Source organism: Seohaeicola nanhaiensis (assembly GCF_042654245.1).
Classification (GTDB): domain Bacteria; phylum Pseudomonadota; class Alphaproteobacteria; order Rhodobacterales; family Rhodobacteraceae; genus Seohaeicola_A; species Seohaeicola_A nanhaiensis.
Genome location: NZ_JBHSGI010000005.1, coordinates 1 through 439,400, shown reverse-complemented (window position 1 = coordinate 439,400; position 439,400 = coordinate 1). Strand labels below are relative to the sequence as shown.

At 66.4% G+C, this 439,400-nt stretch carries 436 protein-coding genes and 5 tRNA genes (1 of these 441 running past the window's edge); 241 read left to right on the top strand and 200 right to left on the bottom strand.

Translation table 11 applies throughout. The annotated features are described in order from the left end of the window. On the bottom strand, window positions 1-257 hold the 5' portion of the coding sequence (locus tag ACFO5X_RS09470) for a GNAT family N-acetyltransferase (RefSeq protein WP_380717130.1). Its footprint begins 472 nt before the window's first position; only the first 257 of its 729 coding nucleotides appear in the window; the start codon lies at window positions 255-257; its stop codon lies beyond the left edge, outside the window. Further along, window positions 254-976: a competence/damage-inducible protein A gene (locus tag ACFO5X_RS09465; protein WP_380717129.1), complete on the bottom strand. Its 723-nt coding sequence runs from the start codon at window positions 974-976 to the stop codon at window positions 254-256. The genes ACFO5X_RS09470 and ACFO5X_RS09465 overlap by 4 nt, the downstream gene beginning before the upstream one ends. 47 nt (window positions 977-1,023) lie before the next feature. Here ACFO5X_RS09465 and sfsA point away from each other — a divergent pair, with 47 nt between their 5' ends. Together sfsA and map are read left to right on the top strand one after the other, a co-directional pair. Then, window positions 1,024-1,740, top strand: coding sequence for a DNA/RNA nuclease SfsA (sfsA, locus tag ACFO5X_RS09460; protein WP_380717127.1), 717 nt, complete (start codon window positions 1,024-1,026; stop codon window positions 1,738-1,740). A gap of 96 nt (window positions 1,741-1,836) precedes the next feature. Continuing rightward, on the top strand, window positions 1,837-2,673 hold the full coding sequence (gene map, locus ACFO5X_RS09455) for a type I methionyl aminopeptidase (RefSeq protein WP_380717126.1): 837 nt from the start codon (window positions 1,837-1,839) through the stop codon (window positions 2,671-2,673). A gap of 4 nt (window positions 2,674-2,677) precedes the next feature. Here map and ACFO5X_RS09450 read toward each other — a convergent pair whose 3' ends face one another. From ACFO5X_RS09450 to ilvD, 4 genes are all read right to left on the bottom strand, one after another. Then, on the bottom strand, window positions 2,678-3,046 hold the full coding sequence (locus tag ACFO5X_RS09450; protein WP_380717125.1) for a hypothetical protein: 369 nt from the start codon (window positions 3,044-3,046) through the stop codon (window positions 2,678-2,680). An 11-nt stretch (window positions 3,047-3,057) separates the two neighbouring features. After that, entirely contained in the window at window positions 3,058-3,819 is a 762-nt protein-coding gene (locus tag ACFO5X_RS09445) for a DUF6478 family protein (protein ID WP_380717124.1), read from the bottom strand. Between the two features lie 100 nt (window positions 3,820-3,919). Beyond that, window positions 3,920-4,561: a hypothetical protein gene (locus ACFO5X_RS09440; RefSeq protein ID WP_380717123.1), complete on the bottom strand. Its 642-nt coding sequence runs from the start codon at window positions 4,559-4,561 to the stop codon at window positions 3,920-3,922. Beyond that, entirely contained in the window at window positions 4,542-6,305 is a 1,764-nt protein-coding gene (gene ilvD, locus ACFO5X_RS09435) for a dihydroxy-acid dehydratase (protein WP_380717122.1), read from the bottom strand. Before ilvD ends, ACFO5X_RS09440 begins: the two co-directional genes overlap by 20 nt. Window positions 6,306-6,466: 161 nt before the next feature. On the opposite strand from ilvD, the gene ACFO5X_RS09430 reads away from it, so the two are divergent. The 4 genes from ACFO5X_RS09430 to ACFO5X_RS09415 all read left to right on the top strand — a co-directional run bounded on the left by ACFO5X_RS09430 (window position 6,467) and on the right by ACFO5X_RS09415 (window position 12,738). Continuing rightward, entirely contained in the window at window positions 6,467-9,589 is a 3,123-nt protein-coding gene (locus ACFO5X_RS09430; protein WP_380717121.1) for an ABC transporter transmembrane domain-containing protein, read from the top strand. Further along, window positions 9,582-10,472, top strand: a complete 891-nt coding sequence (locus tag ACFO5X_RS09425) for a CPBP family intramembrane glutamic endopeptidase (RefSeq protein WP_380717120.1) — start codon at window positions 9,582-9,584, stop codon at window positions 10,470-10,472. Before ACFO5X_RS09430 ends, ACFO5X_RS09425 begins: the two co-directional genes overlap by 8 nt. A 62-nt stretch (window positions 10,473-10,534) precedes the next feature. Further along, window positions 10,535-11,467 (top strand): acetyl-CoA carboxylase, carboxyltransferase subunit beta, encoded by a 933-nt coding sequence (gene accD / locus ACFO5X_RS09420; RefSeq protein ID WP_380717118.1) that lies wholly within the window; start codon window positions 10,535-10,537, stop codon window positions 11,465-11,467. Further along, entirely contained in the window at window positions 11,464-12,738 is a 1,275-nt protein-coding gene (locus ACFO5X_RS09415; RefSeq protein ID WP_380717117.1) for a bifunctional folylpolyglutamate synthase/dihydrofolate synthase, read from the top strand. Before accD ends, ACFO5X_RS09415 begins: the two co-directional genes overlap by 4 nt. On the opposite strand, the gene zapE is transcribed toward ACFO5X_RS09415, so the two are convergent. Continuing rightward, window positions 12,735-13,799, bottom strand: coding sequence for a cell division protein ZapE (gene zapE / locus ACFO5X_RS09410; RefSeq protein WP_380717116.1), 1,065 nt, complete (start codon window positions 13,797-13,799; stop codon window positions 12,735-12,737). The two genes, ACFO5X_RS09415 and zapE, sit on opposite strands and share 4 nt — an antisense overlap. Before the next feature lie 166 nt (window positions 13,800-13,965). Here zapE and ACFO5X_RS09405 point away from each other — a divergent pair, with 166 nt between their 5' ends. Next, complete coding sequence (locus ACFO5X_RS09405) at window positions 13,966-15,213, top strand: MFS transporter (RefSeq protein ID WP_380717115.1); 1,248 nt, start codon at window positions 13,966-13,968, stop codon at window positions 15,211-15,213. On the opposite strand, the gene ACFO5X_RS09400 is transcribed toward ACFO5X_RS09405, so the two are convergent. Continuing rightward, complete coding sequence (locus ACFO5X_RS09400; protein WP_380717114.1) at window positions 15,210-15,656, bottom strand: winged helix-turn-helix transcriptional regulator; 447 nt, start codon at window positions 15,654-15,656, stop codon at window positions 15,210-15,212. The genes ACFO5X_RS09405 and ACFO5X_RS09400 overlap by 4 nt on opposite strands. Window positions 15,657-15,740: 84 nt before the next feature. Between ACFO5X_RS09400 and ACFO5X_RS09395 the strand changes: the two genes are divergently transcribed. Beyond that, window positions 15,741-17,102, top strand: coding sequence for an MATE family efflux transporter (locus tag ACFO5X_RS09395; RefSeq protein WP_380717112.1), 1,362 nt, complete (start codon window positions 15,741-15,743; stop codon window positions 17,100-17,102). A 168-nt stretch (window positions 17,103-17,270) separates the two neighbouring features. Here ACFO5X_RS09395 and ACFO5X_RS09390 read toward each other — a convergent pair whose 3' ends face one another. Continuing rightward, the gene (locus ACFO5X_RS09390; RefSeq protein ID WP_380717111.1) at window positions 17,271-18,710 is read right to left on the bottom strand and encodes an aldehyde dehydrogenase family protein; all 1,440 of its coding nucleotides are present in this window, start codon (window positions 18,708-18,710) and stop codon (window positions 17,271-17,273) included. A 164-nt stretch (window positions 18,711-18,874) separates the two neighbouring features. On the opposite strand from ACFO5X_RS09390, the gene ACFO5X_RS09385 reads away from it, so the two are divergent. After that, window positions 18,875-19,528, top strand: coding sequence for a peroxiredoxin (locus ACFO5X_RS09385; protein ID WP_380717110.1), 654 nt, complete (start codon window positions 18,875-18,877; stop codon window positions 19,526-19,528). Window positions 19,529-19,546: 18 nt separating this feature from the next. On the opposite strand, the gene ACFO5X_RS09380 is transcribed toward ACFO5X_RS09385, so the two are convergent. The 4 genes from ACFO5X_RS09380 to pnp all read right to left on the bottom strand — a co-directional run bounded on the left by ACFO5X_RS09380 (window position 19,547) and on the right by pnp (window position 24,502). Then, window positions 19,547-20,245 carry a glycosyltransferase family 25 protein gene (locus ACFO5X_RS09380; protein ID WP_380717109.1) on the bottom strand — a complete coding sequence of 233 codons (699 nt, stop codon included), beginning with the start codon at window positions 20,243-20,245 and terminating at the stop codon, window positions 19,547-19,549. 37 nt (window positions 20,246-20,282) lie between these two features. After that, window positions 20,283-20,918, bottom strand: a complete 636-nt coding sequence (locus tag ACFO5X_RS09375; protein ID WP_380717108.1) for a hypothetical protein — start codon at window positions 20,916-20,918, stop codon at window positions 20,283-20,285. A gap of 292 nt (window positions 20,919-21,210) precedes the next feature. Beyond that, window positions 21,211-22,212 carry an SGNH/GDSL hydrolase family protein gene (locus ACFO5X_RS09370; RefSeq protein WP_380717107.1) on the bottom strand — a complete coding sequence of 334 codons (1,002 nt, stop codon included), beginning with the start codon at window positions 22,210-22,212 and terminating at the stop codon, window positions 21,211-21,213. A 145-nt stretch (window positions 22,213-22,357) separates the two neighbouring features. Further along, the gene (gene pnp, locus ACFO5X_RS09365) at window positions 22,358-24,502 is read right to left on the bottom strand and encodes a polyribonucleotide nucleotidyltransferase (protein ID WP_380717106.1); all 2,145 of its coding nucleotides are present in this window, start codon (window positions 24,500-24,502) and stop codon (window positions 22,358-22,360) included. Between the two features lie 358 nt (window positions 24,503-24,860). On the opposite strand from pnp, the gene ACFO5X_RS09360 reads away from it, so the two are divergent. Then, window positions 24,861-25,571, top strand: a complete 711-nt coding sequence (locus ACFO5X_RS09360; RefSeq protein ID WP_380717105.1) for an SGNH/GDSL hydrolase family protein — start codon at window positions 24,861-24,863, stop codon at window positions 25,569-25,571. Between the two features lie 21 nt (window positions 25,572-25,592). Here ACFO5X_RS09360 and ACFO5X_RS09355 read toward each other — a convergent pair whose 3' ends face one another. From ACFO5X_RS09355 to ACFO5X_RS09325, 7 genes are all read right to left on the bottom strand, one after another. Continuing rightward, window positions 25,593-26,384, bottom strand: coding sequence for a phytanoyl-CoA dioxygenase family protein (locus ACFO5X_RS09355; RefSeq protein ID WP_380717104.1), 792 nt, complete (start codon window positions 26,382-26,384; stop codon window positions 25,593-25,595). Between the two features lie 236 nt (window positions 26,385-26,620). Next, complete coding sequence (gene rpsO / locus ACFO5X_RS09350) at window positions 26,621-26,890, bottom strand: 30S ribosomal protein S15 (protein WP_380717103.1); 270 nt, start codon at window positions 26,888-26,890, stop codon at window positions 26,621-26,623. Between the two features lie 147 nt (window positions 26,891-27,037). Beyond that, window positions 27,038-27,322: a hypothetical protein gene (locus tag ACFO5X_RS09345; protein ID WP_380717101.1), complete on the bottom strand. Its 285-nt coding sequence runs from the start codon at window positions 27,320-27,322 to the stop codon at window positions 27,038-27,040. An 89-nt stretch (window positions 27,323-27,411) separates the two neighbouring features. Next, complete coding sequence (locus ACFO5X_RS09340; RefSeq protein WP_380717100.1) at window positions 27,412-27,918, bottom strand: DUF1643 domain-containing protein; 507 nt, start codon at window positions 27,916-27,918, stop codon at window positions 27,412-27,414. After that, the gene (locus tag ACFO5X_RS09335; protein WP_380717099.1) at window positions 27,915-29,471 is read right to left on the bottom strand and encodes a glycoside hydrolase family protein; all 1,557 of its coding nucleotides are present in this window, start codon (window positions 29,469-29,471) and stop codon (window positions 27,915-27,917) included. Before ACFO5X_RS09335 ends, ACFO5X_RS09340 begins: the two co-directional genes overlap by 4 nt. 28 nt (window positions 29,472-29,499) lie before the next feature. Continuing rightward, window positions 29,500-30,399 (bottom strand): tRNA pseudouridine(55) synthase TruB, encoded by a 900-nt coding sequence (truB, locus tag ACFO5X_RS09330; RefSeq protein ID WP_380717097.1) that lies wholly within the window; start codon window positions 30,397-30,399, stop codon window positions 29,500-29,502. A 67-nt stretch (window positions 30,400-30,466) separates the two neighbouring features. After that, window positions 30,467-30,799, bottom strand: coding sequence for a DUF2322 family protein (locus ACFO5X_RS09325; RefSeq protein ID WP_380717096.1), 333 nt, complete (start codon window positions 30,797-30,799; stop codon window positions 30,467-30,469). A gap of 373 nt (window positions 30,800-31,172) precedes the next feature. Between ACFO5X_RS09325 and ACFO5X_RS09320 the strand changes: the two genes are divergently transcribed. Further along, window positions 31,173-31,610, top strand: coding sequence for a hypothetical protein (locus tag ACFO5X_RS09320; protein WP_380717094.1), 438 nt, complete (start codon window positions 31,173-31,175; stop codon window positions 31,608-31,610). 138 nt (window positions 31,611-31,748) lie between these two features. Here the strand turns inward: ACFO5X_RS09320 and ACFO5X_RS09315 are convergent, their stop codons facing one another. The 5 genes from ACFO5X_RS09315 to ACFO5X_RS09295 all read right to left on the bottom strand — a co-directional run bounded on the left by ACFO5X_RS09315 (window position 31,749) and on the right by ACFO5X_RS09295 (window position 36,318). After that, entirely contained in the window at window positions 31,749-32,306 is a 558-nt protein-coding gene (locus ACFO5X_RS09315) for an RNA ligase family protein (protein ID WP_380717093.1), read from the bottom strand. A 131-nt stretch (window positions 32,307-32,437) separates the two neighbouring features. Then, on the bottom strand, window positions 32,438-33,364 hold the full coding sequence (locus ACFO5X_RS09310; protein WP_380717092.1) for a metal ABC transporter permease: 927 nt from the start codon (window positions 33,362-33,364) through the stop codon (window positions 32,438-32,440). Beyond that, window positions 33,361-34,566 (bottom strand): metal ABC transporter permease, encoded by a 1,206-nt coding sequence (locus ACFO5X_RS09305; protein ID WP_380717091.1) that lies wholly within the window; start codon window positions 34,564-34,566, stop codon window positions 33,361-33,363. The genes ACFO5X_RS09310 and ACFO5X_RS09305 overlap by 4 nt, the downstream gene beginning before the upstream one ends. Before the next feature lie 4 nt (window positions 34,567-34,570). Beyond that, complete coding sequence (locus ACFO5X_RS09300) at window positions 34,571-35,365, bottom strand: metal ABC transporter ATP-binding protein (protein ID WP_380717090.1); 795 nt, start codon at window positions 35,363-35,365, stop codon at window positions 34,571-34,573. After that, window positions 35,365-36,318 carry a metal ABC transporter solute-binding protein, Zn/Mn family gene (locus ACFO5X_RS09295; RefSeq protein WP_380717299.1) on the bottom strand — a complete coding sequence of 318 codons (954 nt, stop codon included), beginning with the start codon at window positions 36,316-36,318 and terminating at the stop codon, window positions 35,365-35,367. Before ACFO5X_RS09295 ends, ACFO5X_RS09300 begins: the two co-directional genes overlap by 1 nt. A gap of 182 nt (window positions 36,319-36,500) precedes the next feature. Here ACFO5X_RS09295 and deoC point away from each other — a divergent pair, with 182 nt between their 5' ends. From deoC to ACFO5X_RS09265, 6 genes are all read left to right on the top strand, one after another. Then, the gene (gene deoC / locus ACFO5X_RS09290) at window positions 36,501-37,490 is read left to right on the top strand and encodes a deoxyribose-phosphate aldolase (RefSeq protein ID WP_380717089.1); all 990 of its coding nucleotides are present in this window, start codon (window positions 36,501-36,503) and stop codon (window positions 37,488-37,490) included. Between the two features lie 96 nt (window positions 37,491-37,586). Further along, the gene (locus ACFO5X_RS09285; protein ID WP_380717088.1) at window positions 37,587-39,923 is read left to right on the top strand and encodes an aldehyde dehydrogenase family protein; all 2,337 of its coding nucleotides are present in this window, start codon (window positions 37,587-37,589) and stop codon (window positions 39,921-39,923) included. Window positions 39,924-40,211: 288 nt separating this feature from the next. Then, the gene (gene fdhF, locus ACFO5X_RS09280) at window positions 40,212-42,977 is read left to right on the top strand and encodes a formate dehydrogenase subunit alpha (RefSeq protein WP_380717086.1); all 2,766 of its coding nucleotides are present in this window, start codon (window positions 40,212-40,214) and stop codon (window positions 42,975-42,977) included. A gap of 31 nt (window positions 42,978-43,008) precedes the next feature. Next, complete coding sequence (locus tag ACFO5X_RS09275) at window positions 43,009-44,208, top strand: Zn-dependent hydrolase (protein WP_380717085.1); 1,200 nt, start codon at window positions 43,009-43,011, stop codon at window positions 44,206-44,208. A 69-nt stretch (window positions 44,209-44,277) separates the two neighbouring features. Then, entirely contained in the window at window positions 44,278-44,883 is a 606-nt protein-coding gene (locus ACFO5X_RS09270; RefSeq protein WP_380717084.1) for an ATP-dependent Clp protease proteolytic subunit, read from the top strand. A gap of 2 nt (window positions 44,884-44,885) precedes the next feature. Further along, entirely contained in the window at window positions 44,886-45,635 is a 750-nt protein-coding gene (locus tag ACFO5X_RS09265) for an NYN domain-containing protein (protein WP_380717083.1), read from the top strand. A 106-nt stretch (window positions 45,636-45,741) separates the two neighbouring features. Here the strand turns inward: ACFO5X_RS09265 and ACFO5X_RS09260 are convergent, their stop codons facing one another. Beyond that, a complete protein-coding gene (locus ACFO5X_RS09260) occupies window positions 45,742-46,431 on the bottom strand; it encodes a gamma-glutamylcyclotransferase (protein WP_380717082.1) in 690 nt (229 codons plus the stop codon). 201 nt (window positions 46,432-46,632) lie between these two features. On the opposite strand from ACFO5X_RS09260, the gene ACFO5X_RS09255 reads away from it, so the two are divergent. The 3 genes from ACFO5X_RS09255 (at window position 46,633) to rnk (ending at window position 48,143) form a co-directional block, all read left to right on the top strand. Beyond that, complete coding sequence (locus ACFO5X_RS09255; RefSeq protein ID WP_380717081.1) at window positions 46,633-47,022, top strand: Ig-like domain-containing protein; 390 nt, start codon at window positions 46,633-46,635, stop codon at window positions 47,020-47,022. A 230-nt stretch (window positions 47,023-47,252) separates the two neighbouring features. Continuing rightward, window positions 47,253-47,669, top strand: coding sequence for a hypothetical protein (locus ACFO5X_RS09250; protein ID WP_380717080.1), 417 nt, complete (start codon window positions 47,253-47,255; stop codon window positions 47,667-47,669). 66 nt (window positions 47,670-47,735) lie between these two features. After that, window positions 47,736-48,143: a nucleoside diphosphate kinase regulator gene (rnk, locus tag ACFO5X_RS09245; RefSeq protein WP_380717079.1), complete on the top strand. Its 408-nt coding sequence runs from the start codon at window positions 47,736-47,738 to the stop codon at window positions 48,141-48,143. 4 nt (window positions 48,144-48,147) lie between these two features. Here the strand turns inward: rnk and ACFO5X_RS09240 are convergent, their stop codons facing one another. Next, complete coding sequence (locus ACFO5X_RS09240; protein ID WP_380717078.1) at window positions 48,148-48,765, bottom strand: TetR/AcrR family transcriptional regulator; 618 nt, start codon at window positions 48,763-48,765, stop codon at window positions 48,148-48,150. 123 nt (window positions 48,766-48,888) lie between these two features. Between ACFO5X_RS09240 and mbfA the strand changes: the two genes are divergently transcribed. From mbfA to ACFO5X_RS09210, 6 genes are all read left to right on the top strand, one after another. Then, window positions 48,889-49,863 carry an iron exporter MbfA gene (gene mbfA, locus ACFO5X_RS09235; RefSeq protein WP_380717077.1) on the top strand — a complete coding sequence of 325 codons (975 nt, stop codon included), beginning with the start codon at window positions 48,889-48,891 and terminating at the stop codon, window positions 49,861-49,863. Between the two features lie 110 nt (window positions 49,864-49,973). Then, window positions 49,974-50,903 carry an AEC family transporter gene (locus tag ACFO5X_RS09230; RefSeq protein ID WP_380717076.1) on the top strand — a complete coding sequence of 310 codons (930 nt, stop codon included), beginning with the start codon at window positions 49,974-49,976 and terminating at the stop codon, window positions 50,901-50,903. 17 nt (window positions 50,904-50,920) lie between these two features. Further along, a complete protein-coding gene (fghA, locus tag ACFO5X_RS09225) occupies window positions 50,921-51,751 on the top strand; it encodes an S-formylglutathione hydrolase (protein WP_380717075.1) in 831 nt (276 codons plus the stop codon). Continuing rightward, window positions 51,748-52,194: a YaiI/YqxD family protein gene (locus ACFO5X_RS09220; RefSeq protein WP_380717074.1), complete on the top strand. Its 447-nt coding sequence runs from the start codon at window positions 51,748-51,750 to the stop codon at window positions 52,192-52,194. Before fghA ends, ACFO5X_RS09220 begins: the two co-directional genes overlap by 4 nt. Window positions 52,195-52,269: 75 nt before the next feature. Beyond that, window positions 52,270-52,890: an HAD family hydrolase gene (locus tag ACFO5X_RS09215; protein ID WP_380717073.1), complete on the top strand. Its 621-nt coding sequence runs from the start codon at window positions 52,270-52,272 to the stop codon at window positions 52,888-52,890. Continuing rightward, a complete protein-coding gene (locus tag ACFO5X_RS09210) occupies window positions 52,887-53,795 on the top strand; it encodes an ornithine cyclodeaminase family protein (RefSeq protein WP_380717072.1) in 909 nt (302 codons plus the stop codon). Before ACFO5X_RS09215 ends, ACFO5X_RS09210 begins: the two co-directional genes overlap by 4 nt. Here ACFO5X_RS09210 and ACFO5X_RS09205 read toward each other — a convergent pair. Next, the gene (locus ACFO5X_RS09205) at window positions 53,792-54,634 is read right to left on the bottom strand and encodes an EamA family transporter (protein WP_380717071.1); all 843 of its coding nucleotides are present in this window, start codon (window positions 54,632-54,634) and stop codon (window positions 53,792-53,794) included. The two genes, ACFO5X_RS09210 and ACFO5X_RS09205, sit on opposite strands and share 4 nt — an antisense overlap. 64 nt (window positions 54,635-54,698) lie before the next feature. Continuing rightward, window positions 54,699-55,727 (bottom strand): aldo/keto reductase, encoded by a 1,029-nt coding sequence (locus ACFO5X_RS09200; RefSeq protein WP_380717070.1) that lies wholly within the window; start codon window positions 55,725-55,727, stop codon window positions 54,699-54,701. Window positions 55,728-56,014: 287 nt separating this feature from the next. Here ACFO5X_RS09200 and ACFO5X_RS09195 point away from each other — a divergent pair, with 287 nt between their 5' ends. From ACFO5X_RS09195 to ACFO5X_RS09185, 3 genes are read left to right on the top strand one after another with little or no spacing between them, the layout of a single operon-like run. Next, window positions 56,015-56,821 carry a BtpA/SgcQ family protein gene (locus ACFO5X_RS09195; protein ID WP_380717069.1) on the top strand — a complete coding sequence of 269 codons (807 nt, stop codon included), beginning with the start codon at window positions 56,015-56,017 and terminating at the stop codon, window positions 56,819-56,821. Further along, a complete protein-coding gene (locus tag ACFO5X_RS09190) occupies window positions 56,818-57,891 on the top strand; it encodes a M42 family metallopeptidase (protein ID WP_380717068.1) in 1,074 nt (357 codons plus the stop codon). Before ACFO5X_RS09195 ends, ACFO5X_RS09190 begins: the two co-directional genes overlap by 4 nt. Continuing rightward, window positions 57,892-59,373, top strand: a complete 1,482-nt coding sequence (locus tag ACFO5X_RS09185; RefSeq protein ID WP_380717067.1) for an FGGY-family carbohydrate kinase — start codon at window positions 57,892-57,894, stop codon at window positions 59,371-59,373. It begins immediately after the preceding gene. 120 nt (window positions 59,374-59,493) lie between these two features. Here ACFO5X_RS09185 and ACFO5X_RS09180 read toward each other — a convergent pair whose 3' ends face one another. Next, window positions 59,494-60,411 carry a carbohydrate ABC transporter permease gene (locus ACFO5X_RS09180; protein WP_380717066.1) on the bottom strand — a complete coding sequence of 306 codons (918 nt, stop codon included), beginning with the start codon at window positions 60,409-60,411 and terminating at the stop codon, window positions 59,494-59,496. Further along, window positions 60,411-61,517, bottom strand: coding sequence for a carbohydrate ABC transporter permease (locus tag ACFO5X_RS09175; protein ID WP_380717065.1), 1,107 nt, complete (start codon window positions 61,515-61,517; stop codon window positions 60,411-60,413). Before ACFO5X_RS09175 ends, ACFO5X_RS09180 begins: the two co-directional genes overlap by 1 nt. 94 nt (window positions 61,518-61,611) lie before the next feature. Between ACFO5X_RS09175 and ACFO5X_RS09170 the strand changes: the two genes are divergently transcribed. Both ACFO5X_RS09170 and ACFO5X_RS09165 read left to right on the top strand, forming a co-directional pair. After that, on the top strand, window positions 61,612-61,854 hold the full coding sequence (locus ACFO5X_RS09170) for a type II toxin-antitoxin system ParD family antitoxin (RefSeq protein WP_380717064.1): 243 nt from the start codon (window positions 61,612-61,614) through the stop codon (window positions 61,852-61,854). Continuing rightward, on the top strand, window positions 61,844-62,149 hold the full coding sequence (locus tag ACFO5X_RS09165) for a type II toxin-antitoxin system RelE/ParE family toxin (protein WP_380717063.1): 306 nt from the start codon (window positions 61,844-61,846) through the stop codon (window positions 62,147-62,149). The genes ACFO5X_RS09170 and ACFO5X_RS09165 overlap by 11 nt, the downstream gene beginning before the upstream one ends. A gap of 35 nt (window positions 62,150-62,184) precedes the next feature. Here ACFO5X_RS09165 and ACFO5X_RS09160 read toward each other — a convergent pair whose 3' ends face one another. Continuing rightward, window positions 62,185-63,819: an extracellular solute-binding protein gene (locus ACFO5X_RS09160; protein WP_380717062.1), complete on the bottom strand. Its 1,635-nt coding sequence runs from the start codon at window positions 63,817-63,819 to the stop codon at window positions 62,185-62,187. Window positions 63,820-64,028: 209 nt separating this feature from the next. On the opposite strand from ACFO5X_RS09160, the gene ACFO5X_RS09155 reads away from it, so the two are divergent. From ACFO5X_RS09155 to ACFO5X_RS09135, 5 genes are read left to right on the top strand one after another with little or no spacing between them, the layout of a single operon-like run. Next, entirely contained in the window at window positions 64,029-65,078 is a 1,050-nt protein-coding gene (locus tag ACFO5X_RS09155; RefSeq protein ID WP_380717061.1) for an ABC transporter ATP-binding protein, read from the top strand. After that, window positions 65,075-65,722 carry an SGNH/GDSL hydrolase family protein gene (locus ACFO5X_RS09150; protein WP_380717059.1) on the top strand — a complete coding sequence of 216 codons (648 nt, stop codon included), beginning with the start codon at window positions 65,075-65,077 and terminating at the stop codon, window positions 65,720-65,722. Before ACFO5X_RS09155 ends, ACFO5X_RS09150 begins: the two co-directional genes overlap by 4 nt. Then, window positions 65,722-66,174: an RbsD/FucU family protein gene (locus ACFO5X_RS09145; protein WP_380717058.1), complete on the top strand. Its 453-nt coding sequence runs from the start codon at window positions 65,722-65,724 to the stop codon at window positions 66,172-66,174. Before ACFO5X_RS09150 ends, ACFO5X_RS09145 begins: the two co-directional genes overlap by 1 nt. A 12-nt stretch (window positions 66,175-66,186) precedes the next feature. Further along, entirely contained in the window at window positions 66,187-67,107 is a 921-nt protein-coding gene (locus ACFO5X_RS09140; RefSeq protein WP_380717055.1) for a ribokinase, read from the top strand. Next, the gene (locus ACFO5X_RS09135) at window positions 67,104-67,949 is read left to right on the top strand and encodes a VOC family protein (RefSeq protein ID WP_380717053.1); all 846 of its coding nucleotides are present in this window, start codon (window positions 67,104-67,106) and stop codon (window positions 67,947-67,949) included. Before ACFO5X_RS09140 ends, ACFO5X_RS09135 begins: the two co-directional genes overlap by 4 nt. A gap of 2 nt (window positions 67,950-67,951) precedes the next feature. Here ACFO5X_RS09135 and ACFO5X_RS09130 read toward each other — a convergent pair whose 3' ends face one another. Both ACFO5X_RS09130 and ACFO5X_RS09125 read right to left on the bottom strand, forming a co-directional pair. Beyond that, window positions 67,952-69,175 carry a cytochrome P450 gene (locus tag ACFO5X_RS09130; RefSeq protein WP_380717298.1) on the bottom strand — a complete coding sequence of 408 codons (1,224 nt, stop codon included), beginning with the start codon at window positions 69,173-69,175 and terminating at the stop codon, window positions 67,952-67,954. Window positions 69,176-69,253: 78 nt separating this feature from the next. Next, window positions 69,254-70,717: a M10 family metallopeptidase C-terminal domain-containing protein gene (locus ACFO5X_RS09125; RefSeq protein ID WP_380717051.1), complete on the bottom strand. Its 1,464-nt coding sequence runs from the start codon at window positions 70,715-70,717 to the stop codon at window positions 69,254-69,256. A gap of 179 nt (window positions 70,718-70,896) precedes the next feature. Between ACFO5X_RS09125 and ACFO5X_RS09120 the strand changes: the two genes are divergently transcribed. Beyond that, the gene (locus ACFO5X_RS09120) at window positions 70,897-71,226 is read left to right on the top strand and encodes a TfoX/Sxy family DNA transformation protein (RefSeq protein ID WP_380717049.1); all 330 of its coding nucleotides are present in this window, start codon (window positions 70,897-70,899) and stop codon (window positions 71,224-71,226) included. 19 nt (window positions 71,227-71,245) lie between these two features. Here ACFO5X_RS09120 and ndk read toward each other — a convergent pair whose 3' ends face one another. Then, the gene (ndk, locus tag ACFO5X_RS09115) at window positions 71,246-71,668 is read right to left on the bottom strand and encodes a nucleoside-diphosphate kinase (protein WP_380717047.1); all 423 of its coding nucleotides are present in this window, start codon (window positions 71,666-71,668) and stop codon (window positions 71,246-71,248) included. Between the two features lie 249 nt (window positions 71,669-71,917). On the opposite strand from ndk, the gene ACFO5X_RS09110 reads away from it, so the two are divergent. The 5 genes from ACFO5X_RS09110 to ACFO5X_RS09090 all read left to right on the top strand — a co-directional run bounded on the left by ACFO5X_RS09110 (window position 71,918) and on the right by ACFO5X_RS09090 (window position 77,179). Then, entirely contained in the window at window positions 71,918-73,762 is a 1,845-nt protein-coding gene (locus ACFO5X_RS09110; protein ID WP_380717045.1) for an ABC-F family ATP-binding cassette domain-containing protein, read from the top strand. A 153-nt stretch (window positions 73,763-73,915) separates the two neighbouring features. Further along, window positions 73,916-74,536, top strand: coding sequence for a MarC family protein (locus ACFO5X_RS09105; RefSeq protein ID WP_380717044.1), 621 nt, complete (start codon window positions 73,916-73,918; stop codon window positions 74,534-74,536). 38 nt (window positions 74,537-74,574) lie between these two features. Then, window positions 74,575-75,156: a retropepsin-like aspartic protease family protein gene (locus ACFO5X_RS09100; protein WP_380717043.1), complete on the top strand. Its 582-nt coding sequence runs from the start codon at window positions 74,575-74,577 to the stop codon at window positions 75,154-75,156. A gap of 72 nt (window positions 75,157-75,228) precedes the next feature. Then, complete coding sequence (locus ACFO5X_RS09095) at window positions 75,229-75,903, top strand: dienelactone hydrolase family protein (RefSeq protein WP_380717041.1); 675 nt, start codon at window positions 75,229-75,231, stop codon at window positions 75,901-75,903. Between the two features lie 112 nt (window positions 75,904-76,015). Next, window positions 76,016-77,179: a DSD1 family PLP-dependent enzyme gene (locus ACFO5X_RS09090; protein WP_380717040.1), complete on the top strand. Its 1,164-nt coding sequence runs from the start codon at window positions 76,016-76,018 to the stop codon at window positions 77,177-77,179. Between the two features lie 303 nt (window positions 77,180-77,482). Here the strand turns inward: ACFO5X_RS09090 and ACFO5X_RS09085 are convergent, their stop codons facing one another. The 5 genes from ACFO5X_RS09085 to ACFO5X_RS09065 form a co-directional block, all read right to left on the bottom strand. After that, the gene (locus tag ACFO5X_RS09085) at window positions 77,483-78,817 is read right to left on the bottom strand and encodes a TRAP transporter large permease (RefSeq protein ID WP_380717039.1); all 1,335 of its coding nucleotides are present in this window, start codon (window positions 78,815-78,817) and stop codon (window positions 77,483-77,485) included. Then, a complete protein-coding gene (locus tag ACFO5X_RS09080) occupies window positions 78,814-79,416 on the bottom strand; it encodes a TRAP transporter small permease subunit (RefSeq protein ID WP_380717038.1) in 603 nt (200 codons plus the stop codon). Before ACFO5X_RS09080 ends, ACFO5X_RS09085 begins: the two co-directional genes overlap by 4 nt. An 85-nt stretch (window positions 79,417-79,501) precedes the next feature. Beyond that, window positions 79,502-80,614: a TRAP transporter substrate-binding protein gene (locus tag ACFO5X_RS09075; protein WP_380717036.1), complete on the bottom strand. Its 1,113-nt coding sequence runs from the start codon at window positions 80,612-80,614 to the stop codon at window positions 79,502-79,504. A gap of 97 nt (window positions 80,615-80,711) precedes the next feature. Continuing rightward, window positions 80,712-81,377, bottom strand: coding sequence for a YjbE family putative metal transport protein (locus ACFO5X_RS09070; protein ID WP_380717034.1), 666 nt, complete (start codon window positions 81,375-81,377; stop codon window positions 80,712-80,714). Then, window positions 81,377-83,014, bottom strand: coding sequence for a GMC family oxidoreductase (locus ACFO5X_RS09065; protein ID WP_380717031.1), 1,638 nt, complete (start codon window positions 83,012-83,014; stop codon window positions 81,377-81,379). The genes ACFO5X_RS09070 and ACFO5X_RS09065 overlap by 1 nt, the downstream gene beginning before the upstream one ends. A gap of 117 nt (window positions 83,015-83,131) precedes the next feature. Between ACFO5X_RS09065 and ACFO5X_RS09060 the strand changes: the two genes are divergently transcribed. Beyond that, window positions 83,132-83,890, top strand: a complete 759-nt coding sequence (locus tag ACFO5X_RS09060) for an IclR family transcriptional regulator (RefSeq protein WP_380717029.1) — start codon at window positions 83,132-83,134, stop codon at window positions 83,888-83,890. Here the strand turns inward: ACFO5X_RS09060 and ACFO5X_RS09055 are convergent. Further along, the gene (locus tag ACFO5X_RS09055) at window positions 83,887-84,903 is read right to left on the bottom strand and encodes a LacI family DNA-binding transcriptional regulator (protein WP_380717028.1); all 1,017 of its coding nucleotides are present in this window, start codon (window positions 84,901-84,903) and stop codon (window positions 83,887-83,889) included. The genes ACFO5X_RS09060 and ACFO5X_RS09055 overlap by 4 nt on opposite strands. 109 nt (window positions 84,904-85,012) lie before the next feature. Between ACFO5X_RS09055 and hisD the strand changes: the two genes are divergently transcribed. From hisD to ACFO5X_RS09025, 6 genes are all read left to right on the top strand, one after another. Continuing rightward, entirely contained in the window at window positions 85,013-86,320 is a 1,308-nt protein-coding gene (hisD, locus tag ACFO5X_RS09050; RefSeq protein ID WP_380717026.1) for a histidinol dehydrogenase, read from the top strand. Beyond that, window positions 86,313-87,068 (top strand): SDR family NAD(P)-dependent oxidoreductase, encoded by a 756-nt coding sequence (locus ACFO5X_RS09045; RefSeq protein WP_380717025.1) that lies wholly within the window; start codon window positions 86,313-86,315, stop codon window positions 87,066-87,068. The genes hisD and ACFO5X_RS09045 overlap by 8 nt, the downstream gene beginning before the upstream one ends. Beyond that, on the top strand, window positions 87,065-88,048 hold the full coding sequence (locus tag ACFO5X_RS09040; RefSeq protein ID WP_380717024.1) for a zinc-dependent alcohol dehydrogenase: 984 nt from the start codon (window positions 87,065-87,067) through the stop codon (window positions 88,046-88,048). The genes ACFO5X_RS09045 and ACFO5X_RS09040 overlap by 4 nt, the downstream gene beginning before the upstream one ends. Window positions 88,049-88,181: 133 nt before the next feature. After that, window positions 88,182-88,829, top strand: coding sequence for a hypothetical protein (locus tag ACFO5X_RS09035; RefSeq protein ID WP_380717023.1), 648 nt, complete (start codon window positions 88,182-88,184; stop codon window positions 88,827-88,829). A gap of 175 nt (window positions 88,830-89,004) precedes the next feature. After that, window positions 89,005-90,396: an amidase gene (locus tag ACFO5X_RS09030; protein WP_380717022.1), complete on the top strand. Its 1,392-nt coding sequence runs from the start codon at window positions 89,005-89,007 to the stop codon at window positions 90,394-90,396. A 26-nt stretch (window positions 90,397-90,422) separates the two neighbouring features. Beyond that, window positions 90,423-91,220 carry a DUF2189 domain-containing protein gene (locus tag ACFO5X_RS09025; protein WP_380717019.1) on the top strand — a complete coding sequence of 266 codons (798 nt, stop codon included), beginning with the start codon at window positions 90,423-90,425 and terminating at the stop codon, window positions 91,218-91,220. Window positions 91,221-91,225: 5 nt separating this feature from the next. Here ACFO5X_RS09025 and ACFO5X_RS09020 read toward each other — a convergent pair whose 3' ends face one another. From ACFO5X_RS09020 to ACFO5X_RS09000, 5 genes are all read right to left on the bottom strand, one after another. Then, the gene (locus tag ACFO5X_RS09020) at window positions 91,226-91,435 is read right to left on the bottom strand and encodes a hypothetical protein (RefSeq protein WP_380717018.1); all 210 of its coding nucleotides are present in this window, start codon (window positions 91,433-91,435) and stop codon (window positions 91,226-91,228) included. Next, window positions 91,432-92,589: an aromatic ring-hydroxylating oxygenase subunit alpha gene (locus tag ACFO5X_RS09015; RefSeq protein WP_380717017.1), complete on the bottom strand. Its 1,158-nt coding sequence runs from the start codon at window positions 92,587-92,589 to the stop codon at window positions 91,432-91,434. The genes ACFO5X_RS09020 and ACFO5X_RS09015 overlap by 4 nt, the downstream gene beginning before the upstream one ends. Before the next feature lie 105 nt (window positions 92,590-92,694). Then, the gene (locus ACFO5X_RS09010) at window positions 92,695-93,726 is read right to left on the bottom strand and encodes a hypothetical protein (protein ID WP_380717016.1); all 1,032 of its coding nucleotides are present in this window, start codon (window positions 93,724-93,726) and stop codon (window positions 92,695-92,697) included. A gap of 4 nt (window positions 93,727-93,730) precedes the next feature. Beyond that, complete coding sequence (purL, locus tag ACFO5X_RS09005; RefSeq protein WP_380717015.1) at window positions 93,731-95,890, bottom strand: phosphoribosylformylglycinamidine synthase subunit PurL; 2,160 nt, start codon at window positions 95,888-95,890, stop codon at window positions 93,731-93,733. Window positions 95,891-96,259: 369 nt separating this feature from the next. Then, a complete protein-coding gene (locus ACFO5X_RS09000; RefSeq protein ID WP_380717014.1) occupies window positions 96,260-97,165 on the bottom strand; it encodes a LysR family transcriptional regulator in 906 nt (301 codons plus the stop codon). 190 nt (window positions 97,166-97,355) lie between these two features. Between ACFO5X_RS09000 and ACFO5X_RS08995 the strand changes: the two genes are divergently transcribed. The 10 genes from ACFO5X_RS08995 (at window position 97,356) to ACFO5X_RS08950 (ending at window position 108,802) form a co-directional block, all read left to right on the top strand. After that, window positions 97,356-100,775 (top strand): indolepyruvate ferredoxin oxidoreductase family protein, encoded by a 3,420-nt coding sequence (locus ACFO5X_RS08995; RefSeq protein WP_380717013.1) that lies wholly within the window; start codon window positions 97,356-97,358, stop codon window positions 100,773-100,775. An 82-nt stretch (window positions 100,776-100,857) separates the two neighbouring features. Continuing rightward, window positions 100,858-101,739, top strand: coding sequence for a lysophospholipid acyltransferase family protein (locus ACFO5X_RS08990; protein WP_380717012.1), 882 nt, complete (start codon window positions 100,858-100,860; stop codon window positions 101,737-101,739). Then, window positions 101,740-102,549, top strand: a complete 810-nt coding sequence (locus tag ACFO5X_RS08985; protein ID WP_380717011.1) for a glutamate racemase — start codon at window positions 101,740-101,742, stop codon at window positions 102,547-102,549. It begins immediately after the preceding gene. A gap of 67 nt (window positions 102,550-102,616) precedes the next feature. Next, window positions 102,617-103,645 carry an N-acetyl-gamma-glutamyl-phosphate reductase gene (gene argC / locus ACFO5X_RS08980; RefSeq protein ID WP_380717010.1) on the top strand — a complete coding sequence of 343 codons (1,029 nt, stop codon included), beginning with the start codon at window positions 102,617-102,619 and terminating at the stop codon, window positions 103,643-103,645. Window positions 103,646-103,718: 73 nt separating this feature from the next. Then, a complete protein-coding gene (ccmE, locus tag ACFO5X_RS08975) occupies window positions 103,719-104,168 on the top strand; it encodes a cytochrome c maturation protein CcmE (RefSeq protein WP_380717009.1) in 450 nt (149 codons plus the stop codon). Window positions 104,169-104,299: 131 nt separating this feature from the next. Then, window positions 104,300-104,911 (top strand): holin-associated N-acetylmuramidase, encoded by a 612-nt coding sequence (locus ACFO5X_RS08970; RefSeq protein WP_380717008.1) that lies wholly within the window; start codon window positions 104,300-104,302, stop codon window positions 104,909-104,911. Next, window positions 104,902-105,477 (top strand): holin family protein, encoded by a 576-nt coding sequence (locus tag ACFO5X_RS08965; RefSeq protein ID WP_380717007.1) that lies wholly within the window; start codon window positions 104,902-104,904, stop codon window positions 105,475-105,477. The genes ACFO5X_RS08970 and ACFO5X_RS08965 overlap by 10 nt, the downstream gene beginning before the upstream one ends. A gap of 74 nt (window positions 105,478-105,551) precedes the next feature. Next, window positions 105,552-107,507 (top strand): heme lyase CcmF/NrfE family subunit, encoded by a 1,956-nt coding sequence (locus tag ACFO5X_RS08960; protein WP_380717006.1) that lies wholly within the window; start codon window positions 105,552-105,554, stop codon window positions 107,505-107,507. Next, window positions 107,504-107,953 carry a cytochrome c-type biogenesis protein gene (locus ACFO5X_RS08955; protein WP_380717005.1) on the top strand — a complete coding sequence of 150 codons (450 nt, stop codon included), beginning with the start codon at window positions 107,504-107,506 and terminating at the stop codon, window positions 107,951-107,953. The genes ACFO5X_RS08960 and ACFO5X_RS08955 overlap by 4 nt, the downstream gene beginning before the upstream one ends. A 72-nt stretch (window positions 107,954-108,025) precedes the next feature. After that, on the top strand, window positions 108,026-108,802 hold the full coding sequence (locus ACFO5X_RS08950; protein ID WP_380717004.1) for an enoyl-CoA hydratase-related protein: 777 nt from the start codon (window positions 108,026-108,028) through the stop codon (window positions 108,800-108,802). 72 nt (window positions 108,803-108,874) lie between these two features. Here the strand turns inward: ACFO5X_RS08950 and gltA are convergent, their stop codons facing one another. Both gltA and gltX read right to left on the bottom strand, forming a co-directional pair. Next, window positions 108,875-110,170 carry a citrate synthase gene (gene gltA, locus ACFO5X_RS08945; protein WP_380717003.1) on the bottom strand — a complete coding sequence of 432 codons (1,296 nt, stop codon included), beginning with the start codon at window positions 110,168-110,170 and terminating at the stop codon, window positions 108,875-108,877. A 116-nt stretch (window positions 110,171-110,286) separates the two neighbouring features. Further along, on the bottom strand, window positions 110,287-111,687 hold the full coding sequence (gltX, locus tag ACFO5X_RS08940) for a glutamate--tRNA ligase (RefSeq protein ID WP_380717002.1): 1,401 nt from the start codon (window positions 111,685-111,687) through the stop codon (window positions 110,287-110,289). Between the two features lie 79 nt (window positions 111,688-111,766). Between gltX and ACFO5X_RS08935 the strand changes: the two genes are divergently transcribed. Then, window positions 111,767-113,794, top strand: coding sequence for a ComEC/Rec2 family competence protein (locus ACFO5X_RS08935; RefSeq protein WP_380717001.1), 2,028 nt, complete (start codon window positions 111,767-111,769; stop codon window positions 113,792-113,794). Here the strand turns inward: ACFO5X_RS08935 and lexA are convergent. The 12 genes from lexA to xdhA all read right to left on the bottom strand — a co-directional run bounded on the left by lexA (window position 113,788) and on the right by xdhA (window position 130,555). After that, the gene (lexA, locus tag ACFO5X_RS08930) at window positions 113,788-114,480 is read right to left on the bottom strand and encodes a transcriptional repressor LexA (RefSeq protein ID WP_380717000.1); all 693 of its coding nucleotides are present in this window, start codon (window positions 114,478-114,480) and stop codon (window positions 113,788-113,790) included. The genes ACFO5X_RS08935 and lexA overlap by 7 nt on opposite strands. 111 nt (window positions 114,481-114,591) lie before the next feature. Then, window positions 114,592-114,729, bottom strand: a complete 138-nt coding sequence (locus tag ACFO5X_RS08925) for a hypothetical protein (protein WP_380716999.1) — start codon at window positions 114,727-114,729, stop codon at window positions 114,592-114,594. Between the two features lie 237 nt (window positions 114,730-114,966). Then, window positions 114,967-115,668 (bottom strand): hypothetical protein, encoded by a 702-nt coding sequence (locus tag ACFO5X_RS08920; RefSeq protein WP_380716998.1) that lies wholly within the window; start codon window positions 115,666-115,668, stop codon window positions 114,967-114,969. Window positions 115,669-115,855: 187 nt separating this feature from the next. Further along, the gene (parE, locus tag ACFO5X_RS08915; protein ID WP_380716997.1) at window positions 115,856-117,811 is read right to left on the bottom strand and encodes a DNA topoisomerase IV subunit B; all 1,956 of its coding nucleotides are present in this window, start codon (window positions 117,809-117,811) and stop codon (window positions 115,856-115,858) included. A gap of 156 nt (window positions 117,812-117,967) precedes the next feature. Continuing rightward, the gene (locus tag ACFO5X_RS08910; protein ID WP_380716996.1) at window positions 117,968-119,053 is read right to left on the bottom strand and encodes a BMP family ABC transporter substrate-binding protein; all 1,086 of its coding nucleotides are present in this window, start codon (window positions 119,051-119,053) and stop codon (window positions 117,968-117,970) included. A gap of 130 nt (window positions 119,054-119,183) precedes the next feature. After that, entirely contained in the window at window positions 119,184-122,027 is a 2,844-nt protein-coding gene (locus tag ACFO5X_RS08905; RefSeq protein WP_380716995.1) for a calcium-binding protein, read from the bottom strand. A 118-nt stretch (window positions 122,028-122,145) separates the two neighbouring features. Continuing rightward, window positions 122,146-123,066 (bottom strand): ABC transporter permease, encoded by a 921-nt coding sequence (locus ACFO5X_RS08900; protein WP_380716994.1) that lies wholly within the window; start codon window positions 123,064-123,066, stop codon window positions 122,146-122,148. A gap of 2 nt (window positions 123,067-123,068) precedes the next feature. After that, on the bottom strand, window positions 123,069-124,148 hold the full coding sequence (locus ACFO5X_RS08895) for an ABC transporter permease (RefSeq protein ID WP_380716993.1): 1,080 nt from the start codon (window positions 124,146-124,148) through the stop codon (window positions 123,069-123,071). Between the two features lie 192 nt (window positions 124,149-124,340). Then, entirely contained in the window at window positions 124,341-125,855 is a 1,515-nt protein-coding gene (locus ACFO5X_RS08890; RefSeq protein WP_380716992.1) for an ABC transporter ATP-binding protein, read from the bottom strand. After that, window positions 125,852-126,784 carry a xanthine dehydrogenase accessory protein XdhC gene (gene xdhC, locus ACFO5X_RS08885; protein WP_380716991.1) on the bottom strand — a complete coding sequence of 311 codons (933 nt, stop codon included), beginning with the start codon at window positions 126,782-126,784 and terminating at the stop codon, window positions 125,852-125,854. The genes ACFO5X_RS08890 and xdhC overlap by 4 nt, the downstream gene beginning before the upstream one ends. Then, entirely contained in the window at window positions 126,774-129,194 is a 2,421-nt protein-coding gene (gene xdhB / locus ACFO5X_RS08880) for a xanthine dehydrogenase molybdopterin binding subunit (protein ID WP_380716989.1), read from the bottom strand. The genes xdhC and xdhB overlap by 11 nt, the downstream gene beginning before the upstream one ends. After that, complete coding sequence (gene xdhA / locus ACFO5X_RS08875) at window positions 129,191-130,555, bottom strand: xanthine dehydrogenase small subunit (RefSeq protein ID WP_380716988.1); 1,365 nt, start codon at window positions 130,553-130,555, stop codon at window positions 129,191-129,193. Before xdhA ends, xdhB begins: the two co-directional genes overlap by 4 nt. A gap of 349 nt (window positions 130,556-130,904) precedes the next feature. On the opposite strand from xdhA, the gene dnaE reads away from it, so the two are divergent. Next, the gene (gene dnaE / locus ACFO5X_RS08870; RefSeq protein ID WP_380716986.1) at window positions 130,905-134,420 is read left to right on the top strand and encodes a DNA polymerase III subunit alpha; all 3,516 of its coding nucleotides are present in this window, start codon (window positions 130,905-130,907) and stop codon (window positions 134,418-134,420) included. Window positions 134,421-134,453: 33 nt separating this feature from the next. Here the strand turns inward: dnaE and glmS are convergent, their stop codons facing one another. Together glmS and glmU are read right to left on the bottom strand one after the other, a co-directional pair. Further along, window positions 134,454-136,277 carry a glutamine--fructose-6-phosphate transaminase (isomerizing) gene (gene glmS, locus ACFO5X_RS08865; RefSeq protein WP_380716985.1) on the bottom strand — a complete coding sequence of 608 codons (1,824 nt, stop codon included), beginning with the start codon at window positions 136,275-136,277 and terminating at the stop codon, window positions 134,454-134,456. 5 nt (window positions 136,278-136,282) lie between these two features. Continuing rightward, window positions 136,283-137,632: a bifunctional UDP-N-acetylglucosamine diphosphorylase/glucosamine-1-phosphate N-acetyltransferase GlmU gene (gene glmU / locus ACFO5X_RS08860; protein ID WP_380716984.1), complete on the bottom strand. Its 1,350-nt coding sequence runs from the start codon at window positions 137,630-137,632 to the stop codon at window positions 136,283-136,285. A 130-nt stretch (window positions 137,633-137,762) separates the two neighbouring features. On the opposite strand from glmU, the gene ACFO5X_RS08855 reads away from it, so the two are divergent. Both ACFO5X_RS08855 and ACFO5X_RS08850 read left to right on the top strand, forming a co-directional pair. After that, complete coding sequence (locus ACFO5X_RS08855; protein ID WP_380716983.1) at window positions 137,763-138,425, top strand: HAD-IA family hydrolase; 663 nt, start codon at window positions 137,763-137,765, stop codon at window positions 138,423-138,425. A 39-nt stretch (window positions 138,426-138,464) separates the two neighbouring features. Beyond that, on the top strand, window positions 138,465-139,658 hold the full coding sequence (locus tag ACFO5X_RS08850; protein ID WP_380716982.1) for a DegT/DnrJ/EryC1/StrS family aminotransferase: 1,194 nt from the start codon (window positions 138,465-138,467) through the stop codon (window positions 139,656-139,658). A 36-nt stretch (window positions 139,659-139,694) separates the two neighbouring features. On the opposite strand, the gene ACFO5X_RS08845 is transcribed toward ACFO5X_RS08850, so the two are convergent. Next, window positions 139,695-140,147: a CreA family protein gene (locus tag ACFO5X_RS08845; RefSeq protein WP_380716981.1), complete on the bottom strand. Its 453-nt coding sequence runs from the start codon at window positions 140,145-140,147 to the stop codon at window positions 139,695-139,697. Further along, window positions 140,144-140,614, bottom strand: a complete 471-nt coding sequence (locus tag ACFO5X_RS08840) for a pyridoxamine 5'-phosphate oxidase family protein (RefSeq protein WP_380716980.1) — start codon at window positions 140,612-140,614, stop codon at window positions 140,144-140,146. Before ACFO5X_RS08840 ends, ACFO5X_RS08845 begins: the two co-directional genes overlap by 4 nt. A gap of 175 nt (window positions 140,615-140,789) precedes the next feature. Between ACFO5X_RS08840 and ACFO5X_RS08835 the strand changes: the two genes are divergently transcribed. Together ACFO5X_RS08835 and ACFO5X_RS08830 are read left to right on the top strand one after the other, a co-directional pair. Next, entirely contained in the window at window positions 140,790-141,953 is a 1,164-nt protein-coding gene (locus ACFO5X_RS08835; protein ID WP_380716979.1) for an isovaleryl-CoA dehydrogenase, read from the top strand. Continuing rightward, window positions 141,950-142,453, top strand: coding sequence for a lysozyme inhibitor LprI family protein (locus ACFO5X_RS08830; RefSeq protein ID WP_380716978.1), 504 nt, complete (start codon window positions 141,950-141,952; stop codon window positions 142,451-142,453). Before ACFO5X_RS08835 ends, ACFO5X_RS08830 begins: the two co-directional genes overlap by 4 nt. A gap of 46 nt (window positions 142,454-142,499) precedes the next feature. Here ACFO5X_RS08830 and ACFO5X_RS08825 read toward each other — a convergent pair whose 3' ends face one another. After that, window positions 142,500-143,102, bottom strand: a complete 603-nt coding sequence (locus tag ACFO5X_RS08825; protein WP_380716977.1) for an OmpW/AlkL family protein — start codon at window positions 143,100-143,102, stop codon at window positions 142,500-142,502. Window positions 143,103-143,272: 170 nt separating this feature from the next. Here ACFO5X_RS08825 and ACFO5X_RS08820 point away from each other — a divergent pair, with 170 nt between their 5' ends. The 33 genes from ACFO5X_RS08820 (at window position 143,273) to ACFO5X_RS08660 (ending at window position 172,267) form a co-directional block, all read left to right on the top strand. Beyond that, window positions 143,273-144,877 (top strand): carboxyl transferase domain-containing protein, encoded by a 1,605-nt coding sequence (locus ACFO5X_RS08820; protein WP_380716976.1) that lies wholly within the window; start codon window positions 143,273-143,275, stop codon window positions 144,875-144,877. 90 nt (window positions 144,878-144,967) lie between these two features. Further along, on the top strand, window positions 144,968-146,902 hold the full coding sequence (locus ACFO5X_RS08815; protein WP_380716975.1) for an acetyl/propionyl/methylcrotonyl-CoA carboxylase subunit alpha: 1,935 nt from the start codon (window positions 144,968-144,970) through the stop codon (window positions 146,900-146,902). 21 nt (window positions 146,903-146,923) lie between these two features. Next, window positions 146,924-147,778 (top strand): hydroxymethylglutaryl-CoA lyase, encoded by an 855-nt coding sequence (locus ACFO5X_RS08810; RefSeq protein ID WP_380716974.1) that lies wholly within the window; start codon window positions 146,924-146,926, stop codon window positions 147,776-147,778. A gap of 30 nt (window positions 147,779-147,808) precedes the next feature. Further along, on the top strand, window positions 147,809-148,594 hold the full coding sequence (locus ACFO5X_RS08805; protein WP_380716973.1) for a crotonase/enoyl-CoA hydratase family protein: 786 nt from the start codon (window positions 147,809-147,811) through the stop codon (window positions 148,592-148,594). 229 nt (window positions 148,595-148,823) lie between these two features. After that, on the top strand, window positions 148,824-149,189 hold the full coding sequence (locus tag ACFO5X_RS08800; protein ID WP_380716972.1) for an NADH-quinone oxidoreductase subunit A: 366 nt from the start codon (window positions 148,824-148,826) through the stop codon (window positions 149,187-149,189). Continuing rightward, complete coding sequence (locus ACFO5X_RS08795) at window positions 149,180-149,794, top strand: NuoB/complex I 20 kDa subunit family protein (protein ID WP_380716971.1); 615 nt, start codon at window positions 149,180-149,182, stop codon at window positions 149,792-149,794. The genes ACFO5X_RS08800 and ACFO5X_RS08795 overlap by 10 nt, the downstream gene beginning before the upstream one ends. A gap of 22 nt (window positions 149,795-149,816) precedes the next feature. Next, window positions 149,817-150,425 (top strand): NADH-quinone oxidoreductase subunit C, encoded by a 609-nt coding sequence (locus ACFO5X_RS08790; protein ID WP_380716969.1) that lies wholly within the window; start codon window positions 149,817-149,819, stop codon window positions 150,423-150,425. 223 nt (window positions 150,426-150,648) lie between these two features. Next, complete coding sequence (locus ACFO5X_RS08785) at window positions 150,649-151,866, top strand: NADH-quinone oxidoreductase subunit D (protein ID WP_380716968.1); 1,218 nt, start codon at window positions 150,649-150,651, stop codon at window positions 151,864-151,866. Then, window positions 151,863-152,249, top strand: a complete 387-nt coding sequence (locus ACFO5X_RS08780) for a hypothetical protein (protein WP_380716967.1) — start codon at window positions 151,863-151,865, stop codon at window positions 152,247-152,249. The genes ACFO5X_RS08785 and ACFO5X_RS08780 overlap by 4 nt, the downstream gene beginning before the upstream one ends. A 1-nt stretch (window position 152,250) precedes the next feature. Then, entirely contained in the window at window positions 152,251-153,390 is a 1,140-nt protein-coding gene (locus ACFO5X_RS08775; RefSeq protein ID WP_380716966.1) for an NADH-quinone oxidoreductase subunit E, read from the top strand. Window positions 153,391-153,418: 28 nt separating this feature from the next. Then, window positions 153,419-154,189, top strand: coding sequence for an endonuclease (locus ACFO5X_RS08770; RefSeq protein WP_380716965.1), 771 nt, complete (start codon window positions 153,419-153,421; stop codon window positions 154,187-154,189). A gap of 3 nt (window positions 154,190-154,192) precedes the next feature. Next, window positions 154,193-154,414, top strand: coding sequence for a DUF5337 family protein (locus ACFO5X_RS08765; RefSeq protein ID WP_380716964.1), 222 nt, complete (start codon window positions 154,193-154,195; stop codon window positions 154,412-154,414). A gap of 4 nt (window positions 154,415-154,418) precedes the next feature. Beyond that, window positions 154,419-155,702 carry an NADH-quinone oxidoreductase subunit NuoF gene (nuoF, locus tag ACFO5X_RS08760; protein WP_380716963.1) on the top strand — a complete coding sequence of 428 codons (1,284 nt, stop codon included), beginning with the start codon at window positions 154,419-154,421 and terminating at the stop codon, window positions 155,700-155,702. 4 nt (window positions 155,703-155,706) lie between these two features. Then, complete coding sequence (locus tag ACFO5X_RS08755) at window positions 155,707-156,084, top strand: hypothetical protein (protein ID WP_380716962.1); 378 nt, start codon at window positions 155,707-155,709, stop codon at window positions 156,082-156,084. A gap of 3 nt (window positions 156,085-156,087) precedes the next feature. Beyond that, window positions 156,088-156,450 (top strand): hypothetical protein, encoded by a 363-nt coding sequence (locus ACFO5X_RS08750; protein WP_380716961.1) that lies wholly within the window; start codon window positions 156,088-156,090, stop codon window positions 156,448-156,450. A gap of 95 nt (window positions 156,451-156,545) precedes the next feature. Beyond that, window positions 156,546-156,956, top strand: coding sequence for a DUF5333 domain-containing protein (locus tag ACFO5X_RS08745; protein ID WP_380716960.1), 411 nt, complete (start codon window positions 156,546-156,548; stop codon window positions 156,954-156,956). Between the two features lie 2 nt (window positions 156,957-156,958). Beyond that, entirely contained in the window at window positions 156,959-158,974 is a 2,016-nt protein-coding gene (gene nuoG, locus ACFO5X_RS08740; RefSeq protein WP_380716959.1) for an NADH-quinone oxidoreductase subunit NuoG, read from the top strand. After that, the gene (locus ACFO5X_RS08735) at window positions 158,971-159,357 is read left to right on the top strand and encodes a hypothetical protein (RefSeq protein WP_380716958.1); all 387 of its coding nucleotides are present in this window, start codon (window positions 158,971-158,973) and stop codon (window positions 159,355-159,357) included. Before nuoG ends, ACFO5X_RS08735 begins: the two co-directional genes overlap by 4 nt. Before the next feature lie 6 nt (window positions 159,358-159,363). Next, complete coding sequence (gene nuoH, locus ACFO5X_RS08730; protein WP_380716957.1) at window positions 159,364-160,404, top strand: NADH-quinone oxidoreductase subunit NuoH; 1,041 nt, start codon at window positions 159,364-159,366, stop codon at window positions 160,402-160,404. Between the two features lie 2 nt (window positions 160,405-160,406). Then, window positions 160,407-160,796, top strand: coding sequence for a hypothetical protein (locus ACFO5X_RS08725; RefSeq protein ID WP_380716956.1), 390 nt, complete (start codon window positions 160,407-160,409; stop codon window positions 160,794-160,796). Window positions 160,797-160,824: 28 nt separating this feature from the next. After that, window positions 160,825-161,319, top strand: coding sequence for an NADH-quinone oxidoreductase subunit NuoI (nuoI, locus tag ACFO5X_RS08720; RefSeq protein WP_380716955.1), 495 nt, complete (start codon window positions 160,825-160,827; stop codon window positions 161,317-161,319). A 7-nt stretch (window positions 161,320-161,326) separates the two neighbouring features. Beyond that, on the top strand, window positions 161,327-161,800 hold the full coding sequence (locus ACFO5X_RS08715; RefSeq protein WP_380716954.1) for a hypothetical protein: 474 nt from the start codon (window positions 161,327-161,329) through the stop codon (window positions 161,798-161,800). Continuing rightward, window positions 161,797-162,207: a carboxymuconolactone decarboxylase family protein gene (locus ACFO5X_RS08710; protein ID WP_380716953.1), complete on the top strand. Its 411-nt coding sequence runs from the start codon at window positions 161,797-161,799 to the stop codon at window positions 162,205-162,207. The genes ACFO5X_RS08715 and ACFO5X_RS08710 overlap by 4 nt, the downstream gene beginning before the upstream one ends. Continuing rightward, the gene (locus tag ACFO5X_RS08705) at window positions 162,204-162,806 is read left to right on the top strand and encodes an NADH-quinone oxidoreductase subunit J (RefSeq protein WP_380716952.1); all 603 of its coding nucleotides are present in this window, start codon (window positions 162,204-162,206) and stop codon (window positions 162,804-162,806) included. The genes ACFO5X_RS08710 and ACFO5X_RS08705 overlap by 4 nt, the downstream gene beginning before the upstream one ends. After that, entirely contained in the window at window positions 162,807-162,941 is a 135-nt protein-coding gene (locus tag ACFO5X_RS08700) for a hypothetical protein (RefSeq protein ID WP_380716951.1), read from the top strand. After that, a complete protein-coding gene (locus ACFO5X_RS08695) occupies window positions 162,938-163,498 on the top strand; it encodes a hypothetical protein (protein WP_380716950.1) in 561 nt (186 codons plus the stop codon). The genes ACFO5X_RS08700 and ACFO5X_RS08695 overlap by 4 nt, the downstream gene beginning before the upstream one ends. A gap of 67 nt (window positions 163,499-163,565) precedes the next feature. Next, a complete protein-coding gene (gene nuoK / locus ACFO5X_RS08690; RefSeq protein WP_008553673.1) occupies window positions 163,566-163,871 on the top strand; it encodes an NADH-quinone oxidoreductase subunit NuoK in 306 nt (101 codons plus the stop codon). A 6-nt stretch (window positions 163,872-163,877) separates the two neighbouring features. Further along, a complete protein-coding gene (gene nuoL / locus ACFO5X_RS08685) occupies window positions 163,878-166,019 on the top strand; it encodes an NADH-quinone oxidoreductase subunit L (RefSeq protein ID WP_380716949.1) in 2,142 nt (713 codons plus the stop codon). Continuing rightward, window positions 166,019-167,560 carry an NADH-quinone oxidoreductase subunit M gene (locus ACFO5X_RS08680; RefSeq protein WP_380716947.1) on the top strand — a complete coding sequence of 514 codons (1,542 nt, stop codon included), beginning with the start codon at window positions 166,019-166,021 and terminating at the stop codon, window positions 167,558-167,560. The genes nuoL and ACFO5X_RS08680 overlap by 1 nt, the downstream gene beginning before the upstream one ends. Before the next feature lie 11 nt (window positions 167,561-167,571). Beyond that, window positions 167,572-169,011, top strand: a complete 1,440-nt coding sequence (nuoN, locus tag ACFO5X_RS08675) for an NADH-quinone oxidoreductase subunit NuoN (protein ID WP_380716946.1) — start codon at window positions 167,572-167,574, stop codon at window positions 169,009-169,011. A gap of 48 nt (window positions 169,012-169,059) precedes the next feature. Further along, window positions 169,060-169,809 carry a biotin--[acetyl-CoA-carboxylase] ligase gene (locus ACFO5X_RS08670; protein ID WP_380716945.1) on the top strand — a complete coding sequence of 250 codons (750 nt, stop codon included), beginning with the start codon at window positions 169,060-169,062 and terminating at the stop codon, window positions 169,807-169,809. Window positions 169,810-169,821: 12 nt separating this feature from the next. Then, window positions 169,822-170,595, top strand: coding sequence for a type III pantothenate kinase (locus ACFO5X_RS08665; protein ID WP_380716944.1), 774 nt, complete (start codon window positions 169,822-169,824; stop codon window positions 170,593-170,595). A 4-nt stretch (window positions 170,596-170,599) separates the two neighbouring features. Next, on the top strand, window positions 170,600-172,267 hold the full coding sequence (locus tag ACFO5X_RS08660; RefSeq protein ID WP_380716943.1) for a ribonuclease J: 1,668 nt from the start codon (window positions 170,600-170,602) through the stop codon (window positions 172,265-172,267). 149 nt (window positions 172,268-172,416) lie between these two features. On the opposite strand, the gene ACFO5X_RS08655 is transcribed toward ACFO5X_RS08660, so the two are convergent. From ACFO5X_RS08655 to ACFO5X_RS08640, 4 genes are all read right to left on the bottom strand, one after another. After that, window positions 172,417-173,886, bottom strand: coding sequence for a DEAD/DEAH box helicase (locus ACFO5X_RS08655; protein WP_380716942.1), 1,470 nt, complete (start codon window positions 173,884-173,886; stop codon window positions 172,417-172,419). A 183-nt stretch (window positions 173,887-174,069) separates the two neighbouring features. Further along, complete coding sequence (locus ACFO5X_RS08650; protein WP_380716941.1) at window positions 174,070-175,008, bottom strand: glycosyltransferase family 2 protein; 939 nt, start codon at window positions 175,006-175,008, stop codon at window positions 174,070-174,072. Further along, entirely contained in the window at window positions 175,005-175,808 is an 804-nt protein-coding gene (locus tag ACFO5X_RS08645) for a hypothetical protein (protein ID WP_380716940.1), read from the bottom strand. The genes ACFO5X_RS08650 and ACFO5X_RS08645 overlap by 4 nt, the downstream gene beginning before the upstream one ends. Further along, the gene (locus ACFO5X_RS08640) at window positions 175,805-177,412 is read right to left on the bottom strand and encodes a peptide chain release factor 3 (RefSeq protein WP_380716939.1); all 1,608 of its coding nucleotides are present in this window, start codon (window positions 177,410-177,412) and stop codon (window positions 175,805-175,807) included. Before ACFO5X_RS08640 ends, ACFO5X_RS08645 begins: the two co-directional genes overlap by 4 nt. A gap of 159 nt (window positions 177,413-177,571) precedes the next feature. On the opposite strand from ACFO5X_RS08640, the gene ACFO5X_RS08635 reads away from it, so the two are divergent. Continuing rightward, a complete protein-coding gene (locus ACFO5X_RS08635) occupies window positions 177,572-177,976 on the top strand; it encodes a BrnA antitoxin family protein (RefSeq protein WP_380716938.1) in 405 nt (134 codons plus the stop codon). A 39-nt stretch (window positions 177,977-178,015) separates the two neighbouring features. Then, window positions 178,016-178,378: a SnoaL-like domain-containing protein gene (locus ACFO5X_RS08630; protein WP_380716937.1), complete on the top strand. Its 363-nt coding sequence runs from the start codon at window positions 178,016-178,018 to the stop codon at window positions 178,376-178,378. Here the strand turns inward: ACFO5X_RS08630 and ACFO5X_RS08625 are convergent. After that, the gene (locus ACFO5X_RS08625) at window positions 178,375-179,370 is read right to left on the bottom strand and encodes a Hint domain-containing protein (RefSeq protein WP_380716936.1); all 996 of its coding nucleotides are present in this window, start codon (window positions 179,368-179,370) and stop codon (window positions 178,375-178,377) included. The two genes, ACFO5X_RS08630 and ACFO5X_RS08625, sit on opposite strands and share 4 nt — an antisense overlap. A 132-nt stretch (window positions 179,371-179,502) precedes the next feature. Between ACFO5X_RS08625 and ACFO5X_RS08620 the strand changes: the two genes are divergently transcribed. The 3 genes from ACFO5X_RS08620 to ACFO5X_RS08610 are packed head-to-tail and all read left to right on the top strand — an operon-like array spanning window position 179,503 to window position 182,564. After that, a complete protein-coding gene (locus ACFO5X_RS08620) occupies window positions 179,503-180,282 on the top strand; it encodes an SDR family oxidoreductase (RefSeq protein WP_380716935.1) in 780 nt (259 codons plus the stop codon). 1 nt (window position 180,283) lies between these two features. Continuing rightward, window positions 180,284-181,393, top strand: a complete 1,110-nt coding sequence (locus tag ACFO5X_RS08615) for a hypothetical protein (RefSeq protein ID WP_380716934.1) — start codon at window positions 180,284-180,286, stop codon at window positions 181,391-181,393. 40 nt (window positions 181,394-181,433) lie between these two features. Then, a complete protein-coding gene (locus tag ACFO5X_RS08610; RefSeq protein WP_380716933.1) occupies window positions 181,434-182,564 on the top strand; it encodes an ABC transporter ATP-binding protein in 1,131 nt (376 codons plus the stop codon). Here the strand turns inward: ACFO5X_RS08610 and ACFO5X_RS08605 are convergent. Then, window positions 182,561-183,205 carry a helix-turn-helix transcriptional regulator gene (locus ACFO5X_RS08605; RefSeq protein ID WP_380716932.1) on the bottom strand — a complete coding sequence of 215 codons (645 nt, stop codon included), beginning with the start codon at window positions 183,203-183,205 and terminating at the stop codon, window positions 182,561-182,563. The two genes, ACFO5X_RS08610 and ACFO5X_RS08605, sit on opposite strands and share 4 nt — an antisense overlap. 216 nt (window positions 183,206-183,421) lie before the next feature. Between ACFO5X_RS08605 and ACFO5X_RS08600 the strand changes: the two genes are divergently transcribed. From ACFO5X_RS08600 to ACFO5X_RS08585, 4 genes are read left to right on the top strand one after another with little or no spacing between them, the layout of a single operon-like run. Further along, window positions 183,422-183,634 carry a twin-arginine translocase TatA/TatE family subunit gene (locus ACFO5X_RS08600; RefSeq protein WP_380716931.1) on the top strand — a complete coding sequence of 71 codons (213 nt, stop codon included), beginning with the start codon at window positions 183,422-183,424 and terminating at the stop codon, window positions 183,632-183,634. A 6-nt stretch (window positions 183,635-183,640) separates the two neighbouring features. Beyond that, the gene (tatB, locus tag ACFO5X_RS08595; protein WP_380716929.1) at window positions 183,641-184,120 is read left to right on the top strand and encodes a Sec-independent protein translocase protein TatB; all 480 of its coding nucleotides are present in this window, start codon (window positions 183,641-183,643) and stop codon (window positions 184,118-184,120) included. After that, window positions 184,117-185,073 (top strand): twin-arginine translocase subunit TatC, encoded by a 957-nt coding sequence (gene tatC, locus ACFO5X_RS08590; protein WP_380716927.1) that lies wholly within the window; start codon window positions 184,117-184,119, stop codon window positions 185,071-185,073. Before tatB ends, tatC begins: the two co-directional genes overlap by 4 nt. Beyond that, window positions 185,070-185,918, top strand: coding sequence for an ATP-binding protein (locus tag ACFO5X_RS08585; RefSeq protein ID WP_380716925.1), 849 nt, complete (start codon window positions 185,070-185,072; stop codon window positions 185,916-185,918). The genes tatC and ACFO5X_RS08585 overlap by 4 nt, the downstream gene beginning before the upstream one ends. 127 nt (window positions 185,919-186,045) lie before the next feature. Here the strand turns inward: ACFO5X_RS08585 and ACFO5X_RS08580 are convergent, their stop codons facing one another. The 22 genes from ACFO5X_RS08580 to ACFO5X_RS08475 all read right to left on the bottom strand — a co-directional run bounded on the left by ACFO5X_RS08580 (window position 186,046) and on the right by ACFO5X_RS08475 (window position 208,878). After that, on the bottom strand, window positions 186,046-187,209 hold the full coding sequence (locus tag ACFO5X_RS08580) for a peptidoglycan DD-metalloendopeptidase family protein (RefSeq protein WP_380716923.1): 1,164 nt from the start codon (window positions 187,207-187,209) through the stop codon (window positions 186,046-186,048). A gap of 70 nt (window positions 187,210-187,279) precedes the next feature. Then, on the bottom strand, window positions 187,280-187,927 hold the full coding sequence (locus tag ACFO5X_RS08575) for a protein-L-isoaspartate(D-aspartate) O-methyltransferase (protein WP_380716920.1): 648 nt from the start codon (window positions 187,925-187,927) through the stop codon (window positions 187,280-187,282). Beyond that, window positions 187,924-188,706 carry a 5'/3'-nucleotidase SurE gene (surE, locus tag ACFO5X_RS08570; protein ID WP_380716916.1) on the bottom strand — a complete coding sequence of 261 codons (783 nt, stop codon included), beginning with the start codon at window positions 188,704-188,706 and terminating at the stop codon, window positions 187,924-187,926. Before surE ends, ACFO5X_RS08575 begins: the two co-directional genes overlap by 4 nt. A 64-nt stretch (window positions 188,707-188,770) precedes the next feature. Further along, complete coding sequence (locus ACFO5X_RS08565; RefSeq protein ID WP_380716914.1) at window positions 188,771-189,418, bottom strand: SDR family NAD(P)-dependent oxidoreductase; 648 nt, start codon at window positions 189,416-189,418, stop codon at window positions 188,771-188,773. 138 nt (window positions 189,419-189,556) lie between these two features. Then, window positions 189,557-189,805 carry a pilus assembly protein PilZ gene (locus ACFO5X_RS08560; RefSeq protein WP_380716912.1) on the bottom strand — a complete coding sequence of 83 codons (249 nt, stop codon included), beginning with the start codon at window positions 189,803-189,805 and terminating at the stop codon, window positions 189,557-189,559. Window positions 189,806-190,001: 196 nt separating this feature from the next. Beyond that, window positions 190,002-191,459 (bottom strand): amidophosphoribosyltransferase, encoded by a 1,458-nt coding sequence (gene purF, locus ACFO5X_RS08555; RefSeq protein ID WP_380717297.1) that lies wholly within the window; start codon window positions 191,457-191,459, stop codon window positions 190,002-190,004. A 158-nt stretch (window positions 191,460-191,617) separates the two neighbouring features. Continuing rightward, window positions 191,618-192,172 (bottom strand): CvpA family protein, encoded by a 555-nt coding sequence (locus ACFO5X_RS08550; protein WP_380716911.1) that lies wholly within the window; start codon window positions 192,170-192,172, stop codon window positions 191,618-191,620. A gap of 39 nt (window positions 192,173-192,211) precedes the next feature. Continuing rightward, a complete protein-coding gene (gene radA / locus ACFO5X_RS08545; RefSeq protein ID WP_380716909.1) occupies window positions 192,212-193,576 on the bottom strand; it encodes a DNA repair protein RadA in 1,365 nt (454 codons plus the stop codon). 16 nt (window positions 193,577-193,592) lie between these two features. Further along, on the bottom strand, window positions 193,593-194,021 hold the full coding sequence (locus ACFO5X_RS08540) for a paraquat-inducible protein A (RefSeq protein WP_380716908.1): 429 nt from the start codon (window positions 194,019-194,021) through the stop codon (window positions 193,593-193,595). 163 nt (window positions 194,022-194,184) lie between these two features. Further along, on the bottom strand, window positions 194,185-194,934 hold the full coding sequence (locus ACFO5X_RS08535; protein WP_380716907.1) for an ABC transporter ATP-binding protein: 750 nt from the start codon (window positions 194,932-194,934) through the stop codon (window positions 194,185-194,187). Then, window positions 194,931-195,716 (bottom strand): MlaE family ABC transporter permease, encoded by a 786-nt coding sequence (locus ACFO5X_RS08530; RefSeq protein ID WP_380716906.1) that lies wholly within the window; start codon window positions 195,714-195,716, stop codon window positions 194,931-194,933. The genes ACFO5X_RS08535 and ACFO5X_RS08530 overlap by 4 nt, the downstream gene beginning before the upstream one ends. Then, window positions 195,713-196,747, bottom strand: a complete 1,035-nt coding sequence (gene alr / locus ACFO5X_RS08525; RefSeq protein ID WP_380716905.1) for an alanine racemase — start codon at window positions 196,745-196,747, stop codon at window positions 195,713-195,715. The genes ACFO5X_RS08530 and alr overlap by 4 nt, the downstream gene beginning before the upstream one ends. A 171-nt stretch (window positions 196,748-196,918) precedes the next feature. After that, window positions 196,919-197,707 carry a DUF1194 domain-containing protein gene (locus ACFO5X_RS08520; RefSeq protein ID WP_380716904.1) on the bottom strand — a complete coding sequence of 263 codons (789 nt, stop codon included), beginning with the start codon at window positions 197,705-197,707 and terminating at the stop codon, window positions 196,919-196,921. A 60-nt stretch (window positions 197,708-197,767) separates the two neighbouring features. Further along, window positions 197,768-199,261 carry a replicative DNA helicase gene (locus tag ACFO5X_RS08515; RefSeq protein WP_380716902.1) on the bottom strand — a complete coding sequence of 498 codons (1,494 nt, stop codon included), beginning with the start codon at window positions 199,259-199,261 and terminating at the stop codon, window positions 197,768-197,770. Window positions 199,262-199,467: 206 nt separating this feature from the next. Next, window positions 199,468-200,148 carry an orotate phosphoribosyltransferase gene (locus tag ACFO5X_RS08510; RefSeq protein ID WP_380716901.1) on the bottom strand — a complete coding sequence of 227 codons (681 nt, stop codon included), beginning with the start codon at window positions 200,146-200,148 and terminating at the stop codon, window positions 199,468-199,470. A 105-nt stretch (window positions 200,149-200,253) separates the two neighbouring features. Beyond that, a complete protein-coding gene (locus ACFO5X_RS08505; RefSeq protein ID WP_380716900.1) occupies window positions 200,254-201,597 on the bottom strand; it encodes a calcium-binding protein in 1,344 nt (447 codons plus the stop codon). A gap of 173 nt (window positions 201,598-201,770) precedes the next feature. Continuing rightward, entirely contained in the window at window positions 201,771-202,811 is a 1,041-nt protein-coding gene (pyrC, locus tag ACFO5X_RS08500) for a dihydroorotase (RefSeq protein WP_380716899.1), read from the bottom strand. A gap of 40 nt (window positions 202,812-202,851) precedes the next feature. Further along, window positions 202,852-203,811, bottom strand: coding sequence for a phosphoadenosine phosphosulfate reductase (locus ACFO5X_RS08495; RefSeq protein WP_380716898.1), 960 nt, complete (start codon window positions 203,809-203,811; stop codon window positions 202,852-202,854). 104 nt (window positions 203,812-203,915) lie between these two features. Continuing rightward, window positions 203,916-204,977 carry a glycosyltransferase family 2 protein gene (locus ACFO5X_RS08490; RefSeq protein WP_380716897.1) on the bottom strand — a complete coding sequence of 354 codons (1,062 nt, stop codon included), beginning with the start codon at window positions 204,975-204,977 and terminating at the stop codon, window positions 203,916-203,918. A gap of 27 nt (window positions 204,978-205,004) precedes the next feature. Beyond that, the gene (locus ACFO5X_RS08485) at window positions 205,005-207,212 is read right to left on the bottom strand and encodes a glycosyltransferase family 2 protein (protein ID WP_380716895.1); all 2,208 of its coding nucleotides are present in this window, start codon (window positions 207,210-207,212) and stop codon (window positions 205,005-205,007) included. Then, on the bottom strand, window positions 207,209-207,838 hold the full coding sequence (locus tag ACFO5X_RS08480) for a hypothetical protein (protein WP_380716893.1): 630 nt from the start codon (window positions 207,836-207,838) through the stop codon (window positions 207,209-207,211). The genes ACFO5X_RS08485 and ACFO5X_RS08480 overlap by 4 nt, the downstream gene beginning before the upstream one ends. Then, window positions 207,835-208,878, bottom strand: coding sequence for a glycosyltransferase family 2 protein (locus tag ACFO5X_RS08475; RefSeq protein WP_380716891.1), 1,044 nt, complete (start codon window positions 208,876-208,878; stop codon window positions 207,835-207,837). The genes ACFO5X_RS08480 and ACFO5X_RS08475 overlap by 4 nt, the downstream gene beginning before the upstream one ends. A 179-nt stretch (window positions 208,879-209,057) precedes the next feature. On the opposite strand from ACFO5X_RS08475, the gene ACFO5X_RS08470 reads away from it, so the two are divergent. The 6 genes from ACFO5X_RS08470 (at window position 209,058) to ACFO5X_RS08445 (ending at window position 216,164) form a co-directional block, all read left to right on the top strand. Then, on the top strand, window positions 209,058-209,963 hold the full coding sequence (locus ACFO5X_RS08470; RefSeq protein WP_380716890.1) for an AAA family ATPase: 906 nt from the start codon (window positions 209,058-209,060) through the stop codon (window positions 209,961-209,963). 58 nt (window positions 209,964-210,021) lie between these two features. After that, window positions 210,022-211,278, top strand: a complete 1,257-nt coding sequence (locus ACFO5X_RS08465; RefSeq protein ID WP_380716889.1) for a vWA domain-containing protein — start codon at window positions 210,022-210,024, stop codon at window positions 211,276-211,278. Window positions 211,279-211,378: 100 nt separating this feature from the next. Further along, the gene (locus ACFO5X_RS08460) at window positions 211,379-213,124 is read left to right on the top strand and encodes an OmpA family protein (RefSeq protein ID WP_380716887.1); all 1,746 of its coding nucleotides are present in this window, start codon (window positions 211,379-211,381) and stop codon (window positions 213,122-213,124) included. Between the two features lie 189 nt (window positions 213,125-213,313). Further along, window positions 213,314-214,285 carry an XdhC family protein gene (locus ACFO5X_RS08455; protein WP_380716885.1) on the top strand — a complete coding sequence of 324 codons (972 nt, stop codon included), beginning with the start codon at window positions 213,314-213,316 and terminating at the stop codon, window positions 214,283-214,285. Beyond that, the gene (locus ACFO5X_RS08450) at window positions 214,282-215,292 is read left to right on the top strand and encodes a molybdopterin-binding protein (RefSeq protein ID WP_380716884.1); all 1,011 of its coding nucleotides are present in this window, start codon (window positions 214,282-214,284) and stop codon (window positions 215,290-215,292) included. Before ACFO5X_RS08455 ends, ACFO5X_RS08450 begins: the two co-directional genes overlap by 4 nt. After that, on the top strand, window positions 215,289-216,164 hold the full coding sequence (locus ACFO5X_RS08445) for an MBL fold metallo-hydrolase (protein ID WP_380716882.1): 876 nt from the start codon (window positions 215,289-215,291) through the stop codon (window positions 216,162-216,164). The genes ACFO5X_RS08450 and ACFO5X_RS08445 overlap by 4 nt, the downstream gene beginning before the upstream one ends. Before the next feature lie 256 nt (window positions 216,165-216,420). Here ACFO5X_RS08445 and ACFO5X_RS08440 read toward each other — a convergent pair whose 3' ends face one another. After that, complete coding sequence (locus ACFO5X_RS08440; protein ID WP_380716881.1) at window positions 216,421-216,747, bottom strand: 5-aminolevulinate synthase; 327 nt, start codon at window positions 216,745-216,747, stop codon at window positions 216,421-216,423. Window positions 216,748-216,970: 223 nt separating this feature from the next. Here ACFO5X_RS08440 and ACFO5X_RS08435 point away from each other — a divergent pair, with 223 nt between their 5' ends. From ACFO5X_RS08435 to ACFO5X_RS08425, 3 genes are all read left to right on the top strand, one after another. Next, window positions 216,971-217,453, top strand: a complete 483-nt coding sequence (locus tag ACFO5X_RS08435) for a (2Fe-2S)-binding protein (RefSeq protein ID WP_380716880.1) — start codon at window positions 216,971-216,973, stop codon at window positions 217,451-217,453. An 83-nt stretch (window positions 217,454-217,536) separates the two neighbouring features. After that, the gene (locus ACFO5X_RS08430) at window positions 217,537-219,900 is read left to right on the top strand and encodes a xanthine dehydrogenase family protein molybdopterin-binding subunit (RefSeq protein WP_380716879.1); all 2,364 of its coding nucleotides are present in this window, start codon (window positions 217,537-217,539) and stop codon (window positions 219,898-219,900) included. Between the two features lie 103 nt (window positions 219,901-220,003). After that, window positions 220,004-220,789, top strand: coding sequence for an FAD binding domain-containing protein (locus ACFO5X_RS08425; protein ID WP_380716877.1), 786 nt, complete (start codon window positions 220,004-220,006; stop codon window positions 220,787-220,789). A 173-nt stretch (window positions 220,790-220,962) separates the two neighbouring features. On the opposite strand, the gene infC is transcribed toward ACFO5X_RS08425, so the two are convergent. From infC to cysG, 8 genes are all read right to left on the bottom strand, one after another. Next, window positions 220,963-221,583, bottom strand: coding sequence for a translation initiation factor IF-3 (gene infC / locus ACFO5X_RS08420; RefSeq protein WP_465269464.1), 621 nt, complete (start codon window positions 221,581-221,583; stop codon window positions 220,963-220,965). A gap of 16 nt (window positions 221,584-221,599) precedes the next feature. Next, window positions 221,600-222,766 carry an MFS transporter gene (locus ACFO5X_RS08415; RefSeq protein WP_380716875.1) on the bottom strand — a complete coding sequence of 389 codons (1,167 nt, stop codon included), beginning with the start codon at window positions 222,764-222,766 and terminating at the stop codon, window positions 221,600-221,602. 92 nt (window positions 222,767-222,858) lie between these two features. Then, window positions 222,859-223,680 carry a ferredoxin--NADP reductase gene (locus ACFO5X_RS08410; protein WP_380717295.1) on the bottom strand — a complete coding sequence of 274 codons (822 nt, stop codon included), beginning with the start codon at window positions 223,678-223,680 and terminating at the stop codon, window positions 222,859-222,861. 77 nt (window positions 223,681-223,757) lie between these two features. Then, window positions 223,758-224,126 carry a DUF934 domain-containing protein gene (locus tag ACFO5X_RS08405; RefSeq protein ID WP_380716874.1) on the bottom strand — a complete coding sequence of 123 codons (369 nt, stop codon included), beginning with the start codon at window positions 224,124-224,126 and terminating at the stop codon, window positions 223,758-223,760. After that, the gene (locus ACFO5X_RS08400; RefSeq protein WP_380716873.1) at window positions 224,123-224,887 is read right to left on the bottom strand and encodes a phosphoadenylyl-sulfate reductase; all 765 of its coding nucleotides are present in this window, start codon (window positions 224,885-224,887) and stop codon (window positions 224,123-224,125) included. The genes ACFO5X_RS08405 and ACFO5X_RS08400 overlap by 4 nt, the downstream gene beginning before the upstream one ends. Then, entirely contained in the window at window positions 224,877-226,544 is a 1,668-nt protein-coding gene (locus ACFO5X_RS08395) for a nitrite/sulfite reductase (protein ID WP_380716872.1), read from the bottom strand. The genes ACFO5X_RS08400 and ACFO5X_RS08395 overlap by 11 nt, the downstream gene beginning before the upstream one ends. Before the next feature lie 10 nt (window positions 226,545-226,554). Then, window positions 226,555-226,857 carry a DUF2849 domain-containing protein gene (locus tag ACFO5X_RS08390; protein WP_380716871.1) on the bottom strand — a complete coding sequence of 101 codons (303 nt, stop codon included), beginning with the start codon at window positions 226,855-226,857 and terminating at the stop codon, window positions 226,555-226,557. Then, the gene (cysG, locus tag ACFO5X_RS08385) at window positions 226,857-228,251 is read right to left on the bottom strand and encodes a siroheme synthase CysG (protein ID WP_380716870.1); all 1,395 of its coding nucleotides are present in this window, start codon (window positions 228,249-228,251) and stop codon (window positions 226,857-226,859) included. Before cysG ends, ACFO5X_RS08390 begins: the two co-directional genes overlap by 1 nt. Before the next feature lie 146 nt (window positions 228,252-228,397). On the opposite strand from cysG, the gene ACFO5X_RS08380 reads away from it, so the two are divergent. Next, window positions 228,398-228,865 carry an Lrp/AsnC family transcriptional regulator gene (locus ACFO5X_RS08380; protein ID WP_380716868.1) on the top strand — a complete coding sequence of 156 codons (468 nt, stop codon included), beginning with the start codon at window positions 228,398-228,400 and terminating at the stop codon, window positions 228,863-228,865. 71 nt (window positions 228,866-228,936) lie between these two features. On the opposite strand, the gene ACFO5X_RS08375 is transcribed toward ACFO5X_RS08380, so the two are convergent. Then, window positions 228,937-229,581: a DUF1638 domain-containing protein gene (locus ACFO5X_RS08375; protein WP_380716866.1), complete on the bottom strand. Its 645-nt coding sequence runs from the start codon at window positions 229,579-229,581 to the stop codon at window positions 228,937-228,939. Window positions 229,582-229,679: 98 nt separating this feature from the next. Between ACFO5X_RS08375 and ACFO5X_RS08370 the strand changes: the two genes are divergently transcribed. Further along, entirely contained in the window at window positions 229,680-230,165 is a 486-nt protein-coding gene (locus ACFO5X_RS08370; RefSeq protein ID WP_380716865.1) for a hypothetical protein, read from the top strand. Window positions 230,166-230,197: 32 nt separating this feature from the next. Here the strand turns inward: ACFO5X_RS08370 and ACFO5X_RS08365 are convergent, their stop codons facing one another. Beyond that, window positions 230,198-230,896, bottom strand: coding sequence for a corrinoid protein (locus ACFO5X_RS08365; RefSeq protein ID WP_380716863.1), 699 nt, complete (start codon window positions 230,894-230,896; stop codon window positions 230,198-230,200). Window positions 230,897-231,076: 180 nt separating this feature from the next. Between ACFO5X_RS08365 and ACFO5X_RS08360 the strand changes: the two genes are divergently transcribed. After that, the gene (locus ACFO5X_RS08360) at window positions 231,077-232,156 is read left to right on the top strand and encodes a PA0069 family radical SAM protein (protein WP_380716861.1); all 1,080 of its coding nucleotides are present in this window, start codon (window positions 231,077-231,079) and stop codon (window positions 232,154-232,156) included. A 57-nt stretch (window positions 232,157-232,213) separates the two neighbouring features. Here ACFO5X_RS08360 and bmt read toward each other — a convergent pair whose 3' ends face one another. The 3 genes from bmt to ACFO5X_RS08345 form a co-directional block, all read right to left on the bottom strand. Further along, window positions 232,214-233,230 (bottom strand): betaine--homocysteine S-methyltransferase, encoded by a 1,017-nt coding sequence (gene bmt / locus ACFO5X_RS08355; RefSeq protein ID WP_380717294.1) that lies wholly within the window; start codon window positions 233,228-233,230, stop codon window positions 232,214-232,216. Between the two features lie 59 nt (window positions 233,231-233,289). Next, complete coding sequence (locus ACFO5X_RS08350) at window positions 233,290-235,134, bottom strand: phosphatidylglycerol lysyltransferase domain-containing protein (RefSeq protein WP_380716860.1); 1,845 nt, start codon at window positions 235,132-235,134, stop codon at window positions 233,290-233,292. 80 nt (window positions 235,135-235,214) lie between these two features. Next, window positions 235,215-235,532, bottom strand: a complete 318-nt coding sequence (locus ACFO5X_RS08345; protein WP_380716857.1) for a DUF1476 domain-containing protein — start codon at window positions 235,530-235,532, stop codon at window positions 235,215-235,217. A 161-nt stretch (window positions 235,533-235,693) separates the two neighbouring features. Here ACFO5X_RS08345 and purC point away from each other — a divergent pair, with 161 nt between their 5' ends. From purC to ACFO5X_RS08320, 5 genes are all read left to right on the top strand, one after another. Further along, the gene (gene purC, locus ACFO5X_RS08340) at window positions 235,694-236,455 is read left to right on the top strand and encodes a phosphoribosylaminoimidazolesuccinocarboxamide synthase (RefSeq protein WP_380716855.1); all 762 of its coding nucleotides are present in this window, start codon (window positions 235,694-235,696) and stop codon (window positions 236,453-236,455) included. Between the two features lie 149 nt (window positions 236,456-236,604). Beyond that, complete coding sequence (gene purS, locus ACFO5X_RS08335; RefSeq protein ID WP_380716853.1) at window positions 236,605-236,835, top strand: phosphoribosylformylglycinamidine synthase subunit PurS; 231 nt, start codon at window positions 236,605-236,607, stop codon at window positions 236,833-236,835. A gap of 129 nt (window positions 236,836-236,964) precedes the next feature. Further along, window positions 236,965-237,633, top strand: coding sequence for a phosphoribosylformylglycinamidine synthase subunit PurQ (gene purQ / locus ACFO5X_RS08330; RefSeq protein WP_380716850.1), 669 nt, complete (start codon window positions 236,965-236,967; stop codon window positions 237,631-237,633). A gap of 36 nt (window positions 237,634-237,669) precedes the next feature. Then, window positions 237,670-239,445 (top strand): sensor histidine kinase, encoded by a 1,776-nt coding sequence (locus tag ACFO5X_RS08325; protein ID WP_380716848.1) that lies wholly within the window; start codon window positions 237,670-237,672, stop codon window positions 239,443-239,445. Between the two features lie 19 nt (window positions 239,446-239,464). Then, complete coding sequence (locus ACFO5X_RS08320; protein ID WP_380716847.1) at window positions 239,465-240,799, top strand: sigma-54-dependent transcriptional regulator; 1,335 nt, start codon at window positions 239,465-239,467, stop codon at window positions 240,797-240,799. Between the two features lie 65 nt (window positions 240,800-240,864). Here the strand turns inward: ACFO5X_RS08320 and ACFO5X_RS08315 are convergent, their stop codons facing one another. Next, window positions 240,865-241,623 (bottom strand): helix-turn-helix domain-containing protein, encoded by a 759-nt coding sequence (locus ACFO5X_RS08315; protein WP_380716845.1) that lies wholly within the window; start codon window positions 241,621-241,623, stop codon window positions 240,865-240,867. A 272-nt stretch (window positions 241,624-241,895) separates the two neighbouring features. On the opposite strand from ACFO5X_RS08315, the gene ACFO5X_RS08310 reads away from it, so the two are divergent. Further along, window positions 241,896-242,261: a hypothetical protein gene (locus ACFO5X_RS08310; protein ID WP_380716844.1), complete on the top strand. Its 366-nt coding sequence runs from the start codon at window positions 241,896-241,898 to the stop codon at window positions 242,259-242,261. A gap of 5 nt (window positions 242,262-242,266) precedes the next feature. Here the strand turns inward: ACFO5X_RS08310 and ilvN are convergent, their stop codons facing one another. After that, window positions 242,267-242,827: an acetolactate synthase small subunit gene (gene ilvN / locus ACFO5X_RS08305; RefSeq protein ID WP_380716843.1), complete on the bottom strand. Its 561-nt coding sequence runs from the start codon at window positions 242,825-242,827 to the stop codon at window positions 242,267-242,269. A gap of 79 nt (window positions 242,828-242,906) precedes the next feature. Further along, window positions 242,907-244,661 (bottom strand): acetolactate synthase 3 large subunit, encoded by a 1,755-nt coding sequence (locus ACFO5X_RS08300; protein WP_380716842.1) that lies wholly within the window; start codon window positions 244,659-244,661, stop codon window positions 242,907-242,909. A 616-nt stretch (window positions 244,662-245,277) separates the two neighbouring features. On the opposite strand from ACFO5X_RS08300, the gene ACFO5X_RS08295 reads away from it, so the two are divergent. From ACFO5X_RS08295 to ACFO5X_RS08270, 6 genes are all read left to right on the top strand, one after another. Next, complete coding sequence (locus ACFO5X_RS08295; protein WP_380716841.1) at window positions 245,278-246,360, top strand: TRAP transporter substrate-binding protein; 1,083 nt, start codon at window positions 245,278-245,280, stop codon at window positions 246,358-246,360. A 114-nt stretch (window positions 246,361-246,474) separates the two neighbouring features. Then, on the top strand, window positions 246,475-247,365 hold the full coding sequence (locus ACFO5X_RS08290; RefSeq protein ID WP_380716840.1) for a TRAP transporter small permease subunit: 891 nt from the start codon (window positions 246,475-246,477) through the stop codon (window positions 247,363-247,365). A 16-nt stretch (window positions 247,366-247,381) separates the two neighbouring features. After that, window positions 247,382-249,736, top strand: coding sequence for a TRAP transporter large permease (locus ACFO5X_RS08285; protein WP_380716839.1), 2,355 nt, complete (start codon window positions 247,382-247,384; stop codon window positions 249,734-249,736). Between the two features lie 126 nt (window positions 249,737-249,862). After that, window positions 249,863-250,543 (top strand): hypothetical protein, encoded by a 681-nt coding sequence (locus tag ACFO5X_RS08280; protein WP_380716838.1) that lies wholly within the window; start codon window positions 249,863-249,865, stop codon window positions 250,541-250,543. Window positions 250,544-250,623: 80 nt separating this feature from the next. Further along, entirely contained in the window at window positions 250,624-250,962 is a 339-nt protein-coding gene (locus ACFO5X_RS08275; protein WP_380716837.1) for an ArsR/SmtB family transcription factor, read from the top strand. After that, window positions 250,959-251,426 (top strand): SRPBCC family protein, encoded by a 468-nt coding sequence (locus ACFO5X_RS08270; RefSeq protein WP_380716836.1) that lies wholly within the window; start codon window positions 250,959-250,961, stop codon window positions 251,424-251,426. Before ACFO5X_RS08275 ends, ACFO5X_RS08270 begins: the two co-directional genes overlap by 4 nt. Window positions 251,427-251,505: 79 nt before the next feature. Here the strand turns inward: ACFO5X_RS08270 and ACFO5X_RS08265 are convergent, their stop codons facing one another. The 4 genes from ACFO5X_RS08265 to ACFO5X_RS08250 all read right to left on the bottom strand — a co-directional run bounded on the left by ACFO5X_RS08265 (window position 251,506) and on the right by ACFO5X_RS08250 (window position 253,606). Beyond that, on the bottom strand, window positions 251,506-251,733 hold the full coding sequence (locus tag ACFO5X_RS08265) for a hypothetical protein (RefSeq protein ID WP_380716835.1): 228 nt from the start codon (window positions 251,731-251,733) through the stop codon (window positions 251,506-251,508). Window positions 251,734-251,762: 29 nt separating this feature from the next. Continuing rightward, window positions 251,763-252,584 (bottom strand): arginyltransferase, encoded by an 822-nt coding sequence (locus ACFO5X_RS08260; protein WP_380716834.1) that lies wholly within the window; start codon window positions 252,582-252,584, stop codon window positions 251,763-251,765. 73 nt (window positions 252,585-252,657) lie between these two features. Next, window positions 252,658-253,092: an RDD family protein gene (locus ACFO5X_RS08255; RefSeq protein ID WP_380717293.1), complete on the bottom strand. Its 435-nt coding sequence runs from the start codon at window positions 253,090-253,092 to the stop codon at window positions 252,658-252,660. A gap of 79 nt (window positions 253,093-253,171) precedes the next feature. Continuing rightward, window positions 253,172-253,606: a DUF2852 domain-containing protein gene (locus ACFO5X_RS08250; RefSeq protein ID WP_380716833.1), complete on the bottom strand. Its 435-nt coding sequence runs from the start codon at window positions 253,604-253,606 to the stop codon at window positions 253,172-253,174. Window positions 253,607-253,855: 249 nt separating this feature from the next. Between ACFO5X_RS08250 and ACFO5X_RS08245 the strand changes: the two genes are divergently transcribed. The 9 genes from ACFO5X_RS08245 to ACFO5X_RS08205 all read left to right on the top strand — a co-directional run bounded on the left by ACFO5X_RS08245 (window position 253,856) and on the right by ACFO5X_RS08205 (window position 264,344). Then, a complete protein-coding gene (locus ACFO5X_RS08245; RefSeq protein WP_380716832.1) occupies window positions 253,856-255,178 on the top strand; it encodes an NAD(P)H-dependent oxidoreductase in 1,323 nt (440 codons plus the stop codon). Between the two features lie 10 nt (window positions 255,179-255,188). Beyond that, entirely contained in the window at window positions 255,189-256,193 is a 1,005-nt protein-coding gene (locus ACFO5X_RS08240) for a thiamine pyrophosphate-dependent dehydrogenase E1 component subunit alpha (protein ID WP_380716831.1), read from the top strand. Further along, window positions 256,190-257,203 carry an alpha-ketoacid dehydrogenase subunit beta gene (locus ACFO5X_RS08235; protein WP_380716830.1) on the top strand — a complete coding sequence of 338 codons (1,014 nt, stop codon included), beginning with the start codon at window positions 256,190-256,192 and terminating at the stop codon, window positions 257,201-257,203. The genes ACFO5X_RS08240 and ACFO5X_RS08235 overlap by 4 nt, the downstream gene beginning before the upstream one ends. Before the next feature lie 3 nt (window positions 257,204-257,206). Then, a complete protein-coding gene (locus ACFO5X_RS08230; protein ID WP_380716828.1) occupies window positions 257,207-258,514 on the top strand; it encodes an acetoin dehydrogenase dihydrolipoyllysine-residue acetyltransferase subunit in 1,308 nt (435 codons plus the stop codon). Between the two features lie 6 nt (window positions 258,515-258,520). Beyond that, window positions 258,521-259,501, top strand: a complete 981-nt coding sequence (locus ACFO5X_RS08225; protein ID WP_380716826.1) for a sugar-binding transcriptional regulator — start codon at window positions 258,521-258,523, stop codon at window positions 259,499-259,501. A 106-nt stretch (window positions 259,502-259,607) separates the two neighbouring features. Continuing rightward, window positions 259,608-260,279 carry a hypothetical protein gene (locus ACFO5X_RS08220; RefSeq protein WP_380716824.1) on the top strand — a complete coding sequence of 224 codons (672 nt, stop codon included), beginning with the start codon at window positions 259,608-259,610 and terminating at the stop codon, window positions 260,277-260,279. 11 nt (window positions 260,280-260,290) lie between these two features. Further along, window positions 260,291-261,499 (top strand): HAD family hydrolase, encoded by a 1,209-nt coding sequence (locus ACFO5X_RS08215; RefSeq protein WP_380716822.1) that lies wholly within the window; start codon window positions 260,291-260,293, stop codon window positions 261,497-261,499. A 155-nt stretch (window positions 261,500-261,654) separates the two neighbouring features. After that, entirely contained in the window at window positions 261,655-263,316 is a 1,662-nt protein-coding gene (locus tag ACFO5X_RS08210; protein WP_380716820.1) for a Na/Pi cotransporter family protein, read from the top strand. Between the two features lie 602 nt (window positions 263,317-263,918). After that, window positions 263,919-264,344, top strand: a complete 426-nt coding sequence (locus ACFO5X_RS08205; RefSeq protein ID WP_380716819.1) for a hypothetical protein — start codon at window positions 263,919-263,921, stop codon at window positions 264,342-264,344. A 150-nt stretch (window positions 264,345-264,494) separates the two neighbouring features. Here the strand turns inward: ACFO5X_RS08205 and ACFO5X_RS08200 are convergent, their stop codons facing one another. From ACFO5X_RS08200 to ACFO5X_RS08170, 7 genes are all read right to left on the bottom strand, one after another. Then, complete coding sequence (locus ACFO5X_RS08200) at window positions 264,495-265,241, bottom strand: 5'/3'-nucleotidase SurE (RefSeq protein WP_380716818.1); 747 nt, start codon at window positions 265,239-265,241, stop codon at window positions 264,495-264,497. Further along, complete coding sequence (locus ACFO5X_RS08195; RefSeq protein WP_380716816.1) at window positions 265,238-266,398, bottom strand: MBL fold metallo-hydrolase; 1,161 nt, start codon at window positions 266,396-266,398, stop codon at window positions 265,238-265,240. Before ACFO5X_RS08195 ends, ACFO5X_RS08200 begins: the two co-directional genes overlap by 4 nt. Then, on the bottom strand, window positions 266,398-267,477 hold the full coding sequence (locus ACFO5X_RS08190; RefSeq protein ID WP_380716814.1) for an ABC transporter ATP-binding protein: 1,080 nt from the start codon (window positions 267,475-267,477) through the stop codon (window positions 266,398-266,400). Before ACFO5X_RS08190 ends, ACFO5X_RS08195 begins: the two co-directional genes overlap by 1 nt. Then, on the bottom strand, window positions 267,465-269,168 hold the full coding sequence (locus ACFO5X_RS08185) for an ABC transporter permease (RefSeq protein WP_380716813.1): 1,704 nt from the start codon (window positions 269,166-269,168) through the stop codon (window positions 267,465-267,467). The genes ACFO5X_RS08190 and ACFO5X_RS08185 overlap by 13 nt, the downstream gene beginning before the upstream one ends. Window positions 269,169-269,177: 9 nt before the next feature. Next, window positions 269,178-270,170 (bottom strand): ABC transporter substrate-binding protein, encoded by a 993-nt coding sequence (locus ACFO5X_RS08180; protein ID WP_380716811.1) that lies wholly within the window; start codon window positions 270,168-270,170, stop codon window positions 269,178-269,180. Window positions 270,171-270,560: 390 nt separating this feature from the next. Then, window positions 270,561-271,022 carry a disulfide bond formation protein B gene (locus tag ACFO5X_RS08175; RefSeq protein WP_380716808.1) on the bottom strand — a complete coding sequence of 154 codons (462 nt, stop codon included), beginning with the start codon at window positions 271,020-271,022 and terminating at the stop codon, window positions 270,561-270,563. Further along, window positions 271,019-271,597, bottom strand: coding sequence for a YqaA family protein (locus tag ACFO5X_RS08170; RefSeq protein ID WP_380716806.1), 579 nt, complete (start codon window positions 271,595-271,597; stop codon window positions 271,019-271,021). The genes ACFO5X_RS08175 and ACFO5X_RS08170 overlap by 4 nt, the downstream gene beginning before the upstream one ends. Before the next feature lie 131 nt (window positions 271,598-271,728). Between ACFO5X_RS08170 and ACFO5X_RS08165 the strand changes: the two genes are divergently transcribed. Both ACFO5X_RS08165 and ACFO5X_RS08160 read left to right on the top strand, forming a co-directional pair. Continuing rightward, window positions 271,729-271,812, top strand: a tRNA-Leu gene (locus tag ACFO5X_RS08165). Between the two features lie 189 nt (window positions 271,813-272,001). After that, window positions 272,002-272,078, top strand: a tRNA-Asp gene (locus ACFO5X_RS08160). Between the two features lie 111 nt (window positions 272,079-272,189). On the opposite strand, the gene ACFO5X_RS08155 is transcribed toward ACFO5X_RS08160, so the two are convergent. The 3 genes from ACFO5X_RS08155 to ACFO5X_RS08145 form a co-directional block, all read right to left on the bottom strand. Beyond that, a complete protein-coding gene (locus tag ACFO5X_RS08155) occupies window positions 272,190-272,804 on the bottom strand; it encodes a 2-dehydro-3-deoxy-6-phosphogalactonate aldolase (protein WP_380716805.1) in 615 nt (204 codons plus the stop codon). Beyond that, window positions 272,801-273,697: a 2-dehydro-3-deoxygalactonokinase gene (locus ACFO5X_RS08150; protein WP_380716804.1), complete on the bottom strand. Its 897-nt coding sequence runs from the start codon at window positions 273,695-273,697 to the stop codon at window positions 272,801-272,803. Before ACFO5X_RS08150 ends, ACFO5X_RS08155 begins: the two co-directional genes overlap by 4 nt. A 66-nt stretch (window positions 273,698-273,763) precedes the next feature. Further along, window positions 273,764-274,552 carry a GH25 family lysozyme gene (locus tag ACFO5X_RS08145; protein ID WP_380716803.1) on the bottom strand — a complete coding sequence of 263 codons (789 nt, stop codon included), beginning with the start codon at window positions 274,550-274,552 and terminating at the stop codon, window positions 273,764-273,766. Between the two features lie 137 nt (window positions 274,553-274,689). Here ACFO5X_RS08145 and ACFO5X_RS08140 point away from each other — a divergent pair, with 137 nt between their 5' ends. Then, window positions 274,690-276,309: an acyl-CoA dehydrogenase family protein gene (locus ACFO5X_RS08140; protein ID WP_380716802.1), complete on the top strand. Its 1,620-nt coding sequence runs from the start codon at window positions 274,690-274,692 to the stop codon at window positions 276,307-276,309. A 133-nt stretch (window positions 276,310-276,442) separates the two neighbouring features. On the opposite strand, the gene trpE is transcribed toward ACFO5X_RS08140, so the two are convergent. The 4 genes from trpE to ACFO5X_RS08120 form a co-directional block, all read right to left on the bottom strand. Beyond that, complete coding sequence (trpE, locus tag ACFO5X_RS08135; RefSeq protein ID WP_380716801.1) at window positions 276,443-277,954, bottom strand: anthranilate synthase component I; 1,512 nt, start codon at window positions 277,952-277,954, stop codon at window positions 276,443-276,445. Between the two features lie 9 nt (window positions 277,955-277,963). After that, window positions 277,964-279,808 carry a peptidyl-prolyl cis-trans isomerase gene (locus tag ACFO5X_RS08130; RefSeq protein ID WP_380716800.1) on the bottom strand — a complete coding sequence of 615 codons (1,845 nt, stop codon included), beginning with the start codon at window positions 279,806-279,808 and terminating at the stop codon, window positions 277,964-277,966. A 74-nt stretch (window positions 279,809-279,882) separates the two neighbouring features. Further along, complete coding sequence (locus ACFO5X_RS08125; protein WP_380716799.1) at window positions 279,883-281,058, bottom strand: aminotransferase; 1,176 nt, start codon at window positions 281,056-281,058, stop codon at window positions 279,883-279,885. A 57-nt stretch (window positions 281,059-281,115) separates the two neighbouring features. Further along, complete coding sequence (locus ACFO5X_RS08120; RefSeq protein WP_380716798.1) at window positions 281,116-281,697, bottom strand: TetR/AcrR family transcriptional regulator; 582 nt, start codon at window positions 281,695-281,697, stop codon at window positions 281,116-281,118. 50 nt (window positions 281,698-281,747) lie between these two features. Between ACFO5X_RS08120 and ACFO5X_RS08115 the strand changes: the two genes are divergently transcribed. After that, window positions 281,748-282,191 (top strand): VOC family protein, encoded by a 444-nt coding sequence (locus tag ACFO5X_RS08115; RefSeq protein ID WP_380716797.1) that lies wholly within the window; start codon window positions 281,748-281,750, stop codon window positions 282,189-282,191. 40 nt (window positions 282,192-282,231) lie between these two features. Here the strand turns inward: ACFO5X_RS08115 and gpt are convergent, their stop codons facing one another. From gpt to fabI, 3 genes are all read right to left on the bottom strand, one after another. Next, window positions 282,232-282,735: a xanthine phosphoribosyltransferase gene (gpt, locus tag ACFO5X_RS08110; RefSeq protein ID WP_380716796.1), complete on the bottom strand. Its 504-nt coding sequence runs from the start codon at window positions 282,733-282,735 to the stop codon at window positions 282,232-282,234. 130 nt (window positions 282,736-282,865) lie between these two features. Beyond that, window positions 282,866-283,477: a VPLPA-CTERM sorting domain-containing protein gene (locus tag ACFO5X_RS08105; protein ID WP_380716794.1), complete on the bottom strand. Its 612-nt coding sequence runs from the start codon at window positions 283,475-283,477 to the stop codon at window positions 282,866-282,868. A gap of 225 nt (window positions 283,478-283,702) precedes the next feature. Next, window positions 283,703-284,509, bottom strand: coding sequence for an enoyl-ACP reductase FabI (gene fabI, locus ACFO5X_RS08100; RefSeq protein WP_380716793.1), 807 nt, complete (start codon window positions 284,507-284,509; stop codon window positions 283,703-283,705). Window positions 284,510-284,645: 136 nt separating this feature from the next. Between fabI and pdxH the strand changes: the two genes are divergently transcribed. From pdxH to ACFO5X_RS08065, 7 genes are all read left to right on the top strand, one after another. Continuing rightward, entirely contained in the window at window positions 284,646-285,251 is a 606-nt protein-coding gene (gene pdxH, locus ACFO5X_RS08095; protein WP_380716792.1) for a pyridoxamine 5'-phosphate oxidase, read from the top strand. Between the two features lie 128 nt (window positions 285,252-285,379). Beyond that, window positions 285,380-286,000: a cold-shock protein gene (locus ACFO5X_RS08090; protein ID WP_380716791.1), complete on the top strand. Its 621-nt coding sequence runs from the start codon at window positions 285,380-285,382 to the stop codon at window positions 285,998-286,000. 12 nt (window positions 286,001-286,012) lie between these two features. Beyond that, window positions 286,013-286,468, top strand: coding sequence for a DUF192 domain-containing protein (locus tag ACFO5X_RS08085; RefSeq protein ID WP_380717292.1), 456 nt, complete (start codon window positions 286,013-286,015; stop codon window positions 286,466-286,468). Between the two features lie 43 nt (window positions 286,469-286,511). Then, a tRNA-Pro gene (locus tag ACFO5X_RS08080) sits at window positions 286,512-286,588 on the top strand. A 651-nt stretch (window positions 286,589-287,239) separates the two neighbouring features. Next, window positions 287,240-290,902, top strand: coding sequence for a vitamin B12-dependent ribonucleotide reductase (locus ACFO5X_RS08075; protein ID WP_380716790.1), 3,663 nt, complete (start codon window positions 287,240-287,242; stop codon window positions 290,900-290,902). A gap of 574 nt (window positions 290,903-291,476) precedes the next feature. Continuing rightward, entirely contained in the window at window positions 291,477-292,388 is a 912-nt protein-coding gene (locus ACFO5X_RS08070) for a calcium-binding protein (RefSeq protein WP_380716789.1), read from the top strand. Window positions 292,389-292,476: 88 nt separating this feature from the next. Continuing rightward, on the top strand, window positions 292,477-293,184 hold the full coding sequence (locus tag ACFO5X_RS08065; RefSeq protein WP_380716788.1) for a class I SAM-dependent methyltransferase: 708 nt from the start codon (window positions 292,477-292,479) through the stop codon (window positions 293,182-293,184). Window positions 293,185-293,194: 10 nt separating this feature from the next. Here ACFO5X_RS08065 and ACFO5X_RS08060 read toward each other — a convergent pair whose 3' ends face one another. Both ACFO5X_RS08060 and ACFO5X_RS08055 read right to left on the bottom strand, forming a co-directional pair. After that, on the bottom strand, window positions 293,195-294,742 hold the full coding sequence (locus ACFO5X_RS08060; protein ID WP_380716787.1) for a trimethylamine methyltransferase family protein: 1,548 nt from the start codon (window positions 294,740-294,742) through the stop codon (window positions 293,195-293,197). A 227-nt stretch (window positions 294,743-294,969) separates the two neighbouring features. After that, window positions 294,970-296,145, bottom strand: a complete 1,176-nt coding sequence (locus ACFO5X_RS08055; RefSeq protein ID WP_380716786.1) for a pyridoxal phosphate-dependent aminotransferase — start codon at window positions 296,143-296,145, stop codon at window positions 294,970-294,972. 246 nt (window positions 296,146-296,391) lie between these two features. Here ACFO5X_RS08055 and cysS point away from each other — a divergent pair, with 246 nt between their 5' ends. From cysS to ACFO5X_RS08040, 3 genes are read left to right on the top strand one after another with little or no spacing between them, the layout of a single operon-like run. Beyond that, the gene (cysS, locus tag ACFO5X_RS08050; protein ID WP_380716785.1) at window positions 296,392-297,777 is read left to right on the top strand and encodes a cysteine--tRNA ligase; all 1,386 of its coding nucleotides are present in this window, start codon (window positions 296,392-296,394) and stop codon (window positions 297,775-297,777) included. Continuing rightward, complete coding sequence (cimA, locus tag ACFO5X_RS08045; RefSeq protein ID WP_380716784.1) at window positions 297,774-299,393, top strand: citramalate synthase; 1,620 nt, start codon at window positions 297,774-297,776, stop codon at window positions 299,391-299,393. The genes cysS and cimA overlap by 4 nt, the downstream gene beginning before the upstream one ends. Further along, on the top strand, window positions 299,383-300,159 hold the full coding sequence (locus tag ACFO5X_RS08040; protein ID WP_380716783.1) for a squalene/phytoene synthase family protein: 777 nt from the start codon (window positions 299,383-299,385) through the stop codon (window positions 300,157-300,159). Before cimA ends, ACFO5X_RS08040 begins: the two co-directional genes overlap by 11 nt. Before the next feature lie 2 nt (window positions 300,160-300,161). On the opposite strand, the gene ACFO5X_RS08035 is transcribed toward ACFO5X_RS08040, so the two are convergent. The 4 genes from ACFO5X_RS08035 to ACFO5X_RS08020 all read right to left on the bottom strand — a co-directional run bounded on the left by ACFO5X_RS08035 (window position 300,162) and on the right by ACFO5X_RS08020 (window position 304,892). After that, window positions 300,162-301,022 carry a LysR family transcriptional regulator gene (locus ACFO5X_RS08035; protein ID WP_380716782.1) on the bottom strand — a complete coding sequence of 287 codons (861 nt, stop codon included), beginning with the start codon at window positions 301,020-301,022 and terminating at the stop codon, window positions 300,162-300,164. Between the two features lie 62 nt (window positions 301,023-301,084). Further along, window positions 301,085-302,389 carry an HlyC/CorC family transporter gene (locus tag ACFO5X_RS08030; protein ID WP_380716781.1) on the bottom strand — a complete coding sequence of 435 codons (1,305 nt, stop codon included), beginning with the start codon at window positions 302,387-302,389 and terminating at the stop codon, window positions 301,085-301,087. Window positions 302,390-302,472: 83 nt separating this feature from the next. Further along, a complete protein-coding gene (locus ACFO5X_RS08025) occupies window positions 302,473-303,411 on the bottom strand; it encodes a site-specific tyrosine recombinase XerD (RefSeq protein WP_380716780.1) in 939 nt (312 codons plus the stop codon). Beyond that, entirely contained in the window at window positions 303,411-304,892 is a 1,482-nt protein-coding gene (locus tag ACFO5X_RS08020) for a hypothetical protein (RefSeq protein WP_380716779.1), read from the bottom strand. The genes ACFO5X_RS08025 and ACFO5X_RS08020 overlap by 1 nt, the downstream gene beginning before the upstream one ends. A 256-nt stretch (window positions 304,893-305,148) precedes the next feature. On the opposite strand from ACFO5X_RS08020, the gene ACFO5X_RS08015 reads away from it, so the two are divergent. Together ACFO5X_RS08015 and aroB are read left to right on the top strand one after the other, a co-directional pair. Then, the gene (locus ACFO5X_RS08015; protein WP_380716778.1) at window positions 305,149-305,739 is read left to right on the top strand and encodes a shikimate kinase; all 591 of its coding nucleotides are present in this window, start codon (window positions 305,149-305,151) and stop codon (window positions 305,737-305,739) included. Next, entirely contained in the window at window positions 305,736-306,839 is a 1,104-nt protein-coding gene (gene aroB / locus ACFO5X_RS08010) for a 3-dehydroquinate synthase (RefSeq protein WP_380716777.1), read from the top strand. Before ACFO5X_RS08015 ends, aroB begins: the two co-directional genes overlap by 4 nt. Before the next feature lie 96 nt (window positions 306,840-306,935). On the opposite strand, the gene ssb is transcribed toward aroB, so the two are convergent. After that, entirely contained in the window at window positions 306,936-307,418 is a 483-nt protein-coding gene (gene ssb, locus ACFO5X_RS08005; RefSeq protein WP_380716776.1) for a single-stranded DNA-binding protein, read from the bottom strand. 192 nt (window positions 307,419-307,610) lie between these two features. Here ssb and ACFO5X_RS08000 point away from each other — a divergent pair, with 192 nt between their 5' ends. Together ACFO5X_RS08000 and ACFO5X_RS07995 are read left to right on the top strand one after the other, a co-directional pair. Next, the gene (locus tag ACFO5X_RS08000) at window positions 307,611-308,198 is read left to right on the top strand and encodes a lytic transglycosylase domain-containing protein (protein WP_380717291.1); all 588 of its coding nucleotides are present in this window, start codon (window positions 307,611-307,613) and stop codon (window positions 308,196-308,198) included. A 224-nt stretch (window positions 308,199-308,422) separates the two neighbouring features. Further along, on the top strand, window positions 308,423-308,938 hold the full coding sequence (locus tag ACFO5X_RS07995) for a hypothetical protein (protein ID WP_380716775.1): 516 nt from the start codon (window positions 308,423-308,425) through the stop codon (window positions 308,936-308,938). A 68-nt stretch (window positions 308,939-309,006) separates the two neighbouring features. Here the strand turns inward: ACFO5X_RS07995 and ACFO5X_RS07990 are convergent, their stop codons facing one another. The 5 genes from ACFO5X_RS07990 to miaA all read right to left on the bottom strand — a co-directional run bounded on the left by ACFO5X_RS07990 (window position 309,007) and on the right by miaA (window position 315,540). Continuing rightward, window positions 309,007-311,094 carry a dipeptide ABC transporter ATP-binding protein gene (locus ACFO5X_RS07990; RefSeq protein WP_380716774.1) on the bottom strand — a complete coding sequence of 696 codons (2,088 nt, stop codon included), beginning with the start codon at window positions 311,092-311,094 and terminating at the stop codon, window positions 309,007-309,009. A gap of 97 nt (window positions 311,095-311,191) precedes the next feature. Next, a complete protein-coding gene (locus ACFO5X_RS07985; RefSeq protein ID WP_380716773.1) occupies window positions 311,192-312,412 on the bottom strand; it encodes an ABC transporter permease in 1,221 nt (406 codons plus the stop codon). A gap of 11 nt (window positions 312,413-312,423) precedes the next feature. Beyond that, window positions 312,424-313,476, bottom strand: coding sequence for an ABC transporter permease (locus tag ACFO5X_RS07980; protein ID WP_380716772.1), 1,053 nt, complete (start codon window positions 313,474-313,476; stop codon window positions 312,424-312,426). A gap of 211 nt (window positions 313,477-313,687) precedes the next feature. After that, complete coding sequence (locus ACFO5X_RS07975) at window positions 313,688-314,578, bottom strand: helix-turn-helix transcriptional regulator (RefSeq protein WP_380716771.1); 891 nt, start codon at window positions 314,576-314,578, stop codon at window positions 313,688-313,690. 80 nt (window positions 314,579-314,658) lie between these two features. Beyond that, complete coding sequence (gene miaA / locus ACFO5X_RS07970) at window positions 314,659-315,540, bottom strand: tRNA (adenosine(37)-N6)-dimethylallyltransferase MiaA (protein WP_380716770.1); 882 nt, start codon at window positions 315,538-315,540, stop codon at window positions 314,659-314,661. A gap of 105 nt (window positions 315,541-315,645) precedes the next feature. Between miaA and pyrH the strand changes: the two genes are divergently transcribed. The 13 genes from pyrH to lpxB all read left to right on the top strand — a co-directional run bounded on the left by pyrH (window position 315,646) and on the right by lpxB (window position 327,706). Beyond that, window positions 315,646-316,392: a UMP kinase gene (gene pyrH / locus ACFO5X_RS07965; protein ID WP_380716769.1), complete on the top strand. Its 747-nt coding sequence runs from the start codon at window positions 315,646-315,648 to the stop codon at window positions 316,390-316,392. Between the two features lie 159 nt (window positions 316,393-316,551). Next, window positions 316,552-317,115, top strand: a complete 564-nt coding sequence (frr, locus tag ACFO5X_RS07960) for a ribosome recycling factor (RefSeq protein WP_380716768.1) — start codon at window positions 316,552-316,554, stop codon at window positions 317,113-317,115. A gap of 9 nt (window positions 317,116-317,124) precedes the next feature. Continuing rightward, on the top strand, window positions 317,125-317,856 hold the full coding sequence (locus ACFO5X_RS07955) for an isoprenyl transferase (RefSeq protein ID WP_380716767.1): 732 nt from the start codon (window positions 317,125-317,127) through the stop codon (window positions 317,854-317,856). Then, window positions 317,853-318,644 carry a phosphatidate cytidylyltransferase gene (locus ACFO5X_RS07950; protein ID WP_380716766.1) on the top strand — a complete coding sequence of 264 codons (792 nt, stop codon included), beginning with the start codon at window positions 317,853-317,855 and terminating at the stop codon, window positions 318,642-318,644. Before ACFO5X_RS07955 ends, ACFO5X_RS07950 begins: the two co-directional genes overlap by 4 nt. Then, window positions 318,644-319,816, top strand: a complete 1,173-nt coding sequence (gene dxr / locus ACFO5X_RS07945; protein ID WP_380716764.1) for a 1-deoxy-D-xylulose-5-phosphate reductoisomerase — start codon at window positions 318,644-318,646, stop codon at window positions 319,814-319,816. The genes ACFO5X_RS07950 and dxr overlap by 1 nt, the downstream gene beginning before the upstream one ends. Before the next feature lie 4 nt (window positions 319,817-319,820). Next, window positions 319,821-321,170 carry an RIP metalloprotease RseP gene (gene rseP / locus ACFO5X_RS07940; protein WP_380716762.1) on the top strand — a complete coding sequence of 450 codons (1,350 nt, stop codon included), beginning with the start codon at window positions 319,821-319,823 and terminating at the stop codon, window positions 321,168-321,170. Window positions 321,171-321,272: 102 nt separating this feature from the next. Next, window positions 321,273-321,398, top strand: a complete 126-nt coding sequence (locus tag ACFO5X_RS07935) for a hypothetical protein (RefSeq protein WP_380716761.1) — start codon at window positions 321,273-321,275, stop codon at window positions 321,396-321,398. A 190-nt stretch (window positions 321,399-321,588) separates the two neighbouring features. Next, a complete protein-coding gene (gene bamA, locus ACFO5X_RS07930; protein ID WP_380716760.1) occupies window positions 321,589-323,889 on the top strand; it encodes an outer membrane protein assembly factor BamA in 2,301 nt (766 codons plus the stop codon). Between the two features lie 7 nt (window positions 323,890-323,896). Next, complete coding sequence (locus tag ACFO5X_RS07925; RefSeq protein ID WP_380716759.1) at window positions 323,897-324,448, top strand: OmpH/Skp family outer membrane protein; 552 nt, start codon at window positions 323,897-323,899, stop codon at window positions 324,446-324,448. A 66-nt stretch (window positions 324,449-324,514) separates the two neighbouring features. Continuing rightward, entirely contained in the window at window positions 324,515-324,979 is a 465-nt protein-coding gene (gene fabZ / locus ACFO5X_RS07920; protein ID WP_380716758.1) for a 3-hydroxyacyl-ACP dehydratase FabZ, read from the top strand. Window positions 324,980-324,982: 3 nt separating this feature from the next. Continuing rightward, window positions 324,983-325,768, top strand: a complete 786-nt coding sequence (gene lpxA, locus ACFO5X_RS07915) for an acyl-ACP--UDP-N-acetylglucosamine O-acyltransferase (protein WP_380716757.1) — start codon at window positions 324,983-324,985, stop codon at window positions 325,766-325,768. 4 nt (window positions 325,769-325,772) lie between these two features. Continuing rightward, a complete protein-coding gene (locus ACFO5X_RS07910) occupies window positions 325,773-326,576 on the top strand; it encodes an LpxI family protein (protein ID WP_380716756.1) in 804 nt (267 codons plus the stop codon). Next, window positions 326,573-327,706: a lipid-A-disaccharide synthase gene (gene lpxB / locus ACFO5X_RS07905; protein WP_380716755.1), complete on the top strand. Its 1,134-nt coding sequence runs from the start codon at window positions 326,573-326,575 to the stop codon at window positions 327,704-327,706. The genes ACFO5X_RS07910 and lpxB overlap by 4 nt, the downstream gene beginning before the upstream one ends. Before the next feature lie 7 nt (window positions 327,707-327,713). Here the strand turns inward: lpxB and mnmA are convergent, their stop codons facing one another. Then, window positions 327,714-328,856 carry a tRNA 2-thiouridine(34) synthase MnmA gene (mnmA, locus tag ACFO5X_RS07900; RefSeq protein WP_380716754.1) on the bottom strand — a complete coding sequence of 381 codons (1,143 nt, stop codon included), beginning with the start codon at window positions 328,854-328,856 and terminating at the stop codon, window positions 327,714-327,716. A gap of 128 nt (window positions 328,857-328,984) precedes the next feature. Here mnmA and sciP point away from each other — a divergent pair, with 128 nt between their 5' ends. The 4 genes from sciP to recG all read left to right on the top strand — a co-directional run bounded on the left by sciP (window position 328,985) and on the right by recG (window position 334,392). Further along, window positions 328,985-329,263: a CtrA inhibitor SciP gene (gene sciP / locus ACFO5X_RS07895; protein ID WP_380716753.1), complete on the top strand. Its 279-nt coding sequence runs from the start codon at window positions 328,985-328,987 to the stop codon at window positions 329,261-329,263. A gap of 102 nt (window positions 329,264-329,365) precedes the next feature. After that, entirely contained in the window at window positions 329,366-330,082 is a 717-nt protein-coding gene (gene ctrA / locus ACFO5X_RS07890) for a response regulator transcription factor CtrA (protein ID WP_380716752.1), read from the top strand. 102 nt (window positions 330,083-330,184) lie between these two features. Continuing rightward, window positions 330,185-332,305, top strand: a complete 2,121-nt coding sequence (ligA, locus tag ACFO5X_RS07885; RefSeq protein WP_380716751.1) for an NAD-dependent DNA ligase LigA — start codon at window positions 330,185-330,187, stop codon at window positions 332,303-332,305. Further along, entirely contained in the window at window positions 332,302-334,392 is a 2,091-nt protein-coding gene (gene recG / locus ACFO5X_RS07880; RefSeq protein ID WP_380716750.1) for an ATP-dependent DNA helicase RecG, read from the top strand. Before ligA ends, recG begins: the two co-directional genes overlap by 4 nt. A 428-nt stretch (window positions 334,393-334,820) precedes the next feature. On the opposite strand, the gene ACFO5X_RS07875 is transcribed toward recG, so the two are convergent. Beyond that, window positions 334,821-335,273, bottom strand: coding sequence for an iron-sulfur cluster assembly scaffold protein (locus ACFO5X_RS07875; RefSeq protein ID WP_380717289.1), 453 nt, complete (start codon window positions 335,271-335,273; stop codon window positions 334,821-334,823). Between the two features lie 67 nt (window positions 335,274-335,340). On the opposite strand from ACFO5X_RS07875, the gene hisI reads away from it, so the two are divergent. Beyond that, window positions 335,341-335,706, top strand: a complete 366-nt coding sequence (gene hisI / locus ACFO5X_RS07870) for a phosphoribosyl-AMP cyclohydrolase (RefSeq protein ID WP_380716749.1) — start codon at window positions 335,341-335,343, stop codon at window positions 335,704-335,706. Window positions 335,707-335,764: 58 nt separating this feature from the next. After that, a complete protein-coding gene (locus ACFO5X_RS07865; RefSeq protein WP_380716748.1) occupies window positions 335,765-336,535 on the top strand; it encodes a hypothetical protein in 771 nt (256 codons plus the stop codon). Window position 336,536: 1 nt separating this feature from the next. Here ACFO5X_RS07865 and ACFO5X_RS07860 read toward each other — a convergent pair whose 3' ends face one another. Beyond that, a complete protein-coding gene (locus tag ACFO5X_RS07860) occupies window positions 336,537-337,538 on the bottom strand; it encodes a proline racemase family protein (RefSeq protein WP_380716747.1) in 1,002 nt (333 codons plus the stop codon). 128 nt (window positions 337,539-337,666) lie between these two features. Here ACFO5X_RS07860 and ACFO5X_RS07855 point away from each other — a divergent pair, with 128 nt between their 5' ends. Both ACFO5X_RS07855 and ACFO5X_RS07850 read left to right on the top strand, forming a co-directional pair. Then, window positions 337,667-339,052 carry an aspartate aminotransferase family protein gene (locus ACFO5X_RS07855; protein ID WP_380716746.1) on the top strand — a complete coding sequence of 462 codons (1,386 nt, stop codon included), beginning with the start codon at window positions 337,667-337,669 and terminating at the stop codon, window positions 339,050-339,052. After that, entirely contained in the window at window positions 339,049-340,437 is a 1,389-nt protein-coding gene (locus ACFO5X_RS07850; protein ID WP_380716745.1) for a glutamine synthetase family protein, read from the top strand. The genes ACFO5X_RS07855 and ACFO5X_RS07850 overlap by 4 nt, the downstream gene beginning before the upstream one ends. Before the next feature lie 104 nt (window positions 340,438-340,541). Here the strand turns inward: ACFO5X_RS07850 and ACFO5X_RS07845 are convergent, their stop codons facing one another. The 4 genes from ACFO5X_RS07845 to ACFO5X_RS07830 are packed head-to-tail and all read right to left on the bottom strand — an operon-like array spanning window position 340,542 to window position 344,470. After that, entirely contained in the window at window positions 340,542-341,594 is a 1,053-nt protein-coding gene (locus ACFO5X_RS07845; RefSeq protein ID WP_380716744.1) for an ABC transporter ATP-binding protein, read from the bottom strand. After that, window positions 341,595-342,395, bottom strand: a complete 801-nt coding sequence (locus tag ACFO5X_RS07840; RefSeq protein ID WP_380716742.1) for an ABC transporter permease — start codon at window positions 342,393-342,395, stop codon at window positions 341,595-341,597. After that, window positions 342,392-343,339 (bottom strand): ABC transporter permease, encoded by a 948-nt coding sequence (locus ACFO5X_RS07835; RefSeq protein WP_380716741.1) that lies wholly within the window; start codon window positions 343,337-343,339, stop codon window positions 342,392-342,394. The genes ACFO5X_RS07840 and ACFO5X_RS07835 overlap by 4 nt, the downstream gene beginning before the upstream one ends. A 9-nt stretch (window positions 343,340-343,348) precedes the next feature. Beyond that, on the bottom strand, window positions 343,349-344,470 hold the full coding sequence (locus ACFO5X_RS07830) for an ABC transporter substrate-binding protein (protein ID WP_380716740.1): 1,122 nt from the start codon (window positions 344,468-344,470) through the stop codon (window positions 343,349-343,351). A gap of 154 nt (window positions 344,471-344,624) precedes the next feature. Here ACFO5X_RS07830 and ACFO5X_RS07825 point away from each other — a divergent pair, with 154 nt between their 5' ends. Beyond that, window positions 344,625-346,247: an amidohydrolase gene (locus ACFO5X_RS07825; protein ID WP_380716739.1), complete on the top strand. Its 1,623-nt coding sequence runs from the start codon at window positions 344,625-344,627 to the stop codon at window positions 346,245-346,247. Window positions 346,248-346,286: 39 nt separating this feature from the next. Here the strand turns inward: ACFO5X_RS07825 and ACFO5X_RS07820 are convergent, their stop codons facing one another. The 7 genes from ACFO5X_RS07820 to ACFO5X_RS07790 all read right to left on the bottom strand — a co-directional run bounded on the left by ACFO5X_RS07820 (window position 346,287) and on the right by ACFO5X_RS07790 (window position 352,007). Continuing rightward, window positions 346,287-346,922 (bottom strand): VPLPA-CTERM sorting domain-containing protein, encoded by a 636-nt coding sequence (locus tag ACFO5X_RS07820; RefSeq protein ID WP_380716738.1) that lies wholly within the window; start codon window positions 346,920-346,922, stop codon window positions 346,287-346,289. A 62-nt stretch (window positions 346,923-346,984) separates the two neighbouring features. Then, a complete protein-coding gene (locus ACFO5X_RS07815) occupies window positions 346,985-348,169 on the bottom strand; it encodes a vWA domain-containing protein (RefSeq protein WP_380716737.1) in 1,185 nt (394 codons plus the stop codon). Window positions 348,170-348,172: 3 nt separating this feature from the next. Further along, window positions 348,173-348,340, bottom strand: coding sequence for an apolipoprotein acyltransferase (locus ACFO5X_RS07810; protein ID WP_380716736.1), 168 nt, complete (start codon window positions 348,338-348,340; stop codon window positions 348,173-348,175). A 10-nt stretch (window positions 348,341-348,350) separates the two neighbouring features. Next, the gene (locus tag ACFO5X_RS07805) at window positions 348,351-349,709 is read right to left on the bottom strand and encodes a DUF2927 domain-containing protein (RefSeq protein ID WP_380716735.1); all 1,359 of its coding nucleotides are present in this window, start codon (window positions 349,707-349,709) and stop codon (window positions 348,351-348,353) included. After that, window positions 349,706-350,161 carry a GNAT family N-acetyltransferase gene (locus ACFO5X_RS07800; protein WP_380716734.1) on the bottom strand — a complete coding sequence of 152 codons (456 nt, stop codon included), beginning with the start codon at window positions 350,159-350,161 and terminating at the stop codon, window positions 349,706-349,708. The genes ACFO5X_RS07805 and ACFO5X_RS07800 overlap by 4 nt, the downstream gene beginning before the upstream one ends. Window positions 350,162-350,254: 93 nt before the next feature. Then, window positions 350,255-351,154 carry an AEC family transporter gene (locus ACFO5X_RS07795; protein WP_380716733.1) on the bottom strand — a complete coding sequence of 300 codons (900 nt, stop codon included), beginning with the start codon at window positions 351,152-351,154 and terminating at the stop codon, window positions 350,255-350,257. Window positions 351,155-351,164: 10 nt separating this feature from the next. Continuing rightward, the gene (locus ACFO5X_RS07790) at window positions 351,165-352,007 is read right to left on the bottom strand and encodes an AAA family ATPase (RefSeq protein WP_380716732.1); all 843 of its coding nucleotides are present in this window, start codon (window positions 352,005-352,007) and stop codon (window positions 351,165-351,167) included. Between the two features lie 183 nt (window positions 352,008-352,190). On the opposite strand from ACFO5X_RS07790, the gene dksA reads away from it, so the two are divergent. Together dksA and ACFO5X_RS07780 are read left to right on the top strand one after the other, a co-directional pair. Then, window positions 352,191-352,613: an RNA polymerase-binding protein DksA gene (gene dksA / locus ACFO5X_RS07785; RefSeq protein ID WP_380717286.1), complete on the top strand. Its 423-nt coding sequence runs from the start codon at window positions 352,191-352,193 to the stop codon at window positions 352,611-352,613. 75 nt (window positions 352,614-352,688) lie between these two features. Further along, window positions 352,689-353,816 (top strand): FAD-dependent monooxygenase, encoded by a 1,128-nt coding sequence (locus ACFO5X_RS07780; protein WP_380716731.1) that lies wholly within the window; start codon window positions 352,689-352,691, stop codon window positions 353,814-353,816. On the opposite strand, the gene ACFO5X_RS07775 is transcribed toward ACFO5X_RS07780, so the two are convergent. Beyond that, entirely contained in the window at window positions 353,788-354,246 is a 459-nt protein-coding gene (locus tag ACFO5X_RS07775) for an Lrp/AsnC family transcriptional regulator (protein ID WP_380716730.1), read from the bottom strand. The two genes, ACFO5X_RS07780 and ACFO5X_RS07775, sit on opposite strands and share 29 nt — an antisense overlap. 117 nt (window positions 354,247-354,363) lie before the next feature. Between ACFO5X_RS07775 and ACFO5X_RS07770 the strand changes: the two genes are divergently transcribed. The 3 genes from ACFO5X_RS07770 to ACFO5X_RS07760 all read left to right on the top strand — a co-directional run bounded on the left by ACFO5X_RS07770 (window position 354,364) and on the right by ACFO5X_RS07760 (window position 357,254). Beyond that, entirely contained in the window at window positions 354,364-354,570 is a 207-nt protein-coding gene (locus ACFO5X_RS07770) for a DUF6356 family protein (RefSeq protein ID WP_380716729.1), read from the top strand. Next, a complete protein-coding gene (locus ACFO5X_RS07765) occupies window positions 354,571-355,365 on the top strand; it encodes a class II glutamine amidotransferase (protein ID WP_380716728.1) in 795 nt (264 codons plus the stop codon). It abuts the gene before it with no gap. 131 nt (window positions 355,366-355,496) lie between these two features. Continuing rightward, a complete protein-coding gene (locus ACFO5X_RS07760; RefSeq protein ID WP_380716727.1) occupies window positions 355,497-357,254 on the top strand; it encodes a calcium-binding protein in 1,758 nt (585 codons plus the stop codon). 70 nt (window positions 357,255-357,324) lie between these two features. Here ACFO5X_RS07760 and ACFO5X_RS07755 read toward each other — a convergent pair whose 3' ends face one another. After that, window positions 357,325-358,539 carry an NADP-dependent isocitrate dehydrogenase gene (locus ACFO5X_RS07755; protein WP_380716726.1) on the bottom strand — a complete coding sequence of 405 codons (1,215 nt, stop codon included), beginning with the start codon at window positions 358,537-358,539 and terminating at the stop codon, window positions 357,325-357,327. A gap of 258 nt (window positions 358,540-358,797) precedes the next feature. On the opposite strand from ACFO5X_RS07755, the gene ACFO5X_RS07750 reads away from it, so the two are divergent. Continuing rightward, window positions 358,798-359,706: a collagen-binding domain-containing protein gene (locus ACFO5X_RS07750; protein ID WP_380716725.1), complete on the top strand. Its 909-nt coding sequence runs from the start codon at window positions 358,798-358,800 to the stop codon at window positions 359,704-359,706. A 65-nt stretch (window positions 359,707-359,771) separates the two neighbouring features. Here the strand turns inward: ACFO5X_RS07750 and ACFO5X_RS07745 are convergent, their stop codons facing one another. The 3 genes from ACFO5X_RS07745 to ACFO5X_RS07735 are packed head-to-tail and all read right to left on the bottom strand — an operon-like array spanning window position 359,772 to window position 361,237. After that, a complete protein-coding gene (locus ACFO5X_RS07745) occupies window positions 359,772-360,359 on the bottom strand; it encodes an HD domain-containing protein (protein WP_380716724.1) in 588 nt (195 codons plus the stop codon). After that, entirely contained in the window at window positions 360,356-360,583 is a 228-nt protein-coding gene (locus tag ACFO5X_RS07740; protein WP_380716723.1) for a hypothetical protein, read from the bottom strand. Before ACFO5X_RS07740 ends, ACFO5X_RS07745 begins: the two co-directional genes overlap by 4 nt. Then, window positions 360,584-361,237: an alpha/beta hydrolase gene (locus tag ACFO5X_RS07735; protein ID WP_380716722.1), complete on the bottom strand. Its 654-nt coding sequence runs from the start codon at window positions 361,235-361,237 to the stop codon at window positions 360,584-360,586. A 187-nt stretch (window positions 361,238-361,424) separates the two neighbouring features. On the opposite strand from ACFO5X_RS07735, the gene iscR reads away from it, so the two are divergent. From iscR to ACFO5X_RS07685, 10 genes are all read left to right on the top strand, one after another. Further along, complete coding sequence (iscR, locus tag ACFO5X_RS07730; RefSeq protein WP_380716721.1) at window positions 361,425-361,883, top strand: Fe-S cluster assembly transcriptional regulator IscR; 459 nt, start codon at window positions 361,425-361,427, stop codon at window positions 361,881-361,883. Window positions 361,884-361,954: 71 nt separating this feature from the next. Beyond that, a complete protein-coding gene (locus ACFO5X_RS07725; RefSeq protein WP_380716720.1) occupies window positions 361,955-362,998 on the top strand; it encodes a cysteine desulfurase family protein in 1,044 nt (347 codons plus the stop codon). 15 nt (window positions 362,999-363,013) lie between these two features. Beyond that, window positions 363,014-364,537, top strand: coding sequence for a Fe-S cluster assembly protein SufB (gene sufB / locus ACFO5X_RS07720; protein WP_380716719.1), 1,524 nt, complete (start codon window positions 363,014-363,016; stop codon window positions 364,535-364,537). 23 nt (window positions 364,538-364,560) lie between these two features. Beyond that, the gene (locus ACFO5X_RS07715) at window positions 364,561-364,899 is read left to right on the top strand and encodes a DMT family protein (RefSeq protein WP_380716718.1); all 339 of its coding nucleotides are present in this window, start codon (window positions 364,561-364,563) and stop codon (window positions 364,897-364,899) included. Window positions 364,900-364,903: 4 nt separating this feature from the next. Beyond that, a complete protein-coding gene (locus tag ACFO5X_RS07710) occupies window positions 364,904-365,218 on the top strand; it encodes a heavy metal-binding domain-containing protein (RefSeq protein ID WP_380716717.1) in 315 nt (104 codons plus the stop codon). A gap of 67 nt (window positions 365,219-365,285) precedes the next feature. Beyond that, a complete protein-coding gene (gene sufC, locus ACFO5X_RS07705) occupies window positions 365,286-366,041 on the top strand; it encodes a Fe-S cluster assembly ATPase SufC (protein WP_380716716.1) in 756 nt (251 codons plus the stop codon). Next, window positions 366,041-367,321 carry a SufB/SufD family protein gene (locus ACFO5X_RS07700; RefSeq protein ID WP_380716715.1) on the top strand — a complete coding sequence of 427 codons (1,281 nt, stop codon included), beginning with the start codon at window positions 366,041-366,043 and terminating at the stop codon, window positions 367,319-367,321. The genes sufC and ACFO5X_RS07700 overlap by 1 nt, the downstream gene beginning before the upstream one ends. Then, a complete protein-coding gene (locus ACFO5X_RS07695; RefSeq protein WP_380716714.1) occupies window positions 367,321-367,809 on the top strand; it encodes a YIP1 family protein in 489 nt (162 codons plus the stop codon). Before ACFO5X_RS07700 ends, ACFO5X_RS07695 begins: the two co-directional genes overlap by 1 nt. Beyond that, window positions 367,806-368,396 (top strand): YIP1 family protein, encoded by a 591-nt coding sequence (locus tag ACFO5X_RS07690; RefSeq protein ID WP_380716713.1) that lies wholly within the window; start codon window positions 367,806-367,808, stop codon window positions 368,394-368,396. Before ACFO5X_RS07695 ends, ACFO5X_RS07690 begins: the two co-directional genes overlap by 4 nt. Further along, the gene (locus tag ACFO5X_RS07685) at window positions 368,389-369,609 is read left to right on the top strand and encodes a cysteine desulfurase (RefSeq protein ID WP_380716712.1); all 1,221 of its coding nucleotides are present in this window, start codon (window positions 368,389-368,391) and stop codon (window positions 369,607-369,609) included. Before ACFO5X_RS07690 ends, ACFO5X_RS07685 begins: the two co-directional genes overlap by 8 nt. Here the strand turns inward: ACFO5X_RS07685 and ACFO5X_RS07680 are convergent. Genes ACFO5X_RS07680 through ACFO5X_RS07670 form a run of 3 tightly spaced genes read right to left on the bottom strand, consistent with a single transcriptional unit; the run spans window position 369,606 to window position 373,685 of the window. Further along, window positions 369,606-370,646 (bottom strand): lipocalin-like domain-containing protein, encoded by a 1,041-nt coding sequence (locus tag ACFO5X_RS07680; RefSeq protein WP_380716710.1) that lies wholly within the window; start codon window positions 370,644-370,646, stop codon window positions 369,606-369,608. The two genes, ACFO5X_RS07685 and ACFO5X_RS07680, sit on opposite strands and share 4 nt — an antisense overlap. Next, window positions 370,636-373,038 carry an FtsX-like permease family protein gene (locus ACFO5X_RS07675; RefSeq protein ID WP_380716708.1) on the bottom strand — a complete coding sequence of 801 codons (2,403 nt, stop codon included), beginning with the start codon at window positions 373,036-373,038 and terminating at the stop codon, window positions 370,636-370,638. The genes ACFO5X_RS07680 and ACFO5X_RS07675 overlap by 11 nt, the downstream gene beginning before the upstream one ends. Next, window positions 373,035-373,685 carry an ABC transporter ATP-binding protein gene (locus tag ACFO5X_RS07670; RefSeq protein WP_380716707.1) on the bottom strand — a complete coding sequence of 217 codons (651 nt, stop codon included), beginning with the start codon at window positions 373,683-373,685 and terminating at the stop codon, window positions 373,035-373,037. Before ACFO5X_RS07670 ends, ACFO5X_RS07675 begins: the two co-directional genes overlap by 4 nt. Window positions 373,686-373,843: 158 nt before the next feature. On the opposite strand from ACFO5X_RS07670, the gene ACFO5X_RS07665 reads away from it, so the two are divergent. Then, window positions 373,844-374,167: a hypothetical protein gene (locus tag ACFO5X_RS07665; RefSeq protein WP_380716706.1), complete on the top strand. Its 324-nt coding sequence runs from the start codon at window positions 373,844-373,846 to the stop codon at window positions 374,165-374,167. 3 nt (window positions 374,168-374,170) lie between these two features. Here the strand turns inward: ACFO5X_RS07665 and ACFO5X_RS07660 are convergent, their stop codons facing one another. Next, the gene (locus ACFO5X_RS07660; RefSeq protein WP_380716705.1) at window positions 374,171-375,289 is read right to left on the bottom strand and encodes an acetoin utilization protein AcuC; all 1,119 of its coding nucleotides are present in this window, start codon (window positions 375,287-375,289) and stop codon (window positions 374,171-374,173) included. A gap of 81 nt (window positions 375,290-375,370) precedes the next feature. Between ACFO5X_RS07660 and ACFO5X_RS07655 the strand changes: the two genes are divergently transcribed. After that, on the top strand, window positions 375,371-376,231 hold the full coding sequence (locus ACFO5X_RS07655) for a YihY/virulence factor BrkB family protein (RefSeq protein ID WP_380716704.1): 861 nt from the start codon (window positions 375,371-375,373) through the stop codon (window positions 376,229-376,231). A 108-nt stretch (window positions 376,232-376,339) separates the two neighbouring features. Then, window positions 376,340-376,591, top strand: coding sequence for a hypothetical protein (locus ACFO5X_RS07650; protein ID WP_380716703.1), 252 nt, complete (start codon window positions 376,340-376,342; stop codon window positions 376,589-376,591). Here the strand turns inward: ACFO5X_RS07650 and ACFO5X_RS07645 are convergent. Next, a complete protein-coding gene (locus tag ACFO5X_RS07645) occupies window positions 376,538-377,239 on the bottom strand; it encodes an RlmE family RNA methyltransferase (RefSeq protein WP_380716702.1) in 702 nt (233 codons plus the stop codon). The two genes, ACFO5X_RS07650 and ACFO5X_RS07645, sit on opposite strands and share 54 nt — an antisense overlap. A gap of 75 nt (window positions 377,240-377,314) precedes the next feature. Next, a complete protein-coding gene (locus ACFO5X_RS07640) occupies window positions 377,315-378,430 on the bottom strand; it encodes a Ppx/GppA phosphatase family protein (protein WP_380716701.1) in 1,116 nt (371 codons plus the stop codon). 251 nt (window positions 378,431-378,681) lie between these two features. Here ACFO5X_RS07640 and ACFO5X_RS07635 point away from each other — a divergent pair, with 251 nt between their 5' ends. The 8 genes from ACFO5X_RS07635 (at window position 378,682) to ACFO5X_RS07600 (ending at window position 385,888) form a co-directional block, all read left to right on the top strand. Then, window positions 378,682-378,978 (top strand): virulence factor, encoded by a 297-nt coding sequence (locus ACFO5X_RS07635; RefSeq protein ID WP_380716700.1) that lies wholly within the window; start codon window positions 378,682-378,684, stop codon window positions 378,976-378,978. A 26-nt stretch (window positions 378,979-379,004) separates the two neighbouring features. Then, window positions 379,005-379,934, top strand: a complete 930-nt coding sequence (locus ACFO5X_RS07630) for a methylenetetrahydrofolate reductase (protein ID WP_380716699.1) — start codon at window positions 379,005-379,007, stop codon at window positions 379,932-379,934. Between the two features lie 10 nt (window positions 379,935-379,944). Then, window positions 379,945-381,006, top strand: a complete 1,062-nt coding sequence (locus ACFO5X_RS07625) for a methyltetrahydrofolate cobalamin methyltransferase (RefSeq protein WP_380716697.1) — start codon at window positions 379,945-379,947, stop codon at window positions 381,004-381,006. Window positions 381,007-381,057: 51 nt separating this feature from the next. After that, window positions 381,058-382,107 (top strand): pyridoxal-phosphate dependent enzyme, encoded by a 1,050-nt coding sequence (locus ACFO5X_RS07620; protein ID WP_380717283.1) that lies wholly within the window; start codon window positions 381,058-381,060, stop codon window positions 382,105-382,107. Next, window positions 382,104-383,255: a M24 family metallopeptidase gene (locus tag ACFO5X_RS07615; protein WP_380716695.1), complete on the top strand. Its 1,152-nt coding sequence runs from the start codon at window positions 382,104-382,106 to the stop codon at window positions 383,253-383,255. Before ACFO5X_RS07620 ends, ACFO5X_RS07615 begins: the two co-directional genes overlap by 4 nt. Further along, on the top strand, window positions 383,256-384,002 hold the full coding sequence (locus ACFO5X_RS07610) for a maleate cis-trans isomerase family protein (RefSeq protein WP_380716694.1): 747 nt from the start codon (window positions 383,256-383,258) through the stop codon (window positions 384,000-384,002). A 66-nt stretch (window positions 384,003-384,068) separates the two neighbouring features. After that, window positions 384,069-385,457, top strand: coding sequence for an amidase family protein (locus ACFO5X_RS07605; protein ID WP_380716693.1), 1,389 nt, complete (start codon window positions 384,069-384,071; stop codon window positions 385,455-385,457). A 32-nt stretch (window positions 385,458-385,489) separates the two neighbouring features. Continuing rightward, window positions 385,490-385,888, top strand: coding sequence for a rhodanese-like domain-containing protein (locus ACFO5X_RS07600; protein WP_380716692.1), 399 nt, complete (start codon window positions 385,490-385,492; stop codon window positions 385,886-385,888). Between the two features lie 148 nt (window positions 385,889-386,036). On the opposite strand, the gene gluQRS is transcribed toward ACFO5X_RS07600, so the two are convergent. The 5 genes from gluQRS to ACFO5X_RS07575 all read right to left on the bottom strand — a co-directional run bounded on the left by gluQRS (window position 386,037) and on the right by ACFO5X_RS07575 (window position 390,737). Next, window positions 386,037-386,900 (bottom strand): tRNA glutamyl-Q(34) synthetase GluQRS, encoded by an 864-nt coding sequence (gluQRS, locus tag ACFO5X_RS07595; RefSeq protein ID WP_380716691.1) that lies wholly within the window; start codon window positions 386,898-386,900, stop codon window positions 386,037-386,039. A 37-nt stretch (window positions 386,901-386,937) separates the two neighbouring features. Then, on the bottom strand, window positions 386,938-387,783 hold the full coding sequence (locus ACFO5X_RS07590; protein ID WP_380716690.1) for a shikimate dehydrogenase: 846 nt from the start codon (window positions 387,781-387,783) through the stop codon (window positions 386,938-386,940). A 126-nt stretch (window positions 387,784-387,909) separates the two neighbouring features. Next, window positions 387,910-389,259 (bottom strand): methylenetetrahydrofolate--tRNA-(uracil(54)-C(5))-methyltransferase (FADH(2)-oxidizing) TrmFO, encoded by a 1,350-nt coding sequence (trmFO, locus tag ACFO5X_RS07585; protein WP_380716689.1) that lies wholly within the window; start codon window positions 389,257-389,259, stop codon window positions 387,910-387,912. A 230-nt stretch (window positions 389,260-389,489) separates the two neighbouring features. Beyond that, entirely contained in the window at window positions 389,490-390,275 is a 786-nt protein-coding gene (locus ACFO5X_RS07580) for an enoyl-CoA hydratase (protein WP_380716688.1), read from the bottom strand. Window positions 390,276-390,326: 51 nt separating this feature from the next. Then, window positions 390,327-390,737, bottom strand: a complete 411-nt coding sequence (locus ACFO5X_RS07575) for a VOC family protein (protein ID WP_380716687.1) — start codon at window positions 390,735-390,737, stop codon at window positions 390,327-390,329. Window positions 390,738-390,794: 57 nt separating this feature from the next. Here ACFO5X_RS07575 and ACFO5X_RS07570 point away from each other — a divergent pair, with 57 nt between their 5' ends. Then, on the top strand, window positions 390,795-391,217 hold the full coding sequence (locus ACFO5X_RS07570) for a PaaI family thioesterase (RefSeq protein ID WP_380716685.1): 423 nt from the start codon (window positions 390,795-390,797) through the stop codon (window positions 391,215-391,217). Between the two features lie 29 nt (window positions 391,218-391,246). Here the strand turns inward: ACFO5X_RS07570 and ACFO5X_RS07565 are convergent, their stop codons facing one another. After that, window positions 391,247-393,322 carry a calcium-binding protein gene (locus ACFO5X_RS07565; RefSeq protein ID WP_380716683.1) on the bottom strand — a complete coding sequence of 692 codons (2,076 nt, stop codon included), beginning with the start codon at window positions 393,320-393,322 and terminating at the stop codon, window positions 391,247-391,249. Between the two features lie 196 nt (window positions 393,323-393,518). Next, window positions 393,519-393,746 carry a DUF1127 domain-containing protein gene (locus ACFO5X_RS07560; protein ID WP_380716682.1) on the bottom strand — a complete coding sequence of 76 codons (228 nt, stop codon included), beginning with the start codon at window positions 393,744-393,746 and terminating at the stop codon, window positions 393,519-393,521. A 94-nt stretch (window positions 393,747-393,840) separates the two neighbouring features. On the opposite strand from ACFO5X_RS07560, the gene ACFO5X_RS07555 reads away from it, so the two are divergent. The 3 genes from ACFO5X_RS07555 to rpsI all read left to right on the top strand — a co-directional run bounded on the left by ACFO5X_RS07555 (window position 393,841) and on the right by rpsI (window position 396,357). Then, window positions 393,841-395,241 carry an aminotransferase-like domain-containing protein gene (locus tag ACFO5X_RS07555; RefSeq protein ID WP_380716681.1) on the top strand — a complete coding sequence of 467 codons (1,401 nt, stop codon included), beginning with the start codon at window positions 393,841-393,843 and terminating at the stop codon, window positions 395,239-395,241. 163 nt (window positions 395,242-395,404) lie between these two features. Continuing rightward, on the top strand, window positions 395,405-395,863 hold the full coding sequence (rplM, locus tag ACFO5X_RS07550) for a 50S ribosomal protein L13 (protein WP_380716680.1): 459 nt from the start codon (window positions 395,405-395,407) through the stop codon (window positions 395,861-395,863). Between the two features lie 5 nt (window positions 395,864-395,868). Next, complete coding sequence (gene rpsI, locus ACFO5X_RS07545; protein ID WP_380716679.1) at window positions 395,869-396,357, top strand: 30S ribosomal protein S9; 489 nt, start codon at window positions 395,869-395,871, stop codon at window positions 396,355-396,357. 55 nt (window positions 396,358-396,412) lie between these two features. Here rpsI and ACFO5X_RS07540 read toward each other — a convergent pair whose 3' ends face one another. Beyond that, complete coding sequence (locus ACFO5X_RS07540; RefSeq protein ID WP_380716678.1) at window positions 396,413-397,288, bottom strand: DMT family transporter; 876 nt, start codon at window positions 397,286-397,288, stop codon at window positions 396,413-396,415. Window positions 397,289-397,518: 230 nt separating this feature from the next. Beyond that, window positions 397,519-398,790 (bottom strand): DEAD/DEAH box helicase, encoded by a 1,272-nt coding sequence (locus tag ACFO5X_RS07535; RefSeq protein ID WP_380716677.1) that lies wholly within the window; start codon window positions 398,788-398,790, stop codon window positions 397,519-397,521. 359 nt (window positions 398,791-399,149) lie between these two features. Between ACFO5X_RS07535 and ACFO5X_RS07530 the strand changes: the two genes are divergently transcribed. After that, complete coding sequence (locus ACFO5X_RS07530) at window positions 399,150-399,563, top strand: Fur family transcriptional regulator (protein ID WP_380716676.1); 414 nt, start codon at window positions 399,150-399,152, stop codon at window positions 399,561-399,563. 4 nt (window positions 399,564-399,567) lie between these two features. Here ACFO5X_RS07530 and ACFO5X_RS07525 read toward each other — a convergent pair whose 3' ends face one another. Next, a complete protein-coding gene (locus ACFO5X_RS07525; protein WP_380716675.1) occupies window positions 399,568-400,620 on the bottom strand; it encodes an AbrB family transcriptional regulator in 1,053 nt (350 codons plus the stop codon). A gap of 103 nt (window positions 400,621-400,723) precedes the next feature. On the opposite strand from ACFO5X_RS07525, the gene ACFO5X_RS07520 reads away from it, so the two are divergent. Then, a complete protein-coding gene (locus ACFO5X_RS07520) occupies window positions 400,724-401,593 on the top strand; it encodes a DMT family transporter (RefSeq protein WP_380716674.1) in 870 nt (289 codons plus the stop codon). A gap of 71 nt (window positions 401,594-401,664) precedes the next feature. Continuing rightward, on the top strand, window positions 401,665-402,939 hold the full coding sequence (eno, locus tag ACFO5X_RS07515; protein WP_380716673.1) for a phosphopyruvate hydratase: 1,275 nt from the start codon (window positions 401,665-401,667) through the stop codon (window positions 402,937-402,939). A gap of 79 nt (window positions 402,940-403,018) precedes the next feature. Here the strand turns inward: eno and ACFO5X_RS07510 are convergent, their stop codons facing one another. The 3 genes from ACFO5X_RS07510 to ACFO5X_RS07500 form a co-directional block, all read right to left on the bottom strand. Next, window positions 403,019-403,294: a glycine zipper 2TM domain-containing protein gene (locus ACFO5X_RS07510; protein WP_380716672.1), complete on the bottom strand. Its 276-nt coding sequence runs from the start codon at window positions 403,292-403,294 to the stop codon at window positions 403,019-403,021. A 137-nt stretch (window positions 403,295-403,431) separates the two neighbouring features. Beyond that, the gene (locus ACFO5X_RS07505) at window positions 403,432-403,881 is read right to left on the bottom strand and encodes a GNAT family N-acetyltransferase (RefSeq protein WP_380716671.1); all 450 of its coding nucleotides are present in this window, start codon (window positions 403,879-403,881) and stop codon (window positions 403,432-403,434) included. Next, window positions 403,878-404,813, bottom strand: coding sequence for a nucleoside hydrolase (locus ACFO5X_RS07500; RefSeq protein ID WP_380716670.1), 936 nt, complete (start codon window positions 404,811-404,813; stop codon window positions 403,878-403,880). The genes ACFO5X_RS07505 and ACFO5X_RS07500 overlap by 4 nt, the downstream gene beginning before the upstream one ends. A 51-nt stretch (window positions 404,814-404,864) precedes the next feature. Between ACFO5X_RS07500 and ACFO5X_RS07495 the strand changes: the two genes are divergently transcribed. Together ACFO5X_RS07495 and ACFO5X_RS07490 are read left to right on the top strand one after the other, a co-directional pair. Further along, window positions 404,865-405,767: a hypothetical protein gene (locus ACFO5X_RS07495; RefSeq protein ID WP_380716669.1), complete on the top strand. Its 903-nt coding sequence runs from the start codon at window positions 404,865-404,867 to the stop codon at window positions 405,765-405,767. Window positions 405,768-405,885: 118 nt separating this feature from the next. After that, a complete protein-coding gene (locus tag ACFO5X_RS07490) occupies window positions 405,886-407,367 on the top strand; it encodes a calcium-binding protein (RefSeq protein WP_380716668.1) in 1,482 nt (493 codons plus the stop codon). Window positions 407,368-407,459: 92 nt separating this feature from the next. Here the strand turns inward: ACFO5X_RS07490 and mazG are convergent, their stop codons facing one another. Then, complete coding sequence (mazG, locus tag ACFO5X_RS07485; protein ID WP_380716667.1) at window positions 407,460-408,275, bottom strand: nucleoside triphosphate pyrophosphohydrolase; 816 nt, start codon at window positions 408,273-408,275, stop codon at window positions 407,460-407,462. Window positions 408,276-408,337: 62 nt separating this feature from the next. Between mazG and ACFO5X_RS07480 the strand changes: the two genes are divergently transcribed. From ACFO5X_RS07480 to ACFO5X_RS07465, 4 genes are read left to right on the top strand one after another with little or no spacing between them, the layout of a single operon-like run. Further along, window positions 408,338-409,507 carry a M20 aminoacylase family protein gene (locus tag ACFO5X_RS07480; protein WP_380716666.1) on the top strand — a complete coding sequence of 390 codons (1,170 nt, stop codon included), beginning with the start codon at window positions 408,338-408,340 and terminating at the stop codon, window positions 409,505-409,507. Window positions 409,508-409,510: 3 nt separating this feature from the next. Further along, the gene (speB, locus tag ACFO5X_RS07475; protein ID WP_380716665.1) at window positions 409,511-410,473 is read left to right on the top strand and encodes an agmatinase; all 963 of its coding nucleotides are present in this window, start codon (window positions 409,511-409,513) and stop codon (window positions 410,471-410,473) included. Beyond that, window positions 410,470-411,417 (top strand): agmatinase, encoded by a 948-nt coding sequence (gene speB, locus ACFO5X_RS07470; RefSeq protein ID WP_380716664.1) that lies wholly within the window; start codon window positions 410,470-410,472, stop codon window positions 411,415-411,417. Before speB (ACFO5X_RS07475) ends, speB (ACFO5X_RS07470) begins: the two co-directional genes overlap by 4 nt. 3 nt (window positions 411,418-411,420) lie before the next feature. Next, window positions 411,421-411,813 carry a DUF1499 domain-containing protein gene (locus ACFO5X_RS07465; RefSeq protein ID WP_380716662.1) on the top strand — a complete coding sequence of 131 codons (393 nt, stop codon included), beginning with the start codon at window positions 411,421-411,423 and terminating at the stop codon, window positions 411,811-411,813. On the opposite strand, the gene ACFO5X_RS07460 is transcribed toward ACFO5X_RS07465, so the two are convergent. Continuing rightward, window positions 411,751-412,038 (bottom strand): hypothetical protein, encoded by a 288-nt coding sequence (locus tag ACFO5X_RS07460; RefSeq protein WP_380716661.1) that lies wholly within the window; start codon window positions 412,036-412,038, stop codon window positions 411,751-411,753. The genes ACFO5X_RS07465 and ACFO5X_RS07460 overlap by 63 nt on opposite strands. Window positions 412,039-412,098: 60 nt before the next feature. Between ACFO5X_RS07460 and prfA the strand changes: the two genes are divergently transcribed. The 3 genes from prfA to ACFO5X_RS07445 all read left to right on the top strand — a co-directional run bounded on the left by prfA (window position 412,099) and on the right by ACFO5X_RS07445 (window position 414,871). After that, window positions 412,099-413,148: a peptide chain release factor 1 gene (prfA, locus tag ACFO5X_RS07455; protein ID WP_380716660.1), complete on the top strand. Its 1,050-nt coding sequence runs from the start codon at window positions 412,099-412,101 to the stop codon at window positions 413,146-413,148. Then, on the top strand, window positions 413,145-413,981 hold the full coding sequence (gene prmC / locus ACFO5X_RS07450) for a peptide chain release factor N(5)-glutamine methyltransferase (protein ID WP_380716659.1): 837 nt from the start codon (window positions 413,145-413,147) through the stop codon (window positions 413,979-413,981). The genes prfA and prmC overlap by 4 nt, the downstream gene beginning before the upstream one ends. A 218-nt stretch (window positions 413,982-414,199) precedes the next feature. Then, window positions 414,200-414,871, top strand: a complete 672-nt coding sequence (locus ACFO5X_RS07445; RefSeq protein ID WP_380716658.1) for a DUF4167 domain-containing protein — start codon at window positions 414,200-414,202, stop codon at window positions 414,869-414,871. A 6-nt stretch (window positions 414,872-414,877) separates the two neighbouring features. Here the strand turns inward: ACFO5X_RS07445 and rsmA are convergent, their stop codons facing one another. Together rsmA and ACFO5X_RS07435 are read right to left on the bottom strand one after the other, a co-directional pair. Next, window positions 414,878-415,738 (bottom strand): 16S rRNA (adenine(1518)-N(6)/adenine(1519)-N(6))-dimethyltransferase RsmA, encoded by an 861-nt coding sequence (gene rsmA / locus ACFO5X_RS07440; RefSeq protein ID WP_380716657.1) that lies wholly within the window; start codon window positions 415,736-415,738, stop codon window positions 414,878-414,880. Between the two features lie 15 nt (window positions 415,739-415,753). Next, window positions 415,754-416,515 carry an MBL fold metallo-hydrolase gene (locus tag ACFO5X_RS07435; protein ID WP_380716656.1) on the bottom strand — a complete coding sequence of 254 codons (762 nt, stop codon included), beginning with the start codon at window positions 416,513-416,515 and terminating at the stop codon, window positions 415,754-415,756. A 113-nt stretch (window positions 416,516-416,628) separates the two neighbouring features. On the opposite strand from ACFO5X_RS07435, the gene ACFO5X_RS07430 reads away from it, so the two are divergent. Next, complete coding sequence (locus ACFO5X_RS07430) at window positions 416,629-417,774, top strand: acyl-CoA dehydrogenase family protein (RefSeq protein ID WP_380716655.1); 1,146 nt, start codon at window positions 416,629-416,631, stop codon at window positions 417,772-417,774. Here ACFO5X_RS07430 and ACFO5X_RS07425 read toward each other — a convergent pair. Then, entirely contained in the window at window positions 417,771-419,258 is a 1,488-nt protein-coding gene (locus tag ACFO5X_RS07425) for a fused MFS/spermidine synthase (RefSeq protein WP_380716654.1), read from the bottom strand. The two genes, ACFO5X_RS07430 and ACFO5X_RS07425, sit on opposite strands and share 4 nt — an antisense overlap. A gap of 118 nt (window positions 419,259-419,376) precedes the next feature. Between ACFO5X_RS07425 and ACFO5X_RS07420 the strand changes: the two genes are divergently transcribed. Beyond that, window positions 419,377-419,453: transfer RNA gene (locus ACFO5X_RS07420), tRNA-Arg, on the top strand. An 85-nt stretch (window positions 419,454-419,538) separates the two neighbouring features. Here ACFO5X_RS07420 and ACFO5X_RS07415 read toward each other — a convergent pair. From ACFO5X_RS07415 to ACFO5X_RS07405, 3 genes are all read right to left on the bottom strand, one after another. Further along, window positions 419,539-420,639: a tyrosine-type recombinase/integrase gene (locus ACFO5X_RS07415; protein WP_380716653.1), complete on the bottom strand. Its 1,101-nt coding sequence runs from the start codon at window positions 420,637-420,639 to the stop codon at window positions 419,539-419,541. A gap of 153 nt (window positions 420,640-420,792) precedes the next feature. Next, window positions 420,793-421,065 carry a DUF4031 domain-containing protein gene (locus ACFO5X_RS07410; protein ID WP_380716652.1) on the bottom strand — a complete coding sequence of 91 codons (273 nt, stop codon included), beginning with the start codon at window positions 421,063-421,065 and terminating at the stop codon, window positions 420,793-420,795. 774 nt (window positions 421,066-421,839) lie between these two features. Continuing rightward, window positions 421,840-422,904 carry a DUF5131 family protein gene (locus ACFO5X_RS07405; RefSeq protein WP_380716651.1) on the bottom strand — a complete coding sequence of 355 codons (1,065 nt, stop codon included), beginning with the start codon at window positions 422,902-422,904 and terminating at the stop codon, window positions 421,840-421,842. Window positions 422,905-422,953: 49 nt separating this feature from the next. Here ACFO5X_RS07405 and ACFO5X_RS07400 point away from each other — a divergent pair, with 49 nt between their 5' ends. Next, complete coding sequence (locus ACFO5X_RS07400; RefSeq protein WP_380716650.1) at window positions 422,954-423,187, top strand: hypothetical protein; 234 nt, start codon at window positions 422,954-422,956, stop codon at window positions 423,185-423,187. Between the two features lie 16 nt (window positions 423,188-423,203). Here the strand turns inward: ACFO5X_RS07400 and ACFO5X_RS07395 are convergent, their stop codons facing one another. From ACFO5X_RS07395 to ACFO5X_RS07345, 11 genes are all read right to left on the bottom strand, one after another. Continuing rightward, complete coding sequence (locus tag ACFO5X_RS07395; protein WP_380716649.1) at window positions 423,204-425,150, bottom strand: DNA cytosine methyltransferase; 1,947 nt, start codon at window positions 425,148-425,150, stop codon at window positions 423,204-423,206. Then, window positions 425,147-425,389 (bottom strand): hypothetical protein, encoded by a 243-nt coding sequence (locus tag ACFO5X_RS07390; RefSeq protein WP_380716648.1) that lies wholly within the window; start codon window positions 425,387-425,389, stop codon window positions 425,147-425,149. Before ACFO5X_RS07390 ends, ACFO5X_RS07395 begins: the two co-directional genes overlap by 4 nt. Further along, window positions 425,386-425,646, bottom strand: coding sequence for a hypothetical protein (locus ACFO5X_RS07385; protein WP_380716444.1), 261 nt, complete (start codon window positions 425,644-425,646; stop codon window positions 425,386-425,388). Before ACFO5X_RS07385 ends, ACFO5X_RS07390 begins: the two co-directional genes overlap by 4 nt. Continuing rightward, entirely contained in the window at window positions 425,643-425,963 is a 321-nt protein-coding gene (locus ACFO5X_RS07380; protein ID WP_380716647.1) for a hypothetical protein, read from the bottom strand. The genes ACFO5X_RS07385 and ACFO5X_RS07380 overlap by 4 nt, the downstream gene beginning before the upstream one ends. A gap of 104 nt (window positions 425,964-426,067) precedes the next feature. Next, a complete protein-coding gene (locus ACFO5X_RS07375) occupies window positions 426,068-427,063 on the bottom strand; it encodes a DUF2303 family protein (RefSeq protein ID WP_380716645.1) in 996 nt (331 codons plus the stop codon). Between the two features lie 32 nt (window positions 427,064-427,095). Then, window positions 427,096-427,467: a hypothetical protein gene (locus ACFO5X_RS07370; protein ID WP_380716643.1), complete on the bottom strand. Its 372-nt coding sequence runs from the start codon at window positions 427,465-427,467 to the stop codon at window positions 427,096-427,098. A gap of 129 nt (window positions 427,468-427,596) precedes the next feature. Beyond that, a complete protein-coding gene (locus ACFO5X_RS07365) occupies window positions 427,597-427,809 on the bottom strand; it encodes a hypothetical protein (RefSeq protein WP_380716642.1) in 213 nt (70 codons plus the stop codon). Beyond that, complete coding sequence (locus ACFO5X_RS07360) at window positions 427,806-428,093, bottom strand: hypothetical protein (RefSeq protein ID WP_380716641.1); 288 nt, start codon at window positions 428,091-428,093, stop codon at window positions 427,806-427,808. The genes ACFO5X_RS07365 and ACFO5X_RS07360 overlap by 4 nt, the downstream gene beginning before the upstream one ends. Continuing rightward, window positions 428,090-428,626 (bottom strand): hypothetical protein, encoded by a 537-nt coding sequence (locus ACFO5X_RS07355; protein ID WP_380716640.1) that lies wholly within the window; start codon window positions 428,624-428,626, stop codon window positions 428,090-428,092. Before ACFO5X_RS07355 ends, ACFO5X_RS07360 begins: the two co-directional genes overlap by 4 nt. Continuing rightward, window positions 428,623-428,877: a hypothetical protein gene (locus ACFO5X_RS07350; protein WP_380716639.1), complete on the bottom strand. Its 255-nt coding sequence runs from the start codon at window positions 428,875-428,877 to the stop codon at window positions 428,623-428,625. Before ACFO5X_RS07350 ends, ACFO5X_RS07355 begins: the two co-directional genes overlap by 4 nt. A gap of 523 nt (window positions 428,878-429,400) precedes the next feature. Further along, the gene (locus ACFO5X_RS07345) at window positions 429,401-429,739 is read right to left on the bottom strand and encodes a helix-turn-helix domain-containing protein (protein WP_380716638.1); all 339 of its coding nucleotides are present in this window, start codon (window positions 429,737-429,739) and stop codon (window positions 429,401-429,403) included. A gap of 90 nt (window positions 429,740-429,829) precedes the next feature. On the opposite strand from ACFO5X_RS07345, the gene ACFO5X_RS07340 reads away from it, so the two are divergent. The 15 genes from ACFO5X_RS07340 (at window position 429,830) to ACFO5X_RS07270 (ending at window position 439,241) form a co-directional block, all read left to right on the top strand. Beyond that, window positions 429,830-430,084 carry a hypothetical protein gene (locus ACFO5X_RS07340; protein ID WP_380716637.1) on the top strand — a complete coding sequence of 85 codons (255 nt, stop codon included), beginning with the start codon at window positions 429,830-429,832 and terminating at the stop codon, window positions 430,082-430,084. Window positions 430,085-430,277: 193 nt separating this feature from the next. Continuing rightward, window positions 430,278-430,739, top strand: coding sequence for a hypothetical protein (locus ACFO5X_RS07335; RefSeq protein ID WP_380716636.1), 462 nt, complete (start codon window positions 430,278-430,280; stop codon window positions 430,737-430,739). Between the two features lie 234 nt (window positions 430,740-430,973). Beyond that, window positions 430,974-431,432, top strand: coding sequence for a hypothetical protein (locus tag ACFO5X_RS07330; protein ID WP_380716635.1), 459 nt, complete (start codon window positions 430,974-430,976; stop codon window positions 431,430-431,432). Further along, on the top strand, window positions 431,429-431,734 hold the full coding sequence (locus ACFO5X_RS07325; protein WP_380716634.1) for a hypothetical protein: 306 nt from the start codon (window positions 431,429-431,431) through the stop codon (window positions 431,732-431,734). The genes ACFO5X_RS07330 and ACFO5X_RS07325 overlap by 4 nt, the downstream gene beginning before the upstream one ends. Continuing rightward, entirely contained in the window at window positions 431,734-432,012 is a 279-nt protein-coding gene (locus tag ACFO5X_RS07320) for a hypothetical protein (RefSeq protein ID WP_380716633.1), read from the top strand. The genes ACFO5X_RS07325 and ACFO5X_RS07320 overlap by 1 nt, the downstream gene beginning before the upstream one ends. Beyond that, window positions 432,012-432,290, top strand: a complete 279-nt coding sequence (locus ACFO5X_RS07315; RefSeq protein ID WP_380716632.1) for a hypothetical protein — start codon at window positions 432,012-432,014, stop codon at window positions 432,288-432,290. The genes ACFO5X_RS07320 and ACFO5X_RS07315 overlap by 1 nt, the downstream gene beginning before the upstream one ends. Continuing rightward, window positions 432,290-433,048, top strand: a complete 759-nt coding sequence (locus tag ACFO5X_RS07310; RefSeq protein WP_380716631.1) for a hypothetical protein — start codon at window positions 432,290-432,292, stop codon at window positions 433,046-433,048. The genes ACFO5X_RS07315 and ACFO5X_RS07310 overlap by 1 nt, the downstream gene beginning before the upstream one ends. After that, window positions 433,045-434,127, top strand: a complete 1,083-nt coding sequence (locus ACFO5X_RS07305) for a ParB/RepB/Spo0J family partition protein (protein ID WP_380716630.1) — start codon at window positions 433,045-433,047, stop codon at window positions 434,125-434,127. The genes ACFO5X_RS07310 and ACFO5X_RS07305 overlap by 4 nt, the downstream gene beginning before the upstream one ends. Next, a complete protein-coding gene (locus tag ACFO5X_RS07300) occupies window positions 434,124-434,765 on the top strand; it encodes a hypothetical protein (protein WP_380716629.1) in 642 nt (213 codons plus the stop codon). The genes ACFO5X_RS07305 and ACFO5X_RS07300 overlap by 4 nt, the downstream gene beginning before the upstream one ends. A gap of 196 nt (window positions 434,766-434,961) precedes the next feature. After that, the gene (locus ACFO5X_RS07295; RefSeq protein WP_380716628.1) at window positions 434,962-435,549 is read left to right on the top strand and encodes a hypothetical protein; all 588 of its coding nucleotides are present in this window, start codon (window positions 434,962-434,964) and stop codon (window positions 435,547-435,549) included. Further along, entirely contained in the window at window positions 435,549-436,187 is a 639-nt protein-coding gene (gene nusG / locus ACFO5X_RS07290) for a transcription termination/antitermination protein NusG (RefSeq protein WP_380716627.1), read from the top strand. The genes ACFO5X_RS07295 and nusG overlap by 1 nt, the downstream gene beginning before the upstream one ends. Window positions 436,188-436,385: 198 nt before the next feature. Continuing rightward, window positions 436,386-436,461 (top strand) — tRNA-Met (locus ACFO5X_RS07285). A gap of 352 nt (window positions 436,462-436,813) precedes the next feature. Then, window positions 436,814-438,082 carry a site-specific DNA-methyltransferase gene (locus ACFO5X_RS07280; RefSeq protein ID WP_380716626.1) on the top strand — a complete coding sequence of 423 codons (1,269 nt, stop codon included), beginning with the start codon at window positions 436,814-436,816 and terminating at the stop codon, window positions 438,080-438,082. 21 nt (window positions 438,083-438,103) lie between these two features. Next, entirely contained in the window at window positions 438,104-438,577 is a 474-nt protein-coding gene (locus ACFO5X_RS07275) for a P27 family phage terminase small subunit (RefSeq protein WP_380716625.1), read from the top strand. Between the two features lie 25 nt (window positions 438,578-438,602). Continuing rightward, window positions 438,603-439,241: a hypothetical protein gene (locus tag ACFO5X_RS07270; protein WP_380716624.1), complete on the top strand. Its 639-nt coding sequence runs from the start codon at window positions 438,603-438,605 to the stop codon at window positions 439,239-439,241. The last annotated feature ends 159 nt before the right edge of the window (window positions 439,242-439,400 follow it).

Here is a 439,400-nt window from a genome sequence, read left to right as displayed (position 1 = left end):
CTGTAGCCGCGGTCGGCGAGAGCCGCGTCGAGCGTTTGCTGGCCGGGGCGCAGCTGGAAGATGGGTTTCTGGCCCATGTCGCGCATGGCCGCCTCGGCGGCGTCGAGATCGGCGGGGGTCCAGTCGCCCTCGATGGTTGCGGCCGAGACGCGGCTGCCGCCGCCCTGACCCTCGCGCAGGGTGACGGGGCCGAGCTGGCGGTAGCTGGCGGCGGGCCAGGTGCCGTCGAGGGCGTCGAAGAAGGCGCGCAGGCTCATTTGCCGACCGCCGTCACCAGTTCGGCCATCGCCGCCGAGACCTGCGCCGCCTCGGCGCCGCGGATCACCACATTGGCGCCGGGGCGGCCGTTCTGAAGGAAGGGGTAACAGCCGATCGAGAGGTCGGGGTAGCGCGCGGCGAGATCGCCGAGGGGCGCTGCGATCTCGCCCTCGGGGCGGTCGACGCGGAGGGTTTCCGAGATCAGCGGCGCGCCGCCGGTCAGGGTGGGCAGGACGCTGGCGACCATCGCCTCGAAGACGGCGGGCACCCCGGCCATGACGTGGACGTTGGCGATGGTGAAGCCCGGCGCGGTGGAGACCGGGTTTTCGATCAGCGCTGCGCCGTCGGGGATGCGCGCCATGCGCAGGCGGGCGGCGTTCAACTCGGTTCCGGTGCGGGCGTAATGCGCCTCGAGCAGGGCGCGGGCGTCGGCGCGCACGTCGATATGGGCGCCGAAGGCCTCGGCGATGCAGTCGGCGGTGATGTCGTCATGGGTCGGGCCGATGCCGCCGGAGGTAAAGACGTGGTCGTAGGCGTCCGACAGCGCGCGCACGGCGGCGACGATAGAGGGCGCATGGTCGCTGACGACGCGGGCCTCTTTCAGGTCGATGCCGTGGCGCGTCAGCGCGCCGGCCAGGTAATACATGTTGGAATCGCGCGTGCGGCCCGACAGGATCTCGTCACCGATTACCAGCATGGCGGCGGTTGGGTTCGGCATCTCCGGCTCCCTTGCTTGCCCCTCTGCGACGGTATAGGCGCAGGCCCATGCGGTTTGAAACCCCTCTCGTGCCGGGCCGGCTGATCCGGCGTTACAAACGCTTCCTTGCTGATTGCCGGCTGGAGGACGGGCGGGAGATCACCGCCCATTGTGCCAATCCCGGGTCGATGATGGGGCTGGCGGATCCGGGGATGAAGGTCTGGCTGGAGCCCAATGACGATCCGAAGAAAAAGCTGAAGTTCGGGCTGCGGCTGATCGACCATGAGAACGGGCATTTCACCGGAGTGGATACGTCGGTGCCGAACCGGGCGCTGCGGGCGGCGCTGGCCGAGGGGCGGGTGCCGGGGCTGGAGGGCTATGCGACGCTGCGCGCCGAGGTGCCCTATGGGGCGAACAGCCGGGTCGATTTCCTGCTGGGCGGGCCGGGGCGGGCGGATGCCTATGTCGAGGTGAAGTCGGTGACGCTGAGCCGGCAGGCGGGGCTGGCCGAGTTTCCCGACAGCGTGACGGCGCGCGGGACGAAACATCTGGCCGAGCTGGCCGAGGTGGCGCGCGCCGGGCAGCGGGCGGTGATGCTGTATCTGATCCAGCGGACGGATTGCGACCGGTTCGCGCTGGCGGGCGATATCGACCCGGGCTATGCCCGTGCCTTTGCCGCCGCGCAGGCCGCCGGGGTGGAGGCGATTGCCCTGACCACCGCGATCACGCCCGAGGGGATCGCGCTGGCCGCGCCGGTGCCGGTGCTTGCGGATCGTGCAGCTTAGGGGACGCGGCGCGGCGAATGTCCGCCCCCCTCTGGCCCTTTGCGCCAAAGCGTCCTACATAGGGCACCGTCCCCCGACGACTGACGAGGCAAGGGTTTGAACAACGATTTCCGTGGCCGGCTGACAAAGGACGGCATCCGCATCTACGAGTCCGGCGACTTTGCCGGAATGCATGCCGCCGGCGCTCTGGCGGCGAAAATCCTCGATGATATCGGCGAGCATGTATTTGTCGGGCAGACCACGGGCGAGATCGACCGGCTGATCACCGAGATGGTGGAGGCGTCGGGCGCGACTTCGGCCACCATTGGATACAAGGGGTATCAGCACGGCAGCTGCATCAGCGTGAACCATGTCGTTTGCCACGGCATTCCGGGCAACAAGATCCCGGGGCGTGCCAATGACGTGCTGAAGGACGGCGATATCCTGAACGTCGACGTGACGGTGATCGTCGATGGCTGGTTCGGCGATACCAGCCGGATGTATGTGGCGGGCAAGCTGAAGCCCTTTGCGCAGCGGCTGATCCAGGTGACGCATGACGCGCTGATGCTGGGGATCGAGCAGGTGAAGCCGGGCAATACCTTCGGCGACATCGGCCATGCGATCCAGACCTTCGTGGAATCCCACAAGATGAGCGTGGTGCGCGATTTCTGCGGGCACGGGCTGGGGCGCGTGTTCCATGCGCCGCCGAACGTGCTGCATTACGGGCGTCCCGGCACCGGCGCGGTGCTGGAGGAGGGGATGTTCTTCACCATCGAGCCGATGGTGAACCTGGGGCGGCCCGAGACGAAGACGCTGGACGACGACTGGACCGCGATCACGCGGGACAAGACGCTGTCGTCGCAGTTCGAGCATTCGGTGGGCGTGACCGCGACGGGGGTGGATATCTTCACCCTGTCGCCGGGCGACAGGTTCCTGTCGCTGGGTCTGGAGTGACCCGCTAGAGCGTTTCCACGCAGTGCCGGCGGAAGGCGCGTTTGAGCATGTCGAGCTCGGCGCGCAGCAGTTCGACCTCGCCGCGCAGGTCGTCGGGGTCGGTTTCGCCGGCGATCAGGGTGAAATGGCCGAGCGTGACATCGCTGGCGGCATCGGCGATCAGGAAGGTCTGGATGCCATCCGCGATGGCCTCGGGGGGGACCGGGATGGTCAGTGCCCATGCGCCGGATTCTTCGGTTTCGGTGATGCCGACGCCCTCGACCGGGCGGTCGTGCAGGGTGACCTCGATGTCGGGGCGGGCGGTCGTGCCGGTTATGCGGCCTTCCCAGAGGCCATTCGCCAGCCGGGTCTTGGTGAGGGTGAGCTGGGTCATCGGTTCTTTTCTCAGAGCGCGGCGCGCGGGTGGCGGCAGAAGGTCAGGTCGCGCAGGACGACCTGGTTCATCTCGGGGGCCTCGAAGATCAGGTCGAGCCAGATATGTTCGATCCGCTTCTCGTTCAGTCTGGAATAGGCGAGGTCGAAGTCGACCACCACCTCGCTGGCGTTCAGCGGCAGCTCGCGCACGATCTGTTCGGTGTTGGGGCCGTGGCGGATGTTGAGGCGGGCGAAGATTTCCAGCGGCTTCTCGGTTTCGACGATGCTGCTGACACGCAGCAGGTGGGAGCGGGTCAGCCCCTTGACCGCGTCTTCGGGCAGGTCGATCACCAGCGACAGGAACGAGCCGTCGAACCTAAACACGTCCATGCGCAGGCCGTAGGGTGCGAGATCGGCCTCTCGCTGGTTGCGTAGCTGGCGCAGGGTGAGTTCGGAGACGGTGCAATCGTGGAACAGGGTGACCTTGTCGCCGAGCGCCGAGCGCGTGGGGGCCGAGGAAATGCCGGGCACCGGCAGCGGCCCGCGCCAGGCGTCGGGGCGCCAGGCCCAGTCGGTGCCATGCGGGCGGGGGAAATAGCTGGTGCCGGACTTGGGCAGCGCCAGCCGCCCGTCGGCGACGTGGATCAGATGGTTCAGCTGGCTGCGCAGGGCGCGCGCCTGATTGCGGCGCAGGCGCAGCAGGCCGAGCGGCATGTCGTGCGCCATGGCGGCCGCCTTGCGCCATCGGCGCAGGGTGCGCGCCTGAACCAGCCGCTCGATCAGTTTGACCATTCCGTCCCCGTTGCCGGCGGTGCGCGCCGGTCTTTCGCGCATTTAACGGGATGAGGCCCGGCAAATAAACCGCCAACTGCGGGGGCGGGCGCATTTCGCGCTACTGTTTCACCGCCTGGGTCTTGCCTGCCGCAACCTGGGCGCTGGCGCTCTGGGTGCGGGCGGAGAGGGTGGTGAGAAGGCGCGCGCCGTCGCGGCCGAGCGCGCGGCTGCCTTCCGGCGCATAGAGGCTGACGGCCACGAGATGGCGACCGACCGAGAAGACCCCGCGCCAGTGCCGGGCGCTGACCCCTTCCAGCCGCTGCGCGCCGTCAGAGAGCTGGGCCAGCGACAGGCCCTTGCCGCGTGCGCTGTCGAGCAACCGGGCGCTGCCGGCCGAGCGGGCGACGTCCTCGGGCGTGGGCAGGGGGGTGCCGGCGTCCTGCGGCGAGGTGGTCACGGTGACGATGGCGAGCGGGTGCACGCCGTAGAAGCCACCTACGCCGAGCGTGTCGCAGCGCGCCATGACGGCGAAACCGCCCTTGGGCGTGCGGCGCACCGAACTGCGGTCGAAGCAGAAGCCTTCGGGCGCGGCGAGCACGATCTCGCCGCCGCCAAGTGCCACCTGCGCCATGCGCGGTGCGGATTGCGCGGCTGAGCCGCCCAACTCGCCGGCGAAGGGCAGGCCGGTCGCTTCGTCGCAACCGGCCAGGGTGAGCCCCGCCAGACCGAGGGCCGCGACTCTACAGGTCCATGTAGACATGGGTCTCGGCCTTGGCGCCCGGGTGGGTCACGGCGCCCTTGTTGGTCTTGCCGACGAGCTGGGCGTATTTCCACAGCGCGCCCGAGGCATAGTCGGTCTTGCACGGTCCGGGCCATGCGGCCTTGCGCTCTCCCAGTTCCTCGTCCGTCAGCGCGACCGAGATGGTGCCCTCGATGGCGTTGATGGTGATCACGTCGCCGGTCTTGATCAGCGCGATGGGGCCGCCGTGGGCCGCCTCGGGGCCGACGTGGCCGACGCAGAAGCCGCGGGTCGCGCCCGAGAAGCGGCCGTCGGTGATCAGCGCGACCTTCTTGCCCATGCCCTGACCCGAGAGCGCGGCGGTGGTGGCCAGCATTTCGCGCATGCCGGGGCCGCCTGCGGGGCCCTCGTTGCGGATGACGAGAACCTCGCCTTCCTTGTAGGTGCGCTTCTGCACGGCCTCGAAGGCCTCTTCCTCGCATTCGAAGACGCGGGCGGGGCCGGTGAAGATCTGGTGCTGGAGTTCGATGCCCGCGACCTTCACGATGGCGCCTTCGGGGGCGAGGTTGCCTTTCAGGCCGACGACGCCGCCGGTCTTGGTGATCGGGGTGGCGACCGAGTGGATCACCTTGCCGTCGGCCTCGCGGGTGATCTTGTCGAGCTCCTCGCCGATGGAATTGCCGCTGGCGGTGACGCAATCCTCGTGGATCAGGCCGGCCTTGCGCAGTTCCTTCAGCACGACGGGCACGCCGCCGGCCTCGTAGAGATCCTTGGCGACGAACTGGCCGCCGGGCTTGAGGTCGACGAAATAGGGGGTGTCGCGGAAGATGTCGCAGACGTCCATCAGGTCGAAGTCGATGCCGGCCTCATGGGCGATGGCGGGCAGGTGCAGGCCGCCGTTGGTCGAGCCGCCGGTGCAGGCGACGATGCGGGCCGCGTTCTCGAGGCTCTTGCGGGTGACGATGTCGCGGGCGCGGATGTTCTTCTCGATCAGGTTCATGACGGCCTGACCCGAGGCCTCGCCATACTGGTCGCGCGACTCGTAGGGGGCGGGCATGCCGGAGGAGTTGAACAGCGCGAGGCCGATCGCCTCGGAGACGCAGGCCATGGTGTTGGCGGTGAACTGGCCGCCGCAGGCGCCCGAGGAGGGGCAGGCGACGCGTTCGAGGATGTCGAGGGCGGCGTCGCTCATCGTGCCGTTCTGGTGACGGCCGACCGCTTCGAACATGTCCTGGACGGTGAGGTCGCGGCTTGCGAAATCCTCGGGCACGTCAGCGCCCATCGGGGCGCGGCCCGGCAGGATCGAGCCGCCGTAGATGAAAACGCTGGGCACGTTGAGGCGGACCATGGCCATCATCATGCCGGGCAGCGATTTGTCGCAGCCGGCGAGACCGACCAGCGCGTCGTAGCAGTGGCCGCGCATCGTCAGTTCGACGGTGTCGGCGATGGCCTCGCGCGAGGCGAGAGAGGAGCGCATGCCTTCGTGGCCCATCGCGATGCCGTCGGTGACGGTGATGGTGGTGAATTCGCGCGGGGTGCCATTGGCCGCCTTGACGCCCATCTTGACCGCCTGCGCCTGCCGGTTCAGCGCGATGTTGCAGGGCGCCGCCTCGTTCCAGCAGGTGGCCACGCCGACCAGCGGCTGGTGAATTTCGACGTCGCTGATGCCCATGGCGTAGAGGTAGGACCGGTGCGGCGCCCTTTCGGGGCCTTCGGTCACGTGGCGGCTGGGCAATTTCGACTTGTCGAACTTACGCTTGAGCATGGCTGGCTTCCCTCCAGAAATCTGTCGAGGCTGAATAGACCGCCGCCCCAGCCTTAACAAGGGCGAACGGCCTATGTGAGCTGGTGCACCTTGCATTTGCGCGGGCAATGATTAGGCTTCCTTTCCTGCCAAACGGCACGGCCCCGACAATAGAGACGCTTATGGAACGCACGCTGTTTGGCTTCATCTGGAAGTATTCGGCCAGACAGCAGATTGCGCTTTTCGCGCTGACGCTGCTGACCTTCCCGTTCCTTTACGCCAGTCTGGAATTGCCCAAGCGGATCATCAACGACGCCATCGGCGCGCGGTCCGAGCTGGTGGATGTCTATGGTTATGAGCTGACGCAGGTGCAGTTCCTGCTGGTGCTGTGCCTGGCCTTCCTGGCCACGGTGCTGATCGGCGGGCTGATGAAGATGCGGCTGAACACGATGAAGGGCGTTCTGGCCGAACGGATGCTGCGGCGGCTGCGCTATACGCTGATCTCGCGGTCGATGCGGTTTCCGGTCACCTATTTCCGCACCACCTCGCAGGGCGAGCTGGTGTCGATGATCACCTCGGAGGCCGAGCCGATGGGCGGTCTGATGGGCGACGCGGTGGCGCAGCCGGCGTTCCAGTTCGGCCAGATGATGACCATCCTGTTCTTCCTGTTCATGCAGAGCGTCTGGTTCGGGCTGGCCTCGATCGCGCTGATCCCGCTGCAGGCCTGGCTGATCCCGCGGCTGCAGCGGCAGATCAACCTGCTGAACAAGGACCGGATCAAGGAAATCCGCCATCTTTCGTCGGAGATCGGCGAAAGTGCGGCGGGCATTTCCGATCTGCGCGCCAATGGCGGATGGCGGTATCGGCTGGCGCAGTTCACCGACCGGCTGGGACGGCTGTTCGAAATCCGTTTCCGGATTTATCAGAAAAAGTTCTTCATGAAGTTTCTGAACAATCTGATTACCCAGATGACGCCGTTCCTGTTCTATTCGGTGGGCGGCTATCTGGCGATCCGGGGGCAGATCACGGTGGGGGCGCTGGTGGCGGCGCTGGCGGCCTACAAGGATCTGGCGAGCCCGTGGAAGGAATTGCTGGATTACTACAACGAGGTGCAGGACATGTCGCTGCGCTGGCAGGTGGTGACCGAGCGTTTCGCGCCGCGCGGCATGATCCCGGCCGAGCTGTTCGACAGCGAACCCGAGGAGATTCCCCATTTGAGGGGCACGATCGAGTTCAGGGACGTGACCGTTCTGGACCAGGACGGCAACGTCGTGCTGGAAGACCTGACGATGACCATCCCGCCGGGGTCGCGGGTGGCGATCAAGGCGACCAAGCCGAACGAACGGGCGGCGCTGGGCCAGCTGCTGACGCGCGAGGTTCTGGCGCGGAGCGGTCATGTCATGCTGGGCGGACGGCCGATCGAGAGCCTGCATCAGGCGGTGATCGCGGCGCGGGTCGGCTATGCCCATTCGCGGCCCTATCTGTTCGACGGGACCCTGGGGGACAACCTGCTGATGCCGCTGCGGATCAAGCCGCAGACGGTCAAATGGGATCCGGGCGAGCGCGACAACCGCGCGCGCGAGGCGCGGCGGTCGGGCAATTCGACCGACATGCTGGATGCGAACTGGGTCGATCCGGGGCTGGCCGGGCTGACCGACGGCGAGGACATCCGCGACTGGTGGTTCCAGCTGGTCGAGGCGATGGGGATCGACGAGCAGTATTTCCGCCGGACGCTGCGGTCGCGCTTCGATCCCGAACGTCACCCGGAGCTGGCGCGCCGGATCGTCGAGCTGCGCCCCGAGATCGCGCGGCGGCTCAAGGAGAAGGGTCTGGAGGGGGCGATCCACCGGTTCGATCCGACAACCTTCAACCCGGCGGTGCCGCTGGGGGGCAACCTGCTGTATGCCGCGCCGAGCCGCGAGATTTCGCAGCAGGCGCTGGCCTCGGACAGTGCCTTTCTGAAGATGCTGATCGACACGGGGCTGGCCGACGAGGGGCTGAACATCAGCCAGGGTGTGGTGGATACGCTGCGCCAGACCTTCGGGCGCGACGATACCGACAACCCGCTGTTCCGCAAGCTGGGGATCGAGGAGGAGGTCTATCACCGGCTGAGCGATATCGCGGAGAAGCGCGCGCATGTGGGCGACGCGGGCCTGACGCGCGAGGAGATCGCGCTGTTGCTGACGGTGCCCTTCCTGCTGACGGCGGAACAGATCGGGCCGACCTTCCCGGACCATTTCAAGTCCGAGATCGTCGCGCTGCGCCACAGCAGCGCCGACATGCTGCGCCGTTTCGCCGGGGATATGTTCACGCCACTGTCGCCGGATACTTATGTGCCGCGGCTGACCCTGACCGAGAATGCGATCTACGGGCGCATTTCGGTGATGGCCGGCGCGCGGGCCGAGGCGGTCGAGAAGCTGGTGGGCGAGGTGCTGTCCGAACACGGGCTGCGGCAGGCGGCGGCGGTCACGCTGTATGACCTGCCGGCAGGGCTGGGGGGCAACAACCTGCCTACCATCCTGCAGGAGCGCGCGGCCTTCAGCCGTGCGGCGATCAAGCGGCCCGATATCCTGGTGATCGACCATGCGCTGGCCAGCCACGACAGCCCGAGCCGCACGCGCACCCGCGACCGGCTGCGCGAGCTGCTGCCCCAGACGACGATGATTTTTATGGAAGACCAGTTCGAGCATCCCGAGAATTACGACATGTATATCGAAATCCGCGATGGCCGGGTCGACGGGATCGCGCGCCCCGACGACAAGCTGGACAGCAAGGGGGCGGCGGATTTCCGGCGCAAGCTGCGCATCGTGGCGGGCAATGAGCTGTTCGCGCGGCTGGATCTGCGCAACCAGCGGCTGCTGGCCTTCAGCGCCCAGTGGTATCCGGCGAAGAAGGGCGAGACGATCTTTGCCCATGGCGAGCCGCCGGATGCCGCCTATCTGTGCCTGTCGGGGCTGGCCGAGCTGCGCTGGCCGGGCAGCGAGGCGGGCGACGGGCCGATCACGGTGGTGCGCCCCGGGCGGCTGATTGGCGATCTGATGGTGATTACCGGCCAGCCGCGGCAGGCGGAACTGGTCGCGACCGAGGATTCGACCTTTTTGCGCATCGGCGCCGAAGAGCTGCGCACCGTGATCGAGGGCGATGGCAAGGTCGCCATGCATCTGCTTGAGACAATGGGGGAAAACCTGTCGGGGGCGGTCGGACACATGCTGGCCGCACGGCGTCACAACGACGAGGCGGCGGCGGCGGAAATCATCACCCGTGTGCCGCCACCTGTCGCCCCTGCGGTGTCCAGCGATGCGTGACGCGCCCTATTCCGCGCATGAGCGGCTGGTGGCCCCGGCGCGCCCGACCGCGGGGCTGGGACGGCTGGTGATCGGACTGGCGCTGATCGGAGCGCTGACATTTGCGCTGGGCAGTCTTTATCGCGTGGCACTCGCCGCGCTGTTCCGCCTGGAGCCGGGCCTGCGGGTCGATCTGACGCGCGGCGCTACGCCGGGGTCTCTGCTTCTGCTGCTGTTCGGCTTTGGCGCGATCATCGCCGCCGTTCTTTTGGTGGCGCGCTGGCTGCATGGGCGGGCGCCGTCCAGTCTGACCGGCCCGCCGGGACTGACGCTGCGCCAGTTCGGCCGGGTGCTGGGCTTTCTGATCCTGCTCCACATCGCGCTGGCCCTGCTGCCGCCCTACGGGCCGGGAGAGCCGGTGGTGCCGAACCTCGATCCGGCGCTGTGGTTTGCGCTGCTGCCGCTGTCGCTGGTCGCGATCCTGGTGCAGACCTCGAGCGAGGAGCTGCTGTTCCGCGGCTATCTTCAGCAGGGTCTGGCGGCGCGGTTTTCTGCGCCGCTGGTCTGGATGGGCCTGCCTGCGCTGCTGTTCGGGCTGGGGCATTATCAGGCCGCCGCCGGGGCCACGACCTGGATCGCGATCAGCTGGGCCGTCTGCTTTGGCCTGGCTGCCTCAGACCTCACCGCGCGCGCCGGAACGCTGGGCCCGGCGATCGCGATGCATCTGTTCAACAACGCCGGCGCGATGCTGCTGGTCGCGGTCAAGGGCCCGATGAGCGGGCTGGCCCTGGCCACGCTGCCCTATGCGACGGACGACATCGAACACCTCGGCAGCTGGATGCTGCTGGACTTCGCGATCCTGGCGGTCAGCTGGCTGGTCGCGCGGCTTGCGATCCGCCGCTGATTGCAATTGCCCCCCGTCGGGACTATTTCAAGGCCCGCAAGGGACCGCGAGGAACAGCGCTGATGAACTGGATCACCAATTACGTCCGGCCACGGATCAACTCGATCTTCTCGCGCCGCGAGACGCCCGAGAATCTCTGGCAGAAATGCGACGAATGCGGAACCATGCTGTTCCACCGCGAGCTGGCGGCCAATCTGAATGTCTGCACGAACTGCGGGCACCACATGCCGATCACCCCGCGCGAGCGGTTCAAGGCGCTGTTCGACAGCGGGATTTTCACCGAGGTGAAGGTGCCCGAGCCGCTGGCCGATCCGCTGCAGTTCCGCGACCAGAAGAAATACCCCGAGCGCATGAAGGCGGCGCAGAAGCAGACCGGCGAGAAGGAGGCGATGCTTGTCGCCACCGGCGAGATCGGGCGCACGCCCATCGTGGCCGCGGCGCAGGATTTCTCGTTCATGGGCGGATCGATGGGGATGTATGTCGGCAACGCCATCATCGCCGCCGCGCAGGAGGCGGTGAAGCTGAAGCGCCCGCTGATCCTGTTCAGCGCCGCCGGGGGCGCGCGGATGCAGGAGGGGATCCTGTCGCTGATGCAGATGCCGCGCACCACCGTCGCGGTGCAGATGCTGAAGGAGGCCGGGCTGCCCTATATCGTGGTGCTGACGCATCCGACGACGGGCGGCGTGACGGCGTCCTATGCCATGCTGGGCGACGTGCATATCGCCGAGCCGAACGCGCTGATCTGCTTTGCCGGGCCGCGCGTGATCGAGCAGACCATCCGCGAGAAGCTGCCCGAAGGGTTCCAGCGCGCCGAATACCTGCTGGATCACGGGATGCTGGACCGGGTGACGCCGCGCACCAAGCTGCGCGACGAGCTGATCTCGATCACGCGGCTGCTGCTTGGGCTGACTCCGGCGATCAAGGGCGACCTGCCGTCGCCCGACGTCGTGCCCGGCGCAGAGGCCAAGACCCCCGAGGCCGCGACCCGGACATGAGCGCCGCCAGCTCGGACGCCATCCTGCAACGGATGCTCGCGCTTCACCCGAAGATCATCGACCTGACGCTGGATAGGATGTGGCGTCTGCTGGAGGCGCTGGGCAATCCGCAGGACAGCCTGCCGCCGGTGATCCATATCGCCGGGACCAATGGCAAGGGGTCGACGCAGGCGATGATCCGCGCCGGGCTGGAGGGGGCCGGGAAGGTTGTCCATGCCTATACCTCGCCCCATCTCGCCCGGTTCCACGAGCGGATCCGGGTGGCCGGAGAGCTGATTTCGGAGGAAGCGCTGACGGCGGTGCTGGACGAGTGCTATGCCGCCAACGGGGGGGAGGCGATCACCTATTTCGAGATCACGACCTGCGCGGCCTTCCTGGCGTTTTCGCGCGTCAAGGCCGATTATGTCCTGCTGGAGGTCGGTCTGGGTGGGCGGCTGGATGCGACCAACGTCATCGCCAGGCCCGCGCTGACGGTGATCACGCCGATCTCGATGGATCACGAGGCCTATCTGGGGGACACGCTGGCGAAGATTGCCTTCGAGAAGGCCGGGATCCTCAAGCGGGGCGTGCCCTGCGTGGTGGGGCCGCAGCCGGACGAGGTGATGGAGGTGATCGAAGCCCAGGCCGCGCGGCTTGGGGCGCCGCTGATCGCGCGGGGGCAGCACTGGCATTCGCGCCGTGAGCGGGGGCGGCTGGTCTTCGAGGACGAGACCGGGCTGCTGGATCTGCCGCTGCCGAACCTGCTGGGCGCGCATCAAATCGACAACGCGGGCGCCGCGCTGGCGGTGCTGCGCCATCTGGGGATGGGCGAGGCGGCCTGCGAGGCGGCGGTGACGCGCGCCTATTGGCCGGCGCGGATGCAGCGGTTGGGCCAAGGGCCGCTGGCGGAATCGGCGCCGGGCGTCGAGCTTTGGCTGGACGGCGGGCACAACCCCGGGGCGGGCGAGGCGCTGGCGACGGTGTTGCAGGAGATGCCGGCGCGGCCGACGCATCTGATCTGCGGGATGCTGAACACCAAGGACGTGGGCGGCTATCTGCGCCCGATGGCGCCGCATGTGGCGAGTCTGACGGCGGTGTCGATCCCGGGCGAGGCGAATACGCTGCCGGCAGAGACCACGGCCGAGACGGCGCGGTCTGTCGGGATGCGCGCGACAACCGCGCCGGATGTGGCCAGCGCGCTGGCGGCGATCGTGAAGACCGATCCGGCGGCGCGGGTGCTGATCTGCGGGTCGCTCTATCTTGCCGGGGCGATCCTGCGCGAGAACGGCTAGTCTTCGGTGCCCCAGTCGGCCGCCTGCATCTCCATCAGGCGCGAGGCGGTGCGGGCGAATTCGAAGGTGCCTTCGCCTTCCACATAGAGCATGTCAGGGACGGCGGCGGCGCTGGCGATCAGGCGCACCTTCGCTTCGTACAGCGCATCAACAAGGGTCACGAAACGCTTGGCTTCGTTGAAGTTCGACCGCGAGAGGCGGGGGATGTCGTCAAGCACCAGAACCCGCACCGCCTGGGCGATGGCGAGGTAATCGGCGGGACCGAGCGGCTTGCCGCAGAGTTCGTAGAAGGTGGCCCGCGCGACGCCGTTGCGGAAGGCCGGCAGGACCACCTCGCGCTTGTTCACCACCAGCACCAGCGGTTCGGCCTTGCCGCCGGCCAGATCGCGCCAGACCTTGTCGACCGCCGCGCGGCTGTCGGGGCCGATGGGGGTGAAATAGACCTGCGTGCCCTGCAACCGGCCCTGGCGGTGATCGTTCGGGCTGACCAGTTCGCGCACCTCCATCCGCTCCTTGATGAGCTGGATGAAGGGCAGGAAGAGCTGGCGGTTGAGGCCGTTCTTGTAGAGCTCGTCCGGATGGCGGTTCGACGTGGTGACGACGGTGACGCCGCCGGCAAACAGCGCCTCGAACAGGCGGCCGACCAGCATGGCGTCGGTGATGTCGGTGATCTGCATCTCGTCGAAGGCGAGCAGGCGGACGGTGCGCACCACCTCGGCCGCGACGGGGCCGAGCGCGTCCTCGACCCCGGATTTGCGGGCCTTGTGCAGGCCGGCGTGGATTTCCTGCATGAAGGCGTGGAAATGCACGCGCCGGGCGTGTATGCCGTCGAGGCTTTCGACGAAGAGATCCATCAGCATCGACTTGCCGCGCCCGACGCCGCCCCAGAGATAGAGGCCCTTCGGCGGCTCGGGCGCCTTGCGGAACAGGCCCCGTTTCACCGGCTGCGCGAGGGCGGCGCGGATGCGTTCGAATTCCGGCAGGATCGCCTCCTGCGCGGGGTCGGGATGCAGCGTGCCCGCCGCGATCCGTTCGGAATATAGCCGTTCGATTTCGCTCATGCCCCTGCCCATACCGTGCGGGCGCGGCATTGAAAAGCGGCGCGGGCAGAGGTGCTTGCATCAGTTTTGTTGATAGGTGAGGTAAATTCTCCTGAATTGACGCCGCGCCCGGGTTCCGTAGAGTCGCGCCTAAATCGCCGCCCCGTCGCGGCTTCAAGGATTTCCCATGCCACGCTCTGCCCCCATGTTCACGCCGGTCCTGATTGTCGGCTGCGCGATCATCCTTGTCAGCTTCGCCGTCCGCTCGTCTTTCGGAGTGTTCCAGATTCCGATCAGCGAGGAATTCGGCTGGCTGCGCGCCGATTTCTCGCTGGCCATCGCGATCCAGAACCTGGCCTGGGGAATCGGCCAGCCGGTATTCAGCGCGCTGGCCGAGCGGATCGGCGACCGCCGCGCGATCATTCTGGGGGCGCTGTTCTATGCGGCGGGGCTGGTGCTGTCGTCGATGTCGACCACGCCGATCGAACATCAGCTTTACGCCTGGTTCGTGGGCTTCGGTGTCGCGGGCACCGGGTTCGGCGTCATCCTTGGCGTCGTCGGACGGTCGGCCGCCGAGGAGAACCGCTCGATGTCGCTGGCCATCGTCGCGGCGGCGGGCAGCGGCGGGCAGGTGGTCGGCGCGCCGCTGGCGGAATGGATGCTGAGCTTTTTGAGCTGGCAGAGCACCTTCCTGGTCTTTGCCGTGATGGTGATTGCCATGCTGGCGCTGCTGCCGGCGATGCGGGTGCCGCCCGCGCCGGTCACCGCCGGGCCGCCGCAGTCGATGGGCAGCGCGGTCATGGGGGCCTTCCGCGACCCGTCCTATGCGATGATTTTCCTCGGCTTCTTTTCCTGCGGCTATCAGCTGGCCTTCGTGACTGCCCACTTCCCGGCCATGGTGACCGAGATGTGCAGCCCGGTGCAGGAGGGCAGCGTGCTGGCCTCGCTGGGGATTTCCACCACATCGGCGCTGGGCGCGGTGGCGCTGTCGCTGATCGGGCTGGCGAACATCTGCGGCACGTTGCTGGCGGGGTGGCTTGGGCAGCGCTACACCAAGAAATACCTGCTGGCGGGCATCTACCTTGGCCGTACGGTGATCTGCGCGGTCTTCATTCTGATGCCGATCACGCCGGAGTCGGTCGTCATCTTCTCGCTGCTGATGGGCTCGCTGTGGCTGGCCACGGTGCCGCTGACATCGGGGCTGGTCGCGACGATCTATGGGGTGCGCTACATGGGCACGCTCTACGGGTTCATCTTCCTGAGCCATCAGCTGGGCAGCTTCATGGGGGTCTGGCTGGGCGGGCGGATGTATGACGCCTTTGGCGACTATACCGCCGTCTGGTGGATCGGCGTGGCGGTTGGCGCCTTCAGCGCCATCGTGCACCTGCCGATCCGCGAGACGCCGCGCGCGCTGCCGCTGGCCGCTGCCGCCTAGGGGCGGCGGCGCGTCACGCGCACGCCGGACAGATCGACCGGCGCGCCGTCCTCGACGCGCGCGAAGGTCAGGCGGACCGGCTTGCCGGTGGTCTTCTCGGTGGTCTCTACCCGGGTCAGGCGCGGATCGGGGCGCCATTTCTCACCCCATTGCGCCATCGCCAGAATCACCAGCCGCAGATCGCGGCATTTCTCGGTGGCTTCGTAGGCCATCCGCTTGCTGCCCTCGACCGCGACGCGGGTGAGCAGCCCGGCCTCGCAAAGCTGGATCAGGCGCCGCGTCAGCAGGTTGCGCGAGATGCCGAGGGATTCCTGCAACTCGTTGAAGCGTATCTGTTTCTGGCTGAGCGCGTCGCGCACGATCAGAAGGGTCCACTGATCGCCCAGGTCGACCAGCGCCTGCGCGACGGGGCAGAGGTGTTTCTCGTAATTCGCGGTGCTCATGCGGCGGAGCCTGCCACAAAGAGTTGACTTTTTGAACTGATTTCTGTTTCGGTTCAGTTATTGAACTTTTCCCGGAGGCCAACCGTGCTGCAGCATCCCCTTCTCGTCGCGCCGATCGGGCGGACGATTCTGCGGCTGGCGGCGCCCAATGTGATGGCCATGCTGGCGACGCTGGCCACGTCGATGGCCGAGGTCTGGTATGTCGGCCACATGGGCACCGCCGCGCTGGCCGGGCTGGCGCTGGCCTTTCCGATGTACATGCTGAACCTGATGATCGCGGCCGGGTCGATGGGCGGCGCGGTCAGCGGCGCCATCGCGCAGCGGCTGGGCGCGAACGACAGGGCCGGGGCCGAGGCGCTGGCCTTTCATGCGCTGGTGCTGGCGGCGGTGCTGTCGCTGGTGGCCTCGGCGATCTTCCTGACGCTGGGGCCGCGCATCTATGGCGCGCTGGGCGGGCAGGGCGCGGTGCTGGAGCAGGCGCTGGCCTATTCGGGGGCTCTGTTCGCCGGGTGCATCACGCTGTGGCTGGCCAAAACGCTGGCCGGGATCGTGCGCGCGACCGGGCGGATGGGGGTATCGGCGCGGCTGTTGATGACGGGATCGGCGGTGCAGGTGGTCGTCGCGGGGGCGCTGGTCTTCGGCATCGGTCCGCTGCCGGCGCTTGGGATCGCCGGGGCCGCGGCGGGGGCGGTGGCGGGCTTTGGCGTCTCGACGCTGCTGCTGCTGCACTTCCTGATCCGCCGCTGCCCGGAGCTGACCCTGCGCCTGAGTGGCATCCCGCTGCGCCTGTCGGTCTTCGCCGACCTGCTGCGGGTCGGCGCGCTGGCCTCGATCTCGCCCTTCACCTCGATCGGCACGGTGCTGGCGATCACCGGCCTTGTCGCGCGGCTGGGTCCTGATGCGCTGGCGGGCTATGGCATCGGCGCGCGGCTGGAGTTCCTGATGATCCCGCTGGTCTTCGGCTTCGGCGCGGCCACGATCACCATGGTGGGCGTGCATTTCGGCGCGCGGGCCTATGGGCGCGGGCATCGCATCGCCTGGACCGCGGCGGGGATGAGCGCGCTGATGACGGGGGCCATCGGCGGGCTGATGGCGCTGTTTCCGGGGCTCTGGGCCGATCTGTTCACCGATGTGGAGGCGGTGCGCGAGACCTGCCGGCTGTACCTGCGCATCGCCGGGCCGTTCTATGCGCTGTTCGGGTTCGGCCAGTGCCTCTATTTCGCGAGCCAGGGCGCGCGGCGGATGCTCTGGCCGGTGATCGGGTCGCTGCTTCGCTTCCTGACGGTTGTGGCCGGGGGCGCCGTGCTGGTGGCGCAGGGCGGGCTGGAGGCGGAGGGGATCTTTCACCTGATCGTGCTGTCGCTGGTGGCCTATGCCACCGTCACAGCCGTGGCCATCTGGCGCGGGGCGTGGATGCGCGGCGTGGTGGCGGTGCCGGCGCAGTAGCGGCGTGCCGCCGCGCGCCCGTGCCGGGCGCGAAGCCGCCTGGCGGCGGCTGGCCTCCGGCGGGGATATTTCCGGCAAGAGGAAGCGGCAGATGCGCTTTTCCCTTTGCCGAAAATATCCTGGGGGAGCCACCCGGAGGGTGGCGGGGGCGAAGCCCCCGGACCCTTGTTACTCGGCAGCCCAGCCGCCGACGGCCTTGACTTCGAGGAAGTCCTCGATGCCCCAGACGCCGCCTTCGCGCCCGTTGCCGGACTGCTTCATGCCGCCGAAGGGCGCGCCAGGGCTGCGGGCCTTGCCGTTCATCTCGACCATGCCCGAGCGCAGCTTGCGCGCCATGCGGTTGGCGCGGTCGCCGTCCTGGGTCTGGACGTAGTTGGTCAGGCCGTAGACCGTATCGTTGGCGATCTCGACCGCCTCTTCCTCGGTGTCGAAGGGGATCATCGTCAGGACGGGCCCGAAGATCTCTTCCCGCGCGATGGTCATCTGGTTGTTGACGTCGGCAAAGACCGTCGGGCGCACGAAGAAGCCGCGGTTGAAGCCCTCGGGCCGGCCGGGGCCGCCCGCGACCAGACGCGCGCCTTCCTCGATGCCCTTTTCGATCAGCGCCTGGATCTTCTTGAACTGCACCTCGTTGACCACCGGCCCGATGTGCTTGCCCGAGTCATGCGCGCTGCCGACCGTCACCTTGCCGGCGACCTCGGCGGCGGTCTCGACCGCCTTGTCGTAGATCGGACGCTGGACCAGCATCCGGCTGGGCGCGTTGCAGGACTGGCCCGAGTTGTTCATCATGTGCAGCACGCCGCGCTTGATCGCCGCGTCGTCGGCATCGGCGAAGACCACGTTGGCGCCCTTGCCGCCGAGTTCCAAGTGCACCCTTTTCAGTGTCTCGGCGGCGTTCTTGGAGATTGCCGTGCCGGCGCGGGTGGAGCCGGTGAAGCTGACCATGTCGACGTCGGGATGGCGCGAGAGCTGGGTGCCGACGCCGGGGCCGTCGCCGTTGACCAGGTTGAAGACGCCCGCCGGGAAGCCCGCGGCATCCATCAGCTCGGCGAAGATCATCGCGTTGAGCGGGCTTTGTTCGGAGGGCTTCAATACCATGGTGCAGCCGGCGATGGCCGCCGCGCCGACCTTGAGCGCGATCTGGTTCATCGGCCAGTTCCAGGGCGTGATCAGCGCCGCGACGCCCACCGCTTCCATGATGATGCGGTCGTTCGGGAAGCGTTCGTTCAGCGGTTTCTCGAACTGGAAGTCCTTGGCCGCGCGCAGGAAGTTCTTGAGGTGGAACAGCCCGGCGCCGACCTGCGCGCTGCGGGCCATGTCGATGGGCGCACCCATTTCGGCGCTGATCGCCTGGGCGATCTCTTCGCCGCGGCTCTCGTAAACCTCGACCAGCTTCTCGACCAGGGCGATGCGTTCGGACGCGGGGCGATACATCCAGCCCGGCAGGGCCGCCTTGGCGGCGGCGACGGCGGCGTTGGTGTCGGCCTCGCTGCCCAGCGAAATGACGGCGCAGGGTTCCTCGGTCGAGGGATCGATCACCTGAAAGTCGTTGGCGACGGCGGGTTTGACCCATTTGCCGTTGATGTAGAATTCGCGTTTCTCGATCATCTCAGTTCTCCATTCGGTGTCTTGCGCGCCGCCGCCTGGGCGGATTCGCGTCACTGTGTCACTGCGGTGCGGCAGGGGCAAGTCGGGGGGTGAAAGCGCGCCCGGAAAGGATTAACTAAGGGAGTGGCAAGCCATTCCGCAACCACCTAGAGGGGGAAAACCACATGTGTCTTCGCATCAACGACACGGTTCCGAACTTCACCGCCGAAACCGATCAGGGCACCATCACCTTCCACGACTGGATCGGCGACAGCTGGGCGATCCTGTTCTCGCACCCGAAGGATTTCACCCCGGTCTGCACCACCGAATTCGGCGCCGTGGCCCAGCTGGCCGACGAATGGGCCAAGCGCAACACCAAGGTCATGGGGATCTCGGTCGACGGGGTCGAGGATCACAAGAAGTGGAAGGGCGACATCGAGAAATTCGCCGGGTCGCGCGCGGGGTTCCCGATCATCGCCGATGACAACCTGGCGGTCGCCAAGGCCTTCGACATGCTGCCGGCCGATGCCTATCTGCCCGATGGCCGCACGCCGGCGCATAGCGCGACCGTGCGCTCGGTCTTCATCATCGGGCCGGACAAGCAGCTGAAGCTGTCGATGACCTATCCGATGACGGTGGGGCGCAACTTTGCCGAGGTCCTGCGGGCGCTGGACGGCTTGCAGATGTCGACCGGCAAGGGCGTGGCGACGCCGGCCAACTGGAACGTGGGCGATGACGTGATCATCCCGACCTCGGTCAGCGATGCCGACGCCAAGGCGAAGTTTGGGGAGTTCACGACGCACTTCCCCTATCTGCGCACCACCAAGGCGCCCAAGTAAACCGCGCGCGGCCGTGGCCTAGCGCTGCGGCCGCATCGCCACCCGCGCGCGGTAGAGCGCGCGTTGCACCTCGCGCCGCAGTTTGCCTGTTGTCGTGCCCTGCACGGTCGAGCCGCCCGCCACTGCCTCGCGGTTGCCGTTGGGCAGAAGGCTGTGGATCGGCTGGCCGGTCACCCAGTGCATCTGCAAGAGCGTATCGACCGGGCGGTCGATCCTTTTTGTGACGGTCAGCAGACGCGCGGCCGCGTCGCGCCCCACCACCTGCGCGACGGTCTGCAGGCCGATGACGCGGGGCAGGATCAGCCGCATGTCGCCGTCTTCGGCCAGCACCTTGCCGGGCGTTTCGCGTGCCTTGACCGGCAGGCGGACATACATGGCGGGATCGGCGTGGCTTGCGATCATGTCGAGCGCCCGGTCAAGCCGGGGCGGGTCCACCAGCAGGTCGTCCTCGGCGATCAGCGCGAAGGGCGCGCCGCTTTCCACCAGCCGCGCCCAGCAGCGGCGGTGGCTGGCGAGGCAGCCGATCTCGCCGGGGCGCAGCGCGAAGGGATAGCGGGGGCGGTGCAGCGCCCCGGCCACCTCGATATCGGCGACCTGGGCCGGGTCGCGGCCGTTGACGGCCTCGACCACCTCGGCCTCCGGCAGGACGTCGAGCAACCGCGCGACGTTCTCGGCGCGGGCGGTGCTGGACGCCATGTGGATGATCATCGACCTCATGCGCCCTGCTTAGCCCCGGCGGGCGCGGCGCGCCAGTCTAGAGGCCGAGCATCCGGCTGTGGACGCGGCCCATGGCGGGGGTGTCGGGCCAGGCGCGCGTCTCGCCAAAGCTGCCGAGGGCGCGGGCGCCCAGCCCGACCGCCAGCGCGCCGGCGATGCCGGCCAGGAAGAGCGGCAGGAAGATCGCTTCGAGGCTTGCGAAGTCCAGCGCCTTGAGCTGCCTGAAGACGCCAAGCGCCAGGGCCGAGAGCCAGCAGGAGAGCGACAGCCCGGCGATGACCGAGAGGCGCAGCCGTTCCTGCACCGGGAAGGCGCCGAAGCGCAGACCGCAGAAGGCGGCAAAGCGGGGCAGGGCATAGCGGCCGATGACCAGCGCGTTCAGGGTGAGCAGGGTGACGATGACCAGCTTGGTGATCAGCTTGGGCGAGAAGCGGTCTGGGTCGAAGCCGGTGCGCAGCCAGAGGATACAGAGCCCGCTGATCCAGAGCAGCGCCAGCCCGCCGAGGATGATCCGGTGCAGGCAGCGCAGGGTCCAGACGTCGCGCTGTGTCACCGGGGACAGGATCGAGCGCAGGGCCAGCAAGTCGGCCACCAACGCGAGGCCCAGCCCGCAGGCCAGCCCGGCGATATGCCCGGCGCGGGCGGCGTCCAGCAGGAAGACGGACTCGGTCATGGCGCACTCCGGTGGCAGGGCCGCGCGTCTGGCAGGACGGGGGGCGGCGGGCGAGCAGATCGGAGCGCAGGGTAAGCGCCGCTTTGGGAATCAAGCATGGCCCGCAAGGGGCAAAATCGTGGCAGGTCGGATGAAAGCGGGAGAGGGGCAGGCGGGTCTGGTTGCCGCTTCTGCCTATCCTCGGGGAGTCGCCGTTGTTTGCGCCATTGGTCCGAGTGACAATGGCGACGGGCAGAACCCCAATCTCTCAACGCCGAAGGCCCCGGACGCCCGCCCGGGGCCTTCGCCAGCGTCAGGCGGCGCGGCGGCGGGCGGCCAGTCCGAGACCGGCGATCCCGGCGAGCAGCAGCGGCAGGCTGGCCGGGACCGGCACCGGGGTCACGCTGTCCTCGAGCACGGCCATCACGCGGTCGCCGACAATTTCGTGCACCTTGCCGTTGGGGTGGACGCCGTCCGAGAAGAACAGCAGGTTGGGGTCGATCTGGCCGACGCAGCTTGGCCCCGGCTGCGACAGGCTGGCGGTGCAGGGCGTGGTCGCATCGAGGATGCCGTATTTGATGCCGCCGGCCTTCACGTCGTCCAGGATTTCCTGAAACACCGCGTCGGTGTCGAAGCCGATGATGTTCAGCCCCTCGGCCCGGAGGCCCAGAACGTCGCCGGCGAGCGTCAGGTTGAAGGCCAGTGCGGCCAGCGTCGCATCCGCCGACCCCATGAAGGCGGGCGTCTTGCCGAGGTCGGGCAGGCCGGCCAGCAGGAAGTCGTTGAACACCCCGCCGGTCGCGGTGGCGAGATAGCGGATGTTGTCGGTGACGGCATGGGCGGCGGCCACCGGGCTGAACCCCTGGAAGATGTCGTTCGCGCCGAACATGACCGAGACGAGCGGGTTCGCTCCGGGATTGGGCGGCGTGGCAGCGTATTGCGGCACCGGGGCCAGTTCGGTCGGCAGGCCGAAGCCGTTGGCCATGGAATAGAGGAAGGTGTTGATCTGGCCCTTGAAGGTCGAAAGCGGCGCGAGCGGCTGCAGGTTCACGTCTCCCGCCGTCGCCCCGCCCAATGCCAGATTGCCGGTATCGCGCCCGGCGGCGGCAAAGGCATCGGCGACGTATTCGGTCCAGACCCGGCCGTTCGAGAAGCGGCCGTCGAGGCTGGGCGGATAGAGCGCGCCCAGCTTGCCGTCATCGCTGAGGCTGTCGCCGAAGGCGTAGTAGCTGGTGAAGACATCCGTTACCGGCGAGGCCATCGCCGGACCGGACAGGCCGATCATCAGGCCTGCAATCGCAAACATGTATTTCATCAGGAATCCCCCTCCCTGCTGCGTGACATGCTGCCAGCCTAGCCCGGAACCTTTTGGCGGCGAGAGGGAATTTGCGCTGACCTAGCGGCAAGCAAAAGGCCCCGGCGTTTCCGCCGGGGCCCTGTGTGGTTTTGCCGGAAAGGCGTTATTCGGCTTCGGCCGCTTCCTGCTTTTCCTTGGTCATTTCCTTGCCGGTCTCCTGGTCGACCACCTTCATCGACAGGCGGACCTTGCCGCGTTCGTCGAAGCCCAGCAGCTTGACCCAGACCTCCTGACCTTCCTTCAGCACGTCGGAAGGGTGGTTCAGGCGGCGGTTTTCGATCTGGCTGACGTGCACGAGGCCGTCGCGCTTGCCGAAGAAGTTCACGAAGGCGCCGAAATCGACGATCTTCACGACCTTGCCCTTGTAGACGCCGCCTTCTTCCGGCTCGGCCACGATCGACCAGATCATGTCGTAGGCCTTCTTGATCGCATCGCCATTGGCCGAGGCGATCTTGATGACGCCATCGTCGTTGATGTCGACCTTCGCGCCCGAGACCTCGACGATCTCGCGGATGACCTTGCCGCCCGAGCCGATCACTTCACGGATCTTGTCGGTCGGGATCTGCATCGTCTCGATGCGCGGCGCGTGGACGCTGAACGCATTGGCCGAGGACAGCGCCTTGGACATTTCGCCGAGGATGTGGAGGCGGCCGTCCTTGGCCTGGGCCAGGGCTTTCTCCATGATCTCGGGGGTGATGCCGGCGACCTTGATGTCCATCTGCAGCGAGGTGATGCCCTTCTCGGTGCCCGCGACCTTGAAGTCCATGTCGCCGAGGTGGTCTTCGTCGCCGAGGATGTCCGAGAGCACCGCGTAGGAGCCGTCTTCTTCCAGGATCAGGCCCATCGCGACGCCGGCGACCGGCGCCTTGAGCGGGACGCCTGCGTCCATCATCGAAAGCGAGCCGCCGCAGACGGAAGCCATCGACGAGGAGCCGTTGGATTCGGTGATCTCGCTGACAACCCGGATGGTGTAGGGGAAGTCGGTCGGGGCCGGCAGAACCGCCTGCAGCGCGCGCCAGGCCAGCTTGCCGTGGCCGATCTCACGCCGGCCGGGCGAACCCACGCGGCCAACCTCGCCCACCGAGTAGGGGGGGAAGTTGTAGTGCAGCAGGAAGTTCGATTTGAAGTTGCCGTGCAGCGCGTCGATGAACTGTTCGTCATCGCCGGTGCCGAGCGTGGTCACGACGAGGCCCTGGGTTTCACCGCGGGTGAAGAGGGCCGAGCCGTGGGTGCGCGGCAGCAGGCCGGTTTCGCAGACGATCGGGCGGATGTCGGTGGTCGAGCGTCCGTCGATGCGCTTGCCGGTCTTCACCACGTCGCCACGCAGGATCGAGGCTTCGAGCTTTTTGATCGCCGAACCGAGGTTGATGTCGGCCAGTTGCTCTTCGCTGAGCGAGGCCTTGATCTTGTCGACGGCAGCGGCAACCGCGCTGGTGCGCTCCTGCTTGTCGGCAATCGCGAAGGCGGCGCGCATGTCGGCCTCGCCCGCGCCTTGCACGGCGGCGTAGAGGTCGGAGTAGTCCACCGGCTGGAAGTCGAAGGGCTCTTTGGCGGCGTCTTCGGCCAGGTCGATGATCAGGTCGATCACCGGCTGGATCTGTTCGTGCGCGAAAACGACGGCGCCCAGCATTTCGGCCTCGGTCAGCTCGTAGGCTTCCGATTCCACCATCATCACCGCGTCCTTGGTGCCGGCGACCACGAGGTCGAGGCGCTGGTCGGGGTTCAGGCGCAGGTCCTGCATGTCGTCGACGGTCGGGTTGAGGACGTATTCGCCATCCTCGAAGCCGACGCGGCAGCCGGCGATCGGGCCCATGAAGGGCGCGCCGGAGATGGTGAGCGCGGCCGAGGCAGCGATCATCGCGACGATGTCGGGGTCGTTGACGAGGTCATGGCTCAGCACGGTGCACATCACCAGGACTTCGTTCTTGAAGCCGGGGACGAACAGCGGGCGGATCGGACGGTCGATCAGGCGCGCGGTCAGCGTTTCCTTTTCGGTCGGCCGCGCCTCGCGCTTGAAGAAGCCGCCCGGGATCTTGCCGGCGGCATAGTATTTCTCTTGGTAGTGAACGGTCAGCGGAAAGAAATCCTGACCCGGCTTCGCCGCCTTGGCGAAGGTCACGTTGGCCATGACCGAGGTTTCGCCCAGAGTGGCGATCACGGTGCCGTCGGCCTGACGGGCAACCTTGCCCGTTTCCAGTGTGAGCGTCTCTTCGCCCCACTGCATGGTCTTCTTCGTAATGTTGAACATCAGCGTATCCTGTATGGGAGCGCTCCCGGCCCCTGCCGGGTCTCCCGTTTTGCATGGCGGCCCCATTGCCGCCGCCCCCTATCCTGTTGCACGCGCCCGGGGGCCAAAGGCGTCACGTCTCAGATGCGCGGGCCATACAGGAGAATGGACAAGAAGGAAAGGGACAGCTTGCCGCCCTTCGGCGCGCCCCCGTCACGGCAGCTGACCGTCCCGCCGAGCGGAATTTGCCCCGCTCCCGCCCAAGCGGTGCCGCATTCCCGTGCGAGAGTGTCACCTCAGGGTAGAGTCTCCGGCCACGCTCGGGCGTCGCTGACGCAGGCCGGTGGCGTGACCGTTCCAGAAGGGTAGGGGAACTGACGTGAAGAAGACCATATTCGCGCTGCTGGGCGCCTGTCTCGCGGTGCTTGCGGGCTGCGGTGAACCGACCACGAATGCGGGCAAGTCCGCGCATATCCTGGCCATGGGCGATTCCATGCTGGCTTGGAACCGGGCCGACGACATGGCGATTGCCGATCAGGTCGAGAAGATTCTGGGCCAGCCGGTGATCGACCGGTCGGTTGTCGGGGCGCATGTGATCTATCAGCTGCCGGTCAGCGGGAAGATGGGAATGAAGATCGTCAACCAGTATCGCCCCGGCGACTGGGACTGGGTGATCCTGAATGGCGGCGGCAACGATCTGTGGCTGGGTTGTGGCTGTGCGCGCTGCGAGCATCGCATGGACAAGCTGGTGGCGCGTGACGGGCGGTCGGGCGACATCGTGAACATGGTCTCGATGATCCGCGCCACCGGCGCGCGGGTGGTCTACCTTGGCTATCTGCGCAGCCCCGGCTTCGGCTCGCCGATCGAGCATTGCCACGACGAGGGCGACGAGCTGGACCGCCGGCTGCAGAAGATGGCGGCGGCCGATCCGGGCGTGTTCTTCGTGCCGCTGAGCGATCTGGTGCCGAGCGGGAATAAGAGCTTTCACGATTTCGACCATATCCACCCCTCGGTGAAGGGAAGTACCGCCATCGGTGCGCGGGTGGCGGCGGTGATCGAGGCGGCGGGGCCGGCGCGCGGGGCCAACTGAGCGGCGCGCCGGCCTGACGGTCTAGAGTGGCAGGCCGCAGGCCCTGCGAATGGCGATCTGCACCGGAGAGGGCGGCAGGGCCGGGTCGAAGTCCATCGCGGGCAGCAGCGGGGGCTGCGCCATGAACCGCGGCGCGGTCCCGTGGTGCGGCTGGGCCGCGTGCACTACGAAGGGATGGCAGAGGTAGACGGTGCCCGCCGTGCCGGTGGCGAGGGCGATCTCGCAGTCCGCGGTCGAGGCGTAGCCATCGGCCGACAGCTGCCGCAGCGTGGCGCCCGCCGGGCCATGGGGGAGCAGCTCGCGGGCGATGGCGGCATGCGAGCCCCTGCGGATTCGGGTGGGGGCGTCGTCGGGGCCGGTATCCGAGAACAGGAACAGCATCAGCAGGGCGCGTCCGCGGCTGGTGACATTCGCCCGCCAGTCCATGAAATCGGGGCTGTCGGTGCCAAAGCTCATGTCCACGTGCCAGCCGTCGTCCCCGGCGCTTTGGGTCGAGGGAAAGCGGATGGGGAAGGTGCCGAGCGCCTGCGGGGCGATCCAGCGCCCCTTGCCGGCCAGCGCGTCATAGGCGGCGCGCAGGCGCGGGGTATTGGCGGCGGCGACGAAGGGGGGCGAGGATTTCGGTCCCAGACGGATCACGGGCCGGGTCCAGGTTTCGGGGCGGCTGGAAGAGAGGCCGGTATCAGCCCAGAGCTCGGCGCGGCAGGCCTCGGCCAGGTCGCGGGGGAAGGCGTCTGGGAGCTTGATGAAACCGTCATTGATGAAGTGTTCGACCTGATCCGGTGTCAGGCGCGTGTCTTGGGAAGCAGTCATGTCACATCTCTTAACTCGGCGCCTGCGTGGCAGGGCCGGTGCGATTCAGCAGACGCCGGGGCGCCTGCGACGGAGGTCGCTCAGACTCGCGGAAAGAATGTGGACGTGAACATGATGGTGGGGATCTAGGCCGGCGGTGGCCCCGGATCAAGGCAGGGCGTGCCCCATGCAAAAAGGCTCCCGAAGATGCCTTCGGGAGCCTTCCGTGGGGTCGAGACCCCGGGGTATTCCGACGTTTAGCGGCGCAGGCCCAGACGCTCGATCAGCGAGGCGTAGCGGGCTTCGTCCTTGCCCTTGACGTAGTCCAGCAGCTTGCGGCGCTGGGCAACCATCATGAGCAGGCCGCGGCGGCCGTGGTTGTCTTTCTTGTGGGTCTTGAAGTGTTCGGTCAGCGTCGCGATGCGCGAGGACAGGATGGCAACCTGGACTTCGGGCGAACCGGTGTCGCCTTCCTTGGTTGCGTATTCCTTCATCAGGCGCTGTTTTTCTTCGGCAGTGATCGACATCGGGGTCTCCTTCAGGGTTAGAGGAATGGCGCAGGCCGGGATGTCGTCCAGCACAGGCCCGTGGAGATATGCGGCGGACGCGAATCCGGCGCACCGGCGGCGTATAGGCATGTTTCGCCGAAATGGCAAAGGAAGAATGCGCGCGGGTCAGGCGAGGCCCATGCGGGCGGCGGTGGCCTGATCGATCAGGACGAAATCGGCCTCGGCCAGCGGTCGGTTGCTGCGTATCCGCGCGTGATCGCGTCCGTCCAGGAGAAGGCGGGTTTCGCCTGGCGTGTCGGTGGCGCGCAGGTCCAGCGCCGGGGCCGCATCGAGGGAGGGGCAGACCAGCACCAGCCGTTCGTCCTCGGGGTCGAAGCGCACGGTTGCGCCGGGGGCGATGGCCTGGCCCAGGCGCGGTGCGCGGGGCGGATCGGGCAGGGGGCTGGACATCGGGCGGGCCTTCGAAGGGGCGGTGAGGGTATTTGGCCTGAGCCCGGGCCGCAGGTCAAATCCATTCGGACAGGCTGGCTACTTCCGGGTTAATTCCATGGTTCGGCCGGGCGGGCGGCGGCGATGTAGAGCGGGTGGCGCGGCTCTCCGCCTTTGGTGAGGCCCAGATGCAGCAGCGGGCGGCCGCAGGCGGCGAGCAGCGCGCGCACCTCGGCGCCGCGCCCGCGGTGCGCGCCATGGGCGCCCCAGGCGGCGAGGATGTGGCTGGCCCAGGCGGCACCCTCGAGCAGGGCGGCGTCATTCGCGGGCCCGACCGGCTGGTCCGCCGCGCGCAGGTCGCGGGGATCGGTCGCGCGCCAGGCGAAGATGTTGACTACACGGTAAGCGCCAAAGCCCATCGCCCGGGCGCGCGCCTCGCAGCGCGCGACGGTCGGGTCGTTGCGGCGCTCGTCGGCCTGCGACGGGTTCAGCATCACGAAGAGCAGGCGGCCGGCGTCCGCGTCCCAGCAGCGGGTCAGGCTGTAGCGATAGCGCTGGCAGTCGGAATAGACGACCTCGGAGCGCCGCCCCTCGGCTTCGAGCACACGGCGGATCACAGCAGGAAGTGCCGCGCCGTCAGGTCGCCGTCGAGCGTTGGGCCCCAGGGCGTATCCGCGCCGATATCGGCGATGCGCCAGTCGTCGGAGGCGTTCACCAGCGCGCCGCCGTCAAAGCGCAGCTCGGCACCGGGGGCGAGCAGGAACTGTCCGTCGTGGCCGTCGACCGTCTCAACCCCGCGCACCAGGGCGTCGAGCGCGAAGGGGCGCAGGTCGATCCGGTCGCGCGCGGCGATGCCCTTGAAGACGAAGTTGAAGGGCGTGTCGTTGGCGCTCCACCCGGCCCAGTCCAGGCGGTCCACAATCTTCACCCGGTCGGCGCCCGCGCCAGTGCGGATCACCAGTTGATCCTGGCCCTCGACCAGCCGGTTCACCACCAGACGGACCGCGTCGCGGCCGTGCGAGAGGTTGATGGCGCGGAGTTCGTTGGTGGCTATGGTCAGCTGCGCGCCAAGCGGGTCGGAGACCTGTGCGACTTCGATGTGGCGCGTGCGCAGACCGCCTGTCGATTCGATGCGCACGGTGTCGTGACCGCCGCCGGCAAATTCGACGATCCGGTCGCCGGGGTCATCGAAGACGAAGGTGTCGTGCCCGGCGCCGCCGACCATCACATCCGCACCCGCGCCGCCGTCGAGCAGGTCGCCGCCGCGCCGCCCGACCAGCAGATCGCGGCCGTCGCCCCCTTGCAGCGCATCCGCGCCAAAGCTGCCGATCAGCAGGTCGTTGCCGGCGCCGCCGTCGAGCAGTCGCAGCGCCGGCCCGCCGACAAGCAGATCGTCGGCCGGGCTGTCCAGCAGGTGCGCATAGCGGGCGCTGACCGTCTCGATGGCCGGCCGCAGTTCGTCGGCGATGCCGTGCAGGCCTTCGCCGGCGTAGCTTTCGGGCGCCCATTGCGCCTCGTAGGCCAGGATGTGGTCGCGGTGGGCGGCATAGGTGCGGCCCATCGACAGCGCCTCGGCAAAGCTGACGTCGCCGTCGTGCAGGCCGAAGGTTTCGGCCTCGATATAGCGCCGCTTGGCGATGCCGTTCTGGAACTGGGTCAGCGCGGTCTGCGACTCGTAGCGGATCTGATACCAGGCCTCGGCGCGGTGGCCCGCCTCGACCGCCGCCAGGAAATCGCCCATCTTCGAGGTGACCGCCCCGGCACCGCGGTTGTAGGTGATCGAGACCAGCGCCACCCGTTCTTCCGACAGTGGCATTCCGAGCAGATCTGCCGGCCCCTCGTAGCGGCCCACGGTCTCGCCCAGCAGGGCCTGGGCCTCGGCCAGGGTCAGCACATGAGTGAATTCGTTCAGCGCGATGGCGGTGCGGGTGGCATTGTCGGGCGCGGCGTCGATGCGCGCCAGGACGGTCTGTTCAGAGGCGGTCAGCGCGATGCCCGCCTGCTGCCACAGGGCCAGGTTGTCGCTGCGACTGAAGGTATAGCCATAGCCGATCGAGGCCGCGCCATCGCCGATGTCGCGGGCGCGGGAGAGGAACCCTTCGAGCCGGGCGAGCAGGTCGCCGACGGCGGTCTTGTAGGCGCTGGGCGTCAGAAGCTGATAGTCGAGCATGGTCGTCCTCCGGTGCGGCGCGCCGGGGTCAGGTTACAAAAACCCGGCTCGGGTGCAACTCGCCCGCCTTGTAGACCCCGACCGCCACGGCGCGGCCCTCGTACGAAGCCCAGGCCTCGTCGCCATATTCCACGTCCGAGGCCATCACCATGCCGGGGTTGCCGTTCCGCAGACGCGCCGCGCCCTCGGGGGTGCAGCGCAGTTCGGGCAGGTCGGCCAGACCGACCTCGAGCGGCTGGATATGGGCATCGAGTTCGGGCGTCTTGGCGAGGCGCTCGACCTCGTCGAGGCTGAGCCCGTCGGCGGCGTCGAAGGGCCCGGACCAGATCCGGCGCAGCTGGGTCACGTGGCCGTGACAGCCGAGTGCATGGCCGAGATCGCGCGCGATGGAACGGACATAGCCGCCCTTGCCGCAGGTCAGTTCCAGCGTGACATGGTCGACGTCGGGGCGCCCGGTCATCACCAGTTCCTCGACCCAGAGGGGGCGGGGCGCGATCTCCATCGCCTCGCCGTCGCGGGCGCGCTTGTAGGCGCGTTCGCCGTCAATCTTGACCGCGCTGAACTGCGGCGGCACCTGCATGATGTCGCCGACGAAGGCGTGCAGCGCCTCCTTGATCATTGCGTCGGTGGGGCGCAGGTCGCTGGTGGCGATCACCTCGCCCTCGGCGTCGTCGGTATTGGTGGCGATGCCGAGCCGCACGGTGAAGGCATAGGCCTTGAGCGCGTCGGTGATGTAGGGAACCGTCTTGGTCGCCTCGCCGAGCGCGATGGCGAGCACGCCGGTCGCCTCGGGATCGAGCGTGCCGGCATGGCCCGCCTTCTTGGCGCCCAGCGCCCAGCGCACCTTGTTGACCACCGCCGTCGAGGTTGGCCCCGCCGGCTTGTCGATCACCAGCCACCCCGTTACGTCGCGCCCTTTACGTGCCATGTGCTTGCGTCCCCGTTTGCGAATGGCGGCTTATACGTGAGGCTTCTGCGTGGTCAACCGGGAAGGGTCAGCCTTCCCGGACCAGCTGGATGGTGAGAGGCGCCGCGCCCTCGGCGATGGCGAGCAGGCGGTCGATGTTGGGATGCGCGCCGGGACGCGCTTTCGCATCCGCGGTGTGTTCGGCGAAGACCGCGAGGCCGTGGGCTGCGGCCTTGGCGTCGAGGAGGCCGAAGGTCTGGTGCAGATACTGGTAGACCGCGAGCGAGCCCTGCTTGCCCGGCTGGTTCTCGATCGCGGCCACTGTGGCGCCGGTCGCGTCGATCAGGTCGATGCGAGCGAGGCCGCCGATCGGGGGGATCCGGGTCAGGTTGTTCTTGAAGGCGGGGCCGGGCTGGATCATCGCGCTGTCCTTGGTTTTGGGTGCGCGGCGCGTCTAGCAGGTTCGGGGGGTGGGGGGAATGCGGGGATTGCGGTGTGGGGGCGGCGCGGTCCGACGGTCACAATAGGTTCCGAGTGGTGGGTGGATAGCGTTGGCAATGCGGACGAAGCTGATATTGAGTTCATCTGAGATCGCTCAAGGCTGCAAATACACGCCACGCCCATACCGCAGACGCTAAAGCCACGAAACGCAGCCAAGTGAAAACCGGCTGGCCTCGACGCTTCTGGCGAACACAAATCAGCCAAGCTGTTGCACTACCTATGGTCGGGCTCCAAGCGGGAATTTGACATTTGTATCAGGCTTCCGTGGCGATGACCGACGGTCAGGGCTAACTGTGCGGACGGCGATCTGTGCGGACGAAGCTGCCGGTAGAATTCAGAAGAACGAAACCGCTTCGATTGTTAAGCATAGACCGCCATCGGGCGGATTGATAAGCCTTTTGGCGACCAAGAAGTGTCAGCAGCAAAGTAAGCGGCGGATGGAAAGCACATTAACGGCCACAGGAGGTGGAAAGAGTTGGGAGATAATCCCGAACAATGCGGTGGCCGGTATCGTCCTTGCGGCGTTGTTTATCTACCTGTTCTTTCGTCATTTCCTCTTTGTCCTGATGGTCATGGATATTGTCCTAGGATGGTTGCGCCGGTTCGCTTGGTTCCCGAAAGAGGGCAAACGGCGGAAGACCCTATTTCACTGGATCATCGCGGTCGTGATGTTCATCGGGTTTTTGGCGGTCGCCGGATCAGCCGGTTGGTTACAGTTCGTGCCTCAGTAATCGACGCTGCCAACTTCCAACCAGCACAGTCTCTAAGGGCTCCAAGCGGGCAATTGACAGTGCTATCACGCTTCTATGGCGACGACCGACGGTCAAAGGGAACTGTGCGGAAGGAGAGCTTTTCGGAGGGAACGGATGTTAATCTTTGGCTAATTGATTGGGGATGAGTTCCGCCTTCATCCAGTGGGTTTCTGTTTGAATGTGACCTGCCCTGACATATTTTCCTACATGTCTGGGCATGTCGCTTTCCGGGAAAGAAGCTGCAATCCTTGCCACAAAGCCTTCTTGATTCGTCAGGTCGAGCGCCTGCGCCAGGTCATCGAACAGACCTGCACGGTAAGCCCCTCTATAAAGCGTTGAAACAGGCTGGATGCCCAGTTCCTCAAAGCGGGCCAATGTCAGATCCCACGACTGGATTTCATCTTCGATAATCCAAGCGAAGCCTAAAAAATACGACGGCAGAGCATCATAGGCGACCAAATGGCGGGCATACAGGTTCTCTCCAACAATACGTTCACCCTTTGCCAGAAACGGTGAAATCCCTGCCGCAAATGCCTTGAGCCAGTCTCGTGATGGATGATGACGGCTATCCGGGCTGCGTGCATGACAACCGGCTGCGTGAATTGTAGTATTCTCACCATCCATCTTTTCGGTGACAACGAGGTCATCCACCATCAGGCCTTCGAGCGATGACATAATCTTGTCGTCACTCGTGGCGCCAGATGAAATCGGGAGGTGGAAGGTGCGACCATATTTCTTCTTAGCGATGCAATAGCACGATGGCCGACGGGCAGCTATGGGCTCCAGACCCTCGCGCAATGCAACCCTCACCCCGCCGGGGCGCCCGATCTCTGGCGGCGGGGGGCGAGGCGGGCGGCGAGGGCGAGGATGAGGCCGGCGACGGTGGCGATCATGCCGGCGGCGCTGACGGCGTCCTGGGCGCCGAGCCAGAGCGGGCCGTAGCCGGCGAGCACGTAGCCGATGACGGCGGAGAGGGTCGCGAAGAGGACGCTCCAGCCGATCTGGCGTTCCAGCCGGTCGGTCATCAGCCGGGCGGCGGCGGGGGGGCAGATGAACATGGCGATGACGATGATCGAGCCGACCGCGTCGAAGGCGGCCACCGCGGCCACGGCGGCGACGATCACCAGCGCCAGTCCAAGCGCGCCGGTGCGGATGCCGATGGTGCGGGCGAAGCCTTCGTCGAAGGTGGATATCTTGAGCGCGCGCCAGAACAGGGCGATGAACAGGGCGACCCCGGCGAGCGTTACCGCCATGCGGAAGAGCTCGGGCGGGAGGCCGGCCAGCGCGGCGGGGTCGAGCAAGGAGGCCCAGCCCTCGGCGTCGAGCCAGATCAGGCTTTCGAGGTTGCCGTAAAGCGCGTGTTCGACGTCGAGATGGACGCTGGAGGTGTCGGATTGCTCGAGCAGCAGCACGCCGCCGGCGAACATCGAGGTGAAGACGACGCCCATGGCCGCGCCGGGTTCGATCCGCCCGAGGCGGCGGATGGCCTCGATCAGGGCGACCGCCAGCACCGCCGCGCCGGCCGCGCCCAGCATCATCGGCCAGGTGGCGACCATGCCGGTCAGCAGGAAGGCGACGACGATGCCGGGGAGGACGACGTGACTGATGGCGTCGCCGATCAGCGCCTGACGCCGCAGCACCAGGAAGTTGCCGGGCAGGGCGCAGGCGATGGCCGCGAAGATGCCGATCAGCATTGGTGGCAGCGAGAGGGGGACGAATTCGGCGCCGCTCATGCCGGGACGCTCCTGGGGCCGCCGATCTGGCGGTCGATCTCGGCGATCTGGTCGGCGGTCATCACCGTCTCGATGTCGCGCAGGCCGTCGTAGAGGGCGGCGGCGGCCTCGTGGGCAAGGTCGCGGCGCACGATCTCCCAGCGCTTTTCGTCGCGCAGGGCCTTGGCGGCGCGGGCGCGGCCGGCCTCGGTTGCCACGCCGTCGGCGCGGGCCAGCCCGGCGCGGCGCAGCAGGCGCAGGGTCAGGCGTTCGTAGATCGGCTGGCCCTGGGCGAGCGCCAGCAGGCCCTGGCGCAGGTGCACCTGACGGCGGTACCAGAGGTGGCGCAGCAGGGCGGCGAGCACGCCGCGCGAGGGCGCGAGGAAGAGCGAGAAGGCGAAGAGCGCGAAGGCCACCAGCACGATGATCGGCCCGGTCGGCAGTCTTGGCGCGGTGGCCGAGACGGCGGCCCCGGCATAGCCGGCGAGGCCGCCCATCGCGCCGGCGAGCAGGGCGACCATGCCGGCGCGGTCGGTCCAGAAGCGGGCGGCGACGGGGGGGATGATCAGCAGGGCGACGATCAGGATCAGCCCGACGATCTTCAGCCCGATGACGGTGACGGCCATGACCAGCCCCATCATGGCAAGGTCGACGCGGTGGGTGTCGATGCCGCGCGCGGCGGCGTATTCGGGGTCGAAGGCCACCAGCGTCATCGGCCGGTGCAGGACGAGGACCAGCGCCAGCACCAGCGCGCCGCCGATCAAGATGGCGACGGCGTCGTTCCAGAGCATCCCCGTGGTCGAGCCGAGCAGGAAGGATTCAAGGCCCGCCTGCCGCCCCGAGGTCATGGTCTGGATGACGGTCAGCAGCACGATGCCGAAGCCGAAGAAGACCGAGAGGACCGCGCCGATGGCCGCATCCTCGGCCAGCCGTGTGTTGCGGGTGAGCCAGCCCATGCACAAGAGGCCCGCCCAGGCCGAGAGGGCCGAGCCGGCCATCAGGCCGAAGAGGTTGCGCCCCTCGCCGCCGAGGGCGACCATCAGGATGAAGGCCAGCCCGACGCCGGGCAGGGTGGCGTGCGAGATGGCGTCGCTGACCAGCGCGCGTTTGCGCAGGAAGAGGAAGGTGCCGGTGATGCCCGCAGCGACGCCCAGCAGCGCCGCGCCGATGGTCACGAGCGAGGCGTTGTAGCCGAGTTGCAGCAGCAGCGCGTCGGTGAGCATGGCCCTATCCCAAGGCGCGCGAGAGCTGGTCGACCTGCGCGGTGGCGAGACGGCCGCCGTAAGTCGCTTGCAGGGTGTCGGCGGTGAAGGTCGTCTCGACTGGGCCTTCGGCGACCTTGCGGGTGGCGATCAGGAAGACGTCGTCGAAATAGTCGCGCACGGTGGCGAGGTCGTGGTGCACCACGACGACGGTGCGGCCCTCGGCCTTCAGCGCCTTCAGGACGCCGATGATCGCCTTTTCGGTGGCCGCATCGACTCCGGCGAAGGGTTCGTCGAGCAGGTAGAGGTCCGCGCCTTGCGCCAGCGCGCGGGCGAGGAAGACGCGCTGTTGCTGGCCGCCCGAGAGCTGGCCGATCTGGCGGTCGGCGAAATCGCGCATCCCGACGCGGTCGAGACAGTCGAGCGCGCGCGCCTTGTGGCTGCCCAGCACGCGGCCGAGCAGGCCCAATTCGCGGTAGAGGCCCATGAGGACGACGTCGATCACGCGGGTGGGGAAATCCCAGTCGACGCTGGCGCGCTGCGGCACATAGGCGATCCGGCCGCGCATCGCGTCGAGCGGCTGGCCGAAGGCGCGGACCTGTCCCGAGAGGGGCCGCACGATCCCGAGCGCGGCCTTGAGCAGGGTGGATTTGCCAGCGCCGTTCGGCCCGATGATCGCGGTCATCCGGCCGGGGCGCACGGTCATGTCGACCGAGAAGACGGCGGGTTTCTGGCCATAGGAGACGGTCAGGCCGCGGATGGCCAGCGGGCTGTCCTGGGGGATTGTCTGCTCTTCCGAAGGGCTTGCGAGTTCCAGCATCAGAGGCCCACCGTCAGCTTGCCGTCCATGCCGCGCGCGGGCACATCGGCCCCGAGCGCGCCGGCGATGACGGTCACGTTGTGGTCGATCATGCCGAGATAGGTGCCCTCGTAGCTGCCGTCGGGCCCCATCGCGTCGCTGTAGAGCTCGCCGCCGATGCGCACGGTGTGGCCCTTGGAGGCGGCACCTTCGACAAGGGCGCGGATGTTGCGGTCGGAGACCGAGCTTTCGACGAAGACCGCCGAGATCTGACGGTCGACCAGCACGTCGACCAGTTGGGCGATGCGGTTCAGGCCGGCCTCGCTTTCGGTCGAGATGCCCTGGATGCCGAGCACCTCGATATCGAAGTCCTGACCGAAATAGCCGAAGGCGTCATGGGCGGTGACAAGCACGCGCTTGGCCTCGGGCACCTTTGCCATGGCCTCGGCGGCATAGGCGGCAAGGCGGTCGATGTCGGCCTGATAGGCCACGGCATTGGCGGCGAAGGTTTCGGCGGCGTCGGGGCTGGCGGCGGTCAGCGCGTCGCGGACGGCGGGAATGACGTCCTTCCAGAGGCGCGGCGACATCCAGACGTGGGGGTCGAACTTGTCGGCATATTGCGCATGGGCGCGCAGCCGGTCACGGGGCAGGCTGTCGGCCACGGCCACCACCTGCCGCTTGCGCGCGAGATCCTGGAAGAACTCTTCCATCTGCGCCTCGAGATAGAGACCGTGCCAGAGCACCAGATCCGCGCGGGTAAGGGCGACGATGTCGCTGCGGGTCTGGCGGTAGGAATGGGGATCGACGCCGGGGCCCATCAGCCCCTTGACCGTCACCAGATCGCCGCCGACTTGGCGGGCGGCGTCGGCGATCATGCCGGTCGTCGCAACGATGTTCAGAGGGGCCTGCGCCGAGGCGCGGGTCGCAAGCGGGAGGGCGGCCAAGCCCAGAAGGAAATGTCGTCGCGTTGTCATGGTCAACCGTGATTTCATCGCTTCGGCTTGAATATGCAACTCATTCGCAAGAAGTCAATGAGATTGAGAATTATTCGCATCTAGGATCGGCCAGGTGCCGCGCGGATGGGCAGGGGCTCGCTTGACCGGGGTTGGGGGCGCATGCGAAGTTGCGGGCCGGAAATGGCTGCGGAGGACGCCCGATGACAACTGCCGCCGCGGAACGCACCGCGCAGCTGCCGCAGGTCGCCGAGCCGCGCAATCCGGGGATGGACCTGGACATGGACTGGGTCCGGGGCGTGCAGGCCAATACCTCGGCCATCGAGCGGCGCGCGGCGACATTGCCGGGGCGGCGGTCGGTCAAGAAGGCGCATCAGGCGGCCTGGCTGCTGCGCGCGATCAGCTGCATCGACCTGACGACCCTGTCGGGCGACGATACCGAGGCGCGTGTCCGTCGGCTCTGTGCCAAGGCGCGCCAGCCGGTCGCGCCGGCGCTGCTGGAGGCGCTGGGAATGGAGCGGCTGACGGTGGGGGCGGTCTGCGTCTATCATGACATGGTCGCTGCGGCGGTGGAGGCGCTGGAGGGGTCGGGCATTCCGGTTGCCGCCGTCTCGACCGGATTTCCGGCCGGGCTGTCGCCCTTCCACCTGCGCCTGGCCGAGATCGGCGAGAGCGTGAAGGCGGGGGCGCAGGAGATCGACATCGTGATTTCGCGCCGCCATGTGCTGGGTGGCAACTGGCAGGCGCTCTATGACGAGATGCACGCCTTTCGTGCGGCCTGCGGGGCCGCGCATGTGAAGGCGATCCTGGCGACGGGGGAGTTGGGCACGCTGCGCAACGTTGCCCGCGCCTCGCTGGTCTGCATGATGGCGGGGGCGGATTTCATCAAGACCTCGACGGGCAAGGAGAGCGTGAACGCCACGCTGCCGGTGTCGCTGGTGATGGTCCGCGCGATCCGGGAGTATCACGAGCGGACGGGGATCCGCATCGGCTATAAACCGGCCGGGGGGATTTCCAAGGCGAAGGACGCGCTGGTGTATCTGTCGCTGATGAAGGACGAACTGGGCGACCGCTGGCTGCGGCCCGACCTGTTCCGCTTTGGCGCGTCGTCACTGCTGGGCGATATCGAGCGGCAGCTGGAGCATTACGTGAGCGGCGCCTATTCGGCGGGGTATCGTCATGCGATGGGGTAGGGCGCCGGGCGAGCGCCCGCCGGCGGCTTTGCCGCCTTGTTCCGGGCGGTTGGTTGTCTCGACCGGCGGCGGTACATCGCAAGAAGGACACAGAGCATGACCGTGAGCGAGATTTTCGAGAGCATGGACTATGGCCCCGCCCCCGAAAGCGCCGCCGAGGCGCTGGCCTGGCTGGTCGACATGGGCGACCGCTTTGGTCATTTCATCGACGGGGGCTTTACTGAGCCCGGCGATGGGTTCGATTCGAAGAACCCCGCCACGGGCGAGACGCTGGCGACGCTGACGCAGGCGACGCAGCAGGATGTGGATGCCGCGGTGAAGGCCGCGCGCAGGGCGCAGGGCAAGTGGGAGCGGCTGGGCGGGCCGGGGCGGGCGCGCTATCTCTATGCCATCGCGCGGCTGCTGCAGAAGCATGCGCGGCTGTTCGCCGTGCTGGAAACGCTCGACAACGGCAAGCCGATCCGCGAGAGCCGGGACATCGACGTGCCGCTGGCGCAGCGGCATTTCTATTACCACGCGGGCATGGCGCAGCTGATGGAGGAGGCGCTTCCGGGGCGGGTGGCGCTGGGCGTCTGCGGGCAGATCATCCCCTGGAACTTCCCGCTGCTGATGCTGGCCTGGAAGGTCGCGCCGGCGCTGGCGATGGGCAATACCGTGGTGCTGAAACCGGCGGAATATACCTCTCTGACCGCGCTGCTCTTCGCCGATATCTGCCGGCAGGCGGGGCTGCCGAAGGGTGTGGTCAACATCGTCACCGGCGATGGCGCGGTGGGCGAGATGATCGTCAAGGCGGAGGTGGACAAGATCGCCTTTACCGGCTCGACCTCGGTCGGTCGCCGGATCCGGGAGGCGACGGCCGGGTCGGGCAAATCGCTGACGCTCGAGCTGGGCGGCAAGTCGCCGTATATCGTTTTCGAGGACGCCGACATCGACAGCGCCATCGAGGGGCTGGTGGATGCGATCTGGTTCAACCAGGGGCAGGTCTGCTGCGCCGGCTCGCGGCTGCTGGTGCAGGAGGGCATCGCCGAGCGGTTCCACGAGCGGCTGCGCGCGCGGATGGACAAGCTGCGCATCGGCGATCCGCTGGACAAATGCATCGACGTGGGCGCGCTGGTCGATCCGGTGCAGCTGGCGGCCGTGCGCGAAATGGTCGAGGGCAATGCCGCCGGGCAGATGTATCAGGCGCGGGTGCCGCTGCCGGCACGGGGGTGTTTCTATCCACCGACGCTGATTGCGGGCCTCGCGCCGTCGGATGCGCTGATGCAGGAGGAGATTTTCGGTCCCGTCCTCGTGTCCTGCACCTTCCGCACGCCATCCGAGGCGGTCGAGCTGGCCAACAACACGCGCTATGGGCTGGCGGCGACGGTCTGGACCGAGAACGTGAACCTCGCGCTCGATATCGCGCCGAAGCTGGCGGCGGGGGTGGTCTGGGTGAATGCGACCAACCTGTTCGACGCGGCGGCCGGGTTCGGCGGGGTGCGGGAGAGCGGGTTCGGGCGCGAGGGCGGCTGGGAGGGGCTGGCGGCCTATACCAAACCTGTCGGGACAGCCCGCGTGTTGAAACGGGTGGACGCCTTTGATGGGGCCGGCGGCCCTGCCGATCCGATCGACCGCACCGCCAAGCTCTATGTCGGGGGCAAGCAGGCGCGGCCCGACGGCGGCTATTCCCGCGCGGTCTGGTCTCGTTCGGGCGCCTTGCTGGGGCATGTGGGCCTTGGCAACCGCAAGGATGTGCGCAATGCGGTCGAGGCGGCGCAGGGTGCGGCGGGCTGGGCGAAGACGACCGGGCATCTGCGGGCGCAGATCCTCTATTACATCGCCGAGAACCTGTCGGCGCGCGCGACGGAGTTCGCCCGTCGGCTGGATGCGATGACCGGCACGCGCGGCGGCGCGAAGGAGGTCGAGGCCAGCATCCAGCGGCTGTTCACCTATGCGGCCTGGGCGGACAAATACGACGGCCGGGTGCATGGCGTGCCGATCCGGGGCGTGGCGATTGCGATGAACGAACCGGTGGGGGTGATCGGCGCGCTCTGCGCCGACGAGGCGCCGCTGCTGGGGCTGGTCTCGGTCATGGCGCCGGCGCTGGCGATGGGCAACCGCGTGGTGCTGGTCGCCTCGGAGCCCTATCCGCTGGCGGCGACGGATTTCTACCAGGTGCTCGACACCTCGGACGTGCCGGCGGGCGTGGTCAATATCCTGACCGGAAGCCATGCCGAGCTGGCCGGGCCGCTGGCCGGGCACCTGAACCTCGATGCGATGTGGAGCTTTTCCTCGACGCCGCTGTCGGAGGCGGTCGAGCGGGCCTCGGCCGGCAATCTCAAGCGCACCTGGGTGAACGACGGGCGGGCGCGGGACTGGTTCGCCAATGACAGCGCCGAGTGGCTGGCGCAGGCGAGCGAGGTGAAGAATATCTGGGTGCCCTACGGGGAATAGGGGGCGGCATCCGCCGCCCGCGCCCGTTCCGGCCGCGCAATCGCGCTTTGCGCGATGCCTGCGGCGCAGGTATTTTTCAACCAGAGAAGCATGGGGCGGGCGCTGGCTGTCTCTCTACGTCCCGGAAGCCTCGGGGGGCGGGCGGAGCGCTGTAATCGAGCCGAGCGGAAGAACATAACTTTCCGATCCGCGTCATGGGTGGCGCAAATCCCCTCTGTCCTGTCGGGTTTGGGCGTGGGTTTTTGGGCCCGAACTGCGCTATAAGTCGCGAAATGCTAGGAGGCAGCCATGGCCGAGACCATCCGTTTCACGCTTGACGGGACCGAGATCGACGCGCCGAAGGGCCTGACGATCTGGGAGATCGCCAACGGCCGCGGGCTGGTGATCCCGCATCTCTGCCACAAGCCGGCGCCGGGCTATCGCCCTGACGGCAACTGCCGCGCCTGCATGGTCGAGATCGAGGGCGAGCGCACCCTGGCCGCCTCGTGCATCCGCGAGCCCGCGCAGGGGATGGTGGTCAAGACCGCGTCGGAGCGCGCGGTGAAGGCGCGGGCGATGGTGACCGAGCTGCTGGTGGCGGACCAGCCGAAGCGGGAGGAGGCGCATGACCGCTCGTCGCATCTGTGGGACATGGCCGATCTGAACGGCGTGACCCACAGCCGGTTTCCGGCGATGGAAAAGGATCATATACCGCTGCTGGACGACAGCCATGTCGCCATGCGGGTCAATCTCGATGCCTGCATCCAGTGCAATCTGTGTGTGCGCGCCTGCCGCGAGGTGCAGGTCAACGACGTGATCGGCATGGCGGGGCGGGGGCATTCGGCCTATCCGGTCTTCGACATGGACGACCCGATGGGCGCCTCGACCTGCGTGGCCTGCGGCGAATGCGTGCAGGCCTGCCCCACGGGCGCGCTGATGCCGGCGACGGTGCTGGACGACGCCCAGCAGGGCGACAGCGCGGATTACGACAGTGAGGTCGCCAGCGTCTGCCCCTTCTGCGGCGTGGGCTGCCAGGTGTCGCTGAAGGTCAAGGACGGGCGGGTGAAATATGTCGAGGGGATTGACGGGCCGGCGAACGAGGGGCGGCTGTGCGTCAAGGGGCGCTTCGGGTTCGACTATATCCACCACCCGCACCGCCTGACGGTGCCGCTGATCCGCCGCGAGGATGCGCCGGCCAAGGGGCTGAACGTCGATCCGGGTAACTGGCAGAGCCATTTCCGGGAAGCCAGCTGGGAAGAGGCGATGGACTTTGCCGCCCGTGGCCTGAAGGGGCGGGGGCGCGAGGTAGCGGGCTTTGGCAGCGCCAAATGCACCAACGAGGAAGCCTACCTGTTCCAGAAGTTCATCCGGCAGGGGTTCGGGCACAACAACGTCGATCACTGCACGCGGCTGTGCCATGCGTCGTCGGTCGCGGCGCTGATGGAGAACGTCGGCTCGGCCGCTGTGACCGCGACCTTCAACCAAATCGAGAACGCGGATGTCGCCATCGTCATCGGCGCCAATCCGGTCGAGAACCACCCGGTTGCCGCGACCTATTTCAAGCAGTTCGCCAAGCGCGGCGGCAAGCTGATCGTGATGGATCCGCGCGGTGTCGGCCTGCGCCGCTTTGCCTCGCACATGCTGCAGTTCCGGCCCGGCGCGGATGTGGCGATGCTGAATGCGATCATGCATGTGATCGTGGAGGAGGAGCTGTACGACCGGCAGTATGTCGAGGCCTATACCGAGAACTTCGCCGCCGAGGTCGCGCATCTGAAGGATTTTGCGCCCGAGAAGATGGCCGAGGTCTGCGGCATTCCGGCCGAGGTGCTGCGCGACGTGGCGCGGACCATTGCGCGGGCCGAGGCGGGGATGATCTTCTGGGGCATGGGGGTAAGCCAGCACATCCACGGCACCGACAACTCGCGATGCCTGATCTCGCTGGCGCTCATGTGCGGCCATGTCGGGCGGCCCGGCACCGGGCTGCATCCGCTGCGCGGGCAGAACAACGTGCAGGGGGCGTCGGATGCGGGGCTGATCCCGATGTTCCTGCCGGATTACCAGAGCGTGACGGATGACGGCGTGCGGTCGGCCTTCAGCGAGGTCTGGCAGTCGGGCGACTTCTCGAACCAGAAGGGGCTGACCGTTACCGAGATCATGGATGCGGTCCATGAGGGGCAGATCAAGGCGATGTATATCCTGGGAGAGAACCCGGCGATGTCGGACCCGGATGTGGAACATGCCCGCGACGCGCTGGCGAAGCTCGATCACCTGGTGGTGCAGGACATTTTCCTGACGGAAACGGCGAACTATGCCGACGTGATCCTGCCCGCCTCGGCCTTTGCCGAGAAATCGGGGACCGTGACCAATACAAACCGCCAGGTGCAGATGGGCCGGCCCGCCGTGCCGCCGCCGGGGCAGGCGCGCGAGGACTGGGCGATCACGGTGGATCTGGCGCGGCGCTGCGGGCTGGACTGGCACTATGACAGCCCGGCGGATGTCTTTGCCGAGATGAAGCGGACGATGAAGAGCTTTGACAACATCACCTGGGACCGGCTGGCGTTGGAGAACGCAGTGACATACCCCTCGCTCTCGCCCGAGGATCCGGGGCAGCCGATCGTCTTTGGCAGCGGCTTTCCGCGCGCCGGGGGGCGGGCGAAGTTCACGCCGGCAAGCGTGATCGCCCCCGCCGAGGCGCCGGATGCGGACTATCCGATGATCCTGACGACGGGGCGGCAGCTGGAGCACTGGCACACCGGCTCGATGACGCGCCGGTCCAGGGTGCTGGATGCGGTGGAGCCGGAGGCGAATTGCTCGCTCCATCCCTCGACCCTGCGCCGGCTGGGGGTCGAGCCGGGCGGGATGCTGCGGCTGACCACGCGGCGGGGCAGCATCGAGATCATGGCCCGCGCCGACCGCGCGGTGGCGCCCGACATGGTCTTCCTGCCCTTCGCCTATGTCGAAGCGGCGGCGAACGTGCTGACCAATCCGGCGGTCGATCCCTATGGCAAGATCCCCGAGTTCAAGTTTTCGGCGGTGCGGGTGGAGCCGGCGGGTGTGCCGGCGGCGGCGGAGTGATGCAGAAATCCGGGCGCGGGGTGGCGGCGTCATGGTGAAGCCCGACCGTTTCCTGGCCGATCTCGAAACCCTGCGCGGCTTTGGTGCGGCGGGGGTGGGCAAGGGGGTGATCCGTCCGGCCTTTTCCGAAGCCGATATCGCGGCGCGGAAGTGGCTGGCGGCGCGGATGGAGGAGGCGGGGCTGGTGCCGCATTTCGATCCGGCGGGCAACCTGTTCGGGCTGGCCGAGGGCCGCTCGCTGCTGCTGGGGTCGCATTCCGACAGCCAGCCCGAGGGCGGCTGGCTGGACGGGGCGCTGGGCGTGATCGCGGCGCTGGAGGTGGCGCGGGCCGCGCGCGCGGCGGGCGGGCCGGCGGTTTCGGTCGTCAGCTTCCAGGACGAGGAGAGCCGGTTCGGCGTGACCACCGGCAGCGCGATCTGGTCGGGCACCCTGCCGCTGGACGAGGCGGATCCGCTGACCGATCATTCCGGCGTGCGTTTTGCCGAGGCGCGGGGGCGCATGGCGGCGCTTGCGGGGGACTTCGTCGATCCTGGGCGGTTCACCGGCTATATCGAGCTGCATATCGAACAGGGGCCGGTGCTGGATACCGCGGGCGAGCGGATCGGCGTGGTCAGCGACATTGTCGGCATCCGGGACATGCGTATCACCTTCAGCGGTCAGCAGAACCATGCCGGCACCACGCCGATGCACCTGCGGCGCGACGCCTTCCAGGCGCTGGGCGCCTTCAATGCGGCGATTGCCGAGCGGTTTCGGAATGTGGTCACGCCGGCCTCGGTCTGGACCATCGGGCATGTGACGCTGCATCCCAATGCCTCGTCCATCGTGCCGGGGCGGGCGACCTTCTCGATGCAGTGGCGCGACGGGGACACGGCGCGGCTGGCGCGGATGGAGGAAATCGTGCGCGCCACCGCGCAGGAGATCGCGCAGGAGCGGGGGCTGGGCCTGAGCTTTGGGCCGCTGCTGGGGCTGGAGCCGGTGACGATGGACGCGCGGCTGCGCGCCGCGCTGGAGACCGGGGCCGAGGCTGTCGCGCCGGGCAAGTGGCGCAAGCTGCCGTCGGGGGCGCTGCATGACGCGACCAACGTGGCGCGGCTGATGCCGGTGGCGATGCTGTTCGTGCCCTCGATCGGCGGCATCAGCCACGATTTCGCCGAGGATACCGCGGACGACGACCTGGTGGCGGGGCTGGAGGTGCTGGCGCGGGCCGCGGATATTGTCGGGCGCGGGTGACGCCACCCGTTGAACCTGCCGCGCCGAGCCTCTAGGTTCCACCGGAACGCTCCATGGAGACGAGACGCGATGCAGTATGACCTCAACGACGATGACGAGACCCGCCCCGAAGAGCAGACGGATGCGCCGCCGACCGGCAAGGCGGAACAGCTGTTCTTCAAGTCGCGCAACGTCATCATCACCGGCGCCATCGACGACAAGGTGGCGCGCCGCGCCGTGATGCAGCTGCTGGCGCTGGCAGAGGACAGCGACGAGCCGATCAACGTCTTCATCTCCTCGCCCGGCGGCCACGTCGAATCCGGCGACATGGTGCATGACATCATCAAGTTCATCCGCCCCAAGGTGCGCACCATCGGCTCGGGCTGGGTGGCGAGCGCGGGGGCGCTGATCTTTGTCGGGGCCGAGCGCGAGAACCGCTATTGCCTGCCCAACACGCGGTTCCTGCTGCACCAGCCCTCGGGCGGGATCGGCGGACAGGTCAGCGACCTGATGATCCAGGCCGAGCAGATCCGCATCATGTCGGAGCGCTTCCACAAGCTGTTCGCCGAGGCCACCGGCCAGACGCCCGAGAAGATCGCCGAGGACACCCGGCGAGATTTCTGGCTGACCACCAAGGAGGCGCTGGATTACGGGCTGGTCGGCAAGCTGATCCATTCCGTCGACGAACTGTCCTGAGGATGAGCGATCCGCGCAAGCTGCTGGCCGTTCTGATCGATGCGGACAATATCTCTGCGAAATATGCCGATGCGATGTTCGAGGAGATCGCCTCGCTGGGCGAGGCGAGTATCCGGCGCATCTATGGCGATTTCGCCGGGGGTGGTCCGCAGGGGTGGAGCAAGGACAAGCTGGCGGCGCTGGCCATCGTGCCGCACCAGCAGTTCGCGAATACCACCGGCAAGAACGCCAGCGACATCGCGCTGGTGATCGATGCGATGGACATCCTGCATTCGGGCCGGTTCGACGGGTTCGTGCTGATCTCGTCGGACAGCGATTTCACCCGTCTGGCCAGCCGCATCCGCGAGCAGGGGCTGGATGTCTTCGGCATGGGGATGCGCAAGACGCCCATGGCCTTCGTGAAGGCCTGCAAGCGGTTCATCTATGTCGAGAACCTGGTGCCGGATACCAAGGCCAAGCCACGCCCCGAGCCGGTGAAGCCGGCCGAGACTGTGGCGGCACCGGCGGCGGCCGAGGCGCCGGCAGCGCTGGAGGATCCGAGCAAGCTGGTGATCCGGGCGATGGATGCGATCAACCAGGATGACGAATGGTTCACCCTCGGCCAGATCGGGCAGTATATCAGCGCGGCGAACCCGGACTTCGATACGCGCAGCTATGGGAAGAAGAAGCTCAGCGATCTGATCAAGGAGCTGAAGCTGTTCGAAACCCGGGTGGGCGAAGGCAATCAGCTGATGGTGCGCCGGCTGGATTGACCCATTTTCAGGCGTCCCAGCTGGGACGGGGGGTCAACTATCTGATTTTGCTACAGATTATCGGAGTGACGATTCCGGGGCGCCCGGCGTCCCGGTTTCCGCCACGTCACGGCAGCCGCGCCAGTTCGGCCGCCACCAGTTTCTGCAGGCGCCAGAGCTGGCCGTCGCGGATGCCGTGGGCGCCCAGCGATTTCATCGTTTCGTGCAGGTATTCGACGTTCGAGCCGGCATGGCCGCAGGCGCGCGCGATCAGGCGGGCGGTGGCGTCGATGCCGAGATCGGTGCGGAGTTGCTCGCCTGCCGGGGGCGCGTAGAAGGTGAGGGCGGAGAGGGGGCCCTGCGCCGTCTCGACCGTCAGCCAGGTGCGCGAGCCGAGCAGCTGGTCATACGGCGTTTCGCGCCGCACCAGGGCCGCGACGGATTGGTGGATCTGCGTTTCGGGCACCTGCTGCGCCAGCCCGGTGCAGCGGCCGCCGGGCAGCAGGGCCATCATAAGTCCGGGGGCGTCGGGCGTGCCGCGCCAGGAGGTGAGTTCGATGCAGAAGGCGCGATGCCAGCCGTGGACCACGCCGCGCAGGGTGGCAGCGGGTTCGAACTCGGGTTTCCACAGCAGAGAGCCATAGGCGAAGACATAGAGTGGCCCGGGCGGACGCTCGGCGAGGATCGTGTCGGCCTCGGCGGCGATGGCGGCGTCGTCCAGCCGGGTCCAGCCGTCCAGTTCGGAGTCGTCCGGTTCCGGAACGCATCGGAAGGCGCGGGAGACAAGGTGATCGGTCAGATGCATAGGGCGGGACATGGGGCGATTTCTCTGCGCTGCGGCGGCAGTGTCAAGGGGTGCCGGGAGGAAAGGCCTTGCCCGCGCCCGGACAGGCGGGCCAACCTACAAATCTTTTGCACTGTCGGCGGTTTCGCGTAAAAATTGAAACAGCCAAAACCCTGACAATCCATTGAGTTAGGGTTTCAGCTGTTTACGAGACATTTTATGTGGAGTTTGACCATGAATTCTAGGTTTGGGCTTGCTGTCATCGCGCTGGTCGGGAGCGCGATCTGCGCCTCGGCCGCGCAGGCGGAATGCAAGGGCACCAACGGTCGCGGCTGGGCCAGTGGCAAGGGGCAGGGCGAATTCGAGATGACGACCAAGGACAAGAGCTGCAAGATCAGCTATGTCGGCTTCATCTTCGAAAATCCGAAGAAACGCATTGAGGCGATGGAGGTCGCGCTGACCAAGGCGCCGAGCAACGGGACTGTGTCGATCGTTCCGGGCAAGGGGCTGCTTTACACGCCTGCGGCGGGCTTCAAGGGCAAGGACAGGTTCTGCACCAAGAACACCACCCCCGAAGTCAAAGGCCAGTCGCTGCGCGGCTGCATCACTGTTACGGTGCGCTGAGCGGCGCGTTTTCTGTCGGGCGCCGGTCCCTCTGGCCCGGCGTCTTGACTTCGACCGATGGGTTGCCCATCTTTCAGGCATGATCACGCGGCACGCCTTTTCCCGGTTTCTTCTGCTGACCCGAGCCTTCGCTCGGGCGGTCTGAAGTCCGGCGTTTCCGCGACCTCCCGAGATACTTTTCCCCTGACCTGGAATGACGACGGGCCTTGGCCCGTCTGTGGAGAACGATCATGTCGATTTGCGAGCAGAACCGCCTGCGGGCGGGCCCCGCCCTCACGCCTCCGGCTTTCGATCCGGCGGAGTATGCGCTGACGCCAGAGGTGCGGGAGTGGCTGGGGCCGATGCTGGAGGATGCGGAGCTGCCCGGCGCGGTGGCCGAGATCCTGCGGGCCAAACGAGCGGGCGCGCGGACCGTGGCGCCGGACGAGCCGCGTGCCCTGCCGGGACGGCAGGTGGTCTACATGGCCAGTGGCGGCGGGGCGCAGAGCGCCTGGCTAACCGATGCGCCGGCGGCGCAGGCCGGGCAGGTTTCGGTGGTTTCGCTGCTGGGGGCAACGCTGCTGGGTATGAGGCCGCTGCAACGCGCGCCGCTGCCGCGCGACGGCGGCGTTGCAACGCTGGTGGTGCTGGCCATCGCGGCGGACTGACGGGCCGAGACCTTAACACTGAACACGAAGAGCGCCGCCGATCTGGCGGAAATGAAAGGACATATCATGACCACAAATACTCAGAGACCGCAGCGGCAGCCGAAAATCGTTCTGGCGCGCGAGACGATGGCGCGCATCGAGGCGCTGGCCGAAGGGGCGCTGCAGCGCAATCCCGCCCTGGCCGATCTGTTGCTGGAGGAACTGAACCGCGCCAAGGTGGTCTCGGGCGACCGCTTGCGCGCCGATATCGTTGCGATCGGGCGGCCGGTGACCTATCGCGACGAGACCAGCGGGCAGGAGCATACGGTGACGCTGGTGTTCCCCGAGGAGGCCGATATCTCGCAGGGGAAAGCCTCGCTGATGACACCGGTGGGTGTGGCGCTGATCGGGCTGGCGGTGGGCGCGACCTTCCGCTGGACGGCGGGGGACGGCGAGGCGCGCGCGGTGACGGTGCTGAGCGTGGGCGAGCCCTAGGCGCTCAGACGCCGTAGCGGGCGAGGAAGGTGTCGACGGCATTGCTGACAACGGCGGCGATCTCTTCCGGAGAAAACTTGGTCTGGATGCCGAAAACCGCGCGATTCCAGAGCCTTGCCTTGCAAAGTTCGGCGAATTGTTCGGCCGCCATGTCGAGGTCGTCGATGCGCAATTCGTTGCGCGCGACGGCCTCGGCCATATAGGCGCGGAGCTGGCTTTTGCCGTTCTCGGGGCCGTTGATGTAGAAGGTGCGCGCCAGTTCGGGAAAGCGGTCGCGTTCGGCCAGACAGGTGCGAAAGCATTGCTGGGCGAAGTCCGAGAGCAGGAAGGGCACGATCTGCTGGGCCGCGATGGTCAGCACCTCGCGCGGCGGCGCGGTCGGGTCGACCAGTTCCAGCGTCCGCTCGGCCATGCGGCGGCATTCGGTGGTGGCCACCTCGATGAAGAGCAGCCGCTTGTCGGGGAAATAGCTGTAGAGCGTCGCCTTGGAGACTCCGGCCACGCGGGCGATGTCGTCGACGTTGGCGCCCTCGAACCCGTCGGCCATGAAGACCTCGCGCGCGCCTTCCAGAACCTGGGCGAATTTGCGGCCGGTGCGGACGATGGGGGCGTGGGGGCTCATGGAGACTCCTTCATTCCTGATGTCGAATATAAACCGATTGGTTCAGTTTCAACAACTGAGAGAAGGGTGATTGCCAAACGCCACCGGGTGGGTATGTTAGAATCGTTCTAATAAGAGGCGGTCATGCGCTTTCTCACGCAACGCAAACGATTTTCCGACCTGAGCGAGCAGGAAATCCTGGCCCTGGCGATCTCGTCGGAAGAGGATGACGCAAGGATCTATCGCGGCTATGCTGAACGGCTGCGGGCGGATTTTCCCGCCAGCGCGGGCCTGTTCGACGGCATGGCGGCCGAGGAGGACGAGCATCGCGCCCGGCTGCTGGCGCTGCACGAGGCGCGCTTTGGCGCCGTGGTGCCGCTGATCCGGCGCGAGCATGTGGCGGGGTATTACTATCGCCGCCCCGTCTGGCTGGTCGAGAACCTGGGGCTGGAGCGCATCCGCGAAGAGGCGGAGGGCATGGAGAAGGACGCCGAGCGGTTCTATCTGCAGGCCGCCGCGCGCACCACGGATGCGGCGACGCGCAAGCTGCTGGGCGATCTGGCGGCGGCGGAGGCCGGTCATGAGGCGACGGCGGGCGAGCTGGAGGCGCGGCTGCTGGACGGCGAGACGCGCAGCGACGAGGATGCGACGGCGCATCGCCAGTTCGTGCTGACCTGGGTGCAGCCGGGACTGGCGGGGCTGATGGACGGCTCGGTCTCGACCCTGGCGCCGATCTTTGCCACCGCATTTGCCACGCAGGACACCTGGACGACCTTCCTTGTTGGCGTCGCCGCCTCGGTCGGGGCGGGGATTTCCATGGGCTTCACCGAGGCGGTGTCGGACGACGGGGAACTGTCGGGGCGCGGCTCGCCGCTGAAACGGGGGATCGCCTCGGGCGTGATGACGGCCGTGGGCGGGCTGGGGCACGCGATGCCTTATCTCATCCCGCATTTCTGGACCGCCACGGCGATTGCCTTCTGCATCGTCTTTGTCGAGCTCTGGGCGATTGCCTGGATCCAGAACCGGTATATGGACACGCCGTTCTTCCGCGCGGCCCTGCAGGTGGTCCTGGGTGGCGCGCTGGTGCTGGGGGCGGGGATCCTGATCGGGAGCGGGTGAGCCTTGCAATCCGGCTGCGCCGGAGCCTCCGGCGGGGATATTTCCGGCAAGAGGAAGCCGATACGCGAATGCTTGCGGGGGCGCGGACAAGCGGGTAACCCGGTCCGGACATGATCGACATCTTCCTGCGCACGCTGCCGTTCTTCGCGATCATCGGTCTGGGATACTGGGCCGGCTACACCCGCTTTTTCACGGCGGAGGCGACGGCCTACCTGACGAAGTTCGTGTTCTACTTTGCCCTCTCGGCGATGCTGTTCCGCTTTGCCGCGAACCTCGACATGGCGGCGGTGTTCAACGGGCGGCTGATCGCGGGGTATCTCTGGGGCACCGCCTTTGTTTATGGCATCGCCACGGCGGTGGCCTTTCTGCGCGGGCTGAACGTGCAGGTGGCGGCGATCGAGGCGCAATGCGCGGTGATCGGCAATGTCGGCTTTCTGGGCCTGCCGATGTTCGTGATCCTGTTCGGCGAACAGTCGATCGGTCCGATGATGCTGGTGCTGGCGACCGACCTCATCGTCTTCTCGTCGCTGATCGTGATCCTGATCAACGGCGTGCGCGACGGGCGGATGCGGCCTGCGGTGCTGAAGACGGTGGGGCTGGGGCTGGTCAGGAACCCGATGATCGTTGCGATCTCGGCCGGGATGCTGTGGAGCGCCTTCGCGATCCCGGTGCCGGCGGTGATGAACGATTTCCTGACCGTGCTGGGGGGCGCCGCGACGCCCGGGGCTCTGTTCGCCATCGGTGCCTCGCTGGCCGGGAAATCGGCCGAGCGCATCGAGGTGGCGGGCTGGCTGACCTTCTGCAAGCTGGTGCTGCATCCGCTGTTCGTGGCGGTCAGCGTGCTGGTGATCTTCCCGCTGAAGCCCTATGAGGCGACCATCGTGGTGGCGGCCGCGGCGATGCCGGTGGCGGGGAACGTGTTCATGCTGGCCCAGCACTACGGCGTCGCGGCCAAGCGGGTGTCGGCGGCGATCCTGTTTTCGACGGCGATCAGCATCCTGACCTTCCCGCTGGTGGTCAGCTGGGTGTCGCCGTCCTGAGTTTGAAGGAGAATGAGATGAAGACGGTTTCCGAAAATGCCTGTTTCGGTGGGGTGCAGGGGGTCTATTCCCATGCCTCGACGGCCTGCGCCTGCGACATGACCTTCGGCCTGTTCCTGCCGAAGGAGGCCAAGGCCGGGCCGGTGCCGGTGTTGTGGTATCTCTCGGGACTGACCTGCACCCATGAGAACGCGATGACCAAGGCGGGCGCGCAGGCCTGGGCGGCGCGCGAGGGGATCGCGCTGGTCTTTCCCGACACCTCGCCGCGCGGCGAGGATGTGGCCGATGACGAGGCCTATGACCTGGGCAAGGGCGCGGGGTTCTACGTGAACGCGACCGAGGCGCCCTGGGCGCCGCATTACCGGATGTGGGACTATGTGGCCGAGGAGCTGCCGGCGCTGATCGGGCGCGATTTCGCGGTCGATCTGGAGCGGCAGTCGATCACCGGGCATTCGATGGGCGGGCATGGCGCGCTGACGCTGGCGATGGCGCTGCCGGGGCGGTATCGCTCGGTCTCGGCCTTTGCGCCGATCTGCAATCCCTCGGGCGCGGACTGGGGCCGCAAGCAGCTGACCGCCTATCTGGGCGCGGATGAGGCCGCCTGGGCGCGCCACGATGCGTCGAAGGTGATGCGCGAGACGGGCTTTGACGGGCCGGTGCTGGTGGATGTCGGAACCAAGGACCAGTTCATCGACCTGCTGCGCCCCGAGACGCTGGCGCAGGCGGTGGCCGAGCGGCGCCAGCAGGCCGAGCTGCGGCTGCAGCCGGGCTATGATCACAGCTATTTCTTCGTGTCGTCCTTCATGGAGGATCACGTGAGTTTCCACGCCGAGGCGCTGGAGGCGTGATCTATGTCGATGCAGATGCCTGCCCGGTGAAGGCCGAGGCGGAACGGGTGGCGACGCGCCACGGGCTGAAGATGTTCCTCGTCTCGAACGGCGGGCTGCGGCCGCCGGCCAATCCGCTGGTCGAGACGGTGATCGTGGCGAGCGGCGCGGATGAGGCGGACATGTGGATCGCCGAGCGCTGCGGACCCGGCGACGTGGTGGTGACGGCGGATGTGCCGCTGGCGGCGAAATGCGTGGCGGCGGGGGCGCGGGTGCTGCGGCATACGGGCGAGGCGTTTACCCAGGCGAATATGGGCCAGCAGCTGGCGATGCGCGATCTGATGGCGGATCTGCGGGCGGCCTCGCCGCTGGCGCAGGGCGGCGGCGGCAAGCCCTTTACAAAGGCGGACCGGTCGCGTTTTCTGGATGCCTTGGAACGGGAAGTGCGCGCCGCCAAACGCTAGCGGTGGCGCGATTTTTCAGGGAAAAATCGTCAAAAATCCGTTGCGGATTTTTGGCCCGGGGTGGTGAAGGCAGGCATGAAACCAGAAGCGGTGATTTTCGACATCGGCAATGTGCTGATCGAGTGGCAGCCCGAGCGGTTCTACGACAGTGCGATCGGCGCGGACCGCCGCCGCGCAATGTTCGCCGAGGTCGATCTGCATGGCATGAACGACCGGGTGGATCTGGGCGGGCATTTCACCGAGACGATCTATGGCATGGCCGAGGCAACGCCGGCCTGGCGGGATGAGATCCGGATGTGGCACGATCACTGGATCGAGATGGCGAGCCCGGTCATCGACCGCTCGGTCAGGCTGATGCGGGCGCTGCGGGGCAAGGGCGTGCCGGTCTTCTCGCTGACGAATTTCGGCATCCAGAGCTATGACTACGCGGCGACGCATTATGATTTCCTGCGCGAGTTCGACCGCGATTTCATCTCGGGACACATGGGGGTGATCAAGCCCGACGTGCGCATCTACGAGATGCTGGAGGCGGGCTGCGGCGTGGCGCCAGAGCGGCTGATCTTCACCGACGACCGGCCGGACAATATCGCCATGGCGGCCTCGCGCGGCTGGCGGACGCATCTGTTCGAGGGGCCGGACGGCTGGGCGGCGCGGCTGGTGGCCGAGGGGCTGCTGACCGAGGAGGAAGCAGCATGAACGTTCCGGTGATCGGCTTTGCCGAGGGCGAGGCGGGGCTTGACTGGATCGGGCTGACCGAGGCGCTGGCGGCGGGGCATGCGCTGCCCAAGGCGAAGATCGCGGATACTTTCCTTTACCGTGATCCCGACACGTTGCTGTCGCGGTCGGCCTGGATCGACGGGATGGGGCTGGCGGTCAAGAGCGCGACGGTGTTTCCGGGCAATCCCGCGCAGGGCAAGGCGATGGTGAACGGCGGCGTCACGCTTTATTCCGACACCGACGGGATGCTGGAGGCGATTGTCGATTTCCACCTGGTGACCAAGTGGAAGACGGCCGGGGATTCCCTTCTCGGGGCGCTGCGGCTGGCGCGGGCGGACAGCGCCTCGGTTCTGATCGTGGGCGCGGGGACGGTGGGGCATTCGCTGTGCGAGGCCTTCGGGGCTGGCTTCCCGGAGGCGAAACAGACGGTGTGGAACCGCACGGTGTCGAAGGCGCACGAGCTGGCGGCGCAGGTGCCGGGGCTGCGCGTGGCCGAGGATCTGGAAAGCGCGGTCAGGGCAGCGGATATCATCGTCTGCGCGACCATGGCCTCGGCCCCGGTGATCCGGGGCGAGTGGCTGCGTCCGGGCCAGCATCTGAACCTGATCGGCGCCTATCGCCCCGACATGCGCGAGGCGGATGACGACGCGCTGCGGCGGTCGCGGATTTTCGTCGACAGTTTCGACACCACGCTGGACCATATCGGTGATCTGAAGACGCCGCTGGCGGAAGGGGTGATTGCGCGCGAGGATGTGCTGGCCGACTTCTATGACCTTGAGGCGTTCAAGGCGGCGGCAGAGGACATCACCCTGTTCAAGAATGGCGGCGGCGCGCATCTGGATCTGATGACCGCGCGCTTCGTTCTGGAGCGCTGGCGCGGCTAGAGGCCCAGCGCGGCGACCCCGGCAAAGACCAGCCCGACGCCGCCCCATTGCGGCAGCGAGATCGGCTCGGCCAGGAAGACCCGCGCCAGCACGATGGTGACGACGCCGAAGACCGAGGAGGTGACGGCGGCGAACTCGGGGTTGGGCAGGGCGCCGGCGGCGGTGACCAGCCCGAGGGCGAGCGCGTCGAGCAGGCCCATGCCGGTCAGCGTGGCGCGGTGCGGGCGCAGCTGCGACAGCGGTTGGCGGGTGGCCGCGACCAGAGCGATCATCAGCAGGATGGCGGCGAGCCGGGCCAGCACGATCACCGGCAGCTCGGCGCCAAGACGGGTGGCGGCCTGGGAAAAGGCGAAGGTCACGGCAAAGCCGACCGCGCCCAGCGCGGCCCAGCCGAGGGCGGTGGTGCGGGAGCCTTGGGTCTCGTCCTCGTCCGACAGCAGGGCGACGGCGGCGATGCCGCAGACGATGGCGGCGACGGCGAGCGCGTCGGACAGGCCCAGGGTCGTGCCGGTGGCATAGGCCCAGGCGACCGAGAGCACCGGGAAGGCACCGACCACGGGGGCGACCAGTTTCACGGGACCGATGCGGAAGGCGAGGTAGAGGCCGAAGCAGCCGACGACATAGGCGATGCCCGAGAGCGCGGCGCAGATCACCGCCGGCTGGGTCATGCGGTCCCAGCCGCCGAAGGCAAAGGCGACGGGCAGGGTGAAGAGCGTGCCGACGATCAGCACGGTCAGGATGGCGGGCGCGATGGCCAGCCCCGCGCTGATGCGGCGCACCAGAAGGTCGTGCACGCCCCAGGCGAGCGCCGCCGCGATGCCGAGAATGACGCTGCCCATGCGTTGCCGTCCGCTGATCCGTTCCGCGCCGAGCCTTAGCCGCCCGGGCAGAGGAAGGAAAGGCTCAGGCCGTGGGCGCGTCAGCCCGGAGCAGGCCCTGATCCTTCAGATCGTCCCACAGCGCGGGCGGGATCGCGGCGGCGTGGGCGGCGATGTTGGACTCCATCTCGTCCACGCCCTGGCCGCCGGGGATCACCGAAACAACGGAGGGATGCAGCAGCGGGAAACGGAAGGCGGCGTCGACCATGCGAACGCCGTGGGCGGTGCAGACCGCCTCGATCCGCTCCACGCGGTCGAGGATCGGCTGCGGCGCGGGTTCGTAATTGTAGAAGGCGCCGGGCCGCGCGCCGGTGGCGAGGATGCCCGAGTTGTAGGGGCCGCCGATGATGATCCCGATCCCGCGGGACTGGCAGAGCGGCAGGAAGCTGTCGAGCGCCTCCTGTTCCAGCAGCGTGTAGCGCCCGGCGAGCAGGAAGAGGTCGAAATCGCCCTGTTCCGCCATCTGCTGGCAGACCTGCCATTCGTTCACCCCCGCGCCGAAGGCCTTGATCGCGCCCTCCCGTCGCAGCCGTTCCAGCGCGTGATAGCCGCCGGCCATCAGCTGGGCGAGCTTGGCGTCGACATTCGCCCGGCTGCCCTGGTTCGCCACGTCGAGGTCGTGGACCAGCAGGACGTCGATCCGGTCGACGCCGAGGCGGGCGAAGGAGGCCTCGATCGAGCGCATCACCCCGTCGTAGGAATAATCGTAGACCTCGCGCCGCGCCGGCACGTCGAACCATTTGCCGACGCCGTCGCGCAGCCCGGGCGGGCAGGGTTCGAGCAGGCGGCCCACCTTGGTCGAGAGCACGTAATGGTCGCGGGGCTTGTCGCGCAGGAAGCGGTTGAGCCGCGTCTCGGACAGCCCGAAGCCGTAGAGCGGCGCGGTGTCGAAGTAGCGCAGGCCCGCTGTCCAGGCGCGGTCCATCACCGCATCGGCCTCGGCGTCCGAGATCGCGCGATAGAGGTTGCCGAGCGGCGCGGTGCCAAGCCCGAGTTCGGTGAAGTCGAGCCCGCCGTTGCCCAGCCGGTCCCAGTGCCGTGTCGCCAGTGCCATGTGGATCCTCCCATGGATCTGTTGCGGTGATACAGCGAAAGGGGTGCTCCGGGCAATGCGCGGCTCATGTGGGGGCTTTGCCCCCGCCGCCCTTCGGGCGACTCCCCCAGGATATTTGAGGCAAGAGGAAAAGCGGGACCTGTGCTTCTCTGGTTCCAAAATACCTCCGCCGGAGGCATCGCGCGGCACGCGCGATTTCCGGCGCGCCCGTGGTGCGGGCGCCTGCGATTTCCGCTTTGGGGCGCGGCGGGGAGTGCGTTAGGCTGGCCTTGGAGCAGGGGGGAGCCATGGCGGTATTTGCGGAGGTTTTTGGCACAGCGAAGCCGGTGATCGGCATGGTCCATCTGGGCGCGCTGCCCGGTGCGCCGCTCTTTGATGCCAGCGCCGGGCTGGAGGGGCTGGTGCGCGCGGCGCGGGCCGACCTGCTGGCGCTGCAGGCGGCGGGGTTCGATGCGGTGATGTTCGGCAACGAGAACGACCGGCCGTACGAGTTCGCCGTCGACACCGCCTCGACCGCGACGATGGCCTATGTGATCGGGCGGCTGCGGGGCGAGATCACGGTGCCTTTCGGGGTCAACGTGCTCTGGGATCCCTCCAGCACCGTCGCGCTGGCCGCCGCGACCGGGGCGGCCTTCGTGCGCGAGATTTTCACCGGCACCTATGCCTCGGACATGGGGCCCTGGACGCCGGATGCGGGGGCGGCGATGCGCTATCGCAACCGCCTCGGGCGGTCGGATTGTCTGATGCTGTACAACGTCTCGGCCGAGTTCGCCGACAGTCTGGACCGCCGGCCGCTGCCGGACCGGGCGCGGTCGGCGGTGTTCTCGTCGATCCCCGATGCGGTGCTGGTCTCGGGCCAGATCACCGGCGAGGCAGCGGCGCTGTCGGATCTGGAGGCGGTGAAGCGGGTGCTGCCGAAGACGCCGGTGCTGGCCAATACCGGGGTGAAGCACGAGACCGTGGCCGAGGTGCTGCGCGTCGCGGATGGCTGCGTGGTCGGCTCGGCGCTGAAGGTGGGCGGGGATACGTGGAAGCCGGTCGATCCGGAGCGGGCGGCGGATTTCATGGGCCGCGTTCGGGCGGCAAGGTCATGACGCTGAGGCGGGATCTGCTGGAGCTTATGCAGGTGCCTGGCCTTTCGGGGCACGAGGATCGTATCCGTGCGGCAATCCGGGCGCGGTTGCCCGAGGGGGTGGAGGCGAGGACCGACGTGATGGGCAACCTCAGCGTCGTCTTTCCGGGGGCCGGGCCGCGCGTCATGCTGTTCACCCATATGGACCAGCTGGGGTTCATCGTGCGCAAGGTGGAGGCGGATGGGGCCCTGCGGGTCGAGCGGCTGGGCGGGGTCCCGGAACGCGCCCTGGCGGGGCAGGCCGTTGTGGTCTGCACAGGGGGCGGCGACGTTCCGGGCGTCATCGCCAACAAGAGCCACCACGCCACGACGCCCGAGGAGAAATACACCGTGGTGCGCGCGCCGGATTTGCGCATCGACTGCGGGTTTTCCTCCCGGTCCGAGGCCGAGGCTGCGGGGGTGCGCATCGGGTCTCCGGTGGTCTATCGCCCGAACGCGATGGAGCTGGCCGGCGGGCGCATCTGCGGCACCGCCGTGGACGACAGGGCGGGCTGCGCCGTGCTGCTGGAGGTGATCCGGGCGCTGGGCCGGCGCGAGGGCGGGCCGGAGGTGCATGTCGTCTTTAGCGTGCAGGAGGAATTCAACCTGCGCGGCGCGCAGGTGGCGGCGCAACAGATCCGTCCGCAGGTCGCGATTCAGGTCGATCTGATGAACGCCACCGACACGCCGGATATGGCGGATCGGGGTGAGATGGTGCTGGGGCAGGGGCCTGGGGTCAGCCTCTATTCCTTCCACGGGCGCGGGACATTGAACGGGGTGATCCCGCATCCGGGTCTTGTTGCGGTGATGGAGGCCGCCGCCGCGAACGCGGGGGTGAACCTGCAGCGCAGCGCGCAGGTCGGGGTGCTGACGGATCTGTCCTATGTCCAGCTGGTGGGCGCCGGGGTGGCTGCGGTCGATGTCGGGTTTCCCATGCGCTATTCGCATTCGGCGGTGGAAATGGTGGACCTTTCGGACCTCGACGGGCTGGTGAGGCTGCTGGTAGCCGCGCTTGCGGCGCTGTCGCCGGATTTCCGGCTGGAGCGAGACTGAATGGCGCTGACGCTGGGCATCGACATCGGCACCTATCAGGCCAAGGGCGTGATCGCCGACGAGACGGGCCGGATCGTGGCGCAGGCGAGCCGGGATCACCGGATGCAGGTGCCGCGCCCCGGCTGGGCCGAGCATGATGCGGAAGCCGACTGGTGGGGCGGGTTTGTCGCGCTGTGCCGCGAGATGTTGCGGGACGTGGAGGCGCGCGACATCGCCTGTGTCGCAACCTCGGCCATCGGGCCCTGCATGCTGCCGGTGGATGCGGAGGGACGGGCACTGTGCAACGCGGTGCTTTATGGCGTCGACACCCGCGCGGCGGAGGAGATCGAGGCGCTGACCCGCGAGATCGGCTCTGACAGGCTCCTCGAGACCTGCGGCAATGCGCTGACCTCGCAGTCGGTCGGGCCGAAGATCCTCTGGCTGCAGCGGCAACACCCGGAGATCTATGCGCGGGCGGCGAAGATCGTGACCTCGACCAGCTTTCTGGTGCAGCGGCTGACCGGGGCGTGCGTGATCGACCATTACACCGCCGCCAACTTCTCGCCTTTATATGACGTCAACCGGCTGGATTGGACCGGGGCGCTGGCGGGCTTCCTGCCGTTGGACAAGTTGCCGCGTCTGGCGTGGTCGACCGAGATCGCGGGGCACGTCACGGCAGCGGCGGCGGCCGCGACGGGGCTGATGGAGGGCACGCCCGTCACCGTCGGCACCATCGACGCCGCCGCCGAGGCGGTGTCGGTCGGCACCCGGGCGGCGGGGGACATGATGATGATGTATGGCTCGACCATCTTCATGATCCAGTTGACCGAGCGCCCGGTGCGCGATGGGCGGCTGTGGTATGCGCCCTGGCTGTATCCCGGGCGCCACGCCAGCATGGCGGGGCTGGCGACGTCCGGAACGCTGACCCACTGGTTCCGCGACCAGTTCGCGCGGGAGCTGCCGAAAGAGAGCGCCTTTGCCACGCTGGCGGCGGAAGCGGAAGCGTCGCCGCCCGGTGCCAATGGTCTGATCCTGCTGCCCTATTTCTCGGGTGAGCGGACGCCGATCCATGACCCCCACGCCAAGGGCACGGTGATCGGGCTGAACCTGACCCACAGGCGCGGCGATCTTTACCGCGCGTTGATCGAGGGGATCGCGATGGGCTCGGCGCATGTGATCGAGACCTGCCGCGAGATCGGCGCGGCGCCCGCGCGGCTACTGGCGGTGGGGGGCGGGACGCAGAATGCGCTGTGGGTGCAGGCGACCTCGGACTTTGCCGATCTGCCGCAGATCGTGAGTGCGGTTTCGACCGGGGCGGCCTATGGCAACGCCTTTCTCGCCGCCTGCGCGGTGGGGTTGGCGAAGGAAAAGGACATCGCGGCCTGGAACCCGCCCGCGCGGGAGATCCGGCCGGAGCGGAGCGCGGTGCACGCGGCGCATTATGCGCTGTTTCGCAGGCTCTACGAGCAGACGAAGGAGATCGGGCAGGCATTGGACGGCTAGTATCGACCTTTCAGCGCTGCCCCTTTTCGTCCGGAGCCGAAAGGTTCAAGATGCGCCAGTCCGGGCTTGCTCAGGGCGCGCAGCGCCGGCGGGCGAGCCGGGAGGGATACCAATCAGACCCTATTTCACTGCCCCCGCCGCCATGCCCTTGATAATGTATTTCTCGAGCACGATGCCGATCACGATCAGCGGCAGGATGGCGGCGAAGGAGAGGGCGGCCATCGACCACCAGGAGATGCCCTGGGAGCCGGTCTGGCTGGCGACCATGACCGGGAGGGTCTTGGCGTTGGTCGAGGTCAGCAGGGCGGCGAAGAAGTATTCGTTCCAGGTGAGCACGAGGCTGAGGATGAAGGCCGCCACCATGCCGGGCAGGGCAATCGGCAGGATGATGGTGACGAAGGCGCCCCAGATCGACAGGCCGTCGACCAGCGCGGCCTCTTCCAGTTCGGTCGGGATCGAGCTGAACTGGTCGCGCATGATCCAGATGACGATGGGCAGCACGGTGAGCGTATAGAGCAGGATCAGCCCGATCCGGGTGTCGAGCAGCCCGAGCGCCTTGTAGAGCACGAGGAAGGGCAGGGCGAGCACCACCGGGGGCAGGATCAGCTGGGAGAGGAAGAAGAAGGAGATATCGGCGTTCTTCATGAAGCCGAAGCGGTAGGTGAAGCGCGAAAGGCCATAGGCGGCGGAACTGCCGAGCAGAACCGCCAGTGTCGAGGAGCACACCGCCACGACGGTGGAATTCCAGAACCGTTTGAGGAATTCCTCGCGCACCGTGCTTTCGGCGAAGATCGTTTCGGGTGAGAGGCCGATGGAGCGCAGGCCGAGCATCTTGGGCGCATAATCCCACCAGGGCACCATGTGGCCCTGCATCACGTCGGGCGCGGCCTTGAAGGTGGTGGTGATGGTCCAGTAGATCGGGAAGAGGCAGATCACCGCCCAGAGGATCAGGATGGCATAGATCGCGACGCGGCTCAGCACCTTGGCGGGGCGAAAGGCGCGGTCGGCGGGGTGGTCGTGGAAGATCTGTTCGGCCATCAGTAGCGCGGCCTCATCCAGCGGTCGGCGAGTTTCATCAGGACCGTCATCGCAATGACGATCAGCACCAGGTAGACGATGGCCAGCAGCGTGCCATAGCCGACGTTCGAGCGGTCGCGGTATTCGCGGAAGATGAAGCTGGTGACGCTGTCGGTCGCGCCTCCGGGGCCACCCGAGGTGACGTTGATGATGATATCGGCCAGCTTCAGCTTGAAGATGATCCGGATCAGGATCGCGGTGATCGAGACCGGCAGCATCAGGGGGAAGGTGATTTCCCAGAAGCGGCGCCAGGGCGAGCCGCCGTCGACCTCGGCCGCCTCGTGCAGTTCGCGCGGGATGGCCTGCAGGCCGGCCAAGATCATGATCATCATGAAGGGGATGAAGGTCCAGGCGTCCATGATCATGATCGTCGCCCGTGCGATCTCGGGCGAGCCGAAGAAGGACGGGCTGGACCAGCCGAGTTCGCGGGCGAGGCGGGCGATGGGGCCGAAGCGGATCTCCATCATCGACTTGCCGATCATCCAGCTGACCGCGACCGGCGAGAGCATCAGCGGCATCAGGAAAGCGACGCGGAAGAACTTGCGGGCGCGGATCTGGGCATTGAGCAGCAGGGCGAGGCCGAAGGCGATGGCGTATTCGACGGCGATGGCAAGGGTGTACCAGACCATGTTGCGCAGGGCGTTCCAGTAGAACGGATCGGCCCACATCTGGCGCAGGTTGTCGAGACCATTGAACTGGCGGCCGTCGGGGGAACTCAGGTTCCAGCTGGAGAACGCGATGCCGAGCGCGAAGATCAGCGGGAAGACCACCATCGAGACGACGAAGAGCACGGCGGGCAGCACGAAGAGCACCCGCTTGCCGCGCTCGCCATAGAGCAGCACCTGCGCCCAGCAGAGGCAGGCGGCCCAGAGCAGGTAGGTGTAGAGCGTCGGCCGCCAGGTGCGGAAGCCGAAGTCCGCTGAGCCGGCCTGCTGGAGGACTTGCGCGACGGTCACGCCGGCGAAGATGGCGGCCGATCCCCAGACGATCGCGCGCCCGAACGTCTTGCGCCGGGCCGAGATGTCATCGGCGGTGACGACGTGCAGGAAGTCGGACTCGCTGGTCATGACGTAAGGTTAACCATGGGTTCAGGCATCTGGGAAGCGGGCTTGTTGGATGGCAAGCTTTGCCATAGATTGGTGAGGAACGATGGAGGCTGCCATGGCGACGATGAACGTATCCCTGCCGGACGAGATGAAGGAATGGGTCGAGGCGCAGTCGGCAGAGGGCGATTATGCCAACTCCAGCGACTATGTGCGCGACCTGATCCGGCGGGACCGGGAACGCCGGCAGGCGATAGCAGAACTGCAGGCGGCGGTTGACGAGGGGTTGGCCAGCGGCCCGGGCAAACCCTGGAACCTGGACGAATTCCTGCAAGAGATGCACGCCAAACATGGTGTCTGACAGCGGGTTTCGTATCAGCAATCGCGCGCGGGCCGAAATCCAGGATATCTGGCAATTCACGCGTGAAAGATGGTCTCCCCCTCGGGCCGCTGCCTATGTTACCGAACTGGACAGGGTCTTTGGCCTGCTTGCGGATTTCCCCGAACTGGGTGTTTTGCGCAGCGAGATCCGCCCGCCGGTCCGCGTCCATCGCTTCAAGGCGCATTTGATCGTTTATCGCGATCTCAATCCCGGCATCGAGATCCTGCGGGTGCTGCATTTGCGGCAGGATTGGATGGCGGCCCTGAGTGAATGAAAAGGGCCGCCCCGGGGCGGCCCTGTCCTGCATCGTCACATCCCCAGCGACGCCTTGTAGAGCTTGATCTGACTGTCCCGCCCGATCTGGTCGGTGATCTTCTCCCAGGCCGCGGCGATGGCGTCTGCCGTTTCTTGTGCGGAGGCGTATTGCCCCGCGAAGCCCTTGGCGAGTTCGTCCTCGGCGACCGAGTAGTATTGGAAGATGCCGGGGATGCGCGGCTCGATGGCGGCGTTGGGGTGGTTGTAGCTGTCGAGGTTCGAGCCGAGATAGTCCTCGATATAGGCGCGGTCGTAGCCCGCCGCCTCCCATTCCTCGTAGTTGAAGTGCGAGTTGCGGTAGGGCTGGAAGCCCGAGGGATAGGCCGACATCCAGAGCGAGATGTCCTTGCCGCCCAGATGCGCCGCCGCGCTCCACGCCGCCTTGCGCTTTTTCTCGTCGCCCGAGACGCGGTTGGTGACGTAGACGCCCCAGCCGAGGTAGGCCATGTTGGGGGCGAAGTTCTCTTTCTCCTCCCAGGCGCCGGCCTTGTGGTTGTAGACGCGGGAGGCCCCCGGGTTGATCGAGAAGCCGACCACGTCGCCGACGACCGAGGTATCGGAGGTGCGCGCCGAGGAGCCCACGTCGCCCCACCAGCAGATCATCGAGCCGGTGCCGGCCAGGAACTGCTGGAAGGCGGTGGTGCCGGGGTCGGCGTTGATCTGGTCGGCGGGATAGGCGTTGGCCTTGATCAGGTCCATCACGTCCTGGATCGCCTGCACCCAGCCCGGATTGTTGACGCGGGGCTTCATCGTGTCCGGGTCGAACAGCCAGGCCGGATCGTCTGGGTGCTTGACGTAAGCCGTGGCGCGGTCTTCGAGGAAGTAGAAGCCGAAGCCGCCCCAGCCTTTCAGCGGATCGAGGAAGCCATGCGCCTCGAGTCCGGTGAGCGGGTCGGTCTGGCCGACCAGCGCCTTGGAGACCTCGTTGACCTTTTCCCAGGTGGTCGGCGGTTCGGCCCCGCCGATGCCGCCGTCGCCGAAGTAGTCCTTGCGATAGGCGAAGGTGTGGCAGTCGCCGTCGATGGTGACGCGGTAGGTCTTGCCGTCCCAGGTGCCGACGGGCGGTTGCAGGTAGCCGACAAGGTCGTCGGCCTCGATCTGCTCTTTCACCCAGTCGGGCATCTCGTCCAGCAGACCCTTGCCGGCGGTGTCGCCCTCAAAGGGGGCGCCCATCTCGATGATGTCGAAATCGACGGTGCCGGTGGCGATGGCCTGTTGCAGGCGCGGATTGTAGTCGGCCTGGGCGAGGTCGATCCAGTTGATCTTGGCGCCGGTGTAGGCCTCCCAGGGTTTGAGGAAGCCGCGGAACAGGAAGTTGTGCAGGTTCTGGTTGTTGAGGCCCATGAAGGTCAGCTCGACGCCTTCGAATTCGCCCTTCTGCACCCGCTCCATCGTTGGGCCGAGGCACAGTTCGCCGACCTTCTGCCAGTCGGCATCGGTGGGCGAGCCCATGCCGACGCCGGGGATCTTGAGGATCTGGGCACGCACGTCGCCATGGGCGGCGGCACCGGCCGGACGGGCGCCAAGCGCGCCGACCGCGGCAAGGGCGCCGACGCTGGCCGCGCCCTGCAGCAGTTTGCGCCGGTTCATCTGCTGGCGCACGATATGGTTGTAGAGTTCGACTTTCACGGACCAATCCTCCCAAATTGGTTGCGCGCCGTGTCGCGAGGGCCGCGAGGGCGCCTTCCTGTGCCCCTGTGTCGTCGGGCCGCCCGGTACTTTGCCGTTCGGTCCCGGAGGTGCGGGCACCCGGAAAGCATCCCAACGAACCCTGAACCTGTCAAGAATGTTGCGGCGGGGCTGGCGGATCGGATACTCGTTACAGGGGGAGGCGCGGGATGGCGGAAGTCACGATCAGGGAACTGCGCAAGGCCTATGGGGCGGTCGAGGTTCTGCACGGGCTGGATCTGGATATCGCGGATGGGGAATTCGTCGTGCTGGTCGGTCCGTCGGGCTGTGGCAAGTCCACGCTGCTGCGGATGATCGCGGGGCTGGAGGGGATCAGCTCGGGCAGGGTGGCGATCGGGGGGCGGGTCGTGAACAACCTGCCGCCGGCGCAGCGTGACATCGCGATGGTGTTCCAGAACTACGCGCTGTATCCGCACAAGACGGTTGCCGCGAACATGGCCTTTGCGCTGCGGATGCGCGGCATGGACAAGGCCGAAATCCGCGAGCGGGTGGAGCGCGCGGCCGAGGTTCTGGGGCTGACGCCCTATCTCGACCGGTATCCGCGCGCGCTGTCGGGCGGGCAGCGGCAAAGGGTGGCGATGGGGCGGGCCATCGTGCGCGATCCGCAGGTGTTCCTGTTCGACGAGCCGCTGAGCAACCTCGATGCCAAGCTGCGGGTGCAGATGCGCACCGAGATCCGCGAGCTGCATCAGCGGCTGAAGGCGACGACGATCTATGTGACCCACGACCAGATCGAGGCGATGACCATGGCGGACCGCATCGTCGTCATGCAGGGCGGCAGGATCGAGCAGGTCGGCGCGCCGCTGGAGCTGTATGACCGCCCGGCCAATACCTTCGTGGCAAGCTTCATCGGCTCGCCCGCGATGAACCTCTTCGACGGCGTGGCGCGCGGGGGCGGCGTGGAGATCGGCGGCGTTGCCTTTCCGGTGGCGGCGGATCTGGCCGAGGGACGGCCGGTGGTTTGCGGTGTGCGGCCCGAGCATCTGCGGCTGGCCGACAGCGGCCTTGCGGCGACGGTGGCGGTGGTCGAGCCGACCGGGTCGGAGACCCATGTGGTGGCCCGGCACGGCGCGCGCGAGGTGGTCGCGGTGGTGCGCGAGCGCCCCGACGTGCGGCCGGGGCAGGCGGTGCATCTGATGCCGGAGGCGGGGCAGCTGCATCTGTTCGATGCCGAGAGCCGCAAGAGGATTACGACTTGAAGACTGTCATGTGCTTTGGCGACAGCAATACCCACGGCTCGCCGCCGATGCGGGATTTCGGACCCAATCCGCGCTATGGCCGCGATCAGCGCTGGCCGGGCGTGCTGGCGGGGCTGCTGGGCTATGGCTGGCATGTGGTGGAAGAGGGGCTGGGCGGGCGCACCACGCTGCGCGACGATCCGGTCGAGGGCGCGATGCGCAACGGGCTGCGGGCGCTGCCGGGGCTGCTGCACAGTCACAAACCGCTGGATCTGGTGATTGTCATGCTGGGGACCAACGATGTGAAATGGTCCTTTGGCATGAGCCCTTATGAGATCGGGCGCGGGGCGGACAAGCTGCTGCGGGTGATCGCGGCCAGCGAATGCGGACCCGGATTCGGAGCGCCGCGGATGCTGCTGATCGCGCCGCCGCCGGTCAGCGAGGCGGGGTGCCTTGCCGAGATGTATCGCGGCGGGGCCGAGAAATCGCGGCGGCTGGCGGCGGAGTTCGAGGCCGTCGCCCGCGCGCGGGGGGCGGGTTTTCTCGATGCGGGGGGACATGCGAAGGTGTCGCCCATCGACGGGGTGCATTGGGAGGCGGGCGAACACGCCAGCCTTGCGGCGGCGGTGGCGGGGAAGATCGGCGAGATGTTCGGAGGGGAATGATGCTGAAGGGACTTGATCCGCGGCTGAACGCGGAGGTGCTGTTTGCCCTACGGGCGATGGGCCATGGCGACGCGCTGGTGATCGCGGACACCAATTTTCCCTCCGATCAGGTGGCGCGCGCGACCGTGCTGGGCAAGCTGTTGCGGATGGACAATCTTACCGCCGCCGAGGCGGTGGAGGCGGTGCTGTCGGTGCTGCCGCTCGATACCTTCGTCGAGGATTTCGCCGGGCGGATGGAGATCGTGGGCGAACCCGCGACGGTGCCGCCGGTGCAGGCCGAGGTGCAGGCGGCGATCGACCGGGCCGAGGGCAGGCCGCGCCCGATGGTGGGAATCGAGCGGTTTGCCTTTTACGATCAGGCCCGCGCGGCCTATGCCGTGATCCAGACGGGGGAGCGGCGATTCTACGGCTGTTTCATCCTTCGGAAGGGTGTGATCCCGCCGGACGCCTGAGCAGGAGGTTCCATGTCCAAGATCGTGATCCTTGGCGTCTTTGTCGCCGATACCGCCTATCGCGCCGAGCGCCAGCCGAGGATGGGAGAGACCATTCTGGGCAAGAGCTTTGCCCTAGGGCCCGGTGGCAAGGGGTCGAACCAGGCGGTTGCGGCGGCGATGGCGGGGGGCGAGGTGCATTTCATCTCGCGCCTCGGGCGCGATCCCTTTGCCGACATGGCGCGGGCGACCTGGGAGAAGGCCGGGGTAGTGCCCGAGATCACCGAGGATGCCGAGAGCTATACCGGCGCGGCCTATATCTTCATCGAGGCGGCGACGGGGAACAATGCGATCATCATCTCGCCCGGGGCGGCGGGGCGGATTTCGGTGCAGGACGTGGAGGCGCGGGCGGAGCTGATCGGCGGGGCGTCGGTCTTCATCACCCAGCTGGAACAACCGATGCCGGCGGCGCAGCGGGCTCTGGAGATCGCGCGGGCCGGGGGGGCGCGGACGATCCTGAACCCGGCGCCGGCGGCGGCGATCCCTCCCGAGATGCTGGCATTGTGCGACTATGTCACGCCGAACGAATCCGAGGCCGAGGGGATCACCGGGATCGCGGTGAAATCGGTGCGCGACGCCGAGCGCGCGGCGGGGGCGTTCCTGGACCGGGGCGTGGGCGCGGCGATCATCACGCTGGGCGAACATGGCGCGCTGTATCGCGACGCCGGGCGCTCGGTCCATGTGCCGGCCTTCAACGCGGGGTCGGTGGTCGAGACGACGGGCGCGGGGGATGCCTTCAACGGCGCCTTCGCGGCGGCGCTGGCGCGAGGCGAGGATCCGGTGGCGGCGGTGCGCTTTGGCTGCGCGGCGGCGGGGATTTCGGTGACGCGGCCCGGCACCGCGCCCTCGATGCCGTCGCGGGGCGAAATCGACACGCTGCTGGCGCGGACATGACGGTTCTCGACCATACCGGGCATTTCATTGCCGACGAGCCGGCGGCGCGGCGGGCGCTGGAGGCGCTGGGCTTTGCCGTCACGCCGGTATCGGTGCAATCCGTGCCCGACCCCGAGACCGGCGGGCGCAAGCCGACGGGCACCGGCAATATCTGCGTGATGCTGGAGGAGGGGTATCTGGAGCTGCTGCTGCATACCGCCGATACTGAGCTGGGGCGCGAGTTCCGCGCCACGCTGGCGCGGCGGGCCGGGCTGCATCTGCTGGCCTTCGGCGAGGCGGATGCCGAGGCGCGGCACGCGGCGCTGAGCGCGGCGGGTTTCGCGATGCGTCCGCTGGCGCGGTTTGCGCGGCCGGTGGAGACCGAGACGGGCGAGATCATGGCGCGGTTTACCGTGGCCCGGCTGGAGCGCGACGCCATGCCCGAGGGGCGGGTGCAGTTCGCCACTCATCACACTCCCGAGGCGCTGTGGCAGCCGCGCTGGATGGCGCATCCGAACGGTGCCCGCGCTTTGCGGGCTGCGCTGATCGCGGCGCCCGATCCCGACGCGGCGGCGGCGCGCTATGCGGCGCTGCTGGGCCGGCCGGTGGTCGCGGGGCGGATCGAACTGGAGCGGGGGGCGCTGGAGTTCATGGGCGAGGGTGAGGCCGCCACGCTGGCCGGGGCGCAGGTCGATCCCGGCCGGTCCGCGCTGGCGGGCCTGCGCATCGCCGTGGCGGATCTGGCGGACATGGAGCGCCGGGCCGCGGCCTGTGGCCTGCCGTCGCGGCGCATGGGCGACGCGCTGGCGGTGCCCTTCGATCCGGCGCTGGGCGGCGGGTTCTGGCTGTTCGAGGCGGGCTGAGGTCAGCCCGCGTCGTTCAACCGGGCGGGCAGGCGCGCATAGCCGCGAAAGCGCATCCGGCCGCCGTTCACGCGGCCCTCGGCGATCTCGTAGTCAGGGAAACGCGCCAAGAAGCGCGCGATGGCGATGCGCCCCTCCATCCTCGCCAGCGTCAGGCCGACGCAGACATGCGGCCCGCCGGCGAAGGCGAGGTGTCGGTTGGGGCTGCGGGCGATGTCGAGCCGGGTGGGATCCTCGAAGACGGCCGGATCGCGATTGGCCGCGCCGATGCAGAGGTGCAGGTTGGTGCCGGCGGGGATGCGCAGGCCGTCGATTTCGATATCGGCGGTGGTTTCGCGGTTGCCGAGCTGGTTGGGCGAGCGGAAGCGCAGGAATTCCTCGACCGCCGGGGCGATCCTTTCGGGTTCGTCCCGCAGACGGGCGCGCTGGTCGGGCCAGTCGTTCAGCAGGGCGAGGCCGTTGCCGATCAGGTTGGTCGTCGTCTCATGGCCCGCGTTCAGGATGAAGATGCAGTTCTGGATCAGCTCGATCTCGCTGAGCCTGCCGTCGGCGCCGTCGCCCCGGATCAACCGGGTCAGGACGTCGGTTTCCGGGTCGCCGGGGCGGGCGGTGCGGCGGGCGATCAGGTCCTGGAGGTAGGCCTTGAAGTCGCGCACCGCCGCGTGGCCGCGGTCGAGTTGTTCGGGGGTCAGCGAGGGTTCCAGCGCGCCGAGGATCGACAGCGACCAGTCGCGCAGGGGGCCGCGTTCGTCGACGGGCACGTCGAGCAGGTTGCCGATGATCTGGATCGGGATGGCCGAGGCGAAATCCTCGATCAGGTCGACCTCTGCGCCTTTCCCGGCGAGCTGGTCGAGCAGGTGGTCGACCGTCTCGATCAGCCCCGGCTCCATACGCTGCAGCGCGCGCGGGGTGAGGGCCGAGGTCATGATCCGGCGCACGCGGGTGTGCAGCGGCGGGTCCGAGAAGACGAGCGAGGTGGTGTGATGTTCGAACAGGGGAGAGCCCGCGCCGAACTTGGGGGCGAATGCGGCCTTCTTGTCCGAGGAGTAGAGCGTGGTGTCGCGATAGATGCGATCGAGGTCGGCGTGGCGGGACAGGAAGACCGAGCCGTCGGGCTGTGACAGCACCGGCGCGTGTTTCAGCAGCGCGTCGTAGACCGGGAAAGGGTCATCGACGAACCCGGGCGGCGGCGCCGCCAGATCGAAGTGCAGCGCCGTCTGTCGCATATCGTCAGTCAAACCGTCCTCCCCCGATGGATCGTCACCCTCGCGCTGCGAGGCCGGGCTGTCAATCGCACGGGGCACTCAGAACAGGAAGTCGTGTTCCACAAGGTCGTGGACGCCGACGACTACAAAGGCCAGGTCGGCCTGGCCGTCGCCGTCGAAGTCGACCTGCGCGCGCAAGCCGCTGTCGAAGGTGCGGATCGCGATGGACGGGCCGTCTTCCAGAAGCCTGCCATCGAAGTTCAGCGAGAAAGGCGCTGCCCCGTCGGTCAGAATCTGGATTCGATCCTCGCCACTGGTGAAATCCATGATCCGGTCGACGCCATTGGCTTTCACGCCGTCCGCGACACGCTCGAAGACGAAGGTATCGCGGCCTGCACCGCCAGAGAGTTGATCCCGGCCCGCGCCGCCGATCAGCCTGTCGCTGCCTGCGCCGCCCTTCAACACGTCGTTGCCCCAGCCGCCCAGAAGCCGGTCCTGCATCGCGCCGCCGAGCAGGGCGTCGTTGCCGCTGCCGCCGATCAGCCGGTCGCTGCCCTCGCGCCCGACGAGACGGTTTGCGGCCGCGTTGCCCAGAAGGATGTCGTCGCCGCCGCCGCCGATGGCGTTTTCGATCAGCGCGCGGCGGTCGCTGTCCACCAGCAGCGCATTGGCGACATTGCCGCGTGCCAGATGGTCGGGGGTGGTGCTGAAGCGGTCCAGGTCCGCCAGTTGTGCCGTGGCGAAGGTGGACCATGCCCCAGGGCGCAGATTGACGTGAACGCCGGTGTCGTAGGCGGAGAGGTCGTAGGTGTCGCGCCCGTGGCCGTCCCAGATGGTGCGGAAAATCCGGTTGCCGGCGGGCTGACCGAGGCCGATCCCGTTGACCGACATCTCGCCTGTTTCGGGATCGAAGCCATAGACGGTGCGGCCGCTCCAGATTTCTCCGGTGGTCGCATAATTCGCGCCATACAGGTATTGCAGCGCCGCAATATCGAGCTGCTGATAGCTTTGCGCCCAGTCGACGGGGCCGGATTCATATTCTTCGGTGTTCGTATCGCCGACATAGTCGGTATAGGTCATCAGCGTGAATTCCTGCGAATTCCACGCCGACCGGGCGAAGGACAGCGACTCGTGCCCGTGTTCGAGGCCCAGCGTATGACCGATTTCATGCATGAAATAGAGATTGGCCTCGTTTCCGACCGTGGGGCTGGTCGTCAGCCGGCCGAAAAACGCATCGCCGCCCGAGGCGAATCCTGTGGGCAGATAGGCATAGCCGCCGGTGGCGGACACATCCTTGGCATAGCGCAGCACGCCTTCCTGCTGGCCGTCCTCGGCGATCCGGGTGAAGGTCAGCTGGGTGAAGGAGCTGATCTCGGCCATGGCGTGCTCGACGCAGGCGATCTGGTCGGCCTCGAGGCCTTCCACGGGCGTACGGCCGACATAACCGTAGGCCTCGGGACCGTTCGGGAACGAGTAGGTCAGATTGTCAGCCGTCCAATGGGAACCGGCAAGCCAGGTTCCAAAAATCTCGTTCGTTGATGCCGTGGGCGTTACCGATGCCAAACCACTTCCTCCGACGCTGCCGCAGGGGACCGAAAAAAACCGGTCAATTTTACAGACTGCCTCCGAAATGCCGCAGAGGCGCCGACGTGGCAACAACCTTGTGCCCGTTGAACCGGTTCCGCCTGCAGGCTAGCATGGTGTCGATTGCCCGTTGAGGGCGTTGAAAACGGGCCTTGGCGATGGGCACGCCGGTATCCTCGATCCGCAACCTTGGCCCGTCTTTCGAGGCGGCCTGTGCTCGGGCGGGCATCCGTTCGGCCGAGGAATTGCGCGAACTCGGCGCCGATGCCGCCTATGGGCGGCTGCTGGAGTCGGGCGCGCGGCCGCATTTCATCGGGTATTACGTTCTGGTCATGGGACTGCAGGGGCGGACCTGGAACGACTGCCGGGGCGCGGAAAAGGCGGCGCTGCGCAAGCGGTTCGATGCGATCAAGGCGGCCAAAAGCGACGAGGGCCGCTCCCGGCTGGAAGCGGCCCTCGATGAGATCGGGGTGATCGAGCGGCGCTGAGCGCCGCGCCGGTCAGGCCTTAGCCGACCAGCTCAAGTCCCGAGAAGAAATAGGCAATTTCGACTGCCGCGGTTTCCGGGGCGTCCGAGCCGTGGACCGAATTCTCGCCAACGCTTTCGGCAAATTCGGCGCGGATGGTGCCGGGGGCCGCGTCGGCGGGGTTGGTCGCGCCCATGATCTCGCGGTTCTTCGAGATGGCGTTTTCGCCTTCCAGGACCTGCACCACGACCGGAGCCGAGGACATGAATTCGCAGAGTTCGTCATAGAAGGGGCGCGACTTGTGCACGCCGTAGAAGACGCCGGCCTGTTCCTTGGTCATCTGGATGCGCTTCTGGGCGACGATGCGCAGGCCCGCTTCCTCGAACTTGGCGTTGATGGCGCCGGTCAGGTTGCGGCGGGTTGCGTCGGGCTTGATGATCGAAAAAGTGCGTTCGAGGGCCATTGAGGTTGTCTCCATGTTCGCTGGTCTGGGACAATGCCTGTCCCCCACCGGGTTCGTTTCCGGCGCCCCGTTAACACGGCCCAAGGGGGTTGGAAAGGGCGGCGAGTCGGGGAATCGGTGCCATGGCGGCGGGCGTTGCCGTCAGACCGGCTGAAAATAGCGTCATGGCCCGGACCAGGCCAGCCAGGGCGGCCAGGCCGCCGGGAAAGGCCGCTTTCAAGCCCCCGCGCGCTCTGCTAAAGCGCCGCCATGCTACGGATCAGCGATATCACCTATGCCGTCGATGGCCGCCCGCTTTTCGAAGGGGCCAGCGCGACGATTCCCGAGGGCCACAAGGTGGGCCTGGTCGGCCGCAACGGAACCGGGAAGACCACGCTCTTCCGGCTGATCCGGGGCGAGCTGGTGCTGGAGGGCGGCGAGATCAGCCTGCCGTCGCGCGCGCGCATCGGCGGCGTGGCGCAGGAGGTGCCGTCGTCGGACGTGTCGCTGATCGACACCGTGCTGGCGGCCGACAAGGAGCGCGCGGCGCTGCTGGCTGAGGCGGAGGGTGCCACCGATCCGGCGCGGATCGCCGAGGTGCAGGCGCGGCTGAACGACATCGACGCCTGGTCGGCCGAGGGGCGCGCTGCCTCGATCCTCAAGGGGCTGGGCTTTGACGACGAGGACCAGAAGCGGCCCTGTTCGGATTATTCCGGCGGCTGGCGCATGCGCGTGGCGCTGGCGGGCGTGCTGTTTGCCAAGCCCGACCTGCTGCTGCTGGACGAGCCGACCAACTATCTCGACCTCGAAGGCGCGGTCTGGCTGGAAAGCTATCTGGCGCGCTATCCGCATACGGTCATCATCATCAGCCACGACCGCGGCCTGCTGAACCGGGCGGTGGGCGGGATCCTGCATCTGGAAGACCGCAAGCTGACCTATTATCAGGGCAATTACGACACCTTCGCCGAAACCCGCGCCGCGCGGCTGGCGGTGGCGGAATCCGAGGCGCGCAAGCAGGAGGCGCGGCGCGCCCACCTGCAGAGCTTTGTCGACCGCTTCCGTGCCAAGGCGTCCAAGGCGGTGCAGGCGCAGTCGCGGCTGAAGATGATCGCGCGGCTGAAGCCGATCAACACGCCGCAGGAGGCGGCCCTGCGTGCCTTCTCCTTCCCCGAACCGGAGGAGCTGTCGCCGCCGATCATCCATATCGAGGGCGGCGTGACCGGTTATGGTGACAAGGCGGTGCTGTCGCGGCTGAACTTGCGGATCGATCAGGACGACCGGATCGCGCTGCTTGGCAAGAACGGGCAGGGCAAGTCGACGCTGTCCAAGCTCTTGTCGGACCGGCTGCCGCTGATGGCGGGGCGAATGGTGAAATCGTCCAAGCTGCGCATCGGCTATTTCGCCCAGCATCAGGTGGACGAGCTGCATGTCGACGAGACGCCGCTGGACCACCTGCGGCGGGTGCGCCCGGCGGAGGGGCCGGGCCGGTGGCGCTCGCGCCTCGCGGGCTTTGGCCTGACGGCGGCGCAGGCGGATACGCTGGTCGGGCGGCTGTCGGGCGGGCAGAAGGCGCGGCTGTCGCTGCTGCTGGCCACCATCGACGCGCCACACATGCTGATCCTGGACGAACCGACCAACCACCTCGACATGGAAAGCCGCGAGGCGCTGGTCGACGCGTTGACCGCCTATAGCGGCGCGGTGATCCTGGTCAGCCACGACATGCACCTGCTGGGTCTGGTCGCAGACCGGCTGTGGCTGGTCTCGGAGGGCACGGTGAAGCCCTATGAGGACGATCTCGAAAGCTATCGCGACATGCTGCTCGCGCGCGACAGGCCGGCGGCGAAACCCGCGCCGGTGAAAGAGAAGAAGGTCACGCGGGAGTCGATCCAGACGCTGAGGAACGAGGTGAAGAAGGGCGAGGAACGCATCGAGAAGCTGAACGCGATGCGCGACAAGCTGGCCAAGATCCTGGCCAATCCCGAGCTTTACGAGGATCCGCGGCGGGGCGAGATGGAAGTCTGGCAGCGCAAGTATGCCGAGGTCATGGACGGGCTGGAGCGCGCCGAGGACCTTTGGATGAAGGCGCTGGAAAAGCTGGAAGAGGCGCAGTCCTAGGCAGCGCGGAAAAGCTGCGGCGACACTGGGGTCTGGTCGCGAATACCTGGCGGGAAGCCGCGCGTTTCCGGCAACGGAAAACGGCGCCGGCGGCGGGTGCGCGGCGCGCTGAAACCTGTTAGGCTGACAGTCGACATCCGGGGATCGCCACGCATGGACACCGCTTTTCTCATCACCGGTTTTGTCACCATGTTCGTGGTGATCGACCCGCCCGGCCTCGCGCCGCTGTTTCTGGTGCTGACGCAGGGCATGAGCGCACAGGCCCGCCGGGCCGTCGGCATCCGGGCCTGTCTTGTCGCCATCGGCGTCCTTGCGATGTTCGCCGCCTTCGGCGAGGCCGTGCTGGGCTTTGTCGGCATCTCGATGGCCGCCTTTCGCGTTGCCGGAGGCATCCTGCTGTTCCTGACCGCGCTCGACATGCTGTTCGAGCGGCGAACCAAGCGGCGCGAGGACCAGACCGACGCCCATCCCGACGACCCGTCGGTCTTTCCGCTGGCGGTGCCTCTGATCGCCGGGCCGGGGGCGATTGCCTCGATCATCCTGCTGGCCGGGCAGAAGCCGGGGTGGGAGGGGCTGGCATTGGCGATCCTGGTCATGGTCGCGGTGATGGCGGTGGCGATGGTGTTTCTTGAGCTCTCCGGCCTGATCGGCCGCGGGCTGGGCAAGACCGGCATCAACGTGGTGACGCGACTGCTGGGCATGCTGCTCGCCGCGCTGTCGGTGCAGTTCGTGCTGGACGGGCTGCGCGCCTTCGGCTTTGCGTCGGGGGCCTGAGCGCCTATATCCCTGTCAGACTTGCAAGGGAGCGCACCATGGACAGTTTCGAGACCGGACGCCTGATCTATCTGGCGGTGCTCGGCGGCGCGCTGTTGCTGTGGTTTCTCCTGTATAACCGGTCGTCCCTGAACAAGACCCTGCAGCATATCTCGGTCTGGGTGCTGATCTTTGTCGGTACCATCGCGGCCTATGGGCTGTGGGGAGATATCCGGAGGGATGCCGCGTTTCTCGCCACGGTGGACGATCAGGCGGGAACCGTGTCGGTGCCGCGCGCGCCGGACGGGCATTACTATCTGACGCTGACGGTGAACAACGCGCCGGTGCGTTTCGTGATCGACACCGGGGCGACCGATATCGTGCTGTCGCGCGCGGATGCGCAGGCGGTGGGGATCGATCTGGCGAACACCAGCTTTCACCGCACCGCGCTGACCGCAAACGGCGAGGTGCGGGTGGCGCCGGTGACGCTGGACACGGTTTCGGTCGGGCCGATCAGCGACCGGAACGTGCGCGCCAGCGTGAATGACGGCCGGATGGAGGGCTCGCTGCTGGGGATGTCCTATCTGCAGCGCTTCGAGAAGATCGAGATTGCCGGCGGCAAGCTGGTTCTGACGCGCTGAGCGCGCAAGGGCGTTGAATGCCGGGGCGATCCGGTGTCATCTCCGCCATCGACACCGCAAGGGAGTGACGCGATGGGAGAGCAGATCCGCCTGAAGGCGAGCGATGGGTTCGAGCTGGGGGCCTACCTCGCGCGGCCCGAGGGGCTGGGCAAGGGCGCCATCGTGGTGGTGCAGGAGATTTTCGGGGTCAACGCGCATATCCGCGAGATGTGCGACCGCTTCGCCGCCGCCGGCTATGCCGCCTGCGCCCCGGCGCTGTTCGACCGGGTGGAGCCGGGGTTCGAGAGCGGCTATTCGCCCGAGGATATCGCGCGGGCGCGGCAGGTGATGACCAAGGGCGACATGGCGACCTATATAATCGACGTCGCGGCAGCGCGCGATGCGCTGACCGGGTTCAGCCCGGTGTCGATCACCGGCTTCTGCCTGGGCGGCTCGGTTGCCTTTGGCGCGGCGGCGCGGCTCGATGGGTTCCTGTGTTCAATCCCCTTCTATGGCGGCCGCATCGCGGCGATGAAGGACGAGCGCCCGCGCTGCCCGGTGATGATGTATTTCGGCACCGAGGATCACTCGATCCCCATGTCGGATGTCGAGGTAATCCGCGCGGCCCAGCCCGAGGCGGTGATCCATGTGGTCGAGGCGCAGCACGGGTTCATGTGCGACCATCGCGCGAGCTATTCGCCCGAGGTCGCCGCGCGCGCCTGGGAGGAGACGATTGGATTTCTCGACCGGATGACCGGCAACGCCTGACGGCCCTGTTTGTGGGCAGACGGCTTTCCCGCTTGCCTTTTGTCGCTCGGGTCTCTGGACAGTTCCCCCCGCTTCGCCCCATCTGGGGCCGGTCAGACGAGGGGCGCAGAGCATGAACGACACGGGCGATTTCGAGGGGTTGGAAGTCGGGTTCGATATTCCGGCGCGGCCGGGGATGGCGGCGGCGGATATCCAGACGCCCTGCCTGGTGGTCGATCTGGACGCGCTGGAGCGGAACCTGACGCGGATGCGCGATTTCGTGCAGGCGAGGGGGATGCGGCTGCGTGCCCATGCCAAGATGCACCGGTCGGTGGATGTCGCGCGGTTGCAGCTGGCGATGGGCGGCGCGGTGGGCATCTGCTGCCAGAAGGTGGCCGAGGCCGAGGTCTTTGCCCGCGCGGGGATTGCGGACATTCTGGTGACCAATCAGGTGCGAGACCCGGTCAAGATCGACCGTCTGGCGCGGCTGCCGCGATTTGGTGGCGCCGTGAGTGTCTGCGTCGACGATATCGCCAATGTCGCCGAGCTGGCCGAGGCGGTCGCGCGGAATGGCACCGAATTGGGCGTTCTGGTCGAAATCGACTGCGGCGCGTCGCGCTGCGGCGTTCGCACGCCAGAAGCGGCTGTGGAGATCGCGCGGGCGGTCGCGGCGGCTGAGGGGCTGCGGTTTGAGGGGATTCAGGCCTATCAGGGGGCCATGCAGCATATCGAGGACCACGCCGAACGCGCTGCGGCCTTCGCGGCGGCGCTTGCGGTGGTGCGGCCGGTGGTGGATGCGCTGACGGCTGTGGGGCTGAAACCCCGGCTGGTGACGGGGGCGGGTACGGGGTCGTTCCGGCTGGAGACCGAGTCGGGTGTCTACAACGAGCTTCAATGCGGCTCCTACGCCTTCATGGATGCCGACTATGGCCGGATCCGCACCGCCAACGGGGCGCGGCTGGACGAGGCGGAGTGGGAGAATGCGCTGTTCCTGCTGACGCAGGTGATGAGTCAGCCTGTGCCGGGCCGCGCGGTCTGTGACGCGGGGCTGAAGTCGCAGTCGATGGACAGCGGCCTGCCGCTGGTCTTCGGGCGCACCGATCTGGCCTATGTCCAGTGCTCGGACGAGCACGGGACGATTTCCGACCCCGAGGGCAGCCTGGCGATTGGCGAAAAGCTGCGGCTGGTGCCGGGGCATTGCGACCCGACGGTGAACCTGCACGACTGGCTGGTCGGGGTGCGGGGAAAGGTGGTCGAGTCGCTGTGGCCGGTGTCCGCGCGGGGCAGATCCTATTGAGGGCGCGGCCGGAGCTGTAGACAGAACCGCGATCGCTTCCGTTCAACTTGCGCAAACCGGTGGCCCGACCGGTTCCGGATGCAGAAACCGGATGCGCCGGCGCCGGTATGACGCGGACCATGCGACCATCGGGCCGGACAGGGGGCTTTGCCCCCGTCGCCTGCGGCGACTCCCCCAGGATATTTCCGGCAAAGGGAAGCAGCATCCGCCTTTTCCTCTTGCCAGAAATATCCCCGCCGGAGGCCATCGCGCGGCACGCGCGATTTTGGTCCTGCCGGCGAGGGCGGGCGCGCCCCTCGGGGATCACTGCCCGTAGATGTAGCTGGGCAGCCAGGTGGCCAGCGGCGGGATCAGGAAGACCAGGGCCAGCCCGAGCAGTTGCAGGACCATGAACTGCATCATTCCGATGTAGATGTCCTTCAGGTCCCAGCTGGGCACGACTCCTTTCAGGAAATAGGCCGAGAGCGCCACCGGAGGACTGAGCCAGGCCGTCTGGAGGCAGACCGCGACCAGGATCGCGAACCAGAGCATGTCGACCTCGAGCTTGTGCAGCACGGGCGCCATGATCGGCAGGATGATCAGCACGATGGGCACCCACTCCAGCGGCCAGCCCAGCACGAAGATCAGCGCGAGGATCAGGATCACCACCATATTGGCCGAGAGGTCCAGGCCCAGCAGCAGCTCGGTGATCATCGCCGGGGTGCCGAGGCGCGAGAAGACGGCGCCGAAGAAGTTCGAGGCGGCGACCAGGAAGAGGATCAGCACCGAGATTTCCAGCGTCTTGATCAGCGCGTCATAGGTGCGCCTGACGCTGAACCTGCGATAGAGCATGGTCAGCACCACCGAGCCGAAGGCGCCCATGCCCGCGCCCTCGGTGGGCGTTGCCCAGCCGAAGAGGATCGAGCCGAGGGCGAAGGAGATGAGGATCGAGGGCGGCACCAGGCCCAGGAAGAACTCGCGCAGGACATGGGCGCGGTCGCTGGGGCGCAGCTCTTCCGGCAGGGGCGGGCCGAGGCTGGGGTCGAGCCAGCAGCGGCCGACCGAGTAGATGAGATAGAGCACCGCCATCAGGATGCCGGGGATGATCGCGGCGGCAAAGAGGTCGGTGACCGGGATGTCCAGCACCGGACCCATGACGACCAGCATGATCGAGGGCGGGATCAGGATGCCGAGCGTGCCGCCCGCGGTGATCGTGCCGGCGGCCAGCCGGACGTCATAGCCCGAGCGGTTCATCGTCGAGGCAGCCATGATGCCGAGGATCGTCACCGAGGCGCCGACGATGCCGGTGGCGGCGCCGAAGATGACGCTGACAAACAGCACGGCGACGAAGAGCGAACCCTTCATCCGGGCCAGCATCAGCTGGACGGCGGCGAAGAGGCGCTCCATCAGCCCGGCCTGTTCCATCATGAAGCCCATGAAGACGAAGAGCGGCACCGCGACCAGTGTCTGCTCCATCATCGAGCCGTAGAACTGCAGCGTCATGAGGAAGACGGTCAGCTTGATGCCAAAACCCCAGGCGCCGAAGATGATTCCGAGAAAGATCAGCGTGAAGGAGATCGGGAAGCCCACGAAGATCGCGAAGAGCATCACGCCGATCATGATCAGGCCGATGATTTCGTTGGTGAATTCGAACATCATCGCGGCCATCTCCCGCGGGTGGCCGCGTACCAGGCTTTCAGGATTTCGGCGATGCCCTGCAGCAGCAGGAAACCGACGCCGAGGGCGAGGCAGATCTTGACCGGCCAGACGATGGGCGCCCAGGTGCTGTCGCCGGCGCGTTCGTTCTGGAGGAAGGATTTGAGCGCGAAGTCATAGCCGGCCCAGAGCAGGAAAAACATTCCGGGCAGGAAGAGCAGGATGTAGAGTACCAGGTCGACGCGGCCCTGTGTCCTGACCGAGAAGCCGCGGTAGAGGAAGTCGGCCCGGATGTGCAGCCCGCGCATCAGCGCATAGGCGGCGCCCAGCATGAAGGCGGTGCCGTAGAGCATCCGGCTGACATCGAAGGCCCAGAGGGTCGGGGCGATGAAGAGCTTGCGCGCCACCACCTCGTAGACCATCGCCGCGATGATCGGCACGACGAAGAGCGCGACGATGCGGCCCTGCCATTCGGAAAAGACCTCGATGGCCTGCACGATGGCGCGGGCGGCGGGGTGCATGTCGGGCGGCAGCGGCACCGAGGGCCCGCCATGGGCCTCGGCCAGCAGCTCGTCGCCGGCGAATTCGGTGTTGTCGGTCATGTGACCGCCTCCTGTCCCTGTATCAAGCGCCCGGGCTGGTCCCGGGTCGGTGCCCCGCCCGCCAGGGGCGGACGGGGCAGGGGCGTCATTGCTTTTTCAGCTGATCGGCATAGGCGCGGCCGAGGTTCGCGTTCGAGGTCTGCGAGCCGGCCCAGAAGGGGATCGCCGTCTTGGCAAATTCCTTCTGGCTGTCCCAGACCGTCTTGAAGAAGGCGTTCTCGGCCGCGTTGGTTTCGAGCGCCTTGTTCGCCGCGTTCATGTATTCGGTGAAATAGTCGACCGGCGTGTCATGCAGGATCACGCCGTCCTCGTTCACCAGCTTGTCGAGCGCCAGCCCGTTCTCGCGGATGCGGTAGGCCATCGACTTCATCAGCGAGGCGTTGGCGGCGACCTCGATGGCCTTCTGCTGCAGCGGGGTGAGCGAGTTGAAGACGTCCTTGTTGATGTAGAGGTCGGCGTTCACCACGACCTGGTGCAGGCCCTGCAGGTAATAGTGCTTGAGCACCTTCTGGAAGCCGAAGACCGAGTCGGGCTTGGGGCAGCACCATTCGGCCGCGTCGATGGTGCCCTTTTCCAGCGCCGGAAGGATGTCGCCGCCGCCCATGGCGACCGAGGCGATGCCGATGTCCTTGTAGGTCTGGCCCGGGATGCCCGGAGGTGTCCGGAAGCGGTATTTGCGGAAGTCCTCCATCGACTCGATCGGTTCCTTGAACCAGCCGAGCGCCTCGGGGCCGGCGGGTTGCAGCATGAAGCCCTTCACGTTCACGCCCATCTCGTCCCAGAGCTGGTCGTAGAGCTCTTTCCCGCCGCCGTAGAGGAACCAGGACATGAAGGCGATGTTGTCCATCCCGACGCCGGCGCCCGCGACGGGCGAGCCGAAGAGCATGGCCGCCGGGTGCTTGCCCGACCAGTAGTGCGTCCAGGCAAAGCCGCCCTCGATCAGGCCGGCGTCCACTGCGTCGAGCGTTTCCTGCACGCCCACGACAGAGCCTGCGGCCAGGACTTCGAAGACCACCTCGCCGCCGGTCAGGTCGAAGACATCCTTGGCGAAGTCCTGCAGCATCACGGTTTCATCCGCGGTGATCGGGATCACCGATTGCACGCGGATCTTGGTTTCGGCCCAGGCGGTCTGCGCCGCCAGGGTCAATCCCAGCGCGGTGGCCGCAACGGTTCTGGTCACATAATCGAATTTCAACATGTTCATCCTCCCATGGACAAATGCCTTGCGCTATCCGGTCGTTGCGCCGTGCGGTGAAGGCGGCCCGCGCGGCTGGTTCTTGCCTTTCCGTCCCTCCTCAGTGTCCGTTTCCGAACGTATATCCCTCCATCAGGCCCAGCATCGGCGCGATGCCGTGCTGCGCGTCGAGAATGCCGCGCGCGAGCATTTCGGCGGCGACATAGACCAGAACCGCGAGACCCAGCCACGAGATGACAGGGAAACGGGTCAGGATGTGCATGATCAGCGTGGCGGCGAAGGCCATGAGCAGGATGGCGAGCGCCAGGCCCAGGACCAGCAGCGTTGTGTCGCCGTCGGCGATGGCGGCCACGGCCAGCACGTTGTCGAGCGACATCGACACATCGGCGAGGGTGATGGTCCAGAGCGCCTTGAGCAGCGTGCGGCGCGGCGGGCCGGTATAGCCTGCGCTGGAATCGTCCGCCGTTTCCAACGCCCGTTCGGCCTGTTCGTCCACGCCCGTGCGGATTTCGCCGTAGAGGCGCCAGCAGACCCAGCAGAGCAGCAGCCCGCCCAGGAAGAGGATGCCGGGGATCGCCAGCAGCTTGGTTGCGACCACGGCGAAGATGATACGCAGGACGGCGGCGATGACCATGCCGTAGAGGATTGCCTTTGCCCGCAGCTGCGGTGACAGGCTGGCCGCGGCCATGCCGATGATCAGCGCATTGTCGCCCGACAGGATCAGGTCGGCCATGACGATCGCGCCGGCGTCGAAGAGCATCTGCATCACGAGGCCCTCGCGCGGGTCTGCGTGGCGAGCGGGGTAAGTTCGGCATCGTCCAGGATCAGGTCCGCGGCCTTCTCGCCGATCATGATGGTGGGCGCGTTGGTATTGCCCGAGACGATGGTCGGCATGATCGAGGCGTCGGCGACGCGCAGGCCGCCGATTCCGCGCACCTTCAGCGCCGCGTCGACCACGGCCATCGGATCGCTGCCCATCTTGCAGGTGCCGGTCGGGTGGTAGATCGTCGTCGCGGTCGAGCGCGCCCAGTCGAGCAGACCGTCGAAATCGCCATCCTCGATCCGGGCGCCAGGGGCGTATTCCTCGGTGATGACCTCTGCCAGCGGCGCCGTGCGCGCGATGCGGCGCGCGATGCGGATCCCGGCGACCAGCGTGTCGCGGTCGGTCTTGGTGGCGAGGTAGTTCGGATGGATCGCGGGGGCGTCGCGCATGTCCGCCGATTTCAGCGCGATATGGCCGGTACTTTCGGGGCGCAGTTGCAGGACGGAGGCGGTGAAGGCGTCGAAGGGGTGCGGCTCGGCCATGCCCTTCGCATCGGCGCTGAACGGCTGGATGTGGAACTGGATGTCGGGGGTTTCGAGGTCGGGGCGGGTTTTCAGGAAGGCGGTGCCGAGGCTGGCCGCCATCGTCATCGGACCCTTGCGGGTGGCGGCGTATTGCAGGGCGATCAGAGCCTGCTTGGCCAGGCTGTTGATCTCGGTGTTGATGGTCGAGAGACGCGTCTTGTAGACGGGGCGGGCCTGAAGGTGGTCCTGCAGGTTGCGCCCGACGCCGGGCAGGGCGGCGGCAACGTCGATGCCGTGGCGGGCCAGCGTCTCGGGATCGCCGATGCCCGAGACCATCAGCAGCTGCGGCGAGGCGAGGGCGCCGGCGCAGAGGATGACTTCGCGGTGGGCGGTGATGCGTTCGACGGTGCCCCTGTGCTCCACCTCCAGCCCGACCGCCCGGCGGCCGTCGAAGAGGATGCGCCGCGCTGCGCAATTGGTCAAAACGGTCAGGTTGTGTCGGTGCTTGGCCGGATTGAGGTAGGCCACCGCCGAGGAACAGCGCCGTCCGTTGCGCATGGTCAGCTGGAAATGCCCGACGCCTTCCTGATCGGCGCCGTTGTAATCGGGGTTGCGCCGGTAGCCCGCGTTCACCGCCGCCTCGATCCAGCGGTCGACGACTTCGCGGCGCACGGCGGAGTCGGAGACCGAGAGCGGCCCCTGCCGCCCACGCAGGTCCGGATCGCCGCCGGCATAGCTTTCGGACCGGCGGAACAGCGGCAGCACGTCGTCCCAGCCCCAGCCCGCGTTCCCGAGCTGCCGCCAATGGTCGTAGTCCTGCGGCTGGCCGCGCACGTAGAGCAGGCCGTTGATCGAGGAGGAGCCGCCCAACACCTTGCCGCGCGGCCAGCGCAGGCTGCGTCCGTTCAGGCCGGGATCGGGTTCGGTTTCATAGCGCCAGTCGGTGCGCGGGTTGCCCATCGTGCGGAAGTAACCGACGGGGACGTGGATCCAGGGATAGAGGTCGCGGCCCCCGGCCTCGAGCAGGGCCACGCGATAGCGTCCGTCCGCGCTCAGCCGATTGGCGAGAACGCATCCGGCCGAGCCGGCGCCGACGATGACAAAGTCAAACTCCACCCAATTTTCCCACATTCACCAAAAATATTGATTAATGAGACCTTTTGTCTCATTTTTAAATGGCAGCACGGAATTTCCGTTGTGGCAAGATAATTCTCTGGCTTCAGGACAAGGCGCATGACTGACCGTATTCCGACGAACCTGCGTCTGTTGCTGATGCTGGAAACGCTGGGCGAACAGACCGAGCCGCTGTCGCCCGCCGCGCTGGGCCGTCGTCTGGGGCTGCCCAAGCAGACCGCGCACCGGCTGGTCGCGTCGATGATCGAGGAGGGGTTTCTCAAGCGCGACGAGGGTGGGACGGGCCTGCGCCCGGGCCGGCGGGCGCGGATGATGGCAACGGGGCTGATGCATGCGTCCAGCGTCCATGTCGCCCGGCATCAGGTGCTGCTGCGGCTGGCCGAGCGGGTGGGCGAGACGGTCAACTTCGTGGTGCCCGAGGATCGCGGCATGGCCTATCACGACCGGGTCGAGACGGACTGGCCGTTCCGCATCCAGCTGCCGGTGGGCAGCCACGTGCCGTTCCACTGCACCGCCTCGGGCAAGACCTATCTCGCCTCGCTGCCCAAGGCGCAGCGGCGGCGGCTGGTGCAGGCGATGGCGCTGCCGCAGCTGAGCCACAACACGATCACCGATCCCGACAGGCTGCTGGCCGAATTGCAGCAGATTTCGCGCCAGGGCTATGCGCTGGACAACGAGGAGTTTCACGCGGGAATGGTCGCCACGGCCGTGCCGGTCACCGATCCGGCGGGGCGGTATTTCGCCTCGGTCGCCTTTCATGCGCCGACCCAGCGGGTCAGCATCGAGCGCGCGGTGGAACTGGCCGGCGTGGTGGCGGCGGCGGCGGCCGAGCTGACGACGGTGCTGTTCGCCGACTAGGGCGGGCCGGCCAACGTGCCGCGCAGCACCATCTCGCAGTCCAGCTTCAAACTCTCCACGGGATCGCCCGCCATCATCCGCACCAGCATCCGCGCCGCCTCGCGGCCCATGCGGCGGTGCGGGAGATGCATGGTGGTCAGCGGGGGCCGGGTGATCCGGGCGAGGTCGAGATCGGCGAAACCGGTGATCGAGACCGCGCGCGGAACGTCGACGCCCATCTCGTGCGCCATCGTCAGCGCGCCGGCGGCCAGCACGTCGGTGCCGCAGAGCACGACCGTGGGCCGCTGTGTCTTCTCCCACAGTCGCCGGAAGGCCAGCCCGCCAGCGTCGAGGCTGGCGTCGGTGGGCTCCAGCGCCAAGGTCTCGGGGTCGAGCCCCGCCGCCGTCATCGCCGCGCGCAGGCCCCGGATTCGCGCCGCCGCCCGGTCGTTCACCGCCGGATCGGCCGATATCAGCGCGAGGCGGCGATGGCCCCGCGCGATCACCTCCTGCGCGAGCGCCGCCATCGCGGCCTGATTGTCGAAGCCGACGCAGACCTGCGGCGCGTCTGCCTCGTAGGCCCAGGCGACCAGCGCCGGGACGTTCTGGGCTCTGAGGAAGTCCCGAATCCCGGCGCTGCGCTGGAAGCCGATCAGCAGCAGCCCTTCGGCGCCGCGCCCGACCAGCGCGCGGATCTGTTCCTCTTCGATCTCGGGACGATAGGAGGAAGAGGCGATCAGCAACGTCAGCCCGTGGTCGCGCAGTTCCTCCTGGAAGGCCTGGATGCCGCGCGAAAAGATCGCGTTCTCCATCGTCGGGATGATCGCGCCGACGGTGCGGGTGCGCCCTTCGGCCAGCACCCGGGCGCCGAAATTCGGTGAATAGCCGAGCTGCTGCACCGCCGCCATGACGCGCCGGCGGGTCGCCTCCTGAACCCGGTCCGGGGCGTTCAGGCAGCGGGATACGGTGGCCGTGGAGACCCCGGCCACTTCGGCCACATCGCTGAGCGTCGGTGTGCTGATCGTCCGGCGCATGGCGCAAACTCCGCTCAAATCGCCTGTTGGGACCTGTGTAAGTTCTTGATCCAAGTGATGCAAGCGCGTACATCTGGGGCCTGAGGCGGAGCCCAGCAGGAGGTCAGGCATGGCGCGTGAGTATCTCAAGACGGCGACGCGGACATCGGGCACCGACGCCTCGGACGTGCATGAGACGGTGACCCGCATCCTGGCCGAGATCGAGGCGGGCGGCGATCAGGCGGCGCTGGACTATGCCGCGAAGTTCGACCGCTACGAGGGCAGCATCGTGCTGAGCCGGGCCGAGATCGACGCGGCGATCGCGCGGGTGCCCGAGAAGCTGCGCGCCGACATCCGGTTTGCCCATGCCAACGTCAAACGCTTTGCCGAGGCGCAGAAGGCGACGCTGAGGGATATCGAGATCGAGGTCGTGCCGGGGCTGATCGCGGGGCAGAGGCCGATCCCGGTCAGCGCGGCGGGGTGTTACGTGCCGGGCGGGCGCTATTCGCATATCGCCAGTGCGATCATGACGGTGACGACGGCAAAGGTCGCGGGGTGCAAGCACATCATCGCCTGTTCGCCGCCACGCCCCGGTGTCGGCATCGCCCCGGCGATCATCTATGCCGCCGATATCTGTGGTGCCGATACTATCATGGCGATGGGCGGCGTGCAGGGGGTTGCGGCGATGACCTTCGGGCTGTTCGGGCTGCCGAAGGTCAATATCCTGGTGGGCCCCGGCAACCAGTTCGTCGCCGAGGCCAAGCGCATCCTGTTCGGGCGTGTCGGGATCGACATGATCGCCGGGCCGACCGACAGCCTGATCCTGGCTGATGGCGGCGCGGATGCCGAGATTGTCGCGGCCGACCTCGTGGGGCAGGCAGAGCACGGATACAACTCGCCGGTCTGGCTGGTGACGGATGACCGTCCGCTCGCCGAGGCGGTGATGGCGCGGGTGCCGCAGCTGATCGCCGACCTGCCGGAGGTCAACCGCGACAATGCCGCCGCCGCCTGGCGCGACTATGCCGAGGTGATCCTCTGCGCTGACCGGGAAGAGATGGCGGCGACCTCGGACGCCTATGCGCCCGAGCACCTGACGGTGCAGGCGGCCGACCTAGACTGGTGGCTGGGGCGGCTGACCTGCTACGGCTCGCTGTTCCTCGGGGAAGAGACGACGGTGGCCTTTGGCGACAAGGCGAGCGGGACGAACCACGTTCTGCCGACGAGCGGCGCGGCGTCCTATACCGGTGGGCTGTCGGTGCACAAATACATGAAGATCGTGACCTGGCAGCGGGCGACGCGCGAGGGCGCGAAACCGGTGGCCGAGGCGACGGCGCGGATCTCGCGGCTGGAGGGGATGGAGGGCCACGCGCGCACCGCCGACATCCGGCTGGCCAAATATTTCCCGGGCGAGACCTTCGATCTGTCCGCCGATGGCTGACGCGCTGTTCAGCGTCGAGGGCAAGGTGGCCTGCGTGACCGGGGCGTCTTCGGGGCTGGGGCGGCGCGCGGCGGCGGTGCTGGCCGCGCGCGGCGCGAAGGTGGTCGGGGTCGCGCGGCGTTCGGATGCGCTTGAGGACTGGCGCGACGGGGCGGGGGGCACGACCGCGGCGGTTGCAGGCGACGTGGCCGACCGCGCGGGGCTGCCGGATCTGTGCGCGCGGATCGCGGCGCCGTTCGGGCCGCCCGATATCCTGATCCATGCCGCCGGGATCAACACGCGCGAGCCGGCGGACAGGGTGACCGCCGAGGGCTGGGACGCGACGCTGGCGCTCAACCTGTCGGCGCCGTTCTTCCTGAGCCAGCACTTTGCCCCGGCGATGGCGGCGAAGGGCTGGGGGCGGATCGTATTGTTCGCCTCGCTGCAGAGCACCCGCGCCTTTCCGGGCGGCATCGCCTATGGCGCCTCGAAGGGCGGGATTTCCCAGCTGACGCGGGCGATGGCGCAGGCCTGGTCGGGGCGGGGTATCACCTGCAACGCCGTCGGGCCGGGGTTCTTTCCGACAGAGCTGACCGCGCCGGTCTTCGCCGACAGCGACCTTGCCGCCCGCAATGCCGTGCAGACCTGCATCGGGCGCAACGGAAAACCCGAGGATCTGGACGGGCCGCTGCTGTTCCTCTGCTCGGAGGCCTCGGCCTATGTCACCGGGCAGGTGCTGATGGTCGACGGAGGCTTCACCGCGAAATGAGGGCGCTTGTCTACACCGGGGCGGAACGGCTGGAGCTTCGCGAGGTGGCGGATGCGGTGGCGGGGCCGGGCGAGGAGTTGATCGGCGTCGAGCGCGTCGGCATCTGCGGGTCGGACATGCACGCCTATCTGGGCCACGACAGCCGCCGCCCCGCGCCGCTGATCCTGGGGCACGAGGCGGCAGGGATCATTGTCGGCGGGCCTCGGGACGGGCAGTGCGTGACCGTGAACCCGCTGGTGACCTGCGGAACCTGCCCGGCCTGCAGGGCGGGCCGCGACAATCTCTGCCCGAACCGCCAGATCATCTCGATGCCGCCGCGCGAGGGGGCGTTTGCGCAACGGGTGGCGATGCCGGGGGGCAACCTGGTTGTGGTGCCGTCCGGGTTTCCCCTGGACAAGGCGGCGCTGGCCGAACCAGTCGCCTGTGGCTGGCATGCGGTGCGTCTTGGCCTGCAGGCGCTGGGCGAGGGGCCGGTGCGGGCGCTGGTGCTGGGCGGCGGGGCCATCGGGCTGGGCGCGGCCCTGTGCCTGTCCGCGCGGGGCGTAGCCGATATCACGCTGGTCGAGCCGAACGACGTGCGGCGCGATTATCTTAAGCGCCGCTGCGAGCAGAACGCCGTGGACACTGCGGAGGGCACCTTCGATCTGGTGGTCGATGGGGTCGGGTTCGAGGCCACGCGCGCCACCGCCTCGGCGCTGGTGCGTCCCGGCGGGGTCATTGTCCACATCGGGCTGGGCAGCGCAGCCGGCGGGCTCGACATCCGCCGCATGACCTTGCAGGAAGTGACATTCATCGGCACCTATACCTATACCGCGCAGGAATTCCGTGACACGGCGCAGGCGATGTTCGCGGGCCGTCTGGGTCCGCTCGACTGGATCGAGGAACGTCCGCTGGCAGAGGGGGCACGGGCGTTCGCGGATATTCGTGCCGGGACGGTGGCGGCGCCCAAGGTCATGCTGGTGCCGGATCAACTGTCCTGAATTGGACAACAAACCCGACAACCGGTCCGGTATTGGACAGGTAATTCCCGTGCAAAAGGCGGAAGGTTAACTCTCCTGCTGACTTTTCGACAATTTTGCCTATAATGGAATTTGGTTTTTCGGGTTTGATATCATGGTTTCGAGTAACAAGAGGCGCTCTCGCCTGGCCGAAGACGATGCCGCGTCCAAGCGCGAAGCCTATCTCGACAAGGGGCTGAGCTGGGACAAGCGGCTGGAACTGGCACGCGCGCAGCGTGCCCAGATCGAAGCGGCAACGGGGCCGGCGCGCATCACGCCCAGGCACAAGCCCTGGGAGGAAGAGGCGCCCGAGGTGAACCGGCCAGCCGCCGAACGGCGCGCGGATCCCGTGCCGGACTACCCCGACATCCCGCCTGCGCGTCAGGCCGCAATCGCCGCCCGCCAGAAGGCAGAGGCCGAACGCGAGGCTGCCGCCGAACAGCTGCGGGACGGAGAGACCGACGAGCGAAGCCGGAAATCGCCACCGATCCTTCCGGCCGGGGCGGGCGCGCGGCGCGCGCAGGTCAGGTCGTCGGTTCTGGGGGAACGTCCGGCGCGCGACACAACGGCCGAGGCGGTGGACCGGCTGCTTTCTCCGACCGGCGAGGCCAGACCGGCCGAGGATGCCCGGTTCGAGGAAATTCGCCCAGCGGCGGTTCCGCGCAAGCGGGCGGTCTGGATCCTGGCAGCAGCCTGCATTCTGGGCGGGCTGGCGCTGGGGATTACCCTGGCGCTTGCGGTTTTCTATACGGTCAGCGGCTGAGGCGCGGCGCGTGGCCTGTTGAGGGCAGGCGCAGTCCGTCACGACATCAGCGTCCGTCAGGGCGATGGTTCCCTGTCGGCGATACCCCTTGCAGTCAAAGCAAAGATGAATCGACGACGCGCTTTTCAGTCGCCGATCATGAGATTAGGCTGCCGCGAAAGACAAGGGATGCCCGATGGACCTCACCCGACGCTCTGCCGCCGATCTGCTGGGCGATCTTGCCACCGGCGCACTTTCCGCCGCCGAGCTGATGCAGGCGACGCTGGATCGAATCGACGCCGTCAACCCCTCGGTCAATGCGGTGGTCGTGCTGCGCGACCCCGACGATCTGATGGCCGAGGCGCGGGGGAAGGACAGCGGGCCAAAAACCGGGCCGCTGCACGGGCTGCCCATCGCGGTGAAGGATCTGGCGAATGTCGCGGGGATGGTGTCCTGCATGGGATCTCCCGCGCTGGCCGGAGTCGTGGCGCCGGCGGATGACATCATCGCCGCCCGGATGCGGGCCGCAGGGGCGATCCTGATCGGCAAGACGAACACGCCGGAGTTCGGCCTCGGCTCGCATACCTTCAACCCGGTCTATGGCGCGACGGCGAATCCCTATGACACGCGCCTGAGCTGCGGCGGATCCTCAGGTGGCGCGGCGGTGGCGCTGGCGACGGGGATGACCGCGCTGGCCGATGGCGGCGACATGATGGGATCGCTGCGCAATCCGGCGGGGTGGAACAATGTCTACGGCTTCCGGCCCAGCTGGGGGCGCGTGCCCGGCGAGCCGATTGGCGACACGTTCCTGCACCAGCTGTCCACGCTCGGCCCGATGGCGCGCAGCCCCGAGGATCTGGCGATCCTGCTCGACGTGATCTCGGGCCCCGATCCACGCCTGCCGTATCCCTTTGCCGCGCCGCCGGTGGCGCCGCTGGCGCCGGTCGGCCTGACGGGCAAGCGGATCGGCTGGCTGGGCGACTGGGGCGGCGCGATGCCGATGGAGGCGGGCATTCTCGATATCTCGGAGGCGGCGCTGGCGGTGCTGGAGGATCTGGGCGCCACTGTCGAACCCGTCGCGCCGCCGTTCGATGCCAAGGCGATGTGGACCAGCTGGATCACCCTGCGGTCGTGGCAGGTGGCGGCCAGCCTGACCGCGCTGCCGCGCGCGCATCTGAAGGACAGCGCGATCTGGGAGCTGGACCGGGGGCTGGCGATGAGCGCGATGGAGGTGCACCGCGCCTCGGTCATCAGGTCGGAGTGGTTCCGGACCGCGGCGCGCCTTTTTGCGCAGTATGACGCGCTGGTTCTGCCCACGGCGCAGGTCTGGCCCTTCGAGATCGCCCGGCCCTGGCCGACCGAGATCGCCGGGGTGGCGATGGACACCTATCACCGCTGGATGCAGGTGGTGATCCCGGTCAGTCTGATCGGCCTGCCGGCTCTGGCCTTGCCCGCCGGGTTCGGCGCGGCCGGTTTGCCGGCGGGGATCCAGCTGTTCGGACCACGTGGCAGCGACGCGTCCCTGCTGGGGATGGGAGCGACCTATCACGCGGCGACCGAATGGCCGCAGAAGCGCCCGGCCGTGTAGGGGACCGGCACCTTGGGGAGGGTGGGATGGAGGAACGGCAATTCGGCGCGCCCGTGCTGCGCGACGTGAGTTTCGCAACGCTGCGCACCGCGCTGGCGCGCGGCTGGGACGACATGCGGCGCGCGCCGGCCTTTGGCCTTGTCTTCGCCGGGGTCTACGTGCTGGCCGGCTGGGCCATGGCCTGGATCACCGCGCAGACCCATACGACCTTCTGGCTGGTGCTGGCTGCCATCGGCTTTCCGCTGATCGGGCCCTTTGCGGCCGTTGGGCTGTACGAGGTTTCGCGCCGTCTGGCGGCGGGTGAGCCGCTGGACTGGGGCGGCGTGCTGGGGGTGGTGCTGCACCAGCGCACGCGACAGCTGCCCTCGATCTGCGCCATCGTGGTGGTGGTCTTCCTGTTCTGGTTCTTCCTCGGGCACATGATCTTTGCGCTGTTTCTCGGTCTGGCAACGATGACCAATATTTCAAGTTCTTACGCGGTGTTTCTGACCTGGAACGGCCTGACCATGCTGGCGGTCGGCAGCGCCGTGGGCGCCGCCTTTGCGCTGTTGCTCTACATGATCTGCGTGCTGGCCCTGCCGATGCTGCTGGACCGCGAGGTGGATTTCGTGACCGCGATGATCTCCAGCTTCCGCTATGTGCAGGCGCATCCGGTGGTGATGCTCGTCTGGGCCGCCTTCATCGCGGGGGCGACGTTCCTGGCCTTGCTGCCGTGGTTTCTGGGGCTGCTGGTCGTGCTGCCGGTGCTGGGCCATGCGACCTGGCACCTGTACGATCTGCTGAAAGTTGATGTGATGGATGAGGTTCAGCCGGTAAGCGCCTGACAGGATTATTCTTCCCGCCCTTCCGAGACCAGCCGCGCGCGCAGACTTGCCGTAGCGGGGTGGCCGAGGTGCAGCGCCCAGACATAGGCGTGGGTCAGGAAGAAACCCGCCGCATCGGCATCGCCGCTGGTCTCGGCCGCCTCGGTATAGAGCGCCACCAGCGCCGCCCGGTCGTGGGCGGCGTGGGCGGCCAGCAGACGGTCGTCCAGGCTCATTCCGCGGCCTGGGCCGCCCGGCTGCGATGGTCCTCGATCTTGCCGGCGACCCAATCGTGGAACAGATGCGTCGGCCCGTCCATCGCCGGCGAGAAGCGGCCGCCGTCGAAGCCGGGGGAGTTGCGCCCGCGCTGCATCCCTTCGACGACGAAGACATCCTCTTCAAAGACCATCTTCCACAGCGCCGTATTGCGCGCGCGCAGGGCCGGGTCGGTGTCCGGCGTGGCGTAGAAGAGGTGAATGTGTTCCTGCGTGCGGTCCGCCGCCTCGGGCACCAGGACGATGGCGAAGGCGTGGTCGCGGTGGACGCCGAAGAGGACGTTCGGGAAGAGCGAAATGTATTCCGCCGCCGTGTTCCATTTCTCGGACAGGCCGTCGAAATCGGGGAAGGACTTGCCGTCCTCGCCCTTCATCTGGCGATAGACCAGCGTGCCCTGGCCGGAGAAACGGCCCGGCGATTCGATGTGATAGTGATCCTCCAGCCGGGAATAGCTGTTCAGACCGGGGTGGACCCAGGGCAGGTGGTAGCTTTCGCAGTAGTTCTCGACCGCCAGCTTCCAATTGCAGTTGACCGGCAGGATGAAGCGGCTGTCGGCGCCGCCGTGGTACAGCGGTTTGTCGAATTCGGCCCAGCGGGCGATAGCCTCGGCGTGGACCTCTTCGAAGGGGGCGGCGTCACCGCTGACGTTGATGAAGACGACATCGCGCCAGATGTGGCTGCGGACCTCGATCAGGCCCAGTTCCGAGCGTTTGATCCCCTCGTGGGTGTTCTGACCCGGCCCGCCCACATGCGGGGTCGAGACCAGCCGGCCTTCGGTGGAATAGCACCAGGAATGATAGGGGCAGCGGATCGCGCCTTCGATCTTGCGCGGCTGCTCGACCAGGATCATGCCGCGATGGCGGCAGATGTTCTGGAAGACGCGCACCACGCCGCCGCGGTCGCGCAGCAGAAGCAGCGGGATTCCGAGAAAGGTCATCGGCACCGCGTCGCCGGGTTCGGGCACATCGGCGGTGACCGCCAGACCGGCCCATTGGCCCAGGATCACGGCGGCGTTTTCCTCGCGGATCACCTCGGGGTCGGTGTAATGCCCGTTCGGCAGGCCCTGGGCCTGGGCGATAGGACGGCGGACGGCGGACAGGCTGGAGACGGACATGGGCACCCTCGCAAGATGGCTGGGTCCAGTAAGACCTCCGCGCGTGCTTCCGTCCGAAAGGGATGCGACCAGCGCTGGCGCGGCGGCGACATTTTCGCAGCGATGCTAGGCGCCGTCGCGCAGCCTGGCGCCAAAGTCCTTGGGCTCGTCGCCCATCTGCCGGGCGATCAGGTCGGCCCAGACGGCCATCAGGCGCAGCGTCTCGGGGCTATGATGGTCTTCGGCCTCGAGGCTTTGCGGCGTGGGGATGGTGGCATCGCGCGCGGCTTCAAGATCGGGGAGGAAGCAGGGAGCGCCGATCCACTCGGCGTCCAGCCGCTCGGCATCGGCGCGGGCGGCGGGGTAGAGCAAGTCATAGAGCGCGCGGGGCAGGCGCAGCGGCTCGGCCGCGGTGGTCGGGGGCCGGTCGCGCAACAGCCGCCCGAACTGCTTGCCAAAGGTCACACGGTTGTCGAGCGGCAGGTCGGCAAAGCGCTGTTGCAGCATCCGCATCAGGGCAAGATCGGGGACCGGGAGGGCGGCGTTGCTGTCCTGCCCGCTGTCGGAGAGGGTGTAGGGCGTCCCCTGCAGCACCAGGTCGAGGAAGTCGTGCCGGATGTCGCCCTGCTTCAGCCGGCTGCGGATGAAGGGGCGCATCTGGAAGCTGTCGCCAAAGGCCGCGCGCCAGCCGGCCAACCGGCCGGCGAAGTCGAGCCGCCCGCGTTTCAGGAAGCTTTTCAGAAAGTCGGCCTGCGTGCCAGTGTCATGGCCCAGCTTGAGGTTCTCGGCGCATTGCGACAGCACCCGGCCGACATGGGGGCGGACGTAGGCGATGACGGTGATCTGATCGGCAAGGGGGGCGAGATGCGTGTTGACGGCCTCGGCCACCCGCGCGGGCGGGATGAACTCGAACAGCTCGGTCGACAGCACGGCGACATCCCACTCCGCGCCGTCCAGCCGCCGGGCGATGGCGTTCCAGCGGGCCGGATAGAGCGCCTTGCGCTCGCCCAGGCTGCGGGCCAGGGCGCCGTGATTGGCAGTGCCTGGGCTGAACAGGCGCAGGCCCGCGGGTTTGCAATCCCCGCGGGCCAGCATGGTCTGAAGAATGGTCGAGCCGGTCTTGCAATCGCCGACGTGCAGGATCAGCCGGCGCGCCATGCCGTCAGGCCACCGCCTTGGCGAAGCTGCCCCGATAGAGCGCCGATAGCTCGGCCAGGGGCGCCTCAGCGCCGCCAAGCGCGACTGTCTTGCCGCCGAAGCGGCCGACCGTGGCGAGCGGAACGCCGGCCTTGGCGGCCGCCTCGGTCAGCGCCTTGGCGTCCTCGGCGCTGCAGGCGACCAGATAGCGGGCCTGATCCTCGCCGAAGAGCTGCGCGGTGCCGGTCACGTCGAGCGTCACGCCGAGGCCCGCGCCTTCGGCCATCTCGAAGGCCGCGAGCGCAAGACCGCCGTCACCGAGATCGGTGCAGGCGCGGATCCGGGCGCACTGGGCGCGGACGAATTCGCCGTTGCGCTTCTCTGCCGCCAGATCGACGGCGGGGGCATCGCCTTCCTCGCGGCCAAAAGCCTCGGCCAGCAGGGCGGACTGGCCCAGGTGGCCCTTCGTCTCGCCGATCAGCAGGGCGAGGTCGCCCTCGCGCACCTCTTGCCGGATGATCTGCGCGGTGTCGGCGATCAGGCCCACGGCGCCGATGGTCGGCGTGGGCAGGATGCCGCTGCCGTCGGTTTCGTTGTACAGCGAGACGTTGCCCGAGACGATCGGCATGTCGAGCGCCGCGCAGGCGGCGCCGATGCCCTTGATCGCGCCGACGAACTGACCCATGATCTCGGGCTTTTCGGGGTTGCCGAAGTTCAGGTTGTCGGTGGTCGCCAGCGGCAGGGCGCCCACGGCGGTGAGGTTGCGATAGGCCTCGGCCACCGCCTGCTTGCCGCCTTCCTCGGGGTTCGCCTTGACATAGCGCGGGGTCACGTCCGAGGTGAAGGCAAGCGCCTTACCCGTGCCATGAACGCGGATGATGCCGGCGCCCAGGCCCGGGGTGCGGGTGCTGTCGGCCATGACCATGGTGTCGTACTGTTCGAAGACCCAGTTCTTGGCGGCGTAGTTGGGCGAGCCGATCAGGGCGCGCAGGCCTTCGATGGCGTCGATCTCGGCGACCTCGCCCAGCGGCTGCGCCGCCGGGGTCGGCACCCAGGGACGGTCGTATTCGGGAGCCTCGGAGGATAGTTTGGACAGCGGCAGATCGGCCTTGACCTCGCCGTTCAGCATGATGAGGAAGCGGTCCTCGGCAATCGTCTCGCCGACGATGGCGAAATCGAGATCCCATTTGTCGAAGACCGCCTTGGCCACGGCCTCCTTCTCGGGGCGCAGGACCATGAGCATGCGCTCCTGGCTTTCGCTCAGCATCATCTCGTATGCGGTCATGTTCTTTTCGCGCACCGGCACCTTTTCCAGGTCCAGACGCACGCCGAGGCCGCCCTTGTCGCCCATCTCTACGGCCGAGCAGGTGAGGCCCGCCGCGCCCATGTCCTGAATCGAGATCACCGCGCCGGTCGCCATCAGCTCGAGGCAGGCTTCCATCAGGCATTTTTCGGTGAAGGGGTCGCCGACCTGCACGGTGGGGCGCTTTTCCTCGATGGTGTCGTCGAATTCGGCGCTGGCCATGGTTGCGCCGCCGACGCCGTCGCGCCCCGTCTTGGCGCCGAGATAGACGACCGGCATTCCGACGCCCGAGGCAGCGGAATAGAAGATCTTGTCGGTATCGGCGAGACCGGCGGCGAAGGCATTGACCAAGCAGTTTCCGTTGTAGGCGGCGTGAAAGCGCACCTCGCCCCCGACGGTCGGGACGCCGAAGCAGTTGCCATAGCCGCCGACACCGGCCACCACGCCATTGACCAGCTGGCGGGTCTTGGGGTGCGAGGGCACGCCGAAGCTGAGCGCGTTCATTGCGGCCACCGGGCGCGCGCCCATGGTGAAGACGTCGCGCAGGATGCCGCCCACGCCGGTCGCCGCGCCCTGATAGGGTTCGATGTACGAGGGGTGGTTGTGGCTCTCCATCTTGAAGATCACCGCCTGGCCGTCACCGATGTCGACCACGCCCGCATTCTCTCCCGGCCCGCAGATCACCTGAGGCCCGCTGGTGGGCAGGGTGCGCAGCCATTTCTTGGACGATTTGTAGGAACAATGCTCGTTCCACATCGCCGAGAAGATGCCGAGTTCGGTGAAGGTCGGTGCGCGCCCGATGATGTCGAGGATGCGCTCGTATTCATCCGGTTTCAGGCCGTGCGCGGCAATCAGATCGGGTGTGATCGCGGGTTCTTGCATGGTGCGGAAAATCCCCAGGGCGGCAGTTGCCGCGCTTTTAGGACAAGGGGGCACAAGGGGAAAGAGACAATCCGGGTGTGCACCCGATCCGGTCGAGGGAAATTCGCGCCCTGCGCCGGGCTGAACCGCCCTCATCAGGCAGCCGATGGCGGGTTCGGGTCAAAGGGTTCGCGGCGTGCCCAACGATTGGTCTGCGTCGCTAACAAAAAAAAGGCCGAGCACTAAGCTCGGCCGAAGTCCAACAGGGAGGTGAAGGGGATGCACTCTCATGCGTCGTCCTTCGAGTGAACAAATAGGCATCACGCTGCCTGCGATCAAGGCACTATGTGTCGCAGGCGGGGCATTCCCGATATGCACAAACCGCATGGCTCAGGGGCGCGCGAGATTCCGCATCTGCTTGCGATGTGAAATAACCTCTTCCTGCACGAAATCGCGGAATGCGATGATCCGCTGAGACTGCCTCAATTCCTCGGGATAGGCGAGGAAGACGGGCACATCGGCGGATTCGATCTGGGGCAGGATGCGGACCAGGGCGGGAAAGTCCTCGACCAGGTAATCCGGCAGGACGCCGATCCCCAGATTGTTCAGAACGCCCTGCAAGACGCCGAAATAGTTGTTTACAGTCAACAGCGAGTGCGGGTTGAAGGCCATCAGGTGCTGGACCAGCGACGCCCCCGCCGCGACCTGCGCGGCGTTGGTGTTCTGGCAGATGAGCCGGTGGTTCGCCATGTCCTCGAGTTCGGTCGGGGCGCCGTTCTGGGCGATATAGTCCTTGCTTGCATAAAGCAGCATCTGCACCGTCATCAGCCGCTTGCGGATCAGGTCGGCCTGGCTGGGTTCCTTCATGCGGATGGCAACGTCGGCCTCGCGCATGGGCAGGTCGAGCACGCGTTCCTCGAGCATGAGGTCGATCTTGAGGTTGGGGTATTTCTCGTAAAGCTTGGGCAGGCGCGGGACCAGCCAGAGGGTGCCGAATCCATAGGTGGTGGTGACACGGAGTTCGCCAAAGACCTCTTCCTCGCTGTCGCGGATGCGGGCAGCGGCGGCTTCGAGCCGTTTCGAGATCGAGCGGGTGGCGTCGAACAGCAATTCGCCCTGTTCGGTCAGGATCAGCCCGCGCGCGTGGCGGTGGAACAGGGTGGTGTTCAGGGATTCCTCAAGCGCGCGAATCTGCCGGCTGACAGCAGATTGCGACAGGTTGAGCTTGTCCCCGGCATGGGTCAGGCTGCCCGCGTCCGACACGGCGTGGAAGATCCTGAGCTTGTCCCAATCCATCTCTGTGGCTTTCGTTCCTAATCCAGCGGGCTGTTTCTCAGCTACTTCCGGTCTATGCAAGAAGGGTGAAGGCAATATGCATCAAATGTTCCGGAGGGGCATGGAAAATCAGCAAAATGGCTATACAGGTCAACCTTTTTGACCTATTATTGATCGCACGAAGTCCTAATTTGACGTTGGGAGGCGCCAGATGACCACGCAGAAGATTTCCCTGAACGATCGCTTCGATCTCACCAAGACTCCGGTTCTTCTGAACGGCACGCAGGCGCTTGTCCGGCTCATGCTGATGCAGAAAGAGCGCGACCGCGCGGCGGGGCACAACACCGCCGGGCTGGTGACGGGGTATCGCGGCTCTCCCCTCGGCGCGGTCGACATGCAGATGACGCGGGCGGCCAAGCATCTTGCCGCCCATGACGTGACCTTCCAGCTGGGATTGAACGAAGATTTGGCCGCCACCGCGCTCTGGGGCGCGCAGCAGGCGGAACTGCGGGGCGAGGGGAAATACGACGGCGTCTTCGGCCTGTGGTATGGCAAGGGCCCGGGCGTCGACCGGTCGGGCGACGTGATCCGCCACGCCAACATGGCCGGGACCAGCCCGCTGGGCGGCGTGGTGATGGCGATGGGTGACGACCACACCGGCGAATCCTCGACCACGCTGCACCAGTCGGAATGGGCGCTGATGGATGCCTATATGCCCATCGTCTCGCCGGCGGGCGTGCAGGAAATCCTCGACTACGGCGCCTATGCCTTTGCGCTCTCGCGGTTTTCGGGGCTGTGGGTTGGTCTCAAGACGATGAAGGACACGGTCGAGGCGACCTCGGTTGTCGATGGCGACCCGTTCCGCGTCAAGACCGTGGTGCCCGACTTCGACATGCCCGAGGGCGGGCTGAACATCCGTCTGGTCGACGACCGCGTGCCGCAGGAGGCGCGGGTGATCGACTACAAGCGCTTCGCGGCCGAGGAATTCGCCCGCGCGAACCGCATCGACAAGCGCGTCTGGGGCAAGCCCGGCGCCAAGATCGGGCTGGTGGCCGCCGGCAAGAACTGGCTGGATCTGGTGCATGCGCTGAGCCTGCTGAACATCGACGAGGCCGAGGCCGAGCGGCTGGGCATTTCGACCTACAAGATCGGCCAGGTCTTCCCGCTCGACATGAAGAGCTTTCATGAATGGGCCGAGGGGCTGGACCTGATCGTCGTGGTCGAGGAAAAGCGCAAGCTGATCGAGATCCAGATCAAGGAAGCGCTGTTCGACGACAACCGCTATCGCGTCTGGGGCTGGTACAAGGGCGGTGCAGGTCAGCTGCACCGCGAAGAGCTGTTCCCGTCGCGCGGCGCGCTCGATCCGATCATGATAGCCGAGAAGCTGGGCGGGATCCTGATCGAGGAGGGCCGCGAGACCGAGGCGATTCGCTCGGGTCTGGATGCGCTGCAGGAGGCGCGGCGCAACGACAACGCCGTCGATATCGCGGCGCGTCTGCCCTATTTCTGCTCGGGCTGCCCGCATAACACCGGCACGAAGGTGCCGAAGGGCAGCCGCGCCTATGCGGGCATCGGCTGTCACTTCATGGTGCAGTGGATGGACCGGTCGACCATGGGCTATACCCATATGGGCGGCGAGGGGGCCAACTGGATCGGCGAGGCGCCGTTTTCGACCACCAAACACGTGTTCCAGAATCTGGGCGACGGCACCTACAACCATTCGGGCATCCAGGCGATCCGGGCGGCGGTCGCCGCGGGCACCAATATCACCTACAAGATCCTCTACAATGACGCCGTGGCGATGACCGGCGGTCAGACCAATGAAGGCGGTCTGGATGCCGCGCGCATCGCGCAGGAACTCAAGGCCATGGGCATCAAGCACATCGCCGTGGTCTATGACGAAAAGGAAGAGCCGGCGCGCGCCGGTTTCCCGGCCGGGCTGGAGTGGCACGAGCGGGCCGATCTGATCAAGGTCGAGGAGCGTTTCCGCGAGATCGAGGGCGTGTCGGCCATCGTCTACATCCAGACCTGCGCCGCCGAGAAGCGCCGCCGCCGCAAGCGGGGCACCTTCCCGGACATCGAGAAGAAGGTCTTCATCAACACCGACGTCTGCGAGGGCTGCGGCGATTGCGGCGTGCAGTCGAACTGTGTGTCGATCGTGCCGAAGGAGACCGAGCTGGGGCGCAAGCGCGCCATCGACCAGTCGTCGTGCAACAAGGATTTCTCGTGTCTCAAGGGCTTCTGCCCCTCTTTCGTGACGCTGGAAGGCGCGACGGTGAAAAAGCCCGATGTCGCCAAGCTGGACCTGCCGGATCTGCCGCAGCCGGTGCTGCCGACGATCAACGGCACCTATAACGTCGTGATCACCGGCGTGGGCGGAACCGGGGTCGTCACCATCGGCGCGGTGCTGGCGCAGGCGGCACAGCTGGACGGCAAAGGCGCCGGCATGATGGAGATGGCGGGACTGGCACAGAAGGGCGGCGCGGTGCACATCCATTGCCGCCTGGCGAACAAGCCCGAGGACATCAGCGCGATCCGCGTCGCCACCGGCGAGGCCCATGCGCTGATCGGCGGCGATCTGGTGGTGAGCGCGGGCGCCAAGACGCTGGGGCTGACGCGCACCGGCCAGACCGGCGCGGTGGTCAACAACCACGAGATCATCACCGGCGATTTCACCCGCAATACCGAGTTCAAGGTGCCCTCGGACCGGCTGGAGCTGGCGCTGCAGGCGCGGCTGAAGGACCGGCTGGACCTGTTCGACGCCTCGGAACTGGCCCGCGTGACGATGGGCGATTCCATCTTCTCGAACATGATGATCCTGGGCGCGGCCTGGCAGCGCGGCCTGCTGCCGCTGGGGCACGAGTCGATCCGGCAGGCGGTGGAGCTGAACGGCGCGGCGGTCGAGAAGAACCAGCGCGCCTTCGAGATCGGCCGCTGGGCGGTGCTGCATCCGGAAGAGGCGCAGCGCCTGATCGTGCCGAGCAATGTGGTCGCCAAGCCGAAATCGCTGGAAGAGCGGATCGCCTTCCGCGCCGATCACCTGACCGACTACCAGAGCGCGCGGCTGGCGAAACGCTATCGCAAGCTGGTCGATTCGGTCAGTGATCCCAAGCTGAAGGAGGCGGTCGCGCTCGGCTATCACAAGCTCTTGGCCTACAAGGACGAATACGAGGTCGCGCGTCTGCTGAGCAAGACCGAGGAAAAGGCGCGGGCCGAGTTCGAGGGCGATTTCAAGATGACCTTCAACCTCGCGCCGCCAGTTCTGCCCGGCACCGACGCCGAGGGCCGCCCGAAAAAGCGCGCCTTTGGTCCCTGGATGGAGGGCCCGCTGCGGTTCCTCGCCCGCTTCAAGGCGCTGCGTGGAACGCCCTTCGACGTCTTCGGCTATTCCGCCGATCGCCGGATGGAACGCGCGCTGATCCGGCAGTACGAGGCCGACATGAAAGAGGTTCTGCCGGCGGTTACAGCCGACACTCGCGATGCGGCCGCGGCTCTGGCCGCGCTGCCGCTGGAGATCCGCGGCTTTGGCCCGGTGAAGGAAGCCAATGCCGAAAAGGCGGCGAAACGGCGCGAAGAGCTTCTGACGGCCATCCGGCAGGGCGGCAAGGGGTTCGAGAAGGCGGCGGAATAGGGCGTCACGCAGCCGTCACCTAGGCGTTGCAAACTGGGGTCGCCCGTCCGAATCCGGCGGGTGACCTTTTCGGAGCCGCTTCATGTCCGACCGCCGCCATATCGCGCGTGACATCACCTATTCCCATTCGGCCGCCACCCGCAGCGGCCGGGCGCTGATCCGCCTTATCGAGAACTCGACCGGCCGCCTGCGGCTGATCCGCCGCGCCGATGGCTATGCCGACGAGGTCGCGGCCGGTCGCAGCTTCTGGCAGGTGATGGTCGACCGCTATGGTCTGTCGCTGAACGTCGTGGGCGGATCGCTGGACAATATCCCGCGCACCGGCCCGCTGATCCTGATCGCCAACCATCCCTACGGTATCCTCGACGGGCTGATGATGGGGCATATCCTGCATCAGACGCGCGGCGATTTCCGCATTCTGGCCAATTCGGTGTTTCGCCAGGCCGAGGATCTGAACCGCATCCTGCTGCCGATCAGCTTTGACGAGACCAAGGATGCGCTGGGGCTGAACCTGCAGACCCGGCGGGAGGCGCTGCGCTATCTGGGCGAGGGGGGCGCCATCGGCATTTTCCCGGGCGGCACGGTCAGCACCGCGGCGCGCCCGTTTTCCACCCCTATGGATCCGGGCTGGCGCAGCTTCACCGCGCGGATGATCGCGAAGTCGGGCGCCACCGTGGTGCCGGTCTTCTTTGCCGGCCACACCTCGCGCCTGTTCCAGATCGCCAGCCACCTGCATTCGACCCTGCGCCTGGGACTGCTGCTGAAGGAATTCCGCACCCGCGTCGATACCCCGGTCGAAGTGGTGATCGGCACACCGATTCCGCGTGAGGATCTGCGCGTGATGGGCGAGGGAAAAGCACTGATGGATTTCCTGCGCAAAGCGACGTATGAGCTGTCTCCGAAACCGCTGGAGTCCTTCGACTACGGCTATGAATTTGAGGAACGGCACCGCGCCCGCGCATAGATGGCCATAGGCATTTTCGATTCCGGACTGGGCGGCCTGACCGTCCTCGACGCCGTGCAGAAACGCCTGCCCGAGGTGGATTTCCTGTATTTTGCCGACAGCGCCCATGCGCCCTATGGCGTGCGCACGGCCGACGACATCTATGCGCTGACGAAGGCGGCCATCGAATCGATGTGGGCGCGGGGCTGTGACCTGATCGTGCTGGCCTGCAACACCGCTAGCGCGGCGGCCCTGCGTCGCATTCAGGAGGGCGGCCTGCCACCCGGAAAGCGGGTGCTGGGTGTCTTCGTGCCGCTGATCGAGGCGCTGACCGAACGGCAATGGGGCGACAACTCGCCCCCGCGCGAGGTCGCGGTGAAACATGTGGCGCTGTTTGCCACCCCGGCGACGGTCGCCAGCCGCGCCTTCCAGCGTGAACTGGCCTTCCGCGCCATCGGCGTCGATGTCGAGGCGCAGGCCTGCGGCGGCGTGGTCGACGCCATCGAGGACGGCGACACCATCCTGGCCGAGGCGCTGGTGCGCTCCCACGTCGAGGCGCTGAGGCGCAAGATGCCCGACCCGCAGGCGGCGATCCTGGGCTGCACCCACTATCCGCTGCTGGAAGAGACGTTTCAGGCGGCGCTTGGTCCGGACGTGCAGGTGTTCAGCCAGGCGAAGCTGGTCGCCGAAAGCCTGGCCGATTATCTTCAGCGGCATCCGAACATGCTGGGCTCTGGCACGAGCGGGTTCCTGACCACCGGCCGGCCCGATCGGGTGAGCGACCGCGCGACCCAGTTCCTCCGACGACAGATCCGCTTCGACGCGGCGTGACGCCTTGCCTCACTTTGCGGCCGGACCTCCGGCGCTTATCTGTCATCACGGAACATGAAGGTCTGACATGACCCATAGAATCGCAATCCTGGGCGCCAGCGGATATACCGGCGCCGAACTCGTCCGCCTGATCTCGGGCCACCCCAACATGTCCATCGTTGCCCTGTCGGGCCAACGCAAGGCGGGCATGGCCATGGCCGAGGTCTTTCCCCATCTGCGCCACCTGGACCTGCCGGTGCTGTGCCGGATCGAGGACATCGACTTTTCGCAGGTCGATCTCTGCTTTTGCGCGCTGCCGCACAAGACCAGCCAGGCGGTGATCCGCGACCTGCCGAAGGGACTGAAGATCGTCGACCTTTCGGCCGATTTCCGGCTGCGCGAAGCCGAGGCCTACAAGCGCTGGTACGGCAACGACCATATCGCGATGGAGTTGCAGGCCGAGGCGGTCTACGGTCTGACCGAATTCTACCGCGACGAGATCCGCGCCGCCCGGCTGGTGGCGGGCACCGGGTGCAACGCCGCGACGGGGCAATTCGCCATCCGGCCGCTGATCTCGGCCGGGGTGATCGGGCTGGAAGACATCATCCTCGACATGAAATGCGCGGTCTCGGGGGCGGGGCGGTCGCTGAAGGAGAGCCTGCTGCATACCGAGCTGTCGGAGGGCTACCACGCCTATGCGCTGGGCAGCAGCCACCGGCATATCGGCGAATTCGATCAGGAGTTCTCGGCGCTGGCGGGGCGGCCGGTGCGGGTGCAGTTCACGCCGCATCTGCTGCCGGTGAACCGGGGCATCCTGTGCACGGCCTATGTGAGCGGGGATGCGGCGGAGATTCACCAGACGTTGACCAGCGCCTATGTGGGCGAACCTTTCGTGCAGGTGCTGCCCTTCGGTACTGCGCCCTCGACCCATGACGTGCGCGGGTCGAACTTCGTGCATATCGGCGTCGCGGGCGACCGGATCGACGGGCGCGCGATCGTCGTGGCGGTACTGGACAACCTGACCAAGGGCTCCAGCGGGCAGGCCCTGCAGAATGCCAACCTGATGCTGGGCGAGGATGAAACCACCGCGCTGATGATGGCGCCGCTGTTCCCGTGAGGGGCCAAAACTTTTCAGAAAAGTTTTGGCAAAACTCTTTGGAAGAGTTTTGCTGCGACGGACGGAGGACGAGATGAAATCGCTGAAGAAGCAACGCCGCATCCAGATCATCGCGCTGGCGGCCGTGGCGCTGGTGCTCAGCACCGCGCTGATCGGCTATGCCATGCGCGACGGCATCAATTTCTTCCGTGCGCCCAGCCAGGTGATGGCCGAACCGCCGGGGCCGGGCGAGGTGTTCCGCATAGGCGGGCTGGTCGAGGAGGGCTCGCTCGAGCGCGGGCAGGGCGAGACCATCCGGTTTCGTGTGACCGATGGCGGCGCCTCGGTGCCGGTGAGCTATACCGGCGTCCTGCCCGATCTCTTTGACGAGGGCCAGGGCATGGTCGGCACCGGGCGTTACATCAACGGCACCTTCGAAGCCACGGAGATCCTTGCCAAACACGACGAGAGCTATATGCCGCGAGAAGTGGTGGACGCGCTGAAGGAACAGGGCGTCTACAAGGATCCGAAGGCCGGGAACTGAAGCGCCGCAAGCGGCGCTGCCTCCGGCGGAGGTATTTCCGAACCAGAGAAGCGGAAGGCGCGCGCGCCGTGATCGCGCGGCGTTAACCGCTTCTGGGGCACAACCTTGCCGAGAGAGCGAGGAGACGCCCCATGCCATCCGTGCGAGACATCGCCGAAGAGATTGTCGCCCGCGAGGGCGGTTTCGTGAACGACCCCGACGACCCCGGCGGCGCGACGAATTTCGGCGTCACCATCCATACCATGCGGCGTCTCGGTCTGGATCTGACCGGCGATGGCGCGGTGAGTGTGGCCGATGTGCGCGCGCTGACGCGGGCGCAGGCGGTCGACATCTTCGTGCGCCATTATTTCGAGCGGCCGCGCATCGCCGAGCTGCCGGCGGCGCTGCAGCCCTCGGTCTTTGACATGTATGTCAACGCGGGCGCCAATGCGGTGTCGATCCTGCAGCGGCTGCTGCGGGACATGGGCTATCAGATCGCGGTGGACGGCCAGATCGGGCCGCAGACGCTGGCGGCGGCGCGGGATGCGGCGATGCCCGATCCGTTGGCGCTGGCCGATGCCTATGGGATCGCGCGGCGGAACTATTACTTCCGCCTTGCCGACGCGCGCCCCGCCAGCCGCAAGTATGCGCGCACCCGGGCCGGGGGCAAGGGCGGCTGGATCAATCGGGCCGAGGCCTTCGTCTCGCCGCGCTATCACCTGAGCGACGCGGCATTTGCAGAAAGGACCGCATCATGGGGCTGATCCAGACACTGGCCGGGCTGCTGTTCGGCTCGCGCAACGTGGTGCGCGAGACGGCGGAGGTCTTCCGCGAGAATGCCGAAGCCGCGGCGGCGCGCGCCTCGGGGCTGCAGGGGCAGGTGCTGGCGCAATATGCCGCCGAATTCGCCCTGCCGCGGCCGGGCTGGTTCGATCGGCTGATGGATGGGCTGAACAGGCTGCCGCGTCCCGCGCTGGCGCTGGGAACCCTGGCGCTGTTCGCGGCGGCGATGGTCGATCCGCTGTGGTTCGCGGCGCGGATGCAGGGGATCGCCCTGGTGCCCGAGCCGCTGTGGTGGCTGCTGGGGGTCATCGTGACGTTTTACTTCGGTGCCCGTCACCAGCTGAAGTCGCAGGACTTCCAGCGCGAGATCGCCACCACCATGGCGCGGGTTCCGGCGGTTCTGGAGAATCTGACGGCTATTGCAGAGCTACGCCACGACAGCCCGGGCGCCGCCGGCACCGGGGTGGACGCGACGCTGACGCTGGCCGCGGGTGAACCTTCGGACAATCCGGCGCTGGACGCCTGGAGGGCGCAGCGGCGGGCCTGAGGCCGCGACAATGTGAACCGCGCGGCCCGGTGAAAACCGTTGGCCGCGCGGCCGCGCGAGCCTATAACGCGCCCATGATCACAGAGCTTGGCCATTTCGCCCTTATCCTCGCCTTCCTGATCGCCATCGTGCAGGCCGTGGTGCCGATGATCGGCGCGGCAAAACGCTGGCCTGCCTGGATGGCGGTAGCCGAACCGGCCGCCAACATGCAGTTCCTGCTGATCGCCTGTTCCTTCGGCGCGCTGATGCATGCCTTCGTGACCTCGGATTTCTCGCTGAAACTGGTGGTAGAGAACAGCCATTCGCTCAAGCCAATGCTGTACAAGATCAGCGGAACCTGGGGCAATCACGAAGGTTCGATGCTGCTCTGGGTGCTGATCGTCTCGCTGTTCGGGGCCTCGGCCGCCTGGTTCGGCGGCGCGCTTCCGCCCACGCTGAAAGCGCGGGTGCTGGCGGTGCAGGCCATGATCGGCGTGGCCTTCCTGGCCTTCATCCTCTTCACCTCGAACCCCTTCCTGCGCATGGCCGTGCCGCCCTTTGACGGGCAGGATCTGAACCCGCTGCTGCAGGATCCAGGACTCGCCTTCCATCCGCCGTTCCTCTACCTCGGCTATGTCGGGCTGAGCATGACCTATTCCTTCGCCGTTGCCGCGCTGATCGAAGGCCGGGTCGACGCCGCCTGGGGGCGCTGGGTGCGGCCCTGGACGCTGGCGGCCTGGATATTCCTGACCATCGGCATCGCGCTGGGATCCTGGTGGGCCTATTACGAACTGGGCTGGGGCGGCTTCTGGTTCTGGGATCCGGTCGAGAATGCATCCTTCATGCCCTGGCTTCTGGCCGCCGCGCTGCTGCATTCGGCCATCGTGGTGGAAAAGCGCGAGAGCCTGAAAAGCTGGACCATCCTGCTGGCGATCCTGGCCTTCGGCTTTTCGCTGATCGGCACCTTCATCGTGCGCTCGGGCCTGCTGACCTCGGTCCATGCCTTTGCAAACGACCCGGAGCGGGGTGTGTTCATCCTGATCATCCTCACGGTTTTCACCGGTGGTGCGCTGACGCTGTATGCGGCCCGCGCCGGGGCGATGCAGGCCAAGGGGCTGTTCGCGATGGTCAGCCGGGAAAGCGCGCTGGTGCTGAACAACGTGCTGCTGGCCGTCAGCGCCTTCGTGGTTTTCGTCGGGACCATGTGGCCGATGGTGGCCGAGATGGCCTTTGACCGCAAGCTGTCGGTGGGTCCGCCGTTCTTTGACGCCGCCTTTACGCCCTTCATGGTCGGCCTCGGGCTGGTGCTGCCGATCGGCGCGCTGATGCCCTGGAAGCGCGCGCGCCTCGGGCGCACCCTGCGCCTGTTGGGTCCGGCCTTTGCGCTGGCGCTGGCCCTGGGCGCGCTGGCCTGGGCGTTGCAGACCGGTCGCTCGGCCCTTGGCCCGGTGGGCGCCTTCCTGGGTGCCTGGATCGTGGCCGGCGCGCTGACCGACCTCTGGACCCGCGCCGCCGGCCGGGCCGACCGGCTGCTGCGTCTGCCGCAGGCCGACTTGGGCCGGGTCACCGCCCATTCCGGGCTGGGGGTCACGATCTTTGCCATCGCGGCGCTGACCGCCTGGCAGCAGGAGGACATCCGCGTCGTCCATCCCGGAGAGAGCTTTGGGATCGGTCCCTATACGCTGACCCTGCACCGGGTCGAGGAAGGGCGCGGGCCGAATTACTTCAACACCACCGGCTTTGTGACCCTTGCGAAGGCCGGCAGCGACATCGCGGAGCTGCGGCCCGAAAAGCGGGTCTATCCGGTGGCCAAGATGCCCACGACCGAGGCGGCGATCGACTATCGGTTCCTGCGCGACGTCTATGTCGTGATCGGGGACGAGCAGGACAATGGCGGCTGGGTGATGCGCACCTATATCAAGCCCTTCGCCAACTGGATCTGGGGCGGCTGCCTGATGATGGCCTTTGGCGGGCTGCTGTCGCTGACCGACCGGCGGTTCCGCGTGGCCGCCGGGGCGCGGGCGCGTGTGCGGGCGGTGCCGGCCGAATGAAGCGCCTGCTGCTTGCCCTTGTCCTGGCCGCCAGCCCGGCCTTTGCGGTGCAACCGGACGAGATGCTGGCCGACCCCGCGCTGGAGGCGCGGGCGCGCGAGATTTCCAAGGGCCTGCGCTGCCTTGTCTGCCGCAACGAGAGCATCGACGAAAGCAACGCCAGCCTCGCGCGCGACCTGCGCATCCTGCTGCGCGAGCGGTTGAGCGCGGGCGACAGCGACGCGGAAGCGGTGCAGTTCATCGTCGCCCGCTATGGCGAATATGTCCTGCTGAACCCGGTCGCAGGCGGCGCGAACTGGCTGCTCTGGGCGGCGGGGCCGATGATGCTGCTGGTCGCGGGCGGCACCGCCTGGGCCTATCTGCGCGGACGGGCGCGGCCGGTGGCCCCGGACCGGCCGCTGAGCCCTGCCGAGGAAGAGCGGCTGCGTCGGATTCTCGAGGACTGACGCGCCGTTCCTCTTTCCTTGGCTGCGCCCTTGCGTCAGGTTGCCGGCGATCAATACCCCGGGAGACCCGCCATGGACTATCAGACCCTCACGCTGGATATCGCCGACGCCGTTGCCGTTCTTACCCTGAACCGGCCGGACAAGATGAATTCGCTGACCACCCAGATGCGCGCCGAGATCGCCCATGCCATGCGCGACGCGGCCACCCGCGCGCGGGTCATCGTGATGACCGGCGCGGGCCGCGCCTTTTGCACCGGCCAGGATCTGGGCGATGGCGGCGATGCCACCCAGCTGGATCTGGAGCGCACGCTGCGCGACGAATACACGCCGATGCTCGAGGCGATCTATGACTGCCCGGTGCCGACGATCGCCGCGGTGAACGGCCCGGCGGCCGGGGCAGGGGCCAATCTGGCGCTGGCCTGCGACGTGGTGATCGCCACCGAAAGCGCCTATTTCCTGCAGGCCTTCACCCGCATCGGCCTGCTGCCCGACGCCGGCGGCACCTGGTTCCTGCCGCGGCAGATGGGGCTGGCCAAGGCGATGGGCGCGGCGCTCTTTGCCGACAAGATCAGCGCGAAACAGGCGGATGCCTGGGGCATGATCTGGGAGGCGGTGCCCGATGCCGAATTCGACGCGCACTGGCGGATCCGCGCGAGCCAGCTGGCCAAGGGGCCGACCCAGGCCTATGCCGCCGTCAAGCAGGCGATACGTGGCAGTTTCGAATCGACCCTGCCCGACCAGCTGTCCACCGAGGCGCGGCTTCAGGGCCAGTGCGGCAAGTCCCGCGATTTCCAGGAAGGTGTCGTCGCCTTCATGGAAAAACGCGCGCCGAGTTTCGAAGGGCGCTGAGGCGTCTGTCCGAAGGGAAAACGCCCCGGCCTTTGGCCGGGGCGTTTTTGTTTTCAGGACTGGCGCCGAAAGTCAGCGGTTCTCGATATCCACGTAGTCGCGCGCGGTCGCGCCCAGATACAGCTGGCGCGGGCGGCCGATCTTGTTCTGCGGATCGGCGATCATCTCTTTCCACTGGCTGACCCAGCCGACCGTCCGGCTGACGGCGAAGATCGGCGTGAACATCGAGGTGGGGAAGCCCATCGCCTCGAGGATGATGCCCGAGTAGAAGTCGACGTTCGGGAACAGCTTCTTCTCGGCGAAATACGGATCCTCCAGGGCCTGCTTTTCCAGCTCTTTCGCCACCTGCAGGGTCGGGTTGTCCTCGATCCCCAGAAGGTCCAGAACCTCGTCCGCCGACTGCTTCATCACGGTCGCGCGCGGGTCGAAGTTCTTGTAGACGCGGTGGCCGAAGCCCATCAGGCGGAAGGGATCGTTCTTGTCCTTCGCGCGGGCGATGAATTCGGGGATGCGGTCCGGGGTGCCAATCTCCTTGAGCATTTCCAGGCAGGCCTGGTTGGCGCCGCCGTGGGCGGGGCCCCAGAGACAGGCGATGCCGGCCGCGATGCAGGCGAAGGGGTTCGCGCCCGAGGAGGAGGCCAGACGCACCGTCGAGGTCGAGGCGTTCTGCTCGTGATCGGCGTGGAGCGTAAAGATCCGGTCCATCGCGCGGCTGAGAATCGGGTTCACCTCGTATTCCTCGGCCGGAACCGAGAAGCACATGCGCAGGAAGTTCGACGCATAGTCGAGATCGTTGCGCGGATAGACGAAGGGCTGGCCGATCGAATACTTGTAGGCCCAGGCCGCGATGGTCGGCATCTTGGCGATCAGGCGGTGGCTGGCGATCTCGCGCTGGCGGTTGTCCGAGATATCGGTCGAGTCGTGATAGAAGGCCGACATTGCGCCGACCACGCCGACCATCGTCGCCATCGGGTGGGCGTCGCGGCGGAAGCCGCGGAAGAAATACTGCATCTGTTCGTGCAGCATGGTATGGCGGGTGATCGTCATCTCGAAGGTTTCGAGTTCCGATGCGGTCGGCAGCTCACCGTAGAGCAGCAGATAGCAGACTTCGAGATAGTGCGATTTGGCGGCAAGCTGGTCGATGGGATAGCCGCGGTGCAGCAGTTCGCCCTTGTCGCCGTCGATGAAGGTGATCGTGCTGTCGCAGCTGGCCGTCGACGTATAGCCCGGATCGTACGTGAATACCCCGGCCTGGCCATATAGCTTGCGGATATCGACAACATCGGGGCCCGCGGTCGGCGACAGCACCGGCAACTCATAGGTCTTGCCGTCCAAGATGAGCTGGGCGGATTTGTTGGTGTCGGTCATGATCGTCGCTTCCTCCTGCATGGCGGGCCCGGAATCTCCGGTCCGCTCGGACCTGTGGTTGCGCGCGGTGTGCGCGGCAAATCTGTTACCCGGACTGCGTTACCTGAATGTGAACATCAGGATGCAGCCTCGGTAAGGCGGGCCAGAGTCTCCTCGGGCCCGAGTACAATCATCATGTCGTAGACAGACGGCGTTACCGCGCGTCCGGCGAGGGCGGCCCGAAGCGGGCCTGCCAGCGCGCCAAACGTCGTGCCTTGGGCAACGGCAAAGCCGTTGAGGACCGTCTCGAGATCGTCACGGTTCCAGCTAGCATTTTGCAACTGCGGCGTCAATTCCGACAGCATTTTGCGCGCCTCGGGCGTCAGCGCGCGGGCAGCTTTCTCGTCGATGTCCAGCGGACGCGACGCCAGCACAAAGCGGGCCTTTTCAATCAGTTCCGGAAATGTCTTCGCCCGCTCCTTAAGGAATGGCATGGCTGTCTCGATCCCTGCCTCCTGCTGACGGGTCAGCGCGGGCAGTCCGGCGGCGGCAAGATAGGCCACCAGATCTTGCCGCAGCGCGGCATCGTCCGAGGCGGCGATATGCTGGCCGCAGAGGTTTTCCAGCTTCTTGAGGTCGAAGCGCGCCGGGCTTCGGCCGATTCCGTCAAGGTCGAACCATTCCCGCGCCTGGGCGTCGGTGAAGAACTCGTCGTCGCCATGGCTCCACCCCAGCCGGGCGAGATAGTTGCGCATCCCGGCCGCCGGATAGCCCATCGCCTGATATTCCTGCGCCCCAAGCGCGCCGTGCCGCTTGGACAGCTTCTTGCCGTCAGGCCCGTGGATCAGCGGGATATGCGCCCAGACCGGCACCTGCCAGCCCATCGCGTCATAGATCATCATCTGACGCGCGGCGTTGTTCAGGTGGTCGTCGCCCCGGATCACATGGGTCACGCCCATGTCGTGGTCATCGACCACCACCGCCAGCATGTAGACCGGCGTGCCGTCGCTGCGCAGCATCACCATGTCGTCCAGCTGGTCGTTGCGGATGGTCACGTCGCCCTGCACCTGGTCGCGGATCACCGTGGCGCCGTCCTGGGGCGCCTTGATGCGGATCACATAGGGCGCGTCCGGATGGGTGCTTGGGTCAGCGTCGCGCCAGGGCGAGCGGAACAGGGTGCTGCGCCCCTCGGCCTTTGCCGACTCGCGGAAGGCGGCGATTTCTTCCTGCGTGGAAAAGCACTTGTAGGCCTTGCCCTGCGCCAGCAGCTCGCGCGCCACTTCGGCGTGACGGTCCGCGCGGTCGAACTGGCTGATCACGTCGCCGTCCCAGTCGAGCCCCAGCCAGGTCAGCCCCTGCAGGATCGCCGCCGTCGCCTCGGGGGTCGAGCGTTCGCGGTCGGTATCCTCGATGCGCAGCAGGAACCTGCCGCCGCGCCCGCGCGCGTAAAGCCAGTTGAACAGGGCCGTGCGCGCCCCGCCGATATGCAGGTAACCGGTCGGGGAAGGGGCAAAGCGGGTGACGATGTCTGAGGTCATGCAGCGAAATTTACCGTTTGGTAACTATGTGAACCATAGTGTTGGCGCCTGTCTAACGGTCCGAAAGGCGAGGGGCAAGATGCGCACCCCGAGGAGCTGGCTGGCCTTCGTCGATCTTGCGCTGCTGAATCAGCGGGGTCACCTGTTCCCCTGGACCCCGGTTGCCATGGCCTGCGGCATCGGACTTTACTTCGCGCTGCCGGTCGAGCCGGGCCGCGCCGCCTATGCGGCTGCGGCTCTGATCGGGCTGGCGGCTGCGTTTGCGGCGTGGCGCTGGCCGGGAGGATGGCCGGCGCTCGGCTGGGCGGCGGCGCTGCTGGCGGCGGGCTTTTCCCTCGCGGGCCTGCGCGCCAATGGCGTCGCCGCGCCGGTTCTGGGCTGGCGCTATTATGGCGAAATCGAGGGCCGCGTGATCGACATCGACCGGTCCGCCTCGGACGCGCTGCGCATCCTGCTGGACGAGGTGCGGCTTGGCCCGATCTCGGCGCCCCGCACGCCCGAACGGGTCCGCATCTCGCTGCATGGCCCGCCCGCCGAGATCCTGCCGGGCCAGCGGATTCGGACCACGGGCCATCTCTCGCCGCCCCAGGGCGCGGTCGAGCCGGGCGGGTTCGACTTCCGTCGTCACGCCTGGTTCCTGCGTACGGGCGCGGTCGGCTATACCCGCAAGGAAATCGTTACCGTCGCGGCGCCCGAGCCGGGCGGGCTGGCCCTGCGCATCTTCACGCTGCGCATGGCCGTCTCGCGCCATATCCAGACGGTCCTGCCCGGGGACACCGGCGGTTTTGCCGCCGCCGTAACCACCGGCGACCGCAGCGGCATCGGCGCGGGCGTGCTGACCGCGCTGCGCATCTCGAATCTGGCGCATCTGCTCGCCATTTCGGGGCTGCATATGGGGCTGCTGGCCGGCTTTGTCTTTGCCGCGCTGCGCGTCGCTTTGGCGCTGGTGCCGTTCGTCGCGCTGCGGCTGCCGGCGCGCAAGCTGGCCGCCGTTGGCGCGCTGGTCGCCGCCGCCTGTTACTATGCGCTGTCGGGCGGGAATGTCGCGACCGAGCGGGCCTTTGTCATGACCGCCGTGATCCTGCTGGCCGTGCTGGTGGACCGCCGCGCCTTCTCGCTGCGTTCGGTTGCCATGGCGGCGCTGGTCGTTCTGGCCTTCCGCCCCGAAAGCCTGCTTGGCCCCGGGTTCCAGATGTCCTTTGCCGCCACCACGGCACTGATCGCCGGATTTGGCTGGCTCAGCTCCGCCGACCTGCCGCGCCTGCCGGGCTGGATCAAGCCGGTCGCCGCCGTTCTGACCTCATCGGCCATCGCCGGGGCCGCCACCGCACCCATAGGCGCGGCGCATTTCAACACGCTGTCGCAATACGGGCTGATCGCCAACCTTCTGGCGGTTCCGGTCATGGGCGCCGTGGTGGTGCCCGCTGCCGTCGCGGCCCTGCTGCTCGCGCCGCTGGGGCTCGCCTGGGTCGGCCTCTGGGTCATGGGGCTGGGGCTCGACTGGATCCTGGCGGTCGGCCACTGGGTGGCCACCTTCGAGGGCGCCCGCAACTGGGTGCCGTCGCCGGGCCCGCTGGTCCTGCCTCTGCTCTCGCTCGGGATGCTCTGGCTGTTCCTGTGGCAGGGTCGCGCCCGACTGGCCGGACTGCCGGTCGCCGCGCTCGCCCTGTTTGTCTGGAGCCTGGCCGAACGTCCCGATGTGCTGATCGCAGATACCGGCGGCCTGGTCGGTGTGATGACGCCGGAAGGCCGGGCGCTGTCCAAGGCGAAGGGGGCAGGGTTCATTGCCCGCACGTGGCTTGAAAACGACGGAGACGCCGCGACCCAGCAGCAGGCGGCGCTGCGCTGGACGGGGGCGGATCCGGCCATTCGAACCGCCACGATCCGGGGCCGTGACATCGTTCATGTAATCGGCAAAAGGGGCGCCGAACGCTTCACCACCTGCGCGCCTGGGCAGCTGGTGATCGCCAGCGTGCCGCTGGCCCTGTCGGGCGGTTGCGAAGTCTATGACCCCAAGCGTCTGCGCTTCACCGGCAGCCTCGCGCTTGGCCCCGAAGGGCTGCGCACCGCGCGCGAGACGCAGGGCCGCCGGCTCTGGACTCAGTAGGTGCGGATCAGCCCGACCAGCCGGCCCTGAACCTTGACCTTGTCCGACGGCAGGACCCGCGTTTCATACGCCGGGTTGGCCGCTTCGAGCGCGATGGCCGCACCCCGGCGGTAGAACTTCTTCAGCGTCGCTTCCTGATCCTCGACCAGCGCGACCACGATGTCGCCGTTCTCGGCCACCTGGGTTTCGCGGATCACCACGATGTCGCCGTCGTTGATCCCGGCCTCGATCATCGAGTCGCCCTTGACCTGCAGCGCGTAATGTTCGCCGCGTCCGGAGAGCATCGAACCCGGCACCGCGATGTGATGCGAGACATGGCTGATCGCCTCGATCGGCACACCCGCCGCGATCCGGCCCATCACCGGCAGTTCCATCGCGTCGGCCACGACCATTTCGGCCCGGGCCGGGCGGGCGGCCGGCTTGTCACCCTCGATGACCCGCGGCTGGAAACCCTGCGCCTCTCCGCCCAGCGTCTCGGGCAGCTTGACGATTTCGATCGCCCGTGCCCGATGCGCCAGCCGCCGGATGAACCCGCGCTCTTCCAGAGCCGTGATCAGCCGGTGGATTCCGGACTTCGACCGCAGATCAAGCGCCAGCTTCATCTCGTCGAAACTTGGCGGCACCCCGTCGCGCGCCACGCGCTTCTGGATGAACGCCAGAAGATCCAGTTGCTTCTTGGTCAGCATATGCCCGCCTTTCGGTTTGGCCTGTTTACATTTGTTCTATGCATGTTCCCGTTTTGTGTCAACGGACTTGCATCGAACCGTTCAGGCCGCGAAAGGCGTTTGGGACGCCGGTCAGTTGACCTTCTTGCCGGCGATGGTCGTCTGTCCCTTGCCGGTATTTGCCCCCGAATTGGCCGTTGCCAGCACCTTGGGCTTTTCCTTTTTGGGCTTCTTGGCTTCCTTGTTGCCTTTGTTCTTTTCCTTGGACATGGGATGTCTCCTGAAACGGGGTTCCGAACGGCATATGCCCATCGGTCGATGCTCAGGGGGGCAGGGGAGCCTGGCAATGCCAGGGCGATGTCACCTTATGAGGCAACGGGCCGGCAGGGTTCTGACCCTTTCGGCCCGCACCTTTGAAGATGCGCTTTGGCACGGGCTTCGGCAAGGGTGGCCGCGGGGTATTTGTTGAGGTGTGGCGCGGTTTGGAACGCCACCTCGGGAAGGTGCTCAGCCGGCGCTTTCCCGATTGCGCCGCCGCCCGACCAGCCGCAGCGCGCCAAATCCGGCAAGGCCGGCAGCCGCGAAAGAGATGCTCGCCCCGACGGGCACGATCGGCATCTCGCTGACAACGTTCATGTTTTCATCGAGGATGCGATAGCCGAGGATGCTGAATTCGGAGTTATAGCCGTAGTATCCGCAGAAGCCGTCGGGAAATCCTTCGGGTTGTCCGCTGCATCCGGATCGATAGCTGCTACCTTCGCCTTCGGCGGAAGTGGTCAGCCCGCGTCGCGCCAGATCAAGGTTTGCCCAATCAGATGTCGTCGGGCCACTCCAGTCGATCTTCAGGTTTTCCGTGCCGAGGTTTCGGACATAGGGAGTGTTCCCGTGCCCATAGGCAGGCATCGGGGCACCGTCGAATGTCGCGGTAAGGTTGGCACCCGTCAGACCGTTTTCTGTGATCAAGAAAGCGGCTGAAAGCACCTGACCGGGCGTCAGGTAATTGAAATAGCCAAGTGGCAGGCGCACGTCGTCGGGAAAGCAGGACTGATGCCGATAGCAGACCGGCCCCATGTCCGGCGTGTGCAATTCGCCGATCTGATCGCCGATGAATTGCAGCGTCATCTCATAGGTAAATGTGGCGGCATCCGCGGTTTTGGGCGCCGCCAGAAAAGCGGCGAGCGCCGAAGCCAGGGCAATCTTGGTGAACATCCAGGGACCCTCTGGAAAAGTTAACAAATTGTGAACAATGTTGACCCGAGGCCAGGAATTGGGTCAACATTTTTCAATCCCTCATGTCAAAGCGACGGATTTCCGCCGATCCTTGGCGGCCCGGGTGCAAAGACGACACGGAGCCAGGCTTGGGTGGCGGCGTTCGGGGCGTATTCCCACCCTGCAATCACACGTCCAATTCTTCCACGAAGCGGGCGTTTTCCTGGATATACTGGAACCGCAGCTCGGGCTTCTTGCCCATCAGCCGTTCGACCAGATCGCCGGTCTCGCCGGGTTCGTCCTCGTCGATGGTCACCCGGATCAGCTTGCGCGAGGCGGGGTCCATCGTGGTGTCCTTGAGGTCCTTCGCGTCCATCTCGCCCAGACCCTTGAAGCGCGAGACGTCGATCTTGCCTTTGCCGCCCAGGCCCTTGGCCAGCCATTCGTCGCGCTCGGCCTCGTCCAGACAATAGACGCGCCTGGCCCCCTGCGTCAGGCGGAACAGGGGCGGGCAGGCGAGATAGAGGTGCCCCTTGTCGATCATCGGCCGCATCTGGGTGAAGAAGAAGGTCATCAGCAGCGAGGCGATATGGGCGCCGTCGACGTCGGCGTCGGTCATGATGATGACCTTGTCATAGCGCAGGTCGTCGATGTTGAACCTGCTGCCCAGCCCGACGCCCAGCGCCTGCGACAGATCCGAAATCTCGGCGTTGGAGCCGAGCTTGGACGAGGCCGCGCCCAGCACGTTCAGGATCTTGCCGCGGAGCGGCAGCAGGGCCTGGGTCTTGCGGTCGCGCGCCATCTTGGCCGAACCGCCGGCCGAGTCGCCCTCGACGATGAACAGCTCTGTGCCGTCGCGGCTGGTCGCAGAACAGTCGACCAGCTTGCCGGGCAGGCGCAGCTTCTTGGTGGCGGTCTTGCGCGCGGTTTCCTTCTCCTGGCGCCGCCGCAGCCGCTCTTCGGAGCGCAGCACCAGAAAGTCGAGGATCGCCCCGGCGGACTTGGTGTCGGCCGCCAGCCAGTTGTCGAAGTGATCGCGCACCGCGCCTTCGACCAGTCGGGCGGCCTCGGTTGTGGCCAGCCGGTCCTTGGTCTGGCCGACGAATTCCGGTTCGCGGATGAAGCAGGAGACCAGGGCGCAGCCGCCGGCCACCAGATCCTCGCGGGTGATCTGCGCGGCCTTGCGGTTCGAGATCAGGTCGCCATAGGCGCGGATGCCCTTGAGGATCGCGGCCCAGAACCCGGCCTCATGTGTTCCGCCCTCCGGCGTCGGCACCGTGTTGCAATAGGACTGGATGAACCCGTCGCGCGAGGGCGTCCAGTTGATCGCCCATTCGACCTTGCCGGGGGTGTCGAATTTCTCCTTGAAATCGACGGTGCCGGAGAAGGGTTTGTCGGCATAGGTCGACGCGGTGCCCAGGCTTTCGGTCAGGAAGTCGGACAGGCCGCCGGGGAAGTGGAACACCGCCTCGGTCGGGGTCTCGCCGTCGTCGATGGCCGATTTCCAGCGGATTTCGACGCCCGAGAACAGATAGGCCTTGGAGCGGATCGACTTGAACAGCCGGGCCGGCTTGAACCGGTGATGGCCGAAGATCTCTTCGTCGGCGTGGAAGGTCGTCGTGGTCCCCCGCCGGTTCGGGGCCGCGCCGATCATCTGGATCGGGCCGAGCGGGACGCCGCGCGAGAAGCGTTGCTCGTACAGCTGCCGGTCGCGCGCGACCTGCACCACCATCGAATCCGACAGCGCGTTCACCACCGAGGCGCCGACGCCGTGCAGGCCGCCCGAGGTCTCGTAGGCCTTGCCGCCGAACTTGCCGCCGGCGTGCAGGGTGCAGAGGATCACCTCCAGCGCCGACTTGCCGGGGAACTTGGGGTGGGGGTCGATCGGAATGCCGCGCCCGTTGTCGCGGATGGTGATGGCATAGTCGGCGTGCAGCTCGACCTCGATCCGGTTGGCGTGGCCGGCCACGGCCTCGTCCATCGAGTTGTCCAACACCTCGGCCACCAGATGGTGCAGCGCCCGCTCGTCCGTCCCGCCGATATACATGCCGGGCCGCTTGCGGACCGGTTCCAGCCCCTCGAGCACCTCGATGGAGGAGGCGTCATAGGTGGATTCGCCGGCGGCGGTGAGGAGGTCGGACATGGCAGCTGCTCTTTTTTTCTTGGTTCGGCAGAGTATGGCAGAGACGGCGCGCTTGGGGAAGTCCGCGGGTCAGGGAATCCGCGGCTTTTGCCCCAGGGTGACCAACGAAAAAGGCCCCGCCGGGGCGGGGCCTTTCACATCCTGTCTGCAAGGTGCTTATTTCGGAATCTCGCCGACGATGCCTTCGACATAGAAGTTCAGACCGGCCAGCGTGCCGTCATCGGCCGTTTCGCCCTCTTTCAGCCAGTCCGAGCCGTCCTGCTTTTTCAGCGGGCCGGTGAACGGGTGATAGGCGCCGCTGGCGATCTTCTCCATCAGCTCCTTGGCCTCGGCCTGAACCTCGGCCGGAATCTCGTCCGAGAACTCGCCGATCTTCACCATGCCGGGGCCGATGCCGTCCCAGGTGTCCTTGGATTCCCAGGTGCCGTCGATCACCGCCTTGGTGCGGGCGATGTAATAGGGCGCCCAGTTGTCTATGATCGAGCTGATGCGCGGCATCGGCGCATATTCCGCCATGTCCGAGGCCTGCCCGAAGGTATAGACCCCGCCCTTTTCCTTCGCCGCCGCGTGCGGCGCGGTGGAATCGGTGTGCTGCAGGATCACGTCGGCGCCCTGTTCGATCAGCACCTTGGCCGCGTCGGCCTCTTTCGCCGGATCGAACCAGGTATAGGCCCAGACGATCTTGAACTGGACGTCCGGGTTGACCTTCTTGGCGTGGATATAGGCCGAGTTGATGCCGCGGATCACTTCGGGGATCGGGAAGGAGCCGATATAGCCGATCACGTTCGACTTGGTCATGCGGCCCGCGATGGTGCCCTGTACAGCGCGGCCTTCGTAGAAGCGTGCGGAATAGGTGCTGAGATTGTCGGACCGCTTGTAGCCCGTCGCGTGCTCGAACTTCACCTTCGGGAATTTCTTGGCGACGTTTACGGTCGAGTCCATGAACCCGAACGAGGTGGTAAAGACCAGGCCGGCGCCGTTCAGCACCATCTGGGTCATCACGCGCTCGGCGTCCGGGCCTTCGGCCACGTTCTCGACATAGACGGTCTCGACCTGGTCGCCGAATTCCTTCTCGACCGCCAGGCGGCCCTGATCGTGTTCGTGGGTCCAGCCGCCGTCGCCGATGGGACCGACGTAAATGAAGCCGACCTTGAGCTTGTCCTGCGCCATGGCGCCAGTGGCGAAGCCCAGCGTCGCCGCGGCTGCGGCCGTGGTGAGCAGTGTTCTGCGGTGAATGGTCATTCCTGAGGATCCCCGAGTTTGATTATGACGTTCCGGTAGCAACACTCCCCTATCCGCTGGGCGCATTCAAGCCTGCGGATGGGGGAGGGCGCTCAATTTCCGCGCATCTGCCTGCGTGCTGTGCGGCGCGTCAGAAGATGAACATGCCGGCGGTCAGGTCGCTGACGTTGAGGTCTGCCAGCACGATCGTGCCATCGGCGAGGTCGATTTCCACGTCGTTGCCAACATCGTGTGCGCGCGCGACGATTTCGGAAAAGCTGTTCACCCCCTGCGGCATCGCGCCGACCAGTCCCAGCCGGTCTTCGCCCGGGCGGAAGTCGGCGATGTCGACAAGGAAGTGACCGCCCGAAAGCGTCACCGTGTCCCGTCCGGCGCCCAGCTTGATGTCGATGACATTGGCGCCGGTCGGACTGCTGTTGCCGCCCTTGATCTGGATACTGTCGTTGCCCTGACCTGCGTTGATCTCGGTGGTCGACGAGGCGCCGAACATGTTCAGCACGAAGACATCCGCATCCCTGCCGCCGTCGAGGATGTATTGCGTCGCGTCGAAATGTCCGGCTGGCCGTGCCTGACCGAAGAGCGTGAAGGTGTCGGTGCCGACACCGCCGCCTGCGTTGACGGCACCGGATTTGATGATGAAGGTATCGTTGTCGGCGCCGCCGTTCAGCTCGGCATAGCCGGTGCCGGTGCTGACGAACCTGTCCTGTCCACCTTCGCCGATGGCGAAATCGGTCGAGGCGTCGATGAAGAAGCGGTCGTTGCCGTTGCCGCCGTGATAGGAGTGCGAGGCGGCATCGTCCTTGAAGAGGTCGTTCTTCGCGGTGCCCAGCACGCCGAAGACGTCGACCAGCGTATCGTGATCCCCGGGCCCTGCATTGACCGTTCCGGCCGCCATGTCGACGCTGATGGCATTGGCGGAATACTGGTAGGACACCTGCACCGCCTTGTCGCCCAGCCGGGTGATGGTGTCATTGCCAAGCCCGCCGATGACGAAGGCAATGGCGCCGAACGTGCCGGTAAAGGTCGGGTCCGCGAAAATCCTGTCGTTGCCGGCCCCGCCGATCAGCACGCCGCCGCCGCGGATCTCGTCGTTGCCGGCGCCGCCATCCAGGATCCCGACGCCCAGCAGCTTGTCGTTGTCCGCCTCGCCATAAAGCTGGTTGATCTGCTTGGTGGCCAGCCCGGCCAGGCTGCCGTTCTGAAGCGCAAGGTCGATGGCCCGGTTGAACAGTGTCAAGGTGTCCAGGGTCATCTTGTCGTCTTTTAGCTCGTCCTGACCGGTGCCGCCCTTGAGGATGTCGTCGCCTTCCTCGCCGAACATCCGGTCGTTATCAGCCCCGCCAAAGAGCTTGTCGTTGTCCAGGCCGCCGAACATCATGTCGTCGCCGTTGCCGCCAGAGAGCTGATCGTCGCCGTCGCCGCCGCCCAGAGAATCCTTATCGTCGCCGCCATAGAGCTGGTCCTTGCCCCCCAGCCCGCCGAGGTTGTCGCGCCCGTCGCCGCCGATCAGCACGTTGGCCCGGTTGTCGCCCTTGATCAGGTCGCGCAGCGCGGTGCCGATGACCTTTTCGATTCCGGTCACGCTGTCAGTCGTGTCGAAGGGGTCGACCGCCGTCCCGGCCTTGAGCGCGACATCCACGCCGCGCCCGCCCTCCGGGAAGCCGGTCGAGAAATCCAGCGTGTCGAAGCCTGCGCCGCCGTCAATGGTGTCGGTGCCGTCACCGCCCTGCAGAACGTCGTTGCCGGCCAGACCGACGAGTGTGTCGTCGCCGGCGCCGCCCCAGAACAGGTTGCGCCCGGTGTTGCCGCGCATCTCGTCCGCCTTGGCGGTGCCGACGATACCCTCGATCCCGGACAGGTTGTCGGTCGCGCCGAAATCGTCGCGCACGGTGCCGGACATCAGATCGACCTCGATCCCCAGTGAACCGTTGGTGGCAAAGGGGAACCCCGCCGCGCCGGTGCCGGTGCGGTTGCCGAAGTCGCCCAGCGTATAGGTCACGATATCGGTGCCCTTGCCGCCGATGAACTGGTCGGCCCCGCCGCCGCCGCTGAACCAGTTGTCCTTGGCGCTGCCCCGCAGGATATCGTCGCGGCTGCCGCCGAACGCCCCTTCCACGCCGATCAGCTTGTCGCGGAAGGTGTTGAAATCCCTGTCGCCGATGACCGTCTTGATCCCTTTCGCCACGCCGCGGGCCAGGTTGACGTCGACGCCGCCCAGCTCGCCTGCATAGCTGACCACGTCGATCCCGCCGCGTCCCTCGATCACGTCGTTGAAGGTCTGGTCCGTCGGCATCATCCCCTTGCCGGGGGCGAAGATTTCGACCACGTCGGTGCGGTCCGACCCGCGCAGCACGTCGACCCGCCCGGCCTGTCCGCGGGCACCTTCGAAGTTGCTGATCGTATGGCCCATGCTGCCGATGTGGCTTTCCGAGAAGCTGCCCACGTCGACGCGCGAGGACAGATCGCCGGGGCGTTCGTAATAGAAGACGTCGACGCTCATGTCGAAGCCGGAATAGGCGACGATGCCGCGCCCGATGTCGATGATCGCTTTGGCCGAGCGGTCGTAGGTCGCGTCGAATTGCACGCGGATGTTGCCGAAGCTGAAGAAGACCTGCCCCGAGACCGACTCGAGCGTGACAAGGTCGTATCCCGCGCCGCCATCGGCCACCGAATGCCCCGCGTTCAGCGCGACCAGATCGTTGCCGGCGCCGGCGTCGATGGTGTCGGAATAGGTCTGGCCCCGGGTCGAGACGAAGGGCCCGACATCGTCGAACTGGCGGTGAATGCGCACATCCTCGGTCCAGCGCGCGTAAATCTGGTCGTTGCCGTCGCCGGCATCGACCGTGTCGTTGCCCTGATCGACATAGATGGTGTCGTTGCCGCCCAGTCCCAGGAAGGTATTGTCGTATCCGTCCGTCGGCGATCCGGTATCGACCAGAACGTCGTCCTTGTTGGTGCCCTTGATAATGGCCATTGCTGAAAATCCCCGTGGTCCGACTCGGAATAGAGCCGTCGGTTAATGAAAAGTGAATGAGTCTCGATAGCACTCCGGATCGCCCGGGGGAAGCGATCCGCTACAGGTTCAATGCGCCTCAGTTGGTCGCGTGGAAACTCCGTCCCAGCGAGGCGGGCGCGCGGCTCTTGTCGGCCGAGAGGATCACGAGGACAATTATCGTCACGACATAGGGCGACATCGCCAGGAACTCGACGGGGATGGCCACGCCGGCGGCCTGCATGTTGAGCTGAAGCACCGAGATGCCGCCGAACAACCAGGCGCCCAGCAGGACGCGCCAGGGCTTCCAGCTGGCGAAGACGACCAGCGCGAGCGCGATCCAGCCCACACCGGCGGTCATCCCCTCGGTCCATTGCGGCACGCGGATCAGGCTGATGTAGGCGCCGCCCAGTCCGGCACAGGCACCGCCGAAAAGGATGGCCAGGATGCGGATGCGCACCACCTTGTAGCCCAGCGCATGGGCGGCATCGTGGTTTTCGCCCACCGCGCGCAGGATCAGACCCGCGCGGGTGAATTTCAGCAGGGCCCAGACCCCGGCGACCAGCAGGATCCCGAGATAGAGCAGGGGGTCATGGTTGAACAGGATCGGCCCGATCACCGGCAGGTCGGAAAGCACCGGAATGTCCAGTCGCCCGATAGGGGGCGGCTTGATGCCGACATAGGACTGGCCCATCAGCGACGACAGCCCCAGCCCGAAGAGCGTCAGGGCAAGACCCGAAGCCACCTGATTGGCCAGCGCAACCTGGGTCAGCACGACAAACAGCAGAGACAGCGCCGCGCCGCCCGCGGCGGCGGCGAGGAAGCCCAGCCAGGGCGATCCGGTCTCGACCGCGACGGCAAAGCCCGAGATGGCGCCGACGATCATCATGCCCTCGACGCCAAGGTTCAGCACACCGGCACGTTCGACCACCAGCTCGCCGATGGCGGCCAGCAGGATCGGCGTCGCCGCGACCATCAGGAAGGCGATCAGCAGGGCGGGGTTGATCTGGGACAGGTCCATGCTCAGGCCACCTCGCGCGTTTTCAGCCGGATTCGGTAGTTGGTCAGAAGATCGAAGGCCAGCAGGAAGAACAGCAGCATCCCCTGGAACACCTGGATCGCCGCCGCCGGCAGCCCCAGGTTGCCCTGGGCGATTTCGCCGCCGATGTAGGTCAGCGCCATCAGCAGGCCGGCCAACAGGATGCCGACCGGGTGCAGCCGGCCCAGAAAGGCGACTATGATGGCGGTAAAGCCGTAGCCGGCGTTGAAGTCGATGCTGATCTGGCCCGAGGGACCGGCAACCTCGAACAGCCCGGCGAGGCCAGCCAGCAGGCCCGAGACGCCGAGGCAGAAGAGGATCAGGCGGGGCGGGTTCACCCCGGCGAAGCGGGCCGCGCGCGGGGCTTCGCCGGTCAGGCGGATGTGAAAGCCCAGCATGTGCCGGTTGAGCAGGACATAGGCGAAGATGACGGCAATCAGCGCCGCCGCCATGCCCCAGTGCAGCCCGGCGTCCTGGCTGATCCAGCTGGTGGCGCTGGGATAGTCGTTCAGGTTCCGGCTGCCCGGAAAGCCGAAGCCCTGCGGGTTCTTCAGGAGGCCCAGCGACATCGAGGCCAGCAGTTGCTCGGCCACATAGACCAGCATCAGCGAGACGAGGATCTCGTTGGTGCCGAACTTCACCTTGAGCAGGGCCGGGATCATCGCCCAGGCCCAGCCGCCCAGCGCGCCGCCAAGCACCATAAGCGGGAAGATGTACCAGGCCTCGAGCGGGTAGAAGGCGAGGCCCACACTGGCGCCGCAGATCGCGCCGACGATGTATTGCCCCTCGGCCCCGATGTTCCAGATGCCGGCCTTGAAGCCCAACGACAGCCCGATGGCGATCAGAACGAGGGGCGCGCCCTTGATCAGAAGCTGCGGGCGGTAATAGGAGGCGAAATCGCCGAAGAGCGGTTCCCAGAAGATCGTCTCGATGGCGAGGAAGGGGTTCTTGCCCAGCACCGCGAAGAGCATACCGCCCGCGACCATGGTGGCCAGCACCGCGACCAGGGGCGTTGACAGCGACCAGAGGCGCGAGGGCTGGGGGCGTTTTTCCAGAACGATCATGCGCAGGCCCCCGGATGGCAGGCGGCGGCAGGGGGCGCTGCCCCCTCTTGGCCTGCGGCCAATTCACCCCCGGAGGTATTTGCAAAGAGCAGAAGCGCAGGCCGCGAAAGTGGTTCCCAAAAGGTCACTCTTCTTAAATCGTTGTATTTCAAATACTTGACCCCCCGTCCCAGCTGGGACGCCTGTTTTGCCTCAGACATGCGCCACCTCCATCCCGTGGGCGCCGCCCATCATCAGCCCGATTTCGTCCACCGTCAGCCTCTTGGTGTCGCGCGGCTCGGAGAGCCGGCCCTCGTTCAGCGCGGCGAAGCGGTCGGCGATTTCCATGAGCTCGTCCAGATCCTGGCTGATGCAGACCACCGCCGCGCCGTTGGCCGCCAGATCGAGGATCGCCTGCCGGATCGCCGCCGCCGCGCTGGCGTCCACGCCCCAGGTCGGCTGGTTCACCACCAGCACCTCGGGGCGTTGCAGCACCTCGCGCCCGATCACGAATTTCTGCAGGTTCCCGCCCGAGAGCGCCCGCGCCGCCGTGCCGGGGCCGGGGGTGCGCACGTCGAAGGCCTTGATGATCTTCTTCGCGAAGTCTTCGGCCGCGCCCCATTTGAGGAAGCCGCTGCTTTCGAGGTTCTCGCGCACCGAGCCGGTCAGCAGGGCGTTCTCGGTCAGGCTCATGTCCGGCGCGGCGGCATGGCCCAGCCGTTCCTCGGGCGCGGTCAGTAGCCCCAGCGCGCGGCGGGCGAGGGGGCCCATCCGTCCGATCGGCTTGCCCTTCAGCCTGACCGCCTCGGGCGCGGTCAGGATTTCGCCGGAGAGAACCGCCAGCAGTTCGTCCTGCCCGTTGCCCGCCACGCCGCCGACGCCCAGCACTTCGCCCTGCCGGACGGTCAGGCGGATGTCCTTCAGCGACGTGCCGAAGGCCGAGGGCGAGGGCGCCGACAGCCCGCCGATCTCGAGCGCCACCTCCCCCAGCGCGCGCCCCGCGCGGGTCGGGGTCTGCAGCGCGGTGCCCACCATCAACTCGGCCATCTGCCGCGCCGTGGTTTCGGCGGGGACGCATTCGCCCACCACCTTGCCCAGTCGCAGGACGGTGGCGTGGTCGCAGAGCGCGCGGATCTCCTCGAGCTTGTGGGAGATGTAGAGGATCGCGGTGCCTTCGGAGGAGAGTTTGCGCAGCGTGCCGAAGAGAATCTGCACCTCTTGCGGGGTCAGCACGCTGGTCGGCTCGTCCATGATCAGCAGTTTCGGATCCTGCAGCAGGCAGCGGATGATCTCGACCCGCTGGCGTTCGCCGGCCGAGAGGTCGCCCACCGTGCGGAAGGGGTCGAGCGGCAGGCCGTAGGCCTCGCTCACCTCGCGGATGCGGCGGGCGAGGTCGCGCATCGGCGGCGGCGTCTCCATCCCCAGCGCGATGTTCTCGGCCACGTTCAGTGCGTCGAACAGCGAGAAGTGCTGGAACACCATGGCGATGCCATCGGCGCGGGCCGAGCGCGGCTCGGGCGGGGCGTAGGGTTTGCCGCGCAGGGTCATGGTGCCGCTGTCGGGCTTGACCAGCCCGTAGATCATCTTGACCAGCGTCGACTTGCCCGCACCGTTCTCGCCCAGCAGGGCATGGACCTCGCCCTCGCCGATCTCGAAGGAGACATCGGAATTCGCGACCACGCCGGGATAGGCCTTGGTCAGGCCGTTGATGCTGAGCAGGGTGGTCATGCCAGACGGGTCCTTTTCTGATGGTCGCGCGCGGACTGCAGCACTTCGGCGGCGACGCCGACGGCTATGGCCTGCGGGTGTTTGCCCAGCGCCGGGTTTCCGATCGGGCAGCGGATGCGGGCGATCTGGTCGGGCGCATGGCCAAGCTGCGCCAGCCGATGCCGGAACCGGGCCCATTTGGTGGCCGAGCCGATCAGCCCGGCTGATGTAAAGCCGTGGCCGAGCAGGCCGTGGCAGAGCGCAAGGTCGAGCGTGTGGGAATAGGTAAGGATCAGATGCTCGGCCCCAACGGGGGCGTGTGGGAACAGGCGCGCGGGATCGGCGGCCGGGAGGGTCGTCACGTTCTGCGGGTGTACTGCGGGAAACCGGTCGGGCGCGGTATCGACCCAGGTGATCTGCAGGCCGGGCAGGGGGGCGAGCACGTTCACGATGGCACGCCCGACGTGGCCAGCGCCCCAGATCCAGAAGGTCCGGTCCGGCTGCGCGACGGGTTCGATCATCCAGCCCTGGAGCAATTGGGCTTCGGGCATGGTGCCCGCCCCGCGCGCCTGGGCCAGCAGGCGCTTGACGGCCAGGGGCATCTCTCCCGCGCCGGGCGCGGGGCGCGCGATGACCGATCCTTCGAGGGACTTCAGGCGGCGGTCATTGTATATCTCTGCCAGCAGGGTCACCGATCCGCCGCAGCACTGGCCGAGCGAGGGCCCGAGCGGATGGGTGGTCAGGCTGTCGGCCGCCAGCGTGCGGGCGGTCCGAGCCGCCTCGTATTCCAGCGCGCCGCCGCCGATGGTGCCGGATTGGCCGCCGTCCCAGACGAGCATCGCCGCGCCGACCTCGCGCGGGGCCGAGCCGCGCAGGTCGGCCACGACAACGCGGACCACGCGGCCATGGGCCTGCACGGCCCGGGTCAGGTCCTCGCGCTCAAAGGCCATTGCGCGCTCTCCCGATGGCCCGCCAGACCTCTTCCGCGGTCGCCGGGGCGTTCAGGGACGGGTAATGCGGCCCGCAGGCCGAAACGGCGTCGGAGAGGGCCAGCCAGGCGGAAATGCCCAGCATGAAGGGCGGTTCGCCCACGGCCTTGGAGCGATAGATCGTCTCTTCCCGGTTCGCGCCGTCCCAGAGGGCGACGTTGAACACGTCGGGGCGGTCGGAACAGGCGGGGATCTTGTAGGTCGAGGGCGCATGGGTGCGCAGGCGGCCCTTGCCGTCCCAGACCAGTTCCTCGGTCGTCAGCCAGCCCGCGCCCTGGACATAGCCGCCCTCGATCTGGCCGATGTCGATGGCCGGGTTCAGAGATTGCCCCGCGTCATGCAGGATGTCGGCGCGCAGGATGCGGTTTTCGCCGGTCAGCGTGTCTACCGCCACCTCGGTCACCGCCGCGCCATAGGCGAAATAGAAGAACGGGCGGCCCTGGCCCTTGATCCGGTCCCAGGCGACCTTGGGGGTCTTGTAGAACCCGGTGGCCGAGAGGCTGACGCGCCCGACATAGGCGCGCTGGGCGGCTTCGGCAAAGGTCATGGTTTCGCCGCCGACAAGGACCTTACCCTCCTCGAACCGCACATCTTCGGGCGCGCATTGGTGTTCCTGCGCGAGGTGGGCGGCCATGCGGTCGCGGATGGTGTCGCAGGCGGCCTTGACCGCCATGCCGTTCAGGTCGCTGCCCGACGAGGCGGCGGTGGCCGAGGTGTTGGGCACCTTGCCGGTGTCCGTGGCGGTGATCTTCACCATGTCGAGCGGTATGCCGAACCGGGCGGCAGCCACCTGGGCGACCTTCAGGAACAATCCCTGGCCCATCTCCGTGCCGCCGTGATTCAGGTGGACCGAGCCGTCCTGATAGACATGCACCAGCGCGCCGGCCTGGTTCAGGTGGGTCAGCGTGAAGGAAATGCCGAACTTGACCGGAGAAAAGGCGATGCCCTTCTTGATGAGACGATGGGTGGCGTTCCATTCGGCGACAGCCTTGCGCCGGGCCGCGTAGTCGCTGCTGTCCAGCAGGCGCTCGGTCAGCCCATGCAGGATGAAGTCGCTGACTTCCATGCCATAGGGCGTGGTCTGTGCGCCGCGCGGCGCGGCGGGCACGGCGGCGGGGGCGGTGTCGCCGACCGCACCGCGGCTGGCGAGGTCTTCGTGTGAGGACGGATGGCGGATTGTCTCTTCGACCGCCGTGTCGGCTTGATCCACATGATCGCCCGAGGCCGTAGCCTCGGCATAGAAGTTCCGCCTGCGCACCTCGGTCCCATCGAGGTTCAGGACATGGGCGATATGATCCATCACCCGTTCGATCCCGACCATCCCCTGCGGGCCGCCGAACCCGCGGAAGGCGGTGGCCGACTGGGTGTTGGTTTTGAGCCTGTGGCTCTCGATGCGACAGGCGGGCAGGAGATAGGCGTTGTCGGCGTGCAGCATCGCCCGGTCGGCGACGGGCAGGGACAGATCCATCGCCCAGCCACAGCGCGTGTAATGCACGAATTCGACACCGGCGATCCGGCCCTCGTCGTCGAAACCGGCGCGATAGTCGATGCGGAAGTCGTGGCGCTTGCCGGTGATGACCATGTCGTCGTCGCGGTCATAGCGCATCTTGCAAGGTTTGCCGGTCAGCCGCGCGGCCACGGCGCAGGCGACGGCCAGTGCGTTGCCCTGGCTTTCCTTGCCGCCGAAACCGCCGCCCATGCGGCGGGTTTCGACGCGCACAGCGTGCATCGGGACGCCCAGTGCCTCGGCCACCTTGTGCTGGATCTCGGTCGGATGCTGGGTCGAGGAATGCACCACCATGTCGGCGCCTTCCTGCGGCAGGGCGAGGGCTGCCTGGCCTTCGAGATAGAAATGCTCCTGCCCGCCAAGCTCCAGCCGCCCTTCGATGACATGCGCCGCGCCCGCGATGGCGGCGGCGGCGTCGCCCTTGGTGTATATGCGCGGGCCGTCCTCGAAACGGCTGTTGGCGGCCAGCGCGTCCTCGACCGTCAGCAGCGGGGTTTCCTCGGCATAGGTGATCTCGCCCAGCCGCGCCGCCTTGCGCGCGGCGAGGTGGTTGGTAGCGACCACGGCGAAGAGGGGCTGGCCAAGGTAGTGGACCGTTCCCTGCGCCAGCAGCGGTTCGTCATGGGCCGAGGGCGAAACGTCGTTGGCGAAGGGCAGATCGTCGGCGGTCAGCACCGCGACGACGCCCGGGGCGGAGCGGACGGCGGACAGGTCCATCGTGGTGATTTTGCCGCGCGCGATGGTCGACAGGCCGAAGGCCAGGTGCAGGCAGCCCTGCGGCACCGGGATGTCGTCAATATAGCGCGCGGCGCCCGAGACATGCAGCTGCGCGGCGTCATGGGGCAGGGAACTGGCGACGCTCATGGCTGCACCTCCAGCACGGAGGCCGGTTCGCCGCTGGTTTCGGCATGATAGCGCGCCAGCATGGCGGCGGCGCTATTCAGGCGGTACGCGGCCGAGGCGCGCATGTCGCTCATCGGTGCGAAGTCTTCGGCGAAGAAGGCCTGCGCCGTCTCTATCGTCTTGACGGTCCAGGGCTGGCCGGTGAGCGCCGCCTCTACCCTAGCTGCGCGTTTCGGGATGCCGGCCATGCCGCCAAAGGCGATGCGGGCTGACATGACCTTGCCGTCTTCGACCGTGATGTTGAACGCGCCGCAGACGGCCGAGATGTCCTGATCGAACCGCTTGGACAGCTTGTAGCATTTCAGGTTGTCCGGCTGTCGCGGAAAGCTGACGGCCTCGACGAATTCGCCCGGCGCGCGGTCCTGCTTGCCATAGTCCAGGAAGAAGGACTCGAGCGGCAGGTCGCGGCGCGTGTTGCCCTTGCGCAGATGCAGCGTCGCGCCCAGCGCGATCAGCGCGGGCGGGTTGTCCCCGATCGGCGAGCCATTGGCGATATTGCCGCCGATGGTGGCCGCATTGCGCACCTGCACCGAGCCATAGCGGCGGATCATCTCGGCGTAGGAGGGGTGCAGCGGCGCGACAACCTCGCGCACGCGGTTCATGTCGACCATGGCGCCAAAGCGGATGGTCTGGCCGTTCATATCGACCGTCTTCAGGTCGTCGCACTGGCCGAGGAAGATCACCTGGGGCAGCGCGCGCAGGGCCTTGGTGACCCAAAGGCCGACATCGGTGGCCCCGGCGACCAGCACGGCCGAGGGGTTGGCCTCGTAAAGCGCGGCGAGGTCGTCAGAGCTGCGGGGCGCATCTGTGGCCTGCGCCGTCGCGCCGAAGGCCCGGTCGCTCTTCAGCCAGTCCGGGCGGGCGGCGCCTTCGGCGGCGCGGGCCGCGCGGATGATCGGGGCGTAGCCGGTGCAGCGGCAGAGATTGCCGGCCAGCTGGTCATCGTGATCCGTGGCGCCTTTGGCATGGGCCGTGGCCATCGACATCACGAAGCCCGGCGTACAGAAGCCGCACTGGCTGCCGTGATGGTCGATCATCGCCTGCTGCACCGGGTGCAGCGCGCCGTCGGGGCCTTTCAGCCCTTCCACCGTGCGCACGGCACGGCCCTGCAGTTGCGGCAACAGCAGGATGCAGGCGTTCAGGGCACGGGGGCCTTCGCTGTCGGTGACCATGACGGTGCAGGCGCCGCAATCGCCTTCGTTGCAGCCTTCCTTGGTTCCGGTCAGCCCCCGCGTCTCGCGCAACCAGTCGAGCAGCGTGTCGGTCGGCGACACGCCTTTCAACTCCACGCTCTCTCCGTTCAGAAGAAAGGTGATGTTCATGTCCCAGTTAACCCGTCGCCATACCCCTGTTGCGGCCGTCATTGGTGCCCTTCGATGCGACGTAGAGGGGCGCCGGCCAAATATTGTTGAGACAAGGTTAGAAAGCCGGGCCTGTCTCTGGCAAGAGAAAGCTGACTGCCGCCGTTGCATCAATCCCGGCGAAAGTGCATGCCGACCTGAAAATAAGCAAGCGAGTCATGCAATTGGTTGTCGCCATTCGGCTGCCGCCGGAGAAGCTGCTTCGCGGAATACCGAAAGATCGCCTGTCCTCATCTGCCGTGTTGGCGCGTCCGGGCGCGGCAGGCTTTCGGACATTGCCCGCCTCCGCGCGGCTGGATAGGGTCGCGGCATGAGCCAGTCCCCCCGATTCATCCACCTCCGCGTCCATACGGAATACTCCCTGCTCGAAGGGGCCGTTCGGCTGAAGAACCTGCCCAAGCTCTGCCGTTCGGCGGGGATGCCGGCGGTGGCCGTGACCGACACCAACAACATGTTCGCGGCGCTGGAATTCTCGGTCTATGCGAGCGGCGCGGGGATCCAGCCGATCATCGGCTGCCAGGTCGATCTGGCGTTTCTGCAGGTCCAGCCGGGCGAGCGCGCGAAGGATCCCGCGCCGCTGGTGCTGCTGGCGCAGAGCGAGCGGGGCTACGAGAACCTGATGAAGCTGAACTCCTGCCTGTACCTCGGCAAGGCGGGGCAGTTGCCGCAGGTGACGCTGGAAGAGCTTGAGACCTGGTCCACCGATCTGATCTGCCTGACCGGCGGGCCCGAGGGGCCGGTGGGGATGCTGTTGCAGGCCGGGCAGCGCCCGGCGGCCGAGGCGCTGGTGACGCGGCTGCACGCGGCCTTTGGCGACCGGCTTTACATGGAACTGCAGCGCCACCCGGGCGAGGACGGGCGCCCCACCGAGGCCGAGCGCCTGACCGAACGCGGCCATGTCGAGATCGCCTATGCGATGGACATTCCGCTGGTGGCGACGAACGATGTCTATTTCCCCGATGCCAAGATGTACGAAGCGCATGATGCGCTGATCTGCATCTCGGAGGGGGCCTATGTCGATCAGCAGGATCCGCGCCGCCGCCTGACGCCACAGCATTATTTCAAGAGCGGGCAGGAAATGGCGGTTCTGTTCGCCGACCTGCCGGAAGCCATCGAGAATACCGTGGAAATCGCCCGGCGCTGCGCCTTCATGGCGAAGAAACGCGCGCCAATCCTGCCAAAGTTCGCCGATGACGAGGTCGAGGAACTGCGGCGGCAGGCCATCGAAGGGCTGAAGGCGCGGCTGGCGGTCATTCCGCATTCGGCGTCGGTGGAAGACTACGAGAAACGGCTGGAATTCGAGCTGGGCATCATCGAGCAGATGGGATTTCCCGGCTATTTCCTGATCGTGGCCGACTTCATCAAATGGGCCAAGGCGCAGGGCATCCCTGTCGGTCCGGGGCGTGGGTCGGGCGCGGGGTCGCTGGTGGCCTATGCGCTGACGATCACCGACCTCGATCCGCTGCGCTATTCCCTGCTGTTCGAACGCTTCCTGAACCCCGAGCGGGTGTCGATGCCCGACTTCGACATCGACTTCTGCATGGATCGCCGCGAGGAGGTGATCCGCTACGTTCAGGAAAAATACGGCCGCGACAAGGTGGGGCAGATCATCACCTTCGGTGCGCTTCTGTCCAAGGCGGCGGTGCGCGACGTGGGGCGGGTGCTGCAATTGCCCTATGGGCAGGTGGACCGGCTGTCGAAGATGATCCCGGTCGAGGGGGTCAAACCCGTCAGCATCGAAAAGGCGCTGGCGGACGAGCCGCGCCTGCGCGAGGCCGCCAAGTCCGAAGAGGTGGTGGCCCGGCTGCTGGACTACGGCCAGCAGGTCGAGGGGCTGCTGCGCAACGCGTCGACCCACGCGGCGGGGGTGGTGATCGGCGACCGGCCGCTGGACGCGCTGGTGCCGCTCTATCAGGATCCGCGGTCGGACATGCCGGCGACGCAGTTCAACATGAAGTGGGTCGAACAGGCGGGGCTGGTGAAGTTCGACTTTCTCGGCCTCAAGACGCTGACAGTGATCCAGAACGCGGTCGAGCTGATCCGCGCCTCGGGGCGGCATCTGCACGTTGCGGCGGACGGAACCGAGCTCTATGTGCCGGCGCCCGGAACCGAGGATGACATCAACGCGATCCCGCTGGATGACGAGGCCTCGTACAAGCTCTACGCCTCGGCCAAGACGGTTGCGGTGTTCCAGGTGGAAAGCTCGGGCATGATGGATGCCCTCAAGCGGATGAAACCGACCTGCATCGAGGATATCGTGGCGCTGGTGGCGCTTTACCGGCCGGGACCGATGGAGAACATCCCGACCTATTGCGAGGTGAAGAACGGGCTGAAAGCGCGCGAGTCGATCCATCCGCTGATCGACCACATCCTGGAAGAGACCCAGGGCATCATCGTCTATCAGGAACAGGTGATGCAGATCGCGCAGGAGATGGCGGGCTATAGCCTCGGCGGCGCTGACCTGCTGCGCCGCGCGATGGGCAAGAAGATCGCGGCCGAGATGGCCAAGGAGCGCCCGAAGTTCGAGAAGGGTTCGCTGGAAAAGGGCGTCGACAAGAAGAAGGCCAGCGAAGTCTTTGACCTTCTCGAGAAATTCGCCAACTACGGCTTCAACAAGTCGCACGCTGCCGCCTATGCGGTTGTCAGCTATCAGACCGCCTGGCTGAAGGCGAACCACCCGGTCGAGTTCATGGCCGGCGTTATGAACTGCGATATCCATCTGACCGACAAGCTGGCGATCTATTGCGAAGAGGTGCGCAAGGCGCTGGCAATCGAGGTGATCCCACCCTGCGTCAACCGGTCCGAGGCGAAGTTCACTGTCGAGAAGGGCGCGTTGGTCTATGCGCTGGGCGCGCTGAAAAACGTCGGTGTCGAGGCGATGAAGATCATCACCGAGGCGCGCAAGGCGGATGGCACGGACAAGCCCTTTGTCACGCTCTACGATCTGGCGCGGCGAGCCGATCTCAAGCGGGTGGGCAAGCGGCCGATGGAGATGCTGGCCCGCGCCGGCGCCTTCGACCAGCTGGATTCCAACCGGCGGCGGGTGTTCGACAGCCTGGATGCGCTGGTCGCCTATTCGGCCGCGATCCATGACCAGAAGGCCTCGGCCCAGGTGTCGCTGTTCGGCGAGGCGGGCGACGATCTGCCCGAACCGCGGCTGGCCGGTGTGTCGGATTGGCTGCCTGCGGAACGGCTGGCCGAAGAGTTCAAGGCGATCGGCTTTTATCTGTCGGGCCACCCGCTGGACGACTACATGGCGCCGCTGCGCCGCAAGGGCGTTCTGACGCTGGACGATCTGCGCGACCGGGCGGCGCGGGGGCCGCAGGTGGCCAAGCTGGCCGGCGTCGTGGCCGGGCGGCAGGAGCGCAAGTCGGCGCGGGGGAACCGCTTTGCCTTTGTGCAGATGAGCGATGTCAGCGGGGCCTACGAGGTCACCGTCTTTTCTGAAACGCTGGAGGCGTCGCGGCAGTATCTCGAAACCGGGGCCAAGGTCGTGGTGACGGTCGAGGCAACGATGGAGGCCGACCAGCTGAAACTGCTGGCCCGCGCCATCGGACCGATCGACAACGCGGTCGCCGATGCCGGCAGCGCCGGTTTGCGCGTTTTTGTCGGCGCGGCCGGTGCGGTGGAGACGATTGCCCGCATCCTTGCCGACGCCCAGGCCGCCGCGCGCAATGCAAGCCGGGGACCGGTGCAGCTGTGCCTCACCGACCCCGGCCTGCCGGGCGAGGTCGAGATCGAGCTGGGCCAGGATTTCGCCATCAACCCGGCGATCAAGGGCGCGCTCAAGAGCCTGGACGGCGTCGACATGGTCGAAGAGCTTTGACGGGCCGTTGCCGGCCCGCCCGAGGTGCCGCGCCTATTCGACGGTGACGGATTTCGCCAGGTTGCGCGGCTGGTCCACGTCGGTGCCTTTGGCGACCGCCGCGTGATAGGCCAGCAGCTGCGCGGGCACGGCATAGACGATGGGCGCCAGCAGGGGATGCACGGCCGGCATGCGGACGGTGGCGAAAGTGCCCTCATGCGCCTCTGCAATGCCGGATTCGTCCGAGACCAGAACGACCTTGCCCTTGCGCGCCATGACCTCCTGCATGTTCGAGACGGTCTTGTCGAACAGATCGTCGCGCGGGGCCATCACGACCACGGGCATGTGTTTGTCGATCAGCGCGATGGGGCCGTGCTTCAATTCGCCTGATGCATAACCTTCGGCGTGTATATAGCTGATTTCCTTCAATTTCAATGCGCCTTCCAGGGCGAGCGGATACATCTGACCGCGGCCCAGGAACAGCACGTCGCGCGCCTCGCTGAGGCGCTGGGCGGCGGCCCGGATTTCGTCATTCTGGTCCAGCGCGCCGTTCAGCGCCTGAGGCAGCCCGCGCATCGCGGCGAGGTGATCGGCGATCTCGTCCGCATCCAGCGTGCCGCGGTCCGCCGCCGCCTTGAGCGCGAGCATGAGCAGGACAGTCAGCTGGCAGGTAAAGGCCTTGGTCGAGGCGACGCCGATTTCGACACCGGCGTGGATCGGCAGGGCCAGATCGCTTTCGCGCGCAATCGAGCTTTCGGGCACGTTGATCACCGAGACGATCTGCGCGGCCTTGCCCTCGCAGAACCGCAGCGCGGCGAGGGTGTCGGCGGTTTCGCCCGACTGGCTGACAAACAGCGCCAGTGTGCCCGGTGTGATCGGCGGCTCGCGATAGCGGAACTCCGAGGCGATATCGACTTCGACCGGCAGGCGGGCCAGCTGTTCGAACCAGTATTTGGCGGTGAGGCAGGCATAGAAGGCCGTTCCGCAGGCGACCATCGTCAGCCGTTCGATCCTGCTGAAGTCGATCCCGTTCCCCGGCAAGACAACCTCGGCGCCGCCCGCCGGCAGATAGTGGTTCAGGGCCTCGCCGATCACCTGCGGCTGCTCGGCGATCTCCTTGGCCATGAAGTGCTTGTGCCCGGCCTTATCGACGCGCGCGTTGTCGAGCGCGATCTGCTTGACGGCGCGGTTGGCCAGATTGCCCCGCGCGTCGTAAATCTGCACGCCTTCGCGCGTGACGACGGCGCGGTCGCCTTCCTCGAGGTAGCTGATCCGGTCGGTCAGCGGCGACAGCGCGATGGCGTCCGAGCCGACATACATCTCGCCGTCGCCATAGCCGATGGCGAGCGGCGAACCCTTGCGGGCGCCGATGATAAGGTCGTCCTCGCCGTCGAACAGGAAGGCGAGCGCAAAGGCGCCCTCAAGCCGGTCGAGCGTCTTGAACACCGCATCGACCGGACCGAGGCCCTGTTTCATGTAGTGCTCGGTGAGCAGCGCCACTGTCTCTGTGTCGGTTTCGGTGGTGAAGGGCACGCCATGGCTGGCCAGTTCCGCGCGCAGTTCGCGGTAGTTCTCGATGATGCCGTTGTGCACCACCGCGACACGGCCCGCCTGATGGGGGTGGGCATTGGTCACCGTCGGCTCGCCATGGGTCGCCCAGCGCGTGTGGCCGATCCCGGCCTTGCCGGCCAGCGGCTGATGGACCAGCAGATCGGACAGGTTCACCAGCTTGCCAACCGCGCGGCGGCGGTCCAGCGCGCCGGCGTTCACCGTCGCGATGCCCGCGCTGTCATAGCCGCGATATTCCAGGCGTTTCAGCGCTTCGACGAGGGTCGGCGCCACTTCGTGGCTGCCCAAGACCCCGATAATTCCGCACATTTGCCCTATCCCTTTTGTTGTTTTGCTTTGCGGGACTTCAACATTTCGAACATCTTGACCGCAAAGCCGGGTTTGTTGACCTGCTCGCTGCGGGCAATCGCCATCGCGCCGTCCTCGACGTTCTTGGTAACCACCGTGCCGGTCGCCGTCATCGCATTGTTGCCGACGCGCACCGGGGCGACCAGCATGGTGTCGGACCCGATGAAGACATTGGCGCCGATCTCGGTACGGTGCTTGAACACGCCATCGTAATTGCAGGTGATCGTGCCCGCGCCGATGTTGGTTCTCTGTCCGACCGAGGCATCGCCGATATAGCTCAGGTGGTTGATCTTGGCGCCTTCCGCGATCTCGGCGTTCTTGATCTCGACAAAGTTGCCGATGTGGACATCCTCCGCCAGTTCCGCACCGGGGCGCAGGCGGGCGAAGGGGCCGATGATGCCGCCGCGGCTGACGTGGCAGCCTTCGAGATGGCTGAAGGCGCGGATCCGCGCGCCGGATTCGACGGTGACGCCCGGGCCGAAGACCACGTTCGGCTCGATCACTGCATCGCGGCCAATCACGGTGTCGAGCGACAAGTAGACGGTTTCCGGGGCCATCAGCGTGACGCCGGTCTCGAGTAGTTCGGCGCGGGCGCGGGTCTGGAACGCGGCCTCGGCCTCGGCCAGTTCGGCGCGGGTGTTGATGCCCAGCGTTTCGGCCTCGTCGCAGCGCACCGCGGTCACGGAAAGGCCTTCCGCATTGGCAAGTTCGACGATATCGGTCAGATAGTATTCGCCCGAGGCGTTCGCGTTTCCGACCCTGGCGATCAGGGCAAAAAGGGTCGTGGCGTCACAGGCCATCAGCCCGCTGTTGCAGAGCGTGATGGCGCGCTCGGCGTCGGTGGCGTCCTTGAACTCGACGATGCGTTCCAGCTGGTCGCCGTTCATCACCAGCCGGCCATAGCGGCCGGGGTCGGCGGCATCGAAGCCCAGCACCACGAGATCGGACCGCCCCCGCGCGGCGGCCATGCGTTCCAGCGTCTCTGGCCGCAGGAAGGGCGTGTCGCCGAACAGGACGACGACATCGCCGTCGAACCCCGCCAGCGTCGCGCGCGCCATGTCGACCGCGTGGGCGGTGCCGTTCTGCTCGGGCTGGATCACCACCTCGGCGGTCTCGTCGATCTGGGCCACAGCCGCGCGCACCTCGTCCGCGCCGTGGCCCGCGACGACAACCGTGCGCACAGGATCGAGCGCGGCGCCCGCGCGCATCGCGTGTGCCAGCATGGGCGCGTGCGCTATCGGGTGCAGCACCTTCGGCAGATCCGAGTTCATCCTTGTGCCTTTTCCGGCAGCCAGGATGACGAGTGCGATGTCCATCTGTTTTTCTCTTTGAATTCGAATTCCGCCCGTTTTATCCGCTGAATGGCAGGGCGCAAGCCGGGCGGCAATCAATCATGGTTGCAGTCTGCAATAGCGCAGGGCGGAAAGACGCCGACAGGAGCAGGGCATGCGCACGGTTATCTTCGATCTGGACGGCACACTTGCGGATACCTCGGGCGATCTGATCGCCGCCGCCAACCACTGTTTTCGCCACATGGGGCTGGGCGACGTGCTGGACCCGGTGCGGGACGCAGGGGTGGCACTGCGCGGCGGGCGGCGAATGCTGAGCGTCGGGCTGGACCGCGTGACCCTGTTCGATGCGGCGACGGTGGATCAGTATTATCCGGTCCTGCTGGATGCCTATTCGCAGCAGATCGACCGCCACACGGTGCTTTATCCGGGGGCGATGGAGGCGGTGGAGGATCTGCGCGAGGGTGGCTTTGCCGTCGGTATATGCACGAACAAGCCCGAGGCGCTGGCGGACCTGCTGCTGACCCGGCTGGGTGTGCGCGACGCCTTCGCCTCGCTGGTCGGGGCCGATACGCTGTCGGTGCGCAAGCCCGATCCCGAGCCGCTGCGCGAGGCGGCGCGCCGGGCGGGGGGCGATCCGGCGCGATGCCTGCTGGTGGGCGATTCCGATACCGACCGCAATACCGCGCGGGCGGCGGGCGTTCCCTCGGTGCTGGTGACATTCGGCCCCTCGGGCGAGGATATGGCCGCGCTGGAGCCAGAGGCGCTGATCGGGTCCTTCGGGGAATTGCGCGGGGCCGTGGAGCGGTTGCTCGCCTGATCCCTTGACCCTGCGCGCGGCGCGGCTCAAACAGGCGGCATGAGCGAAAAGTTCACAGGCGTCTTCACGCAACAGGAGCCGATTCCGGAAGCCGGGATCGAGGCGGCGCTGGCCGTGCTGCGGCACGGGCGGTTGCACAGGTATAACACCGTCAGCGGGGAAATCGCCGAGACGGCGCTGCTGGAAGAGGAATTCGCCGACTTCACCGGCGCGAAATATTGTCTGGCAGTCGCCTCGGGCGGCTATGCCATCTCGACCGCGCTGCGGGCGGCAGGCGTGAGGCCCGGCGATCCGGTTCTGACCAACGCCTTTACCCTCGCGCCGGTGCCTGGGGCGATCGCCTCGCTGGGGGCGGTACCGCTCTTTGTCGGCGTGACCGAGCAACTGACCATCGACCTTGACGACCTGGCATCCAAGGCCGGGCAGGCGCGGGTGCTGCTGCTGTCGCACATGCGCGGGCATATCTGCGACATGGAGCGTCTGATGGCGATCTGTGATGCGGCCGGGGTCAAGGTGATCGAGGACTGCGCGCACACGATGGGGGCGTCTTGGAACGGGATCGCCTCGGGGCGACATGGGCTGGCCGCCGCCTATTCGACACAGACCTACAAGCACATGAACTCGGGCGAGGGCGGGTTTCTGGTGACCGATGACGAGGATTTGGCGGCGCGGGCCGTGATCCTGTCGGGATCCTACATGCTCTATGAACGCCACCGCGCCGCGCCGGGGCCGGAGGCCTTCGAGCGGGTGAAATACGTCACGCCCAATATCTCGGGCCGGATGGACAACCTGCGCGCGGCCATCCTGCGCCCGCAGCTGCGCGACCTTGCAAAGCAGTTGGATCGGTGGAACGAGCGATATCGCACCATCGAGGACGGATTGCGGGGCACGCCGGGCCTGACCGTGATCGAGCGACCGGCGGAAGAACGCTTCGTCGGGTCATCCATCCAGTTTATTCTGCTGGGTTGGAGCGAGGAGAAGGTGGCCGAGGTGGTGCGCCGTTGTGCTGCGCGGGGGGTCGAGCTGAAATGGTTCGGCGAGGGCGAGCCCAAGGGCTTTACCTCGCGCTACGACAGCTGGCGCTATGTCGATGCTCCGCGGATGCCGTCTACCGACCGGATACTGCGCGGACTTCTCGACATGCGCGTGCCGCTGACCTTCAGTCTTGATGATTGCGCGCTGATTGCACGCATCATCCGCGCCGAGGTCAGCGCGGTTCATCAGGCAGCTTGAAACGGCCATAGGGGAAGGGCGGCTTGGCCCCCGCCCTTATTCCGACCCGTAAAGCGGGACGGTGGAAATGGAGAGCTTGGCCGAACCGTCCTTCAATTCCGCTGCATGGGCCAGATAGACCAGCGTCTTGTTCTTCTCGTCATAAATGCGCTTCACCCGCAGCGACTTGAAGATCAACGAGCGTGAGGTGCGGAACACATCCTCGCCATCCTCGCTCCGATCTATGGCGCCGATCACGATTGGGCCTGTCTGCCGACAGGCAATCGAGGCGTTCGACGGATCCTCGAACCAGTTGCCCTTCGACAGGCGGTCTATCAGGCCGCGGTCGAAATAGGCGACATGGCAGGTCACACCCTGAACCTTGGGGTCCTGGACTGCCTCGATCACGATGTCGTTGCCGACCCAATCGACACCGACCTCGCCGATCTGTTCGGCGAGGGCGGGAACGGCAGCGCTGATGAGCGCTGCCGCAAGTCCGGCCCGGATCAAAATGTGATCCGGGCGTGCTCGCCCATATCGGGTTTGCTGTCGGTCAGGTTCGCCTTTGCAATCTCATAGAGAAAGCCGGCGGCGCCATCGGTTGCCCAGACCTCGGCCTGTTGCGGCGTCATGCGCACGAGGCGAACGTCCTTGTCTTCCTTGCCATCCTCGAACCAGGCCGAGGCGACGGGGCTCCAGAGTTCGTCCAGCTTGGCCGCATCGTCGGAGATGCTGACGGTGCCATCGACGGTTGCGTAGATCTTGGACCCCGAATCGGCGAGCGTCAAAGACGCGCGGCTGCCTCCGGCTGCCGCTTGGGCGATATCGGTGCCGTCCGCTGTGATGAACCAGATCGCATTTGCGTCGCGGTCGGCATAGGGCGACATCGGCACTGGCCGCGCGCCTTCGGTGGTCAGCATGCCTGCCTGGACATCGTCCAGACGGCTCCAGAATTCTTCCTTGATGTCTTTGGACATGGGTGTCTCCTTCGAAAGTGTCGCTGACCGTTCAACGTTCCTCTGTCTCGCCTAGTTCCTCCGGGACCGCGGGGAAACTCAAGTCTGATACTGTTCACCACGTGACGCTTGACCGGGGAAGGTGGTCGGCGTATTATTTGAACAGTTGTTCATTAACATCGGGGGAGGTGCCATCGTGTTCAACGCATCCATGAGCTTTGATCTGGGCGAAGACGTCAACAGCCTGCGCGACACGGTGCATCGCTGGGCGCAGGAGCGGGTCAAGCCGATGGCGGCCGAGATCGACCGCACCAACGCCTTCCCGCCCGCGCTCTGGCCCGAGATGGGTGAAATGGGGCTGCTGGGGATCACCGTTCCCGAAGAATACGGCGGGCTGGGCATGGGCTATCTGGCACATACCGTGGCGGTCGAAGAGGTCGCGCGTGCCTCGGCGTCGGTCTCGCTCTCCTACGGCGCCCATTCGAACCTCTGCGTCAACCAGATCAAGCTGAACGGCAACCCGGACCAGAAGGCGAAATATCTGCCCGGACTGGTCTCGGGCCAGAACGTCGGCGCGCTGGCGATGAGCGAGCCGGGCGCGGGGTCGGATGTGGTTTCGATGAAACTGCGCGCGGAAAAGCGCAATGACCGCTATGTGCTGAACGGCAACAAATACTGGATCACCAACGGGCCGGATGCCGATACGCTGGTGGTCTACGCCAAGACGGACCCCGAGGCTGGTTCCAAGGGCATCACTGCCTTCCTGATCGAAAAGTCGATGACCGGTTTCTCGACCTCGCCGCATTTCGACAAGCTGGGGATGCGCGGCTCGAACACTGCCGAGCTGATCTTCGAGGACGTCGAAGTGCCTTTCGAGAACGTGCTGGGCGAAGAGGGGCGCGGCGTGCGCGTCCTGATGTCCGGGCTCGATTACGAGCGCGTTGTTCTGGCCGGGATCGGTCTGGGCATCATGGCGGCCTGCCTGGACGAGATCATGCCCTATCTTGCGACCCGCAAGCAGTTCGGCCAGCCGATCGGGAATTTCCAGCTGATGCAGGGCAAGATCGCCGACATGTATACGGCGATGAACTCGGCCCGGGCCTATGTCTACGAGGTGGCCAAGGCCTGCGACCGCGGCGAGGTCACACGCCAGGACGCTGCGGCCTGCTGTCTCTATGCCAGCGAGCAAGCGATGGTGCAGGCGCATCAGGCGGTGCAGGCAATGGGCGGCGCGGGCTTCCTGAACGACGCGCCGGTCGCGCGGATTTTCCGCGATGCCAAGCTGATGGAGATCGGCGCCGGCACGAGCGAAATCCGGCGGATGCTGGTCGGACGCGAGCTGATGGGGGCGATGGCGTGAGGGGCGCGGCGCTGGCGGTTCTGGCGATTGCCGCCGCATCCTCTGCCGGTGCGCAGGATATCGTCTTTTCCGAGGAGGCAACCCGCAGATGCCTGGGCGCGGCGCCCGACTCGGTTGCGCAGGAGGCCTGTATCGGCAAGTCGTCCGATGCCTGCATGGCGGCAACGCCAGCCGGGGGCACGACCTATGGGATGGGCGGCTGTCTGGATCAGGAATTGTCCTATTGGGACGGCCTGCTGAACACCTACTATCAGACCGCGATCGAGCGGGCGAAGACGCTGGATGCCGATACGCGGAAATATGCGCCGGAGGCGGCCAACATGGAAAAGAGCCTGCGCGAGATGCAGCGCGCCTGGATCCCGTTCCGCGATGCCAGCTGCGATTTCGAGCGCGCCCAGTGGACGAACGGCACCGGAGCAGGGCCTGCCACGCTGAGCTGCCTGTTGGAGATGACCGGCAAACAGGCGCTGAAGCTGGGGCGGTTCGGTTATGGGTCGTGATCGGCGGGCCTCCGTGCCGCCGGGGCGGCACGGAAACCGGGTTGGGTCAGAACCGGTGCACGTAGGCGATGCCGAAGACAACCGGATCGATCTCGGCGGTGCCGATGGGGGCGCCGTTCAGGCTGACATCGGTCGAGATGTCCATATAGCGAACATCCATACGCAGCGCGCCGCGGTCAGAGATCTGCCAGTTTGCGCCCAGCGTGGCGGCAAGCCCGACGCTGTCATCCAGTTTCAGCGCGCCAAGGGGCGAGCTTTCCTCGAAGAAGGTCGTATAGTTCACGCCGAGCCCGACGAAGGGCTTGAACGCGCCCTTGGTGGGGAAGTGGTAGTTGACCGACAGCGTGGGCGGCAGATGCTTGGTAGTGCCGGCAAACGCGCCGCCCAGTCGGATTTCATGTTCGAAGGGCGTCGCGGCGAGCAGTTCGATGCCGATGTTGTCGCGCACGAAGTATTCCGCCGTCAGCGAGAGCTGAGTGTCGTCGCCGATGGTCGCCGCGGCGCCGCCGACGGTGCCGTTGTTCGACTTCGGGTTGACGTTGACCACGCCGACGCCGAGCAGCCAGTCGCCCTGCGACTGGGCGAGCGCGGGTGCGGCGACGACAGCGGCCAGGGCGGCTGCGACAAGGGCGGTGACTTTGCGTTCCATCGGGAACTCCTTCATTTCATGCGTCATGCGCGCAGAATGGCGGAGTCGCGTGGCCCGCGCCGTGACACAGATCAAATTCCCGCTGTGTCAGGCGGGCGAACCCCTTGGTATAATTGCATAACAGCCATGCGTTCCCTGCGTGGCAGCTACAACAGCGGAGGCGCGCAGCCATGAAACTTGTGTCACGGGCCATTGCGACGTCGGATGAATTCCGTGCGAACCGGGACGCCCATCTGAAGGCGCTCGAGGAAATCCGCGCGGCGGCGCAGGCGGCGACCGAAGGGGGCGGAGCGAAGGCGCGCGAACGCCATGCCAGCCGGGGCAAGATGCCGCCGCGGGAACGGGTGGCGAACCTGCTCGATCCCGGTTCTCCCTTCCTAGAGATCGGCGCGACGGCGGCGCATGACATGTACGACGGCGCCGCGCCGGGCGCCGGTGTGATCGCCGGTATCGGCCGCGTGCACGGGCGCGACGTGATGGTCGTCTGCAACGATGCCACGGTGAAGGGCGGTACCTACTATCCGATGACGGTCAAGAAACACCTGCGCGCGCAGGAGATCGCCCAGACGAACCGGCTGCCCTGCGTCTATCTGGTGGATTCGGGCGGCGCGAACCTGCCCAACCAGGACGAGGTCTTCCCGGATCGCGACCATTTCGGGCGCATCTTCTTCAACCAGGCGAACATGAGCGCGCTGGGCATTCCGCAGATCGCCGTGGTCATGGGATCCTGCACCGCTGGCGGCGCCTATGTGCCCGCCATGTCCGATGTCACGATCATCGTGAAGGAGCAGGGCACCATCTTCCTGGCCGGCCCGCCGCTGGTGAAGGCCGCCATCGGCGAGGTTGTGACCGCAGAGGAATTGGGCGGGGGCGATGTCCATACCCGGCTGTCGGGCGTGGCGGACTATCTGGCCGAGGATGACACCCATGCGCTGGCCCTGGCGCGGCGGGCGGTGGCCAATCTGAACGGCGGCCGTCCCGCGACGGTGCAGATGCAGGCGATCGAGGAACCGGCCTATGACCCGGAAGAAATTCTTGGCGTGGTGCCAACCGATCTGCGCACGCCATATGACATCAAGGAAGTCATCGCGCGGGTGGTGGACGGCAGCCGCTTTGACGAATTCAAGGCGCGGTTTGGCGAGACGCTGGTCTGCGGGTTCGCCCATGTGAGGGGCATCCCGGTCGGCATCGTCGCCAACAACGGCGTGCTGTTCAGCGAAAGCGCCCAGAAGGGGGCGCATTTCATCGAGCTTTGCTCGCAGCGCAAGATCCCTCTGGTGTTTTTGCAGAACATCACCGGGTTCATGGTCGGCAAGCGCTACGAAGCCGAGGGGATCGCGCGGCACGGGGCCAAGATGGTCACGGCGGTGGCGACCACACAGGTGCCCAAGATCACCTTCCTGGTGGGCGGTTCCTATGGTGCGGGAAATTACGGGATGTGCGGGCGGGCCTATGCGCCGCGGTTCCTGTGGACCTGGCCGAACAGTCGCATCTGCGTGATGGGCGGCGAACAGGCGGCAGGCGTGCTGGCGACGGTGCGGCGCGAGGGGATCGAGGCGCGGGGCGGGTCCTGGTCGGCGGAAGAGGAAGCCGCCTTCAAGCAGCCGGTGCTGGACCAGTTCGCGCATCAGTCCCATCCCCTGTTTGCTTCGGCCCGGTTGTGGGACGACGGTGTGATCGATCCGCGCAAGACGCGCGACATTCTTGCGCTGTCACTCCTTGCCTCGCTCAACGCGCCGATCGCGGACACGCGGTTTGGTGTGTTCCGGATGTAGGCCCATGCACACCGCCGAATTTTTCAATCCCGCGCGAGCGGCCGGAGATCGTGATCTCCGCGCGGCTGCGCCTGTCCCGGGAGACAGATGATGTTTCACACCATTCTGATCGCCAACCGCGGCGAGATTGCCTGCCGCGTGATGCAGACCGCGCAGGCCATGGGCATCCGCTGTGTCGCGGTCCATTCCGACGCCGATGCCGCGGCCAAACATGTGCAGATGGCCGACCTGGCCGTGAACATCGGGGCGTCGGCCCCGGCTGACAGCTACCTGCGCGGCGACCGCATCATCGCGGCGGCGCTGGAGACAGGGGCGCAGGCGATCCATCCGGGCTATGGCTTCCTGTCCGAGAACCCGGGTTTTGTCGACGCGGTCGAGGCGGCGGGGCTGACCTTCATCGGGCCGTCCGCCAAGGCCATCCGTGCGATGGGTCTGAAGGACGCCGCGAAGAAGCTGATGGAAGAGGCGGGCGTGCCGGTCGTGCCGGGCTATCACGGCGCGGATCAGGATGCGGGGCTGCTGGCAACCGAGGCCGAGCGCATCGGCTATCCTGTGTTGATCAAGGCGGTGGCCGGCGGCGGCGGCAAGGGGATGCGGCTGGTGGAAAAGCCTGCCGATTTTGCCGCCGCGTTGGAGAGCGCGCGGAGCGAGGCGACGACGGCCTTCGGCAATCCCGACGTGCTGGTCGAGAAATACGTCTCGAAACCGCGCCATATCGAGGTGCAGGTCTTTGGCGACGGCACCCGGGCAGTGCATCTGTTCGAACGCGACTGCTCGCTGCAGCGCCGCCACCAGAAGGTGATCGAAGAGGCCCCGGCGCCCGGCATGACTGCCGAGATGCGCGCCGCGATGGGCGACGCCGCCGTGCGCGCGGCCGAGGCGATCGGGTATTCCGGAGCCGGGACCATCGAGTTCATCGTGGATGCGTCCGAGGGGCTGCGGCCGGATCGCTTCTGGTTCATGGAAATGAACACCCGCCTGCAGGTCGAGCATCCGGTGACCGAGGCGATCACCGGTGTCGATCTGGTCGAATGGCAACTGCGCGTTGCCGCCGGTGAGGCTCTGCCGAAGCGGCAGGAGGATCTGGCGATCAATGGCCATGCCTTCGAGGCGCGGCTTTATGCGGAGGACGTGCCGAAAGGGTTCCTGCCGGCAACCGGGCGGCTGACCCATCTGGCCTTTCCGCCGGGCTGCCGCGCCGACAGCGGCGTGCGCGCCGGGAATACGATCAGCCCCTGGTACGATCCGATGATTGCCAAGGTCATCGTTCACGGACCGACCCGCGATATCGCTCTTGGCCGCCTGGCCGCGGCGCTCAAGGGGACCGAGGTGGCCGGGACTGTGACCAACCTCGCCTTTCTGGGTGCGCTTGCGGAACACGCGGGCTTTGCCGCGGGCGACGTCGATACCGGGCTGATCGGGCGTGATCTGGACACGCTGGTGGTCGCGCCCGAGCCGGGGCCGCGTCATGTGGTTGCCGCCGCGCTGGCGGCTGCCGGGGCCGGATCGTCGGACTGGGCGCAGGGTTTCACCCTGTGGTCGCCGCTGGAACAGAGCGTGGCGCTGACCTGGGGCGAGGATGTGGTGACGGCGGTGCTGCAGGCACGGGGACCGGACCGGCAGATCTGGCGCGTGGGCGACCGGGAGCTGGGCGTGACTCGTGTCAACGGGCGCTGGATGGCCGAGGGCTTGGCCTTGCCGCCGACCGCGATTGCGGGGCAAATGGTAACGGTGTTCGACGGCTACGGCTTTGCCTTCGGGATCGTCGATCCGCTGGATCGCGCCAGTGCGAAGGGTGGCGACACAAACCTTATCACGGCGCCGATGCCCGGGCTGGTCAAGGCGATCTTCGCGACGGCCGGGCAATCCGTGTCCGAGGGCGACCGGCTGGCCATCCTCGAGGCGATGAAGATGGAGCATTCTCTGCTGGCCGCGCGCGACGGTGTGGTGGCCGAGGTGCTGGTCGCCGCCGGGGCGCAGGTCGAGGCGGGCGCCGCGCTGGTGCGTCTGGAAACGGAAGACTGATCGGTTTCGGGAGGAAACCTCATGGCTGGACGTGTGGAAATCGTGGAAGTCGGCCCGCGTGACGGGCTGCAGAACGAAAAACGGCCGATCCCGGTGGCCGAGAAGATCGCGCTGGTCGATCTTCTCTCGCGCGCCGGGTTCAGCCGCATCGAATGCGCCAGCTTCGTCTCGCCCAAGTGGGTGCCGCAGATGGCGGGCAGCGCCGAAGTGCTGGCCGGAATCACGCGCGCCGAGGGCGTGCGCTATGCCGCGCTGACGCCGAACATGCGCGGCTACGAGGATGCGCTTCTGGCCAAGGCCGATGAAATCGCGGTCTTCGCCTCGGCGAGCGAGGGGTTTTCCAAGGCGAACGTCAACGCGACCATCGCCGAAACGCTGGAACGGTTCGAGCCGATCCTGAAGGCGGCGCGCCACATCGACCTTCCGGTGCGCGGGTATGTGTCCTGCGTCACCGACTGCCCCTATGACGGGCCTGTGGCGCCGGCGCAGGTGGCCCATGTGGCGGATCGTCTCTTTGCCATGGGCTGCTACGAAATCTCGCTGGGCGACACCATTGGCAAGGGCACGCCCGACAGCGTGGCGCGGATGCTGCTGGCGGTGAAGGGCGTGGTGCCGGTCGGAAGGCTGGCCGGGCATTTCCACGACACCTCGGGGCGGGCAATTGCCAATATCGACGTGGCGCTCGCCCTGGGCGTGCGGGTATTCGACGCGGCCGTGGGCGGGCTTGGCGGCTGTCCCTACGCACCCGGTGCGGCAGGCAATGTCGCGACCGAGGCGGTCGCCGCCCATCTGAAACGGCTGGGATACGACACCGGACTGGACCTGGACCTTGTCGCCGAGGCCGCGGCCATGGCCCTGGCGATGCGGCAGGCCTGAGACACCCCCGAAACACGAAGAGAGCCTGACATGTATGAAACCCTGAGCCTTGAGACCGACGCCCGCGGCGTCGCGACCCTGACCCTGACGCGGGTCGACAAGCACAATGCGATGTCGGCGCTGATGATCGCCGAACTGACCAAGGCGGCCGCGCAACTGGCGGCGGATACCTCGGTGCGTGTTGTCGTGCTGACCGGGGCAGGGGCCTCGTTCTGCGCCGGCGGCGATCTGGGCTGGATGCAGGAGCAGATGCGGGCCGATGGCGAGACGCGTCAGGCCGAGGCGCGCAAGCTGGCGGAAATGCTGTTCGCGCTGAACACGCTGCCGCAGCCGGTGATCGGCCGGATCCAGGGCAACGCTTTCGGCGGCGGGCTGGGGCTGATCAGCATCTGCGACGTGGCCATCGGGGTGGACACGCTCAAGCTCGGGTTCACCGAGGCGCGGCTCGGGCTGATTCCGGCAACGATCAGCCCCTATTGCCTTGCCCGGATGGGCGAGGCGATGGCGCGGCGGGTGTTCATGTCGGCCCGGCTGTTCGGCGCGGCCGAGGCGGTGACGCTGGGGCTGCTGGCCCGCGCGGTGCCGGCGGACGCGCTGGATGCGGCCGTGGAGGCAGAGGTCGCGCCCTATCTCGCCTGCGCGCCAAGCGCCGTTGCGGCGTCGAAACGGCTGGCGCGATTCATGGGGCCGAAGATCGACAAGGACGTGATCGACCATTCGATCCGCGCCCTGGCCGCACAATGGGAAACCGAGGAGGCCGCGGCAGGTGTCGAGGCCTTCTTTGCCAAGCGCAAGGCGCCGTGGATCAACACCTGAGATCGCACCGCCACCGATGCTGCAATGCGGCGGCTCACGCGATCGGGGTGCAAAAATATTTGTCGCGGTAAATAGTTAATACCAGCATTTGCTGGCCCGCGGGCCGTGATGCAGGCGCGAAATCGGCTGCCCTGCCCGTTGACCCTACCTGCGGTCGGGGCTAGACAGGCTCAGGTCAACATGCCACTGGACGGCGCGCAGACGACGCCTGCCGTGAAAGGAGCCACTCGTGGAAGAGATGTTGCGGGAATACCTTCCCATCCTCGTGTTTCTGGCGGTGGCCTGCGGGCTGGGGATCGTCCTGATCCTGGCTGCCATCGTCCTGGCGGTGCGCCGCCCCGACCCCGAGAAGGTCAGCGCCTACGAATGCGGCTTCAACGCCTTCGATGACGCGCGCATGAAGTTCGACGTGCGGTTCTATCTCGTGTCCATTCTCTTCATCATCTTCGACCTGGAAATTGCCTTCCTGTTTCCCTGGGCCGTGGCCTTCAAGGATGTGAGCATGGCGGGCTTCTGGTCGATGATGGCCTTCCTTGCCGTGCTGACCATCGGTTTTGCCTATGAATGGAAGAAGGGGGCGATGGAATGGCAGTGACCGACAAGCCGCTGGTGACGCCCGTGCAGGGCGACGGGCTGCAATCCGACCGGATCAAGTCGGGGCCTTCCGAGCTCACGCCCTTTGACGTGGACAGCGGCCTGCCGGCGGACGAGGCGGTGACACGCCATCTGAACGCCGAGCTGCAGGACAAGGGATTCCTGCTGACCTCGACCGAGGATCTGATCAACTGGGCGCGCACCGGGTCGCTGCACTGGATGACCTTCGGTCTCGCCTGCTGCGCGGTCGAGATGATGCACACCTCGATGCCGCGTTATGACGCAGAGCGTTTCGGCATCGCGCCGCGCGCCTCTCCGCGCCAGTCGGACGTGATGATCGTGGCGGGCACGCTGACCAACAAGATGGCCCCGGCACTGCGCAAGGTCTACGACCAGATGCCCGAGCCGCGCTACGTGATCTCGATGGGCTCCTGCGCCAATGGCGGCGGCTATTATCACTACAGCTATTCCGTGGTGCGCGGCTGCGACCGGATCGTTCCGGTGGACATCTACGTGCCCGGCTGCCCGCCGACCGCCGAGGCGCTGCTCTACGGGCTGATGCAGTTGCAGCGGAAGATCCGCCGCACCGGGACAATCGTGCGCTGAGGCGCGTGAAAAGGGGCTTGCGATGAGCGATGCGCTGAACGAACTTGGCACCCATATCGAGGCGAAACGCCCCGATTGCGTGCTGGCGTGGGATGTGTCCCACGGAGAGCTGAACATCGACGTGACCCCGGCCAATATCGTCGGTTTTGTCGAATTCCTGCGCACCGATACCAATTGCCGGTTCTCGTCGCTGGTCGATATCACCGCCGTCGACTATCCGGACCGGGCCAAGCGGTTCAACGTCGTCTATCACTTCCTGTCGATGTACGAGAACAAGCGCATCCGCCTGCGGGTTTCCGTGCGGGAAGAGGATATGGTGCCGTCGATCGTGTCGGTTCATCCCTCGGCCAACTGGTTCGAGCGGGAAGTCTACGATATGTTCGGGATCCTGTTCTCGGGTCACCCCGACCTGCGCCGCATCCTGACCGACTACGGCTTCCGCGGCCACCCGCTGCGCAAGGACTTTCCGACCACGGGCTATACCGAGGTGCGCTATGACGAGGCGCAGAAGCGGGTGGTCTACGAGCCGGTGAGCCTGGTGCAGGAATACCGGCAATTCGATTTCATGTCGCCATGGGAAGGTGCGGAATACATCCTGCCGGGTGACGAGAAGAAGGCAGAGGCGAAGTGACAGGCTCTGACTTTCTATTGACGACGTGGCTTGGATACGCTGGGGTCATCTTTTTTCCCCTCGTATTGATTGCTCTTTTCCTTTTGCCGGCACGTGTCGTGCAAAAGAGACATGGCTATCCGGGTTGGATACTGGTCTTTGGAGTAGTTCCATATGCCGGCCCTTACATTCTGCTGTGGGCGTTTGCCACGTCCGAGCCCCGCAAGCCTAGTGAGGTCTCAAAATGATGGACGGCTCCAAAGGTTTCGAAGACGCCCTGACGGGCGAACAGAAGATCCGCAACTTCAACATCAACTTCGGCCCGCAGCACCCTGCGGCGCACGGGGTTCTTCGGCTTGTTCTGGAGCTTGACGGCGAGATCGTCGAGCGCTGCGACCCGCATATCGGGCTGCTGCACCGGGGTACCGAGAAGCTGATGGAAAGCCGGACCTACCTGCAGAATCTGCCCTATTTCGACCGGCTCGACTATGTGGCGCCGATGAACCAGGAACATGCCTGGTGTCTGGCCATCGAAAAGCTGACCGGGGTCGTTGTTCCGCGGCGGGCCTCGTTGATCCGGGTGCTGTACAGCGAAATCGGCCGCATCCTGAACCACCTGCTGAACGTGACGACGCAGGCGATGGACGTGGGCGCGCTGACGCCGCCGCTCTGGGGCTTCGAGGAACGCGAAGACCTGATGATCTTCTACGAACGCGCCTGCGGGGCGCGGCTGCACGCCGCCTATTTCCGCCCGGGCGGGGTGCATCAGGATCTGCCGCCGGATCTGATCGACGACATCGAAAAATGGGCGCACAAGTTCCCCAAGCGGCTGGACGACATCGACGGCCTGCTGACCGAGAACCGGATCTTCAAGCAGCGCAACGTGGATATCGGCGTGATCTCGGAACAGGAGATCCTCGACTACGGCTTCAGCGGAGTGATGGTGCGCGGGTCGGGCCTGGCCTGGGACCTGCGCCGCTCGCAGCCCTACGAGTGCTACGACGAATTTGACTTCAAGATCCCGGTCGGCAAGAACGGCGACTGCTATGACCGCTATCTCTGCCGCATGGCCGAGATGCGCGAAAGCACGAAGATCATCCTGCAGTGCATTGAAAAGCTGCGCAAGGAACCTGGCCCGGTGCTGGCGCGCGGCAAGATCACACCACCCGCTCGGGCGGACATGAAGACCTCGATGGAAAGCCTGATCCACCACTTCAAGCTGTATACCGAGGGCTTTCACGTGCCCGCCGGCGAGGTTTATGCGGCGGTCGAGGCGCCCAAGGGGGAGTTCGGCGTTTATCTGGTTGCCGATGGCACCAACAAGCCCTACCGCGCCAAGATCCGCGCACCGGGGTTCCTGCACCTGCAGGCGATGGACCATGTCGCGACCGGCCACCAGCTGGCAGACGTGGCGGCCATCATCGGCACGCTGGACATCGTGTTCGGGGAGGTCGACCGGTGAGGTCAGCCCTGGCCATCGCCGGTCTCTGCGCCGTGCCCTACGGGGCGATGGCGCAAAGCACGGCCACGGGCGTCGGCGCGGGCTGGCTGCTGCTGCCGCCCGAGCGGCAGCAGGGCACCGAGGTGCCCTCCGATCAGGAGGCGCGTGCCGCGGCCGAGGCGGCCGTTGCCGTCATCCAGGACCCTGACACCAAGACCTATTTCTGCAATCGCCAGTTGCAGGAGGCCGAGCGCGCCGTCGCCCGGCTGCTGGAAAACATGAGCTATACCCTGACGATCACCGCGAAGGGCGCCGCGCCCGAATTTCCCGGTGACGTGACCTGCGTGCTGACATCGACCCGAACGGTCGACATCAACACCAGCCCACTGGAGCCGAAGAACTGACATGCTGCGCCGACTGCACCACGAGCAACCCGAAAGCTTTGCCTTCACCGCGGCCAATCAGGCCTGGGCCGAGGCGCAGGTCACCAAGTATCCCGAGGGCCGTCAGGCCAGCGCGATCATCCCGCTGCTGTGGCGCGCGCAGGAGCAGGAAGGCTGGCTGACCCGCCCCGCCATCGAGCACATCGCGGACATGCTGGGCATGGCCTATATCCGCGCGCTGGAAGTGGCGACCTTCTACTTCATGTTCCAGCTGCAACCGGTTGGATCCGTGGCGCATATCCAGGTCTGCGGCACGCTGTCCTGCATGATCTGCGGGGCCGAGGATCTGATGGCCGTCTGCCAGCAGAAGATCGCCGCCAAGCCGCATCAGCTGAGCGCGGACGGCAAGTTCAGCTGGGAAGAGGTCGAATGCCTCGGGTCCTGTGCGAATGCGCCGATGGCGCAGATCGGCAAGGACTATTACGAGGACCTGACCGCCGCGCGGCTGGAAGAGATCATTGACGAACTGGCCGCCGGCAAGGTGCCTGTGCCGGGCCCGCAGAACGGCCGCTATGCCGCTGAACCGCTGTCGGGGCTGACCACGCTCAAGGATTTCGACAGCGGGCAGACGCAGTATAACGCCAGCGTGCAGCTGGCGACCGACATCGGCGATACCGTGAAGCGGATCGACGGGACCGAAGTGCCGCTGCTGACACCTTGGCAGGGCAGGCCTGAGACGGCCGGGCAGACCGCGAAGCCCAAGACCGAGCCCAAGCCTTCTGCGAACGTGCCGGCCGACAAGACCGGCGTGACCAAGCAGGAAGCGCAGGCGCAGTCCAAGGCCAAGCCTCAGGAAACGGCCGGCGCTGAGGACAAACCGCAGGCGCTGAGCGCGGCGCGGGACGGCAAGGCCGACAATCTGAAGATGATCAAGGGTGTCGGGCCCAAGCTCGAAACGCTGCTGCATTCGATGGGCTTCTATCACTACGACCAGATCGCCGGCTGGAGCGACAAGGAAGTCGCCTGGGTGGACGAGAACCTCGAAGGGTTCAAGGGTCGGGTGAGCCGGGACAACTGGGTCGAGCAGGCCAAGCAGCTGGCCACCGGGGCCGAGACGGAATTTTCGAAGAAAGCCAAGAAGGACGACATCTACAAGGACTGAGGACAGCTGAACGGAAGAGGGGACAGGGATGACGAGCGAAACGGACCGCGAAGACTGCGCGCGGCGCTGCTGGCAAATGGCCGGGGCGGCGGGCGTCGGCCTGTTCCTGATCCTCTGGGCGCTCACCCCTCTGGGCTTCCTCATGTCGCTGCTGTTCGGGATCTTCGCCTATGTGGGCGTCGGACTGGGGCTGATCTACACCCGCTGCGCTTCGGTGGCCGTGCCGGCGGCGAAGCCCGCCCCGAAGGTCGAGGCCGCAAAGCCTGCGCCGGAGGTGAAGGCAGAACCTGCGGTGAAGCCCGAACCTGTGCCCGCGCCGAAAGCCGAGCCTGCGCCGGTTACAAAAGCTGAAGACACCGTGCCGCCCGAACCCGAGATTGAACCGGCGGAGCCCAAGACGGTGGCTGAATCGGTGGCCGCGGGATATGGGGCGGTGCGCCCCTCGGCGGCCCTGGCGGGTCAGCAGGAGCTGGCAGGCCGCAAGGGAAACTGGCGGTATGGGGCTGCCCCGTCCGGCATCGCTCCGGCGGGCGCGCCAGCGCGGATGGACGCACCACGCGCGGGTGGCGCCGACAACCTGAAGAAGATAAAGGGCATAGGCCCGAAACTGGAACAGCTGCTGAACTCGATGGGGTTCTATCACTTCGACCAGATCGCCGGCTGGAGCACGGCCGAGATCGCCTGGGTCGACGAGAACCTCGAAGGGTTCAAGGGGCGGGTCACGCGCGACGACTGGGTGGCGCAGGCGAAGACCCTGGCGGCAGGCGGCGAAACCGAGTTTTCGCGGCGGAGCAAATGAGCGATGGACGACGGGCAGAACGCGTTCACGACCAGGGGGCGGCGGCTGGCCCTGATTATCGCTGCGGTCGGCCTGTTCTGGATCGGCGTGACCTGGGCGGGCGCCCGGTTCGGCTGGTCGGCGAACACCCGGCTGCTGTTGGACCTTGCGGCCCTGGCCGGCTTCGGGCTGGCGATGTGGCAGACGATCAACCTCTGGCGGGCACGCCGGAACGACAAAGGCTAGACTGATGCTGAAAGATCAGGACCGTATTTTTACCAACCTCTACGGGATGCATGACCGCTCGCTCAAGGGCGCGATGGCGCGTGGGCACTGGGACGGGACGGCGGGCATCATCGCCAACGGACGCGACTGGATCATCGACCAGATGAAGAAGTCGGGTCTGCGGGGCCGGGGCGGCGCGGGTTTCCCGACCGGTCTGAAATGGTCGTTCATGCCGAAGGAAAGCGACGGACGGCCCGCCTATCTGGTGGTGAACGCCGATGAATCCGAACCGGGCACCTGCAAGGACCGCGAGATCATGCGGCACGACCCGCATACGCTGATCGAGGGCTGCCTGATCGCCTCTTTCGCGATGAACGCGCATGCCTGCTATATCTACATTCGCGGCGAGTACATCCGCGAGAAGGAAGCACTGCAGGCCGCCATCGACGAGGCCTATGACGCCGGGCTGCTGGGCAAGAATGCCGCCAAGTCGGGCTGGGATTTCGACCTCTACCTGCACCATGGCGCCGGGGCCTATATCTGCGGCGAGGAAACCGCGCTGCTGGAAAGCCTCGAGGGCAAGAAGGGGATGCCGCGGATGAAGCCGCCGTTCCCGGCGGGCGCGGGCCTCTATGGCTGCCCGACCACGGTGAACAACGTCGAGTCGATTGCCGTGGCGCCGACCATCCTGCGGCGCGGGCCGGAATGGTTCAGCTCGTTCGGGCGGCCGAACAACGCGGGCACCAAGCTGTTCGCCATCTCGGGCCACGTCAACAACCCCTGCGTGGTCGAAGAGGCCATGTCGATCACCTTCGAGGAACTGATCGAGAAGCATTGCGGCGGTATTCGCGGCGGCTGGGACAACCTACTGGCGGTAATTCCGGGCGGATCCTCCGTGCCCTGTATCCGGGGCGAGCACATGCGCGAGGCGATCATGGACTTCGACTATCTGCGCGAGCAGCGGTCGGGTCTGGGGACTGCCGCCGTGATCGTGATGGACAAATCGACCGATATCATCAAGGCGATCTGGCGGCTGAGCAAGTTCTACAAGCACGAGTCCTGCGGTCAGTGCACGCCCTGCCGGGAAGGCACCGGGTGGATGATGCGCGTGATGGACCGTCTGGTGACGGGCGATGCCAGCGTCGAGGAAATCGACATGCTGCTGGACGTGACCAAGCAGGTCGAAGGGCACACCATCTGCGCGCTGGGTGATGCGGCGGCCTGGCCGATCCAGGGTCTGATCCGCAACTTCCGCGACGTGATCGAGGACCGGATCAAGCGCAAGCGTGTGCCAGTGGCGGCGGAGTAAGGGGATGCGGGCTGGCGTTGCAGTCGTGGCTTTGGGCGGTCTGGCCGCCTGCTCGGCGCCCAATCTGGGCGATCCGCGGTCTGCGGCCCTGCTCGCCATGCCGGCGCCGCAGCACTATGCCGAGCGTCAGGTGGCGCGCGAGCTTGTTGGCCAGTGCCCGTCCTACGCCTATGACGAACAGCTGGCCGACGCGATGACCGACGCGCGGCTGCGGGCGCGCCAGCAGGTGCTGGCGCAGGTGCGCGGGGCGGCCGAGCTGGAAGCGGATATCAAGCGGCGGTCGCTGGCCGCGCGGTACAGCGGGCAGGATGCCTGCGCCGTGCTGGCGGGCGAGGTGGCCGCGCAGACGCCGATGAGCGTGATGGTCAGGAAGAGGGGCTGAGATATGGCGTTCGCATTTCAATTCGGACGGGCGACACGTCTGGTCGGCATGGCCGTGCTGGGCGCCCTCGTGCTGACCTCCTGCGGTCCGGGCAAGGACAAGCGGATGCTGTTCGACGGGTTCTACTTCAAGACGAAATCCAAGCGGGTCGGCGACGACTATCGCAACTTCATCGTGACCGCAGACAAGGCCTATCAGTCGCTGGAGGGCGCGCGCCAGGCGGCGGAGTACGAAGGCACCCGCTATTGCCTGGACAATGCGATGGGAACGTCGCGCATCAGGTGGACCGTGGGGCCGGAGACGCCGGACAACCAGCTGACCTTCGATGGCGATACGCTGATCTATCAGGGGGAATGCAATCCGTGACGCTGTTATCCGATATCAGCCGCCGCTGGCGCGCCGATATTGCCTATCGGCGCCGGGCGCGGCCCCTTGGTCTCTCCCTGAAAGGAGAGACCAGGATGACCCTCAAGACCTTCGTTGCGGCAATCGCGATTGCCGTCGCCCTGCCGAGCTATGCCGCCGCCGCGCGGCCTGCGCTGCGCGACGTGCCGGAAATCGAGAACGCGCTGTTCGCGGTGGCGATTGCCGATGCGGTGCGTGATAACTGCTCGAGCATCAACGCCCGGCTTGTCCGCGCGCTGAGTTTCCTTCGGCAGATCAAGGCTCAGGCGAACGCGCTTGGATACAGCGATGACGAAATTCGCAACTATGTCGAATCCGATGTCGAGAAGGCGCGGATGCGGAAAAAGGGCAAGGCCTTCCTTGCCGCCAACGGGGTGAACCCCGATGATCCCGAAACCTTCTGCACCTTCGGGCGTGCGGAAATTGCAAAGAACAGCGCCATCGGCGCGCTGCTTAGGGCGAACTAACGATGGCTGACCTGAAGAAGATCAATATCGACGGAAAAGTGGTCGAGGTGGACGGGGCGATGACCCTGATCCAGGCCTGCGAGGTCGCAGGGGTGGAAATTCCACGCTTCTGTTATCACGAGCGTCTGTCGATCGCCGGCAACTGCCGGATGTGCTTGGTCGAGGTCGTGGGTGGCCCGCCCAAGCCTGCGGCGAGCTGCGCGATGCAGGTCAAGGACCTGCGGCCCGGCCCCGAAGGTCAGCCGCCGATGGTCAAGACCAACTCGCCCATGGTGAAGAAGGCGCGCGAAGGGGTGATGGAGTTCCTGCTCATCAACCACCCGCTCGACTGTCCGATCTGCGACCAGGGCGGCGAATGCGACCTGCAGGATCAGGCGATGGCCTATGGCGTCGATTTCAGCCGCTATCGCGAGCCGAAGCGGGCGAGCGACGACCTGAACCTCGGGCCGCTGGTTGAGACGCATATGACGCGCTGCATCTCCTGCACCCGCTGCGTGCGCTTTACCTCGGAAGTGGCCGGGATCACCCAGATGGGGCAGACCGGTCGGGGCGAGGATGCCGAGATCACGTCCTATCTGAACCAGACGCTCGATTCGAACCTGCAGGGCAACATCATCGACCTCTGCCCGGTGGGCGCTCTGGTCTCCAAGCCCTATGCCTTTACGGCGCGGCCCTGGGAGCTGACCAAGACCGAGAGCATCGACGTGATGGATGCGCTGGGGTCGAACATCCGGGTCGACACCAAGGGGCGCGAAGTGATGCGCATCCTGCCGCGCAACCATGACGGCGTGAACGAGGAGTGGATCAGCGACAAGACCCGCTTTGTCTGGGACGGCCTGCGCCGCCAGCGGCTGGATACCCCCTATATCCGCGAGAACGGCAAGCTGCGCAAAGCCAGCTGGCCCGAGGCTCTGGCGACTGCTGCCGTTGCGATGAAGGGCAAGAAGGTGGCCGGGCTGATCGGCGATCTGGCCCCGGTCGAGGCGGCCTTCGCGCTGAAGCATCTGGTCGAAGGGCAGGGTGGCCAGGTCGAGTGCCGCACCGATGGGGCGAAGCTGCCAGCTGGCAACCGGTCGGGCTATGTCGGGACGGCGACCATCGAGGATATCGACGGTGCCGACAAGATCCTGCTGATCGGCACCAATCCCCGCGTCGAGGCGCCGGTGCTGAATGCGCGGATCCGCAAGGCCTGGGCGCGTGGCGCGGATGTGATTCTGGTCGGCGAGGCGGTCGATCTGACCTATGATTACGAGCATATGGGCACGGATCGCGCGGCGCTGTCGCATGTGGCCGGGCTGGATATGTCCGGGCTGGCGGACAAGTCCTGTGTGGTCATCGTCGGGCAGGGCGCCCTGCGCGAGGCTGATGGTGCCGCCGTTCTGGCGACGGTTCAGGGGATTTGCGAGGCCTCGGCGGGCAAACTTCTGGTGCTGCACACCGCGGCGTCGCGCGTAGGGGCCATGGACATCGGGGCGGTCACCGAGGGCGGGCTTTCGGCCGCCATCGAGGGCGCAGAGGTGATCTACAACCTGGGCGCCGATGAAGTTGACATCGCCGAGGGCCCCTTTGTCATCTATCAGGGCAGCCACGGCGACCGGGGCGCGCATCGCGCCGACCTGATCTTGCCCGGCGCGGCCTATACCGAGGAAAACGGTCTGTTCGTGAACACCGAGGGCCGTCCGCAGCTGGCCATGCGCGCGGGCTTCCCCCCGGGACAGGCCAAGGAGAACTGGGCGATCCTGCGCGCGCTGAGCGCCGAGCTGGACGTGACCCAGCCCTGGGACACGCTGGCGCAGCTGCGTCAGGCGCTGGTTGCGGCGGTGCCGCATCTGGGCCGCATCGACGAAGTGGCCGAGAACGAATGGCAGGCGCTGCCGCAGGGCACGCTGGGGGCCGCGACCTTTGTCCCGGCGGTCAAGGATTTCTACCTGTCCAACCCGATCGCGCGCGCCAGTGCGCTGATGGCCGAGCTGTCGGCCAACGCCCGGTCGCGCGGCCAGAAGATGGCGGCGGAATGAATCAGGCGGCGCTCATATCGCCGCTGCTGCTGCTGGGCTGCGCCGAGGCGCCCGTGACCGGGCAGGGCGCCTTCGCGCCGGCCTATCAGGGCGTCGAAACGCGGCTGCTCGATACCGATCTGGTGCAGATCCGGGTCGAGATGACGGGCGCGCGCGGTCAGGATGACGTGCTGGCCTATGCCAATTGCGCTGCCGCGCAATACACGCTGATCCGCGGCTATGGTTTTGCCCGGCATTTGCGTACGAACTTCGAGGAAAAGGGTGGCGTGTCGGCAGCGGATGCTGTTTACACCATCTCGCCATCGCTGCCGCAGGGACTCGAGCCCATCGACGCCGAAGTCACGGTCGCCGACTGCGCGGACAAAGGGATACCCACGGTGTGAGGACACATGGCTGAATTCTTTACTTCCAACCCCTTAGGTATCGCCCTTCTGATCGTTGGCCAGATCCTTCTGATCGTGGTCCCGCTGCTGGTGGCGCTGGCCTTCCTGCTCTATGCCGACCGCAAGATCTGGGCGGCGGTCCAGCTGCGGCGCGGTCCGAACGTCGTGGGCGTCTTCGGGCTGATGCAGAGCTTTGCGGACTTCCTGAAATACATCATGAAAGAGGTCGTGATCCCCGCCGGGGCCGACCGTTTCGTGTTCCTGATGGCGCCGGTTCTGGCCTTTACGCTGTCGATGATCGCCTGGGCGGTGATCCCGTTCAACGACGGCTGGGTGCTGGCCGACATCAACGTGGCCATCCTCTATATCTTCGCCGTATCCTCGCTGGAGGTCTATGGCATCATCATGGGCGGCTGGGCCTCGAACTCGAAATACCCGTTCCTGGGCAGCCTGCGGTCCGCCGCGCAGATGATCTCCTATGAGGTCTCGATCGGCCTCATCATCATCGGTGTGATCATCTCGACCGGGTCGATGAACCTGTCGGCGATCGTTCATGCGCAGGCCGGCGGCTATGGGCTGTTCTCGTGGTACTGGCTGCCGCATCTGCCGATGGTCTTCCTGTTCTTCATCTCGGCCCTGGCCGAGACCAACCGCCCGCCATTCGACCTGCCCGAAGCGGAATCCGAACTGGTGGCCGGCTATCAGGTGGAATATTCCTCGACCCCGTTCCTGCTGTTCATGATCGGCGAATACGTGGCCATCGTGCTGATGTGCGCGCTGGTGACGCTGCTGTTCTTCGGCGGCTGGCTGTCGCCCATTCCGGGGCTGCCGGACGGGATTCTGTGGATGGTTCTCAAGATCATCTTCGTGTTCTTCCTCTTCGCCATGGTGAAGGCCATCGTGCCGCGCTACCGCTATGACCAGCTGATGCGGCTGGGCTGGAAGGTGTTCCTGCCGATCTCGCTGGCCTGGGTGGTCTTCGTGAGCTTCGCGGCCAAGTTCGAAATCCTGGGCGGGTTCTGGGCCCGCTGGGCGATCGGGGGTTGAGGATGCGTCTGGCCGCCCTGACATGCGCTTTGACCCTGGGGCTGTCGCAGATGGCGGCCGCGGATCAGTGCGACACGCTGTGGACCGCCTTCAAGGGCGCGCCGCTGGGGTCGAAACTTGAACGCGACGCCGGGTGGTCCGAGGCGGAGTTCCGCTATCGTGCGGCGCAGGGCGTGTTTGACAAGGCGGCGGAGGTTGCCGAGGGCAAGACGCCTGAGGCGCTGAAGGCCGAGGGAAAGCTGCCGATGGAATACGCGCTGAAGTTGACCCTCGCGGACAAGGTGCTGACCTGCTACGCCCCCGAGGCGGGCGCGGTCGCCACCGAGTACGAGACCGCCATGCCCGCAACCCGCCGCGCCGAAATCATCGCGCCTTTCAGGCCAAAAGAATGACCTCCAGGCAGCGAATGGAGCAACCGAGATGACGCAGATCGACTATACCCGCGCCGCCAAGTACTTCCTGCTGGCGGACATCTTCAAAGGGTTCGGGCTGGGCCTGAAGTATTTCTTCGCCCCCAAGGCGACGGTGAATTATCCCCACGAGAAGGGGCCCCTCAGCCCGCGCTTCCGGGGCGAGCACGCGCTGCGCCGCTATCCGAACGGCGAGGAACGCTGCATCGCCTGCAAGCTGTGCGAGGCGATCTGCCCGGCGCAGGCCATCACCATCGACGCCGAACCGCGCGAGGACGGCAGCCGCCGCACCACGCGGTACGACATCGACATGACAAAGTGCATCTACTGCGGTTTCTGCCAGGAGGCCTGCCCGGTCGATGCCATCGTAGAGGGCCCGAATTTCGAGTTCGCGACCGAGACGCGGGAAGAGCTGTTCTATGACAAGACCCGGCTGCTGGCGAACGGCGAGCGCTGGGAGGCGGAGATCGCCCGCAACCTCGAAATCGACGCACCCTATCGGTGAGAGCGCCATGAGCACGGCACAGACAGCGGCAATCGGAGGTCTCTGCGGCGCGGGCGTCGTGGTGCTGGCCATGCTGTTGTCGGGCATGATGACGGGGCCGGAAGGTCCGGCCGGGGCAGCGGGCAGCGCTGGCGTCGCGGGCGTTCCGGGCGAGGTCGGGCCAGCGGGTCCGGCAGGGCCGGCGGGCGAGGCCGGGCCGCAGGGCGTTGCCGGTGAGCCGGGCGCGCAGGGGCCGGAAGGCCCCGCGGGGCCGCAGGGTCCGGCGGGCACGGGCGATCTGGGCCCGGGTGTCGTGTTGCTTGCGCGGAGTGCCGAGGGCTGCCCGTCCGGGTGGTCGCCAAGCGGGCGAGTGGTGCTGAACACCTCGTCGGAATACGAGCTGACCGGGGAGCAGACGCGTTCGAACCCGGGGATATTCACCGCGGCGACCCAGGGGTTTGCCAACGTGAATTACTTCCTTTGCACGCAGGGGGGCCAATGACCGACAGCTTCCAGGCCCTGTTCCAGCAGATGATCGACAACAGCCGCAAGATGGCCGAGTCGTTCAATCCGCAGCTCACCAGCTTTACCCCGCAGGGGTTCGAGAAGCTTTGGCCGACCATGCCCAAGGACTTCATGGAGCTGGTCTGGGGCAATGCCGTCAACAAGGACGGACTGGATGCAAAAACCCGGCTGCTGCTGACGCTGGCCGGATTGACAATGCAGGGCGCGCAGGCCGATACGGCCGTGCGTCAGACCGTGCGCCACGCACTGGAAGCGGGCGCGAAGAAACAGGAAATCGTCGAGACCATCGGCCAGATGTCGGTCTTTGCCGGCCTGCCGGCGATGACGCGGGCGCTGGGGCTTGCGCAGGAAGCGATGGGTGAGAACGGGGAAGACGAGACATGAGCGTATTTGCATTCTACCTTTTCGCCATAAGCGCCATCACGGGCGGGTTCTTCACCGTGGTCAGCCGACAGCCGGTGCACTCGGTCTTGTGGCTGATCCTGTCGTTCATCTCGGCGGCGGGGCTTTTCGTGCTGCTGGGCGCCGAGTTCGTGGCGATGCTGCTGGTGATCGTCTACGTCGGCGCGGTGGCGGTGCTGTTCCTCTTCGTGGTCATGATGCTGGACGTCGATTTCGCCGAGCTGAAGGCCGAGATGGCGCGGTATATGCCGCTGGCGCTGCTGATCGGGCTGATCATCCTGATGCAGTTCGTGATCGCCTATGGCAGCTGGGCGCCCAGCGAGGCCGCCGAGGGGCTGCGCCGTCAGGTCATCACCACCGACGTGCAGAACACCGAGGCGCTGGGGCTGATCCTGTACGACCAGTATTTCCTGCTGTTCCAGCTGGCCGGGCTGATCCTGCTGGTCGCGATGATCGGGGCGATCATGCTGACGCTGCGCCACCGCAAGGACGTGAAGCGGCAGTCGCCGGTTGCGCAGATGATGCGCGACCCGGCTCTGGCGATGGAAATGAAGGACGTGAAGCCGGGGCAGGGGCTTTGAATGATGGCCCTGCTGCACGGCGTTGTCGCACATATCGGCATCGCCGGGTTGGCCGGGCTCTGGCTGGTGAAAATGGGCGCCGTGGCGATCGGGTATCGCTGGTATCGCGGCAAAGGCGGAGGGACGGGGTCATGACCTCGCAAGGCAAGGGACGGAAGGGCTGGCGCGCGGCGGGCGCGCTTGCGGCGCTTTGTCTGGCGCCTGTGACGGCGGGCGCGATGGCGCCGCCGCTGCCCTGCGACAACGTCAGCGAAGCGGACATGCTGGTGAAGAACGTGGCCTTCATCGGCGAGTGGGACGCGCAGACCGGCGTGGTGATCGAGGGATACGCGAACAAGACGCATGTGGTGGACACGGTCTATCGCAACATGCCCGCTCCGGTGCCGGCGCTTGAGGATTTCCGCGGGACGCGGATCACCTTCTGCGACAGCGGGCGGATCCTCGCGGTTCGGGGCGTGGAAGAGGACAGCGCGCTAACGGCGCTGTCGGCGACCGAGTTCCTGCGCGACAAGTTGAAGGCGAACCAGAAGATCAGCTATGGCGACGTCAAGTCGGCGGTGACGGCGGTGTATGGCCGCCCCATCGAGCTGAAGGAAACGGCGCAGACCTGCGCCTGCTCGGCCTTCTTCGACGAAATGCGGCCCAGGACGCAGACGCGGTTCGGCGACCGCACGGACGTGGGCACCTGGTAAGACCGCGCCCCGGGGCGCGAAACGGAACGACCGGCGGGACAGCCGGCAGAAAGAACCGAGGGACGACATGATCGGACTTGAACATTACCTTACCGTCGCGGCGACGCTGTTCGTCATCGGCATCTTCGGGCTGTTCCTGAACCGCAAGAACGTGATCATCCTGCTGATGAGCATCGAACTGATGCTGCTGGCGGTGAACATCAACCTGGTCGCCTTCTCCTCGTTCCTCGGGGATCTGGTGGGGCAGGTCTTCACGCTGTTCGTGCTGACCGTCGCGGCGGCCGAGGCGGCGATTGGCCTGGCCATCCTGGTCTGTTTCTTCCGCAATCGGGGCACTATCGCCGTCGAAGACGTCAACGTGATGAAGGGCTGAAGTCACATGGAAACCGTCATCCTTTTCGCCCCTCTTGTTGGTGCCCTGATCTGTGGGTTCGGCTGGAAGTTCATCGGCGAGACGGCCGCGCAGTGGGTCGCCACCGGTCTGCTGTTCCTGGCCTGTCTGCTGAGCTGGATCGTGTTCTTCTCATTCGACGGGGTGACCGAGCATATCCCGGTGATGCGCTTCATCGAGTCGGGGGCGCTGGCCACCGAATGGGCGATCCGGCTGGACCGGCTGACGGCGATCATGCTGATCGTGGTCACCACCGTCTCGGCGCTCGTCCATCTGTACAGCTTCGGCTATATGGACCACGACCCGCAGTGGCAGGAGGGCGAGAGCTACAAGCCGCGCTTCTTCGCCTATCTCAGCTTCTTCACCTTCGCGATGCTGGCGCTGATCACGTCGGACAACCTTGTCCAGATGTTCTTTGGCTGGGAAGGCGTCGGTGTGGCGTCCTATCTGCTGATCGGCTTCTACTATCGCAAGCCGAGCGCAAATGCCGCCGCGATCAAGGCCTTCGTGGTCAACCGCGTCGGCGACTTCGGGTTTGCGCTGGGGATTTTCGGGCTGTTCTTCCTGACGGATTCGATCAATTTCGACACCGTCTTTGCCGAAGTGCCGCGCCTGGCCGAGACGAACCTGACGTTCCTCTGGGGCGAATGGAATGCGGCGAACCTGATTGGCGTGCTGCTGTTCATCGGCGCGATGGGCAAGTCGGCGCAGTTCCTGCTGCACACCTGGCTGCCCGACGCGATGGAAGGCCCGACCCCGGTGTCGGCGCTGATCCACGCGGCGACGATGGTGACGGCGGGGGTGTTCCTGGTCTGCCGGATGTCGCCGCTGTATGAATTCGCGCATGAGGCGGCGCTGTTCATCACCGTGATCGGGGCGATCACCGCCTTCTTCGCGGCGACCGTGGGCCTGGTGCAGACCGACATCAAGCGCGTGATCGCCTATTCGACCTGTTCGCAGCTGGGCTACATGTTCGTGGCCGCGGGCGTCGGCATGTATTCGGCGGCGATGTTCCACCTCTTCACCCACGCCTTCTTCAAGGCGCTGCTGTTCCTCGGGGCCGGCTCGGTCATCCATGCGATGCACCACGAGCAGGACATGACCAACTATGGCGGGCTGCGGAAGAAGATCCCCTATACCTTCTGGGCGATGATGATCGGGACGCTGGCGATCACCGGTGTCGGCATTCCGCTGACCTCGATCGGCTTTGCCGGGTTCCTGTCCAAGGACGCGATCATCGAGAGCGCCTGGGGGGGCGGATCGACCTTCGGGTTCTGGGCGCTGGTGATCGCGGCGGCGATGACCTCGTTCTACAGCTGGCGGCTGATCTTCCTGACCTTCTTCGGGACGCCGCGCGGCGACAAGCATACGCATGAGCATGCGCATGAAAGCCCGATGGTCATGCTGATCCCGCTGGGCGTGCTGAGCCTGGGCGCGGTCTTTGCGGGCATGATCTGGTATGGAAGCTTCTTCGGCCATGCGGATCAGGTCGGCAAGTTCTACGGCATCCCGGTTGCCGAGGCTTCGGCCGAGGCGGGGCATGGCGAGACGGCGACCACCGGCGAAGCGACCGCGACCGAGGGCCATGCGGCCACCGCGACCGAAGGCCATGCTGCGGCGGCGACCGAAGGACACGCTGCGGCGGCAGGCGAGCATCATGCCGGGTTCGGCGGCAAGCCGGGCGATGGGGCGCTGTATTTCGGGCCGGACAACCACGTTCTGGACGAGGCCCATGCGGCGCCGGTCTGGGTGAAGGTCTCGCCCTTCATCGCGATGCTGCTGGGCTTTGCTCTGGCCTGGCTGTTCTACATCCGCAATCCGGCCCTGCCCAAGGCGCTGGCCGAGAACCAGAGCACGCTGTACCAGTTCCTCAAGAACAAGTGGTATGTCGACGAGATCTACAACGCTGTGTTCGTGCGCCCGGCGCTGGGTCTGGGACGGCTGCTGTGGAAGCGGGGTGACGGGTCGGTCATCGACGGGTTCCTGAACGGCGTCGCCCTGGGGATCGTGCCCTTCTTCACCCGCCTCGCCGGCAAGGCGCAGTCCGGCTTTATCTTTACCTATGCCTTCTGGATGGTGCTCGGCATTGCCGCGCTTGTCACCTGGATGTCGATCGGAGGGGCTCACTGATGGACAACTTGCTCTCCATCGTCACCTTCATTCCGGCGCTTGCGGCGCTGATCCTCGCGGTATTCCTGCGGGGCGAGGATGCCGCATCGCAGAAGAATGCAAAATACGTGGCGCTGTTCGCGACCACGATCACCTTCCTGATCTCGATCGGCATCTATACCGGGTTCGACCCCAACGACACCGGCTTCCAGTTCGTGGAAGAGGGCGCCTGGCTGCTGGGGCTGAAATACAAGATGGGCGTCGATGGCATCTCGGTGCTGTTCGTGCTGCTGACCACCTTCATCATGCCGCTGACGATCCTGGCCAGCTGGAACGTGGAGACACGGGTCAAGGAATACATGATCGCTTTTCTGCTGCTGGAAACGCTGATGCTGGGCGTCTTCATGGCGCTGGATCTGGTGCTGTTCTACCTGTTCTTCGAGGCCGGGCTGATCCCGATGTTCCTGATCATCGGCATCTGGGGCGGCAAGGACAGGATCTATGCCAGCTTCAAGTTCTTCCTCTACACCTTCCTCGGCTCGGTGCTGATGCTGGTGGCGATGGTGGCGATGTTCGCGCAGGCGGGCACCACCGACATGGTCGCGCTGATGCAGCACAACTTTGCCTCGGAGGACTTCACGGTGCTGGGCGTCCACATCGTGGGCGGCGTGCAGACGCTGATGTTCCTGGCTTTCTTCGCGAGCTTCGCGGTGAAGATGCCGATGTGGCCGGTCCACACCTGGCTGCCGGATGCGCACGTGCAGGCGCCGACGGCGGGGTCGGTCGTGCTGGCCGCGATCCTGCTGAAGATGGGCGGTTACGGCTTCCTGCGGTTCTCGCTGCCGATGTTCCCGGTCGGGGCCGAGGTGATGGCGCCGCTGGTGCTGTGGATGAGCGCCATCGCCATCGTCTATACCTCGCTGGTGGCGCTGGTGCAGGAGGACATGAAGAAGCTGATCGCCTATTCGTCGGTTGCGCACATGGGCTTTGTCACCATGGGCATCTTCGCGGCGAACCAGCAGGGCGTGGACGGCGCGATCTTCCAGATGCTGTCGCACGGCTTCATCTCGGCGGCGCTGTTCCTGATCGTCGGCGTGATCTATGACCGGATGCATACCCGCGACATCGATGCCTATGGCGGTCTGGTGATCCGGATGCCCGCCTATGCGCTGGTCTTCATGCTGTTCACCATGGGTAACGTAGGCCTGCCGGGCACCTCGGGGTTCATCGGCGAATTCCTGACGCTCATGGGCACCTTCCAGGTCAACACCTGGGTTGCGGCCGTCGCCACCTCGGGCGTGATCTTCAGCGCGGCCTATGCGCTGTGGCTGTATCGCCGGGTGGTCTTTGGCGACCTGATCAAGGGCAGCCTCAAGACCATCACCGACATGACCCTGCGCGAGCGGGTGATCTTCGCGCCGCTGGTGGTGATGACGCTGCTGCTGGGGGTCTATCCCAAGCTGGTGACCGACATCATCGGACCCAGCACGACGGCGCTGGTGCAACACTATGAAAACGCGACTGCGGCGGCGACCACCGCAACGCAGCACGCATCGAACTGAGGAGCAGGGGCATGATGCAGGCCGACCTGAACATCATCCTGCCGGAAATCGTTCTGGCGATCTATGTCATGATCGCCCTGATCGGGGCGGTCTATACCGGGAAGGACAAGCTGGCCTCGGCCATGGTCTGGACCACGGGGGCGCTGATGCTGGCGCTGGCGGTCTGGATCGGGACCAGCGCGCCGGGCTCGCGGACGGCCTTCAACGGCATGTTCAACGACGACGGTTTCGCACGCTTTGCCAAGGTGCTGATCCTGACCTCGGCCGCGGCGGTTCTGGTGATGAGCCAGGAATACATGCAGCGCCGCGGGATCCTGCGGTTCGAATATCCGCTGCTTGTGGCGCTGGCGACGGTCGGCATGATGGTCATGGTCTCGGCCGGCGACCTGATGTCGCTGTATATGGGGCTGGAGTTGCAGTCGCTCGCGCTTTACGTCATTGCCGCCCTGCGCCGGGACAGCGTGAAATCGACCGAGGCGGGGCTCAAGTATTTCGTGCTGGGCGCGCTGTCGTCGGGGCTGCTGCTCTACGGCGCCTCGCTGGTCTATGGCTTTGCCGGCACCACGCTGTTCTCGGGCATCCTGCAGACGGCGAAAGAGGGTGAGGTCTCTCTGGGCCTGCTGTTCGGGCTGGTGTTCCTGATCTCGGGTCTGGCCTTCAAGGTCAGCGCCGTGCCGTTCCACATGTGGACGCCCGACGTCTATCAGGGTGCGCCGACGCCGGTGACGGCTTTCTTTGCCACCGCCCCCAAGGCGGCGGCGCTGGGGCTGTTCGCGCGGGTGCTGTTCGATGCCTTCGGCGGCGCGGTGGGCGACTGGCAGCAGGTGATCGCGCTGCTGTCGGTGCTGTCGATGTTCCTGGGCGCCGTGGCGGCGATCGGGCAGACCGACATCAAGCGGCTGATGGCCTATTCCTCGATCGCGCATATGGGCTTTGCCCTGATGGGTCTGGCGTCCGGCACCGCCTTTGGCGTGCAGGCCATGCTGATCTATGTGGCGATCTATGTGACGATGAACGTCGGCACCTTCGCCTTCATCCTCGCGATGGAGCGGGACGGCACGCCCGTCACGGATATTGCCGCGCTGAACATGTATTCGAAGAAAAAGCCGGGCCGGGCGCTGGCGATGCTGATCCTGATGTTCAGCCTTGCGGGCGTGCCGCCGATGCTGGGCTTTTTCGGCAAGCTCTATGTGCTGCGCGCGGCCTATGAGGGCGGGCTGGCCTGGCTGGCGGTGCTGGGGGTTGTCGCTTCGGTGATCGGGGCGTTCTACTACCTGCGGATCGTCTACTACATGTATTTCGGCGAAGAGGGCGAAGAGCTGGAGGCGAACAATTCGCCAGTGCTCTGGGCCATGCTGATGGCAAGCGCGGCGATCATGCTGCTGGGCATCATCAACATGTTCGGCGTGGAAGGGGCGGCCCAGACGGCAGCGGCGGCCCTTGTCAACTGATCCGGCGGGCGGCGCCCTGCGTCGTCCCTGCGGGGAAGGTCACGGGCGATGAGCGCCTGGCCCAAGGGCTATGGCCTCCGACTGCTGGAAACGGTCGATTCCACCCTGAACGAGGCCGCGCGGATGGCGCCGGGGCTGACCGGGCCGGTCTGGATTCTGGCGCGGGAGCAGACCGCCGCGCGAGGCCGGCGGGGCCGGGCCTGGGTGATGCCACGCGGCAATCTGGCGGCCACGCTGGTCATGCGCATGACCGAGCCGCCCGAGGTTGCCGCGCTGCGCAGCTTCGTGACCGCGCTGGCGCTGTTCGATGCCTGCGCCGCGGTGAGCGGGCGGTCGGAGGCCTTTGCGCTGAAATGGCCCAATGACGTGCTGCTGAACGGCGGCAAGCTGGCGGGCATCCTGCTGGAGAGTGCCGGGACGGCGCGCGCGCCGGGCCATCTGGCCATCGGGATCGGCGTCAATCTGGCCGACGCGCCGCCGGCGGAGCTGGTGGAGCCCGGCGCGGTGCGGCCCGTCTCGCTCTTGTCCGAGACGGGGACGGCGATCACGCCCGACGATTTTCTGCCCTATCTCGCCGCGGCCTATGCGGTGCGCGATGCGCAGTTCACCACCTATGGCTTTGCGCCGATCCGGTCGGCCTGGCTGGACCGCGCGGCGCGGCTGGGCGAGACGATCACGGCGCGGACCGGGGCGCAGAGCACCACGGGGCGGTTTGAAACCGTCGATGCGCAGGGTAATCTCGTGCTGGTGACGCCAACGGGCCGCACGGCCATCGCGGCGGCCGACGTCTATTTCTGAAAGGCACTTGCGATGCTGCTCGCCATCGACTGTGGCAATACCAATACCGTTTTTGCGATCTGGGACGGGGAGAGGTTTCTGTGCACGCTGCGCACCTCGACCCACCACGCGCGCACGGCGGATGCCTATTTCACCTGGTTCAAGACGCTGATCACCCATTACGGGATCGAGCCGGATATCACCGATGTGATCATCTCCTCGACCGTTCCGCGCGTGGTCTTCAACCTGCGCGTCTTTGCTGACCGGTTCTTTGGCTGCCGCCCGCTGGTGGTGGGCAAGCCCGAGTGTCTGCTGCCGAAGCCGCCGCGCGTGGACGAGGGGACCAGCGTGGGGCCCGACCGGCTGGTCAATGCAGCGGGGGCCTTCGACCGGCACGGCGGCAACAAGATCGTGGTGGATTTCGGCACGGCCACGACCTTTGACGTGGTGGACGATGACGGGGCCTATGTCGGCGGAGTCATCGCGCCCGGCGTGAACCTGAGCCTAGAGGCGCTGCATATGGCGGCCGCGGCGCTGCCGCATGTGGATATCGCCAAGCCGCAGGCGGTGATCGGCACGAATACGGTTGCATGTATGCAGTCCGGCGTGTTCTGGGGGTATGTCGGACTGGTCAAGGAGATCTGTGCGCGGATCAAGGCCGAGCGCGATCGCCCGATGCAGATCATCGCCACCGGCGGCCTTGCGCCGCTGTTCCAGCAAAGCGAAGACCTGTTCGATGTTTACGAAGACGATCTTACAATGCACGGCCTGACCGTGATCCACCGATACAACAAGGAAAACACCTGAGCCGATGCGCAGTGAACGTCTGATCTACCTGCCGCTGGGCGGAGCCGGTGAAATCGGCATGAACGCCTATGTCTATGGCTACGGCGCCCCGGGTGCCGAACGGCTGATCCTGGTCGATCTCGGGGTGACCTTCCCCGATATGGACGGAACGCCGGGGGTGGATCTGATCCTGCCGGATATCAGCTGGCTGAAACAGAACCTGGACCGGCTGGAAGCGGTGTTCATCACCCATGCCCACGAGGACCATGTGGGCGCGGTCGCGCATTATGCGGCCGAGCTGGGCAAGCCGGTTTATGCCCGGGTCTTCACCGCCAATATCGCGCGGCGCAAGCTGGCGGATGCGGGGCTGCCCGAGGATACGGTGCGCATCGTTTCGGCCTGGCCGCAGCAGGTGAAGGCGGGGCCGTTCAAGGTGGGGTTCCTGCCGATCTCTCATTCGATTCCCGAGAGTGCGGGGCTGGTTATCGACACGCCGGCGGGGCGGACGATTCACACCGGCGACTTCAAGCTGGACGAGACCCCCATTGTGGGCGAGGCCTTTGACGCCTCGCTCTGGGCCGAGGTGGCGAAGGACGGGGTGCAGGCGCTGATCTGCGACAGCACCAACGTCTTCTCGCCCTATCCCGGGCGGTCGGAGGCGTCGATCGGGCCGGCGATCAAGATGCTGGTCAGCGAGGCCGAGGGCATGGTGGTGGCGACCACCTTTGCCAGCAACGTGGCGCGGCTGAAGACGCTGGCGACGGCGGCGCGCAGTGCCGGACGGTCGGTCGTGCTGCTGGGCCGGGCGATGCGGCGGATGGTCGAGGCGGCGGTCGAGACCGGTGTGCTGACCGATTTCCCGCCGGTGATCAGCCCGGAGCAGGCGCTGGAGGTGCCGCGCGGCAACCTGATGTTGCTGGTGACCGGCAGCCAGGGCGAGCGGCGTGCGGCCAGCGCGCAGCTGGCGCGGGGCAAGTATCTGGGGCTGGAGCTGAAGGAGGGGGACACCTTCCTGTTCTCGTCCAAGACGATTCCCGGCAACGAACGTGGCGTGATCCGCATCATGAACGCGCTATCGGAAAAGGGCGTGGACGTGGTGGACGACCGGGTGGGCGACTATCACGTGTCGGGCCATGCCAACCGGCCGGATCTGGAGCGGATGCACGCGCTGATGCGGCCGAAGATGGTGATCCCGATGCATGGCGAGCACCGGCATCTGCGCGAGCACGCGGGGCTTGCCGAGGCGGCGGGCATGGCATCGGCGATTGCGGTCAACGGCACCATGCTGGATCTCAGTGGCGAGCGGCCCGAGGTGGTCGAGTTCAACGAGACCGGGCGCACCTATCTGGACGGCACGGTGATGATCGGTGCCATGGACGGGGTCGTGCGCAACCGTATCCGGCTGGCACTGAACGGCCATGTGGTGGTCACGCTGATCGTCGACGAGGAAGACGAACTGCTGGGCGATCCCTGGTGCGAGACGATGGGGCTGGCGGAAACCGGAACCTCGGGCGCGGCGCTGGTCGATGTGCTTGAGCAGGACCTGAGCCAGTTCCTGAACAGGGCGAGCGCCAAGACCCTGCGCGATGACGGGGCGCTGGACGAGGCGATGCGGCGGATCGTGCGGCAGACCACGCAGACCGAGATCGGCAAGAAGCCCGAGGTTACGGTGGTGATCAGCCGCTTGGGCTGATCGCAGTCTCCTTCATCCAAGCGAAAGCCGCGCGCCTGTTAAGGCGCGCGCTGGCCGGAGTTTGGGATGAAGCATTGCGAACATCCCTGCGCAGGCCGGGTTGTCCCAAGCCTAGACGCAAAGAGTTAACGTGATCCTACCCGCGCGGTTCAGCCGGCGCGGCGCTCTTCGAAGCTGAGCGCGATGAAGCTGGGCAGGTGGTCGCCCATGCCCACGACCTTGGGTCCGTTGTCGGACCGGCGGGGAGCGTGATCGCGTTCGCGTTCGCGTTCGGGCGCGCGCTCGGGGGCGCGTTCCGGTGCCTTGGGGGCCTCGGGACGGGGTTCGGTCTTGGCCTCGGTCTTGGCCTCCACTGGTGTCTCGGCGGGCGCAGACTTGCGGCGCGACGAGGAAGAACGGCTGCGCGACGAGGTTCTGACGCGCGGGGCTTCCTCGGCTTCGGCATCCGCCTCGGGGGCAGGGGAGGCGCCTTTCAGCGGGTTCTCGACGCGCGGGATCTCGGTCTGCACCAGACGTTCGACATCGGCGAGGTTCTTCTCGTCGCGCGGCACGCAGATGGTGAAGGCGGTGCCGTCGCGGCCGGCACGGCCGGTGCGGCCGATCCGATGCACATAGTCCTCGGCATGACTTGGCACGTCGAAGTTGAACACATGGCTGACGCTGGGCACGTCGAGGCCGCGCGCGGCCACGTCGGAGGCGACGAGGATGCGCAGCTGGCCGCCCCGGAACGAATCGAGCGTGCGCGTGCGCTGCGACTGGTCGAGGTCGCCGTGGATCGGCGCCGCGTCATAGCCGTATTTCTTGAGCGACTTGGCGACGATATCCACATCCGTCTTGCGGTTGCAGAAGATGATCGCATTGGTCAGCTTGTCGCCCTCGCCGTCGATCAGCGCGCGCAGGACGGCGCGCTTCTCGCTGGCCTCGTTGTCGCGGCGGCTGCCTTTGAAGATGACGACGCCCTGGGTGATGTTTTCGCCCGTGGTGGCCTGACGGGCCACTTCGATGCGCACGGGGTTGTGCAGGAAGGTGTTGGTGATCCGCTCGATCTCGGAGGCCATGGTGGCCGAGAAGAACAGGGTCTGGCGGGTGAATGGGGTGAGGCCGAAGATCCGCTCGATGTCGGGAATGAACCCCATGTCGAGCATGCGGTCGGCTTCGTCCACCACCATGATCTTGACGTCCGACAGGATCAGCTTGCCGCGTTCGAAATGGTCGAGCAGGCGGCCGGGGGTGGCGATCAGCACGTCGACGCCCTTGTCGATCAGCTTGTCCTGCTCGCCGAAGGAGACGCCGCCGATCAGCAGGGCCTTGGTGAGTTTGACATGCTTGGCGTAGGTGTCGAAGTTCTCGGCGACCTGGGCGGCGAGTTCGCGGGTGGGGCAGAGCACGAGGCTGCGCGGCATCCGGGCGCGGGCGCGGCCACGGGCCAGCGCGGTGATCATCGGGAGGACAAATCCGGCGGTCTTGCCGGTGCCGGTCTGCGCGATGCCGAGCACATCGCGGCCTTCGAGTGCTGGGGGAATGGCCCCCATCTGGATCGGGGTCGGCGTTTCGTAACCGGCCTCTTCGACGGCCTTGAGTACTTTCGGGTTCAGATTCAGATCAGAAAATTTGGTCATGTGTGTCCGCAGTTTGCGGACACTGTTCGGCCCGCACGTATGGTCCAGGCCGGGCCCGGATGGCCCTGTGCTGATTGCACATGTCGGCTGGTGAGCGTGCCCATAGCAAAAAGCGGCGTCAGGGTCAAACTCCCTCTGCAATGCAGCGAGTTTTGCGCTATTTTTATCGGTTGTCTGAACAATTCAGCGGAAGTCCGGGAAATGTCTCTGGATTTTCGAATCGAGCGAAAGGTCGCGCTGGCGCAGCAGACCGCGCGAGTCGAGCCGGGCGCGCAGGGCGGGCGTGTCGGCGCAGACTTCGTCGAAAAAGGCGCGCAGGCCTTTCTCGCCTTCGGTCTGTTCGAGATAGGTCAAAAGGTCGTGCAGGTTCATCCCGCCGTCGTTGCGCGGGATGGCGGGAGGGAGTTCGGCGCGGTAGGAACCTTTTTCGAGGCGATAGCGATAGGTTGCGCGCCACTCTTCCCATGGTTTGGCATGCAGGTGGCAGAGGTCGACCGAGGCGAGTTCGGTGCTGGCGATCTGGGCGCCGTCCTGCATCGCGTTGTGGATGCGCAGCTCGACCCCCGCGAGGCCGGTGCGCATCAGGAGCTTGCCCGCGACGTGGCTGAGGAAGCCGCCACGGATGTGACGGCCGAAGGTCGGGTAGAGGTCTTCCACAAGATGCCGGCGGGTGTCGGAGGGCAGGAAGGCCTTGAAGGCGGTGCCGTCGCCGCCGGCCAGCGCCTCGATGGGGCGGACGCGGGCGGCGAGGGTGTCGGAGGGCAGCGCGGCGAGGAGATCGGCCAGAGGCGGGGTTTGCGGCCACAGGAACTCGTCCACGTCGATATGGGCCAGCCAGTCGACCTCGACCCGGCGGGCGTAGGCGTGGGTGGCGTTTACGCATTGCCGGACCTGGTGTTTCGCGGGACGCGTTTTGCCGGTTCTGGCCCAATAGGCGTCATCGCAGAGCGTCACGCGGACCTTGGGATGGGCCTTGAGCGCGGCGAAGGCCTGCGGGTGCGGGTCGTCGAGGTAGATGTAGAGCCGGTGGGCGCCGAGATCGAGGTGATACGCGGCAAAGGCGAGGATGTCGGTGAGCGGCGCCTTGACGGTCGCCACCAGACCCCACCTCGGCCCGGTCATTCGTCGCTGTCCTCGGGCGCTTCCGGTTGCCCCTCGGCCCTGCGGCGCGCGGCGTCGCGGCGTTTGAGTTCCTGCATCCGGGCGAATACGGTGCGCCGATCCTGGGTCACGAGGCGCAGCATGCGGATGCCGAGAGGCCGGATCGTGGCGTCGTCCTCGCACAGTTTCCACAGACGGGACAGGAGGTTGCGGTCCAGATCTCCCTTTTCGAGCGAGTAGGGGTCGAGATCGAAGGCGATGGTCCGGATGCGCTGGCCGCGGCGGCGGGGAAAGGGCGTGTCGGCGGGCTGGCCGGAGTAGCGCCGCTCGCTCTCGTGCAGCTTGATCATGTCGTAGAGCACCGACAGCCCCATGCCGCAGGCGCGCTGGCCGCCGGTCTGACCGATGTCGGCAAAGGTCGTGGCGGCCGAGATCAGCCAGCGGACGGGCAAGGTGGCGGCCAGCTTTTCGCCCTCTTCGCGCCAGAGACGGAAGAACAGCGCGGGCGCGGCCGGGGGCGGATCGCGGCGGCGCAGGATCGCGATCAGGAGCGCGTGGAGCAGGTGGATTTCGGGGGCGCCCACGAAAAGCTTTTGCAGTTGCAGGGACTTGCGCTGCGCCGAAAAGCGCGGGGCCGCGTCTTCTTCAACCGTCAGGTCCGGAACGGTGCGGGTCCACAGGGCGGCAAGGTCGGTGTCGGCGGGCGGCAGGATGTCGGCCGCGCCGGTCAGGATCACCTGCTTGCGTTCGAACCGGTCGACAAGCGAATAGAACCCGCCCGGATAGACACCATCGTCCAGATCGGGCAGGCCGTCGATCACACCATCATTTCCTTGGTGGCGGTGAGTTTGACGTCGGGGTAGTCGCGCACCACGCGGTCGATGTCCCACTGGAGGCGGGTGAGGTAGACGATGTCGCCGTCGTTGTCGTGGGCGATGTGCTGTTTGTTGGCGTTGACGAATTTCTCGACCGCGAGGCGGTCGCCCGAGACCCAGCGGGCCGAGGTGAATTGTGACGGCTCGAACCGGACGGGGAGGCCGTATTCGAGTTCGATCCGGCTGGCCAGCACCTCGAACTGAAGCGCGCCGACCACGCCGACGATGAAGCCCGAGCCGATGTCGGGCTTGAAGACCTTGGCCGCGCCTTCCTCGGCGAATTGCATCAGCGCCTTTTCCAGGTGCTTGGCCTTCAGCGGGTCGCCGGCGCGGGCGGTTTGCAGCAGTTCGGGCGCGAAGGAGGGGATACCTGTAACACGCAATTCTTCCCCTTCGGTTAACGTATCGCCAATCCGCAGCTGACCGTGGTTCGGAATGCCGATGATGTCGCCGGCCCAGGCCTCTTCGGCAAGCTCGCGGTCGGCGGCGAGGAACATCACAGGGTTGGTGATGGTCATCGGCTTTTTCGAGCGCACGTGCAGCAACTTCATCCCGCGTTCGAAATGGCCCGAGGCGAGGCGGACAAAGGCGACGCGGTCGCGGTGCTTGGGGTCCATGTTCGCCTGGACCTTGAAGACAAAGCCGGAAACCTTTGGTTCCTCGGGCAGAATTTCGCGCGGCTGGGCCTTCTGTATCTGCGGCACGGGGCCGTAGGTGGCGATGCCGTCCATCAGTTCGCGCACGCCGAAGGAGTTGATCGCAGAGCCGAACCAGATCGGGGTCAGCGTGCCTTCGAGCAGCGCCTTCGGGTCGAGCGGCGGCAGCAGTTCGCGCGCCATCTCAAGCTCTTCCTGCAGCTTTTCCAGCAGCGCGGCGGGCACGTGCTGTTTCAGCTTGGGGTCGGAAAGTCCATTGATTTCTATACTTTCCGCGACGCGGTTACGGTCGGCGCGGTCGATCAGCTCGAGCCGGTCGCGCAGGATGTCGTAGCAGCCGATGAAGTCGCGGCCCGTGCCGATGGGCCAGCTGGCGGGCGTCACGTCGATGGCCAGGTTTTCCTGGATTTCGTCTATGATCTCAAAGGTATCGCGGCTTTCCCGGTCCATCTTGTTACAGAAGGTCAGGATCGGCAGGTCGCGCAGGCGGCAGACCTCGAACAGCTTGCGGGTCTGGCTTTCCACGCCCTTGGCGCCGTCGATGACCATGATTGCGGCATCCACCGCGGTGAGGGTGCGATAGGTATCCTCCGAGAAGTCGGAGTGGCCGGGCGTGTCGACAAGATTGAAGCGGAACTGCTTGTAATCGAACGACATTGCCGAGGCCGAGACCGAGATACCGCGGTCTTTCTCCATCTGCATGAAGTCCGAGCGGGTGCGCCGCGCCTCGCCCTTGGCGCGGACTTGTCCGGCCATCTGGATCGCACCGCCGAACAGCAGGAACTTTTCGGTGAGCGTCGTCTTGCCGGCATCCGGGTGCGAGATGATGGCAAAGGTCCGCCGGCGCGCGATTTCGGGCGGCAGGGCGGTGCGGTTTTCAAGGGCGTCGAGCATGAGCGCGCGTATAGGCAAGGAATGGCGGCGGCGCAATATCGAGGGGGCGGTATCCGTGCACGCGCCATGCAGCGCCTGTGCACCGGACGTGCAGCTTGGGCCGCCTTAACCTTTTGGTCTCAGGATGGGTGGGCGTTTACCAATCTTGAGGAGACCGCCATGGCCAGTGCGGACAAGGCAAACGAGCTGATGCAGAAGCTGGATGCGCTGCAGATGAAGCTGCGGCTGGAGTGGATCGACAAGAGCCTGCCGAAAGACTGGAACGCGCTGGATCACTGGCATCCGATCGAGCCGAAGAAGGAGCGGGTGACGATCCGGCTGGATGCGGACATGCTGCGGTGGTTCCGCAAGCTGGGGCCGGGCTATGGCGCGCGGATCAACATGGTGCTGCGGGTCTATTGGACGGCGCTGCTGTCGGGCGAGATCGTCAGCCACTTTCAGGGCAACGAGATGCCGCAGTTCGTGATTGCCGCGCGCGAGATGCTGAAACAGTCGGAAGAGGCGCATGAGGCGCGGCAGGCGGCGCGCGAGAAATCGCTTTCCCCGAATCGGCGCGAGGAGTAGATTAGAACATAACAAGAACATCTGACCTGGGAGAGTGTCATGGATCTGAAGGCGATTGCGGCCGAACTGGTGGCCGGGTGCCGTGAAAACCGCGCGGTGGCCAATCTGGACAAGCTGTATTCCGGCGACGCCGTGTCGGTGGAGGCGCAGGCGATGCCCGGCATGGACCGCGCGGCGCAGGGGCTGGAGGCGATCAAGGGCAAACATGCCTGGTGGGATGCCAACCACGAGGTGACGGGCGGCACGATCAGCGACCCGATGCTGCATGGAGACGACCGCTTTGCCGTGATCTTCGACATGCAGGGGCGCAACAAGCAGAGCGGCGAGGCCTTCGCCATGACCGAGGTGGGCGTCTATCACGTGAAGGACGGCAGGATCGTGCGCGAGGAGTTCTTCTACTAGCTGGTCGAGGCGCGGCGCAGCAGGTCGATGGCATCGGGCCGGTCGAGCAGCGACTGCTGTACGTCCAGCCCGTGGGTGCGGCGGGCGCGATGGCCGGCCAGCAGCTCGGCCGGGAGGGCGGGCAGGGTGCGCGGCTCGATCAGTGTGGATTCGGCGGCGATACCCTCGGCATAGACGATGTGGTGACGGTCGAAGATCAGCTGGACGTAGTCGACGAACCCGCCGTCCATGCGGATGACGCTGTCGCCGTTGACCAGATGGCGGGCCTGGACCAGCAGTTCGGCCCGGCCGGCGCCGATGCGGTCGGTGCGCTGATAGACGAAAAGCCGGTGGCTGGGGCTGACGATCAGGTCGGCGGCGTTGTTGAGTGCGCCGGCGCGGATCCTTACCGGGGCGAATTCGCCGGTGGCGCGCAGGGTGGTCTGGCCGATCCAGCGCACCGCCTGGGCGCCGTCGTCGCGGGTGAGCACGCGGTCGCCGGGGCGCAGATCCTCGATGGGGACCTGTGCGCCGGAGGCCAGTGTGATGCGGGTGCCGCGGGTGAAGGAGGCGCAGGCGGCCTGGGCAAAGCGGCGGCGCAGCTCGTCGCGGTCTTTCGAGATGACGCGATAGGGGGTGCGCGGATGCAGCCGGGCGAGCGGCAGCAGGTAGATGGCGGCGATGGCGCTGTCGGCGTCGACCTCGACCAGCACGATGGCGTCGAGCGTGCGCCCGTCCGGCGCCATCAGCACCAGCGCGCCGTCCAGATGCAGCGCCGCGCCGGGCTGGCCGGCCTCGGTGCCGGGCGCGATGCGGATACCGCCCTGCGCCGGGATGTCGAGCGCGAGGCGGCGGAGCGGGGCGTCGTCGGCGAGGTGGTAGATGTCGTCGACCTCGATCTCGTCGAGAATCGAGAGCGCGTCGCCCTGGTTCACGCCGGTGGTCACGCGGATATCGCCCGCGGCCAGCGCGAGGACATTCTGGATCTGGCGTTCCGTGGCTGGCTGGTTCATGCCCCTGACCTGAAACCGGAAAGCAGCGGCTTGCGCCGGTTCGCTGACACTTTAACCTAGGAATGTGGCGGGGATCGGTCAAATCCTTCGCGGGGGACCGCGCCGCCGGATCTGAATTTTGGGAGACGATACATGGATTTGGGAATCGCTGGCAAGCGGGCGTTGGTCTGCGCCTCGAGCAAGGGGCTGGGGCTGGGATGCGCCGAGGCGCTGGCCGCCGAGGGGGTGAACCTGGTGATGAACGCCCGGGGGGCGGAGGCGCTGGAGGCCTCGGCCGCGGCGATTCGCGAGCGGTTCGGCGTGAGTGTCGAGACGGTGGCCTGCGACGTGACCACGCCCGAGGGGCAGGCGAAGGTGATCGCGGCGGCGGGCGAGGTGGACATTCTGGTGAACAACGCCGGCGGCCCGCCCCCGGGCATGTGGAGCGACTGGGAGCGCGAGGATTTCATCAAGGCGCTGGATGCCAACATGCTGACGCCCATCGCGCTGATCAAGGCGCTGGTGCCGGGGATGATGGAACGCGGCTGGGGCCGGGTGGTCAACATCACCAGCCAGTCGGTGCGGGCGCCGATCGGGGTGCTGGGGCTGTCGAACGCGGCGCGCACCGGGCTGACCGGCTATGTCGCCGGCACCTCGCGCCAGGTGGCGCCGAGCGGAGTGGTGATGAACAACCTGCTGCCGGGGATCCATGACACCGACCGGGCGATCTCGCTCGATACCGGGGCGGCGCGGGCGCAGAACATGTCGCTGGACGAGGCGCGGGCGCAGCGCGAGTCGACGATTCCGGCGCGGCGCTATGGCACGCGGGCGGAATTCGGCGCGGCCTGCGCGTTCCTCTGCTCGCAGCACGCCGGGTTCATCATCGGGCAGAACCTGCTGCTGGACGGTGGCGCCACGAACCTGACGATGTGACATGGCGTCGGGCTTTTCGCTGAAGGATCAGCTGTTCAACCGCGACAAGGTGCGCTGGCTGGCGGGGCGGTTCGCCGCGCTGGACGGCGCCGAGTTCGAGGCGGCCGTGATGGCGCGGCTGCCGGAGCTGGAGCTGAAGCAGCGGATCGACTGGATTGCCACCTGTCTGGCAGAGCGGCTGCCGGCCGCTCTGCCCGAGGCGGCGCCGCATCTGCTGGCGGCGCTGCCGCCGCCGCTGGACCCGGATTTGCGGGATGATGATTTCGGCGATTTCATCATCGCGCCGCTGGGCGAGGTGGTGGTGGCGCTGGGGCTGGAGGCGCATCCCGAGCTGTCGCTCGACCTGATCGAGGCGCTGACGCAGCGGTTTTCGATGGAATATGCGATCCGGCCCTTCCTGAACCGCTGGCCCGATCTTGTGCTGGCGCGGATGGAGGGCTGGGCGCGGCATCCGCATTACCACGTGCGCCGGCTGGTGAGCGAGGGCACGCGGCCAAGGCTGCCCTGGGGCATGGGCATCGGGCTGGACCTGGAGGCGGCGCTGCCGCTGCTGGATGCGCTGCATGGGGACGCTTCGCGTTTTGTCACAAGATCGGTCGCCAACCATCTGAACGATATTGCGAAAAAGTCTCCGGACCTGGTGGTGGAGCGGCTGGAGGGCTGGCGGGCCGAGGGGCGGCAATCGGCCAAGGAGCTGGACTGGATGACCGCCCATGCACTGCGCGGGCTGGTCAAGGCGGGGCATCCGGGGGCCTTGGCGATGCTGGGCTATGACGCCGCGGCCGAGATGCGGTGCAACGTCACGCTGCGCCGGGATGCGGTGCGCGTCGGCGAGGCGCTGGAATTCGATTGTGTGGTCGAAACCGCCAAGCGGACGCCGGTTCTGGTGGATTACGTGCTGTATTTCGCCAAGCCTGACGGGACGCAGAGGGCGAAGGTCTTCAAGCTGAAACAAGGCGTTATTGGCACATCCTCACCTTTGGTGATGGCCAAGCGGCATGTGATGAAGGGCGATGCGACAACCTTCCGGCTGCATCCCGGGCCGCATCGGATCGCGGTGCAGGTGAATGGCAGGCTGCGCGCCGAGGCGGGGTTCGAGCTGTTGCCCTGAGCCTTGCGGAGCGGGGCACGGGTTGCTATCTGCTCGGCCCATGCCCGATGGTTTTGATCGGGAACATCTGCGAGGCCTCGTGACCGTCACCCAGACACCCAGGCTGGAAATCCGCAATCTCGTGCGGGCCTTCGAGGGCCGGCGGGTGGTGGATGACGTCTCGCTGACGATCATGCCGGGGCAGGTCACCTGCCTGCTGGGGCCCTCGGGCTGCGGCAAGTCCACCACGCTGCGGATGATCGCCGGGGTGGAGATGCAGGATTCGGGCGAAATCTGGGCCGATGGGCAACTGGTCTGCGACACCGTCTTTCGGGTGCCGCCCGAGCGGCGGGGCATCGGGCTGATGTTCCAGGACTTCGCGCTGTTTCCGCATCTGACGGTGGCCAAGAACGTCGCCTTTGGACTGAGCGGCAGCCAGGAGGACAAGCGGGCGCGGGTTGGCGAGCTGCTGGAGCGCGTCGACATGGCGCGCCATGCCGAGAGCTATCCGCACCAACTGTCGGGGGGCGAACAGCAGCGGGTCGCGCTGGCGCGGGCGCTGGCGCCGCAGCCGCGCATCATGCTGATGGATGAACCCTTCAGCGGGCTCGACAACCGGCTGCGCGACGGGATCCGCGATCAGACGCTGACGCTGCTCAAGGAGGAGGATACCGCCGTTCTGCTGGTCACGCACGAACCGGAAGAAGCGATGCGGATGGGCGACGAGATCGCGCTGATGCGCAACGGAAAGATCGTGCAGCAGGGCGCGCCCTATAACGTCTATACCCGGCCGGTGGACCGCGCGACGGTGTCTTTCTTCAGCGATGCCAATGTGGTGCGGGCCACAGTTAACGGAGCGCTGGCCAATACTGCCTTTGGCCGGTTCCTGGCGCCGGGGGTGGCGGACGGGACCGATGTGGATATCGTGTTTCGCCCGCAGCATGTGCGGATCGACTTTGACCGGCAGGGATCGGGGCCTTTGCCGACGCCATCCGACGGCGTTGCGGCGCGCGGCGTGGTGGTGCGGGCGCGGTTCCTGGGGCATGAGTCGCTGGTCGAGTTCCGGATGGAGCACGACGGATCGTTGGTGAAGGCGACCGTGCCGAACGTGTTCCTGCCCGCTGCCGGCAAGGTGATGTGGCTGACGATCCCGCGGTCGCGCTGTTTCGTCTTTCCGGCAAGCCGGGGCTAGGGCGGCGCGTCGGCGAGGCGTTTGCCGGGTTCGTCGACGAAGAGTTCGGGCAGGGCGGTGGCGCCCCGGATCAGGTCGATGCGCAGGCGGATGAAGCCCGCCGAGGTCTCGCTCCAGGCCGTCAGTACCCAGAGACGCGACCAGTTTTCCAGGCCGAGCGGGCGCACGACGAGGGTTTCCTCGTCCAGGTCGAGGCGCAGTTTCTGGCGGCTGCGGATGGCGCCGCGCAGCACCGGGATATGGGAGAAGCCGCGCGCGGCGCTGGCCCCGGCGCGGTGGGCGGTCAGCCAGGCGGGCGCAGGCGCGTCTTCGGGCAGGGCGGCGTCGAGCTTGGCTGCCAGCGCGGTGGCGGCGGCGTGCAGTTCGGGGTCGGTGGTTTCGGCGACGATCAGGATACCGAGGCTGAGCGCCTCGGCCTCGGCCTGGGTCAGCAGCAGCGGCGGCAGGGCGACCATGGGCGCGAGGCGGTAGCCGGTGCCGCGGGTGCCGGTCACCGGCACACCCGAGGCGGCGAGCGCGGCCATGTCGCGGTAAATCGTGCGCTGCGCCACGCCAAGCCGGCGGGCGAGGTCGCCGGCGGTGTGCAGCGCGCCATCGCGCAGGGCGGCGTGCAGCTGAAAGAGGCGATCGGCGCGGGACATGCGCCGCAGGGTGCCATGTCGGGCGGAAAAGGTCGAGTGCAACTGACAAAAACATGTCAGTTTTGCCTGCGTCCACCGTTTGGGGTGCAAAATCGCGCGCCCTGCGGCCCGCGCGGCGGGGCCGTTCCCTTTTCGCCGCCCCGGCGCTTGCGTAAGAGGGAGTCGCAATTCGACCGTGCCGCAACCGGCGCGGCGCACTCTGACGAGGAGAATGACATGCTGAACAATATCGGCCTTCCGGGCCTTCTGCTGATTGCGGTCGTTGTGCTGGTGCTGTTCGGGCGCGGCAAGATCAGCTCGCTGATGGGCGAGGTCGGCAAGGGCATCACCGCCTTCAAGAAGGGCGTGAGCGATTCGACCAAGGAGCTGGAGGACGAGCCCGTTGCCGCCCGGGACGTGACGCCGCAGGCGGACAAGGACAAGGTCTGATCCCAGATGCTGGATCTCGGGTGGGGCGAACTGCTGCTGATCGGCATCGTGGCGCTGATCGTGGTGGGGCCGAAGGATCTTCCGGTGCTGTTCCGCAACGTCGGACTGTTTGTCGGCCGGGCCAAGGGCATGGCGCGGGAGTTCACCCGCGCGATGCACGACGCCGCCGATGAGGCGGGCGTGAAGGACGTGACGCGGACGCTGAAGACGGCGACCAACCCGCTGGGGTCGGCGCTGGACGGCGTGCGGGACGCGGCGCGCGACATGAGCAAGAGCCTGGACCCGACCAAGTTCGACAAGCCCAAGCCCGATCCGAACAGCGAGACCGGCAAGCTGGCGGCCGAGCGGGCCGAATCGGCCAAGAAGATACAGGCGGCGACCGCCCGTGCCGCGGCGGAACGCAAGGCGCGCGAGGCCGCCGAGGCGCTGAAGAAGGCCGACGAGATGGAGGCCGAGCTGACCAAGACCCCCGAGACCAAACCATGAGCGCAGGCGCCGAGAACGACATAGACGACAGCGCCGCGCCGCTGATCGAACATCTGGCCGAGCTGCGGACCCGGATCATCTGGGCCGTTCTGGCCTTTGTGGCGGGCATCGTCGTGGCCTTCGTGGTGGCCGAGCCGATCCTGCAGTTCCTGCTGGAGCCGATCGAGCAGACGCTGCGCGCGCTGGGGGATCCCTCGCCGACGATGCAGTATACCTCGCCGCAGGAATATCTGTTCACGCTGTTCCGGATCTCGATGGTCTTCGGCTTTGTGCTGGCCTTTCCGGTGATCTCGTATCAGCTGTGGCGCTTCGTGGCGCCGGGGCTGTACCGGACCGAGAAGAACGCCTTTCTGCCCTTCCTGATCGCCTCGCCGGCGATGTTCCTGCTGGGCGCCTCCTTTGCCCAGTTCGTGGTGACGCCGCTGGCGATGCAGTTTTTCCTGGGCTTCGTCGACTTCCCCTCGCTGCTGAGCGGGACGCTGGCGCGGCTGGCGGGGGCGGCGGATGCGGTGCCGGTGGCCGCGGATGCGGCGAGCCATGGGGTGAAGATCACCTTCTTCGGGAAGGTGAACGAATCGCTGGACCTGACGCTGAAGTTCATCGTCGCCTTCGGCCTGTGCTTTCAGCTGCCGGTGCTGCTGACGCTGATGGGCAAGGCGGGGCTGGCCTCGTCCAAGGGGCTGAGGGGGGTGCGGAAATACGCCATCGTCGGCATCCTGGTGGTGGCCGCGCTGGTGACGCCCCCGGATGTGACGACGCAGGTGATCCTGTTCGCGGTGGTCTATGGCCTCTACGAGATTTCGATCTTCCTGGTGCAATGGGTCGAGAAGAAGAAGGACGAGGAAGCGCGGGCCGAGGGTGTGATCGGCGAGGACGAGAGCCTGTTCGACGATCCCGAGGAAGAAGACGACGACCCGCTGATGAAAGAATTCGACGAAGACGGAAAACCATGACCGACCCGATGGAACGTATCGCGGCGGCGCTGGAGCGGCTGGCTCCGGCGCCGCTTCCGGCCCCTGACTTTGCGGTGGCGCCGGCCTTTGTCTGGCATGTCGGCCCCGACCGGCTGGAGCCGGTGGCGCGGGTGAACCGCGTGGGGTTGGGCCTGCTGGTGGGCATCGACCGGGCCCGCGACACGCTGCTGGAGAACACCCGGCGCTTCGCGGCGGGGTATGGGGCCAACAACGCGCTGCTCTGGGGTTCGCGCGGGATGGGGAAATCGAGCCTGGTCAAGGCGATCCATGCCGAAGTTCAGGCGGAACATGCGGATCTGAAGCTGATCGAGCTGCAGCGCGAGGATTTGCCCTCGGTCGGACGGCTGCTGGCGCATCTGCGCGGCGCGCCGCACCGGTTCCTGCTGTTCTGCGACGACCTGTCGTTTTCCCATGACGACCAGCATTACAAGAGCCTGAAGGCGGTGCTGGACGGCGGCATCGAGGGGCGGCCCGAGAATGTGGTTCTGTACGCCACCTCGAACCGGCGCCACCTGATGCCGCGCGACATGATCGAGAACGAACGCTCGACCGCGATCTCGCCCAGCGAGGCGGTGGAGGAGAAGGTCTCGCTCTCCGACCGCTTCGGGCTGTGGCTGGGGTTCCATCCCTGCACGCAGGACGACTACCTTTCCATGATCGGGCGCTATTGCGCGGCCTACGGTGTGGAGACCGACCCCGACACGCTGCGCGCCGAGGCGATCGAATGGCAGGCGACGCGCGGGGCGCGGTCGGGCCGGGTGGCCTGGCAGTTCTTCACCGACCTGGCCGGCCGGCACGGGGTGCGGCTGGACGGCGCGGCCTGAGCCTGAGCCGGGCGGCGCGCGACGGGGGCCTCTGCCGAAAGCGGGCCTGCTGCTTCCTCTTGCTATAAATATCCCCGCCGGAGGCCCGCGCCGCAGGCGCGACTCCAGCGCCGGCCCCCGGGCGCGGTCATTCGAGGTAGGGGGTCGGATCCTGGCTGTCGAAGCCCTTGCGGACCTCGAAGTGGACATAGGCGTTCTCGCCCGCGCGCAGCTGGGCGAGTTTCTGGCCGCGCTTGACCGTATCGCCCTTCTTGACCGCGATGCCGTCCACGTTGGCATAGACGGTCAGCAGGTTGTCGGGGTGCTGGATCACCACGATGGCGACCTTGTCGGCGCTGGCGGTAATCGCGCGCACGGTGCCCGCCGCGGCGGCTGTCACCGCTGTGCCGGGCGCGGCGGCGATGTCGATGCCGTCGTTCTTGCCCTTGGTATAGGTGCGGATGATCTTGCCGTTGACCGGATAGGCCATCGCCGCCGAGCGGGTGGGCTCGCCCACCGAGACGGCGGGGGCGGCGGGCGGCTTGGCGCTCACCTTCTCGTCGGGCAGTGGCTTGGCGGCGCTGGGGGGCACCGGCGTGGTGCTGCCGACGCCTGGTTTGGGCACCAGGATCGGCGCAGGTTTCGCCGGCGCGGCGGCGCCCTTGACCGGGATCAGCAGATACTGGCCCTCGCGGATCGAGAAATCGGGGCCGAGGCCGTTCCAGTCGGCCAGATCGGTGACCGAGACCTGATAAAGCCGCGCCACGGTATAGGCGGTTTCGCCGCGCACGACCTTGTGGCGCACCGGTTCCGAGCTGTCGGGCCGCGACGGCGCGGCGCTGGCGGGCGGCAGGCTGGTGGTGGAGACGGCGGCGGGGGCCGGCGTGGTGTTGGGCGAGGCGTCGATGGCGCTGCCGGCGATGGCGGAGATGTCCAGCGCGCCGGTGGCGGCCGAAGGTTCGGCGACGCGGCGCGGAAGGGCCAGAACTTCGCCCTCGCGCAGGGCGTCCGTGGGATTCAGGCCGTTGTATGTGGCAAGTTCGGAGGCGGGCAGGCCGATGCGGCCGGCAACCGAGGCGACGGTGTCGCCCCGCCGGGCGAGGGCGACCTGGTAGTTCGGATAGGCCAGGATGCCGCGCGCGTCGGGCGTCGGGCGGTGGCCCGCGGCCTCTTGCGCCGCCGGAGCGGTGGAGAAGGCGCCGACCTTGCCGCGCATGTCGAAGTCGAGCGGTTCGTCACAGGCGGCGAGCAGCGCCAGGGCGGCGACGCCGGCCAGCAGGCGGGCGGCAGAGGTCGATTTCGAAAGTCCCATCTCGTCATCCTCAATGCGCTCTCCCCTGTTTCGCCGGAGAGTAGCGGTTCGGCCGGACCCGGGCCCGGGCTCAGCCATCTTTCCCGATGCCTTCCAGCAAGGGGACGAAACGGACCGGCCTGATCTCGTCATAGTCATAGCCGCTGTCGGTGCGGTGCACGCGGATCAGCGTCTGGACGGTTTCGGCCTGTCCGACCGGTACCACCATGATACCGCCGATTTTCAGTTGCGCCAATAGGGGGCCGGGGGGGTCTTCGGCCGCGGCGGTCACCAGAATACGGTCGAAGGGGGCCTGTTCGGGCAATCCGAAGGAGCCATCGGCGGTCATGGCGGTGATATTCACCAGTTTGAGCGTGTCGAAGACCACCTGGGCCTCGCGCACCAGCCGGGCGTGGCGGTCGAGCGTGTAGACGCGGCGGGCGAGGCGCGAGAGGATCGCGGCCTGGTAGCCCGAGCCGGTCCCGACCTCGAGCACCTTGTCGCGGGGGCTGACCTGGAGCGCCTGGGTCATCAGACCGACGACCGAAGGCTGGCTGATGGTTTGGCCGCAGGCGATGGGCAGCGGCGTGTCCTCGTAGGCGCGTTCGGCGAAGAGGCCGGTGATGAAGAGGCCGCGGTCGATGCTCTCCATCGCGGAGAGGACCCGCTTGTCGGTGACGCCGCGCGAGCGGAGCGCGTAGAGGAATTGCATCCTGGTTTCGGCGTCCGGGCCGTTCATTCTATCGTCCGGAGAGCGTCGAGCGCGTCGTGAGCGGTGAGATCGGCGCGCATCGGGGTGACCGAAATGAAGCCGTGCAGGTTGGCGTGGGCATCGGTGCCGGGGTCGGTGGGCACATGCTGTTCGCCGCCCTTGATCCAGAGGAAGCGCTTGCCCGAGGGGGAGGCATGGGGTTCGACGCCGAAGCTGGTGCCGCGGCGGAAGCCCTGACGGACGACGCGCACGCCCTTGACCCCGGCGGCGGGGACCGGCGGGAAGTTGACGTTGTAGAAGAGGCGGTAGTCCTCGGTCCGCGCCGGCATGGCTGCCAGCACCTTGCGGATGACCTCGGCGCCGTGGACCGCCGCCGCGTCGAAGGGGTTGTCGTCGGCGAAATTGGCCGGACCCATGTATTGCGAGAGGGCGAAAGCGGGCAGGCCCTGCAGCGCCGCCTCCATCGCGCCGCCGATGGTACCGGAATAGAGCGCGTTTTCGGCCGAGTTGTTGCCGCGGTTCACGCCGGAGAGCACCAGATCGGGCGGGCATTTGACCATGACGTCATGCAGCCCGGCCAGCACGCAGTCGGCGGGCGAGCCTTCGGCGGCGTAGCGGCGCTCTCCCAGCTGGGCGATCAGCATGGGGTGGGTGTAGCTGATGCAGTGGGCGACGCCGGATTGTTCGAAGGCGGGGGCGACGGTCCAGACCTCGCCCGAGGGTCCGGCGAGCTCGGTCGCGATGGCGGTCATGACCTCGAGGCCGGGCGCGGCGATCCCGTCGTCGTTGGTGATGAGAATGCGCATGTGTCGAAGGCCCCGTTTTGTGCCCTTGATAGGCTAGGGGAGCCTATAGGGCAAGCCGGGTGCGCTAGATATTGAGGTTCAGCTGAGCCAGCAGGCGGGCGGCCTCGGACTGGGGATCGCTGAGCGGGGCGCGGTCCTCGCCGGGGTAGAAGCGGGCGCGCAGGGCGGTGGGCATCGGCGCGGGGGTCAGGACGTGGACATGCGGGCCGGTGCGGGTGCTTTCGGCCTGCCAGCTGCGGGCCAGCGCGATCTGGGCCGCCTTCGTGGCGCCATAGGCGCCGAAGAAGCGGTCTCCGCCGCGCGGGTCGTCGAAGAAGACGGCGTGGCCGTCACGGCCGAGCAGCGGGGCGACATAGGGGATCAGCCGCGCGGTGGCGGTGGCGTTGATGGCGACCGAGCGCTCCCAGTCCTTGATGTCGACATGGGGCGCGGGGCTGAGGGGGGCGGCGTGGATCGCGGTATGGGCCCAGAGGTGCAGCGCGCCCCAGCGGTCGTGGATCGACCGGCAGAGGGTCTGCATCGCGCCGGCCTCGGTGATGTCCATCACGGCGAGGGTGGCGCTGCCGCCGGCGGCCTGGATGCGGTCGTCAAGTTCTTCCAGCGCGCCCGTGGTGCGGGCGACGGCCACGATGTGGTGGGTGGGCGCGAGCGCTTGGGCCAGCGCCGCGCCGAGGCCGCGCGAGGCGCCGGTGATCAGGGCGAGTTGGGTCATGGCAGCAGCGTTTGGGGGGGAATAGGCGCAAGGTCAAGCGGTTGTTTCGCCGCGATGGGCACGGCTGCCGCGGGGGCGCGGCGGCGGCGATGCGGGGCCTTGAGTATTTGGAAAGAGAAGCAGCCCGGGGGTGAGGCTTCAGCCGCGCGGCAGGGTGAGCTTGCTGGTTTCGCCGTTGGCGCGGGTCAGGTGCAGCTCGCCCTCGCCGATGGCGGTGACGGTGGCGCCGCCGAGGCGGTCGCCGAGCGTCAGGCGGGCGATGCGGCCCGAGGGCTGGCGGATCAGCGCGATGCGGGTGTCGGGTCGGCTGATGGTGCCGATCAGGGCGGTTGCGTTCGTATCGAGCGCGTTCTTGTCGGTGGCGATATCGGCCGGAGTGGCTGGCATCTCTGTGGTCCCCATCATGCTGGCATGCAGCGGAAAGACCGGGAGATGGCAATGCAGGTGCAGAAAGGAAAGGGGGAAGGGGGCGGTGCGAGGAAAGCGGCGGCGGCTTGCCGGGCTGCCGTGGCGGCATCGGCGGAGCGCAGCGCAGGAGGCTGCGGCGCAGCGACGCGGGCGCGGTCAAGCGCCCGCGCGGACCCTATTCGGCGGCCTTCATCTGGAAGCCCTGATCGATCATGTCGGCGGGGCGGACCGGGTATTCGCCGGAGAAGCAGGCATCGCAATATTGCGGGTGGGCGTCGTTGCGGCCCGATGCCTCGCCCGCGGCGCGGTAGAGGCCGTTCAGCGAGATGAACTTGAGGCTGTCGACGCCGAGATGTTCGCGCATCTCGTCCTCGGACATGGTGGCGGCGAGCAGTTTCTCGCGCTGGGGCGTGTCGACGCCGTAGAAGCAGGGCCAGGCGGTGGGCGGGGAGGCGATGCGGAAGTGGACTTCGGCCGCCCCGGCGTCGAGGATCATCTCCTTGATCTTGCGGGAGGTGGTGCCGCGCACCACCGAGTCGTCGACCAGGATCACCCGCTTGCCCTTGATGAGCGCGCGGTTGACGTTGAGTTTCAGGCGCACGCCCATGTTGCGGATCTGCTCGGTCGGCTCGATGAAGGTGCGGCCGACGTATTGGTTGCGCACGATGCCCATGCCGTAGGGAATTCCGGATTCATGAGCAAAGCCGATGGCGGCGGGGGTGCCGGAATCGGGGACGGGGCAGACGAGGTCGGCCTCGACCGGGGCCTCGCGGGCGAGTTCGACGCCGATCTGGCGGCGGGTTTCATAGACCGAGCGGCCGCCGATGATCGAATCGGGGCGCGAGAAATAGACGTGTTCGAAGATGCAGAAGCGGGGTTTCTGCGGGCGGAAGGGGAAGTGGCTGGCGACGCCCTCCTTTTCGGAGATGACGACCATCTCGCCCGGGGCGATCTCGCGTTCAAATTCGGCGCCGATGATGTCGAGCGCGCAGGTTTCCGAGGCCAGCGCCCAGCCATCGCCCAGCTTGCCCAGCACAAGCGGGCGCACGCCCAGCGGGTCGCGCACGCCGATCAGCTTGGTGCGGGTCATGGCCACGACGGAGAAGGCGCCTTCGACCTTGCGCAGCGCCTCTTCCATGCGGTCGGGGATCGAGCGGCCCATGGAGCGCGCCATCAGGTGGATGATGCATTCGCTGTCAGACGAGCTTTGGAAGATCGAGCCGCGCTCGATCAGCTCGCGCCGGAGGGCGTTGGCGTTGGTGATATTGCCGTTATGGGCCAGCGCGACGCCGCCCATCGAGAGTTCGCCGAAGAAGGGCTGGACGTCGCGGATGGCGGTCGAGCCCTTGGAGCCGGCGGTGGAATAGCGCACGTGGCCGATGGCGATGGGGCCCGGCAGGGTTTCCATCACCGATTGCGAGGTGAAGTTGTCGCGGACGTAGCCGAAGCGGCGGGCGGAATTGAAGCCATGTTCGGGGTGGTGCACGACGATGCCGCCGGCCTCCTGCCCGCGATGCTGGAGCGCGTGCAGGCCGAGGGCGACGAAATTGGCGGCGTCACTGACGCCGACAATGCCGAAAATCCCGCATTCCTCCTTGAGTTTGTCGTCGTCGAAGGGATGCGCGGGGGGCATTTGCGGCTGGGACAAGGGGGCAGCTCCGAATCCAGTGCGGGTCTTGACCCTCACATAAGCGCTTGGGTCGCCAGTGTCATCAAAGGATCACATATTCATGACCGCTATGTCCGGACCGCACAGGTTGTGCGCGGTCCTTGCCCGATGAGGCGGCAGCATTACTGGCTGCACTGCCCGACAAGGCCTTCATATTGCAGCTTGAGCCAGCCGAGCGCCTGTTCCGGATTGCGCTGTTCGATCTTGGTGGTGAACTGCTCGAAGACCTGGGCCGAGCGGCTTTCGTCGACGATCGAATAGGTCTGGCTGGTGATCACATTGTCGTAAACGAAGAAGGCGACGGCCACGAGCAGCACGCCGCGCACGACGCCGAAGAGGAAGCCGAGGCCCTGGTCGATGCCACCGAGCGCCGAGCGGCGCACCAGCGTTGAGAACAGAGGGGTGAAGAAGGAGGCAACGATCAGCGCCGCGGTGAAGACGACGAAGAAGGCGCCGAGAATGCTGAGCTGGCAGTTGTCGGCGATGAATTCGCTGACCAGCGGCAGTTCCTTGATCAGGGGTTCGACCTTGGGGGCGAAGAGATAGCCGACCACGGCGGCGGCGATCCAGCCGGCAATCGCCATCGACTCGCGCACCAGGCCCCGGGAATAGGCCAGCAGCGCCGAGATGACGATCACGAGCGCGACGACGCCGTCGATTATGGTGAAACCTTCCATATGTATCTGCCTGCCTCTGGTTTCGATTTTTGGCGCAGTCTATCCCGCGCCGAAGACTTCGCCAACAAATCCTGTCAAATCTGTGGCCCGCGTCAGGGACAGACCGGACTCTGTGCCGGTTTTGCCACCTGACGGCAGGATGGCCGAGCTAAAACCAAGTTTCTGAGCCTCTTTCAACCGGTTTTCGGTCTGGGAGGCCGGACGCAGGGCGCCCGAGAGGCTGATTTCGCCGAAGACGACCGTATCGGCGGGCAGCGGCGTGTCCTCGCGGGCGGAAAGCAGCGCAGCGGCGACGGCGAGGTCGGCGGCAGGTTCGGAGATCTTCAGGCCGCCGGCGATGTTGAGATAGACGTCGAGACCGGCGAAGGGGATGGCGCAGCGGGCCTCGAGCACGGCAAGAATCATGGCAAGGCGGCCGCCGTCCCAGCCGACCACGGTGCGCCGGGCCTGGGCGTGGGGCGAGGGGGCGACCAGCGCCTGCACCTCGACCAGCAGGGGGCGGGTGCCCTCGATGCCGGCGAAAACGACGCTGCCGGGGCTGGGCGCGCCGCGTTCGGAGAGGAAGAGGGCGGAGGGGTTGGTGACCTCGGCGAGGCCGCTGCCCGTCATCTCGAAGACGCCGATCTCGTCGGCGGGGCCGAAGCGGTTCTTGACGGCGCGCAGGATGCGGAACTGGTGGCCGCGCTCGCCCTCGAAGTAGAGCACGGTGTCGACCATGTGTTCGATCACGCGGGGGCCGGCGATCTGGCCGTCCTTGGTGACATGGCCGACGAGGACAACCGAACAGCCGCGCCGCTTGGCGAAGGTGGTGAGCTCATGCGCGGCGGCGCGGACCTGGGAGACGGAGCCGGGGGCGCTATCGACATTGTCGGACCACATGGTCTGGATCGAGTCGACGATCACCAGCCCGGGACGTTCGGCGTCGAGCGTGGTGAGGATGTCGCGCAGATTGGTTTCGGCCGCCAGCATCACCGGCGCCTCGGCGAGGCCCAGCCTGTGGGCGCGCATCCGCACCTGGGCAGAAGCCTCTTCGCCCGAGACATAGAGCGTTTTCAGGCCGTTGGCGGCGAATCTTGCGGCGGCTTGCAACAGCAGGGTGGATTTGCCGATGCCGGGGTCGCCGCCGACGAGGATGGCCGAGGCGGCGACGAGGCCGCCGCCCAGGACGCGGTCGAGTTCGCCGAGGCCGGACTGCGTGCGCGGCGGCGGGCTTTCCTGCGCGGCGAGCGTGGTCAGCCCGACGGTGCGCCCCTTGCGCGCGCCAAGCGAGCTGGCGGCGGGGCCGGCGGAGAGCGGCGCCTCTTCGGTGATGGTGTTCCATGCGCCGCAGGCGTCGCAGCGGCCCGACCATTTGGGAAAGGACGCGCCGCAGGCGGTACAGGTGAAGGTCGTGGTTTTGGCCATGCGCGTTTGTGACCGTTTAGCGTTTGGCGGTCAAATGGCTAATCGCGATGGAGGCGAGCACGGCGGCGGAGAAGAGGTAGAGGCCCCAGGCGACCTCGATCCGGGCGAGGCCGATGCCCTTGGCGATCACCACGTAGAGCGCGATCAGGAAGACATCGGCCATCGCGAGCTTGCCGAGGATTTCGAGCACCGGCAGGACGCGGCGGCGGAGCTGGCCGAAGTGGATGAGGGCGAGGCCGATGGTCTTCATGTAGGGGGCGAAGACGGCGAGGAAGGTGACGAGGAGCGCGAGCGCCACATCGGTTTCCCAGAGGGATTGCAGGCCGGAGATGACCGAGATCTCCTCGGTGCCGAAGAGCGGCAGGTCGATCCCCGCGCGCAGCAGCGGCGCGAACCAGGCGAGGGGGAAGACGACCAGGAGGGCGAGGTTGGCGAGTTTGAGCATGGCTTGCAGGAGGTAAGCTTGCAGCGGGACGGGTGCAAGCGAGGACGTTTTCCGGCGAGGAAAACGTCAAAAATCCTGCGAGGATTTTTGGCTCTGGCGGGACGGTTGGGGGCGGGGGCGTTTTCCTCGCGAGGAAAACGGACGAATTCCTCGGAGGAATTCGTCAGCGCACCGCCGCAATCGGGCCGGTGGCGCGGCCGTGGATGAACTGGTCGAGGTAGGGATCGCCGGAATTGTCCATTTCGGCGACGGGGCCGGTCCATTTGATCACGCCGTCGTGCAGCATGGCGACGTTGTCGGCGATGGCGCGGACCGAGGACATGTCGTGGGTGATGGTCATGGCGGTGGCGCCCATCTCGGTCACGATCTCGCGGATTAGGTCGTTGATGACGCCGGCCATGATCGGGTCGAGGCCGGTGGTGGGTTCGTCGAAGAAGATGATCTCGGGGTCGGCGGCAATGGCGCGCGCGAGGCCGACGCGTTTCTGCATGCCCCCTGAAAGCTCGGCGGGGAAGAGGTCGGCCACATCGGGGGTCAGGCCGACGCGGCGGAGTTTTTCGATGGCGATCTCGCGCGCCTCGGCGGCAGGGCGTTTCAGCGCGCCGCGCAGCAGGCGGAAGGCGACGTTCTGCCAGACCGGGAGCGAATCGAAGAGCGCGCCACCCTGGAACAGCATCCCGAAGCGGGCGAGGAAGGCGTCGCGGTCGGCGGCGGTATAGGCGTCTTGCCCGTCCACGGTGATGGTGCCGCTGTCGGCGTGGACGAGGCCGAGGACGCATTTCAGCGCCACCGACTTGCCGGTGCCCGAGCCGCCGATGATGACCATCGAGGTGCCCTTGGGCACGTTCAGGGTCAGCCCGCGCAGCACCTTCTTTGGCCCGAAGGCCTTGGTGACGTTCTCCATCTGGATCATATCGAGAAGAACACCCCCGTGAGCAGGAAGTTGGCGGCCAGGATCAGCACGGCCGCGGCCTCGACGCTGGACTTGGTGGCGCGGCCGACGCCCTGGGCGCCGCGCTCGGAGGCCATGCCGTAGTAGCAGCCCATCAGCGCGGCGATGATGCCGAAGGCGGCGCCCTTGACGAGGCTGGAGACGATGTCGCGGAGTTCGAGGAAATCGACGGTGTTCTGCAGGTAGGCCGCGGGATTGAAGCCGAGGTTCTTGACCGCGACGGAATAGCCGCCGCCGACGCCGATGATGTCGCCCACGGCCACCAGCAGCGGTACGGTGAGCAGGGCGGCCAGCACGCGGGGCACGACGAGGTATTTCATCGGGTGGGTCGAGAGGGTCACCAGCGCGTCGATCTGTTCGGTCACCTTCATGGTCGCGATCTCGGCGGCGATGGAGGAGGTGACGCGGGCGGCGATCATCAGGCCGACGAGGACGGGGCCGAGTTCGCGCACCATGCCGATGGCGACGATCTGGGGCACCACGGCCTCGGCGTTGAAACGGGCGCCGCCGGAGTAGATCTGGAGCGCCAGCGCGCCGCCGGTGAAGATGGCGGTGAGGCCGACGACGGGCAGCGAGAGCCAGCCGATGTTGAGCAGGGCGAGCGCGAATTCCTTGGGGTAGAAGGGCGGGCGGACGATATGGCCGAGCGTGTTCAGCGCGAAGAGCGAGACGCGGCCGAGCGCGGCCATCAGGCGCAGCGTCACCGCGCCCAACAGCGCCAGCGGCGTGAGCAGGCCGCTCATGCCACGTAGCGGCGCGAGTAGCGGGCGCCGAGGCTTGTCAGGATTTCATAGCCGATGGTGCCGGCGGCGGCGGCGAGGCGGTCGACGCCCTGATGGGGGCCGAGCAGGGTGAGATAGCCCGGATCCTCGCGCAGGTCCGTGACGTCGACCGTGATGAGGTCCATCGAGACGCGGCCGACGGCGGCGCAGGGGATCGCGCCGTGATAGAGCCGGAGCCGGCCGCCCAGGGCGCGCAGCAGTCCGTCGGCATAGCCGGCGGAGAGGGTGGCGATGCGGCTGGGGCGCTCGGCGGTCCAGGCGTTGGCGTAACCCACCGTCTCGCCCGGGGCGATGGTGCGCAGCTGAATCACCGGGATGTCGAGGCGCACGACGGGGCGGGCCTCGGCGAAGGGCTGGCCGCCGAAGAGGCCGATGCCGGGGCGGGTCAGGTCGAAGTGATAGTCCGACCCCAGCAGGATGCCGCCGGTGGCCGCCAGCGAGCGCGGTACGTCGAGACCGGCGGTCATTTCGCGGAACTGGTGCAGCTGGCGCGGGTTCATCGGATGGTCGGGCTCGTCCGCGCAGGCGAGGTGCGACATCAGCAGCACCGGCTTGCGGGACATGGCGAGATCGCGCAGGGCGGACCATTCGCCGGGCTCCATGCCGAGCCGGCTCATGCCGGTGTCGAGCTGGATGCCGAAGGGGCGGTTGGGCAGCGCCTCGACCTGGCGCAGCATCTGGTCGACCGAATTCAGCATCGGCACCAGGTCGTGGGCGCGGATCAGCTCGGTGTCGCCCTCCATGTGGCCCGAAAGCACGCCGATCATCGGCCCGGGGCCGAGGGCCGCGCGCACGGCGGCACCTTCCTCGGCCAGCGCCACGAAGAAGCGGCGCGCGCCGGCCTCGGCCAGCGCCCTGGCGATGCGGCCGGCGCCGAGGCCGTAGCCGTCGGCCTTGATCACGGCCGCGGTCTCGCCGGCGCTTTGCGCGGCGAGGGCGGTCCAGTTGGCGGCGATGGCGCCGAGATCGATGGTAAGATGTCCGCTGCTCATGGGCCCCGTTCATGACATCCGGGCGCGGCGCGTCAAGGGGGAAAGGGACGCGGGCGGGGCGGCATTCCGCGCGGGATGGGAGCGGTGGAGGGGGCTCTGCCCCCGCCGCCCGTGCCGGGCGGCCCCCCGAGGTATTTGTGAACCAGAGAAGCCGGGGGCGCGGGGCGGGCGTCAGGGTTCGCTGTAATAGCGCCGGTTCTTTTCCCAGATCTTTTCGCCGACGAGGCAGTCGTAGGCGGCGGCGGGTATCAGGCGTTCGGTTTCGCCGGAGCGGCCGGCAATTTCGAGGACCAGCTTGCGGCGCACGGCCTCGGCGAACTGGTCCCAGCTGGTGACCGGGATGACGAAGGCGCCGGGGCCGCCGATGACGCAGTTGGTGTAATAGGCGTCGAGGTCGGGGATGCCCCATTGCGCCGAGAAGGGGTCCTGGGTCATCAGGGGCAGGCCGTTGATGGTGATGCCGCGCGCCAGCACCGTGTCGCGGGCCAGGAGCACCGGGCGGCCCATGTTGTTGGGGCCGTCGCCCGAGATGTCGATGACCCGGCGCAGGCCGTCGAAGCGATTGGTCTCGAAGCTGTCGGCGGCATAGACCAGCGCCTCGGAGATCGAGGTGCGGCGCATGCCTTCCATGAAGAAGCCCGAGAGGGTGTCGGCGACGTCGCGGGCCTGGTCGGCGGTTTCGATCAGGGTCCAGGGGACGATCACCGTCTGCGAGCTGCTGCCGGCCCATTCGATGTACGTCAGCGCGATGCGGCCGGTCATGCCGCCGGCGATGGCGCCGCTCACCTCGTCGCTGGAGAGGGCGGCGGCGTAGCCGTGACGCTGGATTTCGAGCTCGGCGGGGCTCATCGAGCGGGAGACGTCGACGGCGAGGACGAGCTCCATGTCGACCTCGACGCGGTCCTGCGCCGCCAGCGGCGGGGCGGCGAGGGCGAGGGAGAGGGCAAGCGCGCGCAGCATGGGCGCCATTGCGCCAGAGGGGCGCGCGGCTGTCCATTCACGAAAGCGTTGGATCGGGACCTAGTAGCCGGGTTCGCCGTTCTGCTGCCAGGGTTTCACCAGGTTGCCGAAACGAGTGAACTGGGCCTCGAAGGAGAGTTCGACGGTGCCGATGGGGCCGTGGCGCTGCTTGCCGATGATGACCTCGGCCTTGCCGTGCAGGCGTTCCATGTCCTCGATCCACTTGGCGGTGGCCTCGATGTTGTTCTCGTCGGGCTTTTCGCGTTCCTTGTAGTATTCGCCGCGGTAGACGAACATCACCACGTCGGCGTCCTGTTCGATCGAGCCGGATTCGCGCAGGTCGGAGAGCTGGGGGCGCTTGTCCTCGCGGCTTTCGACCTGGCGGGAGAGCTGGGAGAGCGCGATGACGGGGATGTTCAGTTCCTTGGCGATGGCCTTGAGGCCCATGGTGATCTCGCTGATCTCGTTCACCCGGTTCTCGGACTTACCGGTGCCGCGCACAAGCTGGAGATAGTCGATGATCAGCACGTCGAGCCCGTGGGTGCGCTTGAGCCGGCGGGCGCGGGCGGCGAGCTGGGAGATCGGTAGCGCGGGCGTGTCGTCGATGTAGAGCGGGCAGGCCTCGAGCGTCTTGGCGGCATCGACGAAGCGGCGGAATTCGCCCTCGGTCATGTCGCCCTGGCGGATCTTGTGGGAGGAGATCTCGGAGGCTTCGGCGAGGATACGGCCGGCGAGCTGTTCGGCGCTCATTTCGAGCGAGTAGAAGCCGACGACGCCGCCGCTGACTGCGCCTTCGGTGCCGTCGGGGAAGCGGCCGCGCTTGTAGGCCTTGGCGACGTTGAAGGCGATGTTGGTGGCGAGCGAGGTCTTGCCCATCGAGGGGCGGCCGGCGAGGATCAGCAGGTCGGACTTGTGCAGGCCGCCAAGCTTGGCGTCCATGTCGTCGAGCCCGGTGGAGATGCCGGCGAGGCCGCCGTCGCGCTGATAGGCGGCGTTCGCCACATTAACCGCGTCGGTTACGGCCTTGAGAAAGCTCTGGAAACCGGTTTCCGACTTGCCCTGTTCGGAGAGCTTGTAGAGCTGTTGTTCGGCTTCGACGATCTGGGCCGCGGGTTCGCTGGCAATATCGACGCGGGCGGCCTTGTCGGAGATGTCGCGGCCGAGCGCGATCAGTTCGCGGCGGATCGCGAGATCGTAGATCATCTGGGCGTAGTCGCGCACGGCGAAGGCCGAGATGGCGGTGCCGGCGAGGCGGGCGAGATAGGCGGGGCCGCCGAGTTCCTTCAGCCCCTCGTCCTCCTCCATGAAGGCCTTGAGGGTGACGGGCGAGGCGAGCTGGTTGCGGGCGATGCGGGCGGCAGCGATTTCCCAGATGCGGGCGTGCACCGGTTCATGGAAGTGCTGCGCGCCGATGATCGAGGCGACGCGGTCGTAGACGTCGTTGTTGGTGAGAACGGCGCCAAGCAGCTGCTGCTCGGCCTCGACCGAATGGGGCAGGGTTCCGGCGGAGTCGATCTCGGCCCGAATCGGATTCAGTTTGGCGATTTCGTTCATGGTGTCCCTCTGCCCGTCCGCGTTTGGCGCGGTTCGTCTTGTGGTGGAGTGCTCTTAGCAATCCGGCACCGGTCCGGGCAAATTGTATGTTTTGTGGAAAACCTGTTCGAGCTGCCCGACACGCCCCATCTTGCGATCATAGGGGCGCAGCGGTCAACATCTTGCAGGACTTTCGGCGGGATTTCACCGCTGCGGCGTTTCGCGCGTCAATCCTTGCGGCGGGCGTCCTGCCAGGGGCGCGGGGCGTTCAGGAAGGTTTCGACCTCGGCCAGGGTGGCGTCGGAGAAGGCGTTGGAGTGGCGCGCCTCGGCCAGGACGTCCCACCAGGTGCAGAGGTGGTGCAGGTTAACGCCGTGATCGCCCAAGGTTTTCACGGTCTCGGGGAAGATGCCGTAGTAGAAGATCACCGCGGTATGGGCGCAGGTGGCGCCGGTGTCGCGAATCGCGTCGACGAAGGAGAGCTTGGAGCCGCCATCGGTGGTGAGATCCTCGACCAGCAGGACGCGGTCGCCTTCGCCCATCACGCCCTCGATTCGGGCGTTGCGGCCGTAGCCCTTGGGCTTCTTGCGGACATAGGTCATGGGCAGGCCCATGCGCTCGGCCACCAGGGCCGCGAAGGGGATGCCCGCGGTTTCGCCGCCGGCGATGTTGTCGAAGGCTTCGAAGCCGGCGTTGCGCATCACGGTGACGGTGAGGAAGTCCATCAGGGTGGAGCGGATGCGCGGGTAAGAGATCAGCTTGCGGCAGTCGATGTAGGTGGGCGAGGGCAGGCCGGAGGCGAGGATGAAGGGGTCTTCGGGGCGGAAGTTCACGGCGCCGATCTCGAGCAGCATCCGGGCCGAGAGGCGGGCGATTTCTTCGGGGGTGGGGTAGGCGGAAGGGATCATCGCGCGGGCTCCTCGGGCTGGGGGTTTGCCGGGGCATAGAGGAGGCGGGCGCGAAAGAAAAGCCCGCAGCCCTTGGGGCTGCGGGCGATGGGGGTGCCGGCGGTCCTAGAACAGGAAATCGTCGGCGGAAAGGTCGGCCTTGACCAGCCCCTGGAGCGTGATCGTGTTGCCCATGCCATCGTCGATCACGGCGGTGCCATTGACGTTGGAGAGGTGGTTGTTGCGCAGGTCGGCGAAGCTGCGGATGGACTCAACGCCCGCGAGGTTGATCTTCTCGGGTTTGATGTTGGCCTGGAAGTCCGTGATGGTGTCATTTCCGAAGGCGCCGGCGAAGACGAACTTGTCGGCCTGGGCGCCGCCGGTCAGGATGTCGTCGCCCGCGCCGCCGATCAGGACGTCGCGGCCGCGGCCGCCGTCGAGCGTATCGTTGCCGTTGATGCCTGACAGACGGTCGTTGCCGTCTTCGCCCTGGAGCACGTTGCGTCCGCCGCTGCCGATGAGGACGTCGTTGAAATCGCTGCCGCGCGCGTTCTCGATGCTGCGCAGGGTGTCGGTGTCGCCGAAGCCGTCGGTGGCCTTGCCCTTGCCGAGGTGCACGCTCACGCCCGAGGTGCCGCCGTAATTGGCGTCGCGGTCATAGCGGACCTGGTCGAAGCCCTTGCCGCCGTTGATGAAGTCGTCGCCGGCGATGCCGCGGAAGATCTGGGTGCCGACCTTGCCGATGAAGGTGTCGTCGAACATCGAACCGCGCAGCATCTCGATGCTGATGAGCCTGTCGGTATGGCCCCAGCCGTCGGTTGCCACGCCGGTGGCGAGATTGGCGGTCACGCCGTTCGGGTCGCCGCGGAAGGTGACCTGATCGGCGCCGGCGCCGCCGCGGTAGACGTCATTGCCGCGGGAGGAGGCGAAATAGTCGTCGCCGATGCCGCCGTCGAAGACGTCGCGGCCGAGCGTGCCGATGTATTCGTCGTCCTCGGTGAGGGTGGCGCCGTTGAAGGTGGACCAGAGGATGTTCTGGCCGGGGGCGAAGGCGCCGGTGGCCTGGCCGACCGAGGTGATCGACGCCTCGAAGGCATTCCACTGGGCAAGGGTGGTTATCGCGGGCAGGTCGGCGCCATCGAGGGCGAAGAAGAAATCGACGGAGTCAGAGCCGCGGTCGAGCCAGAGGTCGAGAACGACGGTGGTGCCGGCGGGGGAGGTGACGCGGCCGATGGACACTTCGACGTTGGAATTGGCGCCGGTGTCGATCAGCTGCCCGTCGAGCTGGACCTGGATCGGGTCGCCGATGATATCGACCCAGGGCAGGCTCTCGCTGGAGTCGGCGATGGAATAGGAGAAGGTCGAGGCAGCGGAGTCGACGATCAGGGAAATCTGGGTCTGGCCGACAGAGACCGCATTGTCGGAATTGTCGAAGGTGACAGTGAGGCCGGTGAAGGTGATCATGGTCATGGTCTGGGCTGCCTTGCTGAGGTCGGTAGAAATCGGTGTGAAAAGTCCAGGGAGGGTGCAGGCCGATCCGCCATGAGGCAAGCGGAAAGTCGCCGATTGCGGCATTCCATGACGTTCTGCGGCGATCACGACTCAGATTCGTGACGCCGCGGAAACAATCCGGTGAATCTGGCTTAGTCGTCGACCTGCCAGGTGAGGGCGAATCCGGGGTCGAAGACGGTCACGGGGCCGTCGCCGCTCTCGATATGCGCCGGGGCGGCGTAGGGCGCGCCCTTGCGGAGCGTCAGGGTGCCGGCGTTGACCGGCAGGCCGTAGAAGGTCGGGCCATTGCGCGAGGCGAAGGACTCCAGCCGGTCGAGCGCCCCCTCTTCCTCGAAGACATGGGCGAGGATCGCCATGGTGTTGGTCGCGGTGAAACAGCCGGCGCAGCCGCAGGGCAGGAGCTTGTTGGCGTCGGTGTGGGGCGCGGAATCGGTGCCGAGGAAGAAGCGCGGGTCGCCCGAGGTGGCGGCGGCGCGCAGGGCGAGGCGGTGTTCCTCGCGCTTTGCGACAGGCAGGCAGTAGTAATGCGGACGGATGCCGCCGGCCAGGATGTGGTTGCGGTTGATGATCAGGTGGTGGGTGGTGATCGTCGCGCCGAGGTCCGACCCCTGCGCGCGGGCATAGTCGACGGCGTTGGCGGTGGTGATATGCTCCATCACCACGCGCAGGCCGGGGGTGGCGCGGCGCAGCGGTTCGAGCACGCGGTCGATGAAGACTGCCTCGCGGTCGAAGATGTCGACGGCGGAATCGACGACCTCGCCATGGGTGCAGAGGGGGAGGCCGATCTCGGCCATCTTTTCCAGCACGCCGCGCACCTTGTCGAAGTCCTTGACGCCGCTGGCGGAGTTGGTGGTGGCCCCGGCCGGGTAGAGCTTGACCGCCTTGACGAGGCCCGAGGCATGGGCGGCGGCGACATCGGCGGGATCGGTGGTTTCGGTCAGGTAGAGCGTCATCAGCGGCTCGAACACCGCGCCGTCGGGCAGGGCGGCGCGGATGCGGTCGCGGTAGGCGGCGGCCTGGGCGGCGGTGACGACGGGCGGCACCAGGTTCGGCATCACGATGGCGCGGGCGAAGTGGCGCGCGGTCTCGGGCAGGACGGCCTTCAGCATGGCGCCGTCGCGAAGGTGCAGGTGCCAGTCGTCGGGGCGGGTGATGGTGAGGGTGTCGCTCATGCCCGCGCTGCTAGCACAGGCGGGGCGCCGTCGGAAGAGGTCAGGCGGCGGTCGAGGGCAGAACGAAATCGCCAGCCTCGGCCTGCTGTTCGAGCATGTCGAGGCGGCGGCGGAAACGGGGCGCGTGCATCCGCTGGATCACGTTGCGGCAGAGCAGGGTGTTGAGATAGGGCCGGTCGTCGGCGTCGAGCTTGCCCATCAGGGCGCGCAGGTAGGAGGCGTTGTCGCGGCGGGCGCGGTAGAGGCGGTAGAAGCTTTGCGGGGTCAGATAGCCGTCGCCGGCCTGTTGCAGCAGGGTGGAGAGGATGCCCATCTCCATCAGCTGGGTCTGTAGCGCCGCGCCGAGGAAGGGCAGGCGCAGCCGGGTGACGTTGGGCCGCTGGAAGAGCGCGGCGTGCATGGCGTCGTATTCCTGGCGCGGGTCGTAGAGCACGAAGGCCTGTTCGGCAGCGTCGAGCATGTCGGGCGCATAGCCGTAGCGGTCGGTGAAGGAGATGCGGCGCATCTCGACAAAGCGCGGATCCCATTCGGCCATGCGCGGGTCGAGCGTGGCCTGGGGCTGGATCGCGACGACGGTGGCGCCGGGGGCGGCGACGGAATAGGCGGCGGCGGCATAGCCGCAGGGCCCGGCGCCGTAGAAGAGGACGGAGTCGTATTCGTCGAAGAAGCCGTGATCGGCGAGGCGGTCGAAATACTGGTGAATCGCCTGATCGCGGAACCATGTGTCGCCATCGGAGACGAAACATAGGTGCGACCAGCCGTGGCGTTTCACAAGGTCGAAGCCGAGCGGCGTGGCGGGTTCGGTGAGCGAGCGGATGCCCTGCACGGTTTCGAAGGTGACGATCAGCGTCGGGCCACGGTCGATCAGCACCGCGAAATGGCGCAGGCCGAGGTCGCGGTAGCCGCCGCTGGAGCGGCCGATTTCAATGAGTCGCCGCTTCCATTCGGCCACGTCGAGACGCGCCAGAGAGCGGTCGATCTCATTCAGTACATCGGTCATGAACACTGCCCCACACAACGAGGCCAGTTAACCACGGGTTATTGCGAAATCCAATTAATCGTCGATTTTGTGGCTAAAGCATGCACAAACAAATGTAATTGCAATCATTGTTCCTCTTCTTGCCGATTTTCCTCGCGCGCCCTGTTGGCGTAGTCGATCAGCATCTTTGCGGAACGGGCCGGAAGCAGGCGGGCGGGCGGGGTCATCAGCAGGCGGCCGAAGAGCGCGCGCATCGGTTCGCGCAGCATGAGCTGGTCGAATCGCTCCTTGCGCCAGGCGACGGCCTGTTTGTGGAGTTCGCCCAGCACCGGGTCGGCGTGCAGCTGGGCGCGCAGCTTGGCGGAGGTGGGGGCGAGGGCGGCTATGGTGGTGTCGATCTGGGTGTTGAAGTTGCGTTCGACCCAGTAATCGACGCCAAGGGGCTGGTCCGCGTGCACCGCGCGGCCGCGGTCAGATTTGAGGATGAAGCTTTCCATCGCGCCGAGGGCGTAGTGGTTGATCTGGGCGAAGCGATAGAGCGGGCGGCCGTAGTTCGAGAAGATGCGCCGGGTCTTGAAGCCTTCGTCGAGTTCGTTGCCGAGGCAGTCGAACCAGCGCGATTCGGCCAGGCGGGCCTTGCGGGGCCCGCGCGGGCGGTGGACGCCAAGCTGACGGTAGGTGCCGTCGTTGCGGTAGAGCGTCTTGAACATCGCCGCGCGCCAGGGCCAGGCCAGGATTTCCGGGGCGGCGTGGGTGAAGGTTTCGGTGACGGGGCGGTCCTCATAGCGGATGCGGTCGGCATTGCCGAAGAGGCGCCAGGTGAGGGCGATGGCGGTGGCTTCGGGGATCGTCTGGATCAGCGCCTGAAGCGTATGGTCGCCGACGTGGACGTTGACGAATTCGTCGATGTCGAGGGCGATCAGCCAGTCGGCGGTCTGCACTGCTTCGCAGTCGTCGGCGAGGCGCAGGCCGGTGAACTGGATGCCGGATTTGGCATAGGGGCCGTCGTTGCGGATGTGGGTCAGCCAGCCGGTGCCGGTGAGGCGGTCGAGCATGGCGTCGGTGCCATCCTCGCAGTCGTTGGAGAGCACGACGAAGTGCCCGATGCCGGCGGCGAGGTGATGGGCGAGCCATTCCAGCAGGAAGGCGGCCTCGTTCCTGACGGTGAGAACGGCGACGATCTTCAAGGCGTTACGGGGAGAAGCCTGGGCATTTCAGCTTTCCATGTCCAAGGCGAGCGCATAGGCGACCCGCTCTGTTTCGGTGAGGGTGATCCGCAGGGCCTGGTCGTAGAGCGCGCGGAATTCGGGGGTCTGGTGCAGGTCGCGGGCGCGGGCGCGGTGCCAGGCGAGGCCCTGTTCGTGGAGCGCGCGCAGGGGGGCGTCGGCCAGCAGGCGGTCGTATTCGGCGCGCAGGCGGGGAAGGTTGCGCTTGATCGTCAGGTCGCGGACGCCCGACCAGTCCATCCGGATCCAGTAGTTGAGGCCGACGGCACGGTCGACGTGCAGGGCGCGGCCGCGCTGGCGCTTGATCAGGAAGCTGTCGGCGCTGCGGACGGCGTAGTGGTTGAGTTGCAGCAGGTCGTAGCCGATGGATTTGGTCGAGCTGCGCCAGCCGCGCTCGGCGGTCTCGGCGGTGATGTCCTGGCCCGAACCGTTGACCCAGCGCACGCGATCGCGCTGGTCCTTGGCCAGCTTGTTGGGGCGGTGGCAGCTGAGTTTCGAATAGGCGCCGATGTTGCGGAACAGGGTCTTGAAGCCCCAGACGGTGTGCGGCTTGGGGCAGTAGCGCGGGGCGCAGGTGTCGAACTGGTCGATGACGAAGGCGTCGGCGAGGCCGCGCACGCCGTTGTGGCCGAAGAGACGCCACGTCATGGCGACGTTGGTGGCCTCGGGGACGCGGGCGAAGAAATCGTCGAGCGTGCCGTTGCCGCAGCGGACGTTGATGAATTCGTCAACGTCGATATGGGCGATCCATTCGGCGTTGCGGACGACCGGTTCCTTCAGCGCCTTGTTCAGCGCGTGCTGCTGGGGGGATTTGCCCTTCCAGCTGTCGTTGTTGCGGTGCTGGAGGAGGCCAAGTTGTTGCAGGCGGTCGAGAATTTCCGACGTGCCGTCCTCGCAGCCGTTGCTGTAGATCAGGAAATCGTCAAAGCCGATGGCGCGGTGGTAGGCGATCCATTCGAGGATGTAGGGGGCCTCGTTCTTCATGCAGCCGACGATGACGCGGCCGCTGGAGCCTTGGGGCAGGTCGCGCGGGGGCGCGGGGGTATAGGGGGCGGCGGGGGTGTCCTCGGTCAGCGTGCCGAGGCGGTTGTGCGGGGCGTAGGGCGAGCGGCGCAGGGCGGCGAGCTGGCGCGCGGCCTGGGGCGGGAGCGCGGGGTTTTCGGGCGCGGGGGTGCGCGTAGCCTCTTTCGTCGCGCGGTCGATCCGGTGGAGGAAGGCGAGCAGGTATTGCGAGGCGCGGTAGCCGTTGAGGGGATCGGCCTCGGCCCAGGTCGGCGCGCTGAGGTCCAGCGTGGCCGGGTCGATCGGGGGACCGGGCACGGCGAGCTCGGCCAGCAGGCTGCGCCAGAGCGCGCGCGGGATGTGCCGGCCCTGTTCCAGCAGGCGCAGCAGCAGGAGATTGAGCTGGCGGGCGCGGGCGACCCAGGCGGCGGAGGGTTGCTCGGGCAGAGCGGCGGGCTTGGCCTTGCCGATGCTGGGGGCGATCTCGAAGGCGGCGCGCAGTTCCTTGGTAACGGTGTCTGAGGCGAAAAGCGCCGGGTCGTAGGGGCGCAGGGTGACGTTGCCCGTGCCAAAGCGGCCTTCCCAGAAGGCGGTCAGCGCGGCGTGGTCGAGCCAGAAGGGCGCGCCCTGGGTTTCCTCGAACTGGCCAAGGTCGGGGGCGATTGCGGGCATCGTGGCGAGGCAGGCCTGCCACCAGTCGGGCGCACTGGCCAGCGCGAGGTCGCGGTCGAGCGGGGCCGCTCGCCCCTCGAAAATCTGCGCGGCGTAGTGGCGGGCGAGCGCTCGGGCGGGGTTGTCCACATGGGCGAGGATGCGGATATCCTCGGACAGCGGGGCGAGCAGGGCGTGCAGGCGGTCGAGCTCGGAGGCGCGGTGCAGCGAGCTGCCGAGCTGCGCGGCGGAGAGGATCAGCGTATGCGGCTGGTGCTGCGCGATCTCGGCGGCGAGGTCGGCGGCGAGACGCGCGCGCAGGTCGGTCTGACGGTCGGGGTCGGCCAGCCCACGCGCGTGGCGCAACGGGTCGACATGGGCGGGATCGGTCACCGCCATGAACAGCCGGGTGTCGTTGCGCGCCCCGGCGCTGCGGGGGAAGAGGATGCCCTTTGCCAGAAGGTTGGCGCGCTTGTCGTCCAGCACCTGCTGGAGCCGCGCGGCGGCGGCCGGTTCGGGGCCGATGTGCAGCCAGATCCTCATGCGCTGTCCGCCTGCAGCGGGTTGGCGTTGAGCCGGCCCCACCAGGGCAGGTCGCGCCCGAGGAAGGCGGCGATGCGGCGAGGCGCGGCGGGGTCGGCGATGTCGACTTCGAGATAGTCGTCGCGCCCGGCGAAGGCCTCGGCCAGCGTCGCGTAATGGCCGGCGATCCACTGTTCGCGCTGCTTGGTGGTTACGCCGAAGCCGACCGGCAGGCCGGGCACGCCGCTGCCGGGCAGGCGGTCGGTGCCGAGGTTGGACCAGGCGAGCATGGACTGTGACATGGCGAAGCTGTCGCGCCGGGTGGCGAGAAAACGGACGCCGGGATGGTGGCTGCGGAGCGCGCGGATCAGGGCGAGGTCGGTCTGCGGCCAGATCGAGCGGGTGCCGTGCAGCATGCTCATCTCCGAGATCGCCTCGACATGCGGGATCAGCGCCAGCGGGTCGCCGGTTTCGAAAAAGCCCTGATAGAGCAGTTCGGCGACATAGGCGCCGACGCGGGCGGGGTCGCCGGCGTTGCGCTTGCGCAGGCGGTGGTCGGCGACGGTCAGCCCCGAGAGGCGCAGCGCCTTGGCGAGCGTTGTGGTGCCCGATTTCGGGAGGCCCAGGTTGACCGCCACCAGCGTCATGGGGCGAGGCCCAGCTCGGCCAGCAGGGCGGCCTCCTGCGGCGGCAGGCGGGGGGCGTTGCGCAGCCGGGCCTGAAGGGCGCGCATGTCGTCGCGCGCCAGCAGGGCGTCGCGGCGGGCGATGTGGGCGGCGACGCAGGCGGCGTGCAGGGCGGCGACCTCGGGGTCGGCCTTCAGCGCGGCGAGGGCCGCTTCGAGAGCGGGGAGGTGGCGGCGGATGCTGGTGTCTACATGCGCCGCATCGTTGCGTTCGCGCCAGTAGGTGTCGTCGAAGGCGCGGTGCTCGCGGTTGACGTCGCCCCGGTCGGTCTTGACCAGATAGCTGTCCAGACTGCGCAGCGCGTAGTGGTTCAGCGTGGCGAAGGCGCGCGCGCCCCGGGCGGGGAAGCGGCGCAGGCGGCGCGGGTTGGCGGCGCTGACAAAGCTTTCGGGCACCGGGCGGCCCGAGGCATCGGTCCATGCCGGCGAGGGCTGGCCGGATTTCACGAAGGGGCGGTGCGCGCCGTAATATTGCAGGGGAAAGTCGCGCCGGACCAGCGACTTGACCTCGATGGCGAGCTCGCCGCACCAGATGTCGGGGTTGTGGCTGCGGGCAAACTGGGCGATGACCGGGCGGTCTTCGAAGGTCTCGACCCCGTCGTTGGCGAAGAACTGGAAGGGGATCGAGATCGCCTGCGGATCGCCGCAGGCGGCGATCAGCGCGGGCAGGCTGTGATCGCCCGCGTGGATGTTCAGGAATTCGTCGACATCTGCAATCCAGACCCAGTCGGCCTGCGTCACGACGGTCTGCCGGCGCGCGTCCTTCAGCGCCTCCATCTGGTAGTTGCGCCCCTGTGCGGGGTTCGGCAGATGGACGAGGCCGCCGCGCGCGGCCAGCGCGTCGAGCAGGGCGTCGGTGCCATCGGTGCAGTCGTTGGAGTAGAACAGGAAGTCGGTCACGCCGATCAGGCGATGGAAGGCGATCCATTCCAGCAGGAAGGGGCCTTCGTTCTTGACGCAGGTCACGGCGGTGATCCGTAACCCGTCACGCTCCTGCTTCATCGTTGTCGCCCGCCCGCCGCGCCTGCACCCCGAGGGGGTTGGCGCTGTCATGTTGAACGATTCATGGCATTTCCCCCCGAATCCGTCAACCGAGGCCGGGCGCGGCGTGGCCCCATGGGCACGGTTGACGGCCCCTGCGGTTCGGTGTCCTGTGGGTGGAAGACGCGGGAGGGGACAGGATGCAGGTAAAGTCGATCGACGCCGTGCAGGCGATGCTGGGGGCGCAGGGCTATGTCTGCGGCCGGCCGCTGGCGACGGTGGTGTTCCTGGCGCTGCGCCTCGGGCGGCCGCTGTTCCTGGAGGGCGAGGCGGGCGTTGGCAAGACCGAGATCGCCAAGGCGCTGGCGGCGGCGCTGGGGCGACGGCTGATCCGGCTGCAGTGCTACGAGGGGCTGGATGCCTCGAGCGCGGTCTACGAGTGGAACTTTCCGGCGCAGATGGTGGCGATCCGCACCGCCGAGGCGGGCGGCGGCGCCGACCGCGAGGTGCTGAACCGCGAGCTGTTCGGGCCGGATTATCTGATCGAGCGTCCCCTGTTGCAGGCGATGCGCCCGGACGAGCATGGCGCGCCGGTACTGCTGATCGATGAACTCGACCGCACGGACGAACCCTTCGAGGCCTTCCTGCTGGAGGCGCTGAGCGATTTCCAGGTGACGATTCCCGAGCTGGGCACGATCAAGGCGCCCGAACCGCCCATCGTGATACTCACGTCTAATCGCACGCGCGAGGTGCATGACGCGCTGAAGCGGCGCTGCCTGTATCACTGGGTCGACTACCCGGATTTCGCGCGCGAGATGGAGATCCTGCGCGCCCGCGCCCCCGAGGCGGCGGAGCGCCTGAGCCGCGAGGTGGTGGCCTTCGTGCAGAAGCTGCGCACCGAGGATCTGTTCAAGAAACCGGGCGTGGCCGAGACCATCGACTGGGCGAAATGCCTGCTGGCGCTCGATGTCATCGCGCTCTCCCCCGAGGTGATCGCCGATACGCTGGGCGCGATCCTGAAGTATCAGGACGACATCCAGAAGCTGCAGGGGTCCGAGGCGAAACGCCTGCTGGACGAGGTGAAATCCTCGCTCGATCCCGCCTGATGCTTCCTCTTGCCCCAAATATCCCGGGGGTCCGGGGGCAGAGCCCCCGGCGCGTCTGATGGCGGAACATCTCCCGCTCTCGCTCCCCGACGACCCGAAGCTCGCCGCGAACATCACCCATTTCGCGCGGGCGCTCCGCAAGGCCGGGCTGCCGATCGGGCCGGGGCGGGTGATCGATGCGATCCGGGCGGTCGAGGTGGCGGGGTTCACCGAGAAGCGGGATTTCTACTGGGTGCTGCATGCCTGTTTCGTGAACCGGCCCGAGCACAGGGCGGTCTTTGCGCAGGTCTTCCGGCTCTACTGGCGCGATCCGCGGTATCTCGAGCACATGATGGCGATGATGCTGCCGGCGATCCGGGGGGTGCAGGAAGAGCGGCGCGCCGAGGCGGCCGAGAAACGGGCGGCCGAGGCGCTGCTGGACGGGATGCTGCCCGATGGCCCCGAGCCCGATGCGGGCGAGGACGAGACCACTATCGAGGTCGATGCCTCGGCCACGATGTCGGGGGAAGAGCGGCTGCGGACGCTCGATTTCGAGCAGATGAGCACCGCCGAGATCGCGGCGGCCAAGCGGATGCTGGCGCGGCTGACCCTGCCGGTGAAGCCGATCCCCTCGCGCCGGGGGATGGCCGCGCTGAACGGGCCAAGGGTCGACTGGCGCCGCACGCTGCGCGCCTCGATGCGGCAGGGCGGGGAGATACGGGACATCGCGCGGCTGACGCCCCGGCCGAAATGGCCCAATCTGGTGGTGCTCTGCGATATCTCGGGCTCGATGAGCCAGTATTCGCGAATGGTGCTGCATTTCCTGCATGCGGTGTCGAATGCCAAGGGACAGGGCTGGGCCAGGGTGCATGCCTTCACCTTCGGCACGCGGCTGACCAATATCACCCGCCATCTGCGCCAGCGCGATGTCGATGCGGCGCTGGCCGCGGCCGGGGCCGAGGCGCAGGATTGGGAGGGCGGTACGCGGATCGGCAGCTGCCTGCGCGCCTTCAACCGCGACTGGTCGCGCCGGGTGATGGGGCAGGGCGCGGTGGTGCTGCTGATCACCGACGGGCTGGACCGCGAGGATCCCGTGGCGCTGGCGCGCGAGATGGAGCGGCTGCATCTGTCGGCGCGGCGGCTGATCTGGCTGAACCCGCTGCTGCGCTGGGACGGCTTCGCGCCCCGGGCGCGGGGGATCGCGGCAATGCTGCCGCATGTCGACAGTTTCCGCGCGGGGCATTCCGTGGCGTCGATGGAGGATCTCGCTCGGGTGATCTCGCGCCCCGAGGACGTGGGCGAGAAGGCCCGGCTGATCGCGCTGCTGGCCGGCTGAATTCCGCCGGCTTTGGCGGCCTGCTTATATTCCGTGCAACCCGGGGTGACGGATGCGCGTTATCCCGGCGACCGAAGTATATGAAAGGATAGCGCGAGCCATGAATCGCTTTTTCAAATCGACCACGGCCCTGCTGACGGCGGCCTCCCTCGTTGTGACCGCGCCGGGGATGGCGCTGGCGCAGACCGCGACCCTGAACGTGACCCAGGAACAGATGGCGCAGATGAGCGTCGAGGAGCTGGTTCAGCTTCAGGCCGAGGTTCAGCAGGATACCTCGCTGTCCGAGGCCGAAAAGGCCGAACGTCTGGAAACCATCAAGGCCGAACTGAAAGAGGCCCGCAAGGCGAACCGGAAGGCGGAACGCAAGGCCGAGCGCCAGGCGGAACGTCAGGCGCAGAAGGCGGCGGAACAGCAGTCTGGCACCAGCGCGCAAACGGACGCTCAGGTGAGCGGACAGGCGCAGACCGGTGACACCACCACCGCGCCGGTGAACCCGGCCCCGGCGGCGGATGCGACGCAGACGCAGCAGACCCAGACGCAACAGCCTGCGCCGACTCAGCCGCCCGCGACGGATACGACGCAGACGCAGCAGACCCAGCAGACTGCGCCGACCCAGCAGCCTGCCCCGGCGCCAACTCAACAGACGCAGACGCAACAGCCGGCGGCGGACGCCGCAGCGCCGACCGCGGCTAAGTTGACGAAGGAAGAACAGCGCCGCGAGGAACGTCGGGCAGAGCGCCGTGCCGCGCGCAAGGCCGAGCGTGAGGCCGCGCGGGCCCAGGGCAATGTCCTGCCGGCGGATGCACAGGCGCAGGCCGATGTCGCCGCCGAGCAGGAGGCACAGGCCGCCGAAGTAGCCGCCACCGGCGATGCCGAAGGCAAAGTGACCACCGAGACGGTGACCGAGAACGAGGTGCGCAAGGCCGATCAGGAGTTCCAGACCGCGCCGGTCGCGACCGAGAAGTCCGGCCTTTCGAATACCCAGAAAGCCGCCCTGCTGGGCCTTGGCGCGCTGGCGGTGGGTGCTCTGCTGAAGAACGGCAACAAGGTCGTGTCGAATTCGGGCGACCGGGTGATCGTTCAGACCGACGAAGGTTATCGCGTGCTGAAGGACGATGACGTGTTGCTGCGCCAGCCGGGCAGCCAGGTGAAGACCGAGACCTTCTCGGACGGTTCGACCCGGACCCGCGTGGCCTATACCGACGGCACGCAGGTGGTGACGATCCGCGCCGCCGATGGCCGGGTGCTGCGCCGGACGAAGGTGCTGGCCGATGGCCGCGAGGTGCGCCTGTTCGACGACACCAAGGTGCGTCAGCCGGTTCAGGTTTCGCAGCTACCGCAGGTGCGTCCGAACACGTTCGATTATACCAATTCGGTGAGCGCGGACGATCTGCAGCGGGCGATGCTAGCGACCGGGGGCAACCCCTATGCGCGCAGCTTCTCGCTGGCGCAGATCCGCAACATCGACGCGGTGCGCAAGCTGGTGCCCGAGATCGCGGTGGAGAACATCAAGTTCAACACCGGGTCGTCGGCGATCAGCCCGGCCCAGGCGCAGGACCTGGCGGCGCTGGGCTCGGCAATCCGCGGGGCGATCCAGGCCAATCCGGCTGAGGTCTTCCTGGTGGAAGGCCATACCGATGCGGTGGGCAGCGCCGAGATGAACCTGGCCCTGTCGGATCGGCGGGCCGAAACGGTGGCGCTGGCGCTGACGCAATATTTCCAGGTGCCGCCGGAGAACCTGGTGGTGCAGGGCTATGGCGAGGCGGATCTGAAGGTGGCGACCTACAACGCCGAACAGGCCAACCGCCGCGTCGCGGTGCGCCGGATCACGCCGCTGCTGAACTGAGCAGTTTTCCCCCGGACCTAGTTCCCGGACTGGCCGCCCCTTAGGGGGCGGCTTTTTTCGTTTGCGCCGGGGGATGACACGGGCAAGTGGCGTGATTAGGTTGATATCCCCGTGACCGGGGCCGGGCCGCCGAATGGGGGAAGACACCGGCGCGGGGCGGCTTATACTGCGCGATGGGAGGGCCTCGACATGGATCGTTTCGACACTATTCCGGAAACCGCGCTGACCTGGTTTCGCGATGGCGTGGGCGCTGCGCTGGCGACCGTGGTGCAGACCTGGGGCAGCGCGCCGCGCCGGGTGGGCGCGCAGCTGGCCGTGGGCGGGGACGGGCGCATCGAGGGGTCGGTCTCGGGCGGCTGCGTCGAGGGCGCGGTGATCGTCGAGGCGATGGAAGCCATGGCCGACGGCAAGCACCGGATGCTGGAATTCGGGGTGTCCGACGAGGATGCCTTTGCCGTGGGGCTGGCCTGTGGCGGCACCATCCGGGTGCTGGTCGAGCCGGTGGGCAGCGCGCTGCCCGCGGCGATGCTGGGCGATCTGGTGGCGGCGCGGGCCGAGCGGCGGGCGGTGGCCTATGTGGTCGATACCGAGACCGGGGCGCGGTCGTTGACGAGCGAGGGCCACGGCGATCGGTTCCGCATGGACCGCTCGGGGTTCGAGGAGGACGGGACGACCTTTGTCGCCATCCACAATCCGCCGCTGCGGCTGATCGTGGTGGGCGCGGTGCATATCGCGCAGGCGCTGGTGCCGATGGCGCGGATCGCGGGCTATGACCCGGTGCTGATCGACCCGCGCGAGACCTTCGGGTCGGATTCGCGGTTTCCGGGCGAGACGATCCTGAACGACTGGCCGGACGAGGCGGTGGCGCAGCTGGGGCTGGATGCGCGCACGGCGCTGGTGCTGCTGACGCATGATCCCAAGATCGACGACCCCGCCATCGAGGCGGCGCTGCGCTCGCGCGCCTTCTATATCGGTGCGCTGGGGTCGACGCGGACCCATGCGAAGCGGGTGGAGCGGCTGACAGGGGCGGGGTTCAGCGAGGCCGAGATCGGGCTGATCCATGCGCCCATCGGGCTGGATATCGGTGCGGCGGGACCGGCGGAGATTGCTGTGTCGATCCTGGCCGAGATGACGGCGGTTCTGCGCGGGCGGGCCAAGTGAGGTTCGGGCCGGTTCCGGCGGCGGAGGCGGCCGGCGCGGTGCTGGCGCATTCGGTGCGGCTGGAGCGCGGGCGGCTGCGCAAGGGGCTGGTGCTGAGCGCGGCGGATGTGGATGCGCTGGTGGCGGCCGGGATCAACGAGGTTGTGGTCGCCCGGCTGGAGCCAGGCGATCTGGGCGAGGATCAGGCGGCCGGGCGCATCGCGGCGGCCCTAGTGCCCGACCCGGGCGCGGTGGGGCTGCGGGTGACCGAGCCGTTCACCGGGCGGGTCAACCTGGTGGCCGAGGGGCCGGGCGTGGCGGTGCTGGACGTGGCCGCCATCGAGGCGATGAACCATGTGCATCCGATGATCACTCTGGCGACCGTGCCGGCCTTCCAGCAGATGGAGGCCGGGGGGATGGTGGCGACGATCAAGATCATCTCCTACGCCGTGCCGGGCGCGGATGTGGACCGGGCGGCGGCGCTGGTGGGCGGGGCGATCCGGCTGGCGGCGCCAGTGCATCGCAGCGCGGGGCTGGTGGTGACGGATATTCCGGGCGGGCCGGACAACACCAAGGGCATTGCCGCGATCCGGGGGCGGGTCGAGGCGCTGGGCATGGAGCTGGCCGAGGTGCGCACGGTGCCGCATGAGACCGCGCGGCTGGCCGAGGCGCTGGGCGGGATCGGCGGGGAGATCGCGCTGATCCTGACCGGCTCGGCGACCAGCGACATCGACGACGTGGCGCCGCTGGCGGTGCGGGTGGCGGGGGGACGGGTGGAACGGTTCGGGATGCCGGTGGATCCGGGGAACCTTCTGTTTCTGGGACAGTTGGGAGAGCGACCCGTGATCGGCCTTCCGGGCTGTGCGCGCTCGCCCGCGCTGAACGGGGCGGACTGGGTGCTGTCGCGCGTCGCCTGCGGGATCGAGGTGCGGGGCGAGGATATCGCCGGCATGGGGGTCGGCGGGTTGCTGAAGGAAATCCCGACACGGCCGCAGCCGAGATCGGGGCGCAGGAGAGAGACGGAATGAAACTGCCCGAGGGGATGCGGATCCTGACGCCGGCCAAGGGGGTCTATGCCTATTACGACGGGCGGCTGCCGGGCTATCACTTTGCCGAGACGCCGAACTGGGTGGACGAGGGCGCGCTGACGCTGGGGATCGCGAGCTATGCGCTGGTCGCCGGGCATCAGGCGATTGTCTATGACACGCATGTGACGGTCGATCATGCGCGGGCGATCCGGAGGCATCTGGAGCGGCTGGGGGTCACGGACTTTACCGTGGTGCTGAGCCATCGCCATCTGGATCATGTGGCGGGGACCGAGGCCTTTGCCGATTGCCGGGTGATCACCAACGCGTTGACGGCGGCGCATCTGGAGCGGGACCGGGCGGCAATCGAGGCGGGGACGCTGGGCGGGCTGCCGGCGATTGCGCCGCTGGTGCTGCCGACCGAGACCTTCGAGGGGCAGATGGCGCTGACGCTGGGCGGCGAGCGGATCGAGCTGATCCAGCTGAACATCCACAGCGACGATGCCACGGTGCTCTGGCTGCCCGAGCGGCGGATCCTGCTGGCGGGCGACACGCTGGAGGATACGGTGACCTATGTGGGCGAGCCCGAAGGGTTCGACGCCCATCTGCGCGATCTGGCGCGGCTGAGCGCGCTGGGGCCGCTGCATATCCTGCCGAACCACGGCGATCCGGACGTGATCGCCAAGGGCGGGTTCGGCTCGGGGCTGATCGGGGCGACAGAACGCTATGTCGCGCTGCTGCGCTCGGGGCGGGCGCCGGAGTCGCTGGCCGAGGCGATGCCGCTGTTCGATACCGGAAAGGCCTGCCGGTATGCCGCCTGCTACGAGGCGGTGCACCGGGAGAATCTGGCGCGGGTGGCCGAGCTGGCGCAGTAAGCCCCCGCCCGAGGAGACGGGCGGGGGCGGCCGGCGCATAAGCGGGCCCCGAGGGAGGCCGGCGGCTCAGGCGCTGATGGCCAGGACCAGGACGGTCACCGAAACCGTATAGCACAGGCCGAAGATCAGCAGAAGGCAGGTGGCGGTGGACAGGCGCATGGGGAACTCCGTTCTGGCAGGTGTGGCCTGTCTGGCCCGATTCTGCCGCCGGGGTCTGTGAAACAGGTCACAAAGGCGGATCATTGCAGCACGCCCATCATTGGAGGACGAGCGCCATGCCGCTGAGCACCAGGCCGGCGCCCGCAATCTGCTGGGCGTTGAGGCCTTCCCCAAGCCACACGGCGATGCCGAGCACCAGCAGCGTCTCGATGGCGACGATGGCCAGGTACACCACGCTGAGGTGGCTGTTGCGGAGCAGCAGGATTTCGGCGCAGACGGCGGCCGCGAGGCCGAGGGCGACCAGCGCGGCAGCATGCGGGCTGATGCCGCCGGTGGCGAGTTTCATGCCGTAGGTGGCAACGGCATATCCGAGTGCGGTGAGACAGATCAGAATTGAAACGGTAAAGAAATTCAGATCGGACATTCAATTGTCCCTCCTTCCAAATGCATTTTAATAAAATGGGGTCGTACAATTCGCGCCGTCCCGGGATGCCGTAATGCAGCGGGGACGTCTATGGGCAGGATCACACAGGGATGCGGCGAAAGCAAGGCGTGACAAGCTGCCGCGCGGGTTCAAGATTCAGGTTCTCAACGCAGGACGGGCGTGCTTAACTCGGCCCAACGGAATGAACGGACGGGAGGCACCAATGGTTCAGGTACGCATGACGGTCAATGGCCGCGAGGTCAGTGGCGAGGTGGAGGGGCGCACATTGCTGGTGACGTTCCTGCGCGAAAATCTGGGAATGACGGGCACCCATGTGGGCTGTGACACGGCGCAGTGCGGCGCCTGCGTGGTGCATGTGGACGGGGCTTCGGTGAAGTCCTGCAACATGCTGGCGCTGGAAGCCGAGGGCGCCTCGGTTGCCACCATCGAGGGGCAGGCGGGTGCCGATGGCTCGCTGAACGCGATCCAGCAGGCGTTCCAGGATCACCACGGATTGCAATGCGGGTTCTGCACGCCGGGCATGGTGATGAGCGCGGCGGCGCTGCTGAAGGAGAATCCCAAGCCGTCCGAGGCCGAGATCCGGCACTATCTCGACGGCAACATCTGCCGCTGCACGGGATACCACAACATCGTCAAGGCGATCATGGCGGCGTCCGGTCAGGACGTGGCGATGGCGGCGGAGTGAACGGGGGCGGTGCGTGCACAGCACGCACCCTACGGCGATAATTCAGGGCGCGGCCGGGAGGGTCGCGCGGGGAGGATCAGACAATGCCCAAGGATCACGGCATCGGCGCCAGCCCGAAGCGGCGCGAGGACGTGCGGTTCCTGACGGGAGCCGGCAATTACACCGATGACATCAACCTGCGCGGTCAGGCCTATGTGCATTTCCTGCGCTCGGACGTGGCCCATGCGAAACTGGTGAGCGTCAACACCGAGGCGGCGTCGAAGATGCCGGGCGTCGTGCGCATTTTCACAGGCGCGGATTTCGAGGGCGTCGGGGGACTGCCCTGCGGCTGGCTGGTGACGGACCGGTTCGGCAATCCGATGCAGGAACCCGGCCACCCGGTGCTGGCGCGCGGCAAGGTGCGCCATGTCGGCGATCCGATTGCCGCCGTCGTGGCGGAGTCGCTGGCGCAGGCACGCGACGCGGCAGAGGCCATCGAGGTCGAGTTGGAGGAACTTCCGGCGGTGATCGACATGGCCAAGGCGCTGGAGGACGGCTCGGCCAAGGTGCATGACGAGCTGACCAGCAACCTCTGCTATGACTGGGGCTTTGTCGAAGACAACCGCGAGGCGGTGGACAAGGCGATCAAGGAAGCCGCGCATGTCACCACGCTGGAGCTGAAGAACCAGCGGCTGGTGGCCAATCCGATGGAGCCGCGGGTGGCGGTGGGCGACTTCAACCGCGCGAGCGGGGAGAGCACGCTGTACACCACCAGCCAGAACCCGCATGTGATCCGCCTGCTGATGGGCGCCTTCGTGCTGGGCATTCCCGAGCACAAGCTGCGCGTCGTCGCGCCGGATGTGGGCGGCGGCTTTGGCACCAAGATCTTCCACTATGCCGAGGAAGCCTTCTGCACCTTCGCGGCCAAGGCGATCAACCGGCCCGTCAAGTGGACCTCGTCGCGGTCGGAAGCCTTCATGAGCGACGCGCACGGGCGCGATCATGTCACGAAGATCGAGCTGGCGCTGGACAAGGACAACAACTTTACCGCGATCCGGACCTCGACGCTGGCGAACATGGGCGCGTATCTGTCGACCTTCTCGACCTCGGTGCCGACCTGGCTGCACGGGACGCTGATGGCGGGCAACTACAAGACGCCGCTGATCTATGTGAACGTGCGGGCGGTCTTTACCAATACGGTGCCGGTCGACGCCTATCGCGGTGCGGGGCGGCCGGAGGCGACGTTCCAGCTGGAGCGGGTGATCGACAAGGCGGCGCGCGAGCTGGGGGTCGATCCGATCGCGCTGCGGCGGCAGAATTTCATCACCGAGTTCCCCTATGCGACCCCGGTGGCGGTGGAATACGACACCGGCAACTATCACGGGACGATGGACAAGCTGGAGGAGATCGCCGACATCGCCGGTTTCGCCGCCCGCCGGAAGGCAAGCGAGGAGAAGGGCAAGTGGCGGGGCCTTGGCATCAACTGCTATATCGAGGCCTGCGGCATCGCGCCGTCGAACCTTGTCGGGCAGCTGGGCGCGCGGGCGGGTCTTTACGAGAGCGCGACGGTGCGGGTGAACGCGACCGGCGGGCTGGTCGTCATGACCGGGAGCCACGCCCACGGGCAGGGGCACGAGACCACCTTTCCGCAGGTGATCGCCGAGATGATCGGCATTGACGAGAGCATGGTCGAGATCGTGCATGGCGATACCGCGCGCACGCCGATGGGCATGGGCACCTATGGCTCGCGCTCGATTGCGGTGGGCGGCTCGGCCATGGTGCGGGCGGCCGAGAAGATCATCAACAAGACCAAGAAGATCGCCGCGCACCTGCTGGAGGCCTCGGAGGCCGACATTGAACTGAAGGACGGCAAGTTCTCGGTCGCGGGCACCGACAAGTCGGTCGACTGGGGCGCGGTCTGCCTGGCGGCTTACGTGCCGCACAACTATCCGCTGGCCGATATCGAGCCGGGGCTGGAGGAGACGGCCTTCTATGACCCGTCGAACTTCACCTATCCGGCGGGCGCCTACGCCTGCGAGGTCGAGGTCGACCCCGAGACCGGCAAGGTGACCATCGAGCGGATGATGGCGGCCGACGATTTCGGCAATATCATCAACCCGATGATCGTTGATGGTCAGGTGCATGGCGGGCTGGCGCAGGGGATCGGGCAGGCGCTGATGGAGAACTGCGTCTATGACAGCGACGGCCAGCTGCTGAGCGCAACCTACATGGACTATGCGATGCCGCGCGCCTCCGACCTGCCGAGCTTCGAGATCGACCATTCGAGCCAGACACCCTGCACGCACAACCCTCTGGGGGTGAAGGGCTGTGGCGAGGCGGGGGCCATCGGCTCGCCTCCGGCGGTGGTCAATGCGGTGATCGACGCCTTGCAGTCGGGCGGGTCGAAGGTGACGCATATCGACATGCCGATGTCGCCGGCGCGCGTCTGGGCGGCGATGAACGGGTGAGGCGGCGGCCGGGGGGTTCCACCCCCCGGACCCCCCGAGGTATTTGGAAACCAGAGAAGAGGCAGGGGGCGGGTCCCCCGACGATCTTCGGAAGGATGATGAGATGTACAACTTCGATTTTGTGAGGCCGTCGAGCGTGGCGGAGGCGGTCAAGGCGCTTGGCGACGAGGACGCGCAGGCGCTGGGCGGCGGGCAGACGCTGATCCCGACGCTGCGGGCGCGACTGGCGAGCCCCTCGACGCTGGTGAGCCTGTCGGGCATCGCCGAGATCAAGGGGATCCGGCAGGAGGGCGACAGCCTGGTGATCGGTGGCGGCACCACCCATGCCGCTGTCGCCTCGGGCGCCGGGGCCTACAAGGCGCTGGCCGACCTGGCGGCGCGGATCGGCGATCCGGCGGTGCGCAACCGCGGGACGATTGGCGGCAGCATCGCCAACAACGATCCCTCGGCCTGCTATCCGGCGGCGGCGCTGGGGTCAGGTGCGACCATCGTGACCAATGCGCGCGAGATCGCGGCGGACGATTTCTTTCAGGGGATGTTCACCACGGCGCTGGAGCCGGGCGAGATCATCACGGCGGTAAAGTTCCCGATCGCGCGCAGGGCGCGCTACGAGAAGTTCATCCAGCCGGCATCCCGCTTTCCTCTGGTCGCGGTCTTCGTCGCGCAATACGACGACGGCGTGCGGGTCGCGGTCACCGGCGCCTCGGAAGAGGGCGTGTTCCGCTGGGCGGATGCCGAGGAGGCGCTGAACAAGGAATTCCGCACCGATGCGCTGATGGACCTGAAGGTGCCGGCGGACGGGATGATCGGCGACCTGCACGGGACCAAGGAATATCGCGCGCATCTGGTGGGGGTGATGACCAAGCGGGCGATCGCCGCGGCGGCCTGAGCAATTCTTGACGGGATTTGGAGGGGCGCTCCTTGCGGGGCGCCCTTTTTCATCGGGCGGACCGCGGGGCGAGGCCCGTCGCGCGAAAAGCAATGGGCGCCGCGGGGCGCCCATGTCTCGTATCCGGATCTTTGCGGAAATGGCGGGGCGGGGCCCGCCCACCGCCGGAAAAATTACTTGTTCGGCAAGGGGCCGATCAGCATCACCATCTGGCGGCCTTCGAGGCGCGGGAAGTTCTCGACCTTGCCCACCTCCTTGGTGTCCTCGGCCACCCGTTCCAGCAGTTCCCGGCCCAGGTTCTGGTGCGCCATCTCGCGGCCACGGAAGCGCAGGGTGACCTTCACCTTGTCGCCGCCTTCGAGAAACTTGAAGACCGAGCGCATCTTGACCTCGTAGTCATGCGTGTCGGTGTTCGGGCGGAACTTGATTTCCTTGATCTCGATGATCTTCTGTTTCTTGCGCGCTTCGGCCTCGCGCTTCTGCGTCTCGTATTTGTATTTGCCGAAATCCATGATCTTGCACACGGGCGGCGCGGCGTTCGGCGAGATCTCGACAAGGTCGAGGCCTGCCTCGGCGGCCATTTCCATCGCCCGGGCGGGTGAGACGACGCCCACATTCTCGCCATCGGCGCCGATCAGGCGGATTTCGGGGGCACGGATCTTGTCGTTGATGCGCGGGCCGGTGTCGCGGGTCGGCGGCGCATTGTGGGGTCTGCGGGCTATGGAATCAATCCTTTGCTGTTCTCTGTCTAGGGGCGCAAGGTAACTATCGCGCGGGTTCGGTTCAAGTCGCATTCGCCGCGAGAGGCGGTCAGGCGGGACGTCTGGAAGCCCATTCTCCAAGGATCAGGACGCCCAGCGCGGCAATCGCGCCGAGGCAGGCGGCCAGGCCGAGCGCGTCGAGGCCGCGGGCGGCGAGGATGGCGCCGCCGGCCCAGCTGCCAAGGGCAGAGCCGATGTAGATGCCGGCGGCGTTGAGCGCGAGCAGGACCGAGGCGCGGCCCGGGTCGAGGGTGATCAGGCGCATCTGCTGCGGGGCGTTGAAGGACCAGCCGAAGGCGGACCAGGCGAAGCCCAGAAAGAACAGCAGGGCGGCGGGCAGCGGCAGGTAGGAGAACCAGGGCAGCAGGGTCGCTTGCACGAGGGTCAGCAAGCCGAGGGTGCGGGCGGGGCCGATGCGGTCGCAGAGCCAGCCGCCGAGCAGGTTGCCGGCGACGGCGCCGAAGCCACAGGCGAGCAGGTAGGCGGTGATGCCGTCGCGGCCGAAGCCCATGCGGGTGCCGAGCAGGGGGGAGATATAGGTGAAGACGACATAGGTCGCGCCGGTGAAGACGCAGGTGAAGAGCAGGGCGATGAGGAGGCGCGGGCTGACCAGGGTGCGCCCGAGATCGCCGAGCGAAACCGGCGGCACGCGCAGGCCGGCAGGCACCCGGAACCAGATCAGGGCGACGAAGGGCAGCGAGAGCAGCGCGACCAGCGCGAAGGCGGCGCGCCAGCCGAAGGTATAGGCGATGAAGCCGCCGGCCGGAACTCCGGCGACCTGCGAGAGGGTGAGGCCGAAGAAGACCGCCGAGAGCGCGGAGGCCCGGCGTTCGGGCGCGCTGAGCGTGGCGGCGACGCCGGCGGCCACCGGGGTGAGCAGCCCGGCCCCGGCGGCGGCCAGGACGCGGCTGGCGAAGAGCGTGTCGGGGCCGGGAGCCAGCGCGGCGATCAGGTTGGCGAGCGCGAAGATCGCCATGCCGAGGGCGAGCACGCGGCGGCGCCCGATGCGGCCGGTGAGGGCGACCAGCAGCGGCGAGAGCAGCGCGTAGCCGATGGCGTAGAAGATCATCAGCCGGCCGGCGGTGGCGGGGTCGATGCCCAGATCCTCGGCCACGGGCGCCAGCGCGCCGATCACCATGAAGGCGCCCATGCCGATGACGAAATTGGCCGCGGAGAGCAGCGGGATGACGAGTCGGGACGCGGTGTCAGGGGGCATTGGAACTCGGGCAAGGGGCAATGCCCTGGGCACCGCCGCCCGACCCTAGGCGCAGTTGCGGGCCGCGCCAACAGGAAAGCTGCGGCTGGCGATCAGCCGACAAAGGCCTTTTCGACCACGTATTCCTTGGGGTCGGAATTGGCGCCTTCGCGCAGGCCGAAGGATTCGAGCACATCCTTCATGTCCTTGTTGAAGGCGAGGCTGCCGCAGACCATGCCGCGGTCGGTCTCGGGCGTGATCGGGTCGATGTTCAGGTCGCGGAAGACGGTGCCATCGGTCAGCAGCGTGGTGATGCGGCCCATGCGCGGGCTTTGTTCGCGCGTCGTCGTCGGGTAGTAGAGCACCTTGTCGCCGACCATCTCGCCGATCAGCGGGTCGTCCTTGAGGCTGGCGACCAGACGGCGGCCGTATTCCAGTTCGGCCACGTCGCGGCAGGTGTGGGTGACGATGACCTGGTCGTATTTCTCGTAAGTTTCGGGTTCGCGCAGCAGCGAGGCGAAGGGCGCGAAGCCGGTGCCGGTGGCGAAGAACCAGATGCGCTTGCCGGGCAGGAGGGCATCATGCACCAGCGTGCCGACTGGTTTCGGGCGCAGGATGATCTCGTCGCCCACCTGGATGTGCTGGAGGCGCGAGGTGAGCGGGCCGTCCTGTACCTTGATCGAGTAGAACTCGAGTTCGTCGTCCCAGGCGGGCGAGGCGATGGAATAGGCGCGCAGCAGCGGTTTGCCGTTGTCGCCCAAGAGGCCGATCATCACGAATTCGCCCGAGCGGAAGCGCAGCGATTGCGGCCGCGTCACGCGGAACGAGAACAGACGGTCCGTCCAGTGGTGGACCTCGGTGACGGTCTGGGCGTCGGGAAGGTGGGCGGGCTTGACGGGGCTGGATTGGGTCACGGCGCGGTTCACTGGGGTCATTTCGGTCATATGCATTCGCCCGGCCTTATCGGCGGGCGCCTCTCAACTAGTCCTTGATCGAAGTCAGGGAAAGGAAATTATCCGCGCAGGCGGTTCTGATAGCTGTGCGCGCGCCAGTCGGCGCGGGCGAGCCACTGGTCCTGCGGCTGGCGGGCGGCGAGGGTTTCGTCGATCTCGACCTCGTCGAAACCGGCGCGGCGGGCCATGGCATACTGGTCGGCGATGACGTGGCCCTGCGCCCGGAGGCGGCCCTTGTATCCGGCGAGGCGGAGGCGGCGGGCAAGGGTAAAGCCGCGCCCGTCGGCGAAGCTGGCGAAGGGGATGCGGATCAGCGGGGCGCCGAGATGCCCGGCCAGCGTGGCTGGGTCGGTGTCGACGGGCAGGTCGAGGACCGGACCGGTCCAGTCGTCGGAGGTGAAGCCACGGTCGGTGACGATGATGCTCATGGTTGCGGTCCTCTTACCACGCGGCCATTCACGAAGTGGATGCCGCATTCGTCCTTTGCCGTGTTGCGCCAACGGCCTGCGCGGGGATCCTCACCCGGTTTGACCGCCGAGGTGCAGGGGGCGCAGCCGATCGAGGGGTAGCCGCGCGCGACCAGCGGGTGACGCGGCAGGCGGTTTTCCTCCATGTAGGCGCGCACGTCCTCGGGCGCCCAATGGGCCAGCGGGTTGACCTTGATGCGGCCTGTGCCCGGCTCGGCTTCGAAAAAGTCGAGCGCGGCGCGGGCGCCGGTCTGGAAGCGCTTGCGCCCGGTAATCCAGCCGTCGAAGGCGGCGAGCGCGGCGTTCAGCGGTTCGGTCTTGCGCAGGGCGCAGCAGGCGTCGGGGTCGCGCTGGTGCAGCGTGCCGTCGGGATCCTGCGCGAGGTCGGCGGCGCGGACGATCTGGAGGTTCTTCAGGCCCAGGCGCTCGCTGACCTCGTGCTGGTAGAGCAGGGTTTCGGCGAAAAGCATTTCGGTGTCGATGAAGAGCACGGGAACGGCCTGGTCGATCACCGCGGCCATATGCAGCAGCACGACGGATTCGGCGCCGAAGCTGGAGACGAGCGCGATGCGGCCCGCGTCGTGCAACGCGCCGTGCATCACCTGCGTCGCCGAATGGTGGCGGAAGCGGGCGTTCAGCGCGGCGACACGTTCGGCGAGAGCCGGGTCGACCGCCCCCTGGCCGGGGCGGTCGAGCGGGGCGAGGTGGGCATCAAGCGGCATCGGCCTGGGCCTCTTCGGGATAGAGCGCGGCCTTGAAGGGCGCGGCGCCAAGCCGGCGGTAGGCGGCGAGGAAGGTTTCCCCGCGCGACTGGCGCAGGTCGAGGTAGGCCAGCACGAGCCGTTCGATGGCGGGCACGATCTCGTCCGCGGAGAAACCGGGGCCGGCGCGTTCGCCGATGGCCGCGGTCTCGGTCGCGTCGCCGCCGAGCGTGATCTGGTAGTTCTCGACGCCCGCCCGGTCGAGCCCGAGGATGCCGATATGGCCGACGTGGTGATGGCCGCAGGCGTTGATGCAGCCCGAGATCTTGATCTTGAGCGGTCCGACGTCGTGTTCGAGCTTGAGCTCGTCGAAACGGGTGGCGATCTCCTGCGCGATCGGGATCGAGCGGGCGGTGGCCAGCGCGCAGTAATCCATGCCGGGGCAGGCGATGATGTCCGAAATCAGACCGACATTGGCGGTGGCCAGTCCGTTTTTGGACAGGATGGCGTGGACCGCCGGCAGGTCGGACTTGTGGACATGGGGCAGGATGACGTTCTGTTCGTGGCTGATGCGCAGTTCGTCATGGCCGAAACGCTCGGCCAGATCGGCCATCACGCGCATCTGCTCGGCGGTGGCGTCGCCCGGGGTGGCGCCGTGGGCCTTGAGGCTGATCGTGACGATGGCATAGCCCGGCGCCTTGTGGGGCGCGAGGTTGGTGTCGGCCCAGGCGCGGAACACCGGATCGGCCTTGTGGAAGGCGTCATAGGCATCGGTCGGGGCGGTCTTGAAGGCCGGGTTGGCGAAGGCGGCCTCGAAACTGGCGAGCAGCTCCTGGTCGACCCCGGTGAAGGCGGCGCGGCGCTCGAGGAAGGCCTCTTCCACCAGGTCGCGGATCTTCTCGATGCCGTTTTCGTGCACCGTGATCTTGATGCGCGCCTTGTATTTGTTGTCGCGCCGGCCAAGCAGGTTGTAGACCGCCAGCACGGCTTCGAGATAGGGCAGCAGGTCGGCCCTGGGGAGGAAGTCGCGGATGACCTGGCCGATCATCGGGGTGCGGCCGAGGCCGCCGCCGACGATGACCTCGAACCCCGGCTCGCCATCGCGGCGGAGCATGCGCAGGCCGATGTCATGGGCGCGGGTCACGGCGCGGTCGGTCTCAGCGCCGGTGATGGCGATCTTGAACTTGCGGCCCAGGAACTGGAATTCGGGGTGGTCGGTGGACCACTGGCGGATCAGCTCGGCCACGGGGCGGGGGTCGGCGATTTCGTCCGCCGTGGCCCCAGCGAAATGGTCGGCGGTGGTGTTGCGGATGGTGTTGCCGCTGGTCTGGATCGCGTGCAGCCCGACCTCGGCCAGGGCGTCGAGCATGTCGGGGATGTCGCGCAGGCGCGGCCAGTTATACTGGATGTTCTGGCGGGTGGTGAAATGGCCGTAGCCCTTGTCCCACTTTTCGGCCAGCAGGGCGAGCTGGCGCATCTGCGCGCCGTTCAGCGTGCCATAGGGGATCGCGACGCGCAGCATGTAGGCATGCAGCTGGAGGTAGACGCCGTTCATCAGGCGCAATGGCTTGAACTCGTCCTCGGTCAGCGCGCCGCTGATGCGGCGGTCGACCTGGGCGCGGAACTGGGCGTTGCGTTCGGCGAGGAAAGCTTTGTCGAAGTCGGAGTAGCTGTACATCTGGGTATCCTCAGGCCTGAGCGGCCTGCTTGCCGTGGAAGTAGTTGGAGGGGCCGGTGGCGCGGAAGGCCTCGCGGAAATGGGCCGGCGCGGGGCCATTGGCGCTGAGCTTCACCTCGGCGAGATAGGCACCGACGGCGATGCCGGGCTGCTGGATTGCCGCGCGCAGGCGGGAGTCGGCGGTGGGTTCGTCGCGGATCACCTCGGCCTCGGCCAGATCGCGGGTCCAGTCGCCGCTGGCGGTCTGGTAGATCACGTCGCCCAGCAGCAGGTCATTGGCGGTGACGACTTTCGGCGTGTAGGGGCGGGACATCAGGCAAGTTCCTTGTGGAGAGCTGGCAGGGCCTGTGCCGCGGCACGCGGGGCAAGGCCGAGGAAGGTGAGTGCCGGGCCGGTCATGGCGGCGCTGGTCAGGTCGGCGGGCAGGGTGGCGAGCGTGCTGGAGAGCACGCGCTGGTCGGGGCGCGAGGCGTTCTCGATCACCGTCACCGGGGTGGCGCGGTCGGCGCCGTGCATCAGCAGGCGACCCTGGACGAAGCGGGCTGCCTTCTTGCCCATGTAGATCGCGGCGACCTCGCCCGGGCGGGCGAGCGCGGCCCAGTCGTGGTCGGCGAAGCCCGCCACGTCGTGGCCGGTGAGGAAGCGGACCGAGGCGTTGCGGCCCCGGCGCGTCAGGCTCTGGCCGATGGCGGCGACGGCGGCCGAGGCGGCGGTGATGCCGGGGACGATATGCCAGGCGACGCCGGCGGCGTCGCAGGCGTCGATCTCTTCGTCGAGGCGGCCGAAGACGGTGGAGTCGCCGGATTTCAGGCGCACGACCTGGGCGCCGGTGCGGGCGTGTTCGATGAGCAGCGCGTTGATGCGGTCCTGCGAGGTCGAGGGGCCGAAACCTTCCTTGCCGACGTTGATCATCAGCGCCTCGCGGCGGGCGAGGTCGAGGATGGTGGGGGTCACGAGACGGTCGTGGATCACCACATCGGCGGTGTCGAGCGCGCGGCGGGCCTTGAGCGTCAGCAGGTCGGGATCGCCGGGACCGGCGCCGACGAAGGCGACGTGGCCGGGACGGGCAGCCTGATCCATGTGCCGGGCGAGGAGGTCCTGCAGCGCCGCCTGTGCGCCGGATTCGCCGCGTTCGGCGAAGGCCCGGGCGCCTTCGGGGCCGTAGTAGTCGGACCAGAAGTCGCGGCGCGGGCGGCCGTGGGGCAGCGCATCGGCCAGCGCGCGGAAGGCCTTGCCGATGCGGGCGAGCGGGCCGAGCGCGGCGGGCAGGCGGGATTCGATATCGGCCTTGAGCGCGCGGGCGAGCACGGGGGCCGCGCCCTCGGTGCCGATGGCGATGGTGACGGGCGCGCGGTCGACGATGGCGGGGGTGATGAAGGCGGAGGCGTCGAGGTTGTCGACCACGTTCACCAGCACGCCGGCGGCGCGGCCGAGGGCGGCGGTGCGGGCGGCCTGCGCTGCATCCTCCTCGGCGGCATAGGCGAGAGTGACGCCGGTGAAATCGGCGGCCTCGGGCGCGCGGCGCCGGAGGGCCAGGTTGCCGGCCTCGGCCCAGCCTTCGATCTCGGGGGCGGGATCGGTCGCGAAGACGGTGATCGCTGCGGGGGTCTTGAGCAGGAGGCGCAGCTTGGCAAGCGCGGGTTCGCCGCCGCCCGAAAGCAGGACGCGGGCGCCGGCGAGGCTGACGAAGATCGGGAAATGGTTCATGACGAGGCGCCCCGAGGCTGTTTGACTTGGGGGTGAATATAGGAAATATTCCCGCATGAAGGCCATATGCGCGGCCAAATAAGGACGTTTGTTCCATTGGAGCGCGCGAATGGAACGCCCGGCCTGCCAGAAGGAGCTTTGCGGGAATGTCAGTGCGGATCGACGAAACCGACCGGAAAATTCTTATCGAGATGCAGCGCGATGCCAGCCAGTCGCTGGACGATATCGCGCGGGCCGTGGGCAGTTCCAAGACCCCGGTCTGGAACCGAATCCGCAAGCTGAAGGAGGCGGGCGTCATCGGCCAGCAGACCGTGATGCTGGACGCCGAGGCGCTGGGGTTCGAGGCCTGCTTTTTCGTGCTGATCCGCACCTCGGCGCATGAGGCGGAGTGGCAGAAGCAGTTCCTGAACGCGATCCGCGCGCGCCCCGAGGTGCTGGAGGCGCATCGGCTGGCGGGGGATATCGACTATATCCTGAAGGTGCGGGTGAAGAACGCGCGGGCCTATGACACCTTCTATCAGGCGCTGATCTCGGAAGTGCGGGTGCATAACGTGACCGCGCTGTTGTCGATGGAAGAGATCAAGTCGACCACGATGCTGCCGCTGGAGGCCTGAGGGAGGGGGCGCCGCCCCCTCTTGGCCTGCGGCCAATTCACCCCGGAGGTATTTGGGAACCAGAGAAGGGGCTAGCGGCGCGCCCATGCCGCGAGCGTGGTCGCGAGGTCGCCGTAGCCGGTGAAGCGGCGTTCGAAGGCGAGGTTCAGGCGGTCGGCGCAGGCGCGGGCGCGTTCGGTCAGGGCGGGGTCGTCGGTCTGGGCCTGGTAGACGAGTTTGGTGTAATTGCTGAAATACATTTCGATCAACTCGGGGTGGCGGTCGAGGCCGAGGGGTTTCCAGACGAAGGCGTCGAACTGGCGGGCGAGGAAATCGGTCAGGTAGAAGGCGGTGATCTCGTCGTCATGGGCGGCGAAGGCGGCGTTGCCTTCGAAGAAGGCGTAGCAGTGGGGGCCTTCGACCATCTCGACCCCGAGGCGGGCGCAGGCGGCCGCGAGCAGCCCGCCGGTGCCGCAGTCGGCGTAGACGACGAAGATGCGGTCGTAGGCGGCGCGGTGTTTTTCCACCGTCGCCTCGACCGCTTCGGTGATCCTTTCCGGGTGGTTGTGGAGGATCGCGGGAAGGCAGGTGATGTCCATATGGGACCAGCCGTTGCGCTCTTTCAGCGCGACGATCTCGCGGGCCAGCGCGCCGCAAGCGATCAGCAGCAGCCGGCCGCGATGGGCGGGGTCGAGTCCCTCGTAGGTCAGTGTGGCGGCGTCGGGCAGGTCTGACACAAATCTAACCTCTGCGTGTGGCGGTGACGCACATCTTGCGCGCGCGCCCCGCGCCGCGCCAGATCGTGGTGCAACAAGGATACAAGGGGAGTTCTACCATGACCACCGCAACCGCTTCGCGCCTGCCTTCGGCCGGCATCGCCACCCTGGGGGTGATGTTCATCGCGGGCTTTTTTGCCACCATCGCCTTTGATCTCTGGGGCCAGCTGATCAGCCCGGGCCTGGGGTTCGCCAACCTGTCGCCGCATGGGCTGGCGCGCAGCCTGCTGGAGCGTCTGGGCCTGCCGAGCGGCGATTTCGCCGGCTATTTCGTGCATTTCTATCTGGTCGGGCTGATCGGCTATCCGATCGGCTGGCTGTTCGTCTTCCGCCCGCTGTGGCGTTCGGTCATGGGCGCGCGGTTCGGCTGGTTTGTGCCGTCGGCCATCTATGGGTTCGGCCTCTGGGTCTTTGCCATCGGCGGGATCACCGCGATTGCCGGGCTGCCGCTGTTCCTGGGGTTCACCGGAATCGCCTGGGTCGCGCTGGTGGGGCACGTTCTGTACGGGATCGTGCTGGGCTTTGTGGTCGACCGGATCGAATGAGCAGGGCGCGCCCGCGAGGGCGCGCCGCCCGGTCAGGCGTTCATGCGGTTGTGCTTGCGGCCGACGAAATGCTTGGCCGTTTCCACCGCCACGGCGGCGTCGCGGCAATAGGCGTCGGCGCCGATGGCCTTGCCGAATTCCTCGTTCAGCGGGGCGCCGCCGACCAGCACGATGTAGTCGTCGCGCTTGCCCTGTTCGACCAGCGTGTCGATCACCACCTTCATGTAGGGCATGGTGGTCGTCAGCAGGGCGGACATGCCGAGGATATCGGGCCCTTCGCGTTCGAGCGCGTCCAGGTATTTCTCGACCGAGTTGTTGATGCCGAGGTCGACCACCTCGAAGCCGGCGCCTTCCATCATCATGCCGACGAGGTTCTTGCCGATGTCATGAATGTCGCCCTTGACCGTGCCGATCACCATCTTGCCGACGCGGGGCGCGCCGGTTTCGGCGAGCAGCGGCTTGAGGATGGCCATGCCGCCCTTCATCGCGTTGGCCGCCAGTAGCACCTCGGGGACGAAGAGGATGCCGTCGCGGAAGTCGGCGCCGACGATGGTCATGCCGCCCACCAGCGCCTTGGTCAGCACCTCGTAGGGCTGCCAGCCGCGTTCGAGCAGGATGTTCACGCCTTCCTCGATCTCTTCCTTGAGACCGTCGTAAAGGTCGTCGAACATCTGCTGGACCAGTTCCTCGTCGTCGAGTTCCGACAGGATGATCTCGTCATCTTCCGACATGCGTTTTATTCCTTGCATTTGGGCCGGGACGGGACCCCGGGCGGGATAAGCGCACTTTTGGCGAAAGGCCGAAGCGCGGACTGCGATAATTGCGACACTGGCCGCATCTGTTCCGACCAAAGGCCATATAGGCGGCCGGGGCGGGCTTGTGTATGTTCCGCCTTTGTTCTAGTTTGAGCCATGTCTACCGAGTTGCCCATCGATCCGGCGCGGCGCCGCGCGCGCGGCGCGGCCAGCAATGCCCCCGGCCGGTTCGAGCCGGGGCGGAGCCGGGAGCCGGACGGCTGGGACCTGCCCGAGGAGCTGCCGAGCCTGCGCACCGAGGTGCGCATCGAGGTGCCGCGCAGCGTGATCACCTACAACCGCTCTCCCGATCTGCCGTTCGACCGGTCGATCAACCCCTATCGGGGCTGCGAGCATGGCTGCATCTACTGCTTTGCCCGGCCGAGCCATGCCTATCTGGGGCTGTCGCCGGGGCTGGACTTCGAGACGCGGCTGATCGCCCGGCCCGAGGCGGCGCGGGTCCTGGAGCGCGAGCTGGGGTCGAAGGCCTACCGGGTCGCGCCGATCGCGATCGGCACGAACACCGACCCCTATCAGCCGCTGGAGCGGGACATGGGCATCGCGCGGGCCTGCCTGGAGGTGCTGGCCGAATGGGGGCATCCGGTGGCGATCGTCACCAAGGGCACGCTGATCGAGCGCGATCTGGACATCCTGGCGCCGATGGCCGCCCGCGGGCTGGTGCGGGTCGGTATCTCGCTGACGACGCTGGACGCCGGGCTGGCCCGCCGGATGGAGCCGCGTGCGCCCGCGCCGGCGCGGCGGCTGGCGGTGATCCGGCGGCTGAGCGAGGCCGGGATCCCGGTGCGGGTCATGGCCTCGCCCCTGGTGCCGGGGCTGACCGATCACGAGCTGGAGGCGCTGCTGGCCGCCGGGCAGGAAGCCGGTGCTGTGGCGGCGAGCTGGATCATGCTGCGGCTGCCGCGTGAGGTGTCGGCACTGTGGCAGGAGTGGCTGGCCGAACATGCGCCGGGCAAGGCGGCCCGGATCATGGCGCGGCTGCGCGAGATGCACGGCGGCAAGGATTACGATCCCCGCTGGGGGCACCGGATGCGGGGGGAGGGGGAATATGCCGAGATGGTCGGCCGCCGGTTCAGGGCGGCGGTGCGGCGGCTGGGGCTGGATGCGCCGAGCCCGCCGCTGCGCTGCGACCTGTTCGGGCCGCCGGCGCGGCCGGGCGATCAGCTGAGCCTGTTCTGAGGCCGTTTCGCGGGGCATGAGATGCTCCTCTCCGGCGCCTCGCGCGCCGTGGGGCGGTTAGCTGCGGTGGCGGCGGCCGCGGTCGCGCCGGGGCGCGCCGGCATCGGCGCCGGTGCCGTCGCTGGCCGAGGTGAAGGGGCCGAGGGCGGCGACGATCTGGTCGAGCGTCGGCGGTTCGTGCCGGGGGCGGCTGTCGAGCGCCTCGCGCATCAGGCGCAGGTGCTCGGGCATGGTGCCGCAGCAGCCGCCGATGATCTTCGCGCCGCAGTCGCGGGCCATGGCGGCGTAATCGGCCATCAGCGCGGGGGTGCCGTCATAGTGGATGTGGCCTTCGACGTATTTCGGGATTCCGGCGTTGCCCTTGGCGATGATCGGGCGGCCGGTGCCCTGGGCAGCGAAACCGAGGACGGTGCGCAGCAGGTCAGAGGCGCCGGTGCCGCAGTTCGCGCCATAGGCGAGCGGGGCCGGGTCGAGCGTTTCGACCATCTGGGCCATGGCGGCCGAGGTGACGCCCATCATGGTGCGCCCGGCGGTGTCGAAGCTCATCGTGCCGCACCAGGGCAAGCCGGTGAGGGCGAAAGCCTCGGCCGCGGCGCGGTATTCCTCGGGGGCGGAGATGGTTTCGAGCCAGAGCACGTCGACGCCGCCTTCCTTCAGGCCGTCGGCCTGTTCGTGGAACATCTCGACGGCGAGGGCGTGCGAGAGGGCGCCGACGGGTTCCATGATCTCGCCCGTGGGGCCGACCGAGCCGGCGACGACGACCTTGCGGTCGAGCCTGTCGGCGACCTCGCGGCCGAGTTCGGCGCCGACGCGGTTCAGCTCGCGCACGCGGTTCTGGGCGTTGTGCAGCTTGAGCCGGGCTGCGGTGCCGCCGAAGGTGTTGGTCAGGAACAGGTCGCTGCCGGCATCGACCGCGCCCTTGTAGAGCTGGGTGATGTTCTGCGGCGCATCGGTGTTCCAGAGTTCCGGCGCCTCGCCGGCCTGGAGGCCCATGGCAAAGAGATTGGTCCCGGTGGCGCCGTCGGCGAGAAGCACATCGCGGCTGGCCAGCAGTTCGGAAAGCAGATCGCCCATTGTGATGTCGCTCCAACGCAGTTCGGCCGGCGAAGCCGGCGCATGTTCGGCGTGGTCTGTCATGGCGCCGGGCGCATGGCAAATCCATTCTGCTCAACATCTTCATGAATCGCCTGCGGGGACGGGGAAGCCGCGGGGCCGGGCCAGAAGATCGTGCGAGCAAGATCGGCGGCGGCCAGGGCCAGGGCCGGGGCGTCGGGCGCGGCGAGGTAGAGCGGCTCCCACCGGGGGGCGAAGCTGGCCTTGAACTGCGCGAGCCCGCTGCCGCTGTCGCGCGAGAGGCGGTGGTCTGGGACGGCGGCGAGCGACAGGCGCGGCACGCCGGCAGCGGCGGCGGCGCGGATGGCGGCGGTGATGAGCGCATGCATGACTCCATCGGGCAGGCCGGGCTGCCAGCGCATCAGGTCGAGGCACCATTCGCTGGAGGTGGCGTGCAGGGTGACAAAGGCGCGGGCCTCGCCGTTCAGGCGGGCGACGAAAATCTCCTGCCCCTGGATGTAGTCGGCGCAGAAGCGGCCCATCGTGGTGCCGCGCGCGCGGCCGCGGTCGGCCTGCCAGGCGGTGTCTATGGCGGTCAGCGCGGCGAGGGGCGGGGCGGAATCGCGGGTGATGGTGAGGCCCCCACGCTCGGCATGGCGCAGCTTGCGGCGCAGCTGGCGGTGGCGCGGGGTGGAGAGGTCGAAGCGGGCGGTGTCGATCACCGCCTCGCGCGCGATGCGCTGCACCTTCCAGCCGGCGCGGCGGGCGAGAGCGGCGCTGCGGGCGCCGCATTTGTAGAGGCAGGCGATGCGGTTGGCGCTGCGTGCGGTGACCCAGAGCAGGTTCAGCACCTCGGGCATAGGGCCGGAGATCGGATCGAAGATGCCGGCGATCAGCTGCGGCGTGCGGATCGCGGCCACCGCCGCATCGCCGGCGCAGAGGATCTGCCCGCCCGACTGGCGGATCACCGCGGTTTCGGCGCGCAGCAGGTTGGCGGGCAGGCTGGTGGCGGTGGCGGCGGTTTCGGCCATCGCCGGGCCAAAGGGCCGACGCAGCAGCACCGCCCCGGCGATCAGCGCCGGCAGGGCGAAATAGACCAGGCGGAAGCCGATGACGCCGGCAATCACTTGCGCCTCGGTTCCCGCAGGCAGCAGCAGGATCAGCGTCAGCTCGAAGGGGCCGAGGCCGCCGGGCGTGCCCGAGATGAGGGCAGAGCCGAGGGCGACGAGATAGGCCGGGAAGACGGCGGCCCAGGTGAGGCTCGCGGTCTCGGGGATCAGAACGGTGAGGGCCAGCGCGGCGAAGGCAGTGTCGATCACCGTCCAGAGCGCAATGCCGGCCAGCGCCGGGAGCGTCGGGAGGGTGAGTCGGAAGCGGCCGATGCGGATGACCGGCAGGCAGAAGGCGAGGCCCAGCAGCAGTGGCAGGACCAGCAGGCCGCAGACGGGCAGCCAGGGCCGGGCGGGCCAGGGCGTGTCGAAGAGCGAGACCAGCCCGATCAGCGCGGCGAGTGCGGTGAGGAAGGAGACGGCGACGAAGACGGTGAGCCGCACCGCGTCGCGCCAGCGCAAGCCGGGCAGCAGGCGCCAGCGCGCGAAGCTGCCGGTCAGCAGGCCGAAGCCGACCGCCTGGGAAAAGGCGATGGCGCAGGCGCCGGAGCGGCGGGCGGTGCGGGTTAGTACGCCGGTGGCGAGGTGGCGGTGGGCGACCGCGTCATAACGCCCGATGGCCCAGAAGCTGACCAGCGTGGCGGCCAGCGCGGCGAGCCAGTTCAGCGGGCCGGTCTGGCCGAGGGCGCGCAGCGAGTCGCCCATTGCGGCGGGATCGAGCCGCCGGGCCAGCAGCCAGAAGCAGAGCAGGGTCAGCGCGGCCGGCACCGCGACGCGGAGGGCACTGCTGGGGCTGAATGAGATCTGGGCGCGCAAGGCGATCCTCCGGCAAGGCTTCGGCCATAGCCGCTTGCGCCTTACCGGAGGATTAAGCCTCGAACTTTAGCGAACGCGCCTCAGCCCAGCTCGGTCATGAGCTGCGATTTGGCGACGACCAGCAACTCGTCCATCTTGGCGCGGATGGTGGCCGCGTCGGCCTTGCCGCCGAGGTCCTTCTCGACCTTGCGCACGACATCCTCGTGGCCCGCCTCTTCGAAATCGGCGAGCACGACGGATTTGGCGTAGTCGGTGGCGTCATCGCCCGACTTGCCAAGCAGGTCGGCGGCCCAGAGGCCGAGCAGCTTGTTGCGGCGCGCGACGGCCTTGAAGGTCATTTCCTCGTCGTGGGCGAACTTGTTCTCGAATGCGTTTTCGCGGTTGTCGAAGGTGGTCATTGGCCAGGCCCCTTTGATGAATTCGGCTTTTGACCTGATATGCAGGTGGAGGTCGCGCGGCGCAAGGGTTTGTCCTGCGCTTGCGACACTTCTGTGCTTGGACTATATGGCGCTACGCGCGTCTGGGACTCAGCCCGGCACGCATTTCCGAAAGGCTGGCAATGGCGCGTCGCAAGAAGATTTATGAAGGCAAGGCCAAGATTCTTTACGAAGGTCCCGAGCCGGGAACCATCGTTCAGTATTTCAAGGACGACGCCACCGCGTTCAACGCCCAGAAAAAGGACGTGATCGACGGGAAGGGCGTGCTGAACAACCGTCTGTCCGAGTATTTCATGACCGGTCTGAACCAGATCGGCGTGCCGACTCACTTCATCCGGCGGCTGAACATGCGCGAGCAGCTGGTGCGCGCCTGCGAGATCATCCCGCTGGAAATCATCGTGCGGAATTTTGCCGCAGGCTCGCTGTCGAAGCGGCTGGGCATCGAAGAAGGCACCCAGCTGCCGCGCCCGATCGTGGAATATTGCTACAAGGACGACAAGCTGGGCGACCCGCTGGTGACCGAAGAGCATATCGCTGCCTTCGGCTGGGCCAGCCAGCAGGACATGGACGATATCCTGAGCCTGGCGCTGCGGGTCAATGACTTCATGTCGGGGCTGATGCTGGGCGTCGGCATCCGGCTGATCGACTTCAAGATCGAGGTCGGCCGGATCTATGACGGCGATTTCCAGCGCCTTGTCGTGGCCGACGAGATCAGCCCGGACAGCTGCCGGCTGTGGGACATCAACTCGGGCCGGAAGCTGGACAAGGACGTGTTCCGCCGCGATCTGGGCAACCTGACGGATGCCTATTCGGAAGTGGCGCGGCGGCTGGGCGTGATGCCGAACGAGCCGACGCAGATGAACAAGCCGAAGCTGATCAACTGAGCCGTTCCCCGTGCAGGCGGTGACATTTCAGACCCCGGCGTCCCGATGCGGCCGCCGGGGTCTGTTTTTGCGCGGGTGAGGCACGGCCCACGGTTGACAGTGACGGCCGCTTGGGCGAAGCAATCGCCATTCATTCAAAGGGGTCGGACATGCGGGCAATCGTCAGGGTTATGCTGAAGGACGGGGTGCTGGATCCGCAGGGCGAGGCCGTGCGCCATGCGCTGGGCGCGATGGGGTTCGACGGGATCAACGGCGTGCGTCAGGGCAAGCTGATCGAGCTGGATCTGGCCGAGGGCGCAACCGAGGCACAGGTGCGCGAGATGTGCGAACGGCTGCTGGCGAACACGGTGATCGAAAGCTATTCGGTCGAGGTCGCCTGATGTGTGCGGCGGCAGTTCGCGGGTTCCGCGCCTTGCTGTCGATCGAGATAGTCGCCGCGGTGGCGCGCCGAGGGCCGACCGCATCCGGACATGCCGTCATTACCGTTTTCACCCGCTGAGGAGCCAGCCATGAAAGCCGCCATCATCGTTTTTCCCGGTTCGAACTGCGACCGGGATCTTGCCGAAGCCTTCCGCGCCGCCGGGGCCGATGTGACCATGGTCTGGCACAAGGACAGCGCGCTGCCGAAGGATGTGGATATCGTCGGCATTCCGGGTGGCTTCTCGTTCGGGGATTACCTGCGCTGCGGGGCCATCGCCTCGCGCTCGCCGATCTGCACGGCGGTGGTGGAGCATACCCAGCGGGGCGGTTATGCCATCGGCGTCTGCAACGGCTTTCAGGTGCTGACCGAGACCGGCGTGCTGCCTGGCGCGCTGCTGCGCAACGCCGGGCTGAAGTACATCTGCAAGACGGTGCGGCTGAAGGTCGAGACGTCGAACAGCACGTTCACCTCGGGCTATAACGCCGGGGATGTGCTGGGCATTCCGATCGCGCATCATGACGGCAATTATTACGCCGATGCGGCGACGCTGGATGCGCTGAAGGGCGAGGACCGGATCGCCTTTACCTATACCGAGAACCCGAACGGGTCGCAGCGCGACATTGCGGGTGTTCTGTCGGCCAACCGGCGGGTGCTGGGGATGATGCCGCACCCCGAGCGGGCGGTGGACACTGGCCACGGCGGCACCGACGGAGCGGCGATGTTCCGCGCGTTGGTGGGGATGCTGACTCCGGCGTGACTTGAGCGCGGCGCGGGGTTTCTCTAACCTCGCTTCATGCCGTCATCGCGCGCCCAGTTACAGTCGACCCTGATCCTGCCCCGCACTGACACGATCAGCTGGCGGGTGCGGCTGTCTTTGGTGCTGTTGCTGGCGGTGGCGGTGGCCACGATCTGGACCACCAACCGTCTTTTGACCGACCGGTTCACCGCGACCACGCGCAGCCGGGCCGAGCTGCGCCTGGCGCTTTACAGCGGGAACCTGCTGAGCGAGCTGCGCCGCAATGCCATCGTGCCGCAGCTGCTGGCGCGCGACCCGACGCTGATCGCGGCGCTGGACACGCGCAACTTTGCCGAGTCGACCGAGCGGCTGACCTCGTTCCTTGAGGAAATCGGCGCGGCAGGGCTGATGCTGCTGGACGCCGAGGCGCGGACGGTGGCGGCGACGGAAAGCAACGTGCTGGGCACGACCCATCACGACGCGCCGTATTTCGTCGAGGCGATGCGGTCGAACGCCACGGTGTTCTCGGTCATCGAGCGGGGCGACGGCACCTACCGGTTCATCTACTCGCGCCGGGTGGAGGCCGGGCCGGCGGCGCTGGGGGTGATCGTGGTCGAGGTCGATCTGCAGAAGTTCGAGCGCGCCTGGGCGGGCATTTCGGACGCGGTGCTGGTGGCCGACAGTACGGGGCGGATCGTGCTGGCCACAGAGTCGCGCTGGCGCGGGCTGTCCGAGGAGGTGGCGCTGAAGCGGCAGGATCCGCAGAGCGCGATCCAGCGGGCGATCCGGGCGACGGCGGATTGGACCGCCGTTCCGGCGGATGCCTATATCCAGGGCGAGGGGGTGATGCGCACCGAGACGCGGATTCCGTTCCGTGGGTGGCGCATGACCTCCTTCACCACCTACGCCTCGATCCGCGAGCGGGTGAACGGGGTTCTGGCGCTGGAGATCATGGGATTCGCGATCCTGCTGGCGCTGGCCTTCTATGCTTTGAGCCGCAAGACGGCGCTGCGGATGGCGCTGTTCCAGCGCGAGTCGGCAGAGCTTCGCGCATTGAACGCGCGGTTGCAGCGGGAAATCGCCGAGCGGGAGCGGGTGCAGGAGACGCTGGCGGTGACCGAGCAGTCGCTGGCGCAGAGTTCGAAACTGGCGGCGCTGGGCGAGATGTCGGCGGCGGTCAGCCACGAGCTGAACCAGCCGCTGGCGGCGATGAAGACCTATCTGGCGGGCGCGCGGCTGCTGATCCGGCGCAACCGGCCGGAAGAGGCGCTGTCGTCCTTCGGGCGGATCGACAGCCTGATCGAGCGCATGGGCGCGATCACGCGGCAGCTAAAATCCTATGCCAGGAAGGGCGGCGACGCCTTTGCGGCCTTTGACATGCGCGATGCGCTGGCCTCTTCGCTGTCGATGATGGAGCCGCAGCTGCGCCAGCGGCAGGTGCAGATCACGCAGGTGTTGCCCGATCATCCGGTGAAGGTGAACGGCGACCGGATGCGGATCGAGCAGGTGATGATCAACCTGCTGCGCAACGCGCTGGACGCGACGAAGTCGGTCTCGGACCCGGAAATCCAGATCATTCTGGCCGCCGGCGCCACCGCGACGCTGACGGTGCGCGACAACGGCGACGGCATCGAGGACTTGGATTCGCTTTTCGAGCCATTTTATACCACCAAGCAGCCCGGAGACGGCGTTGGACTTGGTCTGGCGATCTCATCCGGAATTGTCACGGATCACGGCGGACGGCTGACGGCACGGAACGGACAACGAGGTGGAGCCGTTTTCGAAGTGCAGCTGCCGATCGTGAAGGAAGACGGCGTAGAAGCCGCCGAATAGAAAAGAGGGTATGCGACCAATGGCCCAGGCAATGAAGATTGCGATTGTGGACGACGAGCAGGACATGCGCCAGTCGATCAGCCAATGGCTGGCCCTGTCGGGATATGACACCGAAACCTTCGCCAGCGCCGAGGATGCTCTGCGCGTGCTGGGGCCGGAGTATCCGGGCATCGTGATCTCGGACATCCGGATGCCCGGTATGGACGGGATGCAGTTCCTGAAGAAGCTGATGGGGCATGACAGCGCGCTGCCCGTCATCATGATCACCGGCCACGGCGACGTGCCGATGGCTGTGGAGGCGATGCGCGTCGGCGCGTTTGATTTCCTCGAGAAACCGTTCAACCCCGACCACATGTCGCGGCTGGCCAAGCGGGCCACGGGCGCGCGGCGGCTGGTGCTGGACAACCGGGCGCTGCGGCGCGAGCTGTCGGACGGCGGCCAGATCATGAAGAAGCTGATCGGCGCCAGCCCGGTGATGCAGCGGCTGAAGGAAGACATCCTGGACCTGGGGCAGGCCGATGGCCATGTGCTGATCGACGGCGAGACGGGCACCGGCAAGACGCTGGTCGCGCATGCCCTGCATGCGGTGGGCAGCCGGGCGGGCAAGAAGTTCGTGCTGGTGAGCTGCGGCGCGCTGGAGGAGCAGGCGCTGGCCAAGCGGCTGTTCGGGCCGATGCTGCCCGAGGACACCCAGCTGCCGGCCATTGAGGAAGCCCGCGGCGGCACGCTGGTGCTGGAGGATATCGAGGCGCTGACCGACACGCTGCAGGCGCGACTGCTGTCGGTGATCAACGAGCAGGGCACCCCGGGCGAGACGCGGATCGTTGCGATCTCGAACCTGCAGGAGGCGGGGCGCACGTCGGAAGACGTGCTGCGGCCCGATCTGTTCTATCGGCTGGCGGCGCTGCGGATCACCGTTCCGCCACTGCGCCAGCGCGGCGAGGACATCCTGACGCTGTTCACCCGCCTCAGCGAGCAGTTCGCCGAGGAATACGGCTGTGACGCGCCGAAGGTCAGCGCGCAGGAGGCGGCGCAGCTGTTGCAGGCGCCCTGGCCGGGGAACGTTCGGCAGCTGATCAACATCGCCGAGCGCGCGGTGCTGCAATCGCGGCGGGGGTCGGGCACCATCGCCTCGCTGCTGATGAGCGATCACGAAGAGATGCAGCCGGTGATGACCACCGAGGGCAAGCCGCTGAAGGAATATGTGGAAGCCTTCGAGCGGATGCTGATCGACAACACCATGCGCCGCCACAAGGGGTCGATCGCCAGCGTGATGGACGAGCTGTGCCTGCCGCGACGGACGCTGAACGAGAAGATGGCGAAATACGGACTGCAGCGGTCGGATTACACCTGAGCCGCTGAAATGACCTGAGCCGTTCGGGACCGCCCGCCGCTTGATGAGCGGCGGGCGGTTTGCGTTCAGCGGAAGGGGTCGTTGACCTGCAACAGCCGCAGGTGGAACGGCAGCAGGTCCTTTTCGGTCTTGAATCCGGTGGTGCGGGCGGCGGGCATCACCTTGCGGCCGTCGCGGCCGAGGTATTCGTAGACCATGCGCGCGACGCGGGTGCCGTGGGCGGTTTCGCGCATCGGGCGGGCGACGTAGCCGACCCAGTAGTTGTTCTCGAAGGAGGTGACGCGGCTCAGGAAGTTGAACGAACTTGTCAGCGAATGGCGGCGCGACACCACCATAGTCACGCCGTCTTCCTGCTGGGCGACATAGCCGCGGAATTCGCGCGAGTGCGCGTCATCGGGCAGGCCCTGGGCCCGCATCGCCTCGCGCGCCTCGAAGCCGCGCAGGAACGTCACTTCGCCTTCGCGGAAGATGTAGATGAGCCCGACGACATATTGCGTGTCGGCAAGGAAGCTGCGGCGGCTGAAGCGGTAGAATCCCGAGGGGAAGTAGTCCTCGGGGATGCCCTTGATCCCGGCGCCGATGAAGTCGGAAAGGAAGGGGTTGCTCAGCGGGTCGGCCCCGGCGGTCAGCATCTCAACCGGTTCGAGGAGGATGCGGGCATCGACGCCGAAGAACTCGCATATGCGGTCGAGAACGTCCGGGCGGGGGAAGCTTTCGCCGGAGAGGTAGCGGTTGAACTGGGTGCGGTTGATGCCCAGCTGGCGCGAGAGTTCCGAAATGGACGGATAACGTGTCGACAGTTTGCGCAGATTTGCGCCGAACATGTTGCGGAGGTCTGCCGGTGAACGAGAGTGCATGCCCATGGTTGGAGTTTCCTCGCCCTGTGGTTGTATTTGGGTTGGCGACTTCTCTCACGAAATCGAAGCGTCCACCACATTACTTTTTTTGTTGACGCTAATTGGCGTCATGCCTGTAGCGCTTTGACGCCAGAAAACTATCGGCTTCGACACAAAATGCAAGATGCCGACGCCCAAATAACCGTGTTTGCGCGGCATGATTTGCCGCACAGTCAGGGTATTGGCGGAAAGGGCGTAACATGTACGGTGTTGTACTCTGGAGTGACAATGAGGACCGCAACGCTGTGATCTGGTGCGAGGATCACGGGGAACTGGCCTTCTGCCGACAGGAAGACAGAGCCCAAAGTGTCGATCTTGACGCCGGTGACTGGATCCAGTTCGATCTTGATGCAGATCGGCATCAGCGGATTGCGAGCAACCCGAGGTTGGTGGCGGAGGGATTGTTCGGAGGACTGGCCGATCAGCTGGAATTGGCCTCTATGCCGCCGGGAGCAGGTGCCCGGCGCGCAAGCGCAGAGGTCATTCCGCTATGCGCGAGGGGCGCCGAACGCCGCCGGTGGAGGGATGACGATTCCTTCGTCGGCGACGTTCTGGCCCAGGGCTGAGGGCGTCAGGCGCCCCGCAGCAGTGCGGCGACGCCGGTGCGGGCGATTTCCGTAAGCCCCAGCGGGCGCATCAGGTCGGCGAAGGCCTCGATCTTGTCGGGGGCGCCGGTGATCTCGAAGACGAAGCTGTTGAGCGTCGAGTCGACTACGCTGGCGCGGAAGATGTCGGCGAGGCGCAGCGCCTCGACCCGCTTGTCGCCGGTCCCGACCACCTTCAGCATGGCGAGTTCGCGTTCGACGCTGGGGCCCTCGACGGTGAGGTCGTGGACCTCGTGCACCACCACGATGCGGCCGAGCTGGGCCTTGATCTGCTCGATCACCTGCGGGGTGCCGGTGGTGACGATGGTGATGCGCGAGAGGTGGCCGGTGTGATCCACCTCGGCGACCGTCAGGCTTTCGATGTTGTAGCCGCGTCCGGAGAAGAGGCCGATGACGCGGGCCAGCACACCCGGTTCGTTCTCGACCAGGACGGCCAGGGTGTGACGTTCCTCGGTTTCGGAAAACGCGGGGCGCAGGTTATAGGCGGAATGGCTGGTCGCGCCTTTTTTGAGGTGTAGCGGGGACATCTGATTCACTCTCTTTCCGTTTCGTCGCGCCAATCTTTCCGGGAAAGATTGGGCCAAAGTTTCCTGGAAACTTTGGCGGTTACACCAGCACCGACCCCTTGGTGTCGATCGCACCCTGGGTTTCGGCGTCGCCGAGAAGCATCTCGTTGTGCGCCTTGCCCGAAGGGATCATCGGGAAGCAGTTCTCGTGCTTTTCCACAAGGCAGTCGAAGATCACCGGGCCGTCGTGGGTGATCATCTCCATGATGGCGTCGTCGAGATCCTTCGGATCCTTGCAGAGGATGCCCTTGGCGCCGAAGGCCTCGGCGAGTTTGACGAAGTCGGGCAGGGCCTCGGACCAGGAGTGCGAGAAGCGGCCGCCGTGCAGCAGGTCCTGCCACTGGCGGACCATGCCGAGGCGTTCGTTGTTGAGGATGAATTGCTTGACCGGCAGGCGGAACTGCACCGCAGTGCCCATCTCCTGCATGTTCATCAGCCACGAGGCCTCGCCCGCGACGTTGATGACCAGAGCGTCGGGGTGGGCCATCTGCACGCCGATGGAGGCGGGGAAGCCGTAGCCCATGGTGCCGAGGCCGCCGGAGGTCATCCAGTGGTTCGGATCCTCGAAGTGGAGGAACTGCGCCGCCCACATCTGGTGCTGGCCGACTTCGGTGGTGATGAAGCGGTCCTTGCGGTCCTTGGTCAGCGCCTCGAGCCGTTCCAGCGCGTATTGCGGTTTGATCGATGTGGTGGAGGGCTTGTAGTCGAGGCAGCGGACCTTGCGCCACTCGTCGATCTGGCGGCGCCATTTCACCACGGCTTCGGCGTCGGTCTTGCGACCGCGCGATTTCCAGACCTTGAGCAGGTCTTCGAGGACATGGGCCACGTCGCCGACGATCGGGATGTCGGCCTTGATGACCTTGTTGATCGAGGAGGGGTCGATGTCGATATGGGCCTTTTTCGACTTCGGGCTAAAGGCGTCGACGCGGCCGGTGATGCGGTCGTCGAAGCGGGCGCCGACGTTGATCATCAGGTCGCAGCCGTGCATGGCGAGGTTGGCCTCGTAGAGTCCGTGCATCCCGAGCATCCCGAGCCAATGCGTGCCGCTGGCCGGATAGGCGCCGAGGCCCATCAGGGTGGAGGTGATCGGAAAGCCGGTGGCGTCGACCAGCTCGCGCAGCAGCTGGCTGGCCGCGGGGCCGGAGTTGATGACGCCGCCGCCGGTATAGAAGACCGGGCGCTTGGCCTTTTCGATGGCTTCGACCAGTTCCGTAATCGCCGCCATGTCGCCCTTGAGCTTGGGCTGGTAGTGCGAGGTCGACGGCTTGGGCGCGACATAGGTGCCGGTGGCGAACTGGACGTCCTTCGGCACGTCGATCAGCACCGGGCCGGGGCGGCCGGAGCGGGCGACGTGGAAGGCCTCGTGCATGGTCGCGGCAAGGCGGTTGGTGTCCTTCACCAGCCAGTTGTGCTTGGTGCAGGGGCGGGTGATGCCGACGGTGTCGGCCTCCTGGAAGGCGTCCGAGCCGATCAGGAAGGTGGGCACCTGGGCCGAGATGACGAGGATCGGGATCGAGTCGAGCAGCGCGTCGGTCAGGCCGGTGACCGTGTTGGTCGCGCCGGGGCCCGAGGTGACGAGGCAGACGCCGACCTTGCCGGTCGAGCGGGCATAACCTTCGGCGGCGTGCACGGCGCCCTGTTCGTGGCGTACCAGGATGTGGCGGATGTCGTTCTGCTGGAAGATTTCATCATAGATCGGCAGCGCGGCGCCGCCGGGATAGCCGAAAATGGTATCGACGCCCTGATCCTTCAGCGCCTGAACCACCATCTTCGCCCCGGTCATTTCCCGTGTCATCTGTCTTGCTCCATCATGCGGACGATCCGGCCGCAGAACATAAAAAAAGCCCCCGAGGGTGTCGGAGGCGCATGGGTCATAATCTGGATTTCCGTTACCGGCCCATGCGCTTCGATCCTACGATTACGATTAGGGTCGTCATACCCAGAGACTCCGATTTCGTGTGGGCGGACATTATGGAGGACGGAAAGGGGCGTCAACCGCGAATGTGCAGCGAAAAGTGACCTTGGGGGCGGAAAAATCGCAACTTTCTTGCTCGGGAGTGGGGTGCGCCGGCAAGTTTCGGTATTTCGGGGCGGCCTGTCGGCGGTGAGTCGCTGCGCTTGGGCAACCGCTTTCGCCGCACGGCGGCGGCATCGGCACGACGAATCAAGCGCGTCGGCCCGACGGGTCAACCGCAACCGTTACGTTACGGAAGAATGGCGCAAACCGCAGGGTTGTAGCGAATTACGAGGGGATGATGCCGAGGTATTGGGCGGCTGGGGGCAAATTCTGTGCGAAAATGCATGAAATTTCCTATTCACAAGAAGCCGTGAACGGATAGTGTGACTCCACTCAACAAGCCGCAGGGATCAGCAAGAAACCCTCAATGGCACCAACGGGAGGAACTAACCTAATGGATCGTCGCTCTTTTCTAAAGACCACCGCCCTCGGCGGCTCGGCCGCTGCAGCCACGACGCTGGCCGCGCCTGCCTATGCGCAGGGCAAGCGGACCCTGACGCTGGTCACAACCTGGGGCCGTGGCCTGGCCGGTGTGCATGACTCGGCGCAGTATTGCGCCGATGCGATCACTGCCGCCACCGATGGCGCGCTGACCATCGACCTCAAGGCCGCCGGCGAACTGGTCGGGGCCTTCGAGGTGTTCGACGCCGTGACCTCGGGTCAGGCGGACATGTATCACGGGGCGGACTACTATTTCACCGGGCAGCATCCGGCCTATCAGTTCTTCACCGCGGCGCCCTTCGGCATGACCGCGCAGGAGATCGTGAACTGGTATTATCACGGCGGCGGTCTGGGCTTCCATGACGAGCTGGGCCAGATCTTCGGGCTGAAGTCCTTCCTGGCCGGCAACACCGGCGCGCAGTCGGGCGGATGGTTCCGCAAGGAGATCAACGGGCCCGAGGATTTCAACGGTCTGAAGTTCCGGATGCCGGGCATGGGCGGTCAGGCGCTGGGCAAGCTGGGCGCGAGCGTGCAGAACCTGCCGGGCGCGGAGGTCTATCAGGCGCTGTCCTCGGGTGCGATCGACGGGACCGAGTGGATCGGACCCTGGGCCGACGAAAAGGCCGGTTTCCAGGAGATCACCAAGTTCTACTATACCGCCGGCTTCCACGAGCCGGGCGCGGCGCTGTCGCTGGCGACCAACCGGGACGTCTTCGAGAGCCTGTCGCCGGCGCATCAGGCCATCATCGAGCAGGTGGCGGCCGCCTCCCACCAGTGGACGCTGGCGCTGTTCCTGTCCAACAACTCGGCCGCGCTGGGCCGGCTGCGGGCGGGCGGCGTGAAGACGCTGCAGTTCCCGGATTCGGTCTGGGATGCCTTCGGCAAGGCCTCGGCCGAAACGCTGGACCAGTACATGAGCGACGAGCTGTTCGCCAAGATCCGCGAGAGCGTGAACACCTCGATGCGGTCGTCTTCGGCCTGGCTGGCCCTGTCGGACGGCGCCTATACCGCACAACGCGACCGCGTGCTGAGCTAAGCCCGCGACGCCGCGACGAAACAGCAGGTCCGCCTTCGGCGCGGACCTGCCCTTTTGCGCTATCCGACAACGGGAACCGGTCTTTAACCAGATCCGGGGAGGGACAGACACGCCATGCTGGACGGGATCGTCTGGGTTTTCAGTCATATTCTTGGCGGCTTCGCCAATATCGCCATCGCGCTGACGCATCCTTCGCTGTGGCTCGACTGGTCGAACAAGGAAGCCATCATGCGGGTCGTCTACTATGGCGGCTCGGTCGAGTTCTTCTTTGCCGTCTTCGACCTGTTCCTGCTGCTGACCATCGCGGTAGTGGTCAACCGGCGGTTCGGCTGGGCGACGGTGCGGGTGATGGAGGGGTTCGGCAATATCGTCGGGCGCACCTTTGCCTGGGCCGGGCTGATCATGGTGCTGCAGCAGATCATCATCGTGTTCATCCAGCGGGTCTTTGCGCGGGCGGACATGGCCTTCGGCTTTGGCATCCCGCTGCAGTACGACATCAGCTGGTGGGGCGAAGAGCTGAAGCTGTACAACGCTATCATCATCTGCCTGTGCCTGTCCTACACCTTCGTGCAGGGCGGTCACGTGCGGGTGGATCTGGTCTATTCCGCCGTCAGCTTCCGCGCCAAGCGGGTGATCGACATGGTGGGATGCATGCTGTTCATGGTGCCGATGGCGGTCGTGATCTGGATGTACGGCTGGTATTTCATGTGGCGGCACCTGATCGTGCCCAAGCCTTCGGCCAGCGATACGCTGGACCGGCTGCTGATGAAGTCGAAGGCGCTGAAGTGGAACGTGGAGCGGATCGGGTTCAGCCCGAACGGTTTTGACCACTACTATATCTTCAAGGTCCTGCTCTGCCTGCTGGCGGCCATGATCTTCATCCATGCCTTCACCTTCCTCTATCGCTCGTATCTCGAATTCGTCGAGGGCGAGGAGAGCGCCGGCAAGTATCTGGACAAGGATACGCTTGGCGAAGGTGAAGAAGCCTACGAAGGCACCCATTAATTTAGGAACGGCGGATATGTTTCTCGGTCTCGACGGAATCGAAATCGGCCTGATCATCCTGCTCTTGTGCCTGTTCGGCGGCATCCTGTCGGGGTTCCCAGTGGCATTCGCGCTGGGTGGGGCGGGGCTGATCGCCTTTGGCATCATCGCCGCGCTGGACAGCGCGGGCCTGCTGATCCACCAGGCCATAGACACCTCGACCCAGGCCTATAACGACCTCATCGCGCAGGGGATCAAGGCCGATACCATCTCGATCTTCCGATACCCCGAACTGCCGCGCGTGGCGCAGCATGTGTTCGAGGGCGGATGGATTCTGGCGCTGGATCGCAACGTGTCGTTCATCGTGAACCGCATGAACGAGCGCGTGCTGGCGGGCCAGTCCATCGAGACGCTGCTGGCGGTGCTGATGTTCGTGATGATGGGCATCACGCTGGAGCGTTCGAAGATCGCGAACGATCTGCTGACCACCATGGCGCGGGTCTTCGGGCCGCTGCCGGGCGGGCTGGCGGTGTCCATCGTGGTGGTGGGCGCCTTCCTTGCCGCCTCGACCGGGATCGTCGGGGCGACGGTGGTGACGATGGGGCTGCTGGCGCTGCCGACGATGCTGCGCAACAACTATTCGCCCGAGCTGGCGACGGGCGTCATCGCAGCCTCGGGGACGCTGGGGCAGATCATTCCGCCATCGATCGTGATCGTTCTGCTGGGCACGCTGGCCGGCGACCTTTATGCGGCGGCGCAGGAGGATCGCGCCAATCTGGCCGGCTGCACCGATGCGCTGACCTATCTCGGAACGCCTGCGGTGGTCTCGGTCGGGACGCTGTTCCAGGCGGCGATGCTGCCGGGGATCCTGCTGGCCATTCTATATGCGGTCTATTCCTTCGGCTATGCGCTGCTGAACCCGGAGAAGGCGCCGGCTGTGGAATTCGAGGGCAGCATCGGCGAGCCGGTGACGCGTGGCGAGCAGCTGACCTGGCTGGTGGCGGTGCCGCTGGTGGTGATCCTGGGCGTGGTCGGGCTGAACTCTGTGGGCGTGGTCGGGTCGCAGGATGTGAACGTGTCGTCCTTTTCGGACATCGGCAAGGGCGCGAGCCTGCGCACCAAGGTCTCGGAGGAATGCAAGGCCTCGATGATTGCGCTGCACGGCCAGAGCAAGTGGGACCTTGCGGTTCAGCAGCAGGCCGAGATCGACGCGGCGGGCGGGCAGCAGCAGAGTGCGCGGCTGACCGACGAGGAGCGCGTCGCGGCGCGCGACGCCAAGATCGCCGCGGCGCCGCCGATCGGCACGGGCATCGCGGTCTTCGTGGTGCTGATGGCGCTGACGCTGGCCTATGGGCGGGGTATCTCGCCCTCGTCCAGCCCGCGCCCGCTGATCATAGGCGCGGTGGGGCTGGTGCTGATGCTGCTGGTGGATGCGCTGTTCATCTCGGCGGTGACAACGCCTGGGGTGACGGTGCTGCTGCTGGCGATCCCGGCGCTGATCGCGCTGTACGGCTGCCGGGCGGCCGCGATAAGAATGTCGCAGAACGAGCTGATCAAGGTGATCTTTCCGCCGCTGGTGCTGATCGTCGCCGTGCTGGGGTCGATCCTTGGCGGTGTGACCAACCCGACGCCGGCGGCCGCGCTGGGCGCGGGCGGGGCGATCATGCTGGCGGCCTTCCGCCGCCTGCATGACGAGCGCCGTTCGGGCCGGATCATCCTGATGTCGACTTTCGCCATCGTGATCTGCCTGCTGGTCGGCGTGAATTTCGACCTGCGGGTGAATCAGGAGCATGTGACATTCGAGAACGGGGTCGCCTATCTGGTGGCGCTGGCAACCTATCTCTATGCGATGTTCGGCCTGTTCTATGCGCTTTGGGTGCTGTACGCGGGCCGGGTGCTGACACCGGTGGTGCGCGAGACTGCGAAGGTGACCTCGATGGTCTTTGCGATCCTGATCGGGTCGCAGATCCTGAACCTGGTGGTGATCTCCTTCGGGGGCGAGCATTACATCCAGGATTTCCTGAAGAGCTACGACAACGAATTCACGGTCTTCCTGATCGTGATGTTGGTGCTGTTCTTCCTGGGGTTCGTGCTGGATTTCCTCGAGATCATCTACATCGTGATCCCGATTGTCGGGCCGGTGATCTATGGCGGGTCCTTCGATCCGAAATGGGTGACGATCATGATCGCGGTGAACCTGCAGACGTCGTTCCTGACGCCGCCCTTCGGGTTCGCGCTGTTCTACCTGCGCGGTGTCGCGCCGCCCGAGGTGACGACGGGGCACATCTATCGCGGGATCGTGCCCTTCGTGCTGATCCAGGTGGTGGGGCTGGCGATCCTGTGGCTGTTCCCGGGGATCGTGACCATCGTGCCGGATCTGATCGGGGTCTGAATGACCGAGAGTTTGGAAAGGGCCCCTTCGGGGGCCTTTTTCTTTTGGTGGAATTGAAGAAGCGAAATGGCGCGAATTTCGCTATGGTTTCCGGATTATATCGCGAGCTGGATTGGAGCCGGGACCATGTTCATTTGCCGTTATGTCGCCATCCTCGCCGGCCTGCTTCTCGCGGCCTGCGGGACCGTCGATTTCGACGAGGCACCGGTGGGCCGGTTCGAGGGGGCGCTTCTGGTCATGTGGGTTGGCGAGGGGGATGGGAAGGGGGCGGGGAAGTTTGTCTATGTCCCGAGCCGGACGCGGCCGCTGACCTTCATTCGCAACAGGCCCGGGGCGGCGGTGACCCGGATTGTGCCGGAGATGATGTATACCGACGGCGGATCCATTCCGAGGGCAGGGCAGTTGTTCAACGGGTTTTCGCCCTGGGGCTATGCGCCGGCCTATATGGTGCATGACTGGATCTTCGTCGCGCGCCACTGCCTGACCGACAACATGGCAGAGGGGGAGGAGACGAAGATCGAGGGGATGACGTTCAAGGAAAGCGCCGAGATCATTGCCGAAGCAATCAAGACATTGATCGCCTCGGGCAAGGTTCAGAGGAATGACGTGGCGCCGCGAGTCATTTCCGGGGTCGTTGCGGGGCCATTTTCCTATGAACGCTGGGTGGTGAAGGGCGCTTGCAAGGGCGACCGGCTGACGGTGGAGCATCGCCGCGAGGTGGACGAGGCCCTGGCGCGACGTTCGGGGTTGCGCAGTCTCAAGTCGGCGGGGCCGGCCGCACGGATCGTGGCGGAGATCGCGTTCTGAAACGGTGAGCGCGGGGCGGGGCTGAGGGCGCGCGGGAATAAAGGTTCCCATCTGGTGAAGTATTAGATATGGTTTGCCACATGGTAAACCATGAACCCTCTCTCGATTCGGCCTTTCACGCGCTGGCCGACCCCACGCGCCGGGCCATCCTCGCCCGGCTGGTGGAGGGTCCGGCGGCGGTGAAGGAGCTGGCCGCGCCCTTCGGGATGGGGATGCCGGCCGTGCTCAAGCATCTGCGGGTGCTGGAGGAAAGCGGGCTTGTCGGTTCGGAAAAGGCCGGGCGGGTGCGGACCTGCTGGGTGCAGGCCGAGCGCCTGGCCGCGGCCGAGGCCTGGCTGAACGCGCAGCGCGCGATCTGGGAGGCGCGGACCGACCGGCTGGCCGCCTATGTTGAAACCCTGAAGGATGAACCGTCATGACCGACAGCACCTTGACCATCTCGCGCCTGATCGACGCCCCGCGGGCCCTTGTCTGGGCGGCATGGTCGGATCCGCGGCATTTCGAGAAATGGTGGATCCCCGAGCCGATGGAATGCCGGGTGGTCAAGATGGACCTGCGCCCCGGCGGCGGGTTCGAGACGCTGATGCGCGAGGGGCCGGGCGAGTTCCAGCCGCATGTCGAGGGGTGTTTTCTGGAGATCGCGCCGATGCAGCGGATCGTCTTCACCACTGTCCTGAAAGAAGGCTGGCAGCCGATCGACCCCTGGCTGGCGATGACCTCGATCGTCACGATGGCGGATGAGGGGGCGGGGACGCGCTATGTGGCACAGGCGCTGCATCGCACGCCCGAGGAGAGCGCCAAACATGTGGAGCTGGGGTTTCACGACGGCTGGGGCACGGTGATCGACCAGCTGGCGCGGCTGGCGGAGCGGCTGAGGCAGTAGTGGATCGGATTCGGGGGCCGGGCGAGCGTGTTGGGGCTGCCGATCGGGGGGCCATGTGACGTGCAATGGACGTCCCGGATCACCGTTTGTTTCTTATAAGATGCCACGCAATGAAGAGGCCAGCGACAAGCGCCAGGACAGCGAGCAAGAGCCAAACGATCCCTGATTGCTGTAGATACACGACACCGGCGTCACTGTCGAAGCACCGGCCCGCTTCATTGAAGCAATTGCGCCATCTGAAATACGCAACGTAGTAGAAATACGCGAAGATGATGGCGAGCCCGAGACAGAGCAGGGTGGCGATCATCCTGATCATCGCGCGTCACCCGACCGGTGCTATTTCCCCGGGGCGGGGCGGCGGTCGGGGAGGCTGATGTTGGCGACCTGCTCGGCGATCGGGTCGGTCGAGAGGGGGTGGAGCGTGGCGGAATAGGCCTCGGGGTCCTTCATCATCTGCCATTTGCCGCCGGTGTAGATTTCGAGGCCGGAGAAATTGGCCTTGTACCCCATCTTCTGGCTGCCGGGGACCCAGTAGCCGAGGTAGACGTAGGGCAGCCCGGCCTCGCGCGCGATCTCGATATGGTCGAGGATCATGTGGGTGCCGAGGCTCGCCTGCTGCATGTCGGGGGCGTAGAAGGAATAGACCATGCTGAGGCCGTCCTCGAGCACGTCGGTCAGGCTGACCGCGATCAGCCGTTTGGCGGCGTCGGTGTATTCGATGACGCGGCTGCGGATCGGGGTTTCCTCGATCATCGCGGCGAATTCGAAGACATCCATGTCAGCCATGCCGCCATCGGCGTGGCGGGCATCGAGATAGCTGCGGAAGAGCTCGTATTGTTCCTCGGTCGCCCAGGGCGAGTTGGCCTTGCGGGTCAGGTTGCCGTTGCGGCGCTGGATCCGTTTCTGGCTGCGGGTGGGCTGGAAGGCGTCGACGTCGATGCGGGCGGAGAGGCAGGCCGAGCATTCGGCGCAGGAGGGGCGGTAGAGGACGTTCTGGGAGCGGCGGAAACCCTGGCGGGATAGCGCGTTGTTCAGCTTGTCGGCGTTTTCGCCCTGTAGCGCGGTGAATAGCTTACGCTCCATGCGTCCGTCCAGATACGGGCACGGTTGCGGGGCAGTTACGTAGAACTGCGGTGCTATCGGCAATGTGTGGCGCATAAACGAGTCTTGGTGAGCTTTCGCGGATGATAACAACCGCGATTGCGACGGCGCAAGTGCCGAATGGGCCCGTTTATCGGGCCCTGCGGTTGAGTGCGACGGTGCCGAGCGCCAGATCGGGCAAGCCCTGACCGCGTGCGGTGGTGAGCATCAGCACGATGGAGACGATCTGGAAGACCGGCAGCATCAGGCAGGCCGTGTAGAGGCCGGTGTGCAGCAGCGCGTGGGTGCCGTCGAAGGGGCCGCCGTCGTGGCGGCGCAGTTCGATCCCGGCGAGGCGCATCCCGAGCGTGGCGGAACCGCCGGCGAGCGTGGCGACGCGGTAAAGGAAGCCGATGCCGAGGTAGAGCAGGGGCCAGATCAGCAGACCGACAAAGGCGGTCATGATCACGGCGATGACGCTGAGGGCGAGGATCAGCACGGTGTCGACGACCCAGGCGATCAGGCGCTTGGTTGGAACGTCGCGGTAGAACTGGGGTTGGCGGTCCGGCTCGGGCAGGGCGGCGATCATGTCGGCATACATGCAGGAAGGCTCCGGGTCAGAGGGACAGCCGGCCCCCGTGCGGGGCCGGCCGGTGTTCGCGGGGTCAGGAGGCCTCGGCGTCCTGTCCGGGCTGCGCGGCGCGGCGCGAGCGGTCGTCGATGAACTGGTCGAACTCGGCCTTGTCCTTGGCTTCGCGGAGCCGTTCGAGGAAGGCCTGGAAGTCGCGCTGTTCCTCCTCCAGCCGGCGCAGCGTGTCGGCCTTGTAGGCGTCGAAGGCGCTGTTGCCGGTCGACTGGTGCAGCCCGCCGTTCCAGTGGTTCGAGCGGAAGGCGTGACGGTTGCGGCAGGATTTCTTGAACATGCGTTTGCTCCAGATCATGTAGGCCAGAAGGGCGAGGCCGACCGGCCAGAAGAAGATGAAGCCCAGAACCATTGCGGCAATCCAGGCGCCCTTGCCCCGGCTGTCGAGCCAGGCCTCGGTCTTGCTCAGCCAGCCCCCGTAGGAGGGGGAGGGGAATTCGGTTGTCGTCGTTGACATTGTCGGCTCACTCCGGTGTTGGAACGCTATGTGAATGTCTTTCACATTACGCAATGTGGCCCCTCCCGGATTGAATGCAAGAGGTGATGTAAAAGTTTTTTACATTGGTCCGGCGATAGGGGCAGGCCGGGCCGGGCTGAGCACCTGCCAGGGCCGGGGCCGAGCGGGATTACGTCGGCGACGCGTACTTTTGTATTGATGGAGTTTCAAAAGTTTCATATCTCTGCGGCATATCGCGGAGGTGGAAAGATGGCAACGAATGTGGCTCTGACCGGTTTGGCCCGGGATCTTGCAGAGCGCGAGGCGAGCGGAAAGCCGGTGCGGATCGGCCTGCTGGGCGCGGGCGAGATGGGCACCGACATCGTGACGCGGGTGGCGCATATGCGCGGAATCACCGTGGGCGCGATCTGCGAGCTGAACTTGCCGGCGGCCGAGGCGGCGGTGGAGATCGCCCATCGCGAGGCGGGCCACGGGCGCAAGGTTTCGGATGTCGACGGGCTGAACGCTGCCATCGAGGACGGCAAGACGGCGCTGACGGACAATGTCGAGCTGTTGCTGAATTCGGGCCAGATCGACGTGGTGGTGGATGCCACCGGCGTGCCCTCGGTCGGGGCCGAGTTCGGCCTGAAGGCGATGGAGCACGGCAAGCATCTGGTGATGATGAACGTCGAGGCCGACGTGACCATCGGTGCCTATCTGCGCGCCGAGGCCGAGCGGCTGGGTGTGGTCTATTCGCTGGGCGCGGGGGACGAGCCTTCGTCATGCATGGAGCTGGTGGAATTCGTCACCGCTATGGGGCACCGGATCGTCTCGGCCGGGAAGGGCAAGAACAACCCGTTGAACCATGACGCGACGCCGGACGCCTATGAGGCAGAGGCGCGGCGGCGGAACATGAACCCGCGGATGCTGGTGGAATTCGTCGATGGCTCGAAGACCATGGTCGAGATGGCGGCGATTGCCAATGCCACCGGGCTGATCCCGGACAAGCCGGGGATGCACGGGCCGGCCTGTTCGCGCGAGGAGCTTTCCAAGGTGCTGGTGCCCGAGTCGCATGGCGGCGTGCTCAGTTCGGGCGAGGGGCGGGTCGATTACACCATCGGCAAGGGCGTGGCACCCGGCGTCTTCGTGGTGGCCGAGATGGACCATCCGCGCATTCGCGAGCGGATGGAGGATCTGAAGATGGGCGAGGGGCCTTACTTCACCTTCTTCCGCCCGTTCCACCTGACCTCGCTGGAGGTGCCGCTGACCTGTGCGCGCGCGGTGCTTTATGGCAAGGCCGACATGGTGCCGATGGCGCGCCCGGTCGCCGAGGTCTGCGCCGTGGCCAAGAAGGATCTGCAGCCGGGCGAGAAGCTGGACCAGATCGGCGAGTATTGCTACCGCGCCTGGATCATGACGACGCCAGAGGCGGCAGCGCAGAGGGCCATTCCCTGCGGGATGCTGGCGGGCAGCACCGTCACCGCGCCGATCCGCAAGGGCGAACTGATCACCTATGCCAATGCCACCCTGCCGGAGGGCAGCCGGATCGCCGCCCTGCGCGCGCGCCAGGACGCCATGCTGGCGCAGGCCTGAGGAGACCCGAATGACCGAGACCGACAACCGCCCGTTTGCGCTGCGCAAATACGATGCCGAGGCGCTCACGACTGCGCTGAGGAAGATGTATCTCATCCGCTTTTTCGAGGAAGGCGCCGAGGACAGCTATACCCGGGGGCTGATCCACGGGACGATGCACCTGTCGATCGGGCAGGAGGCCTCGGCCGTGGCGTCGTGCATGCCGCTGTCGGACAGCGATTACATTACCTCGACCCATCGCGGCCATGGGCACTGCATCGCCAAGGGCGCCGAGGTGAAGCGCATGTTCGCCGAGTTCTTCGGCAAGGAGGACGGCTATTGCCACGGGCGCGGCGGGTCGATGCATATCGCCGACGTGAGCAAGGGCAACCTGGGCGCGAATGGCATCGTGGGCGGCGGGCTGCCGATCGCCACCGGCGCGGCGCTGACGGCCAAGCGGCTGGGCACCGGGGCGGTTGCGGTCTGTTTCTTCGGCGATGGCGCGAACAACGAGGGCGCGTTTCACGAGGCGCTGAACATGGCCTCGGTCTGGAAGCTGCCGGTGGTCTATGTCTGCGAGAACAACCGCTATGGCATGTCGACCTCGACCGAGCGGTCGACCGCGGTGAAGAATGTCGCCGAACGCGCGGCGGCCTATGCGATGCCGGGCGTCACCGTGGACGGCAACGATTTCTCGGCGGTGGCCGAGGCGGTCGATGCGGCGGTCGCGCGGGCGCGGGCGGGCGAGGGGCCGAGCCTGGTCGAGAACCTGACCTATCGCTGGCGCGGGCACTCCAAGTCGGACCGCAACCGGTATCGGACCAAGGACGAGATCGACAGCTGGATCGCCAAGGATCCGATCAAGCGCTTCCGCGCCGAACTGGTCGAACATGGGGTGCTGAGCGAGGAGGAGGCGGCGGCGGTCGAAACCTCGGCCCGCGAGGAGGTCGAGGCGGGGATCGCCTTTGCCCAGGCCAGCCCGGCGCCGTCGGTCAACGACGTGACACGCTATGTCCATGCGGAGGTGCGCGCATGACCGCCCCGTCCCCCGATGTGCGCATGGTCGAGATGAGCTATGCCGAGGCCGTGCGCGACGCGCTGGGCATCGCGCTGGAGCGCGATCCGCGCGTGATCCTGATGGGCGAGGATATCGGCGTCTATGGCGGTGCGTTCCAGGTCACGGGCGATCTGGTGCATCGCTTCGGCGAGGACCGGGTGATGGATACGCCGATTTCCGAGCTGGGCGGGGCCGGCGTGGCCGTGGGCGCGGCGCTGACCGGGCTGCGGCCGATCTTCGAGTTCCAGTTCTCGGATTTCGCCATGCTGGCGATGGAGCAGATCGCCAATCAGGCGGCCAAGCTGCGCTATATGCTGGGCGGCGAGGCTTCGGTGCCGGTGGTGATGCGGATGCCGGCAGGGTCGGGTACCGGCGCAGCGGCGCAGCACAGCCAGAGCCTGGAGGCCTGGTTCGGCCATGTGCCGGGCCTGAAGGTGGTGCAGCCGACGACGCCGGCGGATGTGAAGGGAATGCTGTTGGCGGCGGTCGAGGATCCCGATCCGGTGATCGTCTTCGAGCACAAGCTGCTTTACAAGGCCAAGGGGATGGTGCCCGAAGGCTATTACACCCAGCCGCTGGACAAGGCGGCGGTGCGGCGGGCGGGCAGCGATGTGACCGTCGTCGCCTCGGGCATCATGGTGTCGCGCGCGCTGGAGGCCGCCGAGGCCCTGGCGGGCGAGGGGATTTCGGCCGAGGTGATCGATCTGCGCTCGGTCCGGCCGATCGACCGCGAGACGATCCTGGCGAGCGTGCGCAAGACCGGGCGGATGGTCTGCGTCTACGAGGGCGTGCGGACGCTGGGCGTGGGGGCGGAGATTTCGGCCATGGTCGCCGAGTCGGACGCCTTTGACTATCTTGACGCGCCGATCCTGCGGCTGGGCGGGGCCGAGGCGCCGATCCCCTACAACCCAGATCTGGAGCGCGCGGCGGTGCCGCAGCGGCCGCAGATCGAGGAGGCGATGCGCCGCCTAGTCCGGCGGGAGGTCTGAGGCATGGCGACGGAAGTCATCCTGCCCAAGGTCGACATGGATATGGAGACCGGGCTGGTCTCGGCCTGGCATGTCGCCGAGGGCGAGGCGGTCGAGAAGGGCGCGGCGCTGTTCGATATCGAGACGGACAAGGCGGCGATGGAGGTCGAGTCTCCGGCCAGCGGCATCCTGCGGCATGTGATTGCCGAGGTGGGCGACAAGATTCCCGTGGGCGATCCGGTCGCCTGGATCTATGCCGAGGGCGAAGAGGTGCCGGAGGCGCCGCCGGTGGCGCGGAAGGCCGAGGCCGAGGCTCCGGTCGCTGCGGAGCCGGAGCCTGTGGCGGAGACGCCCGAGGTGGAGGTGGTTCGCGAGAGCGAAGACCCGGCGCGGCCGCGTGCCACGCCCGCCGCGCGTCAGGCGGCGCGAGAGGGGGGTCTTGCGCTGGAGATGGTGCCGGGGACGGGGCCGCGCGGGCGGATCCAGCGGTCGGACGTCGAGGCGGCGCTGACGCAGGCGCGTCCGTCCGAGGGCATGGTGCGCTGGACGCCGGGCAGCGGGCCGCTGGCGGTGACGCGGGGCCGGGGCAGCGGTGTGCCGCTGGTGCTGTTCCACGGCTTCAGCGCCGATTCCAAGGGCTGGGCACCGCTGGAGCGCGTGTTGCCGGGCGGGCGCGAGGTGATCCGGGTCGATCTGCCCTCGCACGGGGCCTCGCCCCTGCGGCGGGTGGCGGATTTCGCCGGTCTCGTGAAGATGATGGTCGCGGCCTTCGACGATCTGGGGCTGGATAAGGCGCATCTGGTCGGCCATTCGCTGGGTGGCGCGCTTGCGGCGGCGGTGGCCGATATCCGGGGGCGCAGGATCGCCTCGCTGGGGCTGATCGCGCCGGCGGGGCTCGGCCCTGATATCGACGGCGCGACCCTGCTGGGCATCGCGCGGGCGAGCCGGGCCGAGAGCCTTGGCCCCTGGCTGCGGCAACTGGCCGGGGACGCGGACCGCATCAGCGACGGTTTCGTGCGCGCGGCGATGGCCGGGCGCAGCGATCCGGCGCTGCGGGCGGCGCAGGGCGATCTGGCGCAGTCGCTGTTCCCGGACAGCACGCAGAGTTTCAGCATCCTGCCGGCGCTGGAGCGGATCGAGGCGCCGATGTCGGTGATCTGGGGGCGGCGCGATTCGATCCTGCCGGTGCGCCATGCGCAGCGGCTGCCGGGACTGGCAGCGCAGCATCTTCTGGCGGACGCGGGGCATATTCCGCATGTCGAGATGCCCGAAACGGTTGCCAAACTGCTGTCGCGTCTGTTCAAAGCAGGAGAGAACCCGACCACGGAGTGACCGCCGATGAGTGAATCCCGCGCTGCCCCGACCGGCCCCGTTTCGGGTCGATCCGGCGATACCGACCGTATGCGGGCGCGGGCCGTCTGGCTTTATTACGCCGAGGGCATGAAGCAGTCGGAGATCGCCACGGCCCTGGGCACGACGCGGGTTGCGGTGGTGCGGCTTCTGGCGGATGCGCGGCGGCGCAACGAGGTGCGCATCACCATCTCGGCGCCGCTGGCCGAGCTGGCGCGGCTGGAGACCTCGCTGAGCAGCCGGTTCGGCATTGCCGAGGTGATCCTTTGCCCCTCCGGCGATGGCGGCAGCGATCCGACGCTGTCGATTGCGGCGGCCGCCGGGGCGCATGTCTCGGGGCTGATGAAATCGGGGATGTCGGTGGGGGTCGGCTGGGGGCGGACGCTGCATTCGATGCTGCCGTTCATCGAGGGGCGGACGCTGGAGGATGTGCGCATCATCTCGCTGCTGGGCGGTATTTCGGCGGCGCGGCGGTTCAACCCGGCGGAATTCGCCTGGCGCTTTGCCGAGCTGTTCCAGGGCGAGGGCTATCTGGTGCCCGCACCGGCGCTGGTGGACAGCGCCGAGACCCGCGCCGCGCTGATCGAGCGCTGTGGCATCGGCGAGGTCTTCGAGATGGCGGCGGCGCTGGATATGGCGCTGATCTCGGTCGGGGGCATTGCGGCCGAGGCGACATCGTTCCGCACCGGCCATCTGAGCGAGGCGGAGCGGCGCGACCTGATCGGTGCGGGAGCGGTGGGCGACGTGTTCTACAACTTCATCGATGCCGAGGGGCGGGTGATCGACCACGCGGTGAACGCGCGTACGATTTCGGTGGACCTCGCGGATGTGGCGCGGGCGCGCGAGCGGGTGCTGATCTCGGGCGGGGCCGAGAAGGTGGCGGCGCTGCGGGGCGCGATCACGGCGCTGAAGCCGACCTGCCTGGTCACCGACGAGAAAACCGCCGAGGCGCTGCTGGCTGGCGCCTGACGCGGCGGACTGTCTACTTGACCGGACGCGGCGGGTGGAACATTAGTTATCTGAGTGTGCGAATGTTCGCGCCCTGGGCGGCGGACTTCGAGACGGGACGGGCAAGATGGCTTCCACGACGCTACCGATCAAGGACATGCTGCGCGGGCTGCGGTCGGGCATGACCGCCGGGCGTGTGGCGATTGCACCGATCGGGAAGGATTTGCCGGGGCCGATGCGCGACATGGTCGACGGGATCGACAAGCTGGCGCAGCAGCTGGAACTGGCGACGTCGAAGCTGGCGCACAGCCTGCTGGATAACGGGCCGGCCTGGCACAGCGATACGAGCTGGACGCTGGCGCGGCTGGTCGAGCGGGCGGATGGCGACACGATCTTTGCCCAGCTTGCCTATGGGGCGCTGGGGGCGGCACATCGCCGGTTTTCGGAGCGGGCGGTGCTGATCAGCGAGACGCTGGCGGCGCAGTCCTTTGCCCAGGCGCGGCGGGCGACGCGGGGGGATCCGCTGGACATGCCGGCCGAATTGCTGATGCAGATGCTGAGCCATGGCGTGGTGCGCCCGGTCCCCTTCGAGACGGAGGAGCCGGCGGATGCCGCACGGCTGGCCTGCGCCGCCTTCGTACTGTGGCTGGGCGCCGAGCGCAGCCCCGGCGAGGCGGATAACGATGTGCTCGACCTCTGCTGCGATGCCGCCCCCTTTGTTCTGCGCCAGGCCGATAGCGCGCCTGGCAACCGTTTTGCCCTGCGCACGGCACTTGCCGATTGCGTCCGGCTGATCTGAAAGGTCCTGCCATGTCCTTGCCCGCCCTGAAACTGCTTGAAACGCCCGGCACCGAGGTCAAGCGCGCGGTGCGCCGCCTGCGCTGGTTCCGCCGGGCCTTCATGGAACAGATCGCCTCGGTCTCGCGCGATTGCGGGATTGCCTTCGACGTGGACACCACGCGGCTGGCGGGGGCGTTTCTGGAGTGGAGCGCCGCCTTCGAGGCCGGCAAGCCCGCGCAGGAGGCGGAAGAGCGCGCCTATGTCGATTTCGCCGCCGGGATGATGTTCGACCATCTGCTGGCGCACGCGCCGCTGAGCGCGCGCACGCCGGGGCGCGATGCGGCGATGACGCCGGTCGAGTTCTGGCCCGAGGCCTATGCCTGCGCGGTCTTCTGTCTGAACGTGCGGCAGGCGGTGCTGGCGCAGGAATACGGCGAGGCCGCGCCCGAGTCGGCGCGGATGGACGACCTGCGCGGCTGGTGGAGTTTCCGCGAGAACCTGCGCGAGACGCCGCGCATGGCGGTGGCCTATCTTCAACATCTGGCGGGCGGCGCGCCCGACTGGGCCGAGCCGGGAGTTTTCCGCACCGCGCCGGTGGCCGAGCGGCCGCAGCTGCGGCTGGTGGCGGTCAATGCCGACCACGCGCCGCCGGAGGCGGGGCCGCAGGCGATGCTGCCGCCCGGTGTCGACACGGTGATCTTCGACCTTGCGGCGATCTCGAACAGCCGGGACTTGATCGCGGAGGCGCTGGAGGCGACGATCCATTTCTTTGGCGTGGCGGTGGCGGCCGATCATTTGCGCGTGCTGGTGGACCAGCCGCTCGCGGCGGCGATGACCCATGTGGCGCTGGAGACGCGGCGTCTGTGTCCGGGCAGCTTTGGCCGCCTGTTCCGCGAGCGGCTGGCGCAACGCTATGCCGGCGCGCTTGCCCTGCGTCCCGGCGCTCGGGCGGCGATTTCGGCGCTGGCCGAGGGGGGCATCGCGGTGCGGATCGCGCTGGTGGATGCGAAAGCGGAGGTGCCGGAGCTGGGTTCCGCGCTGGGCCTTGATCCGCGCGTGACGCTGGTCGCGCCGGCGGAGGGCTGGGATCTGGACGACATTCCCGCGCAGAGCTGTCTGCTGGCCAGCGGCGATGCCGCACGGCTGGAGCGCGCGGCGCGGCGGGGGATTTATGGCTTTGTGATCGGCAATGCCCCGGGCGCCTTGCCGCTGACGTCGTTCCCGATGCCGATGCGCTGAAGTTGTCTGGAACTTGTGTCTGTCGCATTGGACATTTGTTCTTTTAATCAAGCCAAGCTATAAAGCGGGTCAGCAGCCCGCCGGCTGAGTCCGCCTGTCCCCTGCCGGGGCGGCTGCGACACCCTGCGGAGCGGGTGGCAGTCGAAGGGTAGGACATGAGCGGACTGGTATTTTTCCTGCATATGGCGGGGGCGGTGGCCCTGTTGCTGGCGGCGACGCGGATGGTGCGCACCGGCGTGGAGCGCGCCTATGGCCGGCAGCTGCGCCAGCATCTGCGCCAGCGCATCGGCCATCCGCTGTCGGCGATGCTCATGGGGCTGGTGATGGCCGTGGCCTTGCAGAGTTCCACCGCGGTGACCCTGCTGGTCAGCTCTTTCGTCGGGCTGGGGCTGGTGTCGGGCGTGGCCGGCATCGTCATCGTGCGCGGCGGCGAGCTGGGGTCTGCGCTGGTGGCCAAGGTGCTGAGTTTCGACCTGACCCTTCTGGCGCCGGCGCTGCTGACGCTGGGTGCTGTTCTGTATCTGCGCTCGGACCGGCGGCCCTGGCACGAGATCGGGCGCTGTCTGCTGGGCATCGCGCTGATCCTGATCTCGCTCGAGATGGTGTCGACCGCGGCGCTGCCCCTGCGCGACAGCACCTTCCTGCCGGTGGTGGTGCGCTATCTCTCGGGCGATATCCTGTCGTGCTTCCTGCTGGCCGCGGCGCTGACCTATCTACTGCATTCCAGCATCGCCGCCGTGCTGCTGCTGGCGGCGATGGCGGAGCAGGGCGTGCTGCCGCCGGGCGTCGGGCTGGTGATGGTGCTGGGCGTCAACCTCGGCTCGTCGATGATCGCGCCGGTGCTGACGCGCGCCGCCGCGCCGGAGCAGCGGGCAGTCCCGCTGGCCAACCTGCTGATGCGCGGGCTGGGGTCGGTGGTCTTGCTGGCGCTCTATGAGGTAGTGCAGCCGGATCCGGCGCTGCTGGGCACCGGGCCGGCCAACCAGATCATCCATGCCCATATCGCCTTCAACCTGTTCATCCTGCTGGTCGGGCTGCCGCTGTCGGGCGTTGCCTGGCGCATCTCGCGCTGGGTCGCGGACCTGCGCACGCCGATCGAAACCGGGCCGGCACATGAGGAGATCAGCGCGCTGGATCCGGCGGCGCTGGGCAATCCCGACCAGGCGCTGGCCAATGCCACGCGCGAGGCGATCCGGATGTGCGACACGATCGACACCATGCTGAGCCGGATCATCGAGGTCTACGCCGCGCCCGATCCGCAGAGCATCGCCGATCTGCGCGCCTTCGACGACAGGGTCGACAACCGGCACAATGCGATCAAGCTGTACCTCGCGCGGATCACCGAGCAGGGGATGACCGAGGCGCAGTCGCGGCGGTGTCAGGATCTGCTGGAGGTCTGCATCAAGCTGGAACAGGCGGGCGACGTGATCGTGCGCAACCTGCTGCTGCACGCGCAGAAGAAGATGGAACGGCAGGTGGAGTTCACGCCGGAGGGCTGGAAGGAGCTGGTGGACTTCCACGCCTCGGTCATGCGCAACGCGCGGCTGGCCTTCAACCTGCTGGTGGACGACGACCCGGCCACGGCGCAGCAGGTCATCATCGAGAAGGACCGCCTGCGCGACAGCGAACGCGAGACGCGGCAGCAGCATTTCATGCGCCTGCGGCGCAACACCGAGCAGAGCATCGAGACGAGCTCGATCCACCTGGACACGGTGCGGGACCTCAAGCAGATCAACGGGCTGCTGGCGGCGCTGGCCTATCCGGTGCTGGAGGAACAGGGCTTGCTGCGGGGGAGCCGGTTGAAGAAACCGGCGTGAGGGGGGGCGGCTTGGAGGCCAAAGTGCCATCTTGAATTAGATGATAGGCTGCCGGTGTTGCCACGGAATGTGTGAGCCGCCATTGTGGGCCAAAAGCGGTAGATCAGGTTAAGCAATGGCCACGTGGACATTTGTCGTCGAATACGAGGGTGGCACCTATTCGAGCCAGATTGAGGCGGACAGTCTGCGGACTGCAATTCATCGATACAATGAGCGCGACCCATCTGGGATTGGAGCCGTTCCTCTCGACCCTGAGGCTGTCGCCCTTGAGGGCTTGAAGGGCGTATTCTGTGCGAGCGGTCTTGCCAAAACCGGAGAGCGTCTTGTTCTGGCGAATATCGTAAGAACGGATGCTTCGGCTTAAGCAATCGGCAGAAAAAGGTTACTGCTGTCCGCAGTGGCGCCCCTTACGATCTAGCGACACCGAAGGAGTTTGACAAAGATAGTCAGATGACTGCTTGGAGCCCACATTTACATGGCTCCTTGGCGTAGTCAGCAAATACCCTTAGACCTCAATCATGACGAAAAACTTTGACAGAGAACATTCTAGGCGGGAGTTGATCAGACTCCTCAAGGGCGTCGATCTATATCGGTCGTGGAGAATGGCGGCTCTGCGCCACTGCGACCCAACGCTCTCCGAAGATCAGATCGAACAGATGGTGGTCATGTCGAGCGCTGGCTGGCTCCAAGTTTTTGACGATACAAAGGGGAAGCGATGCTTCGCAGTCCTGAACGAGATACGTCGGTGGTATTTCATGACCTCCAAGGACTTGGCTCTGTTCGCGAGCGCAAGCGAGGATGCACGAGGTGATATAAATCGATTTCTGGATGATTTCCGAGTACGGTTCGGATACAGCTTCCATTCGGTTTCGGGCGTCGTGCAGGACGTTGTGGATCGAGCGGCAAGGCGCGGCTTCATTGCCAGCCCGGAAGAATACGAAATCCTCAGGGAGATAGAGGTGGCCGGACACGACAACAATTCAGAGTGCATTGCGCTCATTCGCGCATATGAGGACAAGCAAGAGTAGGCGATACGACGGCTTTGTCCGCACAGCAGACCTTACCCTGATCCGCTTTCCACCATCCAATTGGCGCTGTCTCACAGAATTCCCGCTCACCCCGCACAAAAAAGGCCCGACCGCAAGGTCAGGCCCCTTCCGTCCCGTTCCGTCTGCCGCTTACCCCAGCGCTTCGACGAAGCCTGCCGGGAGGGGCGTTTCGCCGGACCAGAGGAGGCGGGTGACGGTGGCCTTGCCTGCGGCGAGGTGGGCGTTTTCGTCGCCGGGGGTGGTGGTGTCCTGGCGGCTGCGCTCGATGGTGATCTCGGTGGTGTCGCCGCTGGTGGAGAGCACCTCGGCGCGGATGCCGACCTTGTCGCGGCCGATGCGGGGTTGCACCAGCTGTGCGGGCAGGCGGGTGGGGAGGTTGACCGAGAGGAACTGGCGGTCGCCCTGCCAGTCGGCGCGGGTGTTCCAGAGGCGCAGGATCAGGGACTGGAGCCATTCGGCGTCGCCGACACCGACCTCGGGCTTTTTCACCCGCGAGAGGCCGATGGCGGGCAGGCCCCAGAAGGTCGCCTCGCGCGCGACGCCGAGGGTGCCGGAATAGGCGATGTCCTCGGCCACGTTGCGGCCGTCGTTGACGCCCGAAAGCACGAGGTCGGGTTTCGTGTCATCGCGGAAGAGCCAGGTCATGGCGGTCAGCACGCAGTCGGCCGGGGTGCCCGAGCAGGCGTAGCGGCGCTCGCCGCGCTTTTCCATCGTCAGGGGGCGGGCGATGGTGAGCGAATGGCCGGCAGCGGTGCGCTTGGCGGCGGGGGCGACGGTCCAGACGTCGTCGCTGATCAGGGCGGCGGCGCGTTCCAGCAGGGCGAGGCCCGGGGCGTCGATGCCGTCGTCGTTGGCGAGGAGGATTCTCATGGTCATGCATCTCCGATCTTGAGGCTGCCGCCGGTGCGGGTGCCGGCGTTCAGCGCGGGCAGGCTCTGTTGGACCGCGTCCAGCGCGGCGTCGTCGCAGGAATGGCCGATCACCGCCGGGCGGCCCGTGGCCTCCCACAGGGCGCGGTTCTCGGGCAGGGTGGGGTGGGTCGGCAGGCGGTGCCAGTCGGCGGTGCCGGCGCGGTGCATCCGCCAGCCGGGCGAGCCTTCGGGCAGGTGGCCGGTCAGCAGCACGGGGTGGCCCGCGCGCTCGGCCTGATCCAGCGCGGCGCGGGCGGGGCCGGTTTCGCCCATGCCGTCATGCACCAGCAGGGGCATGGCGGGCAGGGGATCGCCGGGGGTCCAGCGGTGCAGACCGGCGATGCGGTCGCGCAGGCGGGCGGCCATGCCGGGGTGAAGAAGGTCGGGATCGGCCAGCTGGGCGCGCAGCGGGGCCTCCATGTCGTCGGACATGGCGAGCGGCCCGGGCAGGATGGTGAGCAGTTCCAGCGAGCGGCCCGAGAGCGGGGTCGGCAGGACGGAGCCGCAGGGATGTGCGGCGGTCCATTCGATCACCGTTTTCGCGCGGTCGGCGGCGGGCACGGTGTCGGGGCCGTAGGAGCAGTCGAGCACAAGCAGGTCGCAGGCGGGCAGGGGCGTCATCGGGAAGACGGCGCTGTGGGGCACCACGTCGCCGCAATAGAGCGTGGTCTGCCCGCCGCTGGTGACGGCGAACCAGGTGCCGCCCGCGACATGGCCGGAATGGCCGGTGTCGATGGTCTGTGCGCCGACGGTCAGGCGGTCGCCGGCGGAGAAGATCTCGATCTGCGCCGCGCTGCCGGGGCAGGCGGCCAGATCGTCGGGGCGGGCGTATTGCGCGAGGGTCGCGGCCATCTCGCCCCGGGTGGCGGCGGTCATGAAGACCGGACCGTTGAAGCCCTGGCGCAGCAGCCAGCTGAGCGCGCCGATGTGATCCTCGTGCGCGTGGGTCAGGAAGAGTGCGTCGATCTCGGCCGCCGCACGGGCGAGACGCGGGTGGTAGTCCTGCGCCGGCGCGCCGACCTTGATGCCGGCGTCCAGCATCAGGAGGGTCGCGCCGTCGTCCACGGCGATGCTGGTCCGGCCTTTTTCGCCGAACCCGCCTTGCAGGTGGATGGTCTGCATCAGGTCCGTCCGGGCGCCGGGATCAGCCAGCCGCCGGCGAAGCAGAGGCGCGCGCGGTCGCCGGCTGCAAAGGGCTGGGGGTCGGGCTGTTCGAAGTGGATGGTCTGGTCGGGGGCGACATCGGGCACGAATTCGATGCGTGCCGCGCCGCCCTGGTAGACCACGCGCTGGATCTGGCCGTCAAAGCCGCTTTCGCCCTCGCCCGCGATGCGCACCTGTTCGGCGCGGAAGCAGGCGACGGCACCGGCGCGGGGCATCTCGCCGGCGCTGCAGGTCAGCGTGATCGGCTGGCCCATGACCTCGGCCTGACAGCGCCCGTCCTGTTCGGGGCGCAGGATGGTGACCGGGATCACCATTCCCTGCGAGATGAAGGAGGCGACCATCTCGTTCGCGGGTCGGTGGTAGATCGCCTCGGGGGTGTCGAGTTGCATCAGGTGGCCGTTGTCCATCACGGCGATCCGGTCTGCCAGGGCCATCGCCTCGGACTGGTCGTGGGTGATGTAGACGATGGTGGTGCCGGTGCGGCGGTGGAAGGCGGCGAATTCGTCCTCCATCGAGGCGCGCAGGTGGACGTCGAGGTTGGCCAGCGGCTCGTCGAAGAGGACGAGCGCCGGTTCGGCGACGAGGCAGCGGGCAAGCGCCACCCGCTGGCGCTGGCCGCCCGAGAGGTTGGCCGGCGCGCGGTCTTCCATGCCGGTGAGGTTCACCAGCGCGAGCGCCTCGTCCACGCGGCGTTTCAGGTCGGCGGCGCCGACCTTGTTGACGCGCAGCGAGTAGCCGATGTTTTCGGCCACGGTCATGTGCGGCCAGAGCGCGTAGTTCTGGAACACGATGCCGATGCGGCGTTCGTTGGGCGGCACCGAGCGCTGCGTGTTGGACACGACCTTGCCGTCGATCTCGATCTCGCCGTTGCTGACGGTTTCGAAACCGGCGATCATGCGCAGCAGCGTGGTCTTGCCGCAGCCCGAGGGGCCGAGGACGGCCAGGAACTCTTTCGGTTTCACCTCGATCGAGACGTTCTGGAGCGCCGTGAAGCCGCCGAAGTGTTTTGTCAGGTTACGAATAGTCAGTCCCGCCACGGCAGCACCCCATCTGGAAGTTTGTTGGCGAACAGGTTCACGCCCAGCATCAGCAGGAAGGTGATCGCGACGATCACCGCCGAGAGCGCGGAGGCGTATTTGGAATCGCCGCCCTGTTCGAAGGAGAAGATGACCACGCCGATGGTCTCGGAGCCGGAGGACCACAGCAGGGCCGACACGGTGAGTTCGCTGAGCGCCGTCATGAAGATCAGCAGGCCGCCCGCCATCGCCGCCGGGGCCACCAGCGGGAAGATGATGGTGCGCAGCCGGGTGAAGAGCCCGGCACCCGCGATCTCGGCTGCCTCTTCGAGCGTGCGATCAAGCTGGGCATAGCCGTTGACCGTGGGCCGCACCGCCAGCACGAGGAAGCGGGCGAGATAGGCGAAGAGGATGATCCAGACGGTGTTGTAGATCTGGATGCCGACCAGCGGCAGCGGCTTGAGGAACAGCAGCAGCGAGGCGATGGCCAGCACGACGCCGGGCAGGGCATAGGGCAGTTCGACCGAGAAGTTCAGCCATTTGACCCATTTCTGCTTGCCCCAGGCGATGACATAGCCGAGCGGCACCGCCACCAGCACCGCGAAGACGGCGGTCGTGATCGAAAGCAGCAGGCTGTTGCCGAAGGCGCGCTTGGCCGCGGCGTGTTCGAAGAGCACGAAGCGGTAGTTGTCGAGCGTCACGGTATCGGCCGAGAGCACGATGCCATAGCCGCGCACCAGCGAGGTCAGCACCAGGCCGCAGAGCGGCAGCACAAGGATGACGACGATCATCAGCCACATCAGCGCCTCGACCACGGGACGCCAGAGGCCCAGGTCATAGGGGTCGGCGGGCAGCGAGGTGGTGGTGATGCGGAAGTCGCGGCGCGAGCTGATGTAGTCCTGCAGCACGATCCCGGCCATGGCGAGGATGCCGATCATGGTCGAGAGATAGGCCACCTCGGACAGGACGGCGGGGCCGCCGCCGGCGAGGCGCTGGAAGATCAGCGTGGGCAGGACGAGGTAGTTCGCGGGAATGCCGAGGAAGGCGGGGATGCCGAAGTTGCCGACGCAGGAGACGAAGGACAGCGCCGAGGCACCGACGATGGCCGGAGTCATCAGCGGCAGCACGATGGTGAAGATCACCCGGAACGGACCGGCGCCGCCCGCCTGCGCGGCCTCGATCAGTTCGCGCGGGAGCTTGCGCAGCCCGGCGCGGACGATGAGGAAAACCAGCGGGGCATACTGGATGCCGAGCAGCGCGATGATGCCGCCGGCGGAATAGAGCGGGTTGGGCGTGCCGATGGGCGGCGCGATGCCCAGCAGCTTGAGCAGGGCACTGGAGGGACCGAAGAGCTGCAGCCAGGCCAGCGCGGTCACCTGCGGCGCGATCATCAGCGGCGTGACGAAACAGAGCACCAGAGTTTGCGTGAGGCGGATGTTGGACAGCGTGACGACAATCGAGACGACGACCCCCAGCACCACGGCCACCAGCGTGCCGCCAAGGCCGACGACCACTGTATTGCGCGTGGCGAGCCAGACGGTGCGGTCGCCCAGGCCGGCGCGGATCGCATCGAGCGAGAACTGGCCACCGGGCAGGACGATCTCCTGCAGAAGGCGCATCATGGGGAGAAGGGAGAAGATCGCGATGATGGTCAGGATCATCGCGGTCAGGGCGAATTGCTGGCCCTGACCGTTCCGTGTTGAGACGTTCATGTCGGTGAATTAACCGCCGAAGAGCGTCGAGAAGCGTTTCTTGTTGTCTTCGATCTTGGGACCGATGACGCCGAGGTCCGCGCCCATCACCTTGACCGTGACGCCTTCGGGCATCCAGTCGGGCTGACCGACGCTGGCCTTGGCGGGCAGGTAGCCCTGCGACAGCGCCAGTTTCTGGCCTTCGTCGGAGAGGATGAAGTCGACGAACTTCTTGGCGTCGTCCACGTTCTTGGCGGTCGACATGATCGCCACCGGCTCGGTCACCGCGGTCACGCCTTCCTCGGGGAAGACGAATTCGATCGGCGAGCCGTCCTTCTTGGCGTTCATTGCCAGGAAGTCGACGAGGATGCCATAGGCGTTTTCGCCGCTGGCGACCGATTTCAGCACCGCGCCGTTGCCGCGCACGGCGGTGACGCCATTGGCCTGGAGCTTTTCGAAATAATCCCAGCCGAGGTCATCCCGCTCGGCAAAGGCCGAGAGCATGTAGGCGGCGGCGCCCGAGTAGAGCGGGCTGGGCATGACGACGAGGTTCTTGTAGGCCTCGCCGGTCAGATCCGACCAGTGTTCGGGCTTTTCGGAGGCGCCGGTGTTGTAGGCGATGCCGGTGGTGATCAGCTTGCTGCCGAAATAGTAGTGGTCGGGGTCGACGGCGCTGGGGTCGAAGCCGTCGACGTTGGCTTCGGGATAGGCCATCAGGCGCTTGTCCGACTTGAGACCTTCCATGCTGACGGCATCGGCGATCAGCAGGACATCGGGCTGCGGGCTGCCGGCCGCGAATTCGGCGGCGAGTTTGCTGAGCAGGTCGCTGGTGCCCGAGCGGAACACTTCCACCTCGACGCCGGGATTGGCGGCGGTGAAGGCGCTGACCGTCTCGGCAGCATCGGCATCGGGCTGCGACGTATACAGGACCAGCTTGTCCGCCGAGGCGGCGCTGGCGACACCGGCGGCCGCCAGAACGGTGGCCATCAGCAGAGCGCGGTGGGTTTTCGTGTGTTCAGCCATTGATCTTACCTCCCAAGATGATGTGGCGCCCGGAGGGGCGCCGCATGGCTTTGTCCCGGACTTTCGGCCAGGCCTGGTGCATTTCAAACATGAACATTTGCCTTTCGTCAATTACAAATGATCGCATTGGGCGATCTTGAGGCGGTCCTGGCCTGTTAAGGGCCGGGGCCGCGCCGACGGGTACCGATGGATCACACCGCGAGGTGAGCCGGGGACATGCCAAGGCACCCCGGATGAACCGGACCCTCCCGACACCGCGCTTCATCGGGCACCGAGGTCAAATCGACATGACAGTTTCATGTCATCTGCATGACAGTGGCGCCCGGGCGGCCGGGTGACCCTAACGCCGATTGGCGGTGAGGCCCAGAGCGGGGGCTTCCGGCGGGCGAGTCAGGCGCGGGTGCGCAGGGCCATGACCCAGATTGCGGCCAGGCCGAAGGACAGGAGCGCGTTCCAGCTGGCCATCGAGAGGCCCATGAGCTGCCAGGCCACCTCGTCGCAGCGGATAAGGGGTGCGTTCATGATGCGGTCGAGCAGTTCAGCCGAGCTGACCCCGTCGATGGGACCGGAGGTGCAGGTGTTCGGGCCTTCCCACCAGCCGCGCTCGACCCCGGTGTGATAGACGCCGATTCCCGCAGTGGTCAGGGCGGCGAGCGCGCCGAGCGCGGGCAGGGCGGTCACGCGGGGCAGGGCGAGCGCGACGAGACCGATCAGGATCGCGGCCGCATGGGGCCAGCGCTGCCAGAGGCAGAGGTGACAGGGCGGGTAGCCGAAATACTGGAAGGTGAAGGCACCGGCCAGAAGCGCGGCCGAGCCGCCAGCGGCGAGCAAGATCAGTTGAATGCGGGTCATAGATATTTCACGGCGGCAAAGCCGCCCACCAGGATGAGGACGAACAGGGTGAACATAAGGCCCAGCCGCCGCTCGATAAACACACGAACCGGTGCGCCGAATTTCCACAGCAGCGCGGCGACGACAAAGAAGCGCAGGGCGCGGGCAACCAGCGAGCTGAGGAGGAAGGGGACCAGCGGCAGGCCCGTCCAGCCCGACATGATGGTGATCACCTTGAAGGGGAATGGCGTGACCCCGGCGATCAGCACGGCCCAGACGCCGTAGTCGTTGAAGCGGGCGTTGAAGGACTCCATCTCGGCCGTCTTGCCGAAGGCGGCGAGGATCGGCTGGCCGATTCCCTCGAAGGCGAGCGCGCCGATGCCATAGCCGAGCAGCCCGCCCGCGACCGAAGCGAGCAGCGCCACGGTGGCGATCAGCCAGGCGCGCGAGGGCCGGGCGAGGATCATCGGGATCATCAGCACATCGGGGGGAATCGGAAAGACCGAGCTTTCGGCGAAGGCCACCAGGGCCAGCGCCCACATGGCGCGCGGATGATCCGCCAGGCGCATCGTCCAGTCGTAGAGCCGTCTGAGCATCGCAAACCCGCCACGCCACTTGTTACTTGCCTGACTGCAAGACCACGGCTGAGGGGCCGGGTCAACTGTCACCGATTCCCTGCACCGCCGTCTTGCCGAGCGCCGCGCGGCGCGCTAGAGGTCAGGGCGTTGCGGGTGTGGCGGAATGGTAGACGCAGGGCACTCAAAATGCTCCGCCGCAAGGCGTGGGAGTTCGACTCTCCCCACCCGCACCAGATGATCCGGCAAACTGCCGCCATTACTCTTCCCTACATTGCCGTCGCCCGGACCGAACAGATGGCCGGGCGTTCCTTCGTCGGACCCGAGAGTTTCGGGCTTTGGCGGCGGCATTTGAAAAGGATCGAAAATTCCTGCCAAAAGGCGCTTGACGCCATTCCGGGCATAGCCTATCTCGACCCCCACGCGCGGTTGTAGCTCAGTCGGTTAGAGTACCGGCCTGTCACGCCGGGGGTCGCGGGTTCGAGCCCCGTCAACCGCGCCACTTCTCTTCCAAATGACAAGTGATCTTCCCCGGCGTTCCTGAAAAGATGGGAATGCCCAAGGAAACCATGGCTTTATCCGTATTTCCTTAGGTGATTTGCGGCTGTGGCGGTCAGGCGGTTCCGGCGTGGGCCGCGTCGAAGGCCGTCACGATTTCGGCCGCCTTGCGGGCAACGGTCGCGGCGCTGTCGCCTGGGCGGTAGATGGCGGTGCCGATGCCGAATCCATCTGCGCCGGCGGCGATCCATTCCTTGAAATTTCCGGGGGCCGCGCCCCCGACGGCCAGCACTTCGGTGCCGGGGGGCAGAACCGCCCGCATCGCCGCCAGTCCGGCCGGGCCGATCAGCGAGCCTGGGAAGAGTTTCAGCCCGTCGGCCCCCGCGCGCAGGGCGGCGAAGGCTTCGGATGGGGTCATCACGCCGGGGTAGGAGCGCATCCCTGCGGCCTTGGTGGCGCGGATCACCTCGGGGTTCATGTCGGGGGAGACGACAAGCCGGCCTCCGGCGACCTGCACCTGTGTCACCTGATGTGGTTCGAGCACGGTGCCGGCGCCGATCAGCGCGCTGTCCCCGAAGCGGCCGGCGAGCTTCGCAATGGAGGCGAAGGGATCGGGGGAGTTCAGCGGCACCTCGATGCGGTCGATTCCGGCGCTCACCAATGCGTCGGCGATGGGTTCGACCTCGTCGGGGGTCACGCCGCGCAGAATCGCTATGATCGGACGGCTCATGCCAGGTCTCCTGTTCTTGCGGCGCAGAGGCCGGCGAGCACCATCGATTCGCCCGAGACCACCTCGGCGGTCAGGCCCTGTTCGGCAAGCGCGGCCCGGTAGGGGTCGGTGACGCCCGCCGCGCCGATCAGCACGACCTGCGCGCCGAGCCACCAGGGCCGCGCGCCGGCCAGTTCCAGGCCGATCAGCAGTCCGGAGAGGCGTGCGCGCGCCGCAACCGGATCCTGGCCTTCGAGCAAATGCGCCGCGCGGAGCGAGAAAAGCGCGGAAGCCAGCGATTCGGGGCGCGAGATCGCGTCGCCGAGCGCCTGCCGGAAGACGGCGGCGTCGCTGCCCCCGGGCGCGACCGAGAGGCGCAGGACCGATTGGGTCGAGAGCAGCGCGAAGAGCTCGCCGGTCATGAAGGTGCGGAAGCTGACGACCTCGCCCGCGCTGATCTGCACCCATTTGGTATGGGTGCCGGGCAGGCAGAGCACGCCGTCGAAGCGGGGGCGGGAGGCGAGAAAGCCGGCGATCTGGGTTTCCTCGCCGCGCATGACGTCGGCGGGGCGGGCCTGGGAGAGGCCGGGCAGGATGCGCACCGACAGGCGGGGATCGGCGGTATCGACGCTGACCGCGCCGGGCCCGGCGGGGGTGCAGGGCACCGGGCGGTAGGGTGCCTCGTGCCAGCCGGTGCGGGCGCCGGCCATGCCGCAGACCAGAACCTCGGTCACGCGGCCGGGCGTCAGCCAGTCCTCGGCGTGGCGCAGGAGGGTAGGTTCATACTGGCCCGGGTCGAGGCGGCCCATGCCGTCGTCGCCGCGGCGTTCGGCCAGAACCCTGTCGCCCTGCATCGCCCAGAGGCGCAGGGTGGAGGTGCCCCAATCCACCGCGATCCATTCGGCTTTGTCCATGCGCGCGTCCCTCCCCGGTCTTCGCCCCTGTCTTGCCAGCGCTTGGCGGCCTGTGCAATCGGCGCGTCAGATCGGGCCGGACCAGGCGAGCCAGCTTTCGGGCGAGCCGGAGAAGACGTTTATGTCGACCGGGCCGCCGACGCCGGGCACCACGCCGGTGCCGGTATACTGCCAGAAGGTCCAGTGCGCGCCGGGATAGACCTCGGACGGGTGGCCCGCGACCGAGCGAAGCCAGAATTCGGTGCCCGAGAGCGCCCCGATCCCGGTGTCGCGGTAGAAGTCGGGGGTGGTGTAGACGATGGGGCGGCGGCCGTAGTGGCGTTCGAGGATGTCGAGGAAGATGCGCGCCTCGGCCCGCACCTTGGCGCCGTCAGGGCGCAGGCGGCAGGTGGGCGAACGGTGGTTCCACTCCATGTCGAGCACATGGGGCAGGGCGCTGGCATCGCGGGGCACGTGGCGGATGAACCAGCGCGCCTGTTCGGCGGCAGGCCGGCAGAAGTAGAAGTAGTGATAGGCGCCCTGGCGCAGGCCGGCGCGGGCGGCGCCGCGGCGGTTGTCGGCGAACATCGGGTCGATGACGTCGCCGCCCTCGGTCGCCTTGAGATAGGCGAAGCTGACGCCCGAGCGGGCCACCTGCTGCCAGTCGATCACGCCCTGATAGCGGGCGACGTCGATGCCGTGGACCGGGTAGTTGTGCGGCGCGCGGCCGGACCAGTCGTGCGGCTTGAGATCGCCGAAGCGGGGGGCAGGGGCGAAGGCCAGGCGCGGCTCGCTGGGCACCACCACAGGCGGCGCGGCTGACCTTGTGCCGCAGGCGGCGAGCAGCAGGGTCAGGGCGAGGGCGAGATGTCTCATGCGGGGCGTCTCCTAGGCTCTGCGGACATTAACCCGCGTGGGGGGGCCGGTGGCAAGCCTTGCGCGAGGCATGCGCGCCGCGCCGCTTGGACAAGGGGCGGAGGCGGGTCTATCCTCGGGGTTCAAGGAGACCCCCGATGCATATTCCGAGCCCGCAGAGCCACCTGCCGACCCATGACGTGACCAACCAGCCGCCCGAGCGCGGCGATGCCGACCTCTGGGCGCAGGACGCACCGCTGCGCGAGGCGATCGCGCGCGAGGGCGGGCAGGCGGAGGCGCTGGCCGCCTATGGCGCGACGCTGGGCACCGCCGCGATGCGCGCCGCGGCGCGGGAGGCCAATCGCGTCTTGCCCGAGCTGCGCACCTTCGACCGGGCGGGGCGGCGGCTGGACGAGGTGCAGTTTCATCCGGCCTATCACCAGCTGATGGCGGCGGGGATCGGCGGCGGATACGCCGCCGTTGCCTGGGAGGGCGGGACGGGCGGCCATGTCACCCATGCGGCGATGGTCTATCTGCACAGCCAGATCGAGCCGGGCACCTGCTGTCCGATGACGATGACCTATGCGGCGGTTCCGGCGCTGGCGGCCTCGGAGACGCTGGCGGCGGAGTGGCGGCCCAAACTGGTCTCGCGCGCGTACGATCCCTCTGTGCGGCCGGTGGCGGAGAAGGCGGGGGCGACGCTGGGCATGGCGATGACCGAGAAGCAGGGCGGGTCGGACGTGCGTGCCAATGCGACGCGGGCCGAGCCGGCGGGCGATCACTGGCGGCTGACGGGGCACAAGTGGTTCTGCTCGGCGCCGATGTCGGACGGGTTCCTGACGCTGGCGCAGACGGCCAATGGCCTTAGCTGTTTCCTCGTGCCGCGCTGGCTGGAGGGCGAGCGCAACGCGATCCACCTGATGCGGCTGAAGGACAAGCTGGGCAACAAGGCCAATGCCTCGGCCGAGATCGAGTATCACGGCGCGCTGGCGTATCTGCTGGGAGAAGAAGGGCAGGGCGTGCGCACGATCATCGAGATGGTGCATCATACCAGGCTCGACACCGCGATGGCGCCAGCCGGGCTGATGCGCGGCGCGCTGGGGGAGGCGCTGCACTGGGTGCGGCACCGCCGCGTGTTCCAGCGCGGGCTGATCGACCAGCCGCTGATGCGGGCGGTGCTGGCCGATCTGGCGCTGGACGTGGAGGGCGCGCTGGCGCTGGGGCTGCGGGTGGCGCGCGCCTTTGACGGGACCGCTGAGGCGGACCGGGCCTTTGCCCGGATCGGCGTGGCGCTGGCGAAGTTCCTCAACAACAAGCGCTGCCCGCAGGTGACCTATGAGGCGATGGAGGTTCTGGGCGGCATGGGCTATGTCGAGGAGACGCCGATGCCGATGTATTACCGCGAGGCTCCGCTGAACGGGATCTGGGAGGGGTCGGGCAATGTGATCTGCCTCGACATCCTGCGGACGCTGGCGAAGGAGCCTCTGGCGGGCGAGGTGCTGCGCGACGAGCTGGCCGCCGCGCGGGGGGCCGATGCACGATACGACGCGGCGTTGAAGGCGCATCTGGAGCGCTGGCCGGGTTTGCCGGCCGAGGCGGAGGCGCGTTGGTTTGCCGAGTCGCTGGCCGTGCTTCTTACCGCCTCGGTCCTGCTGCGCCATGCGCCGGAGGCGGTGGGCACGGGCTACGCAGGCAGCCGCCTGGGCGAGTCGGGGCGGATCACGGGGGCGATCGGCGGCGTGGACGTGGCGGCGATCCTGGGGCGGCTGGAGCATTGATCCCAGGGAGCGGCCCGGGCGTTGCGCCGTTTTGAGTATTTATGAAGAGAAGAAGATCAGGTGCGCGGTCTCTTGCTTCTTCTCTCTTCAAATACTCACATCGCGCGGGTGCCGCGGGCGCTTTCCCCCGAGGTCAGCGGTTCCCCGACCCGCCAAAGCGCGCGGCGTCGGCGGCTGCGCGGCGGATGGCGTTGGACTTGTGGACGGTTTCCTGGAATTCGGCCTCGGGGTCGCTGTCGAAGACCACGCCGCCGCCCGCCTGGATGTAGAGCTTCTGGTCCTGCACCACCGCCGTGCGCAGCGCGATGCACATGTCCATGTCGCCGCCGGCGCTGAAATAGCCGACGCCGCCGCCGTAGACGCCGCGTTTCTCGGGTTCCAGCTCGTCGATGATCTGCATCGCGCGTACCTTGGGGGCGCCGCTGACGGTGCCCGCCGGCATGCCGGCGAAGAAGGCGTCGAGCGCGTCCTTGCCCTCGTCCAGCTCGCCCACCACGTTCGAGACGATGTGCATGACGTGGCTGTAGCGTTCGATGATGAACTGTTCGGTCGGGCGGACGGTGCCGATTTTGCTGACGCGGCCCGCGTCGTTGCGGCCGAGGTCGAGCAGCATCAGGTGTTCGGCGCGTTCTTTCTGGTCTGCCAGCAGGTCGGCTTCGAGCGCGCGGTCCTGTTCCGGCGTCGCGCCGCGGGGCCGGGTGCCGGCGATGGGGCGGATCGTCACCTCGCGGCCGAAGACGCGGACGAGGATTTCGGGGCTGGCGCCGATCACCTGGAAGCCACCGAAGTTGAAATAGAACATGAAGGGCGACGGGTTGGTGCGCCGCAGGCTGCGATAAAGCGCGAAGGGCGGTTCGCGGAACTCCGACGTCCAGCGCTGCGAGGGGACGACCTGGAAGATGTCGCCGGCGCGGATGTAGTCGCGGGCCTTTTCGACCGCAGCCTTGTAGCCCTCCTTGGTAAAGTTCGACACCGGCGGGCCGGGTTCGTGGGCATCGCCGAGGTCGCGGGTTTCCGAAGGCATGGCCCGTTCGAGATCGCGCACCGCGTCCATCACCCGTTCGGCCGCCTGCGCATAGGCGGCACGCGGGGAGAGGCCGTCGTTGACCCAGGCGGGAGAGACGACCGTGACCTCGCCCTTGACGCCGTCGAGCACCGCCACGACCGAGGGGCGCAGCATCACCGCATCGGGCATCCCGAGCGGGTCCGGGTTCACGTCGGGCAGGTGTTCGACCAGCCGCACCATGTCGTAGCCGAGATAGCCGAAGAGGCCGGCGGCGGCCTGGGGCAGATCCTCGGGCAGGTCGATCCGGCTTTCGGCGATCAGCGCGCGCAGGGTGTCGAGCGGGTTGCCGTCGAGCGCGTCGAAGGCATCGGGATCGAAGCGGGCGGAGCGGTTCAGCTCGGACATCTCGCCCCGGCAGCGCCAGATCAGGTCGGGCTTGGTGCCGATGATCGAATAGCGCCCGCGCACCTCGCCGCCGGTTACCGACTCGAGCATGAAGGCGTCCTTCTGGGCGCCGGTCAGCTTGAGCATCAGTGAGACCGGCGTGTCGAGATCGGCCGCGAGACGGGTGTAGACGACCTGGTTGCGCCCGGCCTTGTAGGCCGCGGCGAAAGTGTCGAAGTCAGGGACGAGGGCCATCGTGTTCGCTTACTGGAAGCTGCCGAGCACGGCCGCGAGCGCGCGTTCGTCGATCCGGGGGCGGGCCCGCAGCTGCACGTCTTGGGCATAGGCGTTGAACAGGGCCTCGGCCAGTGCCTGGCTTTGGCGTTCGGAGACCGCCTTGCGCGTCTGGGCCATATCCTCGGACTGGTCAGGCGGCAGGACGTCGTCCAGCCGGACGACGATCACGCCCGTCTCGGCGGGCAGGACGCGGACATCGCCTTTGTTCATCTCGAAGACCTGGGCCATGAAATCCTGTGGCAGGCCGTCGATGAAGGCGGTGCGCATCAGCCCGGTTTCGGTTTTCGGCGTCAGGCCGGCCTCGGCGAAATCGCCCGAGACGGCGAGTCTGGTCACGGCCTGTTCGGCCTGAGCCTGCAGCGCGGCCTGGGTGGCCGTGCGGGTCCAGTCGGCGACGACCTCCTCGCGGGCCTCTTCGAAGGTCTTGGCGCGGGGAGGTTCGATCGAGTCGAGGCGCAGCGCGAAGATGCCGCCGTCATCAAGGAATTTCACCTCGGGGAAGGCGCCCTCCTTGGCCTCGGCGGCGGCCTTGTCGAAATCGGCATAGGCGGCGATGCCTTCGCCGCTGTCGGCGGTCCAGTCGATGGTGCCAAGTTCCAGACCCTTCATGCGAGCCAGATCCTCGAGCGTGGCGCCGCCGGCGAGCATGTCCTCGACGCCGGGCACTTCGGCCTCGATCATCCGGCGCGCCTGGGTGCCGGCGAGTTCTTCCTCGAGTTCGTCGCGTACCTCGTCCAGCCCGGTGCTGGTCGCTTCGAGCTTGCCGTTCACCCGGAACAGCGCGGGCCCGAGATCGGAGGGCAGCGGGCCGACGACATCCCCGACTTCGGCGGCAAAGATGGCATCGGCCGCGGCGCCGAGATCGGCGGCGGTGACATCGCCCAGATCCACGTCGCTGATGGTCAGGCCGCGGTCGGTCACGAGCTGTTCGAAGGTGGTGCCTCCGGCTTCGATCTGGGCCTTGGCGGTATTGGCCGACTCTTCGTTGGCGAAGACGAGGCGTTCGACCAGCCGGCGTTCGGGCTGTTCGTATTCGACGCGGTTCTTGTCATAGAGCGCCTGAATCGCGGCATCGTCGATCTTGACCTTTTCCAGCATCATGGCCGGGGTCAGCTGGACATAGGAGATCTTGCGGGTTTCGGGCCGCATGAAGCGATCCTTGTGGGCCTCGAAATGCGCCTTGAGGTCTTCCTCGCTGGGCTCGGCCAGGGGGGTGGCGAGTGTGGAGTCGTCGAGCAGCGCCCAGGTGAAGCTGCGGCGTGCGCCGACATAGGCGACCATCGCGTCGGTCAGGGCGGCGGGCATCTTGACGCCGGAGGTGATCGCGCTCTGGAGGAGAGCGCGGGTGCTATCCTGACGCAGGTCGGTTTCGAACTGCGATTCCTTCATGTTCGCCCGTTCTAGCGCGAACTTGTAGGCCTCGCGGTCGAACTTGCCGTCAATGCCCTGAAACGCCGGGATTTGCAGGATCTGCTTGTGCAGGTTCTCGTCGCCGATCGACACGCCCAGCCGGTCCGCCTCGTCGTCGAGCGCGGCCATGGTGACAAGCTGGCTGAGAACGCGCTGGTCGAGACCCAGGGCGCGCACCTGCTGCATGGGCAGGGCCTGACCGGTCTGGGCCTCGATCCCGCGGATCTCGTTCTGAAGCGCGCGGGCGTAGGTATCGACGCTGATCGTCTGATCACCGACATGGCCGACGGTGCGTATCGTGCCCGACAGGTTGGTGGCGCCGAACCCGGCCAGACCCACGATGAGGAGGGCCAGGATGATCCAGACGAAGGTGTTCCCCAAACTCTTGACGCGCGCGGCCATTGTGCCCCCTTGCTGGCGGTGGTCTTCCTGAGAATTGCGCCCCTGTCTATCCGTCCGCCCGGAGGGGGGCAAGCTTAGAAGGACAGGGGTTCGAGGCGGTCGAACATGGTGCCGATGCCGGCGCGGTCGAGGTTGGCGAAGGCGATGCGCAGCTGGCGCTGGCCCGCGGGATCGCCTTCGGGGACGAACATCGTGGCGGGCAGCAGCAGCACGCCGGCCTCGGATACGAGGCGGCGGGCCAGTTCGTCCGAGCCGATGGCGAAGGGGTGCTCGACATAGGCGAAATAGGCGCCGAGGCCGAGCAACTTCCAGCCCTTCGCGGCCAGACGCGGGAAGCCTTCGGTGATGGCCGCGCGGCGGTCGAGGATTTCGTCGCGCTCGCCCGCCAGCCACTGGCCGAGGTTGCGCATGCCCCAGAGCGCGGCGTGCTGGCCGATCTGGTTGGGGCAGATGGTGACGCTGTCGATGAACTTCTCGACCTCCTGCAGCAGGTCCGTGGAGGCGATCAGCGCGCCGACGCGGTGGCCGGTGAGGCGGTAGGCCTTGGAGAAGGAATAGAGGTCGATCAGCGTATCGGGCCAGGCGGGATCGGTGAAGAGATCGTGCACAGCGCCGCTGCGGGCGTCGAAGTCGCGGTAGGTCTCGTCGAGGATCAATTTGATGCCGCGGTCGCGGGCGATGTCGAAGAAGGCGCGGAGGGTTTCGCTGGGATACTCGACGCCGGCAGGATTGTTGGGTGAAACCAGTGCAATGGCGCGGGTTCTTGAGGTAATCAGCGCGGCGGCGGCTGCGGCATCGGGCAGCATATCGGGGCCGGTCGGCAAGGGCACGGCGGTGATTCCGCTCATGTCGAGCCACATCTTGTGGTTAAAATACCAGGGGGTTGGCAGGATGACTTCATCCCCTTCGCCGGTAAGCGCACTGATCGCGGCAGCGAAGGCCTGATTGCAGCCCGAGGTGATCGCGACCTGGCTTGCGTCGATGATGCCGCCATAGTGGGTGGACCATTGGGTGGCGATCTCGGCGCGGAGTTCAGGCAGGCCCAGGTCGGGGCCGTAGAGGTGGGCGGAGTCGTCATGCAGCGCGATGTCGGCCATGACCTGGCGCAGTTCGGGCGGTGGCGGCGCGGCCGGGGCGGCCTGGCTGACGTTCACCAGCGGGCGGTCGGGCGGGAAGACCACTCCGTCGAGCCAGCGGCGCGCGGCGATGATGGGCGGGGCGAAGGTGGAACGGGTGCGGCTGAGGGACATGCGGAACTCCGGCGGTTTGGCGGACGCTAGCGCGCGGGAGGGGCGAGGGAAAGGGGCTCAGGCGCGGAGCGCGGTAAAGGCCGTTTCCGCGATGGACCGGGCCATGTCGGGCGTCAGCGGCTGGTGGCCGGCGAGCAGGCGGAAGAACAGGGGGCCGTAGATCATGTCGAGCAGCGCCTCCACGTCAGGCGGGGGACTGGCGCGGCCCTCGGTCACGGCGCGGGCGATCAGGCTGCGCCCGGCCTCGCGGCTGGCGAGGATCACGCGGTTGCGGAAGGCGCGGGTGAATTCGCTGTCGGGGTCGGCTGCGGCGAGCGCCTGGGTGATCTGGCGGCCGCGGGTGGTGGCGAAGGCCTGCACCAGACGGGTGAGCTGGGCGGTCAGCGCCTGCTTCGGGTCCGGTCCGGGGGCGATATCCGGGCCAGGGGCCTCGGCAATCAAGGCTTCCATCGCCAGTTCCTGGGCGTTGGCCCAATGGCGGTAGAGCGTCGGCTTGCCGGTGCCCGAGGCGGCGGCGACGGCCTCGATGGTGAGCCGCCCGAAACCGTCGCGCAACAGGATGTCGCGGGCGGCGGCGAGGGCGCGGGCACGGGCGGCGGCAGAGGGAGGGCGGCCGGGTTTTCTGGGTGGTTGACTCATTTCGATACGGATCGTAACGTAAATAAACGGAGTCCGCAAGGGAGAGCGATATGTCCGCCCATCGAGTCACGCCTTATCTGGTCGCCAAAGGGGCCGAGACTGCCATCAAGTTTTACGTGCAGGTTTTTGACGCCAAAGAGATTTTCCGACTGACCGACCCCGAAGACGGGCGCATCGGCCACGCCGAACTGTCGATTGGAGGGTCGGAGATCTATCTGGCCGACGAATACCCGGATTTCGGGGCGCTGTCGCCGGATACGCTGGGGGGCAGCCCGGTGACCCTGCATATCCTGGTGGCGGATTGCGACGCGACCGTCGCGGCGGCCGAGCAGGCCGGGGCGCTGGTGCTGCGGCTCCCGGCGGATCAGAGCTATGGCGAGCGGGTGGCGCAGGTGCAGGATCCGTTCGGGCACCGCTGGATGATCGCCCAGGCGACCGAGACGGTCAGCCCCGAGGACATGCAGCGGCGCTGGGAGGCGGAGACCGGGGCCTGATGTTCTGTCTGAGCTTTGCGGTGCAAGTGACTGATGTTTCTCAGTCCCGTCCGCGATAGGGTTCGACGTATTGCAGGGCCATGTCCCAGGGGAAGAAGATCCAGGTGTCCTGGCTGACGCCGGTGATGAAGGTGTCGACCTGCGGTTCGCCCGCCGGTTTGGCGTAGACGGTGGCGAAATGGGCCTTGGGATAGAGCTTGCGCACCAGTTCCAGCGTCTTGCCGCTGTCGACCAGATCGTCGACGACCAGGATGCCGGTGCCGTCGCCCATCATCTGCGCGTCGGGCTGTTTCAGCACGCGGGCCTCGGCCTGGGACTGGTGGTCGTATGACTTGACGCTGATCGTGTCGACGGTGCGGATGTCGAGCTCGCGCGCGACGATCATCGCGGGGGCCATGCCGCCCCGGGTGATGGCCACCACGGCCCGCCATGCGCCGTCGTCCGGGCCCTTGCCGTCGAGCCGCCAGGCGAGGGCGCGGGAATCGCGGTGGATCTGGTCCCAGCTGACGTGGAAGCCTTTTTCGTGGGGCAGGCGGTCTTGCATGTGGGGCCTCGTTCCTAGCGCGTGGAATCTTCTATCGCGGAACCTGTGCCCCTGAAAAGTCGTCTGTGTGCGGAAATCGCAATGGGACGCGCCGTCAGGCGCGCCCCTGAGTGTCGGACTGCGATGAGACTCAGGCCTTGCGGCGGCGGCGCAGCATGGCCAGCCCGCCGATCCCGGCGGCCAGCAGCGGCAGCGAGGCCGGCACCGGCACGGGCGAGGTTTCGCCTTCGTTGTATTTCATGTTGGCCATCCAGGCGTATCCGTTGCCGGTGAAGCCGTCACACTTTTGCAGGGTGGTCGAGCTGCAATAGCCGAAGCCGTTCGAGGTGACGTCGGAGGTGAAGATGCCGTCGGTCAGGTTGTAGAGGTCGGAGCCGCTGACCGCGACGACACGGTATTGCTGACCGGCGAGCAGGGTCACGTCGCTGATCGAGGTGTAGCGGTAGTTGCCGTCCAGAGTGTCGGAGCTTTGCACGCTGGAGCTGGCCAGGAGCGTGGAGGTCAGTTCGTCGTAGAGACCGACGAGGATACCGCCGGCGGTGGTGAAGCCGTCCATGCCCGCGTCGAAGGCGCCGAGGGCTTTGACGGTGAGGTTGGAGGCGCCGACGGTGAAGATCTGACCGAAGGACCAGCTGCCGTTGCTATACGTGTTCACGCCATTGGGGGTGTAGAGGGTGGCGGCGGAGGCGGCGCCGGTGCCGAGGGCAAGAGCGGCGATGGCGCTGAGGATGGTCTTTTTCATGTCAGGTCCTTTCAAAGGATACTCGTTATGGACTTGGCGGAGGCACGGGACCTCGTGGGCCGGGATGGGGGAGGCGTCCGCATCGACGGTCGCGACACTGGTTAATTCACCGCCAATTGTGGCGGGAATGTGGCAGCGCTTGGGGCGCGGATCGGGTGATTGGGAAATTGATTGTTTCCGCTTCGCGCATGGGTGGCGAAGCGGAACCGAATATTGTCGCGCGGATCAGCTCTTGGCGATGTCCGGGGCGTCCACGGCCTTCATGCCGACTACGTGATAGCCGGCGTCGACGTGCAGCACCTCGCCGGTGACGCCCGAGCCGAGATCGGAGAGCAGGTAGAGCGCCGAATTGCCCACATCCTCGATGGTGACGTTGCGGCGGAGGGGCGAATTGTATTCGTTCCACTTCATGATGTAGCGGAAGTCGCCGATGCCGCTGGCGGCCAGCGTCTTGATCGGGCCGGCGCTGATCGCGTTGACGCGGATGCCGTCCTTGCCCAGATCCTCGGCCAGATAGCGCACCGAGGCCTCGAGCGCGGCCTTGGCGACGCCCATCACGTTGTAATGGGGCATGACCCGTTCCGCACCGTAATAGGTGAGCGTCAGGGCGCTGCCGCCGCGTTTCATCATCTTCTCGGCGCGTTGCACGACCGAGGTGAAGCTGAAGACCGAGATGTCCATGGTCAGCCGGAAGTTGTCGCGGCTGGTGTCGACATAGCGGCCGCGCAATTCGTTCTTGTCGGAGAAGCCGATGGCGTGGACGATGAAATCGAGCCCGTCCCAGCGCTCGCCCAGGCCCGCGAAGAGCGCATCGACCGAGGCCTCGTCGCCGACGTCGCAGGGCAGCACGATGGAGCTGCCGAGTTCGGCGGCCAGCGGGTCGACCCGCTTCTTCAGCGCGTCGCCCTGATAGGAGAAGGCGAGTTCCGCGCCGGCGCCGGCGCAGGCCTTTGCGATGCCCCAGGCGATCGATTTGTCGTTCGCCAATCCCATGATCAGCCCGCGCTTGCCGGCCATCAGTTGTTGCGACATCTAGGTCCTCCCGAATTGCGGTGATTGGGACCGGTTTAGGCGAATGGTAAATCTGCTTCAAGAGCGCGGGCTTGTGGTCGTGCGTGCGGCGGCCTAGCCTTGGTGCGGGCAGGTAACAGGGCAGGGAGTCGGGCCAATGAGCGACCGGGACGGTATTTTTGCGGGCGACGATCCCTTTGTGATCGCGCGGGCCTGGCTGGAAGAGGCGGGCAAAAGCGAGCCGAACGATCCAAATGCAATTGCCCTGGCCACGGTGGATCCCGAAGGCCTGCCAAACGTGCGTATGGTTCTTCTGAAGGAGATCGAGGACGCGGCCTTTGTCTTTTATACCAATTACGAGAGCGCCAAGGGGGGCGAACTGGACAGCGCCGGGAAGGCGGCTTTCGTGATGCACTGGAAGTCGCTGCGGCGGCAGATCCGGGTGCGCGGCACGGTCAGCCGCGAGGAAGGGCCGCAGGCGGATGCCTATTATGCCTCGCGGTCGTTGCAGAGCCGGCTGGGAGCCTGGGCTTCGAAACAGTCGCGTCCGCTGGCGGGGCGGGCGACCCTGATGGCCGAGGTTGCGAAGATGACGGCGCGGCACGGGGTCAATCCCAAGCGTCCGCCGTTCTGGGGCGGTTACCGATTGGTGCCCTCGCAGATCGAATTCTGGGCGGATGGGGCGTTCCGGCTGCACGATCGTTTTGTCTGGCGTCGCCCGGATGCGGCGGCGCCCTGGGAAATCACGCGGCTGAACCCTTGAGCGGCCCGTCGCGGTGATTTTACGTCACGCCAAAGCCGGTCAAATAGTGCTTGGTTAATCAATTCCACTATCCATCGCGCCGATTTGCGTGTTAAATCATAAAGCGGACAAGTGATGGGTTTCATTTTTTGGCAGACGATCTGAACAACATGCACCACGTGCAGGGGCAGGTTAAGTGGTTTGACCCCTCGAAGGGGTTCGGATTCGTCATCTCGGATGAGGGCGGGCCGGACATCCTTCTGCATGTCAATGTGTTGCGCAACTTCGGCCAGAGTTCCGTTGCCGATGGCGCGCGCATAGAGGTCATCACCCATCGCACCGAACGGGGGGTGCAGGCGGTCGAGGTCATCTCGATTACGCCGCCCGAGCGCAGCGACTCACCCGTGCTGACCGACTTCGCCGAAATGGACATGGTGGAGCTGCGGCAGCGGCCGCTGGAGCCGGCGCGGGTCAAGTGGTTCGACAAGGGCAAGGGCTTTGGCTTTGCCAATGTCTTCGGGCGTTCCGAGGATGTCTTTTTACATATCGAAGTGCTGCGGCAGTCGGGCCTGGCGGATCTTCAGCCGGGCGAGGCGCTGGCGATGCGGGTGATCGACGGCAAGCGCGGGCGCATGGCGGCCGAGGTCTTTGCCTGGGAAGTCGCCAGCCAGAAGGCAGAGGCGCAGGAGGCCGCGCGGCAGCCGCGATCCGAGCGCGCCGACGAGGCGGAACGGAGCCCGTCGAACCACGCCATCGCCGGGATGGACTGACTCTTGCGGCGACTGCTCACGATTCTGGCGCTGTGCTGCGCAGGAACGTCCGTGTCGGCGGGCGAATGCGCGCTGGACGCGGTGGCGGTCAAGGGCCCCTGGGGCGAGACCCGGTTCGGAGTCGAGATCGCCGATACGCCGGACGAGCGCGCGCAGGGTCTGATGTATCGCAAGTCGATGGCGCGCGGGGCGGGGATGCTGTTCGTCTATGAGCGCCCACAGCCGGCGGCCTTCTGGATGAAGAACACGCTGATCCCGCTGGACATGCTGTTTGCCGATGAGACGGGAACGATCACCCGGGTGCATCATGATGCGGTGCCGGGCGATCTGACGGCGATCGAGGGCGGCGACGCGGTCTTTGCGGTGCTCGAGATCAACGCGGGGCTGGCCAAGCGCTATGGCATAGAGCCGGGCAGCGTGATGCGGCACGAGGTTTTTTCGCAGGGACCGGCCGCCTGGCCCTGTTAGGGCTTTTCAAACCCACGGCGCGCGGATAGATACGCCCTCGGTCCGGGGCGTGGCGCAGCCTGGTAGCGCACCTGTTTTGGGTACAGGGGGTCGCGAGTTCGAATCCCGCCGCCCCGACCATCTTCCTTCTTTACGACAGAGATTCGCGCCCTAGGGCGCGTCTTTCTGCCGTTCCACCAGATGTAGTGGCCGCGATCCGACCGACCTACAGCTGCTGGGGGTGCGGGCGCTGAAAAATGTAGCGCGGGGGTCACAGCGGGAGCGGGATCGGCGAGATGTCGCGCGGGCGGCGCAGGGATGGATCGGAGCTGTGGATGAAGTTGCCATCGCGTCTGAACCGGGGCCGGCAAACCGGTTGAATGGCAGGGCTTTTCGCGCTTTGCCGCTGGCGCCCCATGGCATCGCGGCGCTGCCCTTGCCTGTGCAGGAATCGCCGGGTCACAGCCGCGGATCCGGGAGGCGCGGAGGGTCAAGGCAAAAGATATCGCGGGAGAGGAAAAAAGGCGTTGACCCCTTAGGCGAACATACGCCAGATTGTGTGAGCCACGTCATAGCCCACTAAATATGGTATCAAAGCCAGGGTCGGCGACGGGGTGTGGGATGGTACTTCAGTGATTGACGCACGCAGAACTGCGTGACTGTGCGGCCGGGCCTATTTGGCGGCGGCGGGGATGCCCGCCGGTGCGCGGATCAGCTATGCCGTTCGTTTTGTCAGCCCCTCCCACTTGCGGGAAGCCGGTCGAACCGACGGCCGAAACAAGAGGCAGAACGATGAAGATCGAACGCAAATTCACCAAGGCCGGACAGGACGCCTATGCGGGCCTGGAGTTTGGGCTGGCCACCTCCGAGATTCGCAATCCGGACGGCAAGGTCGTGTTCCGGCTGGAGAATATCGAGATCCCGGACGGCTGGAGCCAGGTTGCGGGCGATGTCATCGCGCAGAAGTACTTTCGCAAGGCGGGGGTGCCGTCGGCCCTGAAGAAGGTGCCCGAGAAGGACGTGCCCGAGTTCCTGTGGCGGTCCGAGGCGGCAGAGGGCGCCGAGATGGGCGGCGAGACCAGCTCGAAGCAGGTGTTCGACCGGCTGGCGGGCGCCTGGGCCTATTGGGGCTGGAAGGGCGGCTACTTCACCACGGAAGAGGACGCCCTCGCCTATTTCGACGAGATGCGCTATATGCTGGCCACCCAGATGGCGGCGCCGAATTCGCCGCAGTGGTTCAACACCGGCCTGCACTGGGCCTATGGCATCGATGGCCCGGCGCAGGGGCACTATTACGTCGATCACGCGACGGGCAAGCTGACCAAATCGAAGTCGTCCTACGAGCATCCCCAGCCACATGCCTGCTTTATCCAGGGCGTGCAGGACGATCTGGTGAACGAGGGCGGCATCATGGACCTCTGGGTGCGGGAGGCGCGGCTGTTCAAGTATGGCTCGGGCACCGGGACCAACTTCTCTCACCTGCGCGGCGAAGGCGAGCGGCTGTCGGGCGGCGGCAAGTCGTCGGGGCTGATGGGCTTTCTCAAGATCGGCGACCGTGCGGCGGGGGCGATCAAGTCGGGCGGCACCACGCGGCGCGCGGCCAAGATGGTGATCGTGGACGCGGATCACCCGGATATCGAGGATTTCATCAACTGGAAGGTGATCGAAGAGCAGAAGGTGGCGAGCATCGTCGCTGGCTCGAAGATGCACGAGCAGAAGCTGAACGGGCTGTTCGAGGCGATCCGCCTCTGGGACGGCGCGGCGGTCGATGCCTATGACCCGGCGAAGAACGAGGCGCTGAAGAAGGCGATCCGCGAGGCCAAGAAGGTCGCGATCCCCGAGACCTACGTCAAGCGGGTGCTGGATTATGCCAAGCAGGGCCATACCGGCATCGAATTCCCGACCTATGACACCGATTGGGACAGCGAGGCCTACAACTCGGTTTCGGGCCAGAACTCGAACAACTCGATCCGCGTCACCAATGCCTTCCTGACTGCGGTCGAGAAGGATGCGGACTGGGAGCTGATCAACCGGGTTGACGGCAAGGTCGCCAAGGTGGTCAAGGCCCGCGATCTTTGGGAGCAGGTGGGCCATGCGGCCTGGGCCTGCGCCGATCCGGGCATCCAGTATCACGACACGGTCAACGACTGGCACACCTGCCCGGCGGACGGGCCGATCCGGGGGTCAAACCCCTGTTCGGAATACATGTTCCTGGACGATACCGCCTGCAACCTCGCCTCGATGAACCTGCTGACCTTCCTGAAGGACGGTAAGTTCCAGGCGGCAGACTACATGCACGCCTCGCGGCTATGGACGATCACGCTGGAGATCAGCGTGATGATGGCGCAGTTCCCGTCGAAGGAAATCGCGCAGCTGTCCTATGATTTCCGCACGCTGGGCCTGGGCTATGCCAACATCGGCGGTCTGCTGATGAACATGGGCTTTGGCTATGACAGCGATGAGGGCCGGGCGCTGTGCGGCGCGCTGACCGCGATCATGACCGGCGTGGCCTATGCGACCAGCGCCGAGATGGCGGGCGAGCTGGGGGCCTTTTCCGGCTACAAGCGGAACAGCACGCATATGCTGCGGGTGATCCGTAACCACCGCAACGCCGCCTATGGCGCGACGGATGGCTATGAGGGGCTGGCGGTGAAGCCGGTGCCGCTGGACCATGCCAACTGCCCGGATGCGCGGCTGGTCGAACTGGCGATGTCGGCCTGGGACGAGGCGCTGAAGCTGGGCGAGAAGCATGGCTATCGCAATGCACAGGCAACGGTGATCGCGCCGACCGGCACCATTGGTCTGGTGATGGATTGCGACACCACGGGGATCGAGCCGGACTTTGCGCTGGTGAAGTTCAAGAAGCTCGCCGGGGGCGGCTATTTCAAGATCATCAACCGCTCGGTGCCCGCGGCACTTGAGAACCTCGGCTATTCCTCGGCCCAGATCGAGGAAATCGTGTCCTATGCCGTTGGTCACGGGTCGATCGGCAATGCGCCGGCAATCAACCACACGACGCTGGCGGGTCACGGGTTCGGCCCGGCGGAGCTGGCCAAGGTAGAGGCGAAGCTGGCCGAGGCCTTCGACATCCGCTTTGTCTTCAACCAGTGGACGCTGGGCGAGGCCTTCTGCCAGGGCGTGCTGGGCATTCCGGCGGAGAAGCTGAACGACCCGACCTTCGACCTGCTGAAATCGCTGGGCTTCTCGAAGAAGGACATCGAGGCGGCCAACGATCACGTCTGCGGGACGATGACGCTGGAAGGCGCGCCGCATCTGCGGACCGAACATTACCATATCTTTGACTGCGCCAATGCCTGCGGCAAGAAAGGCAAGCGGTTCCTGTCGGTGAACAGCCACATCCACATGATGGCGGCGGCGCAGAGCTTTATCTCGGGGGCAATCAGCAAGACGATCAACATGCCGAATTCGGCGACGATCGAGGATTGCCAGAAGGCCTATGAGCTGAGCTGGTCGCTGGGCGTGAAGGCGAATGCGCTGTATCGCGACGGGTCGAAGCTGTCGCAGCCGCTGGCCGCCGCGCTGGTCGAGGACGACGAGGAGGCCGCCGAGATCCTGGAGACCGGCAGCCAGCAGGAAAAGGCCACCGTGCTGGCCGAAAAGATCGTCGAGAAGATCATCGTCAAGGAGATCATCAAGAGCCACCGCGAGAAGATGCCGCAGCGGCGCAAGGGCTATACCCAGAAGGCGATCGTGGGCGGGCACAAGGTGTATCTGCGCACGGGCGAATACGAGAACGGCACGCTGGGCGAGATCTTCATCGACATGCACAAGGAAGGCGCCGGCTTCCGAGCGATGATGAACAACTTTGCCATCGCTGTGAGCGTCGGGTTGCAATATGGTGTTCCGCTTGAGGAATTTGTCGACGCCTTCACCTTCACCAAGTTCGAGCCTGCGGGCATGGTACAGGGCAACGACAGCATCAAGAACGCGACCTCGATCCTCGACTACGTGTTCCGCGAACTGGCGGTGTCCTATCTCGACCGGACCGACCTGGCCCATGTGAAGCCGCAGGGCGCGTCCTTCGACGATATCGGGCGGGGCGAGGAAGAGGGCGTGTCGAACGTCTCGGAACTGTCGGACAGCGCGGCCACCCGCTCGCTGGAAGTGCTGAAGCAGATCAGCTCGACCGGGTATCTGAGGAAGCGCCTGCCGCAGGAGCTGGCGGTGCTGCGCGGCGGAAAGGTTTCCGGTTTCGCCGGGGGCGACGCGAGCGCCGCGCTGCAGACGCTGGTGCCCGAGACCGGGGCGGCGATGATCGCGACGACGACGACGACGGCCGTCGCCAGCGGCACTGTCTCGCTGGACGCGCGGACCAAGGCGAAGATGCAGGGCTACGAGGGCGAGGCCTGCGGCGAATGCGGCAACTACACGCTGGTGCGCAACGGGACCTGCATGAAGTGCAACACCTGTGGCGGGACGAGCGGGTGCAGCTGAGAGGGTAACCAACACCGCGCCTGACCCGGCGCGGCAGGGGGCCTGGGCTGTCTCGCAGCCGGCCCGGCCCCCGACGAGACGGCGAGGCGATGTCCCAATCGTCTTTGCCTACCTGGCGGGACAGGGTGCGGCCCCCATGGCCGTTGCCCGTCCCGCCCGGGATGCCCCGCAAGGGCGTTCCGACGGGACACGGGGCGGGTGCGCTCGCTCCTGACGACGTTCAGGCCGCAGGCAGAAAACACGGGCGGTAAACTATTGAGCCTGAACGGCGAAACTTACGGGGGGCTTCGGCCCCCCGTTTTTATGCCGCGTTAAGTTGAGGGCGGACTCCGCAGGTTTCCTCTGGAAACCCGCTCTGTCCTTGGACCGCAGGTTTCTGCGAAACCCGCGGGGAACGGCGAAACTTACGGGGGGCTTCGGCCCCCCGTTTTTATGCCGGACTGTGGTGGAGACGGCGGACTCCGCAGGTTTCTGCGAAACCCTCGTTCCCCCTGCCATTTGTGATTTGCAGGGTGGCGATCCGCGCGGCAATGTGCTGCCATTCGAGTCGCGCTATTGCATCAAGGAAACAGAAATGGCTGCATTTGTATCTTTGCCCTCCAGCGGGGTATTCCGTCTGACCGACCTGTTCGGCGTCATTGATTTCATCACCACCGAGGGCACGGTGGGGCGCTTCACCACCACCTTCTTTGGCCTGTCCGGCACCTATAAGGGCATGGACCTGACGGTTTCGGTGAACGGATCGGGGTTTGGAACAGGCCAGATCAATGGCGAGACCTATGTCACCAGCGGCACCGTCACGCTGATCCAAGTGAACTATCCCGGTGGCAACTTCCAGTTCCGGGACCTGAACATCGAGATGTCGAGCTTTTCTCAGATCATTGCGGCGGATGAGTCCGGTGCGGCGCCGCTGGGCATCGAGAACCATCTGCTGGGCCTCGGGTGGGAGGTCCACCTTGGCGATCTGCGCGATGTGGGCTGGATCAATACTCAGGTCGGTGACGGCGCGGCCTTCAACCTCACCGGCAACGACAAGATCTATGCCGGGGGCGGCAAGGACAAGATCTATGCGGGCGATGGCAACGACACGGTTCTGGGCGGCGACGGGGCCGACGTGCTGAATGGGGGCCGGGGCAACGATGTGCTCTGGGGCGAGACCGGCGCGGATGTGCTGGTTGGCGGCGCGGGCAAGGACATCTTCAACGGCGGCACCGGCAACGACCGGATGACCGGCGGGGCGGCGGCCGACAAGTTCGTGTTCTACAACAACCACGGTCGAGACGTGATCACCGATTTCGAGGCGACCAACAACCGCGAGAAGATCGACCTGTCGTCGGTGACCGAGATCGTGCACTTTGCCGACCTGCGCAAGCATCACATGACGCAGGTGAACGACAGCGTGGTGATCGACGATCACGCGGGCACGCGGATCACGCTGCTGAACACCGATATCGCCGATCTGGGGAGCCTCGATTTCATCTTCTGATCCGGGCCAAAGACGGTGCAGAGAGTGGTCTGTGCCGTCTTTTTCTGCTTAGAGAGGCGTGAATTTCACGAAACGGAGAACCCGCATCTTGTCTCGCCTCAAGAACCATGCTGCCCGGGATGCCTGGATCGAAGCGACGCTGACCGCCCTGCCGGCGGGGTCGAGCCTGCTGGACGTGGGGGCGGGGGAATGCGCCTACAAGCGGCACTGCGGGCATCTGGATTATCTGGCGCAGGATATCGCGGAATACGACGGCTCGGGCGACGGGGCGGGGCTGCACACCGGCAAGTGGGATACCTCGCGGCTGGATTTCATCTGCGATCTCTATGACATTCCCGAGGATCGGCAGTTCGACACGGTGTTCTGTTCCGAGGTGATCGAGCATGTGGTCGATCCGGTGCGGGCGGTAGAGAAGCTGGTGGCGCTGACGCGGCCCGGCGGGCGGATCATCGTCACGGCGCCGTTCAACTCGCTGACGCATTTTGCGCCCTATCATTTCTGCACCGGATTTTCGCAGTATTTCTACCGCCATCATTTCGAGCGGCTCGGCTGCGACATCACCGAGCTGACGCCGAACGGCGGCTATTTCGACATGATGGATCAGGAGATCGGCCGGGTGACGCGGGTGCGCAAGCAATACGGCGCCGGGCCGCGTGAGCCGCTGACCTGGCTGGTGATGCAGCTGGCGCGGCTGAACGTCCGGCTGATCGCCGCGCTGGACGGGCCGCGCATGGCGCGGCGATCGTCCGAGCTGCAGTGCTTCGGCTGGCACGTGATCGCGACGAAGCAGGTCTGAGGCGCCGCGCTCAGCCGGGCAGGTGGATGCGGAAGGCGCGGCGGATCGCGGCGTCGGTTTCGGGGTCGAAGCGGGCGCGGGCGCGTTCGCCGAGGATCTGCTCTTTGCGGGCGGTGGCGCGTTCGATGAGGTCGGGCTTGCCCTTTTCGTCCCACTCCTTGGGCGAGGTGCGATCGGCGAGCGTGGGGTAGATGTAGTCGGTCTGCATCCGCGCCAGCGTCTGGTCGGAGCCGAGGAAGTGGCCGGGGCCGCCGAGGCAGGTGGCACGGATGGTCTCGACCGAGAGCGAATCCTCGTCCACCTCGATACCCCTCACGCAGCGCAGGGCCTGGCCGATCAGGTCATCGCCGAGGATCAGCGATTCGTGGCAGAAGCCGAGGAGCGAGGCGTGCATTCCGGCGGCCTCGTAGATCATGTTCAGGCCGGAAAGCCCTGCCATGACGTTGGAAATCGCCTGTTCCCATCCCGCCTGCATGTCGGGCAGCTTGGCATCGGCGATGCCCGCCGCGGCGCCGCCGGGGATGCCGTAGTAGCGGTGCATCTGGGCGCAGCCGGCGGTCAGCAGGGCCTGTTCGCCCGAGCCGCCCGACATGGCACCGGTGCGCAGGTCGCTGACGAAGGGCCAGGTGCCGAAGATGGCGGGATGATTGGGTTTCACCGCGTTGACATAGACCAGACCGGCGAGGCATTCGGCCACCGCCTGCACGATGGCCCCGGCAATGGGGGCGGGCGCGGTGGCCCCGGCCTGACCGGCGGAGAGCAGGAGGATCGGCATCCCGCCCTCGATCAGCTTTTCCATCACGATGCAGGCCTCGGTCGCGAACTTCATCGGCGGGACAACGAAGCAGTTGGAATTGCTGACGAAGGGGCGCTCGCGCCACTTGTCCTCGCCCCCCGCGATCAGGTGGAGCATCTTCAGCCCGTCGTCGACGAAGGCCGGTTCGGTGAAGGAGACGCCGATGTGCTTGGTGGTGCCCGAGGCGCAGGCGTAGATGGTGTTGAGGTCCATCTCGCGGTTGTCGGGAATGTCGCGGCAGACCATCGGGCGCTGGACGAAGTGGATGTTGTCGAGCACGTCGCAGATGCGGGCGGCGTCGTGCAGATCCTGCACGGTGCATTCGCGGTAGCGGCGGCCGGCGACGTCGACCATGTGTACGGCGGCCCCGGCGGTGCCGTAGTGTACGCGGGTGCCCGACAGCTCCATGTCATGCGCGGGGTCGCGGCCGAAGAGGGTGATCTGGCGGTTGGCGCGGGCGAGCGTGTCCTCGACCAGCGCGCGGGGAAAACGGATGCGGCGGTCGTCGCCCAGGATCGCGCCGGCCCCGGTCAGGTGGCGGATGCCGCTTTCGGGGGCGTCGGCGAGGCCGATCTGTTCCAGCACGTCGAGCGCGGCCTGGTGGATGCGGTGCATCTGCGGCTCGGTCAGCGGGTTGTAGGTGCCGCCCTGAAGGCCTGCGCGCACCGGGCGCAGGTGGTCGGCAAGGGGGGCGGCGCGGGCGGCGCGACGGGCCGCGCGGCCGCCGCTGCGGGCGGTGACGGTCTTGGCGTGTTCGTTCATGACAGCCTCTGGAAGATGGGAAGGGGCAGGTGGCGGTTCAGCCTGCCCGAGGCGCGCCCCGTGCCGCACGGCCCCGCTGCGCCCCGATGGTGCGCACGACGAGGCTGATCTTGCTCAGTTCACCTTGCATCAAGGGCTCCCGACCTTTGCGCGATGCTGCGCTGGCCGGGCGGGGGCGTCTGTCCTGTTTGCGCCCTGATGTCGGTTTTGAGCCTTGGAGTGCCGGTTCAGCCTTGCCCGGCCGCGAGCCCCTCGGCAAAGGCGCAAAGCCGGCCGAGCGCGTCGGCGAAGGCGTCATCTGCAACGGTCATGGCGACGCGAATGTGGCCGGCGGCGGACTGGCCAAAGCTTTCGCCGGGCATGACGGCGATCTTCTCGGCATCCAGCAAGGCGAAGGCGAAGGCCCGGCCGTCGAGGCCCGTCGCGCGGATGTCGAGCATCAGATACATCGCGCCCTCGGCCGGAATCAGGCCCACCGTGTTCTGGCGCGCGAGGATGTCCTGCGCCAAGGCACGGCGGCGGCGGAAGGGGGCGGCGATCTGGTCTTCGAGCCCCGAGCCGAGGGCGAAGAGCGCGGCGTCCTGGACGAAGCCGGGCACGCCATAGGTCGTGACCGTGGCCAGCGCGCTCAGATGTGAAATCACCTCGGCCGGGCCGACGATCCAGCCGATGCGGGAGCCGGTCATCGCGTGGCTTTTGGACATGGAACCGATCACCAGCGTCCGCCGGGCCATGCCGGGCAGGGCGCGGGGGCTGAGGTGGTCGCCCTGCCAGACCTGGGTGTCATATACCTCGTCGGAGATCAGCCAGAGGTCGCGGTCGTGGCAGACGGTGGCGATTCCTTCCAGAGTGGCGCGGTCATAGACCGCGCCGGTGGGGTTGTTGGGCGAGTTGATCAGGAGCGAGGCGGCGCCATCGGCGAGCGCGTCGATATCGGCGGCGCGGGGGCGGAAGCCGTCGGCGGCGTGGGTTCGCACCGGGACCGGCACCGCGCCGACGCCTCGGATGGTGCCGGGGTAGGTGGCGTAATAGGGGTCGATGAACAGCGCCCTGGCCCCTTCGGGACAGGTGGCGTGATGGGTCATGAACAGGGCGGCCTGACCGCCGGGTGTGATCAACACGTTCGCGCGGCCGGTCCTGACGCCGGTGCGCGCCTGCACCCGCGCCGCCACGGCGTCGCGCAGGGCGGGGATGCCGGGGACCGTCGCATAGCCGGTGTGGCCGCCGCGCGCCGAGGCCTCCATGGCGGCGAGTATGCTGGGATCGGTGCGGATGTCGTGTTCGCCGATGGTCAGTTCGATGACGGTGTCGCCCGCCGCGATCATCTCTCGGGCGCGCAGGAAGACCTCCCACCCGTCCGAGCCGCCGCCGTTGAGGTTGGTGAGACGCGTGGAAAGCTGCATGACAGGGCTCCGGGACAGATCATGCGGAAACAGTCAGAGCGGCGGGGCAAAGTCAATCTTGGGCGGGCCGCGCAAGACGCTTGATTGCGCGCGCGACCCGGCGTAAGGAGTCGGGCATGAAAACGACCTGCATCATTATCTGCTGCATTATTCCCTGCTGATCACCAGCGGGCCGGTTTCTTTCGTTTTCACTCCTGAAACAAGTTGCTAAGCCCGCGCCAGCGCCGACGTGCGAGGACTTGAGCCATGACGACCCTCCGACTGCACAATACGAAGACCCGCAAGAAGGAGGTCTTTGAACCGATCGACCCCGGCAACGTGCGGATGTATGTCTGCGGCCCCACCGTCTATGACCGGGCGCATCTGGGCAACGCGCGGCCGGTGGTGGTGTTCGACGTGCTGTATCGGTTGCTGAAGCATCTCTACGGGCCGGGGCATGTGACCTATGTGCGCAACATCACCGATGTGGAGGACAAGATCATCGACCGCGCGCGCGAGCGCGGGATCGCAATCGACGAGCTGACGCGGACCACGACGAAGTGGTTTCATCAGGACATGGCGGCGCTGGGCGTGGACTATGCGCAGGACCCGGGGTTCAAGGAGCCGAAGGCGACCGAGCATATCGGCGGCATGATCGCGATGATCGAGGATCTGATCGCGCGCGGCCATGCCTATGCGGCGGAGGGGCATGTGCTGTTCCGGGTGCGGTCCTACGCCGATTACGGTCAGTTGTCGGGGCGGTCGGTCGACGACATGATCGCCGGCGCGCGGGTCGAGGTGGCGCCCTACAAGGAGGATCCGATGGATTTCGTCCTGTGGAAGCCATCCTCCGACGATCAGCCGGGGTGGGAGTCGCCCTGGGGCCGGGGTCGGCCGGGGTGGCATATCGAATGCTCGGCCATGTCGCTGGCGCTGCTGGGCGAGAGTTTCGACATTCACGGCGGCGGGATCGACCTGCAGTTCCCGCACCACGAGAACGAGATCGCGCAGAGCTGCTGCGCGCATCCTAAGGGGGATTTCGCGCGCTACTGGCTGCACAACGAGATGCTGCAGGTCGAGGGCAAGAAGATGTCCAAGTCGCTGGGCAATTTCTTTACCGTGCGGGATTTGCTGGATCAGGGCGTGCCGGGCGAGGTGATCCGCTTCGTGTTCCTGTCGACGCATTACCGCAAGCCGATGGACTGGACGGAGGCGAAAGCCGCGGGGGCGCGGCGGACGCTGCGCAAGTGGTATGAGCAGGCGGCTTCCGCATCGGGCGGTGAGGTTGATGAAGCAATCGTCACGGCCCTGTCGAACGATCTGAACACGCATGAGGCCATCGCCGTGCTGCACGATCTTTCGGGACAGGGCGACGCCGAGGGGCTGGCCGCCAGCCTGCGTTTTCTCGGGTTGCTGGGGGACAGCGTTCCGGCCTGGGCGACCGAGTCGCCGGTGGATCAGGGCACGACGGCCCTGATCGAAAGCCTGCTGGCCGCCCGCGCCGAGGCGCGCAAGGCCCGTGACTTTCAACGCGCGGATGCGCTGCGCGACGGTATTGCCGCGGCCGGTGTGATCGTGATGGACAGCGCCGAGGGCAGTTCCTGGGATTTGGGGCCGGATTTCGATCTGGCCAAGCTGGAGGCGCTGAATTGACGCGCGAACGCCTCTACCTCTATGACACCACGCTGCGCGACGGGCAGCAGACGCAGGGCGTGCAGTTCTCGACGCAGGACAAGCAGCGCATCGCGAAGGCGCTCGACGGGCTGGGGATCGACTATATCGAAGGCGGCTGGCCCGGGGCGAATCCGACCGACAGCGCGTTTTTCGAGGCAGCGCCCGAGACGCGGGCGAAGATGGCGGCCTTTGGGATGACCAAGCGGGCCGGACGCTCGGCCGAGAATGACGAGGTGCTGGCGGCGGTGATGAATGCGGGCACCGGGACCGTCTGTCTGGTCGGCAAGAGCCATGTCTATCACGTGGAAACCGCGCTGGGCATCACGCTGGCCGAAAACACCGAGAACATCCGCGCCTCGATCGCCCATCTGGTGGCGCAGGGACGCGAGGCGCTGTTCGATGCCGAGCATTTCTTCGACGGCTACAAAGCGAACCCGGAGTATGCGTTGGAGGCGATCCGGGCGGCACATGAGGCGGGCGCGCGCTGGGTCGTGCTGTGCGACACCAATGGCGGCACGCTGCCGCATGAGATCGCGCGGATCGTGGGCGAAGTGATCGCGGCAGGAATTCCCGGCACGCATCTCGGCATTCACACCCATGACGACACCGGCAACGCGGTGGCCAATTCGCTGGCCGCCGTGGATGCCGGGGTGCGCCAGATCCAGGGCACGCTGAACGGGCTGGGCGAGCGCTGCGGTAATGCCAACCTCACCTCGCTGATCCCGACGCTGTTGCTGAAGGAGCCCTATGCGAGCGGGTTCGAGACCGGCATCGCGCCCGAGCGGTTGCAGGGCATGGTGAAGATCTCGCGGCTGCTGGACGAGATCCTGAACCGGGTGCCGATGCGGCAGGCGCCCTATGTCGGCGCCTCGGCCTTTGCACATAAGGCGGGGCTGCATGCGAGCGCGATCCTCAAGGATCCGGGGACATACGAGCATATCGACCCGGCGGTGGTGGGCAATGCGCGGATCATCCCGATGTCGAACCAGGCGGGGCAGTCCAACCTGCGCCAGCGGCTGGCCGAGGCCGGGCTGGAGGTTGAGCGCGACGACCCGCGGCTGTCGCGCATCCTCGACCGGGTGAAGGAGCGCGAGGATCAGGGCTATGCCTATGACTCGGCGCAGGCGAGTTTCGAACTGCTGGCGCGCGAGGAACTGGGGCAGCTGCCGAATTACTTCGAGGTCGAGCGGTATCGGGTCATCTCGGAGCGGCGGCGGAATGCCAAGGGGCAGGTCGTGGTGGAATCCGAGGCGGTGGTGACGGTCCAGTTGCAGGACGGGACCAAGCGCACCGGCTATTTCAAAAACGAGCATCCGCAGGATCTGCATGACGACGGGCCGGTGAATGCGCTTTGGCAGGCGCTGAAGACCGATCTTGGCCCTTATCAGGCGCGGATCGAGGACATTCGCCTGACCGACTTCAAGGTGCGCATCACCAATGGCGGGACCGAGGCGGTGACGCGGGTGATCATAGACTTTCAGGACGATCAGGCGCGGCGGTGGTCCACAGTAGGGGTCTCGCCCAACATCGTGGATGCCAGTTTCGAGGCGCTGCATGATTCGATCCGGTGGAAATTGACGCGCCATGGCGTTTGACGCCGATCTGATCGCCTGCGCGGCACTGGTCGAACGGGCGGATCCGGAGCGGTTTCTGGCCACGATGGCCGCGCCGGTGGCGGCGCGGCGCGTGCTGTTTCCGCTGTATGCGATGAATGTCGAGGTCTCGCGCGCGCCCTGGGTGACGGCCGAGGCGATGATCGCCGAGATGCGGCTGCAGTGGTGGCGCGATGCGCTGGGCGAGATCGCCGTAGGCGGGACGGTGCGACGGCATGAGGTGGTGACGCCGCTGGCCGCGGCGCTGCGGCCCGCGCTGGCTGAAGTTCTGGATGAGGTCGTGGCCGCAAGGCGTTGGGATATCTACCAGGACCCCTTCGAAGATGCGGGGGATTTCGCGCGCCATATCGAGCGCACTTCGGGCACGCTGCTGTGGGTGGCGGCGGCCTCGCTGGGGCAGGCGGACGAGGAGGTGGTAAGGGATCTGGGCTTTGCCGCGGGCGTCGCGAACTGGCTGCGGGCGGTGCCCGAGCTGGCGGCGCGGGGCCGGATACCGCTGCTGGACGGCACGCCCGAGGGCATTCGAGGGCTGGCGCGCGGGGGGCTGATGCGGCTGCAGCGGGCGCAGGCGCGGCGCGATGCCGTGTCGCCCGAGGCCGCTCCGGCGCTGCTGGCGGCCTGGCAGGCGGGGCCGGTGCTGGCGCGGGCAGAATCCGAGCCGCACCGGGTGGCCGAAGGGCGGCTGTCGTCCGGGCCGCTGGCGGGGCGGATCACGCTGGCGCTGCGGACGGCGACGGGGCGGTGGTAGCCTCAGGCGGCGGCGCGCATCTGCGGGCGGCAGGCGCGCAGGATTTCGCGTTCGACCGCGCGCAGGGTCTTCAGATTTTCACTGTCCGGGTCGATCACGCACCAGAGCGCGAGGCTGCCGCGCGGCAGGGGGATGGCGCTGCTGGCGACGATGCCGGGCAGGGTGCGCCCCACGATTTCGGGCAGGACGGCGGTGCCGAGCCCCTGGCGGACGGCGTCGACCAGCGTGTCGAAGTCGCGCACTGTGGTGACGTTGGCGTCCGTCGCGGCGGCGTCGAAGCTGAGCAGATGCGGACGGGTTTGTGTGAAATCCTGGACCGGGAGGCCGGCGGCCAGTGCCGCCTCCATCCGGGCGATGGCGTCCGGACGGCCGTAGAGCGAGAGACCGAGGTCGGCGAGGCAGCGCGCGCCGGGGAGCGGCGGCATGGCGCGGGACATGACCAGGGTGATGTCGGCGGGGGCAGTTTCGGACAAAAGATCGAAGGTCAGGCGCGGGTGCGGCAGGCGCAGGGCCGAGAGCGCGGGCAGCACGGCCAGCGTGATTAGCCAGCGCGGGCCGGCGATGGAGACTTTACCCTGAAAACCCGCACTCTCGGGACGGGTCAGAGCGAGCGCGCTGGCAACGAGGCTGGCCATCTGCGCGGCCTTGCCGGCCACGGCCCGGCCAATCTCGGTCGGCTGCCAGGGCGTCGCGCCGCGGTCGATCAAGGTTCCGCCCAGCCGGGTTTCCAGCCGGGCGAGCCGGCGCGCGACGGTCTGATGCGAGAGGCCCAGCCGGCGGCCGGCGCGCGCCGTCGATCCTTCGGCGGAAAGCGCCAGCAGGACGTTCAGATCGTCCCAGTCGATATGTGCCGGTCTGTCCATCCCCGGACCGTAACCGGCAAATCCTGTCCATCCGGTTACCGGCGGCCCACGCTGCGCAGAATTCAGAGCGGGCGGATTTTCAGGCGGGTGACGCGGTTGCCTTCGCGCACCAGCACCTCGAAGCGGAAGCCGTGGAAGCTGAACACCTGGCCGACGGTGGGGATCATCTGCGCCTCGTGGATGACCAGACCGGCTACGGTATTGGCCTCATCATCGGGCAGCGTCCAGTCGGTTGCGCGGTTGAGGTCACGAATGGTCATCGCGCCGTTGACGATGAACTGGCCGTCCTCGGTGCGTTTCAGCGGGTGTTCGGCGTGGGGGTCGAATTCATCGGTGATCTCGCCCACGATCTCTTCGAGGATGTCCTCGAGTGTGATCAGCCCCTGAAGCGAGCCGTATTCGTCGACCACCAGTGCGAAATGGGTGCGCATCCGCAGGAACTGGCGCATCTGCTCGTCCAGCGTGGTGGTTTCCGGGATGAAGTAGGGGGCCATCGCCACGTCGGTGATCTTGAACCGCTGGAGCGCGGTGCCGTTCACCTCGGCCCCGCTGATCAGCTTGTACATGGCGCGCAGCAGATCCTTGGCGTGGACCACGCCGACGATGTTTTCCTGTTCGTCCTTGTAGACGGGGAGGCGTGTGTGCGGACTGTCGAGGCACTGGCGCAGGATGTCGGTGGGCGACTTCGCCGCGTCGATCATCTCGATCCGCGAGCGGTGGAGCATGATCTCTTCGACGGTGCGGTCGCCGAGATCCAGCGCCCCGAGGATGCGGTCCCGGTCTTCCTTTTCGACGACGCCTTCGGAATGGCCGAGCTGAAGCGTGCCGGCGATTTCCTCGCGCAGGGCGAGGATATGGCTGTCGGGGTCGACGCGCACGCCGAAGACCCGCAGCATGCCGCGGACCAGCAGGCGGACCGCGCCGACCATCGGCGCCAGAACCCGGACGATCACGAAGATCGGCTTTGCGACGAAGGCTGCGGCGCGTTCCGCGTTGGAGATCGCGTAGGTCTTGGGCATCACTTCGGCGAAGATCAGGACGAGCAGGGTCATGACCAGCGTGGCGATGGCGACGCCGCTGTCGCCGAAGACCTGCGTGAAGAGCGAGGTGGCGAGGGAGGCGGCGAGGATATTGACGAGGTTGTTGCCAAGCAGGACCGAGCCGATCAGACGCTCGCTGTCCTCAGTGAGGCCGAGCGCGGTTTCGGCGCCCTTGGAGCCCTTGTCGGCCTGCGACTTGAGCTTGGCGCGCGACGAGGCGGTGAGGGCAGTCTCGGACCCTGAAAAGAACGCTGACAGGATCAGCAGTAGGAGGATGGCCCCGACCGTGATCCAGAATGTGACGTCCAAACTCTCCGCGCCTTGCATGATCGAACCTTGTTTGATGGGTCAGAGCGTTATGCGGGCCGAAGGGGCGGCGATCAAGGGGGCGGGACGCGCATAGAGGTGCGCTATTTCCGCGCCAGGGGGTGATGGGTGAGCACGAGTTCGCTGAGATGCTCGTCCAGCACGTGGGTGTAGATCTCGGTGGTGGCGACATCGGCGTGGCCGAGCATGGCCTGGATCGAGCGCAGATCGGCGCCGTTGGCGAGCAGATGTGTCGCGAAGGCGTGGCGCAGCGTGTGGGGCGTAACCTTGGCGGGCGAGACGCCGGCGGCAACGGCCAGTTCCTTGATCAGCAGGTAAAAGCGGTGGCGGGTCAGGTGGCCGGCCGCCCCATGGGAGGGGAAGAGGTAGCGCGAGGCGGCCGCGCCCTTTTCCTGACGCTGTTCTTGGGCGGCGTCGCGCACCTTGAGCCAGGCGGCAAGCGCAGAGCGGGCGGGCGGGGAAAGCGGCACGAGGCGTTCCTTGCTGCCCTTGCCCATAACCAGCAGCATCCGGGGATCGCCGCGCGCGGCGGAGACGGGCAGGCCGACGAGTTCACTGACCCGCATCCCGGTGGCGTAGAGCAGTTCCATCAGGCAGGTGTTGCGCAGCCGGTCCTCGGGGGTGCGCCCCGTCTCGCGCGCGGCGGCGAGCAGGCGGGTGACCTCGGGCACGTCCAGCGTCTTGGGCAGGCGGGCGTCGCGGCCCGGGCCCCTGATCTGGATCGCCGGATTCTCGGGGCGCCAGCCTTCCTCGAAGGCGAAGCGATAGAGCTGGCGAATCGCCGACAGGCGTCGGGCACGCGTGGCGCGCGACAGGCCCTGCGCGTCGCAGAAGATCAGATAGTCTTCGATATCCGCGCGGCTGGCCGTGCCGAAGCCGAGCGTCTTTTTCCCGAGCCAGTCGGCGAAATCCTTGAGGTCCCGGCCATAGGCCGCCTGGGTGTTGTGCGCGGCGCCGAGTTCGGCGGCCTGGGCTTCGAGAAAGGCCGAGATCCAGCGGTGCGGATGGTCCGGGGCGGTCATCACCGGCCCCGGTCGAGCAGCATGAGCTGCAGCGCCGCACGCCGGGTCATGTCTTCGAGCCCGACCAGCCGCAGGGCGGCGAGCGCACCGGAGAGATCGACAGGATTGCCGCGCGCGCCGCGGTCGAGATAGTCCATCGCGCGCAGGATCGCCTCGCCCAGCCGGCCACCGTCGAGAGCAATGCGCACCTTGTCGGGCAGGACGGCGTCGGCGGCGAAGCCCTTGGCGATGGCTTCGGCGCGGCTGTTGGGCGCCGGGGCCTCGGCCGGGGTGCCCTTTGCGAGGGCCACGAGGAACTGTGCCTGCGCGCCGCTGTCGGGCGGCTCCTGCGCGGCGGCCTCGTAGTCGGGCGAGAGCAGACGGATGCGCCAGGCGATGGCGCGCGCGGCAGGCTCTTCGAGGGGGAGACCGGCGAGGCGTTCTGCGAAGAGTGCGGCGAAGGCGGTTTCAAGCTGCGCCTCGGCCATCGCCTGCCAGACCAGCGGCAGGGTCTTTTCCACGCCGGCGACGCTGCCCTGGTCCAGCGCGGTTTCGAATCGTTGCAGCGCCTGCACGCGGTCCCAGATGCCGCCCGAGGCGGCGGGGTCGCGTTCGGTATAGAGGCCGAGGAGCCGGTTCGGGGGCAGGGCGCCGGTGCGGGTCAGCCGCTCGGCTGCTTCGAGTTGGGCCTTCCAGCCGGCAAGGTCGCGCAGGTCGGCGGCGGCGAAGGCGACGGGCATGGCGGCGGTGGGCAGGGGTTCGCCAATCGCCTCGTAAAGACGGAAGGTCAGCGGATCGACCGCATTTGGCGCGGGTAGCGCCGGAGCGCTTTCAAACACCTCGGGGCTGAGGAAACGGTCGAGCAGGTTCAGCTTGGCCTCGGGGATGAGCTGAAGCGCATGCGCCACCTCGAGCAGCAGCGCGCCGGTCTGCCAGTCGCCGGCCCGCACCGCGCAATAGATGCGGGCGCCGTAGTCGGGCAGCATCGTCGGGTTGCGTGTCAGCTCGGCGCAGCCCTTGTCCTCTTCCCCGGTCAGAAGGGTCGCGTCGAACCAGCGCTGGAAGCGGTCGGGCGAAGTGGTTGCGCCGGCGGTTTCCAGCAGGGTCTGCGCCGGCTCTACCGCGCCGAGGGTCATCAGCCGGTCGACCCGGGCGAGCAGCAGCGCCTCGCTGCCGGTCTCGGGCACGAGGGTTTCAGACAGCAGCAGAGTATATATCAGGGTCTGCATCGCGGGCAGGCGCTGCACCGGAACGGCGGCGACCAGCCTAGCGAGATCGGCACCATCGCTGCCCTGCCAGAGCGTCTCGGGCAGGCCGGTGACCGAAGCGGGGACCAGGCCTATTGGCGCGGCGACGGCCTGAAGCGGGCGCACGTCGATCTGCGGATGCATGGCCGAACGCGACACGGGCGGTTCGTTCAGAACCGGACCGGTGCGGACGGGCGGGCTGTTCTTGCCCAGCCAGTCGATTGCAGACAGCGGCGTCTGCGCCGCTGCACTCATGGGGAGAATCAGCGCGAGCGCCAACCAGTCAATCCGCATTCAACACCACGGGCTTGCGTATCTCCTGTTGCGGAGCGTCAAAATCGGTCCCGAAGAGGGGCCCGAGGTAAGCATAGCCCACTATGCCCAGAAACGCCAAACACACCAGATAGATGACAAACTTGAAGAGTTTTCCCAAGGTGGCCTCTCGTATTCTGCTCTTGTTTTGCCCAAGTTATATATGGCCTTTTGAACAAGATCACGTCATTCAGGCGAAATGAGCGGAATTGAGCAGACTGCGGTGAAAAGCACACCCTCCCCCCTTGCGGGGCGGCTCAGGAAAACCATTGTGATGGTGGGCATGATGGGGGCGGGCAAGACCGCCGTGGGTCGGGCGCTGGCCGCGCGGCTCGGGGTGCCGTTCCTGGACAGCGATGCCGAGATCGAGGCGGCGGCGAACATGACCGTGCCCGAGATTTTCGTGCGCGACGGCGAGCCGTTCTTCCGTCGCAAGGAAAGCCAGGTCATCGCGCGGCTGCTGGACGAGGCGCGTGGCGTGCTTTCGACCGGGGGCGGCGCCTTTCTGGCCGAGGCCAACCGCAGGATGATCTCGGAAAAGGGAGTCTCGGTCTGGCTGAACGCCCCGGTCGAGGTTCTGTGGAACCGGGTGCGCCACAAGGATTCCCGGCCGCTGCTGCGCACTTCCAATCCGCGCGCGACGCTGCAAGAGCTGTATGAGGCGCGCAAGCCGTTCTATCGCGAGGCCGATCTGATGGTGCTCTCGGAAGGCGATGTGTCGGTCGAACAGATGGTCGACCGCGTTCTGGCGGCGCTGGCCACCCGCCCCGATGTTCTGGAGCCGCAATGAATACAGTCCATGTCGATCTGGGCGCGCGCAGCTACGAGGTGCGTATCGGTCCTGGGCTGATCGCCCGCGCAGGGGCGGAAATCGCCCCGCTGCTGTCGCGGCCACGGGTGGCTGTGCTGACCGACGAACGGGTCGCGGCGCTGCATCTGGAAAGCCTGCGCGCCGGGCTGGCCGAGGCAGGTGTCGCGATGACCGCGCTGGCCTTGCCGCCCGGCGAGGCGACAAAGAGCTGGGCGCAGCTGTCGCGTGCGACGGAGTGGCTGCTGGAGCAGAAGGTCGAGCGGGGCGATGTGGTTCTGGCCTTCGGCGGCGGCGTGATCGGCGATCTGGCGGGCTTTGCCGCCGCGATCCTGCGGCGCGGGGTCCGCTTCGTACAACTCCCGACGACGCTGCTGGCGCAGGTCGACAGTTCGGTGGGCGGCAAGACCGGGATCAACGCGGCGCAGGGCAAGAACCTGGTGGGCGCCTTCCACCAGCCCTCGCTGGTGCTGGCCGATACCGGATTGCTCGATTCGCTGCCTCCCCGCGATTTCCGCTCGGGCTATGGCGAGGTGGTGAAATACGGGCTGCTGGGCGATGCTGGGTTCTTCGGCTGGCTGGAGGACAACGCCCCGGCGCTGGCGGTGGGCAATGGCGCGGCGCGGCTGCATGCGGTGACCCGCTCGGTCGAGATGAAGGCCGGGATCGTCGCCCGCGACGAGACCGAGCAGGGCGAGCGTGCCCTGCTGAACCTGGGCCATACCTTTGCCCATGCGCTGGAGGCGGCGACCGGCTATGGCGACCGGCTGCTGCATGGCGAGGCGGTGGCGGTCGGCTGCGCGCTGGCCTTCGAGCTGTCGGCGCGGCTGGGCCTGTGCAGCCAGGAGAGCCCGGGTCGGGTGCGCGCGCATCTCGCCGCGATGGGGATGATGCGGGACCTCAGGGACATTCCGGGCGACCTGCCGGGGCCCGAGGCGCTGATGGCGCTGATGGGGCAGGACAAGAAGGTGGTGGATGGCCAGCTGCGATTCATCCTCGCGCGCGATATCGGCGCGGCCTTCGTGACCTCGGACGTGCCTGCGGCGACAGTGCTGGACGTGCTGGCCGACTCGGCCACCTGAGCGGTGCCTGCCTCTTCTCTGGTTTTCAAATACCCTCGGGGGTGCGGGGGCAGAGCCCCCGCGGGTCGGATCGCGAAGCGATCCGAAGCCTTTGGTTCAGAACGGAATTTCGTCGTCCATGTCGCGCGAGGCGGGCGCGCTTCGGCCATAGTCGCGGTCGTCCTGGCCGCCGTCATAGCCGCCGCCGTATCCGCCACGGTCGCCGCCGCCGCTGCTACCGCCGCCATCGCGGCCGTCCAGCAGGGTCAGTTCGCCGCGATAGGGGCGCAGGACAATCTCGGTGGTGTAGCGATCCTGCCCGGACTGGTCCTGCCATTTGCGGGTTTCCAGCTGGCCCTCGATATAGACCTTCGAGCCTTTCTTCAGATACTGCTCGGCGATGCGCGCCAGCGGTTCCGAGAAGATCGCGACCGAATGCCATTCGGTGCGTTCGCGCCGCTCGCCCGAGTTCTTGTCCTTCCAGGTTTCCGAAGTGGCGATGCGCAGGTTGCACACCTTGCCGCCATTCTGAAAGGTGCGCACTTCCGGGTCCCGGCCGAGGTTGCCCACGATGATGACCTTGTTGACGGATCCTGCCATTGTCTTCCCCCTGCCTGCTCGCGTCCTTGAGTGCCGAATCCCCGATCCGACCCGAACGACCCTATACGTGACCGAACTTGGTTTAAACAAGGTAAAGGACGGACGCGCCGTGGGGTCTGGAATTTCCCGCGACGGCGGCTATACTCGCGCGCGGACAGCAAGACGATCGCCGGAACGAGGAGCATGGGCCGGATGCGCGGCATTTGGGGTTTGACGATTTCCATTTCACTTGCCTTTGCCATGCCGGCCGAGGCCGACATTCTGGCCAGCAAGGCCAAGAAGCAGTTGTTCAAGGCGCAGACAAAGCTGCTCGATACCCGGGCGGCGGCGCAGTACAACAACAGCGTCCGGCTACAGCCGCCGACGGTGAATACGCCCTCCAAGCATGGCAGCGGCGTGGCCTACACGTCGAAATACCGGGGCGAATTCCTGACCATGGCGCGTGAGGCGGCGCGGCGGCACAATGTGCCCGAGGATCTTTTCGCCCGGCTGGTTCAGCAGGAATCCGGTTGGAATCCGAATGCTCTCTCGCACAAGGGAGCGATGGGGCTGGCGCAGCTGATGCCGGACACCGCGCGCCATCTGGGCGTCGATCCGAACGATCCCTATCAGAACCTTGAAGGCGGCGCGCGGTACCTGGCGATGCAATATCGTGAGTTCGGATCGTGGGAACTGGCGCTGGCGGCTTATAATGCCGGGCCGGATGCGGTCAAAAAATATGGCGGCGTGCCGCCCTACAACGAGACCACCAATTATGTCCGGGTGATCTTCGGCAGTTAATTGCCGATTGAGGCGGGCATGGGAAAAGGCGGTTGACGCCTTGAAAATAAGGTCTTTCGCGTCACCTGCAGGGCATTTTACCCTATCATTCCGGCGACTTGCACGGGCGGGTCGCGCAATTTCGGGAACCCGGGCGGCAGGCTATCAGTTTCTTCGTCACACAACAGCCAGCTGCCGGACCGCACCCCCGCGATCCGGTGGAAGCTCGGAAGGAGACGATACACATGAAACGCTTTCTGATGAATACCGCAGCCGTCGCCGCAACTCTCGGCATGCTGTCCGTACCGGCCTTCGCTGCCGGTGAACCGACCGTTCGCGAGGTGAATGTCACCGCTCAGGTCACCAACCTGGATGAGTCGGCCAAGGAATACTATCCCAACATCGCCCACGACATTCTCGAGAAGATCACAGAAGAGATGCCGCTGACCACGGACAACAAGGGGTACGTCGTCAACGTCGAGATCCAAAACATGTCGCTGAACGGCGACAAGGTTCTACCGGCTTCGAAGGAGTTCAACCAACTCGAGGGCGTGATGTCGATTGTCGGCGAAGGATCGAACGCGGGTGCCCAAAGCTATCCGATCCGCGTCGTGGCGCAGTCCGCTGATGTGGCGGCACCCGAAGGCTTCATTGCCGTCACCCCGTCCGACACCGACTTCTACACGGCGCTGATCACGGGCTTTGCCAAGGCCGTGGCCGAGCATGAGCCCGAGGTTCTGCCGTCTTCGGTTTCCAAGTAAATCTTTCCCGTCCTAAGACCGACTGTTCTGGCCCGCGGTTTGCACCGCGGGCCATTTCTTTGCGAAGGTCATTCGGCGGCGAGGCGGATCACGGCGTCCATCTGGGCAAGCTGCCCTTCGGTGAGGTGGCACTTGATCTGATGCCCGCCCGCGCGGACCTTGATGGGGGGCACCTCGCGTTCGCAGAGATTGCCCGGAACCTTCGACTTCCATCTGCAGCGAGTCTGGAAGGGGCAGCCCGGCGGCGGGTTCATCGCCGAGGGAATGTCGCCCTCGAGCACGATGTGCTTTTTTATCACCGAGGTGTCGGCGATCGGCACGGCCGAGAGCAGGGCCTCGGTATAGGGGTGATAGGGCGGGTTGAAGACCTGATCGGTGGTACCGAGTTCGACCACATGGCCGAGATACATCACCATCACCCGATCCGAGAGATAGCGCACGATGCTGAGATCGTGCGAGATGAAGAGCAGGGTGGTCTTCTCGCGGCGCTGGATGTCCATCAGAAGGTCGGTCACCGCCGCCTGCACCGACACGTCGAGAGCCGAAACCGGTTCGTCGGCAACGACAATCCGGGCGCCGCCGGCGAAGGCGCGGGCGATCCCGACGCGCTGTTTCTGACCGCCGGAGAGCTGGCGCGGCATCCGGTCGGCAAAGGCGCGGGGCAGCTTGACGAGGTCGAGCAGTTCCAGCATCCGTTCGCGCCGTTCGGCGTTCGTCTTGCCGATCCCGAAGACCTCGAGCGCGCGCACGATCTGCCGTCCGACGGACATGGAGGGGTTGAGCGTGTCGAAGGGGTTCTGGAACACCATCTGGATATCCGAGACAGTCTTGGTGTCGCGCGCCTCGATGGGGATCTGCTCGATGTTGCGGTTGTCGAGCAGGATCTGGCCCTCAGTCGCGGTTTCCAGCCCCATCAGCACCTTGGCGAAGGTCGACTTGCCGCAGCCGGATTCGCCGACGATGGCGAGGGTCTCGGATTCGCGCGCTTCGAAGGAGAGCGTTTCGTTGGCCTTCACGACCTTCTTGTCGCCACCTCCGAAAAGTGCGTTTGCGGCCACCTCGTAATATTTCTTGAGATTGTCGATCTTGAGTACGACCGGGCCAATTTCGGCCTTCTCGCGCACCTCGGAGGCGGCAAGGGGGGCATCCCAGTCGATTTCGTCGAAGCGCAGGCAGCGGGTGTGATGGCGGTCGTTCCCGGGCACCGGCGCCATGCTGATCGCACCGGCGTCGCATCGCCCGGCCTCGAAATAGTCGCAGCGCGGGCCGAAATTGCAGCCGCGCGGCCGTTCGTGCGGCAGGGGGAAGTTGCCGCGGATCGCCACCAGCGGATGGGCGGTCTTGTCGGCGCCGGGCAGGGGGATCGAGCGGAACAGCGCCTGGGTATAGGGATGGCGCATCTCGTCGAAGACGTCCGCGATGCTGCCGCGCTCGACCGCCTCGCCGGAATACATCACGCAGATGCGGTCGCAGGTTTCCAGCACGAGCCCGAGGTTATGGCTGATGAACAGCATGGAGGTGCCGTACTTCCGGCCGAGTTCCTTGACCAGTTCGACGATCGCCGCCTCGACCGTCACGTCGAGCGCGGTGGTGGGTTCGTCCAGGATCAGGAGGGAGGGCTCGCTCATCAGAGCCATGGCGATCACGATGCGCTGCTGCTGACCGCCCGAAAGCTGGTGGGGATAGGCGCGCAGGATGCGTTCGGGGTCGGGCAGCTTGACGTCGGTGACGACCTGAAGCGCCCGCGCATAGGCCTCTTTCTCGCTCAGGCCCTGATGGATCATCGGCACTTCCATCAGCTGCTTGCCGATCCGCATCGCCGGGTTCAGCGAGGCCATCGGTTCCTGATAGATCATCGCGATCTCGTTGCCGCGGATCTTGCGCAGCTCGGCCTCGCTCATCTCGCCCAGATCGCGGCCCTTGAACTTGATCGAGCCGCCGACGATGCGGCCGTTCTTGCCCAGATCGCGCATGACGCCGAGGGCGACGGTAGATTTGCCGCAACCGGATTCGCCGACTAGGCCCACCGCCTCGCCCGGCTGGACCGAGACCGAGAAGTCCATGACGGCGGGGATTTCCCGCAGCCGCGTGAAGAAGGAGATCGACAGCTTGTCGATTTCCAGGATCGGCCCTTTGTAATCCCGCGATTTCGCCATGTGTTTCCCCATTCGGTGCAGGGGAGCCCCCCTGCTTCTTCTCTTTGCAAATACTCCGGGGGGTTCCGGGGGCGGCGCCCCCGGCCTCTCCGGGGCGTCAGTCCCTCAGGCTTTCCTCGCGTAGCCCGTCCGCCAGCAGGTTCAGCCCCAGCACCAGGCTCAGCAGGGCAAAGGCGGGCGGCAGGGCGGGGTGCAGGTAGAGCTGCAGCAGCTTGCGGGCGTCGTTGATGGTGGTGCCCCAGTCGGGGCTTTCGGGCGGCAGGCCCAGCCCGAAGAAGCCGAGCGTGCCGAGAAGGATGGTGGTATAGCCGATCCGCAGGCAGAAATCGACGATCAGCGGGCCGCGCGCGTTCGGCAGGATTTCCCAGAGCATGATATACCACGGGCCCTCGCCCCGGGTCTGCGCCGCGGCGACATAGTCGCGTGTCTTGATGTCGAGCGTCAGGCCGCGCACGATGCGGAAGACCGTGGGCGCGTTGACGAAGACGACCGAGACGAAGACGACCAGGATGTTGCCCGGGACGTCGATGCGGTCGAGCCAGACCGGCAGGCCGGGAATGCGCAGCTGTTCGGTATCGACCAGCCAGCCGTTGCTCGAGACCACCGCGAGATAGATCCATATGGCCACCCCAAGGACCACGATCAGCAGCGGGGTACGCACCGCCGGCTGGGTGCGGTAGCGCGCATTCAGCAGCACGCCGACGAAGACGATGGGAAAGACGAAGAGTACGATAGCCATATAGGCCGGCACCCCGGTCTCGACGATTTCCGGTGTGACCAGGAGGTAGAACAGCAGGATCACCGGAAAGGCGAGGATGAGGTTGGCGAGGAAGCTGAGCACCGTGTCGAGCCTACCGCCGAAATAGCCTGCCGGCAGGCCCAGCGTGATCCCGACCATGAAGGCAAAGAGGGTGGCCAGCGGCGCGATTTGCACCACGATCCAGGCGCCTTCGACGAGGCGCGAGAAGACGTCGCGCGCCAGGTGATCGCCGCCCAGCAGATACCACGAATATTCGCCGGCCGCGCGGGCCGCCGGCAACGGCGTGCCGGGCAGTTTTTTCTGCATCCCCACGATCTGGGTGAGGGGGTCATGGGTGACGATCAGTCCGAAATGGCCGCCGAGGACGCCGGTAAATACCCAGAACATGACGAGGACAAAGCCGATGATGCCGATCGGGCTGTCGAAAAGCTTGCCATAAAGGCCGAGGCGACGCTTGAAGGCGAAGGAGAGGGTGAAGAGTATGACCAGTGCGATCCAGACGGGCCACAACTGCCAGAGGATATGGCCGACGATTTCGGTGAAGCTGAGCGGTTTCATGGGCGTTTCCCTCAGCTGATGCGGATGCGCGGGTTGAGGTAGACATAGCCGATGTCCGAAAGCAGCTGCGTGAACAGCACCACGAAGACCGAGACGACCGAGACAGCGAGCAACATTTCGACGTCGTTGTTGCCGGCGGCCGAGATCAGCAGCGAGCCGAAGCCCTGGTAGGAGAACAGTGCCTCGACGATGACCACGCCGTTCAGCAGCCAGGGCACCTGCAGCAGGATCACGGTGAAGGGGGCGATCAGCGCGTTCCGCAGAGCGTGCTTGAGGACGATGTTGCCGAAGCTAACGCCCTTGAGCCGCGCGGTGCGGATGTATTGCGCGGTCATCACCTCGGTCATCGAGGCGCGGGTCATGCGGGCGATATAGCCCATGCCGTAGAGGGCGATGGTGATGACCGGCAGGAAGAAGTTGTTAAAATCGGCATGATCCATCGCCGATTTGGCCGAACCGTTGAACCATTTCAGCCCGACCGCCGAAGAGGTGAAGACCGCGATGAAGACCACGCCCGAGACGTATTCCGGCGTTGCGGTGGTCAGGATCGAGAAGGTCGACAGCGTGCGGTCGGTGCGCGAGCCCTCGCGCATCCCCGCCAGCACGCCGATGATCAGCGAGCTGGGCACCATGACGACCAGCACCCAGAACATCAGCTTGCCGGTCAGGGCGAGGCGTTTCCAGATGACGTCGTTGACGGGGGTGTTGGATACGGTGGAATAGCCGAAATCGCCCTGCAGCACGCCGCAGAAGCGGCGCTGGTCGGCGGCCTCTTCGGGGGTCTTCATGCCGTTGAAGCAGCGCCCGGTGACAACGCCATCAACCTCGCGGGTCCAGCCTGGCAGAATGCCGAGCCATTGGCCGTATTTTACCGGCAGCGGCTGGAGATAGCCGTTCTTGTCGAGCCAGGAGGCGACCTCTTCGTCGCCCATGCGCATGTCGCCCTCGCTTTTGGCGAGCTTTTCGAGGTTGGGATAGAGGTTCGTCATGAAGAATACGATGAACGTCAGGCAGAGCGCGGTCAGCAGCATCACGCCGGTTCGCCGTAAGATGAAAAGTCCCATCGAGTCCCCTGTTGGTCTGTGAACCGGCCAGGTGCGTTATGCGCACTCGTGGCGCGCGGCCGTCGTTTTCCGACGCCGCGCGAGGCCGGTCAGGGTATGGCCAGATGAAACCAGCGGCCAAGCGCTACCTGCCATTGTCGGTCGGTCATCATCGCCGCTACCCCTTTTGCGGTTCGCGCATGCCCTATTCGGCACGAGATTGCCGGTGACGTCAATGTTTGGTTTCGCCACTTCCTGGGCCAAAAGCGACACGTGCCTTCTGTGGGGCACTGGTGACGACTGCCGTTTGCAGGGTGGGACGGACCGGCCCGCGCCGCAGCGCCGAGGGCGAGGCGCCGCAGTGCTGCTGGATGAAGCGGGTGAAATAGGCGGCGCTGGCAAAGCCGAGGCTGCGGGCAATGTCCTGAACCGGCATTTCGGTTTCAGCCAACAGGGTACGGGCGCGATGCAGGCGCCGTTCGGTGATCAGCGTGGCGGCTGTGCGGCCGGTCTCGGCCTTGCAGACGCGCGCGAGGTGGGTCGGCGTCACGTCGATGGCGGCGGCGTGATCCTCCAGGCTGAAGTGGTCGCTGTCGGGCCGGGTGATGCGCTCGGCAAAGGCGCGCAGGATGCGGTGGGCAGAGGTGTCGGAGACGAGTTCGGGACCGGGCCGGGTCATCTGGCGGTGCAGCCAGACCGCCACCAGCGCAGCATGGGCCGACATGGCGGTCTCCAGCATCGGGCGAGCGGCGGCCTGTTCGCGCATCATCGAGTCCAGCAGGCCGTTCAGCTCCATCTGGGCGGGCGCCTCGCGCAGGCGCAGATGCACCGGGCGTTGCGGGAGGTTCATGCCCGACGTGTCGGGGAGTGTCAGCGCATGGCCGAAGCCCTGCCGCCCGAGGTCGAGCGACATCAGCGCGCCGGCGGGGATATAGAGGGCGTTGTGGGCGCCGATCCCGCGACGGATGCCGTCGATCAGGGCAAGGCCCTGGCCGCGCGTCAGCCAGATGAACAGCGCATGGGGCCGGTCGTGGGCCAGTTCGAGTTGCCAGCTCCCACGTGTGGCGAGCTGGGCCAGCGTGGTCACGCGAGTGATAGCGGATTCACCTGCCGGTGAGGGCATTTGTTCGCTTTCCGTAATCTTGAGTGATAGAATGAGGCGCCATCCTGCGCCTGGTGTCCGGAAATGGCAACCCGTGTGGATCAGGATTCCGGACGGATCCAGTGCCATCGGCGCATTCTTGCCCGGAACCACGTGCGTTGCCGCTTGGCGTATTGCCGGGTGGCGACGATCGCGCGCTCTCGCGCCTCGGTCAGGGTGATCCGGCCGGTCACGTGGTCCATCAGCTCGGGCACGCCGATGGCGCGGAAGGCCGGCAGCGCGGGATCGTGGCGCGTGCGCATGGCGGCGACCTCGTTCAGCGCGCCCTGGTCGAGCATGAGGTCGAAGCGGCGGGCGATGCGGGGATCGAGCCAGTCCTTCGGGGCATCCAGCACCAGGGCCTGGGCGCTTTCCAGCGCCATGAGGGGGGGCGGTGTGTCGGCCTGCCAGTCGGCCAGCGGCCGTCCTGTGGCGCGCTCGACCTCCCAGGCGCGCTGGACGCGGGCCCGGTTGCGAGTGTCGATCCCGGCGCGCGTCGCCGGGTCGACACCGGCCAGCAGGCTGTCGAGGTCGAGCCCGTCGGCCTCGGCGCGCACCTCGGGGGGCACCGGGGGAATGGCCGCCAGGCCCTCGGTCAGGGCCGAGAAATAGAGGCCGGTGCCGCCGACGATAATCGGGCGGGTGTCGCCGCGCAGCAAGGGGACGACATCGCGCAGCCAGTCGCCGGCGGAGTAGACGGCGTTCCACGGCAGGTGGCCGTAGAGACGATGCGGGGCGCGTGCCTCTTCCTCGGGGGAGGGGCGGGCGGTGATCAGGCGCCAGCAATCATAGACCTGGCTGGCGTCGGCGTTGATGATGGCGCCGCCCTGCGTCTCGGCGATCGCCAGCGCGAGGGCCGATTTGCCCGAGGCCGTGGGCCCCGCGATCAGCACGGGCCGGTCCGGCTCGATCTGGGGCAGATCCCGAAATCCGGTGGCTGGCATAGTGCTCCTGTCCGCGTCATCGCTGACCGGGATCGCGGATTGAACCCGGCGCCGAATTCGGCCATTTTGCGCGCGATCTAACCCAGAGGCCGAGCGGAGCGCAACATGACCCCATCCCCCACTTCCCAGAAGCGACCGACCGGCAGCACCTATACCCGGGTCATGCTGAAGATTTCCGGCGAGGCGCTGATGGGAGATCAGGGGTTCGGGCTGCATCCGCCGACGGTCCAGCGGATCGCCGCCGAGGTGAAATCGGTGCACGATATGGGCGTCGAGATCTGCATGGTGATCGGGGGTGGGAACATCTTCCGCGGGCTGGCCGGTTCGGCGCAGGGGATGGAGCGGACCACGGCCGATTACATGGGGATGCTGGCGACGGTGATGAATGCGCTGGCCATGCAGTCGGCGCTGGAAGAGCTGGGCGTCTTTACTCGGGTGATCAGCGCGATCCGCATGGACGAGGTGGCCGAGCCCTATATCCGGCGCCGCGCTGTGCGCCATCTGGAGAAGAAGCGGGTCTGCATCTTCGCGGCGGGCACCGGCAATCCCTATTTCACCACCGACACCGCCGCGACCCTGCGCGCCAACGAGATGAACTGCGAGGCGATCTTCAAGGGCACGAAGGTGGACGGGGTCTATGACAAGGACCCGATCAAGCACGCGGACGCCAAGCGGTATGATCACGTGAGCTATGACGATGTGCTGGCCAAGCGGCTGGGGGTCATGGATGCCTCGGCCATCGCCCTGGCGCGGGACAACAATCTGCCGATCATCGTGTTCTCGCTGGATACGCCCGGAGGCTTCCGGGGCATTCTGGCCGGCGAGGGCACCTATACCCGGGTCCAGGGCTGAGGCGCGGAAATCGTTCGAGGATTTCCGCGGCGCTGCACCGGCAGAGAACCGCGACAATCAAGGCTGCGCAGGCGGCGGCAGAAACCTTGCACCCTATACATCGGCTGCCGTCTGGGTCTATAGAGCCGCAAATGACCAAGATGACGGGAGGGGCTTCCCATGTCCGAAGATTTCATGCTCGACACCGACGCGCTGCAACGGCGGATGGACGGGGCGATGCAAAACCTGCGCACCGAATTCGCCAGCCTTCGCACCGGGCGGGCCTCGGGCAGCATGCTTGAGCCGATCATGGTCGATGCCTACGGCAGCCCGACCCCGATTAACCAGGTTGGCACTATTAACGTGCCCGAGCCGCGCATGGTGACGATCAACGTCTGGGACAAGTCGCTGGTCAATAAGGTCGAGAAGGCGATCCGCGAGAGCGGGCTGGGGATCAACCCGCAGTTGAACGGCACGATCATCATGCTGCCGATCCCCGAGCTGAACGAGGAGCGCCGCCGCGAACTGACCAAGGTCGCCGGGCAGTATGCCGAGAGTGCCCGCGTCGCCATCCGCAACGTGCGGCGCGACGGCATGGATCAGGTGAAGAAGGCCAAGGCCGACGGTATCTCGGAAGACGACCAGAAGTTCTGGGAGAACGAGGTGCAGGAGCTGACGAACAAGATGATCGCCGCGGTCGACGCGGCGCTGGAGGCCAAACAGGCCGAGATCATGCAGGTCTGACGCACAACCATGCCCAAGGATCCCGATACCGCGCCGGCGGGCGGCCCGCGCCATGTGGCCATCATCATGGATGGCAACGGCCGCTGGGCGCAGGCCCGGGGGCGCCCGAGGCTGTTTGGCCATCACGCGGGCGCACGGCGTGTGCGCGAGGTGGTCGAGGCCTGCCCCGAGCTCGGGATCAAGTATCTGACGATCTTCGCCTTCTCGACCGAGAACTGGAAGCGGACGCAGGTCGAGGTGGCGGGGCTGATGAGCCTGTTCCGGCGGTATATCACCCGGGAAACGCGGGCGCTGGCCTCGCGCGGGGTGCGCGTACGGTTCATCGGTGACCGGGTGCGGCTGGACGCCAAGCTGATCGAGCTGATGGACATGCTCGAGGAGCAGACCAAGGACAACGATCTGGTGCATCTGACCATCGCTATCAATTACGGCGGGCGGGATGAGGTGGCGCGGGCGACCAAGCGGCTGGCGCGCGACGTGGCGGCGGGGCGGCTGAACTCGGAGGACGTCGACGAGCAGACGCTGACCCGGTATCTGGACACGCATGTGCTGCCGGACCCCGATCTGGTCATCCGCACGTCGGGCGAGGCGCGCATCTCGAATTTCCTGCTGTGGCAGTCGGCCTATTCGGAATACGAGTTCATCGACACGCTCTGGCCCGATTTCACGGCGGCAGAGCTGGAGCGGCTGTGCCGGTCCTACGGCAGCCGCGACCGCCGTTTCGGCGCGGTCCTGTCATGAGCGTCAGGGACCGCTGGGCCGATCTGGGGCCGCGGCTGATGTCGGCGGCGGTGATGGTCGTGCTGGCGGCGCTGGCGATCTGGTTCGGCGGCGATGTCTTCCATGTCTTTGTCGCGCTGATCTGCGCGGGGATGACCTGGGAACTGTTCCGGATGCTGGCGCCCGAGCGCAGCGGCGAGGCGCTGGCCCTGGGCGGGCTGGCGGGGCTGGTGACACTGGCGGTGCCCTACATGACGCCGCTGATCGCGCTGCCGCTGCTGGCGGTGCCGCCGCTGCTCTGCGCGCAGCAGGTTCCGCGGCACAGGCTGATCTGCGGCGCCTATGTCGGGCTGATCGTGCTGGCGGGCTTCGAGATGATGGTGCTGCGCGATCACTTCAGTGCCAGCACGCTGGTCTGGCTGATCCTGGTGGTCATCGCCTCGGATGTGGCTGGATACTTTGCCGGTCGGATGCTGGGAGGGCCCAAGTTCTGGCCGAAGATCAGCCCGAAGAAGACCTGGTCGGGCACCGTGGCGGGATGGGTCGGCGCGGCGCTGGTCGGCGCCGGTTTCTGGCTGTGGGGCGGGGCAGGGCCCGGCCTGATCCTGCTGTCGACGATCACGGCGCTGGCGGCGCAGCTGGGCGATATCGCCGAAAGCGCGGTCAAGCGGATGACCGGCGTGAAGGATTCGAGCAACCTGATTCCCGGCCACGGCGGGCTGCTCGACCGGTTCGACGCCATGCTGGGCGCGTCGCTGTTCGTGCTGCTTGTGGCCATCCTGTTCGACCTGCCATTCGGGGCGCTGTGATGCGCCGGGTTTCGGTGCTGGGCGCCACCGGCTCGGTCGGGCAGAATACGCTCGACCTCCTTGCCCGGTCTCCGGACGAGTTTTCCGTCGTGGCCCTGACCGGCGGGCGCAATATCGTGCAGCTGGCGGAGGACGCGATCCGGCTGCGAGCCGAGGTGGCGGTGACCGCCTACGACGACATGCTGGAGCCGCTGCGCGAGGCGCTGGGGGACAGCGACATCGAGGCGCAGGCGGGCCGGGCGTCCATCGCCGAGGCGGCTTCGCGGCCGGCGGACTGGGTGATGTCGGCGATTGTCGGGGCCGCCGGGCTGGCTCCGGGGCTGCGCGCGCTGGAACAGGGGGCAACCCTGGCGCTGGCCAACAAGGAGACGCTGGTCTGTGCCGGCGCGCTGGTCCGCGAGACGGCGGCGCGGCACGGGGCGCGGATCCTGCCGGTGGACAGCGAGCATTCGGCGGTGTTTCAGGCGTTGCGCGGCGAGCGCATCGAGAGTGTCGAGCGCATTGTTCTGACCGCGTCGGGCGGCGCGTTTCGCGACTGGCCGCTGGAGGCGCTGGCCAGGGCGACACCGGAGCAGGCGTCGAGCCATCCGAACTGGGCGATGGGTCAGCGGATCACCATCGATTCCGCCTCCATGTTCAACAAAGCGCTGGAACTAATTGAAACGCGTGAGTTTTTCGAGGTTGCGCCCGAGCGGATCGAAGTGGTGATCCACCCCGAGTCTCTGATCCACGCGCTTGTCGGATTCACCGACGGGGCGATGATGGCCCATGTCGGCGCGCCGGACATGCGCCATGCTATCGGCTATGCTCTGAACTGGCCCGACCGGCGTCCTCTGCCGGTTGAACGGCTGGACCTTGCCGCCATCGGCGCGCTGACGTTCCGGGCACCCGATCCGGCGCGCTATCCGGCGCTGCGGCTGGCGCGCGACGTCATGGCGCGGGGCGGGCTGAGCGGAGCCGCCTTCAACGCGGCCAAGGAGGCGGCGCTGGACGCTTTCCTGGAACGGCGCATCGGATTTACCGACATGGCGGCGGTGGTCGAGGCCGTGCTGTCGCGGATGGAAGGCGAGGCGGGTCTCTTTGACGCGCCGATGACCCTTGATAACGTGATGGAAACGGACCATCTGGCCAGAAGACGCGCCGGCGAGACGATGGCGAAGCGAGCAGGGTAGAGACTTGGACATCACCGGACTGATCCCGCAATTCGGCGGCTTTGCCTATAATGTGGTTGCCTTCGTGATCGCGCTTTCAGTGATCGTGGCGGTGCATGAATACGGCCATTACATCGTCGGGCGCTGGTCGGGCATTCACGCCGAGGTTTTCTCGCTGGGGTTTGGCCCGGTGCTTTGGAGCCGCGTCGACCGGCGCGGTACGCGCTGGCAGATCGCGGCGCTGCCGTTCGGCGGGTTCGTTAAATTCCTGGGCGATGCGAATGCCGCATCGGGCAAGGATGCGGCGGTGATGGCGGATGCGGCGACCGATCCGAAGGCGCTGCGGCGGACGATGCATGGCGCGCCGCTCTGGGCGCGCGCGGCGACGGTCGCGGCGGGGCCATTCTTCAATTTTGTCCTGTCGGTGATCATCTTTGCCGCCATCTTCATGTCGCGCGGCGTCACCTCGGACCCTCTGACGGTGGGGGAGTTGAAGCCGCTGCCGGACAGCTCTTACGAATTGCAGAGCGGCGATCAGATCCTGGCGATCAACGGCACGCCAATCCCGGAGTTCGGGGTGAACGACGACTGGACCGCCTTCAGGATGGGACTGAAACCGGCCCCTTCGCTGGACTATTTGGTCAAGCGCGACGGGGCGGAGGTGACAGTCAAGGGGCCCTACCTTTATCCGCCGGTGATCGACACCGTGGTGCCTCGCAGCGCGGCAATGGACATCGGTCTGCAGGCCGGCGATGTGATCCAGAGCGTGGACGGCACGCCGATCTCGTCCTTTGACGAGCTGAAGACGCGGGTCGAGGCTTCGGACGGGCGGCCCCTGCAGCTGGTGGTCTGGCGCGATGGCGCGACGCAGGATTTCGCGCTGGTGCCGCGGCGGATGGACGAAGCGCAGGACGAGGGCGGTTTTGCCACGAACTGGCGAATCGGAGTGGTCAGTTCGATGGCCTTCGAGGCGGCGCGCGAACCGGCGAACCTGACGACGGCCGTGCAGGGCGCGGTGATGCAGATGGGCGCGATGGTCACGACCTCGATCTCGGGGCTGTGGCACATCATCACCGGCGCGATCAGCACCTGCAACCTGTCCGGGCCGATCGGAATTGCGCAGGCCTCGGGCGACACGGCGAGCCAGGGGGCGCAGAGTTTTATCTGGTTCATAGCGTCGCTGTCGACTGCCGTGGGGCTGCTGAACCTATTCCCGATCCCAGCGCTGGATGGCGGACATCTGGTGTTCTACGCCTATGAGGCGGTGACCGGGCAACCGCCGAGCGATCTGGCGCTGCGGGTGATGATGAGCCTGGGGCTGGCGATCCTGCTGACGCTGATGGTTTTTGCGCTGTTCAACGACGTGGTCTGCTGAGCCGGGCGGCAGTAGCTGCCCGAGCTCTCCATCTTCCGGCCAAAGTGCTGCCATATTCGACAACTATTCTCGGCTCATCAGGCAGCAGAAGGACCGATCATCATGCAGACTTTGCAGCAATCCTACCGAGGTTTCTCGCTATTGGTGTCCTTGAACGCCGATCGGGTTCTTTTCGTCATGGCGATCCCCTTCGCGCTCATGCTCGGGGCCTATCTTCTGGGCCTCTGACGGCCTCCCGGTTTCTCATTGAATGAACGGCGTCTGCGAAAAAAAGCGGGCGCCGTTTTTCTTTGTGGTTTTGACAACCCGGCGCATTCCCGATAGTCAAGTTTCAAGGATAAAAAAGTAGCGGTGTGGGACGATGAGTATGGGCAGTGCAAATGACATATCGTGCACCCGAAGCGGCCGGGGAAACCTGATGTCGTGGCGGACGGTTCCTGCGGCCCTGGCTCTGGCGGTGGTGATCTCGGCTGGAGCGGCGGACGCGCAAAGCTATCGGTTCTCGCGGATCGAGGTGCAGGGCAACCAGCGGATCGAGACGGGCACGATTGCGACCTATGCCGGCATCCAGCCAGGGAAGGCCGTCACTGCGGGTGAGCTGAACGACGCCTATCAGCGCGTCCTGGGCAGCGGTCTGTTCGAAACCGTCGACATCGAGCCGCGCGGCGGCACGCTTGTGGTCAAGGTGACCGAGTTCCCGACGATCAACCGGATCAACTTCGAGGGCAACCGCCGGATCAAGGACGACAAGCTGACCGACCTGATCGAGTCCAAGCCGCGCCGGGTGTTCAATCCGACCACGGCCGAGGCCGACGCCGACAAGCTGGCAAAGCTTTATTCGACACAGGGCCGGGTTGCAGCGACAGTCACCCCGCGTATCATCCGCCGCAGCGACAACCGGGTCGATCTGGTGTTCGAGATCGCCGAAGGCGGCACGACCGAGATCGAGCGCGTCAGCTTTGTCGGCAACCGCGCCTATTCGGATCGCCGGCTGCGCCGCGTGCTGGAAACCAAGCAGGCGGGTCTTCTGCGTGCCCTGATCAGCAAGGACACGCTGATCGAGGAGAGGGTCGATTTCGACAAGCAGGTCTTGCGCGATTTCTATCTGAGCCGCGGCTACATCGATTTCCGGGTGCTGAGCACCAATGTCGAATTCACCCGTGAACGCGACGCCTTCTACATGGCGGTGAACGTCGAGGAGGGACAACAGTTCCGGTTCGGCAACATCACCACGGTCAGCGAAATTCCGGAGGCGGATGCGGCTGAGTTCCAGGCGGCCCTCAAGGTCAAGCCGGGCGTCGTTTATTCGCCGTCGCTGGTCGAGAATTCCATCGCGCGGCTGGAGCGGCTGGCGATCCAGAAGGGGATCAACTTTCTGCGGGTCGAACCCAGGATCACCCGCAACGAGCGCGATCTTTCGCTGGACGTTGAATTCGCCCTGACGCGCGGCCCGCGCGTGTTCGTGGAACGCATCGACATCGAGGGCAACACCAGTACGCTGGATCGCGTGGTGCGGCAGCAGTTCAAGGTGGCCGAAGGCGACCCGTTCAACCCGCGTGAAATCCGGGAAAGTGCAGAGCGGATCCGCGCGCTTGGGTTCTTCTCGAACGCAGACGTCGACGCGCGCCAGGGGTCGAGTCAGGATCAGGTCGTGATCGACGTGAACGTCGAGGAACAGCCGACCGGTTCGCTGAGCCTTGGCGGATCCTATTCTTTGAACAACGGCTTTGGCGTCGCCATCGGCCTGAGGGAGAACAACTTCCTCGGTCGTGGCCAGCAAGTCGGTTTCGCGATCTCGACCGCATCGGATACCGAAGAATACACGCTGAGCTTTACCGAGCCCCGTCTGTTGGGCCGCGACCTGCAGCTAAGTCTCGATCTCGGCCTGACCGGGTCGGATTCCTCGTTTGCGAACTATGATACGAAACGGGCCTATTTCGCGCCTTCGCTGTCGTTTCCGGTATCGGACAATGCGAGGCTGCAGGGGCGGTATACTTTCAACACTTCGGAGATGCTGGCGCGGGACAATGTGACCACGGGTGTCGTCATCGCGCGGGAAATCGGGTACGGGCGTCGCAGCAGCAGTTCGGTCGGCCTGACCTATGTCTGGGACACGCGGCTGACGGGTCTCAATCCAAACGCGGGGATGCTGTTCCAGGTGGGCACCGATGTCGGTGTAGGCGGCGACAACCGGTTCGTGCGGACCAACGCCAAGGCAATCGCGCAGACCAAGATCTACAACGAAGAGGTCACGCTGCGGGCCACGGTGGAAGCAGGTGTGATGAGCTGGCGCGGGTCCAATACCAGCCGCAGCATCGACCGCTACTTCCTGTCGACCGATGTCATGCGCGGTTTCGAGCCAGCGGGTCTTGGCCCGCGCGACCTGTCGAACGGCAAGGACGATGCGATCGGCGGCAACAAGTATTTCGTGGCCCGTTTCGAGGCGGAATTCCCGCTGGGGCTGCCGGAAGAAGTGGGTCTGCGCGGCGGCGTCTTCTATGACGTCGGGAACCTCTGGGATCTGAAGAACGTCGATCTTTCGGGCACGGCGCCTGGCGATATCGTCGGGGCCGACGGGTCGCTGCGCCATGTGATCGGGTTGTCGCTGCTTTGGGATACCGGGATCGGGCCGCTGCGGTTCAACTTCACCAATGCGCTGCGAAAAGAGTCCTTCGACAAGGAACAGTCCTTCGACCTGACGCTTCAGGCCAAGTTCTGAGGCGGCCATGCATCGCCGAGGGCTCCTCGCGCGGATGATCGCAGTGGCGCTGGCTGTGTCATCGCCACTGGCATGTCCGGTGTCTGCCCAGCAGCTTGGACTGCCGCAGGGCGATATCCTGACCATTTCCTCGGACCGGTTCTTTTCGGAGTCCGCCTTCGGCAAACGGGTGGCAAAGGAGATCGAGGCCGCCGGCACGGCGCTGGCCAAGGAGAACCGCCGGATCGAGGCGGAACTGACCGCCGAGGAAAAAGACCTCACCGAAAAGCGCAGGGACATGGAGCCGGAAGCCTTTCGCGCACTGGCCGATGCCTTCAACGAAAAGGTCAAGGTGATCCGCAATACGCAGGACACAAAGGCGCGGGCACTGGCGCAGAAGTCCGACAGCGCGCGCGCCCAGTTCTTCGAGGCCGCCCGGCCAGTGCTGGTGTCACTGATGCAGGAGACGGGGGCTGGGGTGATCCTGGAACGGTCGAGTGTGTTTCTGAGCGCAAATGCGACCGACATCACCGAAATTGCCATCGAGCGGATCGACGCGATCGTCGGGACCGGGGAATGAGGGCAACTTGCCCATCCGGGTAAGGATTGCTAGTCAGGCAATGGGCCGAACCACAGGGATTTTCAGATGACGGACACCAAGACGCAGGCGGATATCCAGCTGATCCAGCGGATCCTGCCGCACCGCTATCCTTTCCTGCTGGTCGACCGCGTGGTCGATATCGACGGAACGTCCTCGGCCAAGGGGCTGAAGAACGTGACCATGAACGAACCGCATTTTCAGGGCCATTTCCCGGGCACGCCGATCATGCCCGGCGTGACCATCGTCGAGGCGATGGCGCAGACTGCGGCGGTAATGGTGGGCGTGGCGCTGGATTTCGCCGACAAGAACCTGCTGATCTATTTCATGTCGATCGACAACTGCAAGTTCCGGCGCAAGGTGATCCCGGGCGACGTGCTGGAGATGGAGCTGACCACGCTGCGCGGCAAGGCCGGCGCGAAGGTGTGGAAGTTCGCGGGCAAGGCGACCGTCGAGGGCGAACTGGCCGCCGAGGCGGAGTTCACCGCCATGATCGACATGCCGAAGGCCTGAGCGATGGCGGATATTCATCCCTCTGCCGTGGTCGAGCCGGGCGCCGAGCTGGGCGAGGGCTGCATCATCGGCCCGTTCTGCCTGGTCGGGTCGCAGGTGCGCCTGGGCGACCGGGTCGAGCTGAAGAGCCATGTCGTGGTGACCGGACGGACCGAGATCGGTGCGGACACGGTGGTGTTTCCCTTTGCGGTGATCGGTGAAATTCCGCAGGATCTGAAGTTCAAGGGCGAGGACACGCGGCTGGTGATCGGCGCGCGCAACCGCATCCGCGAGCATGTGACGATGAACGTTGGGACCGAGGGTGGCGGCGGTGTCACCCGGGTGGGCGATGACGGGCTGTTCATGGCGGGCAGCCATATCGCGCATGATGCGCAGATCGGCGACCGGGTGATCGTGGTGAACAATGCGGCGATTGCCGGGCATTGCGTGCTGGAGGACGATGTGATCGTCGGCGGCCTTTCGGGGGTGCATCAATGGGTGCGCATCGGCAAGGGCGCGATCATCGGCGCGGTCACCATGGTGACGAACGACGTGATCCCCTACGGGCTGGTGCAGGCGCCGCGCGGGCAGCTGGACGGGCTGAACCTGGTCGGGCTGAAGCGGCGCGGCGTGGCTCGGTCGGATATCACCGCGCTGCGGGCGGCCTTCCAGATGCTGGCGCAGGGCGAGGGCGCGTTTCAGGACCGGGCGCGGCGGCTTGGGGAAGAGACCGAGAGCCAGTATGTGCGCGACATCGTGGCCTTTGTCATGGGCAATACCGACCGGTCGTTCCTGACGCCGGGAGGCTGAGGCCATGCTTGCGCTGATCGCCGGGCAGGGGCGTTTGCCGGGCCTGCTGGCGGCGGCGATGGAGGACTCGGGGCGCGCGTTTCGCGTGGCCGAGCTCGAGGGGTTTCCGGCTGAGGGACTTGGCGGGCGGCCGACGCTGCGGTTCCGGCTGGAACATCTGGGCACGCTGCTGGGGCGGCTTTTGGACGAAGGCGCGCGCGAGGTCTGTCTGGCCGGGGCGATCCGCCGTCCGGTGATTGACATGAGCGAAGTGGACGCGGCGACCGGGCCGCTGGTGCCGCGCATTGCGGAGGCCTTGCGGGCGGGGGACGACGGGGCCTTGCGCGCCGTGGTCGCGATCTTCGAGGAGGCGGGGTTGCGGGTAGTTGGCGCGGGCGATATCGCGCCCGGTCTGCTGATGCCCGAAGGTGTGCCGACGCGCGCTCAGCCGGACGCGCGCCATGAGGGCGATGCGCAGCGGGCGGCGGCGGTGCTGGCCGCGCTGGCGCCGCTGGACGTCGGGCAGGGCTGTGTCGTCTCGGGCGGTCAGGTGCTGGCGATCGAGGCGCTGCCGGGCACCGACTGGATGCTGGCGAGTCTTGCGGCCGGGCATGACGGGCCGAAGGGCGGCCTGTTGATGAAGGCGCCCAAGGCGGGGCAGGACCGGCGGTTCGATCTTCCTGCCATTGGCGTTGACACGGTGCGCGGCGCGGCGGCGGCTGGCCTGGACGGCATCGTCATCGAGGCGGGCGGCGTTCTGGCGCTGAACCGTGAGGCGATCCTTGCCGAGGCGGACTCGCGGGGCCTGTTCCTCTGGGTGCGACCGTGAAGGTCTTTCTGGTGGCGGGCGAGCCGTCGGGCGACCGCCTTGGTGGCGCGCTGATGGCGGGGCTGAAGCAGCTTGCGCCCGGGGTCGCCTTTGACGGCATAGGTGGGGTGCAGATGGCGGCGCAGGGCCTGCAGAGCCGCTTTCCGATGGACGAGCTGAGCGTGATGGGGCTGGCCGAGGTGCTGCCCAAGTATTTCCACCTCAAGCGGCGGATCCGGGAGACGGCCGAGGCCGTGCTGGCCGAGAAGCCCGAAGTTCTGATCACCATCGACAGCCCGGATTTCTGCCTGCGGGTCGCCGGGCTGGTGAAGGCGGCCAGTTCGATCCGCACCGTCCATTACGTCGCGCCGACGGTCTGGGCCTGGCGGCCGGGTCGGGCGGCGAAGATGGCCGAGGTGATCGACCATGTGCTGGCGCTGTTTCCCTTCGAGCCGCCCTTGATGACGGCCGCCGGTATGGACTGCGACTTTGTCGGCCATCCGGTGGTGGCCGAGCCGCAGGCAACGCCCGAGGAGATCGCGGGATTTCGCGAGGAGACCGGCCTTGGCGACAGCGATGTGTTGCTGGTCCTGCCCGGGTCGCGCCGGGGTGAGGTGGAGCGGCTGGCGCCGGTCTTCGGCGCGACGCTGGAGCGGTTCCTGGCCGACCGTCCGGGCCTGCGCGTCGTTGTGCCAGCCGCGGGGCCGGTGGCCGGGATCGTGCGGTCGGCCGTGGCCGGCTGGCCCGGTCAGCCGGTGGTGATCGACCCGGGCGCGGTTGTCTGGAAGCGTGCTGCCTTCCGCACGGCGACGCTGGCGCTGGCGGCCTCGGGGACCGTCTCGCTGGAACTCGCCGCGGCGCAGACGCCGATGGTGATTGCCTATGACATGAGCCGGCTCAGCCGGATGATCATCAGCCGGATGCTGCTGGTAGATACGGTGACGCTGGTCAATCTTGTCTCGGAAACGCGGACGGTGCCGGAGTTCATCGGCAGCCGCTGCCGCCCCGAACTGATCGCCGAGGGGCTGGCGCGGGTGCTGGACGACCCTGACGCGCAGGAGGCGGCGATGCGGCTGACGATGGAGCGCCTGGGCCTTGGAGGCGCGCCTCCGGGCCTGCGTGCGGCGCAGGCGGTGCTGGCGCGGATGTGAGGGTTGCTCAGACGCCGCGCCAGATCCAGCCGCCGCCCAGAACCCGGCTGCCGCCGGTTTCATAGAAGACGCAGGCCTGACCGGGCGAGACACCTTCCTCGGCGCTGAGCAGTTCGACCTCGGCGGTGGTGTCGCTGAGCGGGCGCAGGACGGCTTCGGTCGGAGGGCGGGTGGAGCGGACGCGCACCGAGACGGGCCATTCCGCCCGCGCGGTCAGGGGTTCGTCGCCCAGCCAGTTGATTTCGCGCAGCGGGACGGTGCGGGTGGCCAGCATCGCCTTGGGGCCAACGACGACGCGGGCGTTGTCGACATCGAGCGCGACCACGTAAAGCGGTTCGGCCAGGCCGCCGACACCAAGGCCCCGGCGCTGGCCGATCGTATAGCGGATCACACCGTCGTGCCGGCCAAGGATGCGCCCGTCCGCATGGACGATATCGCCTGGCCGGCCGGCCCCGGGGCGCAGCTTTTCGATCACCGCGGCGTAGTCGCCATTCGGCACGAAACAGATATCCTGGCTGTCGGGCTTGTCGGCTACCGCGAGGCCGTATTGCGCGGCCAGCGCGCGCGTGGCGGCCTTGGAGGGCAAATGGCCCAGCGGGAAGCGCAGGAAATCGAGCTGTTCAGGCGTGGTTGAAAACAGGAAATAGGACTGGTCGCGCGCCATGTCGGCGGCGCAATGCAATTCCGCCCCGCGCGCGCCGGTGCGGCGCTGGATGTAATGGCCGGTGGCCATGCAATCGGCGTCGAGATCTTTCGCCGTTTCCAGAAGATCCTTGAATTTCACGCGTTCGTTGCAGCGGATGCAGGGCACCGGCGTTGCCCCGGCAAGGTAACTGTCGGCGAATTCGTCGATTACCGCGTCACGGAACACGTTTTCGTAATCGAGCACATAGTGCGGAAAGCCGCGCGTTTCCGCGACACGGCGCGCATCGTGAATGTCGATCCCCGCGCAACATGCGCCCTTTTTCGCCAGCGCCGCCCCGTGATCGTAGAGCTGGAGCGTGACGCCGACCACGTCATAGCCTTCGTCGGCCAGCATCGCGGCCACGACGGAACTGTCCACACCGCCCGACATGGCGACGACCACGCGGGTGTCGGCCGGCGCCTTGGCAAAGCCAAGCGAATTCAAGGGGTGGGCGTCGAGCGCCATGGGCCTGATCCTTTCGGGAGGAGGGATTGGCAGAATATAGGAAAATCCGTTATACTCGCAAGTGGTCGCTTCATGCCTCTTTAACGTGGATCCGACACTTTGGCCCCGGCAAACGAAGGAACGGGCCAATGTTTCTGAAAAAGGTCGATGGGCCCAGGGCGGTCACGCTGCCTGACGGAACGAAGATGACGCGCGCCGATCTGCCGGCGGGCAATACCACCCGATGGGTGGCGTCGCGCAAGGCGCGTGTTGTGCGGGGCGTGCTCTATGGCCTGATCAGCCAGGCCGAGGCGCTGCAGCTCTATGGGCTGAGCGAAGAGGAATTCAGAAGCTGGGTTGCCGCGGTTGCAAAGCACGGCGAAGACGCGCTGAAGACCACGGCGCTGAAGAAATACCGGGAAACGTAATTTTTTGCAGTTTCCTGCAGGATTTCGGTAACGTGTAGTTAACTAATTTTGGTCATTGTTGGTGAGACTGCCGGAGCACGGACCAAAAACGGAGAGGGATATATGCGCGTTTTGCTGGTTGAAGATGATCCGACGACCTCGAAAAGCATCGAGCTGATGCTGACCCATGCGAATCTCAACGTCTATTCGACGGATCTGGGCGAGGAAGGCATCGATCTGGCCAAGCTGTACGACTATGACCTGATCCTGCTCGATCTCAACCTGCCGGATATGAACGGCCATGAAGTCCTGCGTCAATTGCGGCTGTCGCGGATCGAGACGCCGATCCTGATCCTTTCTGGCGCGGATGACACCGAGAACAAGCTCAAGGGCTTCGGGTTCGGGGCCGACGACTATCTGACCAAGCCATTTCACCGCGAGGAGCTGGTGGCGCGCATCCATGCGATCATCCGCCGCTTGAAGGGGCATTCGCAATCGGTGATCCAGACGGGGCAGATTTCGGTCAACCTGGACGCCAAGACGGTGGAGGTCAATGGCGAGGCAGTTCACCTGACGGGCAAGGAATACCAGATGCTGGAGCTTCTGAGCCTGCGCAAGGGCACGACGCTGACGAAGGAGATGTTTCTGAACCATCTCTACGGCGGCATGGACGAACCCGAACTGAAGATCATCGACGTCTTTATCTGCAAGCTGCGCAAGAAGCTGAGCAAGGCCACCGATGGGGAAAACTACATCGAAACGGTCTGGGGGCGCGGCTATGTCCTGCGCGATCCGCAGTCCGACCGCATGGGCGCGCCGAAGCTGGCCATGGGGGCCTGACGCGCCGTCCGGGGCAGCGGTCGTGCGGGCGGGATTCGACGTCTGGACCTGAGCCGGGTCGCGCCCTATCACTTGAGGCGTATTGCTCGCGAGGCGCTGAAAGTGAACGAAGACGTCAAGGTCGAGGATCTGACCCGGCCGCAGGCCGCGGCGGAACTGGAGCGATTGGCCGCCCTGATCGCCGCCGCCAATACGGCCTATCACCAGGAAGATTCTCCCGACATTTCGGACGCGGCCTATGATGCGCTGAAGCATCGCAATGCCGCCATTGAGGCACGATTTCCCGATCTCGTGCGCAGTGACAGCCCGTCGGAGCAGATCGGAGCGCGCCCGGCCGAAGGATTCGCCAAGGTCACTCACAGCCAGCGGATGCTGTCGCTGGGCAATGCCTTTGCCGCCGAGGATGTCACCGATTTCGATGCCGGAATCCGCAAATATCTGGGCCTCGGGCCCGAGGCGGATCTGCGCTATACCGCCGAGCCGAAGATCGACGGGTTGTCGCTGTCGCTGCGCTATGAGGATGGTCGGCTGGTGCAGGCGGCGACACGGGGCGATGGATCGGTGGGCGAGAATGTCACCGCCAATGCGCGCACAATCGGGGATATTCCGCAGCGGCTGAGCGGTGCGCCCGCCGTGCTGGAGGTGCGTGGCGAAGTCTACATGAGCCATGCCGATTTCGCGGCGCTGAACGCGCGCCAGGCCGAGGCGGGAGAGAAGACCTTTGCCAATCCGCGCAACGCGGCGGCGGGATCGCTGCGCCAGCTCGATCCGGCGATCACGAAGGGACGGCCGCTGAGGTTCTTCGCCTATTCCTGGGGCGAGCTGTCGGAGCCCCTGGCAAAGACCCAGGCCGAGGCGATCGAGCGGCTGAACTCGCTGGGGTTTTCGACCAATCCTCTGACCGCCATCTGCAACGGTCCCGAGGACATGCTGGCCCATTACGCCGCGATCGAGGAGCAGCGCGCGACGCTGGGCTATGACATCGACGGTGTGGTCTACAAGGTTAACGATCTTGCCCTGCAGGCGCGGCTGGGTTTCCGGTCGACCACGCCCCGCTGGGCGATTGCGCACAAGTTTCCGGCCGAGCTGGCCTGGACGCGTCTGGAGGCCATCGACATTCAGGTCGGCCGGACCGGCGCGCTGTCTCCGGTGGCGCGGCTGCATCCGGTGACGGTGGGCGGCGTGGTGGTGTCCAACGCCACGCTGCACAACGAGGATTACATTGCCGGGCGTTCGGCCAGCGGCGAGCAAATCCGCGGCGGCAAGGACATCCGTGTGGGCGACTGGGTGCAGATCTATCGCGCGGGCGATGTAATTCCGAAGGTTGCGGACGTTGATCTGGAAAAGCGCCCTCCGGAAGCGATGCCCTATGTTTTCCCGACCACTTGCCCGGAATGCGGCAGCGCGGCGGTGCGCGAGACCGGGGATGCGGTGCGGCGGTGCACGGGCGGACTGATCTGCCCGGCGCAGGCCGTTGAAAAGCTGAAGCATTTCGTCTCTCGCGCGGCCTTCGACATCGAGGGGCTGGGCGCGAAGCAGGTGGAGCAGTTCTACGCCGACGGGTGGATCGCAGAGCCGGCAGACATCTTCACACTGAAAGAGCGCTATGGCTCGGGCATTCAGCAACTGAAGAACCGCGAGGGCTGGGGCGAGAAGTCGGCGAGCAACCTGTTTGCGGCGATCGAGGAGCGGCGGAAGATTCCGCTGGGCCGGCTGATCTTTGCCCTGGGGATCCGTCACGTGGGCGAGCAGGTGTCGAACCTGCTGGCGCGCCACTACGGCACCTGGGAGGCCTTCGAGGCGGCGGTGCGCGAGGCGGCGCCGCTGGAGGGGCCCGCGTGGGAGGAGATGAACAACATCGACGGTGTGGGCAAGGTGCTGGCCACATCGCTGGTGACGACCTTCGCGCAGGAGAGCGAGCGCGCATCTATCGACCGGCTGGTCGGCCATCTGGAGGTGCAGCCGGTGGCCGCGCCCAAGACCGAGGGCAGCCCGGTCTCCGGTAAGACGGTGGTCTTTACCGGTACGCTGGAAAAGATGACGCGCGCCGAAGCCAAGGCGCGGGCCGAGGCTTTGGGCGCGAAGGTGGCGGGATCGGTCAGTGCCAAGACCGACCTGCTGGTTGCAGGACCGGGGGCCGGGTCGAAGGCGAAGAAGGCGGCGGAGCTGGGCATCGAGACCGTGGACGAGGACGGCTGGCTCGCCCTCATCGCCGGGATATGAGCGGACGGCCGGTTGCGCTGTTCCCGCTGTTCGCGGGGCTGGAGACCCTGGAGGGCGTCGGGCCGAAGACGGCAAAGCTGCTGATCGATTCCGGGATAGAGACGCCCCGTGACCTGTTGTTTTCGCTGCCTCATTCGGTGGTGGACCGGCGGCGCCGGGATACCATCCGCGGGGCCGATCTGCCGGGGGTGGTGACCGTCGAGGTTACCATCGGCGCGCATCGTCCGCCGCGGGGCAAGGGCGGGGCCTATCGCATCCATGTCGAGGATTCGGTAGCGGATTTCCAGCTGGTGTTCTTTCATGCCCGCTCGGACTATCTGACCCGGATCGCGCCGCAGGGCAGCCGGCGTCTGGTGTCGGGGCGGGTCGAGATCTTCGACGGGATGGCGCAGATGGTGCATCCGGATCACATTCTGCCCCTCGAGGAGGCGGGCGATATCCCCTCGTTCGAGCCGGTCTACCGGCTGACGCAGGGTGTCACGCAGAAGACCATGTTCAAGGCGGCGCGGGGCGCGCTTACGCGGGCGCCGGACCTGGCCGAATGGATCGATCCCGGGCAGGTTGCGGCCAAGGCCTGGCCCGGATGGTTGGCGGCCATGGCGGCGGCCCATGCGCCCGAGGGGGCGGCCGAGCTGAGCCCGACGGCCCCGGCGCGCGAACGGCTGGCCTATGACGAGTTCTTTGCGCATCAGCTGACGCTGGCGCTGGCCCGGCGGCGCGAGCGCAAGGGGAAGGGTGTGGCGAGCGTGGCGACCGGCGCCTTGCAGGCGCGGGTGCTGAAGGCCCTGCCGTATCGTCCGACAAACGCCCAGGCGCGGGCGAGCGAGGAGATTGCCGCCGACATGGCCTCGCCCCAGCGGATGAACCGGTTGCTGCAGGGCGATGTGGGGGCGGGCAAGACCCTGGTTGCCTTCCTGGCGCTGCTGGTTGCGGTCGAGGCGGGCGGGCAGGGGGCGATGATGGCGCCGACCGAAATCCTGGCGCGCCAGCATCTGGAGGGGCTGCGGCCGCTGGCGGAACAGGCCGGCGTGGTTCTGGAAATCCTGACCGGCCGCGACAAGGGCGCGGAGCGGCGGGCCAAGCTGGCGGCGCTGGCGCGGGGGGATATCCAGATTGTCGTTGGCACCCATGCGCTGTTCCAGGCGGATATCGCCTTTGCCGACCTGCGGCTGGCGATCGTGGACGAACAGCACCGCTTTGGCGTGCGTCAGCGGATGGAACTGGGCGCCAAGGGGCTGGCCGCCGATGTGCTGGTGATGACGGCGACGCCCATCCCGCGCAGCCTGGCGCTGGCGCAATATGGCGATATGGACGTGTCGGTGCTGGATGAGAAGCCTCCGGGACGCAAACCCGTGAAGACGGCGGTGGTCAGCACCGAGCGGATGGACGAGGTGATCGGTCATCTGCGGCGCGCGATCGGCGCGGAGCGGCAGTGCTACTGGGTCTGCCCGCTGGTCGAGGAAAGCGAGGTCGTGGATCTGACGGCGGCCGAGGACCGGTTCCAGCGGCTGCGAGCGGCCTTCGACGAGGGCGTCGTCGGGCTGGTGCATGGCCAGATGGCGCCGGCCGACAAGGATGCAGCGATGGCGGCGTTTGTCGCCGGGCACACCAAGGTGCTGGTGGCGACCACGGTGATCGAGGTGGGTGTGAACGTGCCCAATGCGACGATCATGGTGATCGAACGGGCCGAGACCTTCGGCTTGGCCCAGCTGCACCAGCTGCGGGGCCGGGTCGGGCGCGGCGAGGCTGAATCGACCTGCCTTCTCATGTATCAGGCGCCCCTGACCGAGGGCGGACGGCGCCGGTTGGAAGTGCTGCGCGATACGGAAGACGGGTTTGTTATAGCGGAGACGGATCTGGCGATGCGCGGTGCGGGGGACATGATCGGCACGGCGCAATCGGGGTTGCCACGGTTCCAGATCGCGGATCTGGAACGGCAGGCGGCGCTGATGGCGGTGGCGCAATCCGATGCGCGGGCGCTGCTGACCAATGACCCGGAACTGGAGGGCGAACGGGGCAAGGCGGCGCGTGTTCTGCTGTGGCTGATGCGGCAGGACCAGGCAATTCGTTTGATTTCAGTGGGTTAGCTTTCGACTTCAGTCCATGTTCCGAAATGTTCGCGAATGTTCTTAAAAAGTTCTTTACAGACCCGCCGAAAAGTGAGAACAAAGGGGCAACAACGCAACACGGAGCAGACCCCGATGACCGAGATCAGAGACGCGCTTACCCGCTGCCGCGCCACGCTGGTACAGGATGCCGCCGGTACGGCGGCCCTGATGGTCATGCTGATGGTGGCGCTGCACCTGCCCGGAGCCTTCTGACCCCTTTCTGCCTGCGATCTCACGCGTGGCGTGCGCCTGTCGTCCGGTGCTTCCCTGTCCCAACTTCCGAAGCACCGGGACTTCGCCTGTCCTGATCTGCGCCGCCTGGTCCCACGTGAGTACGCATACCCTGCCGCCGCCATCCGCCCGGATGCGCGGCGGCTTTTTTTATGGCGCTGCGGTGCAGGAGAGGGTCAAGCGCAATGGGCCTGTTCGGCCTTGCCCATCGCCTCGGCCGTGGCTTCGAGGGCGAGCATGATCGAGGCATGGCGGTTCTTGTAGTCGCGCGCGGGCAGCAGGACGTCGAGCCCGTCGAAGGGAGCGTCCGGGGGTGGGGCGCCTTCCTTGAGCATCGCGCGGAGCTGGTCGCGGGCGGTTTCGATCTGTTCGCGCGTGGCGCCGATGACGGCCGAACCGACCACCGAGGCCGCCGCCTGACCCAGCGCGCAGGCCTTCACCTCCTGCCCGAAGTCGGCAATCCGCCCGTCCTTGACCGCGACATCTACGGTGATGGTCGAGCCGCAGAGCGGGGAGCGCTTCTTCACGGTGGCGTCGGGGGCCGAGAGACGGTCCGTATGCGGGATGTCCGCCGCCAGCGCGAGAATGCGCGCGGAATAGAGTTTGATCAGATCGTTGTCGCCCGACATGGACTTTCCCTTGGCCGCCGTTCCCCTTACATAGTCGCGCATCGGACTGTTGCAAAGAGCCTTGCCCATGACTTTCGACCCTGCCAGCCTGACCTTTGATGCCGCCGGCCTGATCCCGGCGGTGGCCCAGGACGCGACCAGCGGCGAGGTGCTGATGGTCGCCTGGATGAACGCGGATGCCGTGCGGCAGACGCTGGAGACCGGGCGGGTCACCTATTGGTCGCGGTCGCGGCAGGCGTTCTGGATCAAGGGCGAGACCTCGGGACATGTGCAGGAGCTGGTCGATTTCCGGGTCGATTGCGACCGGGATTGCCTGCTGGTGCTTGTGCACCAGACCGGTCCCGCCTGTCACACCAATCGGCGGACCTGCTTCTATACCGCCGTGCGGGACGGTGCCGAAGTGGAGCTGATGGCGCCGGACAAAGGGGCATGACAGGCGCCGCGTGCCGCTGCTAGACTTCCCGCGCAGGTCGGTTGCGGGAGGGCAGGGCATGGTCAGGTTCGGGTTGTTGGGATTGGCTCTGACCGGAGCTTTTGCGTTGGCCACGCCGGTGATGGCGCAGACACCGGGGTTTGACCCGGATGCAGCCTGCGGGGCAGAGCTGCGTGCGGCGGACGATACCGACAAGCTGATGATCGCAGCCTGGCTGCATGGCGTTGGCTCGGCGCGGGGGCAGGCGCAGGGGCCGGTGGATCTGGCCGCGGCGATGGATCTGCTGAACCAGTTGTTCAGCGACTGTCTGCAGAACGAGGCCGCCTCGCTGAATGAGCTGATGGCGGGTGCGGAGACGGTGCCGGAGGTGGCGGCCACCGGGCCGGAGGCAACCGGGGGCACTGAACAGGAAGCGCGCGCTCTGCTGGAACGGTTTCTCGATCCGGGTGCGGATCGCGTTGCGCTGACGGCCGCGCTGAAGCCTTCGCCCGAGGATATCGCCGCCGTCTATGACGAGCCGGTGGCCGGCAAGCTGGTGGCCAACTACGCGCAGACTTTCACGCCAGGGATCCAGATCGGACCAAAGCCGGATCAGGATTCGCTGCTGGTGTTCTATGCCACGACGGCGCAGCTGAAATCGGGCGATCCGGTTTTGGCGAATTTCCCGGGCGGATATAAAGACGTTCTGCCCTACTTCCGCGGCGACCATCCTATTGTCCGCTTCAAGTTCGTCACCGCCGGCAGCGAATTGGGGCTGGCCTTTGACGGGCTGGTGTATGTGAACGGGCACTGGGTGCTGATGCCCAAGCCCTGGCGGGCGCTGGAATAGGTCAGAGCAGGAAGCCGCGTCCGAGCTCGTCGCCCTCTTCGTGGATGAATTGCGAGGTGCCGGTGTAATATGCCTGTCCGCCGACGCGGATGGTCCAGGCTGGAGTGTCGCCGATCGTGGCGGGTTTGACCGCCTCGGCTGTGAAGATCGCGCCGGTGATGCTGGAAAACCGGCACCGGGTGCCCAGTTTGAGCCCGCGTGCGGTGGCGAGGGCCATGCGGGCGCTGACGCCCGAGCCGGTTGGTGAGCGGTCGACCTCGCGCGCTGCGAAGACGCAGATATTGCGCGTGGTCCGGTCCGGGCCGGGCTCCAGCCCGTCGGTCAGGATGGTGCCGTAGAGGAAGGCGAGGTCCGGGTCGTCGGGATGGCACAGGGGCAGGGCGCTGGCGGCTTTGGTGACGGCGGTTGCGGCCTCGACCAAATCCCGCAGGGGCGCGTCGAGCGTCAGCCCGAGTGCCTGCGCCGGCAGGATCGCGTAGAATGCGCCGCCATAGCCGATGTCGAAGGTGACCTGTCCAAAGCCCGGCACATCGACGCGGGCGTCGAGCCGGTGGGCGAAGGAGGGCACCGACAGGAAGCGCACCGCGCCGGTCTGCACCTCTTCGCCGTGAACGGCGACCTCGACCTCGACCCCAATCGGGCCGCAGGGGCACTGGATGGTGAGGTGGGTCAGCGGCGTGACCGCCGGCACCAGCCCGTGGTCCACGGCATAGCGCCCGAGCGCGATGACGGCATGGCCGCACATCGTCGAATAGCCTTCGTTGTGCAGGAAGAGGACGGCCATGTCGCAGCCCGGCAGGTCGGGTTCGACGGGGAGGGCGGCATACATGTCGAAATGGCCGCGCGGTTCGAAGATGATCAGCCGGCGCAGGTGGTCGAGATGATCGCGCGCATAGCGGCGTTTTTCTAGCAGGGTGGCACCCTGTACCTCGGCCCATCCGCCGGTGACGATGCGGACGGGTTCACCGCCGGTGTGCATTTCGACGGTGGTGATGGCCTTCATCCGCGCCTCCCCTGATGTCGCCGCCATCAGGCGCGATTTCGGGCGGTTGCGCAAGCTGCGTCACATGGCGGCTTGTGGTCGGGGCGGAATTTGATCAAATGTTTGCCGACCTGTTACTGGAGCCTGTCATGACATCCGCCTCAACGCGACTCGCCGGGATCGCGCAAGACCGCCTGACCGACTTCGCCGCGCGCGAGGCCGCGGCCTATGCCGCGGCGCGACCCAGGACGCGGGCGGCGCTGGAAGCGGGAGCGGCAACCTTTCTCGACGGTGTGCCGATGCACTGGATGAAGGACTGGCCGATGCCTTTTCCGGTGCTGGTGGACCATGCGGAAGGCGCCGCGATCACCGTTATCGACGGCCATGTGCTGGACGATTTCTGCCTTGGCGACACCGGGTCGATGTTCGGCCATTCGCCGGAGCCGGTGGCCGAGGCGATCCGGGCGCAGGCGGGGCGGGGCCTGACCTACATGCTTCCGACAGAGGCGGCTTTGCGGGTCGGTGGCCTGCTGAGCGGCATATTCGGTGCCTACCGCTGGCAGATCGCGACCACCGCGACGGATGCCAATCGCTTTGCCCTGCGGGTGGCGCGCGCGGTGACGGGGCGGCCCAAGGTTATGGTCTTCAATGGCTGCTATCACGGCACGGTCGACGATACGATGGTGTCCCTGCAGGACGGGCGGACCGTGGCGCGCCCCGGGCTGACCGGGCAGGTGGCCGATCTGACGCAGACGGCTGTCTGTGCCGAGTTCAACGATCTGGCCGGGGTCGAGGCGGCGTTGAGGACCGGCGAGGTTGCGGCGATCCTGACCGAGCCCGTGATGACCAATTCCTGCATGGTTCTGCCCGATCCGGGGTTTCACGAGAGGCTGCGCGACCTTGCCACGACGCATGGCGCGCTGCTGATCATCGACGAGACGCATACGATTTCCTCGGGCTTTGGCGGCTATAGCCGTGTGCAGGGGCTGGCGCCCGATATCTTCGTGGTCGGAAAATGTGTGGCCGGCGGGATGCCCACGGCGGTCTGGGGGCTGTCCGAGGATGTGGCCGCGCGATACCTCGCATACAACGCCGGCCGCGCCTCGGGGCATTCGGGCATGGGCACGACGCTTTCTGCCAACCCGATGCAGTTCGCCTGCCTGGAGGCGACGCTGTCGCGGGTGATGACGCCCGATGCCTATGCCCATATGGAGCGCGGCGCGGCACGGCTGGCCGACGGGCTGGGCGCGGCGATCGAGCGGGTCGGGGCGCCCTGGCACGTGGTGCGCGTGGGCGCCCGGGTCGAGTTCATCTGCGCGCCCGGTCCGCTGCGCAACGGGGCAGAGGCGGCAGAGGCGCATTGCCCCGAGGTGGAGGGTGCGATCCACACCGCGCTGATCAACCGGGGCAGCCTGATCGCGCCGTTTCACAACATGATGCTGGTGAGCCCGGTGACCCCGGATGCCGCCATCGACCGGCTGGTCGCCACCTTCGGGGCCATCCTGACTGAACTTTTCGAAAGGTCGATTTCATGACCCAATGTCCGTCTGGCGCCACCCTGGCCGAGGCAAAGGCATTCCTCGATGCTCACCCGGAGATCGAGGCCATCGACATCCTGCTGCACGATTCCAACGGGATCGGGCGCGGCAAGATCATCCGGCGGCATGAGCTTGAGGCGCTTTATACCTCGGGGCGGCATATGCCGATCTCGATCCTGGGCCTGGATATCTGCGGCGAGGACGTGCACGAGACCGGGCTGATCTGGGACGAGGGCGATGGCGACAAGCGGGCCTGGCCGGTTCCGGGAACGCTGGTGCCGCTGCATGGCGCCAATCCACCCCGGGCCGAGGTGTTCCTGGCGCTGTACGAGCTGGATGGCACGCCGGTGGGCTATGACCCGCGGCTGGCGCTGCAGCGGCAGGTCGACGCCTTTGCCGAGCGGGGGCTGACGCCGGCGGGCGCCTTCGAACTGGAGTTCTTCCTGCTGGCGAAGGAGCGCGGCCCCGACGGGAAGATGCGGCCGGCGGCCGACGTGCTGGACGGGCGGGTGAGCCACAAGACCGAGGTCTATTCGGTCGACCACCTGCACGGAATGCTGCCGCTGTTCTCTGACATCTATGCGGGCGCGGCGAAAGCCGGGATCGAGGCGGAAACGCTGATTTCCGAATATGCGCCGGGGCAATACGAGCTGACGCTGAACTATCGCACCGATGTAATGCAGGCGGCGGACGATCTGGTGCGGCTGAAGCGGATCGTGCGGGCGCAGGCCCGGGCGCATGGCGTAGTGGCCTGCTTCATGGCGAAACCGGTGGAGGAATATGCCGGGTCGGGGATGCATTTCCACGTCTCGCTGCGTGACCGCGAGGGGGTTAACATCTTTGCCGAGGCGCCGGGGAAGGGCTGGACCGACCCGCTGCTGCACGCGCTTGGTGGCTTGCGCGCGACGATGGGGGAGTCGATGCTGGTCTTTGCGCCGCATCTCAATTCCTGGCGGCGGTTTGCCAACCAGAGCTATGCGCCGGTTTCGACGGCTTGGGGCGTCAACAATCGCTCTGTCGCGCTGCGGGTGCCAGCGGGAGACGTGAAGGCGCGGCGGATCGAGCATCGACCGGCGGGGGTGGATGCGAACCCCTATCTGGTGGCGGCGACGGTGCTGGCGGGGGTGCGGCACGGGCTGGACCGGCAGCTGGATCCGGGGCCGGAGACGACGGGCAACGCCTATGACCAGCCGGACGCCGGGGCGGGCATCCCGCGCAGCTGGCACGAGGCAATTGTCGCGGCGGAGGGGTCTGAATTTCTGAAGCAGGCTCTGGGCGAGTCGATGCACCGGACATTCACGGCGGTGAAGGCGGCGGAATACGCGCGGGTGGCGCGGACGATTTCCGAAGTGGATTTCGACCTTTATCTGCATACCGTCTGACATCTCCGGGTGGAGGCGTGGCGGAACGCGCTTTCCGCGCGTGCCTCCGGCGGAGGTATTTCTGAACCAGAGAAGCCAGGGTCGCGGCGCGCCGGCCCGGCCGGTCAGTCGCCCAGCACGAGGCCGGCGTCGGGGGCCCAGGCGAGGCCGACCGGCGCGCCGATGGCATGCATGTCGCCGCTGCGGTTGGTGTCGACCACGCGCAGCGGCTTTTCCAGCCCCGGCACGACGACGAGATAGGTGATGCGGTCGCCGAGGTAGACCGCCTCGGTCACGGTGCCGCCGAGTCCCTCGGCCCCGAGGGTCAGCCGTTCGGGGCGCAGGGCGAGGTGGACGGACGCGCCGGGGGCGCGCGGTGCGGACTCGGCGAAGGGCGCCGCTAGGCGGCCGAGCGGGCCGGCGTCCACGGTGGCGGCGTCGATCACCTGCGCGGGGATCAGGTTCATGGTGCCGATGAACTCGGCCACCTCGCGGTTCACCGGCTGTTCGTAAAGGCGGCGCGGCGTGTCGATCTGGAGGGTTCGCCCGCCCGAGACGATGGCGATACGGTCCGACAGGGTCATCGCCTCTTCCTGGTCGTGGGTGACGAAGACGAAGGTGATGCCGAGCTTGCGCTGCATGGCGCGCAGTTCGAGTTGCATCTCTTCCCGCAGCTTCTTGTCGAGCGCCGAGAGCGGTTCGTCCAGCAGCAGCACCTTGGGGCGCATGACCAGCGCGCGCGCGAGCGCGACCCGCTGGCGCTGGCCGCCTGAGAGGGCATGGGCGTTGCGGCGGGCGAGGCCTTCGAGCTTGACCATCGCCAGCGCCTCGGCGATGCGCGCGGCGGTTTCGGCGCGGGAGAGGCGCAGGTTCTTGAGGCCGTAGCCGACGTTTTCCTCGACGTTCAGATGGGGGAAGATGGCGTAGGACTGGAACACCATGTTGGTGGGCCGGCGTTCGGGCGGGATGCCGTTCATGTCCTGCCCGTCGATCAGGACGCGGCCGGTGGTCGGATGTTCAATGCCCGCGAGGATGCGCAGCAGGGTGGTCTTGCCGCAGCCCGAGGCGCCGAGCAGCGAGAAGAACTCGGCGCGGTCGATGTCGAAGCTGACGCCCTTCAGGGCCTGGAAGCTGCCGAAGGACTTGGTGACACCCTGAATTTCGATTTGCGGGGTCATTCAGAGGTCTCCGGGGTTGGACGATTTGACGCCGCGGCGGCGAAGCAGTTCGGCGGCGACGACCAGCAGGGTGGAGACCACGAGGATCAGCGAACCGAGCGCCAGGGTGCCGGGCAGGCGGTTGGGAAAGCGCAGCTGCGAGTAGAGGTAGACCGGCAGGGTGTTGTCGGTGCCGGTGAGGAAGAAAGCAATGACGAATTCGTCGAAGGAGATGATGAAGCCGAGCAGCAGCGCGGAGATCACCCCGGGCAGCGCCAGCGGCAGGGTCACGCGGCGGAAGGTTTGCCAGGGCGGGCAGCCGAGATCGCGCGAGGCCTCTTCGAGGCTGGGGTCGAATCCCTCCATCCGCGACATCAGCACCGAGGTGCAGAAGGGCAGGCAGATCAGCACGTGGCCGGCGGCCACGGTCCAGAGCGAGAGCGGCAGGTTCAGCACCTTGAGCAGGATCACCAGCAGCGAGACGGCGAGGACGATGGAGGGCACGACCAGTGGCAGCATCATCGCCGAGAGGATGGCCGGCTTGCCCGGAAAGCGGTAGCGGGTCAGGGCCAGGGCGGCGGGGACGGCGATGGCGGTGGTGAGCAGGGAAACGCCGAGGCCGATTTTCAGCGAATTGGTCAGGGCGGCGATCATCGGCGCCTGCTGCCACATGTCGGCATAATGGCGGAGCGTGAAGCCCTTGAGCGGGAAGGTGGCGAAGGTGTTGTCGTTCAGCGAGAAGACGACGAGCAGCAGGACGGGGCCGTAGACGAACCCCATGAAGAGCACCGCATAGGCGGTCAGGCCCCAGCCGCGCCTCATGCCGCCCTCCGCGCGCGCATCTTCCAGTAACCGATCACTGTGAGGAAGATCAGCACCAGCAGGGCGATGATCGCCATCATCACCAGCGAGACAGCGGCGCCCATGGGGGCGTTGTTCTGTTTGGTGAAGAGCTGCTGGACGAGGCTGCCGATCATGCTGCCGCCGGTGCCGCCGACGAGCTGCGGGGTCACATAGTCGCCCACCGTAGGGATGAAGACCATCAGCGCGGCGGCGATGGTGCCGGGCATCGAGAGCGGCAGGGTGATGCGGCGGAAGCGGCGCCAGCGGCTGTCGCCGAGGTCGGCGGCGGCCTCGATCATGGAACGGTCGATCTTTTCGAGGGAGACGTAGATCGGCAGGACGACGAAGGTGACCCAGGCGTGCGACAGGGTGATCATCACGGCGGCGGGGTTGTAGAGCAGGAATTCAAGCGGCTTGTCGATGACCCCGAGCGAGATCAGGCCCGAGTTGATCGCGCCGTTGAAACCCAGAACCACCTTCCAGGAGAAGACGCGCAGAAGGTAGGAGGTCCAGAACGGGATCGTCAGCAGGATGATCCAGGCGGCCTTGTTGCGCTGGACCCGGAAGGCGATGAAATAGGCCATCGGATAGGCCATGAGCACGACGGCGACGGTGGCGGTGAGCGACATCGCCAGCGACTTGATCATCAGGATCGCCGGCACCGGATAAGCCAGGGGAAAGGGGATCCCCATCCAGACGGTGGTCTTGTCCGAGGTGGCGAAGAGGCGGCGGTAGTTGTCGAGCGTCAGGGTGGTGTCGAGGGTGAAGCCGGTCTGGGTCCAGAAGCTCATCACCACGAGGGCGGCGAGCGGCAGGGCCAGCATCGAGACCATGACGACCAGCGCCGGGGTGATCATCCAGAAGCCGGTCCAGGCCTCTTGCCGGCGCGCGCTGTCGCGGCGTTTGGCGGTCGGGGCGGACACGCGGCGTGCCTAGAGGTGCATCGCCTTCAGGTCTTCCCAGACCTTGTTCTGGTCTTCCTGCACCGCATTGTCGGGTGTCTTGAAGACGATCGAGTTCTCCATCATTGCGATAGGGTCGCTGAGGCCCATGTTCTTGACGGCCTCGGCGTCGGCGATTTCGAAGCTCTTGGTATTGGCGTGGCCGTAGCCCGAGCTTTCGATCAGCAGCTTGCCGGTTTCGGGCGAGAGCCAGGCGTCGATGAAATCGTAGGCCGCGGCTTCGTCGGCCTTGCCTGAGTTCAGCAGGGTGAGACCGCAGAACCAGGTGAACATGCCTTCCTTCGGCACGGCATATTCGACCGGGACGCCTTCGGCGCGCAGGTTCGAGATGAGGTCATTCCAGGCGTAGGCGGCCACGATCTCGCCCGAGGCCATGGCCTGTTGCAGGGTGGTGGCATCGGTCCAGAGGAAGCGGGCGGTATCGAGGCCCTTGTTGCCCCATTCCTCGGCCGCGGCGCGCAATGCGTCGCCGGAGAGGTTGTAGACCTCGTCATAGCTCTTGCCGGCGACCATCAGGCCCATCTGGATCACCAGCGCGTCGTCCAGGGTGGAGACGCGGCCCTTGTAGCGCTCGTCATAGAGGATGCCCCAGGTCGGGCTGTCGATGAAATCCTTCTCGACAAGATCGGGGCGGTAGGCGATGGCGGCGTTGCCCCAGTCGGCGGGGGCCATGACCACATCGCCATTCATCACCACGCCGTCGGCCTTCTTGAGGACCGGGAAGACGTCGTTCCAGTGGGACAGGCGGGCGGTGTCGATGGGAACGGTGAGGCCCGCGTGGACGAAGCGGCCGACGGAATAGTTGCAGGGGTGCATGACGTCGGCGGCGAACCCGGCGAGCACCTTGGCCAGCGCCTCTTCCTCGCCGGCGAAGATCGAGAAATTGGGCTGGGTGCCGTATTTGCTCATGTAGGCCGGGAAATAGCTGGGGTCGTCGTAGCCGCCCCATTCGAGGCAGGTCAGCAGTTCGGCCGCGCGCGAGGCGCGGGGCAGCAGGGTTGCGGAGACGCCGAAGGCCGCGGCCCCGGCGATCATGTCGCGGCGGCTGACCTTGCCTTGCGACATGCGGTCGATGAACTTGATGCGCTGCATTCGGGCGATCTCCACTGATGTCACGGGAGGCGCGGCGGGGCGGTTGAAATGCAGCCGCGCCGCCGGTCTGGTCCGGCAAGAATTTCTGTTGCCGAGACTGGCGCAAAGCCCGGAACCGCGCAATGGTCTTGTCGTTCCTGCATGGAGATTCCTGGTGCAAAAAGCGGACCTTATCCTGACGAATGCCGATATCCGCAGCATGGACCCGATGGTGCCGCGGGCCGAGGCGATGGCGATGGCAGGCGGGCGCATTCTGGCGCTGGGGAGCGCGGCGGAGATGCGGGCGCTGGCGGGCGAGGGGGCCGAACACCTGGACGCCGGGGGGCGGCTGGTCCTGCCGGGGTTTCATGACACGCATATCCATCTTCAGGACGGCGGGCATCATTATGTGGAAAGCGCCGATCTGACGACGGCGGGAACGCCCGAGCGGCTGGTGGCGCTGTTGCGGGAGTTTGCGCAGGGAACCGAGCGGGCGTGGATCTATGGCGGGTTCTACAACGCGACGCTGCTGCACGAGGGCAACCTGACGCGCGAGGTGCTGGACCGGGCGGTGCCGGACCGGCCCTGTTTCATCACCGCATCGGACGGGCATAACGGCTGCCTCAACTCGCGCGCCATCGAGGCGCTGGGGCTCACTGACGAGACGCCGGACCCGCCCGAGGGGCATTTCGTGCGTGACGCGCGGGGGCGCGCGACGGGGATGCTCTACGAGCGGGCGGTGACCTGGTGCAACGAGCGCCGGCCGCAACCGCCCGAGCAGGAATACATCGAGGGGGTGCAGCTGGCGCAGGCGCTGGCAAACCGGCACGGGATCACCGGCGTGCTGGACGCGCTGGTCGAGGACCGGCATGTGCGGATCTACAACCGGATGGCGGCCGAGGATGCGCTGACGGTGCGGGTGATCGCGACGGCGCTGGTTCATCCGGGCGAGGAAGCGGCGGCGGCAGTGGTGCGGGTTTCGGGGCTGCGGGCGAGTGCGCGGCATCCGATGTTCCGGGTGCATTCGGCCAAGTTCTTCTTCGACGGGGTGATCGAGAATCGCACCGCGGCGATGATCGCGCCCTATTCGGACGCCATCGGCGGCAACGCGCCCCTGATGTTCGCGCCCGGAGACATCGCGCGGCTGTTTCCGGCATTCGATGCGGCGCGGTTCCAGATCCATGTGCACGCCATCGGCGACATGGCGGTGCGGGCGGCGCTGGACGGGATGGAGCGCGCGCGGGAAGAGAACGGCGCCTGGCCGTCGCGCCATCACATCGCGCATATCCAGTTCATCGATCCGGCGGATATCCCGCGCTTTGCCGAGCTGGGGGTGGTGGCGAATGTCCAGCCGCTCTGGGCGCGGGCCGAGGCGCCGGTGACGGAGAGTTCCATCCCCGTCGTCGGGCCGGAGCGGAGCAGGTATATCTATGCCTTCCGATCACTGCGCGAGGCGCGGGCCGAGATGGTGCTGTCGTCTGACTGGACGGTGAGTACGCTGAACCCCTTCGAGATCATCGAGACGGCGGTGACGCGGCGGCCACCGCGCCGCGAGGCGAATGTGGCGAGCTTCCTTCCCGAGCAATGCCTGACCATCGAGGACTGTGTGGCCGGCTATACCATAGGCGCGGCGCGGGCCGGGTGGCGCGATGACGAGACCGGCAGCCTCAGCCCCGGCAAATGGGCGGATTTCGTCGTGCTGAGCCAGGACATCTTCGCCTGTTCGGCGCACGATATCGGAGACACCGAGGTCGTGGGCACCTATCTGGCCGGCCGGGCGGTGCACGGCGGGCTGTGAGAGGCGGATGGACCCTCCCCGCAGGGGGAGGGGAATGTGTCAGGCGGTCCGGCGGCGGCGCAGGCCGAGGGCGGCGAGGCCGGTCAGCAACAGCAGGCCGCCGGCCGGAAGCGGTACGACTCCGGGTTCTGTGGTCCCGTCGGGGCCGGTGAGGGTGACCTTGTCGAGATAGGGGCCAAGGTTGTTCGGCCGAGCCAGAAGTTCAACGAAGATATAGACGTCTGCGTTTGCCCCTGGGGTGAAGAGCGCCCCGAGAGAGTCCGGGAAGCTGTAGCTGTCGAAATCTAATGCCAGGATGTTGGTTGTGCCATCGGTGAAGCCGATGCGCAGCGCATCGTTTTGCGTGCCTGCGGGAAAGTCGAAGGTCAGGCTGTATTCCTTGCCCGCAAGCAGGCTGAAGGTCGACTTCGTGCGCAGATAGGCCGGGGCGTTGCTGCCGGTCCCGTCGAGGTCGAGGCAGGTGTCGGTACATCCCCAGCCCGGGCCGCCGTTCAGGATATCGACATTGCCCGCGAGCACGTCCCAGTTGGTCAGCGACGTGGTCGGGGTGTAACTCGACCCGCCCTTGTCATCGGCAGCGAATGTATCCTCGAACAGGAGCGTGGCGGCATTGGCGCCGGTGGCCAGAAGGATCGCTGTTGCCGCCGCGGCGGCGCGTGTCAGGATAGGTTTCATCAAGAACTCTCCAACAATGACTCTGACTTCAGTCTCGCATTGTTGCCGATTCTGGGGAAGTCTTAACGCGTGAGCTCTTTCATCCCCTTGGCGAGGCCGGAGAGCGTCATCGGGACCATCTGCTTGTCGAAAATGTCCTGGATCATCGAGATCGACTGGGTATAGCTCCAGTATTTCTCGGGCACCGGGTTGATCCAGAGGCTAGAGGGCCATTTCTCGCGGGCGCGCTGCAGCCAAAGGGCGCCGGGTTCGGGGTTCCAGTGTTCGGAGGCACCGCCGGGGTAGGCGATTTCATAGGGGCTCATCGAGGCGTCGCCGACGAAGATGCATTTGTAATCCGCGCCATAGGTGCGCAGCACCTCGTGCGTCGGCGTCTGGGCGTCCCAGCGGCGGCGGTTGTCCTTCCAGACCCCCTCGTAAAGGCAGTTGTGGAAGTAGAAATACTCCATGTGCTTGAACTCGGCGCGGGCGGCCGAGAACAGCTCTTCCACCACCTTCACATGCGGGTCCATCGAGCCGCCGACGTCTAGGAAGAGCAGCACCTTGACGGCGTTGCGCCGCTCGGGGCGGACCTTGACGTCGAGATAACCATGTTCGGCGGTGGCGCGGATGGTGCCGTCGAGGTCGAGCTCTTCGGCGGCGCCTTCACGGGCCCAGCGGCGCAGGCGCTTGAGCGCCACCTTGATGTTGCGGGTGCCGAGTTCGACGGTGTCGTCGAGGTTCTGGAATTCGCGCTTGTCCCAGACCTTCACGGCGCGCTGGTTGCGGCTTTCCTTCTGGCCGATGCGCACGCCTTCGGGGTTGTAGCCATAAGCACCGAAGGGCGAGGTGCCCGCGGTTCCGATCCATTTGGAGCCGCCCTGATGTCGGCCCTGCTGGTCCTTCAGCCGTTCGCGCAGCGTTTCCATCAGCTTTTCGAAGCCGCCGAGCGCCGCGATCTCGGCCTTTTCTTCCTCGGTCAGATGCTTTTCGGCCATCTTCTTCAGCCATTCGGCCGGGATGTCGACGGCTTCCAGAACCTGTTCGAAGCCGATCTGTTCCAGCCCCTTGAAGGAGGCGGAAAAGGCGCGGTCGAACTTGTCGAGGTGGCGTTCGTCCTTCACCATCGAGATGCGGGCGAGGTAGTAGAAGGCTTCGACGTCATAGGTCGCGAGGCCTTGTTTCATGCCTTCGAGGAAGGTCAGGAATTCGCGCAGGGTGACCGGGACACCGTGTTTCCTGAGGCTTTCGAAGAAGGGCAGGAACATCGCTCAGACCACCATGCGTTCGATGACAACCGTGGCGATCATGCCGATGAGCGCGAAGGCAATGCCATAGCCGGCGCCGTATTGCGCCATGTCGGCACCCGAGCCGCCGCGCTTTTTAGCCGTGAGGCTGCCGATCAGCACCCCGAGTAGTCCGCCACCGATCACCAGCATTCCCGTATCCTCAGAGACCGCGTGCCCTTGGGTTGAGCGCCGCGATTTCACGCATCTTCGCGTGCACCGCATAATCCGAGCCAAACCCGTAACGCGCCCAGCCGAGACTGTCCAGCCGGACGACCTGCGCCTCATCCGCGCGGCCGGCGAGTTCGAGCGCCTCGGCCTTGAGCAGCATCAGCGTGGCGAGCAGGGCGGCGTTTTCGGCGCGGGCGGCGACGGGCAGGTAGGGGTCGATCCGGCGGATGGCGGTGGGGCCGTCGCCCCGGCTGATCGAATAGGCGGCGGTCTGGGTGGTGATGAAGGCGCGGTGCAATTCGGTGCCGGGGCTGTTGGACAGGATCGACAGCGCGTTGGAATAATGCTGCTGCGCCAGCGCCGGGTCATCGCCCTGAATCATCCGGCCCATCATGTAATGGGCGAAGGCGCGGCGATGGTCCTGCCAGCCCTGTTCCTGCGCGATGCGCGCGGCGTCGGCGGCGGCGCGGCGGCGGGCGTCGAGGGCCGAGCCGGGACCGAGCGCGGTCTGCACGTCATCGACCCATTGGCGGGGCGTCGGGCTGACGGCGCGGGGCGGCTCGCTGTCGCCGCGCGGGTTGAGGCGGCTGAGGATGGCTGGCAGGCGGGCGGCCACGTCGGCGCGGGTCATGCCGCTGTGCAGTTCGGGCGCATAGGTGGCGCGCAGGATCAGCATGTCGAAACCGGTCAGCACGGTGTGCACGTTGTCGTCGTTGAAGACGGAATCGGGCAATTGATAGAGGTCGTTCAGCGGGCCCAGCGCCTGGGCGAGTTCCTCGTGCAGGCAGTCGCGGATTTCCTGCGGGGCGGCGTCGGCAGGGACGAAGATGCCCAAGCGAAAGCGCTCGCGCAGCATTGACCAGTTGGTGTCGGGCCTGTGCCGGTTGCGGCGGTACTCCTTGAGGCTGGATACGTTCGGCACGACGAAGCAGGCGGCCTGCGGCAGGGCGCGGCGGATCTCGTCGCGGCTGACCGCCTCGATGGTGATACTGGCATCGCCCCCGGTCACCTCGCCGATGTTGAGATTGGCCTCGCGCTGGAGGCGACCGAGCAGGGCGCGCAGGTCGGGGCGCAGGCTGGGCGGCGCCTTGCCGGCGACGCGGACGGTGATCGGACCTTCGAAGCGGGTGAAGACCGGAAGCTCGCGCCCGCTTTCCAGTTCGAAATGCAGGGTCAGGAAGTCGGAGGCGATGTTGACGTTCGAGGCGACGGGCGGGCGCACCTCGGTCGAGCCGAAGGCCTTCATCGGCGGCAGGGAGCTGTCGGCGATGGTGGCGCGCGTCGGTATATCGCCTTCGGTGTCGCAGGCGGTCAGCGCAAGCGCCGCGAGGAGGACCGCGAGCCGTTTCACGTTCGGCTGTATTTGATGAAGGGCGTCTTGACCGCGATGCGGTCATAGAGCTGGCGGGCGGTGGTGTTGAAATCCTGGGTGAGCCAGTAGACCGAGGGCGCGCCATGGGCGTCGGCGGCGGCATAGACCGCCTCGATCAGCTTGCGACCAACGCCGGTGCCGCGCGTTTCGGGGCGGGCGTAGAGATCCTGCAGGTAGCAGACCTCTTCGATCTTCCAGCCGTGGCGGTGGAACAGATAATGCGTCAGGCCGACCAGCCGTCCGTCCTGTTCGGCCACGAAACAGCTGAAGTCGCGGGGATCGTCGCCGAGAAGGCGGGCGAAGGTGCTGTCATAGACCTCGGGCGCGACGGAGGATTCGTAGAACTCGAGATAGCCGGTCCAGAGCTCGGCCCATTCGGCGCGATCTTCGGGGCGCAGCGGGCGGATGGTGAGGGCGGAGGTTTCGGACATGGCGGCACCGTGGCAAAGAGCGGACGTGCGCTCAAGACGCACAGGGCGCAGATTAGAGAGCGCGCGGCGCGGCGGCAACAGTGGGCGGGGCCGTCACGCCAGCAGAGCGAGCGGGATGAGCGAGAGGAAGCTGGTCCAGATGATGACCGGAGTGATGGCATCGGTGCGCACGCCGTAGAGCAGGGCGAGGGCGAAGGCCATCATGCCGGAAGGGCCGGCGGCGGTGAGCAGGAACAGCGGGGCGGCACTGTCGCCGGGGTCGACAAAGGCGATCAGCGCCCAGACGATGGCGGGGAAGAGCGCGAGCTTGAAGGCCGAGACGGTGACGACGACGGGGCTGGGGGTTAGCCGGCTGCCTGAGAGGATGATGCCGACCGCCAACAGGGTCAGCGGCGAGGCGGCGGCGCCGGCGTAGTGCAGGGCGGTTTCCACCGGCGCGGGGATGGCGAGGCCGGCGAGGTTCATCGCGATGCCCAGCACAATGGCCACCAGCACCGGGTTCCGGCCCATCGAACGCACGGCGGCGGAGGTGCCGTCCTTGCCCGAGATCAGCTCCATCGAGATGATGAAGAAGGCGAAGGAGACGGTGGAGTCCCAGGCGACGATGGCGGTGATCGGCGCGGCGCCAGCGGTGCCGTAGATCAGCACCGAGATCGGCCAGACATAGAGCAGCGTGTTGACGAAGACGACCGCCATCGCCAGCAGCCAGCTTTCGCCATGTTCGCGTCCGAAGACGCGGCGGGCGATCAGGTAGGTGAGCGTGAAGCAGAGGATCTCGGCCACGACATAGAGCGCGAGTGCCTTCGCCGGGAAGGTCGAGACATCGAACTGGGCCACCAGCGGAAAGATCAGGGCCGGCTGGAAGATCAGGAAGGCAAGTCGGTTGGCCGCGCGCGCTTCGGTCTCGGAGACGACGCGCCCGCGGCCCAGGATGAAGCCCAACGCCAGTACGGAGAAAACCGGCAGGATGTTCCCGGTCAGGACGTTGAGCATTCGGTTTGGCCTAGCGCGTCTTGGAGCGGGCCATGAAGGCGAGGCGTTCGAAGAGGTGCACGTCCTGTTCGTTCTTCAAGAGCGCGCCGTGCAGCTTGGGCAGAGCGTTGGCGCCGTCGCGCTTGAGGTCCTCGGGGGTCAGATCCTCGGCCAGGAGCAGTTTCAGCCAGTCGAGCACTTCGGAGGTCGAGGGCTTTTTCTTGAGGCCCGGCTGTTCGCGCAATTCGTAGAACTGGGTGAGCGCGGTTGTGAGCAGCGCCTCCTTGATGCCCGGATGGTGGACTTCGACGATCTTGCGCATGGTCGGTTCATCTGGGAAGCGGATGTAGTGGAAGAAGCAGCGGCGCAGGAAGGCGTCGGGCAGCTCTTTCTCGTTGTTCGAGGTGATGATGACGACGGGGCGATGTTTGGCGCGGATCGTTTCGCCGGTCTCGTAGACGAAGAACTCCATCCGGTCGAGTTCCTGCAGCAGGTCGTTCGGGAATTCGATATCGGCCTTGTCGATCTCGTCGATCAGCAGCACCACGCGCTTGTCCGACTCGAAGGCCTGCCAGAGCTTGCCCTTCTTGATGTAGTTGCGCACGTCATGGACGCGCTCGTCGCCAAGCTGGCTATCGCGCAGGCGGCTGACGGCATCATACTCATACAGTCCTTGCTGGGCACGGGTGGTGGATTTGATGTTCCACTCGATCATGTCCATCCCGAGGGCGTTGGCGACCTGGCGTGCGAGCTCGGTCTTGCCGGTGCCCGGCTCGCCCTTGACCAGCAGCGGACGTTCGAGCGTGACGGCGGCATTTACCGCGATCGTCAGGTCGTCGGTCGCCACATATTCGCTGGTTCCCTGAAATTTCATGTCATTCCAATCCCTTGTTTCCCGGTCCCTTGGATCCGCCTGCGCGGGGGGCTTTTAGCGTGAAGCGGATGCTATTGTGTAGTGACATTCTGCGGTGGCTCGGCTAAACGCTGCGGCAGTGGGGAACCCGTGTTCCAAGGAAGTGTCATGTCCGAAGTTGTGGGTCAATCCGAGGGAGTGCAGATGAAGCAGGACGTTTTTCTGCCGGACGATTACCGGCCGGCCGAAGATGAACCTTTCATGAATGATCGCCAGATTGAATACTTCCGCAGAAAGCTATTGAACTGGAAGCACGATCTTCTTGAAGACAGCCGCGACACGATCGAAGGCCTTCAGGACGGCACCCGCAATATTCCCGACATCGCCGACCGCGCCAGCGAAGAGACCGACCGGGCGCTGGAACTGCGCACCCGGGACCGGCAGCGCAAGCTGGTCGCCAAGATCGACGCCGCGCTGCGCCGGATCGAGGAAAACGAATACGGATATTGCGAAGTGACCGGCGAGCCGATCTCGCTCAAGCGGCTGGATGCCCGTCCGATCGCGACGATGAGCCTGGAGGCGCAGGAACGTCACGAGCGGCGCGAGAAGGTGCACCGCGACGACTAAGGCGCGGGTTTTGCGAGAAATTTCACGGCGCCGGGGCAGACTGCTCCGGCGCCGTCGCTTTTGAGGCAGGGCGGTTTGGGACAGGACGTTGCAATTCTGGGCGCCGGGATCGGCGGTATGGCGGCGGCGGTGGCGCTGGCGCAGGGCGGCGCGCGGGTCCGGGTGATCGAGCAGGCACCGGCGCTGACCGAGGTGGGCGCGGGGTTGCAGATCAGCCCAAACGGGATGGTGGTGCTGGAGCGCCTGGGGGTGACATCCGAAGGTGCGGTGCAATCCGAGGGGACCGAGCTGCGCGATGGTCGCGCCGGGCGGCTGGTGCTGCGGCTGGGACCGCCGGCGGCGGGACCGACCTGGTATTTCCATCGCGCCGATCTGCTGGCGCAGCTGGCCTCGCGGGCGCAGGCGCTCGGCGTGACAGTGGAGCTCGGACGGCAGGCAGTGGCAGTCGACGCGGAGGCGGGGCAGGTCACTTTTGCGGATGGATCGTCGGAAACTGCCCAAGTTTTCATCGGAGCGGATGGGGCGCGGGGTGTTTCGCGCGGGGCAATCAACGGCGCGGCACGCCCGCGGTTCACCGGGCAGGTCGCTTGGCGGGCACTGGTGCCTGGGCAGGGCGAGCAGGCGGTGGCGCAGCTGTGGATGGGGCCGGGGCGGCATGTGGTGATCTACCCGCTGCGGGGCGGGGCGCTGCTGAACATCGTCGCGGTGGAAGAGCGGCGGGATTGGACCGAAGAGAGCTGGCGGCGCGAGGGCGACCCGGACGAGCTGCGCGCGCGGTTCGCGGGATTCGGCGGTGTGGTGCGGAGCGCGCTGGCGCGGGTCGAGACGGCCCATCTCTGGGCGCTGCATCTGCATCCTGTGGCCGAGCGGTGGTATCGGGGGCGGGCTGCGCTGCTGGGCGACGCGGCGCATCCGACGCTGCCGTTCCTGGCGCAGGGGGCGTGCCTGGCGCTGGAGGACGCCTGGACGCTGGCGGCCTGTCTGGGGAATGGCAGCGGTTTCGCGCGCTACGAGGCGCTGCGGAAGGATCGTGCCAAGGCGGTTGTGGCCGAGGCCGGGCGCAATGCCTGGCGGTTCCACCTGCGCGCGCCCATGCGCCAGGTGGCGCAACTCGTGCTGCGGCTGGGTGGCGCGCGGGTGGCGCCGGACTTCGCCTGGGTCCACGGTTACGACGTTACAGAGGCAGCTCAGTCGTTTCCTTGATCTCTTCCATCACGAAGCTGGAAGAGACATCTGACATCTCGACCTTGCGGATCAACGCACGGTAGAGCCGGTCGTAGCCGGCGACATCGGCGACGCGGGCGCGGATCAGGTAGTCGAGATCGCCGCTCATCCGGTAGGCGCCAAGGATTTCGGGCATCGCCCGGGTGGCGCGGGCGAACTTGTCGAGCCAGTCGGGCTCGTGGCGGCTGGTGCGCACGAAGATGAAGACGGTCAGGCCCAGCCCGAGTGCCTCGGGATCGAGCAGGGTGACGCGGCCGCGGATCACGCCGGACTCTTCCAGCGCCTTGATACGGCGCCAGCAGGCGTTGCGCGAAAGGCCGACGCGGGCGCCGAGATCGTCCAGCGGAATGGACGCATCTTTCTGCAAATGCGCCAGAATGCGCCGGTCCATGTCATCAATCGTCCTCATGTATGCCACTATCGTGGGACATGATCTCGCAATCAACAAAATTTGGTTGCGCTTTGGGATAATATCCCGGTATCCGTCGGTTAATGTGTCGTCCATCTCGAAAAACAGGAGCGTCGCATGATTACCCGTGTCTTCCTCGACCATCCGCGCAGCGTGGATGAAAGCTATTTCGAACATGCGCGCTTTGCCGGCGGCTTTTCCCTGCGTCTGTTCGGGGCGGCCTGCGCGGCAGCGGTTCATGCGGTGATCCCCTGCCTGTTCGAGCGGACTGCCAGCACGATGATCGCCGAGATGTATCAACGCACCCACAACCGGGGAAAGTGAATGTGCCGATGGGCCGCCTGGATCGGTAAGCCGATCTTTCTGGAAGAGATTGTCAGCCGGCCCGGCCATTCCCTGATCGTGCAGAGCCATCAGGCCGAGCGGTGCACCAGCACCGTCAACGCGGATGGCTTTGGCGTCGCCTGGTACGATCACCGGCCCGAGCCGGGGCTGTATCGCGACGTCTATCCCGCCTGGTCGGATCCGAACCTGGCCGCGGTGGCGCGGCAGGTGCGCTCGCCGCTGTTCCTCGCGCATGTGCGCGCCTCGACCGGGTCGGCGATCAGCCGCAACAACTGCCATCCCTTCGCGGTGGGGCGGTGGAGTTTCATGCACAATGGGCAGGTTGGGGGCTTCGACGCCTTCCGCAAACACGCCGACATGGGGATCGACGACGCGCTCTATCCCATGCGCAAAGGGGCGACGGACAGCGAGGCGATCTTCCTGCATGCGCTGGGGCTGGGGCTGGACGCAGATCCGGTGGGCGCGATGCGGCGGGCGGCGGCTGATATGCAGCGCCTGTCCGAGACGCGCGGGACAGCACCGTACCTGCGACTCTCGGCGGCCTGGTCGAATGGCGAGCAGCTCTGGGCGGTGCGCTATGCCTCGGACGCGGAGGCGCCGACGCTGTATTACCGTCACTGCGCCGAGCGGGGCGGGTTCATGGTGGTGTCGGAGCCGCTGGAAAGCGATGGCCTGGGGTGGACCGAGGTAGAGATCGGCACCGTCTGCCGGTTCGATGGCGCGCGCGTCGTGACCGAGCCTTTCGGTCTTTTCGAGGCCGAGCGCGCAGCCTGAGAGCGTGATCTGTGTGGGGAATTTATCCCTGCCGTTTGCACAAAATTAATGCCTTAAAAGCTGCGGTTGACAGGGTGGATCGAAATTGACCCAATGCCTTCAAGTTCTGGATTTAAAATCATGAGGCAGACATGCAATTGCAGGCAATTGGAAGTGAAATAACCCTGGAATCGGCCGGTTTTGGCGCTGGAGGAAACGATCCGGACGTCACGGTTCTGAGTAACGGCAATCTGCTGTTGACCTGGAGCGAGGTTCTGGGCGATCCGACCGACGTTTTCGACGACGTGGACGGCGCGGTTTTCGCACGGATTCTCACAGCGGATGGCGCGGCGATCAGCGATATCCTTCAGATCAACACCTTCGGCCCGTATGTGCAGGACCGCCCGCAGGTGGTTGCGCTCAACGGCGGCGGGTTCGGGATTGGGTATACTTCTACACTGGCGCCCGGAGACGCGCCGGAGGATGCGGATGTGTTTCTGCAATCCTACGCATCTGACGGAACGGCGACGGGGACTTTTTTCGTCGATATAATCCAGGACACCGTCGGAACCGAGCAGCTTTTGAATGAGATCGTGTCGCTGGGTGGCAGTCGATTTGCCGCGCTGCTCGAAAATGGCGCGGCTTATGTCTACAACTTTGGCGGCACGCCGCTAGTGGCACTGGCGTCAGTCGATGATATGGTTCAGCTGGCGAACGGGAATATCGTTACGGCCGTCGTGGAGACGGACCCCGAGCCTGACCGGATTTCGGTCACAATGTATAATTCCCAGTTTCAGACACCCTTGGGTTTTCAGGGCGTCTACGAACCTCTGACCTTCTACATCCACGGATCACAGAAAGCGAAGCCCTTGGGCAATCTCGAATTGGCGGCGCTGGCCGGCGATGGATTTGCTTTGGCTTTTATCGAGACAATTGACACGGATAATTCGAGTGTCAATGTGTCTATTGTTAACGACTTTGGGCAGATCGAGTTCGAGAGAATACCGGTTTCGCATCAGATCTCATCAAAGAGTGGCGATGCGCAGTTCGACATGATCGGTCTTGCGGGCGGCGGATTCGTCATGGCGATTGTCGATCCGGACCCGGACGAGACCGACGTCGGGGTCGACATCCTTTTCTTTGATGCGGATGGAAAGCTGGAAACGCGCCTGCAGGCCAGCGTCAATGACGCCGGAAACCAGCGCGATCCGGTGCTGACCGAGCTGCCGGATGGGCGGATTGCCCTGGCGTTCACCGACGACTCCGGCGATCACAACACCCTGCGGCTGGCCTATTTCGAGATCGACGGCGCGAGCGGCAAGTTTGTGGGATCCGCTGGCGACGACCAGCTGGGCGGCGTTGCGGGCCACGACCGGATCTTCGGGTTGGACGGCGACGACCTGATCCTCGGGCGCGGCGGCAATGACCGGCTGGTGGGCGGCAACGGCAATGACAGGCTGGCCGGTGGGGCCGGTGCCGACGCGCTACGCGGTGGCGCGGGTGTCGATGTGCTGCGCGGCAATGGCGGCAATGACGGACTTGGGGGCGGCGAGGGCGACGACCGGCTGTTCGGCGGCTCCGGGCGCGACGTGCTGGGCGGCGGGCAGGGCGACGACCGGTTGTCGGGCCAGGCCGGCAACGATGTTCTGCGCGGCGGGCTGGGCGACGACGTGATGGCCGGTGGGATGGGCAATGACACCTTCCAATTCGTGCGCAGTGTGACCGGTCATGACACGATCATCGACTACGGTGCAGGCGACGTGCTGGAAATTGATCTGCGCGGTGCCAAGCCGGGCATCATCGACGTGAGCAACGACGGCAGCGATACTCTGGTGAGCTTCGGGTCGGCCTCGGTCACGCTGAGCGGCGTCGTGCTGGACCGGGCGGATATCACCTTTGATTTCCTCTGATCCGATACTGGCGAAAAAAGACCGCGCGCAACGGGAGTTGCGCGCGGTTTTTTGTTTTCTTGGCGCCTGATCAGCCGGCGAGGGCCTTATTCAGGTTCTCGTCCACCTTTTCGAGGTAGCCCATGGTGGTGAGCCACTTCTGTTCCGGTCCGACCAGCAGGGCGAGGTCCTTGGTCATGTCGCCGGCTTCGACGGTTTCGACCACGACGCGTTCCAGCGTGGTGGCGAAGTTCATCAGCGCGTCGTTGTTGTCGAGCTTGGCGCGGTGCTTGAGGCCGCCGGTCCAAGCATAGATCGAGGCGACCGAGTTGGTCGAGGTCTGCTCGCCCTTCTGATGCTGGCGGTAATGGCGTGTCACGGTGCCGTGGGCCGCTTCGGCCTCGACGATCTTTCCGTCGGGGGTCATCAGCACCGAGGTCATCAGGCCGAGCGAACCGAAGCCCTGGGCCACGGTGTCGGACTGGACGTCGCCGTCGTAGTTCTTGCAGGCCCAGACATAGCCGCCCGACCATTTGAGCGCCGAGGCGACCATGTCGTCGATCAGGCGGTGCTCGTAGGTGATGCCGGCCTTCTTGAACTGCTCTTCGAACTCTTCCTCGTAGACCTTCTGGAACAGATCCTTGAAGCGGCCGTCATAGGCCTTGAGGATGGTGTTCTTGGTCGACAGATACACCGGCCAGCCCTTGAGCAGGCCGTAGTTCATCGAGGAGCGGGCGAAGTCGATGATCGACTGGTCGAGGTTGTACATCGCCATGGTGACACCGGCACCGGGGGCGTTGAAGACCTCCTTCTCGATCGTCTCGCCGTCTTCGCCGACGAACTTGATCGTCAGCTTGCCCTTGCCGGGAAAGCGGAAGTCGGTGGCGCGATACTGGTCGCCAAAGGCGTGACGGCCGACGACGATGGGCTTGGTCCAGCCGGGGACCAGGCGCGGCACGTTCTTGCAGATGATCGGCTCGCGGAAGATCACGCCGCCGAGGATGTTGCGGATGGTGCCGTTGGGCGAGCGCCACATCTCTTTCAGGCCGAATTCCTCGACCCGCTGTTCGTCGGGCGTAATGGTGGCGCATTTGACGCCGACGCCGTACTGCTTGATCGCATTGGCCGCATCGACCGTGATCTGGTCGTTGGTCTCGTCGCGGGCCATGATGCCGAGATCGTAGTATTTCAGGTCGATGTCGAGATAGGGCAGAATGAGCTTTTGCTTGATGAAGTCCCAGATGATCCGGGTCATCTCGTCGCCGTCGAGTTCAACGACCGGGTTAGCCACTTTGATCTTGGTCATGCGTGCGAAACCTTTCCGTTTTGGGTGAGTCGGGATTGCCGCGTCTCTAACGCAGATCGCCGGGACGGGAAAGGTTGTATACGTTCGTATACCGGATATTCGTCAGCTTTCACGGTTTCTGACAAGGAAACGAAGGTGCAGGTGCCGAAGCGACTGTTTCTGCGGCGCCGCGATTTGTGGCGGGTTACGTCGCGGAACTCTTCCGGAGGTTTCTGCGGGTGCTAAGTCACGCGCAACTTTGATGAAAGGACGATCCCCATGTTTACTAAAACGCTGATGGCCGCGGCTCTTGTGCTTGCTCCATTCGGCGCGGCACAGGCCGCAACGCTGGACGCGGTCTCGCTGTTGCAGCAGTTCGGTCTGATCACCACCGGCGACGTCAAGGTCAACTCGCTGCATGTGCACGGACGGGCGCTGATCGGGGGGAGCCTTACGGGCAACTTCGCCGAGGTGAACAATGGCAATATCGATCCCAAGGTTGCGTCGGATTACGACGAACTGGTCCTGGGCAAGGCCACCAGCTCGACCAAGGTACGGGTCAACAACCATGGCACCGCCAGCTACAACGGCACGCCGGGCGAGCTTTATGCCGATGTGAAATCGACTCCGGCGCTGATGCCGGAGAACTATGGCGCGATCCTCGACGCGTTTTCGAACGAGCTGGACAGCCTGGTGGCCAATGCGACGGTCACCAAGGTGGGCGGCAACGGACTGAAGTTCAATGCGGCCTCGTCTGGTGGAGTCATGGTGTATGACGTGACCGCCGCCGATTTCATGAACCGCGATATCTCGCTGGAGCTGAACGGCGCCGATCTGGTCGTGATCAACGTCAGCGGCTCGGGCACCTTCAACGTCATGAGCAACTTCAACTACGACGCGGTCCTGTCGAAGAAGGTCGTCTGGAACCTTTCGGGTTTTGACAAGGTGAACCTGCAGCGTTCGGTCAAAGGACAAATCCTGGCCGGCGGTATGGAGGTTGCCTTTGGCTCGGACATCGAGGGAACGCTCTTCGCCAGGTCGGTGAAGGCCGGGGCGCAGGTGCATATCCAGACGCTGGATTACGAGGCGCCGGATCCGGTATCGGCGGTGCCGCTGCCGGGCACGCTGCCGCTGTTGCTGGCGGGTGCGGGTGCGCTGGCGGTGGTGCGGCGTCGTCGCCGGGCCTGAACGCACAGGCGTGAGACAACGAGAAGGGCGGCCGGGTCGGGCCGCCCTTTTTCGTTTGCGCGAGGTCAGCTGTCGGTGCGCGCGAAGAAGGCGGCGATCTGCGGGCGCAGCCAGGCCCAGAGGCCGGGCGCGCCGCGGGTGATGGGTTGGCCCACGCGGCTGTCCATCTGGTCCATCGTGACGCGGTATTCCGCCCAGGTGCCCCCGCCGCTGGCGAGGTTGGCGATGGGGGTCTGGAAGCGGTCGATGGCCTTGGCAAACTGGGCGTCGGGCGTTTCGGCAGCTTCGAATTCGTCCCAGAGTGCGCGGAAGCGGGCAGCCTGTTCGGGCGGCAGAAGCCCGAAGAGACGGTCGGCGGCGGCGGCTTCCTTGGCGGCCATCGCGGCGTGGTCGACACTGCCGTGGATCGGTGCGTCGCCGGCATCGATTTCGACGATGTCGTGCAGGAGCAGCATCTGCAGCACGCGGTCGACCTGAACCCCTTCGGGCGCGTGTTCGGCCAGCACGAAAGCGTAGAGCATGACGTGCCAGCTGTGTTCGGCGGAATTTTCGCGGCGCGAGCCGTCGATCAGGTGCGAGGCGCGCAGGACGGACTTCAGGCGGTCGGCTTCGGCGAGGAAGGCCACCTGCGCGTCGATGCGCGTGGCGGTCACGTGTCGCGGACCTGTGCCTGGGCCAGCTGTTCGCGCAGGAACTTCTGCGCGCCGATGGCGGCGAGGCGGACGCGCATTTCGGTGAGGAAGGCCTCTTCCAGCGTCTGAGACGAGGCGCCGAGCACCTTGCCGACCTCGACGTGAAGGCGGTCGTTGCCGGTGACCTCCATCGCCTTCATGCAGTCGTCGGCAAGCTGCGAGGCCAGTGTCTCGGTCGTCCCCATCTAGCGCGAGGTCTCCGTCAGGCGCCGTTTCACATAGTCGGTGACGCTGGTGATCAGCGTGTCCATGTGCTTGTCCTGGAAGAAGTGGTCGGCGCCCGGCACTTCCTGGTGGGTGATGGTGATGCCCTTCTGTTCGTGCAGCTTGGACACCAGTGCGGTGGTATCGGCCGGCGGCGCGACGCGGTCCGAGGTGCCGTTGATCACCAGACCCGAGGAGGGGCAGGGCGCGAGGAACGAGAAGTCGTACATATTCGCCGGCGGCGAGACCGAGATGAAGCCGGTGATCTCGGGGCGGCGCATGAGCAGTTGCATCCCGATCCAGGCGCCAAAGGAGAAGCCGGCGACCCAGCAATGCTTGGAGTTGTTGTTCATCGACTGGAGGTAGTCGAGCGCCGAGGCGGCGTCGGACAGCTCGCCGATGCCCTGGTCGTATTCGCCCTGGGAGCGCCCGACACCGCGGAAATTGAACCGCAGCACGGTGAAGCCCATGTTGTAGAAGGCGTAGTGCAGGTTGTAGACGACCTTGTTGTTCATCGTCCCGCCAAACTGCGGATGCGGATGCAGCACGATGGCGATCGGCGCGTCCTTTTCCTTTTGCGGGTGATAGCGGCCTTCGAGGCGGCCTTCGGGTCCGGGAAAGATGACCTCGGGCATGGGCAGTTCTATCCTGTCTCTTTATTCCTGAGGCGGAGCCGATAATCTTGACGATATCGCTCAGGCACCTTAGAACAGTTCTAATTGGCGAGTTCCGCACGCGGGCGCGAACGTGTCAGGGGCACATACGCATTGGACAGCGAAACGTCAATGTTTTCGCGCCGTAACCACGCATTCGGAGGGCGGGATGAAGCTTTCGACGAAGGGGCGCTATGCGATGGTGGCGCTGGCGGACATCGCGCTGCAGCCCGAGAGCAGCCTGGTGACCCTGAGCGACATCGCGCAGCGGCAGAAAATCTCGCTGCCCTATCTGGAACAGCTCTTCGTCAAGCTGCGCCGGGCTGACCTTGTCGCCTCGGTGCGCGGGCCGGGGGGCGGCTATCGCCTGGGACGGCCGGCGAAGGACATCCGCATCGCCGATGTCCTGGCGGCGGTGGATGAGACGGTGGACGCGATGCACAAGGGCGCGGGCGCCTCGGGCGGGTCGTCGGGCAGCCGGGCTCAATCCTTGACGAACCGCCTGTGGGAGAGCCTGAGCGCGACGGTCTATGTGTTCCTGCATCAGACCAGCCTGGCGGATGTGATTTCGAACCAGCTGGCGCCCTGTCCGGCGGTGCCGGGTCTGTTCGCGGTGGTGGACGAGTAGAACGGGGGGCTGTCTGCCCCCCGGCGGCCTGACGGCCGCTCCCCCCGAGGATATTTGGAGCAAGAGGAAGCATGGAGCGCGTCTATCTCGACCATAACGCCACCGCGCCGCTGCGCGCGCAGGCGCGGGCGGCGATGAGTGCGGCGATGGATGTGGTGGGCAATCCGTCCTCTGTCCATGCCGAGGGGCGCGCGGCCAAGGCCATCGTGGAGCGCGCGCGGGCGCAGGTGGCGGCGGCCTTCGGGGCCGAGGGGGCGGATGTGATCTTTACCTCGGGCGCGACCGAGGCGGCGGCGCTGGCCTGCGCCGGGCGCGGGCTGGAGGGCGCGGCGGTCGAACACGACGCGGTGGGCGCCTGGGTGACGGAGAGGCTGGCGGTGGATGCGCATGGCCGGGTAGCGGTGCCCGAACCGGGGCGGTCGGTGCTGCAATGGGCCAATTCCGAGACCGGGGTGATTCAGGATCTGCCCGAGGGTCTGGCGGTGACGGATGCGACGCAGGCTTTCGGCAAGCTGCCGGTCGCGTTCAACTGGTGCGGGGCGACGATGGCGCTGATCTCGGCGCACAAGCTGGGCGGACCGAAGGGTATCGGCGCGCTGGTGATCCGGCGGGGCACGGAGCTGGCCGCGCAGATTCGCGGCGGCGGGCAGGAAATGGGACGGCGCGCGGGCACGGAGAACGTGATCGGCATTGCCGGATTTGGCGCCGCGGCCGAGGCCGCGGCCAGCGATCTGGCGTCGGGCGTCTGGGAGCGGGTTGCCGAACTTAGAAATATTCTAGAAAAGAGTATTGAGGCTGGCGCAAATAAGACTATTTTTGTCGGGAAAGACTCGCCGCGTCTTCCCAATACCTCCTGCTTGGCCACGCCCGGCTGGAAGGGCGAGACGCAGGTGATGCAGATGGACCTGGCCGGATTTGCGATCAGCGCCGGGTCGGCCTGTTCCAGCGGCAAGGTTAAGGCGTCGCGCGTGTTGCGGGCCATGGGCCTGGACGAGGCCACCTCGGCGAGCGCGATTCGCGTCTCGCTGGGACTGGAGACAACGGAAGAGCAGGTGCTGCGGTTTGCAGAGGCCTGGCTCTCCACAGAAAAGAAACATCGCGCGCGCGCCGCGTGAGGTCAGGAGACGGATATGGCCGCATTGGACCAGACCCAGGTGAAGGAAGGCGTCGATCAGGAGACGGTCGATGCGGTGCGCGAGGTCGGTGGCGCCTATAAATACGGCTGGAACACCGAGATCGAGACGGATTACGCGCCCAAGGGCCTGACCGAGGATATCGTGCGGCTGATCTCGTCCAAGAACGAGGAGCCGCAGTGGATGACCGACTGGCGGCTGGAGGCCTATGCGCGCTGGCTGACCAAAGAAGAACCCAAATGGGCGATGGTCGACTATCCGGAAATCGATTTCCAGGACCAGTATTACTATGCCCGGCCCAAGAGTATGTCGGTCAAGCCGAAGTCGCTGGACGAGGTCGACCCCAAACTGCTGGCGACCTATGAGAAGCTGGGCATTCCGCTGAAGGAACAGATGATCCTGGCGGGCGTCGAGGGCGCCGAGGCGATGCCGGCCGAGGGGCGAAAGGTCGCGGTGGATGCGGTTTTCGACTCGGTTTCGGTGGGCACGACCTTCCAGGCGGACCTGAAGAAGGCCGGGGTCATCTTCTGTTCGATCTCGGAGGCGATCCGCGAGCATCCCGAGTTGGTGAAGAAGTATCTGGGGTCGGTGGTGCCGGTTTCGGACAACTTCTATGCGACGCTGAATTCGGCGGTTTTCTCGGACGGGTCGTTTGTCTACGTCCCGCCGGGGGTGCGCTGCCCGATGGAGCTGTCGACCTATTTCCGGATCAATGCCGAGAATACCGGCCAATTCGAGCGAACGCTGATCATCGCCGACAAGGGAAGTTATGTGAGCTATCTCGAAGGCTGCACCGCGCCCAAGCGCGACAAGGCGCAGCTGCATGCGGCGGTGGTGGAAATCATCGTCGAGGAGGACGCCGAGGTCAAATACTCCACCGTCCAGAACTGGTATCCGGGCGACGAGAACGGCAAGGGCGGGATCTACAATTTCGTCACCAAGCGCGCCGATTGCCGGGGCGACCGGGCGAAGGTGATGTGGACTCAGGTGGAAACCGGCAGCGCCGTGACCTGGAAGTATCCGTCCTGCATCCTGCGTGGCGATGACAGCCAGGGCGAGTTCTATTCCATCGCCATCGCCAACAACTATCAGCAGGCCGACACCGGCACCAAGATGATCCACCTTGGCAAGAACACCAAGAGCCGGATCGTCTCGAAAGGGATCAGCGCGGGCCATGCGCAGAACACCTATCGCGGGCTGGTGTCGATGCATCCGAAGGCGAAGAACTCGCGCAACTATACGCAGTGCGACAGCCTGCTGATCGGCGGCGAATGCGGGGCGCATACGGTGCCCTATATCGAGGTCAAGAATAACTCGAGCCGGGTGGAGCACGAGGCGACCACGTCCAAGGTGGACGAGGATCAGCTGTTCTACTGCCGCTCGCGCGGGATGGACGAGGAGGAGGCCGTGGCGCTGGTCGTCAATGGGTTCTGCAAGGACGTGCTGCAGGCGCTGCCGATGGAATTCGCCATGGAGGCGCAGCAGCTGGTGGCGATCTCGCTGGAAGGGTCGGTGGGCTGAGCCCCCTTTGGAGTTGCCGATGAATGGCGCCCTATATACTGCCGATCGGTCTGCTGATCGCCTCGAATGTCTTCATGACCTTCGCCTGGTACGGTCATCTGGGCCACAAGGCCGCGCCGCTGTGGATCGCGGTGATGGTCAGCTGGGGGATCGCCTTCTTCGAATACTGGCTGGCGGTGCCGGCGAACCGGATCGGGCATCAGGTCTATTCGGCGGCGCAGCTGAAGACCATTCAGGAGGTCATCACGCTGGTGATCTTCGCGGGCTTCTCGGTTTTCTGGCTGAAGGAGAGCCTCAGCTGGGGCGTGCTGGCCGGATTTGTCTTTATCGGCATCGGCGCGGCGCTGGTGTTCAGGGGGTAGCGGCATGATCGTGACCACAACGCCCAGTATCGAGGGGCATCTGATCGCGGAATACAAGGGCATCGTCGTGGGCGAGGCGATCATGGGGGCGAATGTCGTACGCGATCTCTTTGCCTCGATCACCGATATCGTCGGCGGCCGGTCGGGCGCTTATGAGAGCAAGCTGCAGGACGCGCGCGAGACGGCGCTGGCCGAACTGGAGGCGCGGGCCCGGGCGCTGGGGGCCAATGCGGTTGTGGGCGTCGATCTGGATTACGAGGTGGTCGGTCAGTCGATGCTGATGGTCTCGGCCTCGGGCACGGCGGTGGTCATCGACTGAGGCGTCATGATTTTGGAATGATCGGCTGTGCCCGGATGGCGCGCGGCCTTGTGAGATGAGGTGGAATATGCTGAATATCAAGAACTTGCAGGTCAAACTTGAGGAAGAGGACAAGCAGATCCTCAAGGGTGTCGACCTGAGTGTCAAGGCCGGCACGGTGCATGCGATCATGGGGCCGAACGGGTCGGGCAAATCGACGCTGTCCTATGTGCTCTCGGGGCGCGAGGGCTATGAGGTCACGGGCGGGTCGGCCACGCTGGACGGTGTGGACCTGCTGGAGATGGAGCCGGAAGAGCGCGCCGCGGCGGGGTTGTTCCTGGCGTTCCAGTATCCGGTCGAGATTCCTGGCGTCGGCAACATGACCTTCCTGCGCACCGCAGTGAACGCACAGCGCAAGGCGCGGGGCGAGGAGGAGATGAGCGCGGCCGAATTCCTCAAGGTCGTGCGGGCCAAGGCGAAGGAGCTGCAGATCGACGCCGAGATGCTGAAGCGTCCGGTCAACGTCGGCTTTTCGGGGGGCGAGAAGAAGCGCAACGAGATCCTGCAGATGGCGATGCTGGAGCCGAAGATGTGCATCCTGGACGAGACCGACTCGGGCCTCGACGTGGATGCGATGAAACTGGTCGCCGACGGCGTGAACAAGCTGCGCTCGGAAGGGCGCGGGTTCCTGGTGATCACGCACTATCAGCGGCTGCTGGATCACATCAAGCCGGACGTGGTGCATATCATGGCGGACGGGCGGATCGTAAAATCGGGCGGGCCGCAGCTGGCGCTCGAGGTCGAGAACAATGGCTATGCCGATATCCTGAACGAGGTCGCGTGATGGCCCTGCCGCAACGCAAGCAGGATGCGACCGAGGCGCGGCTCGCCGGGCTGACGCTGCCCGCAGGCGGCTGGTCAGAGGCGGCCCGGCGCGAGGCGCTGGACCGGCTGGGCACGATGGGGCTGCCCGACCGGCGCGATGAATACTGGCGCTTCACCCGGCCAGATACGCTGGTGCAGCCCGATGCGCCGAGGGCGCGGGTGCTGGAGAACGACGAGGGTCCGCTGTTCGGGGACCGGGACCGGCTGAAACTGATCTTTGTCGATGGCGTCTTCGATGCCGAGGCCTCGGACGATCTGACGCTGGAAGGCGTGACGATCGAGCGGCTGGCGGAGACTCAGGAGGCGGACATCCACTGGGCGCGCGATCTCTACGGGGTGCTGGAAGGCCGGGGACAGACCCCGGTGCAGCGGCCCTTTGCGGCGCTGAACACGGCCTTTGCGGCGGACGGGTTGCTGATCCATGTGACGGGTAAGCCAAGCAAGCCGATCAGCGTGGTTTATGTCCATGAATCAGAGACTTCGGACGCGATCCTGCATCATGTCGTGAAGGTCGATGCGGGGGCAGAGGCGACGATCCTGGAAACCGGCCCGGCGGCAGCACGATTCAACAAGGTGATGGAAGTCGACATCGCCGATACCGGCCGGCTGCATCTGGTCCGCGGACAGGGCCGCGATCATGACCGGCGGGCGGCGACGCATGTCTTTGCCCGGCTGGGTGCGGAGTCGGTGTTCAAGTCGTTCACGGTGACGGTGAACGGCGTGCTGACGCGCAACGAGGTGGTGGTCGAGCTGACCGGTGACGACGCGGTGGCCCATGTCGCAGGCGCCTGCGTTGGCGATGGCGACTTCCACCATGACGATACGGTGTTCATCACGCATGACGCGGTAGGCTGCGAAAGCCGGCAGGTGTTCAAGAAGGTGCTGCGCAATGGCGCGGTCGGCGTGTTTCAGGGCAAGATCCTGGTCAAGCAGGGCGCCCAGAAGACCGACGGCTATCAGATCAGCCAGTCGCTGCTGCTGGACGAGGACAGCCAGTTCCTCGCCAAGCCCGAGCTTGAGATCTATGCCGATGACGTCGCCTGTTCGCATGGGTCGACCAGCGGCGCAATCGACGAGACGGCGCTGTTCTACCTGCGCTCGCGCGGGGTGCCGGTGCGCGAGGCGACCAACCTTCTGACGCTGGCATTCCTGGCCGAGGCGGTTGCCGAGATCGAGGATGCGGACCTCGCGGCCGATGTCGTGGCGCGGCTGGAAGGCTGGCTGGCCCGGCGGAGCTGATGGCGGTCACCTCGGATATCTCGGCGACCTATCGCGGGCCCGGCCGGGTGATCGGCCGGCTGCTGGACGATGGACGGCAGGAAGGGCGGGCGCTGACCTTTGCTCTGGTGGCCGGTCTGCTGTTCTTTGTCGCCCAATCGCCCTATCAGGCGCGCGAGGCGCAGCTGGACCCGAGCGGTCCGCTGGCGGTGCGCCTGTATTGGAGCGCCTTCTTCTGGGTGCTGATCGTTCCGCTGGCCGCCTATCTGCTGGCGGCGGTGTTCTGGGTTCTTGCGCGGCTGACGCGCCGGCGCATCAGCGGGTACGGAATCCGACTGGCGCTGTTCTGGGCCTTGCTGGCGTCGACTCCGGTGGCCTTGCTGGCCGGGATGGTGGCGGGGTTCATCGGCCCGGGGCGGCAGCTGGATATCGTGGCCACCCTCTGGGTGGCGGTCTTCGTATGGTTCCTGGTCGCCGGGCTGGTCCGTGCCGAGAGGGCCGCGGCATGACCATGGCCTTCATGCGCGCTCTGGCACTGCAGAGCGTGACCGATCCGGCCGCAGCCGCGCGGGTTCTGCTGGGCCTGCGGTTGCCGCGCAGCGTGCTGTGGCAGGGTCTGGTGCTGATGGCGGTGCTGCAGGCAGTGATCTACGCCCTGTCCGACTTGGCCTTTGCCGAGCCGAACCCGATGCGCTTGCTGTTCGGCGGGCCGTTGCAGTTCTTCATGATCGCGCTGCTGGGTATGGTGCTTTTCGTTTATGTCCTGCGGATGGCCGGCCGGCTGTTCGGCGGGCAGGGCGAATTGGATGATGTGCTGGCCGTCATGGTTTGGCTGAACGCGCTGCGGGCTGCGGCGCAGGTCGCCATGCTGGTCCTGTCGCTGACTGTGCCCATGGTGGCCATGGTTCTGATGCTGGTTGTCACCTTCTTCGGCCTCTACATCAGCATGCATTTCATCAACGAGGCGTTGCGGCTCAATTCGCTGTTGCGGTCCTTTTTCGTGTTGCTTGTCGCCTCGCTGGCGATCGGGATCGCGCTTTCCATTCTCCTGTCCCTTGTCGGGACACCGATGCCAGGAGCGAACGGCCATGTATGACGTCGCCACGATCCGCCGCGATTTCCCGATCCTTTCGCGCGAGGTGAACGGACAGCCGCTGACCTATCTCGACAACGGCGCCTCGGCGCAGAAGCCGCAGGTGGTGATCGATGCGGTGACGCGGGCCTATTCCGAGGAATATGCGAACGTCCACAGGGGGTTGCATTACCTGTCCAACCTCGCGACCGAGAAATACGAGGCGGTGCGCGGCACCGTCGCTCGGTTCCTGGGCGCGGCGTCGGAAGACGAGATCGTGTTCAACACCGGCACGACGATGGGCATCAACATGGTGGCCTACGCTTGGGCGATGCCGCGGATGAAGGCGGGCGACGAGATCGTGCTGAGCGTGATGGAACATCACGCCAATATCGTGCCCTGGCATTTCCTGCGCGAGCGCATGGGCGTGGTGCTTAAATGGGTCGATATCGACGACAGCGGGGCTCTGGACCCGCAGGCGGTGATCGACGCCATCGGGCCAAAGACCAGGCTGGTGGCGGTGACCCATTGCTCCAACGTTCTGGGGACGGTCGTCGATGTGAAGGCGATCACGGCGGGCGCCCATGCCAAGGGGGTGCCGGTGCTGGTGGACGGCAGCCAGGGCGCGGTGCACATGCCGGTGAACGTGGCCGATATCGGCTGTGATTTCTATGCGATTACCGGGCACAAACTGTATGGCCCCTCGGCATCCGGCGCGATCTATGTCAAGGCCGAGCGGATGGCCGAGATGCGGCCTTTCCTCGGCGGGGGCGACATGATCCGCGAGGTGACGCGGGATGCAGTGACTTACAACGATCCGCCAATGATGTTCGAGGCGGGCACGCCGGCAATCGTGCAGATCATCGGGCTGGGCGTGGCGCTGGACTACATGATGGATCTCGGAATGGAGAACATCGCGGCGCATGAGGCGGGGCTGCGCGATTATGCCTATCAGCGCCTGCGCGGTCTGAACTGGCTGCGGCTTCAGGGCACGACTCCGGAGAAGGCGGCGATCTTCTCGCTGACGCTGGACGGTGCGGCCCATGCGCATGACATTTCGACCATTCTCGACAAGAAGGGCGTGGCGGTGCGCGCAGGGCATCATTGTGCCGGACCGCTGATGGAGCGGCTTGGGGTAACGGCGACCTGCCGGGCGTCCTTTGGCCTGTACAACACGACGGAAGAGGTCGACCGGCTGGTCGAGGCGCTGGAACTGGCGCACGAGCTGTTCGGTTAGTAGCCGGTCATCTCAAGATAGCCCTTGCCGCTGTGGCTGCCGGTGATGCGCACCGGGCCTTCCCAGTAGGGAAAGGAAGTTGCCATCCAGGCCTGTGGGTTCACGGCGTCGACTTCGATATCAAGATCGTGGGCCGGCAGCTTCAACTGCCAGCGGGTGGGGATGGCGCGGCCTTCGACCTTTGACGTGGCCAGGGGCGCGACGTTGAGGGCGCCGTCGGGCAGCGGCTCGGCCTGTCCCTCGGGCGTGATCCAAGTGGCGGCTGTGAAGTCACCGGCGGTGTCGCGCAGGCGAAACCCCATCATCCTGGCGCCGCTGTCGAAAGAGAGCGAGAACCAGTCCCAGCCGCTTTGCGTGGCCGACAGGGGCTGCGAGGACCATTCGCGGTCGAGCCAGCCCTGTCCGGTTACCTTCACGGGGCCGTCGGGCAGGTTTAGGGTGCCGCTGACGCTGTAGGCGGGCTGCGAGTAGTAGTGGCTGGCGTGGCCATCGCGGGATTTGACGGAATAGCCGTGTTGGCCCTGTTCCACGATGGGACCTTCGGCCGTCAGGGACAGGGCATAGGCGAAATCCTGGCCGCGCGCGGTCAGGTCGAGCGTGTCGATGCCGGGGCCGGTGGCGCGCATCTCCCAATCGTCGATGAAGGCGAGGAAGGGGTCGGCGGTAACGCCGGCCTGGCCGATGCCACCACGCGCGCGGCGTTCGGCGACGAACTGGCGGCTGGGGGTGGTCAGCCCCGCGTGGCCCATCCAGAGTTGCGGGCTGGACCATCCGTCGCCTTCGCGGGGGGCGAGAGCCGAGCGGAACAGCGTCCACTGGATGCCGTAGTCGGTGCCATCTTCGCCCTTCAGCGTGGCGGTCAAATACCACCATTCGATGCGGAAATGCACATGGGGCCCGTGGTCAGCCGGGAAGGTCAGGCGGTAGGCCGGGTCGGGGGGCGCAAAGCCTTCGGCATCGGTGCCAAGGCCGGCGAACCCCTGGGCGCAGGCGAGGGTGGGAAGCCAGAGCAGGAGGGCCAGTAGCCTAGCGTTCATGGGCGAAGACCTTCAGCAGATCGGCGGGGGGCAGGCGGCGCAGCCGTCGGGCGGGCAGGGCGGCTGCAAGGGCGCCGGCCAGCAGGGCGAGCAGGAAGAGGCGCAGCCAGTCGAGCGGGAAGAGATACATAGGCAGCCGCCAGCCGAAGGCCTCGACATTGATGACATCGAGCAGGATCTTCGCGAGCAGCAGACCCAAAGGCAGGGCCAGCAGAGCGGTCAGACCGGCAAGGGCGAGGCTGCGCAGGATCTCGATCCGGGCCAGCGCGCGGCGGGTCATGCCAAGCGCCCAGACCGGGGCGACATGGGGCAGGCGCATCGTCCAGAGGGTGAGCAGGCTGGTCAGGATGGCAAAGCCAGCGACTCCAAGCGTCAGAATGTTGAGCGCGGCGGTAACTACAAAGGTCTTTTCGAAGATCGCGAGCGAGGCAGCCTTGATCGCCGCCTGATCGACAAGGGCGTTGTCGGACAGGTCGAAGCTGGCGCGCATCTCGTCGGCGAGGGCGGCGGCCTGGTCGGGGGCGATGCGGATGCCGAACTGGCGGTTGGCGACGTTGGGTTCATGCGCGAGCAGGTCGGGCAGGGCGACGATGGCCTGTCCCTGCGGGTTGCCGTAGTCGGAATAGACTCCGACCACGGGCAGCCGCCAGCCGCGCCCGAGGTCGAGCATGGCGCCGGGCCAGAGCCCGGCGCGGCGGGCGAGCTGTTCGTTGACCAGAGCTCCGGTTCCGCTGGCGATCCTGTCCCAGACCCCTGGCGCGGCGGCGATCAGGGGCCAGTTGTTTCGGTAGGTGGCGTGGTCGGCGACGCCATAGAGCCGGGCGGGGGCGCCGGCGAGCTCCGTCTCGGCATAGCGGATCGGCAGCACCGCTTCGGCGCGGGGCGCGAGCCATTCGGCCAGGTCCGCGCCCTGGGCATCGGTGGCGGCGGTGACGTAGAGCTCGGAGGCGAGGCGCTGGTCCAGCCAGCCAGTGAAGGTGAGGCGGAAGCTCGACACCATGGTGCCGACGCCGATATTCGTGGCGAGCGCCAGCAGCAGCGCCATCAGGGCGAGCGAGAGGCCTGGCAGCTGCGCGCGCAGGTCGGCGAGGATCCATTGGCCGATGACGCCGCGGGTGTGACGTTCGCCCAGGATCAGCAGGGCGGCGAGAAGCGGCGGCAGCATCACCGCAGCGCCCAGCAACAGGCCGCCGAGCAGCATGAAGCCCCCGGCCAGCCCGCCGATCTGCCAGAGCGCGGCCAGCCCGCCAAGCATCAGCACGGGGCCTGCGATCGCCATGCGCCAGCGGTTGCGGCGGGCCGCGCCGGACCAGGCCAGCAGGCCGGGCGCGGCGAGGATCGGCATCCGGGCGACGCGTGTGACGCCTTGCGCACCGGCCAGCAGCGCGCCGCCGACCGCCATGGCAAGGCCACTGGCCACCCAGGCGGAGCGCAGGGTCAGGCCGCCGTCCACGGGCGCGCCGTAAAGGCCGCGCAGGGTGGCGGCGACATCGGGCAGCAGGGCGGCGGCGACGAGATAGCCGAGGACGAGGCCGAGGAGGCCGGAGAGCAGCGCCAGAGCGAGGAGTTCGCCGAGCACCAGCGCCGTGAGAGTGCGCGCGGGCAGGCCGAGGGCACGCAGGGTGCGGAACATGCCGCGGCGCTGTTCGAAGGCCAGACCGGCGGTGCCGTGCACGATGAAGAGCCCAACCGCGAAGGAGAGCAGGCCGAAGGCGGTCAGGTTCAGATGAAAACTGTCGGTCAGGCGGGCAGTGTCGGTCTGGCTGGTCGGTTCGGTCAGCTGTAGTTCAGGTACGAGATCGGCGAGGGGCGTCAGGTTGGCGGGCTGATCGGGCAGGACCAGCAGACGCGTGAGTTCGCCCGTTCGGCCCAGCAGACGTTCGGCGGTGCCGATATCGGTCAGCGCGACGCCGTCGGGCAGGTCGGGCGTTTCGATCCGGGGCGGCAGGTCGGTGGCATCGGCAAGCTGCGCGGCGGTGTCGGGCGTAACGAAGAGACGCCCGGGAGGCAGCAGGATCGCGGTGGGATCGGTGGCCGTGTTGGTGGTTGCGGGCATGACCGGATAGGTCAGCCCATCGACGCCGACAACACGCAGATTGGTGCGCCCGAGCCGCGCGCGGCCTTCGAGCACGGGCGAGACCTGCCAGCCGGCGCGGCGGAGCTTGACATAGGTGGCGACCGACAGGGCGCCGTCGCGTGCCTTCAGCACCGGGCCGGCATCGCCGCCGAGCTGGGCCGCCGCGCGGGCATAGCTGGCGCGGGCTTCGGCATTGATGGCCTGCACCGCCGACCACAGGCCGGTGGCGAGTGCGAGACCCAGAACCAGCGTTGCAAGCTGGCCCGGTTGCCGCCGCCAGTGAGACAGCAGCGCGCCGAGGGCGGCGGCGATCACCGGATGGCTCCGTTGGTCAGATGCACGCGGCGGCCAAGGGATGCGGCGATGCGATCGGAATGGGTGACCAGCAGCAGGGCGGCGCCGGTTTCGGCCACCAGATCGAGCATCAGGGCCAGAACGGCATCGCCGGTCGTCTCGTCCAGGTTGCCGGTCGGCTCGTCCGCGAGCAGGAGGCGCGGGCGCAGGGCGAGGGCGCGGCCGATGGCGACGCGCTGCTGCTGGCCGCCCGAGAGCGTCTCGGGATAGCGGGACAGGAGCGTGTCCAGACCAAGACGCGTGGCCAGATGGGACACCCAGGCGGGGTCGTGGCGGCCGCCGAGGCGGGCGTGAAAGGCGAGGTTCTGCGCGACAGTAAGCGACGGGATCAGGTTGAACTGCTGAAAGACCAGCGCGACCGGCCCGCGACGCACCATCGCGCGCCCGGCGTCGTTGAGTGTGCTGTAGGCCAAACCGTCGAGGCGGATCTCGCCCGTCTCGAAGTGGTCAAGCGCGCCGGCGAGATGGAGCAGCGTGCTCTTGCCGCTGCCGCTTTCTCCGGTGAGGGCCAGCGTCTCGCCCGCGTCGAGAGCGAGAGAAACCGCGTCGAGCACGGGGCGTTCGGCGCCGGGATAGCGCTTGCTCACATTGTCGATTTCCAGCAGCACCGCTCGTCTCCGTTCTGTTCGGCGCACAGGATCACGGTTTGGAGGGATGTGTCCACCCGCGCCCGGCGGGCAGCGGCCGAGGGTCGCGGGCGGGACTGGCGGAGGGGATGGGAAAGGAGTATCTGTAAGGGAGGACATTCCGAGAGAGAGGTGCTCCCATGCCCGTTCCCTTCTTGCGCCCGCTGGTGGTTGCTTTGGCCCTTGGTTTGCCAGTGGCGGGTCTGGCGCAACAGGCGGAAGCGACGCTGTCCTGCGACGCGAAGGCGCGCAAGGTCTCCGGCCATGTGCCCGGCCTGATTCCTCCGGTGCGGCTTGGGCCGATGACACTGAAGATCACGGGAGAGGTCGCGTTGGGCGTCAGCAGTTCGCGCGGCGCCATCGCGACATCGCCACGCGGCGGCGAAGGCCAGCGGATGCTGCGGCGTGAGCGTGCGGAGCAGGAATACAACCGCGTCTATGCGGACTGTCTGGCCGGACGGTGACCGTCAGACCTCGACCCTGAGGCGCGCGCAGAGCGAGGCGACGCGCGCGCGGACCGTATCGCGGATGGCGCCGTTGCGGGGTGAATCCCGAAGAGTGTCGAACCAGTGTGGCGGCGGGTTTCTGCCGCCGTGGCGCTGCCAGGTGAGGCGGCGCAGGATAGCCTGGGCCTCGGGTGGCAGATGGTCGGGTATCTCATAATTGTTGAGGGTGGCCCAGACGCCGGTCCAGAGGCGGCCGACTGACCAGGGGTTGTATCCGCCGCCGCCCAGCACCAGAAACCGCGGAGCGATTGCGGCGAGGGTGCGCACGGCCTCCCAATGCGCGTTGTTCGAGAGGGCCAGGCGCGACAGCGGATCTTCGGCAACCGCATCGGCCCCGCATTGCAGCACGATCACGTCCGGTCGATGCGCCGTGACCGCCCGCACGATCATCTGATGGAGCGCCAGAGCGAATTCGTCGTCGTTCAGATCTCGCGGAAGCGGCAGGTTGAAGACATTGCCGGCCCCCCGGTCCGAGAGCGCGCCGGTGAAGGGCCAGCGGCCCTCCTCATGGGTCGAGACCAGCAGCACTTCGGGCTGGTCAGCAAAGGCGACCTCGACGCCGTCGCAGTGATGGGCGTCGATATCGATATAGGCGATGCGCGGCAGCCCGCGGCGGCGCAGGGCCAGGATCGCCAGGACCGGATCGTTGAAATAGCAGAAGCCATTGGCGCGGTCGGGCAGGCCGTGGTGGGTGCCACCGCCCGGGTGATAGACGGCGTGGCCCGCCGCGACGAGTTCGGCGGCAAGTAGCGCGCCACCTGCGCCCGTGGCCGGGCGGCGAAACATCTCCGGATAGATCGGATTGCTGAGGGTGCCCAGTCCGTGACGCAGGCGGACTTCTTCGCTGACACTTTGCGTCGCCTCGGCGGCTTGCAGGGCGGCAACATATTCGGGCGTATGGAAGGCGGTCAGGCCTGCGGCGCGCAGGCGCGGGCTGGTACGATAGGTGTCCGGACCCAGCCAGCCGAGCGCGCGGGACAGGTCGGTTACGGTGGGTACCCGGGGAATGGCCAGCGGATGGCTGCGCCCGAAGGTCGAACCGCGATAAATGTCGTTTCCAAGAAACAGGGGCTGTGTCATCGGCGCGATGCTGACGGAATTTTCTTGTCGCCGCAATTGCGGCCTGTGGCCATTGTCACGTGCCAGCCCTAGGTTTTTGGTATGAGCAGAGCAGTTCACAGAATTTCCCTTGCCGACCTTCCGATGGTGCTCTGGAGCACTCTCGGCAGGTTTGAACGCAACAGCGGCTGGATTCTGTCGAGCCACGTTGCAATGTCGCTGATGCTGGCGCTGTTTCCTTTCTTTCTGTTCGTGGTCGCTCTCGCCGGGGCGCTGTCAAACGATCCGGATGCCGACCGGATGGTGGGGCTGATTCTGTCGCTCTGGCCCGATGCCATCGCAGCTCCGATCGCGAAGGAACTGCGTTCGGTTCTGTCGAATGGCAACGTGCAACTGGTGACCCTGGGCGGGGCGCTGGCGCTTTATTTCGCGTCCAACGGCGTTGATGCGGTGCGAGTCGCGATCACGCGGGCCTATCGGGATATCGATCCGCGCCCGTTCTGGAAAACGCGCGCGCTGTGCCTGGCCTTCGTGCTGGTGGGAGGCACCGTGCTGCTGGCCAGCCTGACCTTCGGGCTGGGTCTGCCCGCCTATTTCCACCTGGTCGCCGAGCGGATCCCCGAACCCTATGGTAGCTGGATCGAAAACAGGGTGCTGAAGACGTCGGTGGTTCTGCTGCTGCTGGTTCTGGGCGTCGCGGCCTGCCATATCTGGCTGCCCGGGATGCGGCACCGGTTTTCCGAGATCTGGCCGGGCGTTCTGCTGACCATCGGGCTGTGGTTCGGGGCGGTCTGGGGATTTTCGCTCTATATGGCGCATTTCGCCAATTACAGCGCGACCTATGCCGGTCTCGCCGGGGCGATGGCGGCGCTGATTTTTCTCTATCTCATCGCCGCGATCCTGATCCTCGGGGCGGAGTTCAACGGCGCGTTGCTGCGGCGGCGGGACGGGATCGAGGACTGAGCGGCGTCGCGAAAAGGCCCCCGGCGCGCCGCCGGGTTGCCATCCGCCCGGCACAATCAGTGGCCACTCTGACGGCGTTGAAACCGCTGCGCCCGAGGATTCCACGCGATGACCACTGTGCCGACACCCGAGCGCCGGGGCGTGTTGTTCGAGATGCTGCGGCGCGAGAATATCGCGCAGGTGTCGCAGCGGCGCAGAGGTACGATGGGGCAGGAGGCGCGCGAGGCGGTTGAGGCGGCCGTGTTTCTGGCCGCGGCGCAGAAATCCTGGGGCGAGCCGGTGTTCGAGCCTGCGCCGCCGGTGGTTTCAGCCCCGGAAACCCGTCGCAACCACAAATTTTTCAGAACTGTCGGCGCGTGATGCCGGTGGCTTGACGTTTGCCACCTTGGTGAATTTCTGCTTGAGCAGCGCCTGCAACTCGCTCTCGGCGCCGCCGGCGAGCACCTTGGCGACAAAGGTTCCGCCCGGGGCCAGCACATCGAAAGCCAGATAGGCAGCGGCTTCGCAGAGCGCGATGATGCGGATGTGATCGGTCTGCTTGTGGCCCGAGGCCGAGGCGGCCATGTCGGACATCACCACGTCGGCCTGACCGCCGAGCCATTCCTTGACCTTCTCGTCGGCATCGTCTTCCAGAAAGTCGAGCTGGTGGATTTCGGCGCCGGCGACAGGTTCGACCTCTTGCAGGTCGATGCCGATGATCCGCCCGACGGCCTTGCCCGACTTCTCGCCAAGGGCATTGATCCGCTTGACCGCGACCTGCAGCCATCCGCCCGGCGCGCAGCCCAAGTCGACGACCCGGGCGCCCGGAACGAGGAAGCGGTATTTGTCGTCGAGTTCGAGGATCTTGTAGGCTGCGCGGCCGCGATAGCCCTCGGACTGCGCGCGGCGGACGTAGGGATCGTTCAGCTGGCGTTGCAGCCACATGGTGGACGACATCTTGCGCCCGCGCGCGGTCTTCACCTTGACCGTGAGATCGCGCTGGCCGCGCCCGGACGTGTTCTTGGTCATCGGTCTTCCTTTCCTGACCTTTCAGCCATAGTCCCGCAGGGCGGCCCACACAAGCGGCCCGGCTGACGGCGGCCCTCAGTCGGGCGATTCGTGGAGCACCCCATCGGCGCTCATCTGCGCGTAGAGCAGGCCTTCGCGCAGGCCGCGGTCGGCCACGGACAGCCGGTCGGTGGGCCAGCAGCGCAGCAGCGCTTGCAGGATCGCCGAGCCGGACATGATGAGCGCCTGCCGGTCCTCGCCGATACGGGGGTCTTTCAGACGCCCGGCGGGGCCGAGCGCCAGATAGCGGCGGATCACAGTGTCGATTTCCTGCGAGGTCATGCGCAGGCCGTCGACCTTGGTGCGGTCATAGCGCTTGAGCCCCAGATGGCTGGCCGCGACAGTGGTGACGGTGCCCGAGGTGCCGACGATCTGGAACTCGCCCCGCTGGGCGATATCGTCCTTGTAGGGCGCAAATTCGGCAAGGTTCTCTTCGAAGTGCCAGCTCATCAGCGCGAACCGGGCGGCGTCGTCCTCGACGTCGGAGAACTGGTCGCGCAGGGTGGCGACGCCGAGCGGGACCGAGATCCAGTCTACCACGCGCGCCGCCGGAAGCGGGCTTTCGGGCGGGTGAAATCCGGCGTGCAGGCGCATGATGGCGCGGGGACGGTCCGCATTGGGGACCGAAGTGAGGTCGATCCAGACCAGCTCGGTCGAGCCGCCGCCGATGTCGACGACCAGCAGCTGATCGGTGCGGGGCGACACCAGCGGCGCGCAGGAGATCACGGCGAGGCGCGCCTCTTCCTCGGGCTGGATCACCTCGAGCGACATGCCGGTTTCCCGGCGCACCATCTGGATGAACTCGCCCGCGTTGCGGGCGCGGCGGCAGGCCTCGGTGGTGACAAGCCGCATGCGCCGGACTTTGTTGCGCTTCAGTTTCTGCTGACAGATGCGCAGTGCCTGAACGGTGCGCGCCATCGACGAGCGCGAAAGGCGCCCGGTGTGTTCCAGTCCGCTGCCCAGCTGCACGGATTTCGAGAAGCTGTCGACCACGTGAAACCCATTGCCCCTGGGCCGGGCAATCAGCATTCGACAACTGTTGGTGCCCAAATCCAGCGCTGCATAGAGGTCGCCGGTATCGGGCCGTTCAGGCGCGGGGCTTTCGACCGCTTTCGGAAAAGCGCCCGCACCATAGGGACGCTTGGGCGTCATCAATACGCCCTCCGATTTCGAGTTGGTTCAACAATAGGGAGGCACCCTTTCCGGCGCAAGGGATCCTTTGCCGCGACGCCACGGCGCGCGCGTGCACGACTTCGCGGAACCGGCCTTGGGACGGGGTCGTCGGAGCTCGCGTGGTCTGGCCAATGCGCGCAGGTCGCAGCTATGTTTGGATGTGTCGAAAACGGCATTCGCCGGAACACCAAGCTGCCCTAAGTAGGGCCACGAGATAAAGGAATCAGACCATGCCGGATGTCACCATCGTTTACTGGCGCGATATTCCGGCGCAGGTCATCGTCGGCAAGGGCCGGCGGGGGACCAAACGGCCTCTGCCAGAGCGCTTCGAGCAGGCGATCGACCGGGCGGCGATGAAGGTGAACGCACGCGACTCGGACGCCTATCTGGCCGAATGGCGCAAGGGCGAGCCCTATGAGATCGAGGGCGACCCCGAAGCGGTGGCCGAGGCGGAAGCGGCGCGACTTGAGGCGGAATACGACACCGCGCGCATCAAGACGCTGATCGAAAACGACGGATGGGCATGAGCCCGAAGAGCTATTTGGAGGCCATCATGGCTTTGTTGAACTTCAGGCGCCGCGAAACCCCAGCCGAACGCACGGCCAATGGTGCGGTCGAGGCCTTCCTGGAAGGCTATTCCATCGAGGTGATGCCGCGCACCGCCGAGAAGATCGACGATTTCCGGGCGCTGCTGCCGGAAGGTACCCGTGTCTACATCGCGCATATCGACGGCACTCCGATCGAGGACATGGTCGCCACCGCCAAGCGGCTGGCCGCCGAGGGCTATCCGGTGATGCCGCATTTTCCGGCGCGCATCATCAAGGACCGGGCGACGCTGGCCGACTGGATCGCGCGCTATCAGGGCGAGGCGGGGGTCGAGCAGGGCCTGCTGCTGGCCGGTGGCGCGCCCCAGCCGGTGGGGGAATTCGACAGCTCGATCGCGCTGATGGAGACCGGTTTGTTCGACAAGGCCGGGTTCAAGCGGCTGCATGTCGCCGGGCACCCGGAGGGCAACCGCGACATCGACCCCGATGGCGGCATGAAGAACGTCAGCCAGGCGCTGGCCTGGAAGCAGAAGTTCAGCGAGACGACCGATGCCGAAATGGCCATCGCCACGCAGTTCTGTTTCGAAGCCAAGCCGATCATCCAGTGGGCGAACGACCTCAGGGACGCGGGCATCCAGTTGCCGATCCACATTGGCATCGCGGGGCCGGCCAAATTGCAGACGCTGATCAAGTTCGCCATCGCCTGCGGTGTCGGCCCGTCGCTGAAGGTTCTGCAGAAGCGGGCGATGGACGTGACCAAGCTGCTGTTGCCCTACGAGCCCACCGAGGTTATTGCGGAGCTTGCGGCGCACAAGGCTGCGCATCCGGACTTCAATATCACGAATGTCCACTTCTTCCCGCTCGGTGGCATCAAGACCAATGCTGCCTGGGCCACCGAAAACGGCGGCGCCGCTGCGCAGCCCGCGAACCCATCCTGAAAGGACGGCCATGACCCGCACGATCGTCGAATCCAAGACCAAGACCGCAATCATTGGCTTCGACCAGCCGTTCTGCGTGATTGGCGAGCGGATCAACCCCACGGGCCGCAAGAAGCTGGCCGCCGAGCTTGAGGCGGGCGACTTCTCGACCGTCGAGAAGGACGCGCTGGCGCAGGTTGCGGCGGGGGCCACCATGCTCGATGTGAATGCGGGCGTCGTCTACAACTCGAACCCCAACCCGAACGAGACCGAACCGCCGCTGATGGTGGAGATGCTGAAGCTGGTGCAGGGGCTGGTCGATGTGCCGCTGTGCATCGACAGTTCGGTACCCGGTGCGCTGGAGGCGGGGCTTGGCGTCTGCGAGGGCCGGCCGCTTCTGAACTCGGTGACGGGCGAGGAAGAGCGGCTGGAGCTGATCCTGCCGCTGGTGAAGAAATACAATGTGCCGGTGGTGGCGATCAGCAATGACGACACCGGCATCAGCGAAGATCCTGACGTGCGTTTCGCCGTGGCCAAGAAGATCGTGGAGCGGGCGGCCGATTTCGGCATTCCGGCGCATGACATCGTGGTCGATCCGCTGGTGATGCCGATCGGCGCGATGGGCACCGCCGGTCTGCAGGTCTTTGCCCTGGTGCGGCGTCTGCGGGAAGAGCTGGGGGTGAACACCACCTGCGGCGCGTCCAACATCTCGTTCGGGTTGCCAAACCGGCATGGTATCAACAATGCCTTCCTGCCGATGGCGATGGGCGCCGGCATGACGAGCGCGATCATGAATCCGGTGGCGCTGCCGGTGACGCAGAAGGCGATCGCCGAGAAGAAGGCCGAGATCGAGGCGCTGGGCATCATGCTGCCGCCGGAATTGGACGACGAGACCTTCGTGACCGTCTTCGGTCTTGGTTCGACCCTGCCGCGTGCCGGCAAGGAGATGGAGGCGATCCGCGCCGCCAACTTCCTGACCAACAACGATGCACACGGGGCGGAATGGATCCGCTTCAACAAGGCGCCCGCCAAAGAAGGCGAAGAGGGCCGTGGCCGGGGCGGACGCGCCGGTGGACGGCGTCGCCGGGCCTGATCGCCGGATTTGTCTTGACGTAGGGGCCGCGGGATTGTTCCGTCTAGTGTGATGGAGATCCTGCGCAACCCGTATTTCGGCAGGCCGGACAGCCCGCAGGGGCTGGTCGGCATTCCCTTTCCCTCGACCGATGCCGGTGCACCTATGCGCCTGCTCGAGCGGTGCCCAGCTGCCGGGGAGACGCCGCTGGTCGAGGTGCCTGTCGTCGCCGCGCGCTGTGGTGTCGCGCGTGTGTGGATCAAAGACGAACGCGCCCGCATGGGGCTGGGCAGCTTCAAGGCGCTGGGCGCGGCCTATGTCATCGCCCATGACGCCCAGAGCGAGAGCCTGGCCAATGTGACCTATGTGACCGCGAGCGCGGGGAACCACGGCATGTCGGTTGCCGCCGGGGCCCAAGCCTTTGGGGCGCGCGCGGTCGTCTATATCTCGGAGACGGTATCGGACGGATTTGCCTCGCGGCTGGCCCGGCAGGGTGCGGCGGTGGTGCGCGAGGGCGAGACCTATGAGGCCAGCATGGCCGCAGCGGCGCGCGCGGCCGAGATGAACGGCTGGCGCCTTTTGTCCGACAGTTCCTGGCCCTTCTACACAGAACGACCGCACCGGCTGATGGAGGGCTATCTGGTGCTGATGGCTGAGGCGATCCGGCAATTGCCGGAGCCCCCGACCCATCTTTTCCTGCAGGCCGGCGTGGGTGGCTTGGCGGCCTCGGTTGCGGCGCTGGCGCGCGAGGCCTGGGACGAAGGTTTGCGGATTTCGGTGGTGGAACCTGCCGCAGCGCAGGCGATCCGGGGGTCGATCCTGGCGGGCAAGCCCCAGGAAACCAAAGGACCGGTGTCGGCGATGGGCCGGCTCGATTGCAAGGAGCCGTCTCTGATTGCGCTGAAGGGGCTGGCGCGGGACGCCACGGATTTCATCGCGATCACAGAGGAGGAGGGGCAGGCGGGGGCCGACAAGGCCGCGCGCATCGGCCTTGCCTCGACGCCTTCCGGCGCGGCGGGACTGGCCGGGTTGCTGGCCGGGGCCGAAGGGCATCGCGGCGAGCTTGGGCTTGATGCCGGCTCGCGCGTGCTGCTGATCCTGTCCGAAGGCTCTGAGGGGTGAGCGCTCGGCGCGGCTTTGATACCCCTGAGTATCTTGGTCGGGTGCAACGGGCGCAAGCCGGGATGGCCGAAAGGGGACTGGCTGCACTGTTGCTGACAACCGAACCCGAGGTGCGGTATTTCAGCGGGTTTCTGACGCGCTTCTGGGAAAGCCCGACGCGCCCCTGGTTTCTGATCGTGCCCGTGAATGGCGACCCGGTGGCGGTGATCCCGTCGATTGGCGCGGCGCTGATGGCAGGAACCTGGATCCGAGATATCCGGAGCTGGCGGTCACCGGATTATAGTGACGACGGGGTGAGCCTGCTGGGCGACACGTTGCGCGAAATTGCGGGTGCGGGGCCGGTTGGTGTGCCGATGGGACATGAGACCCACCTGCGGATGCCGTTGGCGGATTGGGCGCGTTTGCAGGAGCGGGGCCTCGACTTCAGACCAGACGGCGGGCTGATGCGCGATCTGCGCGCGATCAAGTCCGCGGCCGAGATCGACAAGATCCGTGCGATTTGTGCCGTTGCGGGCCGCGCCTTTGACCGTGTGCCCGAGATCGCGCGGGCTGGGGTGCCGCTGGAGGAGGTGTTTCGCCGGTTCCAGATGCTGGGGCTGGAGGAAGGGGCAGATTGGGTGCCTTATGTGGCGGGGGCCGCGGCTGCGGGGGGCTATGCCGACGTGATCTCGCCCGCCGGTTCCGAGCCGCTGCGGGCGGCGGATGTGCTGATGTTGGACACCGGCATGATGCGCGACGGGTATTTCTGCGATTTCGACCGCAATTTCTCGCTGGGGCCGCCCGCGCCGGCGCTGCGCGATGCCCATGCGCGGCTGATCGAGGCCGTCGATGCGGCGGCGGAGATCGCGCGCCCGGGGGCCACGGCGGCGGAACTGTTCCATGCGATGGACCGGCTGCTGACCGGCGGGCAGGGTTCGGACGCGGGGCGGCTGGGGCATGGGCTGGGGATGCAACTGACCGAGGGGCTGTCGCTTATCCCGCAGGACGATACCGTGTTGCAGCCCGGCATGGTGATCACTCTGGAGCCGGGTATCGAAGTCACACCCGGGCGCATCCTGGTGCATGAAGAGGTTATCGTGATCCGCGAGGGCGCCCCCGAGTTCCTGAGCCCGCGCGCTGTCGTCGAGATGGTGGAGCTGGAGGTGTGAATGCGGACATTCCCCTATGATCTGAAGGCTGCGAGGCGGCCGCGTCTGGGGCTGATCGTCCTGCAGACCGACGAGCGGATCGAACCGGACCTGCACCGGCTTTTGCCGACGCAGACCGAGCTTTTCGTGACGCGCGTGCCCAGCGGGCTGGACGTGACGCCCGAGACGCTGCAGGCGATGCATGACCATATCGCCGCGTCGGCCGCGCTGTTGCCGCAGGCGGACACATTCGACGTGGTGGGCTATGGCTGCACGTCCGGCTCGGCCCAGATCGGGCCACAGAACGTGGCTGCGCAGGTGCGGGCCGGGGTGGCGACGCAGGCGGTGACAGAGCCGGTCAGCGCGCTGGTCGCGGCCTGCCGGGCGCTGGGCGTGACGCGGATCGCGGTGCTGTCGCCCTATGTCGCCGCGGTCTCGGACCGGCTGCGCGACGTGCTGGACGGGCAGGGCGTCGCCAGCCCGGTGTTTGGCACCTTCGCCGAGGCGGAAGAGGCCAGGGTGAGCCGGATCGACCCCCGCTCGACCCGTGCCGCAGCGCTGGAGTTGCTCGCACAGGGCGGGGTCGAGGCGCTGTTTCTGTCCTGCACCAATCTGGACGCGCTCGATATCATCGCGGATCTGGAGGTCGAGACGGGCCTACCGGTGCTGTCGTCGAACCTGGTGCTGGGCTGGCATATGGCGCATCTGGCCGGTTTGGCGCTGGCGCCGGACTTCGCCGATTGCCGTCTGGCCCGGGAGGCGCGGTGAATTAGCCGTTGAAGCGGCCCGGATTTTGCTGTCCCCTGCCGGCACTTCACAAGGGAGAGACGGGACATGGCGGAACTCTGGCAGATGCAAGCGGGCGAGATCGCATCGGCGGTGCGCGGGCGCGAGATTTCCGCGGAAGAGGTGACGCGGGCGCATCTCGACCGGCTGGCCGCGGTCAATCCGCGGCTGAATGCGGTGGTGCAGGAGTTCCCGCAAGAGGCCATCGACGCTGCGCGCGCGCTTGACGCGCGCATTGCCGGGGGCGAGGATGTCGGGCTGTTGGCCGGGGTGCCTGTGACGATCAAGGTGAACGTCGATCAGACCGGGCAGGCGACGACCAACGGGCTGAGCCTGCAGAAAGATCAGATCGCGCAATCGGACAATCCGGTGGTGTCGAACCTGCGCAAGGCGGGCGCGGTGATCGTGGGCCGGACCAATACGCCCGCTTTCTCGATGCGCTGGTTCACGAACAACAGCCTGCACGGGATGACGCTGAACCCGCGCAACGCCGCGCTGACGCCGGGCGGATCCTCTGGCGGCGCCGGCTCGGCCGTTGCGGCGGGGCTCTGTGCCGTGGGCCACGGCACGGATATCGCCGGATCGGTGCGTTATCCGGCCTATGCCTGCGGAGTTCACGGTCTGCGGCCGACGCTGGGCCGGGTTCCGGCCTGGAACGCTTCGAGCCCGGATCGCTATATCGGTGCGCAGCTGATGGCGGTTTCCGGGCCGCTGGCGCGGTCGATCGGCGGTATCGCGCTGTCTTTCGCGGCGATGTCGGCGCGCGATATTCGCGATCCCTGGTGGACGCCGGCGCCGCAGGGCCTGCCGGAGATGCCGCGCCGTGCCGCGCTATGTGTGGCGCCCGACGGGATGACTGTCGCGCCCGAGGTGCAGGCGGCGCTGCGGCAATCGGCGGCGGCGCTCGAGGGCGCGGGCTGGGAGGTCGAGGAGGTCGACTGCCCGCCGATGCGTCCGGCCGCGGACATCAACGCCCAGCTGTGGATGGCGGAATCGCGCAGCGTGGCCCAGATGATCGAACGCGAGAATGACCCGGACGCCAATTTTGTCTTTGCCCGGATGTGCGCGGATTCCCCGGAGATGGATATGCCCGCGCTGATGGCCGCCCTGCAGCGGCGGGTGACGATCCTGCGCGAATGGATCGATTTCCTGAACCGCTATCCAGTGCTGATCTGCCCGGTTTCCGGGGCCTTGCCCTTTGCGCAGCAGGAGGACGTGTCATCGGAGGCCGCGTTCGACACAATCATGGAAGCACAGCTGCCCCAGCGCGCGCTGCCGGTGCTGGGTGTGCCGGCGCTGGCCGTCGCGACGGGGATGGCAGGATCGTCGCCGGTCGGGGTGCAGCTGGTTGCGGACCGGTTCCGCGAGGATGTGCTGTTGTCAGCGGGCGCGGCGATCGAGGCGGCCTTTGGCGCGCCGCAGGTGGCAGAACTTTAACTCTGCAACGCAGAGCGTTGAAAGGAAAGAAGATGGTTCAGACAATTACCAAGGGTGTCAAGCAGATGGTGGCCGAGGCGAATGCCGAGGTGCGCTCTGTTTCGGTGGCCGAGGCAAGCGAGCTTGCGGGGCGCGAGGATTACGTGATCGTCGATCTGCGGGACCCGCGAGAGCTGAAGCGCGAGGGGAAGATTCCCGGTGCCTTCTCGTGCCCGCGTGGCATGCTGGAATTCTGGATCGACCCGGCGAGCCCCTATCACAAGCCGGTCTTCGCGCAGGACAAGACGTTTGTCTTTTATTGCGCGAGCGCATGGCGCTCGGCGCTGGCGACCAAGGTGGCGCAGGAGATGGGGCTGAACCCGGTGGCGCATATCGAAGGCGGGTTCAGCGCGTGGAAGGCGGCGGGGATGCCTGTGGAAACCGTCGAGTAGGCGGTCGCCATCGAATTTCGCCCCTCCCTACCACCCTCTATCCTGGGCTGAGTCGCTGAAGGAATGATGAATGCGGATGGGTGGATTCTAGGCGGATTTGGCTGAGACACGGAATCAGGATCGGTTTGCAACCAATTGTTATCTTGAGTTAAAGGCCGACCATTTGCCTGATGTCTCCCGGGCTGGCGCCTTCCGCGCGGAACAGGCGTATGGCGCGGGCGTCGTCCCGTTTCGCGAGCCGTTTGCCGTCCGCGTCGCGGATCAGGCGGTGATGGTGGTATTGCGGCACCGGCAGTTCCAGCAGGCGTTGCAGCAGCACATGGATCGCCGTCGCCTCGAACAGGTCCTGTCCGCGTACCACGTGGGTAACCGCCTGTGCCGCGTCGTCCACCACCACCGAGAGGTGATAGGATGTGCCCATGCTGCGACGGGCGAGAACCACGTCGCCGGTGCCGGTGATCATCTGCTCCGCAGAGGGGGCAATAGGGCCGCTTTCGCCCTCTGGGCCGATACCGGTTTCTGTGAAGGAGATCTTGCCGGCGCGGTCGAGCGCGCGGGCCATGTCCAGCCGCAGGGGCAGGTCTGACGGCATTGTTCCTGTCGGCTCTGTCGCGGGGCGGCATGTGCCGGGGTATACGATGCCGTCGGGGCCTACCAGGGGCGCGCCGCCTTCCTGCGGGGCGCTGGCCGCCGCCTCGATATCGCGGCGCGAGCAGGTGCAGGGATAGAGCAGGCCCATGTCCCAGAGACGCCCGAGCGCCGCGCGGTAGTCCGCGCCCCGTTCCGATTGCCGCATCACGGGTTCGGGCCATTCGATCCCGACCCAGTGCAGGTCGTCGTAGATCTGCGTCTCCCATTCCGCACGGGCGCGGCTTTGGTCGATGTCTTCGATCCGGAGAAGGAAGGTCCCGCGTGCCGCCTTTGCCATGTCATGGGCCAGCAGGGCCGAATAGGCGTGGCCGAGGTGCAGGGGGCCGGTCGGAGATGGGGCGAATCTGGTGGTGAATGTCACGTTTTCAATCACATGGACCGTGATGTTTGTGCTGCTGTCACGCGTGGGGCGTTTCGCGACGGATGTCCTCCTCGAGCAGGCGGCGCAGGTCGGCGGTGGCTTCGGGGGTGATGCCGAACCAGCGACGGAAGCCCTCGGCTCCCTGATGGATCAGCATGCCCAGCCCGTCGACGGTGCGCAGGCCGCGCGCGGCGGCCTGGCGCAGGAGGGGTGTTTCGAGCGGGACATAGACCACGTCGTAGATGATGGCCGTGGGTTTCATGCCGGCCAGGTCGATGTCGAGCTGCGGTTGCCCGATCATTCCGAGGCTGGTGGTATTGACCAGCAGGTCGGCCCGGCCCAGCAGCGACGGCAGCGCCTCGTTGCCGTGGCCGGCGATGTCCCGGCCCAGATGGGTGGCGAGCGATTGCGCCTTTGTAGCCGTGCGGTTGCAGAGATCGACACTGAGCCCGCGCGCGCGCAGGCCGTAGGCTGCGGCGCGGGCCGCGCCGCCGGCGCCAAGCACGACAGCGCGGCTGGCGTCCTTGTCCCAGCCGGGATGGCAGTCGTCGAGATGGCCGATGAAGCCCATCGCGTCGGTATTGCCGCCGGTCAGCGTGTCGCCCTCCCACCAGATGCAGTTGACCGCCCCCATGGCGCGGGCGACGTCCTGCACCTCGTCCACAAGCTCCATCACCGCGAGCTTGTGCGGGATGGTCACGTTGCAGCCGGTCCAGCGGTTGGCCCGGAATTCGGCGAGGAAGGCGGCCAGCGCCTCGGGAGGAACATCGCGCTTTTCGTAAGTGGCGTCGAGGCCGGCCTGTTCGATCCAGTACCCGTGCATCATCGGCGAGCGCGAGTGGCCGATGGGATGGCCGATCACAAAGGCGCGGGCGGTGGTCATGGTGTCTCTCCTCTCCCTGCAGCCGTCGGTGCGGCAGTTGCGCGCCTAGCTAGCACGGAGGCACCGGGGCGCAAACCGCATTCGGGCAGGGATCAGCAGCGCCAGTCCACAGCCGGTTCGCGGCCGTCAGGCGGCGGCGCGCTGGCCGAGCCAGGCCAGCCAGTCCGCCTTGGCGCGGTCGGTATAGCCCTTGTAGCGTTCCTTGCGACCCTTGCGCCCGCCGCGGGCCTCGTCCAGCGGCGGGAAGAGGCCGAAGTTGACGTTCATCGGTTGGAACGTCTTTGCCTCCGCCCCGCCGGTGATGTGATTGACCAGCGCGCCCATTGCCGTGGTGAAGGGCGGCGCGTCGATCTGACGGCCCAGGATTTCGGCCGCGGCCATGCGTCCGGCGAGCAGGCCCATGGCGGCGCTTTCGACGTAGCCTTCGACGCCGGTGACCTGTCCGGCGAAACGGATGTGGGGACGGGATTTCAGCCGCATCTGGCTGTCGAGCAGGGTCGGCGAGTTCAGGAACGTGTTGCGATGGATTCCGCCGAGGCGTGCAAAGGCCGCATTCTCCAGACCGGGAATCATCTTGAAAACAGAGGTCTGCGCGCCATACTTCATCTTGGTCTGGAAGCCGACGATGTTGTAGAGCGTTCCTAGCGCATTGTCGCGGCGCAGCTGTACCACGGCATAGGGCTTGTCGGTCGGGCGGTGCGCATTGGTCAGGCCCACCGGTTTCATCGGCCCGTGCCGCAGCGTTTCGCGGCCGCGTTCGGCCATGACCTCAATCGGCAGACAGCCGTCGAAGTAGCCGGCGGTTTCGCCTTCGTGGAATTCGGTCTTTTCTGCTGCCAGCAGCGCGTCGATGAAGGCGTTGTATTGAGCCTTGTCCATCGGGCAGTTTATGTAGGCGGTGCGCTCTTCCTCGGTCTCGCCCTTGTCATAGCGCGATTGCAGCCAGGCGGTGTCCATGTCGATGCTTTCGAAATGGACGATGGGGGCGATGGCGTCGAAGAAGGCGAGCGCCTCGGCGCCGGTTTCGGCCTGGATCGCGGCGCCAAGGCCGGGTGAGGTGAGCGGCCCTGTAGCAATGATCCAATGGCCATCTTCGGGCAGGGCGGTGACTTCCTCGTAGCTGACCGAGACCAGCGGATGCGCCATCAGGCGGGCGGTGACGGTTTCGGCGAAGGGGTCGCGGTCGACCGCAAGCGCGCCACCAGCGGGCAGGCGGTGCAAGTCGGCGGTGGCCATGATCAACCCGCCCGCCGCGCGCATTTCCCAATGCAGCAGCCCGACGGCGTTCTGTTCGTCGTCATCCGAACGGAAGGAGTTCGAACAGACCATCTCGGCCAGGTTGCCGGTCTTGTGGGCGAAGGTGCCGACCTGCGGGCGCATTTCGTGGATCACCACGCGCACACCGGCCTCGGCGGCCTGCCACGCAGCCTCGGATCCGGCCATGCCGCCGCCGACGATATGAAGTGTCTCTGTCATGCCGGCGATTTAGGCCAGGCCGGGGCAAAGCGCAATCTGTCTTGAAGTTTAGGGGCTTCTGGGGTCGCCGTGACGGGCATGTCGAACCGGAGAGAGACCGGCCTGGAGGGACCTTCCGTCAACGGCGACCCAAAAGTCGAAGGCTTTTGCCTTGCTTGAGCTTTGCCACAGAGATGCCGCGATTAAAAGTGACGATTTGGAAACAAACGACAGCTGTGTCAGAAACAACGCTATTGCGACCAATTCGGCTGCCGTTTTTCCAGGAATGCGGCAATCCCTTCCTCGGTGTCGCGATAGAGCATGTTTTCGACCATCGTTTCGCCGGTGAAGGCATAGGCCTGATCGAGCCCCATTTCCGCCTGACGATAGAAGGCCTGCTTGCCGATCTTCACCGCCGCACCCAGTTTCGCGGCGACGGTCTGCGCCAGTTCGGCCGTTTCGCTTTCGAGTGCGCCGGGGGCGGCGATCCGGTTGATCAGGCCCAGACGCTCTGCTTCTTCGGGGAGGATGAAGCGGCCGGTCGAGAGCATCTCGAAGGCCTTCTTGCGCGGGATGTTGCGCGAGAGGGCGACCATGGGGGTGGAGCAGAAGAGGCCGATGTTCACGCCGTTGACGCCGAATTTGGTGCCCGGTTCGGCCACCGCCATGTCGCAGGAGGCGACCAGCTGGCAGCCGGCGGCGGTCGCGATGCCGTGCACCTGGGCGATGACCGGCTGCGGCAGGTCGCGGATCGAGGTCATCATGCGGGCGCAGCGGGTGAAGAGATCGGCGAAATAGGCGCGGCCGCCGTCCTCGGCCTGCCGTCCCTGCGTCATCTGCTTGAGGTCGTGGCCGGCGCAGAAGGCCTTGCCCGCACCGGACAGGATCACCGCGCGGATGGTGCGATCTTCGCGCAGTGCATCGAACTGGCCTTGCAGGGCGGCGATCATTTCGTCCGAGAGGGCATTCAGACGTTCGGGCGCGTTGAGGCGCAGATGCGCAACGGCGCCGGTATCGGTTCTTTCCAGAAGTGTCATGTCGCCTCCGTTTTGCGCAGGTTAGGGCAGGGCGCGGGTGGCGGGAAGGGATCAGATCTCGGCGTAGATTTCCAGCAGGTTGTCGTCGGGGTCGCGGAAGAACAGCGTGCGGTGACCGAACGGCTGATCTGCCACCGGTTCCAGAGGCTCGATGCCCTTGGCGCGCAGCGCGTCGGCGCAGGCCTGAACCGCTGGCGGCGGCACCCGGAAGGCGAGCTGCAGCGCGGCTGCCTGCGGCGGCACCGGTTCTGCCGGAAACCGGCCTCCGGGCAGGCCGAGCGCGAGGATCGCGGCGCCGATGCCGAACTCGACCCAAGAGTCGCTGAGGAAGCGCTCAAGCTCGAATTCCATCACATTCTGGTAAAAGTCGACCATGGCCGCCATGTCGCGGCAGAAGATCACCGTGTAGTCGAGATTGCGAATGGACGAGAGCGCCGTGCCGTTGCGTTCCGGATTTTGCATCTTGCATCCTCTGTTTGGGTCGCGCCAACCTTAGGGAGGCGGAGGGAAAAGCGAAACATGGCACTGGCACTGAACCGCGACGAGGTTGCGGAATACCTTGACGAGATCTTTCCGCAGGTGCGCGGCGACTTCCGGATCGACGCGCTGGCCGAGATGTCGGTGACGATGCGGCTGCTGGCGCATGACCGCCATCTGCGGCCCGGCGGCACTGTCTCGGGACCGGCGATGTTCGCACTGGCGGATGTGACAGCCTATGTGCTGGTACTGAGCATGGTGGGCCGCAAGGCGCTGGCCGTGACGACCAATTGCGCCATCGACTTCCTGCGCAAGCCGGTCTCGGGCGCGGATGTGATCGCCGAGGGGCGGTTGCTGAAGCTGGGTCGGCAACTGGCGGTATCGGACGTTCTGCTGCGCTCGGAGGGGACCGACGCCGTGGTGGCGCGGGCCAGCCTGACCTACGCCTTGCCGCCCGATCGGTAGGGCCGCGCCGCAGCGCGGCCCGTGTGGGCTTAGAACGGGCTGTCGAGGATAAGGTCGTTTGGCCCGAAGTCTGACAGGTGGGCGCCCTGAACGACAACCCAGTTGTCGGCGTCCACCTTGAACCGCACGCCGCCTGAGAACTCGGTCACGGTGATGTCGCCCTGGCCGTTGAACTCCATCGCGCGGGCGGTGATGCTCATATCCAGAACGTCGACACCGAATTCGAAGTCCTTGATCACGTCCTTGCCAAAGCTGGTGTCGAGGAAGACGAACCGGTCGGCGTCGGCGCCGCCCCATTGCCAGTCGTTGCCCGAGCTGGAATACAGCCGGTCGTTTCCGGTGCCGCCGAATTCGCGGTCATTGCCCTTGCCGCCGTTCAGATTGTCGTCGCCGCTGTCGCCCTTGAGCAGGTCGTTTTCGTCGCCTCCGCGCAGGGTGTCGAAGCCGACGCCGCCATAGAGTCTGTCGCGGCCGGCGCCGCCGTCGATCTCGTCGTTGCCGGCCTGGCCGAACATCACGTCGATACCGGCGCCGCCGGACATGTGGTCGTCGCCGCCGCCGCCCTTGAAGCGATTGTTGCCGGCGGTGTCGGTCATGGTGTCGTTGCCGCCCCCGCCCAGCAGGATGTCGATGCCGTCGCCGCCGTTCATGACATCGTTCCCGCCGCCCCCGATCAGGGTGTCGTCGCCATCGTTGCCGAACATTTGGTCGTTGCCGACGCCGCCGCGCAGAGTGTCGTCGCCGGTGCCTCCGAACAGCTGGTCGTTGCCCGCGCCGCCGTCGAGAATGTCCGTTCCCGCCTCGCCTTCCAGCACGTCGCTTCGGTTTCCGCCGCTCAGCGTGTCATTGCCCGCGCCACCTTTGATGTAGTCCTCTCCGCCAAGGCCGCTGAGTTTGTCGTTGCCGCCCAGGCCAAGCATCACGTCGTCGCCTGCGGTGCCGTTTTTGCTGTTGGCAAGCCTGTTGCCTTCCCAGACCGAATCGGGGTCGAGCACGAGGCGGGCCTGGATCGAGGCCTGATAGGACCACAGCACATTCGTGTCATCGTGGAAGCTGAGCAGGAGGTTGCCGTTCTGGAGGTTGATGAGATCGACGTCGCTCTGACCGTCGGGTGCGCTGTCGTTCGCCAGAAGTGGTCCGGCGATCAGGTTTCCGGACTTGGAAAAGAGAGCGGTGAAGACATCCCCGTATCGCGTATCGCCCGACAGATCTGCCGAAGTCCAGGCTACGACCATCAAACCCGCCTTGGTGAACCCGATCTGCGGCTTGCCGACATAGGGAAACGGCTGGTCGAGTGAGGTATCGAAGGTGATCTCTTTGCCGATCTTCGCACCGAAGTTCGAATACCGTTGAATCGAGAGGTCGAGGGGACTGGCGGACCGGTTCAACAGGACGACGAACCCGCCGTCCGGGTCATTGGTGATCTCCGGGGTCAGCAGAAATTCGTTCTGGGAACCGGGTGCCGAAATACGAATCCGGTCGCCCACTTCAGCACCATTCGGCTTGAAGATTTGCACGAAGGTGCCGTCACTGTCGCTGAGGCGCCATACTGTCGCGATATTGCCGTTGGACAGCACGGTGGATTGTGGCTCGGCCCGCGGGAAAGGCGACAATGTGCGGCCTTCGTCGAAGTCGTAGGTCTTCAACAGGACATTGTTGTTGTTATAGAAGGCGCCCTTGTACTCGATCCCGTCGGTATTGTGGCGATCTCTGTAGGTCACGAAATACCCGAGGTCAGTCTTGATGGCGTTGGGGCTAGCCACGAATCCGGTGGCGAGGGTCTCGGTCGCTGTCAGTGCCGCGTTCTTGTCATAGTCCCTGATGATGATGGAGGTGCTGCCAGTGGCCAGAACGACGGAGAAGCCACCATCGTCACGCGCTATCAATGTGCTGTCGGTGTCACCGGAGCCAATCGATCCGGTCGAACTCAGAAATTCGGTTTCTCCCGTGGCGGGGTTGTAACGGTGAAAGTGCATCAGGCCGTTGAACTGGTCGTAGCCCATGATGACGCTGCCATCCTTCAGGATCACCACGTCATGTTCCTCGGCATTTATGCCAAGCCCGGAACCCGACATGAGATGTTGCGCGCCTAGAAAACCCACCATGATTCGTTTTTCCTTAAATTTCTTAAAGATATGAGCAAGCCTTGCCGGCTCCGCCGCCGTCTGTCTATCAGATGACGCGCATTGGTAAATTGTCCCAACTTAATTTGGGGCTGATTTTGTCAATTGTTTCGATCTGGGAAAAAAGAGGCCGGGGACAAGCCCCGGCCAGGAAGAGGTCTGGAAGCCAGACGGGGATTCAGGATTGCCAGAAGGGCCGTTTCGACTCTTTTCTGGCCTGTTTGGCGGTAAGTCCGATGTCGCGCAGCATATGATCGTCGAGAGTCGACAGGGCGCGGCGGGTTCGGCGGATCTGGTCCCACTGGGTCACCGCGCCGGCAAAGCGCAAGGCGACCACGGCGATCACGGGCAGACGAGGGCTGGCGGCGAGCAGGGCGAGGCTTGGCTGGGCGAGGGTGCGTGTCATGGGAATGTCCTTTCCGATTGTATTGACACAATTTTGATTGTTTGGTAACAGATCAATACAATTTGTCGAACAACTTGTCCAAGGGAGAATTGTATTGGATACAATTTGGCCGGAACTCGATGCAGCGACCGGGCCGAAATACAAGATTCTTGCGGATTCGATCCGGGGGGCGACGGCCGCGGGAACTCTTGCCGAGGGCGCCCGCCTTCCGCCGGTGCGCGATCTGGCCTATCAGCTGAATGTAACGCCCGGAACGGTGGCGCGGGCCTATGCCGTGCTGGCGGGCGAGGGCGTGCTGACGGCCGGGGTGGGCCGGGGCACCTTCGTTGCGCCGAAGACGCGGCCGCGGCCGAGCCCAGTGGATGATGTCTGGTCGAAGGAGACGCCGCCCGACGACGTCTATACGGTCAGCCTGTTCAGCCCGCGCATTCCCGACGTCGGCCAGGCCCGCGCGATCCGCGCGGCGCTGGCGCAGGTCGGCGCGGCGGATCCGCTGCGTTTGCTGAACTATCCGACCCGGGACAGCTATCGTCTGGTGCGCGAGGCGGTGGTGAACTGGCTTGCTGACGTCCCGCTGGGACCGGTCGATCCGGAAGACGTGGTTCTGACCAATGGCGGGCAAAATGGCATCTGCGTTGCGCTGCAGTCCATCCTGGAGGGGCCCAGCCCGACGATTCTGGTCGAGGATCTCTCCTATGCCGGCTTCCGCCGGGCGGCGGAACTGATGCGCGCCGAAGTGGTCGGGGTTGCGATGGACGCGCAGGGCGTTCTGCCCGAGGCGCTGGACGAGGCGGCGCGGCGCACCGGCGCGCAGGTCTTCTGCACGACGCCGGAGGTGCAGAACCCGACGGGCACATTCTGCCCGCTGGAGCGGAGGCAGGCCCTGATCGCTGTGGCCGAGCGGCATGGCATGCAGATCCTGGAGGATGACTGCTATCGCATCGGCACGTCGCGCGCGCCCTGCTATCGCGCCCTGGCCCCGGAGCGAGGGTGGTATGTCTCGACGTTGTCGAAGATCCTGACGCCGGCGCTGCGGGTCGGCTATGCGCTGGCGCCGCGCGAGCGGTCGGGCGATCTGCGCAAGGCGGCGGAATACGGCTATTTCGGTCTGTCCGAGCCTCTGGCCGAGGTGACGCGCATCCTGCTGTCGGATCCCGACACGCTGGAACTGTGCCGCAGGGCGCGCGAGCGGATCGCCGAATATGTGCGGCTGGCGGTGAATGCGCTTGGACGGTTCGACCTCTCTTGGGACGACGAGGTGCCTTTCCTCTGGCTGCACCTGCCGCAGGGGTGGCGGGCGGCGGCCTTCTGCCGGGCGGCCGAGGCGGCTGGGGTGCAGATCCGTTCGGCCGACGAATTCGCCCTGCGGACCGGGCGCGCGCCCCACGCCGTGCGGATCGCGGTCAATTGCCAGGTGTCCAAGACCTCGTTCGAGAATGCGATGCAGCGGCTGCGGAGCCTGCTGGACAATCCGCCGGAGCAGATCAGCGTGTGAAATTTTGGGGTATCTGAATACCTATTTTGCAACGCATTGTTTTTGCGTGAAAATTTCGGAAGTTGCGCGCTTGACGTGACGTGGGTGGCTTTGTAGATACCGCCAATCGAATTCGGGCAGTCGCCGGTGGCGGCTGCCTTTCACGTCAAACGGGAAGCTCCCTATGAAAACCTTTACTGCGACCCCGGCAGACATCGACAAGAAGTGGATCCTGATCGACGCCGAGGGCGTCGTTCTGGGCCGCCTCGCCTCGATCGTTGCCAACCGCCTGCGTGGCAAGCACAAACCGACCTTCACGCCGCACATGGACATGGGCGACAATGTCATCGTGATCAACGCCGACAAGGTGCAGATCACCGGCAAGAAGCGCGACGAGAAGTTCTACTGGCACACCGGCCATCCCGGCGGGATCAAGTCGCTGACCAAGCAGCAGATCCTCGAAGGCAAGCACCCCGAGCGGGTCGTGACGCAGGCCGTGAAGCGCATGCTGCAGGGCAACAAGCTGTCGCGTCAGCAGATGACCCACCTGCGGGTCTATGCCGGAACCGAGCATCCGCACGAGGCGCAGAGCCCTGAAGTTCTGGACGTCAAATCCATGAACAAGAAAAACACCCGGAGCTGATCCAGATGGCTGACCAAATCAATTCTCTCGAAGACCTGAACCAGGTCGGTGGCGTCGCCGCTCCGGCCGCCGCTGACGCACCGGCGCGCGAACCCGTGCGGGACGCGCAGGGCCGGTCCTATGCGACCGGCAAGCGCAAGGACGCGGTGGCCCGCGTCTGGATCCGCCCCGGGTCGGGCAAGGTGACTGTCAACGGCAAGACGATGGCAGAGTATTTCGCCCGTCCGGTGCTGCAGATGATCCTGCGCCAGCCCTTCACCGTGGCCGGCGTTGCCGGTCAGTTCGATGTGACGGCCACAGTGGCCGGCGGCGGCCTTTCGGGCCAGGCCGGTGCGGTCAAGCACGGCATCTCGAAGGCGCTGCAGCTCTATGATCCGTCGCTGCGCGGCGCGCTCAAGGCCGCGGGCTTCCTGACCCGCGACAGCCGCGTCGTCGAACGGAAGAAATACGGCAAGGCCAAGGCCCGCCGCAGCTTCCAGTTCTCCAAGCGTTAAGCTTCGGCAGATCGCTAACGGAAAGGGCCGTCCTCCAGGGCGGCCCTTTCTGCATTCAGCGGCGGTTGATCAGGAAGATGCCGGTGGCGACCATGACCAGGGCGACCCAGATCAGCGGACCGATGTGTTCGCCCAGCACCAGCCACCCGAGGATCACCGAGAGAACGGGCGCGAGAAAGGCGAAGGAGGCGACCGAGGAGGCGCGGTAGATGGTGAGCAGCCAGAACCAGCTGAGGAAGCCGAGCGAGGCGATGCAGATCGACTGGAAGGCAAGCGAGAGCAGATAGACAGGTTCGAAATCACGGATCATCGGACCGGAGAGCGCCGCAAAGGCCAGCATGATCGGGGCCGAGATGACGACCTGGAACATGAGTTGGGTGACTGGCGCAGTTTGCGACAGCGGCGTTGCACGCACCATCAGCGCGACCGCGGCCCAGCCCAGGGTGCCGAGCAGTGCGAGAATGTCGCCGGCCAGCGAGGCCTGACCGTTCGACCGATCCCCCATCGCAATGACCACGCCAAGCACGGCGAGCGCCAGGCCGAGGATGCGAATGCCTGTGAGACGCTCTCCTGGCAGCAGGAAATGCGCGGCCAGCGCCAACCAGACCGGCATGGTGTAGAAGATGATCGAGGCGCGCGACACGGTGGTGAGGTCGAGCGCAAGGAAGAGGCAGAGGAATTCGAAGGCAAACAGAAAGCCGGACAGGATTCCCCAGCCGAGCGCCGCGCGCGGGACGGTGAAGCGGATACCGCGCGCATAGGCCCAGATCAGCAGCACGATGACCGCGCCAACCGAACGGAACCCCGCCTGTGCTGCCGGGGCGATTCCGGCGGTCGTGAGCTTGATCACCACCTGGTTGAAGGCGAGCAGGGCCGAGAAGCCGATCAGGGCAGTGGCGCCGAATCCGTCGATTGCACGTTTTTCAGTCATTGCGCCACAGGATGGACCGGGCGAGGTCCTGTCAAGATGGCACGCGTCCGAGGATCAGCCGGCCATCTGCCCCCAGTCTTCAGGATCAGAGCGCGGGGCCGGGACAGGTCGCCGGATCGCCCGAGGCTCCCTCTCGGTCTGAAGCTCGACGAAGCCAGGCCGACATATTGGCCGGCTAGAATTGGAAGCAGAGCAAAGAAAAAGGGGCCTTGCGGCCCCTTTCAGTGGGATCAGGCGGCGGCACGGGCCTCGCCCTTGCCGCGGTTCGGCCGGCGGCGGCGGCGTGCGCCGTTGGAGGCAGGTTTGCCCTGGCCGGGCTTGGAGCCACCACCACGGCGCGGGCCGCCGGCAGGTTTGCTGGGCGCTTCGCCTTCCCAGGCGCGTCCGGAGGCAACCGGGATGGAGATCCCCATGGTTTTCTCGATGGCGCGCAGTTCGCCCATCTCGTCCGGGGCGCAGAAGGCCACGGCGACGCCGTCCTTGCCGGCGCGCGCGGTGCGCCCGATCCGATGGACATAGGCGTCCGGCACGTTCGGCAGTTCGAAATTGTAGACGAATTTCACGTCTGGAATGTCGAGACCGCGTGCGGCGACGTCAGTGGCGACCAGAACCGTGATCTCGCCGGCCTTGAAGGCGGCAATCGCGCGGTCACGCTGGCCCTGGCTCTTGTTGCCGTGGATCGAGGTGGCGGCGAACCCGCGCTTTTCAAGCACGCGCATCAGCTTTTCCATGCCATGCTTGGTGCGGCCGAAGACCAGCGCCCGCTCGGTGCGGTGCTTGTCCAGCAGTTCGATCAGCAGCTCGGTCTTTTCGGCCTTGGCGATGAAGTGCAGTTCCTGGCGGACCTTGTCGGCGGCCTTGCCCGGTGGCGTCACCTCAACCCGGATCGGGCGTTCGAGATAGCTTTGGGCCAGTTCGTTCATCTGCTTGGGCATGGTGGCCGAGAACAGCATGGTCTGCCGTTCCTTCGGAAGTTCCGAGGCGATGCGGCGCAGCGCGTGGATGAATCCGAGGTCCAGCATCTGGTCGGCTTCGTCCAGCACCAGGAAGGTGCAGGGCGCGAGGCTGACCGCGCGGCGGTCGAGCAGGTCGATCAGGCGGCCGGGCGTGGCGACCAGCAGGTCGGTGCCGCGCTCAAGACGCTTGATCTGGGCGTTGATCGACTGGCCGCCGACGACGACGCCGACCTTCAGCTGAGTGCCTTCGGTCAGGCCCTTGAGATGTTCGGCGATCTGGCTGGCCAGTTCGCGGGTCGGAGCGAGCACGAGGCCACGCACGCCCTTGGGGCCGGGCCTGGTGTTCAGCTCGAGCATTTGTGCGGCCAGCGGGACGCCGAAAGCGGCGGTCTTGCCGGTGCCGGTCTGTGCAAGGCCCATCACATCGCGCCCGTTCAGCGCGTGGGGGATGGCCTGGCTCTGGATCGGGGTCGGTTCGGTAATGCCCATGCGGGCAAGGCTTGCCACCAGCTTCGGCGGCAGATTCATCATGTCGAAGTCGCTCAAATTCTATCCTTTTCGCGGTCCGCAGTTTGCGGACCCGTCATGTGCCGCGCTCTGGCGGCCGTGGGTATACACCGAACCTCGGACCCGGCGGCGTCATGCCTGCTCGGGCCGGTCCGGCGCTTTTGCCCCACGCGTGATCTTGGGAACACGTCCGACGTCGTCTTGCGGTCGGGCCCATCGGGCCGGGCGGGTTGAAACCGCTCTTGGTCTGTCCTGCTCACGCGGCAGAAGACAACGTCATGAGTGGCACATGGACCTTCGCCCGGCCAAAGTCAACTGTTGCGGAAAGAATGGCGGTGGCACCGGCGGATGTTCCGCGCTAAACCGGTGTCCCAGACAAGGAACACGGGGCCGGGGCGATGCCAGATCCGATCATAGCGCGGTGCGAGGCGAAGGGCCTGCGGATGACCGGCCAGCGCCGCATCATCGCGCAGGTGCTGGAAGACAGCAGCGACCATCCGGATGTGGAAGAGCTTTATTCGCGGGCGAGCGCGCTGGATTCGGGTATTTCTCTCGCTACCGTCTATCGCACGGTCAAGCTGTTCGAAGAGGCCGGCATCCTGGACCGGCTGGAGTTCGGCGACGGACGCGCGCGGTACGAGGATGCCGAACGCGACCACCACGACCACCTGATCGACATCCATTCGGGCGAGGTGATCGAGTTCGTCGATCCAGAGATCGAGGCGCTGCAGGAAAAGATCGCAGCCAAGCTGGGCTATGATCTGCGCGGGCACCGCCTGGAACTGTACGGCGTGCCGCGCAAGCCGCGCTGAGCACTCAGGTCGTCCGATACCGCTGCGACCAGCGCAGCGACAGCGGGATCAGCCCTGTCAGGATGACAAGCCGCATGATGTGGCAGGCGGCGACGAAGCCGGGGCTGACGCCCATCACCGCACCCAGCGCGACCATCGTCTCGAGCCCGCCGGGGGAAAAGGCGACCAGCACATGGGCCACAGGAAGTTCGAGCGCCATGGCGACCGGAACGCTGGCGGCAACAGTGATCGCGGTGCCGATGGCGGTGACCCCCAGTCCGGCGGCGGCCGAGGCGCGCAGGTCGAGCAGGGTCATGCCGGAGAAGCGGGTGCCGATTAGCGTGCCGAGGACGAGGAAAGCCGGGGTGAGCAGCAATGGCGGCACGCCGCCTTCGACCGTGCTGGTGACATGGGTCAGGCCGGCCACCAGCATGGGGCCGAGCAACAGGGGGGCGGTGATGCGCAGTTTCTGGAACAACAGCCCCAGGAGGCCGCCCGCCACCAGCAGAAGGGCGAGCATTCCCCAGCCCATCGGTGCGCCGCCGATGCCCGAGATGTCGCCCATCTGATAGCCCATCGCCATTGCGGCGAAAGGCACCACCAGCGTCAGAGACAGCAGGCGGATGCTTTGTACCACGGCGACGCGGCCGACATTGCCGCCGGCCTCGGCGGCGAGCATCATGACAAAGCTCAGGTGCCCCGGCGCCGAGGACAGCACGGCCGAGCGGGAATCAAAGCCGAAGGCGCGCATCAGCAGCACCCCGCAGGCCCAGATCGTCACGACGAGGGCAACGGCGAGGGTCAGGAAGGCGAAGGGCCAGTGGAGGATCGCAGCGCCCGCCGAGGGGTTGAACCCGCAGCCGATACCGAAGCCCAGAACCACGAAGCAGATATCCCGGACTGTCATGTCTATGCCCGTCCGGATACCGGCAAGCCCGGCGAGGCTTACGGCAATCGCCGGGCCGATCAGCACGGGCGCGGGGGCCGAAAGCCAGGTTGCGATCAGGTAACCAACGGCGCCGATGGCAACGGAAACGGCCGTGGTGGCCAGCGAGGCGAACTTGGCAGGCATGGGCATGGCGGCTGCGTAGCATTGGCATCAAGGGTCTGCAATCCGCGCCGTCTTGCCGCCGCTGCCAAAACAGGTCATGGGACGCGGCAGATGCAGGGAGCGACCCGGAATGGACAACATGCGCGGCGCTGTTCTGATGACGCTGGCAATGCTGGGTTTTTCCGGCGGAGACCTGTTCATCAAACTGATGACCGAAACTTTGCCGACCGGGCAGATCTTGACCGTAATGGGTGTGTTGGGCAGCGCCGTCTTTGCCCTGGTCCTGCGGTTGCGCGGCCGGGCGCTGCTGCATCGTGCGATGGCGTCGCCCGTGGTCCTGCTGCGCAATGGCGGAGAAATCGTTGCCACGGTCTGTTTCATCACCGCGCTGTCGCTCACGACATTCTCGCTGGCCTCGACAATCATCCAGACCACGCCGCTGGCGGTGACCCTTGGCGCGGCGCTGGTCCTGCGCGAGCCGGTCGGCTGGCGGCGGTGGTCTGCAATATGTGTGGGATTCGCCGGTGTCCTGATCGTGATGCGCCCGAGTGCGGAAGGCATCGACACGGGAGCCGTGTTCGCCTTGCTCGCGGTTCTGGGGCTCGCGGTTCGCGATCTGTCCACGCGGATGGTGCCGGCAGCGGTGGATTCGCTGCAGCTGACATTTCTGGGATTCATCGCGCAGATTCCCGCCGGTCTTTTGCTGTGGTGGGCGGAGGGACGGACCGGTGTTGCGATGGGGGCTCTGCACTGGGCGCAGATCCTCAGCACGGTGACGCTGATCGGGCTGGCCTATGTTGCCCTGGTCACGGCCATGCGGGTGGGCGAGGTGTCGTTCGTGACCCCGTTGCGCTATACCCGGATCGTCTTTGCGCTGGTGCTGGGTGTGCTGGTGTTCGGCGACCGATTGGACGGGCCGATGCTGCTGGGCTGCGCGATCATCGCCGCGGCGGGCATCTACACCGTGGTGCGCGAGCGCAAAATCCGCGCAGCCGCCTGACGGGGCCTTTTCCTGCGCGCGCGCTGCCGGTATGAGGCGCGCAACTCCATTTGCCGCAAAGCGAGATACTCATGAGCACGATCATCGACATCCACGCCCGCGAAATTCTGGACAGCCGGGGCAACCCGACCGTCGAGGTGGACGTGATCCTGGAAGACGGGACGCTGGGACGGGCCGCCGTGCCCTCGGGCGCCTCGACCGGCGCCTATGAGGCGGTGGAGCGGCGCGACGGCGACAAGTCGCGCTATCTCGGCAAGGGCGTTCTGGAGGCGGTTGCGGCCGTCAACGGCGAGATCGCCGATGCGCTGGTCGGGTTCGATGCGACCGAGCAGGAAGGCATCGACGCCGCGATGATCGAACTGGACGGAACCGACAACAAGAGCCGACTTGGCGCAAACGCCATCCTGGGCGTTTCGCTGGCGGCGGCGAAGGCTGCGGCGGATTTCACCACCCAGCCTCTGTTCCGCTATGTCGGCGGCACCTCGGCGCGGCTGCTGCCGGTGCCGATGATGAACATCATCAACGGCGGCGAACATGCCGACAACCCGATCGACATCCAGGAATTCATGATCATGCCGGTGGCCGCGGATTCGATCCGCGACGCCGTGCGCATGGGGTCCGAGGTGTTCCACACGCTGAAGAAAGAGCTTTCGGCCGCCGGACTGGCGACCGGTGTAGGCGACGAGGGCGGCTTTGCGCCCAACCTCAACTCGACCCGCGATGCGCTGGATTTCATCCTGAAGGCGATCGAGAAGGCCGGGTATCGTCCGGGCGAGGATATCTACCTCGCCCTGGACTGCGCGGCGACGGAATACTTCAAGGACGGCAAGTATGTCCTTTCGGGCGAAGGAAAAACCCTGACCTCGGCCGAGAATGCCGCCTATCTTGCCGCGCTGGTGAACGACTATCCGATCATCTCGATCGAGGATGGCATGAGCGAGGACGACTGGGACGGCTGGAAGGCCCTGACCGATGCGCTGGGGAACAAGGTGCAACTGGTCGGCGACGACCTCTTCGTGACCAACCCCAAGCGTCTGGCCGAGGGGATCGCCAAGGGCTGTGCCAATTCGATGCTGGTGAAGGTCAACCAGATCGGCACGCTGAGCGAGACGCTGCGGGCGGTCGATATGGCGCATCGCGCGCGCTATACCAACGTTATGAGCCACCGTTCGGGCGAGACCGAGGACGCGACAATTGCCGATCTCGCCGTCGCCACGAACTGCGGGCAGATCAAGACGGGATCTCTGGCCCGGTCAGACCGGCTGGCGAAATACAACCAGCTGATCCGTATCGAGGAGATGCTGGGCGAGTCGGCGGAATACGCCGGTCGTTCGATCCTGCGCTGAGGCACGCACAAAAAGAAAACCCGGCGGAGGGAACACGCCGGGTTTTCAATGTCATGTAAGACGATCTTATAAGACAATCTTACGGGCAGGGCGCCGTGTAGTAGGTGCCGTTGCCGTTCGAGTAGGCGCAGGTCGCGCCGTTCGCGTTGCGGGCCACCATGGTGCCAGCCGCCGCGCCTGCCAGGGCGCCGACAACTTTCCAATTATCGTTCGCGTCAAAGGCGTCTGCCAGCAGCAGGCCAGCTGCGGCGCCGCCGACGGCACCGGCCGCGGAATTCTGGGTCGAGGTCATCTGATCGCAGGCAGACAGGCCGAGCATGGCCAGGCCGATCATGGGGAACGTGACGAATTTCATATTTCTGTCCTTTCGCTTCGATGTCGGATCCGCTTGGGCGCCGCAGCGTCTCAGACCCGGTATGCGGAACGTTAACCCCTTGGTCAGGGGATGGTTCCATTGGAAATTTCGTCAGCGGCGGAGTTTCGCTGGATGCGTCAGAATTCCCGGCTGAGAAATGCGCGCCGGTCGTCGGGCTCGAAACCGTTGCGGGCATAAAGACGCCGTGCCTTTTCATTCTGAAAATCAACCCGGACGTGCAGCGTCGTCACCCCGGCGCCGGAAAGAACCTTGCCCAGCGTCTGGACCACTTCGGTGGCGATGCCCCGGCTGCGAACCGCTGGGCGAAGGTATATCTCGTCGATATACCCTTCCATCCCGCCGCGCTGCACCGACCAAGCGAAGGTCACAACGATATAGCCGATAGGCGCGCGCGCCGGGCCGATGAGATAGGCAGCGCCATGCGGAATTCCTTCGACCAGCGGACGCAAACCGGCGTCGCGGTCTTCGTCGGTCATATCGGCGCCTTCCTCGGTGTGGAAGGTGCGGGCCAGCGAGGTCAGCGCGCCGAGATCGTCCGGGCCTGCCAGATGCAGCGCGGCCTTCACAGCCGGCCCAACCGGCTGGTGAGCAGATCGAAAAACCCCTGCGCATCCAAATCGCCGAGGAAGGTGGCGTTGCGCGGGCGCGAGGTGACGCCCCACCAGTCGGCCACAGTCATGCCAAGCGTCAGGGGCGACTGCGTCTCGATCTCGACGTTGACAAAGCGGCCGGTGAACAGGTCGGGCTGCAACAGATAGGCGATCACGCAGGGATCATGCAGCGGTGCGCCCTCAGAGCCGTATTTCTCCTTGTCGAACCGTTCGAAGAAATCCGTCATCTGAGCCACCGCCACGCCAACCGGGGTGCCAAGCGCTCGGAAGGCGTCGTTGCGCGCCTTCGTGACCAGCGCCTTATGCGTAACGTCCAGCGGCACGATCGTCAGCTTGACGCCGGATTTCATCACGATATCCGCCGCTTCAGGGTCGACGTAGATGTTGAATTCGGCCGTGGGCGTGATGTTGCCGACCTCGAAGTAGGCGCCGCCCATCAGGACGATTTCCTGAATGAGGCCGGCGATATCGGGCGCCTTCTGCAGCGCGGTCGCAATATTGGTCAGCGGCCCGAGCGGGCAGAGCGTGACGGTGCCGGCGGGCTCGGTGCGCAGGGTATCGATGATGAAGTCGACCGCATGGCCTTCTGCCAAAGACATTGTGGGATCCGGCAGGCTGGGGCCGTCGAGCCCGGTCTTGCCGTGAACATGTTCGGCAGTGACCAGCTTGCGGCTCAGCGGGGCGTCGCAGCCGGCAAAAACCCGGGCGTCGGGCCGACCTGCAAGTTCGCAGACGATGCGGGCGTTTTTTGACGTGAGCGGCAGCGGCACATTGCCCGCCACGGCGGTTATTCCCAGAACCTCGATGTCCTCTGGCGAGGCGAAAGCCAGCAGGATGGCCACCGCGTCGTCCTGGCCCGGATCCGTGTCGATGATGATCTTGCGCATGCCGCCTCCATTTCGGCGGGACAGTCGCAACTGCGCCGGGACTTGTCCAGCATGGCGATGGGCGTCAAATTGCCGGTCATGACACGGCCTGTGCATATTCATGCCGGTGCGCATCGCACCGGGACAAGCTCGTTCCAGCTGTGTCTGGCCGAGAATGCGCCTGTTCTGGACCGGCATGGTATAGACGCGGTCTATCCGGGCCGCGATGGTGTGCCGGGCGGGCGGCTGCGGCTCAACCTGCCGCGACCCCGGCATGGGGCGAAACGGGTGCCAGAGTTCGCCGAAGAGGTGCGGGCGCATCTGGCGCGGCTGTCGCCGGGCCTTGACCGGGGTCTGGTGATTTCGGAAGAGAACATTCCCGGGCCGATGCGCCATTTCTACCAGGGTCGGTTCTATCCTGCCTCGGCGATGCGGCTGGCAGCGCTGGCACAGGCGGTGGGGCGACCGCGCCACGTGGTCTTGGTGCTGCGGCCCTACGATGCGCTTTATGTCTCGGCCTATCGCAAGCGGGCCGAGGATAACCTGGTGCCGCCCTTTGCCGATCTCGTGCCCAAGTTTATGGGCATGGACCGGGGCTGGCCGGAGCTGGTTGTCGAGTTCCGGGATATCCTGAGGCCCGAGCAACTGACGGTGATCGACTTCGCGCGGCGGGGCAGCAGCGTCGCATTGTTGCGACGGCTGGTGCCGGAAGTGGCTGGAGAGGATTTGAAGGAACCGGAGCAGGTGGTGAACCTGTCGGCCACTGATGCGGGGCTGGCGCATCTGCAGGCGCGATTCCGGGCCGGAGAGGTACTTGACCGCAAGGTCTGGCAGGTCGTAATTGCCGAGTTCAGGAGCGATACCACGGTCTCTGGTTTTGCGGAGTTTTCCGACGTGGATCAGGACCTGTTGCGGGCGCGCTATGCGCGGGATTTGGCTAGGATCGCGACACTTGAGGGCGTTGAGCTGATCTAGCCGCTTTGGAAGACCGATCGGAACGTTCGGAAAAGCCGTTGAGCAATCACTCGAGCCCTAATATCGCCACCATTTATCTCGATAAGCTGCAAGTTTATAAGCCAAGCCGAAGCGGTGAATGCAGATTTCGTGGAAGAAGAGTGATTCCGAAATGAACATAGAAGTAATCGCCGAGGATGTGGCGGGACCAGTCTGGGCTGATGCGGGCGATGTCATCCGGGTGCTTGAAGGCGCGACGGTGGACGGGACGGGCACACAAGGGATCGGGCCGCGCACGGGTTCGGACATCGGGTTTCGTGTTGCGGTTCATGGGACAGTGATTGGGGACTATTATGGAGTGGACCTCCAGAGCGATCCTGCCAGCGAAGCTCGAAACTCTCTTTTTATCTCGTCTACAGGTCGCGTGACCGGCATTGCGCCGGTCTATGCGGGGAATGTTAGCGGCAATATTGTCGTCAATTGGGGCCTCATTGATGGTAGGTTTGGTATCGTCGGCGATGGTCCTGCCACGATGATCGCCAACCATGGGGTCATTCGATCCGAAATGGCGGCAATAGAATTGACCGGAGATGCTTCGATTATCCGAAATCATGGCTTGGTCGAGGCAGGCATCTATCTGGGCGACAGCGTCGGATCTCGCATCTTCAATACAGGGACATTCGAATCACAACTCGGTGGGATCACCGTGTCAAACTGCACTGATTTCAGATTGAAAAATCAAGGTCAGCTCATCGACCATTCCGACGAGGGTTACGCCCTGGAACTGGTTATGCTTCAAGGGTTTCGTTTTGGAAATTCCGGAACGCTGTCGGGCAATACCGGGATTCAGATTCTCCATTCCGACGGGATTGTGCGCAATTACGGAACGATTTCCGGTTCGGACCTTGGGATACATGTCGGAGGTTTCGAAAATGACGTCGTCGTTCGGAACGAAGGCATTATCTCCGGCGGCGTTGCTGCAGTTTTCGCATATGACGTTACTTTGCGCCTAAACAATAGTGGCACGATAGAAGGCCATATCATCATTCATGAGGCGTCTTATGATAGCCGGATCCTGAACTCGGGTCATATCACAGGAGACGTGGAGTTCGGCTATGGCAACGACCGCTATTTCGCGCTCGGGTCGGCCGAGGTCGGCGGAAAGATCGTGGGCGGGTACGGGAATGATGTCATAACCGGTGGTATGGCCGGAGACCGCCTGTTCGGCGACATGGGCGACGATGAGCTGAACGGTCGGCTTGGCGCCGATGTCCTGACAGGCGGTTCCGGAGATGATGTCCTGAAAGGCGGAAATGGGTGGGATGTGCTGGATGGAGGCGACGATAACGACGTTATCGAAGGCGGCGCCGGGAACGACATGCTGACAGGGGGCGCGGGCCTGGACGTTTTCGTGTTCGGCGCGGAGTCCGGGAAAGACCGAGTGACGGATTTCGAGCAGGGAATCGATCTGCTCAGAATAGCGGGTCACACAGGCGGATTTGGAACGCTGGCCATCTCCGTTCAGAATGCCCATCTGACAGTTGCTCATGACGGGGGGACCATCGTCCTCGAAGGCTTGGCGGCCACGATACTCTCGGCGAGCGATTTCGAGTTTCTTTGATTTCTGCCGACAGTTCTTCAATCTCCGGTTGGGCGAAGGACACGCGCGGGATGAAAATGCGGCCAAGGCAACCCGGCTCGTAGCCTCACGACCTAGCCCGAACGTTCGGCCGCCTTCACCGCGTCCCAGAGGGCGTCCATCTCGGCCAGGTCGCTGTCCTCGGGCCGTTTGCCCATCGCGGCGAGGAGGATTTCGATGCCCCGGAAGCGGCGAACGAACTTTGCATTGGCGCGGCGCAGGGCGGCTTCGGGGTCGATTTTAAGGTGCCGGCCGAGGTTGGCCATCACGAAGAGCAGGTCGCCGAATTCTTCTTCGACCTTGTCGGGGTCGCCGCCGATTTCGGCGACAAGTTCAGCGGTTTCCTCGGCGATCTTGTCCAGGACATGGGTGGCGTCGGGCCAGTCAAAGCCGACGCGGGCGGCGCGTTTCTGCAGTTTGACCGCGCGCAGGAGCGCAGGAAGGCCGACGGCAACCCCGTCCAGCGCACCGCCCTGTGCCTTGGTCGCGCGTTCGGCGGCCTTGATGGTCTCCCAGTCGACCGTCTGCTGTTCGGCGGATTTGTCCCGGCTTTCGGTGCCAAAGACGTGGGGATGGCGCGCGACCATCTTGTCCGACATCTGGTTGGCCACGTCGTCGAAGTCGAACAGGCCCTTTTCGGCGGCCATCTGGGCGTGGAAGACGGACTGGAACAGCAGGTCGCCCAGTTCTCCCTTCAACTCGTCCCAGGCCTCGCGCTCGATGGCATCGGCGACCTCGTAGGCCTCTTCGATGGTATAGGGCGCGATCGTCGCGAAATCCTGTTCGATATCCCAGGGGCAGCCCGACTTGGGGTCACGCAGGCGACGCATGATTTCCAGCAGGCGTTCGATTCCGCCATTGGGGTCGTGGATCAAGGTGTCATCGGGCATTGCGGCAACGTGTTTTCCGGTGTCAGATAGGGCCTGCGCCCGGCGCAAAGGAGTTACACCAGATGCCCGTTGTCAACCGTATTGCCGAGTTTTCCGCCGAGATGGCGCGCTGGCGACAGCACCTGCACACCATTCCCGAACTCGGGCAGGAGTGCCACGAGACTGCGGCCTTTGTCGCCGCGCGGTTGCGAGAGTTCGGTGTCGACGAGATTCACGAGGGCTTCGCCAAGACCGGTATCGTTGCCATCGTGAACGGGCAGGGCGCGGGGCCGACGGTGGGACTGCGCGCTGATATGGACGCGCTGCCGATCCCCGAGGCGACCGGGGTGGCCTATGCGTCCCAACGCCCGGGGAAGATGCATGCCTGCGGCCATGACGGGCATACGACGATGCTGTTGGGCGCAGCGAAATATCTCGCCGAGACGCGCAAGTTCTCGGGTCGGGTGGCGCTGATCTTCCAGCCGGCCGAGGAGACCGGCGGCGGGGCCGAAGTGATGGTCGAGGAAGGCGTGCTGGACCGGTTCGGAGTCGGCCAGGTCTATGCGTTGCACAATGCGCCGGGGGTCGAGGCCGGCGCTTTCTATACCACGCCGGGGCCGATCATGGCGGCGGTGGATACGTTCCATATCCATATCACCGGCAAAGGCGGTCACGGCGCCATGCCGCACGAGACGCGCGACCCGGTCATGGCGGCGGTGGGGATAGCCCAGGCGTTACAAACCATTGTGAGCCGAAATCACTATGCGCTGGACGATCTGGTGCTGTCGGTGACGCAGATCCACGCCGGGACGGCGGACAACGTGATTCCGGACAAGGCCTATATCAACGGCACCGTGCGCACCTTCGATCCCAAGGTTCAGGCGATGGTGCAGGAGCGGATGGTGGCGATTGTCGAGGGGCAGGCCGCGAGTTTCGGCGTACAGGCCAAGCTGAATTACGTTGTCGGTTATCCGGCGACGGTGAACGATCCGGACAAGAGCGCCTTTGCCGCCGAGGTGGCGCGCGAGGTGGCCGGAGAAAGCCGCGTGGTGGCGGACGCCGGTCGCGAGATGGGGGCAGAGGATTTCGCCTATATGCTGAACGCGCGGCCGGGAGCCTATCTCTTCCTCGGTCAGGGTGACAGCGCGGGGCTGCATCACCCCGAATACAACTTCAACGACGAGGTCGCGCCTGTTGGCGCCTCGTTCTTTGCCCGGCTGGTGGAGCGGGCGCAACCGCTGGCAGCGAGGTGACGCATGGCGCTGGAAGACGCGATGACTCAGGTTGATCAGGCGTTTACGCGTGAAAGTTTACGCGGTGCTTCGTTCGAGAATGCCTTTGGCGGGGCGACGTCTTTCCTGCGGCGGCGCTATACCAAGGACCTGAGCGGCGTCGACATCGCCGTGACCGGCATCCCCTTTGACCAGGCGGTGACGAACCGGCCCGGAACCCGGCTTGGCCCCCGCGCGATCCGCGAGGCGAGCGCCCTGCAGGCCTTCGATCCGCCCTATGGCTGGAGTTTCGATGTGCTGGAGGAGCGGGCCATCGTCGATTACGGCGACATGGCCTTTGATTATGCCGATGTGCCGTCCTTTCCGGACCGCGTGACCGAGCATATCCGGGGCATTCTCGCGGCAGGCGCCGCGCCCGTGGTGCTGGGGGGCGATCACTACATCTCGTTCCCGGTGCTGAAGGCGATGGCGGAAAAGCACGGCCCCATATCCCTGATCCAGTTCGACGCACATTCCGACACCTGGCCCGACGACGATATGGACCGTGTCGATCATGGCACGATGTTCTACAAGGCGGTGAAATCCGGAATCGTGGACCCCGAACGCTCGGCGCAGATCGGGATCCGGACCACGAATGCGGATACCCTGGGTGTGACCTTCATCGACGCGCCCGAAGTGCACCGGATCGGACCCGACGAGGTCATAGCCCGGGTGCGCGAGGTGGTCGGCGATCAGCCAACCTATGTCACCTTCGACATCGACGCGCTGGACCCCGCCTTTGCCCCCGGCACCGGCACGCCGGTCTGGGGCGGGCTGGCGAGCTGGCAGGCGGCGGCGATCCTGCGAGGGCTGGCGGGGATCAACATCGTCGGCGGCGATGTGGTCGAGGTCTCGCCGCCCTTCGACACCACAGGGGCGACAGCCATTGCCGGGGCGCATGTGGCTGTGGAGCTCCTGTGCCTGCTGGGCGCGAGGATGCGCAGATGACCGGATTGAACCAACCGATCAGCGGCAACGACCTCGCGCGGTTTTCCGGGCCGAATACCTTCATGCGGCTGCCCTCGGCCGACCGGCTGGACGAAATCGACGTCGCGGTTCTGGGCGTGCCTATGGACATCGGCACTTCGTGGCGCTCGGGCACGCGGTTCGGCCCCAAGCAGATCCGGTCGGAAAGCGCGATGATCCGTCCCTATAACATGGCGACCGGCGCGGCGCCCTTCGACAGCCTGCAGGTGGCCGATATCGGCGATCTGGCAATTAACACCTTTTCGCTTTCGGATAGTATCCGCATCATTTCAGACAGTTACGACGCGATCCTCGCCTCAGGCGCGCTGCCTATGGCTATGGGGGGCGATCATTCGATCACCCTGCCGATCCTGCGGGCGATGGCGGGCAAATACGGACCCGTCGCGTTGGTTCATGTCGATGCCCATGCCGACGTCAACGACGAGATGTTCGGCGAGCGCGAGACCCATGGCACCGTGTTCCGCAGGGCATGGGAGGAAGAACTGATCGAGCCCTCGAAGGTGTATCAGGTTGGGCTGCGCGGATCCGGCTATGCGGCCACCGATTTCACCGAGGCGCAGGGCTGGGGATTCCAGATGTTCCCGGCGCATGAGCTTTGGGGCAAAGCGCTGGACACGCTAGGGCGCGAGATCCGGCACGATATTGGCGACCGGCCGGTCTATGTAACCTATGACATCGACAGTCTCGACCCGGCCTATGCGCCCGGAACTGGCACGCCCGAGATCGGCGGGCTGACGACGCCGCAGGCGCTGCAGCTGATCCGGGCGCTGAAAGGGGCGAATATCGTGGGGTGCGACCTTGTCGAGGTCTCGCCGCCCTATGACCCTTCTGGCAATACCGCGCTGACGGCAGCGAATATTCTGTACGAACTGCTTTGCATCCTGCCCGGCGTTCAGGCGCGCTGAGCGATGCGGTGGCTTGGCCTTTTCGTCGGGTTGGTTGCGGCGGCGGCGCTCTATATCCGGCTGGCACCCAGCGATCCTGCGCGATGGCATGTCGCGCTGGAGTTCAATGAGGACAAGGACTTCAAGAACGGTGTTCAGAGGGTAGTGGACATCGGCCCCGATGGGCTGGCCCGGCTGGATGTGCTGATCGGCCGCGCGCCATTGGCGGGCAGCGTCGACGAGGGCCACGCGACCTATGTCGTGCGCACACCGGTCTGGGGCTTTCCGGACTACGTTACCGCGCAACAGGTGGGCGACCGGCTGAAGATCTACAGCCGGGCGCGGTTCGGGCGGTCAGATCTTGGGGTAAACCGCGACCGTGTTGAGGGCTGGCTTTCCGCCCTCAAGACCGGATGACAGGCAGCCTTTCTGAACCTCGCGCCACATCGGAACGTTCAGGCTCATCTGGCATTGCGCCATGAACATGCGCCCGTCGACCTGCAGACAAATGGTTTCGCCCAGTTCCACGCGTCCGCCCGTGCGGTCGGTGCAGTAGCAATCCTGAACCTTGCCCTTGGGGCCAACGACATCGGCGGCGACGGGGCCGGCGATCAGAAGCAGCAGGGCGAGGAGGCGGATCATGCGCAAGGATACCACGGGCAGGGCCTTGACCAAAGTCTTTTGATATACGAGACCGCGCCGATGGTACCCGAGGCCCGCCTTGTTCAGATCCTTCAGCGCTTCCAGTATCTGGAGGCGGCGATGGCGGCCGGCGGCGCGGATATCGCCAAGCTTGCCAAAGAGTATTCGGAACTTAAGCCGGTGGTCGACCAGATCGAGGCCTGGCAACGGCTGACCGACGAGCTCGCCGAGGCCAAGGCGATGCTGAGTGATCCGGACATGAAGGCGCTTGCGGAAGAGGAGCTGCCGGTACTGAAGGCGCGGCTGCCCGAGGCCGAACATGCGCTGCAACTGGCGCTGCTGCCGAAGGACGAGGCCGACGCGCGACCGGCGATCCTGGAGATCCGGCCCGGAACGGGCGGCGACGAGGCGGCGCTGTTCGCGGGCGACCTGCTGCGCATGTATCAACGCTATGCTGAGGCGTGGGGCTGGTCGTTCGAGATCATCGAATTCCAGCAGAGCGAGCTGGGTGGAGTCCGGGAACTGGTCGCGCGGATCGGCGGGCAGAACGTCTTTGCCCGGATGAAGTTCGAGAGCGGCGTGCACCGGGTGCAGCGGGTCCCGACCACCGAGAGCGGCGGCCGCATTCACACCTCCGCGGCAACGGTCGCGGTTCTGCCCGAGGCCGAGGAGGTCGATATCGTGGTGGCGCCGGGCGACATCCGCATCGACACGATGCGGTCGTCCGGGGCGGGGGGGCAGCACGTCAACACCACCGATTCGGCGGTGCGGATCACCCACCTGCCGACCGGGATCGTGGTCACCAGTTCCGAGAAGTCGCAGCATCGCAACCGCGAGATCGCGATGCAGGTCCTGCGCAGCCGGCTGTTCGATCTGGAGCGGAGCCGGGTGGACAGCGAACGCTCGGCCAACCGGGCGGCGCAGGTGGGCACCGGGGACCGGTCGGAGAGAATCCGCACCTACAACTTTCCGCAGGGCCGCATGACTGACCATCGGATCGGCCTGACGCTCTACAAGCTGGATCAGGTGATGCAGGGCGACCTGGACGAGATCATCGACGCGCTGACGGCGGACGATCAGGCGCGACGCATGGCGGAGATGGAAGGATGATCGCAGCCCAGGCGCTGGCGGCGGCAGCCGCGCGGCTGCGCGCGGCTGGGGTGGACGATCCGGCGCGCGATGCGCGGCTGTTGCTGGCCCATGCGGCCAGCATCGACCCGTCGCGCGTAACGCTGATCGCGCCCGAGATCGTGGCGCCGGACGTGGCCGACCGGTTCGAGCGGCTGGTGTCGCTTCGGGCGGTTCGAGTGCCGGTGTCGCATCTGATCGGCGAGCGGCGGTTTTATGGACGCAAATTCAAGGTGTCGCGCGATGTTCTTGATCCGCGCCCCGAGACCGAGACGCTGGTCGAGGCGGCGCTCGAGGGCGGTTTTTCGCGCGTGCTGGATCTTGGCGCCGGGTCGGGCTGCATCCTGATCACGCTTCTGGCGGAACGTCCCGAGGCGACCGGACTGGGCGTCGATCTGTCCGCGGCGGCCTGCCGTCAGGCGGCGGACAACGCCTCCGCCCTGGGGGTGGGCACGCGGGCGGTGTTCAAGCAGTCGGACTGGTTCATCGCTGTCGAGGGCCGGTTCGACCTGATCGCCGGCAACCCGCCCTATATCGCGCTGGCCGAAATGGACGGTCTGTCGGACGAGGTTCGCCGGCACGAGCCGGCGCTGGCGCTGACCGATGGCGGAGATGGGCTTGGGGCCTATCGCGCGATTGTGCCGGGCTTGCCGCAATACCTCGCGCCCGGAGGGCGCGCGTTGTTCGAGATCGGGCCGACGCAGGGTGCGGCGGTCGCGGAGCTGATGCGCAAATCAGGGCTGGAGCGGGTCACCATTCTGCCCGATCTGGACGGGCGCGACCGCGTTGTGAGCGGTTTCGCCCCGGCGAACTGATGCCGGAAACCGGCAAAACGCGCGAAAAAAGCGAAAAACTCTGACTGACCTCTTGTGCGCCGGCCAAGAACGTGTTTTCTCAGAGGGGCTGCATGGTCGGACGCTTGACGGCTCCCGTGCAGCGCCATGCCCAAAAAGTCGATGATCCGGCGCATTGTTGAACCCCGCGAGGCTTCAAACCGATCATTCGCAACGAGCACAAGGCTGACAGCAAGTATATGAGATCTTCCAAATCCCGTTCGCGTTCGAAATCGAACCGTAATCGTCCGCCTTCGGGCGGAAATGTCATCAACCGGGTGTTCGACAGTTCGGGCCCGGAGGGCAAGGTGCGTGGCACCCCGCAGCAGATCATCGACAAATACAACCAGCTTGCGCGCGACGCGCAGCTGTCGAATGACCGCGTGGCGTCCGAGAATTTTTTCCAGCATGCCGAGCATTACACCCGCCTTCTGAATCAGGCACAGCGCGAGATCGATCAGCGCCGGGACGAGCAGGAGCGGCAGAACCGCGACCGGCAGTCCGACCGTGATCGCGACCGCTCGGACCGGGATCAACCGCAGCACCAACCGCAGGCACAGCCCGAACCGCAGGCCGAGCGTGAGCCGGAACCGCAGCCGGAGGCTCAGCCGCAACCACAACCGCAGCGCCAACGCCAGCCGAAACGGGAGCCCGAGCCCGAGACCCATCTCGGTCTGCCGAGCAACTATCTGCCGGATTCGAGCGCAATGGCGGTGGCCGATACCGGCACTTCGGAAGAAGACAGCGGACTTGTGGAAACGCCGGAAAGCGCGCCGAAAAAACCCGCACGGCGTCCGAGCACCCGCAAGCCGGCGGCCGCAGCAAACGAGGCCCCAGCAGCCGCACCCGGCGCGTCGGAAGCCGCTGAGTAACCCCGCCTAGACGCTCGACGCGCGCCGCTCGGCTTCGAGCAGGCGCGCGAGGGCGCAAAAGTCTTCCAGGCCGATCTGTTCGGCCCGTTCGGTCGGCGCGATACCGGCCTGAACCAGCAGACCTTCGATGTCCATGGACAGTGGCTTCAACGCGGCGCGCAGCATCTTGCGGCGCTGGTTGAAGGCGGTGGCGACCACATGCGACAGGATCGCCGGGTCCGCGGGAAACCGCGGCTGAGCCCGCGCCGTCAAGTGAACGACCGCGCTGGCCACCTTGGGCGGCGGGGTGAAGGCCTCGGGCGGCAGCGTCATCACGATGCGCGCGTCGCACCGCAATTGGGCGAGGATGGCGAGCCGTCCATAGGCCTTTGATCCGGGTTGGGCGACGATCCGGTCGGCCACTTCGCGCTGGAACATGAGGGTCAGCGACTCCCACACCGGGGGCCAGGCAGCGGGCGTCAGCCAGCGCACCAGCAGTTCGGTGCCTATGTTGTAGGGCAGGTTGGCGGCGATGCGGATTGGCGGGGTCAGATGCGCCAGCGGATCAAGCTGCAAGGCGTCGCCGTGGACAATCTCGAGCCGGCCCGGATAGGCTGCGGCGATCTGTTCCAGCGCGGGCAGACAGCGCGCGTCCTTTTCCACCGCCAGCACCTTGCGCGCGCCCTCGGCCAGCAAACCCCGCGTCAGCCCACCGGGGCCGGGGCCGATCTCCAGAACGTCGCATTGGCTCAGGTCACCGGCCTGACGGGCGATCTTGGCCGTCAGGTTGAGGTCGAGCAGGAAGTTCTGCCCGAGGGCCTTTTTCGCGGACAGGCCGTGCTCGGCAATCACCGCGCGCAGCGGGGGCAGGGTGTCGATGGTGCTCATGCTCGGCGTTCCTTCCTAGCGATAGGCGTCGGGCGCCTTGCGCAGCCTGTGCCATTGGGCGGGGCAATGACCCCAGACGATCACCGCGTCACGTTCCTGAGCCAGACGAGTCAGGCGGGCGCCGTGGTGGATGGCCTGCGCTTCGTCCCACGAGCCGGCGAAGGCTTCGTCGATCTCGGCGGGCCGGGATATGGCATCGGAGGTGTAGAGCAGCGGCCCGGTTTCCGGCAGGTCGATCAACAGGGAGAGCTGACCGGGGGAATGGCCGGGACAGAACAGAACCTGAAAGCCCGGGCCAATGGCGACGTCTTCGGTCACCTCGACACAACTGCGGTCCGGCCAGTCCATATGTTGCGCGCCGGGCCAGCTCAGCGGCCGGGGCAAGGCGCGCTCGGCGGCGGCGATCAGCATGGGCGCCTGCGGGCTGATATCGAGATGTCCGGCATGGTCGATATGCGTATGGGTCTGGATCACCAGTGAGATGCGATCCGGCGTAGTACCCGCCAGCGCCAGCTGCGCCGCCGGTGTGTTGGCGGGCGTGCAGGACAGAACGGTGCCAAAGCTGTCAAGACAATCCGCGCGCTCCGATTCGGACGGCGACTCGGTATAGCGAAGCGGAAATCCGGTATCGACCAGCACCTGTTCACCGGCGTCGGTGGTGATCAGCGCCCCCATGATCCCCACATCGCGCGGTCCGGCGTGCACGCGGAAGAAGCCGTAATCGAGGATGTGCAGCGAAACGGGGCGTCCCGTCAGCAGTCCTTCGGTAGTTGGCATCGGCACTCTCCCTTCCATGCTCCTGCATAGCCCCGGTCGACGCGGGCCACCAGCGGCCTTGCGCCCGGACGGTATTGCCCGCAGGCTCGCAGCGGATGAACAGGGGAGGTTTCATGTCGTCGGTATTGTTCCTGGAGGAAGAGCACGAGATGCTGCGCGATCAGGTGCGCCGTTTCGTCGAGGAAGAGATCAAGCCGCAGGCGGATGCCTGGGAAGAGGATGGCCATGTCCCGCGCGCCGTGTTGCGCCGGATGGGCGAGTTGGGCTTCTTCGGCATCCGCTATCCCGAGCAATATGGTGGCGCCGGCATGGACACGCGTGCGACGGTGGTGCTGGCCGAGAAACTGGGCCGATCGACTTATGGCGGCGTCGCGATCACCGCGCTGGTGCACACCGACATGGCCTCGGTGCATCTGTTCAACGCCGGCTCGGCGGCGCAGCGCGATGCGCATATGCCGGGCGTGATTTCTGGCGAAACCATCTGCGCCGTGGCGATCACTGAACCGGGGGCGGGATCGGACGTGAAAGGTATCCGCACCACGGCCCGTCGGCGCGGCGACACCTTCGTGCTGAACGGGTCCAAGATGTTCATCACCAATGGCGTGCTGGCCGATCTTTACTGTGTCGCGGCCAAGACCGGGCCCGAGGACATGCCGGGCAAGAACGTCACGATGTTCCTGGTCGAAAAGGGAACCCAAGGGCTGAAGGTCGCGACGCAGCTGGACAAGCATGGTTGGCGGTCGTCCGACACGGCGGAACTGGTCTTCGAGGACTGCGAGGTGCCTGCGGCCAACATTCTGGGCGAAGAGGGTCGCGGGTTCTATGCGATCATGCGCAACTTCCAAAACGAGCGGCTGGTGATCGGCGCCATGGCGATGGGAGAGGCGCAGGCGGCGCTGGATCTGACGCTGGAACATGTGAAGACCCGCCAGGCCTTTGGCGCGCCACTCTGGCAGAAACAGGCGATCCGGCAGCGCATGGCAATGCTTTCGGCGCGTGTCGCGGCGGCGCGGCAGTTCATCTATGCGGTGGCGAAGCGGGACGCCGACGGCGAGGACGTGGTGCGCGAGGTTTCGATGATCAAGGCGCTGTGCGGCGAGCTGGTGAACGAAGTGGTCTACGACTGCCAGCAATTCCACGGCGGCTCGGGCCTGATGCGCGGCATGGCCATCGAACGCATGGCGCGGGACGTCCGCGTGCAGGCGGTGGGCGGCGGCGCAACCGAAGTGATGCTGGAGGAAGTGGCCAAGCGGCTTTAGTCGGGCCGTCCCATCAGGCGGTCAATGGGCGCGAAATCGTCGCTCAGTACCAGGCCCGAGGCTTGCGCGACCGCGTTTACCCAGCGATCGGACATGGCGCCGAATGTCTCGGTATCAGGCGCGGCGACGGTGATTGTCGGGGCGGCGGTCGGGTGATCCCCGGCCACCAGCACAAAGACCAGCCGCGCGCCGGGCTCGGGCCGGGCGGCGCGGGTCCAGACCTCTACCACGGGAAATACCTCGCGCAGAGTCGCGATCAGCGCGCCGAGCGCGTGCAGGCGGTCTTCGTAATCGATGACGTTCATCAGATAGCTGCCGCCGGGAGTGAGGCGGTCTTTTACCAGAGAGAAGAACTCGCGCGTGACCAGATGCGAGGGCACCGCCACATCGGTGAAGGCGTCGCCGATCACGATGTCAAAGTGTGCCTCCGGCCGGGTAAGCAGCGCGCGCCGGGCGTCCTCGTGCAATACCGTGGCGGTCCCCGGATCGAACCAGAAGTCGCGCGCGGCGATCTCGGTCACCTCGGGGTCGATTTCGGCCACGGTGACCGGACCGGTGCCCCGCATGGCAAAGGCGCGCGGCACCGAATAGGATCCGCCACCGATGAAAAAGCTGGAAAAGGGCTGCGGTGCGCGCAGCCGCGCCAGTGCGTCCAGCATCGCCGCATGTTCGGTGAACATCGCCGTCGGCTGGCTTTGCGCGCTGATGCCGTGGCCCAGGTGGTCGATCACCATCAGCCGCACCGGATTGGCGGGATCGGCGGAGATATCGACGGTGCGGATGCAGAAGTAGCGGCTTTCGCGTGTGCAGGGCGACTGAGTCAGAAGCGCAACCGCAGTCAGCGCGAGCGTCGCGCCACCGGCCCAGAAAAGCCCGCGCGCCCGGGCGAGCCACAGGCAGATTACCGCGGCGCCGCCATAGGTGAGCGTCACCGCCGCCAGCGTCCATGCGGTGCCAAGCCAGGAGATGAACAGGAAGCCGGCAAGCAGGGTTCCGGCGATGGCGCCCAGTGCGCCGGCCGCGAAAATCGCACCCAGGGCCCGGCCGGCGCGCGCCGGATCGTCCGCGGCGAGCCTGGCCAACACGGGTGCGGGGACGCCGGCAAAGAAGGAGGGCAGGAAGAAGACCAGCGACGCCAGTGCGGCGATTCCCCAGACCGGATGGCCGACACCTGCCAGAACGGGGCCGGCGATGGCGGCCAGTAGCGCGGCAGAGACTGAGGTCGTGGCCGCCCCGCCCAGCAGGGCCGCACCGGTGGCCGACAGGGCGCGATGGGCTGGACGGTCCGCCAGCAGGCCGCCCCACCAGTGCCCGGCGCTGAAGCCTGCCAGAACCACCGCGATCACGCTGGTCCATGTGTAAAGCGACATGCCGACATGGGGCGCGAGCATCCGGCCGGCCACGATCTCGACTACCAGCGACGCCGCCGACACGGTCGTTTGCAGGACCAGCAGCAGCCAGAGCGGGACGGGACGTGACATCATGCGCCTCTCCTTCGGGGCCCGCGCATTTGGCACGGCTTTCCCGACCCGGCCAAGCGGAATCGGCCTGCGCATTTCCGATTGCGGCGGTGCCGCCTTTATCCTATACGCGCCGTCACCGGCACCCGTAGCTCAGCTGGATAGAGCGCTGCCCTCCGAAGGCAGAGGTCACAGGTTCGAATCCTGTCGGGTGCGCCATTAACCATTTGATTTTACTCCATAGTTTGATGTGTGGATCCGGGCTTTTCGTCTTGGCCCGGCCTTTGGTCCGGATATGGTCCGGTTATTTCCTGTTCAGCGCCCTCACTGCTGATTCCTGGTGCTTCGGTGAGTGGTGGCCGTAGACCCTTTCGATCGTCTCGGCCGAGGTGGAGAAAAGCCCCGCGGCATCCCATATCTCCGCGCCGCGCTGGAGCGCCCATGTGATCGATGTGTGCTTCAGCACATGCGGGGTAATCGGCTTTCTGGCGCCACCGGTGATCTGAGTCAGGTCCAGCTCAATTTCCTTCTTCGCGGCCAGCTCGGCCGCCAGCTCGACAGCTCGGACCCACCCTTTCCGGATGTCGCCAACGCGGTTGCCCGCATCATCCTGCACCACAAAGCGTCGCCCGCGCCGCGCCTGGCGCTGAACGTGGGCGAGATACTTCGCCGGCAGACGCGCGGGGCGCTGGCGCTTCTTTGTCTCGCGCTTGTCGGCCGGGCGGCGGTAGAGAACGCCCTGGCGAGTGTCGATGTAGCCCCCCGTGACGCTCGGCTGATCGATCTGCAGCCCGAGGATCGTGGCCTTGCGGCTGCCGGTGTAGACGCCGCACAGAATGAAGTCGGCCAGGTGACGACCATCCTTGCGCAGCTGCCGGGCGGCGCGGAGCAGCCATGCCACTTCCTGCCGGGTCAGCCAGCGGTCCACCGGCGGCGATTCCTGCGGGCGCCAGACCTCTGGCGCTGCCGTCAGGTAGCTTTCCCTGGCGCAATGCCGTAGTGCCGCCTGCAGCACGCCCAGCTCGCGCCGGACGGTCGAGGCCGACACACCTCGCCATGTGACGTATTCGCGGCATCGGGAGGCCTTCACTTCGGACACGGCATCGTTGCCCCAGAAGCCGGCCAGTGCATCGATCGCGTAGCCGACCCGGTCCGGAGCGGCAAATCCAACCGCTTTCTCGTCGGCGTAGAGCGCGAGGACCTGACCGACAGTCAGTTCTTCTGGCGGAACGGGACCACTCTTGAGCCTTTTGCTGGCGAGGTAGACCTCGAGTGCGGCTTCTGCTTCAGCTTCCTGGCCGCGCCCGAAGCCAGTTGAAATCCGGAGATCGCCGGCGTCGCGGATTTCCCAGACGCCGCGGCCGGCGCGCCAGTGGAGACGGGGGCCTTTGTTTCGACGCGGCATAGGTCGAGCAGCTCCTTGATGTCGTCGGGGTGCAGGCGCACGGCCCGCCCGATCCGGATGGTCTTGCCGTGTCGGTCCGCGGCGTTGCGCAGCGATTCTACGGGCACGCCGAGCATTTCGGCAGCGGCCTCGATCCGCAAGAGTTCTTTGACCTCAGCCATTTCCGGCTCTTTCCTCCTGCTTTGCGCGAAGAATTCTGGCCAGCTGGCGGCGATCGATCTCCACCGCGCCGGCAGCGACGGCCAGGCGGCGCTTGCTCATGGCAATGTCGAAGTGTTCATGAGCGGTGCCGGCCTTCTGGATCCAGCGGCTGGCCACGCCGATCCTGTCGGCCATCTCCAGCAGCTCAGCCGTGGTGTCGGCCACCATGTGGCACATCTTCATTCGGCCGAACGGGGCCTGCATGTCGTCGACGTAGACGGTCATTCCTGCACTCGCTTTCCTGCTCTGGCGAGAACAGCTCGGACCCAGCCGCCGCAATAGCCTGGTCGCTCGTGGCAAAGGAACTGGCGGCGGTCTCTAACGGACACTTCGAAGTCACGCCGGGTGTGCAGGCATTGGCTGGCCTCGGTGCCTTTCGTCGCGGCGCATCCGCCGCAGACCGGGGGCAGGGTGGCCGGGTTCATTCTGGAAAGCCGGCGCAGCTGCTGTCGGCTAAGCTGCGGTTGCTGCTGGTGTGGCGCGTAGCTGAGGCAAGTGACGCCACCACCGGGATCGCTGGTCCATCCGCCTTCTGGCCATGAACCGCCTGCCGTGTGTTCTATCATCGCGTCAACGATGGGGCAGTTGAGGTGATGGGCGCAGTGGCCGCAGAGCATTTCCCATGTATCCCGCCACTCTTCCTCGTTTGTCGGGCAATAGGGTTCGCGCTGGCTCGTTTGGTTCATGGCTGCTGCCTCGACCTGTCGCGTAGTGTCGTTCGGTCCGGACTGTTTTGGCACGGGCACAATTCGTCGGAGCCCCGGCACGGGCAGCGTGAGGCCTGCGCCCTGAGCTCGGAATAATTCAGGACAGCATCGACCTCGAAATGAGCTCGCCCGGCTTCCTCTCGGATCAGCTGCCGCATTGCCTCTGCGCCTGACGCGCCCCTGGTCATGACGATCTCATAGAACAGGCGGTAGTCCGACTCGGAGAGCTGGACTGTGAACGTCCCGCCGATCTTCGATGGCGGGCTCAGTCGGGGCGTGGCGCGGCGGTCTTTCATGCCGGCATCCCGTCATGCAGAGCCCCGTCGAGCAGCCGGCCTGCGGTCTTCTTTCCCGCCATCAATAGCGGCTGCCACTCTTGCGAAATTTCGCGGCTTAGCCTTTGGCGCTGGTGCTCTTGATGCGAAGCTCGATAACCGTCGAGCCGCATCAAGCCTTCGAAAGTTGCGGGGTTTCGATCGGGGGCGGGAAACCATCGCCCCCACTGCTTGAAGAAGAACGGCACGCCGGCGGCCGCGCACTGGTCGCGGAGGGAGCGCGCCCAATCCGGGTGCATCGGCCGCGCACCGGGCCCGCTCTCGCCGCCGCAGATGATCCAGTCGAGCTTTTCAGTGCGGTAGTAGTCATCTGCCATCTCTGGGTCTGTCGGATCGCAGGCGATGCCGCGCAAGGCTGAGATGTCGTGCCCGCGCGCATCGGTGATCAATAGGTTGACCGGTCCCAGCATCGGCTCGACGCTCGCGAACCGCACCGCTGCCGGGGTTGCCAGCAGATCAGGGATTCTCTGGTCGGCGCGCGCCTGGTCCTCGACGCTGACCCCAAGCCAGACGTTGGGGAGAGGCAGCTTCACCAGGCTATCGCGAAGGAGCGGTAAATCGCCCAGCAGCGCCCCTGCCTTGCGGCTAGCCTCGATGATGTCACGGCACCTGTCCTCATCGCCATGAATGTCGTTCATGTAGGCCCTCATCCGATCTGCCCGCTTGGTCAGCACCTGAAACGTGTGCTGTGACGCCAGCGCCATGACGGCGAAAACCTGGTCGATCCACTCGTCTGGCACGCCCTCGGCGAAGAGGTCACCATGCGCGCAGACGAATATCCGGCGCGGGCGCTTCCAGCGCAGCGGCTGATCGATCCACTTCTCGTTGAAACGCACCTCTCCCGTCCACACCGGTCCTGACCGGCTGTCACGGGTCAGCCCGGCCCGCGATGGGTGGTGCTGCAGGCGGGTGCCGGCCAGCTTCATCGCGTAGCAGTTCGTGCAGCCTGGCGTGACTACCCGGCACCCGGTGACCGGTTGCCATGTCGCGTCGGTCCAGCCGATTTCGGTCTTGTCAGCCATTGGAAACTCCTGCTCTTGCTGTCGCCTTCGGGCGGCGTATGTTCACGACATGTTCCGCTATAAGCCGGGCTACGCCATGCGCCTCGCCCTCATGAAAGACGACATGGTCTGGATTTACTGCGCGTGCGGTTACAGCGCGCCGGTCTACGTGCGGGATGTCCTGGTGGCACATCCGCATCTGGAGACCTTGTGCGACCTGTTGGTGCGGACGCGCTGCACGGCCTGCGGCGTGAAGGCGGCGGTGCAGGGCGTGACCTGCAGCTGGGTCGGCCGGCACGGGTAGGGGGAATGTGGGGCGGCTAAGCATCGGCCGTCTCCCTCTCTGGTGCAGCTGCTGAGGCCAGGTGCCCGCAATTCGCGCCAACCAGCGCCGCTGCCACGTCCGGGCAAACGCTGTTCCCGCAGCATGAAATCTGGACGTGCTTCGGAAATTCCTGGAACGACCAGTCGCCGCCGCGCTCATCCCAGACGCCTTCGATCACATAGTCGGCAGGGAAACCCTGCGCGTTGAACAGCTCGCGCGGTGTGAGCATGCGCATCCCGATGTCGACCACGACGAAGGTGTCGCCCTCAACCTCGGCAGTCACGAATTCCCGGTCATCCCACTCGCCATGGGCGCGCAGGAAGTCGGCCACCTGGCGCGCCCGATCTGCCTGGTCTGGGGTGAACGGTGGCGCGGCGGTGGCGATCTGCACATGGCCGAACCGGTCCTGCACGGTGACAGTGTGCAGCGGCTCATCGACTCGAGACCCGCATCCCTGGCCGTAGTATTTCGCGAAGAAGGCGGCGACCGGTGTCTGATGGCTGCCGGTCTGGGCGACGGTGCTGAGGGGATCACGGGCGTCGTGCCCGGTGACGCCGGTGTTGTGCTGCGCGAGGAAGACGGCCGCAGCTGCATGCTTGACGCCGCCGGCGACAACCGTGCCAAGGGGCGCAAAGGGGTCGAGGCTGCGCGCGGCCTGGCCGTGCCGCTCGCCGTATCCTGTCTGGACCAGCAGCGGCGCGATCAGCGACGAATGTCCGCCGCCTGCCAAGATGGTCGGGTGCGGCGCATCAGCTGGACCGGCGCGTCTATCGGTGCCTTTGAGGCTCATCAGGCTCGGCGCGATCATCCCCAACGGCATCGCCCCGCCCGGTTTCTTGATCCAGCTGTTTGCCGTGATCGTCGCCAGAGGCTCGCGGAGGTCCTGCCCGGTCGCGCCGCCGTTGAACCTGGTGATCGATGGGGCAAGCGTTGCGGTTGCGATGCACGCATCGGCCTTGGCCGTCACCGTGGCAAACGGTTCGTCTCCGCCGCGCGGCCTGCTCTGGCCTGCGCGGCCGCCGCAGCCGACAATTGTCGGGACGACGACCGCCTTCTCGCCGCGATTGGCGCAGGTGATCGTCCGCAGCGGCGCGTCCGGATCTTCGAGGCGCGCGCCGTGGGTCAGGTTGACGACGAACGGGTTGGTCTCACGCAGCACGTAGCGTCCCATCCCGCGCGCGATCCGGGCGAGCGTGTTGTCGGCCAGCGGGCGAACTGACCTCAGCTGATGCTTCGCAAGGATTTCGGCGCTCGAGTCGAAGATCGAAGGGCAGGGGAGCGACCAGTCGATGCACTCGGCCGCTGTGCGCCACGGCTGGAGCTTGCCGCGCTGCACGGCCGGGCTGTTTGGATCGCCATGCGTCGGCTTCGGCCAGACGATAGGTCGACCGTCGCGGCGCGCGACCATGAAGAACCGCTTGCGGATCGTCGCCGCACCATAGTCGCAGCCGCGCAGCTCGCGGAACTGAACGCGGTATCCGACCTTGCGCAGGCGCTTGATCCACAACTCAAAGGTCTGCCCCTGAAATTCCTTGATCGGCTGGCCGTCTTCGCCGACCGGGCCCCACGTGCGGAATTCCTCGACGTTTTCCATGCAGATGACGTCGGGCTTCACCTTCTCGGCCCAATCGACCACGACCCACGCGAGGTCCCGGATATTCCGGTCCTTCGGCGCGCCGCCCTTGGCCTTGGAGAAGTGTTTGCAGTCCGGCGAGGCCCAGAGCAGCCCGACATGCCGTCCGCCGGCGACCTCGTAGGGGTCGACCTCCCAGATATTCGAATCGAGGTGCAGTGTGTCCGGATGGTTCGCGGCATGCAGGGCCAGCGCTGCGGCGTTATGGTTGATCGCCACATCGGGGCTGCGGCCGAGAGCCATCTCGATCCCGGTGCTGGCACCGCCGCCGCCAGCGAAGCTGTCGATGATCAGGGGCAGGGAGGTCACTGACCATCACCTTTCGCCGGCAGCAACAGGCGCGCAGGAGCGGGCCCGGTGATCGTGATCTTGTAACCGCCCTTTCGGCTCTCGCCGCGCCTGACCTCGGCCTTGACGCCTGGCAGCGGCTTGCCGTCTTCGCCCATGGCACCGACAGCGGTCAGCACCTCGTCGGCGATCCGCTTTCGTAGTTCGTCCTCGGTGATCTCGGCAAAGAAGCTGATCGTGTTGGGGCGAATGAGGGTCATGATTTACCCCCGATCTCTGTCTTGACCTTCTGAACGGCCAGGACGAACGCCAACGCAGCCTTTGCGAGGTCGACCTGCTGCCGCAGACTGTCACTGTGAATGGCCTTCCCATACAGAGTCGGATCGGTGATATGCAGATGGTTGTGCATTGACCGCTCGGCGTCGATGAGCTTCCTGAGGTGGTCAGCTTGCGGGGTCAGCACCTGAGCGGCAAAGCCGATGGCATCCATGGCCATCTTATGTTCCACGTCGCTCATGCCGCCCCCATCATGCGCGTATGGGTCAGATGGGCCGCGGCTGCGATGCGCCTGAAAGCTGCCTCCAGCGCCGCGTCTGTGTCTTCGCCGCGCAGGGAATGCGCGATCGCTTCGAGATAGTCGGCCGTGGCGTCGGCATCGTAGGCTTCGAGGAAGTTGACAGACTTGCCGACCAGCGCTGCCAGCGTCGCGTGGGTTTCGAGGCCAAAGCTGCCGCGCGCTGCGCGGGTGGCGGTGCAGACCGTGCCTATGATGAACTCGCGCTGTGCCGCGATCAGCGCCGGCGGCGTGTCGTCCTTCTCGAAGACCTTGAACATTGTCGGGTGTTCCTTCTGGGGTTGGGTCCCCTCGCCGCCCCGGCAGGGTATGGGCGACATGCCCGCGGCGAGGGGCGCGCGACACCGCGTCGCGCATCCGGGGGTTACGTGGTTCGGCGTGCCTCGGGCTCGCCGATGAACAGCGGGAGACCGGTTTCTTCGGACGCCTTCTGTGCCGCCTCGTCGCAGGCGGTCTCGAAGGCGGTTTCGGCGTCATAGAGGTTCAAGATGAACTTCAGCTCGGCGCCGGACTTGCGGTAGCTGAAGCGCAAGGGCAGCCGGTAGAGATCGCCGCCCTGGAAGATCGGGATGGCGATCAGGAACAGGTTCGGAATGCTGAGCGGCCGGCCGGCGGCGTCCTGATGCTCGGCGGTGAACTGAAAGCGGGACGCGCCACTGTCCGGATCCCGCGAAACTTCCAGCGAGCTGTTCTCGTGGACCTGGAATTGCCGTCCCAGCTCGATCAGCTGACGCACCTGGCCGAACCGGCCCATGATCTTGGCGGCGACCGCGATCAGCCGTTTTTCCCATTCCTCGGTCGGCTTCACCTTGTCCTGCTGCAGGAGGGCGGGCGTCGGGTCGATCAGGTCTTTGGCGTTAGCCTCGATGAACTCGCAAAAGCGGTCCTTCGTGATCGCCTCCTTCGTGATCGCCTGCCAGGCTTTCCATTCGCGCGACAGCGGGAAGTCATAGCGGCCGACATGATCCAGATGCCGGGCGGTGGCGTCGGGGCCGGTTTCGCTGGCGCCACCTTCGGCGTGATAGTTAGCGATGCAGGTCAGGCTCGGGTTGGCCGGATCGGGGTTGGCGTAGATGACGCTGCTCGCGCTCTTGAACCGGTTCGCCCAATCGATGAGGCTCTCCAGCGTCTTGTGCTTCGCAGTTCCAGTGCGCCGATGCGGCTTGAACAACTGCTCGGCCGCGCGGAGCTTGTCGGTGAAGTCCTGGACTGTCCGGCCCTGAGGTATCGAGGCCAGCATCAGAAGCGCTTCATTCTCACCGACTGCGGGAACGGCCCGCAGCTCTACATCGCCCATGGTTTTCATCACATCGCGCATCGTCTGCGCGACGTTCTCGGGTGTCTGCTCGTGGTCGTTCATTTGGGGTTTTCCCTCTTGAGGTTGCGGTTTGGTTACTCGGATGCGGGGCGCACCGCGCGCTCGGGCGCGGTCGCATCGCGGATGGTCATTCGCGTGAGCATGGGCGAGTGCAGGGTCAGCTGGCCGTCTTCGCCCACGTAGGCGACGCCTGCCGCCGGCGGCACCTTCGGACGCTTGACCTCGTATTCGCCGCTGATGGTGACATCGCCCGACTTGTTCAGCTGGTAGCTGAGCTTGAGGGTCAGCGAGCCCTTGGGTTTGCCGCCGTGATCGGCGCGAAAGTCCAGAAGCGTGGTCTGCAGGGAGGCATTTGCCGTCATCACCTCCGTCAGGAAGTTTCCGCCATCGAGCAGCGCGACCAGCTGGTCGAGTGATCGAATTTCAAAGGGGGCATCGTTGGCCATCGGTTGTCCTTTCAGGGATTGGTTGCTGCTGGGTGCCCGCGGCCCCCTGCGCCCGCGCCGCCGGTCTTTCGTGAGTGGTGGCATGCGGCGCTGGCGGGGCGGCGCGCGGGACGCCGAACGGGGTGGCGGTCATGATGCCCGCTCCAGCCAGAACACCAGCGGCAGGGCGATCATCAGTCCCGCCGTGACGATCCACACTGGCGCGTGCCAGCGGCGGGCGGGGGCGGTGAAGCCGTAGTCTCGTGCATCCTCGGCGTCGGACATGGCCTGACGGATGCCGAAGGCCGAGGCCGCGACGGCCAGCGAGGTCACCACAACCATGGTGATCTGAGCGTCTGTCATGCTGCCACCTCTTCTTCCGCGGCAATGGCCATGCGGGTGGCGGCCTTGGTCCATTCCGCGATGGCCTCGACCTCGGTTGTGCCGTCGCCAGTGACGCCCAGCACGGTGAAGTTGGGGAAGGTCAGCCCGCCATCGGTGTTGTCGCGCAGCGGTGTCGTGGTGCCGCCGTAGAGGACGATGGCGGCGCGCATGATCTCGATGCGGACACTGGTCGGCGCCAGTTCCAGCGCGGCGGCGAGCTCGGCGCGCTGGCGGTTCATGTGCGAGGACAGGGGGAGGTTCATCCTTGCCGCCTCTCGGGTTTTTCTGAGCGGCGCAGAAGCGACTGCGCGTGGGCCATGTCCTTTTCGAGGTCTTCGAGGCGCTGGAACACGTTGAGGACATCGCCCTCCAAACGTTCGATCCGATAGCGCTTCTTTGCCGTCTCTGGGCTGTAATTGGACGCGCCCATCCGTATCCGGATCGGCTTCTGCTTGACCACCACGGGCCCGGCGTCGGGCTGGGGGAGTGTGTGGGCCTCGACGTCCTCGACAAGGCGGTGAAACTTCTCGGCGTAGCGGTCGGCCTCGACCGCCGCCCGGTCGGCTTCCAGCCCAGCTATGCCGGCCTCGGTTCCGGCCAAGCTCGCCTCGGCGGCAGTGAGGGCGTCTCCGGCAGCCGAGGACACGTGCATCTCGCCGATATCCTTGACCCAGCTGTCCAGCGCCGAAACGCGGCCGCGCGCCGCCGCGATGCCACTCTCCAGCCGGGCAAGGCGCTCGCGCAGGCGCTGCGGCGAGTTGGGCCAGATTGTTCCGGGATCCTTGGGGGCGCTCATGTCCGCGCACCGGGGCAGCGCAGTGTGCGGCGCTCGGGCCAGCCGATGCTGGTGGCGTGGGCGCGGATGCGGTCCGAAAGGTCAGGGCGCGCGATCAGGTGCGCGGCCGGGCCTGCTGTCTCTGGGTTGAGCGTCCGGCCTCGGGCTGCGAGCAGGATGCCCCAGGCGGTGGCATAGAGCCATGGTCTGTCGGAGTAGTGGGCCGGGTTGGCGGCGATGAACTGGGCGGTGGTGGGCGTTCGGTCGGCCAAGGGTGCCTCCATCGGGTTGCGATCGAGGTATCAGGTAGTCCAAATAATCTGGACAGTCAAACCAAAAATACAGAAAAAATGGACTTCGCCTAGAAGCGCGGCTATCTCTACTTAACGCCAGGCGATTCGCGCGTCTCAACTGGCCGCCACCCGCGGTTCTCGTAATGACGGATCACAATGGTGCGGTTCCATAGTGGCAAAATAACGAACAGTCCGTTCAAGGTTAGCATGCTAATAATTGACCAACCCCAGAGTCCCTTGCAGGCATAGTAAATAAATCCAAAGAGGAGGGCCCAAAGGCGGTGAAAACGTCCAAGCACCCGGCGCCTCACCATAGAAGTTGAATGCTCCATTATCATCTGTTCACCATCGTAATGTTGGGCAGTGTTCTTCGACTGGCTGACCGCGCGTCGCACTGTGGGGGTCGATGTGCCGTAGGTCAAAGGTAGAAAGTGTGGGAGGGAGACTAAAGTGCGGATGGGGGTTTATATATGGATTGCCAGAGCGGCGATTAAACTCAAGGTCAATTTGAACTGGATTTTCGATCCCATTCATTGTTTGCGACTTCTAAGGCGGGGAAAAGCCTCTCCTGCAAATCGCCAGGAAGTTGAGCAAAATCGCCATTAATTAAGAAATTGAAGTCGATCCTGTAGGATCGATACAGGTGCTTCATCACATCCCTGTTTGGGTAGGTCAGTCCGTTCTCGGCATTGCTGTAGACGGTCTTGGATACGCCCACTTCCCGTGCGAGCTGCTGTGCCTGTTTTCCGGTCACCGCTCGCGCAGCTCGTAAGCGGATGGCGCATGCCGCCAAACCGGTGTCGTCTTTGTGTGCGAGTCTCTGTTTGGTCTGGAAGTCCATTCGCTACTTATAGCCTGCGTCCAGATAACTTGAACTCAGTGCGATCTGTATCTTGCAAATCCAGTTTATCTGGACTAGCAAGGTGTCGCCATGAACGAGAAAACTCACAAAGAAGCTGTCGCCGCCATCTGCGAGCAACTTGGTCGCAAGAGGATATCCGAGCGCATCGGGGTGGGTAAAACCGCCGTCGGCAACGCCGTGAGCGATGGTCTGTTTCCGGCTCGATGGTGGCGCGAAATCAAAGAGATGTGCGACGAGCAGGGGTTGGAGTGCCCCGTCGACCTCTTCAACTTTATCAGCATCGACAAGGCGGAAGCGTCGTCTCGAAAGAGCGAGGCCGCTTGATGTCCCTGCCATGTCTTCCACTCCTTTCCATTCCGTCCGCTTCCCCCCGGTTCGCGCGACGGAACAGGGCGGGCGCCCCTCGTATCCTCCAAGGGGTGGCCCGCCCGACACTCGTTAACAACACAACCGTCATGCCGGGACCATGGGTGCAAGTCCCTGACCCGGCAAGCGAAATGGCAAGCGGGGTTTTCACATGAGACCGACTCGCGCAGGAACAATACAGGATGCGGTGGCGCGGTGCTATCGGGCGGCAGGCGGGGTCGAAGCTGTCGCAGAGCAGCTCGGCCTCGCCAACAGCACCGTCTCCTACGGCACCGAGATCAATGAGGCGCGGCCCGGCGGGATCGGGGTCAACCACCTCGCCCGGCTGGCGATGACCGATCCGGACTGCGCGCTGCCGCTGGCCGAGTTCTTCGCGGCGCTGGCCGGCGGGGTCTATCAGCCGGTCGGCGGTGTGGCCGAGGTGATCAGCCTGTTTTCCGGCTGCGGCCTGATGGCGAAGGAATGCGGCGAGGCGCAGGCGGCGACGATCCTGGCCGCGACGACACAGCGGCCGAAGGATATTGCGGAGGCCGAGCGCGAGATCGAGGAGGCCATTGCCGCCCTGACGAAATCCCGCGCGGTTCTGACCTCGCTGCAGAGCGGGGCGGCGTGATGGCCACCCGATCGATATACTGCCTCGACCCGTGCGTCCGTACGCGCACGGGCGGGAACCTCGGGCGCGGTGGTCCATCGCCGCGCCCCTTTTCCAACGTCCGCGCGGGGGCATCACCTGATGCCGCGGGTAGCCGTGACCGGGGGGCGCGCGGTCGCGCAGGATGTCGCCCCTACCTCCCTGTCACCTCCGGGCGCGGGTTTGTCCCGCGCCCGCTTTTCTGGAGGGTGAGCCGTGGTTGACCGACCAATTCAACTCGGCGAAATTCGCCCGAATCGCGATCCGGATTTCATAATCGGCACGGCCGAGAGTCCCTACCTGCTGCGCTGGTTTCTGATCCCCCGCAATCCCGTCTTCAACGTCTACTATCACCGCTTCCTTAGGGATGACGACGATCGGGCGCTGCACGATCATCCTTGGCCCAGCTTCTCGATCATGACCGCTGGACAGATGCGGGAGGTGACGGCGGAAGGCTCTAGGATGATCACCGCCGGCGATTGCATCTACCGAGGGCCGGACTTCGCGCATCGCATCGAGCTGATCGATGGTGCGCCCGCCGAGACGCTGTTCATCACTGGCCCGCACGTCCGCGAATGGGGCTTCCACTGCCCGAAGGGCTGGGTGCACTGGAAGGATTTCGTCGGCGCCAATCCCGGCGAAATCGGACGCGGATGTGGGGAGGGTGCGGCATGACCGTGATCGTTCCCAACGACCTTTCGCATCAAGAGTTGCCGGGCGAGCTCGCGAAAGCGTTGCGCCTGGCGGCAGTGACGGGTCCTGAAGACAGCTACATCAGCGTCAATATCTGCCTTCCCGTGCCTGTCGCCCGCGAAATCGCGCGCCGGATCGATTACGCGGTGCGGCGCGCGCCGGTGCAGGAGCCGTCAAGCGGCAAGCCAACGGGCGCCACGGTGTCGTGGCGCTGGCAGGCGGTCGTCTTCGCTGCGCCCTGGGTGGGGTTCTTCCTCGCTATCCTGCTGGGGAGACTGTCGTGATGGGCGCGGCCGCTCTCGACCCGCAGGTTGCGCTGCGCGACCGGATGATCGCCGATGCGGAGCTGATCAGGCGCCGCTGGGACAAGGCGCAGATGGTCGACGGCAAGCCGCCCCGGCACATGCGCCAGAAGGCGCCCGAGACGGTCGCGAACCTCGCGCCCTATCTCTCGCTTCTGCGCAAGGGCGTCAAACGGGGCGACATCACCCGCCAGCTGCAGATCACCGACAGTCAGGCCGCGCGCCTGCGCTATGTGCTGCGCCGGAACGGGCTGATCTGATGGCTGGAGCGATGCATCCAGACCCGCAGGTTGCGCTGCGCGACCGGATGGTCGCCGATGCCGATCTGGTGAAGCGCCGGTGGCGTCGCGCGGATATGGTTGACCTCTCGACACGGACAGGTCCCCCGCGCACGGCCGAGACCGTCAACAATCTCGCCCGTTTTGTTGAGATGCACCGAAATGGCTGCACCTCTGGCGCCATCGCCGCTCGGCTGAACCTGACGGACAACCAGGTCCAGCACCTGCGCGTGCTGGCTCGTCGGGATGGGCTGATCTGATGGCCCAGAACCGGTCCAGCGCCGTGATGCAGCAGCGGGCCGAGGCGCACGACAGCCTCGACGACTTCCCGACGCCGCCCTGGGCGACGCGGGCGCTCTGCGAGTTCCTGGTGAAGCAGGGGCAGCCGTTGCACCTGCAGGAGGTCTGGGAGCCGGCGTGCAATCGGGGGCACATGGTGCTGCCGCTGGGCGAGTATTTCGACCGCGTGCATGCCAGTGATGTGCATGACTATGGCTTTCACGGGCAGACGCTGGTTTCAGACTTTCTGGTCGATTGGTCGCAGGATGCTCCGGACGTCGATTGGGTCATCACCAATCCGCCTTTCAAGATGGGTGCCGATTTCATCCAGCAGGGCCTGCGCTATGCCCGGCGCGGCGTGGCCATGTTCGTGCGCTCGGCCTTTGTCGAGGGGGCGGACCGCTATCGCACCCTGTTCCGCGATCGACCGGAGGCCTTTACCCTGCCTTTTGTCGAGCGCGTGGTGATCTGGAAAGGGGTTCTGCTCGATCCGGACGTGCCGGTCTGGCACGCGCCGAAGGGCGACAAGCCGGGCGAGATGAAGAAGCCCGCCAGCGCGACCGCCTATTCCTGGCTGATCTGGCAGAGCGGGAGGAACGCGCCGACCGAACAGCATCGCATTCCGCCTTGCCGGCGGGCCCTGACCCGCCCGGGGGACTATCCGCCAGTTCCGGAGCATCTTCGTGCACCAGTGCCGCCGGCCGGCGGATTGCTCGATTTGGCGGAGTCCGCGTCATGACGTTCCGCGAGATCGATGTGCGCGAATGCGATCCGGTTGCCCGCCCACGTCCTGGCGCGGCGCCTGAACTTGTCTGGCTGCGCATCGAGTCGCTGCTGATCGATGAAGACTATCAGCGTCCGCTGGGGCCGAAGAACTGGAAGGCCATCCGGCGCATCGCATCGGCGTTCGAATGGCCCCGGTTCACTCCGGTCATCGCCGCCCGTCTGAGCGACAAGCGCTATGCGATCATCGATGGTCAGCACCGCGCCCATGCGGCGGCGCTGGCGGGGATATCGGCGATCCCGGCGATGGTTGTCGAGGCTGACCCCTCGGGTCAGGCGGCAGCCTTTGCGGCAATCAATCGAGACCGGACGGTTGTGTCTGGCTATCACCTTCTGAAGGCAGCGCTTGCGGCCGGCGACGCCGATGCCCTGACAGCGGATCGGGCAGTCACCGAGGCGGGCTGCCGGCTGATGACGTATGTGGTGTCATCCGTGCACCGCGCGCCGCGACAGGTGTTTTCGATCGCGCTTGTCCTGTCGCATGTCCGCGCCGGTCGATCCCGGGTCGTTACTGAAGGCCTGCGCGCCATCACTCAGTCGCCGCTGGTCAACCAGGTGGACGCCTATCGGGACAATGTGCTGGATCCGTGGTTTGCCACCTTGGCCGCGCGGCCCGAACTGGATGCAGCGGCGTTCTGCGCCGATCACGATCTGACCGCCCTTTGCACCCGTCTTGACGCGCTGCGCGAGGAAGCAGGGCGCAGGCGGGACAGCGGGCGAAAGCTTGCCCTTCTGAACCTCGATCGCGCCATAGCGGCCTGGGGCGGACCGCGCGTGCGCCCGGAACCGGTATCGCGGCCAGTCCTCGCGCAATCCGAGAGGCGGGAGGCGATCCGTCCCGCGCCCGAGGTGCAGAAAGAGGCGCCGCCGAAGGCTCCGCCAGCGGTCCGGCCCGAGCATTGGACCGAAGATCGCGATGCACTGCTGATTGCGGAAGGCGGAACCCACGCGGGCCGCGCCAGCCTGGCCGAGGGCTGGGGCATGTCGACCGCTCAGGTGACGGCTCGCTGGCACAAGGTGAGGGCCAGAGCATGAGCGCACCAACGCACATACGTCTCGTGCGGGACGACGAACCATTGCCGGCATATCCGGACGAGCTGCTCGACGCGCACGCGGCTGCCGACTATTTCACGGCCTTCTGGCACGACCGGTATCTCAACAGCAAACTGCACCTGAGCGCCGACCTGGACGTGCAGGGCGCGGCGCTGAACCTCTTCTTCATCGCCCGCAAACAGCTTCCGATGGGGAGCCTGCCGAACGATCACACAATGCTGGCAAAGCTGCTGCGGATCGACATCGCGCTGTGGCACCAGCTGATGGGGCGGACCATCACCCCGCTGCACAACTGGCGGCCCTATCGCGCCGGCGGGGTCGTGGTGCTGGGTCACCCGGTCGTCGTCGAGGTTGCGCTGGATGCGGTCAAACGACGCGAGGCGCGCGAGGTAGAGCGCAACGACAAGGCAACCTCCATGCGGTTGAAGCGGCTGGGTGAGCTGATGGTCGAGATCGGGTGTCATGCGAAAATGGCGCAGGATCGGGTGTTGTTGGAGCGTCTCGACGGATGGCTTTTGGAGCGCCACCGCGGTCAGCGGCGCATGCCTGGATTTGAGGTCTCACTTAAGGCCGCGCTGCGCCACGCGGAGACGGTTGGTTGGTTCAATAAGCAGCGATAACCCGCTGTTTTCACGAGCGTAAAATCTGTGAAGTAACAAAACGGAACTGTTCCGTAACAGTTCGGAACAGTTTCACCACAAAACGGGAACTGTTCCGCCTAAAGAATAGGAAAGAATAGGAAAAAATAGAAAAACCACAGATCGGGAACGGACCTGCCTGTGGATAACTCAGAACCTGCTGAGAAAGGGGCCGAGCATGGAAATGACTGTTGCGCCAGAGACCGACGAAACCAAGCGCGACCGGGTGCGCCGCCTGCTGATCGATCCGCTGACCGAGGCGGGGTTTCGGTTTCCGAAGGCGACCAGCGAGGATGAGGCCAAGCGGGCGCTGACGCGGCTGGCGGACGGGTTGGCCTATCTCGGCGACGATGCGCTGACCGTGCTGAAGGCGTCTCTGCTGACCAAGGGCGAGGGCAGCGCCCGCTGCTTCTGGCCGGCCTATGTCACAATCATCGGACTGGCCGAGGCATTCCATCCGCGCCCGCTCGAGGAGGTGCCGGAGCTGCTGCGATGGTTCGCCTCGGCGGCCGGACGCGAGGCGCTGGCAGCCGGGCGACTGGTGGCCGAGTTCCAGTTCTGGGAAACCAAAAAGCGGCCGCCGGTGACGCCGCGCGACAAGGAACTGGTGGCCGTGCGGGCCCGCGAACATCACGAGCGCCGCGAACTGATCCTCGATCGCCGCCGCCGGGAAATCCCGCTGCGCGGCGATGAGGCGGCCTGGATCGAGTGGTATGAGCGAACCTATGCCCGGGTCGAGGCTCTGGTCGGGCAGGTGCAGGCATGATGGCGAAACTGCCCGCGACCAGGGCTTTCGACGCCGACCTCGTGTCGGATCTGGAAACCCGCTATTGCCAAGGGCCGGACGCTGGCGATCGGAATGTGTTCTGGCCCGGCGTGTCGCGCTGGTATGCCCTGCGCGTCCCGCCCCAGCGCGAGGATCAGGCGGAAGCCTGGTTGCTGCGACGTGGCGTCTACGCCTTCCATCCCGTCCTGTCCCGGCAGTCCACAAAACATGGGCGCGTTCGCGAGTATCAGCGGCGTTACCTGCCGGGATATGTGTTCGCCCGGTTTCCTGGCGAGCCGCTGGTGCACCTCGTTTCCGGAACCCCGTTCATTCTCGGCGCGCTTTGCCGTTCGTCCGGGCACTGGGGCATTCTGCGCCCCCAAGGGCTGCGCGCGATCTACGCCATGCGCAAGATCGATGCCGACAGCGAAGAGGCGCGACGGGCCGTTCGGCGCAGTCAGATGCTGCATCCGGGCGACAGGGCCATGTTCCATACCGGACCTTTTGCCGAGTTCCCCTGCGAGGTCATCGAGATCAAGGCGGAAGGCGGCGCCAAGGTTCGGTTGCAGCTGTTCGGGCGCGAGGTCTTGGCGGATGCGGCGGATGGTGCGCTGACGCCACTGAACAAAACGGATTGACAAAGAGCGAATCAGTCGCCTAGTTTCCGACCTCATCAGCTCTATGCCGGAACGCCCCCGCCCAGACAGCGGCAGTGCCCGGTGGGTGGGCGGCGCGCTCCGGTTCAAAACGCTCGGAGTCACAAGCCTTCATTACGCCCGGCGGGATCATCCCGGCCGGGCGTTTTCATTTGGTTACGTGCCGCGCGACGCGGCGTATGTCCGGGTAGAGCAGCGGTAGCTCGCCAGCCTCATAAGCTGGAGGTCGCGGGTTCAATCCCCGCCCCGGCAACCATCTTCCATCAGGTCGGGCGAGCAGACACCCCTCGGTGGCTCGGACCTGCGGCGCGGCGGGGCAAGTGGCAGCAAGTCCCGCCCGCCATCATTCGAACACCTGGAGCGCGCCCGCCGACAGGCGCGAGCACAACGGCCCTCTGCAGCGGCGGGGCGGAGGGCCACCCCGACCCATCGGCGACCACCCCCACCCCCTCGGGTCCTTCCGGCCGGGTTTTGTATACGGGGGCGCTGAGCGCGTGGGTTTCGTGGCGCTAAACCTTTCAGGAAGCCTAAACCAAAAAGCGTACACTAAATTGGGGCGTATAGTTTAGAAATGGACAGGGGGGGGGTGGCCAGCATCGCAGATCACGATGCGCGACTTGGACGACCTGACTCCGTTCGTTGCGAACAGCCGTTTGCATTCAGACGCGCAGATCGATCAGCTCGCTGCGTCGATAGAACAGTGGGGATGGACCATTCCTCTGCTGATCGATGAGGCTGGCGGGATAATTGCAGGGCACGGGCGCGCCCTGGCGGCCAAGAAGCTGAAGATCGGCAATGTGCCGTGCATGGTGGCAGCTGGCTGGTCCGACGAGCAGAAACGGGCCTATGTCATTGCGGACAACCAGCTGACGTTGAACGCGTCATGGGATGAGGACATCTTGAGGGCCGAATTGTCCGCGCTCGCTGGTCTGAACTTTTCGATGGACCTGATCGGCTTTGACGGTGATGTCCTAGAGGAGCTTCTGCATGCTCCGGTAATCGGGAAAACGGATCCGGACGTCGCGCCTCCGGCCCCGCAGAACCCTGTTTCTCGTTTGGGCGACCTTTGGCTCCTGGGAAACCATCGCTTGCGTTGCGGGGACTCTACGGATGCCGCTCATGTGGCTGCGCTGTTCGATGGGATCAAGCCGGTTCTGATGGTGACTGACCCCCCCTATGGCGTCAAATACGATCCAGCTTGGCGCCAGCAGTTCGGCGGTGCTGGAGTTGCAACAGGGAAGGTCAAGAACGACGACCGAGCCGACTGGCAAGAGGCTTGGGACCTATTTCCTGGGGCGGTTGCATATGTTTGGCATGGCGCCCTTCACAACGCGGCTGTTTCGGACAGCCTGGTCCGCGCCGGGTTTGATGTCCGCAGTCAGATCGTTTGGGTGAAGACGCGCGCGCCAATCTCTCGGGGCCACTACCACTGGCAGCATGAACCGGCTTTCTACGCTGAGCGTGAAGTGGTCGCCGATGCCTGGCAGGTTGATCAGGAATCGCTCGCGTATATCGTTCGCGCTGGCAGCACGGCCGGATGGCGGGGTGGACGGAAGCAGACCACGGTCTGGTTTATTGAACACCTGAAGAACGACACCGGACACGGCACCCAGAAGCCGGTCGAGTGCATGCGCAGGCCGATCCTGAATAACAGCCGACCTGGGGATGCGATCTATGATCCCTTCTGCGGATCTGGAACCACCATTATCGCCGGCGAGATGGAAGGCCGGTCGGTCTATGCCAGCGAGCTCGATCCTGTCTACGTCGATGTGATCGTTACCCGGTGGCAGGATTTCACAGGGCGCAAGGCGGTTCTCGCCGGGAGCGGTGAAACGCTCGACGTCGCAAGGGCAACTCGGTGCGGTCCCGCCAAGTAGGTTTCTCCGAGGCGCCCATCAGTGCTGAAAGGGTTGGGGATGGGTCGCGCCCCGAAGATTGACGGTCGCAAGTCGCAGCAGGGAGCACGGGGAATTGTTCTCCCAGCGCTGACGGCTGACCAGATTGAAGAGCCGCTCGATCTGTCGGTTGATGCCGCCTTTGCGTGGCAGCAGGCGACCAGCAGTCTGGTTCCCGGCCGGGTGCTGGCTAGAGCGGATGTATTGGCTCTGGAGGCAGCTTGTCGGGCTTGGGGTCGATGGCGAGAAATCGAGCGGCAGATTTCGGAGCTCGGCCAGCGAAGCGGCAACATCTTGGCTGGCGAGGTGACCAAAACCCCGAACGGACATGTGCAGATGTCGGCATTGCGGATCGCAGCCAAGCAAGCGCTCGGTGAATTCACGTCCCTGGCGAAGGAGTTTGGAATGACGCCGGTTTCGCGAGTGCGCACCGCAGGTTCAGCTCAAGGGACGCTTTTTGACCTGCCAGACGCATGAAGTTGATGGATGGAGTACTTCCTGAATGCAGGGATTGACCGCCTCGCAGTTGGCCGATCGGCTGAATCTCTCGAAGGGTAGGATCAGTCAGTTGGTGGCAAGCGGTCGGCTCGAGGGCTGCTACTCGGGCGACAATCGGGCCCGGCGTTTTGACCTCAAGGCTTGCGCGGATGCGCTCAGCCGAAAGCTGGACCCGGGCCAGCTGCTGGGCAACGGCGCCGAAACCAAACAGCGTATCGCCGCGCTGCAATCGTCGATCGATGAAGATAGCGACGATGACGCGCCGCCGGCGCGCGAGGAGCGCAAGAGCGATCTGCTTCCATCAACCGACCCGGGCCGGTATGAGCTGGCCCGGATCCAGAAAGTCGAGGAAGAGGCCCGCAGGCTGCGCCGGGCGAACGCAGAGGCGGAGGGCACGGTGGTTCTGGCCTCGGCCGTTCACCGGCAGGTCGCGCAGCTGATCGGACAGGAGGTTGCCGAGTTCGAGACAGTGCTGCGGGATGCGGCGCGCAAGATCGCCGACCGCATGGGGGTAGATTACCGCACCGCCCGGCAGATCATGATCGAGACATGGCGGGATCATCGGAAGGTCCGCACCGAAAAGCTGACCGAGCTGGGCGACGCCGTGCAACTGACCGCCGAAGAACGCGGCGCGGATATCTGATGGGTTTCCTGACCTCGGCCGAACGTGTCGTCGCCCTGGCGATCGCCGAGGCGATGGCGCCGCCGCCAAAGCCGGATATCACCCGGTGGTGCGAGGAAAACATCGTCTTCGACGAACGGTCGCCGATGCCGGGGCCGTTTCGGATCGACCGGTTCCCGT

Excerpts from the sequence above, each read along its gene's own strand:
- ACFO5X_RS07365 (WP_380716642.1), bottom strand. The coding sequence starts at position 427,809 with ATGACAGACGCTCAGATCACCATGGTTGTGGTGACCTCGCTGGCCGTC.
- ACFO5X_RS09270 (WP_380717084.1), top strand. The coding sequence starts at position 44,278 with ATGCAGTATGACCTCAACGACGATGACGAGACCCGCCCCGAAGAGCAG.
- ACFO5X_RS08405 (WP_380716874.1), bottom strand. The coding sequence starts at position 224,126 with ATGAGCATCATCGTCACCGACCGTGGCTTCACCTCCGACGACTGGACC.
- ACFO5X_RS08600 (WP_380716931.1), top strand. The coding sequence starts at position 183,422 with ATGCTGAACAATATCGGCCTTCCGGGCCTTCTGCTGATTGCGGTCGTT.
- ACFO5X_RS07400 (WP_380716650.1), top strand. The coding sequence starts at position 422,954 with ATGTTCCGCTATAAGCCGGGCTACGCCATGCGCCTCGCCCTCATGAAA.
- ACFO5X_RS07815 (WP_380716737.1), bottom strand. The coding sequence starts at position 348,169 with ATGTTCCTGCCCTTCTTCGAAAGCCTCAGGAAACACGGTGTCCCGGTC.
- ACFO5X_RS07495 (WP_380716669.1), top strand. The coding sequence starts at position 404,865 with ATGGCGATGGGCGTCAAATTGCCGGTCATGACACGGCCTGTGCATATT.
- ACFO5X_RS07710 (WP_380716717.1), top strand. The coding sequence starts at position 364,904 with ATGATCGTGACCACAACGCCCAGTATCGAGGGGCATCTGATCGCGGAA.
- ACFO5X_RS07510 (WP_380716672.1), bottom strand. The coding sequence starts at position 403,294 with ATGAAATTCGTCACGTTCCCCATGATCGGCCTGGCCATGCTCGGCCTG.
- ACFO5X_RS07565 (WP_380716683.1), bottom strand. The coding sequence starts at position 393,322 with ATGGTGGGTTTTCTAGGCGCGCAACATCTCATGTCGGGTTCCGGGCTT.
- ACFO5X_RS07320 (WP_380716633.1), top strand. The coding sequence starts at position 431,734 with ATGGGCGCGGCCGCTCTCGACCCGCAGGTTGCGCTGCGCGACCGGATG.
- ACFO5X_RS08775 (WP_380716966.1), top strand. The coding sequence starts at position 152,251 with ATGCTGCGCCGACTGCACCACGAGCAACCCGAAAGCTTTGCCTTCACC.
- ACFO5X_RS07740 (WP_380716723.1), bottom strand. The coding sequence starts at position 360,583 with ATGGGGACGACCGAGACACTGGCCTCGCAGCTTGCCGACGACTGCATG.
- ACFO5X_RS07625 (WP_380716697.1), top strand. The coding sequence starts at position 379,945 with ATGACCCGCACGATCGTCGAATCCAAGACCAAGACCGCAATCATTGGC.
- ACFO5X_RS08055 (WP_380716786.1), bottom strand. The coding sequence starts at position 296,145 with ATGCAGCTTTCCACGCGTCTCACCAACCTCAACGGCGGCGGCTCGGAC.
- ACFO5X_RS08205 (WP_380716819.1), top strand. The coding sequence starts at position 263,919 with ATGGCGGCTCTGCGCCACTGCGACCCAACGCTCTCCGAAGATCAGATC.
- ACFO5X_RS09185 (WP_380717067.1), top strand. The coding sequence starts at position 57,892 with ATGGCGCTGACGCTGGGCATCGACATCGGCACCTATCAGGCCAAGGGC.
- ACFO5X_RS08495 (WP_380716898.1), bottom strand. The coding sequence starts at position 203,811 with ATGACCGATGTACTGAATGAGATCGACCGCTCTCTGGCGCGTCTCGAC.
- ACFO5X_RS08175 (WP_380716808.1), bottom strand. The coding sequence starts at position 271,022 with ATGACCCGCATTCAACTGATCTTGCTCGCCGCTGGCGGCTCGGCCGCG.
- ACFO5X_RS07375 (WP_380716645.1), bottom strand. The coding sequence starts at position 427,063 with ATGAACGACCACGAGCAGACACCCGAGAACGTCGCGCAGACGATGCGC.
- ACFO5X_RS08155 (WP_380716805.1), bottom strand. The coding sequence starts at position 272,804 with ATGAGCCGTCCGATCATAGCGATTCTGCGCGGCGTGACCCCCGACGAG.
- ACFO5X_RS08170 (WP_380716806.1), bottom strand. The coding sequence starts at position 271,597 with ATGCTCAGACGGCTCTACGACTGGACGATGCGCCTGGCGGATCATCCG.
- dnaE (WP_380716986.1), top strand. The coding sequence starts at position 130,905 with ATGAGCCAGTCCCCCCGATTCATCCACCTCCGCGTCCATACGGAATAC.
- ACFO5X_RS08925 (WP_380716999.1), bottom strand. The coding sequence starts at position 114,729 with ATGTCCAAGGAAAAGAACAAAGGCAACAAGGAAGCCAAGAAGCCCAAA.
- ACFO5X_RS08075 (WP_380716790.1), top strand. The coding sequence starts at position 287,240 with ATGAAGATCGAACGCAAATTCACCAAGGCCGGACAGGACGCCTATGCG.
- ACFO5X_RS08895 (WP_380716993.1), bottom strand. The coding sequence starts at position 124,148 with ATGATCGTTCTGGAAAAACGCCCCCAGCCCTCGCGCCTCTGGTCGCTG.
- ACFO5X_RS08680 (WP_380716947.1), top strand. The coding sequence starts at position 166,019 with ATGGACAACTTGCTCTCCATCGTCACCTTCATTCCGGCGCTTGCGGCG.
- ACFO5X_RS08320 (WP_380716847.1), top strand. The coding sequence starts at position 239,465 with ATGGCCCAGGCAATGAAGATTGCGATTGTGGACGACGAGCAGGACATG.
- alr (WP_380716905.1), bottom strand. The coding sequence starts at position 196,747 with ATGAGCAGCGGACATCTTACCATCGATCTCGGCGCCATCGCCGCCAAC.
- ACFO5X_RS08325 (WP_380716848.1), top strand. The coding sequence starts at position 237,670 with ATGCCGTCATCGCGCGCCCAGTTACAGTCGACCCTGATCCTGCCCCGC.
- zapE (WP_380717116.1), bottom strand. The coding sequence starts at position 13,799 with ATGAGCGAAATCGAACGGCTATATTCCGAACGGATCGCGGCGGGCACG.
- ACFO5X_RS07865 (WP_380716748.1), top strand. The coding sequence starts at position 335,765 with ATGGTCAGGTTCGGGTTGTTGGGATTGGCTCTGACCGGAGCTTTTGCG.
- ACFO5X_RS07760 (WP_380716727.1), top strand. The coding sequence starts at position 355,497 with ATGCAATTGCAGGCAATTGGAAGTGAAATAACCCTGGAATCGGCCGGT.
- ACFO5X_RS07685 (WP_380716712.1), top strand. The coding sequence starts at position 368,389 with ATGTATGACGTCGCCACGATCCGCCGCGATTTCCCGATCCTTTCGCGC.
- ACFO5X_RS07800 (WP_380716734.1), bottom strand. The coding sequence starts at position 350,161 with ATGTCCGAAACCTCCGCCCTCACCATCCGCCCGCTGCGCCCCGAAGAT.
- ACFO5X_RS07445 (WP_380716658.1), top strand. The coding sequence starts at position 414,200 with ATGAGATCTTCCAAATCCCGTTCGCGTTCGAAATCGAACCGTAATCGT.
- ACFO5X_RS08150 (WP_380716804.1), bottom strand. The coding sequence starts at position 273,697 with ATGGACAAAGCCGAATGGATCGCGGTGGATTGGGGCACCTCCACCCTG.
- ACFO5X_RS08540 (WP_380716908.1), bottom strand. The coding sequence starts at position 194,021 with ATGCTCAAACTCGCCAACCTCGCCCTCCTGGTCGTCTTCCCCCTCGCC.
- ACFO5X_RS08970 (WP_380717008.1), top strand. The coding sequence starts at position 104,300 with ATGCCATCCGTGCGAGACATCGCCGAAGAGATTGTCGCCCGCGAGGGC.
- ACFO5X_RS08510 (WP_380716901.1), bottom strand. The coding sequence starts at position 200,148 with ATGATCCCTTCCGCCTACCCCACCCCCGAAGAAATCGCCCGCCTCTCG.
- ACFO5X_RS08105 (WP_380716794.1), bottom strand. The coding sequence starts at position 283,477 with ATGAAAAAGACCATCCTCAGCGCCATCGCCGCTCTTGCCCTCGGCACC.
- xdhC (WP_380716991.1), bottom strand. The coding sequence starts at position 126,784 with ATGGCCTTTGAGCGCGAGGACCTGACCCGGGCCGTGCAGGCCCATGGC.
- pyrH (WP_380716769.1), top strand. The coding sequence starts at position 315,646 with ATGACCCCATCCCCCACTTCCCAGAAGCGACCGACCGGCAGCACCTAT.
- ACFO5X_RS08270 (WP_380716836.1), top strand. The coding sequence starts at position 250,959 with ATGACCGACAGCACCTTGACCATCTCGCGCCTGATCGACGCCCCGCGG.
- nuoF (WP_380716963.1), top strand. The coding sequence starts at position 154,419 with ATGCTGAAAGATCAGGACCGTATTTTTACCAACCTCTACGGGATGCAT.
- ACFO5X_RS08230 (WP_380716828.1), top strand. The coding sequence starts at position 257,207 with ATGGCGACGGAAGTCATCCTGCCCAAGGTCGACATGGATATGGAGACC.
- ACFO5X_RS07605 (WP_380716693.1), top strand. The coding sequence starts at position 384,069 with ATGGCGGAACTCTGGCAGATGCAAGCGGGCGAGATCGCATCGGCGGTG.
- ACFO5X_RS07750 (WP_380716725.1), top strand. The coding sequence starts at position 358,798 with ATGTTTACTAAAACGCTGATGGCCGCGGCTCTTGTGCTTGCTCCATTC.
- ACFO5X_RS07570 (WP_380716685.1), top strand. The coding sequence starts at position 390,795 with ATGGCACTGGCACTGAACCGCGACGAGGTTGCGGAATACCTTGACGAG.
- ACFO5X_RS08220 (WP_380716824.1), top strand. The coding sequence starts at position 259,608 with ATGGCTTCCACGACGCTACCGATCAAGGACATGCTGCGCGGGCTGCGG.
- ACFO5X_RS08195 (WP_380716816.1), bottom strand. The coding sequence starts at position 266,398 with ATGCAGACCATCCACCTGCAAGGCGGGTTCGGCGAAAAAGGCCGGACC.
- ACFO5X_RS07665 (WP_380716706.1), top strand. The coding sequence starts at position 373,844 with ATGCCCGTTCCCTTCTTGCGCCCGCTGGTGGTTGCTTTGGCCCTTGGT.
- ACFO5X_RS07370 (WP_380716643.1), bottom strand. The coding sequence starts at position 427,467 with ATGGCCAACGATGCCCCCTTTGAAATTCGATCACTCGACCAGCTGGTC.
- ACFO5X_RS07850 (WP_380716745.1), top strand. The coding sequence starts at position 339,049 with ATGACCCAATGTCCGTCTGGCGCCACCCTGGCCGAGGCAAAGGCATTC.
- nuoG (WP_380716959.1), top strand. The coding sequence starts at position 156,959 with ATGGCTGACCTGAAGAAGATCAATATCGACGGAAAAGTGGTCGAGGTG.
- ACFO5X_RS08475 (WP_380716891.1), bottom strand. The coding sequence starts at position 208,878 with ATGAAGCAGGAGCGTGACGGGTTACGGATCACCGCCGTGACCTGCGTC.
- ACFO5X_RS09215 (WP_380717073.1), top strand. The coding sequence starts at position 52,270 with ATGAAACCAGAAGCGGTGATTTTCGACATCGGCAATGTGCTGATCGAG.
- ACFO5X_RS08460 (WP_380716887.1), top strand. The coding sequence starts at position 211,379 with ATGAATCGCTTTTTCAAATCGACCACGGCCCTGCTGACGGCGGCCTCC.
- ACFO5X_RS09195 (WP_380717069.1), top strand. The coding sequence starts at position 56,015 with ATGGCGGTATTTGCGGAGGTTTTTGGCACAGCGAAGCCGGTGATCGGC.
- ACFO5X_RS08795 (WP_380716971.1), top strand. The coding sequence starts at position 149,180 with ATGGCAGTGACCGACAAGCCGCTGGTGACGCCCGTGCAGGGCGACGGG.
- mazG (WP_380716667.1), bottom strand. The coding sequence starts at position 408,275 with ATGCCCGATGACACCTTGATCCACGACCCCAATGGCGGAATCGAACGC.
- ACFO5X_RS09110 (WP_380717045.1), top strand. The coding sequence starts at position 71,918 with ATGCTACGGATCAGCGATATCACCTATGCCGTCGATGGCCGCCCGCTT.
- ACFO5X_RS07590 (WP_380716690.1), bottom strand. The coding sequence starts at position 387,783 with ATGACCACCGCCCGCGCCTTTGTGATCGGCCATCCCATCGGCCACTCG.
- ACFO5X_RS08910 (WP_380716996.1), bottom strand. The coding sequence starts at position 119,053 with ATGACCATTCACCGCAGAACACTGCTCACCACGGCCGCAGCCGCGGCG.
- parE (WP_380716997.1), bottom strand. The coding sequence starts at position 117,811 with ATGTCCGACCTCCTCACCGCCGCCGGCGAATCCACCTATGACGCCTCC.
- ACFO5X_RS07725 (WP_380716720.1), top strand. The coding sequence starts at position 361,955 with ATGGAGCGCGTCTATCTCGACCATAACGCCACCGCGCCGCTGCGCGCG.
- ACFO5X_RS08565 (WP_380716914.1), bottom strand. The coding sequence starts at position 189,418 with ATGACCCAACTCGCCCTGATCACCGGCGCCTCGCGCGGCCTCGGCGCG.
- ACFO5X_RS07840 (WP_380716742.1), bottom strand. The coding sequence starts at position 342,395 with ATGAGGCGCGGCTGGGGCCTGACCGCCTATGCGGTGCTCTTCATGGGG.
- tatB (WP_380716929.1), top strand. The coding sequence starts at position 183,641 with ATGCTGGATCTCGGGTGGGGCGAACTGCTGCTGATCGGCATCGTGGCG.
- ACFO5X_RS08640 (WP_380716939.1), bottom strand. The coding sequence starts at position 177,412 with ATGCTCGACGCCCTTGAAAACCGCACCGCCCTGCCGCCCGAAATCGCG.
- purF (WP_380717297.1), bottom strand. The coding sequence starts at position 191,459 with ATGCCCCCCGCGCATCCCTTCGACGACGACAAACTCAAGGAGGAATGC.
- bmt (WP_380717294.1), bottom strand. The coding sequence starts at position 233,230 with ATGGGCGATCTGCTTTCCGAACTGCTGGCCAGCCGCGATGTGCTTCTC.
- ACFO5X_RS08425 (WP_380716877.1), top strand. The coding sequence starts at position 220,004 with ATGTACAACTTCGATTTTGTGAGGCCGTCGAGCGTGGCGGAGGCGGTC.
- ACFO5X_RS08015 (WP_380716778.1), top strand. The coding sequence starts at position 305,149 with ATGAGCGGAATTGAGCAGACTGCGGTGAAAAGCACACCCTCCCCCCTT.
- ACFO5X_RS09035 (WP_380717023.1), top strand. The coding sequence starts at position 88,182 with ATGGTTTCGAGTAACAAGAGGCGCTCTCGCCTGGCCGAAGACGATGCC.
- ACFO5X_RS08665 (WP_380716944.1), top strand. The coding sequence starts at position 169,822 with ATGCTGCTCGCCATCGACTGTGGCAATACCAATACCGTTTTTGCGATC.
- ACFO5X_RS07855 (WP_380716746.1), top strand. The coding sequence starts at position 337,667 with ATGACATCCGCCTCAACGCGACTCGCCGGGATCGCGCAAGACCGCCTG.
- ACFO5X_RS07925 (WP_380716759.1), top strand. The coding sequence starts at position 323,897 with ATGCATCGCCGAGGGCTCCTCGCGCGGATGATCGCAGTGGCGCTGGCT.
- ACFO5X_RS08395 (WP_380716872.1), bottom strand. The coding sequence starts at position 226,544 with ATGTACAGCTACTCCGACTTCGACAAAGCTTTCCTCGCCGAACGCAAC.
- ACFO5X_RS08520 (WP_380716904.1), bottom strand. The coding sequence starts at position 197,707 with ATGCTGCGCGCGCTTGCCCTCTCCCTCGCCCTCGCCGCCCCGCCGCTG.
- ACFO5X_RS08030 (WP_380716781.1), bottom strand. The coding sequence starts at position 302,389 with ATGCAAGGCGCGGAGAGTTTGGACGTCACATTCTGGATCACGGTCGGG.
- rnk (WP_380717079.1), top strand. The coding sequence starts at position 47,736 with ATGACCACAAATACTCAGAGACCGCAGCGGCAGCCGAAAATCGTTCTG.
- ACFO5X_RS07405 (WP_380716651.1), bottom strand. The coding sequence starts at position 422,904 with ATGGCTGACAAGACCGAAATCGGCTGGACCGACGCGACATGGCAACCG.
- ACFO5X_RS09230 (WP_380717076.1), top strand. The coding sequence starts at position 49,974 with ATGATCGACATCTTCCTGCGCACGCTGCCGTTCTTCGCGATCATCGGT.
- ACFO5X_RS08815 (WP_380716975.1), top strand. The coding sequence starts at position 144,968 with ATGTTTCACACCATTCTGATCGCCAACCGCGGCGAGATTGCCTGCCGC.
- ACFO5X_RS07610 (WP_380716694.1), top strand. The coding sequence starts at position 383,256 with ATGCGGACATTCCCCTATGATCTGAAGGCTGCGAGGCGGCCGCGTCTG.
- ACFO5X_RS08315 (WP_380716845.1), bottom strand. The coding sequence starts at position 241,623 with ATGTTCGGCGCAAATCTGCGCAAACTGTCGACACGTTATCCGTCCATT.
- sufB (WP_380716719.1), top strand. The coding sequence starts at position 363,014 with ATGGCCGCATTGGACCAGACCCAGGTGAAGGAAGGCGTCGATCAGGAG.
- ACFO5X_RS09205 (WP_380717071.1), bottom strand. The coding sequence starts at position 54,634 with ATGGGCAGCGTCATTCTCGGCATCGCGGCGGCGCTCGCCTGGGGCGTG.
- ACFO5X_RS08650 (WP_380716941.1), bottom strand. The coding sequence starts at position 175,008 with ATGACCGGGCCGAGGTGGGGTCTGGTGGCGACCGTCAAGGCGCCGCTC.
- ACFO5X_RS08470 (WP_380716890.1), top strand. The coding sequence starts at position 209,058 with ATGCAGGTAAAGTCGATCGACGCCGTGCAGGCGATGCTGGGGGCGCAG.
- pyrC (WP_380716899.1), bottom strand. The coding sequence starts at position 202,811 with ATGAGCGACACCCTCACCATCACCCGCCCCGACGACTGGCACCTGCAC.
- ACFO5X_RS07640 (WP_380716701.1), bottom strand. The coding sequence starts at position 378,430 with ATGACGCCCAAGCGTCCCTATGGTGCGGGCGCTTTTCCGAAAGCGGTC.
- ACFO5X_RS07360 (WP_380716641.1), bottom strand. The coding sequence starts at position 428,093 with ATGAACCTCCCCCTGTCCTCGCACATGAACCGCCAGCGCGCCGAGCTC.
- ACFO5X_RS07480 (WP_380716666.1), top strand. The coding sequence starts at position 408,338 with ATGCCCGTTGTCAACCGTATTGCCGAGTTTTCCGCCGAGATGGCGCGC.
- ACFO5X_RS08300 (WP_380716842.1), bottom strand. The coding sequence starts at position 244,661 with ATGACACGGGAAATGACCGGGGCGAAGATGGTGGTTCAGGCGCTGAAG.
- ACFO5X_RS07810 (WP_380716736.1), bottom strand. The coding sequence starts at position 348,340 with ATGCTGGTGATCGGTGGCGGACTACTCGGGGTGCTGATCGGCAGCCTC.
- ACFO5X_RS07390 (WP_380716648.1), bottom strand. The coding sequence starts at position 425,389 with ATGACCCTCATTCGCCCCAACACGATCAGCTTCTTTGCCGAGATCACC.
- sfsA (WP_380717127.1), top strand. The coding sequence starts at position 1,024 with ATGCGGTTTGAAACCCCTCTCGTGCCGGGCCGGCTGATCCGGCGTTAC.
- ACFO5X_RS07430 (WP_380716655.1), top strand. The coding sequence starts at position 416,629 with ATGTCGTCGGTATTGTTCCTGGAGGAAGAGCACGAGATGCTGCGCGAT.
- ACFO5X_RS07345 (WP_380716638.1), bottom strand. The coding sequence starts at position 429,739 with ATGGACTTCCAGACCAAACAGAGACTCGCACACAAAGACGACACCGGT.
- deoC (WP_380717089.1), top strand. The coding sequence starts at position 36,501 with ATGACAACTGCCGCCGCGGAACGCACCGCGCAGCTGCCGCAGGTCGCC.
- ACFO5X_RS08625 (WP_380716936.1), bottom strand. The coding sequence starts at position 179,370 with ATGAACCAGCCAGCCACGGAACGCCAGATCCAGAATGTCCTCGCGCTG.
- pnp (WP_380717106.1), bottom strand. The coding sequence starts at position 24,502 with ATGTTCAACATTACGAAGAAGACCATGCAGTGGGGCGAAGAGACGCTC.
- ACFO5X_RS08785 (WP_380716968.1), top strand. The coding sequence starts at position 150,649 with ATGATGGACGGCTCCAAAGGTTTCGAAGACGCCCTGACGGGCGAACAG.
- surE (WP_380716916.1), bottom strand. The coding sequence starts at position 188,706 with ATGCGCATTCTCATCACCAACGACGACGGGATCGCCGCGCCCGGCCTC.
- radA (WP_380716909.1), bottom strand. The coding sequence starts at position 193,576 with ATGGCCAAAACCACGACCTTCACCTGTACCGCCTGCGGCGCGTCCTTT.
- ACFO5X_RS08630 (WP_380716937.1), top strand. The coding sequence starts at position 178,016 with ATGGATCTGAAGGCGATTGCGGCCGAACTGGTGGCCGGGTGCCGTGAA.
- ACFO5X_RS08990 (WP_380717012.1), top strand. The coding sequence starts at position 100,858 with ATGTCCGACCGCCGCCATATCGCGCGTGACATCACCTATTCCCATTCG.
- ACFO5X_RS09300 (WP_380717090.1), bottom strand. The coding sequence starts at position 35,365 with ATGCTGGAACTCGCAAGCCCTTCGGAAGAGCAGACAATCCCCCAGGAC.
- aroB (WP_380716777.1), top strand. The coding sequence starts at position 305,736 with ATGAATACAGTCCATGTCGATCTGGGCGCGCGCAGCTACGAGGTGCGT.
- ACFO5X_RS07575 (WP_380716687.1), bottom strand. The coding sequence starts at position 390,737 with ATGCAAAATCCGGAACGCAACGGCACGGCGCTCTCGTCCATTCGCAAT.
- ACFO5X_RS09040 (WP_380717024.1), top strand. The coding sequence starts at position 87,065 with ATGAGGGCGCTTGTCTACACCGGGGCGGAACGGCTGGAGCTTCGCGAG.
- ACFO5X_RS09170 (WP_380717064.1), top strand. The coding sequence starts at position 61,612 with ATGGCGACGATGAACGTATCCCTGCCGGACGAGATGAAGGAATGGGTC.
- ACFO5X_RS09375 (WP_380717108.1), bottom strand. The coding sequence starts at position 20,918 with ATGACCGAGTCCGTCTTCCTGCTGGACGCCGCCCGCGCCGGGCATATC.
- ACFO5X_RS08770 (WP_380716965.1), top strand. The coding sequence starts at position 153,419 with ATGACGAGCGAAACGGACCGCGAAGACTGCGCGCGGCGCTGCTGGCAA.
- ACFO5X_RS09030 (WP_380717022.1), top strand. The coding sequence starts at position 89,005 with ATGGACCTCACCCGACGCTCTGCCGCCGATCTGCTGGGCGATCTTGCC.
- rpsO (WP_380717103.1), bottom strand. The coding sequence starts at position 26,890 with ATGTCGATCACTGCCGAAGAAAAACAGCGCCTGATGAAGGAATACGCA.
- ACFO5X_RS08250 (WP_380716833.1), bottom strand. The coding sequence starts at position 253,606 with ATGTCAACGACGACAACCGAATTCCCCTCCCCCTCCTACGGGGGCTGG.
- ACFO5X_RS07335 (WP_380716636.1), top strand. The coding sequence starts at position 430,278 with ATGAGACCGACTCGCGCAGGAACAATACAGGATGCGGTGGCGCGGTGC.
- ACFO5X_RS08445 (WP_380716882.1), top strand. The coding sequence starts at position 215,289 with ATGAAACTGCCCGAGGGGATGCGGATCCTGACGCCGGCCAAGGGGGTC.
- ACFO5X_RS08735 (WP_380716958.1), top strand. The coding sequence starts at position 158,971 with ATGAATCAGGCGGCGCTCATATCGCCGCTGCTGCTGCTGGGCTGCGCC.
- ilvD (WP_380717122.1), bottom strand. The coding sequence starts at position 6,305 with ATGCTCAAGCGTAAGTTCGACAAGTCGAAATTGCCCAGCCGCCACGTG.
- ACFO5X_RS08530 (WP_380716906.1), bottom strand. The coding sequence starts at position 195,716 with ATGAGCGGCCTGCTCACGCCGCTGGCGCTGTTGGGCGCGGTGACGCTG.
- trpE (WP_380716801.1), bottom strand. The coding sequence starts at position 277,954 with ATGGCCCTCGTCCCTGACTTCGACACTTTCGCCGCGGCCTACAAGGCC.
- dxr (WP_380716764.1), top strand. The coding sequence starts at position 318,644 with ATGCGCCGGGTTTCGGTGCTGGGCGCCACCGGCTCGGTCGGGCAGAAT.
- lpxA (WP_380716757.1), top strand. The coding sequence starts at position 324,983 with ATGGCGGATATTCATCCCTCTGCCGTGGTCGAGCCGGGCGCCGAGCTG.
- sciP (WP_380716753.1), top strand. The coding sequence starts at position 328,985 with ATGTTTCTGAAAAAGGTCGATGGGCCCAGGGCGGTCACGCTGCCTGAC.
- ACFO5X_RS08285 (WP_380716839.1), top strand. The coding sequence starts at position 247,382 with ATGTTTCTCGGTCTCGACGGAATCGAAATCGGCCTGATCATCCTGCTC.
- ctrA (WP_380716752.1), top strand. The coding sequence starts at position 329,366 with ATGCGCGTTTTGCTGGTTGAAGATGATCCGACGACCTCGAAAAGCATC.
- ACFO5X_RS08145 (WP_380716803.1), bottom strand. The coding sequence starts at position 274,552 with ATGAGACATCTCGCCCTCGCCCTGACCCTGCTGCTCGCCGCCTGCGGC.
- ACFO5X_RS08485 (WP_380716895.1), bottom strand. The coding sequence starts at position 207,212 with ATGAGGATCTGGCTGCACATCGGCCCCGAACCGGCCGCCGCCGCGCGG.
- ACFO5X_RS07680 (WP_380716710.1), bottom strand. The coding sequence starts at position 370,646 with ATGAACGCTAGGCTACTGGCCCTCCTGCTCTGGCTTCCCACCCTCGCC.
- ACFO5X_RS07755 (WP_380716726.1), bottom strand. The coding sequence starts at position 358,539 with ATGACCAAGATCAAAGTGGCTAACCCGGTCGTTGAACTCGACGGCGAC.
- ACFO5X_RS09180 (WP_380717066.1), bottom strand. The coding sequence starts at position 60,411 with ATGGCCGAACAGATCTTCCACGACCACCCCGCCGACCGCGCCTTTCGC.
- ACFO5X_RS08430 (WP_380716879.1), top strand. The coding sequence starts at position 217,537 with ATGCCCAAGGATCACGGCATCGGCGCCAGCCCGAAGCGGCGCGAGGAC.
- ACFO5X_RS09120 (WP_380717049.1), top strand. The coding sequence starts at position 70,897 with ATGGGCACGCCGGTATCCTCGATCCGCAACCTTGGCCCGTCTTTCGAG.
- ACFO5X_RS08850 (WP_380716982.1), top strand. The coding sequence starts at position 138,465 with ATGAGCGAAAAGTTCACAGGCGTCTTCACGCAACAGGAGCCGATTCCG.
- hisI (WP_380716749.1), top strand. The coding sequence starts at position 335,341 with ATGACTTTCGACCCTGCCAGCCTGACCTTTGATGCCGCCGGCCTGATC.
- ACFO5X_RS08855 (WP_380716983.1), top strand. The coding sequence starts at position 137,763 with ATGCGCACGGTTATCTTCGATCTGGACGGCACACTTGCGGATACCTCG.
- eno (WP_380716673.1), top strand. The coding sequence starts at position 401,665 with ATGAGCACGATCATCGACATCCACGCCCGCGAAATTCTGGACAGCCGG.
- purL (WP_380717015.1), bottom strand. The coding sequence starts at position 95,890 with ATGCAAGAACCCGCGATCACACCCGATCTGATTGCCGCGCACGGCCTG.
- ACFO5X_RS07380 (WP_380716647.1), bottom strand. The coding sequence starts at position 425,963 with ATGTTCAAGGTCTTCGAGAAGGACGACACGCCGCCGGCGCTGATCGCG.
- ACFO5X_RS08695 (WP_380716950.1), top strand. The coding sequence starts at position 162,938 with ATGACCTCGCAAGGCAAGGGACGGAAGGGCTGGCGCGCGGCGGGCGCG.
- speB (WP_380716665.1), top strand. The coding sequence starts at position 409,511 with ATGGCGCTGGAAGACGCGATGACTCAGGTTGATCAGGCGTTTACGCGT.
- ACFO5X_RS08950 (WP_380717004.1), top strand. The coding sequence starts at position 108,026 with ATGGACTATCAGACCCTCACGCTGGATATCGCCGACGCCGTTGCCGTT.
- ACFO5X_RS09355 (WP_380717104.1), bottom strand. The coding sequence starts at position 26,384 with ATGACTGCTTCCCAAGACACGCGCCTGACACCGGATCAGGTCGAACAC.
- ACFO5X_RS08900 (WP_380716994.1), bottom strand. The coding sequence starts at position 123,066 with ATGGACCTGTCCCAGATCAACCCCGCCCTGCTGATCGCCTTCCTGATG.
- ACFO5X_RS07385 (WP_380716444.1), bottom strand. The coding sequence starts at position 425,646 with ATGAGCGACGTGGAACATAAGATGGCCATGGATGCCATCGGCTTTGCC.
- bamA (WP_380716760.1), top strand. The coding sequence starts at position 321,589 with ATGTCGTGGCGGACGGTTCCTGCGGCCCTGGCTCTGGCGGTGGTGATC.
- nuoN (WP_380716946.1), top strand. The coding sequence starts at position 167,572 with ATGATGCAGGCCGACCTGAACATCATCCTGCCGGAAATCGTTCTGGCG.
- ACFO5X_RS09400 (WP_380717114.1), bottom strand. The coding sequence starts at position 15,656 with ATGAGCACCGCGAATTACGAGAAACACCTCTGCCCCGTCGCGCAGGCG.
- ACFO5X_RS08440 (WP_380716881.1), bottom strand. The coding sequence starts at position 216,747 with ATGTCCGATCTGAATTTCTTTACCGTTTCAATTCTGATCTGTCTCACC.
- ACFO5X_RS08560 (WP_380716912.1), bottom strand. The coding sequence starts at position 189,805 with ATGCCAGCCACTCCGGCCGATATCGCCACCGACAAGAACGCGCTCGAT.
- ACFO5X_RS07860 (WP_380716747.1), bottom strand. The coding sequence starts at position 337,538 with ATGAAGGCCATCACCACCGTCGAAATGCACACCGGCGGTGAACCCGTC.
- ACFO5X_RS07580 (WP_380716688.1), bottom strand. The coding sequence starts at position 390,275 with ATGACACTTCTGGAAAGAACCGATACCGGCGCCGTTGCGCATCTGCGC.
- ACFO5X_RS07820 (WP_380716738.1), bottom strand. The coding sequence starts at position 346,922 with ATGAAACCTATCCTGACACGCGCCGCCGCGGCGGCAACAGCGATCCTT.
- ACFO5X_RS09265 (WP_380717083.1), top strand. The coding sequence starts at position 44,886 with ATGAGCGATCCGCGCAAGCTGCTGGCCGTTCTGATCGATGCGGACAAT.
- ACFO5X_RS07980 (WP_380716772.1), bottom strand. The coding sequence starts at position 313,476 with ATGGGACTTTTCATCTTACGGCGAACCGGCGTGATGCTGCTGACCGCG.
- ACFO5X_RS08245 (WP_380716832.1), top strand. The coding sequence starts at position 253,856 with ATGGCAACGAATGTGGCTCTGACCGGTTTGGCCCGGGATCTTGCAGAG.
- ACFO5X_RS08605 (WP_380716932.1), bottom strand. The coding sequence starts at position 183,205 with ATGTCCCGCGCCGATCGCCTCTTTCAGCTGCACGCCGCCCTGCGCGAT.
- ACFO5X_RS07295 (WP_380716628.1), top strand. The coding sequence starts at position 434,962 with ATGGAAATGACTGTTGCGCCAGAGACCGACGAAACCAAGCGCGACCGG.
- ACFO5X_RS08265 (WP_380716835.1), bottom strand. The coding sequence starts at position 251,733 with ATGATCGCCACCCTGCTCTGTCTCGGGCTCGCCATCATCTTCGCGTAT.
- ACFO5X_RS09430 (WP_380717121.1), top strand. The coding sequence starts at position 6,467 with ATGGAACGCACGCTGTTTGGCTTCATCTGGAAGTATTCGGCCAGACAG.
- ACFO5X_RS07305 (WP_380716630.1), top strand. The coding sequence starts at position 433,045 with ATGACGTTCCGCGAGATCGATGTGCGCGAATGCGATCCGGTTGCCCGC.
- ACFO5X_RS08725 (WP_380716956.1), top strand. The coding sequence starts at position 160,407 with ATGCGTCTGGCCGCCCTGACATGCGCTTTGACCCTGGGGCTGTCGCAG.
- ACFO5X_RS07635 (WP_380716700.1), top strand. The coding sequence starts at position 378,682 with ATGCCGGATGTCACCATCGTTTACTGGCGCGATATTCCGGCGCAGGTC.
- ACFO5X_RS09335 (WP_380717099.1), bottom strand. The coding sequence starts at position 29,471 with ATGCTCGACTATCAGCTTCTGACGCCCAGCGCCTACAAGACCGCCGTC.
- infC (WP_465269464.1), bottom strand. The coding sequence starts at position 221,583 with ATGCGACTTGAACCGAACCCGCGCGATAGTTACCTTGCGCCCCTAGAC.
- ACFO5X_RS08745 (WP_380716960.1), top strand. The coding sequence starts at position 156,546 with ATGACCCTCAAGACCTTCGTTGCGGCAATCGCGATTGCCGTCGCCCTG.
- nuoK (WP_008553673.1), top strand. The coding sequence starts at position 163,566 with ATGATCGGACTTGAACATTACCTTACCGTCGCGGCGACGCTGTTCGTC.
- ACFO5X_RS08825 (WP_380716977.1), bottom strand. The coding sequence starts at position 143,102 with ATGGAACGCAAAGTCACCGCCCTTGTCGCAGCCGCCCTGGCCGCTGTC.
- ACFO5X_RS07990 (WP_380716774.1), bottom strand. The coding sequence starts at position 311,094 with ATGGCGAAATCGCGGGATTACAAAGGGCCGATCCTGGAAATCGACAAG.
- fabZ (WP_380716758.1), top strand. The coding sequence starts at position 324,515 with ATGACGGACACCAAGACGCAGGCGGATATCCAGCTGATCCAGCGGATC.
- ACFO5X_RS08035 (WP_380716782.1), bottom strand. The coding sequence starts at position 301,022 with ATGGACAGACCGGCACATATCGACTGGGACGATCTGAACGTCCTGCTG.
- ACFO5X_RS08710 (WP_380716953.1), top strand. The coding sequence starts at position 161,797 with ATGACCGACAGCTTCCAGGCCCTGTTCCAGCAGATGATCGACAACAGC.
- ACFO5X_RS09250 (WP_380717080.1), top strand. The coding sequence starts at position 47,253 with ATGTCGATTTGCGAGCAGAACCGCCTGCGGGCGGGCCCCGCCCTCACG.
- ACFO5X_RS09060 (WP_380717029.1), top strand. The coding sequence starts at position 83,132 with ATGACTGACCGTATTCCGACGAACCTGCGTCTGTTGCTGATGCTGGAA.
- ACFO5X_RS09155 (WP_380717061.1), top strand. The coding sequence starts at position 64,029 with ATGGCGGAAGTCACGATCAGGGAACTGCGCAAGGCCTATGGGGCGGTC.
- ACFO5X_RS09305 (WP_380717091.1), bottom strand. The coding sequence starts at position 34,566 with ATGCTCACCGACGCGCTGCTGCTGCAACTCGGCTACAACGCCTCGCTC.
- ACFO5X_RS08580 (WP_380716923.1), bottom strand. The coding sequence starts at position 187,209 with ATGGGACTTTCGAAATCGACCTCTGCCGCCCGCCTGCTGGCCGGCGTC.
- ACFO5X_RS08615 (WP_380716934.1), top strand. The coding sequence starts at position 180,284 with ATGGCGTCGGGCTTTTCGCTGAAGGATCAGCTGTTCAACCGCGACAAG.
- ssb (WP_380716776.1), bottom strand. The coding sequence starts at position 307,418 with ATGGCAGGATCCGTCAACAAGGTCATCATCGTGGGCAACCTCGGCCGG.
- ACFO5X_RS07355 (WP_380716640.1), bottom strand. The coding sequence starts at position 428,626 with ATGAGCGCCCCCAAGGATCCCGGAACAATCTGGCCCAACTCGCCGCAG.
- ACFO5X_RS09025 (WP_380717019.1), top strand. The coding sequence starts at position 90,423 with ATGGAGGAACGGCAATTCGGCGCGCCCGTGCTGCGCGACGTGAGTTTC.
- nuoL (WP_380716949.1), top strand. The coding sequence starts at position 163,878 with ATGGAAACCGTCATCCTTTTCGCCCCTCTTGTTGGTGCCCTGATCTGT.
- ACFO5X_RS09000 (WP_380717014.1), bottom strand. The coding sequence starts at position 97,165 with ATGGATTGGGACAAGCTCAGGATCTTCCACGCCGTGTCGGACGCGGGC.
- ACFO5X_RS08755 (WP_380716962.1), top strand. The coding sequence starts at position 155,707 with ATGCGGGCTGGCGTTGCAGTCGTGGCTTTGGGCGGTCTGGCCGCCTGC.
- ACFO5X_RS08575 (WP_380716920.1), bottom strand. The coding sequence starts at position 187,927 with ATGAACGGCCCGGACGCCGAAACCAGGATGCAATTCCTCTACGCGCTC.
- ACFO5X_RS09190 (WP_380717068.1), top strand. The coding sequence starts at position 56,818 with ATGACGCTGAGGCGGGATCTGCTGGAGCTTATGCAGGTGCCTGGCCTT.
- argC (WP_380717010.1), top strand. The coding sequence starts at position 102,617 with ATGACCCATAGAATCGCAATCCTGGGCGCCAGCGGATATACCGGCGCC.
- ACFO5X_RS08620 (WP_380716935.1), top strand. The coding sequence starts at position 179,503 with ATGGATTTGGGAATCGCTGGCAAGCGGGCGTTGGTCTGCGCCTCGAGC.
- ACFO5X_RS07650 (WP_380716703.1), top strand. The coding sequence starts at position 376,340 with ATGACCACTGTGCCGACACCCGAGCGCCGGGGCGTGTTGTTCGAGATG.
- ACFO5X_RS09285 (WP_380717088.1), top strand. The coding sequence starts at position 37,587 with ATGACCGTGAGCGAGATTTTCGAGAGCATGGACTATGGCCCCGCCCCC.
- gpt (WP_380716796.1), bottom strand. The coding sequence starts at position 282,735 with ATGCAAGACCGCCTGCCCCACGAAAAAGGCTTCCACGTCAGCTGGGAC.
- ACFO5X_RS08125 (WP_380716799.1), bottom strand. The coding sequence starts at position 281,058 with ATGTCCCTCAGCCGCACCCGTTCCACCTTCGCCCCGCCCATCATCGCC.
- ACFO5X_RS08365 (WP_380716863.1), bottom strand. The coding sequence starts at position 230,896 with ATGTCGGAAGATGACGAGATCATCCTGTCGGAACTCGACGACGAGGAA.
- glmS (WP_380716985.1), bottom strand. The coding sequence starts at position 136,277 with ATGTGCGGAATTATCGGGGTCTTGGGCAGCCACGAAGTGGCGCCGACC.
- ACFO5X_RS08115 (WP_380716797.1), top strand. The coding sequence starts at position 281,748 with ATGTCCGCCCATCGAGTCACGCCTTATCTGGTCGCCAAAGGGGCCGAG.
- ACFO5X_RS09465 (WP_380717129.1), bottom strand. The coding sequence starts at position 976 with ATGCCGAACCCAACCGCCGCCATGCTGGTAATCGGTGACGAGATCCTG.
- ACFO5X_RS09390 (WP_380717111.1), bottom strand. The coding sequence starts at position 18,710 with ATGATCGAGAAACGCGAATTCTACATCAACGGCAAATGGGTCAAACCC.
- ACFO5X_RS07690 (WP_380716713.1), top strand. The coding sequence starts at position 367,806 with ATGACCATGGCCTTCATGCGCGCTCTGGCACTGCAGAGCGTGACCGAT.
- ACFO5X_RS08280 (WP_380716838.1), top strand. The coding sequence starts at position 249,863 with ATGTTCATTTGCCGTTATGTCGCCATCCTCGCCGGCCTGCTTCTCGCG.
- nusG (WP_380716627.1), top strand. The coding sequence starts at position 435,549 with ATGGCGAAACTGCCCGCGACCAGGGCTTTCGACGCCGACCTCGTGTCG.
- ACFO5X_RS07790 (WP_380716732.1), bottom strand. The coding sequence starts at position 352,007 with ATGAAATTTCAGGGAACCAGCGAATATGTGGCGACCGACGACCTGACG.
- ACFO5X_RS07645 (WP_380716702.1), bottom strand. The coding sequence starts at position 377,239 with ATGACCAAGAACACGTCCGGGCGCGGCCAGCGCGATCTCACGGTCAAG.
- ACFO5X_RS07995 (WP_380716775.1), top strand. The coding sequence starts at position 308,423 with ATGAAACGCTTTCTGATGAATACCGCAGCCGTCGCCGCAACTCTCGGC.
- purQ (WP_380716850.1), top strand. The coding sequence starts at position 236,965 with ATGAAAGCCGCCATCATCGTTTTTCCCGGTTCGAACTGCGACCGGGAT.
- rplM (WP_380716680.1), top strand. The coding sequence starts at position 395,405 with ATGAAAACCTTTACTGCGACCCCGGCAGACATCGACAAGAAGTGGATC.
- ACFO5X_RS07465 (WP_380716662.1), top strand. The coding sequence starts at position 411,421 with ATGCGGTGGCTTGGCCTTTTCGTCGGGTTGGTTGCGGCGGCGGCGCTC.
- ACFO5X_RS08610 (WP_380716933.1), top strand. The coding sequence starts at position 181,434 with ATGCCCGATGGTTTTGATCGGGAACATCTGCGAGGCCTCGTGACCGTC.
- ACFO5X_RS09135 (WP_380717053.1), top strand. The coding sequence starts at position 67,104 with ATGACGGTTCTCGACCATACCGGGCATTTCATTGCCGACGAGCCGGCG.
- xdhA (WP_380716988.1), bottom strand. The coding sequence starts at position 130,555 with ATGAACATCACCTTTCTTCTGAACGGAGAGAGCGTGGAGTTGAAAGGC.
- ACFO5X_RS07325 (WP_380716634.1), top strand. The coding sequence starts at position 431,429 with ATGACCGTGATCGTTCCCAACGACCTTTCGCATCAAGAGTTGCCGGGC.
- ACFO5X_RS08310 (WP_380716844.1), top strand. The coding sequence starts at position 241,896 with ATGTACGGTGTTGTACTCTGGAGTGACAATGAGGACCGCAACGCTGTG.
- ACFO5X_RS08790 (WP_380716969.1), top strand. The coding sequence starts at position 149,817 with ATGAGCGATGCGCTGAACGAACTTGGCACCCATATCGAGGCGAAACGC.
- ACFO5X_RS08995 (WP_380717013.1), top strand. The coding sequence starts at position 97,356 with ATGACCACGCAGAAGATTTCCCTGAACGATCGCTTCGATCTCACCAAG.
- ACFO5X_RS07460 (WP_380716661.1), bottom strand. The coding sequence starts at position 412,038 with ATGATCCGCCTCCTCGCCCTGCTGCTTCTGATCGCCGGCCCCGTCGCC.
- ACFO5X_RS09445 (WP_380717124.1), bottom strand. The coding sequence starts at position 3,819 with ATGGTCAAACTGATCGAGCGGCTGGTTCAGGCGCGCACCCTGCGCCGA.
- ACFO5X_RS08225 (WP_380716826.1), top strand. The coding sequence starts at position 258,521 with ATGAGTGAATCCCGCGCTGCCCCGACCGGCCCCGTTTCGGGTCGATCC.
- ACFO5X_RS08810 (WP_380716974.1), top strand. The coding sequence starts at position 146,924 with ATGGCTGGACGTGTGGAAATCGTGGAAGTCGGCCCGCGTGACGGGCTG.
- dksA (WP_380717286.1), top strand. The coding sequence starts at position 352,191 with ATGAAGCAGGACGTTTTTCTGCCGGACGATTACCGGCCGGCCGAAGAT.
- ACFO5X_RS08295 (WP_380716841.1), top strand. The coding sequence starts at position 245,278 with ATGGATCGTCGCTCTTTTCTAAAGACCACCGCCCTCGGCGGCTCGGCC.
- ACFO5X_RS07655 (WP_380716704.1), top strand. The coding sequence starts at position 375,371 with ATGAGCAGAGCAGTTCACAGAATTTCCCTTGCCGACCTTCCGATGGTG.
- ACFO5X_RS08655 (WP_380716942.1), bottom strand. The coding sequence starts at position 173,886 with ATGACCAAATTTTCTGATCTGAATCTGAACCCGAAAGTACTCAAGGCC.
- fghA (WP_380717075.1), top strand. The coding sequence starts at position 50,921 with ATGAAGACGGTTTCCGAAAATGCCTGTTTCGGTGGGGTGCAGGGGGTC.
- ACFO5X_RS09140 (WP_380717055.1), top strand. The coding sequence starts at position 66,187 with ATGTCCAAGATCGTGATCCTTGGCGTCTTTGTCGCCGATACCGCCTAT.
- ACFO5X_RS09055 (WP_380717028.1), bottom strand. The coding sequence starts at position 84,903 with ATGCGCCGGACGATCAGCACACCGACGCTCAGCGATGTGGCCGAAGTG.
- sufC (WP_380716716.1), top strand. The coding sequence starts at position 365,286 with ATGCTGAATATCAAGAACTTGCAGGTCAAACTTGAGGAAGAGGACAAG.
- ACFO5X_RS07415 (WP_380716653.1), bottom strand. The coding sequence starts at position 420,639 with ATGCCGCGTCGAAACAAAGGCCCCCGTCTCCACTGGCGCGCCGGCCGC.
- ACFO5X_RS08370 (WP_380716865.1), top strand. The coding sequence starts at position 229,680 with ATGACCACCGCAACCGCTTCGCGCCTGCCTTCGGCCGGCATCGCCACC.
- ACFO5X_RS07955 (WP_380716767.1), top strand. The coding sequence starts at position 317,125 with ATGCCCAAGGATCCCGATACCGCGCCGGCGGGCGGCCCGCGCCATGTG.
- ACFO5X_RS07660 (WP_380716705.1), bottom strand. The coding sequence starts at position 375,289 with ATGACACAGCCCCTGTTTCTTGGAAACGACATTTATCGCGGTTCGACC.
- speB (WP_380716664.1), top strand. The coding sequence starts at position 410,470 with ATGACCGGATTGAACCAACCGATCAGCGGCAACGACCTCGCGCGGTTT.
- trmFO (WP_380716689.1), bottom strand. The coding sequence starts at position 389,259 with ATGACAGAGACACTTCATATCGTCGGCGGCGGCATGGCCGGATCCGAG.
- mbfA (WP_380717077.1), top strand. The coding sequence starts at position 48,889 with ATGCGCTTTCTCACGCAACGCAAACGATTTTCCGACCTGAGCGAGCAG.
- ACFO5X_RS08805 (WP_380716973.1), top strand. The coding sequence starts at position 147,809 with ATGTATGAAACCCTGAGCCTTGAGACCGACGCCCGCGGCGTCGCGACC.
- ACFO5X_RS08275 (WP_380716837.1), top strand. The coding sequence starts at position 250,624 with ATGGTAAACCATGAACCCTCTCTCGATTCGGCCTTTCACGCGCTGGCC.
- ACFO5X_RS08040 (WP_380716783.1), top strand. The coding sequence starts at position 299,383 with ATGGCGTTTGACGCCGATCTGATCGCCTGCGCGGCACTGGTCGAACGG.
- ACFO5X_RS08410 (WP_380717295.1), bottom strand. The coding sequence starts at position 223,680 with ATGACCCCAGTGAACCGCGCCGTGACCCAATCCAGCCCCGTCAAGCCC.
- hisD (WP_380717026.1), top strand. The coding sequence starts at position 85,013 with ATGGCGCGTGAGTATCTCAAGACGGCGACGCGGACATCGGGCACCGAC.
- ACFO5X_RS07620 (WP_380717283.1), top strand. The coding sequence starts at position 381,058 with ATGGAGATCCTGCGCAACCCGTATTTCGGCAGGCCGGACAGCCCGCAG.
- ACFO5X_RS08920 (WP_380716998.1), bottom strand. The coding sequence starts at position 115,668 with ATGTTCACCAAGATTGCCCTGGCTTCGGCGCTCGCCGCTTTTCTGGCG.
- ACFO5X_RS08700 (WP_380716951.1), top strand. The coding sequence starts at position 162,807 with ATGATGGCCCTGCTGCACGGCGTTGTCGCACATATCGGCATCGCCGGG.
- ACFO5X_RS09260 (WP_380717082.1), bottom strand. The coding sequence starts at position 46,431 with ATGTCCCGCCCTATGCATCTGACCGATCACCTTGTCTCCCGCGCCTTC.
- ACFO5X_RS09450 (WP_380717125.1), bottom strand. The coding sequence starts at position 3,046 with ATGACCCAGCTCACCCTCACCAAGACCCGGCTGGCGAATGGCCTCTGG.
- ACFO5X_RS08890 (WP_380716992.1), bottom strand. The coding sequence starts at position 125,855 with ATGACCACCCTGCTCAGCATCAACGGCCTGACCAAGGCCTATCCCGGC.
- ACFO5X_RS07300 (WP_380716629.1), top strand. The coding sequence starts at position 434,124 with ATGAGCGCACCAACGCACATACGTCTCGTGCGGGACGACGAACCATTG.
- ACFO5X_RS08515 (WP_380716902.1), bottom strand. The coding sequence starts at position 199,261 with ATGAACGAAATCGCCAAACTGAATCCGATTCGGGCCGAGATCGACTCC.
- ACFO5X_RS08020 (WP_380716779.1), bottom strand. The coding sequence starts at position 304,892 with ATGAGTGCAGCGGCGCAGACGCCGCTGTCTGCAATCGACTGGCTGGGC.
- ACFO5X_RS08465 (WP_380716889.1), top strand. The coding sequence starts at position 210,022 with ATGGCGGAACATCTCCCGCTCTCGCTCCCCGACGACCCGAAGCTCGCC.
- ACFO5X_RS09210 (WP_380717072.1), top strand. The coding sequence starts at position 52,887 with ATGAACGTTCCGGTGATCGGCTTTGCCGAGGGCGAGGCGGGGCTTGAC.
- ACFO5X_RS08380 (WP_380716868.1), top strand. The coding sequence starts at position 228,398 with ATGTCAGTGCGGATCGACGAAACCGACCGGAAAATTCTTATCGAGATG.
- ACFO5X_RS07950 (WP_380716766.1), top strand. The coding sequence starts at position 317,853 with ATGAGCGTCAGGGACCGCTGGGCCGATCTGGGGCCGCGGCTGATGTCG.
- ACFO5X_RS08210 (WP_380716820.1), top strand. The coding sequence starts at position 261,655 with ATGAGCGGACTGGTATTTTTCCTGCATATGGCGGGGGCGGTGGCCCTG.
- ACFO5X_RS09015 (WP_380717017.1), bottom strand. The coding sequence starts at position 92,589 with ATGTCCGTCTCCAGCCTGTCCGCCGTCCGCCGTCCTATCGCCCAGGCC.
- ACFO5X_RS09085 (WP_380717039.1), bottom strand. The coding sequence starts at position 78,817 with ATGATGTTCGAATTCACCAACGAAATCATCGGCCTGATCATGATCGGC.
- ACFO5X_RS09100 (WP_380717043.1), top strand. The coding sequence starts at position 74,575 with ATGGACAGTTTCGAGACCGGACGCCTGATCTATCTGGCGGTGCTCGGC.
- ACFO5X_RS08505 (WP_380716900.1), bottom strand. The coding sequence starts at position 201,597 with ATGACCATGATCACCTTCACCGGCCTCACTGTCACCTTCGACAATTCC.
- ACFO5X_RS07830 (WP_380716740.1), bottom strand. The coding sequence starts at position 344,470 with ATGCAGCGCATCAAGTTCATCGACCGCATGTCGCAAGGCAAGGTCAGC.
- ACFO5X_RS07500 (WP_380716670.1), bottom strand. The coding sequence starts at position 404,813 with ATGCGCAAGATCATCATCGACACGGATCCGGGCCAGGACGACGCGGTG.
- ACFO5X_RS09200 (WP_380717070.1), bottom strand. The coding sequence starts at position 55,727 with ATGGCACTGGCGACACGGCACTGGGACCGGCTGGGCAACGGCGGGCTC.
- ACFO5X_RS07310 (WP_380716631.1), top strand. The coding sequence starts at position 432,290 with ATGGCCCAGAACCGGTCCAGCGCCGTGATGCAGCAGCGGGCCGAGGCG.
- ACFO5X_RS07695 (WP_380716714.1), top strand. The coding sequence starts at position 367,321 with ATGGCGGTCACCTCGGATATCTCGGCGACCTATCGCGGGCCCGGCCGG.
- ACFO5X_RS07910 (WP_380716756.1), top strand. The coding sequence starts at position 325,773 with ATGCTTGCGCTGATCGCCGGGCAGGGGCGTTTGCCGGGCCTGCTGGCG.
- ACFO5X_RS07845 (WP_380716744.1), bottom strand. The coding sequence starts at position 341,594 with ATGACCCCGCAAATCGAAATTCAGGGTGTCACCAAGTCCTTCGGCAGC.
- ACFO5X_RS08820 (WP_380716976.1), top strand. The coding sequence starts at position 143,273 with ATGAAACTTGTGTCACGGGCCATTGCGACGTCGGATGAATTCCGTGCG.
- ACFO5X_RS09045 (WP_380717025.1), top strand. The coding sequence starts at position 86,313 with ATGGCTGACGCGCTGTTCAGCGTCGAGGGCAAGGTGGCCTGCGTGACC.
- ACFO5X_RS09095 (WP_380717041.1), top strand. The coding sequence starts at position 75,229 with ATGGGAGAGCAGATCCGCCTGAAGGCGAGCGATGGGTTCGAGCTGGGG.
- ACFO5X_RS08985 (WP_380717011.1), top strand. The coding sequence starts at position 101,740 with ATGGCCATAGGCATTTTCGATTCCGGACTGGGCGGCCTGACCGTCCTC.
- ACFO5X_RS08390 (WP_380716871.1), bottom strand. The coding sequence starts at position 226,857 with ATGTCCCGCCCCTACACGCCGAAAGTCGTCACCGCCAATGACCTGCTG.
- ACFO5X_RS09440 (WP_380717123.1), bottom strand. The coding sequence starts at position 4,561 with ATGTCTACATGGACCTGTAGAGTCGCGGCCCTCGGTCTGGCGGGGCTC.
- ACFO5X_RS08840 (WP_380716980.1), bottom strand. The coding sequence starts at position 140,614 with ATGTCCAAAGACATCAAGGAAGAATTCTGGAGCCGTCTGGACGATGTC.
- ACFO5X_RS08290 (WP_380716840.1), top strand. The coding sequence starts at position 246,475 with ATGCTGGACGGGATCGTCTGGGTTTTCAGTCATATTCTTGGCGGCTTC.
- ilvN (WP_380716843.1), bottom strand. The coding sequence starts at position 242,827 with ATGTCCCCGCTACACCTCAAAAAAGGCGCGACCAGCCATTCCGCCTAT.
- ACFO5X_RS09130 (WP_380717298.1), bottom strand. The coding sequence starts at position 69,175 with ATGCGACAGACGGCGCTGCACTTCGATCTGGCGGCGCCGCCGCCCGGG.
- ACFO5X_RS08715 (WP_380716954.1), top strand. The coding sequence starts at position 161,327 with ATGAGCACGGCACAGACAGCGGCAATCGGAGGTCTCTGCGGCGCGGGC.
- ACFO5X_RS09080 (WP_380717038.1), bottom strand. The coding sequence starts at position 79,416 with ATGACCGACAACACCGAATTCGCCGGCGACGAGCTGCTGGCCGAGGCC.
- fabI (WP_380716793.1), bottom strand. The coding sequence starts at position 284,509 with ATGTCGCAACAACTGATGGCCGGCAAGCGCGGGCTGATCATGGGATTG.
- nuoI (WP_380716955.1), top strand. The coding sequence starts at position 160,825 with ATGACGCAGATCGACTATACCCGCGCCGCCAAGTACTTCCTGCTGGCG.
- ACFO5X_RS07975 (WP_380716771.1), bottom strand. The coding sequence starts at position 314,578 with ATGCCCTCACCGGCAGGTGAATCCGCTATCACTCGCGTGACCACGCTG.
- ACFO5X_RS09105 (WP_380717044.1), top strand. The coding sequence starts at position 73,916 with ATGGACACCGCTTTTCTCATCACCGGTTTTGTCACCATGTTCGTGGTG.
- ACFO5X_RS08185 (WP_380716813.1), bottom strand. The coding sequence starts at position 269,168 with ATGAACGTCTCAACACGGAACGGTCAGGGCCAGCAATTCGCCCTGACC.
- glmU (WP_380716984.1), bottom strand. The coding sequence starts at position 137,632 with ATGGACATCGCACTCGTCATCCTGGCTGCCGGAAAAGGCACAAGGATG.
- mnmA (WP_380716754.1), bottom strand. The coding sequence starts at position 328,856 with ATGGCGCTCGACGCCCACCCCTTGAATTCGCTTGGCTTTGCCAAGGCG.
- ACFO5X_RS08215 (WP_380716822.1), top strand. The coding sequence starts at position 260,291 with ATGTCCTTGCCCGCCCTGAAACTGCTTGAAACGCCCGGCACCGAGGTC.
- truB (WP_380717097.1), bottom strand. The coding sequence starts at position 30,399 with ATGGCACGTAAAGGGCGCGACGTAACGGGGTGGCTGGTGATCGACAAG.
- gltA (WP_380717003.1), bottom strand. The coding sequence starts at position 110,170 with ATGACCGACACCAACAAATCCGCCCAGCTCATCTTGGACGGCAAGACC.
- ACFO5X_RS08750 (WP_380716961.1), top strand. The coding sequence starts at position 156,088 with ATGGCGTTCGCATTTCAATTCGGACGGGCGACACGTCTGGTCGGCATG.
- ACFO5X_RS09310 (WP_380717092.1), bottom strand. The coding sequence starts at position 33,364 with ATGAGCGGCGCCGAATTCGTCCCCCTCTCGCTGCCACCAATGCTGATC.
- ACFO5X_RS08025 (WP_380716780.1), bottom strand. The coding sequence starts at position 303,411 with ATGACCGCCCCGGACCATCCGCACCGCTGGATCTCGGCCTTTCTCGAA.
- ACFO5X_RS08260 (WP_380716834.1), bottom strand. The coding sequence starts at position 252,584 with ATGCGCCACACATTGCCGATAGCACCGCAGTTCTACGTAACTGCCCCG.
- ACFO5X_RS07985 (WP_380716773.1), bottom strand. The coding sequence starts at position 312,412 with ATGAAACCGCTCAGCTTCACCGAAATCGTCGGCCATATCCTCTGGCAG.
- ACFO5X_RS07315 (WP_380716632.1), top strand. The coding sequence starts at position 432,012 with ATGGCTGGAGCGATGCATCCAGACCCGCAGGTTGCGCTGCGCGACCGG.
- ACFO5X_RS07765 (WP_380716728.1), top strand. The coding sequence starts at position 354,571 with ATGTGCCGATGGGCCGCCTGGATCGGTAAGCCGATCTTTCTGGAAGAG.
- xdhB (WP_380716989.1), bottom strand. The coding sequence starts at position 129,194 with ATGAGCGTCGCCAGTTCCCTGCCCCATGACGCCGCGCAGCTGCATGTC.
- ACFO5X_RS07630 (WP_380716699.1), top strand. The coding sequence starts at position 379,005 with ATGGCTTTGTTGAACTTCAGGCGCCGCGAAACCCCAGCCGAACGCACG.
- frr (WP_380716768.1), top strand. The coding sequence starts at position 316,552 with ATGTCCGAAGATTTCATGCTCGACACCGACGCGCTGCAACGGCGGATG.
- nuoH (WP_380716957.1), top strand. The coding sequence starts at position 159,364 with ATGGCTGAATTCTTTACTTCCAACCCCTTAGGTATCGCCCTTCTGATC.
- ACFO5X_RS08955 (WP_380717005.1), top strand. The coding sequence starts at position 107,504 with ATGAAGCGCCTGCTGCTTGCCCTTGTCCTGGCCGCCAGCCCGGCCTTT.
- ACFO5X_RS08670 (WP_380716945.1), top strand. The coding sequence starts at position 169,060 with ATGAGCGCCTGGCCCAAGGGCTATGGCCTCCGACTGCTGGAAACGGTC.
- cysS (WP_380716785.1), top strand. The coding sequence starts at position 296,392 with ATGACGACCCTCCGACTGCACAATACGAAGACCCGCAAGAAGGAGGTC.
- cysG (WP_380716870.1), bottom strand. The coding sequence starts at position 228,251 with ATGAACCATTTCCCGATCTTCGTCAGCCTCGCCGGCGCCCGCGTCCTG.
- ACFO5X_RS07410 (WP_380716652.1), bottom strand. The coding sequence starts at position 421,065 with ATGACCGTCTACGTCGACGACATGCAGGCCCCGTTCGGCCGAATGAAG.
- purS (WP_380716853.1), top strand. The coding sequence starts at position 236,605 with ATGCGGGCAATCGTCAGGGTTATGCTGAAGGACGGGGTGCTGGATCCG.
- accD (WP_380717118.1), top strand. The coding sequence starts at position 10,535 with ATGAACTGGATCACCAATTACGTCCGGCCACGGATCAACTCGATCTTC.
- purC (WP_380716855.1), top strand. The coding sequence starts at position 235,694 with ATGGCGCGTCGCAAGAAGATTTATGAAGGCAAGGCCAAGATTCTTTAC.
- ACFO5X_RS07490 (WP_380716668.1), top strand. The coding sequence starts at position 405,886 with ATGCAGATTTCGTGGAAGAAGAGTGATTCCGAAATGAACATAGAAGTA.
- pdxH (WP_380716792.1), top strand. The coding sequence starts at position 284,646 with ATGAGCGACCGGGACGGTATTTTTGCGGGCGACGATCCCTTTGTGATC.
- ACFO5X_RS07280 (WP_380716626.1), top strand. The coding sequence starts at position 436,814 with ATGCGCGACTTGGACGACCTGACTCCGTTCGTTGCGAACAGCCGTTTG.
- prmC (WP_380716659.1), top strand. The coding sequence starts at position 413,145 with ATGATCGCAGCCCAGGCGCTGGCGGCGGCAGCCGCGCGGCTGCGCGCG.
- ACFO5X_RS09175 (WP_380717065.1), bottom strand. The coding sequence starts at position 61,517 with ATGACCAGCGAGTCCGACTTCCTGCACGTCGTCACCGCCGATGACATC.
- ACFO5X_RS09165 (WP_380717063.1), top strand. The coding sequence starts at position 61,844 with ATGGTGTCTGACAGCGGGTTTCGTATCAGCAATCGCGCGCGGGCCGAA.
- ACFO5X_RS09295 (WP_380717299.1), bottom strand. The coding sequence starts at position 36,318 with ATGACAACGCGACGACATTTCCTTCTGGGCTTGGCCGCCCTCCCGCTT.
- ACFO5X_RS09020 (WP_380717018.1), bottom strand. The coding sequence starts at position 91,435 with ATGAGCCTGGACGACCGTCTGCTGGCCGCCCACGCCGCCCACGACCGG.
- ACFO5X_RS09405 (WP_380717115.1), top strand. The coding sequence starts at position 13,966 with ATGCCACGCTCTGCCCCCATGTTCACGCCGGTCCTGATTGTCGGCTGC.
- iscR (WP_380716721.1), top strand. The coding sequence starts at position 361,425 with ATGAAGCTTTCGACGAAGGGGCGCTATGCGATGGTGGCGCTGGCGGAC.
- ACFO5X_RS09010 (WP_380717016.1), bottom strand. The coding sequence starts at position 93,726 with ATGGCGCGCCGGCTGATCCTGCACGTCGGCGATTGCAAGACCGGCTCG.
- ACFO5X_RS07935 (WP_380716761.1), top strand. The coding sequence starts at position 321,273 with ATGCAGACTTTGCAGCAATCCTACCGAGGTTTCTCGCTATTGGTGTCC.
- ACFO5X_RS08965 (WP_380717007.1), top strand. The coding sequence starts at position 104,902 with ATGGGGCTGATCCAGACACTGGCCGGGCTGCTGTTCGGCTCGCGCAAC.
- ACFO5X_RS07715 (WP_380716718.1), top strand. The coding sequence starts at position 364,561 with ATGGCGCCCTATATACTGCCGATCGGTCTGCTGATCGCCTCGAATGTC.
- ACFO5X_RS09315 (WP_380717093.1), bottom strand. The coding sequence starts at position 32,306 with ATGTCATCGCTCGAAGGCCTGATGGTGGATGACCTCGTTGTCACCGAA.
- ACFO5X_RS09370 (WP_380717107.1), bottom strand. The coding sequence starts at position 22,212 with ATGAAATACATGTTTGCGATTGCAGGCCTGATGATCGGCCTGTCCGGT.
- ACFO5X_RS07340 (WP_380716637.1), top strand. The coding sequence starts at position 429,830 with ATGAACGAGAAAACTCACAAAGAAGCTGTCGCCGCCATCTGCGAGCAA.
- ACFO5X_RS08130 (WP_380716800.1), bottom strand. The coding sequence starts at position 279,808 with ATGGCCGCGCGCGTCAAGAGTTTGGGGAACACCTTCGTCTGGATCATC.
- ACFO5X_RS07525 (WP_380716675.1), bottom strand. The coding sequence starts at position 400,620 with ATGCCCATGCCTGCCAAGTTCGCCTCGCTGGCCACCACGGCCGTTTCC.
- ACFO5X_RS09145 (WP_380717058.1), top strand. The coding sequence starts at position 65,722 with ATGCTGAAGGGACTTGATCCGCGGCTGAACGCGGAGGTGCTGTTTGCC.
- ACFO5X_RS08235 (WP_380716830.1), top strand. The coding sequence starts at position 256,190 with ATGACCGCCCCGTCCCCCGATGTGCGCATGGTCGAGATGAGCTATGCC.
- miaA (WP_380716770.1), bottom strand. The coding sequence starts at position 315,540 with ATGCCAGCCACCGGATTTCGGGATCTGCCCCAGATCGAGCCGGACCGG.
- ACFO5X_RS08535 (WP_380716907.1), bottom strand. The coding sequence starts at position 194,934 with ATGATCCAGATGGAGAACGTCACCAAGGCCTTCGGGCCAAAGAAGGTG.
- ACFO5X_RS08120 (WP_380716798.1), bottom strand. The coding sequence starts at position 281,697 with ATGAGTCAACCACCCAGAAAACCCGGCCGCCCTCCCTCTGCCGCCGCC.
- ACFO5X_RS08140 (WP_380716802.1), top strand. The coding sequence starts at position 274,690 with ATGCATATTCCGAGCCCGCAGAGCCACCTGCCGACCCATGACGTGACC.
- ACFO5X_RS07530 (WP_380716676.1), top strand. The coding sequence starts at position 399,150 with ATGCCAGATCCGATCATAGCGCGGTGCGAGGCGAAGGGCCTGCGGATG.
- rsmA (WP_380716657.1), bottom strand. The coding sequence starts at position 415,738 with ATGAGCACCATCGACACCCTGCCCCCGCTGCGCGCGGTGATTGCCGAG.
- ACFO5X_RS08240 (WP_380716831.1), top strand. The coding sequence starts at position 255,189 with ATGACCGAGACCGACAACCGCCCGTTTGCGCTGCGCAAATACGATGCC.
- ACFO5X_RS09385 (WP_380717110.1), top strand. The coding sequence starts at position 18,875 with ATGTGTCTTCGCATCAACGACACGGTTCCGAACTTCACCGCCGAAACC.
- ACFO5X_RS09275 (WP_380717085.1), top strand. The coding sequence starts at position 43,009 with ATGGTGAAGCCCGACCGTTTCCTGGCCGATCTCGAAACCCTGCGCGGC.
- ACFO5X_RS09415 (WP_380717117.1), top strand. The coding sequence starts at position 11,464 with ATGAGCGCCGCCAGCTCGGACGCCATCCTGCAACGGATGCTCGCGCTT.
- ACFO5X_RS09380 (WP_380717109.1), bottom strand. The coding sequence starts at position 20,245 with ATGAGGTCGATGATCATCCACATGGCGTCCAGCACCGCCCGCGCCGAG.
- ACFO5X_RS08705 (WP_380716952.1), top strand. The coding sequence starts at position 162,204 with ATGAGCGTATTTGCATTCTACCTTTTCGCCATAAGCGCCATCACGGGC.
- ACFO5X_RS08345 (WP_380716857.1), bottom strand. The coding sequence starts at position 235,532 with ATGACCACCTTCGACAACCGCGAAAACGCATTCGAGAACAAGTTCGCC.
- ACFO5X_RS07425 (WP_380716654.1), bottom strand. The coding sequence starts at position 419,258 with ATGATGTCACGTCCCGTCCCGCTCTGGCTGCTGCTGGTCCTGCAAACG.
- gltX (WP_380717002.1), bottom strand. The coding sequence starts at position 111,687 with ATGACCTCAGACATCGTCACCCGCTTTGCCCCTTCCCCGACCGGTTAC.
- ACFO5X_RS09075 (WP_380717036.1), bottom strand. The coding sequence starts at position 80,614 with ATGTTGAAATTCGATTATGTGACCAGAACCGTTGCGGCCACCGCGCTG.
- ndk (WP_380717047.1), bottom strand. The coding sequence starts at position 71,668 with ATGGCCCTCGAACGCACTTTTTCGATCATCAAGCCCGACGCAACCCGC.
- ACFO5X_RS08480 (WP_380716893.1), bottom strand. The coding sequence starts at position 207,838 with ATGACGCTGGTGGCGGTCAACCTGGGCCTCCCGAAATCGGGCACCACA.
- ACFO5X_RS08000 (WP_380717291.1), top strand. The coding sequence starts at position 307,611 with ATGCGCGGCATTTGGGGTTTGACGATTTCCATTTCACTTGCCTTTGCC.
- ccmE (WP_380717009.1), top strand. The coding sequence starts at position 103,719 with ATGAAATCGCTGAAGAAGCAACGCCGCATCCAGATCATCGCGCTGGCG.
- rpsI (WP_380716679.1), top strand. The coding sequence starts at position 395,869 with ATGGCTGACCAAATCAATTCTCTCGAAGACCTGAACCAGGTCGGTGGC.
- ACFO5X_RS08660 (WP_380716943.1), top strand. The coding sequence starts at position 170,600 with ATGCGCAGTGAACGTCTGATCTACCTGCCGCTGGGCGGAGCCGGTGAA.
- ACFO5X_RS07435 (WP_380716656.1), bottom strand. The coding sequence starts at position 416,515 with ATGCCAACTACCGAAGGACTGCTGACGGGACGCCCCGTTTCGCTGCAC.
- ACFO5X_RS09070 (WP_380717034.1), bottom strand. The coding sequence starts at position 81,377 with ATGCAGATGCTCTTCGACGCCGGCGCGATCGTCATGGCCGACCTGATC.
- prfA (WP_380716660.1), top strand. The coding sequence starts at position 412,099 with ATGGTACCCGAGGCCCGCCTTGTTCAGATCCTTCAGCGCTTCCAGTAT.
- ACFO5X_RS09425 (WP_380717120.1), top strand. The coding sequence starts at position 9,582 with ATGCGTGACGCGCCCTATTCCGCGCATGAGCGGCTGGTGGCCCCGGCG.
- ACFO5X_RS08415 (WP_380716875.1), bottom strand. The coding sequence starts at position 222,766 with ATGCCCCCTGACACCGCGTCCCGACTCGTCATCCCGCTGCTCTCCGCG.
- ACFO5X_RS09345 (WP_380717101.1), bottom strand. The coding sequence starts at position 27,322 with ATGTCCAGCCCCCTGCCCGATCCGCCCCGCGCACCGCGCCTGGGCCAG.
- ACFO5X_RS08180 (WP_380716811.1), bottom strand. The coding sequence starts at position 270,170 with ATGGCTGAACACACGAAAACCCACCGCGCTCTGCTGATGGCCACCGTT.
- ACFO5X_RS07560 (WP_380716682.1), bottom strand. The coding sequence starts at position 393,746 with ATGACACGCACCCTCGCCCAGCCAAGCCTCGCCCTGCTCGCCGCCAGC.
- ACFO5X_RS07795 (WP_380716733.1), bottom strand. The coding sequence starts at position 351,154 with ATGCTCAACGTCCTGACCGGGAACATCCTGCCGGTTTTCTCCGTACTG.
- ACFO5X_RS08070 (WP_380716789.1), top strand. The coding sequence starts at position 291,477 with ATGGCTGCATTTGTATCTTTGCCCTCCAGCGGGGTATTCCGTCTGACC.
- ACFO5X_RS08400 (WP_380716873.1), bottom strand. The coding sequence starts at position 224,887 with ATGCCGCTTGATGCCCACCTCGCCCCGCTCGACCGCCCCGGCCAGGGG.
- ACFO5X_RS08200 (WP_380716818.1), bottom strand. The coding sequence starts at position 265,241 with ATGACCATGAGAATCCTCCTCGCCAACGACGACGGCATCGACGCCCCG.
- ACFO5X_RS08905 (WP_380716995.1), bottom strand. The coding sequence starts at position 122,027 with ATGGCCATTATCAAGGGCACCAACAAGGACGACGTTCTGGTCGATACC.
- ACFO5X_RS07875 (WP_380717289.1), bottom strand. The coding sequence starts at position 335,273 with ATGTCGGGCGACAACGATCTGATCAAACTCTATTCCGCGCGCATTCTC.
- ACFO5X_RS08360 (WP_380716861.1), top strand. The coding sequence starts at position 231,077 with ATGTCTACCGAGTTGCCCATCGATCCGGCGCGGCGCCGCGCGCGCGGC.
- ACFO5X_RS07540 (WP_380716678.1), bottom strand. The coding sequence starts at position 397,288 with ATGACTGAAAAACGTGCAATCGACGGATTCGGCGCCACTGCCCTGATC.
- ACFO5X_RS08060 (WP_380716787.1), bottom strand. The coding sequence starts at position 294,742 with ATGAACGAACACGCCAAGACCGTCACCGCCCGCAGCGGCGGCCGCGCG.
- ACFO5X_RS07600 (WP_380716692.1), top strand. The coding sequence starts at position 385,490 with ATGGTTCAGACAATTACCAAGGGTGTCAAGCAGATGGTGGCCGAGGCG.
- fdhF (WP_380717086.1), top strand. The coding sequence starts at position 40,212 with ATGGCCGAGACCATCCGTTTCACGCTTGACGGGACCGAGATCGACGCG.
- ACFO5X_RS08435 (WP_380716880.1), top strand. The coding sequence starts at position 216,971 with ATGGTTCAGGTACGCATGACGGTCAATGGCCGCGAGGTCAGTGGCGAG.
- ACFO5X_RS07700 (WP_380716715.1), top strand. The coding sequence starts at position 366,041 with ATGGCCCTGCCGCAACGCAAGCAGGATGCGACCGAGGCGCGGCTCGCC.
- ACFO5X_RS08960 (WP_380717006.1), top strand. The coding sequence starts at position 105,552 with ATGATCACAGAGCTTGGCCATTTCGCCCTTATCCTCGCCTTCCTGATC.
- ACFO5X_RS09090 (WP_380717040.1), top strand. The coding sequence starts at position 76,016 with ATGAACGACACGGGCGATTTCGAGGGGTTGGAAGTCGGGTTCGATATT.
- ACFO5X_RS08550 (WP_380716911.1), bottom strand. The coding sequence starts at position 192,172 with ATGGAAGGTTTCACCATAATCGACGGCGTCGTCGCGCTCGTGATCGTC.
- ACFO5X_RS08455 (WP_380716885.1), top strand. The coding sequence starts at position 213,314 with ATGGATCGTTTCGACACTATTCCGGAAACCGCGCTGACCTGGTTTCGC.
- recG (WP_380716750.1), top strand. The coding sequence starts at position 332,302 with ATGAGCGGACGGCCGGTTGCGCTGTTCCCGCTGTTCGCGGGGCTGGAG.
- tatC (WP_380716927.1), top strand. The coding sequence starts at position 184,117 with ATGAGCGCAGGCGCCGAGAACGACATAGACGACAGCGCCGCGCCGCTG.
- ACFO5X_RS09240 (WP_380717078.1), bottom strand. The coding sequence starts at position 48,765 with ATGAGCCCCCACGCCCCCATCGTCCGCACCGGCCGCAAATTCGCCCAG.
- ACFO5X_RS09325 (WP_380717096.1), bottom strand. The coding sequence starts at position 30,799 with ATGATCCAGCCCGGCCCCGCCTTCAAGAACAACCTGACCCGGATCCCC.
- ACFO5X_RS08765 (WP_380716964.1), top strand. The coding sequence starts at position 154,193 with ATGGACGACGGGCAGAACGCGTTCACGACCAGGGGGCGGCGGCTGGCC.
- ACFO5X_RS07770 (WP_380716729.1), top strand. The coding sequence starts at position 354,364 with ATGATTACCCGTGTCTTCCTCGACCATCCGCGCAGCGTGGATGAAAGC.
- ACFO5X_RS08935 (WP_380717001.1), top strand. The coding sequence starts at position 111,767 with ATGCGCACCCCGAGGAGCTGGCTGGCCTTCGTCGATCTTGCGCTGCTG.
- ACFO5X_RS07270 (WP_380716624.1), top strand. The coding sequence starts at position 438,603 with ATGCAGGGATTGACCGCCTCGCAGTTGGCCGATCGGCTGAATCTCTCG.
- lexA (WP_380717000.1), bottom strand. The coding sequence starts at position 114,480 with ATGCTGACCAAGAAGCAACTGGATCTTCTGGCGTTCATCCAGAAGCGC.
- ACFO5X_RS08635 (WP_380716938.1), top strand. The coding sequence starts at position 177,572 with ATGGCCAGTGCGGACAAGGCAAACGAGCTGATGCAGAAGCTGGATGCG.
- ACFO5X_RS07520 (WP_380716674.1), top strand. The coding sequence starts at position 400,724 with ATGGACAACATGCGCGGCGCTGTTCTGATGACGCTGGCAATGCTGGGT.
- ACFO5X_RS07735 (WP_380716722.1), bottom strand. The coding sequence starts at position 361,237 with ATGCCCGAGGTCATCTTTCCCGGACCCGAAGGCCGCCTCGAAGGCCGC.
- ACFO5X_RS08585 (WP_380716925.1), top strand. The coding sequence starts at position 185,070 with ATGACCGACCCGATGGAACGTATCGCGGCGGCGCTGGAGCGGCTGGCT.
- ACFO5X_RS09255 (WP_380717081.1), top strand. The coding sequence starts at position 46,633 with ATGAATTCTAGGTTTGGGCTTGCTGTCATCGCGCTGGTCGGGAGCGCG.
- ACFO5X_RS07775 (WP_380716730.1), bottom strand. The coding sequence starts at position 354,246 with ATGAGGACGATTGATGACATGGACCGGCGCATTCTGGCGCATTTGCAG.